Raw genomic sequence first — 379,511 nt, forward strand, 5'->3', positions numbered from 1 at the left:
CGCCGCGGAGCTGCAGTCGCGCCGCGACGCGGCCATCCTCCAGGCGGACCCCATCGCCGGCTACCCCTCGGGCGTCGAGGCCTACTTCGAGCTGCAGGACGCCGTGGGCGTCGCCACCATCTACTCCTCGAAGCACATGGTCGTCATGCGCTCCGCGTCCTTCTACGAGCCCGGCGACCACGCCGACCTCGGCAACGCGGTGCTGGAGACCGTCGGCGGCTGACCCGACCGCCGGCCGGCGGGACGGGCGCGCGTCAGCCCAGGCGGACGGGGGCGGCCACCTCGTCGACCGGCAGCTCGTCGACCGTGGCCATCACCTCCATGCGCGAGATGGTCACGAGGCTGCGCGTGTTGGTGAGGAACGCGGTGTCGGAGGCGTCGCGGCCCGTGGAGATCCGCAGCAGGCTCTCCCGCGGCGCGAGCCCGGTGGCGTCCACGACGTGCCAGGCACCGTCGACCCACGCCTCCGCGACCGCGTGGAAGTCCATGGGGCTGAGCCCCGGCGCGTAGACGGCGGCGAGGCGCGCGGGCACGTCGAGCGCGCGGAGCATCGCGATCACCAGGTGCGCGTAGTCGCGGCAGACGCCGCGGCGGGCGAGCAGCGTGCGGACGGCGCCGTCGGTCGGGAGGCTGGATCCGGGTGCGTACCGCAGCGAGTCCGCCACGAACGCGCGCACGGCGGCGAGGAGCGGCAGCCCGTCGAGGCCGCGGAACTCGCCGCGGGCCGTGGGGAAGAGCGTGTCCGACTCGCAGTAGCGGCTCGGACGGCGGTAGACCCACAGGTCGACCTCGTCGAGGGGCGCGGGGTCCTGGCGGCCGGTGACCGTGGCCGCGTACTCCATCGTGAGGACGCCGGCGCCGGTCGTGAGCACGTGCAGGCGGGTGTCGTGCCGGTCGACCACCTCGGTCGCCTCGACCGGGCGCCCGTCGAGCGCGAACGCGAGGCGCTCCGAGGCGATGTCCGCACCCCGCGCGACGGCGATCGCGAAGGCCATCTCGCTCTCGCCCGAGACCTGCAGCTCGAGCATGGAGGAGACGTCGCGGCGCATGCGTCCATGGTGGCATCGGATCCGGCGCCGTGCCGCGCGGGAGAGCCGACATCAGGTGCGCGGACGCCCCTCCGCGTGCGCGGGGGCCGGATCGCCTCAGGCGGCCGCGGTGCGCACGGCGTCGACGGGCTCGCGCAGCGCGCAGGCCGCGGCGAGCGCGTCGAGCAGGGCGGGGAGCTGGTCGCGCGCGGCGCCCGGGTCCTCCGGGTGCCACTGCACCCCGATGATGGGCGCGGTCTCGTGCTCGACGGCCTCCGGCACGCCGTCGGGAGCGACCGCGACGACGCGCAGCCCCGCGCCCGGACGGTCGACCGCCTGGTGGTGGGCGCTCCGCACGACGACCTCGGTGGATCCGAGGACCCGGGCGAGGCGGCTGCCCGCGCCGACGCGCACGTAGTGGTCGCGCATCACGGCCGTGATCTCCTCGGCGTCGTTGCGGTGCTCGCCCACGCCCTCGATGTGCTGCTGCAGGGTGCCGCCGAGCGCGACGTTCACGATCTGGGCGCCGCGGCAGATGCCGAGCAGCGGCGTGCCCTCCGCGACCGCGCGGCGGACGAGCGCGATCTGCCCGGCGTCGGCGACCTCGCGGTGCGTCGAGCGGCCCTCGTACTCGGCGGGCCCTCCGTAGAAGCGCGGCGCGACGTCCTCGCCGCCCATGATGACGACCGCGTCGGCCTCGCGCGTGCGGGCGAGGAGCGACTCGACGCCCTCGTCCTCCGCGGCGATGTTCTCGACGGCCCAGCCCGCGGCGTCGGCGATCTCGGCGACGCGCGCGTTGAGGCCCTGCACCAGCGCGTTGTAGGCGGCGGCCTCGGGACGGGAGCGGGTCACCTGCACGACGGCGAGGCGGAGGGGGGCGGGCATGGATCCAGTGTGCGGTCTCGCCCGCGGCGCCGCACGCCGCGCGTCATGTTCCGCAACACGGGGCGGGCGCGACGCGGGCGGCCGCCGGGTCAGGGCCAGACGAGCGTGTGCGACCAGGATCCGTCGGGCCCCGACCGGTACATGATCCGCAGCTGCCCGTGGTCCTCGGTCGCCTGCCAGAACTCGACGACCGTGGGCTGCAGCACGTACGCGCGCCACGACTCGGCGACGAGCTCCGGATCGGCGTCCACGGCCTCACGGGCCCGGGCGACGCGGGCGTCCCGCTCGGCGGCGTCGGGCATCGGCTCGCTCTGGTCGCCCGCGATGACCTCGGCCCGCGACGCCGGGTGCCGGGCGAGGAAGTCGCGCTCGCTCACCTCGCGGTCGCCGTGGAAGACGGGTCCGGTCGCGCGGATCTGCCGCCCGCGCTCCCGCCAGTACGCGACGAGCGCGGCGCGCGGGTTGGCCTCGAGGTCGCGGCCCTTGGGGCTGTCGGCGAGGGACGAGAACCAGAGGGCGCCCGGCTCGTCGTCGACCGTCGGCGTGACGTCCTTGAGCAGGAGCGTGCGCGCGCTCGGGCGGCCCTCCGCGTCGGCGGTCGCGAGGACGACGGCGTTCGGCTCGGCCGCGTCGTGGGCGACGGCGTCGCGGATCCAGTCGATGACGAGGTCGATGGGGTCCTCGGGCAGGTGCGCCGGGTCGAGCTCGGGGAAGTCGTGGGGCTTCGGCTTGGCGCCCTTCAGGAGGTCGCGGACCGGGCTGGAGTCGTCGTCGTCTGCCATGAGCCGAGCCTAGGCCGACCCGCCGTCGGCGCCCGGACTAGGGGGGCGCGGTCGCGGCCGAGGTCGGATGATGCCCCATGCGGGGGCGCGTCTTCGCCACGATGCGGGAATCGGATTGGTCCCCGTGCCACTGGACTTTTCCAGTGCCGGGCGACGTGGTCGTCCTCCTCGTCCGCCGCTACGTTCTTCCTCAGGCCCGCTCCCCCAGTTGGGCCCAGCACCACGCGGCGGGAACCCGAGACCCGTCTCGGGCCCCGCCGCGTGTGTTCACCGCGTCCTCCGCACCGCCGATCACGAGCGTGCGTCGAGTCGATGCGATCGCCCGGTGCGCTCGGCGGTGCGGGTGCTCGGCGGTGCGGGCGCTCTGCGACCGCGGCCGGACCCCGGACGCACGAGAGGCCGGCCCCGCGGACGGGACCGGCCTCTCACCGCACCAACACGGGATATGGGAAGGTGTGCCCCCAGGAGGATTCGAACCTCCGCCCCTGCCTCCGGAGGGCAGTGCTCTATCCCCTGAGCTATGGGGGCCAGGGTGCGCGCGAGCGCGGATCCAGGGTAGCACCGGCGACGAGGCCCGCCGTGCCGCCGCCGCGGGCCGCGGCGCGATCCGCATTCCCCCTCCCGAGGAGACTCCCCGCTCCGGCTCAGGCGCGGCACGCCAGGATGGACCCAGGACGACCGCCGCGCCGCCCGGGCACGGCGGCCCACCCGATCCCTCCGAGGAGACCACCCGTGAAGCTGTCCCGCATCGCCGCCGCCGCCACCGGCTTCCTGCGCACGTCCAAGGGCCAGGACGTCGGCCGCACCGCCATCGACCGGGTGTCCGGCATCGCCGACAAGGCCACCGGCAGCAAGCACGCCGACAAGATCCAGAAGGCGCGCGAGGCAGCGGACAAGCAGCTCCGCAACCTCGGCCCCGACGGCGGCCGCGGCGGCCAGGGCCCGACCCCGCCCGCGACGCCGCCCCGCTCCTGAGCGCCGGCAGCCTCGAGCTCACGCTGGACGCGGCCGCCGATGCCGCGGTCCGCGCGTCCTGGCGTGCCCTCGCCGACGCCGGCCTGCCGAGCCTCGCCGACCACGCCGGGGAGACCAACCGCCCGCACGTGACGCTGCTCGCGGCGGACGGGCTCGGCGGATCCGCGGACGCAGCCGTCCGCGCGATCGCCGCCTCCGCTCCCCTGCCGACGCTCCGCCTGGGCGGGCTCGTCGTGTTCGGCGTGCCGCCGCGCGGCCTCGTGCTCGCGCGCCAGGTGGTGGTGGACGAGGCCCTGCTGGCGCTGCACGCGCGGATCCACGCGGCCGTCGACGCGGCACCCGCCGACCCGGACGAGGACGGGCACGGGCGTGCCGTCGAGGTCGTCCCGCACACGCGCCCCGGGTCGTGGACCCCGCACGTCTCGATCGCCCTGCGGCTCACCGCCGAGCAGCTCGGCGCCGCGGTCTCCGCGCTCGGCCGCGTCGACCCGCTCGACGCCCCGACCGCGGGCCTGCGTCGCTGGGATCCCCGCGACCGCACCGTGACGGAGCTGACATGACCGGCACGGGTCGCATCCGCAGGGCCGACGCACGCACCCGCGCCACTAGCCTGGATGGAGCACGCACTTGAGACGACGGAGGAGTCGGATGCCGCGGTCCGCGAGATTGCTGGGGGCCGCGCTCGCGCTCGGCCTGGCCGGGGCCCTGGTCCCCTCCATGGCGCAAGCCACGGAGCCGGTCGACTTCGGCGGGGCGACGATCCTCGACCAGGTCGACGCGGTGACGCCGGCGCAGGAGCAGCAGATCCAGCAGGCGATCGACCAGCTGCGGGCGGACACGGGCATCACCCTGCACGTCGCGTACGTCGACACCTTCACGGGCGAGGCGAGCCAGGCGGCGTGGGGCCAGGCGACGAACGACGCGAACGGCTTCGGCGACGCGGACGCGCTCCTCGCCGTTGCGGTCCAGGGGCGCCAGATCTCGTTCGGCGCTCCCTCGGAGCTGTCCACGTCCGCGCGCGACCAGCTCCTCGAGAACGGCATCACCCCCGAGCTGCAGGACGGGGACTGGGCCGGGGCCGCGGTCACGGCCGCGGAGGGCATCCAGACGCAGGTCCAGAGCGGCACGGGGACCGAGACCGGCACCGGCGTGACCCCGTCGCCCGGGAACGACTCCGGCATCGACTTCGGCCTCGTCCTCCTCTACGTCCTCGGCGCGATCCTCCTGGCCGCCGCCGTCACGACGCTCGTCGGGCGCCGCAGGAAGCAGAAGGCCGTCGCCGCGAAGCGCCAGGCCGTGCTGGAGGAGATGCGCACCGCCGAGCAGCGCGCCGGCAGCATGCTCGTGCAGCTCGACGACGCGCTCGAGACCAGCGAGCAGGAGGTCGGCTTCGCGGAGGCGGAGTTCGGATCCGGCGCGGTCGGGCCGTACCGCGAGGTGCTCGCGTCCGCGGGCGGCAAGGTCCGCGAGGCGTTCGCGCTCAAGCAGAAGCTCGACGACACGATCGAGGACACCGACGAGGAGCGCCGCACCTGGGCCGCCCGCATCGTCGACCTGTGCCAGGAGGCGCGGGCCGAGCTCGACGCCCAGGCCGAGTCGTTCGAGGAGCTGCGCGCCCTCGAGAAGAACGCGCCGCAGACGCTCGCCGCGATCGTCACCGACGCGGAGTCGCTGCAGTCGCGCATCGACCGCACGCAGGAGGCGGTGGACCTCCTCGGCCGCCGCTACGCCGGCCCGTCGATGACCACGGTCACGGGCAACGTCGACCAGGCCCGCTCGCTCCTCTCCTTCGCGACCGACACCGCGCAGGAGGCCGCCGAGGCGATCCGCGCGGGCGGGGCATCCACCGGCGAGATCGCGGTGAAGGTCCGCGCGGCCCAGCAGGCCGTCGGCCAGGCGGGCAAGCTGCTCGACGGCGTCGACCGCGTCTCGTCCGACCTCGAGCACGCGTCCACGCGCGTGCAGGAGGAGATCGCGGACGTCCGCAGCGACATCCAGGACGCCCGCGCCGCCCAGCGCGGCGGGCGCATGCCGGAGCTCACGCGGCTCGTGGAGGCGGCCGAGCAGGCCATCGCCGACGCGAAGCCGCTGCAGGGCCGGCTCGCGGATCCGCTCACCAGCGTCACGCTGCTGCAGGAGGCGGAGGCCCGTCTCGACGAGGCGCTCGCGCCCGTGCGGGAGCAGCAGGAGCAGGTGCGGCGCGCGATCGGCTACCTGCCGCGCGCGCTGTCGACCGCCGAGAGCCAGGTGGCCACGGCGCGCGACTTCATCTCGACCCGTCGCGGCGGGGTCGGCGAGGAGGCGCGCACGCGCCTCGCCCACGCCCAGCGCGCCCTCGACGACGCGCACGAGGCGGCGCCGCGCGATCCCGTGCGCGCGGTGGCGGCATCGCAGGCCGCGACCTCCTACTCCGCCCAGGCCATCGAGGCCGCGCAGCGCGACCTCGAACAGGGCGGCGGATACGGCGGCGGCATGATGGGCGGCCGCGGAGGCGGGGACGCCTTCGGCGGCGCGATCATGGGCGGCATCATCGGCGGCCTGCTGAGCGGCGGCGGCGGAGGCGGCTGGGGCGGCGGAGGCGGTGGCGGCTTCAGCGGAGGCGGCTTCGGCGGGGGCGGCGGCTTCAGCGGCGGCGGCTTCGGCGGGGGCGGCGGCTTCAGCGGCGGCGACTTCTAGCCACCCGACGCATCCCGCGCACGACCAGCACGACGACGAGGACGAGAGCGACCCATGATCAACCCATTCCGACGAAGCACCAGACGAGAAGGAGCAGCACCCATGTCCAAGCAGTCCATCCTCGGCCGCATCGCCCAGCTCGCGAAGGCCAACATCAACAACCTCATCGACCAGGCCGAGGACCCGCAGCTCATGCTGGACCAGATGGTCCGCGACTACACGGAGAGCATCCGCGAGGCCGAGAGCGCCGTCGCCCAGACCATCGGCAACCTGCGCATGATCGAGGACGACCACCGCGAGGACGTCCAGGCCGCGAACGACTGGGGACGCAAGGCCCTCGCCGCGAGCACGAAGGCGGACGAGTACCGGAACGCCGGCAACACCCCCAACGCCGACAAGTTCGACGCGCTCGCCCGCGTCGCGCTCCAGCGCCAGATGCAGTCCGAGAGCGAGGCGAAGGGCGCCGAGCCCACCATCGCGTCGCAGACCGAGGTCGTCGAGAAGCTCAAGCAGGGCCTCGACACGATGCGCGGCAAGCTGCAGCAGCTGTCGTCGAAGCGCGACGAGCTGAACGCCCGCCAGAAGACGGTGCAGGCGCAGTCGCAGGTGCAGGACGCCATGAAGAGCATCGACATCATGGATCCCACCAGCGAGGTCAGCCGCTTCGAGCAGAAGATCCGCCGCGAGGAGGCCCGCGTGCGCGGCGCCGAGGAGCTGCAGGCCTCAAGCCTCGACGCGCAGTTCGAGGAGCTCGAGGACCTCGGCGAGCTGACCGAGGTCGAGGCCCGCCTCGCCGCGCTCAAGTCCGGCGGATCCGCGCCCAAGCAGGTCACGTCCGGCGAGTAGCGCTCGGCGAGGGACCACGGGCGCCGTCCTCCGGGGCGGCGCCCGTCGTCGTCCGCGGCGGTCATCTCGTCGGGGAATTCCGCCCCCGCGGATCCGGTTCCCCTCCGCATGACCAACATCGGAATCATCGGCGCCGGACTCATCGGCAGCCAGCTCGCCCGCCTGTTCACCTCCACCGGCCACGACGTCGTGATCGCGAACTCCCGCGGCCCGGAGACCCTCACCGACCTGATCGACGAGCTGGGCGACCGCGCCCGCGCCGCCACCGTCGAGGAGGTCGCCGAGGCCGGCGAGATCGTCGTCGTGACGATCCCGCTGAAGAACATCGACAGCGTGCCGGTCGCGCCCCTCGCGGGCAAGGTCGTCATCGACACCGACAACTACTACCCGGAGCGCGACGGCCACATCGCCGAGCTCGACGACGAGACCACGACGACGGCGGAGATGCTGCAGCGGCACCTGCCGGAATCGAAGGTCGTCAAGGCGTTCAACCACATCTACGCGGCCGACCTCACGACCGACGGCACCCCCGCGGGCACCCCCGGCCGCCGCGCGCTCGTCATCGCGGGCGACGACGCCGAGGCGAAGGCGACCGTCACCTCGATCCTCGACTCCTTCGGCTACGACACCGTCGACGCCGGACCGCTCGCCGAGGGCTGGCGCATCCAGCGCGACACCCCCGGCTACGGCCCGGCGCTCGACGCCGACGGCCTCCGCCAGGCGCTGTCCGAGGCGAAGCGCTACCGCGACATGTAGTCCTCGTCCTCTCCGGCCGACGCCCGCCCTCCCCGCTCCGGCGGTGACGGCGGGCGTCGCCATGTCCGGCCCCGCGCGCGATACTGAGGTGTGCCCGCCTCCTTCGTCGTCGTCCCCCAATGGCAGGGCTCGGGCTCGTCCCGCGCCATGAGGCTCGCGGAAGGTGCGGAGGCGATACGGGGCGACCTGCCCGCGTCCGCCACGCACGTCGTGGACGTGCCCGTCGAGGCCGGCGAGTCGCTCGGCACGGGCGTGCTCCGCTACGCGTCGCTGCTCGCCGTGCGCACCCGTCAGGAGGCTGCGCTGCGGGCGGCGTCCGGGTCCGGGGCGGCCCCCGTCGTCACGATCGGCGGCGACTGCGGCGTGGAGATCGCGTCCGTCGGGCACGCGGTGCGTGAGCATCCCGGTCTCGCGGTCGTCTGGCTCGACGCGCACGCCGACCTCAACAGCCCCGCCTCGTCACCCACGGGCGCCTTCCACGGGATGGTGCTGCGCGCCGTCGTCGGCGAGGGCGTCGACGGGCTGGAGCTCCCCGCGGGCGCCGTCACCACCGACCGCGTCGTGCTCGCCGGCGTGCGCGCGCTCGACGACGCCGAGTCCGACCTCGTGGAGTCCCGCGGGATCGCGCTCCTCGGCGTCGACGCCATGGGTCCCGAGGCGCTCGTCGCGGCGGTCACGGCGACCGGCGCGACGGACGTGTACGTCCACGTCGACCTCGACGTGCTCGACCCGGGCGGGATGTCCGGCGTCGGCCACCCCGAGCCGTTCGGGCTCGACGTGCAGGTCGTGACCGAGTCGATCAAGGCCCTGCGCCGGTCGTTCGGGCTCGCGGGCGCAGGCATCACCGAGTTCGCGCCGTCCTCCCCCGCGGCCGCGTTGGACGACATGGGCACCATCCTGCGGATCATCGGGGCGCTGACCGGGCCGGTCTGATCCGCCCGGGAGGTCGCGCCGAGCCGCCCGCCCTGCGAGGCTGGGACGGACGATCGAAGGAGACCGCCGTGAGCGACGACGCCCGCACCGCATCCACCGCAGGATCCCCGTCCGACGACGCGCCCCGCGTGCGCGTCGAACGGCGCGGCCACCTGCTGCTCATCGGCCTCGACCGGCCCGCCAAGCGCAACGCCGCCGACATGCGCATGCTCCGCGAGCTCGCGAGCGCCTACGGGCTGCTCGACCGCGATCCCGAGCTCCGGGTCGGCGTCGTGCACGCGATCGGCGACCACTTCACCGGCGGGCTCGACCTCGCCGACGTGGCCCCGCACATCGGCCGCGGGCCCGGCGGCGGCCTCGACACGGTGCCGGAGGACGGCGTCGACCCGTGGCGGATGACGGGCGAGGGCGTCGGCAAGCCCGTCGTGCTCGCGGTGCAGGGCACGTGCCTCACGCTCGGCATCGAGCTGGCCCTCGCGAGCGACGTCGTGGTCGCGGCCGCCGGCACCCGGTTCGGGCAGATCGAGGTCGCCCGCGGGATCCTGCCGTTCGGCGGCGCCACCCTCCGCTTCCCCGCCGTCGCGGGCTGGGGCGACGCGATGCGCTGGATCCTCACGGGCGACCTGTTCGACGCGGAGGAGGCGAGGCGCATGCGCGTCGTGCAGCTCGTGGTGCCCGACGGCGAGCAGCTGGAGGCGGCGATCGGGATCGCCGAGCGCATCGCCGCGCAGGCGCCGCTCGCCGTGCAGGCGACGCTGCGCAGCGCCCGCGCCGCCGTCCGCGACGGGCACGACGCCGCGGCCGCCACGCTCCCGGCCGAGCTCGTGCGGCTCGCCTCGTCCGAGGACGCCGCGCGCGGCATGCGGGCGGCCGCGAGCCGTGTCGACGCGGAGTTCGTCGGCCGCTGATCCGCTGGACGACGCCGCCCGGCGGTCGTGTCGGGAGCCGGGCGTAGGGTCGGGACCATGACCTCCTACGACCTCATCGTCATCGGTGCCGGCCCCGTCGGCGAGAACGTCGCCGACCGCGCGAAGCAGGGCGGGCTCTCCGTGCTCGTCGTCGAGTCCGAGCTCGTGGGAGGCGAGTGCTCCTACTGGGCCTGCATGCCCAGCAAGGCCCTGCTCCGCTCGGGCAGCGCCCTCCGCGCGGCGCGCGCCGTCGCGGGCTCGAAGGAGGCCGTCACGGGCGACCTCGACGTCGCGGCCGTGCTGAAGCGCCGCGACTCCTTCACCAGCTCCTGGGACGACCAGGGCCAGGTGAGCTGGCTCGAGGGCATCGGCATCGACCTCGCGCGCGGACACGGCCGCATCTCCGGGCCGCGCCGCGTCACGGTCACCGCGCCCGACGGATCCACGACCGAGCACGAGGCGACGCACGCCGTCGCCGTGAGCACCGGCACCGCGGCGCTCCTCCCCGACATCCCCGGCCTCGCCGAGGCGCAGCCCTGGACGAGCCGCGAGGCCACGAGCGTGGAGGTCGTGCCGGACTCGGTCGTCATCATCGGGGGCGGCGTCGTCGCGGCCGAGATGGCCACCGCGTACGCGTCGCTCGGCAGCACCGTCACGATCATCGCCCGCAGCGGCCTGCTCACCGGCCAGGAGCCCTTCGCGGGCGAGCTCGTCGCCGACAGCCTGCGCGGCATGGGCGTCGACGTGCGACTCGGCGCCTCGCCCTCGCGCGTGTCCCGCGACGGCGACCTGGTCACGGTCGAGATCGACGGCGGATCGGCGGTGACAGCTTCCGAGGTGATCGTCGCCACGGGCCGCACGCCGCGCACCGACGACCTCGGGCTCGACACCGTGGGCCTCGAGCCCGGTGCCTACCTCGACGTCGACGACACGATGCTCGTCACGGGCGAGGTCAACGCGGAGACGCCGTGGCTGTACGCCGTCGGAGACGTGAACCACCGCGCGCTCCTCACCCACCAGGGCAAGTACCAGGCGCGCGCCGCAGGCGAGGTCATCGCCGCGCGCGCGACCGGCGGCACCGTCGACGACTCCCCCTGGGGCGTCCACGTCGCCACGGCCGACCACCGCGCCGTCCCGCAGGTCACCTTCACCGACCCGGAGGTCGCGAGCGTCGGCCTCACCGCGACGGCGGCGGAGGACGCCGGGATCCGCACGCGCGTCGTCGACTTCGACCTCGGATCCGTCGCGGGCTCGAGCCTGCATGCCGACGGCTACGCCGGCCAGGCGCGCATGGTGGTCGACGAGGACCGCGGCGTCATCGTCGGCGTCACCTTCGTCGGGCAGGACGTCGCCGAGCTCCTGCACTCCGCGACCATCGCGGTCGTCGGCGAGGTGCCGCTCGCGCGCCTCTGGCACGCGGTGCCGTCGTACCCCACCATCAGCGAGGTCTGGCTGCGCCTGCTCGAGACGTACGGCCGGCCGACCGCGTGATCCGCGCGAGCCTCGGGGCCGTGGCGGGAGCCGTCCGCGGCGTCCTGCTCGACTCCCCGGTGTCGCGCGCCGGCAGCGCCGTCGCGACGGGCGTGGCGCTCGCGATCGGACTGCCGCTGAGCACGGGCGAGGTGCGTCGCCACGGCGACCTCATCGTGCTCACGGGGCTGCCGTCGTGGGTCTTCGGGCGCGGCGGCACGTGCGTCGGCCGCGTCTACCTCACCCGGGACAACGCGGGCCCCGCGGTGCTCGAGCACGAGGCCGTCCACGTCGTCCAGTGGAAGCGCTACGGCCTGCTCATGCCGCTGCTCTACTGGTGGGCGGGGCGGGATCCGCTGCAGAACCGGTTCGAGATCGAGGCCGGCCTCGAGAAGGGCGGCTACCGGTGACGGGCCAGCTGGACGGCCGCACCGTCGTGATCACAGGCGCGAGCTCCGGCATCGGCCGCATCGCCGCCCGCGAGCTGCACGACCGCGGCGCCGACGTGGTCGTCGTGGGCCGCGACCCGGAGCGGACCCGCGGCATCGCCGCCGAGCTGGGCGCCCGGCACATCCTCGCCGACATGGACCGGCTGACGGAGGTGCGCGGGCTGGCGGCGACGCTGCTCGAGACGTGCCCGCGGATCCACGTGCTCGCCCTCAACGCCGGGAGCCTCGTCCCGCGCCGCACCATGACGGTCGACGGCCACGAGACCACCTTCCAGCGCAACGTCCTCGCGCCCTTCCTCCTCACGCATCTCCTGCTGCCTCGGCTCGAGGAGACGCAGGGTGCGCTCCGCGCCGGGGAGAGCCCGGTGCGCGTCATCGGCACCGCGAGCCGCGCGAACCTGTGGGGCCGCGTGCGCCTCGACGACCTCGACTGGCGCAAGCGCCCGTGGCTCGGCGGCTGGCAGGCCTACGGCACGTCGAAGGCGATGATGATCCTGATGATGCGCACGCTGGCCGAGCGCGTCGGCCCGCGCGGCATCGAGGCGGTCTCGTTCCACCCGGGGCTCGTGCGCACCTCGTTCGGATCCGACAGCACCGTGATGAAGGCGATGCTCGCCTTGTCGATGGGCGCCTACGGCATCTCCGCGGAGGCGGGTGCGGTGCCGCTCGTGCAGCTCGCGTCGGTGCCCGACATCGCCGCCCCGAACGGCACCTACTTCGACCAGCTCACGCCCGACGGGAGGACCACCGCGCAGGCCGCCGACCGGCAGCTCGGGCGCGACCTGTGGGCGGCGCTGGAGCTCGCGGCCGGCACAGATTCCTCCGCGCGGCGCTGACCGCGGAGCGCCGACGGCTGAGCGCCGCGCGCGCGACGGGCCCGAGCGGGAGCCCGCGTCAGCGCGTCGCGAGCAGGTGCAGCAGGTCGTCGTGGCCGCCGACGTGCCCGCCGAGCAGCACGCTGACCTCGGTGACCGGGTGCTCGTCGGAGATGGGCGCGGAGAAGACCATCATCTCGCTGGCCCACGCGCCGACCGCACGGGCCACGGCGGTCATGGGCGCGGCGGGCTCGCCGTCGATCCCGCGGCCCTCGCGCGCGATGACCGTGACGACCATGCGCGGCGGATGCGCGAGCGCCACCTCGACGGAGGCATCCGGCACCTCGACGAAGACGCTGCCGCGCGTGCACAGCGGCAGCGCGGCGAGCGCCGCCTGCGTCTCGGCGAGGCCGGTCTCGTCGGTGACGAGCAGCACCTGGCGCTTCACGTCCTTCCGGGTGCGCGAGCGGGTCGCTCCGGCCATGGTCAGGATCCCTCGGCCGCGCCCGCGCGCCAGTAGCCCATGAAGGCCACCTGGCGGCGGTCGATGCCGGTGTCGCGCACGAGGAAGCGGCGCATGGCCTTGATGCATCCGGACTCCCCCGCGAGCCACGCGTAGAGCGTGGAGCCCTCGTGGACGACCGGCGCGTCCCAGACGATGGCCTCGGCGTCGTCCTCGGCGAGCGGCTGCGCGTCGTTGGCGAGCGCGACCTCGGGGGTCGGGATGGCGCCGACCTTCACGTGGCAGTCGACCCAGTGGCGCACGGCCTCCTCGAGGCGGGATCCGTTCGGACGGCCGTCGCGCGGCAGCCAGGTGAGGTTCACGCCCTTCGGGACGCGGACGTCGAGGCGGTCGCCCGTGACGGGCACCTCGATGAAGGCGCAGCCGACCGCGTCGTCGGGCAGGGAGGACAGGATGTTGCAGATGGCGGGCGCGGCCGTCTCGTCCCCGGCGAGGAGCAGCGAGCGGGCGGCGCCCGGGTGCCACTCGATGCCGAGGCCGCGCGCGGGGCTCAGGGCGTCGGGGCCGATGAGGACCATGGGGTCGCCGACCTGCGCGGCGCCGGCCCATCGCGACGCGGGGCCCATGTCGCCGTGCAGCGCGAAGTCGACGTCGACCTCGCCGAGCTCGCGGCGGACCGCGCGGGAGGTGTACGTGCGGAGCGGGTTGCGCTCGGCGTCGGGCAGCGCGCGCCACCAGGCGAACCAGTCGTCGCCGCCGACGCCGCTGAGGTCGGGCAGCCCGTGCTCGGGCACCGGCAGCAGCAGCTTGATGCGCTGGTCGAGGCACTCGTCGCCGAAGTCGCGGAGGTCGTCGCTCTGGAACGTGATCCGCAGGAACGTCGGGCTCACGCGCTCGGTGCGGGCCACGCGGGCCTCGAACGGCCGGTAGGCGGGACGCTCCACCGCGGGTTGCTCCTCGACCACGGCCTCGACGGCCGACGTGCTGCTGGCGAGGGTCGCGGTGGAGGTAAGCACAGCCTAAGTATGGCATGCCTTACCTCAGCGGTCGAGGTGCGCGGGCGGATCGGGCGGCGGATCCACGGGAGGATGTCATCATGACCGCCGTCGTCCTCGCCGCCGTGTTCGTGGGGGCGGTGGCGCAGCGGGTGACCGGCCTCGGCTTCGCGCTCGTGGTCTCCCCCGTGCTGGTGATCCTGCTCGGGCCCTTCGACGGCGTGCTCATCGTCAACCTGTGCGGCGCGCTCTCCGCGGCGATCATCCTCGCGGGCGTCCGCCGGGACGTGGAGTGGCGGCGCTACCTGTTCCTCGCGGTGCCCGCGCTCGTCGGGATCGTGCCGGGCGCGCTCCTCGCCTACCTGCTGCCGGAGCAGGCGCTCGAGATCGGCATCGGCCTGCTGCTCGTCGCGGCGCTCACCACCTCCCTCGCGCTCCGCCGGACGACCCGCGTGGTCGACGGCCCGGGCGTCATGGCGGGCTTCGGCTTCGCGTCGGGCGCCATGAACGCGGCGGCCGGGATCGGCGGGCCGAGCCTCAGCGTCTACGCGGTCGTCAGCCGCTGGGAGCAGCGCGCGTTCGCGGCGACCCTGCAGCCGTTCTTCCTCACGATCGGCGCCTCGTCGCTCCTCACGAAGCTCGTCATCGCGCCGGAGCGCTGGCCGGACCTCGGCACGGCCGCGTGGGTCGGGATCGTCGTGACGATGCTCGCGGGGATCGGCGCGGGCACGCTCCTCGGACCGCGCATCCCGACGCGCGGCGCCCGAGCGGCCGTCGTGGTGCTGGCGTTCGCCGGCGCGGTCTCGGCCATCGTCAAGGGCGTCAGCGGGCTGGTCTGACCCGGCGCCTCACCACTGCGGCGGGTGCCGGCGCTGCCAGTGCAGCCGGCGCTCGAGCTGCCGCCCGATCGCGAGGAGCGTCGCCTCCCCGCCCGGCCGCCCGACGAGCTGCACGCCCATGGGCAGGCCGTCGTCGGTGAGGTGCACGGGCAGCGTGATCGCGGGAAGGCCCGTGACGTTCGCGAAGGACGTGTACGGCGTGTACTGCACCTGCTGCGCGAAGTTGCGCTCGCCGTCCTCGGCGTCGTACCAGCCGACAGGCCGCGGCTCCAGTGCGAGCGCGGGCGTCAGCACGGCGTCCACGTGCGCGAACTGGGCGATGACGCTGCGCTCGTAGGCGGCGAGCTGCGCGAGCGCGCGGGCCAGGTCGCGCGCGGTGAGGGCGCGGCCGCGCTCCACGAGCCACCGGGTGAGCGGTTCCAGGAGGTCGAGCTGGGCGCCCTCGGCGGGGATCCCGGCGGCACCCGCCTGCCAGATGGTGCGGAACGCGGGCGCGTAGGTCGGATCCAGGCGGAGCGCGAGGTCCTCGAGGCCGTGGCCCATGGTCGCCAGCTCGCGCACGGCGATGGCGAGCGCGTCGTCGGCGGAGGGGTCGCGGACGATCTCGTAGGCGTCGTCCCACGGCGTGGTGGTCATCACGCCGATCTGGAACCGGCCCTCGCCGCGGACGGCCGCGCCGAGCAGGTCGCCGTCGGGATCCTCGGGCGCGCGGAGCGTGAAGGGGTGCGGGATGCGGCCGTTGACCCGGCCGATCATCGCGTCGAGCAGCATGGCCGCGTCCGCGACGCTGCGGGCGAGCGGGCCGGGCACGACGAGGCCCGCGAGCGACTCCTGGCCGGATCCGGCGGGCACGAGGCCGCGCGACGGCTTGAGGCCGACGAGGCCGGTGGCGGCCGCGGGGATGCGCACCGAGCCGCCGCCGTCGGATCCGGGCGCGAACGGCAGCAGGCCGGCGGACACCGCGACGGCCGCTCCCCCGCTGGATCCGCCGGCGCCGCGCGTCGTGTCCCAGGGCGTGCGCGCGGGCGGCGCGACGAGGCTCTCCGTGTAGGACGGCAGGCCGAACTCGGGCGCGCTGGTCTTGCCGAGGCTGATGCCGCCGGCGTCGTCGAGCGCCTGCGGGATGGCGTCGGTGCGCTCGGAGACGTGGTCGCGGAAGAGGCGGGAGCCGAACGTGGTGCGGACTCCGGCGCGCTCGGACAGGTCCTTGTCGCCGAACGGCAGGCCCCACAGCGGCGCGGTGCGCGGCACCTCGCGCTCGACGAAGCGCGCGCGCTCGAGGGCGCGGTCGGCGGTGACGGTCGTGAAGGCGCCGAGTCCCGGATCCAGCCGCTCGATGCGCTCCAGGTAGTGGGTCACGAGCTCGGTCGGGGTGACCTCGCCGCGCTGGAGCTGGTCCCACTGGTCCTGGGCGCTGAGGTGGTGGAGTTCGAACACCGCTCCAGCGTAGGCCGGGGCAGGGCGGCCCTACCGGGGCCGGATGCGCGGACGGGGCGGGCGCCGGTCGTCCCGGCACCCGCCCCGTCCGTCACGGGCGCGCTCGCGTCAGCGGCGCGCGGCCGACGCCCGGCGGCGGAACGCGACGAGCGCGAGGCCGAGGGCGAGCGCCGCGAGCGAGGTGCCGAGCACGGGGCCGGCCTCGGAACCGGTGGCGGCGAGCGTCGGCTCCGTGCTCGGCGCGGGCACGACGCCCGTGCCGGACGGGACGACGGATCCGGCCTCGGTGTCGAGCGCGTAGAGCACCGAGGCGCCCGTGCTAGGGAGCAGGAACGCGAGCTGGTGGGATCCGGTGGCGAGGTCGGCCGGCACCGTGAACCGGACGCTCGCGCGGCCCTGCTCGTCGGTCGTGTCGACCACGGCGGCGTCGATCGGCGTGCGCGCGACCTCCTCGCCGTCGATGAGGGTCACGACCTCGGTGTCCTGCACGGGCGCGTTCGAGACGAGGAGCGAGGAGAGCTCGTAGGAGCGCTCCTGGCCGGCGCGCGGTGCGGCGCCCGTGGTGTCGACGATGCCGATGGAGCGCGTCGCCGAGTCGGGCTCGACGGGCGAGAACTCGGTGATGTAGTCCACGAACGCCGTGAGGTCGACGCGCCCCGAGTCGCTCTGCTCGGTCGTGTTGCCGAGCTCGGTGAAGTTGTCGCCGCCCTCCGCGAGGAAGCTGTTGGCGACCATCGTGAACACGCGTGCGGGATCCACCGGCTCGCCCTGGAAGAACACGCCCGTGATCCGCTCGCCCTGCGCGGCCGTCGGGTCGTACGTGTAGGTGAGGTCGCGCGAGAGGCCGAGCTTGAGGAACGGCCGCGACGAGCCCTCGGGCTGCCACTGCTGCTCGAGCACGGCCTTCACGCCGGCGCCCGTGATCTTCGCGGTCGTCAGCGTGTTGGCGAACGGCTGCACGATGGCGGCCTCCTTGTAGGTCACCTCGCCCTCGGAGTCGCCCGCGCCGGAGGACGCGACGGTGAGGTCCTGCCGGATGCCGCCCGGGTTCATGAACGCGATCTCGGTGCCGAGGTCGGCCTGCGTGGCCCAGAGCTGCGCGTCGGCGACGAGGTTGCCGATGGTGGACTCGCCGCCGCGGTTCTCCTCGCCGTCGGCCTGGCGGGCGCGCGTGATGTCGTCCGTGATCTCGCCGACCGTGCGGCTGCCGATGATCTCGGCCTCGGCGACCGCGGCGTCCACGATGCGCTGCACCGCGGGATCCGCCGGGAACGCCGGCTCCCCCTCCTCCGTGAGGAGCGGGACGAGCTCCGAGGAGATGGACGTGAGGGCCTTGGTGGCGGGATCGACCGTCATCGACAGGTGCCCGAGGTTCGTGCCGTAGCTGCCGGTCTGCAGCACCGGCAGCGGCAGGTCACGGCCGGCGACGGGAAGCTCGTAGTCGTAGCCGAGGTGGGTGTGGCCGGAGACGATCGCGTCCACGTCGGCCTGGACGCCCGTCACGATGCGGCCGAAGACCGAGTCGTCGGTGAGCGAGGACTCGTCGGACGTGGACGCGCCCTCGTGGACGACGAGCACGACCACGTCGGCCTCGCCGTTCGCGTCGTCGCCGTCGCGGAGCGCGCGGGCCGTCGCGGTGGAGGCGTCGACGACGCTGCCGACGTCGATGGTCGCGAGGCCGGCGGGGCTCACGAGCTCCGGCAGCGACTCGGTGGTGGCGCCGACGAACGCGACGCGCACCCCGCCGATGTCCTGCACGTCGTAGGCCGCGTAGGCGGGCTCGGTCGTGCCCTTCTCGTAGAGGTTCGCCGAGATGTAGGGGAAGTCGGACGCGGGGACGACCCGGTCGTCGAGGTCGGCGCGGCCGAGGTCGAACTCGTGGTTGCCGACGGTGGAGACGGACAGGCCCATCGCGTTGAGCGCGTCGAGCGTCGGCTCGTCCCGCTGCGACAGCGAGGTGAACGTGGACGCCCCGATGTTGTCGCCCGCGCTGATGAGCGTGCTGTTGGGGTTCTCGGCCTTCGCCTGCTGGAACGCGCCGGAGATCACCGCGGCGCCCGCGGTGGACGACGTGGTCTCCAGGCGGCCGTGGAAGTCGTTGATGGAGTAGACGTCGATGGCGACGTCGCCCTCCGCGGCGGACGCGGGCACGGCGCCGAGGCCGAGGACCGCGGTGGCGGAGAGTCCCGCCACGAGGGCGAGGGCGCCGGAGCGCGCGGCCCCGGACGGGCGGGGGGTGGGGGCAGAGCGCATGCGGGGACATCCTCGTTCGGGCGGGCGGCGGTGCTCAATACCTTACGGAGCTGAGGTTTCCGTGGGGTTAACTCCCGGATCCGCTCCGAGCCGTCCCGCGCCCGGCGGCGCCGCGTGTCAGCCGCGCACGAGCCCCGCGAGCTCGGCCCGCGTGGACGCGCCCATCTTCCGCAGCAGGTTCGCGACGTGGAACTTCACCGTGTTCTCGCTGATCCCGAGGGTCGTCGCGATGGCGCGGTTGCGGGATCCGCCGGCGACGAGCGCGAGCACCTCCCGCTCGCGCGCGCTGAGCCCCGCCTCCCCCGCGGCGTCGAGGCCGGCGGCGGGCGCGTCGAGCGGCAGACGGACGGCGATCTCGGATCCCCAGCCGGGCGTCGCGGTCACGTCGAGCGTGCCGTCGAGCGCGGCGACGCGGTCGGTGAGGCGGCGCAGCGCGTCGAGGTCGGCGGTGGTGGCGCCCGCGCCGTCGTCGCGGATCCCGACGAGCAGGTTGCTGCCGTCGCAGTCCCACTGGATGCGCACGCGCGTCACGTCCGGCTCCTCCACGAGCGCGAGCACGGCGCCGCGCACGATGGCGCGGCCGGCGTGCGCGACCTCGCCCGGGAGCGCGCGGCCGTCCACGGGCGGCTCGACGAACTGCACGTCGAGGTCGCGGAACCGCACGAGCGGCCGGAGGTCGTCGCGGAGCCGAGCGAAGGCGCGGGCGACCGGCTCCTCGCCGAGCGAGCGGTCGCGGTCGCTCGCGGCGCGCAGCTCGACCATGGCATTGGTGGCGAGGTCGGCCGCCGTCTGGCGGGCCGCCGCGTCGCCCGTGCGGGAGGAGCGCAGCACCGCGAGGAGCGACTCGAGCGTGGTGGCGTGCGCGTCGCCGAGCTCCGCGACCACGCGGGCGCGCTCCGACGACACCGCGCGCGCCTCCGCGAGGTAGGCCGGCGGCGCCGCGGCGACCTGCAGCCGGATCCCGTGGGCGACGCTCCGCCAGAGGGCGCGCACCAGCTCGCGGGCGGGGGGCACGTCGTCGTGGGCGGCGACCGGATCGACGAGGACGAGGAGCGCGCCCGTGTCGGCCCGCCACGCCGCCACCGTGCGGGGGCGGCCGCCGACGGGGTGCTCGACCGCCCAGGCGGCGTCGGCGTCGTCGGCGTCGGCGTCGGCGTCGTCGTCGACGTCGGCGTCGGCGAGGCTCGCGAGGATCCGGTCGAGCTCGGCGATGGTCACGTTCTCCACGACCTCGGCCTCACCCGCCTTCTTGCGCGGGCGGCCGGTGCAGTCCTCCGTGAAGATCACCAGGGCGCGGTGCGCGACCACGGGCTGCAGCAGCCGGGACAGGGCATCCGCCACCTCCTGCAGCGGCGCGGCGAGCGCGTCGTGGAGCCCGTCCAGGAGCGCGACGGCGTCGACGCCGGCGGCGAGCGCGGTGTCGACGGGACGGGCGGCGGGCGCGAGAGGGTGGGTCCGGGACGGCATCCGCCCACCGTACGCCCACCCGGATCCCGCCCCGGAGCGCGGGCGGCCTGCTCGGACGGGTAGGCGCATCCACCCGTCGGGTGGGCGACGCGTACCGTCCGCGGGGAGCACGATGATCAGGTGACCGACACGACGCCCGACCCCCGCCCGGCCGGCGACGCCTCCGTCGACGTGGCCGCCGCCCTCACGCTCATCGCCGACGAGAACGCCCGCGTCGCGCGCGCCCTCGCGGAGCCTCATCTCGCCGCGCGCCTCGACGAGGCCGCCCGCGTGATCCGCGACGGCCGCCGCGTCTTCGCCCTCGGCGCCGGCCGCTCCGGCCTCGCGCTCCGCATGACCGCCATGCGGTTCATGCACCTGGGGCTCGACGCGCACGTGGTCGGCGAGGCCACCTCGCCCGCCATCGAGGAGGGCGACGTCCTCCTGGTCGCGAGCGGATCCGGCACCACGGCCGGCATCGTCAGCGCCGCGCAGACCGCGCACGACGTGGGAGCGCGCATCGTCGCGCTCACCACGGCCGACGACTCGCCGCTCGCCGACCTCGCCGACGTGACCGTGCTGATCCCCGCGGCCGCCAAGCAGGACCACGGCGGCACGGTCTCCGCGCAGTACGCGGGCGGGCTCTTCGAGCTCAGCGTCGCCCTCGTCGGCGACGCCGTGTTCCACGCGCTGTGGCAGGCGTCCGGCCTCTCGGCCGACGAGCTGTGGCCGCGTCACGCCAACCTCGAGTGACCGACGGTCACCCGATCCCCCACCACCACGACACGCATCACGACAGGAAGAGGAACCACATGAAGCTCCAGGTAGCCATGGACGTGCTCACGACGAAGGACGCGCTCGAGCTGGCCGGCAAGGCCGCGCCGCACGTCGACATCATCGAGCTGGGCACGCCGCTCATCAAGGCCGAGGGCCTCTCCGCGATCACCGCGATCAAGGAGGCGCACCCCGACAAGATCGTCTTCGCCGACCTGAAGACGATGGACGCCGGTGAGCTCGAGGCCGACATCGCGTTCTCCGCGGGCGCCGACCTCGTCACCGTCCTCGGCGTCGCGGGCGACAGCACCATCGCGGGCGCCGTCAAGGCCGCCAAGAAGCACGGCAAGGGCATCGTCGTCGACCTCATCGGCGTCCCCGACAAGGCGAAGCGCGCGAAGGAGGTCACCGAGCTCGGGGCCGAGTTCGTGGAGATGCACGCGGGCCTCGACGAGCAGGCGGAGGACGGCTACACGTTCGGCGACCTGCTGGAGGCCGGCAAGGCGTCGGGCGTCAAGTTCTCCGTCGCGGGCGGCGTGAAGCCCGGCACCATCGGCGACGTGCAGGACGCGGGCGCCGTGGTCGCCGTCGCGGGCGGCGCGATCTACTCGGCCGACGACCCGGCCGCGGCCGCCGCCGAGCTGCGGGCCGCGATCCGCTGATCCACCCGCATCGCCACGAGCGCCGCGCACCTCCGTCTCCGGACGGGTGCGCGGCGCTCGTGCGTGGGGGGGGAGCGGGGTCAGCGCAGGGCCGCGATGGCCGCGAGCTCCTCGTCGCGCGTGAGGCCGGATGCGCGCGGCCGGTCGAGCCCGCGCTCCCGCTCGTCCGCGAGCACGTCGCGCATCGTCTCGGCGAGCGGTCGGCGCGTGGCTCCGAGGGCGCGGATCCCCGCGTCGCTCCTCGCCATGAAGCCGGCCGCCTCGCGCGGCAGCCAGAACGGCAGGGACCTCGGGCCCGCCCAGTGCCGCACGTCCGCGGCGGCCAGCTGCTCGTCCGTCGCCACCACGCGCGCACCCGTGGATCCCGCGGCCTCCGCCGCCAGGTCCAGCACGTCGGCCAGCGGCACGCTCTCGCCCACCGCGTCGACGACGCCGTCGAGCACCCGCAGGCCGACGGCGACGAGCAGCTCGGCGAGGTCGCGCGCGTCGATCGCCTGGGAGCGGCGGCCGGTCGCGTCGGGGACGAGCACGGGCCCGTCGCCCGCGAGCGCGAACCGGGCCGGCCAGTATCCGAAGCGGTCGCTGTCGTCGCCGGGCCCGACGACGAGGCCGGGGCGCACGATCATCCGCCGCCCGGCGAGCGCCGCGGTCACCGCGCGCTCGGCCGCCACCTTCGCCTGGCCGTACTCCTCGAGGTCCACGGGCTCCACGAGCGCCGCGTGCTCGTCGTCGCCGGGATCCGCGACGGACGCGTACACGGACACCGTGCTCACGAGGGTCCAGTGCCGGGCCCGGTCGGCGAGCGCCGCGACCGCGCCGCGCGCGTGCTCCGCGGACGACGTGAGGTCCACGACCTCGTCCCACTCCATGCCCGCCACCTCGTCGTAGGCGTCCGGCCGGTCGCGGTCGGCCGCGACGAAGCGCGTGCCCGCGGGGGCGGATCCGCCGGTGCCGCGCGCGAGGCACGTCACCCGGTCGCCGCGCGCCGCGAGCCGCTCCGCGACGAGCCCGCCGATCCACGCCGTGCCGCCGAGGACGAGCACGTCGCGCGGCCCCGGCGACGCGGTGCCCGGGACTGTGCCCGCACCGCTCACGACTCGCGCGCGGGCGTCGTCTTCCCGGGCCGCACCGAGGCCGTGTCGGCGACGTCGATCCGCGTCACGCCGCCCTCCTGCTCGGTCACGTCGACGCGCTTCGCCGCGTCCGACTCGACCGCCTTGGGCGCCGCCGTCAGCTGCTCGTGCCGCTTCTCGTCGAAGTCGCGGGTCTCGTCGTGCTCCTGGTCCGGGTCCTGCTGCATGGCTGCGCCTCTCGTCCCGTCCACCGTACGCGGCGGGGAGCGCCGGTCCGCCGCCCTCCGCCGCGCGCCCTCCGCCATCGGGTGGATCCCCGCGCGCCCCGCTCCGCGTACCGTGGCGGCATGAGCGCACAGGAGCCGACCGTCCCCGATCCCGCCCCGGCCCCCGGCCCCCCGGTCGCCCCGCCCGTCGTCCCCGGTGCCCCGGCTGCCCCCGCGGCGTCCGCGATGCCCGGCGCCCCGACCCCGTTCCCGCCCGCGCTCCCGCCGCTGCCCGAGCGCCCGCCCGTCCCGTACCACCACGGCCTCCGCGACGCCGGCGGCCCCTGGCGCGGGATCCTCGCGCTCGTCCTCTTCGGCGTCGCGTTCCTCGTCCTCTCGCTCGTCTTCGGCGGCGCCGCGATCCTCATCGAGATCCTCACGGGCCGCATGGACCCCGCCGACGAGGCGTCCCTCACGACCATGACGCCCATCGTGCTGCTCGCCACGAACCTGTCGCTGGCCGCCCTCATCCCCGTCTCGATGCTGCTGCAGCGCTGGCTCTTCGGCGTGCGGATGGGCGCCATGTCCTCCATCGCCGGCCGCTTCCGCTGGCGCTGGTTCGGCCGCGCCGCGCTCGTGATGGTGCCCGTGTTCCTCGTCTACATCGGCGTCACGTTCGCGCTCGACCCGTCGGGCGAGGTCCGGTTCGACGGCGAGGTCGTGCTCTACCTCGCGATCGTGCTCCTCACCACGCCGCTGCAGTCCGCCGGCGAGGAGTACGGCTTCCGGGGCCTCATCCAGCGCTCGGTCGGATCCTGGTTCCGCAACGCCTCCGTCGCCCTCGTCGTCGGCGCGGTCGTCTCCGGCTCGCTGTTCGCGCTCGCCCACTTCGCCGCGGACCCGTGGCTCATCGCCTACTACTTCGTCTTCGGCCTGTCGGCGACCCTGTCCGCGCGGCTCACGGGCGGCCTCGAGGCGCCCGTGCTGATCCACGCGCTCAACAACACGCTGCTGTTCATCCCCACCGTGATCCTCGGCCAGATGTCGCAGAGCTTCGACCGCAGCGCGGGCACCGGCGGCCCGTTCATGCTGCTGCCGATGGCGGTCGTGCTCGGATCCGCGCTCCTCACCGGCTGGTGGGCGCGACGTCGCCGCGTGGAGACGTTGGCGCCCCGCCCGCTCACCGCGAAGGAGGAGCGGCGGGAGCGGGAGCGGGCGTGGTGGGAGCAGGAGCGGCAGCGGCAGGCGTCGCTCGCCGCATGGCCCGCGCCCACAGCCCCGGGGACTCCGTCGGCTTGAGCGTGAGCTGCATGGTGACGGTGCCGAGCCAGCGCCCGAACTTCCAGCCCACGCGCCCCATGCGCCCGCTCTCCGTGAAGCCGAGCGAGGCGTGCAGCCGGATCGAGGCGTCGGCGCCCTGGTCGGCGATGACCGCGATCACCTCGCGGATCCGCGCCTCGCGGCACGCCGCGACGAGCGCCTCCAGCAGGGCGCGCCCGAGGCCCTTGCCCGTCGACGCGGCGCCGAGGTAGATCGAGTCCTCCACCGTGGTCCGCGACGAGCGCCGGTTGCCGACCGGCTCGACGAGCGCGTAGCCGAGCACCTGCCCGGACGGCGAGACGGCGACGAGGAACGGCATGCCCATCCGCTCGAGCTGGCCGAACCGGCCGCGCCACCGGGCGAGCGTCATGCGCGTCTCGTCGAAGGTGACGGTGCTGTTCATGACGTAGTGGTTGTAGATCTCGCGGATGTCCGGGAGGTCGGAGGCCGTCGCGGGCCGGATCTCGTACGAGAACACGGGCACGGGCGGCGCGGGCTTCCGGAGGTGGGCGGGCAGGCGGCGCCTCCGCTGGTATTCCTCCTCGAGCATGCCGCGATCCTACGGGGACGGCCGTGCGCGCGGCCGGATCGGATCGCGCCGCTCAGAGCCGCCAGTCGACGGGATCCGCGCCCTGCTCCACGAGGAGCGCGTCCGCCCGGCTGAACGGCCTCGAGCCGAAGAACCCGCGGGACGCCGACAGCGGGCTCGGGTGCACGGAGGTGATCGACGGCACGGGCGCGAGCAGCGGCGCGAGCGATCCCGCGTCCTTGCCCCAGAGGATCGCGACGAGCGGGCCGCCGCGCGCCGCCAGCCCGCGGATGGCGCACTCGGTCACGGCCTCCCAGCCCTTGCCGCGGTGCGAGGCGGGCGCGCCCGGCCGCACCGTGAGCACGCGGTTGAGGAGCAGCACGCCGCTCCGGGTCCACGCGGTGAGGTCGCCGTGCTCGGGGGTGGGGATCCCGAGGTCGTCCCGCAGCTCGCGGTGGATGTTGACGAGGCTCCGCGGCACGGGCCGCACGTCGGGCTCGACCGAGAAGGACAGGCCGACGGGGTGGCCGGGCGTGGGGTACGGATCCTGCCCGACGATGAGCACGCGCACGTCGGCGAGGGGCTGCTGGAACGCGCGCAGCACGCGATCCCCGGCGGGCAGGTAGGGGCGGCCGGCGGCGACCTCGGCGCGCAGCCACTCCCCCATCCGCGCGATGTCGTCGGCGACCGGCGCGAGCACCTCGGCCCATCCGGCGTCCATGAGGCCGCGCTCGACGAGCTCGGGCAGGGTCAGCGCCACGGGCGGCGGATCAGGACGCGCCGGCGGAGCTGACGGTGACGCCCGTCTCCGAGCCGATGACGGACCAGACGCTGCCGCGCCCCTCGACGACCAGCTGGCCCTCGCCCACGATGAGCACGGTGCCCTCGTCGACGGCGACGCCGCCCTCGACGAGACCGGCCTCGGTCGCGGCGATGAGCCGGGTGAGGGTGCCCCGCTGGGCGGCGTGCACGTCGACCGCGACGTCGATGAGGCCGATGCCCTGTTCGACGGTGACCTCGTCGAGGTCCTCGCTCGCGGACTCCTGCACGACCTCGACGTCGCCGATGCGCCAGCCGCCGACGATGGCGGTCTCGGCGGCGACCGCGGCGCCCGCGGAGAAGCCGAGGTACGGGACCCCGGCGGTGACCTGGCGGCGGATCTCGCCGAAGACGGGCTCGAGCGCCTGGCGGTACGCGGGGGTCAGGCCGCCGCCGACGACGATGCCGTCCACGTCCTGCAGCTGGGCGACCTCGATGGATCCGCCCTCCGGCGCGAGCACCGCGACCGGCTCGCAGGCGCCCGCGGCACGCAGCGCCGCCGCGTACTGGTCGAACCACTCGGCACCCAGGCCGTCGTGGACCAGGACCACGGCGATGCGGGCCGGCTCCAACCGGGCGGCATCGGTCGCCCTCGTCGTCGCCTCGGACAGGAACCGCGCGAGGAGGGGGGTGTCGTCATCCGACAGGCCGCCTCCGACCAGGTGAACACTCACCCCTCGACGGTACAGGGCCGGGCCGTGCGCCCGAGCCCTTCGGAGGCGACGCCGGAGAAGACACGAGCCCGGCACCTCCGTGAGGAGGTGCCGGGCTCATGGTGCACTGCGTCTGTGACCCCAACCGGATTCGAACCGGTGTTACCGCCGTGAGAGGGCGGTGTCCTAGGCCGCTAAACGATGGGGCCGTTTTTGCAACTCGTCGAGTATGCCACAGCGCGCACAGCCCGACCAAATCGAGCCCCGACCGGGCCGGATCCGCCCGCCGCGAGGAGGGATCGCGCGCCGGTTTGCCCCCGCCGCCTCGACGGTGTTGGCTCCTCATCATGCGATTGACGAAGCTCGAGCACGCCGCCCTGGTCCTGGAACTCTCGGGGCGCAAGCTCTTCATCGACCCGGGCTCCTTCACCACGCCCATCACCGAGGCGATGAACGCCGACGCCATCGTCATCACGCACGAGCACCCGGACCACTGGACCCCCGAGCAGCTGAAGCGGATCCTCGACAAGAACGAGGGCGTCCCCATCTACGCACCCGAGGGCGTCGCCGCCGCCGCGGACGGCTTCGACGTCACGGTCGTGCACGCGGGCGACACGATCGAGGTCGGCGGCTTCACGCTGCGCTTCTTCGGCGGCGCGCACGCCGTGATCCACGAGTCGATCCCCGTGGTCGACAACCTGGGCGTGCTGGTGAACGGCACGCTCTACTACGCGGGCGACTCCTTCGTCGTCCCCGAGGGCGTCGAGGTCGACCTGCTCGCCGCTCCCGCGGGCGCGCCGTGGCTGAAGATCAGCGAGTCCATCGACTACGTCCTCGCCGTCGCGCCCCGCCGCGCGTTCCCCACGCACGAGATGGTGCTCTCGGCCGCGGGCAAGACCATGTCGAACGCACGGCTGCAGTGGGCGACGGAGCAGGGCGGCGGCGAGTTCCACGCCCTCGAGCCCGGCGATAGCATCGACCTCTAGGCCCTGTTCGGGCTCTCGACGAGCGGACGCGGGGTCATTCGGATGAACGGTCTCGCCGCGGCGTCGCTCATCGTCGAGTTCCTCACGTGGATCGCCCTCGTCCCCGGCGTGCTGCTGTACGTCGCCGGCCTCTCCGTGCGCCTCCTCGGTCGACGCTGGTCCGCGACCGAGGGGCTCGTCGCGGACGCGCCCGCTGTCGACGGCGCTGCACCCGCCCGCGTCCTCCGCTGGTTCGACGGCGACGGCGACGTGCACGAGGCGCCGGCCGACACCCCGGAGATCCGCGACCTCTCGGCCGGATCCGACGTGCGGGTCTGGTTCTCGCCCCGCTCCCCGTGGCGGGTCCGCACGCACGCGCCCGAGCTCGACGGCCGCGCGCTCCGCGTGACCGGGCTCGTGCTCATCGGCATCGGGGCGCTGGCCGCGGTCGTGGGCATCGCGCTGCTCTTCCTCGAGTAGCCGCGCGAGAGGCGCGCGGGTGCGGCCGGCCCCTGGGGATCCGCCTGCATGGTCCGGAACGCTCCATGCACCCGTATAGACTCGTGTCTCGAAGGGGAGTACTCCCGTCCGGCGGTCGTGTCGTCAATACGGTCGGACCACTCCGACCCGTGCGACCGGTTCCGCGAGCAGCAGCTCGCGGGGTGGAGGAGACCTTCAGTACCCCACCGGACCCGTCGAGGTCCGAGTACTGGAGAACCCTCGAAATGGATGTCCCCTTCTGGCTCTGGGCCGCGACCCTCGCGGCCGTCCTCGGCCTGCTGGTCTTCGACTTCTACGCGCACGTCCGCCACGCGCACGAGCCCACGATCAAGGAGTCGGCCACCTGGTCGGTCGTCTACATCGTCATCGCGCTGATCTTCGGCGTCGGCGTCGGCGTCTTCTCGAACTGGACCTTCGGCGGCGAGTACTTCGCCGGCTACGTGACGGAGAAGGCGCTGAGCGTCGACAACCTCTTCGTCTTCCTCATCATCATGTCGAGCTTCGCCGTGCCGCGGGCCTTCCAGCAGAAGGTGCTGCTCGTCGGCATCGCCATCGCGCTCGTGATGCGCGGCATCTTCATCGCGATGGGCTCCGCGATCATCGACAACTTCTCCTGGGTCTTCTACCTCTTCGGCGCCCTGCTGCTCGTCATGGCCTACAAGCAGATGAAGGAGACGCACGACGAGGACGAGTCCGACTCGAAGCTCATCCGCACGCTCCGCCGCTTCATCCCGACCTCGGACCACTACGACGGCGACAAGCTGACGACCCGCGTCGACGGCAAGCGCCTCTTCACCCCGATGTTCCTGGTGATGCTCGCCATCGGCCTCACCGACGTGCTGTTCGCCCTCGACTCGATCCCCGCGATCTTCGGCCTGACGCAGGAGGCGTACATCGTCTTCACCGCCAACGCCTTCGCGCTGCTCGGCCTCCGCCAGCTGTACTTCCTGATCTCCGGCCTCCTCGAGCGTCTCGTCTACCTCTCGCAGGGCCTCGCGGTCATCCTCGGCTTCATCGCCGTGAAGCTCGTGCTGCACGCCATGCACGTCAACGAGGTGCCCTTCATCAACGGCGGCGAGCCGATGCTGTGGGCCCCCGAGATCCCGATCTGGTTCTCGCTGTCGTTCATCCTCCTCACCATCACGGTGGCGACCGTCGCGAGCCTCGCGAAGACGAAGCGCGACGGCACCGCTGTCGAGGGGACGGACTCCGCCGCCTCCGTCGAGGGCGAGAAGGCGCCGGCCGACGCGGACGACGACGCGGCCCGCGGCTCCGGCCGCAGCGTGGGCGAGACCCGCGACGCGGACGCCCCGCGCCGCTAGCCCTCCCCCGCACCACCACGACGCCCGCTCCCGGATCCGGGGGCGGGCGTCGTCGCGCGCCGCCGTCGCACACTTCCGTGCGGGCCGGCGGAGGTGCCCGGCGTACGGTCGGAGCATGGAATTCAGATACCTCGGCAACTCCGGCTTCAAGATCTCCGAGATCACCTACGGCAACTGGCTCACCCACGGATCGCAGGTCGAGAACGACACCGCGACCGCGTGCGTGAAGGCCGCGCTCGAGGCGGGGATCACCACCTTCGACACCGCGGACGTGTACGCCAACACCAAGGCGGAGACCGTGCTCGGCGAGGCGCTCAAGGACGAGCGACGTGCCTCGATCGAGATCTTCACCAAGGTCTTCGGGCCCACGGGCCCCAAGGGCCACAACGACACCGGCCTGTCGCGCAAGCACATCATGGACTCGGTCGAGGGCTCGCTCCAGCGCCTGCAGACCGACTACATCGACCTCTACCAGGCGCACCGCTTCGACTACGAGACGCCCCTCGAGGAGACGATGCAGGCGTTCGCCGACGTCGTCCGCCAGGGCAAGGCGCTCTACATCGGCGTGAGCGAGTGGACGAGCGAGCAGCTGCGCGCCGGCCACGAGCTGGCCGAGCAGCTGGGCTTCCAGCTGATCTCGAACCAGCCGCAGTACTCGGCCCTCTGGCGCGTCATCGAGGAGGAGGTCGTGCCGACCTCGAAGGAGCTGGGCATCTCGCAGATCGTCTGGTCCCCCATCGCGCAGGGCGTGCTGACGGGCAAGTACAAGCCCGGCCAGGACCTGCCGTCCGGATCCCGTGCGACCGACGACAAGGGCGGCGCGGACATGATCAAGCGCTTCATGAACGACGACACCCTGCAGCGCGTGCAGGACCTCCAGCCCGTCGCCGACGAGCTCGACCTGTCGCTCGCGCAGCTCGCCGTCGCGTGGGTGCTGCAGAACGAGAACGTGGCGTCCGCGATCATCGGCGCCTCGCGTCCCGAGCAGGTGCACGAGAACGTGAAGGCGTCCGGCGTGAAGATCCCGGCCGAGCTCCTCACGCGCATCGACGACGCCCTCGGTGACATCGTCGAGAAGGACCCGCGCAAGACCGAGGACAGCTCGCCGAAGACCCGCGAGGCGTGATCCGCAGGGTCCGCTGACCGCACCCGACGGCCCCGCTCGAGCACCGCTCGGGCGGGGCCGTCCGTGCACCCGCCGTCCTCCTCGTGGACAGCTCGCGTGCCGTCGCCGTCCAGCGCTCGCGGCGTAGGCTCGGAGGATGGAATTCCGCTACCTAGGCAACTCAGGCTTCAAGATCTCCGAGATCACGTACGGCAACTGGCTGACCCACGGGTCGCAGGTCGAGAACGACACCGCCACGCAGTGCGTGCAGGCGGCCCTCGAGGCCGGCATCACCACGTTCGACACCGCGGACGGCTACGCGAACACCGTCGCCGAGAAGGTCCTCGGTGACGCGCTCAAGGGCGAGAACCGCGACGGGCTCGAGATCTTCACGAAGGTCTACTTCCCGACCGGCGCCAAGGGCCACAACGACACCGGCCTCTCGCGCAAGCACATCATGGCGTCGATCGACGGCTCGCTCGAGCGCCTCCAGACCGACCACGTGGATCTGTACCAGGCCCACCGCTACGACTACGAGACCCCGCTCGAGGAGACGATGCAGGCCTTCGCCGACGTCGTCCGCCAGGGCAAGGCGCTCTACATCGGCGTCAGCGAGTGGACCCCGGAGCAGCTCCGCGAGGCGCACGGCCTCTCCCGCGAGCTCGGCTTCCAGCTCATCTCGAACCAGCCGCAGTACTCGGCCCTCTGGCGCGTCATCGAGGAGGAGGTCGTCCCGACGTCCGCCGAGCTCGGCATCTCGCAGATCGTCTGGTCCCCCATCGCGCAGGGCGTCCTCACCGGCAAGTACAAGCCCGGCCAGGACCTGCCGCAGGGCTCGCGCGCCACGGACGACAAGGGCGGCGCCGACATGATCAAGCGCTACATGAACGACGACACGCTGACCCGCGTGCAGGAGCTGCAGCCGGTGGCCGACGAGCTCAACCTGTCGCTGGCCCAGCTCGCCGTCGCCTGGGTGCTCCAGAACGAGAACGTCGCCTCGGCGATCATCGGCGCCTCGCGTCCCGAGCAGGTCCACGAGAACGTCAAGGCGTCCGGCGTGAAGATCCCCGCGGAGCTCCTCACCCGCATCGACGACGCCCTGGGTGACGTCGTGGAGAAGGACCCGTCGAAGACGAGCGACAGCTCGCCGAAGGGGCGCCTCGCCTGATCCGCACCACTGAACACGACGACGGCCCCGCTCGAGCAGATGCCCGGGCGGGGCCGTCGTCGTTCCCAGGAAGGCGCGATTCCTAATTCCGGTTGAGCCCGTGCGGCCGTGTATCGAGCGCAATCTTGAAGTGACTCTCCGCAGCGTCGATCACGGTCGTCGGCGTGGAGGGGTCGAACACGCGCAGGAGCGAGTACCGGAAGCTAGCCGGATCCAGACCGCGCAGCTCAACGTTCCCCCCGTGCCCGTTCACCGCGTACACGTGCCACCGCTGACGGATGTTCTCGGCGCCGTCCGCTTTCCCCACGTACTGGCGACCGTCGCGGGTATCGGTGATGAGGTAGATGCCCACCACGGAGGCGAGCGCTGTCCGCCAGGACGCGTAGCGATGCTCCTGCATGACCGCCTGCAGCTGCGCGTAGTCGACGACGAGTCGATCGAATCCAGGGAATGGCACCGGCTGGGCGTCCTCGATCCCGACGACCGGGTACGTCGCTGCCGTGAGTGCCCGCATCCACCACGAACGAGGAGATCGCCAGCCGATCACGAGCCGCTCGCGGAGGTCCGCCATGTGGTCGGAGACGACGACGTCGAACATCCGGAGGGTGCCGTCATCGGAGATCTCGCCCCGGTTCTCCACGACCGCCCAGAACCGCGCGCGATCGCCGCCCTCGCGGATGAACACGACCCAGAATCGCGGCGGTGTCCGCGGGAAACGTTGCACGTCCGACGACTGCGACCGGGTGTATTCGAGGACCTCGGCGTCCGTCGAGTCGGCGTGTACGCCCTTGAGCCCGCTGTCCTCGTGTTCACGGACGTAGGCGTGTCTGATCACCAGTGCATCCGGGATGTGGATTCCCGCGTCGAGCATGATCGGGCCGAGCGTCAACGCCATGTGAGGTCCTCGAGTCGGGTCGTCCGTCGAGTCCAGGAGGACGACCAGAGGCGCAGGTCATGCGCGCTGGCGGACGGGCGCAGGGGAAAAAGGAAAAGGCCCGGAGAACCGGGCCTGTTATTTCCTGCTGTTTCAGTGCTGGGGTACCTGGACTCGAACCAAGAACAAAAGAATCAGAATCTTCCGTGTTGCCAATTACACCATACCCCAAGGCCCCGATGCGCGATCGGGCCTCGTCGAGTGTAGCCCATCGGCCGGATCCGCGCCAAACCGGCGGGCGCCCGGCGGGCCGCGAGACGCGTCAGATCACGGGCAGCAGGTCGCGGTTGATCGCGCTGGCCGCACGCGCTCCGAAGCCGGCCGCGATGATCAGCTGCTGCGGGCCCGGCTGCGAGCTGTCGCCCGCCGCGTAGACGCCCTGGTGCGACGTGCGGCCCTCGGCGTTGACGGCGATGTGGCCGTCGTCGTCGGTGTCGAGGTCGAGCCCCGAGAGGAAGTCGAGCGCGGTCGAGTAGCGGGGGCGCACGAAGCCGCCCGAGCGCGGGACGACGGAGCCGTCCTGCATCCGGATGCCGGTGACGACCGCACGCTCGCCCTCGATGTCGGCGACGGGCCGGCGGTCGACGCGGATCCCGAGGGACGCGAGCCCGCGCTCCCCCGCCTCGTCGATCTCCGCGACGCCGTTGGTGAACACGATGATGTCGCGCGACCACTGCGAGAGAAGCAGCGCGCGCTCCACGAGGTCGTCGGTCTCGCCGATGAGGAAGAGCGGCTCGTCGCGCTTCTCGTAGCCGTCGCACTCCATGCAGCTGTGCACGGCGGTGCCGTAGTAGGCGCGGATGCTCGGCAGGTCCGGCAGCGTCTCCACGAGGCCCGTGGCGATGAGGATCCGGCGCGCGTGCACCTCGCGGTCGGGCGCGCGACGCACGCCCTTCGCGCGGATCGTGAAGCCGCCCTCGGCGGGCTCCGCGGACTGCACGACGGCGAGCTGGAACTCGCCCTCGTCGTACGCCTCGACCTCGACCTGGCCGAGCTTGCGGAGCTCGAGCGGGGAGATCCCGTCGCGCGTGACGAAGCCGTGCGACATGAGCGTCGCGGCGTTCCGCGGACGGCTGCTGTCGAGCACGAGGGTGCGGCGACGGGCGCGCACGAGGTTCAGCGCGCCGGACAGGCCCGCGGGGCCGGCGCCGATGACGACGACGTCGTAGGAGCCGCCCGTCGCGGTGGATCCCGCGACACCGGCGTCAGGCACCGAGCATCCCCGCGAGGCGGTCGAGGCGCGCGATGGTCTCGTCCTTGCCGAGCAGCACCATCGACTCGAACAGCGGCGGCGAGATCCGGCGCCCGGAGACGGCGACGCGCAGCGGTCCGTAGGCGAGGCGCGGCTTCATCCCCATGCCGGTGATGAGCGTGTTCTGCAGCATCTCCTGCACCAGGTCGACGTCCCACTGCGTGTGCGGGACGCCGTCGAGCGCGCCGCGGCTGGCGGCGAGGACCCCGCCGGCGTCGTCCTTGAGCGCCTGGACGGCCGCGTCGTCGTAGGGCAGCGCGTCGGCCGTCGTGAAGAGGAACGACAGCAGATCCGGCGCCTCGCCCAGGAGCTGCATGCGCTCCTGCACGAGCGGCGCCGCGGCGTCGAGCATGCGCTTCTCGTCGTGCGTGAGCTCGGCGCCGACGACGTCCGCCGCCTGCAGGTACGGGACGAGGCGCTGGGCGAAGTCGTCGAGCGCGAGCAGGCGGATGTGGTCGCCGTTCAGCGACTCCGCCTTCTTGAGGTCGAAGCGCGCCGGCGCGGGCGTGACGTCGGCCACGTCGAACGCGGTGACCATCTCCATCCGCGAGAACACGTCGCGGTCGTGGGTGAGCGACCAGCCGAGGAGCGCCAGGTAGTTGATGAGGCCCTCGGGGATGAAGCCGCGGTCGCGGTGGTGGAACAGGTTCGACTCGGGGTCGCGCTTGGAGAGCTTCTTGTTGCCCTCCCCCATCACGTACGGCAGATGGCCGAAGCGCGGGATGGCGTCCGCCACTCCGATGTCGATGAGGGCGTGGTACAGCGCGATCTGCCGGGGCGTCGACGAGAGGAGGTCCTCGCCGCGGAGCACGTGAGTGATCCCCATGAGCGCGTCGTCCACGGGGTTCACCAGCGTGTAGAGCGGGGCGCCGTTGGGGCGCACGAGCACGAAGTCGGGGAACGACCCGGCGGGGAACGTGACCGTGCCGCGCACGAGGTCGTCGAACGAGAGGTCGGTGTCCGGCACGCGGAGGCGGAGCGCCGGCGAGCGGCCCTCGTCGCGGAACGCCTGGCGCGCCTCCTCGGTGAGGTCGCGCTCGAAGTTGTCGTAGCCCATCTTCGGGTCGCGGCCGGCGGCGCGGTTGCGGGCCTCGATCTCCTCGGCCGTCGCGTAGCTCTCGTAGAGGTGGCCCGACTCGGTGAGCCTGCGGATCACGTCGAGGTAGAGGTCGGTGCGCTGCGACTGGCGGTACGGCGCGTGCGGGCCGCCGACGCCCTCGCCCTCGTCCCAGTCGATCTCCAGCCAGCGCAGCGCCTCGATGAGCTGCCCGTAGCTCTCCTCGCTGTCGCGCGCGGCGTCGGTGTCCTCGACGCGGAACACGAGCTTGCCGCCGGTGTGGCGCGCGTAGGCCCAGTTGAACAGGGCCGTGCGGATGAGCCCCACGTGCGGCGTCCCGGTCGGGGACGGGCAGAACCGGACGCGGACGTCGGTGCCGGAAGCGGTGGTCACGGGGTGCGCGGTTGTCTCAGTCATCCTGGATCCGATTCTAGGGCTCGGGCTGCGGCTCCCCGTCGGCCGCGGGCGCCCCGTCCGCGCAGTACGGCTCGAGCAGGTCCCACCTGTCGTACTGGTCGCCGGGCGGCACCCCGCACTCGAGGAGGACGGCGCCGCCGTACCGCATCGGATCGATCCCGGCGAGGGTGCCGGACGAGCGGAACGCGCCCTCGCAGCCGGTGACCGTGAAGCGCACGGACTGCGTCGCCCCGAGGTAGCCGATGACGTAGCGCGCGGCCCGATCGGCGACCGGGTCGAAGGAGACGAGCTGCAGGGAGCGCCCGAAGCGCGGCGGCACGATGTCCCGGTCCCGCAGGTCGCCGAGGAGGTACGACGCCCACGCCGGATCCGGCGTCAGCGGGTCGACGACCGTCGCGGATCCGTCCTCCGCCTCGTCGACCGCGAGGCCGACGGGCGGCACCAGCTCGGTGTCGGTGCGGGTCACGCTCTGCCGGGTGGAGCCGAGGCCGGGCTGCTCCCCCGGTCCGGGGACCCGCACCTGCATGACGCGGACGGCGAGGAGGTCGTCCGCAGCACCCGCCACGGGCTCCGACCAGTCGACGGCGAGGTCGGACGGCACGCAGCCCGCGGGCAGGTCGAGCGCCGGGGGCTCGTCCACGACCGGGGTCGCCGTCGGGGAGCCGTCGGCGGGATCCGGCGTCTCGAGCCCGTAGTCGGACACGTCGTAGACGCAGCCCGCGAGCAGCGCGACCGCCGCGGCCGCCAGCGCGACGCGCGCCGGACGGCCGAGGCGGGTCACGGGTCAGGCGCGGGCGCGCGCGGGGTTCGAGAGCGTGCCGATCCCCTCGATGGAGACCTCGACGACCTGGCCGTCGGTGAAGGGCCCGACGCCGGCGGGCGTGCCCGTGAGGATCACGTCGCCGGGCAGCAGGGTCCACACGCGCGAGGCGAACGCGATGAGCTCGGGCACGGTGTGCACCATCTCGCTCGTGCGGCCGGACTGGCGGAGCTCCCCGTCGACGCGCGTCTCGATGAGCGCGTCCTCGAACGAGCCCTCGGTCTCGATGACCGGGCCGAGCGGGCAGAAGGTGTCGTACCCCTTCGCGCGCGCCCATTGGCTCTCGGAGTGCTGGATGTCGCGCGCGGTGACGTCGTTGCCGATCGTGTAGCCGAAGATCGAGCGGCACGCGTCCTCCACGGACACGTCGCGCGTGATCCGCCCGATGACGACCGCGAGCTCGCCCTCGTGCTCCACCTGCTGGCTGTCGGCGGGGAGTCGGATGGCGTCGTCGGGTCCGACGACGGAGGTGTTGGGCTTCAGGAAGATGAGCGGCGTGCTCGGCGCCTCGCTGCCGTGCTCCGCCGCGTGGGCGGCGTAGTTGCGGCCGACGGCGACGACCTTCGAGCGCGGGATCACCGGCGCGAGCAGCCGCGCGTCGGCGAGCGGCACGCGCTCCCCCGTCGTCTGGTAGCCGCTGAACATCGGGTCGCCGGTGAGGACGACCAGGTGGCCCTCCTCCTCGTCGAGGATGCCGAAGCGGGGGTCGTCACCGGTGCTGAATCGCGCGATCTTCACGCTGACGACCCTAGCCGTGCGGGCGGCGCCCGGCCGCCCGCACGAGCGGACCCGCTACGCGTCGAGGCGCGTGAGCCAGCCGTGGCGGTCCGGGATGCGGCCGTACTGGATGTCCGTGAGCTCCTGGCGCAGCGACATCGTCAGCTCGCCGGCGGGCGCGTCGATGTCGCCGACGTCGAGGCCCTCGCCGAGCAGCCGTCCGATGGGCGTGATCACCGCAGCGGTGCCGCACGCGAACACCTCGGTGATCTCGCCCGACGCCACACCCTCGACCCACTCGGACAGCTCCACGCGCCGCTTCTCGACCGTGAGGCCGCGGTCGCGCGCGAGCTCGAGGATCGAGTCGCGCGTGATGCCCTCGAGGATGCTCTCCGAGTCGGGCGTGACCAGGCGTCCGTCCCGGTAGACGAGCACGATGTTCATGCCGCCGAGCTCCTCGAGGTAGCGGCCCTCCTCGGAGTCGAGGAAGAGCACCTGCGCGCAGCCGTGCGACGCGGCCTCGGCCTGCGGGAGGAGCGACGCGGCGTAGTTGCCGCCGCACTTGGCGGCGCCCGTGCCGCCCTTGCCCGCGCGGGAGTACTGCGTCGACAGCCAGATGGACACCGGGGCGACGCCGCCCGTGAAGTACGCGCCCGCGGGGCTCGCGATGACGTAGTAGCCCACGCGCTGGGCGGCGCGCACGCCGAGGAAGCTCTCGTTGGCGATCATGAACGGGCGGAGGTACAGGCTCTGCTCCGCGGCCGTCGGCACCCAGCCGAGGTCGGCGCGGACCAGCTGGCGCACCGACTCGACGAAGTCCTCGGTGGGCAGCTCCGGCAGCGCGAGGCGGCGGGCCGAGCGCTGCAGGCGGGCGGCGTTCCGGTCGGGGCGGAAGGTCCAGACGGATCCGTCGGCGTGGCGGTACGCCTTCATGCCCTCGAAGATCTCCTGACCGTAGTGCAGCACGCTCGCGGCGGGATCCAGCTGGAGCGGCCCGTACGGGACGACGCGGGCGTCGTGCCAGCCGGCGTCGAGGGTCCAGTCGACCTGGACCATGTGGTCCGTGAAGTGCTTGCCGAAGCCGGGGTCCGCGAGGATCGCCTCCCGCTCGGCGTCGGCGCGGGCCGTCTCCGAGGGGGTCTGCGCGAAGGACAGGGGGAAGGCGGCGCCGGTGCTGCTGGTGGAGGCCGTGCTGCTGGTGGAGCTCATGGGGTCCTTCAGTGGTTCGTGGAGAGGGCGCGGAGCACGGCGTCGCCGACCTCCGCGGTGGATCGGAGTGCCGCGTCGCCCGCGGCCCGCGCGGCGAGGTCGGACGAGACCGCGGCGGTGACGCGCGCCGCGGCCTCGGGGAGGCCGAGGTGGTCGAGCAGGAGCGCGACCGAGAGGATCGCCGCGGTCGGGTCGGCCTTCTGCTGGCCGGCGATGTCGGGCGCGGATCCGTGCACCGGCTCGAACATGCTCGGGAACGCGCCCGTCGGGTTGACGTTGCCCGACGCGGCGAGGCCGATGCCGCCCGAGACAGCCGCGGCGAGGTCGGTGATGATGTCGCCGAACAGGTTGTCCGAGACGATCACGTCGAAGCGCGACGGGTCGGTGACCAGGAAGATCATCGTGGCGTCGACGTGCAGGTAGTCGACCGCGATGCCGGGGTGCTCGGCGGCGACGCGGTCGACGGTGCGCTGCCACAGGGATCCGGCGAAGGTCAGCACGTTGGTCTTGTGCACGAGGGTGACGCGCTTGCGGTCGCGCTTCTCCGCGAGCTCGAACGCGAACCGCACGGTGCGCTCGACGCCGTGCGCCGTGTTCACGGACACCTCGGTCGCGATCTCGTGCTCGGTGCCGCGCCGCAGCACGCCGCCGTTGCCCGCGTACGGCCCCTCGGTCCCCTCGCGGACGACGACGAAGTCGACGTCGCCGGGCGCGGCGAGCGGCGAGACGACGCCGGGCAGCAGGGTCGTGGGCCGCAGGTTGACGTAGTGGTCGAACGCGAAGCGCAGCTTCAGCAGCAGGCCGCGCTCGATGATGCCGCCGGCGAGGCGCGCGTCGCGGGGGTCGCCCCCGACCGCGCCGAGCAGGATCGCGTCGTGCCGGGCCAGCGCCGCCAGGTCGGAGTCCGTGAGGATCTCGCCGGTCTCGAGGAAGTGCCCGGCGCCGAACGGGTACTGCGTGGTGTCGAGCGACACGTCCGCGGGGACCGCCTCCCGCAGCACGCGCAGGGCCTCGTGGACGACCTCCGGGCCGATGCCGTCCCCGGGGACGACGGCGAGCGAGATGGTGCGGGGCATGGATCCTCCCGGGGCTCGGTGGGTGTCGGGCCAGGTTACCCGTCCGTCGCTGGCGCCCGCGCGCTACGGTGGAGGCACCCGACCGCCCCGACGGGCACGACAGAAGGACACACCCATGAGCATCGGACTCGGCATCTTCCTCGTCGTCGTCGGCGCGATCCTCGCGTTCGCCGTCGACCTCACGGTCCCCGGCGTCGACCTGCAGCTGGTCGGCTACATCCTCATGGGCGGCGGCGTGCTCGTGATCATCATCGGCATCGCGCTCCTCGCCCGCCGCCGCACGGCCGTCAGCGAGACCCGCACGCGCATCGACCCCGCGACGGGCCAGCGCGTCACGCGCAGCGAGCGCTCCGACGACAACGTCGTCTGATCCGCTCCCCTGCACGCATCGGGCCCGTCACCTCTCGAGGTGACGGGCCCGATCCGCGTCCGCGCACCCGCGCGGCGCCCGGGATCAGTCGTGCGAGCTGGCGCGGCGGAGGCTCGTGAGCGAGATGACGATCGCGCCCGCCATCAGCGCGGCGCCGATGATCGAGGTCGTCACCACGCCGCCGTCGAAGGCCGTGTGCGCCGACTCGAGGAGGGCGGCGCCCACGTCCGCCGGCACGCGCTCGGCGACCGACACCGCACCCCCGAGGGTCTCGCGCGCCGCGACCGAGTCGCCGTCGGACAGGCCGGCGGGCAGCACGAGGCCCGTGCGGTAGCTGGCCGTCAGGATGCTGCCGAGCACGGCCGTTCCGAGCACCGCTCCCACCTCGTACGCCGTCTCCGATACCGCCGACGCGGCGCCCGCCTTCGCCGGCGGGACGGCCGCGATGATCAGGTCGTTGGAGATCGTCTGCGAGGCGCCGATGCCCGCACCCAGCAGGCAGAAGGCGAAGACGAGGAGCCCGACCGACGCGCCCCGGCCGGTCACCGCGAGCAGCACGTAGGCGACGGCCGAGAACGCGAGCGCGATGGCGACCACCCGGGACGGGCGGGCGCGCGCCACGATCGGCACGATCACGAGGCCCGACACGATGACCACGACGGATCCCGGGATCAGCGCGAGGCCCGCCGCGAGCGGGTCCAGCCCCGCGACCAGCTGCAGGTGCTGCGTGACGAAGAAGAGGAAGCCGACGAGCGAGACGACGCTCAGCAGGTTGACGAGAACCGCGCCCGTGAACACGGGCTCGCGGAACAGCGCCACGTCGAGCATGGGGTTCCGCGCCCGGGACATGCGGCGGACGAAGAGGATGCCCGCGACGACGCCGACGACCGGCGCCGCGATCGCGAGCGGCGTCACGCCCTCGGTCGCGAACGTCTTGATCGCGTAGACGATGGGCGCGACCGTCGCGAGCGACAGCAGGATCGCGACCACGTCGATGGGGCCGGGCGCCGGGTCCTTCGACTCGGGCACGAGCACGGGCGTGAGGATCAGCAGCGGCAGCAGCACGGGCACCGCGACGAGGAACACGGATCCCCACCAGAAGTGCTCGAGCAGCACGCCGCCGACGAGCGGGCCGAGCGCGGATCCGCCGGAGAAGCCCGACGCCCAGATGGCGATGGCGAGGCGGCGCTGCTTGCGGTCGGTGAAGATCGAGCGCAGGAGCGAGAGCGTGGAGGGCATGAGCATCGCGCCGAAGAAGCCCAGCAGGGCGCGGGCGCCGATGAGCTGCGACGCGTCGGTCGCGAACGCGGCGAGGGCCGAGACGAGGCCGAAGCCGGCGGCGCCGATCATGAGGAGGCGACGGCGGCCGTAGCGGTCGCCCATGTTGCCCATGGCGACGAGGAGGCCCGCGAGCACGAGCGGGTAGGCGTCGATGATCCAGAGCTGGGCCGCGCCCGACGGCTCGAGGTCGCGCGCGATGGACGGCATCGCGAAGCTCAGCACCGTGTTGTCGATGGAGACGAGGAGCACCGGGAGCATGAGCACCACGAGCGCGGCCCACTGCCGGCCGCCCGCGCGGCCGGGGGCGGCGATCTCGGGGACGGATGCGGTGCGGGGGCTGGACATGACGGGGCTTCCTGACGTCGGGAGGAGACGGCGCGGGGCGCGCGGACGGGCCGCGGGAGCGGCCGGGGATCACTGTACCGTCCGGTCGGTACAGCGGGCAACCCGCCGCTACGCTGGATCCATGCCCGCCACACCACCCGACGACGCCGCCCCCGAGCCGGACGCCGCACCCGAGCCCGCCGCCGCACCCGACGCGGCGCCCTCCCCCGGCGGCACCGCACGCGACCGCATCCTCGACGCCTTCGAGGAGCTGCTCGTGCAGCAGGGAGAGCGCGGCACGACCCTCGAGGCCGTCGCCGCCGCGGCCGGCGTCTCCAAGGGCGGGCTGCTCTACCACTTCGGCGGGAAGGAGGCCCTCGTCGAGGGGCTGCTCGCCCGCATGTCCGCGCTGGCGCAGGCGGACGTCGCGCGCCTCCGGGCCGCCGAACGGGGACCGGTCGACCGGTGGATCCGCAGCTCGCTGTCCACGGCCACGCCGTTCGACCGCGCCTACGTCGCGACCTCCCGCCTCGCGCAGGGCAACCACCCGCGCGCCCGCGACACGCTCACGCACCTCCAGGACGAGTGGGCCGCCGTCATCCTGGAGGCCGTGGGCGACCCGGCCGTGGCGCGGGCCGTGCTCCTGATCGGCGACGGCCTGTACTACAACTCGGCGCTGCAGCCCTGGCTCGGTGGATCCGCCCCCGCGGACGACGCGCTCGACGAGCTCATCCGCGTGGTCGACGACCTCGTGCGGATGCGCTCCACCGGCGCCTGACCCGCCCGGACGCACCGCGAGGGCGGCCGCCGCAGCAGCCGCCCTCGCCGGGGTCCGTCCGACCGGGATCAGTCGGCGATGTCGATCTCGCGCAGCGACGTGGCCTGGATGGCCCGGCGCACGTTCTCCAGCACGCCGTCCGGCACGGGCGAGTCGACGCTGAGCACGCTGAGCGCGCGGCCGCCGGCCTCCTGGCGGGCGATCTGCATGCCCGCGATGTTGACCTCGGCGTCGCCGAACTCCTTGCCGTAGACCGCGACGATGCCGGGGCGGTCCTCGTACTTCATGACGATGAGGTGGCGGCTGAAGGGCACCTCGACGTCGTAGCCGTCGATCTCGACGAGCTTCTCGATCTGCTTGGTGCCCGTGAGCGTGCCGGAGACCGACACCTGCGTGCCGTCGGAGAGCGCGCCGCGGATGCTGAGCACGTTGCGGTACTCCTCCGAGACGGCGTCCGTGATCAGGCGCACCTCGAGCCCGCGCTGCTCGGCCAGGAGCGGCGCGTTGACGTAGGAGACGTTCTCGCTCACCACGTTCGTGAACACGCCCTTGAGCGCCGCGAGCTTGAGGACGCTGACGTCGTAGCCGGCGAGCTCGCCGCGGACGACGACGTCGATGCTCGTGAGGGCCTCGTGCGCGAGACCCGAGAACACCTGGCCGAGCTTCTCCATCAGCGGGATGCCGGGGCGCACGTACGGGTCGATGACGCCGCCCGCGACGTTCACGGCGTCCGGCACGAGCTCGCCGCCGAGGGCCAGGCGCACGCTCTTGGCGACCGAGACCCCCGCCTTCTCCTGCGCCTCGTCGGTGGAGGCGCCGAGGTGGGGCGTGACGATGATGTTGTCGAGCTCGAGCAGCGGGGATCCCGTGGGCGGCTCGCTCACGAACACGTCGAGGCCGGCGCCCGCGATGCGCTTCGACTTGAGCGCCGTGTAGAGCGCGTCCTCGTCGATGATGCCGCCGCGGCTGGCATTGACGATGCGCAAGGACGGCTTCGCGAGCGCGAACTGCTCCGTGGAGATGAGCCCGGTGGTGTCGGGCGTCTTGGGGATGTGGATCGTGATGAAGTCCGAGACCCGCATGAGCTCGTCGAGCGGGAGCAGCTGCACGCCGAGCTGCTGCGCGCGGGCCGGCGTGACGTAGGGGTCGTAGGCGACGAGCGTGGCGCCGAAGCCCGCGAGGCGCTGGGCGACGAGCGTGCCGATGCGGCCGAGGCCGACGATGCCGATGGTCTTCTCGTAGAGCTCGACGCCCGTGAACGAGGAGCGCTTCCAGAGGCCCTGCTTGAGCGACGCGCTCGCGTCGGGGATGAAGCGGGCGAGCGAGAGGATGTGGCCGATGGCGAGCTCGGCGGCCGAGATGACGTTCGAGGTCGGCGCGTTCACGACCATGACGCCCGCGGTGGTCGCGGCCTTGATGTCGACGTTGTCGAGGCCGACGCCGGCGCGGGCGACGACCTGGAGGCGCGGGGCGGCGGCGATGGCCTCCGCGTCGATCCTCGTGGCGGACCGGACGAGCACGGCGTCCGCATCCGCGAGGGCCGCGAGCAGAGCCGGGCGGTCGGTGCCGTCGACGGATCGGACGTCGAAGTCGGGCCCCAGGGCGTCGACGGTGGCGGGCGAGAGTTCTTCGGCGATCAACACGACGGGCTTCGTCAAGAGGCGGTCCTTCGGGCGGGGGCGGCTGGGACCCTCACATGCTAGTGGCCCCAGAATGGCCGGATGAGCGATGAGACGTGGGCTGCGATCCAGCTCGCCGTGCGGATCCTGCTGGCCCTCGTCTTCGTCGGGATGGGCGTGAACCACTTCGTCCCGAAGGCCGCCAGGGCCATGGCGGCGATCATCCCGCCCTCGTTCCGGCGGCCCGGCGTGCCCTCTCCCCTGGCGCTCGTGCGCATCACGGGCGTGTGCGAGATCGCGGGCGGCGTCGGCCTCCTCGTGGAGCCGGTGCGCCTCGCGGCGGGCATCGCGCTGGCGGTGTTCCTCGTCGCCGTGTTCCCCGCGAACGCGTTCGCGGCCCGGCACCCCGAGCGCTTCGGGCGCATCGCGATCCCGCTGGTCCCGCGCCTCGTCGCCCAGGCGGTGCTGATCGGGCTGGTGCTGTTCGCGGGCTGGCCGCTCTGACGACGCGTCGCTAGAGCAGCGGCAGGAGGGCGGCGAGGCCGACCGTCAGCGCGCTCGCGGCGGCGAGTCCCGCCAGCATGACCAGGACCCGCGCGGCCACGGGGCGGCCGCGCGTCGCGCGCGCCGCGAGGACGAACGCGACGACGGGCACGAGGATCGCGCCGACGAGCGCGGCGAGGGTGCCCGAGCGGAGCGACCCGCCGAACGCCGTCGCGATGTCGCGGAAGGCCGTGTACTGGTCGACGGCCTGCCAGACGAGGATCCCGTGGGCGAGCGCGCCGAGGATCCCCACGACCCAGCCGGCGCGCCTGGGACGGCGGCGGCGCACCCCTGCGGGCGCGGGGATCCCGGCGTCCGCCGGCTCGGCGCTCATCGGACCACCAGCCAGGGCCACGGGAACAGGACCACGGCGCCCGTCGCGAGCACGAGCATGCGTCCGGCGAGGCGCATCCCGCGTCCGGCGGCGACGACGGCGACCAGCCACAGCACGGGCGCGAGCACCGTGAGCGCCTCCGTCGCCTGCGCGACGCCGACCTGGAACGCGGATCCCGCGTTCGACGGGTTGTCGCGCACCACGAAGAACCAGGCGATGGCCTCGAGGATCGCGACGGCGCCGAAGAAGGCGAGCCCCACGACCTCGGGCGACGCCTCGGGCGCGGCCGGGTCGTCGTCGGCGACCAGGCGGGAACGCGGCCCGTCGGGGGCGGACGCGGCGGCGGAGCCGGTGCCGGATCCGGCGGCGGCCCGGCGCGCGGCGGTAGCGCCGAGGGCGGATGCGCGGCCGGTCCCGGTCGTGGCAGCGGCGTCGGGGCGCCGGCGCGGGACCGCGCGCTGCGGCTCGGGCGAGCGGGCGAGGGTGGGATCCCCCTCCTCGCCTGCCCAGGTCAGGGCGTCGTCGTCGGGGGTGGGCATCCCCCGATGGTACGTGCTCGGATCCGCACGCCCGCCGCGGGCCGCGGGCTCCTGGGCACCCGCGGACGCGCGGACGCCCGGTCGCACGAGGCGACCGGGCGTCCGGTGGAGCGGGGGCGTCGGCTAGCGGGCGACCGAGCCGTCCGTGTAGTCGTCGTCGGCCTTGTTCCACGCGAAGAGCTTGCGCAGCTCGCGGCCGGTGGACTCGATCGGGTGCTCCTCGCCCTTCTTGCGGAGCTCGAGGAACTCGGGCGCGCCGGCGTCCTGGTCCTTGATGAAGCGGTCGGCGAACGCGCCGGACTGGATGTCCGCGAGGACGGCCTTCATGTTCTCCTTGACGTCCGGCGAGATGACGCGCGGGCCGGAGACGTAGTCGCCGTACTCGGCCGTGTCGGAGATGCTCCAGCGCTGCTTCGCGATGCCGCCCTCCCACATGAGGTCGACGATGAGCTTCAGCTCGTGCAGCACCTCGAAGTACGCGATCTGCGGCTGGTAGCCCGCCTCGATCAGCGTCTCGAAGCCGTACTGCACCAGCTGCGAGGTGCCGCCGCAGAGCACGGCCTGCTCGCCGAAGAGGTCGGTCTCGGTCTCCTCGGTGAAGGTGGTGCGGATGCCGCCGGCACGCAGGCCGCCGATGCCCTTGGCGTACGACCACGCGAGGTCCCACGCCTTGCCCGACGCGTCGACCTCGACGGCGACGATGACGGGGACGCCGCGGCCGGCCTCGAACTCGCGGCGCACGGTGTGGCCCGGGCCCTTGGGGGCGACGAGGACGACGTCGACGCCCTCGGGCGCCTCGATGTAGCCGAAGCGGATGTTGAAGCCGTGCGCGAAGACGAGCGTCTTGCCCTCGGTGAGGTTGTCGCGGACGCTGTCGGCGTAGAGGCCGCGCTGGTGCTGGTCGGGCGCGAGGATCACGATGACGTCGGCCCATGCGGACGCCTCGGACGGCGTCTTCACGGTGAAGCCCTGCTCCTCGGCCTTGGCGCGGCTCGTCGAGCCCTCCTTGAGGCCGATGACGACCTCGACGCCCGAGTCGCGGAGGTTGAGCGCGTGCGCGTGGCCCTGCGAGCCGTAGCCGATGACGGCCACCTTGCGACCCTGGATGAGCGAGAGGTCGGCGTCCTTGTCGTAGACGATGTCAGTCACGTGGTGGATCTCCTTGTTCTGTCGTCCCCGCGGGTGGTGCGAGGGGCGGTCGTTCCGGGCTGCCGCGCGTGGGCGCGGGGCGAGCGGTCGTGCCGTGCGCGGGGAGCCTAACGGCTGCCCCGCGCGACGGGTCGTGGTTCGTGCCTAGGCGGTGCGGAAGACGCGGTCGGTGATGGACTTGGATCCGCGGCCCATGGCGAGGAGCCCCGACTGCGCGAGCTCCTTGATGCCGAAGGGCTCGAGCACGCGGAGCAGGGCCTGCACCTTCCCCGAGTCGCCGGTGACCTCGATGATCAGCGCGTCGGTGGCCACGTCGACCACGCGGGCGCGGAACAGGTTGACGGCCTCGAGCACCTGCGAGCGGGTGGTGTTGTCGACGCGCACCTTGACGAGCAGGTGCTCGCGCTCGACGGCCTGGCCCGGATCCAGCTCCACGATCTTGATGACGTTGATCAGCTTGTTGAGCTGCTTCGTCACCTGCTCGAGCGGGAGGGCCTCGACGTCCACGACGACCGTGATGCGCGAGAGGCCCTCGATCTCGCTCGCGCCGACGGCGAGCGACTCGATGTTGAAGCCGCGGCGGGCGAACAGCCCCGCGACGCGGGTGAGGAGACCCGGCTTGTCCTCCACGAGGAGGCTCAGGATGTGGCTCACTTCTCGGTCCTCCCGGTCTCCGCGAGGTCGTCGTCCCAGTCGGGCGCGTGGTCGCGGGCGTACTGCACGGCGCTGTTGCTGAGGCCCTGCGGGACCATCGGCCACACCATCGCGTCGCGGCTGACCACGAAGTCGATGACGACGGGCCGGTCGTTGGTGGCGAGCGCCAGGCGGATCGCGTCGTCCACCTCCTCCGGCTTCGTCACGCGGATCCCGAGGGCGCCGTACGCGTCCGCCATCTTCACGAAGTCGGGCACCATGCGGGTGCCGCCCCCCGTGTTGAGGTCGGTGTTCGAGTAGCGGCCCTCGTAGAAGAGGGTCTGCCACTGGCGCACCATGCCGAGCGACGAGTTGTTGATGATCGCGACCTTGATGGGGATGTCGTTGATCGTGCAGGTGGCGAGCTCCTGGTTGGTCATCTGGAAGCAGCCGTCGCCGTCGATCGCCCACACGTCCCGGTCGGGCTGGGCGACCTTGGCGCCCATCGCCGCGGGCACCGAGTAGCCCATGGTGCCGGCGCCGCCGGAGTTGAGCCACGAGTTGGGGCGCTCGTACTTGATGAACTGCGCGGCCCACATCTGGTGCTGGCCGACGCCGGAGGCGAAGACGCCCTCCGGGCCCGTGATCTCGCCGATGCGCTGGATGACGTACTGCGGCGCGAGCTGGCCGTCCGCGGGCGGCGTGTAGCCGAGCGGGAACTCCTCGCGCAGGCCGTCGAGGTAGGTCCACCAGTCGGTGATGTCCTGGCTCAGCTCGGACGCGGCCTTCGCCTCGCGGAACGCGACCACCAGGTCGGCGATGACGTCCTTCGCGTCGCCCACGATCGGGACGTCGGCGATGCGGATCTTGGAGATCTCGGCCGGGTCCACGTCCACGTGGACGACCTTCGCGTGCGGCGCGAACAGCGACGCCTTGCCGGTGACGCGGTCGTCGAAGCGCGCGCCGAGCGACACGAGCAGGTCGGACTCCTGCAGCGCGAGCACCGCGGGGACCGTGCCGTGCATGCCGGGCATGCCGAGCTGCTGCGGGTGCGAGTCCGGGAACGCGCCGCGCGCCATGAGCGTCGTGACGACGGGGGCGCCGACCGCCTCGGCCAGCGCGAGCAGCTCCTCGTGCGCCTTGGCGCGGATCACGCCGCCGCCCACGTAGAGGACGGGCTTCTTCGCCTCGAGGAGCAGCTGCGCGGCGGCCTGGATCTGCTTGCCGTGCGCCTTGACGACGGGGCGGTAGCCGGGCAGGTCGATCTTGGGCGGCCAGTGGAACGGCGCCTCGAGCTGCTGCGCGTCCTTCGTGATGTCGACGAGGACGGGGCCCGGACGGCCCGTGGAGGCGATGTGGTACGCCGACGCGATGGTGGACGGGATGTCCTCGGGCCGCGTGACCAGGAAGCTGTGCTTCGTGATGGGCATCGTGATGCCCACGATGTCGGCCTCCTGGAAGGCGTCGGTGCCCATGAGGGTGGAGAAGACCTGGCCGGTGATCGCGAGCAGCGGGACCGAGTCCATGTACGCATCCGCGATGGCCGTGACGAGGTTGGTGGCGCCGGGGCCGGAGGTCGCGATGCAGACGCCGGTGCGTCCGCTCGAGGACGCGTAGCCCTCGGCGGCGTGTCCGGCGCCCTGCTCGTGGCGGACGAGGATGTGGCGCAGCTTCGTCGAGTCCATGAGCGGGTCGTAGGTGGGGAGGATGGCGCCGCCGGGGAGGCCGAAGATGTCGTCGACCCCGAGGAGCTCGAGGGTGCGGACGACCGCCTCGGCCCCGGTGAGGATCTCGTCGCCCTGGTGGGCGGTCGGCGCCTGCGGCGTGGGGGGCGGGGTGGGCAGAGCTGGCATGGGTGCGCGATTCCTGGGAGAGGGTGCTGGAGGTGAGGAGGGGGTCATCCCGTGATCGCGCCCTCGGCGGCCGAGTGCACGAGCTTGGCGTACTTGGCGAGGACCCCGCGTGTGTAGCGCGGCGGGAGAGGTGCCCACCCCTCACGGCGGGCGGCGAGCTCGGCCTCGTCGACCAGTAGGTCGAGCGTGCGAGCGGCGATGTCGACGCGGATCCGGTCTCCATCGCGCACGAAGGCGACGGGACCTGCGTCCACCGCTTCGGGAGCCATGTGGCCGATGCACAGTCCGGTTGTGCCGCCTGAGAATCGACCGTCCGTCAAGAGTAGTACATCCTTGCCGAGGCCGGCGCCCTTGATGGCGCCCGTGATGGCGAGCATCTCGCGCATCCCGGGGCCGCCCTTCGGGCCCTCGTACCGGATCACGATGACGTCGCCCTTCGAGATGCGGCCCTCGGTGAGCGCGTCCATGGCGGCGCGCTCGCGCTCGAAGACGCGGGCCGGGCCCTCGAACACGTCGAGGTCGAAGCCGGCGGTCTTCACGACCGCGCCCTCGGGGGCGAGCGAGCCGTGCAGGACGCTGATGCCGCCGGTGGCGTGGATGGGGTCGTCCATCTTGCGGAGGACCGTGCCGTCGAGGTCCGCGAGGTCCATCGACTCGAGGTTCTCCCGCATGGTGCGGCCGGTGACGGTCATCACGTCGCCGTGGAGGAGGCCCGCGTCGAGCAGCGCCTTCATGACGACGGGGACGCCGCCGACGCGGTCGACGTCGTTCATGACGAAGCGGCCGAACGGCTTGAGGTCGCCGAGGTGCGGCACGCGGTCGGCGATGCGGTTGAAGTCGGACAGCTGCAGGTCGACCTCGGCCTCGCGCGCGATGGCGAGGAGGTGGAGGACCGCGTTGGTGGATCCGCCGAACGCCATGACCACGGAGATGGCGTTCTCGAACGCCTCCTTGGTCATGATGTCGCGCGCCGTGATGCCCTTCGCGATGAGGTTGACGACGGCCTCGCCGGAGCGGTGCGCGAAGTAGTCGCGGCGGCGGTCGGCGCTTGGCGGGGCGGCGGATCCGGGGAGGCTCATGCCGAGGGCCTCGGCCACGCTCGCCATGGTGTTCGCGGTGTACATGCCGCCGCAGGCGCCCTCGCCCGGGCAGATGGCCTTCTCGATGCGGGTCAGGTCCTCCTGGCTCATCGTGCCGGCCTTGCACGCGCCGACGGCCTCGAAGGCGTCGATGATGGTGACCTCCTTCTCGGTGCCGTCCGAGAGCTTCACCCAGCCGGGCGCGATGGATCCCGCGTAGAGGAACACCGAGGAGAGGTCGAGGCGGGCCGCGGCCATGAGCATGCCGGGCAGCGACTTGTCGCAGCCCGCCAGGAGCACGGATCCGTCGAGGCGCTCGGCCATCATCACGGTCTCGACGCTGTCGGCGATGACCTCGCGCGAGACGAGCGAGAAGTGCATGCCCTCGTGGCCCATGGCGATGCCGTCGCTGACGGAGATGGTGCCGAACTGGAGCGGGTAGCCGCCGCCCGCGTGGACGCCCTCCTTGGCGCCCTGCGCGAGCCGGTCGAGGCTGAGGTTGCACGGGGTGACCTCGTTCCACGAGCTGGCGACGCCGATCTGGGGCTTCTCCCAGTCCTCGTCGCCCATCCCGACGGCGCGGAGCATGCCCCGCGAGGAGGTGGCCTCGATCCCGTCGGTGACGTCGCGGCTCCGGGGCTTCATGTCGATCTCAGGCATGGCATGAGTTTACGTCCTGGCGTGGAGCAGTCCCGGCGCCTGGGGGCGCCAGCCGGAGGGCCCGGGTCAGCCGATGCCCGGGGGCAGGCGGCCAGCGTCCGCGTCGCCGTCGGGACCCTCGTGGCCCGGGTCGGCGGGCGTGGGAGCCGCCACGGGCGAGACCGCGTCGCGCGGACCGGCACCGCCCGCCACGTGGCCGGCCTCCTCGGCGGCGATGTTCTCGGCGGACCCGACGGGGAGCGTCGACGCGTCCACGTCCTCGGCCGCGCCGAGCTCGTCGTGCGCCCGGTCGATCGCCTCCTCCAGCTCGTCGACGAGGAGGTCCTCGCGGAGGAAGTGACGGAGGCGGTAGCCCGCGCGCCCGACCATGTGCGCCGAGATCGGCGCCGTCAGCATCTGGAAGAGGAGGACGGGCACGAGCATCACCGCCGTGCTGAGGCTCTGCGACTGGAGGGCGAGGGCCAGCAGCACGAGGATCACGCCGAGGATCTGCGGCTTGGTCGCCGCGTGCATGCGGGCGAGCGGATCCGGGAAGCGGAGGAGGCCCACGCCCGCCGCGACGGAGAGCACGCCGCCGAGGACGAGGAGCACGAGGCTCACGACGTCGAGGGCGTCGGCCAGCGGGCCGGACACGAGGATGTCGTTCACGAGGGGTCCTGCTTCGAGACGTAGCGGGCGACGGCGACCGTGGCGAGGAACGCGGTCATGGCGAGCACGAGCATCACGGGCACCGTGCGGGTGTGGCCGTTGTAGATCATCTCGGCGCCGAGCACGCAGATGAGCGTGGTGAGCAGCACGTCGGACGCGATGATCCGGTCGAGGATGCTCGGGCCGCGCACGATGCGCACGAGCGCCATCGCCGCGGTCGAGAAGAAGAGGGCGCCGACGACGACCCAGCCGACCTGCATGACGATGCTCATGCGAGCTCCTCCCCCGTGGTGGTGATGAGGCCCGCCTCGAGGTCGCGGTCGCGCACCAGCTCGTGCGCGCGCTGCTTCCGCGTCTGCAGCAGCGGCTCGCGGCCGGACTCGCGCCGCTCGCGGTTGACGCGCCAGACGTCGTCCGGGGTGCCGAGCGTGTACACGATGCGGCTCTCGACCTGGAGGGTGCGCATACGCACGTGCTCGACGTCCTCGCGGGTCTCGGTGCCGAGCGCGTGCAGGTAGAGGATGGACCGCTCGCGGTCGGCCTCCACGACGATGGATCCCGGCACGAGGGAGACGACCTCGGCCGTCAGCGTCATGACGAAGTCGCTCCGCGTGTGCAGGTGGACGGCGATGACGGAGTTGGTGGGCACGCGGCGCCAGTCGAAGGCGAGCGCGGCCACCTGGAACGACGCGCGGACGAGGTCCGCCGCGAAGTGCCCGAGCAGGATGAACGCCCAGCGGATGTCGAAGCGCCCCGACAGCTCGACGGGCGGCAGGTAGAACACCCGCGTCACCAGGAGCGCGAGCACGACGCCCGAGAGCACCGAGATGACCGTGACGTGCCCCCAGAGCAGCAGCCAGAGGATCACCAGCCAGACGAGCAGGGGCAGCTGGACGAGGAGCGACAGGCGCTCGGCGCGCGCCCGGGCGCGGTGCGGGCTCACTCGATGCCTCCCGGGAAGACGGTGTCGACGTAGCCCTGCTCGCCCGAGCCGACGCCGGAGCCCGGGCCGGTGAGGCTCTCGCCCGCGCGCTCCGCGAGGGCGTAGACGGGACCCGCGAACACCGTGAGCGCGACGCTCACGGCGACCATGCCCATGGTGGCGCCCGTCATGAGGACTGGGGTCTTGCGCACCGTCTGCACGCCCTCGCCGCCCGGGCGCTCGGAGAGCTGGTCGAGCAGCGGCGACTCGTAGTCCTCGACCTCGTCCGCGTCGCGCCAGAACGCCATGTTCCAGACTCGGGCGAGGGCGTAGAGGGTGAGGAGGCTCGTGGCGGCGCCGGCCGCGATGATCACGTAGGTCAGCCAACCGCCGACCTCGGCGCCCGAGTCGAACAGAGCGACCTTGCCGATGAAGCCCGAGAACGGCGGGATGCCGCCGAGGTTGAGCGCGGGGATGAAGAACAGGATCGCCATGAGCGGCGCCGCCTTGAGCAGGCCGCCCAGCCGGTTGATCGACGTGCTGCCGCCCGTGCGCTCGATGAGGCCGGACGCGAGGAACAGGGTGGTCTGCACGACGATGTGGTGGATCACGTAGTAGATGGTCGCGGTCATGCCCGCCACGGTGTTGAGCGCGATGCCGAAGATCATGTAGCCGATGTGGCTGACGAGCGTGAACGACAGCAGCCGCTTGATGTCCGCCTGGGCCACGGCGCCGAGGATCCCGACCACCATGGTCAGCCCCGCGACCACCATGAGCGCGGTGGAGAGCTGGTCGGTCGGGAACATGACCGTCTCGGTGCGGAGGATGGCGTACACGCCGACCTTGGTGAGGAGGCCCGCGAACACCGCGGTCACGGGCGCGGGCGCGGTCGGGTAGGAGTCCGGCAGCCAGAACGACAGCGGGAACACGGCCGCCTTGATGCCGAACGCGACGAGCAGCATGACGTGCAGGATCAGCTGCACGTCCGGGGGTATCTCCGCCAGCCGCACCGAGATCTGCGCGATGTTCACCGTGCCGAGGGCGCCGTAGATCATGGCGATCGAGGCGAGGAACAGCACGGACGAGACGAGGCTGACCACGATGTAGGTGACGCCGGCACGGATCCGGGCCTCCGTGCCGCCCAGCGTGAGCAGCACGTAGCTCGCCACGAGCAGGATCTCGAACCCGACGTAGAGGTTGAAGAGGTCGCCCGCCACGAAGGCGTTGAACACGCCCGCCGCGAGGATCAGGTAGGTCGGGTTGTAGATGGAGACGGGGGTCTCGCCGTCGCCGTCCTCGAGTCCCTGGCCGATCGAGAACATGAGGACCGCGAGCAGCACGATCGACGAGATCACGAGCATCAGCGCCGAGAGCCGGTCGACCACGAGCACGATGCCGAACGGCGCCGCCCACCCGCCGACCTGCACCGACTGGCCGCCCTGCTGGTCCACCAGCACGAGGAGCACGCCGCTGATCACCACGACGACGAGGAGCGCGAGCACCGACACGGCGACCTGCAGGCGGCGCTGACGCGCGGCGACGAGGGCGGCCGCGGCGCCGAGCAGGGGCACGAGCACGACGAGCGGCACGAGGGCCTGGAACACGGTCATCGTCCCTCGCCCCCGTCCTTCTCGGCGCGCTTCGTGCGGAAGTCGCGGTGGTCGTCGTCGTCGGCGGAGTCGTCGATGGCCTCCTCCAGGTCGGATCTGTTGTCGCGGAGCTTCCGGGCGGAGGCGATCGCGGCCTCGGCGTTGGTGCCGAACTCGGTGTCGTCGTCGTCGGGGACCGTGGGCTCCTCGCCCAGGCCCGTGCGCGGGCCGCGCAGCGCGAGATCGTCGGCGTCGTCGGTGACCACGTCGGCGTTGGCGAGCCGCCACGAGCGGTAGATGAGCGCCATGAGGAACGCCGAGACGCCGAAGGTGATCACCACGGCCGTGAGCATGAGCGCCTGCGGCAGCGGGTCGGCGTACTCCGACGGATCCACCGACTCGTCGTAGATGGGGGCGAGGCCCACCCGCCCAGACATGATGAGGATGAGGACGTTGGTCGCGTTGCCCACCAGCAGGAAGCCGAGGAGCACGCGCGTCATGCTGCGCTCGAGCATGAGGTAGATGCCCGTCGCGTACATGGCGGCCATGATCACGATGAGGGTGACGGAGACGCTCACACGCTCACCCCCTGCTCGGTCTCCATGCCGTCCGCTCCCTGCTCGACCGTCCGGTCGCTCTCCTCCTGACGGTCGACCTCCGCGCCGAGGCTGCGGAGGACGTCGAGCGTGAGGCCGACGACCACGAGGTACACGCCCACGTCGAAGAAGGTGCTCGTGACGAACTCGACGTGGCCGAGGAAGGGGACCTCCGTGTCGATCCACGTGGAGGTCAGCGCGTCGGCGCCGAAGAGGAGGGGGACGGCGGCGGTGCCGACCGTGAAGACGAGGCCCGTGCCGAGCACGCGTCCCGCGTCGACCGGCGCCGCGGCGCCCAGCTCGTAGCGACCGCCCGCGAGGTAGCGCGCGACGAGGGCCATACCGGCGAGGAGCCCGCCCGCGAAGCCGCCGCCCGGGAGGTTGTGCCCGGAGAAGAGCAGGTACACGGACACGACGATGAGGCTGTGGAAGAGGAGCCGGACGACGACCTCGAGGAGGATCGACCGGTTCTGCGGCGCGAGCGTGCGCCCGGCGAGGAGCCACGGGCTGCGCTCGGTGCGCCCTGCGTCCTTGACCGCGAGGCGGGCGTCGGACCGCGGGCCCTCGGTGCCGCTCTCCATCTCCAGGTCCTCCCCGAGCCCCGGGTCGCGACGGCCCGACAGGCGCGCGATGAGGCTGCGGCGCGACGGCGCGGTGAGGCGGGGCAGGGAGTCGGTGCGGCGGTTGAGGAAGATGAGGCTCGCCACGCCGGTCGCCGCGACGATCAGGACGGCGATCTCGCCCATGGTGTCCCAGCCGCGGAGGTCGACGAGGGTCACGTTGACGACGTTGCTGCCGTGGCCCTGCTCGTACGCGAGGCGCGGGAACTCGAGGGAGATGGGATCCGCGACCCGGGCCCCGAGCGCCACCACCGCGACCGTGGACATGAGCGCGGCGACGGCGATGCCGATGCCCGCGCGCCAGATCGGGTGCACCGAGCGGTTCCGCTCCCCCAGCCGCACGGGCAGGCGGCGGAGCACGAGGACGAACGCGACCAGCGTGATCGTCTCGATGAGCACCTGCGTGAGCGCGAGGTCGGGGGCGCCGTGCAGGGCGAACAGCGCGGCCATGCCGTAGCCGGTGACGCCGACGAGCACGACGGCCTGGAAGCGCTTGCCGGCGCGGGCCGCGGCGATGGCGGCGACGACCATCACGATGCCGATGACGGGCTGCGCCGGGTGGTCGAAGGGCACGGCCGAGGTCGGCCAGGAGCGGTTGAGCGCGAGCGCGGAGCCCACGGATCCGATGAGCACCAGCAGGATCACGCCGAGGTAGAAGGGCAGCGATCCGCGCTGCGTCGTGGCGGTGGTGCGCGCGGCGACCCGGTCGATGAGGCGCATCGAGGCCCAGTAGATGCGGGCCGCGTCGATCCACGACGGCACGCGCGACTGCAGCGCGAAGACCCCGTCGCGGAGGCGGAACATCGCGAGACCCACGACGAGCGTGCCCGCCGAGATGAACAGCGCCGGCTCCAACCCGTGCCAGAGCGCGAGGTGGTACGTGTGGTCGGGCTCCCCGGAGGCCCCGGAGCTCACGGCCGGGAGCGTGTCCGCGTAGCCGGCGATCCAGCCGTCGACGGACGACGCGAGGAAGCCGAGCACGAGGCCGGTGGCGGCGAGCACGGCGGGCGGCACCAGGAAGTCGAGGTGCTCGTGCACGGGCTGGACCTCGTCCACGCCGCGCTTGCGGGCGAACGCACCCCACATGAAGCGGGCGCTGTAGGCGACCGTGAGGCAGGATCCGACCGAGACGCCGACGAGCGCGACCCAGCCGAGGCCGCCGCCGAGCTCGGCGTCGAGGAGGAGCGCCGAGAGCACGGCCTCCTTCGCCACGAACCCGAGGAAGGGCGGTAGCCCGGCCATGGAGGCGAGGGCGAGCGCGGTGATCACCGCGAGCACCGGCGCCTTGCGGCCGAGACCGCTGATCTTGCGGAGGTCGCGCGTGCCTGCCCGGTGGTCGACGACGCCGACGACCAGGAACAGGGTCGCCTTGAACAGCGCGTGCGCGAGGAGCAGCGCGACGCCCGCCAGCGCGGCGTCGCGCGTGCCGTACCCGACGACCACGGTGAGGAAGCCGAGCTGGCTGACCGTGCCGTAGGCGAGGACGAGCTTCAGGTCCATCTGCTTGAGCGCGCGCCAGCCGCCGACGAGCATCGTCGCCACTCCCAGCGAGACGAGCAGCACGCGCCAGCCGGGCACGTCGGCGTAGCCCGGCGCGAGGCGGGCGATGAGGTAGATGCCCGCCTTCACCATCGCGGCGGCGTGCAGGTAGGCGCTCACCGGCGTCGGCGCGGCCATCGCGGCGGGCAGCCAGAAGTGGAAGGGGACGAGGGCCGACTTCGAGAGCGCGCCCAGGAGGATCAGCACGATCGCGATGGGGATCAGCGAGCCGCCAGGCGGATCCGCCACCAGCGCGGCGAGGCTCGTCGTGCCTCCGGTGACCGAGAGGATCACGAGGCCCACGAGCATCGCGAGCCCGCCCGCCGTGGTGACGAGGAGCGCCTGCAGCGCGGCGCCGCGACTGGCCTTCTTGCCCGTGTAGTGGCCGATGAGGAGGTAGGAGAGGACGCTCGTCGCCTCCCAGAAGGTGAAGAGCACGAACACGTCGTCGGCGAGCACGAGGCCGTACATGACGCCCGCGAACGCGACGAGGAGGCCGGCGAAGCGCCCCAGCCCCTCCTCCGAGCTCCGGAAGTAGCGCGCGCAGTAGAGGAGCACGAGGGCCCCGACGCCCGTGACCACGAGCGCGAGCAGCCAGGACAGCGCGTCCATCCGCATGTCGAGCGTGATGCCGAGCGAGGGGATCCACTCGACGCGCTCGACGACCTCGCCGTCCGGGAGCACCGTCGGGGCCTGCGCGATCGTGTAGGCGAAGGCGGCGGCCGGCACGAGGGCGGCGACGAGGAACGCGCGGACGCCCATCACGCGGGCGAGCAGCGGGATGCCGACGGAGGCCAGCAGGAACACCGAGAGGAGGACGATCACGTGCGGTCTCCTCTCACGAGTCGGCTATCTCCCCAGAGTACCTGAGCCCTGCCTGAGAGACCGGGACGCGCAGGTCAGTCCGGCTGCACGGCGGGTTCGGCGCGGAGGTCCGCGAGCACCTGCAGCACGCGCGCGACGTCGTGCGGGCCGTCGACGCGGAAGTCCGCGGCCGTGGCCCCCGTGCCGCTCTTCAGCCCGAGGTCGCCGGCCTGGAGCGCGGCGAACGCGTCCTCGTCGGTGACGTCGTCGCCCGCGTAGAAGACGGCCGTCGCCTCGGCGTACCGCCTGAGGTGCTCGACGGCCTCGCCCTTGGTGGCGTGCCGGACGCTGAACTCCAGCACGTCCTTGCCGGAGCGCACCTTGAGGCCCTCGACCTCCGCGTGCGCCTCCTGCGTGGCGACGAGGTGGGCGATCCTGCTGTGCTTCTCGGTCGCGAGGCGCGTGTGGAGGGCGAAGCCCGCGGGCTTCTCCTCGATCCACACCTCGTCGAGGGAGTCGGCGACCTGGCCGAGCACGTCGGAGAGCACGCCGCGCTGGGCGAGCTCGCCCTCGTCCAGCGTGAGCTCGATGTCGTCGCTGTCGAGGCGGATCTCCACCCCGTGGGATCCCACGAGCAGCACCTCGTCGGGCAGGTCGGCCACGGCCTCGAGGCTCCGCAGGGCACGGCCCGAGACCAGCGCGACGCGGGTCTCCGGGAGCGCCAGGAGCGCCAGCACCGCGGCGCGCGCCTCGGGGACGGCGCGGGCCTTCTCGGGGTCGTCGACCTCCGGGGCGAGCGTGCCGTCGAAGTCGAGCGCGACCAGGAGGCGGGGCGTCCGCGCGAGCTCCGTGAGGGCCTCGAACAGTCGTCCCGGGAATCCGCGGCCGCCCGTGGCCTGGATGTCGGTGGTGAGCTCGACCACGGTCGCTACCAGCCCTCGTCGAGAGCCGGCTCGACGACCTCTTCGTCGGGGCCCTCGTGGATCGAGGCGGCGTGCGTGCGCCCGAGGTCGGCGAGGAAGGAGCTCGACCACGCCGCGACGTCGTTCTCGAACACGCGCTTGCGGAGCGACCGCATGCGCTTGCGCTGCTCGGCCTTCGGCATCTCGATGGCGCGGAGGATCGCCTCCTTGAGACCCTCGATGTCGTGCGGGTTCACGAGGAGCGCGGCCTTCAGCTCGTCCGCGGCGCCCGCGAACTCGCTCAGCACCAGGACGCCCTCGTTCGAGTGCTTGGTGGCCACGTACTCCTTGGCGACGAGGTTCATCCCGTCGCGGAGGGCGGTGACGAGCATGACGTCCGCCGCGAGGCACAGCGCCACCATCTCCTCCTTCGGGTACCCGTGGTGCAGGTAGCTGATGGCGGTGTGGCTGATGGATCCGTAGTCGCCGTTGATCCGGCCGACCGTGAGCTCGATCTCGTCGCGCAGCTGCCGGTACGTCTCGACGCGCTCGCGGCTGGGGCTCGCGACCTGCACGAGCGTCGCGTCCTCGACCGAGACGCGGCCCTCGGCGAGGAGCTCGCCGAACGCCTTGAGGCGGTGGCCGATGCCCTTCGTGTAGTCGAGCCGGTCGACGCCCAGGAGGATCGTCCTCGGGTCGCCGAGGTCAGCGCGGATCTGGCGGGCGCGCTCCTGGATGGCCGGGTCCTTGGCCATCTCCTCGTAGCTGCGCGCGTCGATGGAGATCGGGTAGTGCTTGGCGACGACCTGGCGGGTTCGCAGCTCCCGCACCGGCTTCGACGGCTTGGTGCCGGGGACGGTGAGCGGGACGCCGCCGCGCACGGGCACGTCCACCGTGGATCCGCGGGTCGTGTACCCGAAGAGCCGCCGGACCGCGCGGGTGAAGTTGCCGGCGTCGGCCACGCGCTGGAAGCCGATCACGTCCGCCCCGAGCAGGCCCTCGATGATCTGCGTGCGCCACGGCAGCTGCGAGTAGATGCCGTAGGGCGGGAACGGGATGTGGTTGAAGAAGCCGATGGTGAGGTCCGGCCGCTGCTCGCGGAGCATCTTCGGCACGAGCTGCAGCTGGTAGTCCTGCACCCAGACGGTGGCGCCGGGAGCCGCGGCCTTCGCGGCCGCGTCGGCGAAGCGCTGGTTGACGGTGACGTAGGTGTCCCACCACTCCCGGTGGTAGCTCGGCTGCGCGATGACGTCGTGGTAGAGCGGCCAGAGGGTGTCGTTGGAGAAGCCCTCGTAGTACTCGGCGAGGTCCTGCTCGGAGAGCGTGACGGGGATGATCGAGATGCCGTCGTCGACGAAGGGCTCGACGTCGTGGTCGGCGATGCCCGGCCAGCCGACCCACGCGCCCTCGTTGGCGCGCATCACCGGCTCGAGCGCCGTGACCAGGCCGCCCGGCGAGTGCCGCCAGGAGGTGGTGCCGTCGGCGGCGACGACGCGGTCGACCGGGAGGCGGTTGGAGACGACGACGAGGTCGTAGGCGCCGGGCTCGACGTGGTCGCCGTCGTGCGCGTCGGCCGTGGTGGGCTCGGTCGCGGAGGGCGTGGATGAGGGTGGCGGAGTCACGGTTCCCGTCTCGGTTGCGCAGAGCTCTGTGGTACCTGCTCGATGGGTCGAGGCTACCAGCCCGACCGCGGCGTGACCGGGGGTCGCGGGTCGATCGGCGTCACATCCGGAGCACCGCGCGGGCCGCGTCGTGCAGCGCGTCGCCGTAGGACGGGCCGTGCGAGGCGGCGTGCACGGCGAGCGGATGGAGCTGGTGCAGGCTCACGCGGGTGCGCCATCCCGCGGCGAGGGATCCGGTGTCGGCGTAGGCGCCGAGCAGGTCGTCGAGGCCGGGGCAGCCGAAGAGCGCGAGCATGGCCAGGTCGGTCTCGCGGTGGCCGCCGTGCGCGGCCGGGTCGATGAGCACCGCGCCGGCGTCCGTCCACTGCACGTTGCCGGACCAGAGGTCGCCGTGGATCCGCGCGGGCGGCGCGCCGTCGTCGAACCGGCCGTCGGCCGCGACGGCGCACGCGCGCTCGACGTCGGCCGCCTGGCCCGCGGTCGCGTTGCCCGCGTCGACCGCCCGGCGGAGGTAGGGCAGGACGCGCTCGCGGGCGTACCAGGCGCCCCAGCCCTCGTCCGCGCCGCCCGATCCCGCTCCCCCCGGGTCACGGACCGACAGCGGCTGGCGCCCGATGAACGCCGGCCCGTCGAGGCCCGCGGGCGGGGATCCGAAGGCGGGAGCGCCGGCGTCGTGGGTGACGGCGAGGGCCGCGCCGAGCGCGCGGGCCGCCTCCCGGGTGGGCCGGGCGGTCGCGAGGCGCTCGAGGTCGATCCGGCCGGGCGCCACGTCGAGCACCCGCACCACGCGCGCTCCCCCGTCGGGCTCCGCCTCCCGGAGCCACGCGAGCCCGGCCGCCTCCGCCTCGAAGAAGCCGGACGGCGCCTCGGGCCGCTCCTTGCGGAAGGCCTCCCCGCCGCCGTGCCCGCCGGATCCCGCAGCCGCCATGTCCGCTCCCTCGCCTCGCGGGCGGCGCGCGGCCGCCCTCCCGTCCGATCCAGCATGCCGCCCGCCGCTGTCCGCGTCGCGCACCCGACACGCGCCGGACGGCCCGCGTACCCCGGGGGCCCAGCGGCGGCGGGTACGCTCGCCGACGTGATCCGAGTAGGCATGAGCACGACCTGCGTGTACCCCCAGCCCGTCGAGAACGCCTTCGTCATGGCGAAGCGCGCCGGCTTCGACGGCGTCGAGATCATGGTGACGAACGACGAGGTCACCCAGGACGCCGCCGCCCTCCGCGCCATGTCGGAGAAGCACGGGCTGCCGATCCTCTCCATCCACGCGCCCGTCCTGCTGCTCACGCACTTCGTGTGGGGCCGCGACCCCAAGGTGAAGCTGGAGCGATCGGCGGAGCTCGCCCGCGCGGTCGGTGCTCCCGCCGTCGTCGTGCACCCGCCGTTCCGCTGGCAGGCCGGCTACGCGGAGTCGTTCCTCGAGATCGTGCGCTCCATCCAGACGGAGACGGGCGTGGAGATCGCGGTCGAGAACATGTTCCCGTGGCAGGTCGCGGGTCGCAGCATGAAGGCGTACGCGCCCGGCTGGGATCCGCGCGACATGGACTGCGACGCCACCACCCTCGACTTCTCCCACGCCTCGCTCTCCGGCCAGGACGCGCTCGAGATGGCCAAGGCCCTCGGCCCGCGCCTGCGCCACGTGCACCTGTGCGACGGATCCGGCTCGCAGGACGACGGCCGCATCCTCGACGAGCACCTGCTGCCCGGTCGCGGCACGCAACCCGTCGCCGAGACGCTCCGCTGGCTCGCCGAGCAGGGCTGGCAGGGCGGCGTGGTCGCCGAGGTGAACACGCGCAAGGCCAAGACCGAGGAGCAGCGCCTCGCGATGCTCATCGAGACCCGCGAGTTCGCGCAGCGCCAGCTCCGGCTGGACACCGCGCCCGAGAGGACGCCCGTGGCGCCGCCCGTGGTGTCCGGGTACCAGCGGCTCCGCACCGCGCTCCGCCGCGACAGGTGATCCGCGGGGCGTCCCCATCGGATGCCCGCGCCGCCGGCCCGGGGCGCGTCCGACACGCCCACCCGAGCTCTTCGGGACTGTCGCGCAGCCGCGCGGGGTTGGATGTGTCAGGGGATCGTCCCCGCACATGATCGACGCCGCGCGTGGCCCCGCCCGCCCGACGTCGGGACCGGAGACACCATGAGCACCACCGTGCACCTCGAGATCCAGGTCGACGAGAGCCGTCTGTCCGACGTCGCCGACGTCCTCGCCGAGACGCTGCAGGCCACCCGCGCCTTCGCGGGCAACGAGGGCCTCGACGTCCTCGTCGACGACGCCGACCCCGCGCGCATGGTCGTCGTGGAGCACTGGGCGTCGACCGCCGACCACGACGCGTACGTCGCCTGGCGCGCCACGCCCGAGGGCGCCGCCCGCCTCGGTGAGGTGCTGGCCGCGCCGCCCGTCACCCGCGTGTTCAGCGGGCGCATCGCGCTCGCGCTGTAGCTGCGCGCACCGCACGACGACGACGGCCGCCCGGCGACCGGGCGGCCGTCGTCGTCTCGCCGGCGGATCCCGGTCAGCGCCCGCTGAGGTCGTAGGGGCGCTGGTGCGGATCCACCGTGGCGAGGTAGCCGCCGTCCGCGAGCGCGGACGGGACGGCGATCGTGCCGCGCACCGTCGCCGTCGTGCCCGCGACGTCGATCTCGAGGACGGATCCCGTGCCCGCCCGGGACAGGAACAGCTCGGATCCGTCGTCGGACGCGGCGAGGAAGCGCGCCGCGGATCCGGCGCCCGGCGACTGCCCGAGCGCCGGCAGCCGCACGGTCGTCACGGCGCCGTCGTACAGGCCCGAGCGCCCGCGGGCGACGAGGGACAGCGTGTCCGTGCCGCCCGCGGTCACGACGGCGGCCGCGTACCCGGGCGTGACGACCGCGCGCGTCGACGCGCCCGATCCGAGCGCCACGCTCGCGACGCCCGCGCCGTGCATCGACGACGACGTGAGCAGCGTGGGCGCGCCCGGCCCCGTGCCGGTCTGCGTCCCCACGGCCGTCTCGCCGTCCGGCGCCAGGCGCGGCCGGTAGCTCTGCACGGCGGGCTCGGGGTAGGGACGCGTGACGGGAGCGCCGAACCCGTCGCGGGTGATCGGCATGGTCTCGATCCCGTCGTGCAGCGTGGAGCCGATCGCGGTGCCGTGCGCGTCCGCCACGGGCCCGTGCGGATACGCGCCCAGCGGGGTCGTCGCGACGGGCGTCGGCGCGGTGTCGCCGCGGAGGATGGCCGCCACGTCGTACGCGTCGAAGCGGCCGCCCGCGCTCACGACGAGCCGGAGCGGCGACCCGACGAGGAACGTCTCCATCTCCTCGGTGCCGCGCTCCCCCGTCGTGGCGAGCGTGACCTCGCTCGTGCGGATCGTCGCGGTGCTCGCCATCCGCCTGCGGGTGTCGACCACCGTGACCTGCTGCGTGGTGGATCCGTCGATGTCCGAGCCGACCGCGACGAACCGGTGCCCGGGGTCGTCCGCGATCCAGCCCGCCCGGGTCCACGCGCCCGCGACGGCCGGGATCGGCGTGGAGGAGGCGATGCGCGGGACGCCGGAGGAGGCGATGTCGACGACGTCTAGGCGCGGTCCGGACTCGTCGACGAAGGCCACGCGGCCGTGGCCCATCTGGATCACGCCCGCATGAGTGCCGAGCACCGCGCCGGGCAGCGCGCCGGTGATGCGCCCGGTGGCCGCGTCCACCACGGAGACGGCGTGCGCGGACGGGTCGGCGACGAGCAGCCAGCGCGCACGCGGTGCCGCGTCGGCCGCGGGGGCGGGGGCCGCGAGGGATCCCGCGACGAGGCCGAGGGACGCGAGGCCGACGGCGAGGAGGGAGGGGATGCGCATGGTGCCCGCTTTCTGAGAATGGTTCTCAGGAGGTTACGGGTGCCGCGCCGGGCCGCGGGCGCGCTGTCCACGGTCCCGCCCCCGCGCCCGGCCGATGGCGACCGCCCCACGGCGACCGCCCGACGCGGGACGGTCGCCGTGGACCGATCCCCGGGGCCCTGTCGCCGCGCGCCGGCGTCGGACCGCGCCGGCGTCAGACCGCGACGGCGACCGAGGACGGGGCCGCGCCGGGCACCAGCCCGAGGCTCCGCGCCCGGCGCGACCGACGCGTCACGAGGTACGACACCGCGAGGCTCAGCAGCAGGAACACGGCGAGCACGCCGGCCGCTCCCCAGGCGAGGTCGGGCGCGCCGCCCGCGATGATCGCCTGCATGCCGGACGCCGCGTAGGTCAGCGGCAGGAAGGGGCTGATGGCCTGGAACGGCGCGGCCACGAGCTGGAGCGGCACCACCCCGCCGAGCGCCGCGGCCTGGACGGCCAGCAGGATCAGCGACACCACGAGCCCGGCGCGGCCGAAGGCCTGGCGGAGCAGGTAGTGGATCGCCGTGAAGGCCGCCGCGGTGACGGCCGCGAACCCGAGGGTCGCGGGCAGCAGCGCGAGGGACAGGCCGAGCGCCGCGTGCACGAGCGCCACGAGCAGCACCACCTGGGCGAGCGCGATCAGGGCGGCGCGGGCGAGCACGCGCCCCATCACGCGGCCGGTCGCCGCCGAGGAGGCGAGCAGCCGGCGGGCGGCGGGACGCAGCACGAGGAAGGTCGCGAACGCGCCGAGCCACAGGCCGACGGGCACGAAGATCGCGGCGATCGCGTCGCCCGGGCTGCCGATCTCGTTCTCGCGCTCCACCGTCAGGCCGACCGGATCCGCGACGACGCCCGATGCGGACGCGGCCTGGTCGGCGTCGAGCGACGGGATCTGCTCCGCGCCCTGGCTGAGCCCGGTGCCGAGCTCGGTCGCGCCGGAGGACAGCGCGTCCGCGCCGGTCGCGAGGTCGCCCGCGCCCGTGGCCGCGGAGGTCGTGCCCGTGCGGAGCTGGCCGAGCCCGTCGCTGAGCTGGCGGGCGCCGGAGACGAGCGCGCCGCCGTTGGCCGCGAGCTGCGACGCGCCGGACGCGCTCTGGCCGATGCCCTGCTGGACGCCCTGGATCCCGGCGGCCGCCTGGGTCGCGAGGGTCCGCCCCTGCGCCGCGTACTGGTCGAGCCCCTGCTCGAGCGGCTGGAGCTGCGCGGCGAGCGGTGCGGTCTGCGGGTCGGCCGACAGCTGCTGCCGGATCCCCTGCACCTGGGCCGCGATCTGCCCCGCCCCGCCCGCGTACTGACCGACCCCGTCGGACACCTGCGAGAGGCCCGCGGCCCCCGCCTGCAGCTGGTCGAGCCCCGAGGAGAGCTGCGAGACCCCGCCCGTGTAGGTGCCGAGGCCGTCGGCGAGCTGCGATGCGCCCTGCTGCGACTGCCCGACCCCGTCGCCGAGCTGCGTGATCCCGTCGCCGAGCGAGGTCGCGCCCTGCGAGAGCTGCGTGGCGCCGTCGGCGAGCTGGTCGGCTCCGTCGCCCGCGTCGGTCAGCGAGCCCTTGAGCCCGTCGAAGGTCGTGTAGATGCCGGAGACGAACTGCGAGGTGATCGCGTTGCCGAACACGCTCGTCATGCCGACGCCCACGGCCTGCGTCGCGGCGCCCGTCAGGTAGCCGTGCGCGTCGTCCGTCTTCACGCTGATCTGCGCGCGCTCGGGGGTCTCGGTCGACAGGGAGACGATGGAGGCGGAGAAGTCCTCCGGCACGGTCAGCACCGCGTAGACCTCGCCGTCGTCGAGCATGCGCTCGGCCTCGTCGGCGTTGGTGATGGTCCAGTCGAAGGCCTGGTTGTCGTCGGAGGTGAGCTGCGTGACGAGCAGGCGGCCGGCGAGCACGGGCGACTCGGTGCCGTCGGGCGCCGTCTGCTGCACGATCTCGTCCTGGTTGACGATCGCGGCGGGCACCCGCTCGACGCCCTCCGTGACGTCCGAGAGCGAGCCGATGAAGAGGCCGGCGACCGCGAGGGGCACGATCGCGACGAGGGCGACGGCGAGCCGTCGGCGTACGGAGCGGGTGGTCATCGGCGGGTCTCCTTGCCGGTCGTGACGGGCTGGTCGATGTCGGTGCGGTCGCCGGCGAGGTCGTCGCCCGCGTCCGGCGCGTCCGGCGCGTCGTCCGCGGCGAGGCGGAGGCGCACGGTCGGGCGGCCGGGGATCCCGTGCTCGTCCGGGAACCACGGCGCGCCCAGGACGACGGTCGTGCTCTCGTGCACGAGCGCGGGCAGGGCGGCGAGGAACGCGCGCTCGGCGGCGGCGTCCGGGAAGGGGTCCACCACGTCGAGCACGAGCACGGGGGCGCGTCCCGAGGCGGCCATCGCGGTGAGGGCGATGGCGCGCTCGAGCGGGAGCAGGGATCCGACGGGGTCGTCGGCGGCGATGCGACCGGATCCCGCGGCGTCGGCCGCCTGGTCGATCCGCGCGAGCCACTCCGCCCGCCGCGCCCGGGCGCCGCGGCGGCGGCCCATCGGCTCGGACAGGTCGATGCGCTCGGCCAGGAGGTCGCCGACGGTGACGCCCGAGTCGACGCGGTCGACGCGGCCGAGGTCGGCCATGGCGACGCTCGTGAGCACGCGGCCGGCCTCGGAGGCGAGCGGGTGGCCGGCGACGTGCGCGCGGCCGGACAGCGGCGCGAGCCGGGCGCCCAGCGTCGCACCGAGGAGGCGGCGGTCGGCGACCTCGCCCTCGACGAGCACGAGGGATCCGGCCGGCGCGCTGAGGTCGACGGGCAGGAGCCGGCGACCCGGCGCGCCCACGACGAGCCGCTCGGCCGCGACGGCGGCGCCGGACGCGTGCGCCCAGTCGACGTCGTCCTGGTGCTCGCGGAGGCCCTCGCCCTCGATGTCCACGTCCGGCAGGATCCGGTCGAGCCAGCGCGGGATCCACCACGCCCGCTTCCCGAGCAGCGCCATGGCGGCGGGCACCAGGGTCATGCGCACGAGGAACGCGTCGAAGAAGATGCCGACCGCGAGGCCGAGCGCGATGGTCTTGATCACGCCCGCGCCCTCGGGCACGAACGCCGCGAAGACGAAGAACATGATGAGCGCGGCCGCCGTCACGACGCGCGCCGCGCCCGAGAAGCCCGTGACGATGGCGCGCCTCGCGTCGCCGTGGTGCACGAAGTCCTCGCGCATCCCGGAGACGAGGAACACCTCGTAGTCCATGGCGAGCCCGAACAGGATCGCCATGAGGAGGATCGGCATGAAGCTGAGGATGGGGCCGGGCGTCACGCCGAGCACGTCGGCGAACAGGCCGTCCTGGAAGATCAGGACCACGGTGCCGAACGAGACGATGACGCTCAGCAGGAAGCCGACCGCGGCCTTGACGGGCACGAAGATCGAGCGGAACACGATCATCAGCAGGATGATCGACAGCCCCACCACGACGATGCCGAACGGCACGAGCGCCTGGTCGAGCCGCTGCGAGATGTCGTTCTGCACGGCCGTGGTGCCCGTGACGGACACGCGCGTGTCGTAGCGGTCCTGCAGCCCGGGCGCGAGGTCGCGGATGGACTGCATGAGCGCCGTCGTCTCCGCCGACTCGGGCGCGCTGTCCGGCACGACCTGGATGATCGCGGTGTCGACCGACGGGTTCGGCGTGCCGGTGCCGACGAAGGCAACGTCGTCGAGGCCGCGGATCTCGTCGCCGATGTCCCCCAGCACCCCGATCGGGTCGGTGGTCTGCGTGATGTCGACCAGCACGACGAGCGCGCCGTTGTAGCCCGGGCCGAACGCGTCCGAGACGGTGTCGTACGCGACGCGGCTGGTGGATCCGGCGGGGTCGGTCGCCCCGCTCGGCAGCCCCAGCTGCAGCTGCGACGCGGGGACGGCGAGGAGGCCGGCGATGCCGACGACGATGACGACGGGGATGATCGGCACCTTCGTGACGATCTTCACCCAGCGCGCGCCGAGCGTGCGCTGGGTGCCCTCGGCCTGCGCCTTCGCGCGGCGCGCGGCCCGCGAGCCCTCCTTCGGCCGGAGCCGCTCGCCCGCGAACCCGAGCATCGCGGGCAGCAGGGTCGTCGCGACGCCCATGGCGAGCAGCACGGCGAACGCCGCGCCGAGGCCCATGACCGTGAGGAACGGGATCTGGACCACGAGCAGCCCGAGCAGCGCGATGATCACGGTCACTCCCGCGAAGATCACGGCGCTGCCCGCGGTCGCCACCGCGGTCGCCGCCGAGCGCTCGACGGGCATGCCGTTGGCGAGCTGCGTGCGGTGCCGCATGAGGATGAAGAGGGCGTAGTCGATGCCGACCGCCAGGCCGATCATCACGGCGAGCAGCGGCGACGCGCTCGACACAGTGACGAACCTCGCGGCGGCGAGCAGCGCGCCCGCGGACGCCGCGACGCCGACCAGCGCGCCGATGAGCGGCAGCCCGGCCGCGAGCATCGACCCGAAGGTGAGCACGAGCACGAGGCCCGCGAACAGCACGCCGAACGCCTCCGTGACCGTGACGCCGTAGTGGATGTCCTGGAAGACCTGCCCCCCGAACGAGACGGTGAGGCCGGCGTCCGTCGCGGCCTGCGCCGACTCCTTCAGCGCGTCGAGCGTGGCGGTCGTCACCTGGTCGCTCTGCCCGGCGAACTGGACGGTCGTGATCGCCACGGTGCCGTCGTCGGACACCGCGTCGGTCGCGTACTCGGAGAAGGGCGAGAGCGCCGTCTCGACGCCGTCGACCTCGCCCGCGGCCGTCGCGGTCGCCTCGATGGCGGCCTTCGGGCCGTCGTCGGTGACCCTCTCGCCGGCCGGCGCCTCGGTCACGATCTGCGCGCTCGCGCCCGCGGCCTGCGGGAACACGGCGGCGAGCCGGTCGATCGCCTCCTGCGACTCGGTGCCCGGGATCGAGAACGACTCCTGGGTCTTCCCGCCGAGCGCGAGGCCGCCGCCCAGCAGGATGCCGAGGACGAGGATCCACGCGGCGACGACGCGCCACGGGTGGAGGAACGAGATCCGGCCGAGCCGGTACAGAAGCGTGGCCATGGGCTTGTGGCTCTCCTTGCGTGGGGGCGTGCTGATGCGGTGCGGGGTCAGGCGGAGCGGGTGCCGAGGGGGGCGAGGAGCTCCCCCACGACCACGACGAGAGCAGCCCTGATCTCGTCGTCGGGCAGCGGTTCGTTGGTGGACCAGTCGTCGCTCGCGGCGAGGATGTACGCCGCGCCGCCGAGGGCGACGCCGAAGCGCAGCTGGTCCAGGGTGCTGTCGAGCGCACCGGCGGTCTCGCCCAGCGTGCGCACGAGGTCGTTCGCCCGCTCGATCACGGCGAGGTGCCCGAGCGAGCGGCCCTGCGTGATGAAGAGGGCCACCTCGTGCCGGTGCAGCAGGAGGAAGTCGATGAAGCGCTCGACGAACCCGCGACGCGCGTCGGCGTCGCCCTGGATGGAGTCGGCCCGGTCGATGATCTCGGCGAGCGCGTCGATCGTCGGCTCGAGCAGGGCGTCGAGCAGCGCCTCCTTGGAGGCGAAGTGGTACAGCACGCTCGACTTGGAGTACCCCGCCTCGTCCGCGATCTGCTGCAGCGACGTCGCCTGGAACCCGTCGCGGGCGAAGCGCGCCGCGGCGATGGGGCGCAGCTCGTCGCTCGCGGATGCGCGGGGGGTCCTGGTCACCCGGCGAGCCTATGCCGACCGATCGGTCAGGTCCTGCACGATCGGTCAGACTGCCAGCCGCCTGACAGGTGGGGACGCCCGGTCAGCGGGTGAGGACGAAGGCCAGCATCGCGAGCCCGACCGTGAGGGGAGCGACCACGAGGCCGAGCAGCACGTACCGCGACCACCGGATGTGCACGCCCATGCTCACGAGCCGCTCGTGCCAGAGCAGCGTGGCGAGCGACGCCCACGGCGTGACGAGCGGACCGGCGTTGACGCCCACGAGGATCGCGACGAGCCGCTCCGGGGATCCCGCGACGGGCTCGAGCGCGAGGTACGCCGGCAGGTTGTCCACCGCGTTGGCGCTCAGCGTCGCGACGCCGGCGAGCCGGAACAGCGCGGCGGCGTCCTGGCCCTGCCCCGAGACCGCGGCCATCACGGCCGTGAGCCCGAGCGACTGCGCCGCCTCCATGACGATGAAGAGACCCGAGGCGAACACCACGAGCTGCCACGGGAGCAGACCCAGTCGAAGCACGCGCGGGCGGCGGACGGCGGTGAGGATCGCGAGCACGACGGCGGCGGCGAGCGCGGGGATCCACACCTCGACGCCGGAGACGAGCGCCGGCACCAGCAGCCCCACCACCACGGCGCTGCCCACGAGCAGGACGCGGTCGGTCGGCGCGGTCGTCGCCCCGACCTCGTAGCGCGTGAAGAGGTCCCTGCGGTGGATCACGAGGATCGCGAGCACGGGCACCGCGATGGCGACGAGCGCGGGTGCGACCGTGAGCGCCGCGAACCCGGCGGGGCCCAGACCGCCGAGCTCGTGCTCGGCGAGCAGGTTGGTGAGGTTGGACACGGGCAGCAGGAGCGACCCCGTGTTGGCGAGCCACACCGTCGTGAGCGCGAACGGCAGCGGCGGCAGCCCGCAGTGCCGCGCGAGCACGACCACCACGGGCGTGAGCAGCACGGCCGTGGTGTCGAGCGACAGGAAGATCGTGCAGAGGCAGGCGAGCACGACGGTCGCGAGCCAGAGCGCCCAGGTGCGTCCGCACCCGAGGCCCGCGGCGCGCTCGGCGATCCAGGTGAACAGGCCCGCCTCGCTCGCGAGCTCGGTGACCACGGTGATCGCGACCACGAAGAGGAGGATCGGCCAGACCCGCTCGGTGAGGACGCCGAGGTCGTCGAGCGGGAGGGCTCCGGTGGCCACGGCGACGGCGCCGACGACGAGGAGCACCACCCCGATGAGGGCTGTGCGCACGGGCGCCTCCTGTCTGATCCGCGATCACTGTACTCATGGCCCGCCGTGCGTCCGCGCGGGCTGCGGAGAGGGGACGCCGCGCGCGACGTGACGCCGCCGGCCGGCCACGCGCCGTCGGACGCGGGGGCCGGATCCCGGTACCGTGGAAGCACACTGGGAGGTGTCATGCGCAAGTACATCCTGAACGGCAGCGTCCTCAGCGCCCTCGTGGGCGGCTGGAGCACCATGCAGACGACCCGTCGGGGTCCGCGCGACTGGAAGCTCGGCCTCATGTGGCTCAGCTGGGCCATCACCGTGGCCATCGCGGTCGGCACCGTCGTCGAGGACTCGCGCGACGGGCAGCTCGGCAACTAGCCGGCCACACCTGCGACGCGCACGCCCTCCGGGGCGTGCGCGTCAGTCGTGCGTGCGCCAGCGGTCGCCGTCGACCTCGAGGTCGATGCGCTCCGCGTCCGGGACGGTCGAGATCGGCCCGGTGAACTGGCTCGCGCGCGAGTCGCCCTGCGCCGTCCCCGAGAACAGGCCGGTCGGCTCGTCCTCGGCCGCGCGCCGTCCCCCGCGGGGACCGTCGGCCCGCTCGCGCGGATCCACCATCTGCACGCGCGTGCGCGGCAGCGACTGCGGGCTCTGCTCGTGCAGGAACGCGACGAGGCGCTCGCGCACGAGGCAGCGCAGGTCGAACAGCGTGGGCGCGTCGACGGCGGAGACCAGCACGCGGATCCGGACGAAGCCGCCCGTCGCGTCCGTCACCTGGAGCACGGAGACGCGGCCGTCCCAGAGGTCGGTCGTGGCGAGCACGCGGTCGAGCTCCTCGCGCATGCTGCCGGGCGTCGCGCGCCAGTCCAGGTCGAGCTCCACCGCCCCCAGCAGCTCCGACTTGGTGCGGGTCCAGTTCTGGAACGGCGTGGTCGTGAAGTAGGTTGACGGCAGCACCATCCGCCGGTCGTCCCAGATGTGGACGACCACGTAGGTCAGCGTGATCTCCTCCACGCGTCCCCACTCGGTCTCGACGATCACGACGTCGTCCACCCGGATCGCGTCGCTGAAGGCGAGCTGCATCCCCGCGAACACGTTGGCGAGCGTCGACTGGGCCGCGAGGCCGGCGACGATCGACACGAGGCCCGCCGAGGCGAGGACGCTCGCGCCCGCCGTGCGGGCGCCCGGGAAGGTGAGGAGGATCGCGCCGATCGCGATGACCACGATCGCCACCACCGTGAGCCGCCGGATGATGAGCACCTGCGTGCGCACCCGGCGCGCGACCCGGTTGTCGGCGACGTCGACGCGGTAGCGGCTGAGCCCGAGGTCCTCGAAGAAGATGGCGAGCGCGCAGACGAACCACGCGGCCGCGACGATCGTGATCACGTGCAGCAGGTGGCCCAGCCCGTCGCGCACCTCGCCCGGCGCCATGGAGGCGCGGAGCGCGATCCAGACGGCGAGCACCACGAGGAGCACGCGGAAGGGGCGGCGGGCGCGGGCGACGAGCTGCGCCGCCCACTCCCGACGGCGGGCGACGACGCGGACGGCGAGGGCGACGACGGCGGTGACGAGCAGCGCGGCGGCCACGGCGGCGAGCAGCGTGACGGTCACGGCCACGGCGGGCACGGCGAGCAGGGCGGGCAGGTCCACGGATCCTCCGGACGGGTCGGGCGGGTCGGGCGGACCGCGCTGTCCGGGACGTCCAGTCTCGCAGGCGCTCCCCGGCCGCGAGCCGGGAGCCGCGCGGGACGCGGGCCGCGGGCCGCGCGGCGGAGCGCGACCAGGGGCGCGTCGCGACGCCCCCGCCCCGGGATCACCGGCGTGTCGCGGGCGAACCCGGGCGTGTCGCGCACGAGGATGATCCTGATCGCGGCGGTGCGATCGGGGAGGCCGTGGATCATGTTCCGGTGGCGCAGAGGCAAGTCCGTCCCGACCGAGGCCGCGCCCGCGGCGTCCGACCCGAGGCCGCTGGGTCGCGGATCCGCCGACGGGCCCTCCACCCCGCCGCCCGTCGTCTCGACCGCCACCGGCGAGCTGGCGGCGATCGCCGCGCGGCTCCACGGCGGCCCCGTGCGGCCTACCCACGTCCCGGCGCACAAGGCCGAGCCCGACGAGCCGACCGCCAGGACGGCAGGCGCCGCCGCGGGCGCAGCCGACGCGAGCGCCGCGCCCTACGCCGTCCCCGAGCCGGACCTCCGCCCGCTGGCCCTCGTCGTGCAGGCCGCGCTCGCGCACCACTTCGGCCCCGACGGCGCGTGGGCGCTCGTCCGCCGCACCCCCGACACGACCGCCGGCTTCTTCGACGAGCTCATGACGGCGCACATCGCCCGCGACGTGGCGCTCGCCCTGGGCGCCTCCCCCGCCACGGCCGGGCTGCCGCTCGAGGACGCCCGGGCGACGGGATCCCCCGAGCGCGGCACGCCCGCGCGCCAGGATGCGGTGGCCCGCGAGCTCGCCGTCTTCGACGCGGACCCGTTCGACGACGTCATGGCCGCGCTGGCCGGCGACCGGCGCCGCGTCCCCGCGACGCTCCGGTCGATGCGCAGGGCCTAGGCGCCCACCGGCCGACGCGGGGGCGTCAGCCCTTCGGCGCGATCTGCGGGCCGTCCCACGGCCCCGCGGATCCCGCCGGGTACTCCTCGAGCGGCACCTCGCCCGCGCGCCATGCGGCGACGACCGGCTCGACGATGCGCCAGCACTCCTCGGCCGTGTCGCCGCGGACCGAGAGCGCCTCGTCCTCCGAGATGATGCCGTCGATGACCTGCCCGTACGGCGGCAGGTCCCCCGGGTCGAACGCGGTGACGAGCTCGGCGCGGTCGATCACGTCGGGGTCGGCCGGGCCGTTGACGTTGAGCTCCAGGTGCAGCTCGTCGGGCGCGAGGAGGATGCGGATCCGGTCGGGCTCGTGCGCGCCCGAGAGCCCGGTGGGCACGTGCGGCGCGGGTTGGAAGGTCACGACGATCTCGCGCCGGTGGTCCTGCAGCGCCTTGCCGGAGCGCAGCCGGAACGGCACGCCCGCCCAGCGCCAGTTCGCGATCTCGACGGTCATCTCGGCGAGCGTCTCCGTGCCGCGGTCGGGATCCACGCCCGCCTCGTCGGCGTACGCCGGCAGCTCGCGCCCCTCCACGGCGCCGGCCGCGTACCGGGCACGACGCGACGACGCCACCGGGTCGCCGCCCCACGGCCGCGTCGCCCGGAGCACGAGCGCCTTCTGGTCGCGCACGTCGCGCGCGGAGGTGGTGGCGGGCGCCTCCATCGCGAAGACGGCCATCACCTGCAGGAGGTGGCTCTGGATCATGTCGGCCAGCGCTCCCGCGCCGTCGTAGTAGCGGGCGCGGCCCTCGAGGGCGAGCTGCTCGTCGTAGACGATCTCGACGCTCGCGATGTGCTGCGCGTTCCACACGGGCTCGAGCAGCCGGTTCGCGAAGCGCAGCCCGAGGAGGTTCCGCACCGTGGACCGGCCGAGGAAGTGGTCCACCCGGTGCGTGCGCTCCTCGGGGACGAGCGTCGCCAGGAGGCGGTTGAGCGCTCGGGCGCTCGCGAGGTCGGTGCCGAAGGGCTTCTCCAGCGACAGCGACGTGCCCTCGGGCAGCGTGATCCGGGTCATGGCCTCGCACGCCTTCTCCGTCACCGCGGGCGGGAGCGCGAAGTAGACCGCGGGCGCGGCCTCGCACGCGGCGAGCAGCCGCTCGAGGTCGGCCTCCGCGGTGACGTCGGCGGCCTGGTACGTGGTGCCCGCGAGCACGCGGTCGACGGCGGGTCCCTCGGCGCCGAGCGACGCGAAGGAGGTGCGGACGACCTCCCGCCACCGCTCGTCGTCCCACTCCTCGGTGCCGGCGCCGACCAGCTGGAGGTCGAGGTCGGGGCGGAGCGCGAGGAGCTCGCCGAGGCCGGGCAGGAGGAGGCGTGCGGAGAGGTCCCCGCTGGCGCCGAGGACGAGGAGCGTGGAGGTCGCGGGCATGCGGCCAGGCTACGCGCGGCGGCAGGGAGCCGTCAGGGCGCCGTGGGACCATGGCGCATGGCCATGCGCATCGAGGACTACGCACTCATCGGGGACTGCCACACGGGAGCGCTGGTCGGCCGCGACGGCTCCATCGACTGGCTGTGCCTCCCGCGGTTCGACTCCGCCTCCATGTTCGGGGCGCTCCTCGGCACGGACGAGCACGGATCATGGCGCCTCGCCCCGGCGCATCCCGACGCCTCGGTGTCGATGCGCACCTACCTCGGCAACACGTTCGTCCTCTGGACCCGGTGGGAGACCCCCGACGGCGCCGTCGAGGTCACCGACTTCATGTCCATGGGCGACCGGCGGGCGGACGTCGTCCGGCGCGTCCGCGGGATCAGCGGCACGGTCCGGATGCAGGGCGACCTCCGCCTGCGCTTCGGCTACGCGACGGCCCTGCCGTGGATCCGCAAGCTCGACGACGGCGACCCGCGCCTCGTCGCCGTGGCCGGCCCCGACGCCGTGGTCGTCCGCGGCCCCGAGCTCACCGCGACGAACCACCACCACGGCGTGGCCTTCGACGTCGCGGCCGGCGAGACCGTCGACCTCACGCTCACCTGGTACCCCTCGCACCGCAGCGAGCCTCCCGCGTTCGACGTGGACGCGGCCCTGGAGCACACGACCGAGTGGTGGGAGAGCTGGGCGAGCTCCATCGAGCACGCCGGCCCGCACCAGGCCGCCGTCCGCCGGTCCCTGCTGGTGCTCCGCGCGCTCACCCACGAGGACACGGGCGGCATCGTCGCCGCCGCGACCACGAGCCTCCCCGAGCAGTTCGGCGGATCCCGCAACTGGGACTACCGCTACGTCTGGCTCCGCGACGCGTCGCTCACCCTCGAGGTGCTGCTCGCGCACGGCTTCGACGACGAGGCCGACGAGTGGCGCACGTGGCTCCTGCGGGCCATCGCGGGGGATCCGGGCGACGTGCAGATCATGTACGGCCTGAGCGGCGAGCGGTACCTCCCCGAGCGCGACCTCGACAGCCTCCCCGGCTACCAGGGGTCGGGTCCGGTGCGCGTGGGCAACGGCGCGTTCGAGCAGTACCAGGCCGACGTGATCGGCGAGGTGATGCTCGCGCTCCAGGCGGCGCGCGACGCCGGCGTCGGCGAGACCGAGTTCTCCTGGCCGCTGCAGCGCGCGCTCATCGGCTTCGTCGAGGAGAACTGGGAGCGGCAGGACAGCGGCATCTGGGAGATCCGCGGCGCCGAGCAGCACTTCACGCACTCGCGGGCGATGATCTGGGCCGCGCTCGACTGCGCGGTGCAGGGCGTCGAGCGGCACGGGCTCGACGGGCCCGTGGAGCAGTGGAAGGACCTGCGCGACCGGGTGCGCGACGAGATCCTCGACAGGGGCGTGGATCCCGCGACCGGCGCCTTCCGCCAGCACTACGGCACGACCGAGGTCGACGCCTCGCTCCTGATCCTCGCCCAGGCCGGCTTCTGCGCCTACGACGACCCGCGCATGCTCGCGACCGTCGAGGTGATGGAGCGGACCCTCATGCACGAGGGCTTCCTGCTGCGCTACGACACGAGCGCGGGCGTCGACGGCCTGCCTGCGGGCGAGTACCCGTTCCTCGCCTGCTCGTTCTGGCTCGTCGAGCAGTACGCCCGGTCCGGCCGCGAGGCCGACGGACGCGAGCTGATGGACCGGCTGGTCGCCCTGTCCAACGACGTCGGCCTGCTCTCCGAGGAGTACGACCCGGTCGGCCGGCGCCAGGCGGGCAACGTGCCGCAGGCGCTGTCGCACCTCGCGCTCGTGCGGGCGGCGGATGCGCTGGAGGCCGCGGCCGCCGCGCACCCCGACGACCTCGACTGCGCGCACCAGGACGGGAGCGCCGCCCTGGCCCACGCCGAGGCGGCGCGCGGCGACTCCGTCCCGGCGGCCTGACCCGGGGCGCTCGGGGCACCCGTCAGAGCGCGTCGAGGAAGCCCGCCACCGCGGGCAGCGCGTCGGGGTGGCGCGGGGTGTCGGCGTGCGTGGCGCCCGCGAGCTCCACGAACGCGGCGTCCGGTCGGAGCGCCTTCACCTGGTGCGCGGCGCGGAGGCGCTCGGGATCGCGCGTGCCCGCCACGAGCAGCAGCGGCACCGCGGATCCCGCGACGACGGCGTCGGGCACGCCGGCGTCCCGCTCCGACTCGCGCATGTACGCGGCGAGCGCCCGGGCGTCGTCCGCGAGGAACGCCCCGCGCGTCGCGGGGTCCACGGGGCGCCCGGCGTGCCGCTCCCACGCGTCGAGGAAGCCGGGCATGCCGCCCGTCTCCAGCGTGGCGATGCAGCCGGGGAAGAACACGCGGTCGAAGACGCCCACGCCGCTGCGCGGGGATCCGCCGAGGCTCGACGCGGACAGCAGCCGGTCGGGGTGGGTCGCGGCCAGCGAGAAGCCGACCCGCGCGCCGAGGCTGTAGCCCACGTGGTGCACGACGTCTACGCCCGCCGCGTCGAGCACGGCCACGACGTCGGCGACCATGAGGTCCATCGCGTAGGCCGCGGGCTCGTGCGGCGTGCCGCTGCGGCCGTGTCCGCGGAGGTCGAGCGTGATCACCCGTCGCGTCGGCGACAGGCCGCGCACCCAGCCGGATCCGCGCCAGACCGCCTGCGAGAGGGCCGTGCCGTGCACGAGCACGACGGGCGCGTGGGCCGGGTCGCGCGGATCCTCGTCGGCCGGCCGGGCGCCGAACGACCGGTAGGCGATGCGCGTGCCGTCGAGGGGGTTGGTCGCGGTGTCCACGGGGATCCAGGGTACCCAGCCGCGATCCCCGCCCTTCCGGGCGGGGATCGCGGGCGGGTGCGCGGCGGGCTAGGCGGACGCGCCGTCCTCGTCCTCGTCCGTGCGGTGCGGGGTGTCCTCCTCGGGCTCGAAGTGGTCGTTCCCGCCGTCGTGGCCGGCCGCGACGCCCGTCGCGCCCGCCGGGATCGTCCCGTCGCCGCCGAGGGCCTCGTCGTCGTGCGCGTCGGAAGTGCCGTCGTGGTGGGTCATGTCCGTGCCTCCTCTGGTCGCGCGGCCCGTGCCCGCGTCGTCGCGGGTGCATCGCGGCCGGCGATGTCCTCCCATCCTGCCCGGCCGGACCGCGCGCGTGCCCCGCCGTGTCCGGCTGCGGCCGCCTCGCAGCATCCCGTCACGCGCGCCCGCTCGTTAGCAGGACTAATGAGCTAGCCTAAGCACATGCCCGACTCCCCCGACCTCAGCCAGAGCCTGCGCGCGGGCGTCATGCGCCTCGCGCGCCGGCTCCGCGCCGAGAAGGCCGACCACGAGCTGAGCGACAGCCAGTTCGTCGTGCTCGCCCTGCTGCTCCGCGACGGACCCACGAGCCCGGGGAGGCTGGCCGAGATCGAGCGCGTCACCGCCCCCAGCATGAACCGCACGGTCAACTGCCTGGTCGAGGCCGGCTACGCCGAGCGCTCCCCCGCGCCGGACGACGGCCGCCGCGTCACGGTGTCCGTCACGGATCCCGGCCGCCGGGTCGTGCAGGAGACCCGACGGCAGCGGAACGCCTGGCTGTCCCTCCGCCTCGCGGAGCTCACCCCCGCCGAGCGCGCCACCCTCGGCGACGCCGCCGCCCTCCTCGGCCGCATGGCCGCATCGTGAGCGCCGTCTTCCGCAGCCTCCGCGCGCCGAACTACCGCATCTGGTTCGCGGGCGCCCTCGTCTCCAACGTCGGCACGTGGATGCAGCGCACCGCCCAGGACTGGATCGTCCTCACCGAGCTCACCCGCTACGACGCGACGGCCGTGGGCATCGTCATGGCCCTGCAGTTCGGCCCCATGCTCCTGCTGTCCCCCTACGCCGGCCTCATCGCCGACCGCTACGACAAGCGGCGCGTGCTGATGATCACGCAGGGCACCATGGCGGTCCTCGGCCTCGGGCTCGGCCTGGTGGTGCTCTCGGGCCGAGCCGAGCTCTGGCACGTCTACCTCTTCGCGCTGCTGCTGGGCGTCGCGTCGGCGCTCGACGCCCCCGCCCGCCAGTCCTTCGTCTCCGAGCTCGTGTCCGACGACGACCTGTCGAACGCCGTCGCCCTCAACTCGGCGTCCTTCAGCGCGGCGCGCATGATCGGGCCGGCCGTCGCGGGCGTGCTCATCGCGGGCGTCGGCACCGGCTGGGTCTTCCTCATCAACGCCGTGAGCTTCGTCGCCGTGCTGATCGCGCTCACGCGGCTGCGCGTCGGCGAGCTCCGCCGTCCCGAGCGCGTCGCCCGGTCCCGCGGCCAGCTGCGCGAGGGCTTCCGCTACATCGGCGGCCGGCCGGACATCATGGTGATCCTGGTGATCGTGTTCCTCGTCGGCGCGTTCGGCTACAACTTCCCGATCTTCACCTCCACGATGGCGAGCGTCGAGTTCGGCAAGGGGGCCACCGAGTTCGGGCTGCTCTCCTCGAGCCTCGCCGTGGGATCCGTCGCCGGCGCGCTGCTGTCGGCCCGGCGCGAGCGGCCGCGGATCCGGCTGGTGTTCGTGGGCGCCGCGCTCTTCGGGCTCGCGACGGCGCTGGCGGCCGTCGCCCCCACCTACCTGCTCTTCGCCGGCGCCCTCGTGATCGTGGGGGTCGTGTCGCAGACGCTCATGACGAGCGCCAACAGCACGGTCCAGCTCACGGTGGAGCCGCGCATGCGGGGCCGCGTGATGGCCGTCTACATGGCGATCTTCGTCGGCGGCACCCCGCTCGGCGCGCCGATCGTGGGCTGGGTCGCGAACACCTGGGGCCCGCGTGCGGCCGTCATGGTGGGAGCGGCCAGCGGCATCATCGCCGCCCTCATCGCCGTCGCCTGGCTCGTCCTGCACCGGCACCTGCGCGTCTCGTACCGGATCCGCCGCACGCCGCACCTGCTCGTCACGCACGACGGCGACGGGCGCGACCGCCGGGAGGACGCGCGCGAGGACATCGAGGCGGACGAGGCGGTCGCCCGCCGCACCTGACTCGCGGCGCGCGCGTCCCGTGTCGTCGACGCGGCCTCAGGGAGCGGGGGCCGGGGTGGCGCTCGGCGGCACGTACCCGACGTCGTCGAGGCAGTAGTCGAGGAACGCGCTCGTCGCGCGCAGGTACTGCCCGGTGTCGAGCGACGCCCCGTCCGTGTCGGCTCCCGAGCGCAGGGCGTCCAGCTCGTCGACGATCGTCGAGAACGACGTGACGAGCGGCTGCATGTTCTCGGGCGCCATGCCGGCGAGCGCCGCGTCGCCCTGCTTCACGCGGTCGAGGAGGGTCGGATCCACCGCCTTCCCGTCGCCGAGCGCCTGCACGAGCTTCGTGGAGTCGGGCAGCACCTGCGCCAGCGTCGAGCACGTGGCGAGCTCGTCCTCCGTCGGCGGGCCGGGGGCGCGCGTCACGCTCGGCTCGGGGCTCGCGCTGCCGCCGGATCCCGCTTCCGCGCCCGCGTCGGCGGGTGCGCTGGCGGCGGGCGGCGTCGTCTCGGGGGCGGGCTGCCCCCCGTCCGTCGTGCACCCCGCGAGCAGGAGCGCCCCCGCCGCCACCGCGACCACCGGCGCCCAGGATCGCGGCGGGCGAGCGGTTCGGTGCGTGCGGGACATGCGGGCCTCCTCGGCGCCTATCACAGGTGGACTGCCCCACGGAAGTCGATGGACGCGGGTGTCAGCGCGGATGTCCCGCGGCACTACCGTATTCGGATGACTCGAAGCGACAGCGACCGCAGCACCGTCACGCCGGATCCGGAGTTCGTGGCGCAGGACTTCAGCCACGAGCAGGAGGGCTACCAGCACGGGTTGAAACCCCGCCAGCTCCAGATGATCGCCATCGGCGGGGCGATCGGCACCGGGCTCTTCCTCGGCGCCGGCGGCCGCCTGGCCTCCGCGGGTCCCGCCCTCGCGATCGTCTTCCTGATCTGCGGCGTCTTCGCCTTCTTCATCCTCCGCGCGCTCGGCGAGCTGGTGCTGCACCGCCCGAGCTCCGGATCCTTCATCTCCTACGCCCGCGAGTTCTTCGGCGAGAAGTTCGCCTACGCCGCGGGCTGGATGTACTTCCTCAACTGGGCGACCACCGCGATCGTCGACGTGACAGCCGTGGCGCTCTACATGCACTACTGGTCGGCGTTCACCGCGGCGCCGCAGTGGCTGCTCGCCCTCATCGCCCTGGCCATCGTGCTCGCTCTGAACCTCGTCGCGGTGAAGGTCTTCGGCGAGATGGAGTTCTGGTTCGCGCTCGTGAAGGTCGCCGCCCTCGTCGTCTTCCTCATCGTGGGCATCGTCTGGCTCGCCTGGAGCTTCCCCGTCACGGTCGGCGGCGCCGAGGTCCAGACCGGCTGGACCGTGCTGCAGCAGAACGGCGGCGTCTTCCCGCAGGGTCTCGTCCCCGTGGTGCTCGTCGTGCAGGGCGTCGTCTTCGCCTACGCCGCGATCGAGCTCGTCGGCACCGCGAGCGGCGAGACGCAGGACGTGGAGAAGGTCATCCCCCGCGCCATCAACTCCGTCGTCTTCCGCATCGCGATCTTCTACGTCGGATCCATCGTGCTGCTCTCGCTCCTGCTCCCCTACACGGCCTACAGCGCCGACCAGAGCCCGTTCGTGACGTTCTTCTCCAGCCTCGGGTCGCCCGAGGTGGGCGCGATCGCCGGATCCGTCATGAACTTCGTCGTGCTGACCGCCGCCATGTCGAGCCTGAACGCGGGCCTCTACAGCACGGGCCGCGTGCTCCACTCCATGGGCATGAACGGCTCCGCGCCGCGGTTCACCACCGTCATGTCGAAGGGCGGCGTGCCCTTCGGCGGGATCCTCCTCACCGGCTCCATCACCCTGCTCGGCGTCGCCCTCAACGCCGTCGTGCCCGACCAGGCGTTCGAGATCGTGCTGAACGTCGCCGCGCTCGGCATCGTGGCGGGCTGGGCCACCATCATCCTGTGCCAGATGCGCCTGCGTGCGTGGGCGAAGCAGGGCAAGGCGAAGGAGCCGACGTTCCGCCTGCCCGGCGCGCCCGTCACCTCGTGGCTCACGCTCGCGTTCCTCGTCAGCGTGCTCGTGCTCATGGCCTTCGACTGGCCGATCGGCACGCTGACCATCGCGTCCCTCGTCGTGATCATCCCGCTGCTCGTCGTGGGCTGGTACCTGCAGCGCGATCGGATCCTCGAGATCGCGCGCGTGCGCGAGGGCGTCACCGGGCCGTTCCCCGTCACCGGGCGGGACGCGGCCGACCAGCGGAAGCGCTGACCCGCCCGTCAGCGCGACCCGACGCCGCCGCCTCCCGCCCCGGGGACGGCGGCGTCGTCCGTCGGGGCGGTGGGTTGCGCCGGATCCGGCCGCAGCCGCCGCCCGAACGCCAGCAGCTCGGCGTCGTTCTGCATCACCCAGGCGACCGCGGCGTTCAGGCTCTCGCGCCGCGCGACCCACACCCGCAGCCCGTCCGATCCGAGGCCGCAGGCGTAGACCTCGTAGGAGAAGGGCGCCGCGAGGTCGTCCCGGTGGCGGAGGACCCAGCCGAGGGCCGGCCCGTCGCCCACGCGCACGAGCCACGCGCCGCGCACGGGATGGGCGTGCGGATGCTCCGGCACCGGGCTGATGGTGCCGGTCGCGTCGCCGCTCTGCTTGCTCCACATGCGGATCTCCTCGGGTCCGTCCGACGCGGACGCCACGCCCGCACCGACGCCCGGCCGCGTCGAGCCGAGCGTACGCGCGCGCACCGACGCCGCGGTCCGTGCGCCTCACGAGCAGGCCCCGAGCACGCGGTCGATCGCGCTCCGGTCCGCGTCGTCGATCGACAGGCCGTACCTGCTCACGACGAAGGCGAACCGGGTCACGTACAGGCACCGGTAGTCCGCGTCGGGCGGGAGCCACGTCCCCGGCCCCTGGTCCGACTTCTCCTGGTTGGCGGGGCCGTCGACCGCCTGCAGCTCGTCGACGTCGGTGGCGAGGCGCTCGCGCCGCTCCTCGGACCACGACCACGCGCCGTGCTGCCACGCCCAGGACAGCGGCACGAAGTGGTCGATCTGCACGGCCGCGCTCGTGCGGGGACCCCGCACGAAGTCGATGCCGCGCCCCGTGTAGACGTCGACGAGGTGCCCCGCGACCACCGTGCAGCCCGGGTCGGACGGGGAGAAGGCGACGCGGGAGAGGTCCCGCACGAGCACGTCGTCGCGCTGGTCGCAGCCGTTCCCGTCCGTGTCCGCCCAGGCCGGGCCGAAGGCGTCGCGGTCGTAGCGCGGGTGGCGCCCGCGCCCGTCGGCGGCGATGGCGTCGGTCATCGCCCGTACCGCCGCCACGTCGATGCGACCGTCCCGCACGAGCCCCGCGCGCCCGAGCGTGCGCACGACCTCCCCGTCGGCGACCTGGGCGGTGAGCCGGCCGCCGCCCGAGTCCGGACCGAGGAGCGCCTCGCGCGCTCCCACGACGACCGCCGAGGCCGCGATGGCCACCGCGAGGACCGCGAGGAGCACGCGGACGACATGCCGTCGCCGGAACGGGAGCCGGAGCTGGAGCGCCGCCAGCGCGTCGCGGACCGTCGTCCTGGCGCCACCTCGCCGCCGCCCGTCCATCTCGCCCCCGCCCCGAGAGGCCCACGGCCCCGTCCCCGCATGCAGGGATACACGAGCGCCGGTAGGCGGCGTCGCCCCGCGGCGTCAGCCGGGGATCACAGGACGAGGCGTGGCTGGGGAGGACGCGACCGGCATCCGGCCGGCCGGCGACGCGTCAGCAGCCGGTCGGTGCCGGGTCAGACGAGGAGACGCAGGGCCTGGGCCATGTCCGCGATCTCGCCCAACGAGGAGGGCCCGGGCGTGTTCTGCCCGGCGGTCGCGAGGCGCATGAGGGCGAAGGCGATCACGGCGATGATCACGACCGCGGCGATCACGTAGATCCAGATCCGCAGGCCGCGTCGCGCCGGCTGGAGCGGGTTCTGCTCGAGGGGGCCGTCGTGGTCGGGTCGTTCGGGGTGATCGCGCATGATCGCACCCTACGCCGGTCGCCGCGTCGGTCGACGGGCCCGGATGCGCCGACGGGCGGTCCCCCGAGGTCGAGGGACCGCCCGTCGGCGGCGATGCGTCCGGGAGGACGCGTCAGGTGGTTCAGGCGGGGGAGGCGGAGATGCTCTGCGCGAGGACGCCGTCGAGGACGACGGACGCCTCCTCGTCGGTGGACTTCTGCGCGAGCGCGAGCTCCGAGACGAGGATCTGACGGGCCTTCGCCAGCATCCGCTTCTCGCCGGCCGAGACGCCCGAGTCCTGGTCGCGGCGCCACAGGTCGCGGACGACCTCGCTGACGCGGCGGACGTCGCCGGAGCCCATCTTCTCGGTGTTGGCCTTGAAGCGGCGCGACCAGTTGCCGGCCTCCTCCTCCACGTCGCCGCGGAGCACGTCGAACACGGCCTCCACGCCGGAGCTGTCGATGACGTCGCGCAGCCCGACGAGCTCGGCGTTGTCGACCGGCACGTCGATCACCAGCTCGCTCTGGTGGATCTGGAGGGTGATGTACTTCTTGTCGACCCCCTTGATGGTGCGGGTCTTGACCGCGGTGATCGTGGCTGCGCCGTGGTGGGGGTACACGACGGTCTCCCCTACTTCGAAAATCATGTAGTGCTGTCCTTCGATCCCTCGAGATGTGTGCCGGAGATGTCGCGCACGCGCATGCACAGCCGCGTGGACGCCGGCGTCCGCGCCGCGACGCACGCCGTGGGCGTGGCCGTGGTGCGTGGCCGGTGCACCGAGATCACCGGCCGCCGCGGCGCTCTGCTAGGGGCGTCCGCGGTGATGGTCCGACCGGTATTCTCTCATGCTTCGCTCGCCCTCATCGACGCGGCGGGCGTCGGGCGGATCGGGATCCCGACGAAATCCTCGGACGAGCCCGCGAATGCGGAGAACAGATGGTGCACCCCCTCGGACTTGAACCGAGAACCCACTGATTAAGAGTCAGTTGCTCTGCCAATTGAGCTAGAGGTGCAGGCGAGGACCCCGTCGAGCGGGGTACCGGACCGAGAGATGACACTAGCACCACGTCCGGGCGGACGCGAATCGGGGTCGTGGAGCGCCCGGCCGAGCCTCGGCCGCGCGGCTCTACCATGGACGTCGACACCCGCGATCGAGAGGCTCCCCCATGACCGAGACCACCCGCCTCGAGAAGGGGCAGCCCGCCCCCGACTTCACCCTCCCCGACCAGGACGGCTCGCCCGTCAGCCTCTCGGACCTCCGCGGCCAGGACGTCATCGTGTACTTCTACCCCGCCGCCGGCACCCCGGGGTGCACCACCCAGGCGTGCGACTTTCGCGACAGCATGGGCTCCCTCCAGGCCGCCGGATACCGCGTGCTCGGCATCTCGAAGGACCCCCAGGAGGACCTCGCCCGGTTCCGCGAGGAGCAGGGCCTGGGCTTCACGCTCCTGTCGGATCCCGACCTCGAGGTCCACCGCGCCTACGCCGCGTACGGGGAGAAGTCGCTCTACGGCAAGAAGGTCACCGGCGTCATCCGCTCCACGGTCGTCGTGGACGGCGAGGGACGCGTCGCCCTGCCGCTCTACAACGTGAAGGCGACGGGGCACGTGGCGTCGCTGCGGAAGAAGCTCGGCATCGACGCCTGACGCCACGCGCGGCCGGGTCAGTCGCGTCGGCTCGTGGCGAGGAGCACGGACCTCGTGAACAGCAGCACCAGCACGACAGCCGACGGCACGATGAGTCCCCAGCCCAGGTCCTGACGGGCATCCGCCCCCTGCAGGCTGCCGACGCCGACGGCGATCTGCAGCACCTGCCAGGTCACGGCCGCGGGCCGGACCCAGCTGCGACCCCGGAGGATCCCCCGCACGACGGCACATAGGAACACGGTGGCGAGCGCGGCCAGGGCGATGAGCGCGACGGCGCTGGCCAGGGACGACGGCGTCGAGGTCAGCAGGTCGACCACGAGCAGGGCCGTGACGCCGGCCATCCCCAGCGCCTCGAGTCCGATGAGGACCGTGAGCAGGATCACGGCGGGAGATCGGCGGGGCCCGTCTCCGGGCGCACGCGGGTCGAGGGCCTCACCGGTTCCGGTCACAGCACGTTCCCATACAAAGCTATTGATTGATCGTTGGCTCTATGCGACGATATTCGAGGTCGAGTTCGTTCACAGGGTGGTGAGCAGATCCGGAACCGAGCTTACAAGGGACGCATTCCCGAAGCTGAGCATCTCACGAGGAGGGGCATCGCGCCCCGTCCCGATGCGGTTCCCGGACGCCTCGCCCCACCCCCATCCCGCGGCAGATCCGCCGTGCAACGAGTACCGACCTGAGGAGCACCCCTATGGACTGGCGTGACAAGGCAGCCTGCCTGACTGTGGACCCCGAGCTGTTCTTCCCCGTGGGGAACACCGGCCCGGCCGTGGACCAGATCGACAAGGCCAAGGCCGTCTGCGGCCGCTGCTCCGTCACCGAGATGTGCCTGCAGTACGCCCTCGAGACCGGCCAGGACTCGGGCGTCTGGGGCGGGCTGAGCGAGGACGAGCGCCGCGCCCTCAAGCGCCGCGCCGCACGCGCCCGCCGCGCCAGCTGACGCGACCGCATCACGCACCACCGACGAGAGCCGGGCAGCCCACGGGCAGCCCGGCTCTCGTCGTCCGTGGACGCGGCGTCCGCTGCGCCGCCGGATCGGCTCAGCTCGCGACGGGCGCCAACCAGCGCAACGGGACCTCGATGGTGACCTCGGTGCCGCTGCCCATGAGCGTGTGCCAGTCGATGGTGCCGCCGAGCTCCCCCTGGATCAGCGTCCGCACGATCTGCGTGCCCAACCCGGTGCCGACCTTGCCCTCGGGCAGGCCCACGCCGTCGTCGCGGACGCTGACGGTGAGCGTCTCCTCGGTGCGCGCGGCCTCGATGGTCACCTCGCCCGACCGCCCTGCGAGCCCGTGCTCGACGGCGTTGGTGACCAGCTCGGTGAGCGCGAGGGCGAGGGGTGTCGCATAGGCGCTGGGCAGCACGCCGAAGCTGCCGAGGATCTTCGGGTGCACGCGCGTGTTGTGCGCGGACGCCACCTCGGCGATGAGGAGCAGGACGCGGTCGAACACCGCGTCGAAGTCGACGTTCTGGTTGAGCCCCTCGCTGAGCGTGTCGTGCACCACGGCGATCGCGCCCACCCTGCGCTGCGCGTGGCCGAGGGCCTCGCGCGCCTCCTCGGTGTGCGAGCGACGGGCCTGGATCCGCAGGAGGCTCGCCACGGTCTGCAGGTTGTTCTTCACCCGGTGGTGGATCTCCCGGATGGTCGCGTCCTTGGTGATCAGCTCGCGCTCCTGGTGGCGCAGCTCCGTCACGTCGCGACAGAGGACGACGGCGCCGACCCGCTCCCCGTGGCTGCGGATCGGGATCGCTCGGAGCGACACGGTGACGCCCCGCGACTCGATGTCCGTGCGCCACGGTGCGCGGCCGGCGACGATGAGCGGCAGCGACTCGTCGACGGTCAGGCGCTTGCCGGTGAGCAGGCTCGACGTGGCGTCGGCGAGGGACTCGCCCTCGAGCTCCTCGGAGAAGCCCATCCTGTTGAACGCGCTCAGGGCGTTGGGGCTGGCGAAGGTCGTGATGCCGTCCACGTCGAGACGCAGCAGGCCGTCGGACGCGCGAGGCGCTCCGCGTCGGGGACCGGTCGGGGAGCCGAGGTCGGGGAAGTCGCCGTCCGCGATCATCGCGAACAGGTCGTTCGCACACTCGTTGAACGTGAGCTCCTGACGGCTGGGCGTCCGCGTCTCGCTGAGGTTCGTGTGCCGCGTGATGACGGCGATCGGGGTGTCGGTGGTCTCGGGGCTGCCCTGGGCCAGGCGACGCAGGACGGGCACCGCCCGCACGCGCGTGGGGGTCTCCTCGTACCAGTCCGGCGCGGACGAGTCGATGATGCGCGCGGTCTCGTGGGCGTCCGTCACCTGCTTCCGCCACTCCGCCTTGATCGGCTGCCCCACGAAGTCGCGGTAGAAGAGCGTGGCCGAGCTCGACGGCCGGGCATGGGCGACCGCGACGAAGCTGCCGCTCACGGTGGGGACCCACAGCACGATGTCCGCGAACGCGAGGTCGGCGAGGAGCTGCCAGTCGCCGACGAGCAGGTGCAGCCATTCGACGTCGGCGTCGGAGGACAGACCCTGGGCATGCACGAGATCGCTGAGCGTGGACACGGCTACAGCCTATGCGGGCCGGGTGGGCTCCTCCCCCGCGCGATCGGCGCCTCGCCGGCGCGTGCCGCCCGTCCGCCGCATCCTCCGCGGTGCATCCTCGGGAAGCAGCAGCGTCGTGCGGGTGAACCGCGACCACTCCACGAGGGCGGGCGACCGCGGGGCGATGTCGCGGAGCGTCGCCCCCGCGAGCACGGCGGCGTCGAGCGCCTCCCGGTCCTCGGGGACGTACGCCGCAGCCTCCACGCTCCCGAAGCGGAAGAGCGTGCGGCGCACCTGGTTCGCGGCGTCCCATCCGCCCGCGCTGGGCCGGACCCGGTTGACGAGCACGGAGACCCGTGACGGGTCGACGATCTCGAGGAGCTGCACGTAAGCGCGGAAGAAGCGCGAGAGGCCGACCGTGTCCGCGGAGACCACGGCGACGACGTGGTCCGCGCCGCGCAGCACCGCGTGCGTGGCCGCGTTGCGACGGGGCGCGAACATGTCGCTCGAGATCTCCTCGTCGTCCTCGAGGTTGAACGAGGCGTCGACCACGGTGTAGTCGCGCCAGTCCCGGCAGGCCCGCAGCACGGCGGAGACCCGGCCCTCCGCGAGCTCCGGCCACCGGTCGGGGCGGGAGATGCCCGTCAGGATCGAGAACCCGGGTGCCCGCGTCGACGGGTGGTGCTGGGCGATCCGCTCCAGCTCCTCGATCGTGAGGCTGTCGGCGGCGGCGAGACGGCATGCCGCCGCGAAGCCCGGCGCCTCGTCCAGCAGGCCGAGGGTGGCGGCCACGGTGCCGCCGTGGACGTCGGCATCCACCAGCACGGCCGATCGACCTGCCGCCGCCACCTCTCCCGCGATCGCCAGGGCCGTGGCGGTCCTCCCGGGAGCACCCTGCGGACCCCATACGGCGATCACCCGACCCGCCGCACCGCGACCGTCGGCGCCAGCCTCGCCCGCATCCTGCTCCCGGATCACGGGAGCCGGCACGCGCGGACGTCGGACGAGCCCGAGGCGCGCGCGCAGCGGTCGAGCACGGCGGTCCGGCAGCCCGTCCCTCCGTGAGCCGGCTGCTGGCCCCGTGCTCCTTCCGTCGCGTGAGGGGCCGTCGGCGCCGTCCCACCCGCCGAGCGCATCGGCACGGCGGTCGGCCGCGCCGGATGACCGTCGGGATCCTGGCCCGGAGAGCCGGAACCGGTCCGGCGGGTCGCCCGGGGTGCCGCGCTCGGGAGGAACGCCCTCCAGGTGCGGCGCGACGGCATCCGCGCGCCGGACGCCGGTCGCCTCGCCTCCGGCAGTGCCCCACGGTCGCACCGTCAGCAGGAGCTCCTCGATCTCGCGCCAGGTGGCGCCCTCGTCCACGACCTCGTGATGCCCGAGCGCCTGCGCGTTCCGCCGGTCGGCCTCGCTCGAGGCGACGGCGACCGCTCGTGCGCCCCGCGCGTCGAGAGCCGCGAGCACGTCGCGGTCGAGGGTCGACGCGGACGCCGCGATGACCAGGTGCAGCGGTTCGGCCGTCGCCGCCCGGACCGCCGCGATCACCTCCGACGCGCCCGTGACCCGCGCGAGGACGGTGTGACCGGCCTCAACCACGTCGCGGAGGAGCGCGTCCTCCACACGCGGCGGGAGGGCGAGGACGAGGGAGGCCACGATCAGGCCCCCGCGTCGCCGACGGGCACGAGCGTGATCTGATCCCGCGCGTCCGTGGACTGGAGCACCGCCGCCACGTCCTCGCGGGGCACGGTCAGCTTCACCTGCGTGTGGTCCTGGTCCGCGACGAAGCCCTCGGGCCGGATGACCTGCGCGACCGTCGCTCCGGAGACGATGACGCGCGGGGCGTCGTACGCGTTCGTGCCCGAGCCCTTGGCCGCGGCAGCCCAGATGTCGACGACCGTGCCGGCCCCGACGAGGTGGTCGGCGCCCGCGGCGGTGGGGATGACGACGGAGGCGGTGGTGCGCGCATCCGCCGACGCGATCGAGGACCGCGGGACCAGCTCGCCCGCGCCGATGAATCGCGTGACGACGAGGCCGTCGACCGAGTCCGGGGAGACGTAGAGGCCGGCCGCGCCGTCGATGCGCACCCGCACCGGCACGAGGTCGTCAGCGTGGATCGTGCTCCCCGCGTCGAGGGCGGACCCCGCCGCCATGACGACGACCGAGGAATCCGCGGAACGCAGGAGGGCCACGACGCCGCCCGTGGACACGAGGACGAGGACGAGCCCGACGACGAAGCGAGGATCCAGCCAGACGGGACGGCGCGCCGGGCGCGCGGGACGAGAGGTGGGACGCATGCCGGTCAATGTCGGGGACGGCGTGCTCGGGCGTCGTGCGTTCTCCACATGCCGCGCGGGACCGTGCCCTCAGACCCGGACCAGGACGATGGCGGCGAGGGGCACGAGCCGGTAGCCGGAGACGGCGGACGCCCGCCGCGGCGTGCCCGTCTCGTGGACCGCGACGTCGACGTGGTCGCGGGCGACGCGGTCCAACGTGCCGCCGACGACGGTGTCGCGGAGCCTCAGCTCGACCCGCGCTCGGCGGCGGCACAGGTCCCGGAGGACGAACGGCAACCCGATGCGGTCGACGATGCCGCGCTCGGGAGGGAGCTCCGAGACCGGAGCCAGGCTCGACAGCACCTGCTCCCGGTCCAGCGCGAGCGCGTGGATCGACGCCAACGGCAGGATGCAGGCCCGCTCCTCCCGCGCCGTCGTCGCCTCCCCCGGGACGACGAGCTCCCCCGACAGCCAGTCGCGTCCGAGCACCTTCGCCCGGAGGTCGATCCACGTGCCGTCCGCCAGCGACACCCGCAGCACCTGGGCCCGGTCGGACGCGGTGAGCGCCCGGAGCCGGTCGCGCATCACGGTGCGCGCGACCCGCACGCGCTCCTCCTCGACGCGCTGATCCCGCTCCTCGGCGAGCCGCGCCGTCTCCCACTGGCCCTCGAGGTCGTCGAAGAGGTTCTCCCACCTCATCGGAGGCCGATCCGGCGGGTCCGGAGCGGGAGGGGCGGCGGCGGGGTCGGCTGGGACATCCACGTCACCCTGGGTCCCTTCCTTGAGATCCGCTCTCAGTTCTCCACATCTTGTGCGCTGGACGTGCGCCGAGCCTCTCGCACTGTCACAGTTGACCAGTCATCGTGGTCCCCCGATCGGGGGGGAGCACCGGGATGGGAGTGACGCATGAGTGAAGCAGTGCCACGGGAGGAACTCCCCGACCGCCGGAGCACCGTCGCCGGGAACCCAGAAGGCTCGTCCGCACGACGGTCCGGCTCCCGGAAGCCGGCCTCCGCGCCCGCTGCAGGGCAGAACGCCGCCGCAGGATCCTCGGCCACGGCGATCCCCTCGGCGACGGCGACCGTGCGGGGCACGGTCCGCAAGCGCTTCGACGTCGACGACTTCTTCGGACGCCAGCCCTGCAGCAGCAGGGACCTCCCCCCGTCCGGTCCGCTGCTCGAGAACCTCACCAGGTGCGTCATCGAGATCCTCGCCGGAGCGCGCGAGCTCGACCAGATCGCGCGATGGGTCAGCGACGACGTGTACCGCCACCTCCTGAAGCGCGTGGTCCTCAGCGCACGTGCCCGTCGCACGAAGGGCCAGTCCGTGACGCGCCCCGTGTTCACCATCGGGACCGTCACGTCGTTCTCGCCGCGCGACGGCGTCATCGAGGCCGTCATCGTGGTCCACGGCCGCGCGCGTGCCCGCGCGGTCGCCATCCGACTCGAGGGGCTGGACCGTCGCTGGCGTGCCACCGCCATCAACGTGCTGTAGCGACCGCTCGCACGACGAAGGGCGCACCTCCCGCGGGAGGTGCGCCCTTCGTCGTGTACGGACCGACGTCGAGTGCCGGCCGGATCCCGCGCGGTCCCGGGCCGACGGGGAACCGTCGACCCGGGAGGAGCTACTTGCGGCGGTCGGCCTTGCGGCGCTCCTCGCGGTTCTGCGGAGCGGACGGAGCGGCACCCGTCGCCTGGCCGAAGGCGCCACGCGCGGGCGGGCCCTGCGTGGTCTCCGGCTCGTCCTCGCCGACCAGGACGGCGTCCTCGGCCTGCTGGTCCTTCTGGGCCTTGGCGGTCGCCGCCTTCTCGATCTGGCCGCGCTGGTTGCGGACCTCGACGCCGCCGTCGTCGGTCGGGGCGGTGTAGCGGAGCTTGTCCGCCGTGGCCTGGTTGGCGGCGAGGCCCTTCGCCTGGATGCGCGGGCCCACGGATTCGGCATCGACCGGGGCCTGCACCTCCACCTCGAGGTTGAAGAGGAAGCCGACCGTCTCCTCGCGGATCGCGCCCATCATCTGCTGGAAGAGCGCGAAGCCCTCGCGCTGGTACTCGACCAGCGGATCGCGCTGGGCCATGGCACGGAGGCCGATGCCGTCCTTCAGGTAGTCCATCTCGTAGAGGTGCTCGCGCCAGCGGCGGTCGATGACCGAGAGCACGACGCGACGCTCGAGCTCGCGCATTGCGGCCTCGCCGAGCTGCTCCTCGCGCTTGGAGTACGCGAGCTTGGCGTCGGAGAGGATCTCCCGGCGCACGAAGTCGCGGTTGACCCGGCCCTTGCTGCCGGCCTCGGTGATGACCTCGTCGATCGTGATGGAGATCGGGTACAGCGTCTTGAGCTCGGTCCAGAGGGCGTCGAAGTCCCAGTCGTCGCCGTTGCCCTCGCCGATGTGCGAGTCGAGCACGTCGTCGATGACGGCCTCCAGGAAGCGCTGCGAGCGCTCCTGCAGGTCGTCGCCCTCGAGGATGTGGCGGCGGTCGCCGTAGATGGCCTCGCGCTGGCGGTTCAGCACGTCGTCGTACTTGAGGACGTTCTTGCGGATCTCGGCGTTGCGCGCCTCGACCTGGCCCTGGGCGCTCCGGATGGCGCGGCTGACGACCTTCGACTCGATGGCCACGTCGTCCGGCACGCTGTCGCGGCCCATGAGGCTGGCGGCGGCGCCGTTGTTGAACAGGCGCATGAGGTCGTCGGTGAGCGACAGGTAGAAGCGGCTCTCGCCGGGATCGCCCTGGCGGCCGGAGCGACCGCGCAGCTGGTTGTCGATGCGGCGCGACTCGTGGCGCTCGGTGCCGAGGACGTAGAGGCCGCCGGCCTCGATGACCTTCGCGGCCTCCTCGTCGACCTCCGACTTGACCGCGGCGAAGACGTCGTCCCACTCGGTCTCGTACTGCTCCGGCGTCTCGACGGGGCTGAGGCCGCGCGCGTTCATGGCGGCGACGGCGAGGAACTCCGCGTTGCCGCCGAGCATGATGTCGGTGCCGCGACCGGCCATGTTGGTGGCGACCGTGACGGATCCGAGACGGCCGGCCTGGGCGACGATGGCGGCCTCGCGCGCGTGGTTCTTCGCGTTGAGGACCTCGTGGCGGACGCCCTTCTTCGCGAGGAGCTTGGAGAGGTACTCGCTCTTCTCGACGCTCGTGGTGCCGACGAGGACCGGCTGGCCGGCGGCATGGCGTTCGGCGATGTCCTCGACGACCTGCTCGAACTTCGCCTTCTCGTTCTTGTAGATGAGGTCGGACTGGTCCTTGCGCTGCATGGGCCGGTTGGTGGGGATCGGGACGACGCCGAGCTTGTAGGTGCTCATGAACTCGGCGGCCTCGGTCTCGGCCGTTCCGGTCATGCCCGAGAGCTTCTTGTAGAGGCGGAAGTAGTTCTGCAGGGTGACGGTGGCGAGGGTCTGGTTCTCGGCCTTGACCGCGACGCCCTCCTTGGCCTCGATCGCCTGGTGGATGCCCTCGTTGTAGCGGCGGCCCATGAGGATGCGGCCGGTGTGCTCGTCGACGATGAGCACCTCGCCGTTCATGACGACGTAGTCCTTGTCCTTCTTGAACAGGGCCTTGGCCTTGATCGAGTTGTTGAGGAAGGAGATGAGCGGGGTGTTCGCGGACTCGTAGAGGTTGTCGATGCCGAGGTGGTCCTCGACCTTCTCGATGCCGGCCTCGAGGACGCCGACCGTGCGCTTCTTCTCGTCGACCTCGTAGTCGACCTCGGGGACCAGGCGCTTGGCCACGTTCGCGAACTCCGTGAACCAGCGGTTGGCATCGCCCGCGGACGGGCCCGAGATGATGAGCGGGGTGCGGGCCTCGTCGATGAGGATCGAGTCGACCTCGTCGACCACGGCGAAGAAGTGCCCGCGCTGCACCATGTCGGACGCCTGCCACGCCATGTTGTCGCGCAGGTAGTCGAAGCCGAACTCGTTGTTGGTGCCGTAGGTGATGTCGGCGGCGTACTGCTCGCGGCGCTGCTGCGGGGTCTGGCCGGCGAGGATCACGCCGGTGGTCATGCCGAGGGCGCGGAAGACGCGGCCCATGAGCTCGCTCTGGTAGCTGGCGAGGTAGTCGTTGACCGTGATGACGTGCACGCCGCGCGAGGCGATGGCGTTGAGGTAGGCGGGCAGCGTGGCGACAAGGGTCTTGCCCTCGCCCGTCTTCATCTCGGCGATGTTGCCGAGGTGGAGGGCGGCGCCGCCCATGATCTGCACGTCGAAGTGGCGGAGGCCGAGGGTGCGGCGGGAGGCCTCGCGGACGGCGGCGAAGGCCTCAGGCAGGAGGTCGTCGAGGGACTCCCCGTTGGCGTGGCGCTCGCGCAGCTCGACGGTCTCGTTCTTCAGCTCCTCGTCGGTGAGGTGCGTGAAGTCCTCCTCGAGCTGGTTGACGGCCTTCGCGTAGTTCTGCAGCTTGCGGAGCGTGCGCCCCTCGCCGACGCGAAGGACCTTCTCGAGTACTGAGGCCATCGGTGTCTCCCTGCGTAGATGGGCGGGCGTCGGATGACGACGACCGCCTGGACGGCGCGCGGATGTCGCCGCCGACGAGCTTCGCCATAGTACCGGCTCGTCCGCCCCGCTTCCCGGGAGCGCCCTGACCCGTGGACCCGGACACGCAGGAGGCCCCGCGCGCCGGGGCGCGCGGGGCCTCCTCAGGAGGGTGCGGATCAGCGGCGCAGCGACCGCGATCCGGCGCCGGCCCCGGCGAGCTCTTGGTCGCCGTCGGCCAGGCCGATGACGCCGTAGTCCCAGCCCTTGCGGCGGTAGACGACGCTCGGGCGGTCGGTCTCCGCGTCGATGAAGAGGAAGAAGTCGTGGCCCACGAGCTCCATGTGCTCGAGCGCCTGGTCGACCGTCATGGACTGCGACGGGAAGACCTTGGTGCGGATGACCACGGGGCAGTAGTCGTCCTCGTCGACGGGCTGGTCGACGGGCGCGACGCTCTTCCCGTTGACGCGCTCGATGAGCTCCGCGTCGGCCGGGTCGAGGTCGATCTGCGCGAAGCCCTCGGTGGCCGCCTCGTGGAGCGAGACGGGACGGTGGTTGCCGCGGTGGATCTTCTTCTTGTCCTTCGCGCGGCGCAGCCGTTCGAGCATGCGGCCCATGGCGAGGTCGAAGGCCGCGAACTTGTCGGCGGCGCTGCTCTCGGCGCGGATGACGGGGCCGGGCCCCACCAGCGTGATCTCCACGCGGTCGTCCCCGGCGGATCCGCCGGACTTCTCGCTGTGCCGCGAGACCTTGATGTCGAGCGAGATGGACTTCTCGGCGAGCTGGACGATCTTGTCGGCCTTCTCGGTGGCGTACACGCGGAATCGGTCGGTGATCTCCGCGTTGCGGCCGGTGATGTTGATGTCCATGACGTACCTCCAGATCATGACGCGCCGCCCGCTGGAAGAGGGCGATCACTTTCACGCCTTTCGGGCGAGCCTAGACCTCGGGCTCCTGCCCGCGCGAGGCATCCGGCGGGTGGACCGCGAGCGCATCGGACATGCACAGGGAGCGACGGCATGTCAGGCCGCGCGCGTCGTGCCGCGGCGGGATCGGTCGGGCACGGCGGTGAGGACGGCGCACGCGACGACCTCGCCGCCCGCGGCGCGCACGGCACGGCAGGTCTCCCGGAGGGTCGCGCCGGTGGTGAGGACGTCGTCGACCACGAGGATCCGGCGACCGGCGAGATCGACGCGCGCGACGAGGCAGCCGTCCACGTTGGCCGCGCGGGCGGCGACGCCGAGGCCGGCCTGGTCGGCAGGCCTCCGGGCGAACCGGAGCGGATGGCGCCCGAGCCCCGGGAGGCCCGGCGCGCGCAGCGGGCGGATGCCGGCGCGCGCGAGCAGGACCTCGACGGGCGCGTAGCCGCGACGGCGGAGGGAGGCGGCGGGCGAGGGCACGGGGATCACGTCGACGGGCGGCGCGCCGACCTCCCCCGCGGCGGCGAGGGCCGCGCGGACGGCACGGCCGAGCGGCGCCGCCATCGCCCGGGCCGCGTCGGTGCGGCCCTCCTCCTTGAGGGCGGACAGGAGCTGCGGCCACGGGGGCGCGTAGGCGCTCCCGCAACCGACCGGCAGCACGCGGGCGGGCTCGCGTCCGCGAGGCGAGGCGACGGCCGGGAGCGCGAGGGCCCGGACATGCGGCCGTCCGTCGAGCGCGGCCCGGCAGGGCGGGCACACGGCGCGGTCCGGGGACCCGCATCCGGCGCACGTCACGGGGGCGACCACCGCGAGGGCGTCGAGCAGGGCGGAGCGCAGGGCGGGCGGGACACGGGAGGGGGCGGGCGGCGACGGCTCGGGGATCACGCGCGGAGGGTCGCACGCCCGCGACCCGGACGGGACGGAGCCGACGGATCCGTGGAGCGCGTCAGCGCTTGGTGGCCACGAAGGAGACGCCGGTCGCCGTCTGCTGCCACGTGCTGCCACGGGGCGTGAGCAGGGCGCCCGCGCTCGTGAGCACGCGGAGCCCGGTCGCGTCGTTGGCGCCCGTGATCGAGACGCCGTCCGCCGCGGATCCCATGTCCTCGGACGGACCGCCCACCTGGTGCAGCTCGACCTTGCGCTCGCCGTCGGGGGCGAGGGTCAGGGTGGCGACGTCGAGCTCGTCGACCCAGGTCGCGTCGAGAGGGGTGCCCGGCGAGGCGAGGAGCTCGAGCGGCGTGGTCGTGAGGGAGATCGGGACGCCGCCGTCGCGCACGATCGAGGCGACGAGCAGCTGCGGCCCGGCGCCCGTCTCCAGCTGGACGAGGACGCGGGCGCCGTCGCGCGCGACCTCGAGCGAGACGACGCGGCCCGTGGCGGTCCAGCTGACGGCCACGGGGTGGCCGACGCCGTCCGGCCCCCAGGCGACGAGCCCGCGGGGATCCGACGCGGGCGTCGACCAGACGTAGCCCTGGGCGTCGAGCGACGGCGCCACGAGGCCCGGGCGCGTGTCGAGGAGGACCGCGTCGCGATCGCCGTCGCCCACCGACCACACGCCCGACCCGTTCCGGACCGCCGCCTGCTGTCCGTCGGCGCTGAGCGTCGCCGCGTCGGCCCCGAGCGCCGTGACGCGGGTGCCCAGCGTCCCGAGCGGGACGACCTCTCCCCCGCCCAGGTACCCGAAGGCGCCCTGGGCGAGGACGAGCGGACGCGACTCCGCCTGGGGGTCCTTGACGGGTCCGCGCCCGCCGAGGTCCGCGACGGTGAGGGGCGTGCCGTCGACGAGCATCTGCACGTCGAGCACGGACGGGATGTTGGACAGGCTCTGCCGCAGCTGCAGCTTCATCCGCTGCTGCGTGACGTCGTCGGCGGCGCGCGCCTCCGTCGAGAGGTCGACCTGCGGGGTGCCGCCCGCGGTCGTGACGGCGGACGACGCCAGCTGCGTGCCCTCCGGGAACGCGGTGACGACCGCGGGCTGGGACAGCCACGGCGACGGGCCCTGCAGGAGGGACTTGACGATGCGCGTGCTGACGCTCTGGGATGCACGCGTGACGAAGAAGCGGAGGTCCGGCACGAGGAACGAGAACGTGGGATCGAAGAAGTACAGGGCGTGCGCGCTGAAGATCTCGCGGAAGTAGGTGGAGCGGAGCGCGATCCCGTCGGGCGCCCTCGCGATCCGCCATTCGCCGCGCTCCTGCACGAGCTGGAAGGACAGGCGCGTCTCCTGGTCGCTGCCGACCTCGCGGTAGTGGCCCTGGCCGTCGACCGTGGCGATCGTCGTGACGGAGTAGCTGTAGCTGCCGTCGACCTCCTCCGAGGTGCTCGCCTGGCCCTCCCAGACGACGACGCTCGCGAACGGGTCCCAGCGCGACGCGAAGTCGGACGAGAGGAACTGGCGGGCGACGCCGTACTGGTCGGCGGAGCTGGTGGCGGCGTCGACGAACCCGGCGATGACGTCGTCCGGGGCGTCGCCGTCCTGCGGCCCGTCCGGCTGGTAGCTGACGCCGGACTCGTCCGTGACGGTGGCGGGGTCGCCCTCGGAGACGGGGCCGCCGGACGGGATGGAGACGCAGCCGGAGAGGAGGACCGCGCAGGCGGCGACCAGCGCGACGGCGGCCGCGCGGGCGGACCGGCGGGGCGCGCGGCGCGGACGGGGGCGGTGCGGATCAGGTGCTGGGGACACGGGCGTCCTCCTCGTCGGCGCGGTCGTCCGCGGGGTCGTCGGGCGGCAGCGCGACGGGCGAGCTGTCGAAGGGGACGTCGGGGCGCCGCGGCAGGGTCAGGCGGAAGCAGGATCCCTCGCCCGGCCGCGACCACAGCTGCAGCCAGCCGTGGTGCAGGTTCGCGTCCTCGAGGGAGATCGCGAGGCCGAGGCCGGTGCCGCCCGTGGTGCGCTGGCGCGACGGATCCGCCCGCCAGAACCGGTCGAACACGTGGCCCATCTCCTCGTGCGTCATGCCGACGCCGTAGTCGCGGACGGCGAGCGCGACGGCGTCCCGGTCGCTGTCGACCGTGATCACGATGGGCCGCCCCTCGCCGTGGTCGACCGCGTTGCCCACGAGGTTCGTGACGATGCGGCGCACCCGGCGGGCGTCCATCTCCGCGTCGAAGTACCCGCCCGGCGCGACCAGCCGGAGCTCCGAGCCCTTCTGCGCGGCGAGCCCCTCGAACTCCTCGATGGAGTCCTCGACGAGCCGGACGAGGTTGGTCGGCTCGGTCACGAGGTCGACGGCGCCCGCGTCGAACCGGCTGATCTCCAGCAGGTCGGCGAGCAGGGTCTCGAACCGCTCCACCTGCGTGTGCAGCAGCTCCGCGCTGCGGGCGGCCGGCGGGCTGAAGTCCTCGCGCAGGTCGTAGAGCACGCCGCCGGCGAGCCGGATGGTGGTGAGCGGCGTGCGGAGCTCGTGCGAGACGTCGGAGACGAAGCGCTGCTGCAGCTGCGAGAGGTCGGCGAGCTGCGTGATCTGCGACTGCAGCGAGTCGGCCATGCCGTTGAAGGAGCGCGCGAGCGTCGCGATCACGTCCTCGCCCTTCACGGGCAGGCGCTCCTCGAGCTGCCCGGCCGCGAGCTTCTGGCTCGTGTCGGCGGCGACGCGGATGGGCGCGACGACGAGCCGCACGACGAGCCACGCGATCGCGCCGATGAGCACGATGAGGAAGAGGAACGCCAGGAGGATCGTGCCGGCGACGAAGTCCAGGGTCTGCTGGATGTCGCCGAGGTCGTAGACGAGGTACAGCTCGTAGCGGCCGGCCGACGGGATGTCGATGCTGGAGCCGACGACGATGCCGGGGCTGGTGGCGCCCTGGTCGCCCACGGGGATCGCGACCGACTGCCACTGCTGAGTGCCCGTGCCCTCGCCGACCGCGCGGCGGAGGTCGGCACTCAGGAGGCTGTCGACGTAGTCGGCGGTGGACGCGTTCTGCAGGATGTTGCGCGCCTCCGTGCCGGGCGTGCGGCGGAAGGCGAAGTCGGAGAGGTTGATGGCGCTGCCGCGGAGCTCGTCGAAGACCTGCGTGCGCAGCTGCTCGAGCTCGGTCTGGTCGGAGGCGTCGGAGGAGGTGAACTGCTCCTGCATCCGGCTCGTGGCGCTGTTCGACTGCTGCAGCACGGTGTCGAGCCGCTGGCGGAAGAGGTCGCTCGAGATGCTCTGCGTCATGAGGATGCCGATGAGCAGCACGGTGACGCCCGAGAGCGCGACCGTGATGAGGACGGTGCGGAACTGGAGGGACACCGCCCAGATCCGGACGAGGCGGCGCGGCCACGACCTCCAGTCGACGAGCCACACGGGCAGGGGGCGCATCGGGCTAGGCCGCGGCCCCCGCGCGGTAGCCGACGCCGCGTACGGTCATGACGATGCGCGGGTTGTCCGGGTCGTCCTCCACCTTCGCGCGCAGGCGCTGCACGTGGACGTTGACGAGACGCGTGTCGGCCTTGTACTGGTAGCCCCAGACCTGCTCGAGGAGCATCTCGCGCGTGAACACCTGCTGCGGCCGGCTGGCCAGCGCGTGCAGGAGGTCGAACTCGAGGGGCGTGAGGTTGATCCGCTCCTCGCCGCGGCGCACCTCGTGGCCCTCGACGTCGACGACGAGGTCGCCGACCTGGAGGAGGCCGGGCGAGGCGGCGGCCGCGGGGCGCAGGCGCGTGCGGATGCGGGCGACGAGCTCCTTGGGGTTGAACGGCTTGACGATGTAGTCGTCCGCGCCGGACTCGAGGCCCTTCACGACGTCCGCCGTGTCGGACTTCGCCGTGAGCATGATGATGGGGACGCCGGACTCGGCGCGGATGAGGTCGCACACCTGGATGCCGTCGAGGCCCGGAAGCATGAGGTCGAGCAGCACCAGGTCGGGCTTGCCCTCGTGGAACGCGGCGAGCGCCTGGCCGCCGTCCGCGCAGAAGGAGGGCTCGAAGCCCTCGGTGCGGAGGACGATGCCGATCATCTCGGCGAGCGCGGTGTCGTCGTCGACCACCAGGATCCGTGCTGTCATGTGATCTGGGTTCCCTGTCCTCGTAGGCCCCCAGGGTAGCCGGTGGATCCGCCGGAACCGCGGGGCGCGCGCGGACCGGGCGCCGCGGTGACTTCGGCGAGAGCCTGTGGGAGGCTGGCGGGCGTGACCGATGACCAGAGCTGGCAGGCCCCGGGCGGCGCACCGTCCGGTCCCGGGGGGTCCCCGGATCCGGATCGCACGGGCGCAGGGGCCCCGACACCGCCGGCTCCCGGGTCGACCGGCGCCCCATCCGCCGGCGCGTACGGCGCCCCGCCCGCGCCCGGCTTCCCGCCGCCTCCCGGCTGGGGCGCCGCGCCCGGCTGGACCCCGCCGCCGAAGCCCGGCCTGCTGCCGCTGCGGCCGCTCAGCCTCGGCGCGATCCTCGCGGGCTCCTTCCAGACGCTGCGCCGGAACCCGGGCGCCACGGTCGGCAGCGCCCTCCTCATCCAGGGCCTCGTCGGCGTCGTGACCCTCGTGATCGTGGGCGGCGTCACCGGCTTCGTGGTCACGCGGATACTCTCCGCACGCGAGGCGGACCAGGGGCCGATCATCGCGGGCGGCGTGGCCGCGGTCGTGGTCGCCGCCCTCGTCACGATCGTGCTGTCGATCGTCGCGTCCGCGTTCCTGCAGGGCGTGGTCGCGAGCGAGGTTGCCCGCGGCACGCTCGGCGAGCGCCTCCGCATGCGGGCGCTGTGGCGCCTCGCCCGACCGCGTCTCGTGCCGCTCGTGCTGTGGAGCCTCTCGCTCACGGCCGCGTGGACGCTCGTCTTCGGCGTGCTCACGGGCATCGTGGTGCTGCTCGTGCTCGCCGGCGGCGCGGGCGTCGCCGCGGGGATCATCGTGGGCGTGCTCGGCGTGCTCGGCCTCGTGGTGCTCGCCGCGTGGGTCTCCACGCGCCTCGCCCTCGTTCCCAGCGCGATCGTGATCGAGCGCCTCCGGCCGCTGGCGGCGGCCCGTCGGTCGTGGGCGCTCACGATCGGCTCGTTCTGGCGCGTGCTCGGGATCCTGCTGCTCACCGCGGTGATCGTGTCCGCGGCCACGAACGTGGTGACGGTGCCGCTGACGCTGCTGACCTCGATCCTGCAGACGGTGCTCTTCCCGAACGGGGAGCTCGACTTCGAGACCTTCGACGCCTCGGTCGTTTTCTACGTCGGCGCGCAGCTCGTGACGCTCGTGGTGAGCGTCGTGGTGGGGAGCATCGGCGCCGTCGTCACGTCGGCGAACGCGGCCATCCTCTACATCGACCTGCGGATGCGGCGCGAGGGGCTCGACCTCGAGCTCGCGCGCTTCGCCGAGGAGCGCGCGGCCGGCGCGGAGTCGGCCGCGGGGCCGGCGGCGCGGGACCCGTACGCGGCGCCCGCCGGCGCGCCCGGCACGACCGCCGGCGGCCCGGGACGCGCGTGACCGCCTCCCCCCTCCTGTCGGCTACCGCGCGCGGGGCCGCGGTCCCGCTGGATCCCGACGCCGACGACGCGCGGCGCCTCCTCCTCGACGAGCTCGCGAAGCCGGAGTACGAGGCCGCCCGGCCGAACGCGCTCGACCTCGCGGCGCAGGCCGTGGGCGACTGGATCGCCGGGCTCCTCGACGGCGCGGGCGGCGGCCTCGCCGACCTCGCGCCCGTGGTGATCGGGGTGCTCGTGCTCGCGGTCGTCGTCGTGGCCTTCCTCGTCTTCGGGGCGCCGCGCCGGGACCGCAGGCGGGCGGCCGCGCGCGGCGACGGGCTCTTCGGATCCGACGACCGGCGCTCCGCCGAGGAGCTGCGCCGGGCGGCCGAGGCGTCCCGCCGGGCGGGCGACCTCGCGGCGGCCGGGTCCGACCTGTTCCGGGCCATCGCGCGCGAGCAGGCCGAGCGCACGATCGTGGCGGTGGATCCCGGCACCACGGCCCGCGGGTTCGCCCGCCGGGCGGGATCCGCGCACCCGGACCACGCCGCGCGCCTCGTCGTCGCGGCCGACGACTTCGACGCCGTCCGCTACCTCGGCCGACCCGGCACCGAGGAGATGCTCGACCGGCTGTCCGCGCTCGACCGCGACCTGCGGACGGCCGTGCCGGTGCTGCAGGAGCCCGTCGGCGCGGGTCCCCGATGAGCGCGCCCGCGCCCGCCCCGGCCGCCCTCGCGACGGCCGAGACCCGGACGCCCCGGCAGGCGCTCCGCCGGGCCGGCACGTGGATCGCCCTGGCCGCCCTCGCCGTCGTGGTCGCCCTGGCCTCGCTCGCGGTGTCGGGCGCCGCCCGGCAGGGCGACGCGCTCGCGCCGGACAACCCGGCACCCGGCGGCACGCAGGCGCTCGCCCGCGTGCTCCAGGCCCAGGGCGTGGAGGTCACGCTCGCGACGACGCTCGCCGAGGCGCGCGCCGCCGTCGGGGACGGGGACGACGCGACGCTCGTGCTCGGCCCCACCTCCGACCGGCTCGACGGCGATCGCCTCGCGGAGGTCGGCCGCCTGTCCACGCGCACGGTGCTCCTGGCCCCCGACTTCCGGACGCTGCAGGCGTTGGCGCCCGACGTCGCGGCGGGCGGCGCGGCCGAGTCCGCCGACCGCGCGCTCGATGCCGCGTGCGCGCTCCCGCCCGCCCGCGCGGCGGGATCCGTGCCCGACGACGCGCCCGTGTTCCGGTACATCGGCGACGACCCCTCCACCGCCGTCACGTGCTTCCCCGACGACACCGGCGCCGCGTACGCCCTCCTCCAGGTGCCCGCTGCCCTCGCACCCGGAGGCACCGTGACCGTGCTCGGCGCGGATCCGGTCCTCACGAACGACCGCATCGCCGAGCAGGGGTCCGCCGCGCTCGCGCTGGGCGTGCTCGGCGAGCGGCCGCGCCTCGTCTGGTACACGCCCTCGCCCGACGACGCCTCCGACGCGCCGCCCACGCTCGGCGAGCTGACGCCCGGGTGGGTCACCCCGGCGATCGTGCTGCTGGGCGCCGCCGCCCTCGCCGCCGCCGTGTGGCGCGGCCGCCGCCTCGGCCCGCTCGTGGTGGAGCGGCTGCCCGTCGTGGTGCGCGCCGACGAGACCGCCGAGGGCCGCGCCCGGCTCTACCAGCGGGCGGACGCGCGCGAGCACGCCCTCGACGCGCTGCGCGTGGGCACGGTCGACCGGATCGCCACGACGCTCGCGCTCGGGCGCCTCGCCTCCGTCGAGGACGTGGTGGCCGCGTCCGCCGCCGCCCTCCGCGAGGACCCCGCGGGGATCCGCGCCCTCGTCCTCGACGACCTCCCCCGCACCGACCGCGACCTGGTCGACCTCGCCGGTCGCCTCGCCGACCTCGAGCGCCGGGTCGCCCGCGCCGCCGACCCCGCCACAGGAGAATGGATCCCATGACCGACGACCTCCGCACCAGCCTGCTCGCCGTCCGGACCGAGGTCGAGAAGGCCGTCGTCGGGCAGGACGGCGCCGTGACGGGCATGATCATCGCCCTCCTCGCGCGCGGCCACGTGCTCCTCGAGGGCGTGCCCGGCGTCGCGAAGACGCTGCTCGTCCGCTCGCTCAGCCACGCCCTCCGCCTCGACACCGCGCGCGTGCAGTTCACGCCCGACCTCATGCCGGGCGACATCACCGGATCCCTCGTCTACGACTCCCGCGAGGGCGCGTTCTCGTTCCGGCGCGGGCCCGTGTTCACGAGCATCCTGCTGGCGGACGAGATCAACCGGACGCCGCCGAAGACCCAGTCGGCGCTGCTCGAGGCGATGGAGGAGCGGCAGGTCACGGTCGACGGCGAGAGCCACGCCCTGCCCGACCCCTTCCTCGTCGCGGCCACGCAGAACCCCGTCGAGTACGAGGGCACCTACACGCTGCCCGAGGCGCAGCTCGACCGCTTCCTGCTGAAGCTCGTGCTCGACCTGCCCGAGCGCGACGCCGAGGTGGAGGTGCTCCGCCGGCACTCGACGGGCTTCGACCCGCGCGACCTCGAGGCGGCGGGCGTCCGACCCGTCCTCGACGCCGACGGGCTCCATCGCGCGCAGGCCGCTGTGCGCGAGGTGCGCGTCGGCGCCGACGTGCTCGCGTACATGGTCGATCTCGCGCGGGCGACCCGCCTGTCGCCGTCGGTGCAGCTCGGGGTGTCGCCCCGCGGATCCACGAGCCTGCTGGCCGCGAGCCGCGCGTGGGCGTGGCTGAGCGGCTTCGACGCCGTGACGCCCGACCACGTGCAGGAGATGGTGCTGCCCGTGCTCCGGCACCGCATCGCGCTCCGGCCCGAGGCCGAGCTCGAGGGCGTCTCCGTGGACGCCGTGCTCCGCGGCGTCATGGCGCAGGTGCAGGTGCCGATCTAGTGGCGCGCCGCTAGATGGCCCTCTCCGGCCGCACCGTCGCGCTCCTCCTCCTCGGGATCGCGCCGCTCGTCGCGCTCGGCGACGGGCCGGACGCGGCCTACGCGCTCCTCGGCGGGTGGATCCTCCTGGTCGCCCTGCTCGTCGCGCTCGACCTGGCCCTCGCCGCGAGCCCGCGCGCCGTGGCGCTCGAGCGCAGCCTGCCCGCCCGGATCCGCCTCGACGAGACGGGCGAGAGCGTTCTGCTCGTGACGAACCGCGGGACCCGCACTCTGCGGGCCCTCGTGCGCGACGCCTGGCAGCCGTCCGCGGGTGCGTCCTCCACGCGCGACCGGGTGCGGATCCCCGCCGGCGAGCGTCGCGCCGTCCGCCTCTCCCTCACCCCCACCCGCCGCGGCGAGCGCCGCACAGAGCGCGTCACGATCCGGTCGGCGGGCCCGCTCGGCCTCGCCGCGCGCCAGGCGACGCTCCTCTCCCCCGGCGCCGTGCGCGTCCTGCCGCCCTTCCGCTCGCGCCGGCACCTGCCCTCCCGCCTCGCCCGCATGCGCGAGCTCGACGGGCGCACCGCGCTCATGGTCCGCGGCCAGGGCACCGAGTTCGACAGCCTGCGCGACTACGTGCGCGGCGACGACGTGCGCTCGATCGACTGGCGCGCGACCGCCCGCCGGCAAGACGTCGTCGTCCGCACCTGGCGACCCGAGCGCGACCGGCGCGTGGTGCTGGTGCTCGACACGGGCCGGACGGCCGCGGGGCGGATCCGCGACGAGACGCGGCTCGACACGGCGTTCGAGGCGTCGCTGCTGCTCGCCGCGCTCGCCACCCGCTCGGGCGACCGGGTGGACCTCGTGGCGCACGACCGCCGCGTCCGCGCGCGCGTGCGGGCGGGATCCGGCGGCGACGTGGTCTCGCGCATGGTCGACGCGCTCGCGCCCGTGGACCCGGAGCTGCTCGAGACCGACTGGTCCGCGGTGCCCGCGCTCGTGCGCCGCATCGTCTCGCAGCGCTCGCTCGTGGTGCTGCTCACCGCCATCGACTCCCCCGGCAGCTCGCGCGCGCTCCTGCAGGTGCTGCCGCAGCTGACGCGCACGCACCACGTGCTGGTGGCCGCGGTCGTGGATCCGGGCCTCGCCGAGCGCGCCGCCGACCGCTCCGGCCGCGCCGCCGTCTACCGCGCGGCCGCCGCCGAGCGCGCCCTGCTCGACGTGGCGCGCGTCGAGGCCGCGGTGCGCCGGCTCGGCGCGGACGTGGTCACGGGCGCGCCGGCCGACCTGCCGCCCGCGCTGGCGGACCGCTACATCCGGCTGAAGGCCACCGGGCGGCTCTGAGGGCGGGCCGGCTCTGAGGGCGGGCCGGCTCTGAGGGCGGGCCGTCAGGCGCGCGCCGCGGCCGGATCCGCCGACGGGAGCGGGAGCGCCCCGCCGCTGAGCGCGCGGATCGCCCGCTCGAGCGCGTCGCGCATGTCGATCTCGGGCCGGTAGCTCCACTGCAGCTGGAGGCCGTCGCTCACCGCGACCGCGATGCGCGCGAACGCGTCGGCGTCGAGCCCCGCGGGCAGCTCCACCCCGAGGGTGCGCACCTGGTCGGCGACGGATCCCACCACGCGGGCGTAGCGGTCCGCGATGTAGGAGTGCGCGGGGTGCTCGGCGCCGGCCGCGTCGACGACGAGCCGCGAGTACAGGGCCACGAGACCGGGCGTCTCGGCGTTGTGCGAGCTCGCGCGGAGGAGCATGCCGACCATGTCGGTGGGATCCCCGTCGGGCAGCGCCTCGCGGTAGTCGGCCGCGGAGTGGGCGTCGCGCTCCTCGAGCACGGCGGCGATGAGCGCCTCGCGCGAGTCGAAGTAGTGCAGGACGCCGGCCTTGCTGATGCCCACGGCGTCGGCGATCTCCTGCAGCGACGAGGCCGAGTAGCCGCGCTCGGCGATGAGGGCGAGCGCCGCCTCGAGGATCTCGCGGCGCCGGGCCGCGCCTTTGGCGTAGCGCCGCGGGACCTCGTCGACTGCCATGGCTCGACCCTAGCGATCCGTGGCCCCCGTCAATACCTACCGCAGGTCGGTTTTGCGTGCTACCGTCGTGCCGATCCGCCGACGAGGGCGGACGGGAACCTGGAGGCACCGTGGCCGACGCAGTCCGAGACCAGCAGACCGAGGGCGCGTCGCGCGTCCGCAGCGGGACCGGGGAGGGCGCCCGTCCACCCGGGTCGCGCCGCGCCGAGATCGGGATGCCCGTCGCGCTCCTCGGGCTCTTCGTGGCCCTGCTGCCGCCCATCATCGTGTCGCTCGCGCTCAAGGTGGCCGAGATCGCGCCGGACGACACCGCCGGCACCCTCAGCCTCGTGCTCGGCCTCGGCGCGCTCGTCGCCCTCGTCGTGAACCCCCTGGCCGGACGCCTCTCCGACCGCACGCCCGGCCGGTTCGGCATGCGGCGCCCGTGGATCATCGGCGGCGTCGTGCTCGGCTACGGCGCGCTGATCCTGCTCACGCAGGCGACCACCGTGCTCGCGCTCGTGGGGGCGTGGATGCTCGTGCAGGGATGCTTCAACGCCGCCATCGCCGCGCTCATCGCCGTCATGGCCGACTCCGCCCGTCCCCGCAACCGCGGCCGGGTCGCCGCCGCCGTCGGCGTCGCGCAGAACGGCTCGCTCGTGGTCGGCACCTTCATCGTGCAGCTGTTCACCACCACGACGCAGCAGGTGCTCGTGCCGGGCGCGATCGGCGTCGCCGTGGTCGTCGTCTTCGCGCTGGTCTTCCGCGACCGGGTGCTCGCCGAGCGGCCGACCGCGCGCCTCGGCGTGAAGGAGGTCCTCGGGTCCTTCGTGTTCGACCCGCGCCGCAACCCCGACTTCGGCTGGGCATGGCTCATGCGCTTCCTCCTCACGGCGAGCGCCGTGACGGCCACGAACTACCTCGCGTTCTACCTCATCGACGACCTCGGGGTCGCGCAGGCCGACGTCGCCAACGCGGTCTTCGTCGCCACCCTCTTCAACGTGATCGGCGTCGTCTCCACCACCTTCGTGGCCGGCTGGCTGAGCGACCGGCTCGGCCGCCGCAAGGTCTTCGTGGCCGCCGCGGCGCTCGTCGCGGTGATCGGCCTCGTGATCCTCGCCCTCGCGCCCAGCCTCGCCGTCGTCTACGTCGCGCAGCTCGTCATCGGCGCGGGCATCGGCTCGTTCTACGCGGTCGACCTCGCGCTCATCACCGACGTGCTGCCGAGCGACTCCGACAACGGCAAGGACCTCGGTGTCGTCAACATCGCGCAGGCGCTGCCGCAGTCGCTCGTGCCGACGGCCGCGAGCGGCGTGGTGGGGATCGCCGGCTACCCCGGCCTCTTCCTCGCCGGCGCCGCGGCCGGCCTCCTCGGCGCGGTGGCCGCCTTCCGCGTGAAGGGCGTCCGATGAGCGCGGCGCCCGACCCCGAGGCCACCCGCCTGACCACCACGACCACCACGACCGGAGGCGAGCAGGATCGATCCGACGCCGACGTCCCCCGAGGAGCACCCATGGACCCGCACGACACCGCCCCGCACGACACCGCCCCGCACGCCCCCACCCCGCTCGACCCCGACACCACCCGCCTCGAGGAGCTCGCCGGGCGGCTCACGCTCGAGCAGAAGGTGCAGCTCGTCACGGGCCGCGACTTCTGGACCACCTGGCCCGTTGAGGGCATCGGCCTCCGCCGCATGCTCGTCTCCGACGGCCCGAGCGGCGTGCGCGGCGAGGTCTGGGACGAGCGCTCCCCGTCGCTCAACCTGCCGTCGGCGTCCGCGCTGTCCTCCAGCTGGGACACCGGGATCGCCGCCCGCTACGGCCGCGCCTCCGCGGTGGAGGCGCGCCGCAAGGGCGTCGACGTCGTGCTCGGCCCGACCATCAACCTGCACCGCTCCCCCTACGGCGGGCGCCACTTCGAGGCCTTCAGCGAGGATCCGCTGCTCACCGCCGACCTCGCCGCCGCCTACGTGCGCGGCGTCCAGGAGAACGGCGTGGGCGCGACCCCCAAGCACTACGTCGCGAACGAGTACGAGACCGACCGCTTCACGGCCGACAGCGTCGTCTCCGAGCGCGCCCTCCGCGAGCTCTACCTCGCGGCGTTCGAGAAGGCCGTCGTCGAGTCGCGCGCGTGGCTCGTGATGAGCTCGTACAACTCGATCAACGGGGTCACCTCCACCGAGAACGACCTGCTCGAGACGCCGCTCAACTCCGAGTGGGGCTTCGACGGCGTGGTCGTCAGCGACTGGACGGGCGTCCGCAGCGTCGACGCCGCGCGCGCGTCGCAGGACCTCGAGATGCCGGGCCCGGTCGGCGCCTGGGGCGACGCGCTCCTCGAGGCCGTCCGCGACGGCCGCGTGCCGGAGGCCGACCTCGACCGCAAGGTGATCCGCCTGCTCCGCCTCGCCGCCCGCGTCGGCGCGCTCGACGGCTTCGACGCCGTCGCGCCCGCGCCCGTCGAGGTCGAGGACGGCGTCGCGTTCGCGCGCACGGCCGCCGCCGCCGGCACCGTCCTGGTGCGCAACGAGGACGCGATCCTGCCGCTCGACGCGTCCGCGCTCCGCTCCGTCGCGGTCATCGGCCACAACGCCGTCGAGGCGCGCACCCAGGGCGGCGGCAGCGCGACCGTCATCCCGGAGCACGTGGTCACGCCGCTCGACGGGATCCGCCAGGCGCTCGGCGACGGCGTGGACGTGCGGTACGCGCGCGGCGCGGTCGTGCAGAAGGGGATCCAGGAGCTGCCGCTCGCCGAGATCCGGAACCCCCGCACGGGCGGGCCCGGCGCCCTCGTGCGCTTCCTCGACGCGGACGGCGCGGAGGTGTTCGCCGAGGACCGCCGCGCGACGACGCTCATGTACTTCGGCGGCGACGCACCCACGGGCACGGCCGCGGTCATCGAGATCACCGCGCGCTGGACCCCGTCCGAGACCGGCGAGGTGCTGTTCGGCTTCAGCGCCGCGGGCCGCGGCCGCGTCCACGCCGACGGCGAGCTCCTCCGCGAGGACGGCGCGGCGCCCGTCGGCATGGACCTCGGCGCGAGCCTCATGTCGCCGCCGTCCATCTCCGCGCCGGTCGCCGCGGTGGCCGGGCAGCCGGTGGACCTCAAGGTCGAGTTCGAGCTGACCAGCATGCCCGGCGGCCTCGCCGGCATCCTCGGGATCACGGTCGGCCTCGAGGCCGACGAGTCGGAGCCCGAGCGCCTCCTGGACGAGGCCGTCGAGGCCGCGGCCGGGGCGGACGTCGCGATCGTCGTCGTCGGCACCAACGCGCAGGTCGAGTCCGAGGGCTTCGACCGCGACTCGCTCGCGCTCCCGGGCCGCCAGGACGAGCTGGTGCGCCGCGTCGCCGCCCGGAACCCGCGCACGATCGTCGTCGTCAACTCGGGATCCCCCGTGCTCCTCCCCTGGCGCGACGACGTGCAGGCGCTGCTCCTCGCCTGGTTCGGCGGCCAGGAGTTCGGCGGCGCCCTCGCCGACGTGCTCTTCGGCGACGTCGAGCCGGGCGGCCGGCTCCCCACCACCTGGCCCGCCGCGGAGGAGGACGTGCCCGTCCGCTCGGTCACGCCGGTCGACGGGAAGGTGGTCTACGACGAGGGGATCCACGTCGGCCACCGCGCCTGGCTCCGCTCGGGCGCGACCCCGGCGTACGAGTTCGGGCACGGCCTCGGCTACACGACGCACGCGCTCGACGACCTGCGCGTGGTCGAGGACGGCCAGGGCGGGATCACCGCGACCGTCGCCGTGACGAACACGGGCGACCGCCAGGGGAAGCAGGTCGTGCAGGCGTACCTGTCGCGCGCGGGATCCGCGGTCGACCGCCCGGTCCGCTGGCTCGCGGGCTTCGCGTCCGTCGAGCTGGAGGCCGGCGCGTCCGCCGACGTGGCCGTCGCGATCGGCGCCCGGGCCTTCGCGCACTGGGACGGCGGCTGGCAGCGCGAGCCCGGCGCGTTCCGGCTGCACGTCGGCACCTCGGTGACGGCGACGCCGCTCGAGGCCGAGGTGGACCCGGCGGCCTGACCCGCGCCGCCGCACGGCCCGCGAGGCGGGCGGCCGGTGGATCCCGAGGGCTCAGCCCGCGACGATCCGCCGGCCGCCCGCCTCGAACTCGTCCAGGTCGCCCGTCGCGCCCCCGCGCACCGCCCGGCCGCCGACGACCACCATGTAGAAGAGGAACGCCCCGAGCGCGACCGCGCCGATCGCGATCTTCAGCGGCACGGGCCACGGCTGCGGCGTCACGAAGCCCTCGAGGATCCCGGAGACCAGCAGCACGAGCACGAGCCCCATGGCCACCGTGATGAGCGCGCGCCCGTCCTCGGCGAGCGCCTGCCCGCGCGTGCGGGCGCCGGGCGCGATCCACGACCACGAGATGCGCAGGCCCGCGGCGGCGGCCACGAAGATCGCCGTCAGCTCCAGCAGGCCGTGCGGGAGGATGTAGGAGAAGAACGTGCCGCCCTCTCCGTAGTGGAACATGACCGCGGTGGTGGTCCCGAGGCCCTGCGCGTTCTGCAGCATCACGAACGGCACCCAGAGCCCCGTGATCCCGAAGGCCACGCACTGCGCGGCTATCCACGCGTTGTTCGTCCAGACCTGCCCCGTGAACGAGGCCGCCGGGTTCTCGCTGTAGTAGTCGATGAAGTCGTCCTCGACGTACCTGCGGAGGTCGGCGTCGCTGCCGAGGCTCGCGATCATCGACGGGTCGCGGAGGATCCACGTGGCGTAGAGCGCGATGACGGCGATCGTGCCGAGTGCCACCGCGAGCGTCAGCCAGCGGATCCGGTACAGGGCCGCCGGCAGGTCGACGGCGAAGAAGGCGGGGATGCGGGACGCGACGTTCGTGCTCTGCCCGGTGAAGCGCATGCGGGCCCGCGACAGCGCCACCGAGAGCCGGTCGCCCTGCGCGGTGGATCCGGCCGCCGCCTGGATCGCCGACAGCTCGGCCGCGCCCGCCTGGTACCGGTCGACGAGCTCGTCGGACTCGGGTCCGCTGAGCCGGCGCCGGCCGGCGAGGCGGGCGAGCCGGTCCCAGTCGTCCCGGTGGGCGGCGGTGTAGGCGTCGAGGTCCATCTGCTTGACTATATGCATGGCGGCAGCCGACGCGCACGACCCGGATCGCTCGGACGGCCCCGACGCGCTCGTGGTCGGCGAGGCCGTCGCCCTCGACGTCCGGCCCGCGGGCTTCGTGCTGCGGGCCGCGGGCGCCGCGATCGACGTGGTCGCCTCGCTGGTCGTGGGCCTCCTGCTCGTGCTCCTCATCGGCCGGCTCGCCGAGGCGGGCCTCCTCGACGACGCCTCGAGCGCCGCCTGCGCCATCGCCGCGGTCGTGCTCGCGATCGTCGTGCTGCCCGTGGTCGTGGAGGTCGCGTCGCGCGGCCGGTCGCTCGGGCGCTGGGCCGTCGGCGCGCGCATCGTGCGGGCGGACGGCGGCGGCATCGGGCTCCGGCACGCGGTGGCCCGGGCGCTGGTGGGGATCCTCGAGATCTACCTCACGCTCGGCGGGCTCGCCGCGCTCGTGGGCCTCCTCAGCCCGGGCGCCCAGCGCCTCGGCGACCTGGTGGCCGGCACCCGCTCGCAGCACGAGCGCGTCCCCGCCTACCCCGCTCCCCTGCCGCCCGTGCCGCCGCACCTCGCGGGCTGGGCGTCCGAGGCCGACGTGGGCCGCCTCCCGGACGCGCTCGGCCGCCGCCTGGCGCGGTTCCTCGCGCAGCGCGAGGCCATGACCCCGGCCTCCCGCGGGCGACTCGCCGCGGAGCTCGCCAACGAGGCCGCGGTGCACGTGTCGCCGCTGCCCGCGACGGATCCCGAGTCCTTCGTCACCGCGGTCGGCGCCGTCCGCCGCGAGCGGGAGCACCGCGCGCTGATGCTGGAGCGCGACCGCATGGAGGCGCTCGAGCCGATCCTCACGGGGCTGCCGCACGGCTTCCCGGCGCGCGGCGGATCCACGCCCTCCTGACCCGCCGGACGCCGCGGCGCCTGCCCCGCCCCGCGGCCGGCCCCGACGACCCCGCACGCGACGACGCCGCCCGCCCCTGCGGAGGGGACGGACGGCGTCGAGCGCATCCCGCGGATCAGTAGCGGTAGTGGTCCACCTTGTAGGGCCCCTCGACGGAGACGCCGATGTAGGCGGCCTGCTCGGGGCGGAGCTCGGTGAGCTCCACGCCCAGCGCGTCGAGGTGCAGGCGCGCGACCTTCTCGTCGAGGTGCTTCGGCAGCACGTACACGCCGATCGGGTACTGCTCGTTGCGCACCCACAGCTCGATCTGCGCGAGCACCTGGTTGGTGAACGAGTTGCTCATCACGAACGACGGGTGCCCGGTGGCGTTGCCGAGGTTCATCAGGCGACCCTCGGAGAGGACGAGCACGGATCGGCCGTTCGGCAGGCGCCACTCGTGCACCTGCGGCTTGATCTCCACCTTCTCCACGCCCGGGAGGCGCTCGAGGCCGGCCATGTCGATCTCGTTGTCGAAGTGGCCGACGTTGGCGATGATCGCCTGGTGCTTCATGCGCTGGATGTCGTCCACGCGCACGACGTCGACGTTGCCCGTGCCGGTGACGAGGATGTCGACCGTCTCGATGACCGAGGACAGCTTCGCGACCTGGTAGCCGTCCATCGCCGCCTGGAGGGCGCAGATGGGGTCGACCTCGGAGACGATGACGCGCGCGCCCTGGCCGCGCAGCGCCTCCGCCGCGCCCTTGCCCACGTCGCCGTAGCCGACGACGAACGCGACCTTGCCGCCGATGAGCGTGTCGGTCGCGCGGTTGAGGCCGTCGGGCAGCGAGTGGCGGATGCCGTACTTGTTGTCGAACTTGCTCTTGGTGACCGAGTCGTTGACGTTGATGGCCGGGAACAGCAGCTCGCCGTCGCGCGCCAGCTCGTACAGGCGGTGGACGCCCGTGGTGGTCTCCTCGGTGACGCCCTGGATGTCGGCGGCGCGGCGGGTCCAGCGGTCGGAGGACGCGGCGACGCTGCGACGGAGGGTGTCGAGGATCACGCGGTACTCGTGGCTGGCGTCCTCCGGCGTCTGGGGCACGACGCCGGCGAGCTCGTACTCGCGGCCCTTGTGCACGAGGAGCGAGGCGTCGCCGCCGTCGTCGAGGATCATGTTCGGGCCCGTCCAGTCGGCGTCCGCGGCCTGCGCCTCGCCCGACCAGTCGAAGATCTGCTCGGTGCACCACCAGTACTCCTCGAGCGTCTCGCCCTTCCAGGCGAAGACGGGGACGCCCGCGGGGGCGTCGGGGGTGCCGGCGCCGACCGCGACGGCGGCCGCGGCCTCGTCCTGCGTGGAGAAGATGTTGCAGCTCGCCCAGCGCACCTGCGCGCCGAGGGCGGTGAGGGTCTCGATGAGCACGGCCGTCTGCACGGTCATGTGGATGGATCCGGCGATGCGCGCGCCCGCGAGCGGCTGCGACGCGCCGAACTCCTCGCGGAGGGCCATGAGGCCCGGCATCTCGTTCTCGGCGAGGCGGATCTGGTGGCGTCCGGACTCCGCGAGGGAGAGGTCGGCGACGCGGAAGGGCAGAGCGGTGGAGGTGGCTTCCGGGAGCAGGGTCATGCGTCCAGTCTCGCACCCGCCGCGTGACGCCCGCCCGTGGATGACGGGCGGGCGCCCGTGGGCTAGCGGAAGCGGCGCAGGCGCAGGCTGTTCGTGACGACGAAGACCGACGACAGCGCCATGGCGAGCCCCGCGACGAGCGGGTTGAGGAGGCCCAGCATGGCCACTGGGATCGCGGCCGCGTTGTAGGCGAAGGCCCAGAACAGGTTGCCGCGGATCGTGCCGAGCGTGCGCCGCGCGAGCCGCACGGCGTCGGCCACCAGCACGAGGTCGCCGCGGACGATCGTGATGTCGCCCGCCTCGATGGCCGCGTCGGTGCCGGTGCCCATCGCGATGCCGAGGTCGGCCTGCGCGAGCGCGGCGGCGTCGTTCACGCCGTCTCCGACCATCGCGACCACGCGGCCCTCGGCCTGCAGGCGGCGGACCTGGTCGAGCTTGCCCTCGGGGAGGACGCCCGCGATGACCTCGTCGATGCCCACCTCCGCGGCGACGCGCTGCGCGGCGCCCGCGGTGTCGCCCGTGAGGAGGACGGGACGGAGCCCGAGCGCGCGGATCCGGCGGACGGCCTCGGCGCTCGTGGGCTTCACGGTGTCGGCGACGGCGAGGATCCCGCGCACGGCGCCGTCCCAGGCGACCGCGACCACGGTGGATCCGTCGGCCTCGGCCGCGCGGAGCGCCTCCGCGAGCGCGGCGTCCGGCTCGGCCGACCACGCCTCGGCGAGCCAGGACGGCCGCCCGACGGCCACCGCGCGGCCGTCGACCACGCCGTGGACGCCGAGGCCCGCGGAGGCGACGAAGCCCTCCACGGACGGGGCGGATCCGGCGCCCGCGGCCTCGACGACGGCCCGCGCCACCGGGTGCTCCGACCGCTGCTCCAGGGCAGCGGCCACGCGCACGAGCTCGTCGGCGTCGACGCCGTCGGCCGGCACGGCGCGCACGAGCGACATGACGCCCGTCGTGACGGTGCCCGTCTTGTCGAGCAGCACGGTGTCGATGCGTCGCGTGGACTCGAGCACCTCGGGGCCGGTGATGAGGATCCCGAGCTGCGCGCCGCGTCCGGTGCCCACGAGGAGCGCCGTCGGGGTCGCGAGCCCGAGGGCGCACGGGCAGGCGATGATGAGCGTCGCCACCGCCGCCGTGAACGCCGCCTCGGGCGGGAAGCCGAGCAGGAGCCAGCCGACGAGCGTGCCGAGGGCGAGCACGAGCACGACGGGCACGAAGACGGCCGAGACGCGGTCGGCGAGGCGCTGGATCCGGGCCTTGCCGGTCTGCGCCTCCTCCACGAGCGCCGCCATGCGCGCCAGGCGCGTCTCCTCCCCCACGCGCGTGGCGCGCACGAGGAGGCGGCCGCCGGCGTTGAGGGTCGCACCCGTGACGTCGTCGCCCGGCGCGACCTCCACCGGGAGGGACTCCCCCGTGAGGAGCGAGCGGTCGACCGCGCCGGACCCGTCCACGACCACGCCGTCGGTCGCGATGCGCTCGCCCGGCCGCACGACGAACTCCTCGCCGACGCGGAGATCCCGGATGGGGATCCGTGCCTCCACGCCGTCGCGCACCACGGACACGTCCTTGGCGGCGAGGTCGAGGAGCGCGGCGAGGGCGGCACCGGACGCGCGGGCGGCCCGAGCCTCCAGGTAGCGGCCGCCGAGGAGGAACACCGTGACGGCCGCGGCCACCTCGAGGTAGACGTCGCCGGATCCGCCGCCGGGCTCCGAGACGAGGCTCATGGTCATGCGCATGCCGGGCCGGCCCGCGTCGCCGAGGAAGAGGGCGTACAGCGACCAGAGGAAGGCGGCCGCGACGCCGATGCTGACGAGCGTGTCCATGCCGACGCCGCCGTGCCGCGCGCTGACGGCGGCGGACCGGTGGAACGGCCACGCGCCCCAGACGGCGACGGGCGCGGCGAGCGCGAGGGAGAGCCACTGCCAGTCCTCGAACTGCAGCGCGGGGATCATCGCCATGAGGAACACGGGGACGGTGAGGGCTGCCGACACGACGAGCCGCTGGCGCAGCGCGAGCTCGTCGGCGTCGGGGCGTCGGGCGGCGACGGCGTCGCGGGCGGCGGGCTCCGCCGAGGCAGGAGCAGGAGCAGGAGCGGGAGCGGACGCGGGATCCGGGGTGCCGGCATCGGGCCCGTCCGCGCCGGGGCGGATGCGCGGCGACTCGACCGCGACGGACGCGCGGCCGGAGGGGTCCACTCTCGCGGGCTCGGCCGCGGCGGGAGCAGGTGCGACGTCCTCGGCCGCTCCGCTCCCCCACCCGGCGCGCTCGGACGCCCGATATCCCGTGCGCTCGATGGTGCGGATCGCGTCCTCGACGCTCGTGCCCGCGGGCAGCTGCACGCGCGCCCGGTGCGTGGCGTAGTTGACGGCGGCCTCGACCCCGGGCATCCGGCCGAGCTTCCGCTCGATGCGCATGGCGCACGACGCGCACGTCATGCCCTGCACGTCGAGGTCGACGCGCGTCAGCACGGCGCCCTCCTCGGCGGAGGGCGCGGCGTCGCCGGTCGCGGGCGTCGCGGATCCGGATGCGGGGTCGGTCATGTCAGAGCCCCGCGACGTACCCGGCCTCGTCGACCGCGGCGCGCACGGCCTCGGGGTCGAGCGGCCGGTCGCTCTCGACGGTGACGGTGGACGCGCCGCCGACGACCAGGTCGACGGCCACGGACGCGACGCCCGGCAGCTCGCCGACCTCCTCGGTGACGCTCGCGACGCAGTGCGCGCAGGTCATGCCGGTGACGGGGAAGGTGGTGGTGGTCATGGGGTCTCCTTCGTGTCGTGCGATGCGGGTGGGATGCGGCGGATCAGGACCGGACGAGCCGCGCGATGGCCGCGGAGGCCTCGCGCACCTTGTCGTCCGCGACCTGGCCGCCCTCACGCGCGGCCTCGGCGAGGCAGTGCGCGAGGTGGTCGTCGAGCAGCTTGAGGGCGACGGTCTCCATGGCGCGCGTGACGGCCGAGACCTGCGTGAGCACGTCGATGCAGTACGTGTCGGACTCGACCATGCGCTCGATGCCGCGCACCTGGCCCTCCGCGCGACGCAGCCGCTTGAGGATGTCGTCCTTGCCCTCGCTGTACCCGACCATGGCGGCCACCTCCCGTTCCCCTCGATGGTACCCCCTAGGGGTATCGAATGGAACCCCCAGGGGGTATGCCCAGGGGCGCATGCCCGGGCGCACGACGACGCCGCGCCCCTCGAGGAGGGACGCGGCGTCGGTGGTCGTGCGGGTCGGGATCAGGCCCCGCGGATGAGACCCAGCAGCTCGTCGCGGAGGGCGGCCATCGTCTCCTCCGTGGACGCCTCGACGTTCAGGCGCAACAGCGGCTCGGTGTTCGACGGGCGGACGCTGAACCACCAGAACGCGCCGTCGTCGCCGACCGGGCCGTCGACCGTGAGGCCGTCGAGCTCGTCGAACTCGCCGCGGCCGCGGAAGGCCTCGACGATGCGCTCGTAGGCTGCGGGCACGTCGTCGACCGTGCTGTTGATCTCGCCCGACAGCGCGTACGGCGTGTAGCGCGCCGAGAGGTCGGACATGAGGCCGTCGGTCTGGCCGAACTCGGCGAGCAGGTGCATCGCGGCGAGCATGCCGTTGTCGGCGCCCCAGAAGTCGCGGAAGTAGTAGTGCGCGGAGTGCTCGCCGCCGAAGACGGCGCCCGTGGCGGCCATCTGGTCCTTGATGAGCGAGTGGCCGACGCGCGTGCGGACGGCCGTGGCCCCCGCCGCCTCGATGGTCTCGGGGACGATGCGCGAGGTGATGAGGTTGTGCAGCACGGTGACGTCGTCGTCCGGCGACTGCGCCTTCACGCGGCTGATCTCGCGGAGCGCGACGATGGCGGCGACGGCGCTGGGCGTGACCGCCTGGCCCTTCTCGTCGACCACGAAGCAGCGGTCCGCGTCGCCGTCGAAGGCGAGGCCGAGGTCGGCGCCGTGCTCGACGACGGCCTTCTGCAGGTCGACGAGGTTGGCGGGCTCGAGCGGGTTCGCCTCGTGGTTCGGGAAGGTGCCGTCGAGCTCGAAGTACAGCGGGATGATCTCGATGGGCAGCTCGGGGAGGCCGGCCGCGGTGCCGAGCACGGCGGGGACGGTCATGCCGCCCATGCCGTTGCCCGCGTCGACGACGACGCGCAGCGGGCGGATGCCGGAGAGGTCGACCAGCTGGCGGAGGTAGCCCGCGTAGTCCGCGAGCACGTCGCGCCCGCGGACCTCGCCGACCTCGTCGACCAGGGATATGCCGTCGGACAGGAAGCCGATGGCGCGGTCGCGGATGGCGGCGAGGCCCGTGTCGAGGCTGATGCCCTGCGCGCCCGCGCGGGAGAACTTGAGGCCGTTGTAGGTGGCCGGGTTGTGGCTCGCGGTGAACATGACCGCGGGGGCGTCGAGGGATCCCGACGCGAAGTAGGTCTCGTCCGTCGAGCACAGGCCGATGAGGAGCACGTCCGCTCCGCGGGCCGTGGCCCCCTGGGCGAAGGCCTCGGCGAAGGACGGCGAGGAGTCGCGCATGTCGTGGCCGACGACGATCTCGCGACCGGCGGCGCCGAGCTCGTCGACGAAGCCCGCGCCGAGCGCCGTGACGAGCTCCTCGGTGAGCTGGCTGCCGACGAGACCTCGCACGTCGTAGGTCTTCACGATGGCGGTCAGGGTCTCGGCGGCAGTCGTCGTCATGCTCAGGAACCTACCTCACCGAGCACGCCGTGCCGGACGATCTGCCAGCCCTGCGGGGCCGAGAGGCGGGCCGCGTGGCGGTCGCAGAGGTCGTAGCTGTGCGGCTCGGAGTCGTGGCTGAGGGGACCGAGGACGGCCATGGAGTCCGCGTAGACGTAGGTGAGGGTGGTCGTGGCGCCGCCGGTGCAGCCGACGCGGGAGCAGGGCCTGTTCGTCATGTCGGGCCCACACTACCGCCGACCCCGTGGCCGTACGATGGGGCCATGCCACGTTCGCGCCGCCGGGGAGGCCACGTCTCCATCCGGGGCTCCTGGCGGGATCGGCACGGCCGCGGCCTCCGCTCCCCCGTCACCGGTCCGGAGCTGCCCGTCCTGCGCACGCGCGCCGACGTCTTCGACCAGACCATCGCGTCCGCCGCCGAGTACCTGCGCGGCCTGTGGCCCGACGAGCTCGACCGCGTCTCGTTCGAGGTCGCCGCGCTGCCCGCCGAGAACAGCGAGCGCGACGGCATCGACCGCTGGAGCGTCCTCGCGGACGAGCGCCGCGTCGTCTTCTACCGGCTCCCCATCGAGCGCCTCGCGCACCTGCACGAGGACGACGACTACCACCAGCGCGCGCTCGTGGAGGGCTGCGTCTACCGCGCGGTCGCCGAGCTGCTCGGGAAGGACCCGTGGGACCTCGCCCCCGACAGGTACGACCCGCACTAGCCGCGGATCCCGAACGGGTGCCGGGGATCCGCGCACCGCCGGTCCGGTCGCCGGGTCGGGGCCGCCCGGCGCGTCACGCCGCTCCGGCGCCCGGCGTCAGGGGTGGACGCGGAGCGGGTCCGCGGCCGGCAGCACCGGCACGACGGGCAGGGCCGCGGATCGCCCGGGCTCGGCGAGCGTCACGGTCGCCGTGAGGCCGGCCGCCCCCTCGAGCAAATAGGTCCGCCCGGCGGCCACGGCGACGGACGCGGCGGATCCCGCGGGCACGTCGAGCGTCACCTGCTCGGATCCATCGGTCGGCCGGGCCGTGACGCTCGCCGCCTCGCCCCCGCCGTTGCGCAGGTGCAGGAGCGGCGCCGGGCCCGCGGGCACCGACACGAGCGCGTCGCGCGTGAGCGCCTCGGCGGACGGCAGCCACGCGAAGTCGGTCGCGCCGCCCTCGGCCGCGCCGGACACGCTGCGCACGGCCCCCGTGACGGGCACCGAGCTCTGCACGGTGACGGAGTAGCGGCCGTCCGGCAGGTCGGAGACGGGGACGTCGGTGGTGCGCCCCGCGTCGACCTGCACCGTGAAGGTCGTGCCCGTGCCGTCGGTGCCGTCCTCGGGGGCGACGCTCACGCTGACGTCGGCGTCCGCCGACCCGGGCACCACGATGCGCACCGCGGTCTCGCGGTCGGGGTCGGTGCCGGGATCGGAGCCGGCTCCCGGCGCGGAGCCGCCCTCCTCGGCGGCGGGCGCCTCCTCGCCCTCGACGGGGGCGACGGGCGCGGCCTGGGAGTCGATGCGGAGGCCGGTCATGGCGAGCGCGGTGGCCGGCGCCGCGGCGGGGCCGATCCAGTCGACGCCGCCCGCGAGGAGGCCGCGGACCGTGCTCTGCTCCATGCGCGCGACGACCTGGCCGCCGCGGCTCTGCACGTGCACGGCCGGGGACGAGAGGTCGGGGGCCAGGCCCGCCAGGCTGAGGACGCGGCGGCTGCCGGCCGGGACGGAGATCCCGCTGGCGCCGGGGGCGCTGACCGCGCCGTCCTCGCCCGTGATGGCCAGGTCGACCGTGGAGGAGACGCCGGACGGGTTGTCGAGCACGACGAACGTGGTGCGGCCGGTCGTGGTCGCGCCGCCCACGAGCCACGCGTCGGCCGTGGCCTCGGAGCAGGGCGCGGCGGCGAGGCCGGCGAGGTCGGGCTCGGTCGCGATCTCGGACGCGGCGCCCGCGAGGTCGGTCGGCGCGCCGTCGACCGTGCCCGCGACGGCGAGGACGGAGGGGGCGCTCGACGCCTGGCCCTGCACCTCGGGGGCCTCGATGCGCGATGTGCGGACGTCGGGGCCGCCGGTGGATCCGGCCGCGGTCCCGGTCGTCGCGGATCCGCTCGTCACCGCGGAGCTGCCCACGGCGACGGCGGTGGTCGTGGCGGCGGCGTCCGCCTCGGGCGGGCGGAGCAGGCCGCCGGGGCAGACGCGCTGCTGGTCGGTCGCGACGGGGGTCACGAGCACGGAGGGCGCGCTCGCGTCGCCGGAGGCGGGCGGGAGCAGCAGCGCCCCGGTGACGACGACGCCGAGCACGGCGACCCCGGCGATCCCGGTGGTCACGCGCGTCGCGATGCGCACGGCGTCACGCCTGGCCATCTGTCCTCCTGCTGTCGTCGTCGGGGCGGTCGGCGCGGTCGTCGTCGCGGTCGGCGGCGGGCGCGGATGCGACGTCGTCGCCCTCCCCGTCGTCGCCGGCGAGGCGCTCCCCCGCCTGCGGGATGTCGCCGAAGGCCGCGGCCTCCACGATCTGGCCCGTGGGCTCGTCGAGGTAGGCCGGCGTGCCGCGGTCGTCGTGCTCGGGCCGCGGCTCGACGGCGTCCGCCGGGCGCGCGTCGGGGGCGACGACCGGCTCCCGGTAGGCGGGCAGCGGGCGGCTGCGCGCCGCGAGGCCGCCGGTGGGGATCGCGAGGAGCAGGGTGAGCGCGAACACGAGCGCCTGCGCCGCGAGCACGCCCGCGCGCCCCGGGTCGTCGAGGTTGCCGGGCCCGGCGACCCGGGCGGCGAGGTCGTCGCTCCCGACGAAGCGCCAGAGGAGCCCCGCCTCGGTCTGCCCGACCGCCGTGAAGACGGGGTCGTCGTCGAGGGCCGCGCGGGCGCGGTCGTGCACGGCGGCCTCCGCGTCGCCCGTGGGCGTCGCGAGCAGCACGTAGCTGACGCCGAGCGCCCGGAGGTCCTCGGTGGCGTCGAGGCCGGACCGTGAGGAGACGTTGCCCGCGAGCTCGGCGACGCGGGTCGCGGTGTCGGACAGCGGCCCGATGGCGGAGTCGACCGTGGACACCTGCTCGAGCGTGCGGCCCGCGCCGCGCTCGACGTCGGCGGACAGGGATCCGTCGTCCCCGGCGCGGAGGACGAGCGTGCCGACGGCGGGATCCGTGGCCGCCTCCGCGACCACGAGGCCGGGCAGCGAGGTGTCCGTGGTGGTGCGCAGCGCGGTGGATCCGGCCACGGAGGCCGAGACGAGCGGGACCACGAGCACGGCGAGGGTCACGGCGGCCACGATCCCCGGCACGACGGAGCGGCGGCCGAGCGTCGCGAACCCGAGCACGAGCGCGCCGGCGAGGCCGAGCCACAGCAGGCTGAGGCCGGATCCGGGCCAGACCGCGACGACGTCGGATCCGGTCGACTGCACCACCGTGCGCACGGCGAGGACCGCGGTCGCGAAGCCGAGCACCGTCACGCCGAGCGCGAGGGCGGCGCGGTGGGACCCGCGGAGGAACAGCGCGGCGACCGCGCCCAGCACGAGGGGCGCGACGAGCACCGCGACCAGGACGAGCGGGACGGCGTCCGGCAGGCCGAGCCCGTCGACGGACGCGGACCAGCCGCCGAGGCCGGCGGTCGGGAACCCGAGCGCGAGGCCCGGCACGTCGGCCGGCGTGAAGCCGGCGGGGACGGCCGGGTCGGCGGCGAGGGCCAGGGGCTGTCCCTGCATCACCCGGTAGACGACGAGGGGCGCCACGAGCGCGAGGAGCGGGACGGGGATCGTCACGAGCCGGCCCGCGCGGCGCCCGGCCCGCACCGTGGCGACGAGCCAGAGCACGAGGACGGCGGGGACGAGCGAGGGGGCGGACGCGCCGACGGCGGCCATCAGGATCCCCGCCACGGCGGACGCGGACCACGAGCGCGGCGCGCGCAGCACCGCGAGCGCGAGCCACGGGAGGAGCAGGTGCGCCAGCACGGCCGGCAGGCGGCCCTCGCCGAGCGCGACGTGCAGGGTGGGCGCGAGGGTCCACACGAGCGCGGCGAGCCCGCGCAGCCAGGCGTTCCGGGTGAGCTGGGCCGCGCACAGCCACGCGGCGAGGGCGGCGAGCGGGAGCGCGGCCACGAACAGCCCGAGCACGGCGAGCGAGGGCTCCCACGCGGTGACGCTGCCGAGGACCGCGAGCACGTAGGCGAAGGGGTCGGAGGGGGCGACCGGCCCGGCGCCGGATCCGCGGACGCCGATGCCGACCTGCGCCCACAGCGCCCCCGCGCTGGGGCCGAGCGGCAGGAGCTGCCCGCCGACCAGGGCGGTGCCGGTCAGCCGCGGCAGCCACATGACGGCCGACAGGAGGAGCGCGACGAGCACGGTCCAGCCGCCGCCCGTCGCGAGGAACTCGACGCCGTCGGAGACGCCCATGTGCTCCACGCGGTACTGCTCGCGGGCCAGCGAGCGGCGTCGACGGCCGACCGCGAGCGGCTGCCGCAGGGACGCGATGCTCGCCCACGGCGCCGTCCGGGTGGCGGCGAGACGACGGCGGCTCGCGCGGATCCGCCCGGGCGCGACGGCCACGCGCACCGCGGCGCCTATCTCGCCGGGAGCGGCGGTCGGCCGCTTCCGGAGCATCTGCAGCAGGGCGCGGAGGATGGCGAGCGGCACGAGCGAGAGCCAGTGGAACGGCACGGCGGCCGGCGGCGCGTAGGCGAGGCGGCGGTGCAGCTCGGCCTGCCGGCGCAGCCGCCGCCGACGGCGACGCGACGTGCGCTTTCCGAGGAAGGCGGTGCCGGGGGCGGCGTCGCCCGCCGAGGCGACCCGTGCCGCGGGGACGACCACGACGCGGTGGCCGGCGAGGCGGGCGCGGACGCAGAGGTCGAGCGCGTCGTCGATGACGGGCAGGGCGTCGTCGAATCCCCCGAGCTCGTCCCACAGGCGGTGGCGCACGAGCATGCCGCCCGCGGCGACGCCGAGGACGTCGCTCATGTCGTCGTGCTGCGCCTGGTCGAGCTCGACGTCGACGACGGGGACCGATGCGCCGAGCGTGGTGAGCGTCGTCCCGAGCTCGTGGATGTAGCCGGGGTGGTCCCACTCCATGAGCTTGGGGCCGGCCACCGCGACGCTGGGCGACGCCTCGATCGCGGCGAGCAGGCGCTCGAGCGCGTCGGGGGCCGGGGCGTTGTCGGCCGACAGCAGCCAGAGCAGCTCGTGGTCGCCCTCGGGCGCGGGGATCACGCGGACGGCCTGGTCGACGGCCTGCCCGAAGGTCATGCGCGCCGGGCCCTGCACCATGCGCGTCGGGTCGGCGGCGGCGAGGAGGGCGGCGGATCCGTCGCGGGAGCCGAGGTCGACCGCGACCACCTGGTCGGGCCGCCGGGTCTGGGCGGCGAGGGCCTGGAGGGTCCGGTCGAGGAACTGCGCGCCCTCGTGGGCGACGAGGATCGCGGTTACTCGTGGCTGCATGACAGGGGAGACCCTACGTGGTGCGTGGTGGGGATCCGCCGCAGCCGGACGGCGCGCCGGGGAGCTGGCGCCGCGACGGCGCGGTCGGCCGGGTCAGACCGCGCGCTTGCGGAGCTTGCGGCGCTCGCGCTCGGAGAGGCCGCCCCAGATGCCGAAGCGCTCGTCGTTCTCCAGCGCGTACTCGAGGCACTCGCTGCGCACCTCGCAGGAGCCGCAGATCTTCTTGGCGTCGCGGGTGGATCCGCCCTTCTCGGGGAAGAACGCCTCGGGGTCGGTCTGCGCGCAGAGCGAGTCGGCCTGCCAGGCCAGCGGATCGCCGTCGTCGACGCCGCGGACGCCCGGGACCCCGAGTCGGACGGGGTCGACGAACCAGTCGTCGGGGACTCCGGCGTGGTACTCAGGTAGTGCCATGTCACGATCTCCCCACGCGGCAAGGGGCACCCGGCCGGCCCCAGCTCATCGTCATAATTACACCGGTGTAACTCGCTCCCGTCAAGCCGCGGAGGGTAAACCCTCAGCCGCCCCTCGAGGGTTGCGACGCGCCGCCGCTCGCTGCCGGCGCTAGGCCGCGGTGCCGGCCTGGCGGGCCCGCCAGGCGCTCGAGACCATGTCGTCCAGCGTGTGGCGCATGGCCCAGTCGATGTCGCGCGCCGCGAGCTCGCCGGAGGCGACGATCCGCGCCGGGTCGCCGGGTCGGCGGTCGTGCAGCTCGGGCTCGAACGCGATGCCGGTGGCGTCCGCGATGGCCGTCATGATCTCGCGGACGCTGACGCCCGCGCCGCTGCCGAGGCAGTAGACCGGCTCGACCGGCTCCCCCGCCTCGAGCCGCCGGGCGGCGGCCACGTGCGACGCCGCGAGGTCGACGACGTGGATGTAGTCCCGGACGCACGTCCCGTCGGGCGTCGGGTAGTCCGTCCCGTAGACGCGCGGGGTCCGCCCGTCGAGCAGCGCGTCGAACACGAGCGGGAAGAGGTTGTGGGGGCTGGTGTCGAAGTAGCCCTCGTCGCCGGATCCGACGACATTGAAGTACCGCAGCGACGCGTGGCGGAGGCCCGCGGCGACGCCCTGGTCCCGGAGCAGCCACTCGCCGATGAGCTTGGACTCGCCGTAGGGCGACTCGGGCGCCTTCGGGGTCCGCTCGTCGACGAGGTCGACGTCGGTCGTGCCGTACACGGCCGCGGAGGAGGAGAACACGATGCTGTCGACGCCCGCGCGCTCCATCTCCTCCAGCAGGACGGCCGTGGCGGTCACGTTCTGCTCGTAGGTGTGCAGCGGGCGCTGCACGGAGACGCCGGCGTACTTGTAGCCCGCGACGTGGACCACGCCCCGGATGTCGCCCGAGCCGAGGATGCTCGCGAGGAGCTCGCGGTCGAGCACGGATCCGCGGTGGAAGGGGACGCCCTCCGGCACGAAGGACGCGTGGCCGCTCGAGAGGTCGTCGAGGACGACCGTGTCGATGCCGGCGCGTGCGAACGCGGAGACGATGTGCGAACCGATGTAGCCGGCGCCGCCGGTGACCAACCATGTCATGCGGCAACCCTATCGACGGCCGGGAGGGGGCCGATCACGCGGCGGCGGCGTCCGGGTCGTCCGCGTCGAGGTCGCCCGGGCCGGGCGCCGGGGTGGTCGCGAGGAACGCCTCGCCCTCCCCCGTGACCACGACCCGGCCCTCGTCGGGCGTGACGAACACGGCGTCGCCGCGGCCGACGACGATCGACGACGCCTCGCCGCGGAGGGCCACCTCGCCGGAGGTGCAGAGCACGATCGCCGGTCCGTCGACGACGACGACGCTCGCCCCCGCGTCGCCGTCGGCCGCGTCGCGCGTGGCGGGGACGATGCGCGCGAGGAGGAAGTCGGGCACGTCCGGCCGGTAGAGCTCGACGCCCGGGGCGGCGTGCTCGGGCGCGAGGTACGGCACGGGCAGCGCCTGGAACTCGAGCACGTCGAGCAGCTCGGGGACGTCCACGTGCTTGGGCGTGAGGCCCCCGCGGAGCACGTTGTCCGAGGCGGCCATCAACTCGATCCCGAGGCCGTGCAGGTACGCGTGGATGTTGCCCGCGGGCAGGTACAGCGCCTCGCCGCGACGGAGGGTCACGCGGTTGAGGAGGAGGGAGGTCACGATGCCGGGGTCGCCCGGGTACGCCTCGGCGAGCTCGCGGACGGTGCGCATCTCGGTCGAGAACTCGCGGCACTGCCGGTCGGAGGCGAGGTTCGCCAGCAGGGTGACGCGGTCGACGAGGCGGCGCACCTCGGATCCGCCGCCCATGAGGAAGGCGAAGACGTCGCGCAGCACGTCCGCCTCGGAGCCGGTGAGGCGCGAGAGCACCGTGCGGATGACGGCCGGGTCGGAGTCGGGCCCGGACGCGTCGAGCGTGAGCAGCAGCGTGAAGACGTCCCGCACCTCGCCGAGCGGCCGGAAGCCGCAGAGCGCGTGGAACTCGTCGCTCAGCGCGTAGACGAGCTCGGGCTTGTGCAGCGGGTCCTTGTAGTTGCGGTGGGGCGCGTCGAGGGGGATCCCGCGCCCCTCCTCCTCGCGGAAGCCGAGGCGCGCGCGGTGCAGGTCCGGGTGCGCCTGCAGCGACAGCGGGCCGCCCGCGGCGAGCACCTTGAGGAGGAACGGGAGGCCGGGACCGTCGCCCGGGCGGAGCCCGGAGGCGAGCGGGCCGAGGGTGGCATCGGGGTCGGCGCGGATCCACTCTGCCAGGGTCGTGGCGCCGCCCGCGGACGCGGGGTCGACCACGCGCGTCGGCGATCCGCCGTGCGCCCCGAGCCACAGCTCCGCCTCCGGGCCGCCGGACGGCTCGCGGCCGAGGAGCTCGGCGATGGCGGTGCGGGACCCCCACGCGTAGTCGCGGGGGGTGTTGGCGAGGGAGGTGAACACTTCGGATCCTGTCGGGCTTGGCGGCTACCTACAACGCCCGAGGGCGCGCGTCCTGTCCGGACGCGACCAAAGTACCAACCGATGACGGCGCGTCGGAGACGCCGACCTAGGCTCGGCCGCAGGCGCCCGTCCCCGAGGGCGCCGACGAAACGCAATGGAGCATCGTGTCCCTCACCCCCCTCATCGGCGACTTCTACGGCTACGAGTCCAGGCTCGGCGACAGGGAGAAGGAGTCCCTCGCCGACCTCCGCGCCTACCTCGAGGCCGAGGTCCGGCCCCACGTCAACGGGCTCTGGGCCCGGGCCGAGTTCCCGCGGCACGTGGTCGCGGGGCTCGCCGAGCGCGGCATCTTCGGCATGCCCTTCCCCGAGACGCGCCCCTTCGAGAACTCGGCCGTCTACCGCGGCTGGGCGGCGCTCGAGCTCGGCCGCGTCGACGCGAGCATCGCGACCCTCGTCGGCATGCAGAGCGGCCTCGTGATGGGCAGCGTCGCCGTCGCCGGATCCCCCGAGCAGCGCGCCGAGTGGCTGCCGCGGTTCGCGTCCGGCGAGATCCTCGGGTCGTTCGGGCTCACCGAGCCGCTGTCCGGATCCGACTCCGCGCGGGGCCTGCGCACCGTGGCCACGCGCCGGGGCGACGAGTGGAGCATCACGGGATCCAAGCGCTGGATCGGCAACGGCACCGTCAGCGACGTCACCGTCATCTGGGCGAAGGACGCCGACGACGGCCAGGTGAAGGGCTTCCTCGTCCCGAACGACTCCCCCGGCTTCCGCGCCACCCGGATCGAGGACAAGCAGGCGCTGCGCATCGTGCAGAACGCGGACATCGAGCTCGACGCCGTGATCGTGCCCGAGCGGAACCGGCTGCAGGAGTCCCGCTCGTTCGCCGACACCGCGAAGGTGCTGCGCCTCACCCGCGCCGAGGTGGCGTGGGCCGCCATCGGGATCTCGATCGGCGCCTACGAGGCCGCCGTCGCGTACACGGGCGAGCGCCAGCAGTTCGGCAAGCCGCTCGGCGCGCACCAGCTGATCCAGGACCTCCTCGTCCGCAGCCTCGGCAACATCACGGCGTCCATCGGGCTGGTGACGCGCGCGTCCGAGATGGTCGACGAGGGCACCCAGTCCGACGAGCACTCCGCGCTCGCCAAGGCCTACGCCACGAGCCGGATGCGCGAGACCGTCGCCTGGTGCCGCGAGGCCTTCGGCGGCAACGGCATCGTGCTCGACTACGACGTGGCCCGCTTCTTCGCCGACGCCGAGGCCATCTACTCCTACGAGGGCACGCGCGAGATGAACACGCTCATCGTCGGCCGCGCCATCACGGGGCACGCGGCGTTCGTCTGATGGACAGCGGGGCGGGCGGCGCGCCGGTGACCGACCGGGCCGCGCCCCCGCTCCCCTCAGGCGGCGGGACGCGGGCCCCGGGCCGGATACCCTGATGGGCATGCCCACCGCCAGCCGCCGAGCCCTCCGGAGCTTCGCGACCTTCGTCCTCGTCACCACGTTCGCCGGTGACATGTGGCGCGACAGCCTCAGCTGGTGGGGATTCGGCGCGATCGCGCTCGCCGTGCTGGTCACCTGCATCACGCTCCTCGTGCGCTCCCGGCCCCTCCCGCGCGTGCGGGTGCTGCCGATCCCGCTCCTCGCGTTCACGGGCATCGCGGTGCTGTCCATCGCGTGGTCCCAGTACCGGCCGGAGTCGGCGCTGGGGGTGCTCATCCAGCTCTCGACCACCATCGCGGCGCTGACGCTCGTCGTGCTGCTGTCGTGGTCGGAGATCGTGCAGGGCCTCGGCCGCGCGTTCCGCATCATCCTCGGGCTCTCGCTCGCCTTCGAGCTGTTCGTCGCGGTCGTCGTGCGCCAGCCGGTCATGCCGTTCTTCACCGACTACGGCCCCGGTGCGCCGGCCGCGTTCGCCTGGACCCGCGGGGAGCTGCTCAGCGGCGGCCGGATCCAGGGCGTCGTCGGCAACGCGAACCTCCTGGCCATGGTCGCGCTGCTCGGCCTCATCGTCTTCTCCCTCCAGTACGCGGCGCGCACCGTCCGCCGCCGCGACGCCGGGCTCTGGATCCTCGTGGCCCTCCTCACGCTGACCCTCACCGGCAGCTCCACGGTCCTGGTCGCGCTCGTCATGACGGGCGTCGTCGCCGCGCTCGCCCTCGTCGCCCGCCGCGTCGGCATCCGCGGGCGCCTCGTGCTGGCGGGAGGCGTCGCCGTGGCCGCCGTGGCCGGGGCCCTGGTCGTGTCGACGCGCACGGCCGACGTCTTCGACCTCCTCGGCCGCTCCCCCGACCTCACCGGTCGGTTCGAGATCTGGGAGTCGGTGCTCGGCCTCGCGCAGCAGCACCCGATCGTCGGCTGGGGCTGGATCGGCTACTGGGCGCCCTGGGTGCACCCGTTCCAGGGCCTCGCCGTGCGCAGCGGCGTCACGTACCTGCAGGCGCACGACGCCTACCTCGACGTCCTGCTGCAGGTGGGGGCGATCGGCCTGCTCGTCTTCGCCTGCTTCGTCGTCACCACGTACGTGCGCTCCTGGTGGGCCGCCATCGACCGCCCGCAGCACCGCCGCGACCGCGTCGAGCCCTACTCGACGCTCGCGCTGGCGCCGCTGCTGCTCATGACCGCCCTGGTCGTCCAGAGCCTCGCCGAGAGCCGGCTCCTGTACGAGGGCAACTGGCTCCTCCTCGTCGTCGTCGCGATCGCCACCAAGTCGGGCATGGTCGCGCGCGAGGACGTGCCGGGCCCCGTCGACTCGCGTCGGGCCGCGGTCCCCGCCGAGCGGGCGTCGGCCGCCGCGCACGCGCCGTCGCCCCTCGCGGGCGCAGCCCCCGCCCCGGCTCCCGCCGCCGCCGACCCCGGCGTCGCCTGATCCGCGCGGCCACCCGGTGCCCCGCCGACCGCACGTGACCGCCCGCGCATGACCCGACCCGCCCGCCTGCCGCTCCCGGAGCGCCTGCCCGACCTCCTCGGGTCGGCGCGCTTCTCGGCCGCGCTCACCCACTGCATCCTCGGCACGGCGATCCTCTCGCACGCCATCAGGTCCACCATGGGCTGGGCCGGGCTCGTCGCGATCGTCACCGCCCTGGTGGCCATGGCCGCGGGATCCCTCGCCGCGAAGCGGGGCGACTGGGAGTGGCGGGGCCTCCTCCCCATCTCCCTGCTGGTCCTCGTGGGCTGGTGCGCGGTGACGCTGCTCTGGACGGCCTACCAGCCGGACGCGGTCGGCGGCGTGCTCTACCTCGCGGCGTCCGCGTTCCTCGCGGTGTACGTGGGCGTCGTCCGCGACCTCATCCAGATCGTGCGCGCGGCCGGGGACGTGCTGCGGCTGGTGCTGGTGTCGTCGCTCGCCCTCGAGGTGCTCGCCGGGCTGCTCATCGACGGCCCCATCCCCTTCCTCGGCATCCGCGGGGCGCTCGAGCGCCTCGGACCGATCCAGGGGCTCCTCGGCGAGCGCAACGCCCTCGGGATCGTGGCGCTCGTCGCCGCGGTGACCTTCGCGGTCGAGCTGATGACCCGGTCCGTCTCGCGCGGGCGCGGCATCGGCTCCCTCGCGGTCGCGCTCCTCGTGGCGTCGCTCACGCGGTCGTCCGTGATCCTCGGCACGTTCCTCGTGCTCGCCGTCGCGGCCCTGGCGATGCTCGCCCTGCGTCACCTGGCGCGGCAGGCGAGGCCGCTGGCGAACAGCGCGGTGCTGGTGCTCGCCGCGATCGTCGCCGTGCTGGTCGTGGCCTTCCGCTCCCCCGTGCTGCAGGTGCTGCAGGCCCGACCCGACTACCTCCAGCGCGTCGCGCTGTGGCGGGAGATGCTCCGCCTCATCGACCTCAACACCATCGAGGGCTGGGGCTTCGTCGGGTTCTGGCGCCGGGACGCGTACCCGTACACGGCCCTCGACCTCGTCAGCCGGGGCGCGCAGGAGACCGGCCGGAACGCCTACCTCGACCTCTACCTGCAGGCCGGGCTCGTCGGCCTCGTGCTGTTCGCCGCGTTCTGCGCGCTCGCGCTCGGGCGCTCCTGGGTGCTCGCGACCAGCAAGCGCGGCGTCGGCTACGTCTGGACGCCGCTCGTGCTCGTGGTCCTCGTGGTCGCGTCCCTCGCCGAGAGCGTCACGCTCGTGGAGTGGGGGTGGGTCCTGCTCGTGATCTGCGCGGTCAAGGCGGCGCAGGGCCGCAGCTGGCGGCACGGTCTCCCGCAGCAGGATCCGACGACGACCTAGGCGGCGCCCGGAGGGCCGGGCCGCCCGGTCAGACCGCGCCGGTGTCCGTGGACGCGGCCAGCAGCCCGGGCGACGGGGCCCAGTAGCCGACCTCGCGGAACCCGTCCGCGGTGGGCTCGAACGAGGTGATGCTCGACAGCGCGCAGCGGCGCTTCCGCGGGTCGTGGAACAGCGGCCTCCCCGTGACGCTGCGGTGCGCCATCCAGATCGGCAGCTGGTGGCCGACGAGGATCGCGTCCGTGCCGTCCGGCGCGTCCGCGGCCGCGGCCGCGAGCTCGGCCCGCATGCGCGCGGCGACCTGCGCGAACGGCTCGCCCCAGCTGGGCCGGAGCGGGTTCACCAGGTACCGCCATGCGGCCGGCTTCGCGAGGATCTTGAGGCTCACGTCGAAGCGGCCGCCCTCGAGGCGGCTGGACGCCTCGACGAGGCCCGGCCGCTGCTCGGGGTCGAGGCCGAGCGCGGCGGCCAGGGGCGCCGTCGACTCGAGCGCGCGCTGCAGCGGCGACGTGCGGAGGAGGCCGACCTCGCGGCCCTCCGCCACGACGTGCTCCGCGGCGGCCTCGGCCATGCGGCGACCGAGCGCCGTGAGGCCGAAGCCGGGGAGGCGGCCGTAGAGGATGCCGTCGGGGTTGTCGACCTCGCCGTGTCGCACGAGGTGGATCCTGGCTGCCGTCACAGGTGGATGTTCCGTCGGATCTGCACCCGACGACCCTATCCGCTCGGCCGGTCGGCGGACCCCCGGCCCGGCGTCGCCGCCGCGGCCCGCCGTTTCGGCACCTGACCCGCCGACCGGCTACGGTGACTCTGATCGCCCGACCAGGAGGACCACCATCAGCGAACCAGACCTCGTCCCCCGCACGCCCGGCGGCAGCAGCACGTCGGTCATCGGCGGAGTCATCCGCACCGCGCGCGTCCGCCAGTGGATGAAGAACGTGCTGGTGTTCGCCGCCCCGGTCGCCGCAGGAGCGCTCTTCGAGCCGTCGCTCGTGGGCGCGGTCCTCGCCTTCGTCGCCTTCTGCCTCGCCGCGTCCGGCATCTACTTCCTGAACGACATCCTCGACGTCGAGGCCGACCGCGCCCACCCGCGGAAGCGCTCGCGGCCCATCGCCGCCGGCGTCGTCCCGGTGCCGGTCGCCGTGGTGGTCGCCGTCGTGCTCCTGGTCGGCGGCCTCGCTGTCGCCTTCGCCGGCGGGCTCGAGCTCGCCGCCGTGGTCCTCTGCTACGAGCTCGTGCAGATCGCGTACTGCATCTGGCTCAAGCACATCACCATCCTCGACATCGCCGTCGTCTCGTCCGGCTTCCTGCTGCGGGCCATCGCCGGCGGCGCGGCCACGGGCGTCGTCCTCAGCCAGTGGTTCCTGCTGGTCGCCGTCTTCGGCTCGCTCCTCATGGTCTCGGGCAAGCGCTACGGCGAGCTCGCGAGCAACCCCGACCTCCAGGGCGACGTGCGCGGATCCCTCAAGGGCTACACGCTCGGGTACCTCGGCTTCATCTGGCACTCGGCCGCGACGATCCTGATCCTCGGCTACAGCCTCTGGGCCTTCGAGCTCTTCACCGACCTGCGGAACCTGTGGCTCTCCGTGTCGGTGGCGCCGTTCGTCCTCGCGGTGCTGCGCTACGGCCAGCACATCGACCGCGGCGACGCGCAGGCGCCCGAGGAGATCGCACTAGGCGACCGCATGCTGCAGGTGCTCGCGGGCGTGTGGCTCGTGATCCTCGTCATCGGCCTCTACGTGCAGCCCGGGGTGCTCTGAGCGCCTGGCGGGTGAGCGCGTGAGCGCGTGAGCGCGTGAGCGCGTGACGCTCTCCCGCCCGGATCCGGGGCGGCGACCGACGCCGGCGCGACCGGTCAGCGCGCGAGCGAGGCGAACAGCTCCTCGTAGGCGCGCGTCGCCGCCTCGACCCCGTACAGCTCCTCCGCCCGCGCGGCCATCGCGGGGACGTCGTCGGTGCGGTCGGCGATGTCCTCGAGCGCGCGGGTGATCGCGGCGGAGTCGCGCGGGGGCACGACCACCCCGAACCCGGTCGTCCGCACGGGCTGGCGGACGCCCGGGAGGTCCGACGCGATGGCGGGGACCCCCGCGATCATGGCCTCGACCTGCACGATGCCGAAGGCCTCGAAGGCGTTGACCGAGGTGAGCGCGAAGGCGTCCACGGAGGCGTACAGGTCGGGGACGTCCTCGTCCGCGACGAAGCCGAGCAGGCGGATCCGGTCGTCGCCCGCGATGCGCTCCTTGACCCGGTCGATGACCGAGCCGCCGGCGACCTTCGAGAAGTCGCCGCCGATGATCAGGCGCGCGTCCGGACGGTCGAGGGCCGAGAATCCCTCGACGAGGTACTCGATGCCCTTCTCCTCCACGATGCGGCCGAGGAAGCCGACGTGCAGGCCGTCGGTCTCCCGGAAGGCCGGCCGCCCGCCGCTGCGGTCGTGGCAGCCGGGCGCGATGACGGCGCGGCCCCGCACGAGGGCGGAGGCGATGCGGGAGTGGTCGGCGTAGTCGTCGCTCGTGACGACCACGCGCGTGGAGCTGCGGGCCGCGAGCACGCTCGAGCGGTCCATGACCGTGCGCTGGACCGCGTTCACCAGCCCGCTCGGCAGGTCGACGTCGCAGTGGTAGGTGGTGACGACCCGCGTGATCCGCGCCGCGCGCCACGCCAGCGGCCCGGCCTCGACCATGGGCGCGTGGATGTTCACGACGTCGGCGTGCCGCGCCTCGCGGAGCACGGTGGGGATGAACGCCGGGCTGATGACGCCCTTGCCGAGCTGGAGCGCCACGGGCGTGCGCACCACGCGGACGCCGGCGATCGTCTCCTCGACGGGGAGGGCGGCGTCGTGCCGCGTGGTGACCACCGTGACGCGGTGGCCGCGCTCGACGAGGCCCTCCGCGACGTCGCGGGCCACGTTGGTGAGCCCGCTGACGTAGGGCGCGTAGTAGGTGAGGGCGATGACGACGTCGGTCATGGGGTCTCCTTGTTCGTGTGCGCCCGCGCGAGGCGGGCCTGCCGGGTCCCCACGGCGCGCAGCCGCAGCAGCGCCGTGATCCAGCCGATGAGCGATCCCGCGCCGAAGCCCGCCGCGATGGCCGTGGCCCAGCCGAGCGGGCCCTGGAGCAGCGCGGTCGCCGCGGCGGCGGCCGCCAGGGCGATGACCCAGGCGAGCGACGAGTCGCGGTGGCGGTCGGTGGCGATGAGGGCCTGCGTCCCGATGACCAGGCCGACGTGGGCGAAGACCCCGAGCACGAGGATCCCCACGTCGAGCGCCGGCAGCGACCGGCCGGTGCCGAACACCAGCGTGATGACCCACGGCCCCGCGAGCGCCGCGACGACGCCCGCGACCACGCCGACGCCGGCGATGGCCGCCGCGAGGAGCGACATCCGGCGGATGAGGGCCGCGGTCTCCCCGCGGCGGACGTAGGCGACGAGCGGCGGGACGATGAGCCCCTGCAGCGGCACGAGCATGAACAGCGGGACGCGGGCGACGCTGAAGGTGGCCTGGAACGCGCCGGCCGTGCCGACCGTGCGGTCGAGCGCCGCGATGACGACGGGACCCGCGTTCAGCAGCAGCTGCGCGCAGATGCCGGCGCCGAGGAGGGCGAGGTACGCCCGGCGGATGCCCGCGCCCGGACCCTCGTCGGCCTCGTCGACGACGGCGCCCTCGACCGCGACGAGGGCGGGATCCACGGCGTCGCCCGGACGCGCGGCGGCGGGGACGGCATCCCCGCCGCGCGAGCGGAGGCGCAGCAGCACCGGCACGTGCGCGAGCCCGATGGCCGCGAGCAGCGCCGCGGCGAACCAGGAGACCGCGTCGGGCAGGTCGGTCAGGGTGAGGAGCAGGAGGACGCCGAGGGCCAGGACGACGCGCAGGCCGGAGTCCGCGAGCAGCACGCGGGAGTAGGCGGGCACGTCGCCGCGCGCCACCATGGCGCCGCGGGCCGTGAACTGCAGCGCGGAGACCGGCGCGACGAGCGCGTACGCGACCACCAGGCCGGGCGGCATCCCCGCGCCGAGCAGGAGGGGCGAGGCAGCCGCGACCGCGACGACGCCGGCGAGCGCGACGACCGAGGAGAGCGCGAGGGCGGACCGCACGGCCGCCCGGACGTCGCGTCCGTGCGCGCCCAGGCGGGCGAGCTCCTGCTCGACCGGCAGGAAGAGGCCGAAGCCGACGACCAGGGCGACGGACCAGAAGACGGAGAACAGGTCGAACGCGGCGTCGCCCGTCGCGGCGTCCGGCGCGAGGGCGGCGACCCCGCGGGAGACGATGCCGAGGAAGACGTAGGTGACGAGGCCGGTGACGACCGTCGCTCCCATGACCAGCAGCGCCCTTCGGGAGGCGCTGGGGAGGGCGGTCATCGCATCAGGCTACCGTCCGGGATCCGGCGCACCCGATCCTGTACCCTCGGGTCACTGTGCCGTCCTCCTCCCCTGCGCCCGCGTCCGACTCCCCCGCGACCCCCCGGAGCGCGACCCGCCGGCCCCGGTCCGCGATGCTGGCCGGCCTGCTCGGTGCGGTGGCCGTCGTCTCCGGCGGCCTCCTCGCGCTGGCCCCCGTCGACACCGCGGACGTCCGCGTCGCGTGGCCCCAGGACGCGTCCGACATCCGCTCCACCTCGCTCCTGCTGACCAACCAGACGCCGCACGCGCTCGACGCCTCCTTCACGTCCCGGGCCGTCGACGCGGCCGCTGCGACGGACGACGGCGTCCTGCTGGCCACCATCGACCCGGCCGAGCCCGAGGCCGCGACCGACGGCCTCGTGCTCACCGCCAGCGGCACGGCGCTCACGCTCCAGGTGGACGGCACGACCGAGCGCCTCCCCGTCTCCCCGGGCGACGACGTCTCCTACTCCCTGCACTCGGACGTCCACGGGCTCACGCTCGACGCCGACGGATCCCGCGTCGTCGACCTGCCCGGCACCCTCCCCCCGCAGATCGACGCGCTCGTCAGCAGCGTGACCTCGGTGGCGGCCCCCTCCGACCTCGCCGTCGGCGTCCACGTGGTCGACGACTTCGACAGCACGCCCAGCGGGATCAAGATCGCCGTCATGGTGCTCATGTGGGTGAGCCTCATCGCCGCCCTCGTGCTCCTCGCCCGCGACGACCGCCGCCGCCGCCGGGACCGCGCGGCCGCCACCGTGGCCGACCCGGACGACACGGCTGCCGCCGCGGGCGCCGCGGCCCCCGTCGACGCCCGCGCCGCCTCCGACGCCGCGACCCCGCGCCGCGGCCGGGCCTCCCGGGTCCTTCGCGCCCTGCGCCCGGTCGACGCGGTGGTGGTCGCGGTGCTCACCCTCTGGATATTCATCGGTCCGATGACCGACGACGACGGCTACTACGCCGCCATGTCGCTCAACGACGGCGTCGCCGGGTTCGTCGGCAACTACTACCAGATGTTCAACCAGTCGTTCACGCCCTTCACCTGGTTCTGGCAGCTGCTCGGCGCCTGGCAGGAGCTCGGCGGGCGCTCGCCCGTGTGGCTGCGCGTGCCCGCGCTCGTCGCGGGCGTGGCCGCCTGGTTCGTCACGCGCCACCTGCTCGAGCGGGCCGCCGTCCGCCTCTCGCGCCGCGCCCGCCTCTGGGCCCGCGGCCTCCTCGCCGCCACGTTCCTCATCTGGTGGCTCTCGTACACGATCGGCAGCCGACCCGAGATCCTGGGATCGCTCGCCGGCGTCGTCGTCGTCGCGCTCGTCCTGCGCTCCCGCGACCGCGGCACGCTGCTTCCCGCCGCCATCGCCGCCCTCGTCGCCGGCCTCGCGTTCGCCGCGCACCCCACGGGCATCGTCGCGTTCGCGCCGCTGCTCCTCGGCATCCCCGGGTTCTGGCGGCTCGCGTACCAGGGCGGCTCCCGCCTGGCCGCCACCGCCCGCACCCTCGCCGTCCTCTCCGTCGGATCCGTGGCCCTGTTCGCCGCCTTCGCCGACGCGACCCTGTCCGACGCGCTCACGGGGCCGAAGCGCTTCGCCGCGGTCGAGACCCCGCTCACCTGGCTCAACGAGTGGTCGCGGTACGCCCTCCTCATGAACGACATCCCGATGGGGTCGTACGCGAAGCGTTCCGTCGTCCTCCTCGCCCTCGTGCTCCTGATCTGGTGGGTCGCCACCTACGCCGCCTCCCGCATGTCGCCGCGCGCGGCCCGGCTCATCCCGGCCCCCCTCGAGCTCGCCGGCTGGGGCCTCGCGCTCTCGTTCGTGCTCCTGTGGATCACCCCGAGCAAGTGGACCCACCACTTCGGCGCCATCTCCTCCGTCGGTCCGCTGTTCGTCACGCTGATCCTCGTCCTCGCCCCCGGGATCGTCGCCGGCCTGCTGCACGGCCGCCGTGCGCCGTGGTGGCTGACGCCGCTCGCGGTGGCGAGCCTCATCCCCGTCATCGTCTTCTCCCTGCACGGGCCAAACGCGTGGGCGTACGCCTGGGGCCAGGGCATGTTCGGCGACGGGCGCGAGCCCGGCTTCGGGCCCATCCACTTCGGCGCGCTGCCCATCTGGGTCCTCCTCGCGTTCGCGGTCGTCGCCGTCGCCGTCGTCGTCCAGCGCCGCGCAGGCCGCACCTGGTCGGAGCCGCGGAGCCTCTGGTCCGTCACGGCGCTCGCGACCGTGTTCGCGCTCGTCACGGGCGGCTACCTCGTGGGCACCTTCTCCCTCGCCGCCGCACGTGGCCTCGACGGCTACTCGGTCGGCGCCGCGAACCTCGAGGATCCGTCCGGGTCGCAGTGCCTCACGGGCGCGGCCATCACCACCTGGGACGCGAGCGCCGGCCGCCCCCTCGCGATCGACGAGGGCACCGAGGCCGACGCCGCCGATCCCGCGTCCTTCGCGCTCGACGGCGGCTGGCCCGAGTCCGACCCGCCGCCCGCCCTGGCCGACGGCATCGCCCTCTGGGGCAGCTACGCCGACGGGGGCGACACGGTGGGCAGCATGACCACGCCGTGGTACCGGGTCCCCGAGACGGACGACCGCCAGCGCATCGCGGTCCTCGTCGGCGGCGAGCTGGCCGCGGGCGACTCCGACCGGCTGCGCCTCCAGATCCGGGACGCCGACGACCGCGTCATCGACCTCGGCGGCGTGCCCGTCGAGGACACGGTCGACCGGCCCGGCTGGCGCACCATCGCGATCGACCCGTCCCGTCTCGCGCCGGGCGACGAGATCCGCCTGCAGGCCGAGGACGGCACCACCGGCGCGGACGGCTGGTTCGGCTTCACCGCGCCCGTGCTCGTCGACCCGGTGTCGTTCAACGACCTCGCCGCGCCCGACGCGCCGACCGCCGTGACGTGGACCTCCTCCTTCTGGTTCCCCTGCCAGCGGCCCGTGTCCATCGCGCACGGCATCATCGAGCGCCCCGTCCTGGCCACGACCTTCGGCGACGGCGGACCGGACAACATCTGGGTGCAGCGACGCGGCGGATCCCTCGCCGGCGTCGAGCGCTCCTCCACCGTGGTCACGCTGGCCTCGGACATGGAGGGCGCCGGCAGCTCGTGGGGCCGCGTGCAGCTGTTCGACTACCCCTATGCGGCGGACGCCTACGACCTCACGGTCGAGCGCGTCTCCACCTGGGGCTGGCGGACGCCGTTCGACCAGGTCTCGCAGATCGTCGAGTACGACCGGGATCCCGGCCAGTCCGAGTGATCGTGGGGCGGCGGCCCGGGCACGGTGCGGCCGATCCGCCCTGAGCGCCTCCCGGCCCGGCTCCACGGCGCGGGTCCCGCGTCGCGGCTTCGTGGGGCGGGTCGGGTCCCGCCTTCCGCCTCCCGCCTCCCGACTCGGCGGTGCCGGTGCGAGCCGGGCCGAGCCGGCGCGAGTCGTTCGAGTCCGCGCGAGACGGGTCGTCTGGGGGTCCGAGCCCCAGGCCCGGGTCCCCCGCCCGCGACGGTGCCCCCGACGACGAGGACCGTGCGCCGATCCGGCGCACGGTCCTCGTCTCGCTGCCGGCTCTAGCCGTACACGACCTGCACGCCCTGGGATCCGACCACGATGCGACCGCCGGTGAACTCCTGCACGACGTCGCCGCCGGAGGCACGCTCCTCGCCGATCGGCAGGCCCAGGCGGCTGGCGGATGCGCCGAGCGCCACGTACCTGTCGCCGATCCAGCCGCGGACCACGAAGGCGCCGCGCGCCGACGAGTAGATGCCGCCGCCCGCGAAGCGCTGCGCCGCGCCGTTCGGCACCGGGGTCTCGATGCCGGTCGGCGATCCGAGCACGCCGGACTGCTCGCCCGCCGCGACGTAGCGGTCGCCGATCCAGCCGCGCACGCCGAACGCGCCGCGCGAGGACGAGTAGAACCGCCCGCCCTGGAACTGCTGCTGCGCTCCCTGCGAGGTGGGCCGCTCATCCGCGGTGGACAGCCCGAACGCGCCGGCGGCGGCGCCGCGTGCGCGGTAGGCGTCGGCGATCCAGCCGCGCACCGTGCTCGTGCCGCTCGAGGTGGCCGACACCAGCCCGCCGGTGAAGTCCTGGTACGCGCCGCCCGCGACCTGCTTCTCGTCCGCCCGGGGGAAGCCGAGGACACCGCCGTCGCGGCCGAGCGCACGGTAGCGGTCGCCGATCCAGCCGCGCACCATGAAGGCGCCGGCCGACGACGACACGACGTCCCCGCCCGCGAAGGACTGACGGGCGCCGCCGCGCACGGCCACCTCGTCCGAGGTCGGGAACCGGAGGGTGCCCCCGGAGCCGCCCGCCGCGGTGAAGCGGTCGCCGATCCACCCGCGCACGCCGTAGGCGCCCGCGGCCGAGGAGTAGACGGATCCTCCGGAGAACCGCTGGACGGCTCCCCCGGAGATGGACTGCTCGTCGGCGAGCGGGGATCCGAGCGGACCGCCCGACGACCCGCCGCGGATCCACGCGTCGCGGATCCAGCCCCGGACGACGAACGCGCCCGCGGACGACGACACGATGCTGCCGTTCCGGAAGTCCTGCGCCGCACCGCCGGGCACGGCCCGCTCCGGACCGGTCGCCGCGCCGAGGATCCCGGACGCGCCGCCGACGGCGCGGTACTTGTCGCCGATCCAGCCGCTCACGTCGAAGGAGCCCGAGCCGAACCAGTCGGAGAAGTACGCGTAGAAGTTGCGGTTGCCGTACGCGGAGCAGCTGCCCCCGGACCCGTAGGAGGTGGCGAGCGCCGCGCGGTCCGGCTGGTACGGCGTGTAGTAGTACAGGCTCGACGTGGCCTGGTTCGAGATGTAGACGGCGCTGCTGCCGCACGCCGCGTTGGGGTGGTACAGCACCTGCACCGTCGTGCCCTTGGCGTAGCGCGTGTAGCGCGTGCCCCACGGCGTCCCGGGACCCGTCCCCGCGGGGTTGGAGTAGCGCTGGAAGGCCCACGCCGCCTTGTAGACCTGGTTGTAGAAGCCGTAGAACTGCTCGTCGCACGCGGCCGTGTCGGGGCAGCCGTAGCCGGTGGCCGAGCGGTAGGCCCGCGCCGACGGCGCGGTCGACAGGACGAGGCCCTGCTCCTTCTGGAGCAGGACGATGAGGACCTGCGGGTTGATGCCGCACGCGCGCCCCACCTTGGCGATGATGTCGGCGGCGCTCTCGTTGCGCGCCCCCTGGTACGGACCGCACATGGGATCCGCGCCGCGGGAGAACGTGTCCTGCCGGTAGTCCTTGAGGCACGTGTAGCCGGAGCGGCACGACGGGTTGCGCTGCGCGAGGAAGGTCTGCACCTGCGGAGCGCTCATCGTGCCCTCGTCGAAGAACACGGCGTCCGAGATGATCGCGCCGGCGCGGAAGCCGGACATGTCGGCCGCCTCGGCCGCGTCCCGCGTGCCCACGGCACCCGCCATCATGATGCCGCACGCTGTCGCGACGGCGGCGATGACCGCCACCACCCGACGCGCGGATCCCCTCATCCGTCGCACTTGACGCCCCCGCTCCCGGAGGCGCTGTCGCGCGCCTCGCTGGGACATGCTAACCGCTGGTCGCGTCGCGGCCCACCGCGGGGATCCGCGGGACGACCGCGGGGATCGCGCCCCGGGGACGCGGCACGGCCCGGCGCCTGGGCGCCGGGCCGTGGTCGGGGATCAGCGTCCGTCGCGCGGCGGCGTCACGCCGAAGCTCTTCGCCCACTCCCGCTCGCTCGTGATGCGCGGCAGCGCGGCCCGGTAGGCGGCGCGCAGCTGCGGCCAGCGCGCGATGATCCTGGCCCGCAGGACGATGCTCGTGACGAGCATCCGGCGGAAGGTCGCCGGGTCCCTCCGGTGCAGCAGCGCCGCCGACCCTTCCGCGTTGGAGACGAGCACGCTGTCGTAGTTCGGCACCACCCACCACCGGGCGTCGGCGAACGCCAGGTGCGCCTCGGGCGCCTCCTGCGCGGTCGGCTTCACGGGCGTGAAGGCGTGGCGGAGGACGACGCGGGCGAGCCAGATCGGCCGGGTCAGGGCGTTCGGCGCACGGTACTGCCGCGGTCGGCGACGCGAGGCGAGCGTGCCCTCGACTGCCGGGAGGTCGTCGCGGTCCTTGATCGCGACGCCGTCGGTGAACCCCTTGGCGAGCTCCCGGGTGCGGGCGAGGCGCGTCACCATGTCCTGGTGCAGGCCGCGCGGGCCCTTGAGGATGTTGCGGTACGCCTCGTGGCGGGCGGCCAGCGCGAAGTACTGCATGGAGATCAGGTGCCGCACGTCGGTGGCGAGGTTGGCGGTCAGCAGGCGGCCGCCCCGCGGGAACGGCGAGTGCAGCAGGGCGACGATGAGCCGGTTGCGGGCGTGGAAGAACGCCTGCCAGTCCTGCGAGTCGTCCTTGTCCACCCAGGAGACGTGCCAGACGGCGGCACCGGGCAGGGTCACCGTCGGGACGCCGTGCTCGCGGGCGCGGAGCGCGTACTCGGCGTCGTCCCACTTGATGAACACGGGCAGCGACAGGCCGATCTCGCGGATCGTCTCGACGGGGATGAGGCACATCCACCAGCCGTTGTACGCGGCGTCGACGCGGCGGTGCATCCACCGGGTCTGGCGCAGGTTCGACGACGGGAAGTCGTGGCGCGTCGGCGTGACCGGGCCCCACATGAAGTTCCACATGTCGAAGCCCTCGGCGTACGCGTGCAGCTTGCCCTTGTCGTACATGTCGAACATGTGGCCGCCCACGATGGTCGGCTTGACCGCGAAGTCGGCGAACTTGAGCGCGCGGCGGATGCTCTCCGGCTCGATCGTGATGTCGTCGTCGAGCACGAGCACGTAGTCGGACTCGCCGGCCTGCAGCGTCTCGTACATGCCGCGCGAGAAGCCGCCGGACCCGCCGAGGTTGGCCTGGTCGATGACGCGCAGGCGGCCGCCGAGGAGCTCCTCGGCGCGTGGGAACTCGGGCTGGTCGACGATCTTCTGCGTGCCCTGGTCGGTCACGAAGACGTTGTCGATGAGCCGCGTGACCTCGGCGTTGGCGCCGATGTCGGTGAGGAGCTTCACGCAGTACTCGGCGCGGTTGAGCGTCGTGACCGCGAGGCTCACGGATCCGGTGGAGCCGGTGCGCGTGCGGGTGCCCTCGGGGGCGAACCACGCCGCCTGCACGAGAGAGAGGTCGGCCTCCTCGCCCACGAGGTCGAACCAGTACCAGCCGCCGTCGGCGAAGTTCGTGAAGGGCAGCTCGAACGTGCTCGTGGTGGCGCCGTCGAGGACGCGGCCCTCGACCTTCTGGATGACGCCGCGCGCGTTGGACCGGTAGACGATGACCTGGCCCTGGCCCTCGGTCATGACCTCGAGGACCACCGCGGCGAGCGAGGTGTTCGCCCGCCAGTAGGCGGCGGGGAACGCGTTGAAGTAGGTGCCGAACGAGACCTTGCGGCGGTGAGGGACCCGGAAGCCGCCGTCGCCCTCCATGGCGCTCAGGATCCCGACGTCGGACAGGCGCACGACGGCGCGGTCGTGGTCGGCGTCGATGACCTGCATGTTCGTGCCGTGCTTGCGACGGTCGACGACGGGGATGCTCGTCCAGTAGTCGGCGTCCACGTAGAGCGGGACGGTGTCCGGGTCGTGGTCCGTGGGGAAGATGACGCGCTGCAGCAGCAGCGCCTCGTCGCGGCCCGTGGCCTCGATGAGCGCGTCGGCCATGATCAGGATCCTTCCGTCGCGGCCGGCGCGAGCACCGGCTTGAGGACGTTCTCGTACATCGTGAGCGCCGACCCGATGGCCATGTGCATGTCGAGGTACTGGTAGGTGCCGAGGCGTCCGCCGAAGAAGACGCCCTGCTCGGCCGCCGCGAGCTCGCGGTAGCGCAGGAGGCCCTGGCGGTCGTCGGGCGTGTTGACGGGGTAGTAGGGCTCGTCCTCGCGCTCGGCGAAGCGCGAGTACTCGCGCATGATCACCGTCTTGTCCTCCGGGTAGTCGCGCTCCGGGTGGAAGTGGCGGAACTCGTGGATGCGCGTGTAGGGCACGTCGGCGTCGGCGTAGTTCATCACCGGGGTGCCCTGGTGGTCCTTCACGGGCAGCACCTCGCGCTCGAAGTCGAGGGTGCGCCACGAGAGGGCGCCCTCGGAGTAGTCGAAGTAGCGGTCGATCGCGCCGGTGTAGACGACGGGGACGCGGCCGACGGTCGACGCCTTCGTGACCTCCTGCGCGTCGTCGAAGAAGTCGGTGCCGAGGCGGACCTCGATGTTCGGGTGGTCGGCCATGCGCTCGATCCACGCGGTGTACCCGCCGACGGGCAGGCCCTCGTACTTGTCGTTGAAGTAGCGGTTGTCGTAGTCGTAGCGGACGGGCAGCCGGGAGATGACCTCGGCGGGGAGCTCCGTGGGATCCGTCTGCCACTGCTTCGCCGTGTAGTCGCGGATGAACGCCTCGTACAGCGGGCGGCCGATGAGGCTGATGCCCTTCTCCTCGAGGTTGCGCGCGTCGCCGGCCTCGAGCTCCGACGCCTGCTCCTGGATGAGGCGCCGCGCGTCCTCGGGCCCGTGCGCCGCGCGGAAGAACTGGTTGATGGTGCCCAGGTTGATGGGCAGCGGGAAGACCTCGCCGCGGTGGTTCGTGTACACCTTGTGCACGTAGGGCGTGAACTCCGTGAAGCGGTTGACGTACTCCCACACGCGCTCGTTGGAGGTGTGGAAGAGGTGCGCTCCGTAGCGGTGGACCTCGATGCCCGTCTCCGGGTCGGCCTCGCTGTAGGCGTTGCCGCCGATGTGGTCGCGGCGGTCGATGACCAGCACCCGGAGGCCGAGCTCCTCCGCCACCCGCTCCGCGATCGTGAGGCCGAAGAATCCGGATCCGACTACTACGAGGTCATGGGCCATGGAGAACGGGTCCTTTTCGTGTCTTGGGGGGTCGTCGCGGCGCGACGGCTCAAGGGTACCCTCCCGGATCAGGGGGTGCTGCGACCCGCGCCGGAGCCCCCGGCGAAGACGCGACCGTACGCCCAGCGGCGCAGGCGCTCGGGCACGAGGCGGTAGCCGCCGCGGATCGCGACGTTGCGGACCGCCTGGTACGGGGTCGTGAAGCGCCGGCGCCGGAACTCGCGCTGCAGCCGGAGCTCCGCCCGCAGCTGGGAGAGGCCGCCGCGTCGCGCGTAGGCGCCGTCGCTCACGCGGTACATCACGAGGGGCTCCGGGATGTTCTCCACGCGCGCGCCGGCCTGCACCATGCGCGCGAAGAGGTAGTAGTCCTCCATCAGGCCGATGTCGATGTAGCCGCCCGCGGCGCGCACGGCGGAGCGGCGGTACACGACCGTCGGGTGGTTGAAGGGGTCGTGGAAGCGGGCGTAGCCGCCGATGCGCGCGGCGCCCGTGGGCGGCGTGCGGGTCCCGACGATGGTGCCGACCTCGTCGGCGAACTCGTACATCCCGGTGCCCACGAGGTCGAGCCCGGTGCCCATCAGCTCGAGCTGGCGCGCGAAGCGCTCGGGGAGGGAGATGTCGTCGGCGTCCATGCGCGCGACCACGTCGTGGTCGCAGGCGTCGAGGCCGCGCTCCAGCGCGTGGGCGAGTCCCACGTTGCGGGCGAGCCGGACGACGGAGGCCTTCACGGGCGACGACGCGACGGCCTCGTCCACGGCGCGGGCGAGCGCCGCGGAGATCGGCCCGTCCTGCACGACGACGACCTGGTCCGGGCGCAGCGTCTGCTGGTCGACGGAGCTGCGGAAGGCGCGCACGAAGTAGTCCGGCTTGTCGCCCGAGTACACGGGGAGGAGCAGGGAGAAGGGCTCCGTCACGCGCGCGCCCCCGTGTCCGCGTCGACGCGCGCCACGTCGTCGCTCGCGGCGCCGAGGCCCGCGAGGACCTCGACGTTCGGCCGCGGCCGCGTGAGGAGCCCGGCGCGCAGGCCGCGGACCAGGCCCGAGGCCAGCAGCTGCCGGTCGCGGGACCGGGCGATCGTGCGGGTCCACGACCGGAGCGCTGCCGCCGTGTAGAGCACGCGCTCGGGGAGCGTGAGCGAGGGCGACAGGCGCATCAGCCACGCCTTGTTGCGCACCTCGTAGAAGAAGCGGGCGCCGGGATCCACGTCCGCCGCTCCGAAGGTGCGCGTGCGGTGCTCGACCGTGCTCGCCGAGGTGACGAAGCCGCGGCCCCGGCGGAGGAGCCGGGTGCTGAACTCGAAGTCGTCGTTCCAGAGGAAGTAGTCGGCCACCGGGAGCCCGTGCCGCCGCACGGCGTCGGCCTCGACGAGGAGCGAGACGAACGAGGCGCTGCGGACCGGGTAGGCGCCGTGCGCGGCGGCGCGGCGGACGGAGGACCGCGACGCGCCCGGCCGGACGCGCGGGGTGTTCATGGGGTGCGGGCGGCCGTCGACCCAGCGGACGGCGGAGGCGAGGACCACGGTGCCGGCCGGCGCCGTGCGGCGGGTCGCGAGGAGGGCGGCGAGGGCGCCGGGATCCGGGACCGTGTCGTCGTCCATGAGCCAGACGGCGTCGGCCTCGTGGACGGCGAGGGCCCGGGCGATGCCGACCGTGAAGCCGCCGGCGCCGCCCGTGTTGCGCGGCAGGACGACGAGGTCCGCCTGCGGGAACCGCTCGCGGATGACGCCGGCCGTGCCGTCGGAGGACGCGTTGTCGACGACCACGACCGCATGCGGCGCGGTGGTCTGCGCGGCGAGCGCGGCCAGGGTCTCCTGCACGAGCTCGCGGCGGTCGAAGGCCACGACCACGGCGACGATGCGGTCGCTGCGGCTCACGTCGGACGGCATCCGGTCTTCCCCTCGATCGTCAGTCCGGGCGCGCATGCGCCGACCGGACCCCGACGCCCGCCGGGCGGCTCGGATCGGCCGGGGCGCGCCGGGCTCCCCCGATGGTAGCGGGGAGCGCCGGGGCGGTCGGTCAGCCCTGCCGGTCGGCCGACGCGGCGAGCTCCGCGAGGTAGCTGCCGTACCCGCTCTTGATCAGAGGAGCCGCGAGCGCGCGCAGGGCGTCGAGGTCGATCCAGCCGGCGCGGTACGCGATCTCCTCGATGCAGCCGATCTTGAAGCCCTGGCGGTCCTCGATGACCTTCACGTACTCGGAGGCCTGCATCATGCTCTCGAACGTGCCGGTGTCGAGCCACGCGGTGCCGCGGTCGAGCACCTGCACGCGGAGGCGGCCGGCCTGGAGGTAGTGGTCGTTGACGGCCGTGATCTCGAGCTCGCCGCGCTCGCTGGGCTCGATGCCCTTGGCGATCTCGACCACGTCGTTGTCGAAGAAGTAGAGGCCGGGCACGGCGTAGGCGCTCTTGGGCCGCGCGGGCTTCTCCTCGATGGAGACGGCGGTGAAGTCGTCGTCGAACTCGACGACGCCGTACGCCGTGGGATCGGCCACGTGGTACGCGAAGATCAGCGCGCCGTCGATCTCGGTGTTCTTCCGCAGGCTCGTGCCGAGGCCGGCGCCGTGGAAGATGTTGTCGCCGAGGACGAGGGCCACCGAGTCGTCGCCGATGAACTCCTCGCCGATCACGAACGCCTGCGCGAGGCCGTCGGGCGAGGGCTGCACCGCGTACTCGATGCGCATGCCGAGGTGCGAGCCGTCGCCGAGCAGGGCCCGGAACTGGTCGTTGTACTCGGGCGTCGTGATGATGAGCACCTCGCGGATGTCCGCCATCATCAGCGTCGACAGGGGGTAGTAGATCATCGGCTTGTCGTAGATCGGCATCAGCTGCTTGCTGATGCCCTTCGTGATCGGCCAGAGCCGCGTGCCGGAACCGCCGGCCAGGATGATGCCCTTCACGGGTCAGCTCACCTTCTGGGAGTCATGGAAGGCGCGCATGTCCGACCAGGTGGGGAGGAGGCCTGCTGCGGCCGCCTCGGCGAGCGTCGGGGCGTCGGTGTCCTTCGGGGAGAGCAGCGGCTCGCCCGCCTCCTCGGGGAAGACGAGGCCGATCTCGGGGTCGAGCGGGTCGATGCCGTGCTCGGCCGAGGGGTTGTACACGTCGCTCACGAGGTAGGTGACGGCCGCGTCGTCGGTCAGCGCGACGAAGCAGTGGCCGAGGCCCTCGGAGATGTAGACGGCCTTGTGCGTCTCGGTGTCGAGGCGCACGCTGTCCCACCGGCCGAAGGTCGGGGAACCGACGCGGATGTCCACGATGAAGTCGAGCACGGCGCCGGAGACGGCCTTCACGTGCTTGGCCTGACCGCGCGGGACGTCGGCGAAGTGGATGCCGCGTACGACACCCCGCTTCGAGACGCTCATGTTCGCCTGGCGGAGGTCGAGCGGGTGGCCAACCGCCTCCTGGATCTCGTCGAACCGGTACCACTCGAGGAACACGCCCCGGTCGTCGGTCCGCTGGACGGGGGTCAGCTCGTAGGCGTCGGGTACGCCGAGCTCTCGGATCTGCACGATCCGTAGCCTAGCGACGGGTCAGCGCCGGGCTCCGGCGCCCGCGTCGACCGGATCACCGTCCGGCTCCCCCTCTCCGGGGGTGGACCTGCGGAACGAGAACCGGCCGTGGCCCACGTAGCTGATGACGGTGATCACCACGACGAGCAGCGCCTGCGCCCCCAGCCGCGGGACGCCGACCGCCACCAGCACCGGGAGGAGGACGGCGTTGAGAGTGATGGAGACGAGGTAGACGGACACGAACCGGCCGAGGTCGCGCAGGACGTGGCCGCGCACGCGGAAGACCAGGCGGCGGTACAGCGCGAAGGCCGCCAGGATCGCGACGGCGTAGCTGCCGAGGAGCGGCACGAGGGATCCGGCGATCGGCTGCCCGGCGTCGTCGAGCGCGCGTCCCGCGGTGGCCTCGAGCGCGGCGAACAGCGCGAAGGCGAACACGGTGTTGAAGCCGCCGACGAGGAGGAACCGCACGCGCCGGTCGCCGAGCAGGCCGCGCAGGCGGACGAGGGGGCGGGGTGCGGGCACGCGCCCATCCTCCCCCGCCGCGCTGCGCGCACCCCTGATGTGGGGTCCGGCGGCCGCCCGTCGACCGGCGCCCGCTCGATAGGATCGAGCGCCGGGCGCCCGAACGCGCCGGCCCCCGACGCCGGCCCACCCCTCCGGCTCCCCCGACGACAGGACGTATCCCCCATGAGGATCCTCGTGACCGGCGGCGCCGGCTTCATCGGCTCCAACTTCGTGCGCCACGCGCTCCAGGACCACTACGCCGGGCTCGAGGGCGCCGACGTCGTCGTGCTCGACGCGCTCACCTACTCGGGCAACCTCGAGAACCTCGCGCCCGTCAGCGACTCCCCGCGGTACACGTTCGTGCACGGCGACATCCGCGACGACGCCGTCCTCGACGAGTGGATCCCCCAGGTCGACGCCGTCGTGCACTTCGCCGCCGAGAGCCACGTCGACCGCTCCGTGCGCGACGCGAGCATCTTCGTCGAGACCAACGTGCTCGGCACGCAGAAGCTCCTCGACGCCGCCCTGCGCCACGACCTGAAGCGCTTCGTGCACGTCTCCACCGACGAGGTCTACGGATCCATCGCGGAAGGGTCGTGGGACGAGGAGCGTCCGCTCGAGCCCAACTCCCCTTACTCCGCGTCGAAGGCCGGCAGCGACCTGCTCGCCCGGTCGTACCACCGCACGCACGGGCTCAACGTGTCCATCACGCGCTGCTCGAACAACTACGGGCCGTACCACTTCCCCGAGAAGGTCATCCCGCTCTTCGTCACCAACCTCATCGACGACGAGCACGTCCCGCTCTACGGCGAGGGCCTCAACATCCGCGACTGGCTGCACGTCGACGACCACTGCCGCGGCATCGCGCTCGTGCTCGTGCAGGGCGCGCCCGGCGAGATCTACAACATCGGCGGCGGCACCGAGCTCACCAACCGCGAGCTCACGCAGCTGCTGCTGGACGCCACCGGCCGCGACTGGTCGTACGTCGACCGCGTCGAGGACCGCAAGGGCCACGACCTCCGCTACTCGGTCGACATCTCCAAGATCCAGCGTGAGCTCGGCTACGCCCCGCAGGTGCCGTTCGAGCAGGGCCTCGCCGACGTCGTCGAGTGGTACCGCGAGAACCGCGCGTGGTGGGAGCCGCTGAAGCAGCGCGCCGAGCTGCCCGCGTGAGCCGGATCCTCGTCACGGGCGCCCGCGGCATGCTCGGCCAGGACCTCCTGCCCGCGCTCGCCGCCCACGACGTGACGGCGCCCGCGCGCGCCGAGCTCGACATCACCGACGAGGCCGCCGTGCGCCGGGCCGTCGCCGGGCACGACGTCGTCGTGAACCTCGCCGCCTACACCGCGGTCGACGCGGCCGAGGAGCACGAGGACGAGGCCCGGGCGATCAACGCGACCGGTGCCGGGATCCTCGCGCGCGCCGCCGGCGAGGCCGGCGCCCGCATCGTGCACGTGTCCACCGACTACGTCTTCGACGGAACCGCCACCTCCCCCTACCCGGAGGACGCGCCCCACGCGCCCGTCTCGGCCTACGGCCGCACCAAGGCCGAGGGCGAGCGGCTCGTGCTCGACGGCCACCCGGCGGGCGCGAGCGTCGTGCGCACCGCGTGGCTGTTCGGCGCCGGCGGCCCGTCCTTCCCGTCCACGATGCTGCGCCTCGCCGCGTCGCACGACACCGTCTCCGTGGTCGACGACCAGCGCGGCCAGCCGACGTGGACGGTCGACCTCGCGGCGCGCATCGTCGAGCTCGTCGACCGGGGCGCGCCCGCGGGCGTGTTCCACGGCACGGCCTCCGGCGAGACGACCTGGTACGACCTCGCCCGGGCCGTCTTCGCCGCGGCGGGACTGGATCCCGAGCGCGTGCGGCCGACCGACAGCGCCTCCTTCGTGCGCCCGGCGCCGCGCCCCGCGTACTCCGTGCTCGGGCACGGGGCCTGGGCCCGCCTGGGCCTCGCGCCGCTCCGCGACTGGCGCGAGGCGCTGTCCGACGCCGCCGGGCACGGCGTCCTCCGGGCACGCTGACGGCTACACTCGTGTCCGGTCCGATCCCGGAGACCCGAGCCGATCCCGCTCCGCGCCCCGCGCGAGCCCCACGCAGTCCGAAGGGCACCACCGACGTGTCGAGCATGACGAGTTCCCAAGCCCGGGAGTTCTCGAGGCCCGGCACGGGCGCGGGGCTCCTGGACGTGTACCGCCGCCGCTACCTCCTCTCCCTCCTCGTCAAGAAGGAGGTGCAGGTCAGGTACCGCGGATCCGTCCTCGGCTGGCTCTGGTCGTACGTGAAGCCCGCGGCCCAGTTCGCGGTCTTCTTCGTGGCGATGGGCGTGTTCCTCCGGCTCAACCAGAACCAGGTCAACTACCCCATCTACCTGTTCTCCGGGATCATCCTCATCAACTTCTACACCGAGGCGTTCTCCAACTCGACGAAGTCGCTCGTGGACAACGGGGCGCTGATCAAGAAGATCTACCTGCCCCGCGAGCTGTTCCCGGTCTCCAGCACGTTCGTGGCGCTGGTGAACTTCCTGCCGCAGCTCGTCATCCTGCTCGTGGTGTGCCTCTTCGTCGGCTGGGCGCCGACGCCCGTGCAGGTGCTCGGGATCCTGCTCGGCGTGGCCATCATCGGCATCCTGGCCATCGGCCTCGGCATGCTGTTCGGGGCCGCCAACGTGTCCTTCCGCGACTCGCAGAACTTCGTCGAGCTGATCGTCATGGTCGTGGTGTGGGCCTCGCCCGTGCTCTACCCGTTCGCGCAGGTGCGCGACGTGCTGCCGGACTGGCTGCTCGTCGTCTACCAGCTGAACCCCGTCACGGCCGCCGTCGAGCTCTTCCACGCCGGCTTCTGGTACCCCACCACGGGCGGCACCGGGGACCTGCCGGAGAACCTCTGGATGTACGGCTTCGTCGCCCTCGGGGTCGCCCTGCTCAGCCTGCTGCTCGGGCAGCTCGTCTTCAAGAAGCTGGAGGGGCGCTTTGCCCAGGACCTCTGAGTCGGACGCGCTCCCGCGCATCATCGTCGAGAACGTGCGGAAGTCGTTCCTCCTCCGCCACACGCACTCCATCAAGGAGACGGTGATCGCCGCCGTCCGCCGGAAGCCCCTCGCCTCCACCTTCGACGCGCTCGAGGACGTGAGCTTCTCCGTGCGGCCGGGCGAGTCCGTGGCGCTGATGGGGTTCAACGGATCCGGCAAGTCCACGCTCCTCAAGCTCATCTCGGGCGTCTACCAGCCCGACAGCGGCGAGGTCCTCGCGCGCGGACGCATCGCCGGCCTCATCGAGGTGGGCGCCGGGTTCCACCCCGACCTCTCCGGCCGGGAGAACATCTACCTCAACGCGGCGATCCTCGGCATGGAGCAGCACGAGATCGACGCGCGCTTCGACCAGATCGTCGAGTTCAGCGAGATCGAGAAGTTCATCGACACCGAGGTCAAGCACTACTCCTCCGGCATGTTCCTCCGGCTGGCGTTCTCGGTCGCGATCCACACCGAGGTCGACATCCTGCTGGTCGACGAGATCCTCTCCGTCGGCGACGAGCCGTTCCAGCGCAAGTGCCTCGCGAAGATCCGCGAGCTGCACGACGCGGGCAAGACGCTCGTGGTCGTGAGCCACGACCTCGACATGGTGTCGGACCTCTGCGAGCGCGGGATCCTCATCCAGTCGGGCAAGGTCGCGTTCGACGGCCCGTCCAAGGACGCCGTCGAGCGGATGCGCCGGAGCTGACCCGCGCGCGCCCCGCGCCGCCTCCCGGGGAGCGCGGGCGCGCGCCGGTACGATGGTCCTCCCGCGGGCCGACCCGACACCCGCGCGATGGAGGACCGTGACCACCACGCTGCGCGTGATCATCGACCAGCTGACCGGGCCCACGCCCGGCGGGATCGGCCGCTACGCCGAGGACCTGACGAGCGCCATCGTCGCCGCGACGCCGAGCGGCTGCGAGGTCGAGGGCGTGGTCTCCGCGGTCACCCCGGAGCAGACCGCCGACCTCGACGAGCGCCTGCCCGGCCTCGCCCGCATCACGCGCGTGCCGCTCCCCCGCCGCGAGCTCTCCCGCGCCTGGCAGCTCGGCCTCCCGACGCCCGGCACCTCCGGCATGGTGCACGCGCCCGGCCTCCTCGCGCCGCTGCGCCGCCACGACCGCGTCAACACGCACGACCAGATCGTCGCCACCATCCACGACGTCAACGCCTGGACCCATCCCGAGAGCATGACGAGCGCCTCCGTCTCCTGGACGAAGGCCATGGCGAAGCGCGCCCGCAAGCACGCCGACGCCGTCGTCGTGCCGTCGCACGCGCTGGCCGAGGAGCTCGCGCGCTACGTCGACCTGGGCGACCGGGTGCGGGTGATCGGCGGGGCCGTCAGCTCGCGCATCGCCCTCCCCGAGGATCCCGCCGCCCGTGCCGCCGAGCTCGACCTGCCGGCGGACTACCTGCTCACGGTCGGGAGCCTCGAGCCGCGCAAGGGCGTCCAGGCGCTCGTGCAGGCGCTCGCGCGGCCCGAGACCGGCGACCTGCCGCTGCTCATCGTCGGGCCGGCGACGTGGGGCGACGTCGAGCTCGCGCAGGTCGCCGACGAGGCGGGCGTCGACGCGTCGCGCGTGCGCAGCCTCGGATCCCTCACGGACGCCGACCTCGCCGTCGCGCTCGACCGCGCCACGGTCTTCGTGCACCCCAGCCTCTCGGAGGGCTTCGGCCTGCCGGTCGTGGAGGCGCTGTCCTTCGGCACGCCCGTCGTGCACTCGGACGCCCCCGCCCTGCTCGAGGTCGCGGCCGACGCGGGCGTCGTGGTGCCCCGCGAGGACGCCGACGGCTACCCGCTGCGCCTCGCCGAGGCCATCGGCGGGCTGCTGTCCGACACGGCCGCGCGCGAGCGCCTCGCCGTCGTCGGCCAGGACCGCGCCCGCGCGTTCAGCTGGCGCGACTCCGCCGAGAAGGTCTGGCAGCTGCACGCCGACCTGTAGGCGCGGCCACCGGGATCAGCCCGCGGAGCCGTTCGCGAACTGGTCCTGGATGGCCTGGCGGATCGCCGGGAAGTCCGGCTTCTGCGAGTCGAAGCGCGGGGGCACGATCTCCAGGTCGTCGATCGGCTGGTCCTTCGTCTTCAGCGCCAGCTGCGTGAAGTAGCCGAGCATGCCGCGCGGGATGTCGGTCTTCACCACCTGCTGGCCGGCCTCGGCGATCGCGTCGAACTTGGTGAGCACGTTGGCCGGGTCGAACTGCTTCAGCACGGCCTGCTGCACCTCGCGCTGGCGCGCCATGCGGTCGTAGTCGGTGGTCTGGTAGCGGGAGCGCGCGTACCAGAGCGCGTGGTAGCCGTCGAGCTTCTGCTGGCCGGGCTCGATCCACTCGGGGATCGGCACCGGCCGGAACTCGTCGTCGTGCCCGGAGCCCATGCCGATGCGGCGCTGCACGTCGATGTCGATCCCGCCGAGCGCGTCGACCACGTCGGAGAAGCCCTGCATGTCGATGAGCGCGTAGTACTGGATCGTCAGCCCCGTGACGCCCTGCACGGCCTCGCGCATCGCCTCGATGCCGGGGAGGCTGCCCTTCTCCTTCGCGTCGGGGTAGAGGTCCTGCTTGTAGACCTCGACCTCCGTGTAGATGGAGTTGAGCATGCAGGCGTCCACGTCGCAGCGCTGGTAGCCGTTCGGGTAGCGCGCCTCGAGCGGCGAGCCGTCGGAGAACGGCACCTTCTCCATGTCGCGCGGGAGGCCGACCATGGTGGCGCGCCCGGTGTCGGCGTCGATGCTCACGACGGTGATGCTGTCGGGGCGGAGGCCGGACCGGTCGCTGCCCGCGTCGCCGCCGAGCAGCATGATGTTGTAGCGGCCGTCGACGGGCGCCTCGGTGGCGTAGTCGCCGAAGATCCCGCCGAGGGCGCCGCGGCCGACGCCCACGACGTAGGCGGCGTAGCCCGCGGATCCGGCCGTGCCGACCATGAGCAGCACCGACAGCGCCGCGATGACCGGGCGGGCGCGCGGCGCCACGCGGATGATGCGGGCGAGCCGGAGCGTGTCGAGCGCGAGCACCACCCAGAGCACGGCGTAGGCCGCGAGCAGCGCCTGCAGCACGACGAGCAGCCACTCCTGGGACACCAGCTGGATGAGCGCGCCGCGCGCGAACAGCGCGAGCCCGCCGCCGACGACGGCCAGCGCCCACACGACGAGCGTGGAGGCGAGCCCGACGCGGCCGAGGCGGCGGCTCCCGGCCAGCACCTGGGCGGATCCGGGGATGAGGACGTTCAGCACCACGAGCCACCAGGCCCGCGTGGTCATGATGCGCGGCGACCGGCTGTCCGGGTGCCGGATGGGCTGGGTCAGGCTCACGTGCGCGACGACGCCTTCTGCTGCAGCGCGGCGTTCTTGCGCTCGACGAGCTCGGCGAGCTCGGTCCGGTGGCGCGCGAGCGCGTCGGCGATGCGCTCGTCGGACGTGGAGAGGATGCGCGCGGCCAGCAGCCCGGCGTTCTCCGCGCCGCCGATGGATACCGTGGCGACGGGCACGCCCGCGGGCATCTGCACGATGGACAGCAGCGAGTCCATGCCGTCGAGGGTCGACAGCGGCACGGGCACGCCGATGACGGGCAGGGTCGTGACCGAGGCGAGCATGCCCGGCAGGTGCGCGGCGCCGCCGGCCCCCGCGACGATGACGCGGATCCCCCGCTCGCGCGCGGTCTGCCCGTAGGCGATCATGCGCTCGGGCGTGCGGTGGGCGGACAGCACCTCGACCTCGTGGGCGATGCCCAGGGCGTCGAGCGCGCGGGACGCCTTCTCCATCACGTTCCAGTCGGAGTCGGAGCCCATGACGAGGCCGACGAGTGCAGGGGTGTCGGGATTCACGGGCTCCATGCTAGGTGCCGGATCCCCGCCGCCCGCCCGCGCCACGCAGCCCGGGCGCGGCCGGACCACGTCGGGCGTCCGCGCCCCCGCGGGATGCGGGCGCGCGCCCCCGTCGGCGGACCCGCGAGATCCGCCCGTCCCGTCCGGTCAGCCCCGGAAGAACGCCGCGGCGGCGCGCGCCCGGTACGCGGTCTCGTCGAGGTCGTCGCCCACCACCGTCACGTGCCCGACCTTGCGGCCGGGGCGCGGGTCCTTGCCGTAGAAGTGGAAGCGCGCCTCCGGCTGGTCGGCGAGCGCCCGCGGGTAGCGGTCGGCGACGGTGCCGGACTCGGGCCCGCCCAGCACGTTGATCATGACCGACCACGGCGCCAGCGGCCGGGTGGATCCGAGGGGCAGGTCGAGCACGGCGCGCAGGTGCTGCTCGAACTGGCCGGTGACCGCGCCGTCCATCGACCAGTGGCCCGTGTTGTGCGGGCGCATCGCCAGCTCGTTCACGAGGAGGCGCCCGTCGACCGTCTCGAACAGCTCGACCGCGAGGACGCCCGTGACGCCGAGCCCCTCCGCGATCCCGCGGGCCATCTCCTCCGCCGCCTCGCGCAGCCGCGGGCTCGCGCCGTGCGCGGGGGCGATGACCTCGGCGCACACGCCGTCGCGCTGGATCGACTCGACGACGGGCCAGGCGGCGATGTCGCCGGACGGCCGGCGGGCGACCGACTGCGCCAGCTCGCGCGCGTAGTCCACGAGCTCCTCGGCCAGCAGCGCGTCGCCCGCGCCGAGCGCGTCGAACCAGTCGCCGGCCTCGTCGGCGGAGCGCACCACCCGCACGCCCTTGCCGTCGTATCCGCCGCGCGGGGTCTTGACGACGCCGACGCCGCCGTTGTCGGCGAGGAACGCGGCGAGCGCCTCCCGGTCGGCGACCCGCGCCCACACGGGCACGGGCACGCCGAGCTGCTCGAGGCGCTCGCGCATGAGCAGCTTGTCCTGGGCGACGAGCAGCGCATCCGGCCCCGGATGCACGGCGACGCCCTCGGCGACGAGCGCGCGGAGGACGTGCTGCGGCACGTGCTCGTGGTCGAAGGTGATCACGTCGACGTCGCGGGCGAACGCGCGCACGACGTCGAGGTCGCGGTAGTCGCCGACGGCGGTCGCGGCGAGGCCGGCGGACATGCCCTCGGCCTCGGCGAGCACGCGGATCCCGATCCCGAGCTCGACGGCGGGGGCGATCATCATCCGGGCGAGCTGGCCGCCTCCGACGACTCCGACGATGGGCGTCATGGTGTCCTCCTCATGGCAGGTGGGTGGGCCCGAGGCCGCCCGCGGGCGGCCTCGGGACGGTCGAGGGGCGGGACCAGCCGGTATCATCGTCCGTCACGCCACCCGCCATCCTCCCCCATCCAGGACGGACCCCGCCCATGTCCCCCCGCCGCTCCCTCGCGTCGCTCGGCGTCCAGATCGCCCAGTTCGGCCTCGTCGGCGGCCTGGGCTTCCTGGTGGACCTCGCGGTCTTCAACCTCCTGCGCGCCACCGTCCTCCACCCCGACTCCGTCGACGCCGGGCCGCTGCTCGCCAAGGTGGCCTCCACCGTCGTGGCCATCGCCGTCAACTGGGTGGGCAACCGCTACTGGACCTTCGGCAAGCAGCGCACCACCCGCCGCGGCCGCGAGGCGCTCGAGTTCCTCGCGGTGAGCCTCGTCGGCATGCTCATCGGGCTCGCGTGCCTCTACGTCTCGCACTACGTGCTCGGCTTCACGTCGCCGCTCGCGGACAACGTCTCGGCGAACGTCATCGGGCTGGGCCTCGGATCCGCGGTGCGCTTCGTCCTCTACCGCCAGTGGGTCTACTCCCCCGCCCGTCGGCACGCGGCGCCGCAGCCCGCCCCGCCGTCGGAGCGCGGACGCACCGAGGACGCCGACCGGGTCGCGGTCTCCTAGCGGCCGACGTCCCTCCCGCCTCGCGGGACCCGTCAGCCGCGCTGCCAGGGCTGCGTGTCGTCCGGCCACACGGAGCGCGCCTCGTCCGGCTGGCGCCAGGCCGCCTCGCCGGGCCGTCCGCGGCGGGACTCCTCCTGGCGGCGGCGCTCGGCGACCATGTTCGCGTTCTCCTCCATGAGGTCCTGCAGCGCCTGCACGACGAGGACCGCCGAGGGCACGTCGCGGAGCACGACGGGCGACTCGAGCCCCGCGTTGATGGTGACGTGGCCGCTGCGGTGCAGGTGCTGCAGGGGGCCGCGACGCAGGGTCACGTCGTAGCCGCGCGAGTGCAGCAGCTCCTGCCGGGTGCGCACGAAGAAGCCGTGCGAGACGATGAGGCGCCGGGTCGTCACCGTGTAGCGCCGGTTCAGCCACACGAGCACGGGCAGCAGCGAGACGAAGACCGCGACGCCCGCGAGCGCGACGAGCAGCAGCATGTTCTCCCACGGCTCCGGGAACCAGGCGCCGAAGTACCCGCCCGTGAGGCAGATCGCGAGGAGGAGCAGCACGGGCAGCGTGAGCGCGCGGCCGTGCGGGCGGAGCCGGACGAGGACGCGCTCCGGGTCGGCGGCCACGACCTGCTGGGTGGGCGCGGCGGGAGGGGCGACGGGGCGGCCGAGGCGCGGATCCACGTCGTGCGACGACGTCGCGCCGCCCGTCTCCTCCTCGGCGACGCGGCGGCGCTCCTCCTTCTCGGCCCTGCGGCGGGCCCGGCGGCCGCCGCGGACGGGGAGCGCCCGCCCGCCCTCTCCGGGTGCGTACCGCTGCGTGTCACCCGTGTGCGCCATGCCTCATTGATACCGCAGATGCGTCACGTCGCCCGCGGCGACAGACGTGACGGCCGGATCCCCGGCGGACTCCACGGTCAGCCGCCCGTCGTCGTCGACCCCGGTGGCGCGCCCGAGGAGCTCGCCGCCGCCCGGCAGCTCGACGCGCACGTCCCGCCCGACGGTGGCGCACGTGCGGGCGAGCTCGTCCACCAGCCCGGCGGCGCGCGCATCCCCGGCGGCGTCGACCCAGGCGCGGTACCGCGCGCGGAACGCCGTGAGGTAGGCGGCGACGATGGCGTCCACGTCCGGATCGGGCACGCCCGCCAGCCGGAGCGACGTGGAGGTCGGCGTGGGCAGCTCCGCCTCCTCGAGCGTGAGGTTCAGGCCCGTCCCCACCAGCATGCGGCCGGGCGCGACGAGCTCGCCGAGGATCCCGGACACCTTCCGCCCGTCCACGTGCACGTCGTTCGGCCACTTGAGCGTCACCTCGGCGGGGGCGGGCACGACGTCCTGCAGGGTCGCGACGAGCGCGAGCCCCGCGACGAGCGGCAGCCAGCCGGGGTCGAGGTCCGTGTGGCCCGGCGCGCAGAGCACGCTCACCGCGAGCGTCCGGCCGGCCGGCGCGACCCACGTGCGCCCGCGGCGCCCGCGCCCCGCCGTCTGGTCGAGGGTGAGGACGACGGATCCGTCCGGCCACCCGGCGGGATCCGCGGACGCCCGGCGCGCCAGCTCGTCGTTGGTCGAGCCGACCGAGTCCGGGGCGAGGAGGCGCGGGGCGGCGAGGCGGCTGAGCGGGAGGTCCATGCCGCCACCGTAGCGACCGGAACAGGAGGACACCGCACCCGGGAGGCGCCGTCTTCTGTGCGTGGTCCACAAGAGCGAGGCATGCGCCCGCCGGTACAGTGAGGCGGGTGACTGCACACGAGCCAGACGAGGACGCCGGCGCCCCGGACATGTACACGACCGCCGGGAAGCTCGCCGATCTGAAGAGGCGCTACCACGAGGCCGTCACCGCGAGCGGCGAGGCCGCCATCGAGAAGCAGCACGCGCGCGGCAAGATGACCGCCCGCGAGCGCATCGACCAGCTGCTCGACCACGGGTCGTTCGTCGAGCTCGACGAGTTCGTCCGCCACCGCACGCACGCCTTCGGCATGGACGCGAAGAGGCCCTACGGCGACTCGGTCGTCACCGGCACGGGCACCATCGACGGCCGGCAGGTCGCCGTCTACTCGCAGGACTTCACGATCTTCGGCGGATCCCTCGGCGAGGTCGCGGGCGAGAAGATCATCAAGGTCATGGAGCTCGCCATCAAGACGGGCGTGCCCATCATCGGCATCCTCGACTCGGGCGGAGCGCGCATCCAGGAGGGCGTGGTCGCGCTCGGCAAGTACGGCGAGATCTTCCGCCTCAACACGCGCGCCTCGGGCGTCATCCCGCAGATCTCGCTCATCATGGGCCCGGCCGCGGGCGGCGCCGTCTACTCCCCCGCCCTCACCGACTTCGTGATCATGGTCGACAAGACCAGCCACATGTTCGTCACCGGCCCGGACGTCATCAAGACCGTCACCGGCGAGGAGGTCGGCTTCGAGGAGCTCGGCGGCGCGCTCACCCACAACAAGGTCTCGGGCGTCGCGCACTACCTCGCGAGCGACGAGGACGACGCGCTCGACTACGCGCGCACGCTCCTCGGCTTCCTGCCGGACAACAACCTGGCCGAGCTGCCGGAGTTCCCCCGCACGGTGGACCTGGAGCTGACGGCGCGGGACCTCGAGCTCGACACGATCATCCCTGACAGCCCGAACCAGCCGTACGACATGAAGACCATCATCGAGCTCATCGTCGACGACGGCGAGTTCCTCGAGACGCAGCCGCTGTTCGCGCCCAACATCATCGTCGGGTTCGCGCGCGTCGAGGGCCGCTCGGTCGGGATCATCGCCAACCAGCCGAACGCGATGGCGGGCACGCTCAACATCGAGGCCGGCGAGAAGGCCAGCCGCTTCGTGCGGTTCTGCGACGCGTTCTCCATCCCGATCCTCACGCTCGTCGACGTGCCCGGGTACCTGCCCGGCACCGAGCAGGAGTGGACGGGCGTCATCCGCCGCGGCGCGAAGCTGCTCTACGCGTACGCGGAGGCGACCGTGCCGCTCGTCACCGTCATCACGCGGAAGGCGTACGGCGGCGCGTACATCGTCATGGGATCCAAGCAGCTGGGCGCCGACATCAACCTCGCGTGGCCGACGGCCGAGATCGCGGTGATGGGCGGCCAGGGCGCCGTCAACATCCTCTACCGGGGCGAGATCAAGGGCGCCGAGCAGGCGGGCGAGGACGTCGCGGCGGTCCGCACCCGGCTCGCGAACGAGTACACGTACAACGTCGCCAGCCCGTTCCTCGCGGCCGAGCGCGGCGAGCTCGACAACGTGATCCAGCCGGCCGCCACGCGCGCGTCGGTGGTCAAGGCCCTGCGTGCGCTGCGCACCAAGCGCGCGAGCCTGCCGCCCAAAAAGCACGGGAACATCCCGCTGTGAGCGACGCGCAGGGATCGTCGGCGTCCTCCATCGGCGGGTTCCGCGTGCTCGGCGGCTCTCCCACCGAGGAGGAGCTCGCCGCGGCCACGGCCGTCATCGCGGCGCTGGCGGCGCAGCCCGCCGCCGAGCAGCCCGTGCGCCGTGCGCCGGACGCCTGGCAGCGATCCCAGCGCGGAGTCCGCGGCATGCTCGTGCCGGGCCCCGGACGCTGGCGCGGCTTCTCCGGCTGACCCGGGCGGCGCCCGCCTCGCGGGCTGCATTCGCCACAGGCTGTGTCCTCCCAAATGACGACTTGGCCAGCCCCTCCCGCTCCGTGAGACTCGTCGTGCTGGGGGACCCGCATCGCGGGTCAATCAACACGGCGTCGTCCAACTGTGGTGAGCAGACGACGCCAGGGGGCGGATCATCTCGATGCTCGGGTCATCGGGATGACCGGAGAGGCGCGGGGGCGGACGGTGCAGGCACCGGCCCCCGCGCCTCTCAGCATCCCGCCCGCGTGGTGCCGCTCAGCGCGGTCTCGGGATCTCCAGCCACAGGTCGACCTCGTCGTCCAGGTCGTCGCTCCCCAGGAGGCTCGCGCTGCCGTCGCCGGCCACGCTGAGGCCGACGACCGTGATGGCCGTGTCGGATCCCTCGGGGACCGTGCGGGCGATGATCTTGTCCGCGCGCGTGTCGCGCACGGCCTCGGCCAGCCGGTCGAGCACGATGTCGCGCGTGGCGTCGTCGAGGTCGTCGATGCCGCCCTCGTCGAGGAGGGTCACGACCGTGCCGCGACGGCGCGCGAGCATGACCTGCTCGCGGACGGCGTCGTTGAGGAGCGTGCGCCCGCGGATCTCGTCGCGGATCGCGCCCTCGAGGTAGAGGCACTCCTGCCGCTCCTCCGGGGAGAGGTCGCCGCCGGTCTCCACGATGCGCCGGAGCATCGGGACCGCCATGCGGCTCGTCTGCCGGAGCCGGAACTGGCGCTCGTACAGGTGCGCCTCCTGCGCGGCCTGCCAGTCGGCCGCCTCGCGCTCGGCGCGGTGGAACTGCCGGGCGTCGCGCGCCGCCTTGGCGAGCGCGTGCGCGAGGACGTGCGAGACCGCGACCCACAGCGCGCTGCCCGTGACGCCGTACTCGACGAGCCCGCCCGGTCCGCCCCACAGCACCGTCTGCACCGCGAGGATGACGATGCCGGCCCACGCGAAGCCCTGCCGGCGGCGGGCGGACGTGATGGTCATCAGGGTCCCCACCGCCGCGATGTGCCACGTCGTGAAGGGCGCGAGGGATCCGGGCGTGAGCTGGCTGCTCACGAGGACGGGCACGACCGTCGCCACGGCGAGGTTGAACGCCGCGAGCCAGACGGGCATGACCGTGGGGCTCGTCGGCCACAGGCTCATCAGCGTGGCCACGAGGTAGAGCGCGATCGCGACCAGCGTGACGGCCGGATCCGCGGGGGCGCCGATCGCCACCAGGGCCAGCACCACGTGGTACGCCGAGAAGAGGGCCGCGAGCCCTAAGACGATGGAGCGCGGGACGACGATCACGGCTCGCCCCTCCCCGGGTCGGGCGTCTCGGCCGCGGGCGCGTCCGCGGGGTGCGGAGCGGCCGCGGTCGGGGCGTCGTCCGCGGGGGCGGGCCAGCGGATCCGCACGGCCGTGCCCTCCCCCGGCGCGGACTCGATCGTGACGAGCCCGCCTGCCTGCGCCACGCGCTCCTTGATGGAGACGCGGAGCCCCAGTCGCTCCGTGGGGATGCGGCGCTGGTCGAAGCCCACGCCGTCGTCGACGACGTCGATCGCGACGCCCTCGTCGCCGTGGCCCGAGATGACGAGCATCCGGGTGATGGCCTCGGCCGAGGTCCCGGCGTGCTGGAGGCTGTTCATCATCGCCTGCACCGCCGCGGAGTAGATGGCCTCCGCGGTGGCCACGGGGACCGCGCGCGTGCCGAGGTCGCGCGTCTCCAGCACGAACGGCGCGGAGAGCGCGGACGCGGCGTCGACGATGCGCTTCGCGACGGCCCGCAGGGGCACCGAGGCGTCGTCGTCCGTGCCCTGCTCCGCCGCGGCCAGGTGGCCCATCGCGTTGGCGGCCATGGTGGCCGCGAGCGCGCGGGCGGCCGGATCCCCGGTGCGGGCCGCCGACAGCAGGGTCGTGAGGACGCTGTCGTGCACGATCGCGTCGACCTGCACCCGCTCCACCTCCGTCGCGTGCTGCCGCACCGCGTGCGAGTAGCGCGTGAGCGCCGTGCCCTGCGCCCAGTCGACGCCGAGGGCGGCCTGGCGGAGCACGGTGACGATCATGAGGACGGAGCCGCCGAGGATGATCGAGTAGAGGACCTGCAGGAACGAGTCGAGAGGCGTGATGACCCCGTGACGCACCACCACCTCGATGACGCCGAGCCCCAGGGGCACCGCGACCGTGTAGATCACCGCGATCCACAGCCGGAACGCCATGGCGGCGCACGTCGTCGCGACCGTGAGCTCCTGGTAGAGGAACGGCTGCGGGACGGTCGCGGGCGGCGCGGGCACGATGGCGAACGGCCACGTGACGAGCGCGATGACGAAGACGACCGCGACGGTGGCGTGCGCGGGCACGACGCCGCGGCGGATCACGCCGGCGACGCAGGTCCAGACGAGGCTGCCGAAGAACACGGTCAGGAAGGCGATGCTCCACGCCGGCCGCATGGCGTCCAGCTGCTCGCTGATGACCTGCAGCGACTGGAGGGCGAAGAGCAGCCCGAACGCGCCGGCGCCGCGACCGAGGATCGTCTCGATGCGGGCGAGGCTGATGGGGTTGTCGGGGGTCCGCGGCGGCGCGCCGGCGAGGGCACGCGTCGCGGGAGCCGCGGAGGGCGGCGCGCTGGCCGATGGCCTAGCGGGCATCGCCGCCGTCCTGGTCCAGTCCCGGGAGGATGCCGTCCTCCACGGCGCGGCGGAGGAGGTCGACCTTGGTGGGCGCCGGGCGGCCGACCTCGACGTACTTCACGCGGATGCGGTCGAGGTACTCGCGCGCCGTGCTGTTCGCGATGCCGAGCTGCTGAGCCACGAGCTTGAGCGGCAGGCCGGACGCGTACAGGTGGAGGACGTCGCGCTCGCGGCGGCCGAGCTGCGCCTTGGCGAAGTCGCGGTCGGCGTCGATCGCGGTGGCCCACTCGAGGTTGTTGAGCACGTCGCCGCGCGCCACCGTGGCGACGGCCGCCATGACCGTCTGCGTGGCGGACGACTTGGGGATCACGCCCGCGGCGCCGGCGGCGAGCGCCTCGCGGACGCTCGCGACGCGGTCGGCGATGCTGTGGACGAGGACCGCGGCGCCCGTGCCCTGCGCGGCCTTCACGTTGTCGGTGACCGAGGATCCGTCGCCGAGCGACAGGTCGAGGACGACCACGTCGCACTCGCGCCCCACCAGGCCGTCGACGAGCTCGCGGGCGTTCGCGGCGGCGAGGATGAAGTCGTACCCCGCGTCGAGGCAGGCGGCCTTGAGGCCGAGGCGCACGGACTCGTGGTCGTCGACCACGGCGACGCGGACGGGCGGGCGGCTCTCGGACGCCGGATCGGATCCCTGCGTGGTCTCGGTCATCCGGCTCCCCCTCGTCGCGTGGCGCCGCCGAGCTCCGACGGGCGCCTCGCCCACTGTATCGCCCGACGGACGGGCTCCCGCGGCCGGGGATCGGCCGGTCAGGAGGCGGCGGGCACCAGCACGGCCACGCTCTCGACGTGGTGCGTGTGCGGGAAGAGGTCGAACGAGCGCACGGAGCGGAGCTCGTAGCCGCGCTCGGCGAAGAGCGCCACGTCGCGGGCGAGCGCCACCGGATCGCACGCGACGTACACGACCTGCGCCGGGCGCAGCTCGGCGAGCGCGTCGACGACGGGCTTCTTCGCGCCCGCGCGCGGCGGGTCGAGCACGACGGTCGCGCCCTGGAGCCGGCGGCGCTCGGCGGGGCTCGCCTCGCGCGCCAGCCTCTGCAGGTAGCGGTCGACGCGCGACGTGAGGGACGCGGCGCCCACCCACTCCGCGAGGTTGTCGCCCGCGAACTCGGTGGCGACCTCGTCGCTCTCGACGCTCGTGATCCGCACGGTGTCGCCGAAGCGGTCGCCCACGGCGGCGGCCAGCAGCCCGACTCCCCCGTACAGGTCGAGGTTCGCGGCGCGCGGGTCGAAGAGGGCCTCGTCGATGGAGGACTGCACGGCGTCGTACAGCGTCTCGGCGGCGCGGCGGTGCACCTGCCAGAAGCCGCCGGCCTCGAGCTTGAACTCGCGGTCGCGGACGCGCTCGGTGATGGTGTCGCGGCGCTGCGGCTTGCCGTCGATGAGCAGCATGCGCACGTGGCCGTCGGCGGGGGCGACGAGGTCGATCCCCTCGACGCCCGGGAAGCGCTGGCCGAACGGCGCGGCGCCGTTGACGCCCGCGGTGGCGAGCGGCAGGGACTCGACGGGGATCACGCGGTGCGAGCGCGACGCGTACGGACCGACCACGCCGTCGTCGCCGACGTGCAGGCTGACGCGCGTGCGCCAGCCGAGGCCGTCGGACTCGTCGTCGCCGGGGAGGGCCTGCACCTGCACGTCGTGGTCGACGCCGGCCATGCGGGAGAGCGAGTCGACGACGACCTGCCGCTTGAGCTCGCGCTGGTGGGCGAGGCGGATGTGGCCGAGCTCGGCGCCGCCGACCCTGTCCTCGGGCGCCCGGTCGACGGAGGCCTCGGCCCAGACGTGCGGCCGGCGGTGCGGCGACGCGTCGAGCACCTCGACCGTGTCGGCGCGCCAGAACGACTTCTTGGAGTCCTCCGTGATGCGCGCGCGCACCCGCTCGCCGGGGATCGCGTCCGAGACGAAGATCACCCGGCCGTCGTGCCTCGCGACGGAGACTCCCCCGTGCGCCATGTTGGTCACGTCCACCTCGACCTCGCGGCCCACCTGCTCACCCATGCGGCAACCCTGACACACGCGGGAGCGGCTCCGGGACGCGCATCCGGCCGGACGGGCGTGCCACCATGTCCGCGTGACCACGCGCCTCCACCTCGCCTCGACGTCCCCCGCCCGCCTCGCCCTGCTGCGCTCCGCCGGCATCGAGCCCGTCGTCCTGCCCTCGGACGTCGACGAGCCCGCCGCGGTCGCCGCCGTAGAGGCGCGGCAGGGGCCGCTCGGACCGGAGGACATGGTGCAGCTGCTGGCGCGCGCCAAGGCAGAGGCGGTCGTGGGCCAGCTCGTCGCCGGCGCGCCGATCACGGGCCTCGTGCTCGGCGGCGACTCGGCCTTCGAGATCGACGGCGTCGTGCACGGCAAGCCGCACACGGTCGAGCGGGCCACGGAGCGCTGGCGGGCGCAGCGCGGGCGGGCGGGCCGGCTGCACTCCGGGCACTGGCTGATCCAGGTGACCGACGGCCGCATCGTGCGCGGAGTCGGCCGCGCGGCCGTCGCCGACGTGCGCTTCCGCGCCGACATCACCGACCGCGAGATCGACGCCTACGTCGCGACGGGCGAGCCGCTGCTCGTCGCCGGGTCGTTCACCATCGACAGCCTGGGCGCGGCCTTCATCGAGCGGATCCAGGGCGACCCGAGCACGGTCGTCGGCCTGTCCCTGCCCACCCTGCGCGGACTCGTCCGCGAGCTCGGCACGGAGTGGACGGACCTCTGGAACCGGCAGGGCGCGGTCGAGGCGCGCCTGGTCTGAGCGCGGAGGCGGGTCGGGCGGGCTGAGGTCAGCCCCGCCCGAGGACCTCGATGCGGTCGGCGAGGTAGGCCGCGAGGGGCCGCGTCTCGTGGGCGTTCGGCCCCCACTGCACGCGGAGCTCCCGGCCGCGCAGGGACAGCGGACCGGATCCCGCGGCCAGGGACGCCGCGTCGAGCGCGATCGGCTCCCAGTCGTAGTCGACCGCGTCGCCCTCCTCGAAGGCGCGGACGGCCTGGCGCCTCGCCTCCTTGCGCGCCTCGACGCCGGAGTCGAGGCCCTGGGATCGCGTGGGCTCCACGGCGCGCGTGATGCTGCCGGTGCGGCGGAGGGATCCGTCCGCGGAGAGCAGCAGGACCCCGAGCCGCCAGGCGCGCCCGACCGGCACCATGGCGGGCTGCCGCTTGATGGGGCCGAACGACCGCTTGGCGCGCACCTCGGCGAGCGCCTCGTCCGGCGCGCTGCGGGACCGCAGCTCGGCGACGGTGGCCCGGAGCAGCTCCGCGAGGTCGGCCGCGGCGGCTCGCGCGTCGTCGTCGACGGTGCCGGATGCGGTCATGCGTCGATCATGCCAGGGACGCGCCGGGACCGGCGGGTTGTGGGCGCGCGTACCCGGTGGGGTCGCATGTTTGTGCGGACCCTCCGAAGCCGGGAGCATCCCAGACCCTAGGCTGGGTTCCCATGACGCGTGTGAACAAGGTCCTCATCGCCAACCGGGGCGAGATCGCCGTCCGCATCATCCGGGCGGCGAGGGATGCGGGGATCGGATCGGTCGCCGTCTACGCCGACCAGGACCGCGACGCCCTGCACGTCACGCTCGCCGACGAGGCCTACGCCCTCGACGGGCAGACGAGCGCCGACACCTACCTCGTCATCGCGAAGCTCCTCTCCATCGCCCGCCGCTCCGGCGCGGACGCGGTGCACCCGGGCTACGGCTTCCTCGCCGAGAACGCCGACTTCGCCCAGCAGGTCATCGACGCGGGGCTCGTCTGGATCGGCCCCTCGCCGAGCGCCATCCAGCAGCTCGGCGACAAGACGACGGCCCGCCACGTGGCCGAGCGCGTGGGCGCGCCGCTCGCCCCCGGCACGCTCAACCCGGTCTCCGGTGCCGACGAGGTGCTCGACTTCGTCGACGTGCACGGCCTCCCGGTCGCCATCAAGGCCGCGTTCGGCGGCGGCGGCCGCGGCCTCAAGGTCGCCCGCACCCGCGAGGAGGTGCCGGAGCTGTTCGAGTCCGCCACCCGCGAGGCCGTCGCGGCGTTCGGCCGCGGCGAGTGCTTCGTCGAGAAGTACCTCGACCGCCCGCGCCACGTCGAGACCCAGTGCCTCGCCGACGGCGCCGGGAACGTCGTCGTGATCTCCACCCGCGACTGCTCGCTCCAGCGCCGCCACCAGAAGCTCGTCGAGGAGGCACCCGCGCCGTTCCTCACCGACGAGCAGAACGCCCAGCTCTACGCCGCGTCGAAGGCGATCCTCCGCGAGGTCGGCTACGTCGGCGCCGGCACGTGCGAGTTCCTCGTCGCGCAGGACGGCACCATCTCCTTCCTCGAGGTCAACACGCGCCTCCAGGTCGAGCACCCGGTCTCCGAGGAGGTCACGGGCATCGACCTGGTGCGCGAGCAGTTCCGCATCGCCGCGGGCGGCCTCATCGACTACGACGACCCGGCGCCGCGCGGCCACTCGTTCGAGTTCCGCGTCAACGGCGAGGACCCGGGCCGCGGCTTCTTCCCCGCACCCGGACCCGTGCACGTCTTCCAGGCGCCCGGCGGCCCCGGCGTCCGCGTCGACTCCGGCGTGCGCGCGGGCGACGTGGTCTCCGGCGCGTTCGACTCGCTGCTCGCGAAGCTCATCGTCACGGGATCCAGCCGCGAGGACGCCCTCGAGCGCTCCCGTCGCGCCCTCGACGAGTTCGAGGTGCAGGGCCTGCCCACCGTGCTCCCCTTCCACCGCGCGATCGTGCGCGACGCCGCCTTCGCCCCGGCGGACGGCGCGCCCTTCTCCGTGTACACGCGCTGGATCGAGACGGAGTTCGACAACACCATCGAGCCGTGGTCCGGCGCCCTCGAGGACGCCGCCGAGGCGCCCGCCCGGCACACGGTCGTGGTCGAGGTCGGCGGCAAGCGCATCGAGGTGAGCCTGCCCGAGGACCTCGCGCCCGCCGCGGGGGCGAGCACGTCCCGTCGCGCGGCGGCGGCCCCCGCCCGCCGGAAGCAGTCCGGCTCCGTGGACACCTCGGACGGCGGATCCGTCACCTCGCCCATGCAGGCCACCGTCGTCAAGCTCGCCGTCGAGGAGGGCCAGCAGGTCGTCAAGGGCGACCTCCTCCTCGTCCTCGAGGCGATGAAGATGGAGCAGCCGCTCACGGCGCACGCCTCGGGCACCGTCTCGGGGATCTCCGCCGTTGTCGGCCAGACCGTCCCGTCCGGGCACCGCCTGCTCGACATCGTCTGACCCGCGCCCCACGCGACGACGGCCGGTCCCCGCAGGGGCCGGCCGTCGTCGCGTGCGGGCCGCGGGCGCGGCCGGCGGCTCAGAGCACGATGTGCATGGCGCGCGCCGCGTCGGAGATGCTCCCCGACAGCGACGGGTACACCGTGAACGCGCGCGCCACGTCGTCCACCGTGAGCCGGTGCTCGACCGCGAGCGCGAGCGGGAAGATGAGCTCGCTCGCCTTGGGCGCGACGATGACGCCGCCGATGACCGTGCCGGAGCCGGTGCGCGCGAACAGCTTCACGAAGCCGTCCTTCACGTTCTGCATCTTCGCGCGCGGGTTGGAGGCGAGCGGCAGCTTGTAGATGTCGCCCTGCGCGAGCCCCTCCTCGATCTGCTTCTGCGACCAGCCGACCGTGGCGATCTCCGGCTGCGTGAAGATGTTCGAGGTCACGTTGCGGAGCTCGGTGGGGCTCACCGCGTCGCCCATCGCGTGGTAGACCGCGGTGCGGCCCTGCATCGACGCGACGGAGGCGAGCGGCAGGAACGTCGTGCAGTCGCCCGCCGCGTACACGCTCGGCACCGAGGTGCGCGCGACGCGGTTCACGCGGATGTGGCCGGACTCGCTCATCTGCACGCCCGCCTCCTCGAGGCCGATCCCGGCGGTGTTGGGCACCGATCCGACCGCCATGAGGCAGTGGCTGCCCTCGACGACGCGGCCGTCGCTGAGCGTCGCGACCACGCCGTCGCCCTGGCGGACGACCGACTCGGCGCGGGACTTCGACAGGACGGTCATGCCGTTGCGCGTGAAGACGTCCTCGATCACGCGGGCGGCGTCGGCGTCCTCGCCGGGCAGCACCTGGTCGCGGGAGGAGATGAGCGTGACCTTCGCGCCGAGCGCCGTGTACGCGGAGGCGAACTCGGCGCCGGTGACGCCGGAGCCGACGACGATGAGGTGCTCGGGCACGCAGTCCATCGTGTAGAGCTGCGTCCAGGTGAGGATCCGCTCGCCGTCGGGCTTCGCGGTCGGGAGGATGCGCGGGCTCGCGCCCGTGGAGATGACCGTGGTGTCCGCGTCGATCTCGTCGAAGTCGGTGCCGCGGCCGCCGCCGCGGCCGGTGGAGACGATGATGCGGTTCGGCCCGTCGAGCCGTCCCTCGCCCTGCACGATGCGGACGCCCGCCCGGATGAGGCTCGACTTCATGTCCTCGGACTGCTGGCGCGCGAGCCGCAGCAGGCGGTCGTTGACGGCCTGGAGGTTGACGGCCACCTCGGGGCGCACGGGCCGGCGGCTCTGCTCGCCGCGGGAGAAGAACTGGACGCCGAGGTCGGCGGCCTCGCCGAGCGCGTTCGTGGCCTCCGCGGTGGCGATGAGGGTCTTCGAGGGCACCACGTCGGTCATCACGGCCGAGCCGCCGACGCCGACCCGCTCCACGAGCGTCACCTCCGCGCCGAGCTGCGCTCCGGCGATGGCCGCCTCGTATCCGCCCGGGCCCCCACCGAGGACGGCGATCCGCTGGTTGGCCTCGAACTCGTATCCCATGCGCACATCATCCCGCAGGCCCCGGCCCCGCGCGAACCGGTCGCCCGGCGCCTCCGCGACGCCGCCGTGGCCGCCCGGGGCGCGGGGTCGCGCGCATTTAGGATCGGGGCATGACCTACAGCAACCCCCTCGAGTCGCCCGACGCGGACCCCCAGGAGATCGCGCGGCAGGCGGCCCGGCAGATCGCCGAGCTCACGGGCGTCGAGCGCCACGACATCGCCCTGACGCTCGGCAGCGGATGGGGGCGCGCGGCGGACCTCATCGGCGAGACCACCGCGACCATCCCGGCCACCGAGGTCGTCGGCTTCTCGAAGCCCGCGCTGGAGGGACACGTCGGCTCGCTCCGCAGCGTGCTGCTGCCGTCCGGCCGCCGCGCCCTCGTCATCGGCGCGCGCACCCACTACTACGAGGGCCACGGCGTCCGCCGGGTCGTGCACAGCGTCCGCACCGCCGCGGCGACCGGCGCGACCACGATGATCCTCACCAACGGCGCGGGGGGCATCAAGGAGCACTGGACGCCGGGCACGCCCGTCCTCATCAGCGACCACATCAACCTCACCGCCGACTCGCCGCTCGAGGGCGCCACGTTCGTCGACCTCACCGACCTCTACTCCGCCAGGCTCCGGGCGATCGCCCACGAGGTCGAGCCCGACCTCGACGAGGGCGTGTACTGCCAGTTCCGCGGCCCGCACTACGAGACGCCCGCCGAGGTGCGGATGGCGAAGGCGATCGGCGGCCACATCGTCGGCATGTCCACCGCGCTCGAGGCCATCGCCGCGCGCGAGGCCGGCATGGAGGTGCTCGGCATGTCGCTCATCACGAACCTCGCCGCCGGGATCCAGGAGACGCCGCTCAGCCACGAGGAGGTCATCGAGGCCGGTCGCGCCGCCGAGGGCCGCATCGGCGGGATGCTCGCCCGCATCGTGGGCGCGCTGTGAGCCGCGAGGAGACCGTCGCCCTCGCCGCCGCCGCGCGCGCCTGGCAGGCCCAGGACCCGGATCCGGTCACGCGCGCGGAGGTGGAGGAGCTGCTCGCGCGCGTCGACGGCGCGCCCGGGATCTCCGCCGCCGACCGCGAGCAGGCGTCCGCCGACCTCCGCGACCGCTTCCAGACGCGCCTCCAGTTCGGCACCGCCGGGCTCCGCGGCGAGCTGGGCGCGGGTCCCAACCGGATGAACCGCGTGCTCGTGTCGCAGGCCGCCGCCGGCTTCGCCGACTACCTGCGCAGCCGCAGCCCCCGCCCGAGCATCGTCATCGGGTACGACGGGCGCCACAACTCCCGGATCTTCGCGGAGGACACCGCGCGCATCATGGCGGGCGCCGGCGTCCGCACGGTGCTCCTCCCCCGGGCGCTGCCCACGCCCGTGCTCGCGTACGCCGTGAAGCACCTCGCGGTGAGCGCCGGCGTCATGGTCACGGCGTCCCACAACCCGGCGCGCGACAACGGCTACAAGGTCTACCTCGGCGACGAGGACCACGGCGCGCAGATCGTCAGCCCGGCCGACCGCGACATCGCGGCCTTCATCCACAAGGCCGCGGGCGAGCGCACCGTGCAGCAGCTGCCGGTGGCGGACGACTACGAGACCGCGCCCGAGTCCCTGATCGACTCCTACGTGCAGGAGACCGCCGGCCTGTTCGCGGCCCCGCTCGCACCGCTCAAGTGGGTCTACACGCCGCTGCACGGCGTCGGGTGGGAGACCGCGGCGCGCGTGTTCGACGCGGTCGGCGTCGACGCGCCCGTGGTGGTCGCCGCGCAGGCGGATCCGGATCCCGACTTCCCGACCGTCGACTTCCCCAACCCCGAGGAGCCGGGCGCGCTCGACCTCGCGTTCGAGGCGGCCGTGCAGTCGGACGCCGAGCTCATCATCGCCAACGACCCCGACGCCGACCGCCTCGCGGTCGCCATCGCGGACGAGCACGGCGCGTGGCGGCGCCTCTCCGGCAACGAGGTCGGCATGCTGCTCGGGCTCGGCATCGCCGAGCGGTACGCGGACGAGGGCAAGACGGGCACGTTCGCCTCGTCCCTCGTCTCGTCCCCCGCGCTCGAGGTCGTCGCCCGGGAGCTGGGCTTCGGCTACCGCGAGACGCTCACGGGCTTCAAGTGGATCTCGCGCGCGCCGGACCTCATCTACGGCTACGAGGAGGCGCTCGGCTACCTGGTCGCGCCGTGGATCACGAGCGACAAGGACGGCATCTCCGCCGCGGTCGCCGTGCTGCACGGGGTGATGCTGCTGAAGTCGCGCGGGCAGACCATCGACGACTACGACCGCGAGTTCGCCGAGCGGTTCGGCTCCTTCGCGAGCGACCAGATCTCGGTGCGCGTCACCGACCTCGCGGTCATCCCGCGGATCATGGCGAAGCTCCGGCAGTCGCCGCCGACCTCGATCGGGTCCCGCCGCGTCGAGCGCATGGACGACCTCGCCGAGGGGACGGTCGACCTGCCGCCGAGCGACGTGCTGCGCTTCCACCTCGGCGACGGCGCGCGCCTCATCGTGCGACCGAGCGGCACGGAGCCGAAGGTCAAGGTCTACCTCGACGCGCAGAGCACCGAGGGCACCGTGGCCGAGCGCAGGGACGCCGCGCGGGCGATCATCGCCGACCTCGCGCAGGCCGTGCCGCAGCTGCTCGAGGTCTAGCCGCCGCGGAGCCGCGGGCCGTCGCCGGTCCGCGGCTCTCTTCCCTCCCCTACTGGTAGTGGCGCTATCAGCGCGTTAGCCTCACCGCATGCGCATCACCGAGCTGGCCGAGGCCACGGGCGTGGCCCCCGCCACCGTCAAGTACTACGTCCGCGAGGGCCTGCTCCCCGCGGGCATCCGCGTGAGCGACAACCGCACGGACTACGACGAGGAGCACGCGCGCCGCGTCCGACTGATCCGCGCCCTCATCGACGTGGGACGGCTGCCCGTCGCGCGCGCACGCGAGGTGCTCGCGACGCTCGACGACGAGGAGCGCCACGTGCAGGACGTCTTCGCCGTCGCGCAGGACGCGCTGACGCCGGGCCCGACGGCCGCGGATCCCCCGCCCGCCGACGCGCTCGCCCGCGTGGACGCCGCCAGCGCGGAGGCCGGCTGGTGCGTCATCGAGGGGCACGCAGGCCGGGCGCAGGCGGCGCGCGCCGTCGACGCGTTCGCGCGCTCGGGCCACCCGATGGAGGACGCCTACCTCGCGCGCTACGCGGAGGCCGCGGCGATCCAGGCCGAGGCCGACCTCGCCGCGGTGCGCGGGCGCCCCGACCGCACGGCCATGGCCGAGCTCATGGTGGTCGGCACCGTGCTGGGCGACCAGCTGGCGGCGGGGCTGCGCCGCATCGCGCAGGCGACCGCGTCCTCGCCCGCGTGGGCGTCGACGGGCGGCGCGTCGTGATCCGGCGCGCGTTCGGCTGGCACCGGCCGCTCATGGCGGTCGCCGCGCTGATGGCCGTCGTCGCCGCGGCGTGCCTCGTGGGCGGTCTGGTCGACGACCGCACCGTGTCCGGCGCGCCGGTCTGGGACAAACCCGCCAAGTTCTCGCTGTCGATCCTCGTCTACGCCGTCTCCTGGGCGTGGCTCATCGCGCGCCTCCCCCGCTACCGGCGGCCGGCGCACATCCTCGGCACGGTGGTCGCGGTCGCGCTCGTCGTGGAGCAGGCGGTCATCGTGGGCGCGGCGGCGGCCGGCACGACGAGCCACTTCAACATCTCCAGCCCGCTCGCGACGACGCTCTGGGCCGTGATGGCCACGTCGATCACCGTGCTCTACCTCTGCACGTTCGCCACGAGCCTCGCGGTGCTGCGCCTCCGGCTCCCCGACCCGGCGCTCACCCTCGGCATCCGCGCGGGAGCCGTGATCGCGCTCGTCGGCATCGGGCTCGCGTACCTCATGACGTCGCCGACCGCGGCCCAGCTGGCCGACTTCCACGGCGTGGCGGGCGCGCACGCGGTGGGCGCGGCCGACGGCGGCCCCGGGATCCCCGTGCTCGGCTGGAGCACGACGGCGGGCGACCTGCGGATCCCGCACTTCGTCGGCATGCACGCGCTGCAGCTGCTGCCGGTCGCCGCCCTGGTCCTCGGCGCGGCCGGGCGCCGGATCCCCGCGCTCGCGCCCGACCGGGTGCGCGTGCGGCTGACGGCGATCGCGGCGATCACGTACCTGGCGGTGATCGCGATCGTGACGGTGCAGGCGCTCCGCGGCGAGCCCGTCACGGCGCCCTCGCCCGCTATCGCGTCGGCGGCCGTCGCGGTGGCCGTCGCGGCCCTCGTCGCGGCCGTCGCGGTGGTGCTCCGCGGCGGCCCGCGCCCGTCGGCCGGCGGAGACGCGGGTCCGGCCGGCGAGGCGCCGACCCGGCGGTCGACCGCGCCGGAGGCTCAGCCCAGCGCGGCGTCGAGCTTCGCCGAGATCTCCTCGAGGTCGAAGTAGTTCTCGATCACCACGACGTCGGCGTACGTGGGCCCGATGCGGTCCACGAGCTCCGGCGACGTGAGGATGACCTGCGCGTCCTCGCCGATGGACGCGACGCTCGCGAGGTCGGCCGCCGTGACGTCCGCCTCGATGCCGAGGCGCGCGAGCGCCCGCTCGGCGTTGACCTTGAGGATGCCGGACGTGCCGATCCCCACGCCGCAGATGGCGACGACCTTCATGCGCTCTCCTCGCCGGCCATGATGCGCCGGACCTCGTCGACGGTGGTGGCGGCGCGCAGCCGCGGGATGGCGGTGGCGTCGTTGAAGATGTTCGCCATGTCGGCGACGGAGGACACGTGCCGGTCGACCGTGGTGACCGCGAGGCCGACGATGACGTCGACGGGGTCGTTGTGCGCGTGCCCGAAGGCCACCGGCTCCGTGAGCGTCACGACCGCGAGGCCGTCCGCGAGCGTGTCGGGCCCGGGCCGCGCGTGCGCGAGCGCGAGCCCCGGGGCGATGACGACGTAGGGTCCGAACTCCTCGACGACCCGGATCATCGCGTCCCCGTAGTCAGCGGTGGCCGCACCCGACCGGACGAGCGCGTCGCCGACGAGGCGCACGGCGGCGCGCCAGTCGCCGGCTTCGGCGCCCAGGGTGACGGCGTCGTCCGGGAGCGGTGGGAGCACGGGGTGCGACCTCTCTGTCGGGGTGGGCGGGCGGACGAGCGGGACGCGGGGCCGGGGCCTTGCGCTACAGGCGGGCGAACCCGTCGGAGATGATGTCGGCGAGCGCCTCGCGCTCCTCCAGCGGCAGGAAGGCCGCGGCCGCCGCGTTGAGCTGGAAGGCCTCGTGGTCGTCCAGGTCGTAGGCGAACGCGTCCGTGAGGAGCGCCAGCTCGCGGCTGATGGTGGTGCCGCTCATCAGGCGGTTGTCGGGGTTCACCGTGACGGCGAATCCGAGCTGGTACAGCAGGTCGAAGGGGTGGTCGGTCATCGCGTCGCCCCAGGCCTCGATGGCGCCGGTCTGCAGGTTCGACGACGGGCTGAGCTCCAGCGGGATGCCGCGGTCCTTGATCCACTGCGCGAGCGCGCCGAGGGTGACGAAGACGTCCTCGCCCTCCTCGCTGTCGATCTCGATGTCCTCGGCGATGCGCACGCCGTGGCCGAGGCGGAGCGCCCGGCCGTCGAGCAGCGCGCCGCGGATGGACTCGAGGCCGTCGGCCTCGCCCGCGTGGATCGTGCGGGGCATCCACTCGCGCGCCAGGAGGTCGAACGCGCCCTGCATGCGGGACGGCGGGAAGCCGGCCTCGGGCCCGGCGATGTCGAAGCCGACGACGCCGCGGTCGCGGTGGCGGATGGCCAGCTCGGCGATCTCGGTGCCGCGGTCGAGGTGGCGCATGGCGCTGACGAGCTGGCCGACGCGGATGGATCCGCCCGCCTCCTCGACGCCGCGCACGGCCTCCTCGATGCCGGACTGCACGGCCTCGACGGCCTGATCGAGCGAGAGGCCCTGCGCGAGGTGCTGCTCGGGCGCCCAGCGGATCTCGCCGTAGACGACGCCGTCGTCCGCGAGGTCCTCGACGAACTCCCGGGCGACGCGCGCCAGGTGCGCCTCGGTCTGCATGACGGCGATGGTGACGTCGAAGGTCTTCAGGTAGTCGACGAGCGATCCCGAGTCGGCGCTGGTGCGGAACCACTCGCCGAGCGCCTCGGCCCCCTGCGCGGGCAGCTCGAGCCCGATCTCGTCGGCGATCTCGACGATGGTCGAGGGGCGGAGGCCGCCGTCGAGGTGGTCGTGGAGGGAGACCTTGGGGAGGTCGCGGTACGACCCTCCGCCGGGCAGCGTGGAGTCCTCGGGAGCGAGTGTCATGGGACGAATCTACTAGCCTCGACGAGGCCCGCGACGAGGTCGTGAGCGCACTCATCATCGGCGGGCGAGGCGTCGCGCCGCCCGAGCCCCCGGAGGACCCACGTGCCCGTCAAGATCCTGATCGACTGCGACCCCGGCCACGACGACGCCCTCGCCCTGATGCTCGCGCACGGCAGCCCCGAGGTGGAGCTCGTCGGGATCACCACGGTGGCGGGCAACCAGACGCTGGAGAAGGTGACGCGGAACGCGCTCGCGGTCGCGACCGTCGCGGGGATCGACGGGGTGCCCGTCGCCGCCGGCTGCGCGCGTCCGCTCGTGCGGCCCGTGATGACGGCGCCCGAGATCCACGGCGAGTCCGGCCTCGACGGGCCGGAGCTGCCGGAGCCCGCCGTGGCGCTCGACCCGCGGCACGCCGTGGACCTCATCATCGAGACCGTGATGGCGCACGCGCCCGGCGAGATCACCCTCGTGCCGCTCGGCGCCCTCACGAACATCGCGCTGGCCGTGCGCCGCGAGCCGCGCATCGTCGAGCGCGTGAGGGAGGTCGTGCTGATGGGCGGCGGATACCACGCGGGCAACCGCACCGCCGTCGCGGAGTTCAACGTCGCGGTCGACCCCGAGGCCGCCCACATCGTGTTCGGCGAGGCGTGGCCCGTGACCATGGTGGGCCTCGACCTCACGTACCAGGCCACCGCGACGCCCGAGGTGCTGGCGCGCATCGCCGCCCTCGGCACGCCCGCCGCGCGGTTCGTCGTCGACTCGATGGAGTCGTACGGCCGCGCGTACCACGACCGGCAGGACTTCCCGAGCCCGCCCGTGCACGACCCGTGCGCGGTCGCGCGCGTGATCGACCCGCGCCTCGTCTCGGTGCGGCGCGCGCCGATCTCCGTGGAGCTGACGGGCACGCACACGACGGGCATGACGGTGGCGGACCTCCGCCGGCCGGCCCCCGCGGACTGCACGACGCAGGTAGCGGTCGACCTCGACCACGCGGGCTTCTGGGACGTGGTGGTCGACGCGCTCGAGCGCATCGGCTGACGGGCGGCCCGGCCCGCGAGCCGCCCGGGGAGCCGCCCGACCGCCGTCCGCGCGGAACGGCGGCCGGCGCGGATCAGCCCTCGGCGGTGATGCGCTCCCGCACGAGCGGGCCGCGTGGCGCGAACTCCTCCGGGTCGCCGACGCGGTACGCGCCCTCGAGCGACTCCAGGGCGCGGGCGAACCGCGCGGGCTCGTCGGCGGAGAGCGTGAACAGCGGGTCGCCGCGGCGGACGCGGTCCCCCGGCTTCGCGTGCAGGTCCACTCCCGCCGCGTGCTGGACGGCGTCGCCCTGGCGCGCGCGTCCGGCGCCGAGGCGCCAGGCGGCGATGCCGAACGGCAGCGCGTCCTGCTGCACGAGCACGCCGTCGCGCTCCGCGGTGACCACTTGCGTCTCGCGGGCGACGGGCATGGCCGCGTCCGGATCCCCGCCCTGCGCGCGCACGGTGGCGCGCCACGAGTCCATGGCGCGGCCGTCGCGGAGGGCGTCCTCGACGTCGGCGTCCGGGATCCCGACCGCCGCGAGCATCTCCCGCGCGAGCGCGAGCGTGAGCTCCACGACGTCGGCCGGACCGCCCCCGGCCAGCACCTCGAGGGACTCGCGCACCTCGTTGGCGTTGCCGATGGCCAGTCCCAGCGGCACGTCCATGTCGGTGAGGAGCGCGGTCGTCGTGACGCCCGCGTCCGTGCCGAGCTCGACCATGGTGCGCGCGAGCTCGCGGGAGCGGTCGATGTCGGTCATGAAGGCGCCGCCGCCGAACTTCACGTCGAGCACGAGCGAGCCCGTGCCCTCCGCGATCTTCTTGCTCATGATGCTGGAGGCGATGAGCGGGATCGCCTCGACCGTGCCCGTGGTGTCGCGCAGCGCGTAGAGGCGCTTGTCCGCGGGGGCGAGCCCGCTGCCGGCGGCGCAGACCACGCCGCCGTGGTCCTTCATCTGCTGGACCATCTCCTCGGTGGAGAGGTCGGCGCGCCAGCCGGGGATCGACTCGAGCTTGTCGAGCGTGCCGCCCGTGTGGCCGAGGCCGCGGCCCGAGAGCTGCGGCACGGCGACGCCGTAGGACGCGACCAGCGGCATGAGCGGGAGGGTGATCTTGTCGCCCACGCCGCCCGTGGAGTGCTTGTCGACCGTGGGCTTGCCGAGTCCGGAGAAGTCGAGCGTCTCGCCGCTCGCGATCATGGCGAGCGTGAGGTCGCGGATCTCGGTGCGGTCCATGCCGCGGAGGAGGATGGCCATCGCGAGCGCGGCCATCTGCTCGTCCGCCACGTAGCGGTCGGTGTACGCCGCGACGAGCCAGTCGATCTCGGGCGTCGAGAGCCGGCCGCCGTCGCGCTTGGTGCGGATCAGGTCGACGACGTCGAACGCGGCGCTCACGAGCGGTCCCCGTAGGCGTTCAGCGTGCTCGGCCCGAAGGCGTCGGGCAGCACCTCGTCGATCGTGCGGATCCCCGACACGGTCTCGAGCAGCATGCCCGGCACCGCGTGCTCGAACAGCAGCTGGCGGCACCGCCCGCACGGCATGAGGATGTTGCCGTCGCCGTCGACGCACGTGAAGGCGACGAGCTGGCCGCCGCCCGTCAGGTGCAGGACGCTGACGAGCGCGCACTCCGCGCACAGCGTCAGCCCGTAGCTCGCGTTCTCGACGTTGCAGCCGGTGATCACGCGGCCGTCGGTCGCGATGGCCGCGACGCCGACCGGGAAGCGGGAGTACGGGACGTAGGCGCGCTCCATGGCGTCGTGCGCCGCCTCGCGCAGCGATCCCCAGTCGATGCCGCCGGACTGGACGGGCTCCACGGCGCTCACGACTTCACGTAGGGCTTGCCGGCCGCGGCCGGGCCGCGCACCTGCCCCACCAGTCCGGCGACCGCGGCGATGGTCACGACGTACGGCAGCATCAGCATGAACTCGCTCGGCACGGGCGACCCGATGACGCCGAGGACGTTCTGCAGGTTGCTCGCGAAGCCGAACAGGAGGGCGGCGAGCGTGGCGCGCAGCGGATCCCACCGGCCGAAGATGACCGCGGCCAGCGCGATGAACCCCGCGCCCGCCGTCATCTCCTTGTTGAACGCGCCGACGGACCCGAGCGTGAAGAACGCGCCGCCGAGCCCGGCGATGGCGCCCGCGAGGGACACGTTCCAGAACCTGGTCGCCGAGACCTTGATGCCCACGGTGTCGGCCGCCTGCGGGTGCTCGCCCACCGCGCGGAGCCGGAGGCCCCAGCGCGTGTGGAACAGGCAGTACCAGACGAGGAAGACGGCCACGTACATGACGTAGACGATGATCGTCTGCCGGAAGAGCACGGGGCCGATGATCGGGATCTGGCCGAGGACCGGGATGTCGATCCGGTCGAAGCGCGGCGGCGAGTTGAGGCGCGCCGCGTCCACGGAGAGGACCTGCGAGAACAGGAAGCTCGTGAGGCCGGTGACGAGGACGTTGAGCACGACGCCGACGATGACCTGGTCGACCAGGTACTTGATCGAGAACGCGGCGAGCACGAACGAGACCATCATGCCCGCGACCATCGCGGACGCGAGGCCGATGAGCGGCTGCCCCGTGATGGAGGCCACCACGGCGGACACGAACGCGCCCGCGAGCAGCTGGCCCTCGATCGCGACGTTGACGACGCCGACGCGCTCCGAGAGGACGCCGCCGAGCGCGCCGAAGATGAGCGGCACCGACAGCGCGACCGTGCCCACGAGGAGGCCGGGCACCGGGATCGTCTGGCCCGCGGACGCCCACGTGAGGAACGCGACGAGGAACAGGATCGCGAACACGGCGGTGAACCACAGGGGCACCTTCGCCGACCGGCGCACCAGCAGGGCGGACACGACCGTCAGCGCGGCGAGCACCACGGTGACGGCGACGCCCGTGGCGGCGGTCGGCAGCACGAGCGGCGCGAGCTGGATGAGGTCCGTGCCCGTGGAGAGGCCGAACGTGCTCGACCCCTCGCGGCCGAGGAGCACGAACAGGACGAGCGAGATCACGGTGAAGATCCCGAAGGCGACGGGAGCCTTCCAGCTCGTCGCGACGGCGCGCTCGAGGGCGACGGCCGCGGGGTCGTGCGGCGCCGGGGAGGGCGCGGCGGTGGGGGTGGTCGCGGTCACGATGCGATCGCCGCCTTCCGGATCCGGGTGGTGCGACGCGCCTGGCCCGGCGCGGGGAGGCGGAAGACCGCCCGCACGAGCGGGGGTGCCGCGATGAACAGGACGATGAGCGACTGGACGACCACGACGATGTCGATGGGCACGCCCTCCGCCGCCTGCATCGAGAACCCACCGGCCTTGAAGGCGCCGAACAGGATCCCCGCGACGAAGACGCCCCACGGCCGGCTGCGGCCGAGCAGCGCCACCGTGATGGCGTCGAAGCCGATGCCCGCGTCGATCCCCGAGCTGAAGCCCGTGGTGACCGTGCCGAGCACCTGGCTCGCCCCCGCGAGGCCCGCGAGGCCGCCGGAGATGAGCATGGCGTAGAGGTAGGAGTTCTTGACGTCGATTCCGGCGACCCGGGCGGCGCTCGGGTTCTCGCCGACCGCGCGGAACCGGAACCCGAGGCCGGAGCGGTTGAGGAGGTACCAGACGACGACCGTCGCGACGACGACCACGAGGAAGCCCGCGTGCAGCGAGTACCCGTCGCCGAGGAGCGCCGGGAAGACCGCGTTCTCGGCCATCGCCGGCGTCTTCGGGTTGTTCGAGCCGGGCGCCTGCAGCAGGCCGGGGGTCCGCAGCAGGTAGGAGATGAGGTAGAAGGCGACGTAGTTGAGCATGATCGTGACGATCACCTCGTGCGCGCCGGTGCGCGCCTTGAGGAGGCCGACGATCCCGCCCCAGAGCGCGCCGCCGACGACGCCGGCGCCGACCGCGAGCACGAGGTGCACGACGGGCGGCATGTCGAAGCTGAAGCCGACCCAGCCGGCGCACGCCGCGGCGATGAGCATCTGGCCGCGCGCGCCGATGTTGAACAGGCCCACGCGGAACGCCAGCGCGACGCCGAGGCCGGCCGCGATCAGCGGGGTCGCGAACGTGAGCGTCTCGGTGAGCGGCTTGATGCCGTTCGCGAAGCCGGGGCGGCGGAAGTTGTAGATCGACCCCTGGAAGAGCGCGGAGTAGGCGCCGGACGCGGCGTCCCACGCGGCGTCCAGCGTGTCGGTGGGGCGCTGGAAGAAGTAGCCCGCGGCCGTCTGCACGCGCTCGTCGGTCACGGCGATGAGCAGCGCCCCCACGATGAGCGACAGCACGACCGCGAGCACGGACAGCAGCGCGCTGCCGCTCGCGATCTCGCGGAGGACCTGGCCGGCGCGCGACCCCTCGGGTCCGTCGCCGGCGCCGGCACCGTCGGCGGTCGCGACCGCGGGCACCCCGGCGGGCGCCTCGGAGCGCGTGGGGTCGCCCACGGACGCGGCCTCGCGACCGGAGGCGGGCAGCTGCCCCGCGGACGGGTCCTCGGGGCCCTGGCCCTCGGGACGAGTGGTGTCGTCGGTCATGCGGTGCGCCCTCCGGCGGTCGTGGGGGTCGGGACGGATGCGGGGACCTCGCCGGCCATCATCAGGCCGAGCACGTCGCGCGGGGTGTCGCCCGGCACGATGCCGACGATGCCGCCGCGGTACATCACGGCGATGCGGTCGGCGAGCGCCGCGACCTCGTCGAGCTCCGTGGAGACGACGATGACGGGGAGGCCCCGGTCGCGCGTCTCGACGACGCGCGTGTGCACGAACTCGATGGATCCGACGTCGAGGCCGCGCGTGGGCTGGGCGGCGACGAAGAGGCGGAGGTCGCGGCTGAGCTCGCGCGCGAGCACGACCTTCTGCGCGTTGCCGCCGGAGAGCCGGCCGACGTGGGTGTCGATGCCCTGCGTGCGGATGTCGAACTCACGCACGCGGTCGCGCGCGAACTCATCGAGGTAGCCGAGCTTCAGCGATCCGGCGACGACGAATGGCGGGCTGTCGGAGCGGTCGAGCATGAGGTTCTCGGCGATGGTGAACTCCGGGACGAGGCCGTCCTCGTTGCGGTCCTCGGGGACGAAGCCCACGCCCGCGTCGAGGACGCGACGGACGGAGCGGCCGGTGAGGCGCGTGCCGTCGAGGTCGATGGTGCCCGTGACGCGGGGCTGGAGGCCGAGGATCGCCTCGGTGAGTTCGGTCTGGCCGTTGCCCTGCACGCCCGCGATGGCGAGGATCTCCCCCGCGCGCACCTCGAAGCTCACGCCGTCGACGACGACCTGGCCTGCGGCGTCGACCACCGTGAGGTCGCGCACGACGAGGGCGGCGGCACCGGGCGTCGCCGGCTCCTTGGCGACCGTGAGCGACACGCTCCGGCCGACCATGAGCGACGCGAGCTCGGCGTTGCTCGCCGTGGGCTCGGCCTCGCCGACCACCTTCCCGAGCCGGATGACGGTGATGCGGTCCGCGACCTCGCGGACCTCGCGGAGCTTGTGGGTGATGAAGACGATGCCCGTGCCGGCGTCCCGGAGCTGCTTCATGATCACCATGAGCTCGTCGGTCTCCTGCGGCGTGAGCACGGCGGTCGGCTCGTCGAACACGAGCACCTCGGCGTCGCGCGACAGGGCCTTGATGATCTCGACGCGCTGCTGCACGCCGACGGGCAGGTCCGCGACGAGCGCGTCGGGATCCACGTCGAAGCCGAAGCGGGCCGAGATCTCGCGCACCTTCGCGCGAGCGCCGGCCAGGTCGAGCCGGCCGCCGAGCTTCGTCTCCTCGTGGCCGAGCATGACGTTCTCCGCGACCGTGAAGACGGGGATGAGCATGAAGTGCTGGTGGACCATGCCGATGCCGGCGGCCATCGCGTCGCCGGGCCCGGCGAACCGCGCCACCCGGTCGTCGAGGAGGATCTCGCCCTCCTCGGCCTGGTACAGGCCGTAGAGCACGTTCATCAGCGTGGACTTGCCTGCGCCGTTCTCGCCGAGGAGGCAGTGGATCTCCCCCGGCTGGACCACGAGGTCGATGTGGTCGTTGGCGACCAGCGCGCCGAAGCGCTTGGTGATGCCCCGCAGTTCGAGCTTCATCGGATCAATCCGTTCGGTGGGTCGGGTGGACACGCGGCGGGGGGACCGGCGCCTGCCGATCCCCCCGCGGTGCGTTCGATGCTACTTCGTCAGCGACGACGGCGACTCGACGGTGATCGAGCCGTCGACGATGCCCGCCTTGATGGCGTCGAGCTCGCCCGACAGGTCGGACGGGACCTCGGACTCGTAGTCGTGGAACGAGGCGATGTCCACGCCGCCGTTCGCGAGGGTGCCCACGTACGGCGTCGCGTCGAACTGGTCGTCGGCGGCCGTCTTCACGACGTCCTCGACGCCCGAGTCGATCCCCTTGAGCACCGAGGTGAGGAAGAGGTCCTTGAGGTCGGGCGCGGTCTCGTACGCGTCGGAGTCGACGCCCACCATGACGACCTGCTTGTCGCTCGAGTCGCGGATCGCCTCGCCGGCGCTGAGGAAGATCGGGCCGCCGACGGGCATGATGACGTCCGCGCCCTGGTCGATGAGCGTCTGCGCGGCGGTCTTCGCCGTCTGGTTGGCGACGAACTCGCCGGTGAACGACCCGCTCTGGCTCGCGACGTCCCAGCCGATGGCCTTGACGTCCTTGCCCTTCTGCTCGTTGTAGTACGCGACGCCGTCGACGAAGCCGTCCATGAAGATCGTGACGGTCGGGATCTGCAGGCCGCCGAAGGTGCCGACCGTGCCGGTCTTCGAGTAGGCCGCCGCCGAGTAGCCCGCGAGGAACGCGGCCTCGCTCGTGTTGAAGGTGATGGGCTTGACGTTCGGGGCGTCGATCGAGGCGTCGTCGATGATCGCGTACTCGATGTCGGGGTTGGCCTCGGCCGCCTCCTTGGTCGCGTCCGCCAGCAGGAAGCCGACGGTGACGATGAGGCCGCAGCCCTGGTCGGCCAGGTTGGTGAGGTTCGGTCCGAAGTCGGTCTCGGCGGCCGACTCAACCGTCGTCGGGGTCTCCAGGCCGAGGTCGGTGGCCGCCTTCGTCAGTCCCTCGAAGCCGAGCTGGTTGAACGACTTGTCGTCGAAGCCGCCCGAGTCGGAGACCATGCAGGAGACGAGGTCGCTCGTCGCCTCACCGCCCGCACCTCCGGTCGTCGTCTCGGGGGCGGCGCCGCAGCCCGCGAGGATCGCGGTGATGCCGACGGCGGCGAGACCGCCCAGGGCGGCCTTTCGGGTGGTGATGGTCACTGTGGCCTCCAGATGCAGCCCGGGTCCGCCGGGCGATGTGCGTTCATGTTACCCATGCGCGGGAATGCCTCCCGTGCCCGGATCGGGCCTCCGCGCGCAAGCGTTACCGATCCGGGACGAGGCCGAAACACCGCGGCAACACGGGCCCTGCTAGGGGGTCGAGACCGACCGCACCTGCACGTCGCCGGAGACGATCCGGGCCTCCAGGGCATCGAGCTCGGACTGCAGCTCGGCCGGCACCGAGGCCGCGAGGTCGTGGTACTCCGCGAGGCCCACGCCGCCGTTCGCGAGCGTGCCGACGTAGGGCTCGGAGGTGAAGGTCCCGTCCTGGTCGTCGGCGACGATGTCGACCACGGCCTGGCCGGTGTCCTTGAGCACGCTCGTGAGCAGGAGCGGGCGGTACTCGGCGGGGAGCGTGTCGTAGCCGTCGTTGTCGACCCAGATCAGCTTGCCGCTGCCGTGGGCGAGGATCGCCGACGCGGCGCCCTCCCCCACCTGGCCGGCGACCGGCATGATGACGTCGGCGCCCTGGTCGAGCAGGTTCTGCGTGGTGGTCTGGCCCTTCGACACGTCCTCGAAGTCGCCCGTGAACGTGCCGTCCTGCGCGGCGGCATCCCACCCGAGCGCCTGGACGCTCGTGCCGTGCGCCTCGTTGTACGCGGCCACGCCGTCGACGAAGCCGTCCATGAAGAGGGTGACGGGCGGCTGGTTGCCGCCGCCGAAGGTCCCGACCTTGCCGGTCTCGCTCACGCCCGCCGCGAGGTAGCCCGCGAGGTAGGAGGCCTGCGCGGTGTCGAAGACGAGCGGCTTGACGTTCGGGGCGTCGACGACCTCGTCGACGATGGAGAAGTGCACGTCGGGATTCGCGGCCGCGGCGGCCGAGGTCGCCTCCGCCAGCTCGTAGCCGACCGTGAGGATGAAGCCGCAGCCCGTGCCGACGGCCTGCTCGACGTTCGGCGCGAGGTCCGTCTCCGACGTCGAGACGAGGACGTCGGCCTGGATCCCCAGCTCCCGCTCCGCGCGCTGGAGCCCCTCCCAGCTCGACTGGTTGAAGGAGCGGTCCTGCAGGCCGCCGGAGTTGGTGACCATGCGGGCGCAGTAGTCGCTCGCGGCAGCCGTGGTGGCGCCGGGCTCGGGGGCCGCGCCGCAGCCGGCGAGGGCTGCGGCGGCGAGGAGGGCGATGGGCAGGGTGGCGGCACGGACGGCGCGGCGGGTGCGGGGCATCCCCGGAATCTAACGGCGGCGGTACCAGCCCCCTCGGGCCGCGGAGAGCGCCCGAGGGGATCGTTGCCCCTTCGTTACAGGACGTCCGTCCCGCCGCTGAGCTTGAGCGCGTCCACCACGCTCTTCACGCGCTGCGCGTTCTCCTTCGTGGTGACCAGCAGGGCGTCCGGGGTGTCGACGACCACGATGTCGCGCACGCCGATGAGGCTGATGACGCGCTTGCTGTTGGCCACCACGATGCCGCTCGACGCGTCGGACAGGACGCGCGCGTCCTCGCCGAGGATCACGAGGTCGGACTTGCGGCCGCTCGAGTGCATCTTGGCCACGGAGGCGAAGTCGCCCACGTCGTCCCAGGTGAAGGTGCCGGGGATCACGGCCAGCGCGCCCCGCGCCGCGGCCGGCTCGGCGACGGCGTAGTCGATCGCGATCTTCTTGAGGTTCGGCCAGACGCGGTCGACGACGACGCCGCGGTCCGCGGTGTCCCACGCCTCGGCGAGCTCGAGCACGCCCTTGAGCAGCTCGGGCTCGGTGCGTCCCAGCTCCTCGAGGAGGCGGTCGGCGCGCGCGATGAACATGCCGGCGTTCCAGAGGTGCGTGCCGCCCTTCACGTAGCCGCGCGCGACGCCGATGCTGGGCTTCTCCACGAACGACGCGACCTCGAGGGCGTGCGGCGCGTCCGGGATGCTGAGGGCCTTGCCGGTGTGGATGTAGCCGAAGCCCGTCGCGGGCTCCGTGGGGGTGATGCCGATGGTCGTGATGTAGCCGGCGTCGGCGGCGATGACGGCCTCGCGCACGGTGTCGCGGAAGCGGTCCGGGTCGGCGATGACGTGGTCGGCGGCGAACGAGCCGATGATGACGCCGGGCTCGCGGCGCTCGAGGATGGCGGCGGCGAGCGCGATGGCGGCGGTGCTGTCCCGCCCCTCGCTCTCGAGGACCACGTTCGGGTCGGCGAGCTCGGGCAGCTGGGCCTCCACGGCGGCGCGGTGCGCGCGTCCGGTGACCACCATGATCCGGTCCTCGCCCGACAGGGGCGCGAGCCGCTCCCACGTGTCGCGGAGCAGCGTGCGGCCGGATCCGGTGAGGTCGTGGAGGAACTTGGGGGCGTCCGCGCGGGACAGCGGCCAGAGCCGGGAGCCCACGCCCCCCGCGGGGATCACGCTGTAGAAACGGGAGATCGCGCTCGTCTGCTCGGTCATGGGCCCACCCTATCGGCCACCTGGGAGGCGCCAGGATGCGGCGAGTTCACGCGGGCGCAACGGGGCGTTCACGGCGGCGCGGCGGCCCCGTCGGCGCGTGTGCATAGCGTCGGGGCATGCGCGTAGCCGTCGTCAGCGAGAGCTTCCTCCCCACCGTCAACGGCGTCACCACGAGCGTCTGCCGGGTGCTCGAGCACCTGCGGGACCGCGGGCACCAGGCCATCGTCATCGCCCCGGACGCCGGAGCCCCGTCCGAGTTCGCGGGCTTCCCCGTCCACGGCGTCCCGGCGTTCGCCTACCGGCAGTTCCCGGTCGGGATCCCCAGCCCGCAGGTGCTGCGCCTCCTCACCGACTTCGCGCCGGACGTGCTGCACGCCGCCTCCCCCCTCTTCCTGGGCGCCCAGGCGATCGCGGCCGCGACGCGCATCGACACCCCCTCCGTCGCCGTGTTCCAGACCGACGTGGCCGGCTACGCGCGCCGCAACCGGCTGGCCGCCACCGCGCCGTACGTGTGGCGGCTCGTGCGCTGGATCCACCAGGGCGCCGACCTGACCCTCGCGCCCTCGAGCGCCGCGGCCGCCGACCTGGCGTCCGCCGGCGTCGAGCGCGTCGCCCGCTGGGGCCGCGGCGTCGACCTCGACCGCTACCACCCCCGCAACCGGACCATGGAGGATGTGGTCGCGCTCCGGAACCGGGTCGCGCCGGACGGCGAGACCATCGTCGGCTACGTGGGCCGCATCGCCCCGGAGAAGCAGCTCGAGCGCCTGGACGCCCTCCGCGGGGTCCGCGGGGTCCGGTTCCTCATCGCGGGCGACGGCCCGAGCCAGGCGTCCGCCCGCCGCGCGCTCGCCGGCATGCCCGTGACCTGGCTCGGCCGCGTCGGCGGGCGCGAGCTCGCCGCCGCGTACGCCGCCATGGACGTGTTCGTGCACACGGGCACCGAGGAGACGTTCGGCCAGACGGTGCAGGAGGCCCACGCCTCCGGCCTCCCCGTAGTCGCGCCGCGCGCCGGCGGCCCGATCGACCTGGTCGCCCATGGCACCGACGGCTTCCTCTTCGACCCCGCCTCCCCGCGCGACGCGCACCTGCGCCGCCTGGTGGACGAGCTCGTGGCGAGCGAGCCGATGCGGCTCCGGATGGGCGAGGCCGGTCGCCGCGCGGTCCTCGGCCGCTCCTGGGCCACCGTCGGCGACGAGCTCATCGGGCACTACGGGCGCGCGGTGTCCGCCCGCCGATCGGCCCTCGCGGCGGCGGATACGGCGGGCGCGGGACCCGTCCCCGTCGGCGCCTGAGCAGCCCTCGCGGCCGCGCCCGACGCTTAGGGTGCCCTAACGGGTGACCGCCCGGACCCGGCCGTAGACTCTCCAGGACGCGCAATGTCGGCGCGAAGGCGCTCCGCCCACGGGGCACCAGCATCAGGGAGGGTCGTTCCGTGTCCATCAAGACGGCAGGAACCCGCGAACCGCACATCTCGCGCGCACCGAAGGTCCCCGCGGGGACGCTCTACCGGGGCCGCGAGGGCATGTGGTCATGGGTGCTGCACCGCATCACCGGCGTGTCCATCTTCTTCTTCCTCCTCGTGCACGTGCTCGACACGAGCCTCATCCGGGTGAGCCCCGAGGCCTACAACGCGGTCATCGGCACCTACAAGAACCCGGTCATGGGCATCGGCGAGGTCGCCCTCGTCGGGGCCATCGGGTTCCACGCGCTCAACGGCCTGCGCATCATCCTCATCGACTTCTGGCGCTTCGGCGCCAAGCACCAGCGCCTCATGTTCTACGTGGTCATCGGCCTCTGGGTCGTGCTCATGGCCGGCTTCGTGCCGCGCCACCTCATCAACGTGTTCAGCGAAGCGGGATGGATCTGATCATGAGCGACATCGCACAGCAGGTGAGCGTCGAGCGTCCCCGCCAGGCCCGTGAGCCGCGCAAGCAGGGCGGCGTGAACTGGGAGAAGTGGGGCTGGATGTACATGCGCGCCTCGGGCGTCGTGCTCGTCGTGCTCATCTTCGGCCACCTCTACGTCAACCTCATCCAGGGCGAGGGCATCAAGGCCATCGACTTCGCCTTCGTCGGCGGCAAGCTCTCCGACCCGTTCTGGAAGGTGTGGGACATCGCGCTGCTCTGGCTCGCGGTCATCCACGGCGCGAACGGCATGCGCACGCTCGTGAACGACTACGCCGCCTCGCCCCGCACCCGGAAGATCCTCAAGGGCGCGCTCGTCGCCTCCACGGTCGTCCTGCTCGTGCTCGGCACGCTCGTGGTCTTCACCTTCGACCCCTGCCCCGCCGGCCAGCCCGCGGACCTGCTGCCCGCCTTCTGCGGCGACCTATAGCCCGCTTCCCCATCCGCCTCGAGAAAGAAGCCCGTGACCACTGACACCGCGACCCCCGGTTCCGAGCCCTCCGCGAGCACCATCGTGGACGGCGTCCACTACCACCAGTTCGACATCGTCATCGTGGGTGCGGGCGGCGCCGGCATGCGCGCGGCGATCGAGGCGGGACCGCAGGCGAACACGGCCGTCATCTCGAAGCTCTACCCGACGCGTTCCCACACGGGCGCGGCGCAGGGCGGCATGGCCGCGGCGCTCGCGAACGTCGAGGAGGACAGCTGGGAGTGGCACACCTTCGACACCGTCAAGGGCGGCGACTACCTCGTCGACCAGGACGCGGCGGAGATCCTCGCGAAGGAGGCCATCGACGCGGTCATCGACCTCGAGAACATGGGCCTGCCCTTCAACCGGACGCCCGACGGCAAGATCGACCAGCGCCGCTTCGGCGGCCACACCGCGGATCACGGCAAGAGCCCCGTCCGCCGATCCTGCTACGCGGCCGACCGCACGGGCCACATGATCCTGCAGACGCTGTACCAGAACTGCGTCAAGTTCGGCATCAACTTCTACAACGAGTTCTACGTGCTCGACCTGGTCATGGCCGAGGTCGACGGGAAGCAGCAGCCCGCGGGCGTCGTCGCCCTCGAGCTCTCCACCGGCGACATCCACGTCTTCCAGGCGAAGGCCGTGATCTTCGCGACGGGCGGCTTCGGCAAGATCTACAAGACGACCTCGAACGCGCACACCCTCACGGGCGACGGCGTCGGCATCATCTGGCGCAAGGGCCTGCCGCTGGAGGACATGGAGTTCTTCCAGTTCCACCCGACCGGCCTCGCCGGCCTCGGCATCCTCCTCTCGGAGGCGGCCCGCGGCGAGGGGGCGATCCTCCGCAACAGCGAGGGCGAGCGCTTCATGGAGCGCTACGCCCCTACCATCAAGGACCTGGCGCCGCGCGACATCGTCGCCCGGTGCATGGCCACCGAGATCCGCGAGGGCCGCGGTGCGGGTCCGAACAAGGACTACGTCTACCTCGACATCACGCACCTGGAGCCCGCCGTCATCGACGCGAAGCTCCCGGACATCACCGAGTTCGCGCGCACCTACCTGGGCGTCGAGCCCTACACCGAGCCCGTTCCCGTGCTGCCGACCGCGCACTACGCGATGGGCGGCATCCCGACGAACGTCAAGGCCGAGGTCCTCTCGGACAACACGACCGTCGTGCCCGGCCTGTACGCGGCCGGCGAGTGCGCGTGCGTCTCGGTGCACGGATCCAACCGCCTCGGCACCAACTCGCTCCTCGACATCAACGTGTTCGGCAAGCGCGCGGGCAACTACGCGGCCGAGTACGTGAAGACGGTCGACTTCACGCCGCTGCCGGACGACGCGGCCGACTTCGTGAAGGGCCTCGTCGAGGGTGCGCGGAACTCCAACGGCACCGAGCGGATCTCGACGCTCCGTCGCGAGCTGCAGGAGTCCATGGACCGCAACGCCCAGGTGTTCCGCACCGAGGACACGCTGATCGAGGTCACCAAGGTGATCGCCGACCTGCGCGAGCGGTACACGAACATCCAGGTGCAGGACAAGGGCCAGCGCTTCAACACGGACCTGCTCGAGGCCATCGAGCTCGGCTTCCTGCTCGACCTCGCGGAGGTCGTCGTGTACTCGGCGATGTACCGCAAGGAGAGCCGCGGAGGCCACTTCCGCGAGGACTTCCCGAAGCGCGACGACGAGAACTACATGGTCCACACCATGGCGTACCTCACCGGCGACGCCCACAGCACGGACGCCGGCGACCACATCAGGCTCAGCACCAAGCCCGTGGTCATCACGAACTACCAGCCGATGGAGCGGAAGTACTGACCCTCAGGGGTCAGCACCGACGCCCGTCACCGCATCACCGATCGGAATAGGACCGCACACGTGAGCACCGCAACCCTGGACGCACCTCCCGCGGGAGAGGCCTCGGCCATCCCCACCTTCACGGTGACCCTCATCATCCGCCGGTACCTGCCCGGCCAGGACGCCGAGCCGAGGTGGGAGGACTTCGACGTCGAGGTCTACCCGACCGACCGGATCCTCGACGCGCTGCACAAGATCAAGTGGGAGCAGGACGGGTCGCTGACCTTCCGCCGCTCCTGCGCGCACGGCGTGTGCGGATCCGACGCGATGCGCATCAACGGCCGCAACCGCCTGGCGTGCAAGACGCTCATCAAGGACCTCGACATCGACCAGCCCATCTACGTGGAGGCCATCAAGGGCCTGCCGCTGGAGAAGGACCTCGTCGTCGACATGGAGCCGTTCTTCGAGTCGTTCCGCGACGTGCAGCCCTTCCTCATCTCGAACACGAAGCCGGAGAAGGGCAAGGAGCGGATCCAGTCCGCCGCCGAGCGCGCCCGCTTCGACGACACCACGAAGTGCATCCTCTGCGCCGCGTGCACGTCGTCGTGCCCCGTCTTCTGGACCGACGGCCAGTACTTCGGCCCCGCCGCCATCGTCAACGCGCACCGCTTCATCTTCGACTCGCGCGACGAGTCGAACGTGCGCCTCGACATCCTCAACGACAAGGAGGGCGTGTGGCGCTGCCGCACGACCTTCAACTGCTCCGAGGCGTGCCCGCGCGGCATCCAGGTGACGCAGGCGATCGCCGAGGTCAAGCAGGCGATCATGCGCGGCAAGGCGTAGCGCCTCTCCTCCCCCGCACGTGCGACGGCCCCGCAGCTCCTCGGAGCGGCGGGGCCGTCGTGCGTGCGGGTGCGTCTAGCCGTCGGTGAGGATCCGCTCGGCGGCGGCGCGCGCCTCGGCCGCGGTGCGCGCGGTCAGGACGGCCTCGGCGGCCGCGCGCGCGTCGTCGAGGGTGCGGCGGCCGAGCTCGAGCCGGACGTCGGCAAGCGCCGCGGGCGTCATCGACAGGCTCGTGGCGCCGAGGCCGACGAGGACCACCGCGAGGAGCGGATCCGCGGCGGCCTCGCCGCAGATGCCGACGGGCGTCCCGGACCCGCGGCCGGCGTCGCCCAGCGTGCGGACGAGGCGGAGGACCGCAGGGTGCCACGGATCCTGGTAGGCCGCGACGGATCCGAGCAGGCGGTCGGCCGCCATCGTGTACTGCGTGAGGTCGTTGGTGCCGATGCTCACGAAGTCGGCGACCTCGACGACCTGGTCGGCCAGCAGCACGAGCGACGGCACCTCGGCCATGACGCCCACCGTGCGGAGGCCGAGCTCGCGGCCGAGCTCGACGAAGTACCGGGTCTCCTCGGCGTCGGCGACCATGGGAGCCATGACCCAGAGGTCGGCGTCCGTGGCCGCGTCGGCCTGGGCGAGGGCGGTGAGCTGGTCGCGGAGGATCTGCTCGTTCGCGCGGAGGGCGCGCAGGCCGCGGAGCCCGAGCGCGGGGTTCTCCTCGGCCGCGTCCGTGAGGAAGGCGAGCGGCTTGTCGGCCCCCGCGTCGAGCGCGCGGACGACGACCTTGCGGCCGGGGAACGCCTCGAGGAGCGCGGTGTACTGCGCGGTCTGGTCGGCGACGGACGGCGCCTCGGCCGCGTCGAGGAACAGGAACTCGGTGCGGAAGAGGCCGACGCCCTCGGCGCCCAGCTCGACGGCGCGGGCGGCCTCCGCGGGTGAACCGAGGTTCGCGAGCAGCGGCACGGGCGTGCCGTCGGCCAGCGCGCCGTCGGTGATCGGGGCGGCCAGCGCCTCCTCGCGCTCGCGGATCCTGCGCAGGGCGTCGGCGCGCTCCGCGGCGGACGGGTCGGCGATGACGAGGCCGGCCGCCGCGTCGACGACGACCTCGGCGCCCTCGCGGAGGTCGGCGGCACCCGTCGCGCCGACGATGGCGGGGATCGAGCGGCTGCGGGCGAGGATCGCGGTGTGGCTGGTGGGGCCGCCGTCGGTGGTGACGAGGGCGAGCACGCGGTCGAGCTCGAGGAGCGCGGTGTCGGCTGGTGCGAGGTCGCGCGCGACGAGGACGAAGGGCGCGTCCGCGGTGGGGATCCCGGGTGCGGGCACGCCGCGGAGCCGGGCGATGACGCGCTGGGCGACGTCCGCGAGGTCCGCCGCGCGCTCGGCCATGTAGCCGCCCATGCCGGTGAGGAGCTCCTGGAAGGTGGCGAACGCCTCGAAGACGGCGCGCTCGCCCGAGCGGCCCTGGCCGACCAGGCGGCCGACCGAGTCGAGGAGGGCGGGATCGCGCGCCATGAGCGACTGCGCGTCGAGCACGTCCTTCGCGTCGCCGCCGGCGCGGACGCCGCGCTCGGCGAGGTCGTCCGCGGTCGCGGCGAGGGCGGCGGAGACGCGCGCGACCTCGGCGTCGGCATCGCCCGTGAACGGCTCCGTGCCCGGCTCGGGCAGCGGGTCGGGCATCCGCATCACGGGGCCCGTGGCCACTCCGTGTCCTACTCCGATGCCGGTGATGCGCACTCTGACTCCCTCGCTCGGGTGCGGGCCGCGCGGACGGACGGCGTCCGCGCGGGTGGCCGTCCGGTCGGGGTGCCGGAACGGCCCGTCCACGCTACCAGGGGCCCGACGGCCCGTATCCTCGGGGGATGACCGCCCCCGACGGCCGCGGACGCCCCGACCGTCCCGCATCCCCCTCCGGCTCCCCCGGCACGACGTCCGAGGAGACGCCCGCGCCCACCGGCATCCCGGCGCTCGTCGCCCGCGTGATGCAGCTGAAGCCCGTGCGCGTGCTCCTCGCCTACGGGGCCGCGGGCGGACCGATCCTCGCGGCCGGCATGTCCTACCAGGCCGTCTTCGCGGTGTTCGCCGCGCTCGCGGTCGGGTTCTCCGTCGCGGGATCGGTGCTCGCGGGGAACCCGGCGCTGCTCGACTCGCTGCTCACGCTGATCCAGGGCGCGGTGCCGGGGCTGTTCGGGGAGGGCGGGGCGATCACGGACCCGCAGGCGCTGCTCGAGTCGGACGCCGTCCGGGCCACCGGGATCATCGGGTCCATCGGCCTGCTGGTGACCGCGCTCGGCTGGCTGGCGTCGACGCGCGACTCGGTGCGCCGCATCTTCGAGCTGCCGCCGCCCACCACGTTCTTCCTACTCCTCAAGGTCAAGGACCTCGGGCTCGCCCTGGTGTTCGCGCTGGCGATGCTGCTCTCGGCCGCGCTCTCCGTCGTGAGCACCGGGCTCCTCGGGTTCGTGTTCGGGCTGATGCAGGTGGGCGAGGACTCGCCGCTCGCGATCGTCGTCGGCCGCACCGTGGGCCTCGCGCTGGTGCTCGCGCTCGACACCGCCGTGCTGGCGGGGGCGTACCGGATCCTCTCGGGCGTGAAGATCCCGTGGCCGCAGCTCCTGCAGGGCGCGCTCCTCGGCGGCGTGGCCATGGGCGTGCTCAAGGTGCTCGGGACGGCGCTGCTCGGCGGCGCCAGCCGGAACCCGCTGCTCGCGTCGTTCGCGGTGATCATCGGGCTCCTGATCTGGTTCAACCTCATCTGCCAGATCATCCTCATCTGCGCGTCGTGGATCGCCGTGGGCATGGCCGACAAAGGCATCGACGCCCGAGACCTCAGCCCCGAGCAGCTCGAGAAGGAGCGCGTCGCGAAGCTCGACGAAGCCCGCCGGATCCTCGAGGAGGAGGAGCGCGCTCGGGAGCGGGAGCGGTACGAGCAGTCCCGCGGCATCACGCGCCTGATGCTCGGGCTGCGGCGGAGACGCCGCCGTTAGGATCGAGACCATGCCCTCGAACCTCCGCGTCGCGTCCATCAACACGAACGGCATCCGGGCCGCGTTCCGCAAGGGCATGGGCGACTGGCTCGCCGCGCGCGACGTCGACATCCTCGCCATCCAGGAGGTCCGCGCCGAGACGAGCGACATCGAGGGCCTCCTCGGCCCCGAGTGGAACGTGCTGCACGACGCCGCGACCGCCAAGGGCCGCGCGGGCGTGGCCATCGCGAGCCGCCGCCGCGCCGAGATCCACCGGGTCGCCATCGGCGAGGAGGACTTCGACAGCGCGGGCCGCTGGCTCGAGGCCGACTACGACGTGGACGGCACGATCGTCACGGTCGTGAGCGCCTACGTTCACTCCGGCGAGGTCGGCACGCCCAAGCAGGACGAGAAGTGGCGCTTCCTCGACGGGATGGAGCGGCGCCTGCCCGAGATCGCGGCGCACTCCGAGCTCGCCGTCGTCGTCGGCGACCTCAACGTCGGCCACCGCGAGCTCGACATCCGCAACTGGAAGGGCAACGTGAAGCGCGCCGGGTTCCTGCCGCGCGAGCGCGGCTACCTCGACCGGATCCTCGGGCCCGCCGGAGAGGAGGTCACGGGCGTCGACGGATCCACCGGGCGCGGCCTCGGCTGGGTCGACGTGGGCCGCCAGCAGGCCGGCGAGGTCGACGGCCCGTACACGTGGTGGAGCTGGCGCGGCAAGGCGTTCGACAACGACACCGGCTGGCGCATCGACTACCAGCTCGCGACCCCGGCCCTCGCCGAGAAGGTCGTGGGCTACGCCGTCGACCGCGCCGACGCGTACGACCAGCGATGGTCGGACCACACGCCCGTGGTCGTCGACTACGCGATCTGACCCGTCGCCCGCTCCCTCCCCTCCCCTCCCGCGCCGCATCCGGCGCCCCGCGAGCGCCCCGCGCTCCCCCTCACGAAGGCATCGCCATGACCGCTCGACCCGTCCTCTTCTCCGGCATGCAGCCGTCCGCCGACTCGCTGCAGATCGGCAACTACATCGGCGCGCTCCTGCAGTGGAAGGAGCTGCAGAGGTCGCACGACGCCGTGTTCTGCGTCGTCGACCTGCACGCCATCACCGTGCCGCAGGAGCCCGCGGCGCTCCGCGACTCGACCCGGCGCACGGCCGCGCAGTACATCGCCGCGGGCATCGACCCGGCCGTCTCGACGCTGTTCGTGCAGTCCCACGTGTCGGCGCACACCGAGCTCGCGTGGATCCTCAACACCCTCACCGGGTTCGGCGAGGCCAGCCGCATGACGCAGTTCAAGGACAAGTCGCAGAAGCAGGGCGCCGACGCCACCACCCTCGGGCTCTTCGCGTACCCGACGCTCATGGCGGCCGACATCCTCCTGTACGGCACCGAGGTCGTGCCCGTGGGCGACGACCAGAAGCAGCACGTGGAGCTCACCCGCGACCTCGCCAAGCGCTTCAACACGCGGTTCGGCGACGTGTTCCGGATCCCGGAGCCCATGATCCAGAAGGACACGGCGCGCATCTACGACCTGCAGGACCCGACGTCGAAGATGAGCAAGTCCGCGGCCAGCGACGCGGGCGTCGTGTGGCTGCTGGACGAGCCCGCGAGGACGGCCAAGAAGATCCGCTCGGCCGTCACCGACACCGGCCGCGAGGTGCGCTTCGACCGCGGCGAGAAGCCCGGCGTCTCGAACCTGCTGACGATCCTCTCGGCCTTCGAGGGCACCGCGGTGCCGGCGCTCGAGGAGCGCTACGCGGGCCGCGGCTACGGCGACCTCAAGAAGGACGTGGCCGAGACCGTGACGGGCGTCTTCGAGCCGATCCGGGCCAGGACGCTCGAGCTGCTCGACGACCCGGCCGAGCTCGACCGCGTGCTCGCCGGCAACGCGGCGCGCGCCGAGGAGCGGGCCGACGCGATGCTCGCCCGGGTCTACGACGCCGTCGGGCTCGTGCGGCGCGCCGGCCGATGACCCTGCGGCTGGTCCTGCTCGACCTCGACGACACGCTGGTGGACCACCGCGGCGCCGTGGCCGACGGGATCACGGCGCACCTCGCCGCGCGGGGGCTCGTCGACGCGTCGGACGCCGCCGAGCGCGACCGGGCCGTCGCGCTGTGGGTCGCGCTCGAGGAGGAGCACTACCACCGGTACCTCGCGGGCGAGCTCGACTACCAGGGGCAGCGGCGGGCGCGGGTGCGGGGGTTCCTTGCCGCGTGGGGATCCGACGACGCGACCGACCTCGCCGTCGCGATCGCGGACGACGACGCCGCGACGGACGCGTGGTTCGGCGGCTACCTCGCCGGGTACGAGGCGTCCTGGCGCACGCTGCCGGGCGCCGTGGCCGCGCTCGACGAGATCGCGCGCCGGCACCCGGGCGTCGAGTTCGGCGTCGTGACCAACGGCGAGCGCAGCCAGCAGGAGCCGAAGATCGCCGCCGCCGGCCTCACCGACCGCCTCTCCCCCGTCGTCTGCTCCGGCGACCTGGACTTCACGAAGCCGGACGCGCGGATCTTCCGTCTGGCGTGCGCGGAGGCGGGCGTGGATCCGTCGGACGCCGTCATGGTGGGCGACCGGCTCCGCACCGACGCGCTCGGCGCGACCGACGCGGGCCTCGCGGGCGGCATCTGGCTCGATCCCGACGCGGGGACGGCGGATCCCGCGCGTGACCCCGCGGGCGACCCCGAGCGCGGCTGGCCCGACGTGCCGCCCGAGGACCGGGAGCGGGCGGAGCGCGCGGGCATCGTGCGCATCACCGCGCTCGGGCAGCTCGCCGACGCCGTGGACGCGCTGACCGGCGCCTGACCACCGCATCGACGTCCGCTCCGCGTAGCCCGGCGTCACGCGACGAGACGCTCCCAGCCGCGTGGGCTAATCTCGGGGTACACGTGCTCCGGGGTCGGTGGAAATCCGAGCCGGCGGTGACAGTCCGCGAACGGACGATGCGCGACCGGGTCCCCGGGAGCCTCGTCCGCCGATCCGGTGGGAATCCGGGACCGACGGTGAGAGTCCGGATGGGAGGCGCACGCGGCGCCAGCGACCCTGCCGGCGTCGAGGTCTCGTCGACCGCGCCCGGAGTCCGTCCACGGACGAGGACACCATGCACGACGACCCGACGGCACCCGAGACGCGCGCGCCGGCTCCCGACGCCCCCGCGCTCGAGCGCGCCATGCGCCGCGGCCTCGAGCTCGCGGCCGAGGGTCCCGCGTGGGGCCCCAACCCGCGCGTCGGCTGCGTGATCCTCGACGCCTCCGGTCGCGTGATCGCCGAGGGCCGCCACCGCGGCGCCGGATCCGCGCACGCCGAGGTCGACGCGATCCGGCAGCTGCCCGCGGGCGCGGCACGCGGATCCACCGCCGTCGTCACGCTCGAGCCCTGCAACCACACGGGACGCACCGGGCCGTGCGCCGCCGCGCTCATCGAGGCCGGCGTCGCGCGCGTCGTCTACGCCGTCGCCGACCCGGGCGCCGAGTCCTCCGGCGGTGCGGCCCGGCTGCGCGCCGCGGGCGTCGAGGTCGTGCCCGGCGTGCTCGCCGAGGAGGCCGCGGCGTTCCTCCGGGTGTGGCTCGGATCCGCGTCGCTCGGCCGCCCGTTCGTCACGGCGAAGTGGGCCTCCAGCCTCGACGGCCGCATCGCCGCCGCAGACGGCACGAGCCGCTGGATCACCGGGCCCGCCGCCCGCCACGACGTGCACCGCCGCCGCGCGGAGGCCGATGCGATCCTGGTGGGCACCGGCACCGTGCTCGCCGACGACCCCGCGCTCACCGCCCGGCGGCCCGACGGGATCCCGTACCCGCACCAGCCCGCGCCCGTCGTGCTCGGCGACCGCGCGATCCCCGACGACGCGGCCCTGCACCGCCACCCGCGCCGCCTGATCCGCATCGCCGGCCATGACCCCGCCGCCGCGCTCGCGGAGCTCGGACGCCGGGGGATCCGGCACGTGTTCGTGGAGGGCGGCCCCACGATCGTCTCCGCGCTCGTCGCCGCCGGGCTCGTCGACGAGGTGGTCGCCTACCTCGCGCCCGTGCTCCTCGGCGGACCCCGCACCGCGACCGGCGACCTCGGCGTGCCGAGCATGCCGGCCGCCCACCGACTCACCCTCATCAGCACGACACGGCTCGGGGACGACCTCCTCGTGACCGCGCGACCCACCACGGAAGGCCAGTGATGTTCACAGGGATCATCGAGGAGCGCGGACGCGTCCTCGCGCTCGACGCCGAGGGCGACTCCGCCCGGATCACGGTGGAGGCGCCGCTCGCGGTGTCCGACGCCCGGCACGGCGACTCCATCAGCGTCGACGGCGTGTGCCTCACGGTCGTCGCGCAGACGCCCGAGGGCTTCACCGCCGACGTCATGCGGCAGACGCTCGTGATGAGCTCGCTCGGACGCCTCGGCGTGGGCTATCGCGTCAACCTGGAGCGCGCCGCGCGCGTGGGCGACCGCCTGGGCGGCCACATCGTGCAGGGCCACGTCGACGGCACCGGGCGCCTCATCGCGACCACGCCGGGCGAGGCGTGGCGGATCCTCCGCTTCTCGCTGCCCGCGGACCTCGCGCCGCTCGTGGTCGACCGCGGATCCATCACGGTGCAGGGCGTGAGCCTCACCGTGAGCGCGGTCAGCCCGACGGACACGCCGGACGCCGACTCGTGGTTCGAGGTGTCGCTCATCCCGGAGACGCTCTCCGCGACGACGCTGGGCGCGCTGGAGATCGGCGACGAGGTGAACCTCGAGACCGACGTGCTCGCGCGGCACGTGCAGCGGATGCTCGCGCTCGACGCGCGCGACCGCGACGCCGCACCGGCCGCCACGACCGAGGGGGACCGCTCATGAGCCTCGCCGACATCCCCGCGGCGCTGCAGGAGCTGCGCGCCGGACGCCCCGTGATCGTCGTCGACGACGAGGGCCGCGAGAACGAGGGCGACGTGCTGCTCGCCGCCGAGTCCGCCTCGCCCGAGTGGGTGGCCTGGCTCGTGAAGCACTCGTCGGGCTTCATCTGCGCGCCCATGACGAACGAGATCGCCGACCGGCTCGAGCTGCCGCTCATGGTGGCCGACAACCGGGATCCGCGCGGCACCGCGTACACGGTGTCCGTCGACGCGGCCGACCGGCTCTCCACCGGCATCAGCGCGTCCGACCGCGCGCACACCCTGCGCGTGCTCGCCGACCTCCGCAGCGTGCCGACGAGCCTGCACCGGCCCGGCCACATCCTGCCGCTGCGCGCGGTGGACGGCGGCGTGCGCGAGCGCGACGGCCACACCGAGGCCGCGGTCGACCTGCTCACGCTCGCGGGGCTCACGCCCGTCGGCGCGATCAGCGAGATCGTGCAGGACGACGGCGAGATGATGCGGCTGCCCGGCCTCCTCGCCCTCGGCGAGCGCGAGGGCGTGCTCGTCGTCACGATCGAGGCGCTCAAGGAGCACCTGGAGGAGTTCCACTGCGACCGTCCGCTCGAGCCCGCGGTCGAGATCCCCGAGGCGTCGCGGGTCATCTTCGAGGTCGAGACCACGGTGCCCACGACGCACGGCACGTTCCGGCTGCGCGCCTACCGCGACCGCACGACGGGCGCCGACCACGTGGCCGTCGTCTCCGGCGAGCCGACCGCGCACGGCACGCTCGTGCGCGTGCACTCGGAGTGCCTGACGGGCGAGGCGCTCGGATCCCTCAAGTGCGAGTGCGGTCCGCAGCTCGACGCGGCGCTCGACGAGATCGCCCGCACGGGCGGCGTGGTCGTCTACCTGCGCGGGCACGAGGGCCGCGGGATCGGCCTCGTCAACAAGCTGCGCGCGTACCGGCTGCAGGAGGACGGCCTCGACACGCTCGACGCCAACGTCGCCCTCGGCCTCCCGGCGGACGCGCGCGACTACGGCGCGGCGTCGGCGATCCTGCAGGACATGGGGATCGAGGACGTGCGCCTGCTCACGAACAACCCCGAGAAGGTGCGGCAGCTCGAGGCGCACGGCGTGGAGGTGACCGAGCGCGTGCCGCTCGTCGTCGGCGTCAACGCGACGAACGCGGACTACCTCGCGACCAAGCGCGACCGCATGGGGCACCGCATGGTGCTCGACACCGACATGCACATCGGATCCGACGCCTACCCGGACGCCGAGGCGCCCGACGGCCTGCGCACCACCACGGCCGGACCGGCCACCATCACCACCACCCCCGAGGAGGAGACCGCATGAGCGGACACGGAGCACCCGACATCGACCCCACCGCGATCGACGGGACGGGCCTCGCGGTCACCGTCGTCGCCGGACGCTGGCACGACGAGATCAGCGCGGGCCTCCTCGCGGGCGCGCAGCGCGTGCTCGACGCGGCCGGCGTCACCACCACCGTGATCCGCGTGCCCGGCAGCTTCGAGCTGCCCGTGGTCGCGCGTGCGGCGCTCGACGCGGGGGCCGACGCGGTCGTCGCGCTCGGCGTGATCATCCGCGGCGGCACGCCGCACTTCGAGTACGTGTCCGACGCGGCGACCTCGGGCCTCACGCAGGCGTCGCTCCTCGCCGGCAAGCCGATCGGCTTCGGGCTGCTCACGCTCGACGACGAGCAGCAGGGCCTCGACCGGGCGGGGCTCCCGGGCTCGAAGGAGGACAAGGGCGCCGAGGCGGCCGAGGCGGCGGTGACGACCGCGCTGCTGCTGAAGGGGATCCGCGGCGCCTGATCCGGGCGCGGGAGGGGCGGTCCCGGGACCGCCCCTCAGCTCGCGCGCCGCTCCTGGATGAGCTCCTTCGTGCGCACCAGGCGCAGCACCGTGACCAGCAGGATCCCGCCGAGCATGTTGAACAGCAGCGTGTAGCCGAACCAGCCGAGCCACTGCCCGTACGTCACGTCCGCCCCCGACTGGATCGCCCCGAAGACGAGGAGCGAGTCGAGGATCGAGTGGAACAGCTGCAGGCCCGCGAGCAGGAAGCCGCCCGCGACCGCGGCGACGATGCGCGCGACGTCCGAGGTCGTGCCCTGCTGCATGCGCGTCATCAGCGTGATGGTGCTGCCGCCGAGCACGGCCAGCATCACGGTCTGCAGCGTGAAGCCGGGATCGACGAAGTGGTGCGCGGACTCCGCGAGGGTGTCGTGCCACTCCGGGAAGGCCTGCACGAGGATCCACATGAAGACCCAGCCGCCCGCGAGGTTGGCGACGAGAGTGCCGCCCCAGAGGCGCATCAGCTGGCCGATGCCCGCCTCCTTCGCCGCCACGGCCGCGATGGGCATGAGGAAGTTCTCGGTGAAGAGCTCGGAGTGCGCGAGCAGCAGGGCGATGAGGCCGATGCTGAACGCGAGGCCCGCGAGCAGGTGGCTGCCCGTCTCGTGCAGGACGGCGACGAGCGCCATCACGCCGAGGCCGACCTCGAGCCCGCCGAAGAAGCCCGTGATCAGGACGACGCGGAACGTGCGGTGCAGCCGCTCGGCGCCCTCCTCGACCGTCGCGTCGAACCCCTCCTGCAGCTCGTCCTCGACGGGGCCGTCGCCCTCGCCGAGCTCGCGGCGCTTGTCCTCGCTCATGCGCCGGGCCGCCCGGTCGTGGGCGCGCGGCGGGCGAGGGACATCTCGATGCAGGTCACGGGACCCTTCCCGGAGCCGATGCCGCGCCGCCGGGGTGGCGGGCGAGGAGACGGCCCCGCTGACCATGCAACTCGGTGCCGGGCCGCGCGACACGATCCCGGCTGGGCCTTGACAGGGCGCACCCGAGCCCACGGCAGCGGGATCGGGCTCGGCCGCCGATCCCGCCCGCGTCCGGCATGGCATCCGCGGCGACAGGACGCGACCTCATGACGCGGCCTCGCATGCGGGACGGCGCATTTGTGGGCGATAAGTCTTCTCAATAGAGTCGGACGAGGCCCGGCCGGATCGTCCGGCTCCGCGCGTGGACGGACAAGGACCCGATGACGCCGATCCTCTCCCTCGAGAGCCTCAGCATCTCCATCGACCGGACGCCGCTCGTGCACGACGTCGACCTCCGCATCGGCGCCGGCGAGCGGGTCGCGCTGGTCGGCGCGTCCGGGTCCGGCAAGTCGCTCACGGCGCAGGCCGTGCTCGGGACGCTGCCGCCCGGATCCCGGGTGCGCGGCGTCGTCGAGCTCGGCGGGCGCGCGGTCGGCCCGGCCGCACCGCGCCAGCGCCTCGGCCGCGTCGCCGCCGTGCAGCAGGACTCGCTCGCCGCGCTGAACCCGCTCGTGACGGTCGGCGCGCAGCTGGTCGCGGCGCTGCGGGCCGGCCGGGCGCGCGGATCCGCCGCGGACGGCGGCCTCCTCACCCGGCGGGACGCACGGCGCGAGGTGCGGGAGCTGCTCGCCGAGGTGGGCATCGAGGATCCCGACGGCGCGCTCCCCGCCTTCGCCGCCGAGCTCTCGGGCGGCCAGCGCCAGCGCGTCTGCCTCGCGCTCGCGCTGCTGTGCCGCGCCGACCTGCTCGTCGCGGACGAGCCGACCACCGCGCTCGACGTCGTGACGCAGGCGCGCGTGGTCGACGTGATCCGCCGCCGCCTCGACGCCACCGGCCAGGCGCTCCTCTTCATCACGCACGACCTCGCGGTGGCCGCCGCGCTCTGCGACCGGGTCGTCGTGCTCGAGGCGGGCCGCGTGGTCGAGGCCGGGACCATGGACGACCTCGTGCGGCGACCGCGGCACGCGTACAGCCGGGCGCTCGTGGCGGCGGCGTCCCGGCGGCTGCCCGGCGGATCCGCGGGTCCCGTGACGGCGTCGGCGTCGGCGGCCTCGGCCCCGCTCGGCGCGGCGGCCGCACGATGAGCGACGTCATCCGGCCCGCGGGCGCCGTCGCGGCCGCCTCCGCCGACGCGCTGACGGCCACCGGGATCACGCACCGCTACCCGCCGCGCCGCGACCCCGCCGCGCGGCGCACGGCCCGCACCGCTCATGCGTCCGGCGCCGCGGGACCCGCGCCCGCGCTCGACGACGTGACGTTCCGCGTCGCGCCCGGCGAGACGGTCGGGATCGTGGGCCGCTCCGGATCCGGCAAGTCGACCCTCCTGCGGGTCCTGCTCGCCCTCGAGGCGCCGACCGCGGGAGCCGTCGCGCTCGGCGACCGGGCCGTCGTGCCCGGCCGCGCGTCCGCCCTGCGCTGGTACCGGCGGCACGTGCAGGCGGTGCCGCAGGATCCGGGCGCGAGCCTCGAGCCGCGCATGACCGTGCGGCAGCTGATCCGCGAACCGCTCCGCCGCCTCGACGTGCCGGGCGACCACGCCGCCATCGTCGCGCGCGCCCTCGACGACGTCGGCCTCGCCGCGTCCCTCGCCGACCGGCGGCCGCGCGAGCTCTCCGGCGGGCAGGCGCAGCGCGTGGCCCTCGCGCGGGCCATCGCGACCTCGCCCGGGATCCTCCTCGCCGACGAGCCCGTCAGCGGGGTGGACCTGCCGCTGCGGGACCGGATCATCGAGCTCCTCGGCTCCCTGGTGCGCGAGCGGGGCCTCGGGCTCGTGCTCGTGTCGCACGACCTCGACGCCGTCGCCCGGCTCTGCGGGCGGAGCGTCGTGCTCGCGGGCGGGCGGATCGCGGAGGAGGGGCCGACGCAGCGCCTGCTCGCCGACCCCGCGCATCCGGCCACGCAAGAGCTCGCCGACGCGGTCCCCCGGCTGCCGGGAGCGCGCACCGCATGACCGCGTCCCACCCGTCCGGCCCCGCGGGCCCGGCCTCCGCCGTGCCCGGACCCGCACCGCGTGCCGCGCGCCGCGGATCCCCGCCCGCCGCCGTGCTGCTCTCCAGCCAGCTCGTCTTCAACCTCGGCTTCTACGCCGTCGTCCCGTTCCTCGCCGTCGTGATGCGCGACGACCTCGGGCTCGGCGCCCTCGCGATCGGCCTCGTGCTCGGCGCGCGCACGTTCAGCCAGCAGGGCCTCTTCCTCCTCGGCGGGATGCTCGCCGACCGCTTCGGCCCGCGCACCCTCATCGCGGCGGGCTGCGCCGTGCGCGTGTCCGGCTACCTGGGGCTCGCCCTGGCCGCGGACCTGCCGGGCTTCCTCCTCGGCGCGGTCCTCACCGGGTTCGGCGGCGCGCTGTTCAGCCCGGCGCTGCAGAGCCTCGTCGCGGCCGCCGACGTGCGGGCGCGCGCCACGCGTCGGCCGGGGCGCCCGTCGCTGTTCGCCGCGCTCGTGCTGGTGGGCGAGATCGGCGCGGCCGTGGGTCCGCTCGCCGGCGCCGCGCTGCTCGGGCTCGGGTTCTCGACGACCGTGCTCGTGGGCGCGGCGCTGTTCGCGGCCGTCGGGGTGGCGCTCTGGTGCGTGATCCCGGCGGACGCGGGGCGTCCCGTCGCGTCGTCGCCCGCGGGATCCGCGCCGGCCGGATCCGCGCCTGAGGGATCCGCGCCCGCCGCACCGCGCCCCGACCGCTGGGCCGCCGTCCGCGACCGCCGCTTCCTCGCCTTCTCCGCCCTGTTCGCGGTCGACCTGGTCGCCTACAACCAGCTCTACCTCGGCCTGCCGCTCGAGCTCGCGCGGGCGGGCGCCGGTACGGCCGCGGTGGGATCCGCGTTCCTCGCCGTCTCGCTCCTCACCATCACGCTGCAGTGGCCCGTCGCCCTCCTCGCGAAGCGGCTCGGTCCCGGCCGCGCGCTCGCCCTCGGCTTCGGCACCACGGCGACGGGCTTCGCGGCGCTCGCGCTCGGATCCGCCGTGCCGCCGCCCGCCGGTGCCGAGCTGGTGCCCGCCGCGGTCCTCGTGGTCTGCCTCACGCTCGGCCACATGACCGCGGGCCCCGTGACCATGGAGCTCGTCCCCCCGTTCGCCGCCGGCCGGCCGACCGCCTCGTTCTACGGGCTGCTCGCGAGCTGCGGCGGGATCTCCGTGCTCGTGGCCGGCGGCGTGGTCGGCTCCCTGCTCGACGCGGCACCCGCCGTCGCCTGGGGGATCCTCGCCGCGCTGCCCGTCGCCGCGGCCGTCGGCCTGCCCCGGCTGCTGCCCGCTCCCTCCCCCGCCTCGCCCGACATCGACGTCCCCGCGCCCGGCGTCGCGGCGCCCCTCCACGACACGACCGCTCCCCCGACCACCACCCCCGATGCCCCGCGCATCGCCGACGATGCCCCGCGCATCCCCGCCGAAGGACCCCATGCCCGCTAGATGCTCCCGCCCCGCCCGCTCCGCCGCCCTCGTCGCCCTCGCCACCGCGTCGGTGCTCGCCCTCAGCGGCTGCTTCGCCGCGAGCCCCGGATCCGCTCCGGACGGCGCGCAGGACGGCGACGGCCGCATCCGCCTCGCCATGCTGCAGCCGCCCCGCTCCGGCCTCACGCCGCTCAGCGACGACGCCTTCAAGCTCTCGCGCTGGAGCACGGCCGAGACGCTCGTGACCCTCGACGACCTCGGCGACGCCCAGCCGCAGCTCGCCACCGGGTGGACCCGCGTCGACGACCTCACCTGGGCCTTCGACATCCGGCCCGACGTGCCCTTCCACGACGGCACGGTCCTCACGGCCGCGCAGGCCGCCGCGTCGCTCACCGCCGCCGCGACCGCGAGCCCGAAGCCGCGGATCCTCGACGGCGTCGACCTCACCGCGACCGCGGACGGCGACCGGCTCGTCGTGCGCACGGCGACGCCGGACCCGCTCGTGCCGCAGCGCCTCTCGAGCCCGCAGCTGGCGATCCTCGCGGCCTCCGCGTACGGCGCCGACGGCACGGTCTCGCCCGTCGGCACCGGCACGGGTCCGTTCCGCCTCACCGCGGTCGACGGCACCTCGTCCGCCACGCTCGACCGGTTCGACGACTACTGGGGCGGCCGGGCCGCGTCCGCGGGCATCGACGTGACCTTCGTCCCCGACGGCACCGCGCGGGCCGCCGCGCTCCGCACCGGGACGGCCGACGTGGTCGAGGCGATCCCCGTGGGCCAGGCCGCGCAGGTGGATCCGCAGCTCCTGCACGAGGTCTCGATGCCGCGCACGAACACGCTGTACCTCAACACGGGGTCGGGGCCGTTCGCGGATCCCGCCGTGCGCGCCGCCGCCCAGGCCGGGGTCGACCGCGCCGAGCTCGTCTCCGGCGTCTACGAGGGCCGGGCCGACGAGGCCGCCGGGCTCCTCGGACCGGCGCTGCCCTGGGCCGCCGACCTCCGCGACGACGCCTCCTACCGCGACGCGCTCGCGGGCCGCGCCGCGCCCGCGCAGGTGGACGGCGTGCCGATCACCCTCGGCACCTTCACCGACCGCGCCGAGCTCCCCGAGGTGGCCGTGCAGCTCGAGCAGCAGCTCGAGGCGGCCGGGTTCCAGGTGACGCAGGACGTGCGCGAGTACCAGTACATCGAGGCCGACGCGGTGGCCGGGAGGTTCGACGCCTTCATCCTGTCCCGCGCGACCGTGCTCGACTCGGGCGACCCCGCCGCCTACCTCTACAGCGACTTCGCGTGCCAGGGCTCGTTCAACATCTCGCAGCTGTGCGACCCGGCCGTCGACCAGGCCCTCACCGAGGCGTCCGCGCTGCCGGCCGGACCCGAACGCCGCGCCGCGATCATGGGGGTCGAGGCGCGCGTGCTCGCCGACGACGCCGCGGTGCCGCTCCTGCACGAGCGCGTGATCCAGGGCGAGGCCACCGGGGTCACGGGCGCCGTGCGGGATCCCCGCGAGCGCGCGCTCATCACCGCCGACACGCGCGTCGAGCGCTGATGGGCCGCGCGCGCGACGGGCTCGTCGTCGGGGCGTCCCGGGTGGTCGCGATCGGCGGCGTCGTCGCGCTCGTCGGCGCGCTGCCCTGGCTCTCCGGCCGGTCGCCCGAGTACACGATCCTGCGCGCGCGCTACTCCGACCTCGAGGCCACCCCGGAGGCGCTCGCGTCCGTCCGCGCGCAGCTCGGCCTCGACCGCGGGCCGCTCGCCGTCTCGCTCGACTGGCTGGCGGGCGTGGTGCGCGGCGACCTCGGCACGTCGTGGATCTCCGGCCGCCCGGTCCTCCCCGGCACGCTCGACGCGCTCGGCGTCTCCCTCACCCTCATGGCCTTCGCGATCGCGGTGGCGCTGGGGATCGCGGCGCTGCTGTGCGTGCCCGCCCTGCGCGACGCGACGCGCGGACGCCGGAGCCGCGGATCCGGGGCCCTGGCCGCCGCCCTCACGGCGCTGCCCGAGTTCCTCCTCGCGACGGCGCTGCTCGTGGTCGTCGCCGTGTGGCTCCGCTGGGCGCCCCCGTCCGGCTGGGACGGGCCCGCGAACGCGGCGCTCCCCGCGCTCGCCCTCGGGATCCCGGGCGGCGGGCTCATCGGCCGCCTCCTCGCCGACGCGATCCAGGCCGCGTCCGCCGAGCGCTGGGTCGCGACCTGGGCGATGGCGGGCGTGCCGCCCGCGCGGACGACGCTCGCGGTGCTGCGCCGCGCGCTCCCGTCGGTGCTCGGGCAGATCGGCCTGGTGCTCGTCGGCCTCACGGGCGGCGCGGTCGCGGTCGAGCAGGTCTTCGCGATCCCCGGCATCGGCCGCGCGACCCTCGGCGCGGCCAGCAGCCAGGACGTGCCGGCGCTCCAGGCGGGCGTGCTCGCGCTCCTCGCGGTCGCCGTCGTCGCGGGCGCGCTGGCGGACCTCGTCCGGCGCGCGCTCCTCGGCCCCGCCCTCCGCCTCGGATCCCTGCCCGTGCCCGACGCGCGCGTCTCCGCCCGCCGCCGCGACGCCGTCGTGCCGGCCGTCTCCGCGGGGCTCCTCGCGCTCATCGTCGTGGCGGGCCTCGCGCGGGATCCCCTCGCCACCACCGCCGGACGCCTCGCGCCGCCCTCGTGGGCGCTCCCCTTCGGCGCCGACGCGAGCGGCCGGGACCTCCTCGGCCGGGTCGGCCACGGCGCCGTGACCACGCTCGGCACCGCGCTCCTCGTGACGCTCGCCTGCTGCGCGATCGGCCTGGTGCTCGGGCTCCTGCCGCGCGCGTCGCTCGGCCCCATCGAGGTCGCCAACGCCGCGCCGCCGATCCTCGCGGGCATCGTGGTGGCGGCGATCCAGGGCCCCTCGACCGCGGGCGCCGCCATCGCCGTGGCCGCCGTCGGCTGGGCGCCGCTCGCCGCGCACGCCGGGGCGCTGATGCAGGAGGCGCGCGCGCAGCCGCACGTGCGGATCCTGCCGGTGCTCGGCGTCGGGCGCGCCCGGATCCTCCTCGGCCACCTCCTGCCCGCGGTCGTCGGCCCGGTGCTGCGGAACGCGATGCTCCGGCTGCCCGGGACCGCGCTGACGCTCGCGGCGCTCGGCTTCCTCGGCCTCGGCAGCCCCCGGCCGACGCCCGAGTGGGGCCTGATCCTCAGCGAGGGCAGCGCCTACGCGGAGCGCGCGCCGTGGGCGGTCGGCGCCCCCGCGCTCGCGCTCGTGCTGGCCGCGGTGCTCGCGGTGTCGCTCTCGGCGCACGACCTGACGGGGCTGCTGCGGCGACGCCGCGGATCCGCCGGCGACGCGAGCGCGGCCGACGGGAGCCCGGCCGACCGGAACCCGGTCGACGCGACCCCGGTCGCGGCTCAGCCAGCCGCCTCCCCCGAGCGCGCGTAGCCGACGCGTCGCCTAGCGCCGCTCGTCCGGTCCCGCGTCGTCCGGTCCCGGCTCCTCGCGGCGCCGGTCCACGGCGACGCCGCCGTCCTCGTCCCACGCGAGGGCGACCGCCTGATCCTCCTCGGTCGGCGACTCCGCGAGCCGCGCGCGCTCCTCGAGCTCCCGATGCGTCCACCGGCGCAGCTGCAGGATGCACAGGACGACGCCCACGACGCAGGGGATCGCCACGTACCAGTAGCCGGTGCCGAAGCAGATGAGCGCGACCGCGCCCAGCGCCTTCGCGACGCCCGGCAGGACAGCGCGTCCGGTCTCGTGCTCCATGGGACTCCTCGTCATCGCGGGCGGCGACGCGCGGATCCGCGGCACGGGTCCGGGGCGACGCCCCGCCCAGCCTACGGACCGCGCACAGCATCTCCCCATGGGCGTAAACTCACCTCGCCATCACGAGTGGCCCCCTCGACTCCGCCGCACCCGGCGCCCGCGCCCGACCGGCGCGCCCGCCTCCTCCGCGCGCCCCTGCCGCTCACGCCGCACCAGCCGAAAGCCGTCTCCCCGCATGTCCAGCACCCGCGCGGCCAGCGCCGCCGCCCCGTCCGCATCCACCGCACCGCCCGCCGGGAACTCCCGCTCGCGCGTCATCATCGCGAGCCTCATCGGCACGTCGATCGAGTTCTACGACTTCTACGTCTACGCGACCGCCGCGGTGCTCGTCTTCCCCGCGCTCTTCTTCGCGAACGACGACCCGACCGTCGCGCAGCTCGCGTCCTTCGCGGTCTTCGGCGTCGCGTTCATCGCGCGGCCCATCGGATCCATCCTCTTCGGGCACTTCGGCGACCGCGTCGGCCGCAAGGGCACGCTCGTCGCGTCGCTGCTCACCATGGGCATCGCGACCGTGCTGATCGGCTGCCTCCCCACCGCGCTCACGCCCGGCTGGGAGGTGGCGGCCCCCGCGCTCCTCGTGATCATGCGCTTCGGCCAGGGCCTCGGCCTCGGCGGCGAGTGGAGCGGCGCCGCGCTGCTGGCCACCGAGAACGCGCCCGCCGGCAAGCGCGCCATCTACGGCACGTTCCCGCAGCTGGGCGCCCCCATCGGCTTCATCGTCGCCAACGGCGTGTTCCTCGCGCTGAGCCTCGGCCTCACCCCCGAGCAGTTCCAGTCGTGGGGCTGGCGCGTCCCGTTCCTCGCGAGCGCCGTGCTCGTGATCGTCGGCCTGTACGTCCGCCTCAAGCTCATCGAGACGCCCGCGTTCCAGAAGGTCGTCGACTCCGGCGAGGTCGCGAAGCTGCCCGTCGCGCGCGTCTTCGTCACGAGCTGGCGCCCGCTGATCCTCGGCACGTTCATCATGCTGGCGACCTACACGCTCTTCTACCTGATGACCACGTTCACGCTCACCTACGGCACCACGGCGCGCGACGCCGCCGCCGCCGAGGCGGCCGCGACCGCAGCGGGCAAGACCTTCAACCCGGACACGTTCGCCGCGGGCCTCGGCTACGCGCGGAACGACTTCCTGCTCATGCTCATCGTCGGCGTCGTGTTCTTCGGGATCTTCACGATGGTCTCGGGGCCGCTCGCGGAGAGGTACGGCCGCCGCAAGATGCTCATCGCGACGACCCTCGGGATCCTCGTCTTCGGCCTGCTCTTCGTGCCCCTGTTCGCGGGCGGCTTCGTGGGCACGATGGTGCTGCTCATCATCGGCTTCACGCTCATGGGCCTCACCTTCGGCCCGATGGGCGCGGTGCTGCCCGAGCTCTTCCCGACGAACGTGCGCTACACGGGATCCGCGATCAGCTACAACGTCGCCAGCATCCTCGGCGCCGCGGTCGCGCCCTTCATCGCGGTGGCGCTCTGGCAGCTGCTCGACGGGAACGTGCTGCTCGTCGGCGTGTACCTCAGCGCGATGGCGGCGATCACGCTCGTCGCGCTCATCATCAGCCGCGAGACGCGCGACGCCGACTACGCGGGGAACGTCAGCTGATCCGCGGCGTGTGAGCCGTTCGCCCGGAGGGGCGGGGAGCGCCGGTACCGTCGGCGCGCCACGAACCGTGGCGTCTCCCCGTCCCCCGAGTCGGAAGCCACCGCCATGACCGCTGCCCCCACCGCCGCACCGCCCGCATCCGCCCCGGCCAACCCGCGCTCGCGCGTGCTGGTCGCGAGCCTCGTCGGGACGTCCATCGAGTTCTTCGACTTCTACGTCTACGCCACCGCGGCCGTGCTGGTGTTCCCGGCCCTCTTCTTCGCGAACGACGACCCCGCGGTCGCGCAGCTCCAGTCGCTGGCCGTGTTCGGCGTGGCGTTCTTCGCCCGGCCCATCGGATCCGTGGTCTTCGGCCACTTCGGCGACCGGTTCGGCCGCACGCGCACGCTCGTCGCGTCGCTGCTCACCATGGGCGTCGCCACCGTGCTCGTCGGCTGCCTGCCGAGCGGGCTCACGCCGGGCTGGGAGGTCGCGGCCCCCGCCGCCCTCGCCGTGCTGCGCTTCGTCCAGGGCCTCGGCCTCGGCGGCGAGTGGGGCGGCGCCGCGCTGCTCGCGACGGAGAACGCGCCCGCGGGCAATCGGGCCGTCTACGGCACCTTCCCCCAGCTCGGTGCGCCCGTGGGCTTCATCCTGGCCAACGGCCTGTTCCTCGTCCTGTCGCTGACGCTCTCCCCCGCCGACCTGCAGGCGTGGGGCTGGCGCGTGCCGTTCCTCGCGAGCGCCGTCCTCGTGCTCGTGGGCCTCTACGTCCGCGTGAAGCTCGTCGAGGCGCCGGAGTTCCAGGCCGTGCTCGACCGCGGCGCGACCTCCCGGCTGCCGCTCGGCCGCACGCTGCGCACGGGCTGGCGCGGGCTGATCCTCGGAGCGCTCGCCCTGCTCGCCACCTTCACGCTCTTCTACCTCATGACCACGTTCGCGGTCACCTACGCCACGTCGCCGCGCATCGCGGAGGCCGCCGAGGCCGCCGCCACGACCGCGGGCAAGCCGTTCGACGCGTCCGCGTTCCACGCCGGCCTCGGCTACGCCCGCACCGACTTCCTGCTCATGCTGCTCGTCGGCGTGGTGTTCTTCGCCGCCGCCATCGTGGTGTCCGGCGCGCTCGCCCAGCGGCGCGGCGCGCGTCCCGTCGTGGTCGCGAGCGCGGTCGGCATGGTCGTCTTCGGCGTGCTCTTCGACCCGCTGCTGGCCGCCGGCCTCCCCGGCACGCTCATGTTCGTCGTGCTCGGCTTCGTGCTCATCGGCCTCGCGTACGGCGCCGTCGGATCCCTGCTGCCGGGCATGTTCGCCGCCGACGTCCGCTACACGGGCGCGTCCCTCGCGTTCAGCCTCGCGGGCATCATCGGCGGGGCGGTCGCGCCGTTCATCGCCACCTGGCTGTGGGACGTGGGCGGCGGCGGCGTGGGCCTCGTCGGGATCTACCTCAGCGTCGCGTCCGCCATCTCGCTCGTGGCGTTCCTCGTGGCCCGCGAGCACGACACGGCCGACGCGACGTCCGCCGGCGCGGTCGACGCGACGCGCTGACCGGCACGGGACGCAGGGCCGGGCCGGCGCATCGGCCCGTCCCTCCGCGCGTGCGCGCGGCACCCGCTCACCAGGCGCGGCGGATGGTCTCCACGCGGGCCCGCATCGCGGCCGACCGCCCGTGCACCAGCAGGCCCACGACGAGGCCGGCGGACGCCACGAGGATCACGGGCGGCAGCGCGAAGAGCAGCGGGATGAGCGGCGACGCCTCCGCCCCCGCGAGGAGCAGGCCGAGGGTCTGGCCGAGGATCCAGGACGCCGCCGTGCCCGTGCCGACCACGAGGAGGCAGAGGCGGGCCAGCGGTTCGAGCAGCCGCCCGCGGACGACGAGGACCCCGAGCACCGCGAGCGCCCCAACGTGCACCGCGTACACGCCCTGCGACAGCACGACGACGACCGGCGGCTCCACCAGCCCCGCCGATCCGGGCGGGTCCCCGAGCATCAGGCCGACGAGGATCCGCGCGAGCGTGAAGGCCACCTGCGCGCCCGCGGCCACCAGCGCCGCGATCCCCGCCGCGCGCGACGCCTGCAGCAGCCCCGGCTCGCCGCGTACGCCCCGCGCGAGGACGACCGCGGCGGCCACCACGAGGACCAGCACCACGACGTCCACCACGGGCCCCTGCAGCACGATCGCGGACGCCATGTCCGGCGTCGGCTGGATCCGGGAGCCGCCGAGCAGACCGGGCTGCAGCAGGAGCGCACCGGCGGACGCGAGCCCCGCCACCAGCGTCGTCCTGCGTGATCCGCTCATGGCCGTCGCGCGCATCGCATCCCCCATCGCCGTCGATGCCCCGAACCTAGCCGGACCACGGCGCGGACGGGACCCCGCGCCCCCGTCCCGTCCGGGGGCTCGCCCGTCGACCGGCGCACCGCTATCGTCGCTGGCATGCAGCCGTCCGCATCGCCCCGGGTCCTCGCGGTCGCGCGCGACGATGCCCATCGCTTCTCCAAGCCCGTCCGCCCGTCCATCACCCTCCTCGCCGGCCTCGGGGTCGAGGGCGACGCGCACCTCGGCACCACCGTGCAGCACCTCTCGCGGAAGCGCCGCGATCCGGATGCGCCGAACCTCCGCCAGGTGCACCTGGTCCACGCCGAGCTGCACGAGGAGCTCGCGGACAAGGGGTACGAGGTGGGGCCGGGCGACCTCGGCGAGAACGTCACGACCGCGGGCGTCCCGCTCCTCGACCTGCCCACGGGCACGCGCCTGCACCTCGGCGACGAGGCCGTGGTGGAGCTGACGGGCCTCCGGAACCCCTGCATCCAGATCGACCGGCTCGGCACGGGCGCCATGAAGGCGGTGCTCGACCGTGACGCCGACGGGAACGTCGTGCGGAAGTCCGGCGTGATGGGCGTCGTGATCACCGGCGGCGAGGTCCGCCCCGACGACGCCGTGCGCGTGGAGCTGCCCGCAGGCGAGCAGCGGGCGCTGCAGCCGGTGTGATCGTCGCCGACATGAGGATCCTCGCGGCAGCCCTGGGCGGCTTCGGCGCGCTCGTCGTCGCGGTCGCGCTCGGCGCCGTGATGGGCGGGATCGCCGGCGAGGAGCCGGGCGGCATCGCGATCGCGTGGTGGTTCGCGGCGGCCGGCGCCGCGATCGCGCTGGTCGGGCTCGGCGTGGAGCTCCTGCGTCGGCGAGGGATGCGCCGCTAGGAGCGGGTCCCGTCGGCGCGGTCGCCGTCCTGCGGCTCGACCGTGCGCGCGTCCACGGTGGCGCGCTCACGGCGCCGGCGGAGCATGCCGCGCACCACGATGGCGAGCACCACGGCCAGCGCTGCGATCGCCCCGACCGTGCACACGACGACCAGCACGCGGTCGCCCTCCGTGCGCACCTCGGTGACGCGCGCCACCTGATACAGCAGGTACGCGACGGTGCCGGCGAACGTCGCCAGCGCCCCCTCCGCCTGCTCGCGGAAGCGCGTGCGGGGATCCGAGGGCATGCGGCCAGCCTGCCATGGGGCCGCGCGCGCAGCATGGCACGGCCTATCGCCCCGCGGTAGGGAGGCCTCCGCGCGCGCCGCCCGCTCGCGATGGTCGACCCCGACCATCACGCTGCTGTCGACGCGGTCGAAGAGCTGGACCTCCACCTCCAGCTCGCCGACGTCCCACGACACCGGGCTCGGCTGGTCGTCGAAGACCGGGCGGGCGGGACCGAGGCCGGCGGTGAGGGCCGCGACGAGCGCATCGTGATCGCACCGGACGAGCGGATCCCGCGGGCCGCCGTGCCGTGCCAGGAAGAAGCCGACGCCCGTGACCTCGCCCGCGTGGGTGCCGTAGGAGAGGTGGTCGACGGCGTCGGGTCCACCGGCCAGCGCGCGGAGCTCGGAGTCCGGGGCGTACGCGTCGACCTCGCCCGTGGGACGCGCGCCGAGGGCGGCGAGCATCCGCTCCGCCTCCGCGACGTCGCGCGGCGACGGCGGCGTCGCGAGCGCGCGGACGAACGCGACGACGGCCGCGGTCGCGTCGTGCGGATCCGGCGACTCGTCGCCCACGCGGATCAGTCGTCCGCGGGCTGCGCGCCCTGCCGCTGGACGACGACGGCCGCGGCGTCGGCGGCGACGACCAGGGCGCCCTCGCGGTCGGCGCCCGCGGCGAGCGCGGAGGCCAGCGCGCCGCAGAACGCGTCGCCCGCGCCCGTCGTGTCGACGACGCGGGTGACCCGCGACGCGGGGACCTCGACGTGGCCCCACATCGCGCCCTCGGCGCCGAGGGTGACGAGCAGCGACGCGGGAGCGGGCGTGCCCGACTCGCGGAGGAGCCCGGCCTCGTGCTCGTTGACGACCACGGGATCCGCGAGCGCGAGCACGTCGGCGGGCAGCGCGGCGAAGGGCGCGAGGTTCAGCACGATGCGGGCCCCGGCGGCATGCGCCCGGCGGACGCCCTCCGCGACGGTGTCGAGGGGCAGCTCGAGGGAGGCGAGCAGGACGTCGCCCGCCGCGAGCGCGTCGAGCGGATCCAGGTGCGCCGACGCCACGCGGCCGTTGGCGCCGGGCGCGACGATGATCGTGTTCTCGCCGTCGTCGTCGACCGCGATGATCGCGAGGCCCGTGGTCGCGTCCGCCACGGTGGCGAGGCCCGACACGTCGACGCCGCGGTCCGCCAGGCGCGCGCGGTACGCGGATCCGTCGGCGTCGTCGCCCACGGCCCCCACCATCGCGACCTCGCCGCCGGCGTCGGCCGCCGCGACCGCCTGGTTCGCGCCCTTGCCGCCCCAGAGCCGCTCGGGGTCGGATCCGATGAGCGTCTCCCCCGGCTGCGGATGCCGCGGCACGCGCACCACCTGGTCGACGTTGAGCGATCCGAGCACCACGACGCGGCCCATGGGCACCTGCCTCCCCCGGCTCGCAGCCGGCCGCGCCCGGGTGGCGCTCCCCGCCAGGGTACCGAGCGGATCCGGCGCCGGGCACCGCGGCCCGTCGCCGTCAGTCGAGGAACAGGACCCGCAGCCGCCGCGTCGTGAAGACGAGGCCGACGGCCGTCATCACCGCGAAGTAGAGCACGTGGCCGACGACCGCGAACGAGAGCGCGCCCGTCGTGAAGCCGCGCACGAGCTCGACCGCGTGCCAGAGCGGGAGCGCCTGGATCACCGTCTGGACCCACGCCGGGTACACCGACAGCGGGTAGAAGGTCGCGGAGAACAGGAACATCGGCAGCAGGATGAAGGCGATCCAGTCCATCTGCTGGAACGTCCTCATGTAGCTCGTCACCGCCATGCCGAAGCTCGCGAACGCGAGCGCGATGAGCACGACGGACGGCAGCGCGAGGATCGCCCACCACGACAGGTTGAGGCCGAGCACCTGCATCACGACGAGGAAGCCGGACGAGTAGACGACGCCGCGCAGCAGCGCCAGCGAGATCTCGCCGAAGGCCACGTCGAGCGGGCCGAGCGAGGTCGCGAGCATGCCCTGGTACAGCTTCGAGTGGTTCATCTTGAAGAAGACGTTCCAGGTGGAGTCGTAGACGGCGCCGTTCATCGCCGAGACGGCGAGGAGCGCCGGCGCGATGTAGGCGGCGTACGGCACGGGCTGGCCGGTGCTCGTGGTGACGTCGCCGACTAGCGAGCCGAGGCCGATCCCCATCGCAAGCAGGTAGAAGACGGGCTCGAAGAAGCCGGAGAGGACGACGGTCCAGTTGGTGCTGCGGGTTGCGAGCAGGCCGCGGGAGAGCACCGAGCGGGCGTTGCCGGCGTAGAGGGAGCGCGGGCCGCCGCGGCTCCGGCGGGCGGCGGGCGCCGGGGCGACGGGCATCGTGGATCCGGTCATGCGCGCAGCCTCCTCGTGGCGACGCGGCGCGCGAGGGTCCAGCCGACCGCGAGCCAGAGCAGCAGGTACGCCACGTGCGCGATCGTGAGCCAGATCGGCTCCTCCATGCCGTAGGTGGCGACGCGTCCGAGCTCGGTGCCGTGCCAGAGCGGGGAGATCCAGCCGATCCACTGCAGCCAGACGGGGAGCTGGGTGAGCGGGAAGAACGTGCCCGAGAACAGCGAGAGCGGCGTGATGACGAAGCGCATCACCATCGCGATCTGGCCGGTGTCCTGCGTGAGGGTGGCGACGTAGGCCATGAGCATCACGCCGATCGCCATGCCGGTGAGCACCGCGGCGCCGACCGCGAGGAAGCCCGTGCCGAGCGGCACGGCGCCGAACAGGAGCATGAACGCGAAGTAGGCGATGCAGGTGGGCGCCATGCGGATCGCGACGCCGATGACCTGCCCGTCGATGATCTGCGCGGGGGTGAGCGGTGACGCGTTCATCGCCTGGAACACCGGGTTCCACTTGAAGCCGCCGAAGATCGGGTAGCTGAACTCCTCGCTCGCGACCGTCATGGCGCTCGTCGCGAGGAGCGCGGGCGCGACGAACACGAGGAAGCTGACACCCAGGGCCTGGTTCGCGCCCGTCCCCTGGTCGACGACCGTGGCGAGGCCGACGCCGAGCGCGTAGAGGTAGACGTACGGGCTCGCGATGCCGGTCGCGAGCGCGGTGCCGAGGTAGGCGCGGATCCCGAGCAGCCGATGCTCGGCCGCGTACCACGCGCCGGCGCGGCGGGGGCGGACGCCACCCGCGACGGCGCGGGCGCGGTCGTCGGCGCCGTCGCGCGGCCCCTCGGCCGCGGATCCCCCGGCGGCGGTGCGGTCGACGACGCTCACTCGACCAGGCTCCGTCCCGTGAGGCGGAGGAAGACGTCCTCGAGGCTCGACCGGCGCACGAGCGTCGTGATGGGCTTGAGGCCCTGCTCGAGGATCCGGCTGAGCACCGCCTCCCCGTCGGACGCGTACACGAGCACGCGGTCGGGCAGCACCTCGACGCGGTCGCCGTACCCGGCGATCTCGCGCGACGCGGACTCGTTGCGGTCGGACCCGAAGCGCACCTCGAGCACCTCGCGGCTGGAGTGGTCGCGGATGAGGGACGCGGGCGAGCCCTCCGCCATGATCCGCCCCTCGTCGACCACGACGATCCGGTCGCACAGCTGCTCGGCCTCGTCCATGTAGTGCGTGGTGAGCACGAGCGTCGTGCCCTGCTCCTTGAGGCGGAACAGGCGGTCCCAGAGGATGTGGCGCGCCTGCGGGTCGAGGCCCGTCGTCGGCTCGTCGAGCAGCAGGATCCGCGGGTCGCTGATGAGGGCCCGCGCGATGGTGAGGCGCCGCTTCATGCCGCCGGAGAGGTCGTCGACCTTCGCGCCCGCGCGGTCGCTGAGCTGCGCGAACTCGAGCAGCTCGTCGGCGCGGGCCGCGACCTGCTTGCGCGGCAGGCCGAAGTAGCGGCCGTAGACGATGAGGTTGTCGCGCGCCTTGAGCTCCAGGTCGAGGTTGTCGGCCTGCGGCACGACGCCCAGCTGCGAGCGGATCTCCGGCCCGTGCGTGTCGGGGTCGAGCCCGAGGATGTCGAGGGTGCCGCCCGTGCGCGAGGAGACCGCGCCGATCATGCGCATGGTCGTGGACTTGCCGGCGCCGTTCGGCCCGAGCAGCCCGAAGGACTCGCCGGGCGCGACCTCGAAGGACAGGCCGTCGACGGCGACGTGGTCGCCGTACTTCTTCACGAGTCGGTCGGCGGTGATGACGGGGGTGGGCACGAGTCCACAGCCTAGGGTCGGCCTCGGCTTTTTTCTCCACGGGCGGAATCGCTCCCGGCGGTTGCGCGGCGGTCGACGCGTAGAGTCGCCACGGCGATGCGACACGCGCGATGCTCCGCTCGCCGGCCGCCCGGCATCCCGACCGCCTCCGGTCGACCACCGGCTGCCCGCGCGCCGCATCACGATCGCACCCCACGACCCGGGAGACCACGCATGAGCACCGCCCGCCCCGAGACCGCCGCCGCGCCGCGCGCCCGCTCCCGCAACCCGTTCGCGCGCCGCGACTCCGCGGACGACGGCCCCCGCGCCCGCTTCTCCGAGCTGCTGCCGTACATCCTCGAGCAGCGCGGGCTCATGGTCTTCGTGGTCGTGCTGAGCGTGCTCGGCGCCGCCGCGAGCCTCGGCCAGCCGCTCCTCGTGCAGCGCGTCGTCGGCGTCGTGCAGGAGGGCGGCCAGCTCGGCGTCCTCGTCTGGGCGCTCGTCGGCCTCGTCGTCGTGTCCGGCGTGCTCTCGGGCTACCAGCACTACCTGCTGCAGCGCATGGGCGAGGGCATCGTCCTGTCGTCGCGCCGCACGCTCGTGCGCCGGATCCTCCGCCTCCCCATCTCGGAGTTCGACACGCGCCGCACCGGCGACCTCGTCTCGCGCGTGGGATCCGACACCACGCTCCTCCGCGCCGTCCTCACCCAGGGCCTCGTCGAGGCGATCGGCGGCGCGGTCACGTTCCTCGGCGCCATCATCGCGATGCTCATCATCGACCCCGTGCTCCTCAGCCTCACCGTGCTGGTCGTCGCGGTCTCCGTCGTCGCCGTCGTGGGGCTCTCCGGCCGGATCCGCGTGGCCAGCCAGCGCGCGCAGCGCAAGGTCGGCGACCTGGCGGCGAGCGTCGAGCGGGCCATCGGCGCGATCCGCACCGTCCGCGCCAGCAACGCCACCGACCGCGAGATCCGCACCATCGAGACCGACGCCGAGGGCGCGTGGGAGATGGGGATCAAGGTCGCGAAGGCCTCCGCGGTCGTCGTGCCCATCGCCGGCATCGCGCTGCAGGCGTCGTTCCTCGTCGTGGTCGGCGTCGGCGGCTACCGCGTGGCGGCCGGGGCGATCACGGTCGGCGACCTCGTGGCCTTCATCCTGTTCCTCTTCCTCATGATCATGCCGCTCGGCCAGGCGTTCGGCGCCGTGACCGCGGTGAACCAGGCGCTCGGCGCGCTCGGCCGGATCCAGGAGATCGTGAAGCTCCCGGTCGAGACCGACGGGGACGCCGAGCTCGCCGGCCGCCTCCGCGACGACGCGCCCGCGGCGGAGGACCGCACCGACGCGCCCGCCGTGGAGCTCGTGGACGTGCGGTTCGCGTACCCGGTGGCAGCGGACGCGGATGCGGATGCGGATCCCGACGCGGATGCCGGTTCAGCCGGTGCCGAGACGCCCGAGGGGCACGCGCCCGCCGCCTCGGACGATGCCGCCGACGCCGCCGCCGGCGCCGACCGCACGGGCGGCGGCGTCCTCCAGGGCGTCAGCTTCCGCGCCGAGCGGGGGACCCGGATCGCGCTCGTCGGCCCGTCCGGCGCCGGCAAGAGCACGATCCTCGCCCTCATCGAGCGCTTCTACGATCCGACCTCGGGCGTCGTCCGCGTGGGCGGGCGGGACATCCGCACGCTCGACCGCGAGGACCTCCGCCGTCAGATCGGCTACGTCGAGCAGGACGCGCCCGTGCTCGCGGGCACGCTCCGCGAGAACCTCACGCTCACGGCGTTCGACGCGACGGACGAGGACTGCATCCAGGTGCTGCACGCCGTGAACCTCACCGAGGTGCTCGCCCGCAACGAGCTCGGCCTCGACGCGCCCGTCGGCGAGGACGGCATCATGCTCTCCGGCGGCGAGCGTCAGCGCCTCGCGATCGCGCGCACGCTGCTCTCCGCGCCGCCGATCCTCCTGCTCGACGAGTCGACCTCCAGCCTCGACGGCCTCAACGAGCAGCTGCTCCGCAAGGCCATCGACGCGGTCGCCGAGCACCGCACGCTCATCGTGATCGCGCACCGGCTCTCGACCGTCGTCGACAGCGACCTCATCGTCGTCGTCGAGAAGGGCCGCGTCGTCGGCACGGGCACGCACGCGGAGCTCGTCGTCTCGACGCCGCTCTACCGCGACCTCGCGAAGCACCAGCTGCTGGTGTAGCGGCACCCCGCACCGTCAGGCGCGTGGCGTCGGGTCCGTCCGCTCGGGCGCGGTCAGGTGCATCTCCCGCGCCGCGAGGAACACCGGCAGCGCGACGGCGAACGCCACGAGCGGGGCGAGCAGCACGTAGATCCACACGCGCCGCATCCGCAGCCGCCGCCCCTCGACGATGATGAAGGTGACGCTCGCGACCGCGGCGATCAGCAGGTCCCACGACAGCGACGAGACCGCGGGGCCGCCCGCGCCGAGGTCGGCGAGGAAGTCGCGGCCCTCCGTCATGACGCGGATGTTCGCGGTCCACGTGAGAACGAGCCCGGCCGCGGCGAGCACCAGGTAGACGACGGCGAGGCGCGTGGGGCGCCGGCGTGCGGGACGCGTGCTCATGGGGACCCCTCTTCTTCGGTGACGCCAGGCTAGGCGCTCGCCCGCCGAGCTGCCCGGCCCGCCCGGGATCGGTCACGGAACGGCCCGCCACCCGCCGGGGAGGGAGCGGCCCGCGGGATCAGCCGGCCGGCGCGGTGAGCGCGTACAGCGCGACGGCGCTGGCGGCCGCCACGTTGAGCGAGTCGATGCCGTGCGCCATCGGGATCCGCACCACCGTGTCCGCCGACCCGATCGCCTCCGCGGACAGCCCCGGACCCTCCGACCCGAGCACGATGGCGAGCCGCTCGTGCTCCTCTGCCGGGAAGTCGCGGATCGACACGGCGTCGGGCGTCAGCGCGAGCGCAGCGACGTGGAAGCCGGCGTCGGCGAGCGCCGTCCGGGTCTCCGGCCACTCCCCCGTGCGCGTCCACGGCACCTGCAGCACCGTGCCCATGCTGACGCGGATGGCGCGGCGGTAGAACGGATCCGTGCAGCGCGGCGTCACGAGCACGGCGTCCGCGCCGATCGCCCCGACGGAGCGGAAGATCGCGCCGACGTTGGTGGGATCCACGACGTCCTCGAGCACCACCACCCGCCGGGCGTCCGCCAGCAGCGACGCGACCGAGGGCAGCGCCGGCCGGTCGAGCGAGGCGACGACGCCGCGGTGCAGCACGTACCCGGTGAGCTCGGCGAGCAGCTCGCCGGGCCCCGTGAACACGGGCACGTCGCGGTCGCCCACGAGCGCGAGCGCCTCGTCCACCGTGCCGCCGAGCGCGAGCACCGACCGCGGCGCGTGCCCGGCCCGGAGCGCGCGCTCGAGCACGAGCGCCGACTCCGCGAGGTAGATCCCGTGCCCCGCGCCCTCGGCCTTGCGGAGCGCGACGTCGGTGCGGTGGCTGTAGTCGGCGAGCCGCGGATCCGCCAGGTCGTCGACCGGGACGACGTGCGCCACTAGGCGCCGAACGGGTCGGGCGTGAGCGTGTACTTCGTGTTCAGGTACTCGTGGATCCCCTCGAGCCCGCCCTCGCGCCCGAGGCCCGACTGCTTGACGCCGCCGAACGGCGCCGCCGCGTTGGAGATGACGCCCATGTTGAGACCGGTCATGCCCGTCTCGAGGCGCTCGATCATGCGCTGGCCGCGCGCGAGGTCGCGCGTGAAGACGTAGGAGACGAGGCCGAACTCGGTGTCGTTGGCGAGGCGCACGGCGTCGTCCTCGTCGTCGAACGGCACGATCGCGACGACCGGTCCGAAGATCTCCTCGCGCAGGATGTCGCTGCCCTCGGCGACGTCCGTGACGAGCGTCGGCGGGTAGAAGTGGCCGGCGCCCTCCCGAGGCTCGCCGCCCGCGCGCACGGTCGCGCCGCGCTCGACGGCGTCGCGCACCAGCCGGTCGGCCTTGTCGACCGCGCGCCCGTCGATGAGCGGCCCGACCGTGACGCCCTCCTCGGTGCCGCGCCCGATGCGCATCGCGTCGATGCGCTCCTGCAGCCGGTCGGCGAACGCGTCCGCGATCGACGCCTCCACGATGAAGCGGTTCGCGGCCGTGCACGCCTGGCCGACGTTGCGGAACTTCGCCGCCATCGCGCCCTCCACCGCCTTGTCGATGTCGGCGTCCGCGAAGACCACGAACGGCGCGTTGCCGCCCAGCTCGAGCGAGACGCGCAGCACGTTCTGCGCCGCCTGCGCGCCGAGCTGGCGGCCGACGGGCGTGGATCCGGTGAAGCTCAGCTTGCGCAGCCGCGGGTCGGCGATGAGCGGACCGGTGACGTCGGCGGCCTGCGTGGTGGGGATCACGTTGAGGACGCCCGCGGGCAGCCCCGCCTCCGCCAGCAGCTCGGCGAAGCGGAGCGTGGTGAGCGGCGTGAGGTCGGCGGGCTTGATGACCACGGTGCAGCCCGCGGCGAGCGCCGGCGCGATCTTTCGGGTCGCCATCGCCAGCGGGAAGTTCCACGGCGTGATGAGGAGCACCGGGCCGACCGGATGCTGCGACACGATCATCCGACCGGTGCCCTCGGGGTTCACGCCGTAGCGGCCGGTGATGCGCACGGCCTCCTCGGAGAACCAGCGGAGGAACTCGCCGCCGTAGGTCACCTCGCCGAGCGACTCGGCCAGCGGCTTGCCCATCTCGAGCGTCATGAGGAGCGCGAACTCGTCCTTCCGCTCCTGGAGCAGGTCAAACGCGCGGCGGAGGATCTCCCCCCGGGCACGCGGCGCGGTCGCCGCCCACGCCGCCTGCGCCGCGACCGCGGCGTCCAGGGCGCGCGCCCCGTCCGCGGGGCTGGCGTCGGCCACGTGCGCGATGACGTCGTCGGTGGCCGGATCCCGGACCTCGAACGTCGTCCCGCCCTCGGCGTCGACCCGCTCCCCGCCGATGAGCAGGGTGGTGGGCGTGCCCGACAGGAGGTCGGTCTCGGTGGATGCGCTCATGCTGTCCTCGCTTCTTCCGTGCTGCGTCGTGCTGGTGCTCGTGCTGGTGCTCGTGTGCGTGCGGCCGTCAGTCCGCCGGGCCCTCGACAATCTCCGCCCCGGCGTCGCGCAGGCGGTCGAGGGCGGCGGCGCTGGTGGCCGGCGCCACTCCCGCGACCAGGTCGGCGAGGATCCGCACGCGCCTGCCCTGGTGCACCGCGTCGAGGGCCGACGCGAGCACGCAGTAGTCCGTCGCGAGGCCCACCACGTCGATGTCGGTGATGTCGTGCAGCACCAGCAGGTCCGCCAGCGGCACCCCGTCCTCCGTCGTGCCCTCGAAGATCGAGTACGCGGGCGCGCCCTGCCCCTTGCGGACGTGGAAGTCGACGGCCGTGACGTCGAGGTCCGGGTGGTACTCGGCGCCCGTGGTGCCCTGCACGCAGTGCGCGGGCCAGGTGGTCGAGAAGTCGGGGACGGCGCCGGTCGCGGCGAAGTGGCCGCCGTTGTCGCCGGTCGCCTCGTGCCAGTCGCGGGAGGCGATGACGTGGTCGTACCGGTACGGCTCCGCGGCGAGGAGCCGGGTGATCCCCCGCGCGACGTCGCCGCCGCCGTCGACGCCGAGCGCGCCGCCCTCGGTGAAGTCGTTCTGCACGTCGATGATGAACAAGGCCCTGCTCATGCGCCGCTCCTTCCCCGGGCCGGGCCCGGTGTCGTGGATCCGCTGCCCGGTCCCGGACCGCGCGTCACTCGTTCCCCAGGTCCGCCCCGCAGCGGTACGTGCCCGCGGCGAGGGCGTCGAGGGCGACCTTCGCGTCGCCCGTCACGTTCCCGATGGCGTAGAACGCGAAGGTCAGCTTCGTGCCGTCAGCCGCGTCGACGATGCCCGCGAGCGTGTAGCCGGTGTCGATCCAGCCGGTCTTGGCCACGACGTGTCCGCGGGCGACCGCGCTGTCGCCGGTGAAGCGGCTCGCGAGGGTCCCGGTGCGACCCGCGACGGGGAGGCCGTCGCGCAGGTAGCCGAGCGCCTGCTGGCGCTGGTCGACCTGGATCATCAGCTGCGCGAGCAGCGACGGCGGCACGCGGTTGTCGGGACTGAGGCCCTGCCCGTCGACGATGGTGAGCGCCGAGGTGTCGAGGCCGTACGCCTGGAGCGCCTTGGGGATCCCCGCGGCCAGCGACTGCTGCGTGTTGCCCGCGCCGACCTGGATGCTCACCAGCCGCGCGAGCGACTCGGCGAGCACGTTGTCGGAGTTGATGAGCGCCGTCTGGATGAGCGAGGAGACCGGCTGCGACTCGACCTTCCCCAGCACCGCGGCGCCGGCGGGCGCCGTGCCCTGCGTGACCTCGGCCGACCCGCCCAGCATGGACCGGAAGGTGCTGCCGACGCGCGCCAGCGGATCCTCGCTGCGCGCGGAGACGACGGCCGCGGGATCCGCCCGGTCGGCGTCCAGCTGCAGCGGCGTCATGAAGCTCGAGTAGCCCGCCCTGCGCTCGGTCGCGGCCCACGAGGGGATCCACGTGTCGCCCGAGAAGAGGGACGTGTCGAGCACGATGCGGTTGATGGGCGTGCCTGCGGTGGCGGGATCCGCGGCCCAGGCCGTGCGCACCTGCTGCGCGAGGTCGCTGAGGCGCGGGGCACCCGGGTAGACGGAGCTGCCGGTGGTGAGGCGCGAGAGGGTCGGGTCCCCTCCCCCGACGAGCACGACGGTGCCCGGCTCGGAGCCGCGGACCACCGTGGTGGCGATGCGCCGGTCGGGGCCGAGCGCCGCGAGGGCGGCGGCCGACGTGACGACCTTCATGACGCTCGCCGTGCGCTCGGGAGTGTCGCCGTCGCGGTCGAACACGACGCGACCGGTCGCGGCATCGCGCACCTGGCCCTCGAAGGCGGCGAGGCGCGGGTCCTGCGCCAGGGACGAGATGGAGCACATGCGCAGGTCGTTCGCGGCGGCGCGGTCGGCGGGCGCAGGACGCGGCGGCTCCGCGGTGGGCGTCGGGCTGGGGGTGGGGGTCGGGTCCGCGGTGGCGGCGACGCTCGCGGAGGCGCTGCCGGCGCGTCCCGTGAGCGCGCCGGCGCCGACGGCCCCCGCGGCGAGCAGGGCGACGACGGCCACGGCGGCCGTCAGGGAGCGGGTGCGGCGGCGATCGCGGGAGCGCCTCCGGAAGCGGACCACCGGGTCGGACGGGTCGGTGCGGTCGGCGCGCGCACGGTCGGGGCCGTCGGCTGGGGATCGCATGCGGCCATGTTAGACGCCGCACCCGAGGGCCGGCCCGGCCGCCGTGAGCTCGGGCACGCACGCGACGGGCGGGACCGGAGGAGGAGGCGAGATGCCGCTCCCCGTCTCTCTCGGGGAGAGCGCGACGGGGAGGGGATGGTGGAGCCGCCTGTCAGAATCGAACTGACGACCTTCTCATTACGAGTGAGATGCTCTACCGACTGAGCTAAGGCGGCCCGGCCCGGACTCAGCGAGTACCAGGCACGAGTAGAGAGCATACCGGATCCCGGAGGCTGCTCCCGCACACGGGCCGTCGGGGTCCGCGAGGCCCGCGGTCGACGCCGGCCGCGCACCCCGCCGTGCTCCCGCCGCGCTCAGCCGCAGGTCGTGCCGGCCGCAGGCGGATCCCCGCCGAGCAGGTAGCCGTCGACCGCCGCCACGATGCAGGGATCCCGCTCGTCGTAGGCGATGTGCCCCTCGCCCTCGTAGGTGAGCAGGACGCCGGAGGAGAGCTGCCCGGCGAGCGCCTGGGCCCAGGAGTACGGTGTGGCGGGATCGCCCGTGGTGCCGACGACGACGATGGGCGCCGCGCCCTCCGCCGACACGGGCGCCGGGGCCTGCCGCGCCGGATACGGCCAGTTGCCGCACAGCGGATCGGGCTCGCCGTCGCGGGACGTGTCGTCGTCCGCCAGCTCGCCACCGGCGGCGCGGAGCTCGGCCGCCTCCGTCACGAGCACCGCGGGATCCCGCTCGACGGGGTAGTCGATGCACTGGATGGCGAGGAAGGCCTCGTAGAAGTTGCTCGCGTAGGTGCCGTCGGGGCTGCGGCCGAAGTAGGAGTCGGCGAGCGCGAACGCGGTCGCGGACTCGCCGCGGAGCGCCTCGGCGAACGCGGTCGTGAGCGCGGGCCACTGCTGCTCGCTGTAGAGGGCGGCGTCGATGGCGCTGCGCATGACCTGGCCGTCGAGCTCCCGCCCGTCGCGGGCGCGCAGCGGGCTCTGGTCGAGGCGGTCGAGGAGGCTGGCCACGGTCTGCACGCCCTCGTCGACGGATCCGCGGAACGGGCACCCCTGCCCCGCCAGGCAGGCCGTCATGTACGACTCGAACGAGGTGCGGAAGCCCGCGGTCTGCGCGAGCACGACGTCGAAGGAGCTGGCGGAGGGATCCGTCGCGCCGTCGAGCACCATGCGGCCGACGTGCGCCGGGAAGTCCTGGGCGTACTGCGCGCCGATGCTGGTGCCGTACGAGTAGCCGAGGTAGTCGAGCTTCTCGTCCCCCACCAGGGCCCGGAGCATGTCCAGGTCGTGGACCGTGCTCCGGGTGTCGATGAACTCGAGCAGCGGACCGGATCGGGCGGCGCACGACTCCGCGAACGACTTCGACGCCTGCACCAGCTCCTCGTCGTGCGCGGGGGTGCCGGGAGGGGCCTCGGTCTCGCCGTAGAGGAAGGAGTCGAGCTGGGAGTCGTCGACGCAGTCGACGGCGGTCGAGCGGCCGACGCCGCGGGGATCCCAGCCGACGACGTCGTACGCGTCCTGCAGGTCGCGCGAGACGGCGTAGTCGACGCTGGCCTTCACGAAGTCGACGCCGGACGCCCCGGGGCCTCCGGGGTTGACGAAGAGCGAGCCGCGCGGGCCGTCGGCGCCGCGGGCCGTGTGCCGCACCAGGGCGAGCTGGATGTCGGTGGCCGGATCCGGGGCCGACCAGTCGAGCGGCGCCGTCGCGGTGGCGCACTGGGCGCCGTCCTCGCACGGGGACCACGCGAGGGCCTGCTCGTAGTACCGCGCGAGGTCGGGCGCGACGTCCTCCGTCGTGGGGCTCGAGGTGGAGCTCCGCGGCTCCGGGACGGGGATGAGGCCGCAGCCGCTCAGCGCGACGGCCGCGGCGAGGAGCACCGCACCGAGCGCTCCGGCGCGGCGGAGGCGGCGCGGGCGCGGCGGCTGGCCGATCACGCGCGACCCGCCGAGCGCGTGCGGGTGATGGAGACGAGCATCGCCTCGAGGGCGAGCGCCGGCGACACGTTGCCGTCGATCCGGCGACGGGCCACGCCGACCGCGTCGAGGACGGCCAGGGACGCCGCCGCGGAGCCGGCCTCCGCGGCCTCGGCGATCCGCGGGGCGATGGCCTCGTTCACCTGGGGCAGGTCGGCCCCGAGCTGGTGCAGGAGCACGTCGCGGTGCAGGGACATGAGGTCGACGAGGATCCGGTCGATGCCGTCGCGGAGGCTCCGCGTGGCCCGCCGCTTCTGGTCCTCCTCGAGCTGACGGATCTGCGAGCGCAGCTGCGGCGGGATGGACCCGCCCTCCTGCACGCCGAGCGACCGGAGCGCGCGCTCGCGCTCGTCGGCGTCGCGCTGCACCGTGAAGGCCTTGGCGTCCTGGCCCGCGAGCTCGAGCATCGCGGCGGCGGCGCGCACGGCGTCTCCGACCGTGCGGATCCCGAGCGCGAGCTCCAGGGTGCGGCTCCGGCGCTCGCGCGCCTCGGCGTCGGTCGCGAGACGGTGCGCCATGCCGATGTGGCTCTGCGCCTCGCGGGCGGCGCGCGTCGCCGTCGCCGCGTCGACGCCGTCACGGCGCTGGATGAGCGCCGCCACGTCCTCGACCGATGGGATGCGCAGGCGCACGCTGCGCACGCGCGAGCGGATGGTGGGGATGAGGTCGGCCTCGCTGGGCGCGCACAGGATCCAGATGGTGCGCTCCGGCGGCTCCTCGAGCGCCTTCAGCAGCAGGTTCGACGTGCGCTCGGTCATCCGATCGGCGTCCTCGACGACCATGACGCGGTACCGGCCGACCGAGGGCGAGTACTGCGACGACGAGACGAGGGCGCGCACCTCGTCGATGGCGATGATGACGCGCTCGGTCGCCAGCACGCCGAGGTCGGGGTGGCTGCGGGCGGCGACCTGCCGCGAGGTCGCGGCGTCCCCCTCCGGCGTGCCGTCGCTGAGCAGGGCCGTGGCGAAGGCGTAGGCGAGGTTCGAGCGGCCGGATCCGGGCGGTCCGGTGATGAGCCACGAGTGCGCGAGCGCCGTGCCGCTGGCGTCGCGCGCGGTGGCCCGCGGGCTGCTGGCGGCGGCGAGCAGGGCGACCGCCTCCGACTGCCCGGTGAGCTCGTCCCAGATGGCGCGGCCGTCGGGGCTCGCGGACGCGGCGGACGCGGCGTCGGTCGCCACGTCGCTCACGCGGGCGCTCCCTCGGCGATCAGCGTGCGGGCCCGGCTCCGGATCTCCACCGCGATCTCCGCGCGCGGGCGCCCGGCGTCGACGACCAGGAAGCGCCCCGGTTCGGCGGCGGCGAGCCCGAGGAACGCCTGGCGCACGCGCTCGTGGAAGTCGGCGCGCTCGGCCTCGAGACGGTCGAAGCGGGTCCGCGCGGCGTCGAGTCGGATCCGCGCCGCAGCCTGGTCGAGGTCGAGCAGCACGGTCAGGTCGGGCAGGAGTCCCTGGGCGGCCCAGAGGGAGAGGTCGCGGATCTCGTCGGCGTCGAGCACCCGCCCCGCTCCCTGGTAGGCGACGGACGAGTCGAGGTAGCGGTCCTGCAGGACGACGGCGCCTCGCTCGAGGGCCGGCCGGACGACCGTCTCGACGTGGTGCGCACGGTCGGCCGCGTAGAGCAGCGCCTCAGCTCGCGGCGCGATGTGCCCCCGACGGTGCAGCACGATCTCCCGGATCTCCACCCCGAGGTCGCTGCCGCCCGGCTCGCGCGTGACGACGACCTCATGGCCCTGCTCCTCCAGCCACTCCCGGAGGAGCGCCGACTGCGTGGACTTCCCCACGCCGTCGCCGCCCTCCAGCGTGATGAAGACGCCGGTCACGTCGCGTCGGATGCCGCGGCAGCAGCCGCCTTGTTGGCGGCCCGCGTCGCGGCCGCCTTCGTGGCGGCGGCCGACCTCGCGGCGGTCGTCTTCGCCGTGGCCGCCTTCGCGGTGCCCGTCTTGGCGGTGGTCGTCTTCGTCCCGGTCGCCTTCGCCGCGGTCGTCGTGCCCTTCGCCTTCGCGGGCGCCTTGGCCTTCGCCTTGGCCGGCGCCTTGGCCTTGGCCTTCGGCTTCGCCGGGCCCTTGGCGCGCTTGTCGGCGAGCAGCTCGACCGCGCGGTCGAAGTCGACGTCCTCGACGGACTCGCTCTTCGGGATGGTGGCGTTGGTCTCGCCGTCGGTGACGTACGGGCCGAACCGGCCGTCCTTCACCTTGATGCCCTTGCCGCTCACGGGATCCGCGTCGAACTCCTTCAGCGCGCTGGAGGGACGTCGGGCGCCGTACTTGGGCTGGGCGAACACCTCGAGGGCGCCCGGCAGGTCGATCTCGAAGATCTGCTCCTCGCTCGTGAGCGAGCGGGAGTCCGTCCCCTTCTTCAGGTACGGGCCGTACTTGCCGTTCTGCGCCGTGATGGGCGTGGCCGTCTCCGGGTCCTCGCCCACGACGCGCGGGAGGTCGAGGAGCCGCAGGGCCGTCTCGAGGTCGACCGTCGCGAGGTCCATCGACTTGAAGATCGAGGCCGTGCGCGGCTTGACCGCGGCCGCCTTCTTCGCGGCGGGCTTCTTGGCGGGAGCCTTCTTCGCGGGCGCGCTCGTCGCGGGCACCGTGGCCGCGGCGGCGGACGCGCTGTCGAGCACCTCGCCCGTGGCCGGGTCGACCCCGTCCGCGGGAGCGACCGGCGCCTCCTCGGGCTCCGGGTCGAGCTCGGTGACGTAGGGGCCGTAGCGGCCGTCCTTCGCCACGATCTGCTTGCCGTTCTCCGGGTTGATGCCGATGACCCGGTCGGTGACGACGGGCGCGTCGATGAGCTCGCGGGCCTTGGCCGACGTCAGCTCGTCGGGCGCGAGGTCCTCCGGCAGGTTGACGCGGCGGGGCGTCGCGTCCACGGCGGCCCCCTCCTCGTGGACTTCGAGGTAGGGCCCGTACTTGCCGATCCGCAGCGTGATGTCGTCCGCGATGCGCAGGGAGTTGATCTCCTTGGCGTCGATCTCGCCGAGGTTGTCGATGGTGGGACGCAGGCCCTTGTGGGCGTCGTTCCCGTAGTAGAAGCCCTTCAGCCAGTCGACGCGTTCCGCCGAGCCGTCCGCTATCCGGTCGAGGTCGTTCTCCATGCCCGCGGTGAAGTCGTACTGCACCAGCTCGGTGAAGAACTCCTCCAGCAGCCGGACCACCGAGAAGGCGATCCAGTTGGGCACGAGCGCCGTGCCGCGCGGGGTCACGTAGCCGCGGTCGACGATCGTCGAGATGATGGCGGCGTAGGTGGACGGACGGCCGATGCCCAGCTCCTCGAGCGTCTTCACGAGGCTCGCCTCCGTGTAGCGCGGCGGCGGGCTGGTCTCGTGGCCCTTGGCGTCCACGTCGACGAGGCGCAGGTCCTGGCCCTTCTTGAGGTCGGGCAGCTTCGCCTCACGCGGCTCCGCGGCGCCGTGGCGCTCCTCGTCGCGGCTCTCCTCGTACGCGGCCAGGAATCCGCGGAAGGTGATGACCGTGCCGGAGGCGGCGAACTCGGCCACCTCGCCGGCGGACGTGGGCCCCGCGGCGATCACGACGGACGCGGTGGATCCCTTCGCATCGGCCATCTGCGAGGCGATGGTGCGCTTCCAGATGAGGTCGTAGAGCTTGTGGTCGTTGCCGCGCAGGGTGGACGCGAGCTGCTGCGGCGTGCGGAAGGTCTCGCCGGCGGGGCGCACGGCCTCGTGGGCCTCCTGCGCGTTCTTGCTCTTGCCCGCGTAGAGGCGCGGCTTGTCGGGCACGGTCTCCCGCCCGTAGAGCTCCGCCGCCTGCTTGCGCGCCGCGTTGATCGCCTGCTGCGAGAGCGAGGGCGAGTCGGTGCGCATGTAGGTGATGTAGCCGTTCTCGTACAGCGACTGGGCGACGCTCATGGTCTGGCGTGCGGAGAAGCGCAGCTTGCGCGCGGCCTCCTGCTGGAGCGTGGACGTCGTGAACGGGGCGGCGGGTCGACGCGTGTACGGCTTCGCCTCGACGCTCTGCACCTTCAGCGGCACGGACGGGTCGCGCAGGGCCTCGGCGAGCGCCTCGGCGCTCTCCGCGTCGAGCGGACGCGAGTCGTTCTTGAGCGAGCCCTTGTCGTCGAAGTCGCGGCCGGTGGCGATGCGCGCGCCGTCGATGCGCACGAGGCGCGCGTCGAACGGCAGCTCCTGCTCGAGGGGCGAGAGCGACGCGGTCAGGTCCCAGTAGGAGGCGGTGACGAAGGCCAGCCGCTCGCGCTCGCGGTCGACGACCAGCCGGGTGGCGGCGGACTGCACGCGACCCGCGGACAGCCCGGGGCCGACCTTGCGCCAGAGGACGGGCGACACCTCGTAGCCGTAGAGGCGGTCGAGGATGCGCCGCGTCTCCTGCGCGTCGACGAGGGCCGTGTCGATGTCGCGCGTGCTGTCGCGGGCGCGCTCGATGGCCTCCTTGGTGATCTCGTGGAACACCATCCGCTTGACCGGCACCTTGGGCTTCAGCACCTGGAGGAGGTGCCACGCGATGGCCTCGCCCTCGCGGTCCTCATCCGTCGCGAGGAAGAGCTCGTCGGCGTCCTTGAGCGCCCGCTTGAGGTCGGCGACCGTCTTCTTCTTCTGGTCGCTGACGACGTAGTACGGCTCGAAGCCGTTCTCCACGTCCACGGAGAACTTGCCGAGCGTGCCCTTCTTCAGCTCGGGCGGCAGGTTCTTGGGCTCGATGAGGTCGCGGATGTGCCCGACGGAGGCCTGCACCTCGTAGCCGCTGCCCAGGTACTGGGCGATCGTCTTGGCCTTGGCCGGCGACTCGACGATGACCAACTTCTTCGTGCCGGGCACGTGACTCCTTATATATGCGTTCATGGGGGCCGGTGGCCGACCCGGTGTCCGGGATGCGTGCCCGCTCGGATGCGATCCGGGGCGACGTGCGGCGGGGTCCCCGACAAGGCACACCATACACACGCGCACCGACCGGCCACCTAATCGCGGAGCCGCCCCGACGCGCCGCGTCCCGGCTGTCCGTCGACCCGGCCGGAGCGCACGGCCCGGCCGCAGCCCGGCCGGCGCGGTGGACGCCCATGCGCTCTCCGTCGCCGGGCGCGAACCGCCGCGGGACGGCGCGCCGCGATCCCCGTCCATGGGTGAGATGGGGCAGCGCCGGCGCCGGACGCCGGTCACCCGGACGCCCGATCGGGCGGTTGACCGGCACGGGCCCTCGCCGTCACGGGCAGGCCGATCGGGCCGCCGCGTCGCTCCGCCTCCACGACGGCCGTCGTGCCCGTGACGTCGCAGCGCGTGAGCAGCGCGCCGGCGGCGACCACGACCTCCTCGGCCGCCGAGCACGGGGAGCCGGCCGCGAACCCCGCGGCGACGTCCGCGGCGGCGAGCGCTCCGGAGTCCGCGGCTCCCGCTGCGGCCGCCCTCTCCACGAGCACCGAGGAGACGGCGACCGTGGCGATCGCGAGGGCCGTGACGGCGCCGAGCACGCCGACCGCGACCACGGTGCCCGAGCCGCTGTCGCGGCCGTGGTCACGGGGCATCCGGATCCTCCTGCCATGCGCAGCCGCGCGCCGAGACGCGGAGGCCCGCCGTCCCCGCGGGTCCGAAGCGACTGGGTGCCGTGAGGCGGACGCAGACGACGTGACCCGACCGATCCACCGCCATGGCCGCTCCCGGAGCCGCACCGTCGATGCGCGCCGCCGCGGTTCCCGCGTCCTCCCCACGTCCGATGCTCCGTGCCGCCTCCTCCGCCGCCGACGTCAGCACGACCTGCTGGCCGACCGTCTGCACGGCTCCCAGGCACAGCCCGAGCACCAGCACGACGCCGGGCAGCACGACCGCCAGCTCCGCCGCCGCCGCTCCCCCATCCGCGACCGGGCACGTTCGCGGGCCGCCGGGCGGACGCCGTCGTGCAGGCATGACCCGGATCACCGGTCGTAGGTCAAGGCTCGCCGCACGAGGTCGAGGAGCATGCCGCGGACCTCGTCGCTCTGGAGGATGACCACGAGCAGGCCCGCGAAGGCCACCGCCGCCATGGTCGCGATGGCGTACTCCGCCGTGGCCGCACCCCTGTCGCCCGCCATGCGGCGACGCAAGGCCCGGCGCGCCGCACGCACCGTGTGCGCGGAACGCGAGGCCAGACCCCGCGGATGCACCTCCATGGCGCCTCCACCGCAGGCCCCGGCACAGCTCCCGGGCCGGCCCGATGCGCTCGTCGACGCCGCGGCCAGCGGCCACACGGCCCGCCCCTCCGGTCCCACGACGGATCCCGTCCCGCCGCATGCGGAACCCGCAGCCGCCACCTCCGTGCCCCGCCCCTCCATCACGAGCGCCCGCTCCTCGACTCGTCCCATGTCCTCGTCCTCTCCCTCTGGCGGGCGGTGCCCGCCGTCCTGTCCCTGCCGATCGTCGGCCGGGTCGTCACCATGCCCGGTCGACCGTCCGCGGCCCCGGGCGGGATGCGACACGGTGGATCCCCTCATCCGCGGCCGAGTGTTGAGGACACGACGGCCAGCAGCATCGGCACGACGCCCACGGCCAGGAACGCCGGCAGGATGCACACGCCGAGCGGCAGCATCAGCCGTGCGGCGAGGCGCGCCGCAGCCCGTTCCGCCCACGTGGCGGCGTCGCGGCGGCTCCGTTCCGCCTCGCTGCGCAGGAGCACGGCGACGGGTGCGCCGGTGCGGGACGCCGCCTCGACGACGGATCCGACGGCGTCGAGATCGCCGCCCGGGTCGAGCCCGGCGCGCTCGCACGCGCGGCGGACGACGGCGACGGCGCGCGGCACGGACGCCCCGCCCGACATGGCCGTCGCGACGAGGTCGAGGACGAGCCCCGGCGCCGGCTCGTGCGGCGTGGCCTGGCGCACCAGGACGCGGTTCCATCTCCCGCCGACCGCCACGAGCGAGCAGCCCGCGACGAGGCACGCCAGCCCGGGCACGGTGGTGACGAGGACGCGCAGCGGATCGAACCCGAGCCCCGCCGCGAGGAGGATCCCCGCCCCGGGCATGAGCAGCACGGTGCGGCTCGTCGCGACGGGCCCGGCGAGCGCCGTCCCCGCGTCGCGACGCACCCGGGCGACGTCGACGAGGGAGTCGGCGAGCCGCTCCAGGGAACGGGCGAGCGGAGCTCCCGTGCGATCCGCGACCTCGAGCCCGGCGGCGAGCGCGCTCCACGACCGCGCCGCCGCTCCGCCTCCCGTGCCCGCGGCGGCGGCGGCGGCCGAGACGCGCGTGGCGAGGGGGGCGGATCCGGCGCCCGCGGCGACGCTGCGGACCAGGGCGGGCACCGCGCGCTCACCGCGCCGCGGCCGGTCGCCTCCGGGCGCCAGCTGCGACCACGCGCGCTCGAGGTGCAGGCCCGCGCCGAGCAGCACCGCGAGGCGCCGGACGAACGCGGCGATCTCCTCGGCCTCCTCGACGGCCTCCGCGTCGCCTCCGCCCCGGCGACGCAGCCGCACGATGAGGGCGCGCCCGATCACCGGCGGCTCCCGCGGGCATCGTCCGCCGACGCCGGCGCCGACGCCGCCACGGCGGCCTGAGGCGCGGGACCCGCATCGACGCCCCAGCGCACGGGCACGACCCGGAGGCGCCCGTCGTCTCCCGTCACGAGGCGTCCCGCGGCGACCACCCGTCGTCCCCGTGGCGTCCGCCCGAGGTGGATCACGAGGCCGATCGCGCTCACCGCCTGGCGCGCCGTCGTGACGGCGTCCATCCCGGCGAGCGCGCCGAGCGCCTCGAGCCGGGCGGGCACGTCCGCGACGCCGTTGGCGTGCAGGGTCCCCGCGCCCCCGTCGTGCCCGGTGTTGAGCGCTCCGAGCAGCTCCCGGATCTCGCTGCCCCGGCACTCCCCCACGACCAGCCGGTCGGGACGCATCCGGAGCGCCTCGCGCACCAGGCGCGGCAGCGACAGCTCCCCCGCCCCCTCGATGTTCGCCTGCCTGGCCTCGAGCGACACGACGTGCGCATGCCGCACCCGCAGCTCGGCGACGTCCTCGACGAGCACGATGCGCTCCCGCGGATCCGCGTGCGCCAGCAGCGCGCCGAGCAGCGTCGTCTTGCCGCTCCCGCCCGCCCCCGTGATCAGCAGGTTGGTGCGCCGGCGCACGGCCTCCTCGAGCAGCGCCCGGCAGCCGGGCGGGAACGCACCCGCCGCGTCGAGCGCGTCGAGCGTCGGTCTCGCCCGGGACGGCAACCGGATGGAGAGCAGCGTCCCGCGCGTCGACACGGGAGGCAGGACGGCGTGGATGCGCATCCCGTCGCCCAGGCGGACGTCGACGCACGGCGCCGCCTCGTCGAGGTGGCGCCCGCCCTCCGCGGCCAGCCGCACGGCGAGCGCCCGCACGGCGGGCTCGCCGCCGAGGTCGACGTCGGGTCGGCGCTCGGGGCCGGATCCGCGGTCGACCCAGACCTCGCCGTCGCCGTTGACGAAGACGTCCGTCGCCCGGGGATCCCGCGCCAGGTGCGCCAGGGGACCGAGCGCCGACGGCACACGGCGCGTCGGCGGCGCGGCCGCTGCGGCGCGGACGCCGCCGGGTGCCGGTGAGGCCACGACCCCACCCGATGCGACGCCGACCGCGGGGGATGCGAGCGGACCGGGAGCGCCGGGCGTCCGCGCCCGCGGGACGAAGGCCGCGGGGGCGGCGAGGAGAGGACGCGCGGCGGCCCCGGGCGGTCCCGCGCCTGCCGCGGACTCGCGCCGGGACGCCCCCTCGGGGAGCACCGCCCGACGGACGACGGATGCCTGCCACTCGAACATGCGCGGAGGCTAAGCCGAGGAGCAGGCAGGAGGACCCAGGCCGACCGACCGCGGGGAGGGGCTCCCGACGCGACCGGCTGGGGAGGAGAGGGGCGGCGCCCATCGGGGGAACGGGCGCCGCCACGTGACGACGGATCGGGGGAATCCTGGACTCGCCACACGTCGGGCTTGGCCCGACGGGACGAGCATACGCCGCGCGTCTCCCGCGACGGGAGGGTTGTGCGTGTTCTGGCCGTTCCCCCATCGGACTCCCGGGCAGCGGGGTCGCCCGCCCCACCCCGTCGCCCCTGGCGCCCGGCCGCCCACCCGCTAACGTGGGTCGCGGAGAGGATGACGATGACGATGTCCACGAACCCCGGATCGACCCAGCCCGGAGCCGCGAGGCCCGCCGCGCACGACCAGGACGAGGAGGGGGCGACCACCCCCTCGCATCCGGCCGCGGCGCCCGAGCCGGTCCCCGTCCACCCGCCGTCGGACGCGTTCCGCGCGACCCGCGTCGCCGACGAGTCGCTGGCCGCCGCGGCCGCCGCCGACCGCCTCGGCTTCTGGGCCGATCGGGCTCGCGAGCTCGTCACCTGGGAGACCCCGTTCCAGACGGTCCTCGACTGGTCGGACGCCCCCGTAGCGCGCTGGTTCCCCGATGGCCGGCTCAACGTGGCGTACAACTGCCTCGACCGGCACGTGCTCGCCGGCCACGGCGACCGCATGGCGCTGCACTGGGAGGGCGAGCCGGGCGACACCCGCGACCTCACCTACGCCGAGCTCACCGCCGAGGTGAAGCGCGCCGCGAACGCGCTGCGCGACCTGGGCGTCGTCGCGGGCGACCGCGTGGCGATCTACCTCCCGATGATCCCGGAGGCCGTGATCGCGATGCTCGCCGTGGCTCGCATCGGCGCCGTCCACTCGGTCGTCTTCGGCGGCTTCAGCGCCGAGAGCCTCCGAGCCCGCATCGACGACGCGGCTGCGCGCGTGGTCATCACCGCGGACGGCGGCTGGCGCAAGGGGAAGGTCTTCCCCCTGAAGCCCGCCGTGGACGCGGCGCTCGTCGGATCGGCCGGATCCGTCGAGCACGTGCTCGTCGTCAAGCGCGGCGAGAACGAGGTGGACTGGGACGACGCCCGCGACCTCTGGTGGCACGAGCGCGTCGCCGCCGCGGATGCGGAGCACGAGGCGGAGGCGTTCGAGGCCGAGCACCCCCTCTTCATCCTCTACACGAGCGGCACCACCGGGAAGCCGAAGGGCATCCTGCACACCTCGGGCGGCTACCTCACGCAGGCCGCCTACACGCACCGCAACGTGTTCGACCTGCACCCCGAGACCGACGTCTACTGGTGCACCGCGGACGTCGGCTGGATCACCGGCCACAGCTACGTCGTCTACGGCCCGCTGGCGAACGGCGCCACGCAGGTCGTCTACGAGGGCACGCCCGACACCCCCGCGCCCGGCCGCTGGTGGGACATCGTGGAGAAGCACGGCGTGACGATCCTGTACGCCGCCCCCACGGCGATCCGCTCCTTCATGAAGACCGGGCGGGAGATCCCGGACACGCGCGACCTCTCCTCCATCCGGCTGCTCGGCTCGGTCGGCGAGCCCATCAACCCGGAGGCGTGGCGCTGGTACCGCGACGTCATCGGCGGCGGCGACGTGCCGGTGGTCGACACGTGGTGGCAGACCGAGACCGGCGGCATCATGATCTCCGCGCTCCCCGGCGTCACCGCCACGAAGCCCGGATCCGCGCAGTCCCCCATCCCCGGCATCTCCGTCGCCGTGGTCGACGACCAGGGCGAGCCGGTGGCGCGCGGCGAGAGCGGCCTCCTGGTCGTCACGGAACCCTGGCCCGGCATGCTGCGCGGCATCTGGGGCGACCCGGAGCGCTACCGCGAGACCTACTGGGACCGCTTCGGCGACCGCTACTTCGCGGGAGACGGCGCCCGGCTCGACGAGGACGGCGACATCTGGCTCCTCGGCCGGGTGGACGACGTGATGAACGTCTCCGGCCACCGCCTCTCGACCGCGGAGATCGAGTCCTCGCTGGTCGCGCACCCGTACGTGGCGGAGGCCGCCGTGGTCGGCGCGTCCGACGAGGCGACGGGCCAGGCCGTCGTGGCCTTCGTGATCCTGCGGTCGGCCGAGGCGAGCGCGCTCGGCGACGTGGACCCGAACGAGGTCCTGCGGAAGCACGTGTCCGACCAGATCGGCGCCATCGCGAAGCCCCGGCGCGTGTTCGTGGTGCAGGAGCTGCCGAAGACGCGGTCGGGGAAGATCATGCGCCGCCTGCTGCGCGACGTGGCCGAAGGGCGGGCCATCGGCGACACGACCACGCTGGCCGACACGCAGGTGATGCAGGTCATCAGCGACCGGATGATCGCGGGCTGACGCGGGGATCGACCGAGGACGGCAGGAGGGCCGGGTGCGATGCGCACCCGGCCCTCCTCTCGTCCGCCGCAGCCGGCGGGGGCTACTCGACGAGCGCCACCACGAGCTCGACCTCGACGGGCGCGCCCAGCGGCAGCTCCGCGACGCCCACGGCGGATCGCGCGTGGATGCCCGCGTCGCCGAGGATCTCCCCCAGCACCTCGCTCGCGCCGTTGATGACGCCCGGCTGCCCCGTGAAGCCCTCGGCCGAGGCGACGAAGCCGGTGACCTTGACGATGCGCGCGATGCGGTCGACGCCGCCGGCCGCGTCCGCCGCCGCCGCGAGGCCGTTCAGCGCGCAGGTGCGCGCGTGCGCCTTGGCGTCCTCGGCCGACACCTCGGCGCCGACCTTGCCGGTCGCGGCGAGCGCGCCGTCGACGAAGGGCAGCTGGCCGCTCGTGTAGACGAGGCCGCCGTGCACGACGGCGGGGACGTAGGCGGCGACGGGCGCCGCGACCGCGGGCAGCTCGATGCCGAGCTCGGCCAGTCGCGCGGAGATCGCGCCCATCAGGCGCCGTGCTCCGCACCGGCGAGCGGGCGCTTCATGTACGCGACGAGCCCGCCCTCGGGGCCGGTGACGACCTGCACGAGCTCCCAGCCCTGTGAGCCCCACGTGTTGAGGATGGCGGCGGTGTTGTGGATCATCAGCGGCGTGGTGAGGTACTCCCACTGCGCGGGCGTTGCGGTCATCTCGGCTCCTTGCCGGTCGGGTCGGGTGCGTGACGGGACGGGCGCGGGCGGCCGGCGCACAGGTCTCACGGGTTCCCATACACCCTTCCCGTACTCTGGAGTCTATGTCTGCTTCCAAGAACACGCCCGGCCGCGTCGCCGCCGCGCTCACGGGCGTCCTCGGCATGAGCGCCGTGGCCGGCGTGCTGGTCGCGGCGATGGTCACCCCGGCCATCGCCGTCACGAGCCTCGCGGCCAACAACACGATCGGGCTCTTCGAGGACCTGCCGGACTACCTGCAGATCGACAACCTCGCCCAGAAGACCGAGCTGTACGCCACGCAGGGCGGCCAGCCGGTCAAGTTCGCCGAGTTCTACGCGCAGAACCGCGAGGAGGTCGGGTGGGACGAGGTCTCCGACAACGCGAAGGCCGCGGCCGTCGACACGGAGGACCCCCGCTTCTACGAGCACGGCGGCGTCGACGTGCAGTCCACGTTCCGCGCGCTGGCCCAGAACGTCATCGGCGGCGGCGTCGAGTCGGGTGCGAGCACCATCACGATGCAGTACGTGAAGAACGTGCTCGTGCAGAAGGCCGAGACGCTGGCGGCGACGGATCCGGACGCGGGCAAGAAGGCCTACGCGGAGGCGACGCAGGAGTCGACCGCCCGCAAGCTCAAGGAGATGCGCCTGGCGATCGGGCTGGAGAAGAAGTTCGCCAAGAACGACATCCTGCTCGGCTACCTCAACATCGCGAACTACGGCGGCAGCGTCTACGGCATCCAGTCGGCCGCCAAGTACTACTACGGCGTGGACGCGAAGGACCTCAGCATCGCGCAGGCCGCGAGCCTCGTCGCGACGGTCAACTACCCCACCGCCCTCCGCATCGACGAGCCGGGGAACATCCCGGCGAACCAGCAGCGGCGCGACATCCTCATCGACAACATGCTCAAGCACCACAGCATCACGCAGGAGCAGCGCGACGAGGCCATCGCCACCCCGGTCACCCCGGCGATCACCCCGTCGGTCAGCGGATGCAACGCGGCGCAGCCCGCGAGCGCCGCCTACTTCTGCGACGCGGTCAAGTACACGGTCGAGAACTCGGACGCCTTCGGCAAGGACTCCACCGAGCGCACCAACAACCTCAACCGCAACGGCTACAAGATCTACACGACGCTCAACCTCGACCTGCAGGCCAAGGCCACGGACGACCTGCGCAAGCAGATCCCCACCACGATGAACAGCATCAACGTGGGATCCGCGATGACGAGCGTGGAGGCCAAGACCGGCCGTGTCATCGCCATGGTGCAGAACACCGACTACGGCAACGGCGACCAGCGCGGGGTCACCAGCGTCAACTACAACACCGACCAGGACTACGGCGGATCCGGCGGCTTCCAGGTGGGATCGACGTACAAGCTCGTGACGCTCCTCGAGTGGCTGAAGGAGGGGCACTCGGTCAACGAGGTCGTGCGCTCCTCCAACGGCACGTGGAGCGGCCGCGACTTCCAGGACAGCTGCACGGGCGGCAACCTCGGCTCCGACGTCCTCAAGGTCACCAACGACGGCGCGGCTCCCGGCCCGAACCGCACCGTGATGTCGGGGACGGCCAACTCCACCAACACCGCGTTCATGGCCATGGCCAGCGAGCTCGACATGTGCGGCATCGGCCAGACCGCGAAGGACATCGGCATCCACCAGGCCGAGCGCGACAAGCCGCTGTCCAACTACGTGTCCGACATCATCGGCTCGGGCGGCAACAACATCGCCCCCCTCACGATGGCCCAGGCGTACGCGACCGTGGCCAACAACGGCACCACGTGCGACTCGATCATGATCGACAAGGTGGTCTTGCCGGACGACACCGAGATCACGCCGCCGTCCGCGAACTGCCGCGAGGCCGTGAGCCCCGACGTCGCGCACACGGCCGCGTACGCCCTCGCGGGCGTCATGGGCGCCACCGGCGCCCCCGCGAACACGAACGACGGCACGCCGCTCATCGGCAAGACGGGCACCACGGACAGGGCGAAGGACACCTGGTTCGTCGGATCCAGCACCGAGGTCACCACCGCCATCTGGGTCGGCAGCTCCTCGGGCCAACAGATCCAGCAGCGCACCACCAGGCTCCCCAACGGACAGCTCATGTCCACCGCGCGCTTCGCCGTCTGGAAGCCGTTCATGCAGGCCGTGAACGCGGTCTACAAGGGATCGGCGTTCCCCGGCCCGGCAGCCGACCTCACCCGCACGCCGACGGTCCAGGTGCCGGACGTCTCGGGGATGTCGCCCGCCGACGCCCAGTCGGCCATCGAGGGTGCGGGCCTGTCCTTCGCCCAGGGCGGCGCACGCCCGTCCTCGAGCGTGCCCGCCGGGCAGGTCAGCGGGTCCGATCCGGGCGCCGGCGCCAACGCCGCCCGCGGTTCCACCGTGACGGTCTTCACCAGCAGCGGCCCCGACCAGAGCCAGCAGCAGGGCACGCCGGGCACCGTCCCGGACGTGCGCGGGCAGGACATGACGAGCGCCCGCCAGGCGCTGCGCGCGGCCGGCTTCGACGTGACCATGGCGCAGGAGCAGGTGCAGGACAACTCGCAGATCGGCAGGGCGACCCGCACGGATCCCGCGGCCGGCCAGCAGAGCGGCGGTCCCGTCACGCTCTACATCGGGCGCAGCTGATGAGCGTCATCGGCACGATCGCGCGCACCGCCGGCGGAGTCGTCGCGGCGGGCGCCGCGGTCTTCGCGTACGCGTCCTTCTACGAGCGGCGCCGCTTCACCCTCCGCGAGGTGACGGTGCCGGTGCTCCCCGTGGGCGCCGACCCCATCCGCGTGCTCCACCTCTCGGACATGCACATGGCCCCGTGGCAGCACAAGAAGCAGCGCTGGGTGCGCGAGCTCGCGGACCTGAAGCCCGACCTCGTCGTCGACACCGGCGACAACACGGGCCACGAGCAGGGCATCGTCGCCGTCGAGGAGACGCTCGAGGCCTTCCGCGGGGTCCCCGGCGTCTTCGTGCACGGCTCCAACGACTACTACGGGCCGATGATGAAGAACCCGTTCAAGTACTTCACCGCGAACACGCACGCCACGCAGCGCCCGGCGGACCTCGACCTCCCGCGGCTCGAGCGGCTCTACGCGTCCCTCGGCTGGGTCGACCTCAACAACGCCGCGGGCGCGATCGAGGTCAACGGCACGCTGCTGGAGTTCTTCGGCGTGGACGACCCGCACCGCGACTTCGACCGCCTCGAGGAGCTCCCGGGCGCGCTCGACGCGCTGCGGGAGGACGGGGACGCCTACCAGGGCGCCTCGGACGCGCCGGTCGTGTCGATCGGCGTCGCGCATGCGCCCTACCGCCGGGTGCTCGACTCCTTCGTCACCAACGGCGCCCGCATGGTCTTCGCGGGGCACACCCACGGCGGCCAGGTCTGCGTGCCCGGCTACGGCGCGCTCGTGACCAACTGCGACATCCCGCGGCGCCAGGTCAAGGGCCTCAGCGTGTGGCCCCACGCCGACCGGGCCGCGTACCTGCACGTGAGCGCCGGCCTCGGCACGTCCATCTACGCGCCGGTGCGCTTCGCCTGCTACCCCGAGGCGACGCTGCTCACGCTCACGGCGGTCTAGCCGCCCGGCGCGTACTCGGGAGCCCGGAACATCGGGTATCGTATAACCCGGCCCTCGGGCCATCGGGGTGTGGCGCAGTTTGGTAGCGCGCTTCGTTCGGGACGAAGAGGTCGCAGGTTCAAATCCTGTTACCCCGACACATCGCCTCCTCGGGGAGGTCGCCTCCTCCGGGAGGCAGAGCACGACCGGCATCACCACGAAGGGCCGCTCCTCCGGGAGCGGCCCTTCGTCGTCCCCTCCACTCGAGGCCGGACTCAGGGGGAGGCCGACTCAGCGGGAGGCCGACTCAGCGGGAGGCGGGCTTGAGCCGGAGCGCCGGACGCTCGATCGCGTAGTAGGTCGCCGCCGAGAGCACGAGGGTCACCGCGCCCACGATGAGGGTGTTGAGGGCGAAGCCCGCGAGCGTGTCCGGCAGGACGAGGCCCGCGCGGCGGAGGAAGCGGATCACCGGCAGGTGCCAGAGGTAGACGCTGAACGAGATCGTGCCGAGCCAGGCGATCCAGCGCAGCTCGAGGAACCGCGTGACGGGACCGAGCGATCCCCCGCGACGCGGCAGGGCCACCAGGAGCAGCAGCGTCGCGCACGACGCGGCGACGACGCTCTCCTCGAAGGCACCCACGGGGGCCTCGGAGGCGACGACGACGAGCGCGGCGGCCACGATCCCGGCCGGCACGCGCCAAGTCGCGACGCGGTCGCGCAGGCCCTCGTCAGCGGACACCGTGAGCAGGACCACGGCCGCCGCCATGCCGTAGGCGAACAGGTCCGCGTGCACGAGGATGCTGCGGTTCACGACCGCCTCCCACGTGGCGCCCCAGTCGCTCGCGAGACGGCCGCCGTGCCCGAGGGGCGCCTGCGCGATCATGGACCACACTTTGCCCGCCACGCCGATCACGAGGAGCGCCGCCGCGGGGGCGAGGGCGCGGATCCACGTCGCCCTCCCCCGGAGCAGCCGTGCCGCGAGGAGCGCCACGGCGGGCAGCAGCACGTAGAAGGAGACCTCGACGGCGAGGGTCCAGGCGACCTCGATGCCGCTGCGCAGCGTGCGCGGCGCGTAGCCCTGCAGCAGCAGGGCGTTGACCACCGTGTCGACGGGACCGAGCGTCCCCACCGCGAGACCCGCGTCGCGGGACTCCCGCGGCAGGATCGCCACCCGCAGCACGAGGCTCACGAGCAGCAGCACCACGATGTAGCCGGGGAAGACGCGGAGCGCCCGGTTGGCGGCGTATCGCGAGAGGCGCGGCATCGCGCCGCCGTCGACGAGGCTCCGCGCGAACGGCAGGAACAGCAGGAAGCCGCTCAGCACGAAGAAGAGCGTGACGCCGTGGCTGAAGAACGCGACCTCCCCCACCAGCGGGACGTCGGTCGTCGGCCGCGCGAGCTGCCGCTGCACGTGGTACAGCAGCACGGCCACGGCGGCGACGCCGCGGAGGCCCTCGATGCCGGGCAGGAGCGTGCGCACGCGCGCGGGTGCGGACGTCGGGGTCCCGGTCATGATGGCCTTCGCGGGTCGGTGGGGTGGCGGTCGTCCAGTCTACGAGGCGCTCGGTCCGAGGGATCCGAGGCCGGGCGGCGCACAGCACGACGGCCGCCGCCCGGAGGCGACGGCCGTCGGCGCGCGCTCCCCATCGAGCGCGGGCTCAGTCCTCCGTGTCGTCGGCGGGAGGAGCCGGCGGTGCCGGCTGCGCGGGGGCAGCAGGAGCCTGGGGGGCGCTCGGCGCCGTCGGCGCGGCCGACTGCGTGGGCCGCGGTGCCGGCGGGACGTAGGGCCGCTTCGTCAGCGTGCTGCTCGGCGCGGGGAAGTCCGCCGCCGGGTACCGGTCGTCGATGAACGTCTGCAGCGGCTTGAAGATCCGGTGGCGGGCGCTGTCCGCGGCCGCGCCGTTGAGGACGTTGCGGCGCATGGACACGAAGCCCTCGACGTTGCCCACCCACACGGCCGTGGTGACCTCGCTGGAGGACCCCACGAACCAGGTGTCCTTCGATCGGTCCGTCGTGCCCGTCTTGCCCAGGATGTCGGTGCCGTCGCGCGGGTTCGACGCGGCGCCCGTCCCGCCCATGACCGCCTTGAGCGCGAAGGCCGCGGTGTTCGCGACCTCCGGGGTCATGGCCTGGGCGCACTCGCTCTTCGGGGTCACGAGCTCGGACTCGTCCGGGAGGACGACCTTGTCGATCGCGATGGGCGGGCACATGGTGCCCTGGTTCGCGACGGAGGCGAAGGAGGTGGCCATCTGGAGCGGGGCGACGGTGTTGCCGCCCGAGCCGACCACGTCGGACGGGAAGCTGGAGAGCTCCCGCTTGTCCGCGTTGTACGCGCCCATCTCGGTCGCCGTCTTGCTGATGTCGCACAGGTCGAGCTGGCTCGCCATGGCCACGAAGGCCGAGTTCACGGAGGCGACCGTCGCGGCGAGCACGTTCTGGTTCGACGTGGCGCCCGTGTTGGTGTCGTTCGTCACCTTGTAGTCCGGGGATCCGGCGAGGTTGTCGCCGCACCGGGTGAACTCGCTGGCCGACCAGGTGGTCTTCGACGCGTTGACCGTCTGGTAGACCGACTTCCCGCTCTTCAGCCAGTCCACGAGCGTGAAGATCTTGTACGTCGATCCGACCTGGAAGCCGGCGGAGCCGCCGTGCGCCTTGTCGGCCGAGTAGTTGATCTCGGTGACGCCGGGCTGGTCCTGCGCGACCCCGTAGTCGGTGTTCTGCGCCATCGCGATGATGCGGCCGGTCTTCACCTCGCGGGAGACCACAGATCCGCCGATCTTCGTGAACCGCGCCGTGGTGGGCACCTGCTTGCGCATCTGCTCCGCCGCGTTGCCCTGGATGTCGAGGTCGAGCGTCGTGTAGACCTGCAGGCCGCCGCGCTTGAGCAGCGCGTCGCGGTCGGCGGCGGTCTCGCCGAACTCGTCGTTCGTGAGGATCTCGTTCTTCACGTAGTCGCAGAAGTACGCGGCCGATATCGGGTTCGCCTGGATGCAGCCGCTCGTGGAGGGCGTGATCGTCGGGGTGACCTCCGCCGCCGAGGCCGCGTCGAACTGCTCCTGCGTGATCTTCTGCTCCTTGAGCATGTTCCGCAGCAGGAGGTCGCGGCGCTCCTTGTTGCGCTCGAGGTTGTCCGGGTTGTCGATCTTGAAGACCTCCGGCGCGTTGACCGTGGCGATGAGGCTCGCGGCCTGCTCCAGGTTGAGGTCGGCCGCCGAGACGTTGAAGTAGTAGCGCGCCGCGGACTCGATGCCGTAGACCCGGCTGCCGAAGTTCGCGATGTTGAGGTACGCGAGGAGGATCTCGTTCTTGGAGTACTTCTTCTCCACCCCGATCGCCATCCGCATCTCCTTGAGCTTGCGGGGCATGTCGGGCTGGGTGGCCTCCTGGAAGGCCGTGCGGCCCTCGGCCTGCGTGGCCTCGTCGGAGGAGTCGACCATGTTCTGGGCCTTCTGGACCAGGACGTTGCGGACGTACTGCATCGTGATGGTGGAGGCGCCGGACTGGACCTCCTTGTTCAGCACGTTCTGCGCCAGGGCGCGGGCGGCCGACAGCACGTCGACGCCGCCGTGCTCGTAGTAGCGGGGATCCTCGGTCGCGATGGCGGCGTCCTTCGCGTACTGCGAGACGGCGTCCCACGGGACCTCCTCGCGGTCCTGCGAGAAGAACTCGGCGAAGGGGACCTGGCTGTCGCCCTGCTTGGCGAAGAGGACCGTCTTCTGCGCGAGGTTGTCGATCTGCAGGTTGTCCGGGATGTCCTCGAACACGCCGATGGTGCTGTTGGCCGCGATGCCCGAGACGGCGATGGCAGGGGTCACCATGGCGGCGACGAGCACGCCGGCGATCGTGCTCATGCCGACGAGTCCGAGGAACGCGCCCAACCGGGTCGAGATGGTCAGGTCAGTTTTCCTCATGGTACGAATCTAACCCGCGCTCCGAGGCGCCACATCCGCCTCAGGGAGGGTCTCAGCTCCCCGTGGCCGAAATGTGATGAGTGCACTCGCGATCAGCCCGCGCGAGCCTCCCCGATGTCCAGATCGCGCACCGTGCGGAGGGTGGCGATGCGGTGCTCGAGCGTCGTGGACGACGGCGCGACGATGAGCTCGTCGGCCCCGGTGCTCGTGAGCAGGCGCGCGAGGCCGGTGCGGACGGCGTCGGGCGAGCCGATGGCCTGGCGCCGGTCGCGCGCCCCGATGATCTCGCGCTCGAGGTCGCTGAACCCGTACGCGGCGGCCTCGGCGGGATCCACGGGCTGGGGCTTCCCGCCCTGGCGCATGCGGAGCCACGTGATCCGGCCGGCGCGCGCCTCGCGCTCGACGACGTCCGGGTCCTCGTCGGCGATGACGCTCACCGCGATGGCGCTGTGCGGCGCGGCGAGGTCGTCGCTCGGCTGGAAGCGCTCGCGATACAGCTGGAGCGCCTGCTCGGTGCGGTCGCCGGCGAAGTGGTGCGCGAAGGCGAAGCGGATCCCGAGGGCGGCCGCGACCTGCGCGGAGTAGCCGCTGGATCCGAGCAGCCACATCTGCGGCCGGTCCCCCAGCCCCGGCACGGCCGTGATGCCGCGGAGCGGGTTGTCGTCCGCCATGCCGCCCGTGAAGAAGCCGACCAGGTCGACGAGCTGCTGCGGGAAGTCGTCGACGCCGAGGCCCGCCTCGCTGCGTCGGAGCGCCATCGCGGTGGCCCCGTCGGTGCCCGGCGCGCGGCCGATGCCGAGGTCGATCCGGTCGCCGTAGAGGGCGCGGAGGGTGCCGAACTGCTCGGCGACGACGAGCGGCGTGTGGTTCGGCAGCATCACGCCGCCGCTGCCGACGCGGATGGTGGAGGTGCGCGCCGCGATGCCCGCGAGGAGGACCGCGGGGGCGGAGCTGGCGATCCCCGGCATGCCGTGGTGCTCCGCGACCCAGAACCGGGAGTACCCGGCCTCCTCCGCGGCCTGCGCGAGGCGGATGCTGCCCGCGACGGCGTCGGCGTTCGTGCCGCCGAAGGGACGGGGTGCGAGGTCGAGCACGTTCAGCGGGATGCGTTCGAGGTGGGTCACGCCGGGTGAACGGGCGGGATCCGCGGGGCATTCCTCGTCCGGTGCGCGTTGCTAGGCTGCGGCCCTCATGGATCCCGCCGCCCCCGCACCCCGACCGGGCGCGACGTCCGGGTCCCGGGAATCCGCCGCGGCCGCGGACGGCTCGACCGGTCGTTCGACCTGGCGCGCGCGGCGGGACCGCGACCGCCGACGCTCCCGTCGGCGTCAGGCCGCCGCGCTCCTCCTGGCGTACGTGGCCCTGATCGGGCTGGTGACGCTCACGCCCGACAGCGTCGACCGCGGCGTGTACCCGTACCTGATGCGCGGCGTGCTGCTCCTGCAGGACCACGGGGCGCCCTGGTTCCGCTACTCGATGATCGAGGAGGTCGCCAACGTCGCCCTGTTCGTGCCGCTCGGCATGCTCGGCGTCCTCGCCTTCGGGAGCCGACGCTGGTGGGTGGTCGCCTTCGCGGGCACGGCCATGTCCGCGTCGGTCGAGCTCGCGCAGGGCGCGTTCCTCCCGGCGCGCGTGGCGTCGGTCACCGACGTGCTGGCGAACGGCGCGGGAGCTGTCCTGGGGGCGGCGGCAGCGGCGATCATCGCGGCCCGGGCGCGACGACGCGGGCGGATCCGGTCGTGATCGGATCCGCCCGCGCCGCCGTCGGAGCGGCGTCGCGCGTCAGGAGGCGCGGCGACGGCGGACCGTCGCGAGGCCCGCTGCCGCGGCGCCGGCGAGGAGCAGCCCGCCGCCGGTGATCGCGAGCCCGGTGGGCAGCGTCCCGCCGGTGATGGGGAGCGAGCCGCCCTCCGCCGCCGGGCGGGCGCTGGCCGGGACCACGGACACGATGCCGCACCAGTGGTCGCCGGACGCGGCGTTCTGGTTCGCGCGCAGGGTGCCGGTCGCCGTCGTCGGCACGGCGAGCGTGCCGGAGACGGAGCCGTCGGACGCCGCCGTGACGGACGCGGCGGGGTCGCCCGCGGCGGCGGGTGCCCCGGCCGTGGCGGAGAGGCGGACGGCGACGGTCTCGCCCGGCGTGAAGGATCCGGCGACGCCGGCGATCCGGACCGACTCGCCGGGTGCGACGGCGGCGGGGGTCACCGACATGCCGCTGCAGGCGATGGCGGAGTCCTTGGGGACGTAGTTCTCGGCCTGGGCGGCGAGGGGGAGGGAAACGGTGATGGCGAGCGCGACGAACGCGCCCGCCAGGGTCTTGGCGAGCATCTCGGGTGTGCCTTCTCTGATTCGCCCGGGACGGACGTGCCATGGCACGACGGGTATCGCCTCGGAGCGGTGGTGTCCGCGACGCGCGATTTCGGGTCGACGCCTTCAGGCAGACAGCGGGTCGGGTAAACCCACGATCGAGATGCTATCCGCGTCGGCGCTCCGCGAGGAGGCGCACGGGCGCGATCGGCCCCGGACTGGGGGCATCCGGCGCCCGGAGACGGCGGAAGGCCCCGAGGCGAGAGCCTCGGGGCCTTCCGTCACCATGCTCCAGGAGGGAGCCAGGCGACGCGGGTCGTGATGCGGATCAGACCGTGGTGCGCTGGCGACGGACCGTCGCGAGCACCGCGACGAGCGCGGCACCGAGCAGCAGCAGGCCGCCGCCGGTCCAGATGAGGACGACGGGCAGCTGGCCACCCGTGACGGGGAGGCCGGCCGAGCCGTCGGCGGCGGTGCCGCCGGCGGCGCCACCCGTGGCGGTGCCGTTGCCGGCGGCCGCGACGACGGAGATCGAGGTCGAGACCGTGTTGCCCTCGGTGTCGGTGCCGGTGAGGGCGTAGGTGCCCGAGGCGGAGCCGGCGGGCAGCGTGACGGTGACGCGGAGGCCGCCGGCGCTGGTCGAGTTCTTGGTGATGGAGTTGCTCGTCACGGCCATGGGGGCCGTGCGGAAGGAGGCCAGCGTGGCGTTGGCCGCGTCCTCACCGGTGATGGTGATGGTGACGGGGACGCTCGGCGCGAACGAGCCGTCCGCGAAGGACAGGACGGTGCTCTGGCCGGGCGCGACGGTCGGGTCGCTGACGGTGACGCCGCCCTCGGGCGTGTACGGGGCCGCGGTGACGGCGGTCGAGACGGTGAACGTCGCGGCGAGGGCGATGGCCGCCCCGGCGAGGATCTTCTTGAACATGTGGTTCCCCCTGTGTGAGTCAATCGTGGTGCTCAGGGGCCACAAGCGGACTCGGGTCCGCCGTCGATCATTCCCCCGCTTAGGAGACTACTGGGCCGGGTCGCAGGAGAGCGAGCGGAACTGTGTTGCGATCGTGTTAATCACCGGGGTCGTGACGATGGACAGGGGCGTGTCGGTCTTTTTGTCCCCCAGCGTGTCCACCGAGATGCGGACCTCCTGTCCGGGCGAGAGCGTCACCTCGACCTGGGCCACGGCCCGGCCGCCCACCACCTCGGGCTGGAACGGCGTGTCCTGGCCGTCGATCTCGACCCGCAGCGGCACCGTGCCGGGCGGCCCGTAGACGGCCACGCGCGTCTTGACGTCGCCCGGGGCGACCCCGTAGACGCCGCCGCCCGTGATCACGAAGGGGAGGGAGGCCGCGTCGGCCGGGGCCGTGGATCCGAGGAGCACCTCGGTGCGGTAGTTCGGGCGCCCGTCGTCGCGGCACATGGCCATCCCCAGCGTGGTCTGCAGCGAGAGGAAGTAGTCCATCTTCGCGCCCGTCGAGTCGTTGAGGAAGACGCCGAAGACCGTGGACTCGTCGTTGTCCTCCGGCAGCGATCCGTGGAACGTCGTGCCCTCGAGGGTCGCCTGCTCGTCGGCGCGCGAGTTCCAGATGAGGATCCGCCGCTCCTCGGCCGCCTTCCCGAGCGCGGCGACGAGCGCACCCGGGTCCACGTCGCCCGAGGCGACCTTGGCGAAGACCGAGTCGGCGACGCTCGCGAAGACGGCGTCCTGGACGTCGGGGTCCGGGTAGCGGAGGTACACGTCGTGGAGGAGCAGGTCGACGGCGTCGTCGGAGCGGAGCACGTCCCCCGTCGCGAGCGTGATGGGACCCGTGGCCTCGAGGAGGTACGAGAGCGCGACCGGGTCGATGCTGATCACGCCGTCGACGGCGTCGCCGTGCTTGAGCCGCCACATCTCGGCGGCGAGCGGCGCGGCCTGCGGGAACTCGGGGGTCAGGGTCACGTCCTGCATGTAGCGGCCGGTGATGGTGCCGTAGAGGCCGGCGGTCTGCGGATCCAGCGGCAGCGCCGGCTCCGCGAGCCGCGGGAACGCCCGGGCCGAGTCCTGCCCGGCGAGCGAGAACGCCCCGCCGCCCGTGCGGACGAGCGCGAGGGCGCCGGGGATGCCGCCCGTGGAGCGCACCTCGGCGTTGTTCTGGAACATGAGCAGGTACTCGCGGTCGCCGTCGGCGCCGAGCATGGCGGGGGCGAGGTCGGTGACGTGGCGGACGATCGCCAGGGTCTCCGCCGCCTTGCCGACCGTCTCCCTGAGCCGCGCCACCGCGTCGGCGACCGGTCGGACGGTGCTGCCGGTGTCGATGGCCGTCACGTCGTCGAGCGCCGTGTCGAGCGCGTCGTCGGCCTGGCGGACGGGCTCCTGCGCGGCGACGATCGGGTCGAGGTCGAGCCGCCCGTCGCGGGGCGTGAGGCTCGAGACGTCGAGGCTCCCGGCGATGCCGACCACGGGCTGGAGGGCGTCGCCGCCGATCCGGTCGACGATCCCGGAGATCTCGCGGAAGGCACGGAGGTTCGGGCCCAGGAAGGGCACGTGCTCGGTGACGGCCCAGACCGGATCCCCCGTCAGGGACACCGCGCGGGCGGAGTGCTCGCGCAGGGCGGCCACGTTCGCGGAGGCACCGGCGGGGTCGCCGGCGATGAGGTCGCGCTGCACGGACGACGCGAGCGGCACCGCCTGCTCGAGCTCGCCGCGGGCGAGGAGGGCGCGGGCGGCGACCCACACGATCCAGAGGACGAGGATGGCTGCGACCACGGCGCCCGCGACCCGGAGGACGCGGCGACGCGTCCAGGGGCGTCGCGCCCGACGGCGCCGCTGGGGCCGGGCGGCCCCGGTCGCGGAGGTCACCAGGTGGCCCCGCCGTCGGTGGAGATGCTGACGGCGTCGCCGGTGAGAAGCCAGACGTCCGCACCCGCGGCGGAGAGGGCGACGGATCCGCTGGTGGGCACGGCGTCCGCGCAGCCGAGCACGCTCACGTCGCCCGAGGCGGGGACGATGCGGCCGATGCTCGTGCCCGCGCAGGAACCGGCCGTGCCGGCCGTGAGGATGCCGTCCGGTCCGAGCGCGAGCGCGAGCGCGCCCGGCGCGTCGATGCGGCGGAAGTCGCCGCTGCCCGACCGCACGTGCAGGTCGCCGGATCCGCAGAGCACCGCGGCCGCCTGGCCGCTGTCGACGACCTGGACGGCGTCGTCGCACGGCGCGTCCCTGGAGCCCTGGACGAGCTGGACCGTGCCGGGCGTCGCCGGGTCGACGTACGCCGTCGTCGCGGTGCGCGCGGGCGCGTCACGCCAGAACTCGCCGCCCGTGAAGCTCTGCAGCGTGGTGCGGGAGCACGCCGCGGTGACGTCGGCGACGACGCTGCCGACGTCGGGGCTCTCCACCTGCAGCGCGAGGATCCGGCGCGCGTCGAACGAGCCCGTCGACCGGGTGTCCCAGGTGCGGCCCGCGTCGATGGTCGTCTGGATGCGGGCGGGCTCGCCGGTGCAGGAGCCGGCCGTGGTGCGCCAGGCGACCTCGGCGTTCCCCGCGGCGAGGAAGACGGTGGGCGCGGCGACCGTGGTGCTCGGGGTCGCGCTCGGCGCCGGCGTGGGCGTCGGTGCCGCGGCCGCGTCGGTGCTGGAGGGGGACGGGGCGGATGTGGCGGCTCCCTCATCCCCCGATCCCCCGCCGGTGCGGGTCACCGCGGCCGAGACGAGGATCAGGTCGATGACGAGGAAGGCGACCACCGCGGTCACGCCGACGCCGGGGATGATGCGTCCGAGGGAGGGACGCCGTCGCGGGGCGCGTCCCGTGACGGCCATCGGCTTGCGGCCGTCCGGCGCCGACCTAGCCACGCGCGGCTCCCGCGGTGCGTGCGGCGCGGCGGACTGAGGTGCGTCCTGGCAGGCGGCGCGGTCGCGCCTCGGCGTGAGCCGACATGGTGTCTCCCGGTGTGGCGGGCATCGTGCGGCGCGCGGGCGGCGCACCCTCGCGGGCGACCGGATCCGGTCCGCGCCCCGACGACGATCCGGGACCCGCTCCTCCTGTGGAGCACGGGCCGCCGGTCCGCGCAGCGGGAGATGCGGGGTCGAGCGGTGGTGTCACCCGGATCGTACAGGCCCCCGCGGGACCCGCAGGGACGACACGGATGGGCGGCGGGTCAGGACGCGGCGGGGCTGGTGCTGTCCGAGCTCTCCGGTCGCACGTACGAGTAGCCGTACTGGCCGTAGCCGTACGCGTCGGGGCCCTTGGTCGGGAGCATGGTGAGCACCACGCCCAGGACCTCCGCGCCGACGCTGTTCAGCGACTCGATGGCCGCATGGACCTGGCCGCGGTGCGCGCGCCCGGACGAGACCACGAGGATCGCCCCGCCCGCGCTCTTCGACAGCACGGCGCTGTCGGTGACGGGGAGCAGCGGCGGCGCGTCGATGAGCACGGTGTCGAACTGGGCCTCGAGCTCCTTGAGGAGGGTGACCATGGTGCGCGATCCGAGCAGCTCGCTCGGGTTCGGCGGGATCTGGCCCGCCGGCAGGACGAACATGTTCCTGTTGCCCCACGGCTGCAGCACGTCCTTGAGCTCCGCGCGGCCGATGAGCACGTCGGTGAGCCCGACGGCGCCCTCGAGCCCGAGGTAGGACGCGAGCTTGGGCCGACGCAGGTCGGCGTCGATGACCGCGACCCTGGCGCCCGCGTCGCTCAGGGCGATGGCGAGGTTGGCGCTGGTGGTGGACTTGCCCTCCGACTCGATCGCGCTCGTGATGACGAAGCTGCGCGCGCGGCCCCCGAAGTCGAGGAACTGCAGGTTCGTGCGCAGGCTGCGGAAGGACTCGGCGCGCGGGCTGCGCGGATCCGACTGCACGATGAGCGGGCGCTCCTTGGCCTTCGGGTCGTACGCGATGCCGCCGAGGATGGGCGCGTGCGTGACGAGGCGCAGGTCGTGCTCGCCGCGGATCCGCGTGTCGAGCGTGGCGCGCAGCACGGCGACGGCCACGCCGAGCGCGAGCCCGACCAGCCCGCCCAGCGCGAGGTTCAGCGGGACCTGCGGGGACACGGGCGATGCCGGGATCCGCGCCTCCTGCAGGGTCGTGATCTTCACCTGGGGCTGGCCGTTGACGTCGAGCGGCGTGAGCTCGGCGACGAAGTCGGTGAAGCTCCGGGCCACCGCGTTCGCGATGGTGGCGGCGGACTCGGCCTCCTCGTCCTCGACGGAGATCTGGATGATGACGGTGTCGGCCGCCGCGGTCGCGGTGACCTTCGGGGCCAGCGAGTCCGCGGTCGCGTCGAGGCCCAGCTGGGCGATGACCGGCTCGAGCACCGCGGGCGTCGCCACCACGTCGGCGTAGCTCTTGACCGCCTGCTGCGTGAACGTGCTGCCCTGGCTCAGGTCCTGCACGGTGCCGGCCGACTGCGTCGACACGAACACCTTCGACGACGCCCGGTACTCCGGCGTCTGCACGAGCGAGTAGCCGGCGGCGGCACCCACCCCGAGCAGCAGGACCAGCAGGATGAGGATCCACGATCGTCGCAGGATCCGGATGTATTCACGCAGTTCCACAGGCGATCCCCCTCGTCGATGGAGCGCCCCCCGGCGACGCCCTCGCCCATGCTCCCACAGCCGCGGCACCGCTCCTGTTCCCCGGACCGTGGAATGGCGCTCCGCGGATGACGCCCCAGCATCTGGGGCGGGGGTCCGGTCGGACCCACGGGCTAGCGTGGACGCGGGATCAGGCCACCCACCTCCCCGAGAACGCACCGCCCGCCGCTCACCCGAAGAGAAGGCCACGACCCCATGCCCGACGTCTGCGTCGCCGTCATCCCGCTCGCCACCCTGCTGATCATCGGCGCGCTCACCGCCTACGGGCTCCGCTACCTGCGCGACTGACCCGCCGCGAGCCCCCGCCGCCCGGCCGGGTCAGGCGAAGTCGGCGTCCGGACCCGCGGGGTAGCCGAACGCCGACGCGCTCGCCTCGACGGGCCGCCCGCTCGTGAGCACTCCCCCGCTCTCGGCGAGGTAGCAGGCGCCGCAGAGCGACATGTACGTGACGTCCTCGCCGTCGATGGCCACCTGGTCGCCCGCGAAGATGAACCGCTCGCCGACCTGGCGCGCGTTGAAAACGGCCTTGCGTCCGCAGCGGCAGATGGTCTTCATCTCCTCCAGGCTGTGCGCGATCTCCAGCAGCCGCCGGCTCCCGGGGAACGCCACGGTCTGGAAGTCGGTGCGGATCCCGTAGGCGATGACGGGCACGTCCTGCAGGATCGCGATGCGCAGCAGGTCGTCGACTTGGGACTCGCGGAGGAACTGCGCCTCGTCGACGAGGAGGCACGCCGTGGGCCCGCCCTTCTCCTGCAGCACGCGCTCGCGGTGGATCCCGAACTCCTGCCAGACGTCGGCGTCGGGCTCGAGCAGGAAGTCCACCGGGCGACGGACGCCGAGGCGGGAGACGATGTCGCGGTCGCCCTTGGTGTCGATCACGGGCTTGGTGAGCAGCACGTGCTGCCCGCGCTCCTCGTAGTTGTAGGCGGCCTGGAGCATCGAGGTGCTCTTGCCGCTGTTCATCGCACCGAAACGGAAGTAGAGCTTGGCCATCTACCGAAGGTAGCCGTCCTCGGTGGCCCGATCGATCAGGTCGGACCGCCGGCCTGCGGTCCTCCCGACCAGGCGGTACTTCGCGCGCACGCGCCGGAGGTAGGTCTTCGCGGTCTCGTACTGCACGTTCATCGCCGTGGCGACGGCCTGGGTCGACCGGCCGGTCACGTAGAGGCGGAGGGCCTGCTCCTCCCCCTGGCTGAGGCGGGGGCTCGCGAAGGCGCCGGCCACCTCCTCGCCCGTCGGAGCGCCGTCGCCGCGGTGGCCGGATCGGGCACCCGCGGCGACCGCCCGGACCGCGGCCACGATGTCGGCCGCGGGCACGGGTCCGGTCAGCAGGGCGGCGGCCCCCGCGGCGACGACGCGGCGTCGGACCTCCTCCGTGCCCGCCCGCGACAGGACGACGACGGCCGCACCGGCCGCGCGGCAGGAGCGGATCCGCCCCTCGAGGCTGACGGCCTGGGGCAGGTCGTAGTCGACGACCACGACGTCCGTCGGGAATCGCGGCGACCGCACCAGCTGGAGCCAGCCGGTCGTGCTGACCACGACGTCGATCTCGGGAGCCCGGCGGCGGAGGATCGCGCAGACCTCGTCCAGCGCGGACTCGTTGCCCATGAGCACGCCGACGCGAGCGGGCTGCGGCGTCGACGGCGGGGAGGCGTCGCGCGGGCCCGCCCCGGGGTCCCGCAGGGAGGTCATGTCAGAACTGTAGCCAGGGCGCGTGCCGCGGGGGCGCCGGCGGGTGTGGACGGACACCCGCCGGCGCCTCAGAACAGCGTGGCCTGCGTCGCGGCGGCTGCCGGCAGCGCCGCGGCGACGAGCGGACCGGGCGCGGGGGCCCGGGTCCAGCTGGCGCGACCGCGCGCGGTGGTGGCGCGGCTGTCCGCCCCCTCCTGGCTCCAGCCGGGATGCGGGCGGCCGCCAGCCGGGGCGCGAGCGGCCTCGACGCCGGGCAGGTCGGCGCGGGACAGGACGCCGCCGGTGCGGGGATCCACCCTCCCGCCGCCGAGGCCGTGCCGCCTGACCAGCGGGTCCATGCGCGCCTTCAGCCAGGTCCGGTACGCCTGCGGCGCGTAGGCGCCGCGCGCGTAGAGGTCGAGGTAGCGGCCCACGAGGTCCGGGCGCTCGCGCTCGAGCCACTGGAGGTACCACTCCTTCACGCCCGGCTTGAGGTACAGCGCGGAGTAGAGGACGCGCGTGCCGCCGGCCTCGCGGATGCGGGTGAGCGCGTGGTCGAGGTGCTCCTCGGAGTCCGTGAGCATGGGGAGGATCGGCATCATGAACACGGTGCAGTCGAGGCCCGCCTCGCGGACGGCGGTGACGGTCGCGAGGCGCGCCGCGGTCGTGGGCGTGCCGGGCTCCACCGACTGCTGCAGGTCGTCGTCGAGCACGGCGATGCTCATCGCCAGATCCACGGGGACGCTCGCCGACGCCTCGCGGAGCAGCGGGAGGTCGCGGCGGAGCAGCGTGCCCTTGGTGAGGATGGACAGCGGGGTGCCGGACGACGCGAGCGCCGCGATGATCCCGGGCATGAGGGCGTAGCGGCCCTCGGCGCGCTGGTACGGATCCGTGTTGGTGCCGAGCGCGACGGCGTCGTGCGTCCACGTGGGCTTCGCGAGCTCGCGCGCCAGCACCTCCGCGACGTTGACCTTCACGACGATCTGGTCGTCGAAGTCACGGCCGCCGTCGAGGTCCAGGTACTCGTGCGTCGGGCGCGCGAAGCAGTACACGCACGCGTGCGTGCAGCCGCGGTAGGGGTTGATCTTCCAGCCGTACGGCATGACCTTCGACTCGCCCGGCACCCGGTTGAGCGCCGACTTGGCGAGCACCTCATGGAACGTCACCCCCTGGAACTCCGGGGTGCGGACGCTCTGCACGAGGTTGCTCAGGCGGGCGAGCCCGGGCAGCGCGTCGGCGCTCGCGTCGGACAGCCTCTGCGCGCTCCATCTCATGCGCCCATTCGAACACACATTCGAACGCGACGCGAGCGGGCGGGCGGCGACGGTGCCGTCGCCGCCCGCGCCGTCAGTGCTGCAGCTCGAGGACCTCGGCGGTCTCCTGGATGATCTTCGGCGTCTTCTTCGGGTCGGACGCGACGAGCGTGCCGTAGTTCGGGATCATGCGCGTGAGCGGCTTCTTCCAGCCGGCGATACGGTCGGGGAAGCAGCGCCCCAGCACGTCGAGCATGATCGGGACGGCCGTGGACGCGCCGGGCGATGCGCCGAGGAGGCCCGCGATGCTGCCGTCGGCCGCCGCGACCACCTCGGTGCCGAATTGCAGCACTCCGCCCTTCTCCGCGTCCTTCTTCATGACCTGGACGCGCTGGCCCGCCGTGACCTGGTACCAGTCCTTCGGGTCGGCCGTGGGCATGAACTCGCGGAGCGCGTCGAACTTCGTCTCCTTCGAGGCGATGAGCTGGCTGACGAGGTACTTGATGAGGCTCAGGTTGTCCTTGGCGACGGCGAGCATCGGGACGATGTTGTGCGGGCGGATCGACGTGAACAGGTCGAGCAGCGAGCCCTTCTTGAGGAAGCGCGGGCTGAAGCCGGCGTAGGGCCCGAAGAGGAGGGAGGTCTCGCCGCCCACCACGCGCGTGTCGAGGTGCGGCACCGACATGGGCGGGGATCCGATGGCGGCCTTGCCGTAGACCTTGGCCCGGTGCTTCGCGACGATCTCGGGGTCGTCCGTGCGGAACCACTCGCCGCTGATGGGGAAGCCGCCGAAGCCCTTGATCTCGGGGATGCCCGACTTCTGCAGGAGGTGCAGCGCGCCGCCGCCCGCACCGATGAAGACGAACCTCGCATCCACCTCCACGGTGGAGCGGCCGACGTCGTTGCGGATGCGGAGGTGCCAGCTGCCGTCGGGGTTCTTCGACAGGCCGCGGACCTCGTGGTTGAGGTGGAGGGACGCGCCGTGCTCGGTGAGGTAGTCGATGAGCTTGTTGGTGAGGGCGCCGAAGTCGACGTCGGTGCCGCCCTCGAAGCGCGTCGCGGCGATGACCTCGTCCTTCTCGCGCTGGAGCACGAGGAGCGGAGCCCACGAGTGGATGACCGCGGGGTCCTCCGAGTACTCCATGGCCTCGAAGAGCGGGTGGACGCGCATGGCGTCGAAGCGGCGACGGAGGTACTCGACGTTCTCCTGGCCGCGCACGAAGGTCATGTGCGGGGTGGGGTTGATGAACTCCTTGGGCTCCGGCACGGCGCCCGCGGTGACGAGGTGCGCCCAGAACTGGCGCGAGAGCTGGAACTGCTCGTTGATGCGGGTCGCGGACCCGATCTCGATCTTCCCGTCCTTCTCCGGCGTGTAGTTCAGCTCGCAGAGGGCGGCGTGGCCCGTGCCCGCGTTGTTCCACGGGTTGCTCGACTCCATGGCGACCTCGCCGAGGCGCTCGAAGATCTGGATGGTCCAGTCCGGTTCGAGCTGCTTGATGAGGGTGCCGAGCGTCGCGCTCATGATGCCCCCGCCGACGAGGACGACGTCTACCGGTTCCGCTGTATCGCTCACCGGATCAGTGTACGCCCGCTCCTCGGAGCCCCTCCGGAGCCGCGAGGGGTGGTACGGACACCCTCACGCGCGGCACGCGGGGAGGGATCAGCGGCGGGTCGCGACGACCTCGGCGATCTGCACCGCGTTGAGCGCGGCGCCCTTGCGGAGGTTGTCGTTGCTGATGAACAGGGCGAGGCCGCGGCCCTCCGGCGCGCCCTCGTCGGCGCGGATCCGGCCCACGTAGCTGGGGTCCGTGCCGGCCGCCTGGAGCGGGGTGGGGATGTCCGACAGCTCGACGCCCGGTGCCGTGGCGAGGAGCTCGACGGCGCGCGCGACGCTCAGCGGCGAGGAGAACTCGGCGTTGACCGAGAGCGAGTGGCCGGTGAAGACGGGGACGCGGACGCACGTGCCGCTGACGAGCAGGTCGGGCAGCCCGAGGATCTTGCGGCTCTCGTTGCGGAGCTTCTTCTCCTCGTCGGTCTCGAAGAGGCCGTCGTCGACGATGCTGCCGGCGAGCGGGATCACGTCGAACGCGATGGGCCGCTGGTACACGGCGGGCTCGGGCAGCTCGACGGCGCGGCCGTCGTGGACGAGGCGGCGGAGCGCGTCGGGACCCGCGGCGACGGCGGCCTCCGCCTGGCCCGCGAGCTCCTCCGCGCCGACGAGGCCGGATCCCGAGACCGCCTGGTACGTGCTGACGACGAGGCGGGTGAGCCCGGCCTCCTCGTGCAGCACCTTGAGCACGGGCATCGCGGCCATGGTGGTGCAGTTCGGGTTCGCGATGATGCCGCGGCGGGCGTCGGCGATGGCCTCGGGGTTGACCTCGGAGACGACGAGCGGCACCTCGGGATCCATGCGCCAGGCGCTGGAGTTGTCGATGACGAGCACGCCCGCCTCGGCGAAGCGCGGCGCCTGCGCGCGCGACGTGGTGGCGCCGGCGGAGAAGAGCGCGATGTCGAGTCCCGTGGGATCGGCGGTCGCCGCGTCCTCCACGACGACGTCGCGGCCGGCGAACGGCAGCGTCGTGCCGGCCGAGCGCGCCGACGCGAAGAAGCGGATCTCGGCGACGGGGAACGCGCGCTCCTCGAGCAGACGGCGCATGACGGCGCCGACCTGGCCGGTGGCGCCGACGACGCCGACGCGGAGGCCGGTCGTGGGGGCGGCGGGCTCGGCGGATCCGGCGGGTGCGGTGTCGGTCACGGGTGTCTCCTCCTGCGGTGCGCGGGCGTGCGTCGTGCTGGGTGCGTCGTGCGGTGCGGCGTGCGTCGTGCGTCGTGCGGGGCGGCGTGCGGGTCAGCGGCCGGTGCCGGCGTGGACGACGGCGACGTCGTCCGCGTCGAGCCCGAAGGCGTGGTGGACGACGCGGACGGCCTCGTCGATGGTGTCGGCACGGGTGACGACCGAGATGCGGATCTCGCTGGTGGAGATCATCTCGATGTTGATGCCGGCGTCGGACAGCGCCGTGAACAGCTGCGCGGAGACGCCCGCGTTGGTCCGCATTCCGGCGCCGACGAGCGCGAGCTTGCCGATCTGGTCGTCGTGCTGGAGGCCCGTGAAGCCCACCGCCGCCTGCTCGGCCGCGAGCACGGTGAGCACGCGCTGCGCGTCGGACTTCGGGAGCGTGAAGGAGATGTCGGTGAGGCTCGTGGCGGCGGCCGACACGTTCTGCACGATCATGTCGATGTTCGCGCCGGTCTTGGCGACGATGGTGAAGATCTGCGCGGCCTTGCCCGGCACGTCGGGGACGCCGACCACCGTGACCTTGGCCTCGCTGAGGTCGGCGGCGACGCCGACGATGACGGGCTCTTCCACATTCTCTCCATCCGTGGGGTTGTAGACGATGGTGCCCTCGTTGTGCGTGAACGAGGAGCGGACGTGCAGCAGGACGCCGTGCCGCCGGGCGTACTCGACGGCGCGGATGTAGAGGACCTTCGCGCCGGACGCGGCGAGCTCGAGCATCTCCTCGCTCGTGATCCGGTCGATCTTGCGGGCCAGCGGGACGACGCGCGGGTCGGCCGTGAAGATGCCGTCGACGTCGGTGTAGATCTCGCAGACGTCGGCGCCGAGGGCCGCCGCGAGCGCGACCGCCGTGGTGTCGGATCCGCCCCGGCCGAGCGTGGTGATGTCGCCCGTGCCGCGGTTGAAGCCCTGGAAGCCGGCGACGATGGCGATGGCGCCCTCGCCGAGCGCGTCGCGGACGCGGCCGGGGGTGACGTCGACGATGCGCGCGGCGCCGTGCTGCGCGTCCGTGATCATGCCGGCCTGGCTGCCGGTGAAGGAGCGCGCGTCGTAGCCCATGCTCTTGATGGCCATCGCGAGCAGCGCCATGGAGATGCGCTCCCCCGCGGTGAGGAGCATGTCGAGCTCGCGCGGCGCGGGGATGGGGGTGACCTCGTGGGCCAGGTCGAGCAGCTCGTCCGTCGAGTCGCCCATCGCGGAGACGGCGACGACCACGTCGTTGCCGGCCTTCCGCGTGGCGACGATGCGCTTCGCGACGCGCTTGATGCTCTCGGCATCGGCCACCGACGATCCGCCGAACTTCTGCACGATGAGGCTCACGGGCGACTCCTGGGGTTCGGGTGGGCGCGGGCGGCCCGGTTCACGATCATATGGGGGCGGCCTCCGCGGATCCGCCGCGTGACGCGGTGCGCGCGGGTCACTCCCCCACGAGGCGCCGGCCCTCGAAGGCGCGGCCGAGCGTGACCTCGTCGGCGTACTCGAGGTCGCCGCCGACGGGGAGGCCGGAGGCGAGGCGCGTGACGCGGATGTCGAAGGTGGAGAGCAGCCGCGAGAGGTAGGTGGCGGTCGCCTCGCCCTCCAGGTTCGGGTCCGTGGCGATGATGACCTCGGTGACCGTGGCGTCGGCGAGTCGCTGCATGAGCTGGCGGATGCGGAGGTCGTCCGGTCCGATGCCGTCGATGGGGCTGATGGCCCCGCCGAGGACATGGTAGAGCCCGCGGAACTCGCGCGTGCGCTCGATGGCGACGACGTCCTTCGCCTCCTCGACCACGCAGATGGTGGCGGGGCTGCGGCGGGGGTCGCGGCAGATGCCGCAGGTCTCCTCCTCGCTCACGTTGCCGCAGATGGCGCAGAAGCGCACCTTGTCGCGGACGACGGTGAGCACCTCGGCCAGGCGGGAGACGTCGAACGTCTCCGTCTGGAGGATGTGGAACGCGATGCGCTGGGCGGACTTCGGGCCGATGCCCGGCAGGCGGCCGAGCTCGTCGATCAGCTCCTGGACGATTCCCTCGTACATGCGGCGCTAGTCCTGACCTGTGGGGCGGATGGTGGGGCGGGCCTTGCGCTCGACGGGCTTCTCCTCGATGAAGCTCGCCTGCAGGATCTCGCGGACGACGGACTCGCCGTAGCGCTGGGGCGCGGCGGCGGCGGACGGCGCCGCCTTGGCGGATGGCGCGGCCCTCGCGGCGGGGGCGTCGCCGGCCGTCGCCGCGGATCCGGCTGCCGGGGTCCGCTGCGCGGGGACGGAGCGGGCGACGGGCGGGGCCGAGTCGGGCGACGCGCCTCCCGTGGCCCAGCCGGGCTCGGCGGGGCCGAACTCGTCGGGGTCGGGCTCCTCGAAGTCGGGGACGTGCGCGTCCGGGACGACGGCCGATCCGCGGGCGGGCGCGCTCGGGGCGCTCGGCGCCGCCGGTGCAGCGGCTGCCGGCGCGGCCGGCGGCGCGGCGCGCTCGGGGCGGGAGGCCGGCGCGCGGACCGCCGGGGCCTCGGAGGCCCCGGGATCGGACGTGGGGATGGCCACCGTGGCCCACCCTCCGCCGGCCGGGGTCGTCTTCGCGGGGACGGCCTTCGCGGGAGGAGCGGACGCCGCGGCGGGGGCCGCCGGCTGCGCGGGCGGCGTCGCCGACGCGGATGCGGGCGGAACAGCACCGGCGCCGGCGCCGGATCCGCTCGGCGCCGTGTCGGGCGCGGACGGACGGGCCGCGCCGGCAGGCGGGGTGGCGGACGTGCTCGGCGCGGGCGCCGGGGATCCGGATCCGCCGCTGCTCGGGGCAGCGCCGCCCGAGGGAGCCGCGCTGCCCCCGTGCGGCTCGACGCGCGCGATGAACTTCACGCGGATGCCGAGGACGTCGAGGATCGCGGTGCGGAGGATGTCGCTGACGCCCTGCCCGGGAGCGCCGCGCTCCTTGAACCTCTCGGCGTCGTTCGCGCTGACGAAGGCGAGCGTGAGCACGTCGTCGGCGAGGGCGCGGGGCGTGGCGGTGACCGCGACGAGCCACGCGCTGCGCTTGGCCTTCTCGACGGCCTCCACGACCGACGGCCAGGAGTCCCGCAGCTGCTCGAAGGTGACGGGGCCGACGGGAGCGGCCGCCGCCGCCGCGGGGGCGGGGGCGGGCGCCGCGCTCTGCGCCGCGGAGGACCCGGCGGCAGCGGGCGCCGCTGACTCCGTGGGTGGGGTCGAGGTCGAGGCGGCGGGCTCGGCGGCGGGCTCGGCCGCCGGCGCGGGCTCCGCCGCGGGCGTCGGGGCGGAAGCGGGGACCCGCTTCGGGGCGGCAGGAGCCGGTGCAGCGACGGCGGGAGCAGCGGGAGCAGCGGCGGGTGCAGGATCCGCTCCCCCGTCGGCGACGCCGACGCGCCGCTCGAGACGCTCGACCCGGGCGAGGGCGCCGCGGTGCGTGTCGTCGCTGGCGGGCACGAGCACGCGCGCCACGAGCAGCTCGAGGTGGAGGCGCGGGGACGTGGCGCCCGTCATCTCTGTGAGGGCGGCGTTGACGACGTCGGCCGCGCGCGACAGCTCGACGGCGCCGAAGGCGACGGCCTGGGCGCGCATGCGCTCGAGCTCGTCCTCCGGGGTGCCGCGCAGCACGGCGGCCGCGCCCTCCACGGACGTGGCGCCGACGATGATGAGGTCGCGCAGGCGCTCGAGCAGGTCCTCCACGAAGCGGCGCGGATCCTGGCCGGTCTGGATGACACGGTCGACGCCCGCGAACGCACCTGCCGCGTCGTGCCGGGCGACCGCGTCGATGACCTCGTCGAGCAGGGCCGCGTGCGTGTAGCCCAGGAGGGCGACGGCGCGCTCGTACTCGACGCTCTCGTCCTCCGAGCCCGCGATGAGCTGGTCGAGCAGGGACAGCGTGTCGCGCACGGATCCCCCGCCGGCGCGCACGACGAGCGGCAGGACGCCGGGCGCCACCTGCACGCTCTCCTCGCGGGACAGGTGCTCCACGTAGTCGAGCATCTGGGCGGGCGGCACGAGACGGAAGGGGTAGTGGTGCGTGCGGGAGCGGATGGTGCCGATGACCTTGTCGGGCTCGGTGGTGGCGAAGATGAACTTCACGTGCTCGGGCGGCTCCTCCACGATCTTCAGCAGCGCGTTGAAGCCCTGCGGCGTGACCATGTGCGCCTCGTCGAGGATGAAGATCTTGTAGCGGTCGCGCGCGGGGGCGAAGACCGCCCGCTCGCGGATGTCGCGCGCGTCGTCGACGCCGTTGTGGCTCGCGGCGTCGATCTCGACCACGTCGAGCGACCCGCTGCCCTCGCGGCTGAGCTCGACGCAGCTGGGGCAGACGCCGCACGGGGTGTCCGTGGGGCCCTCGGCGCAGTTGAGGCAGCGCGCGAGGATGCGGGCCGACGTGGTCTTGCCGCAGCCGCGCGGACCGCTGAAGAGGTACGCGTGGTTGACGCGGTTGGTGCGCAGGGCCGTGCGCAACGGATCCGTCACCTGCGTCTGGCCGATGAGCTCGGCGAAGTTCTCTGGCCGATAACGGCGATACAGGGCGGTGACCACGATCCTGAGGATACCGGGCACCCCCGACCGTCCGGCCGCCGCGCGCGTCAGCGCTCGGCGGCCGCCTCGACGGCGGGGGCTGGGGAGGAGGAGCGGCCGGCCCGCGCGTCGCGGAGCCCGCGCATCCGCCCGGGCGCCTCCGTCCGCCACCGGCCGAGGAGCGCGAGCCCCTCCCGCCAGGTCGCGTCGCGCACGAACAGGAAGTCGAGCGCGATCATCGCGAGCGAGAACGGCCAGAGCCCGAGCAGCACGCCGATCATGACGTGCATGCCCGTGATCACGACGAGCGCGACGACACGGGTGGGCCGCCAGAGGATCAGCAGCGGGAACAGGCCCTGGAACGCGACCGCGGCGAAGCTGGCCAGCGCGATGCCGATGCTCGACTGCACGAGGAGGTCGTTCATCCACGGCCAGGGGCGGTACCCGTCGATGACGAGCGAGTAGTAGGTGGCTGTGCCGTTCCGCCACTCCTCCCCCTGCAGCTTGAGGATCGCGGAGTTCACGTAGATGAGCATGATCTGGTACGCGCAGAGCACCAGCGCCGTGTTGTGCAGGAGCACCGGGACGAGGCGCGGGATCCGCGCGGCGGCGCGCCGGGCCGCGAGCACCGGGGAGGACGCGGGTCGCGCACCCGGTCCGGCCTGGCGTCGGCGACGGACGGCATCGAGCGAGAAGTGCCGGGACAGGTCCGCGAAGAGCGCGAAGAACAGCGTCAGGCGCATGACCGTGTCGCCGCCGTTGGTGAGCAGCGTGCTGTTCGTGGAGAGGCTGATCCAGAGGAGAAGGAGGAACGGCGTCACGATGCGCGAGCGCCAGCCGAGGGTGAAGAGGACGGCGAGGACGGTCAGCGCCAGGTACGCCAGGTCGAAGAGCGTCGCATCCGTCTTCGAGAACAGGCCCGTGAAGAACGCCGGCCAGGCCCGGCGGGTGGCCTCGGGGTCGATGAAGCGGGATCCGACGCCCCAGAGGTAGTGGCGGTCGGCGAAGCACGTGACGAGCACGAGGAGGATCACGGCGCCGAGCGTGATGCGCAGCGCGGCGAAGCTGTAGGTGGCGTGCTCGCGCTCGGTCATCCAGGTGGCGATGCCGCGCGGCCAGCCTCCCGGGTGCCGGAGCGCCGCCAGCAGCTCGCGGTCCTGCATCGCCTGCCGGACCCGAGAGGCAGCGGCGGCGCGCGGACCGGGGCGCTCGGCGACGGAGGCAGGGCGGTCGGTACGTCGGATGTCGTGCGTTCCGGTGCTCATCGTGCGTACCTCTCCACCACTCCCTGATAGGCGCTGAGCGCCTGCGGATCGATGACGTCGTCCGCCTGGCGCCATCCGTAGGTCCGTGCCGTGGGCTCGAACTGCCTCTGCTCATCGAGACGGTTCTCGTAGTCGTTGGGACGGGTGGTCACGACGCGCCAGCGGACGCGCTCGATCTCACGACCGAAGTACGCGGTGCCCCAGTAGGTCGTGAACTCCTTCATGACGTAGTCGTAGCGGAGGAACGAGATGACGCGGCCCCTCGTGCCGTCCTCGAGGCCGGAGAGCTGCTCGACGAGCGAGGCGGGGGTCTTGGCGGCGAAGCCGGTGTCGGTGCGGCGGATGAACGTGTCGATCACGACGCGACGCTGCTCCGGGGTGAGCGCCTGGTAGCGGGTGCTGTACGCCTTCAGCAGGTTCGCGCTCTGCTTGTTGGTGCGGGACGCCTGGATGTCGCCGGCACCGGACTCGTACTCGGCCTCGGTGATGTCGACCCAGTCGCTCTTCACGAGGGCTCCGGAGTCGTCCCGCCACTGCGCCTGCATCTCGAGGTACCGGTTCGTCTTCTGGATGGCGGGGGCGAAGACGTTCCACTGCTGCCCGAAGTAGGGGCGGGCGGGGGCGGTGAGGGCGCGCGTCGTCGCGTTCTGCGGCACCGCCATGAGGATGGTCGTCGCCACGTAGACGGCGACGACCAGGAGAGCCACGGCCGCGCCGATGCGCGCACCACGGGTGAGCGGCGGGGCGGAGGCATCGCCTCGCAACCCGGAGCGGCGACGGGCGCTCTCCTCGCCACCGCTCCGAGGGGTCGTGACCTCCTCGGCGGTGGCGGCGTGGGCCCCGCGGGGCCGTCCCTGCGTCGTGTCGGTCATGGTGCGCCGTCCCCCTGGTGCGTCGGGTGCTCGGTGAGCTGGTGATGCTGCCGTGCCGGTCTCGTGGAGCGGTTCAGGGCGGGCAGCCCACGGCGTTCATGCCGTGGGCTGCCCGCCCGTCATCGCTGTCGTGCCTCCGGGATCACGCCCGGCGGCTGCGTCCCTGGTGGAGGGCGCCCGCGCCGGCGAGCATCATCAGGAGCGCGATGCCGCCCAGCAGGAACAGCCCGTCGGACTCGCCACCGGTCACCGGGAGGATGCCGCCGCCGTAGCCGCCGCCCCCTCCTCGGATCGGGGTGCCGGGCTGGCCGGCGGGCACCGTCTTCGCGACCACCGTGAAGTCGGTGTCCTCGAAGTCGGCCGGTCCGGACTCGCTGCCCGTCACCGTGACCGAGTGCGCGCCCAGCTCGAAGTCGGCGCCGACCGGGAAGGTGAAGAGCACCCGCCCGTCCGCGCCGGCCTTCTGCGAGGCCAGCGGCATCGGCGTCGAGTTCACCGTGGCGGAGACGGTCTCACCGGGGGTGAACCCGGTGCCCGTGACCTGCTGGATCACGCCGGTGCCGCGGACGACGGTCGGGAAGGCGACCGTCGCGCGGGTGACCTGGTCGGATCCGTCGGTGCCGTCGGTCGCGTCGGCGGCGTCCGTCGCGTCGGCGGCGTCGGTCGCGTCGGCGGCGTCCGTCGCGTCGGCGGCGTCGGTCGCGTCGGTCGCGTCGGCAGCGTCGGTCGCGTCGGTCGCGTCGGCAGCGTCGGTCGCGTCAACAGCGTCGGCCGCGTCCACGTCAGCGGCATCCACGTCAGCAGCGTCGGCCGCGTCCATGTCAGCGGCATCCACGTCAGCAGCGTCGACCGCGTCCACATCAGCCGCGTCCACGTCAGCAGCGTCAGCGGCATCCACGTCAGCAGCGTCAACCGCATCCACATCAGCAGCGTCGACCGCGTCTGCGTCGGCCGCGTCCACATCAGCAGCGTCGGCCGCGTCCACATCAGCAGCGTCGGCCGCGTCCACGTCAGCAGCGTCAGCGGCATCCACGTCAACCGCGTCTACGTCGGCAGCGTCGGCGTCAGCAGCGTCCACGTCGGCGGCATCCACGGCGTCTGCGGCATCCGCATCCACGTCAGCCGCGTCGACTGTGTCGGTGTCGACACCGTCGAGGTCCGTCGCGTCCACATCGAGAGCGTCCACGGCGTCGACCACGTCGACGTCGAGGGCATCGAGGTCAGCAGCATCGACATCCAAGACGTCCAGACCACCATCGAGGTCCAGCACATCCGACGCATCCACGACATCGACCGTGTCGGTGTCGACACCGTCGAGATCCGTCGCGTCCACATCGAGAGCGTCCACGGCGTCGACCACGTCGACGTCGAGGGCATCGAGGTCAGCAGCATCGACATCCAAGACGTCCAGACCACCATCGAGGTCCAGCACATCCGACGCATCCACGACATCGACCGTGTCGGTGTCGACACCGTCGAGATCCGTCGCGTCCACATCCAGCGCGTCCACGGCGTCGACCACATCGACATCCAGGGCGTCCAGGTCAGCGGCGTCGACGTCCAGCACGTCGAGCGTGCCGTCGAGGTCCAGGACGTCGGCGTCCACGTCCGTCAGGTCCGCGTCCGTGCCGTCGAGGTCCGTCGTGTCGACGTCGAGGCCGTCCACCACGTCGACCACGTCGACGTCGAGGGCATCGAGGTCAGCGGCATCGACGTCGAGGACGTCCAGGCCGCCGTCGAGGTCGAGCACGTCGACATCAGCACCGTCGGCGTCGGCCGCGGGCTGCGCGACCGTGAAGTCGACGGAGTCGGGCACGCCCGTGGGCACGCCGTCGACGCTCTGCTCGGCGGTCGCGGTGTACTCACCGGAGGGGAGCTGCTCGAACACCGCGGAGAAGGAACCGGTGACCGCGTCGGCCGGCACGGTCTGCGCGGGACGACCGGGGATCGTGACCGTGACGACGGCGCCGGGCTCGGCCGTGCCGCTCACGGTGACGTCCTGCGGGCCGACCGGGAAGGCCTGGCCGTCGGTCGGAGCCGTGATCACCACGGGCGCGACGGGTGCGACGACCGCGGCCTCCGCACGGACCGTGGAGGTGGCGAGGCCGATGACGGGTCCGTCGGCGGCGGGCAGCAGCTGGATCTCGAGGGCCGTCACGCTGAACGATCCGGGCTCGAAGCCCCTCTCGTCCGCGAAGTCGCCCGGAGTGTCCTGCGCGTTGACCGTCAGCCGCACGAGCGAGTCGAGGGCCGCGATGACGGGCGCGATGTCCGCGAGGACGGCACCGGTCACGGCCGTGAGCGCGTCGACGACGTCGGCCAGGTCGAGCAGGTCGGCGTTGTCACCGGCGAGGGCCGGGATGAGGCCGTCCGTGATGGCGGCCAGCAGGGGCTCCGTGATCGTGTCGAGGGGCAGCCCGACGAGGTTCGTCCCCGCGAGGCTGATGTCCGGGGCGGTGTTGCCGGGACCGGTGGGGTTCAGCAGCGACGACAGGGTCGTGTCGATGCCGATGACCACGTCGCCCAGGGGGACGTCGGGCAGACCCAGCGCGCCGGGCACGGTGACGGCGGCGGCGATGTCCGCCGACACGGCCGTCGCGTCGAGCACGGCCTCCAGCAGGCGCGCGGGGAGCTGCTCCGTGAGGATCGCGCGGAGCGCCGTCTCGACGGCCTGGTTCAGGAGCTCGGGGGTGAGGACGCGGGTGTTCGCGGCCTGTCCGTTGAGGTCCTGGATCTCGTCGAGGTCGAGCACGATCGTGCCCGCCTCGATGTCGATGGTGACCGGGCCGCTCGTGAGCGGCTCGGAGATGGCCGCCGCGACGGCCGCCTGTGTGTCCACGGCCGCCGTGATGTCGCTGGTGACGTCGGCGACGCCCAGCAGCGGCAGGTTCAGCGCGTCGCCGAGGAGTCCCCCGAGCAGCGCCTCCGTGTCGGCGTCGATCGCGACGCCGGTCTGGATCTGCGGGGCCAGGCCGTCGACGACGCCGGTGAGCGCGTCGGCGAGGCCGACGACGACGGGGCTCGTGAGCGTCGACTCGGCCGACGCGATCCGGTAGTCCGAGGTGGGGGTGCCGGCGCCCGTGTCCGTGGCGGTCGACGACACCGCGCCGAGGCGCAGCTCGGCGTCGGACAGCACGCCGGCGACGCCGGCGTCCGTGAGCGTGGGGGCGAGGTCGAGGACGATCTCCTGGCCCGAGCCCGGGTTGACCCCGATCGCGCCGCTGCCGGAGACGGCGCCCGCGGCGGCAGTGGCTCCCGCGGATCCGCTCGACGAGAACTGCTGGGCGACGCCGGCTTGCACGGCCTGATCCAGGCTCAGCACGTCGCCCGTCTGCACGCCCAGGGCGAGCTCGGCGGCGAGGAGGTCAGCGAGCACCGACGCGGCGATCGGCCCGTTCAGGGTCTCGGGATCGGGCGTCTCGCCGGGCGCGTACGCCGTGTAGGCACCCTCCAGCTCGACGATCGATCCCAGGTTGGAGAGCGTGAGGAGGCGTGCCTCCGCCTCCGCTCGATCCGTCTCGGCGGCGTTCGCGGGCAGGGTGCCCCCGAACGCGACGAGAGCCGCGGTCAACCCGAAGGCCGTCGCGGTGGCCAGGCTGCTTCTGCGCCTGGGCATGTGGATTGCCATGTGTGATCCCCTCGATTGCATGACAGGCCGCCGTCGCCGGAATTGGCCGCGGCCGTGCGTCGATGCCGAGAGGTGCCCCCAGCTGCCCCCGGCCCTCCGAGGCTCGCAGCCGACTCAGGACCCGACAACACTGGGCACCACCGGTCTGCTCCCGGCGGCGATCCCAGTGGTCATCCCAGCGGGACTACCGGGTCGGGCGCGGGCGGGACGACGAGAGGCCCGCTATCCGGTCGGATCGCGGGCCTCTCGGGCGGATGCGTCGGGTCAGCTCCCGGTGGCCGCCAACGACTGGCGGGCGATCTCGAGTTCCTCGTCGGTGGGGATCACGAGCACCGCGACGGGCGACCCCTCGGGGCTCACGAAGCGCGGCTCGGAGCTGATGAGCTCGTTGCGGTCGTCGTCGATGCCGATGCCCATGAACTCGAGCCCCGCGAGGGAGCGGCGGCGCACGAGCGGGTTGTTCTCGCCGACGCCCGCGGTGAACACCACCGCGTCGACGCCGCCGAGCTGCGCCGCGTACGCGCCGACGTAGTGGCGGATCCGGTGCCGGTAGACCCCGAGCGCGGTCTGCGCGGCCTCGTCGCCGTCGGCCGCGGCGCGCTGCACGTCGCGCATGTCACCGAGCCCGGTCAGGCCGAGCAGCCCGCTCCTCCGGTTGAGCAGGGTCTCGAGCTCGTCGAGCCCGAGGTCGGTGTGGCGGGCGAGGTGGAACAGGATCGCGGGGTCGATGTCGCCGGAGCGCGTCCCCATCACGAGGCCCTCGAGCGGCGTGAGGCCCATCGACGTGTCGATGGAGCGGCCGCCCTGCACCGCGGCCGCCGAGGCGCCGTTGCCGAGGTGCAGCACGATGATCCGCGTCTCCTCCAGCGGCTTCCCGAGCAGCTCCGCGGCGGCCTCCGAGACGAACTTGTGGCTCGTGCCGTGGAACCCGTAGCGGCGGATGCGGTGCGCGGCCGCGAGCTCCCGGTCGATCGCGTACGTGTACGCCTCGGCCGGGAGCGTCTGGTGGAACGCGGTGTCGAAGACGGCGACGTGCGGCACGTCGGGGAACGCGGTCTGAGCCGCCTCGATCCCCTGCAGCGCGCCCGGGTTGTGCAGCGGCGCGAGGGCCGAGAGGTCGTCGATGTCGGCCTTCACCCGGTCGGTGACCACGGTGGGCTCGACGAACACGTCCCCGCCGTGGACGACGCGGTGGCCGACGGCGACGGGCGGGTTCTCGTCCAGCGAGGGGCCGTGCTCGGCGAAGGCGTCGAGCATGGCCTGGAACCCGGCGGTGTGGTCGGCGATGGGCAGCTCGCGCTCCGAGGAGTCCCCGCCCGCCCTGTGCCGGGTGGATCCGGTGGGCTCGCCGATGCGCTCGACGAGCCCGGACGCGAGCACGGACTCCGTGTCCATCTCGATGAGCTGGTACTTGAACGACGACGATCCGGAGTTGACGACGAGGACGACGGGCACGGGCGGGCTCCTGACGGGTGCGGCGGACGGGGACGAGCGGGACGGACGGGGACGAGCGGAACGGGCGGGGACGAGCGGGACGGGCGAGCGGACGGACGGACCTCAGCCCGCCTCGATCCCCTCGGCCTGGATGGCGGTGATGGCGACGGTGTTGACGATGTCCTGCACGAGCGCGCCGCGCGAGAGGTCGTTGATGGGCTTGCGGAGGCCCTGCAGCACGGGCCCGATGGCGACCGCGCCGGCCGAGCGCTGCACGGCCTTGTAGGTGTTGTTGCCCGTGTTGAGGTCCGGGAAGATGAACACCGTCGCGCGGCCGGCGACCTGCGAGTCGGGCATCTTGGTGGCCGCGACCGCCGCGTCCGCCGCCGCGTCGTACTGGATGGGGCCCTCGACCGCGAGGTCCGGCCGCAGCTCCCGCACGCGCGCCGTGGCCTGGCGCACCTTCTCCACGTCGGCGCCCGCTCCCGACTCCCCCGTCGAGTACGACAGCATCGCGATGCGCGGCTCGATGCCGAACTGCGCCGCGGTCTCCGCCGAGGAGATGGCGATGTCGGCGAGCTGGTCGGCCGTGGGATCCGGGTTCACGGCGCAGTCGCCGTAGACGAGCACGCGGTCGGCGAGCGCCATGAGGAACACGGACGAGACGACGGAGACGCCTGCGGTGGTCTTGATGATCTCGAACCCCGGCCGGATGGTGTGCGCCGTGGTGTGCGCAGCGCCGGAGACCATGCCGTCGGCCAGGCCGAGCTGCACCATCATCGTGCCGAAGTAGGACACGTCGGTGACGGTCTCGCGCGCGATGTCCAGCACCATGCCCTTGTGCGCACGCAGCTTGACGTACTCCTCGGCGAAGCGCTCGCGGAGCACGGCGTCGAACGGGCTGAGCACGGTCGCGCGGCCGATGTCGATGCCGAGGCCGATGGCGCGCGAGCGCACCTCGATCTCCTCGCCGAGGATCGTGACGTCGGCGATGCCGCGGCTGAGGATCGTGCCCGCGGCGCGCAGCACGCGGTCGTCCGTGCCCTCGGGCAGCACGATCCGCTTGCCGGCCTTCCGGGCCCGTTCGATGAGGCCGTACTCGAACATGAGCGGCGTGACGACGTCGGAGCGGCTGACGTCGAGGAGCTCGAGCAGCCGCGAGGTGTCGACGTGCTGCTCGAAGGCGGCGAGCGCCGTGTCCATCTTGCGGGCCGACTCGGGCGACAGCCGGCCGCGGGTCTGCGTGATGCGCTTCGCCGTCTCGTAGGTGCCGAGCTCGGTGGAGATGATCGGGAGGGTCTGGTCGAGCCCGGCGATGAGCGTCTCGATCGTGGGCGACAGCGCGAAGCCGCCGTTCAGCACGATGCCCGCGACGGTCGGGAAGGTCTCGGAGGCGTGGGCCGTGAGCACGCCGAGGAGGACCTCGCTGCGGTCGCCGGGGATCACGACGATGGCGCCCTCGGTGAGCCGCGCCAGCACGTTCTCCATCGACATGGCGGAGACCACCACGCCGAGCGCCTCGCGACTGAGGAGCGCGGGGTCGCCCTTGACGAGCTCGCCGTCGACGGCCGTCAGCAGCTCGGCGACGGTCGGCGCGACGAGGAACGCGTCCTCCGGGATCGCCCAGACGGGCACGTGCGGCGCCCGCGCCTGGAGCGACGCGGGCACGGCCGCGGGGATCGCGGCCGTGATGGCGTCGAGCTGCTCGGGGTCGGCGCGGTTCACGACGACGCCGAGGAGGCCCGCGTGCGCGGTGACCAGCTCCGGGATGGCGAGGTCGGCGATCTGGCGCATCTCGTCGGGGCTGCGGCCGCCGGTCTCGTCGGCGCGGCGGCCCGTGAGCACGAGCAGCACGGGGGCGCCGAGGTTCGCCGCGATGCGCGCGTTGAAGGACAGCTCGGTGGGGCTGCCGACGTCGGTGTAGTCGCTGCCGACGATGACGACGGCGTCGCACTTCGCCTCCACGGCCTTGTAGCGCTCGACGATGCGGGAGAGCGCGGCCTCGGGATCCGCGTGCACGTCGTCGTAGGTGACGCCCACGCACTCGTCGTAGTCGAGGTCCACGCCGTCGTGCGAGAGCAGCGCCTCGAGCACGTAGTCGCGCTCCACGATGGAGCGGGCGATGGGCCGGAACACGCCCACGCGCTGGATCTGGTGGGTGAGGGTGTCGAGCACGCCCAGCGCGACCGTCGACTTTCCCGAGTGCCCTTCGGCGGACGTGATGTAGATGCTCCGAGCCATGCGGCAAGCCTATGGGCGTCGCCTGCACGGCAGCCTGCCCGCGTTAAAAGGAGAAGACCCCTCGCGCACCTGCCAGAGCCCGGCTGCCCTTGCTGCGTCTCCGCCCTGGGGGAGTTCACCTGGATGGCACCACGCGAGGAGCCGACACCGAGTGTACCGGACGCCGGGCGGGATCCGGGCTCCCGGCGGCGATCAGGAGCCGGTCACCGCGCCGGGCGTACCGTGGGTGGCATGCGCATCATCATCGCCGGAGGACACGGCCAGATCGCCCGACTGCTCGAACGACGCCTCGCCGACCAGGGCCACCAGCCCGTCGGCATCGTCCGCAACCCGGACCACGCGTCCGACCTCGCCGAGGCCGGGGCGGAGGCGCTCGTGCTCGACCTGGAGAAGAGCGACGTCTCCCAGGTCGCCGAGGCGCTCCAGGGAGCCGACGCCGTGGTCTTCGCGGCGGGCGGCGGTCCCGACTCGGGACCCGAGCGCAAGCTCACCATCGACCGCGACGGCGCCATCCTGCTCGCCGACGCCGCCCAGCAGGCGGGCATCACCCGCTACGTCATGATCTCCGCCATGGCCGTCGACGGCTTCGACCCCGACAGCGACGACACCTACGAGATCTACCAGCGCGCGAAGTCCGAGGCGGACGCCGACCTGCGTGCCCGCGACATCGACTGGACCATCGTGCGTCCCGGCGGCCTCACCGACGACCCCGGCACCGGCCGGATCCAGGTCGGCAGCTCCACCGGCCGCGGCACCATCCCCCGCGCGGACGTCGCCGAGATCGTCGCGACCGCGCTCATCGACGGCACGGGCGTCCGCGTCCAGTTCGAGGCGATCTCGGGCGAGGAGCCCGTCGCCGAGGCCATCGCGGGCCTCCGCTACTAGCGGCACCCGCTCGCCGCGCGCGTCGCGCGCGTCGGAGATGACGGCCCCCTCCTCCCCGGAGGGGGCCGTCATCCGCTTCCGGGCCTGCTGAGGCACCCGGGTCGTGCCGCGGGCGACGCGTCGGGGCGACGGCACCCGAAGCCGTCGTCCTCCCGTGCATCGCACGCATCGTGCGCCGGAGCGCACCGTCCGGAGCATCCCCATGCCCGGACATGGACAACACGCTAGGAGCCCCGGGCCGTGTCCCCCACAGTGCGGACTACTTATTTCCGCGGTGCATCCGATCAGTAAACGTCGGTCGACCTGGTCGGGACCCCGCATTCCGCGCAAGATGGATGCACAGGGATCGCGCGGCCTCGGGGGATGCGGTGCGAACCACCGCTTTCCGCGACGGGGGTCACATGAAGCAGATGACGCGCACCTACCTGAGGTCGACGAACGTCGAGGGTCCGGCTCCGGGCCGCGCCGGCCGGGCACGCGACCTCGAGACGCTCGAGCGCTGGCTCGCCGCGGGCACGAGCGCCGTGGTCACCGGCAGCGTCGGATCCGGTCGCAGCCACGTCGCGGGACGCGTCGCGGACGCCCTGACCCGCAGCGGCCTCACGGTGATCCGCGCCCACGCCTCCACGCCCGACCTCGCGGACGTCCTCCGCCGGGTCATCGACCCGGCCCCCGGGCTCCGCTCCGCCCGGCCGGTCCCGACCGCGCGCCCCGTGGTCGTCGTCGACGACGCCCACCTCATGACTCCCGAGCTGCGCACGGCGCTCGCCGACGCCCGGGCGGGCGAGCGCTGCACGCTGCTCGTGACCGTCGACGACACCGGCGGCGACGCCCGACAGCTCCTCGCCCGGGATCCCGGACCCGGCGGCGACCCGGCCGCGCGCACGGCGCAGGCCGCGCACGAGATCCTCGGCCTCTGGCGGAACGGCTACGCGGAGCGGCTCGACCTCTCCCCGCTCGACCCGGCCGAGGTCGACGCGATGATCGACTCCATCGCCGGCCAGGTGGCGCTCGACCAGGCGACGCGGGTGCAGATCCAGCGCCGCAGCGCCGGCCGCCCCTTCCTCGTCCGCGAGCTGACCTTCGAGGCGCTCGAGTCCGACGGCACGGAGCGGAGCGTCACCGGCTACGCCTTCCCGAGCCCGCACGCACCGCGCGCCCGCATCCTCGAGCTCGTCTCCTCCCGCGTCTCGAAGCTCGGCGACGACGAGCGCAGCACCCTCGTGCTCCTGGCGCGCCTCGACGGCGTGCCGTACCAGCGCGCCGCCCGCCTGTTCGGCGAGACGATCCTGCGGGTGCTCGGCGCGCGCGGACTGGCGCGCGTGCAGGGACAGGGGGACCGGATCCTCCGCGCCGACCTGCTGGAGGCCGAGGCCGCCCTCGCCCGCACCGACCCGGACGCGGTCGAGGCCCTCACCTGCCGGGTGGTGCGCTCGCTCCTCCAGGAGGCCGCGCACGGCGTGCCGCTCAGCCCCAAGGAGAGCCTGCTGATCGCGCGGACGCTCACCGACGACCGCCGGCGCGAGGCCCTCGAGCGCTTCGGTCCGGGCACCCTCGCGTCCGTGCACCTGGTCGCCGCGCGCCTGGCCAACGACGTCGGCATGACCCATGACGCGCTCGCCTTCGCGGGCGTCGCCTCGCAGTGCGGATCGGAGGCGTACGCGGCCTGCGAGACCGCGCGTGCGCTGACCGTCCTCGGCAACCCCGCCCGCGCGATGGAGGTCCTCGATTCGCTGGACGACGCGGGGCTCACGCCCGCCGAGCGGGTCGAGGCGCTGCACTGGCGCGTCCTGTCGACGCTCGCCGCGATGCCGGGGACCGACCGCGTCCGCGGGCTGCTCGAGGGCGTCGCGCGGGACGCGGACGCGGATCCCGACGAGCGCGCGCAGGCCGCCGTGATCGACTCCGCCATGTCGCTCGGGCTGATGGAGTGGGAGGCGGCGCTCGCCGCGGCCCGCGACGCGGCCTCCCTCACGTCGAGCCCGCTCGTGCTCCTCCGGGCGCAGCGCACGGTCGTCCTCGCGCTCGGCCACCTCGGTCGGGGCGCGGAGCTCGGCGACGCGATCGACCACGGGCTGGGGCTCGTCGCCGGCCGCGCCGACCGCCTCGGGACCTACGACGACATCCTCCTCGAGGAGGCGCGCCTCGAGCTGCTCTCCGCGAGCGCGTTCAGCCGACGCCTGTGCCGCCTCGACCTCCCCGACCTCGAGCGCGAGCTCGACGCGTGGGTCGAGTCCGCGATCGCGCAGGACGCGCAGTGGTTCATCCCCGTCCTCGGCGCGATCATGGGCGGCGTGGCCCTCGACCTCGGGCGGCTCGACCGCGCGGAGGCAGAGCTCACCCTCGCGGACGACCGCCTCATCGGCCCGGACATCGGCACCTGGCGGCTCTGGATCGGGATGCAGCGCGCCCGCGTGCTCGCGCTCCGAGGCCGCCCCGACGAGGCCGAGCGCATCGCGACGGGGATAGCGCACCGCGCCGACCCGCGCTACCCGTACCAGCGCATGCTCGCCGAGGGCGTGCACGTGGAGATCCTCGCGTCCCGAGGCCGGCCGGAGGAGGCGGCGACGCTGCTCCTCGACGTGGGCGACCTCAGCGGGGATGCGCACGCGCTCCGGGCGGGCATGCTGTTCCGCGCCTGGACGCTCGGATCCACCGACCCCCGCCTCGTCGCGGGCGCCCGGCTGGTGCGCGACCGCACCGACGTCCCGGCCCTGCACGGCATGGCCGAGGTGGTCGAGGGGTCCCGCACCGGCGACGCCGCGCTCGTCGCGCAGGGCGTGCGGACGCTGGAGGCGGCTGGCCTGCAGCCGGAGGCGCGCGTCGCCTGCGAGGACCTCCTCCGGATGCTCGGGGGCGACGCGTCCTACCCCGCGCTCGCCGACGCGCGTGCGGCGCTCGCGCGGATCCAGGCACGCATCGACCGCGGTGCACCCGCGGCCGCCACGACCCCCGTCGCGCCGGCCCTCGACGTGAGCATGCTGACCCGGCGGGAGCTCGAGATCGGCGTGCTGGCGGCGCAGGGGCTGAGCAACCGGGAGATCGCCGGCCGCCTGTTCCTGTCCGTCCGCACGGTCGAGTCGCACCTCTACCAGGCGCGCGCGAAGCTCGGCGCGCCGTCGCGGCGGGCCCTCGCGGGACTGCTGGACACCCCGGGTGCATCGAGCCTGGTCGCGGGCAGGTAGTATCGACGGGTGCCGCCGCGTTCCTGACGCCAGCGGCACGCGTCATGGAGGATTCGCCTAGTGGCCTATGGCGCACGCTTGGAAAGCGTGTTGGGTGAAAGCCCTCAGGGGTTCGAATCCCCTATCCTCCGCCAGTCGCACGAGAGCCCCGACGGACCCCGGTCCGGCGGGGCTCTCGCCGTCCCGGGCGACGCGCCGCTGTACCCCTGCCGGTTCCCCGTGTCCCCCATAGCGCCCCTGCCCGCCCGCCGCGCACCCGCCTAGGCTGGACCGGTCGTCCCGCCCGCACCCGCGGGCGCAGCCCGTCCCGAGACGCGGGCCGCGCACCGGACGACGGCGGACGCGGCGACGGCGTCGGCATCCGACGACCGGAGGCGACGTGCAGCACGACGGCGACGCGCTCCGCGACGGCCCGAGCGCGCTGATGCGCCCGCGCACGGCGCTCCTGCGGCAGCTCGCCCTCGCGACGCTCGCGCTCGTCGTCCCGCTGGGGGCGGCGCTCCTGGTGCTCGCCGTCCCCACGGGGAACGCGGCCGCCGTGATCCTCGGCGTCGTCGTGGTCGCGCTCCTCGGCGCCCTCCTCGCCGCGCTGTACCTCACCTCGTACGTGCGCATCTCCTACGCGACGGGCGACGTCGAGTCCCGCTTCCTGGGGAGGCGCACGCGCATCCGCCGCGGCGCCGTGCGCCAGCTCCTGGTGGTGCACGTCTACCAGGGGCTCACGCTCGACACGCAGCCGCGCCTGTTCGTGCTGGACGTCGACGGCCGGCTCCTCCTCCGCCTCAGCGGGCACGTGTACGACCTGTGGACCATGCGCTCGCTGGCCGCCGACCTCGACCTCCCGCTCACGGAGCAGGCGAAGGTGCTGACGATGGCGGAGCTGCGCGGGTCCCGCCGCGGGATCCTGCCCTGGTACGAGCGGTCGCGGATCGCGCTGGCCGGGGCCCTCGTCCTCCTGGGCGTCGGCGCGATCGGCGCCGTGGTCGGGATCATGGCGCTCACGGGCGTCCCCGTGTCGATCCGGCTCTGATGGACGCGATCCCCGCGGGGCTCCGGCCCCTCCTCGAGCGCTGGCGGCTGGATCCGGACGGCCCGGCCGTCCGCACCGCCAGCAGCGTCCTCGCCCCCGTCCGCCGCGACGGCGCGCGCCTGATGCTCAAGGTGCCGCTCGTGGAGGAGGAGCGGCGCGGCGGCCGGCTGATGGCCGCGTGGGACGGCCGCGGCGCCGCTCCCGTGCTCGCCTCCGACGCCGACGGCGCCCTGCTCATGGCGCGCGCGGACGACCCGGGGATCCTCGTGCGGGAGGCGTCCGCGGACGGACCGGACGCGGACGCGCGCGACGACCGGGCCACGCGGATCCTCGCCCGCGCCGCCCGGCGGCTGCACCGCGTGCCGCTCGACGCGCGGGTCGTCGGCGAGGCGGTCCCGCTCGCCGTCTGGTTCCGCGAGCTGGTCGAGCCCGTCCGCCCGCTCCCCCGCGGCCTCGCCCGCGGCCAGGCGGTCGCCCGGGAGCTGCTCGCCGGATCCGGGCAGACCGCGGTGCTGCACGGGGACGTCCACCACGGCAACGTCCTGCGCTTCGGCGGCGGATCCCGCGACGCCGACGACGGCGACGACTGGCGCGCCATCGACCCCAAGGCCCTCGTGGGCGACCCCGGCTTCGACGCGGCGAACGTCCTCGCGAACCCGACCCCCGCGATCGCGCTGCGCCCCGGACGCCTGGCGCGGCGGGCCCGCGTGGTCGCCGAGGAGACGGGCGCGGACCTCGACGCCGTGCTCGCGTGGACGGAGGCGTGGTGCGCGCTGTCCGCGGCGTGGGCCGTCGACGACGCCGCGCGCCGCCCGCGGGTGGAGGCGCTGCTCCGGCTCGGGGCGTCGGCACGCGACGCTCGCCCGGGCCCGGGCCCCGGCCGCACGCTCTAGCGGACGCCCTCCGGCGCGCGCTCCCGGGAGCCGCGCGGCGCCAGGTCCGACGCGCGCCCCGCCACGGCGCCGAGCGCGCGCTCGAGCGGACCGCGCCCGAGGATCCGCGTCCAGAGCAGGCAGAGCACCACCGTCACGACGACGAACGCCAGGTACGCGCCGTCGTCCGCGATGAGGTCGCCCTCGGGCGCGACGAGGTCGATGACCACGATGTGCACCGCGTACACGGTGAGCGCGAGCTGCCCGACGGCCTCCAGCGGCACGAGGACGGCGGGCAGGAGGGCGGCGATCCGCAGGCACAGCCCGATGACCGCGATGGCGAAGCCGCCGGACCCCACCACCTCGAACGGCGACCCCTCGTGCGGCGTCGTCGAGAGGATGAACTCCCACCCGGGCCGCGGGGCGGGCAGCGCCGCCTCGAGGAGCGCCGAGCCGCCGTAGGCGAGGACGGCGAGGCCGGTGCCCACCGTCACGAGCAGCAGCTGGACGCGCGCGGAGCGGAGCGCGAGCCGGCCGATCCCGAGGCCCGCGATCGCGAACGCGACCCAGGTGAGCGCCGGGTAGTGGCCGGTGACCACGAGGAGCACGAACGGGTCGGGCCGCATGACGACGCCGTCGAAGTGGATCACGAGGGCCGTCGTCGCGACCGGCAGCGCGACGGCGGCCACCGCGGCGAGCGCCAGCAGCCGGGACGCGCGCCAGCGCAGCAGCGGCAGCACGGCGACGAACAGCACGGCGTAGACCTCGAGGATCACCGCGACGTAGGTCTGCAGCGACGCCAGCAGCCCGCCGAGGAGGAACAGGCACGCGGCGCGCACGAGGATCCTCAGCCGCACGCGCGCGAGGTCGCTCCCGTCCGCCGGCCGCTCGCGTCCCGACATGAGCGCGATGGACACGCCCGCCAGCGTCGCGAACAGGATGGACGACCGCCCGTCGGTGACGGCGAGCCAGGACGCCGGGTCGTCGAGCACGAGGGTGCGCGGCACGGCGACGTGCGCGGCCATCATCCCGAGGACCGCGAGCCCGCGCGCGGCGTCGATCCCCCGGAGGCGGGCCGGGTCGCGGGCGGGGCTCATGGCCTCACCCTACCCAGCGTCCCCGCGCGGGCGACGGCCGTCAGTTCGTGAGGGCCGGCACCGTCCGCGGCTGCACGATGAGCCACATGGAGAGGATCGACACGACCGCGCACGCGCCCATGACGGACGCCATCGGCACGCCCGACGTGATGCCGAGCACGCCGACGATGGGCGAGATCGCGCCCGCGAGCCCGAAGTTCACGGCACCGAGCAGCGACGCCGCGGTGCCCGCCTCGTGCCCGTGGTTGACGAGGCCCAGCACCTGCACGCAGGGGAAGCCGAAGCCGCAGGCGAGGATGAAGAAGAACAGCGGGATCAGGGTGCCGAGGAGCCCCGCGTCGGTGAAGGTGCCGAGCAGCACGATGAGGGCGCTCGAGACGAACTGCACCACGACGACGCCCGCGAGGATCCACTGCGGCCCGACGTGCTTGGTGAGGCGCGCGGCCACCTGGTTGCCGATCACGATGCCGAGCGAGTTGACGCCGAACAGGATCCCGAACTGCTGCGCGTCGAAGCCGTACACGTCCTGGAACAGGAAGGAGGAGCTGGAGAGGTAGGAGAAGAGCCCGGCGAACTGCATGCCGCCGATGATCGCGACGCCGACGAACACGCGGTCCCGGAGCACGTTGCGGTAGCGGCGCAGCAGCGCCCCCTTCTCCTCGACGACGACCTCCTCGCGGGGCAGGGTCTCGACGATGAGGAACACCACGGCGATGACGACGGCGATGCCGTACGCGGCGAGCGCGTAGAAGACGCCGCGCCAGTCGACGATGCGGAGCAGCTGCGAGCCGATGACGGGCGCGAGGATCGGCGCGAGGCCGGTCACGAGGGCGAGACGCGACAGCATCCGCACGAGCGGACGGCCGCCGAAGAGGTCGCGGACCATGGCCATCGCGACGACGGCGCCGGCCGCGGCGCCCGCGCCCTGGAGCACGCGGAAGACGAGCAGCATCGTGACGTCGGTCGAGAGCGCGGCGCCCAGCGACGCGAGGATGTGGCCGATGGAGGCGACGATCAGCGGCAGGCGGCGACCCACCCGGTCGCTCCACGGGCCGACGACGAGCTGGCCGAGCGCGAACCCGATGGTCGTGCCGGTGAGGGTGAGCTGGATCGCCGCGTCCGAGACGCCGAACTCGTCCTTGAGCACCGGGAAGGCCGGCAGGTAGAGGTCGATCGTGAAGGGGCCGAGGCCGACGAGGGCGCCCAGCACGATGATGTAGACGATGCGCTCCCGGCGGGAGAGCGCGTCGCCGGGGTGGAGGACGGCAGACGACACGGAGCGTTCCTTCGGGATTCGCGGGGGGCGCGGGGCGCCGCGGACGGGGGCGGCCGGCGTGGACCGACTCGATGTCCAACTGGCGCACGCCCGGCTTATTCCCAGCTCGAAGAATCGCGTCGCGGCGGACCCGTCAGCTGCGCAGCGCCGCCACCACGCGCTCGACGTCGTCCTCGTCGTTCCAGAGGTGGAACGCGATGCGCGCCCGGCCCGCGCGGCCCGATGCGACGATGCCCGCGGCCCCGAGCCGGGCGAGGTCGGTCCCGTCCGCGTCCGGCCAGGTCACGATCGCCTGCCCGCGCGGCTCGATGCCGAGGCCCGCGCTCACGAGGTCGCCGAGCCCGACGTTCCTGCGGTGCACCGCGTCGAGGTCGAGCCGCGCGAAGAGCGCGATCGCGGGGGCCGCGCCCACCCACGCGCCGAAGGCGGGCGACACGTCGAAGGCGCGCGCGTCCTCGGCGAGCGCCATCGCGGGCCCGTAGCAGGACGCCCACACGTCGGCGCCCGCGTACCAGTTGGCCTGCACCGGGACGAGCGTCCGGCGGTACCGGTCCGACAGCGTGAGGAACGCCGCGCCGCGCGGGGCGCAGAGCCACTTGTACGCATGGCAGGCGGTGGCGTCGAACTGGCTCGCGTCGATCGGCATCGCGCCCGCGGCCTGCGTGGTGTCGCAGAGGGTGAAGGCGTCGTGGATCCGCGCGGCCTCCCGGATCGCGGCGACGTCGGCGACCCGGCCGTCGGCGGACTGCACGAGGGAGAACGCGACGAGGTGCGTGCGCGGGCCGATCTCGGCCGCGAGCTCCTCGAGCGGCACGTGCCGCACGACCACGCCGCGCGCCTCCGCGACGACGAAGGGGTAGGTGAGCGAGCTGAAGTCGCCCGCGACGCACAGCACCTCGGCGCCCGCGGGCACGGCGGCGGCCAGCACGCTGACGAAGGACGCGGTCTGCGAGCCGACGGCCACGGATCCGACGGGGACGCCGACGAGCTGTGCGTACGACGAGCGCACGCCCTCGACGACGCCGCCGTAGCCGTGCGCGGTGGATCCGCCGGCCGACCACGTCGTGAGGTCCGCCCGCAGGCGCTCGACGGTCTCGCGCGTGGGGAGGCCCATGGTGCACGCGGAGAGGTAGCCCGGCCCGGCCTCGAACAGGTCGCGGAGGTCGGCGGGCAGCGGCGCGGACGCGGCGTCCGCGGGGACGGGGGTCGGGATCCGGGTGGCCATGCGTCCAGCGTGGCGAGCGACGATCCATCGAGCAAGCCCCCGCCCGGCATGCGTCCCATAAGCGCGCGTTATGCTCCGCGCATGACGGATGCACCGGCGACCGCTCGCGACCTCGACTCGGCCTCCCTCGCCGCGGTGCACGCCCTCGCGGTGCGCGGCTCGATCACCGCCGCCGCGGCCGCCCTCGGCGTCAGCCAGCCCGCGCTGTCGCAGACGCTCCGCCGCCTGGAGGCGCGCATCGGCGTGCCCGTCACGGCGCGTGCGGGCCGCGGGGTCGTCCTCACGGAGGCCGGCTGCGTGCTCGCCCGGCACGCCGAGACCGTGGTGCACGCCATCGACGCGGCCGCGGAGGAGCTCGACGACCTGCGGGGCCTCCGCGCCGGCACCGTGCGCGTCGCGGCGTTCCCGTCCGCGTCGTCGACCGTCGTGCCGCGGCTCCTCGGCGGTCTGGCGCAGGCGCATCCGGGCCTCGGCTTCGGCTACCTGGAGGCCGAGCCGCCCGAGGCCGTCGCGGCGGTGCGCGCCCGCGAGGCCGACGTCGCCGTGACCTTCGCCTACCCGGACGACCCCGAGGATCCCGCCGCCGGATCCCTCGACGGCCTCGAGACCCGGCCGCTCTGGCGGGAGACGCTCTGGGCCGTGCTGCCGGAGGCGCGTGCGCTCCGGCACCGTGGGCCGCTCGCGCTCCGCGACCTCGCGGACGACCGGTGGATCGCCGGCTGCGTGCGCTGCCGCCGCCACCTGGTGAGCGCGTGCGCCCGCAGCGGCTTCGCGCCGGCGACGTCGTTCGAGACGGACAACGCGGCGGCGGCCGTGGGCATGGTCCACGCGGGTCTCGGGGTCGCGCTGCTGCCGTCGCTGGCCCTGGCGACCGCGCCCCTCCCCCGCGGCGTCGTCCGGCGGCGGATCTCGGGCGTCGGCGAGCGCGTGGTCCACGTGGTGACAGCGCCGGCGGGATCCGGCTCCACCGCCGTGCAGGCCGTCGTCGCGGCGCTCCTCCGGCTGCGCGTGGGCGACTGGGAGCTCCGTCGCGCGTGATCCGGGTGGGCACCGGCGTCCGGTTCCTGGCGGATTGTCGGCGGTGCTCCGTATCGTTGGACGGGTCTGCCTCCGGTGTCCACCGGGGGCACCCTGGCGCGGAGGAACGGTGAGGCATGTCGGACGAGCACGGCGAGGAGCTCCAGGACGAGGTCCAGGCATCGGGCGGATCCACCGAGCGGCTCAACCGCCGCCTCCAGCGCAGCCACTCCGAGCAGGCGAGGTACCTGTCGGCGTACTTCGGCTGGAGCCTGCACGGCGACCTCATCCGGTCGCACGGCTCCACGGTGTCCATGTTCGTGGAGGACCTGGCCGACACCATGCTCGCGCTGGGCTGGCTGGACGACTCCGGCATCATCTGGGACGCCGTGCCGGTCGACGCGGAGCGTGCGGTGGCGCAGGTGCGCCGCCACCAGATGGAGCAGGGATGGATGCCGCCCGGCACCGAGTGATGACGCGCGCCTCCGCGCGGGCTGTGCGTGCGCGAAGCGGCCGCACCGCTGCTCGATCCCGGGAGTAGCGTCCGAAGGGATCAGGCCGTCGGGGGACGTGTCCCGCAGACGGCCAGGAGGACACATGACGGACCACGCCGGAGCGCTGCTCGACCGCGACATGGGACTGCTGCTCGCCGCCGCGTCCCGAGCGGTGATCTCGCTCTACCGGCCGCTGCTGAAGCCCTACCACCTCACGCACCCGCAGTACCTCGTCATGCTGGCCCTGCACGAGGAGGACCCCCGCCGGGCGGGCGACCTGAGCGACGCGGTGCAGCTGACCCCGGGCACGCTGTCCCCGCTGTTCAAGCGGCTCGAGCTCCTCGGCTACATCACCCGCCAGCGCGACCAGGCCGACGAGCGCCGCCTCCTCATCGCCCTCACGGAGCGCGGACGCGGGATCCTGCCCGACCTCCTCCGGGTCGCCGCGCAGGTGCACGACGACGTCGTCCACCGCAGCGGAGCGGACTCTGCCGCGCAGGCGCGCCTTCGCAGCATGACGGAGCTGCTCCTCGACGCCTGAGCGCATGCCGGCGGCGCGCCGCAGCGCCCCTCAGCGCGCGCCGTCGACCACGCGCTGCCAGAGCGTGTGGTCGCTCCACTCGCCGTCGATGCGGAGGTACGCGGTCGCGACGCCTATCGCGACGAAGCCGGCGCGCCGGAGCACCTCCTCGGATCCGCCGTTGCCCACGAGCGTCGACGCCTCCAGCCGGTGCAGCCCCGCGGCGCGGGCGATGCGGACCGCCTCGCGCGCCGCCGCCGTCGCGAGCCCCGCGCCCTGCCGCTCCCGGTCGATCCAGTAGCCGAGGCTCGCGCTCTGCGCCGCCCCGCGCTTGACCGCGAACAGGTCGCAGCGTCCGATGATCCGGTCGCCGTCCACGATGAGGTACGGCAGGCCGGCTCCCGCCGCCCGCTCCGCGACGCGCCCCGCGAGCTGCGTCCGCTGCCCCGCCGACGTGAAGAAGGCGTCCGTGCGCGCCGGCTCGAACGGGCGGAGGTGCTCCCGGTTCGCGCGGTACGCCGCGGCGAGCGCGGCCGCGTCGGTGATCCGCGCGGGCCGCATCAGGACGCCGTCGGCGAGCGCCGCCCGCTCGTCCGTGCCGGGCGGGGGTCCGCTCACGCCCCGGGGCGCACGTGGCGCTCGGGTCGCGCGTCGATCGCGGGGATGGCGCGGTCGGCGATGAGCCGCGCGTACCAGAGCGCGCTGTCCTTCGGGGTGCGCTCCTGGGTGTCGTAGTCGACGTGCACGATGCCGAACCGCTTCGAGTACCCGAAGGCCCACTCGAAGTTGTCCATCAGCGACCACACCTGGTAGCCGCGGAGGTCGACGCCGCGGGCCATCGCGCGGTGGGCGGCGGCGAAGTGGCGGGAGAGGTAGTCGATGCGGTCCGCGTCGTGCACGGCGCGCGTGCCGTCGTCCCCCACCGTCAGCTCGTCGTCGAACGCGGCGCCGTTCTCCGTCACCATGAGCGGCAGCCCGGGGAACTCCTCGTGCAGCGCCACGAGCAGGTCCTCGAGGCCCTGCGGCTCGATGTTCCAGCCCATCGCCGTGTACGGGCCCGGCTGCTCGAGGAACTCGACGTCGTCGGTGCCGGGGAACGGCGTCGCGGCCACGTCGCCGTGGATGGAGGTGCCGCCGCCCGCGGTCGCGCCGTCCTGCATCCGCACGCGGCTGGTGTTGTAGTAGTTGACGCCCAGGAGGTGCAGCGGCTGGCGGATGAGCTCCGTGTCGCCGGGCAGCACGAACGACCAGTCCGTGATCCCGGCGGTGTCCTCGAGCACGTCGGCCGGGTAGGTGCCGGTCAGCAGCGGGTCGAGGAAGACGCGGTTGCCGACCCCGTCGACGCGCCGGACGGCCTCGGGGCCGGTCTCGCCCTCGCCGCGGATCACGTGCAGGTTGAGCGTGATGGAGAACCGCGCGTCCGCCGGCACGACCTCGGTGAGCGCGGCGACCGCGAGGCCGTGCGCGAGGTTCAGGTGGTGCACCGCCCGGAACGAGTCCTCCGCGTCGGTCCGGCCCGGCGCGTGGACGCCCGCCGCGTAGCCGAGGTAGGCCGAGCACCACGGCTCGTTGAGCGTGGTCCAGGTGCCGATGCGGTCGCCGAGCGCCTCGCCCATGATGCGGGCGTAGTCGGCGAACGCGTACGCGGTGTCGCGGTTCGCCCAGCCGCCCTCGTCCTCGAGCGCCTGCGGCAGGTCCCAGTGGTAGAGGGTCGCGATGGGCGTGATCCCCCGCGCGACGAGCCCGTCGACGAGCCGCCCGTAGAACGCGAGGCCCTCCGGGTTCGCGGGCCCGCGCCCGGTCGGCTGGATGCGCGGCCACGCGATCGAGAACCGGTACGCCTCGAGGCCGAGCGCCTGCATCATGTCGAGGTCGGACTCGAGCCGGTGGTAGTGGTCGTCGGCGACGTCGCCCGTGTCTCCGCCGAGCACCTTGCCGGGCGTGCGGCTGAAGGCGTCCCAGATGGACTCCCCGCGGCCGCCCTCCTCCACCGCGCCCTCGATCTGGTACGAGGCCGTGGCGGATCCGAAGAGGAAGCCGGGCGGGAACTCGAGGCCCTCCCCGCGGTCGTCGGCGCGGGATCCGCGTGCGGTGCGTGCGTCAGTCATGGCTGAGGGTGGCCCTTCCGTCGGTGAGGCTGATGAGGGGCCCGCCGTGGAGGCGGACGCGCAGCGGCACGTCCGGATCGGCCGTGACCTCGACGCCATCCTGGCCGTGCTCGACGCGGACGTCCACCGCGCGGCCCGTCGTGGGGCTCGTCACGCGCGCCGTGCGCGTGCCCGTGCCTCCGGGATGGATCGTCACGATCAGGCCGTCGAGGTGGTCGTGGTCGGGCCGGTCGACGCGCTCGGTCGTCGCGAGCACGGCGCCCGCGCGCACCCAGATCGGCATGCTCATGACGTCGTGCACCTCGCGGTGCCAACCGCCGCCGGCGCGCACCTCGCCGGTGAGCAGGTTCGTCCACGTGCCCGCGGGCAGGAGGTACTCGACCCGCCCGTCGGCGCTGAGCACCGGCGCCACCAGGATGTCGGATCCCAGCATGTACTGCCGGTCGAGGTGGTGGACGGCCGGGTCGTCCGGGAACTCCAGCTGCATCGGCCGCATGAACGGGATGCCCGTCTCGTGCGCCTCGATGCCCACCTGGTGGAGGTACGGCATGAGGCCGAGCTTCAGGCGCGAGAAGCGGCGCGTCACGTCGACGGCCTCCTCGTCGAACGCCCACGGCACCCGGTAGCTGGTGGAACCGTGCAGGCGCGAGTGGCTGCTCATCATGCCGAACGCGACCCAGCGCTTGAACACCTCCGGGTCGGGTGTGCCCTCGAAGCCGCCGATGTCGTGGCTCCAGAAGCCGAACCCGCTGAACGCGAGGGACAGGCCGCCGCGCAGGGTCTCCGCCATCGACTCGAAGGAGGACGAGTTGTCCCCGCCCCAGTGCACGGGCATCCGCTGCCCGCCCGTCGTGGCGCTCCGCGCGAAGAGCACGGCGTCGCCCACGCCGCGGTGCTCCTCCAGCACCTCGAACACAGCCTGGTTGTAGAGCTGCGCGTACCAGTTGTGCATGGCCTCGGGCGCGGTGGCGTCCGCCCAGACGACGTCGAGCGGGATCCGCTCGCCGAAGTCGGCCTTGAGCGCGTCGACGCCCTGGTCGAGGAGGCCCCGCAGCTTGTCCTGGAACCATCGGGTGGCGGCCGGGCTCGTGAAGTCGACGAGGGCCATGCCCGCCTGCCAGAGGTCCCACTGCCACACGCGGCCGTCGGGCCGGCGAACGAGGTGGCCGAGCTGGCGGGCCTCCTCGAAGAGCACCGAGCGCTGGGCGATGTAGGGGTTGATCCACGCGCTGACCTTGAGGCCGCGGTCGTGGAGGCGCTGCAGCATGCCCACCGGGTCGGGGAAGACGCGGGCGTCCCAGACGAGGTCGGTCCACGTGAACTCGCGCATCCAGAAGCAGTCGAAGTGGAACACCGACATGGGGAGGTCGCGCTCGCGCATCCCCTCGATGAAGCGCGTGACGGTCTCCTCGTCGTACTGCGTGGTGAACGAGGTGGAGAGCCACAGGCCGTACGACCAGGCGGGGATCCGGGCCGGCCGGCCGGTGAGCTCCGTGTACCGGGCGAGCACCTCCTTCGGGGTCGGGCCGTCGAACACGAGGTACTCGATCGCCTCCCCCGCGGTGGAGAACTGCACGCGCTCCACCGTCTCGCTGCCGACCTCGAACGACACGTGCTCGGGCTGGTTGACGAGCACGCCGTAGCCGCGGTTGGTCAGGTAGAAGGGGATGCTCTTGTACGACTGCTCGCTCGAGGTCCCGCCGTCGGCGTTCCAGACGTCGACCGTCTGCCCGTTCTTGACGAGCGGGCCGAACCGCTCGCCGAGTCCGTATACGAGCTCGCCGACGCCGAGGCTGAGCTGCTCGTGGACGTAGGTGCGGGACGGCGCGAGCCCCGTCGTGGTGACGCCGGCGGTGCCCGTGGGCTCGGCCGGCACGGGGGCGCCGTCCGCGAGGGTGACGTAGCCGACGGACTTGTGGCCGCTCGAGGTGAGGACGCGGCCACCCGACTCGAACGTGAGGGACCAGGGCGCGCCCTTGCGGATGCGTGCGGTCAGGCCGCCGGTCGTGAGCGTGCCGCCCGCCTCGTCCGCGTGCGCGACGCCCTGGCCCTCCACGGCGCCGACCAGGTCGAAGCCCGGGGACGGCGTGCCGCCGCGGTGGTGCTCGATCCGCACCCGCACCACGCCCTCGAGCGGGGACGACAGCGCCACCGACAGCATCGGGCGGTTCAGGGTGTCACCCCGGCGCTCGATGCGCTTGGTCGGCGCGTACGCGCGCAGGGTGCCGCCGTCGGCCTCGACGTCGTAGGCTTCCTGGGCGTACTGCGCGTCGACGCCGGGGCGGACCTGCCAGAACCCGTCGGTGAACCTCATCGCGCGTCCTCCCGGATGACGGCGACGGACCCTGCCGCGACGGGGGCACCCGCGGCGTGCCGCTCGCCCGTGACGAGGTCGAGCCCGTCGACGTCGAGCCGCAGGTCGCGGTCGGTGTGGTTGATGGCGAAGAGCCACGACGCGTCGTCGCCCACGCGGCGCACCCGCTCCAGGCCGGGCTCGCCTGCGGCGACCGGCGCGACGCCGGCGCGGCCGACGAGGTCGTCCACGAGCCGTCCTGCGCGCTCCCGGTCGAGGTGCGTGGAGACGTACGTCGCGGTGCCGGCACCGCGGTGGGCGCGCGTCTCGGCGGGCAGGCCCGCGAGGTCGCCCGAGGCGTAGGTCGCGACGACCTCCGCGTCGTCGGCCCGCAGGCGCTCCGTCCAGGTGCGGACGCGGCCGGGCGGATCGAGCAGCACCTCCTCGTCCGCCGACAGGGGCGCGAGCTCCTCCACGCGCACGCCGAGCAGGTCGCGGAGGAGCGCCGGGTAGCCGCCCGCGACGACGCGGTTGTGCAGGTCGACCATCCCGGAGAGGTACGTGACGGCGAGGTGCCCGCCGCCCTCCACGAACCGCGTGAGCGAGGCCGCCGCCTCGGGCGCGAGCGCGAAGAGCGTCGGCGCGAGCACGACCGCGTACCCGTCGAGGTCGTCATCGGGATGGAGCACGTCCACGGCGATCCCGCGGGCCGTGAGCTCGCGATGCAGCGTCAGCGGCGCGTCGAGCGCGGTGACGTCGACGCTCGGCTTCGGGCCGCAGCGGAGCGCCGTCCACGCGACGTGGTCCATGAGGATCGCGACCCGGGCGCGCTCGACGCGGCTGCCGGCCGCCTCGCGGATCCGGCGGAGCAGCGCCCCGAGCTCCGCGACCTCGCGGTACACCCGGGTGTCGGATCCCGCGTGCGGCACGACGGCGGAGTGGAACTGCTCGCTGCCGCCCGTCGACTGCCGCCATTGGAAGAAGAGCGCGCCCTCGGCCCCGCGGGCGATGTGCGCGAGGCTGTTCCGCGCGAGCTCGCCCGGCGACTTCGCGCGGTTGCGCGGCTGCCAGTTGACGGCCGACGTGCTGTGCTCGATGAGCAGCCACGGGTCGCCGTGCGCCATGCCGCGCACGCGGTCGGCGCTGAAGGACAGCTCGCCGTGCCGCTCCGGGTCGGCGGCGATCGTGTAGTGGTCGTTCGTGACGAGGTCGACCTCCTCAGCCCAGCGCCGGTAGTCGGCGACGCCCGGGTGGTTCTGCACCATGAAGTTCGTGGTGACGGGGATCCCCGGTGTGATGCGCCGGAGCACCTCCCGCTCGGCGAGGTGGTGGCCGAGGAGCGCGTCCGAGGTGTACCGCTCGAACGCGAGCTGCAGGCCCGGGTTGTGGCTCGTGCCGGAGAAGCGAGGCGGCAGCACCTGGTCGAACGACGTGTAGCGGTGGCCCCAGAAGGCCGTGCCCCACGCCTCGACGAGGTCCTCGATGGTGGCGAAGCGGGCGCGCAGCCAGTCCTGGAAGGCGGCGGCTGTCTCGTCGCCGTAGTCGTGCGCGTTCTCGTTGCCGAGCTCGTTGCTGACGTGCCACATCCTGAGCGCGGGGTGCTCGCCATAGCGCCTGGCCATCCGCTCGACGATGCGCAGCGCGTAGCGGCGGAACGTCGCCGAGGCGGGAGACCAGGCCAGGCGGCCGCCCTGCGCGAGCCGGACGCCCCGGTCGGTGACGCACGCGATCTCCGGATGCGCCCGCATCAGCCAGATGGGCGGTGCGGCCGTGGGGGTGGCGAGGTTCACGCCGATGCCGCCCTCGTGCAGCAGGTCCATGATCCGGTCGAGCCAGCCGAAGTCGTACTCGCCGTCGGCGACCTCGATGAGGCCCCACGAGAAGACGCCGAGGTTCACGGAGTTGACGCCCGCCCGCCGCATGAGCTCGACGTCCTCGACCCACACCTCCTCGGGCCACTGCTCGGGGCTGTAGTCCCCGCCGAGGGCGAAGCCATCGGCGAGCGGCGGGAAGGTGGTGCCGGCCGGGAGGTCGGAGGATCGGGAGCGGATGCGCGTCATGTGGTCGCCTTCGAGGGAGCGTGGGGAGCGGGAGCCGCTCCGGGTGGAGGGGCGGCGGACGTGTGTCCGCCGCCCCGGGGTGGTCGTCCGCGTCAGCCCTTGAGGCCGCCGGACAGGAGGTCGAGCCGCCAGAAGCGCTGCAGGAACAGCATCAGCAGCACGAGCGGGATGATCGACACCGCCGCGCCGGCGATGGCCAGCGAGTACAGCGCGGGCGTCCCCGACCCCTTGGACAGCAGCGTGTAGAGCCCGACGGTCAGCGGGTAGCTGTCCTGGTCGCTGAGCATCACGAAGGGCAGCAGGAAGTTGTTCCAGATGCCCACGAACTGCAGCATGAAGACGGTGACCATCCCGGGCAGCATCATCGGCGTCGCGATGAGCCGGAAGATCCGCCACTCCCCCGCGCCGTCCAGCCGCGCCGCCTCGAGCGTGTCCTGCGGCACCGCGGATGCCGCGTAGACGCGCGACAGGTAGATGCCGAACGGACTGATGATGAGCGGCAGCAGCACCGACAGGTACCCGCCCGCGAGCCCCAGCTGCGACAGCAGGAGGTACTGCGGGATCGCCAGGGTGATGCCCGGGATGAGCACGCCGCCGAGGATCGAGTAGAAGATCAGGCTGCGCCCGCGGAACTCGTACTTCGCGAGCGCGTACCCGCACATCGCGGACACGACGGTGGACAGCACGCTGCCCAGCCCCGCGTACAGCAGCGAGTTCAACGACCAGAGGCCGTACTGGCCGCCGCCGTAGGAGAACAGGTCGGTGAGGTTCTGCACGAGCCCGGTGCCCGGGGCGAACGAGAAGGTGGTGAAGAGCTCGCTCCGCCCCTTCGTGGTCGCCATGAACACCCACGCGACGGGGATGAGGCAGTACAGCGCGCCGATGAGGAGCACCGCGGTGGGGATCACGCGCTCGGCGAGCGAGCCCGGCCGCTTCCGCCTGCGGGGAGCGGACGAGCCGCCCCGCGCGGGTCGTCGGCGCGCGGCCTCCCGCTCGGCCTCCCGCTCGGCGCGGCGCTCGGCCGTCACGGCGCTCACGAGACGGACCCCGCGGTGCGGCGGTTGGTGATCCACAGCACGAGGGCGGACACGAGGACCGTCCCGAGCGCGAGCACCACCGAGAGCGCGGCGGCCCCCGGCAGGTCGTCGGTGAGGAAGGCGTTGCGGTAGATCGTCATGAGGGGCACCCAGGTCTGGCTGATGACGGAGGTCAACGGCTTGAGCGTGGTCGGCTCGCCGTAGAGCTGCAGCGCGCCGATGAGGGAGAAGATGCCGGTGAGCACCAGAGCGGGCACCACCAGCGGGATCTTGATGCGGAGCGCGATCTGCAGCTCCCCGGCGCCGTCGATGCGCGCGGCCTCGTAGATCTCCGCCGGCACGCCACGCAGGGACGTGTAGATGATGATCATGTTGAAGCCCACGCCGCCCCACACCGAGATGTTCGCGACGGAGGCGTAGATCGCCGGATCGCCGAGGAACGGGATCACGCCGCCGCCGAGCGCCTCGGACACGGCCGAGAACGGGCTCGTGCCGGGCAGGTACATGAAGCCCCAGAGGAGCGCCGCGACCACGCCGGGTACGGCGTACGGGATGAAGATCGCCGTGCGCGCGAACCGGGTCGCGCGGGCGGCCGGCACGTCGAGCATGAGCGCGAACAGCAGCGCGAGCCCCAGCGTGAACGGAACCGCGAGGATCCCGTAGAGCGCGAGCCGCCCGAAGCCGGCCCCGAGCTCGGGGTCGGTGAGGACGGCCGCGTAGTTGTCGAGGCCGGCGAACACCTGCACGCGCGTGCCGAGGATCCCGCCGCCCTCGAGGCGGTAGGTCTGCAGGCTCAGCCAGGCCGCGTACACGATCGGCACGAGCATGAAGACGACGAAGAGGATCACGGCGGGCGCGGCGAAGAGGTACGGCGCCCACCGCACGGGGCGGCGGCGGACGCCGACCCGTGCGATCGGTGGGGACCCGGGCTGGACCGCCTGCGCGGCGGCGACGGGCGTGATGGTCACGAGCGCCTCCGTCAGTCGGCCACGGTGAAGCCGGACTTGGTCATGTCCGCCTCCACGACGTCCTGCACCGCGCTGAACGCGTCGCGCCACGGGGTGCCGTCGGTGATCGCCTTGTTGAGCGCGTCGGTCATGGCCGTCTCGGCGACGTTGACGTTCGGGCCCCAGGTGACGGGGATGGTGTCGGCGGAGATGTCCGCGGCGATGCGGTAGTAGTCCGTCTGCTGCGGCATGAGGGCGGGCGGGGCGCTCTCGGCGGCGAGCTCCTGACCGCTGGTCGCGGCCGGGTAGCCGTTCTGCACGTTGAGCACGAGGCCCGCGCCCTCGTCGCTGGCGTTCAGCCACTTGGCGAACTCCGCGGCCTCCTCGGGGTGGTCGGAGCCCTTGGTGACGATGACGCCGGAACCGCCCTGGTACGCGACGGCCGCCTCACCGGGGGTCCACTGCGGCAGCGGGCTCATCGACCACTTGCCGATGGTGTCGGGCGCGACGCCCTCGATCACGCCGGGCGCCCAGAGCGCGGACGGCCAGGAGAGGAACTTGCCGGCGTTGGCCTTGGCGTTCCACTCGGGGGTGAGGATCGGGTCGGTGCTGATGAGGTCGCGGTCGGCGAGGTCCTGGAAGTAGTCCGCGACCTCGAGCGAGGCGTCGTCGCCGATGCCGACGGACCAGGTGCTGCCGGAGACGTCCCACCACGATGCGCCGGCCTGCGTGGCGACGCCCGCGAAGAAGCCGAACTGGTCGGCGGGGATGCTCGCGATGTACGCCTCGGGGTCGGCGTCCCGCACCTTCTGCGCGGCGTCGGCGAACTCGGCCCAGGTGGTCGGGACGGGGATGCCCCACTGCTCGAGCAGATCGCTGCGGTAGACGAGCGCCATCGGGCCGACGTCCTGCGGGAGGGCGAAGACGTGGTCGTCGAAGGTGACCTGGTCCCAGGTGCCCTGCGTGTAGGCGTCCTCGACGTCGGCGACCTGCTCGGTGATGTCGAGCGGCACGTCGGCGACGATCAGCGACGGGAGGGTCGTGTACTCGACGGCCGAGAGGTCGGGCGCGTTGCCGGCCCGGCTCGCGGTGAGCAGCTTGGCGGAGGAGTCGCGTCCGCCGCCCGCGTCCGTGTACTTGACCTGGATGTCGGGGTTCTGCTCGTTCCAGGTGTCGACCAGCTCCTGGGTGTTGGGGGCCCACGACCAGAAGTCGAGGGTGACCTTCCCGCCCGAGGCGGAGTCGTCGCCGGAGGCGGAGCAGCCGCCGAGGAGGAGGGCGCCGACGCCGACGGCGGCGAGCGAGGTGAGGATCCTGCGTGAGTTCATTGCTTCTTCCTTGAGGCGATGCGTCGAAGCGTTTCGACGATGGGCGGTGTGGTGGAGGGACGTGCGGTGCGAGGGGCGGGGCTAGGCCGCGATGGGCTCGGGGGCGGGCGCGTCGCGGGCCGGGGGCGCCGCGACGGATCCGCGGGACAGGTACTGCGGCGGGATCAGCTCGACGTGCGGCTCGCGCCGCCCGTCCAGCTGCTGCATGAGGAGCTCGACGGCACGACGCCCCTGCTCCTCGGCGGGCAGCGGGATGACGTCGAGCGCGGGCACGAGGTGGTCGGTGCTGAAGCTCGAGCAGGCAGACACGATCGACAGATCCTCGGGCACGCGCATGCCGCGCTCGCGGAGCAGCTCCAGCAGGATCGCATGCACGTTCTCGTTGCAGTTGAGCACGAGGGCGGTGAGGTCCGGGAGCTGGCACCGCACGTCGTCGAAGGCCTCGGCGACGGCCTCGCGGGTCGCCTCGGTCGTGTGGAAGGCCGTCGTCACGCTCCGGGTCGCGCCCGCGGCGAGGAACCCGTCGCGGAAGCGGGGCGCGAAGTTGGAGCCGCGGTCGTAGAGGTGCTGGGAGTGCCCGAGCAGGCCGATCGACGCGTGCCCGAGGTCGGCGAGCCGTTGCACGGCGAGATCGGCCGCGGACTCGAAGTCGAGGTCGACGCACGTGAGACCGGCGATGTCGTGAGGGATGCCGATGAGGGCGGTCGGCAGGTCGAGGGCGCGGATCACGGGGAGGCGCTCATCATCGACCGCGACGTCCATCATCACGACGCCGTCGACGAGAGAGCTCGAGGAGACGCGGCCGAGGCCGGAGAGACTGTCGCCCTGGGTGAGGAGCAGCACGTCGTAGTCGTAGGACCGGGCCGCCGTGACGACCGCGAGCACGAACGACATGAGCGCCGGCGGGTGAGTGTGGCCGTGCATCGGCGCTGTGAGCGCGATGATGCTCGTGCGCGAGCCGGCCAGCATCCGCGCACCGGCGTTCGGCCGGTAGCCGAGCTCCTGCACGGCGCGGTCGACGCGGGCGCGCGTCGCGGCGGTGATGGTCCTCTTGCCGGAGAGCGCATACGACACGGTGCTGATGGACACCCCGGCGACCCGCGCGACGTCGTGGATGGTGGCCATGCTGTGACTCCGTCGTCTAAGCGCTTCGATGATCCGAACAGGACCCACGGTAGGTCATCGAAGCGCTTCGCACAAGATTCGATCGCACGCATGCGATAGGTCGGAACGACCGACGGGGACGGGATCCCGTCAGCGCGCATCTACCCACTCCCCCGCGCCGGCCACGGCTCAGCCGGCTCAGCTAGCTCAGCCCATCGCTCGTCGGGCGCCTTTCCAGCGGCGAGCTCCGGCATCGCGGTGAGCCGGCCGCCGACGACATGCCGACCACCGCCGGATCCACGGGGGCGTCGCGGCGAGCCCCCATCCGGACATCCCGATGCGGACCGCCGGCACCTCGATCCCGCTGCGCCTGCGCCGCGTGATCGCGACTGCCGGATGGGTGGTCTCGTCGTCGAGGCACATCCGCTCCCGTCCGAGCCTCGGCGCATTGTGCGCTGGCACGCCAGCGCTATAGGTTGTACGTAGCAACAAATCACCGACGACGCTGACAGGAGACACCATGGCGCTCACGCCCACCCGCGAGGACAAGTTCTCGTTCGGACTCTGGACCATCGGATACACGGGGGCCGACCCGTTCGGCGGCCCGACCCGCTCCGACCTCGACGTGGTCGAGGGCGTGGAGCGCATCTCGGAGCTGGGCGCCTACGGCCTCACGTTCCACGACGACGACCTCTTCGCCTTCGGGTCCACCGACGCCGAGCGCCAGACGCAGATCGACCGCCTCAAGGGCGCGCTCAGCGACACCGGCATCGTCGTCCCGATGGTCACCACCAACCTCTTCTCCGCGCCCGTCTTCAAGGACGGCGGCTTCACCTCCAACGACCGCGCCGTCCGCCGGTTCGCCATCCGCAAGGTGCTGCGCAACATCGACCTGGCCGCCGAGCTCGGTGCGCAGACGTTCGTGATGTGGGGCGGCCGCGAGGGCGCCGAGTACGACTCCGCCAAGGACGTCCGCGGCGCGCTCGAGCGCTACCGCGAGGCCGTCAACCTGCTCGGCGACTACGTCACCGACAAGGGCTACGACATCCGCTTCGCCATCGAGCCGAAGCCCAACGAGCCCCGCGGCGACATCCTGCTGCCGACCCTCGGCCACGCGCTCGCCTTCATCGAGACCCTCGAGCGCCCCGAGCTCGTCGGCGTGAACCCCGAGGTCGGCCACGAGCAGATGGCGGGCCTCAACTTCACCGCCGGCATCATGCAGGCGCTGTACCAGGGCAAGCTCTTCCACATCGACCTCAACGGCCAGCGCGGCATCAAGTACGACCAGGACCTCGTCTTCGGCCACGGTGACCTGCAGAACGCGTTCTCGCTCGTCGACCTGCTGGAGAACGGCGGCGTGGGCGGTGGCCGCTCGTACGACGGCCCCCGTCACTTTGACTACAAGCCCAGCCGCACCGAGGACATCACGGGCGTGTGGGACTCCGCGGCCGCGAACATGCGCATGTACCTGCTCCTCAAGGAGCGCGCGCAGGCGTTCCGCGCCGACCCCGAGGTCCAGGAGGCGCTCGCCGCCGCCAAGGTCCAGGAGATCGACACCCCGACGCTGAACGAGGGCGAGTCCTACGACGACATCCTCGCCGACCGCTCCTCCTACGAGGACTTCGACTCGGGCAGGTACTTCGACGGCGAGGGCTTCGGCTTCGTCCGCCTCAACCAGCTCGCGTTGGAGCACCTGATGGGCGCGCGCTCCTAGCCCGCACCCGCACCGCACGAGAGCCGCCCCCGGATCACGGGGGCGGCTCTCGTCGTCTGCGCCTCGCCACGCTCACGCCGAGACCGGTGGTGACGACGATCGGCGGTCCGGACAGGGTGGCGACGAGATACCGATGCGCGCCCGATGCCGACGCCACGGAGAAGGCGGTGACCACCGCGTAGGCCAGGACCCACATGGCCGCGAATCGCGTCGACGACATGGGCGGACCCTAGGAGGCACGGACGATCGTGTGCCAGGACTCCCGGCGGCGATGCGACGACGCCGGCGTCGCGAGGGAGCAGGCCGCTCCGGGCAGACCCGAAGGGCCCGGCATCCGTGGGGATGCCGGGCCCTTCGTCTGCGCGTCAGCGCGGGGGGATCAGGTCGCGGACTTTGATCCGCGGCTCTTGTTGAACACGTCGAACGCGACGGCCAGCAGGAGCACGAGGCCCTTGATGAGCTGCTGGTACTCCGTGCCGAGGCCGAGCAGCGACATGCCGTTGTTCAGCACGCCCATGATCAGACCACCGATCATGGCGCCGATCACGGTGCCGATGCCGCCCGTGACCGCCGCGCCGCCGATGAACACCGCGGCGATGGCGTCGAGCTCGAAGCCGTTGCCGGCGCCGGGCAGCGCCGAGTTGCTGCGGGCGGTGAAGGCGATGCCCGCGAGTGCGGCGAGGACGCCCATGTTCACGAAGAGCAGGAAGTCCACGCGCTTCGTGTTGATGCCGGACAGCTGCGCCGCGTTGAGGTTGCCGCCTCGGGCGTAGATGTGACGCCCGAAGATGCTGCGGTTCATCACCGCCGTGTACACGAGCACCAGCACGGCGAGGATGACGAGCACGATCGGGGTGCCCTGGTAGCTGGCGAGCAGGTAGGTGATGCCGAGCACGAGGATCGCGATGGTGGCGAGCTTCGTCACGAACCAGGCGAACGGCTCGTCCTCGAGGTTGAGCTTCACGCGGGCACGGCGCTCGCGCACCTGCTGGGCCACGAGGAACAGCGCCGCGAGGACACCGAGCGTGACGGTGACCCACTCGAGGTAGGACGTGCCCCCGGAGGGGTCGGGCAGGAAGCCGGCGCCGACCGCGACGTAGCCGTCGGGGAACGGGGTGATGGGGCGGTTGTCGAGCACGATCTGGGCGAGGCCGCGGAACGTCAGCATGCCCGCGAGGGTCACGATGAACGCGGGGATCCCGACGTACGCCACCCAGAAGCCCTGCCAGGCGCCGATGAGGCCGCCGACCACGAGGCTCGCGATGATGGACGCCCACCAGGGCCAGCCCCAGTTCACGGCGAACACGCCGGACACAGCGCCGATGAGGGCGACCACGGATCCGACCGACAGGTCGATGTGGCCGGCGATGATGATCATCACCATGCCGATCGCGAGGATCAGGATGTAGGCGTTCTGGACGACGATGCTCGTGACGTTGCGGGGCTCGAGGAGCGTCCCGTCGGTGAGGATCTGGAACAGCACCACGATCGCGATCAGCGCGATGAAGATGCCGATCTGCCTGAGGCGACTGACGAGGAAACCCGCCACACTGCTGAGACTGGACATGGTGACTATTCCTTTTCCTTGGTCATGTAGGTCATGAGGGTCTCGGGGGTCGCCTCGGAGATCGGCAGCTGGCCCGTGATGCGCCCGGCCGAGAGGGCGTAGATCCGGTCGCAGATGCCGAGCAGCTCGGGCAGCTCGCTGGAGATGACGATGACGGCCTTCCCCTGCGCGGCGAGCGCGTTGATGATCGTGTAGATCTCGTACTTGGCGCCGACGTCGATGCCGCGGGTGGGCTCGTCGAGGATGAGCACGTCCGGGTCGGAGAACATCCACTTCGAGAGGACGACCTTCTGCTGGTTGCCGCCGGAGAGCTTCCCGGTGATGGCGCCCACGCTCGGGGCCTTGATGTTCATCGACTTCCGGTAGCCGTCGGCCACCACGTACTCCTGGTTCGCGTCGACCCAGCCGGCCTTGGCCAGCTTGTCGAGCGCGGCGCCGGAGACGTTGCGCTTGATGTCGTCGATGAGGTTGAGGCCGTAGTGCTTGCGGTCCTCGGTGGCGTACGCGAGGCCGTGCTTGATGGCGTCGCCGACCGTCTTGGCCTGGATCTCCTTGCCGCGCAGGTAGAGCTTGCCGGAGATGTTCGCGCCGTAGGAGCGGCCGAAGACGCTCATCGCGAGCTCGGTCCGGCCCGCGCCCATGAGGCCGGCGATGCCGACGACCTCGCCCGCGCGCACGTTGAGGTTGGCGTGGTCGACGATGACGCGGGAGTGCTCCTGCGGGTGGTGGACCGTCCAGTCCTCGATGCGGAGCACCTCCTCGCCGATGTCCGGCGTGCGGTCGGGGTAGCGGCTCTGCAGGTCGCGGCCGACCATGCCCTTGATGATCCGCTCCTCGCTGATGGCGTCGCGCGCGAGGTCGAGGGTCTCGATGGTCTTGCCGTCGCGGATGATCGTCACGGCGTCGGCGATCGTCTTGATCTCGTTCAGCTTGTGGCTGATGATGATGCTCGTGATGCCCTGGCCCTTGAGGTGCTTGATCAGGTCGAGCAGGTGGGCGGAGTCCTCGTCGTTGAGCGCGGCGGTGGGCTCGTCGAGGATGAGGAGCTTCACCTCCTTGGACAGCGCCTTCGCGATCTCCACGAGCTGCTGCTTGCCCACGCCGATGTCGGCGATCTTGGTGGCCGGGTTGTCGCTCAGCCCGACCCGGGCGAGTAGCTTCGCGGCCTCCACGTTGGTGGCGTTCCAGTCGATGAAGCCGCCCTTGGAGATCTCGTTGCCGAGGAAGATGTTCTCCGCGATGGAGAGGAAGGGGCTCAGCGCGAGCTCCTGGTGGATGATCACCACGCCCGACTTCTCGCTGTCGCGGATGCTGGAGAACCTCACGACCTCGTCCTCGAGGACGATGTCGCCGTCGTAGGAGCCGGCCGGGTAGACGCCGGACAGGACCTTCATCAGGGTCGACTTTCCCGCGCCGTTCTCGCCGCAGATCGCGTGGCACGTGCCGCGCGTGACCTCGAGGTTGACGTCCTGCAGCGCCTTGACGCCGGGGAACGTCTTGGTGATGCCGCGCATCTCGAGAATGTGGTTGGCCATGGCCTGCCTCACTTCATGGGTGTGTGATGCCGGGGTGCCGGCGGTGGTGCTGTGGACGCCGCGCGAGCGCCGTCCGGGATCGGGCCGGCCGTTGTGCACGGCCGGCCCGATCCGGTGGATGGCCGGTCGGCGACGAGCGCCGACCGGCCGGATGCACCGCAGGAGCGGTGCGGGTGAGGACTACTCGCCCTTGTCGATCTCGTCCTGCGTGTAGTAGCCGCTGTCCACGATGACCTCGACGAGGTTGTCCTTCGTCACGGTGACCGGGGGGAACTGCTTGGTCGGGACGTCCTTGACCTTGTTGTTGTAGGTGTCGGGCGCATCGGGGGTGTCGCCCTTGAGCAGGGTGTCGACCATCGTGACGGCCTCCTTGCCGAGCAGGCGCGTGTCCTTGAAGATCGTCGAGTACTGGACGCCGTCGAGGATGAGCTTGTCGGACGCCTTCTCGCCGTCCTGGCCGGTGATGATCGGCATGGCGTCGCTGGCGACGCCCGCCGAGGTCAGGGCCTGGATGATGCCGCGCGACAGGCCGTCGTACGGCGAGAGGACGCCGTCCGGCTTGGCGCCGCCGGGGTACGAGCCCGAGAGCAGGTTCTCCATGCGGGCCTGAGCGCCCTCCTGCTTCCACTGCTGGATCGCGACCTGGCTGAAGTCCGACTGGCCGGAGCCGATCGTGATCTGGCCGGAGTCGAGGAAGGGCTTGAGGACGCTCATCGCGCCGTCGTAGAAGAACTGCGCGTTGTTGTCGTCCGGGCTGCCCGCGAAGATCTCGATGGTCTTCTTCTCGGTGCTGCCGGTGGGGTTGCCGTCGGCGTCGACGAGGCCGAGGCCCTGCAGGAGCGAGTTGCCCTGGAGCACGCCGACCTGCTGGTTGTCGAACGTCGTGTAGTAGTCCACGTTCTCGGTGCCGTTGATCAGGCGGTCGTAGGCGATGACCTTGACGCCGTCGTCGGCCGCGGTCTGGAGGACCTGGGTCAGCGCGGTGCCGTCGATCGAGGCGACGATGAGGGCCTTGGCGCCCTTGTTCAGCATCGTCTCGATCTGCGAGATCTGGTCCTGGACCTTGTCGTTCGCGTACTGCAGGTCGACCTGGTAGCCCAGGTCGGTGAGCTGCTTCTCGACGTTGTTGCCGTCGTCGACCCAGCGCTCGCTGGTCTTGGTGGGCATCGCGACGCCCACGAGGGTGTCGGCGGGGTTGACCTCGCCCTCGGCGCCTGCGCCGCCGCGGCCTCCGCCGCCGCCGGAGCATGCTGCGAGGGAGAGGGCGATGCTCGTGGCGGCGATGCCGACGAGGACCTTCTTCATCTTCACGGTCGTGTCCTTTCGTACTGCTGCTGCGAGGCGCGGGTCCGGCATCTGCGCCGGCTCCGCACCCCTGGTGTGGGTGTTACAGGCCCTGGGCCAGGCGGTGGTAGGCCTGGTTCCAGCGGACTTCCTTGGTGAACCCCTTGAGGGTCGTGTCCTCGTCGATGACGAGGAGCTCGGTGCGCGCGATCTCGGCGAAGTCCTCGAAGACCTCGACGCCGACCTGCGTGCTCATGACCGTGTGGTGGGCGGCCCCGGCGGTGAGCCAGGCCGCGGCGCTCGTCGCGAGGTCCGGTGCGGGCTTCCACACGGCGCGGGCGACGGGCAGGTTCGGGAGCGGCTCGTCCAGCGGCACGACCTCGACGACGTTCGCGACGATGCGGAAGCGGTCGCGCATGTCCGACATGGCGACGACGACGGCGGGGCCGGGATCGGTGTCGAAGACGAGGCGCACGGGGTCCTCGCGGCCCCCGATGCCGAGCGGGTGGATCTCGAGGCTCGGCCGGCCGGTCGTCAGCGTGGGGCAGATCTCGAGCATGTGCGCGCCCAGGATCTTCTCCTCGCCGGGGACGAGGTGGTACGTGTAGTCCTCCATGAGGCTCGCGCCCCCGGGGAGGCCCGCGCCCATGACCTTCGCCGCGCGGATGAGGACGGCCGTCTTCCAGTCGCCCTCGGCGCCGAAGCCGTAGCCCTCGGCCATGAGCCGCTGGACGGCGAGGCCGGGGAGCTGGCGGAGGCCGCCGAGGTCCTCGAAGCTCGTGGTGAAGGCGCCGAAGCCGCCCTCCTCGAGGAAGGACCGCAGCCCGACCTCGATGGCCGCGCCGTAGCGGAGCGACTCGTGGCGCTCCCCGCCGCGCTGCAGCTCGGGCTGGATGTCGTAGAGGCGCTCGTACTCGTCGACCAGCGCGTCGATCTCCGCGTCGGTGGCCGCGTCCACGCGCTCGACGAGGTCGTTGACGCCCCAGGTGTTGACGCTGACGCCGAAGCGCAGCTCGGCCTCGGTCTTGTCGCCCTCGGTGACGGCGACGTTGCGCATGTTGTCGCCGAAGCGGGCGACCTTGAGCTCGTGCGTGGCGGCCCAGCCGGCGGCGGCGCGCATCCACGTGCCGATGCTCTGGCGCACCGACTCGGTGCTGACGTGCCCGACGACCGTCTTGCGGACGACGCCGAGGCGCGACTGGATGTAGCCGAACTCCCGGTCGCCGTGCGCGGCCTGGTTGAGGTTCATGAAGTCCATGTCGATGCTGCTCCACGGCAGCGCGACGTTGGCCTGCGTGTGCAGGTGGAGGAAGGGCTTCTGCAGGGCGTCGAGGCCCTGGATCCACATCTTCGCGGGGCTGAACGTGTGCATCCACGCGATGAGGCCGATGGTCCGGTCGCTCGCGTTGGCCTCGAGGGCCATGCGGCGGATGCTGTCGGAGTCCTTGAGGACGGGCTTCCAGACGACGCGGACGGGGATGTCCGACGCCTCCTCGAGCTGCCGGGCGATCTCCTGCGACTGCTCGGCGACCTGCTGGAGCGTCTCCTCGCCGTAGAGGTTCTGGCTGCCGGTGAGGAACCAGACCTCGTAGTGGTCGAGGGACGTGGTGATGCGGCTCACTTCAGGGCTCCTTGGGGTGCTTGTCCGTAGACGTTCTGGTAGCGGTCGAACAGGGAGTCGACGGCCTCGACGGGCAGGGGGGCGGGCTCGCCGAGCTGGCGGGAGATGTGCACGGTGCGCGCCACGTCCTCGACCATGACGGCCGCCTTCACGGCGTCCTTCGCGTCCTTGCCGATGGTGAAGGGGCCGTGGCCCGCCATCAGCACGGCGCGCGAGCGGTGCCCGGTGAGCGTCTCGACGATGCCGCGGCCGATCGAGTCGTCGCCGATGATGGCGAACGGGCCGACGGGGATCTCCCCGCCGAACTCGTCGGCCATCGCGGTGATGACGCACGGGATGGGCTCGCGCCGGGCCGCCCACGCCACCGCGTAGGTGGAGTGCGTGTGGACCACGCCGCCCACCTCGGGCATGTTGCGGTAGACGTACGCGTGCGCCGCCGTGTCGCTCGAGGGCGCGTTGCGGGAGCCGGGGGTGTCCGGGATCACGTTGCCGTCGAGGTCGCAGAGGATCATGTTCTCGGGGCTCAGGTCGTCGTAGCTCACGCCGGACGGCTTGATCACGAAGAGGTCGGCGCCGGGGACGCGGCCGGAGACGTTGCCGCCGGTCCAGACCACGAGCCCGTAGCGCACGAGCTCGCCGTGCAGGCGGGAGACCTCGGAGCGGACGCGGGCGACCGCGACCTCGATCTCGGGGGCGAAGTTGCTCACGCGCGGGCCTCCCTCTTCAGCGACTTGAGCCGCTTCATGACGTCGTTCGCGCCGCGGCCGAAGTGGTCGTGCAGCGTCGAGTACTCCTCGTAGAGACGGTCGTAGGCGAGCGAGCGCTCCTCGTCCGGCTGGTACCTGCCGCGCTCGACCTTGCCCATGGCGTCGCCCGCGACGCGCACGTCGGGGTAGGCGCCGGCGGCGACGGCGGCGTGGATCGCGGATCCGAGGGCCGGGCCCTGCTCGCTCGTGATGACCGAGATGGGCAGGCGCAGGATGTCGCTGTACGCCTGCATGAGGAACGCGTTCTTCAGCAGGCCGCCCGCGACGATGAACTCGGTGACGGGGACGCCCGACGCGCCGAACGTCTCGACGATCTTCCGGGTGCCGAACGCGGTGGCCTCGAGCAGCGCCCGGTAGACCTCCTCGGTGCGCGTGGTGAGCGTGGTGCCGATGACGAGGCCGGAGAGCTCGTGGTCGACGAGCACCGAGCGGTTGCCGGAGTGCCAGTCGAGCGCGACGAGGCCGTGGCCGCCGACGGGCTGGTCGGCCGCGAGGTCGGTGAGGTGCTGGTGGACGCTCTTGCCTGCGGCCGCCGCCTCCTCGGCGTAGCGCGCGGGGACCTGGTTCTTGACGTACCAGGCGAAGATGTCGCCGACGCCGGACTGGCCGGCCTCGTAGCCGTAGAGCCCCGAGACGATGCCGCCGTCGACGACGCCGCACATGCCGGGGACCTCGGTGAGGACGTCGCTGTTCATCACGTGGCAGGTGCTCGTGCCCATGATCGCGACCATCTGGCCGGGCTCGACCGCGCGGGCGACCGGGGCCGTGACGTGCGCGTCGACGTTGCCGACCGCGACGGCGATGCCCTCGGGCAGGCCCGTCCATGCGGCGGCCTCGGCGGAGAGCGTGCCGGCGGCGGATCCGAGCTGGCCGATCTCGTGGGCGACCTTGTCCTCGGCGAACGCGGCGAAGTCGGGGTTCAGAGCGCCGAGGAAGTCGCGGGTCGGGTACTCGCCGTCCTGGAGGATGCCCTTGTAGCCGGCGGTGCAGGCGTTGCGGACGTAGCTGCCGGTGAGCTGCCAGACGATCCAGTCGGCCGCCTCGACCCAGTGGTCCATGAGCGCGTAGAGCTCCGGGTCCTCCTCGAGGAGCTGGAGGCCCTTGGCGAACTCCCACTCGCTGGAGATGAGGCCGCCGTAGCGCGCCAGCCACTTCTCGCCGCGCTCCTCGGCGAGGGCGTTGATGCGGTCGGCGTGCGACTGCGCCGCGTGGTGCTTCCACAGCTTGACGTAGGCGTGGGGGCGGTCGGCGAGGCCCTCGACCTCGTTGAGCGGGGTGCCGTCGGCGAGCGTCGGGACCATCGTGCATGCGGTGAAGTCGGTGCCGATGCCGATGACGCGGGCGGGGTCGATGCCGGCCTCGCGGATGGCGGCGGGCACGGCCTGCTTGAGCACGTCGACGTAGTCGCTCGGGACCTGGAGGGCCCACTCGGGCGGGAGCTGCGCGCCGGTCGCGGCGAGCGTGTCGTCCATGACCGCGTGCGGGTAGTCGAGGACGCCGGAGCCGAGCTCGACGCCGTCCGACACGCGCACCACGACCGCGCGGCCGGAGAGGGTGCCGTAGTCGACCCCGATGACGTAGCTCTCGGCGTCCGTGCCGGGCTGGGCCTCGGCTGCGGTGCTCACGGGGGCGCTGGGCACGGGATCGACTCCTTCGTCTGATGCTTCGCGATCCGGGAAGATCGCGCGCCATGTGAACGGTCACATCGGCGGATGTCACTCTACACACGCCCGGGATCGACCTGTCAACCGGAGAGGGCCCACCCCCTCGAAGTGGGGTGCCTGCGGCTGGGGAGGACGCGCGGCGCGGCCTCCCGAGGTCAGGAGGAGGGCGGCCCGGTGGAGGCGCGGACGACCAGCTCCGGCGTGATGGTGCCCCGGTACGTGTCCCCGGTCCCGCCCATGCCGTCGAGCAGGAGCGCGACGCAGCGGCGGCCGACCTCGGCGAAGTCCTGCCGGACGGTCGTGAGCGGAGGCCAGAAGTGCGCGGCCTCCGGGATGTCGTCGAAGCCGACGATGCTGACGTCGCGCGGCACCTCGAGACCCGCGTCGCGCACGGCGTGGATGAGGCCGAGGGCCATCTGGTCGTTGCTGGAGAAGATCGCGGTGAAGTCGCGGAGGCGGAGCATCTCGCGGCCCGCGTAGAAGCCGAACTCGGCCGTCCAGTCGCCGAGGATGGGCGCGGTCGTGGGCACGTCGGCGGCCGACATGGCGTCGAGGAAGCCGCGCATCCGCGCCTCCGCCTCGATCCAGTCCTGCGGGCCGGCGAGGTGGTAGATGTCGCGGTGGCCGAGGTCGAGCAGGTGCCGCGTGGCGAGGCGCGCGCCCGCGATCTGGTCCACGGAGAGGGCGTGCGCGTCACCGCGCCCGTCGCTCTGCATGGTCACGTAGGGGACGTCGAGCGACATGCTCGCGATCACCTCGCGCACCCGCACCTGCGGCGCGACCACCACGAGCCCCTCGACGGCCTGGTCGACCAGGTGCCCGAGCGCGACCTGGATCGCCGCCTCGTCGGACGAGGGCAGGTTCGTGGTGGTGACCAGGTACCCGGCCTCGCGGGCGGCCGCCTCGATCGCCGCGATGGACGACGCCGGTCCGTACTGGGAGCTCTGCGCGGTGAGCACGCCGATGGTGCGCGAGCGGCTGGTGACGAGGGCGCGGGCCGCGCGGTTCGGGCGGTACTGCACCTGCTCCATGACGTCGAGCACGCGCTGGCGGGTCTCCGCGCGGAGCGACGGCGAGTCGTTGAGCACGCGCGAGACGGTCTGGTGCGAGACCCCGGCGAGGCGCGCGACGTCGCGGATGCTGGGCGCCCGGCCGCGTGGCGTCTCCGTCGTCATCACCGACCCCGTCTCCGTCCGGGCCTCGACCCGGCTGCGCCTCCTGGCGCAGGTGTCACATTGTCACATGTGACTGTCACACGCCGCATGGGAAAGGGATCCACGCGCCCGGGACGGCGGGCGCCGGGGGCGGGACGGCTGCGGCAGACTGGTCGTCCACCCGACGAGAGGCACCACCTGTGACGATCACCGCCGCGGCAGACGGATCCGCGCTCGGCAACCCCGGACCCGCCGGCTGGGCCTGGTACGTCGACGACGAGCACTGGGCCGCGGGCGGATGGGCGCACGCGACCAACAACCAGGGCGAGCTGAAGGCCGTGCTCGAGCTGTTCCGCGCCACCGCGCACCTCGACGACGACCTGCTCGTCCTCTGCGACAGCCAGTACGTCATCAACTCGGTGACCAAGTGGATGCCCGGATGGAAGCGCAAGGGCTGGCGGAAGGGCGACGGCAAGCCGGTGCTCAACGTCGAGCTGCTGAAGGAGATCGACGCGGAGATCCAGGGACGGCGCTACCGGTTCGAGTGGGTCAAGGGCCACGCGAACCACCCGCTCAACGAGGCCGCGGACGTGCGGGCGCGCGCGGTGGCCACGGCGTTCCAGGGGCGCAGCGCGATCCCCGAGGGGCCGGGCTGGGCGGGCCGCGGCCCCGACGCCGCGGACGACAGGACGGAGACGGCCGCCGTCGAGGCCGACGCCGAGCTGGCGGCCGATCCCGTGATCGCGGCCGCGGAGGAGATGGAGGCCGAGGCCCCGGCGCAGCCGGGCCTGTTCGACTTCGACGCGTTCGACGAGGAGATCGCCCCCGAGCCCGGGGACACGACCCTCACCATCGCGCTCGACCGCGACGCGATGACGCGCCTCGCCGCCCACGCGCGCGAGCGCGGCGTGAGCGTCGACGAGGCCGTGCGCGAGCTGCTGCCCTGAGGCCCGCTCGGCCCCGCCGGGGAGGCGGGGCCGTCCGCGCCTAGTGCTTGCCCTGCTTGAGGGCCTTGCCGAGCGCGCGCTCGAGGTCGACCACGAGGTCCTCGACGGACTCGATGCCCACCGACAGGCGCACCAGGTCGTCCGGCACCTCGAGCGGCGTGCCCTTGACGGACGCGTGGGTCATCTCGGACGGGTAGCTGATGAGCGACTCGACGCCGCCGAGCGACTCCGCGAGCTGGAACACGCGGGTGCCCTCGACCACGCGGCGCGCGGCCTTCGCTCCCCCGCGCACCTGGAACGAGATCATGCCGCCGAAGCCCGTCATCTGGGCCTTGGCGATGTCGTGACCCGGGTGCTCCGGCAGGCCCGGGTAGTGCACGGCCGTGACGTCGGGGTGCTGCTGGAGGAACGACGCGATCTCCTCCGCGTTGGCGGAGTGGCGCTCGACGCGGACGGCGAGCGTCTTGATCCCGCGGGTGGTGAGCCAGGCGTCCATCGGGCCGGAGACGGCGCCGACGGCGAACTGCAGGAAGCCGACCTTCTCGGCGAGCGCGTCGTCGTCGAGGATCACGGCGCCGCCGAGCACGTCGGAGTGGCCGCCGAGGTACTTGGTGGTCGAGTGCACGACGACGTCCGCGCCGAGCGTGAGCGGCTGCTGGAGGTACGGCGACGCGAACGTGTTGTCGACGACGACCGTGGCCCCGGCCGCGTGGCCGAGGTCGGCGAGCGCGCGGATGTCGCTGATCTTCATCAGCGGGTTGCTGGGCGTCTCGACCCAGAGGACCTTCGCGGGGCCGGATCCGAGCACGCGCTCGACCGCGGCGAGGTCGCTCATGTCGACGGTCTCGACGACGATCCCCCAGTCGCCGAGCACGCGCGTGAGGAGGCGGTAGGTGCCGCCGTACACGTCGTCGCTCAGGACGATGCGGTCTCCGGGGCGCGTGATGGCGCGGAGGAGCGTGTCCTCGGCCGCGAGTCCCGACGCGAACGAGAAGGCGTGCTTCCCCCGCTCGAGCGAGGCGAGCAGCTCCTGCAGGCCGGTCCGGGTCGGGTTCGCGCTCCGCGCGTACTCGTAGCCGCCGCGGAGCCCGCCGATGCCGTCCTGCACGAAGGTGCTCGTGAGGTACAGCGGCGGGATGACGGCGCCCGTGGTGGGATCCGGGTCCTGGCCGGCGTGGATCGCGCGGGTGTCGAAGTCGTGCTTGTCGCTCACGGTGCTCGTCTCTGTGGTCGGGGGATGCGCGGGTCGGGGAGCCGGCCGGCGATCAGTCGGTGAGGTAGGTGAGGAGGTCGTGCCGCGTCAGCACGCCCACGGGCTTGCCGCCGTCGCTCACCATCAGGGCGTCGGCGGATCCGAGCGCGGTCCACGCGTCCGGCACGGTCTCGTTCACGCCGATGAGCCCGAACGCCGCTCCCGTGAACGGGCCGACCCGGTCGGTCAGCTGCGCGCGGCCGCTGAAGACGAGCTCCAGGAGGCTGCGCTCGTCGACCGCGCCGGCGACCTCGCCCATGACGACGGGCGGCTCGGCCGAGAGGACGGGGAGCTGCGACACGTCGTACTCGGTCATGATGCGGATCGCGTCGCGGATGGTGTCGCTCGGGTGCGCGTGCACGAGGTCGGGGAGGCTGCCGGTCTTCGCGCTCATCACGTCGGCGACCGTGCGCTGGCCGTTGACGCGGGCGAAGCCGTAGGACTGCATCCACTTCTCGTTGAAGATCTTGCCGAGGTAGCCGCGGCCGCCGTCGGGCAGGAGGATCACCATCACGTCGTCCGGGCCCAGGTGCTTCGCCGCCTTGAGCGCGGAGACCACGGCCATGCCGCTGGATCCGCCGACGAGCAGGCCCTCCTCGCGGGCGAGCCGCAGGGTCATGTCGAAGGACTCCTGGTCGCTCGAGGCGATGACCTCGTCGACCACGTCGGGGTCGTACGCCGCCGGCCAGAAGTCCTCGCCCACGCCCTCGACGAGGTAGGGGCGACCGGTGCCGCCGGAGTAGACGGATCCCTCGGGATCGGCGCCGATGATGCGGACGCGCCCCTCGGAGACCTCCTTGAGGTACCGCCCGACGCCGCTGATGGTGCCGCCGGTGCCGACGCCCGCGACGAAGTGCGTGATCTCCCCCTCCGTGTCGCGCCAGATCTCGGGACCCGTGGTCTCGTAGTGGCTGAGCGGCCCGTTGGGGTTGGAGTACTGGTCGGGCTTGAAGGCGCCGGGGATCTCGCGGGCGAGCCGGTCGCTCACCGAGTAGTAGGAGTCGGGGTGGTCGGGCGCGACCGAGGTCGGCGTCACCACGATCTCCGCGCCGTACGCCGTGAGCACGTTCCGCTTGTCCTCGCCGACCTTGTCCGGCAGCACGAACACGCAGCGGTAGCCGCGCTGCTGCGCCACGAGCGCGAGCCCGACGCCCGTGTTGCCCGAGGTCGGCTCGACGATGGTGCCGCCGGGCTGCAGCTTCCCGTCGCGCTCGGCCGCGTCGATGATGCGCGTGGCGATGCGGTCCTTGGCGCTGCCGCCGGGGTTCAGGTACTCGACCTTCACCAGCACGGTCGCCGAGATGCCCTCGACCACCCGGTTCAGCTTGACGAGCGGGGTGTTCCCGATGAGGTCGAGGATCGTGTCGGCGTACTTCACGTGTGGTGGTGCTCCCGGGTATGAGGTGTGCGGTCCGGAGGGCCCCGCCCATCCAGCATAGGCGCGGCCGTCCAGCGTGTTACGGGACCTCGGCGGCTCGCGCGGGCAGGGTGCGCCCAGGCCGGGCCGATACCCTAATGGCACATTCCCCCAGCAGAGAAGGACCCTCCGTGGCGCGACGCGACGACACCACGCCCTCCGGCGACCAGAGCGGACGGCCCGTCCCGCCGACCGCCAAGCAGGCCCAGAAGGACCTCACGGTCAAGCAGCAGCGCGAGGCCCGCCGCGCCGAGAAGGTGGCGGCCCTCAAGAAGCAGCAGGACCGCGCGCGCCGCAACCGGCTCATCGGCATCATCACGGCGTCCGTGGCCGCCGTCGCGGTCGTCGCCATCGTGATCAGCGTGGTGGTCTCCAGCGGCACCCCGAAGCAGGACCCGGACGACATCTCCATCCAGGGCCTGCAGACGTGGGACTCGCTCCCCAGCACGCACGTGCAGGGCACGGTCGACTACGCCGCCAAGTACGACGGCATGAGCCCGCCCGCCGGCGGCGAGCACAACGCCATGTGGCTCAACTGCGGCGTCTACGACCAGCCGCAACCCAACGAGAACGCGGTCCACGACCTCGAGCACGGCGCCGTGTGGATCACCTACGACGCCGCGCAGGTCACGGGCGACGACCTGTCGAACCTGCAGAAGTACGCGGAGTCGTTCGGCGGCTACGTCACCATGTCGCCGTACGAGGGCCTCGACGCCCCCATCGCGCTGTCCGCGTGGGGCGCGCAGGTCAAGGTCGACTCCGTGGACGACCAGCGCATCAAGGACTTCATGGCGAAGTACTGGAAGAGCCCGAACGCCCCCGAGGCCGGCGCCGCGTGCACCGGCGCCCTCGAGGGCGAGGGACGGGTCGGCTGACCGTGACCGACCGCGGCACCGACGCGTCCGACCGCTCCGACCGGGCGGAGGGCGACGTCGTCGTCGACCACGTCCCGGACGACGACATCCGCGAGGAGGAGCTCGAGGGCCTCGTCGCGCACGGCGAGGAGAGGCGCGCCCGGGGACGGCGGATCCGCATCGGCATCGCCGCCGGCATCGTGGCGGTCGCGCTCGTGGTCGCCGGGCTGCTCGTCGGCCGCGTCACCGCGCCCGTGTCGGCGCTGACGCCCAGCACGAACAGCGCGGAGGCGGGGTTCTCGCGCGACATGCAGGTGCACCACGAGCAGGCCGTGCAGATGTCGCTCATGATCATCGACCGCACGGACGACCCCGAGGTCAAGCTCATCGCGCAGGACATCGCCCAGGCGCAGGCCCAGCAGGCCGGCCAGATGTACGCGTTCCTCACCTCGTGGGGCCTCGACCAGGCGCCGTCGCAGCCGCGCATGACGTGGATGACGCTGCCCACGCTCGACGGCGGCACCGACCACTCGTCCATGGACATGACGCCGGGCGCCACCATGCCGGGCCTCGCGTCGCAGGCCGACCTCGAGGAGCTGCAGGGCCTCACGGGCGTCGAGGCCGAGAGGAAGTACCTCACGCTGATGATCGCCCACCACCGCGGCGGCGTCGAGATGGCCCAGGCCCTCCTCGACCGCTCGCGGAACCCCCTGGTCACGAACCTCGCCAGCGGCATGGTGATGATCCAGGACAAGGAGATCCTCTACATGCAGCAGCTGCTGGACGCCCGGTCCTGAGCCGCTCCCCCCGCACCGCCCGTCCGCCTCGCGGGCGGGCGGTGCGTCGTCGGGAGGGCCGGTCGCCCGCCCTCGGGTCAGGCGGCCGCGGTGCGCTGGTCGCTGTAGAGCCGCGCGTACTCGCCCCGACGGGCCAGCAGCTCCGCGTGCGTGCCCTGCTCGACGATGCGGCCGGCGACGACCACGAAGATCACGTCGGCGTCCACCACGGTCGACAGCCGGTGCGCGATGGCGATCGTGGTCCGGCCGCGCGACGCGGTGTCGAGGGCCTGCTGCACGACGCGCTCCGAGATGGCGTCGAGCGCGCTGGTGGCCTCATCGAGGATCAGCACGGCCGGGTCCTTGAGCAGCACGCGCGCGATGGCGATGCGCTGCTTCTCGCCGCCGGACAGCCGGTAGCCGCGCTCCCCCACGAGCGTGTCGTACCCGTCGGGGAACGACTCGATCGTCTGGTGGATGTTGGCCGCCCGCGCCGCCTGCTCGATCTGCTCCTGCGTCGCGCCGGGTCGGGCGTACCGCAGGTTCTCGCCGATGGTCGCGTGGAAGAGGTACGTCTCCTGGCTCACGATGCCGATGTTCTCCAGCAGCGACTCCTGCTGCAGGTCGCGCACGTCCTCGCCCGCGAACACCACGCGCCCGCCGGTCACGTCGTGGAAGCGCGGGATGAGGTACGACACCGTGGTCTTGCCCGCGCCGGACGGCCCCACGAAGGCGGCGAACTGGCCGGGCTCGATCGCGAACGACATGCCGTCGAGGGTCGGCCGCTCGCCGGGCCGGGTGTCGGGGTAGGAGAAGCGCACGTCGTCGAACGCCACGCGCCCGAGCGCGGGGCCGGCCGCCACGGGACGGGCGTCGTGCCGGTCGCGGATGGCGGGCTCGAGGTCGAGGTACTCGAAGATGCGGGCGAACAGCGCGCCCGAGGTCTGCAGGTCGAGCGCCACGCGCATCAGGCCGATGAGCGGCCACATGAGCCGCGCCTGCACGGTGGTGAACGCGACGATGGTGCCCGCCGTGACGCTGACGCCGCCCGTGATGAGGAAGCCCGCGACCACGTAGACGATCGCCGGGATGATCGAGAGGAAGATCTGCACGAGCGCGAAGAACCACTGCCCGCTCATCTGCTGGCTGACCTGCAGCCGGATCTGCGTGCGGTTCTCGGCCTCGTAGCGCTCGGTCTCCGCGGCCTGCCGGTTGAAGCTCTTCGAGAGCAGGATGCCGGACACCGAGAGGGTCTCCTGCGTGATGGCCGTCATGTCCGACAGCGACTCCTGCGTCTTCGACGCGATCCGCGCCCGCACCTGGCCCACGCGGCGCTGCGCGACCACGAGCACCGGCATCAGGACGACGGCCACGAGGGTGAGCTGCCAGTTGAGCACGAGCATCGCGACGAGGGCCGCGATCACGGTCACGGTGTTGCCGAGAACGCTCGAGACGGTGTTGGTGAGGACGGCCGCGACGCCGCCGACGTCGTTCTGGAGACGCGACTGGATCACGCCCGTCTTCGTGCGCGTGAAGAAGCCGAGCTCCATGCTCTGCAGGTGGCGGAACAGGTCGACGCGCATGGACCCCATGACCCGGTTGCCGACCGTCGCCGTGAGGTAGGTCTGCCAGACGCCGAGGCCCGCGCCCGCGATCCAGATCGCGATCATGATCGCGACGAGCTCGACCAGCACCGGGATGTCGGGGCCGCCGGTCGCCGGGAACAGCCCGCGGTCGAAGGCCTGCTGCGTGAGGAGCGGCGGCACGACCGTGAGGGCGGCGCCGACCAGCACGAGCGCGATCGTGAGGACGAGCGCCCGGCGGTGCGGGCGGAACAGCTCCGCGATCCGGCCGAGCAGGTTCTCGACGCGCGGCGCCTCCGCGTTGGCCTTCCGCTGGGCCTCGGCGTCGGCCGCGCTCACCCGCCCGCGGCGTCCGCCGCCTCCGCGCATCCCGCCACCCGCGGCGATGTCGCCCATCCTCGTCATTCCGGCAATTTTACGCCCGTGGGGGATCGCTCCCGACCACGCTCGCCCCCGCACGACGACGGCCCGGTCGCCCGCGCGAGCGGACGGCCGGGCCGGGTGGGACGGGCGCGGATCAGCCCTTCGTGGATCCCGCGAGGAGGCCCCGCACGAAGTACCGCTGCAGGCTGAAGAACACGATCAGCGGCACGATCAGCGAGACGAACGCGGCCGCCGTGAGCCGCTGCCAGTCCTGCCCGCGCGTCCCGGTGAGCTCCGCGAGCCGCTGCGTGAGCGGCGCGACGTCGGCCGTGCCGCCGGAGAAGATCAGCGCCACCAGGAGGTCGTTCCACACCCAGAGGAACTGGAAGATCGCGAACGACGCGATGGCCGGGAGCGCGAGCGGCAGCACGATGCGGAAGAACACCTGGCCGTGGCTCGCGCCGTCGACCCGGGCCGCCTCGATGACCTCGCCCGGGATCTCCGAGATGAAGTTGTGCAGCAGGAAGATCGCGAGCGGCAGCGCGAAGATCGTGTGCGCCACCCACACCGGCAGGTAGCCCTGCTCGGGGATGAGCGGGATCACACCGTGCACGGCCTCCTGCAGCGGGCGGAGCGTGCGCGTGAACATCTGCAGCAGCGGGATGAGCGCCATCTGTAGCGGCACGATCTGCAGCGCGAAGATCACGACGAAGAGCACGTTGGAGCCCTTGAACTTGATCCACGCGAAGGCGTACGCGGCCATCGAGGCGATGACGAGCGGGAACAGCGTCGCGGGGATCGCGATGGCGAGCGAGTTGACGAAGTACGAGCCCAGCTGCGGCGACGACTGCGAGGTGGAGAGCAGGACGTCCTGGTAGTTGTCGAGCGTGAAGCCGGGGTTCTGGAAGATGGTCCACCAGCCGGTGGTCTGGATGAGGCCCGCCGGCCGGAACGACGACACGAACAGGCCGAAGGTCGGCAGCGTCCAGAGCACCGCGATGATGAGCGCCGCCACCGTGGCCCGGCGCGAGGTGAGCCGGTTCTTGACGCGGCGGCTCTTCGCGCCGACCGTGGCGGCCTGCTCGATCGTGCCGCGGCGGGCCCCGTCCGCGACGGGCAGGTCGGCGGGTGCGACGCTCATCGGATCTCCCTCTGCTTGCTCATGACGCGGACGTTGTAGATGACGATCGGCAGCACCATGAGGAACAGCACGATCGCGAGCGCGGATCCCCGCCCCTGCTCGCCGGCGCGGAACGCCTGCGTGTACATCTCGTTGGCGATGACGCTCGTGTCGAAGTTGCCGGCGGTCATGGTGCGGACGATGTCGAACACCTTGAGCGTGGCGATGGAGATGGTGGTGACCACCACGACGAGCGAGCCGCGGATCCCGGGGAGCGTCACGTTGGTGAAGCGCTGCCAGGCGTTGGTGCCGTCGAGCTGCGCCGCCTCCAGCTGCTCGGCGGGCACGCCCTTGATGCTCGCGGAGAGCACCACCATGGCGAAGCCGGTCTGGATCCAGATCATCACGATGATGAGCAGCGCCGTGTTGATGGGCGAGGTCTGCAGCCACTGCACGGGCTGCTGGCCCATCCAGACGAGGATCTGGTTGAGCAGGCCGATCTGCGCGTTGTCGCCCGACTTGTAGTCGTAGACGAAGCGCCAGATGATGCCGGCGCCGACGAACGAGATGGCCATGGGCATGAAGACGAGGGCCTTGAAGTACTTCTCGCCGCGGGACTTGTCGATGAAGACCGCGTAGGCGAGGCCGATGGCCGTCGACAGCAGCGGCACGAAGATCACCCAGATGACCGTGTTGAGCAGCGTGCGGAGCGCGGCCGGCTGGGTGAACATCCAGACGAAGTTGTCGAACCCGGCCCACTCGCCCGTGTTGTCGCGGAACGCGAGGAGGGTCGTGCGGAACGCGGGGTAGATGAGGCCGACGGCGAGCAGGATCAGCGCGGGGAGCACGAAGGCGCCGAGCTGCACCCAGTCCTTGCCGCGCTTCGGCGCCTTGTCGATGAGGAACAGGATCAGCCCGATCACCACGGCGAAGACGGCCAGCGCGGCCACCACCTGGAGGATCTTGCCGATCAGATCAGCGGTCGTCATGGACGTCTCGCCCTTCGGGTCGGGGTGGGTGAGGGAGCGGGGCCGCCGCGCGCACGCGGCGGCCCCGCAGGGGGCCGGCAGTCCTGCCGGCCCCGGTGCCGACCCGGTCAGGGCCGGCGGTGGATCAGGACGCGGGCCAGCTCGACTCGATGGCGTCGACCGTCTTCTGGGTCGAGTCGCCGCTCAGCCAGCCGACGATCCCCTTCCAGAAGGAGTCGGTGCCGACCGCGCCGGGCATGAGGTCCGAGCCGTCGAAGCGGAACGTGGCGTCCGGGTCCTGCAGGATCTCGATGCTCTGCTTCAGGATGTCGCTCGACGCGTTCGCGGGGTCGAGCCCCGTGTTCGCGCTGATGACGCCGCCGAGGCTCACGCGCTCGTTGGCCCAGGTGTCGCTCGAGAGGTAGGAGAGCACCGCGGTGATCTCGTCGCTCGTCGCGAAGGCGCCGACCAGCTCGCCGCCGCCGGTGACGGCCGTGGCGTCGCCCTCGTTCGCGGGCGGCAGCAGGAACGCGTAGACGTCGCCGTCGGGCGAGACCTTCGCGTCGGTGCCGTCGGCCTTCTTCCAGAAGCCCTCGTAGAACGAGGCCTGGTGGTGCAGCGAGCACTCGCCGTCGAGGATCGGGAGGCCGGCGTCGCCGAACTCCGTGGAGATGATCGACGAGACGTCGCCCAGGCCGCCGTTGACGTAGTCGGGGTTCTTGATGATCTCGCCGACGCTGTCGAAGGCCGCCGCGATGGCGGGGTCGTTGAAGGGGATCTCGTGCGACACCCACTTGTCGTAGGTCTCCGGGCCGGCCTCGCGGAGGACGTAGTCCTCGATCCAGTCGGTGCCCGGCCAGCCGGTGGCGTCGCCGGAGCCGATGCCGACGCACCAGGGCTTGTGGTCGCCCTCGGCCGCGATCTTCTCGGTGAGGTCCATGAGCTCGGCGGTGGTCTTCGGGGCCTCGTAGCCCTTCTCCGCGAACTCGCTCGGCGAGTACCAGACGTAGCCCTTGACGCTCGCCATGAGCGGCGCGCCGTAGAAGGTGCCGTCGACGGTGCCGTAGCCCTTCCAGTCGCTGGACCAGTTCGCGTCCACGTTCTCCTCGACCGCGGCAGGGGCGGGCTGGAGGAAGCCCCGGCTCGCGAGCACGTTGAAGAGCCCGGGCTGCGGGATGATGCCGATGTCCGGCGCCGAGTCGCCCTCCGCGAGGACCGCGATCTGCGCCTCGAACTCCTTGGTGCCCTGGTAGTTCACGGTGATGCCCGTGCAGGTCTCGAAGTCCTTCCAGGACTCGACGAGGCGGTCGGCCTCGTCGTCCTGGATCGTGCCGCCGATGCTGACCTCGGCGCCGTCGAACGTGCCGTACGACGAGTACGGCGAGCAGTCGGTGTCCGCGGCGTCCTCGGCCGCGATGTCGCCCGTGCAACCCGTGAGCGCGAGGCCGGCGATGCCGACCGCTGCGAGGGGTGCCGCGAAGCGACGTCGGAATAGGGCGTGGCCCATGTGCGTCTCCTCTTCATCGAGTGGATGCGGGTCCGCCCCGCCGTCCTGTGCTGTGCGCGACGGCGGGTGAGGCGCCGTCGCCTGGAAACCGTTCCTCCGCATGGGGAACCGGTTCCACAGGTCAACGTAGGGCAGCTCGCAGGTCACAGCAAGGTGGATCACGTAACGAAACGGTCTACATCGCGGCGGCGGCGTGTGCGCACCCGCCGGGGATGGTCCATCATCGGACTCGGCCCCCGCGCATCCTGGAACCGCTTCCAGTGCGCGCGTCCGGCGCGACGGGGCGCCGCGGGTCCCGATGGAGGGAGCGCGATGAGCGCCATCGCCGACGTCGCCCGGCTCGCGGGGGTCTCGAAGGCCACCGCGTCGCGCGCGCTCAGCGGCCGGGGCTACGTCTCCCCCGCCACCCGCGACCGCGTCTCCGCCGCGGCCGCCGAGATCGGGTACGTCGTGTCGTCGAACGCGTCGAGCCTCGTCACCGGCCAGTCGAAGAACGTCGGCGTCGTCCTGCCCTTCATCAACCGCTGGTTCTTCGCGGAGCTGCTCGAGGGGATCGAGGAGGCGCTCATCGAGGCCGACTACGACCTCACGCTGTACCGCCTGACCGCGGATCCCGAGCAGCGCCGGAAGGTCTTCGAGTACTTCCTGGTGCGCAAGCGCGTGGACGCGGTCATCGCGGTCAGCGTCGCGCTCACCCCCGCGGAGGTCGTGCGGCTGCGTGCCCTCGACAAGCCGCTCGTGGGGATCGGCGGCCCCGTCGAGGGCATGAGCACGCTGAGCATCGACGACGAGGCGGCCGCGCGCCTGGCCACCGAGCACCTCCTGAGCCTCGGGCACGCACGGGTCGTGCACCTCGGCGGGGACCTGCACGCGCAGATGGCCTTCTTCGTGCACGAGAAGCGGCTCGCGGGCTACCGGGCGGCGATCGCCGCGGACCCGCGCGGCCTCGAGGCCCGGTTCGCGACGGCCGCCTTCACGATCGAGGGCGGGTTCCACGCGGCCATGGCCCTGCTCGCGGACCCCCGGACGCGGCCGACGGCGATCTTCGCGGCCTCCGACGAGATCGCCATCGGCGCCGTCCTCGCGGCGCGCCAGCTGGGGATCGCCGTGCCCGCCGAGCTGTCGGTGGCCGGGATCGACGGGCACGCGCTCGCGCCGCTGTTCGGGCTGACGACTGTCGAGCAGCACCCGCGCGCGCAGGGCCGGGCGGCCGTGGGCATGGTGATGGAGGGGCTCGCCCCGGGCGGCGCGGCGGAGCGCACCGTGATCATGCCCGTCGACTTCGCGGCGCGCGCCAGCACGACGGCGCCCCCGGCCCCGCCGGCGCCGTGAGGGCGGGCGGGATCGGGGGCGCGAGCGGGAGCCGCGGTCAGGCGTCGCCGGCGGTGACCGCCTGCGCCTCCTCGAGGGCGTCGACCGGCCCGGCGTCGACGCGGCGCAGCCAGCGGTGTCCTGCCACCACGATCAGGAGGGCGACGAGCACGGATCCGGCCGCGGCGTAGTACGGCGTCGCGTCCGTGAAGAGCTGCGCGAGCTCGGTCGCGGCGGGCGGCGCGATGGCGCCGCCGAGGAACCGCACGGACGAGTACGCGGAGGAGGCGACGCTCCGCGGGTGGTCCGTCGCCTCCATGACGCACTCGGTGAGCACGGTGTTGAGGACGCCGAGGAGGAGCCCGCCGACGACCACGCAGACCACGAGGCCCGTCGAGGAGCGGACCACGAGACCGGCCGCGGCCAGGTCGGCGGCGAGGAGCGGGAGCACGAGCCGGAGGACCGAGGTGCGCGCCATGCGCCGGGTGAGCAGCGGCGCCACGAGCACCGAGGTGATCGCGAGGCCGACTCCCCAGCCGAAGAACGTGAGGCCCAGGCCGATGGCGTCGAAGCCCAGCGGGAACGGCGTGTAGGCGAGCAGCACGAAGAAGCCGATGTTGTAGAACAGCGCGGCAGCGGCGAGCACGGCGAGGGCGGGGGTGCCGAGCGCCCGGAGCGGGGCGGAGAGGCGCATGGGCGAGCGGGGCGCGTCGTCCTTCCCGAGCAGGGCGAGGATCGCCACGAAGCCGACCGCCATGAGCGTCGCGGTGCCGAAGAACGGGCCACGCCAGCTCCAGCTGCCGAGCAGGCCGCCGAGGAGCGGGCCGATGGCGATGCCGAGGCCGAGCGCCGCCTCGTAGAGCATGATCGCGGACGCCGTGCCGCCGGACGCGGATCCGACGATGGTCGCAAGGGCGGTCGAGATGAAGAGCGCGTTGCCGAGGCCCCAGCCGGCGCGGAAGCCGATGACCTGCTCCACGTCCTGGGAGAGGCCGGCCGCGGCCGCGAAGACCACGATGATCGCGAGGCCGATGAGGAGCGTGCGCTTGGCGCCGATGCGGCTGGAGATCCAGCTCGTGACGAGCATGGCGAGGCCGGTGACGAGCAGGTAGCTCGTGAAGAGCAGCTCGGCCTCGGTCGCGGTGGCGTCGAGGCTGTCCGCGATGGCGGGGAGGATCGGGTCGACGAGCCCGATGCCCATGAACGCGATGACGCAGGCGAAGGCGACGGCGAAGACGGAGCGGGGCTGGCGGAAGATGTCGCGGAACGACGCGTGCGGCTGGGTGGACACGGGTGCGGTGTCGCCTCCTGGGATCGGTGCGGGTGGGATGGTGCGGGACGGGCGCGCCGGCGGTCAGTCGCCCGCGGAGGCGGGCTCGCCGTCGATGCGCGACATGACGACCTCGACGGCCCGCGCGAGCACGGCCACGTCGTCGGCCGGGAGGTCGGCGAAGCGCGGCACGAGCGCCGTCGCCAGGCGGTCGCGCCAGTCGTCGAGCGCGGCGCGGCCGGCCGGCGTGATCTCGAGCAGGGTCGCGCGCGCGTCGGACGGGTCCGTCACCTGCGCGATCCAGCCCTGGCCGACGAGCGAGCGCACGATCTTCGTGGTCGTGGGCTGCGCGACGCGGCTGCGATCGGCGAGGGCGCCGAGGCGCATGCCACCCGGCCAGGTCACCAGCACGGACAGCGTCCGCCAGATGGCGGGCGAGCTCGTGCCGCCGACCTCGTGCGCGGCGAGGCGCGTGAGCCGGTGCCCGGCGGTGACGAGGTCGCCGAGGACGGCGCGCAGGTCGTGGTCGGTCATGCGTCAATCGTATAGCTCGGCTATGCATAAGTCATCCCCCGGGCCGGATGTCCGAGAACGGACCGTCGCCGACGCCGCCTCGACTCGGACGGCCGCCGGGACGTAGCGTGGAGGCACGCCGGCCGCCCGCCCCGGGCCCGCGCCCCGAAGGACCCCATGAGCGACACGCCGACCATCGACGGGCTCGAGCACGCGATCGGCGAGGCCCTGGACGGCGGCGCCGAGGCGCAGGCGGCGTCGCTCCTCGCCGCCGGATGGCCTCTCCACGTCGACCTCCACTCCGACCGCGTCCGCGCCCTCTACGACCGGCTGGATCCCGCCCTGTGGGAGGACGACGTCTGGCTCGTCACCGGCATGGCCGCCACCTACCGCGGCGCCGTCGCCTCCGACCGCCGGGCATCGATCGCCTACCGGTCCGCGCTCGACCTCCTCCTCACCGCGGATCCCGCGCCGACCGCCCCGACGCGCGCCGCGGTCCTGGTGCACCGCGCGGCGGGCGACCGCCGGGTGGGCCGGCTGGCCGAGGCGCGCGACAGCCTCGACGAGGCCCGATCGATCCTCGACACCGAGCGCGGCATCCCGCTGCAGGAGCGCATCACCCTCCAGGCGCGCGTGGCGCTCCAGCACGGGCTCGTGCTCACGCACCTCGGCGACTTCACCGGCGCGCGCGACGAGCTCCGCATCGCGGAGGGCCTGGGAGAGCGCCACCTCGTGCTGCCCGACCGCCTGGAGTGCCGCGGTGCGCTCGCGTACCTCGCCTACTGCCTCGGCGAGATCGAGGAGGCGCGCGACCTCGTCGTGCGCGCCCGCGGGCTCCTCGCGTCCCCGGGGGCCGATCCGGCGCTCGCCCGCAGCGGCTTCCTCGCGCCGGCGGAGATCGCCGCCACGATGATCGCGGTCGACGAGACGCGGCAGGACGACGCCATGCTCATCGTCGACGGCCTCCGCCCCGCCAGCGACGGCACCGACTGGGAGCTGCTCGCCCGCTACGCGGAGGCGACGGTGGCGGCCATCCGCGGCCTCCGCCTCGATGCGCTCGAGCACCTGCGCCGGCTGCACAACCTCGGCGTGGGCTGGGCGGAGCACGGCCCCGTCCCGACGATGCGCGACACGCTGCGGGCGTCCCTCCTCGTGCACCTGGAGCAGCCGGCCGCGGCCTGGGACCTGCTCCGCACGCTGGAGCCGACGGCGCAGCACTCGACGTGCCCGGCCATGATCGCCGGACGGCTGCGGGTCCAGGCCGACGACCACGCCGGCGCCCTCGCCCAGATGGCGGACTGCCTCGCGCTCGGCGACGCGCACTCGGGACGAACCCTCGACGACGTGCTGCTCGTGGTCGCGGCCGCGTACCACGGCCTCGGCGACCACGCGCGGAGCGACCACGCCTTCGACCGCGCGGCGCTGCACGCCGTGTCGACCGGCGTCCTCCGGCCCTTCGCGGTGTTCCCCGCCGCGGCGTCGCACGCGCTGCTCGATCGCGCCCTGGAGCGGGATCAGCTGCCCGACGTGCGGGCCGCGCTCGAGGGCGTCCGCGCGGGACACGTGCGCGTGGACGCGGCGCCGGTGGATCCCCTCACCGACCGCGAGCGCCTCGTCGTCGCGTGCCTGGCGGACGGCCTGGCGGTGACGCAGATCGCCGGTCGGCTCTTCATCTCGCCCAACACGGTGAAGTCGCACATGCGGAGCGCCTACCGGAAGCTCGACGCGACGTCGCGCGCCGAGGCCGTGGATCGCGCCCGCGCGCTCGGGCACGATCTGCGCCCCGGCTCCGCCTGGCCCGACCGGCCCGGGGACGACGCAGGGCGCCGACCCCCGAGGGGATCGGCGCCCTGAGCGCTGTGCGGTGGTACGAGCTACTTGACGGTGACCGTCGCGCCCGCGGCCTCGAGCTGCGCCTTGGCCTTGTCGGCGGCCTCCTTGTTGGCGCCCTCCAGGACGGCCTTGGGGGCTCCGTCGACGAGCGCCTTCGCCTCGCCGAGACCGAGGCTCGTGAGGGCGCGCACCTCCTTGATGACCTGGATCTTCTTGTCGCCAGCGGCCTCGAGGACGACGTCGAAGGACGTCTTCTCCTCGACCTCCTCCGCGGGGGCAGCGGCGCCGGGGGCGGCGGCAGCGGCGACGGGCGCCGCGGCGGTGACCTCGAAGACCTCCTCGAACTTCTTGACGAAGTCGCTGAGCTCGATGAGCGTGAGCTCCTTGAAGGCCTCGATGAGCTCGTCGTTAGAGAGCTTTGCCATGGTGTATCTCCTTGGGTTGGTGTGGTGTCTCTTGGGATCAGTGCATCGCGCCCCGGGGATGGGACCCGAGGGGTGCTACTGAGCCGTTTCCTGCTTCTCGCGCAGCGCCTCGACGGTGCGTACGGCCTGCGAGAGCGGTGCGTTGAACAGGTACGCCGCGCCGAAGAGCGAGGCCTTGAAGGCGCCGGCCAGCTTGCCGAGCAGCACCTCCCGCGACTCGAGGTCGGCGAGCTTGTTCACCTCGTCCGCCGTCAGGGGGTTGCCGTCGAAGTAACCGCCCTTCACGACGAGAAGAGGGTTGGCCTTGGTGAAGGCACGCAGGGCCTTCGCGACGGCGACGGTGTCGCCGTGCACGAATGCGATCGCGGACGGGCCGACGAGCTCGTCGTCGAACGACGAGATCCCCGCCTGGTTCGCCGCGATCTTGGTCAGCGTGTTCTTCACCACGGCGTAGGTCGCGTCTGCACTGATGCTCTTCCGCAGCTGCTTGAGCTGGGCAACGGTGAGACCGCGGTACTCGGTGAGCAGTACGGCGTTCGAGCTGCGGAACTTCTCCGCGAGCTCGGCGACCGAGGCTTCCTTGTTCGCCATGGCACTCCTTATCACGTGGTTCCCCGACACCGCGGAAGCGGTGCGAGGTGCTGGCAGCCCCCGGCTGCGCACATGAGAAACGCTCCGGCGCAGGAGGCCGGAGCGGGAGTGACGCGCGGGCCCTCGGGGCATGCGCGGTACGTGCTTCGATCACCTGCGCGGGCCTTCACATGAGTGAACCTTCGTCCGGCGCATCCCCTCTCGGGAGCACGCCGACGACCAGCGGTCTGTGGCTCCGTTCAGAGTAGGGGTCGGGGACCGCCCGCGCAAGTCGGGCGGCGCGGGCGATCCCCCGTGCGGCTAGTAGCCGACGACCGCGTGCGGCACGTAGTGCTCCTCGAGCCGCGACACCTCGTCGTCCGTGAGCGCGAGGTCGAGCGACGCCACGGCGTCCTCGATGTGCGCGGTCCTCGTGCCGCCGACGATGGGCGCCGTCACGACGGGGTTCCGCGACACCCAGGCCAGCGCGACCTGCGCCCTCGGCACGCCGCGCGCCTCGGCCACCTCGGCGACGGCCCGGGCGACGCGGCGGTCCGAGTCCTCCTGGGCCGCGTAGAGCGTCTTGCCGAACTCGTCCGTCTCGCTGCGCGCCGTGGTCGCGTCCCAGTCGCGCGTGAGGCGGCCTCGGGCGAGCGGGCTCCACGGCAGGGATCCGATGCCCCCGTCGGCGCAGAGGGGCAGCATCTCGCGCTCCTCCTCGCGGTTGACGAGGTTGTAGTGGTCCTGCATCGTGACGAACCGTGCCCAGCCGTTCGCCCGCTGGAGGTGCAGGGCCTTCGAGAACCGCCACGCGTCCATCGACGAGGCGCCGAGGTAGCGCACCTTGCCGGCCCGCACGAGGTCGTCGAGCGCCTCGAGCGTCTCCTCGAGCGGCGTCGCCGGGTCGAAGCGGTGGATCTGGTACAGGTCCACGTAGTCGGTGCCGAGGCGGCGGAGGCTCTCGTCGATCTGCCACATGATGTGCTTCCGCGACAGCCCGCGCGAGTTCGGCCCCTCCCCCATGGCGCCGTGCACCTTGGTCGCGATGACCACCTCCTCGCGCCTCGTCATCGCCTTCAGCGCGCGCCCGGTGATCTCCTCGCTCGAGCCGTCGGAGTACACGTTCGCCGTGTCGAAGAACGTGATCCCGAGCTCGACCGCGCGGCGGATGAGCGGCGTCGAGTCCTCCTCGGGGAGCGTCCACGCGTGGTTCCCGCGGGTCGGCTCGCCGTAGCTCATGCAGCCGAGCGCGATGGCCGAGACCTCGGTGCCGGTGCTGCCGAGGCGGACGTACCTCACGACGGGTGTCCCGCGACCGGGTCGTCGCCCGTGGTGGCCGGGGCGTGGTCGCGCCAGGTGTGCTCGGGCTCGTAGCCGAGGATCCGGCGCGCCTTGTCGATGGACAGCAGCGTCTCGTGCTCGCCCAGCTCCTTCGTGACCTCGACGCCGGGGAACACCTCGGCGGCGAGCTCGGCGGACGTCCGGGTCATCACGGTGTCGGCGTTCGCGACGATGAAGCGGTCGAAGCCCGGGGCGTCGTGCTCGAGCGCCTTGCGGACGGCCTGCGCACCGTCACGGCCGTCGATGTAGCCCCAGAGGTTCCACTTGCGCGCGAGCGCGTCGTCGTCGTACCCGGGGAACGCGTCGTAGTCGTCCACGTCCATGACGTTCGAGAAGCGGAGCGCGGTGACCTGCAGCTCGGGATCCCAGCGGCACAGTTCGATCGCCATCTGCTCCTCGAGGTGCTTCACGAGCGAGTACGTGCTGTTCGGCTGGGCGGGGTACTCCTCGTCGACCGGGATGTAGGGCGGCGGCACGTCGAACGGCAGGCCGAGCACGGTCTCGCTCGACGCGTACACGATCTTCGTGATCCCCGCCCGGCGCGCGGCCTGGAAGACGTTGAAGCTCGTGAGCATGTTGTTGTGGAACGTGGCCACGTCGCTCTGGATCGCGGGGGCCGGGATCGCGGCGAGGTGGACGACGGCGTCGAACCCGTCGTGCAGGTCCTGGACGCCGAACAGGGCGTCGACCACCTGCCCGTAGTCGGTGGTGTCGACGCGGACGTAGCCGGATCCGCGCTCCCCCACCTGGTCGATGTTGGTGACCTCGTGTCCGTGGGCGCGCAGGTCGGCCACGACGTGGCGGCCGAGCTTCCCCGAGCCTCCGGTGACGGCGATTCTCATCAGCTGGCATCTCCTTCGTGGGGCGGTTCCGCCCCTCGTCCATCCTGGCCCGCCGCCCGACGAGGCGACAGGGGATGCACGGCGACCGGGGCCCGGACACGGCGACGGCCCGCCGTCCCCTCTCGGGGACGACGGGCCGTCGGGTGTCGCGCTGCGGCTACTCGCTGGTGATGGCGAGGTCCGGGGTGCCGTTCCCCGTGCCGATGCCGGCCGCGACCGAGATGCCCTCGCGCTGCGTGGTGACGAACGTGAACTGCCCGTCCACGTAGTCGACGTGCACGTGGTCGCCCGCGTTGAGGTCGCCCTGGAGGATGCGCTCCGACAGGCGGTCCTCGATCTCGTGCTGCACCGCGCGGCGGAGGGGCCGGGCGCCGAGCGACGGGTCGAAGCCGACCTCGATGAGGCGCTCCTTCGCGGCGGTCTCGAGCGTGATCGTGAGGTCGCGGTCCATCATGCGGTCCGACAGGCGCTTCACGAACAGGTCGACGATCTGGAGCAGCTCGGGCTTCGACAGCTGCGGGAACACGATGGTGTCGTCCACGCGGTTGAGGAACTCGGGCTTGAAGTTCTTCTTCAGCTCCTCGCTGACCTTGCCCTTCATGCGCTCGTAGGAGTTCGCGGCGTTGTTCTCGACCTGGAACCCGACCGGGGCACCCGTGATGTCCTTGGTGCCGAGGTTGGTGGTCATGATGATGACCGTGTTCTTGAAGTCGACCACGCGGCCCTGGCCATCCGTCAGGCGTCCCTCCTCCAGGATCTGGAGGAGTGAGTTGAAGATGTCCGGGTGGGCCTTCTCGATCTCGTCGAAGAGCACCACGGAGAACGGCTTGCGGCGCACCTTCTCGGTGAGCTGGCCGCCCTCCTCGAACCCGACGAACCCGGGAGGGGCGCCGAAGAGGCGGCTCACGGTGTGCTTCTCGCCGTACTCGCTCATGTCGAGCGAGATGAGGGCGTCCTCGTCGTCGAACAGGAACTCCGCCAGGGCCTTCGCGAGCTCCGTCTTGCCGACGCCCGTGGGGCCGGCGAAGATGAACGATCCCGACGGACGACGGGGGTCCTTGAGTCCGGCGCGCGTGCGGCGGATGGTCTTGGACAGGGCCGAGATGGCCTCCTCCTGGCCGATGACCCGCTGGTGCAGGGCCTTCTCCATGAAGACGAGACGCGAGGACTCCTCCTCGGTGAGCTTGAAGACCGGGATGCCCGTGGCCTGGGCCAGGACCTCGGCGATCAGGCCCTCGTCGACCTCGGCGGTGGTGCGGACGTCGCCCGAGCGCCACTGCTTCTCGAGGCGGAGGCGCTCGCCGAGGAGGTTCTTCTCCTCGTCGCGCAGGCTCGCGGCCTTCTCGAAGTCCTGGTCCTCGATGGCGGTCTCCTTGGCCACGCGGACCGTGGAGATGCGCTCGTCGAACTCGCGCAGCTCCGGCGGGGCCGACAGGATCGAGAGGCGCAGGCGCGCGCCGGCCTCGTCGATCAGGTCGATGGCCTTGTCCGGGAGGAAGCGGTCCGCGATGTAGCGGTCCGCGAGGTTCGCCGCCGAGACGATGGCGCCGTCGGTGATGGACACCTTGTGGAACGCCTCGTACCGGTCGCGCAGCCCCTTGAGGATGTTGATCGTGTGCGGCAGCGAGGGCTCCTGCACCTGGATCGGCTGGAACCGGCGCTCGAGGGCCGCGTCCTTCTCGAAGTGCTTGCGGTACTCGTCGAGCGTGGTGGCGCCGATGGTCTGCAGCTCGCCGCGCGCGAGGAGCGGCTTGAGGATGCTGGCCGCGTCGATCGCGCCCTCGGCGGCACCCGCGCCGACGAGGGTGTGGATCTCGTCGATGAAGGTGATGATGTCGCCGCGCGTGCGGATCTCCTTGGTGACCTTCTTGAGTCGCTCCTCGAAGTCGCCGCGGTAGCGGGACCCGGCGATGAGCGAGCCGAGGTCGAGCGTGTAGAGCTGCTTGTCCTTCAGCGTCTCCGGGACGTCGCCCTTGACGATGGCCTGCGCCAGGCCCTCGACGACGGCGGTCTTGCCGACGCCGGGCTCGCCGATGAGGACGGGGTTGTTCTTGGAGCGGCGCGACAGGATCTGCATCACGCGCTCGATCTCCTTCTCGCGCCCGATGACGGGGTCGAGCTTGCCGTCGCGCGCGGCCTGCGTGAGGTTGCGCCCGAACTGGTCGAGGACCGTGGAGCCCGCCTGCTGGCTCTGCTGCGCCTCGCCGCCGACGGCGACCGCCTCCTTGCCCTGGTATCCGGACAGGAGCTGGATGACCTGCTGGCGCACGCGGTTGAGGTCGGCGCCGAGCTTGACGAGCACCTGCGCGGCGACTCCCTCGCCCTCGCGGATCAGGCCGAGGAGGATGTGCTCGGTGCCGATGTAGTTGTGGCCGAGCTGGAGGGCCTCGCGGAGCGACAGCTCCAGGACCTTCTTCGCGCGCGGCGTGAACGGGATGTGACCCGTGGGCTGCTGCTGGCCCTGGCCGATGATGTCCTGGACCTGTTCGCGGACGGCATCGAGGGAGATGCCGAGCGACTCCAGGGCCTTGGCGGCCACGCCTTCGCCCTCGTGGATGAGGCCGAGCAGGATGTGCTCGGTCCCGATGTAGTTGTGGTTGAGCATCTTGGCCTCTTCTTGGGCCAGGACGACGACGCGTCGAGCGCGGTCGGTGAATCTCTCGAACATCTGTATCTCCCTGGGCACCGGGGCAGGGGGCCGGCGCCGATATGTAGAGAGTAACGACGGGTTCGAGGAGTGCATGCCCCTGTTCGCCGTGGGCGTGACGCGATGCGCGGGGCGGCGGATCGGGCTCCGCGGCGGCGGCGGTCGCTAGCGGTCGGCGTCGGGCGCGGGGACGCCCATGCGGGCGCGCTCCTTCGCCTCGATGGCGGCGTAGGCCTTGCGCTCCTGCTTGTCCGCCTGGATGACGGCGCGCATGATGAACCAGAAGATCAGACCCACGCCGAGGGTGGGGAGGATCGACCAGATCGCGCTCGCCCAGAAAGCATCCATGCGAGAAGGATACGCCGCGGTCTAGGTGAGGATGCCGTAGACGCCCTGGCCGATCATGACGACGGCGATGCCGCCCACGATGATCCAGAGGGCGTAGCGCGCGGTGGTGGGCTTCTTCGGGTTCGAGCCGTCGGGGCCTAATGGCATGGTCGCCTACTTCACTAGGGGGAACAGGATGGTCTCGCGGATGCCGAGACCGGTGATGGCCATGAGGAGCCGGTCGACCCCCATGCCCATGCCGCCGGACGGCGGCATGCCGTGCTCGAGGGCGCGGAGGAACTCCTCGTCGAGCGGCATGGCCTCGTCGTCGCCGCGCGCGGACTGGCGCGCCTGGTCGACGAAGCGCTCGCGCTGGACGACGGGATCCACGAGCTCGGAGTAGCCCGTGGCCAGCTCGAAGCCGCGGATGTAGAGGTCCCACTTCTCGACGACGCCCTCGATGGAGCGGTGCGCGCGCGTGAGCGGGGAGGTCTCCACGGGGAAGTCGAGCACGAAGGTGGGGCGCTCCAGCGAGCCCTTCACGAAGTGCTCCCAGAGCTCCTCGACGAGCTTGCCGTGCGTGCTGAGGTGCACGACGACGCCCTCGCGGTCGGCGATGGCCTGGAGCTCGTCGACGCTCGTGCCGGGCGTGATCTCGACGCCCGCGGCCGCGCTCAGCGAGCCGTACATGGAGATCCGGTCCCACTCGCCGCCGAGGTCGTACTCCGTGCCGTCGGCCCACGTGACCACGTGGCTGCCGGCGACCGCCATCGCCGCGTCCTGGACGAGGGTCTGGGTGAGCTCGGCGATGGAGGTGTAGTCGCCGTACGCCTCGTAGGCCTCGAGCATGGCGAACTCGGGGCTGTGCGTCGAGTCGGCGCCCTCGTTGCGGAAGTTGCGGTTGATCTCGAAGACGCGGTCGATGCCGCCGACCACCGCGCGCTTGAGGTACAGCTCGGGCGCGATGCGGAGGTACATCTCCGTGTCGAAGGCGTTGGAGTGCGTGACGAACGGGCGGGCGGACGCGCCGCCGTGCATCACCTGCAGCATGGGCGTCTCGACCTCGACGTAGCCGCGCTGCCGGAACGTCTCGCGCATGGAGGCGTTGACCTTGGCGCGGTCGAGCACGTTCTTCCGCGCCTGGTCGCGCACGATGAGGTCGAGGTAGCGGCTGCGGACCCGGGTCTCGTCGGAGAGCTCCGAGTGCAGGTTCGGCAGGGGCAGCAGGGCCTTCGAGGCGATGCGCCACTCCGTGGCCATGATGGACAGCTCGCCCTTGCGGCTCGCGATGACGCGGCCCGCGACGAAGACGTGGTCGCCGAGGTCGACGAGCTCCTTCCACGCGGCGAGCGCGTCCTCGCCGACCTCGGCCAGCGAGATCATGGCCTGGATGCGCGTGCCGTCGCCGGCCTGGAGCGTGGCGAAGCAGAGCTTGCCGGTGTTGCGGAAGTGGACGACGCGGCCGGCGATGCCGACCACGTGGTCGGTCTCCTCGCCGGGCTGGAGGTGGCCGAACTCCGCGCGGACCGCGGGGATCGTGGTGGTGACCGGGACCTGGACGGGGTAGGCGCCCTCGCCGGGCCCGCCCTCGGCGTTGAGGCGGGCGCGCTTGGCGAGGCGCACGGCCTTCTGCTCGGCGACGTCCTCGGCGGATCCCTCCGCCGCGGCGGGCGTCGTGGGGGTCTCGGGCGTCGCGGGCGTTCCGGGGCTGTCGGTCATGTGCGGGCGGATCCTCGCGGGTCGTGGGTTCGTGGGGCGGCCGAGCGGCCTCCCGTCGATTCTCGCAGGTGCGGGAGTCGCCGGAGCACGACGGGGCCGGGCGCGTGGGCGCCCGGCCATCCGGCCGGGTCAGGCGATGACGACCGTCTCGTTGTCGATGAGGCGCGTGCTGCCCACGCGAGCCGCGATGACGGCGAGCGCGACGCCCGTGAAGCCGTCGTCCACGGACTCGAAGGTGGTCGGATCCACGACCTGGAAGTAGTCGAGGGCGACCGCGGGCTCCCCCATCACCACGGACTGGGCGGCGGCGATGACGGCGTCGATGCCGCGGGACCCCGCGCTCTGGGCGGCCTCGAGCGCGGCCGGGATGACGCGGGCCGCGCGGCGCTCGCGGTCGTCGAGGTAGCGGTTGCGGCTGGAGAGGGCCAGGCCGTCGGGCTCGCGCACCGTCTCCAGGTCCTCGATGCGCACCGGCAGGTCGAGGTCGCGCACCATCCTGCGGACGAGGTGCAGCTGCTGGGCGTCCTTCCGGCCGAAGGTGGCGACGTCGGGCGCGCAGATGTGGAGGAGCTTCGCCACGACCGTGAGCATGCCGTCGAAGTGGCCGGGGCGGGAGCGGCCCTCGAGCGAGAGGGCGACGGATCCGCCCGTGACGCGGATGCGGGCGGGGCCGTCCGGGTACATCTCCGCCGCGGACGGCGCGAAGACGAGGTCGACGCCGGTCGCCGCGAGCGCCTCGACGTCGGCGTCGAGCGTGCGCGGGTACGCGTCGAGGTCCTCGCCCGCGCCGAACTGCAGCGGGTTCACGAAGATCGAGACGACCACCAGCGATCCGAGCTCGCGGGCCCTGCGGGCGTGCGCCAGGTGGCCCTCGTGCAGCGCGCCCATGGTCGGGACGAGGACCACGACGGGCGCCTCCCCCGCCGCGGTGCGCGCGGCCCGGTGGTCGCGGACGCGGGCGCGCAGCTCGGCGATGCCGGTGACGACGGTGGGCGCGGGGATCGTCATGCCTGAGGGCTCCTCGGGTGCTTCGGGACGCGGACGCACCAGGTTAGTGCGGCTCGGGACCCTCGTCCGTCGGCAGCGGCACGTCGCCGGAGGTGAGGCGCGCGCCGCCCGCCGGGGAGGAGCGGCGGAGCGCGTCGTCGACGGCCGAGCGGATGAGCGGGCCGAGCACGCGGCCGGGCTCCTCCACGCCGATGCCCGCGAGGAGGCCGGCGGCCTGGTCGACGATGGCGGTCGAGAACGTGGTGGCGGTGGCGATGGCCTCCGCGTACGCCGTGCGGTCGCGCTCCTCCACCACGACGGGCTCGCCGCCCATCTCGACGACGAGCACCTGCGCGATGGGCAGCACGGGCGCGGGCGCGGTGACGGCGAACCAGCTGTCCGTCATGCGGCTGAGGTCCATGCTCGTGCCGGTGAACGACATCGCCGGGTGGATGGCGAGCGGGATGATGCCGGCCGCGAAGGCGGGCGCGAGCACCTGGATCCCGTGCGCGGCGGAGGTGTGCACGACGAGCTGGCCCGCCTGCCACGCGCCGGTGGCGGCGAGGCCGGCGACCAGGCCGGGGAGCTCGGCGTCGGGGACGGCGAGGATCACGAGCTCGCTGCGCTCGACGAGGTCGGGGATCTCGAGGACGGGGACGCCCGGCAGCATCGCCTCCGCGCGCTCGCGACTGGCCGCGGACACCGCCGAGATCCCGGTGATGGCGTGGCCGGCGCCCGCGAGCGCCGCGCCGAGGACGGGACCGACGCGACCCGCGCCGACGATGCCGACGCCGAGGCGGCCGGAACGCTGGGACGGGGCGGTCACGCGGGGTCCTCGGGGGCGCGGTGGCGCGGGGCGTCGGGAGCGGGTGGCGCGTCGGGAGCGGGTGGCGCGTCGGGAGCTGGCGCTGCATCGGGCACGGGCGTCGCGTCGGGAGCGGAGGCGGCCGGTGACGGCTCGTCCGGCGTCGGCGCGGCTCCCGGGGCCGGCCAGCTCGTGGCCTCGGCGCCCCAGCGCGCGGACGTGTCGGACCGGGCGGACGCCACGGCCGCCGCGACCAGGCGCGTCGACAGCTCCATGCCCGTGGCGCGGTCGATGGCGCCGAGCCTCGTGTCCACCGGGCCGGCGACCGTGGCCGCGCGCACGGAGACGAGGTCGAGGCGCCGGTCGATCGGGCCCTGGGTGAGGTCGACGCCCTGCGTGCGGGCGTGCGGCACGATGACGAGGCGGCGCCAGATCATGCCGCGGCGGACGAGGAACGCGGACGCGTCGACCGCGAAGCCGGTGCGGCGCCAGGAGAAGGGCTTGAGGATCCTCGCCCGGCGCGGCGACGTCGTGAAGCCGTCGTCGACGCCGCCGCGGCCGGTCATGCCCACGGCCACGAGCGCCAGCGCCTCGTCGCCCACGAGGTCGGGCAGGACGAGGCCGAGCACCCGGTCGACGTCCCCGCGGTCGCCCACCGGGAGGATCGACGTGTTCTGCTGCCCGGCGGCGCCCGGCGACGAGGAGTGCGAGGCGCGCGTGATGCGGATCTCCCACCAGCCGGACGCGCGCCAGAGCAGCGGCTGCACGACCTCGACCGCGTGGATCCGGCCGGGAGGGATGGTGTCGTTGCTCGTGGACAGCAGGCCGAACCCGACGCGGACGCCGTCGGGGGTGCCGGCGACGCTGTAGCGGAGCGAGCGCGTGATGCGGCGTACGAAGAACCCGGCGGACCCGAGCAGCGTCGGGAGGAGCGGCACCAGCAGGTACCAGGCCTCGAAGCGCACGATGAGCGGGATCCCCACCGCCACGAAGAGCACGAGCACGACCGTGGGCGCCGAGAGCAGCACGGCCCCGATGAGGCGCGGGACGGGGATGCGCACGACGGACTGCGGCGGCGCGGCGTCCGGGTCGAGCTCCGGCGCGAGGAAGTCGTCGACCCGGGAGCCGACGAAGCCGCGCGCGGCGCCGGGGGCGGGGGCGGCCGCGGGACTGGATCCCGACGCCTCGGCACGCGCGCCCGACGCCAGCCGCAGCACGCGGAGGCGGAACGCGTCGGCGTCGCGCGAGCGGAGGTACTGCAGGGGCAGGTTGGCGTCGTTGCCCGCGACCTGGATCTCGAGCTTGGCCGCGCCGATGAGCCGCGCGATGAGCGGGCGCACGATGTTGACGCCCTGGATCCGGTCGAGCCGGGCCCGCCGGTTGGTGCGGGAGAGGATGCCGCTGCGCACCTCGACGGTCTCGTCCGTGACGCGGAACGTGTGCATCCGCCACGAGAGGTAGGAGACGCCGACCGCGAGCAGCGTGAACGCGAGGAGGCCGAGGATCACCCAGATGAGGCTGCCGGTCTCCACCAGCATCGGGATGAGGTCCTGCTCGCCGTCCTGCCGCTGGCCGGGCACGAACCGCTCCACGAGCTGCTCGCGCAGGGACGAGACGAGGAAGCCGATGGCCACGATGAAGACGATCCCGCCGCGGAGCACGGGCGTCGCGGGGTGGAGGCGGTGCCAGTCGCCGTCGGTGAGCTCCTCGGCGATGCGGGCCTCGGCGGCGGGGACGGCGGGCGGAGCCGCCGGGTCCGCGGAAGTGGGATCCTCGGGCGTGGAGTCCTCGGGCGTGCGCGCCTCGGGGGCGGGGTCCGCGGGCGTGGGGTCCTCGGGGACGGACCCGCTCACAGCCCGGCCCGGCGCGTCTCGGCGAGGGCCACGAGGTGGTCGCGGAGCTCCTCGGCGTCGGCGTTCGTGAGCCCCGGGATCTGGATGGCCGCCGCGGCCGCCGCGGTCACGAGCTTGAGGTCGGCGAGGCCGAGCATGCGGCCGACGGGGCCGCGCGTGATGTCGACGAGCTGCATCCGGCCGTAGGGCACGGCGACGACGCGCGTCCACATGATGCCGCGGCGGAAGACGAGGTCGTCCTCGCGGAGCTGGTACCCCATGGCGCGCACCCGGCGCGGGACGACCACGAGCGTCACGACCAGCTCGACGAGCGCTGCCGCGCCCAGGACGATCGGCAGCCAGCGCGGCGCGTCGATCGAGAAGAGGAACGCGGCGACGCCGCCGAGGACGAGGGCGGTGATCACGCCGCCCACCAGCTCGACGCCGACGAGGCGCGGGGAGACGCGGCGCCACGAGACGCCGTGCGGGTCGACGTTCGCGGTCACGGTGCTCCTCCGATGGTGCTGCGGATCGTGCGGATGCGGGGCGTGCGGCTGCGGTGCCGCGGTGCTACGAGAGCTCGCGCGCCGGATCCCCGGGGCGCGAGTCGTCCCGGTCGTCGGGCGGGACCGTGCACCAGTGCTCGGCGACCAGCCCGGCGACGAGGAGGACGACGGCTCCCACCGTACCGGCCACCGCGAGCCCGACGGAGGACGCGCCGGGCAGCACGGGCCGGGCCAGCACGAAGGCCAGCACTCCCCCGGTGACCCCGGTGAGCAGCGCGCCCGCGAGCGCCGACGCCTTGGCGAGCAGCACGACGCGGGTGGCGCGGAACGGATCCACGCGCCCGGGCGTCCGCCCGAGGGTCGAGCGGCGGATGGGCCGGGCGAGGGCGAGCAGCACGATCCCGACGATGAGGAGGGTCGCGCCGAGCGTGAGCGGCGGGATGAGGAGCGCGCGCCCGCTCATGAGGAGCGCGTTCTCGACGAACCAGCCGACGGCCGCGCCCGCGATGAGGAGGGCGATGAGCGTGGTGGAGCGCGTGCGGGTCATGCGCGGGCCTCCGCGGCGGCGGGCTCGGCGGCCTCGGCTCGCTCGAGCGAGGCGAGCAGCGCGTCGACGCGGCCACGTCCGGGCAGCTCCGCGTCGGGGTCGACCTGCAGCCAGGGGCCGAGCACGAAGGCGCGCTCGGCGGCGCGCGGGTGGGGCAGGGTGAGGCGGTCGTCGTGGATCCGCGCGTCGCCGTGCGCCACGACGTCGAGGTCGATCGTGCGGTCGCCCCAGCGCTCGGCGCGCACGCGGCCGAGGTCGCGCTCGATACCTGCCAGCGCCTCCAGCAGGGCGTGCGGGCCGATCGCCGCGTCCACCAGCACGACGCCGTTGAGGTAGCCGGGCTTCGTCGGGTCCTCCCCCTCGGGCGTCACGGCGACGGACTCCACGAGCTCGGAGGAGCGCACGACACGGAGGCCGGGCTCCCGGTCGATGCGGGCGACGGCCTGCTCGATCGTGCCGCGCCGGTCGCCGAGGTTGGAGCCGACCGCCACGACCGCGCGCACGACCGAGCCGGGCGCGGGCAGCGTGGACGCGCGCTCGATGACGACCGCGACGTCGTCGAACGGCACGGCGATGGGCGCGTCCGGCTTGTGCACCGTGACGCGCACGGAACGGGCGACCGGATGCGCGAGCACGACGCCCGCGACGCGCTCGGCGACCGTCTCGATGAGGTCGACGGGATCGCGCCCCACCGCGGCGGCGACCTCCTCGGCCAGCTCGCCGTAGTGCAGCGTGCGGCCCAGCTCGTCGCTGCCGCCCGCCGGCGCGAGGTCGAGCGCCACCTCGAGGTCGACCACGAACGGCTGCCCGTCCCGGCGCTCGGACGCGAACACGCCGTGGTGGGCGTGCACGCGGAGCCCGGTGAGGAGGATCCGGTCGGCGGGGAGGCCCGTCACCACGAGCGGCCCACGACGATGGAGGGGAGGTCGCCCGGGTCGGCGGGGTCGTACCAGAGGGGCAGCTTGCCGCCGACGGCCGGGAGCCGGCGGTCGGCCGTGGTGACGGTGCGCGTGACGTGGTGGTCGCGCCCGTCGCCGTCGGTGAAGGCGACCGTGAGGCGTGCGCGGACGGCGTCGCCGGACCCGTCGAGGCGCTGCACCGCGGTGACGATCGCGGACGTGCGGCGGCCGGTCTCGGTGACGCGGCGCGCGGTGGCGGCGAGGCGCGCGACCCGACGCTGGACCACGGCCCACGCGACGGCGGCGGCGATCCCGAGCACGGCGAGCACCGCGGCGACGAGGCCGAGGACCCCGTGCGACGCGTCGCCCTCGACCGCGGCGGAGGAGAAGGGCAGCGCCCCGACGATCCCGAGCGCGGTGCCGAGGAGCACGACGGCGGCCGGCCAGAGCGCGGCGCCGACGGTGGTGAGGACGGGCGACAGCAGCACGACGGACGCGTAGGCGCTGCCGAGGGATCCGAGGAGCCCGAGCACGACGGCGACGACCTTCACGACGACGACGCCCGCGCCCGCACCGGCGGCCAGGTCGGCCGGGAAGGTGAGGCCGACGCCCAGGATCACGGAGGCGATGAGCGCGGCGACGGCGATGCGCACGAGCACCGCCCGCGGGGAGACGACGACTCGGTCCTGGCTCACGGCGCTCATGCTCCTACTCTGACAGACCGGCGGCGGCGGACGGCCCGGCGGACGCGCGCCCGCGCGACCACGCCTCCTCGACCGCGAGCGCGGCCCGGGTGGACGCGACGTCGTGCACGCGCACGGCCCACGCCCCCGCCCGCGCGGACAGCGCGCTGACGACCGCCGTGGGCACGTCGCGGTCCTCGACGGCGGCGCCCTCCGGCAGCAGCCGTCCGAGGAAGCGCTTGCGGGAGGCGCCCACGAGCACGCGGTGGCCGAGGCCCGTGAACGCGTCGAGGGATCCGAGGAGCTGCCAGTCGTGGTCGGCGTCCTTCGCGAAGCCGAGGCCGGGGTCGAGCACGATGCGGGCGGGATGCACCCCCGCGGCCACGAGCGCCTGGACGCGGGCGCCGAGCTCGGCGCGCACCTCGCCCACGGTGTCGCCGTACGTCGCGCGCGCGGCCATCGTGTCGCTGTGGCCGCGCCAGTGCATCGCCACGAAGTCGACGTCGGCGCCCGCGACGACCGCGGCCATCCGCGGATCCGCGAGACCTCCGGACACGTCGTTGACGACGCGCGCGCCTGCGGCGACGCAGGCCTCCGCGGTCGCGGCGCGCATGGTGTCGACGCTCACGGCGATCCCCTCGGCGGCCAGCTCGCGGACGACCGGCAGCACGCGGGCGAGCTCCTCGGCGGCGTCGACGCGCTGCGCGCCCGGCCGGGTGGACTCGCCGCCCACGTCGACGAGGTCGGCGCCCGCGGCCACCATCCGCCGGGCGTGCGCGAGCGCGTCGTCGAGGGCGAGGTGGCGGCCGCCGTCGCTGAAGGAGTCGGGGGTCGCGTTGAGGATCCCCATCACGAGCGTGCGGACGGGGGACACCGCCGGCGACGTAGTCACGGCCGGTCCCTGCCGCCGGCGGCGGGCAGCAGCGCGAGCACCTCGGCGCGCGCCGCGGGCTCCGCGAGCGAGCCGCGCGCCGCGATGGTGATGGTCGTGCTGCCGGCCTGGCGGGTGCCGCGCGCGGTGACGCAGCCGTGCGTGGCGTCGAGGATCACCGCGACGCCGCGCGCGCCGAGGCCCCGCTCGAGCGCCTCGGCGATCTGCTCGCCCAGCCGCTCCTGCATCTGCGGCCGCGAGGCGAGGTCGTCGACCACGCGCGGCAGGCGGCCGAGGCCGACGATGCGCTCCCCCGGCACGTAGGCCAGGTGCGCGACGCCCGTGAACGGCAGCAGGTGGTGCTCGCAGATGGAGCGGAACGCGAGCCCCGTGACGATGACGGGCTGCGGCGCCGCGTCCGTCGCCGGAAGCGGGAACGTCTCGCGCAGGTGCCGGAGCGGATCCGTGCCCACGCCCGCGAAGAACTCGCCGTACGCCTCCGCGACCCGCGCCGGGGTCGTCGCGAGGCCCTCCCGACCCGGGTCCTCGCCGATGGCCAGGATCAGCTCGGCGACGGCCGCCTCGATGCGCGCCCTGTCGACGCCCACCGGATCAGGCCGTCGCGGGACGCGGGAAGGGCGAGCGCTTCGGCTTGCCGGCCGGCGGCTCCGAGTCCACGGCGCCGTCGACGACGCCCTGGTCGATGGGCGCCTTCTGCGGCATGGCCACGGGAGGCAGGTCGGACAGCGGGCGCTTGTCGCTCGAGAGCCATTGCGGGCGCGGCGGGAGCTTCTTCACGTCCGCGAAGATCGCCGCGAGCTGGTCGTGGTCGAGCGTCTCCTTCTCGAGGAGCTCGGTCGCGAGGCGGTCGAGCACGTCGCGGTTGTCGTTGATGACCTGCCACGCCTCGTCGTGCGCGCCGTCGAGGAGCACGCGCACCTCGGCGTCGACCGTCAGGGCCATGTCCTCCGAGTAGTCGCGGCTCCCGCCGAGGTCGCGTCCGAGGAAGGGCTCGCCGGAGCTGGAGCCGAGCTTCACGGATCCGACCTTGGCGCTCATGCCGTACTCGGTGACCATGCGACGCGCCGTCGACGTGGCCTTCTCGATGTCGTTGGAGGCGCCCGTGGTGGGGTCGTGGAACACGATCTCCTCCGCGACGCGGCCGCCCATGGCGTACGTGAGCTGGTCGAGGAGCTCGTTGCGGGTGACGGAGTACTTGTCCTCCAGCGGCAGCACCATCGTGTACCCGAGGGCGCGGCCGCGGGGCAGGATCGTGACCTTGGTGACGGGATCCGTGTTGTTCATCGCCGCCGCCGCGAGCGCGTGGCCGCCCTCGTGGTACGCGGTGATGAGCTTCTCGTGGTCGCGCATGATGCGGCTGCGGCGCTGGGGCCCGGCCATCACGCGGTCGACGGCCTCGTCGAGCGCGCGGTCGTCGATGAGCTGCGCGTCCGAGCGCGCCGTGAGGAGCGCGGCCTCGTTGAGGACGTTGGCGAGGTCGGCGCCCGTGAACCCGGGGGTCTTCCGCGCGAGCACCTCGAGGTTCACGCCCGCGGCGAGCGGCTTGCCGCGCCCGTGCACCTCGAGGATCTGCCTGCGGCCCTGGAGGTCCGGCGCGTCGACGCCGATCTGGCGGTCGAAGCGGCCGGGGCGCAGGAGCGCGGGGTCGAGGACGTCGGGCCGGTTGGTGGCCGCGATGAGGATGACGTTGGTCTTCACGTCGAAGCCGTCCATCTCCACCAGGAGCTGGTTGAGGGTCTGCTCGCGCTCGTCGTTGCCGCCGCCCACGCCGGCTCCGCGGTGGCGGCCGACGGCGTCGATCTCGTCGACGAAGATGATGGCCGGCGCGTTCTGCTTGGCCTGCTCGAAGAGGTCGCGCACGCGGCTGGCGCCGACGCCCACGAACATCTCGACGAAGTCGGATCCCGAGATCGAGTAGAAGGGCACGCCCGCCTCGCCCGCGACGGCGCGCGCGAGCAGGGTCTTGCCGGTGCCGGGAGGGCCGTACAGCAGCACGCCCTTGGGGATGCGGGCGCCGACGGCCTGGAACTTCGCGGGCTCCTTGAGGAAGTCCTTGATCTCCTCGAGCTCCTCGATGGCCTCGTCCGACCCGGCGACGTCCGCGAAGGTCACCTTCGGGGAGTCCTTGGAGGCGAGCTTCGCCTTCGACTTGCCGAACTGCATGACGCGGTTCCCGCCGCCCTGCATGCCGGAGAACATGATCCAGATGAAGAAGCCGATGAGCAGGAGCGGCAGCAGGATGCTGAAGGCCGACAGGAGCCAGCTCGGCTGCGGCACCTGGTCGTCGAAGCCCTCGGCGGGGTTCGCCTCGGTGATGGCGGAGACGATCTCGCCGCCGCGCTGCGCCACGTAGTTGAACTGCACCATGGTGCCGTTGTCGCCGTCGGCGCTCGCGAGCGTGAGGTCCACGCGCTGCTCGCCGTCGATGATCTTGGCGGAGGCGACCTTGCCGTCCTGGATCAGCTCGAGGCCGTGCTGCGTGGTGATGGTCTTGTAGCCGGATCCGGTGATGAGGCTGAAGCCCACCGACACCACGACGATGGCGAGGACGACGATGAGGATCGGGCTGCGGAGGAGTTTCTTGAAGTTCATGAGCGTAGGGGCGCGGGCCCGACACCTTTCTGCCCGTGCCGCGCCGTACGGCGACGAGATGTCTCGAGGATACAAGCGGCCGTCTGAGCGTGGCCGCGGTGTTCGCCGCCAGCCGAACGTGCGCCGGCATGGAGGCGGATAGGAGGAGCGGGGCGCCTCAGCTGTAGACGTGCGGCGCGAGGACCGCCACGTCGCGGAGGTTGCGGTACCGCTCCGCGTAGTCGAGGCCGTAGCCGACGACGAAGTCGTTCGGGATCTCGAAGCCCACGTACCGCACGTCGACCGCGATCTTCGCCGCCTCGGGCTTGCGCAGCAGGGCGCACACCTCGACGCTCGCGGCCCCGCGCGAGCGCAGGTTCGCGAGCAGCCACGAGAGGGTGAGGCCGGAGTCGATGATGTCCTCGACGATGAGCACGTGGCGGCCCGTGAGGTCGGCGTCCAGGTCCTTGAGGATGCGGACCACGCCGCTCGACTTGGTGCCGGAGCCGTAGGAGCTGACCGCCATCCAGTCCATGTGGATCGGCAGCGCGAGCTCGCGCGCGAGGTCGGCCATGACCATGACGGCGCCCTTGAGCACGCCGACGAGGAGCAGCTCCTCCCCCGGGTGGTCGCGCTCGATCTCGCGGCACATCTCGGCGATGCGGCCGTGGATCTCCTCCTCGGTGTGGAGGACCTCGGTCAGGTCGTCGGCGATGTCGGTGGATCTCATGTCACTCTTCCGTCGTCCTGGCGCTGAGGACGATGAGCCCGTCCTTGCGTACGACCCTAACGCCCGGCAGGTCGACCGCCCCCTGCCCGTGCCAGTCGGTGACGAGCCGCGCGACCTCCAGGACGTGCGTCCGGGAGAGGTGCGCCGCGAACTCCTCGCGCGCGGCGAGGCGGATCAGCCGGTGCCGGAGCGCGGGCGGCGCGGCGAGGAGCGAGGCCGCCTCGAGCGAGATGCCGGCCTCGGCGTGGTCGGCGATCTCCTCGATCATCTCGGCCGCGAAGTGCTCGAGCGCGTCGTCGTCCTCGCGCAGCTGGTCGGCCGTGCGGGCGAGGGCCTCGGCGATCCCGGGGCCGAGCTCGCGCTCGAGCACGGGCAGCACGTCGTGGCGGACGCGCACCCGGGCGTAGGCGGGGTCGGCGTTGTGCGGGTCCTGCCAGGGGTCGAGCCCCTGGTCGGCGCAGGCGGCGCGGGTGACGGCCGCGCGGATCCCCAGCAGCGGCCGCAGGTAGACGGCGTCGGCCGCGCGCGCGGGCGTCGACGTCGCCATGCCGTGCAGGCTCGCGGCGCCGGACCCCCGGGCGAGCCCCAGCAGCACGGTCTCCGCCTGGTCGTCGAGGGTGTGCGCGAGCAGCAGCGCGCGGGATCCGGTCTCGCGGAGCGCGTCGTCGAACGCGGCGTAGCGGGCGGCGCGGGCGGCGGCCTCGGGGCCGGCGGTGCCCGGATCCACGCGCACTCGCATCACGACGACCGGCGCGAGGCCGAGGGCGCGCGCGGCGTCGGCGGCGCGGGCGGCGACCGCGGCGGACCCGTCCTGCAGGCCGTGGTCGACGACGACGGCGCCGACGGCGACGCCCGCGCGGGGCCCCTCGAAGGCGGCGGCCGCGGCGAGGGCGAGCGAGTCGGCGCCGCCCGAGAGGGCCACGAGGACGGGCCCGGCCGGGCTCGCGGGGAGGGCGGCGAGGGCCTGGCGGACCGCCCGCCTGAGGTCCGCGACGGCGGGGGTCAGACGGGGGCGCTCGGGGGGCATCCACTAACGTTATGGCAGCATCCCGCCCACGTCAGAACCACGAGGAGCACGCGCATGGCCAGCTACGACGTCGTCGTCGAAATCCCCAAGGGGTCCCGCAACAAGTACGAGGTCGACCACGAGACGGGCCGCGTGTACCTCGACCGCGTGCTCTTCACGTCGTTCGTGTACCCCACCGACTACGGCTACTTCGAGAACACGCTCGGCCTCGACGGCGACCCCGTCGACGTGCTCGTGCTCCTCGAGTACCCGGTCTTCCCGGGCGTCGGCGTCTCCATCCGTCCCGTGGGCGTCTTCAACATGAGCGACGAGGCGGGCATCGACTCCAAGGTCATCGGCGTCCCCGCGAAGGACCCGCGCTGGGCGCACATCCAGGACATCGACGACGTGCCGCAGCAGACCCGCAACGAGATCGAGCACTTCTTCGAGCACTACAAGGACCTCGAGCCCGGCAAGTGGGTCAAGACGGAGGGCTGGGGCGGCGCGGCCGAGGCCGAGCGCATCGTGCAGGCCGGCTTCGAGAAGCTGCAGGCCGAGGGCGGCCACGACGGCCACGCCGGCGAGCCGGACGAGGACGCCTGATCCGCGTCACCCCCTGGGTCCGCGCACCGGACACGACGACGCCCGCCCCCGCAGCAGATGCGGTGAGGCGGGCGTCGTCGCGTCCGGACCGGGTCGGCCGGCCGCGGGATCAGCCGGGGCGGCCGACGTAGGGCATGAGGTCGCTGCCGCCCCAGAGGCCCTGGATCTTCACCACGTCGCCGGGCTTGGGCGCCGCGATGATGGTGTCCCCGCCGAGCGAGATGGCGTTGTGGTAGAAGCCGCTGCCGTTCTTCCAGAACACGATGTCGCCCGCCTGGCGCTGCGAGAACGGCACGAGCCGGCCCTGCGACTGCATCTGGTTGTACTGCGAGCTCACCGAGTGGCCGCCGACGTTGATGCCCGCGGCGCGGTAGGACATCATCACGAGGCCCGAGCAGTCCCAGCCGTTGCCCTCGCCGCCGAAGACGTACGGCTCGCCGAGCTGCGCCTTGGCGAACCCGATGGCGACCTGCGCGGCGTTGCCGGACGGGGCCGGAGCCGGGGCCGGGGCGGGCGCGGGGGCCGGACGCGAGGGCTGCTGCGGCGCCGGGGCGGGCGCGGGCCGCGCGGGAGCGGGCGCAGGAGCCGGTGCGCTGGAGGATCCGCCGCCGGAGGAGGAGCCGCCGCCGCCGCCGCCGGACGAGGATCCACCGCCGCCGGAGGATCCGCCACCCGATGCGCCGCCGGACGAGGAGCCCCCGCCCGATGCCGAGCCGCCGGACGGCGCCGCCGCCGCGGGGATCGGCGGCTGCGTGATGCTCTGGATGTACTGGGCCTCGATCTCCGAGGTGGAGTCCTTCAGGAGCGCGAGCTGCGCGATGAGCTGGTCGCTGTTGCGCGTCTGCTCGGCGACCGCCGACTGCGCCGTCGCGGCGGCGGCGTCCGCCTCGTCGAGCGACGCCTGCGCCTCGTCCGCGAGACGCGCGAGCTCGTCCTTGGCGACCTGCGCCTGGTCGCTCAGCGACGCGGCGCTGTTGCGGTCGGAGAGGGCCTGCTGGTACACGGTCTGCGTGCTCTCCGAGAGCTTCGACATGGTGCCGAGGGATCGCAGCAGCTCCTCGGCGTCGTCGCCGTCCGAGGCGAACAGGCTCGCGGTGATGTCCTGACCGCCGGCCCGCGCGAGGTGGCTCGCGAGGAGGCCGGCCCGCATCCGGCTGGTGAGCGCGGCGGCCTGCGCCTCGTCGGCCTTCTTCTCCAGGCGGGCGAGCTTGTCGGCCTGCGCGTCGCGCGCGGCCTGGGCCTCGGCGTACTTCTCGCCGGCGACCATCGCGGCCGTGTTGGCCTGGTCCGCGGACTCCTGCAGTCCCGTCACGAGCTCCGTCACGCGGTCGATGGCGGCCTGCGTGTCGGCCTGGTTCGCCTTCGCCGCCTGCACGTCGGCCCACGAGGGGTAGTCGGTGGCGGCGAACGCGGTCTGGGCGGCGACGCCGCTGGAGACCGCGATCACCCCCACGGCCAGCGTGGAGATGACGACCGTGGTCGGGCGGAGGTGGCTCATGTCGTTCCTCATGTCAATGCGTGCTGGTGATGGAGACGCCCTGGCCGTGCATGAACGCCACCGGGTCGGTGGGGTTCCCGTTCAGGCGGATCTCGAAGTGGGAGTGGCAGCCGGTCGAGCCGCCGGTGGTGCCGGTGATCGCGATGGGCTGTCCCGCGACGACCTGCTGCCCGTTGCGCACCAGGGTCCCGCCGTTGGCGATGTGCCCGTAGGCGGAGGAGACGCCGCCGCCGTGGTCGATGCGGATGTAGTTGCCGTAGCCGCCGTTCCAGCCCGCGAACACGACGGTGCCGGAGTGCACCGCGTACTGCGTCTCGCCGCAGCTGTAGCCGCGCACGAGGTCCTCCCCCGCGTGGAAGATCATGCGGTGCTGGATGGGGTGGAAGCGGGGGCCGTAGTAGCCGCTCGTGTTCGCGCCCGGGAGGGGGGCGGTCCAGCCGGACGCGCTGATGGCGCCGGGCGAGACGTCGCCGCCCGCGCGGCCCTGGCTGGCGGCGAGCGCGTCCGCGTCCGCCTGGCGCTTGCGGACGCCGGCCTGGTAGTCGTCCTCGGTGGCCTCGCGGTCCTCCGCCATGACCGCGAGCTTCGCGTCGGCGTCGGCCTTCTGGGCGTTCTGGTCCTCGAGCGCCTGCTCGAGGTCGGCCTGCGCCTGCGCCGCGTCGGCGAGCAGCTGCTCGGCCTTCGCCTTCAGCGCGTCGAGCTCGGCGAGGGCGACCTGGGCCTGGTCGCTGAGGGACTTGGCCGCGTTGCGGTCCTGCAGGGCGATCGCGTAGATCTGGTCGGACTTCTCCGCGACCTTGCTCATGGTGCCGAGCTTGTCGAGGAGGTCGTCCGTGCCGTCGCCCTCGCTGAGGAGGAGCGTGCCGGAGAGGTTCTGTCCGCCGGAGCGCATCAGCTGCTTGGCGAGGCCGGCGGCCTGCTCCTGCGACTTCGTGGCCTTGGCGTCGGCCGCGTCGACCTTCTGCTGCAGCTGGACGGTGTCCTCGTACTTGTCGTCGGCCGCCTGCTGCGCCGCGTCGTGCTCCTCGCCGCGCTTCGTCACGAGGTCCTGCGCGTCGGTGACCTTCTGCTGGAGGGACGCGATCTCGTCGTCGATCCGCTGCACCAGCGCCTGCTGCGCCTGCTCGTCGCCGCGGGCCTTCTGCACGTCGTCCCACGAGGCGAAGGTCTCGGCGTGGGCCGGGGCGGCGATCGACCCGGTGAGGAGGACGGCGGCGATCGCGACGATCGCCTGGAGGGTGCGGCGGCCGCGCGGGCGCGTCCGCGTCGCGCCCGAGGTGCGCGGGCTGCGGAGGAGGTCGTGATGCATGCTGGTCCCGATCATCGTGTCGCCCGGCTGGCCGGCTGTGCCTCCCCGCGGGACCGGCGGGGAGCGGCGGATCTCATCCGTCACGCCTTCACCGGCTCTCACAGTAGCAACGGGGATCCGCGGCGCACAGCACGCGGATGCGGGGATCCACGCTGGGGATCCCCTCCCGGGAGGGTCGAGCGAAGGCTAACCCCGCGGAAGGGGGACAGCGGAGCAGCGCGCCTGCCGTGTCGCGAACCTGGCAGGAGGTCGGGACGGGACGCGGGCGACCGCTCCGGGACGCATCGCGCGAGGAGGCGACACGCCGCCCGATCCGCATGGAGACGCGGTGCGGGGCCGCGCTCCGGGCGCCGATTTGAGTCCTCGCCCGGAGTGCGGTTATGCTGACGTGTCGGTTGCTGCGAGGCCTGGGAGACCAGGGCGAGCGGCCCCATCGTTTAGTGGCCTAGGACGGCGCCCTTTCACGGCGTTAACACGGGTTCGAATCCCGTTGGGGTCACCGAGCAATGACCGACACGCAAGGCCCTGTAGCGCAGCTGGTTAGCGTGCCGCCCTGTCACGGCGGAGGTCGCGGGTTCAAGTCCCGTCAGGGTCGCCACGGATGGCAAGCCCTCTCATACGAGAGGGCTTCTGTCCGATGTGGGCGTCTTCCTCGAAGCCGCCCGCTCGCCTGGGTAGCTCAGTTGGTAGAGCGTTCGACTGAAAATCGAAAGGTCCGCGGATCGACGCCGCGTCCAGGCACACATCGCCGGTCCCCGTCCTCGACGGCAGGGCCGGCGTCCTGCTTCCCGGGCCGCATCCGGCCCACGAGACGGTCAGGCCTCCGACGCGAGCGCCGCCTCGAACGCCGTGAGCACGTCGTCCGAGAAGAGCACGAACCGCACCAGCTCGATCCCGTCGCCCGCGCCGTCGGCGAGCGCCTCGCGCACGGCGGCGACCGCCACGCGCGCCGCGTCGTCGACCGGCCACCCGTAGACGCCGGCGGAGACCGCGGGGAAGGCGACGCCGCGGATCCCGAGGTCCGCCGCCACCTCGATCGAGCGGCGGTACGCGCTCGCGAGCACCGCGGTGCGGTCGTGCGAGGCCGACCACACGGGGCCGACCGTGTGGATCACGTGGCGCGCGGGCAGGCGGAAGCCGGGCGTCGCGATCGCGTCGCCGGCGGGCAGCCCGTCCGGGAGCTCCTCGGCGCGGATGCGGCGACACGCCGCGAGGAGCTCCGGACCTGCCGCGCGGTGGATCGCGCCGTCCACTCCCCCGCCGCCCAGCAGCGACGAGTTCGCCGCGTCCACGATCGCGTCGACGTCCTGCCGGGTGATGTCGCCGCGCACGGCCTCGATGACGGTCATGGATCCAGCCTGGCCCGGCGGAGACCCGGCGTGCTGTCGACGCGCGTCAGCTCCGCGGGGCGTCCGCGGGGGTGCGGTCCGCCGTCAGCCAGCGCGGCCCCTCCAGCGTCCAGCGGAGCGGGGAGCCGAGGACCGCGGCGCCGATGATGCGGCTCGCGACCACGACGGGCACCAGGAGCGCGATCGGGAGGATCGCGCCCCACACCTGCGTGTGCTGCTGCAGGACGGGCACGAGGCCCGTCAGCTTCAGAGCGGCGCTCAGGGCCGAGACCAGGAAGATGTGGAAGACGTACACGGGCAGCGTCTGACGTCCGACCCAGCGCAGCGCCCGGGACAGCGGGTTCGCCATGCCGGCGACCGCGAGGACCTGGTTGCTGGCGACCAGCGCGACCGCGGCGATCGCGAAGGTCAGGATGAGGCCGTTCCCCGTGGCGCGCAGCGCGGCGAGGACGCCGACGTACGCGGCGACCGCGAGGACCGCCGTGAGCGGCGTCGCGCGGCGCATGAGCGACAGCCACGCATCGCGTCCGACGACGCCCGCGTAGAACCACACGAGGTTGGCCGCGATCGAGCCGAGCTTGACCGCGTCCATCGGCTCGGTGAGGAGGCCAGCCGTGAGCGGCTTGAGGAGCGGCGCGGCGACCGCCAGCGCGGCGAACGGGATCAGCGCCCACGCGCGGTGACCGCCGAGGAGGCGGGTGCACGCCCAGGCCACGACGAAGAAGACGGGCAGCGCCCAGAGGTACCAGTACGACGTGGGCAGGACGACGCTGAGCGCCAGCTCCCCCGGCGTCGGGGCGGCGCCGCCGCCGCGGGCCTGCGGGACGAAGAGGCGCGCGAGGAAGAGCAGTGTCCAGAGCGCGTAGACGGAGTAGATGCCGAGGGTGCGTCCCCGGGTCCGACCGAGCGGGCGCTCCACGGCGCGCGTCGCGAGGAAGCCCGAGATGAAGAAGAACAGGGGCATGCGCAGGGGCGCGAACGCCGAGCTGACGTCCCACCACAGCGCGGGGGTTCCGTCGTTGACCTCGTTCTCGTACATGAGGGAGAGGTGCAGGAGGACGACGAGGACCATGCAGGCGCCCTTGCCGGCGTCGATCCACTCGAAGCGGGGGCGGACGGCGGCCGGATCCCGGGCGGGGCGGACGGCGGCGTTCTCGCGCGCGCGGGCACGCGGCCGCATGGAGGGGAGGGCCATGGCTCTTCTCTGATGCGCCGGCGAGGGGTCGGGTAGCCCCTGCGAGCGGCGCGGTGTTCGGGTCCCCCGATCGTACCGCCGAGCCCGGCCGACGCGCGTCCCCCCGAGGTGGGCACGGCGCGGCACCCGCGCGGACGGCGCTGTCCGACGGGCGGCGACCGGAACCGTTCGGGTGGGCTCCGGGCACATCAGCGCTATTCGGAACCTGGGGAAGAACGGATTGGCGGAGGCGACGCGGGGATACTGGAGGGGTCGGTGCCCTCCTGCCGGCGTCGACAGGAGTCCCATGGAAACGCCCGCATCCCGCCCCGCACCCGAGCGCATCGACGGATACACCGCGCTGCGCAGCTACGCCGCCATCGGGGACGGGCGCACCGTCGCGCTCATCGCGGAGGACGGCGACATCGACTGGCTGCCGCTGCCGAACCTGCACACGCCGCCGGCGTTCGCGGCGCTCCTCGACGCCCCGCACGGCGGACGGATCACGCTGCGGCCCGACGAGGAGTTCGAGGTGACGCGCGCCTACGTGCCCGGCACCAACGTGCTCACCACCACCTTCACCACGGAGTCCGGCAGCGTGCGCGTGACCGACGCGCTCGTCACGGGTGTCGCGGGACGGCTGCCGTGGTGCGAGCTGGGGCGCCGGATCGAGGGGCTCACGGGCGAGGTCGCGATGAGCTGGCTCGTCGCGCCCGGCACCGCGCTCGGCACGTCGTCGCCGTGGGTGCAGTCGACGCACAACGGACCGGTCATCCGCGTGGACGGCGTGACGCTCGCGGTCGTGGGCCTGGAGCACGGACCCGCGGAGCCCGGCACGCAGTCGGTGTCCGGCGCGTTCACCACGGCGAAGGGGTCGCGCCACGTCATCACGATGGTGGGGACCGAGCGGGAGCCCGTGCGGATCCCCAACCCGGAGATCGTGGACGAGGGCATCGACCGCACCATCCGCAACTGGGAGGGGTGGAGCGCCGAGTTCCGGTACGAGGGCGAGTGGGCCGAGGCCGTGCAGCGCAGCGCCCTCGCGCTCAAGCTGCTCGTGCACGCGCCGACCGGATCCATCGCCGCGGCCGCCACGACCTCGCTGCCCGAGCGCATGGGCGGCGGCAAGAACTGGGACTACCGCTTCGCCTGGGTGCGCGACCTCGCCTACACGGTGAACGCGCTCGTGAAGTTCGGCCTGCGGGAGGAGACGCACGCGGCGGTGTCGTGGATGCTCCGCACGATCCGCGACAACGGCCCCGAGCTCCACGTCTTCTACTCGCTCGAGGGCGGCGTGCCCGAGGGCAGCTCGAACCCGGAGGTGCCGGGCTGGCGCGGCGTCGGCCCCGTGGTCGACGGGAACGACGCGCAGGCCCAGCTGCAGCTCGGGGTGTTCGGCGACCTCTTCGACGTGGTGCGCACGTACGTCCGCGACGGCAACGTGCTCGACGCCGACACCGGCCGCCTCCTCGCGACCTTCGCCGACCGCGCGTGCGACATGTGGCAGAAGCGCGACGCCGGGATGTGGGAGCTCGAGGACGAGCAGCACTACACGACGTCGAAGCTCGGCTGCTGGCAGGCGCTCGACTGCGCGGTCGAGCTCGCCGAGGTGGGGCAGATCCCCGGCGTGCCGGACCGCTGGCGGGCCGAGCGCGACCGGATCCGCACCTGGGTCGAGGAGGAGTGCTGGGACGAGGGGCGCGGCGCCTACGTGATGCACCCGGGCAGCCAGCGGCTCGACGCGAGCATCCTGCTGCACGCCGTCTCCGGCTTCGACCGCGGCGAGCGCATGTCCCGCACCCTCGACGCGCTGCGCTCGGAGCTCGGCCGCGGGCCGCTGCTGTACCGCTACACCGGCATGGCGGAGGAGGAGGGCACGTTCACGGCGTGCGCCTTCTGGCTCGCGGGCGCCTACGCGTGCGTCGGGCGGATGGACGAGGCGCACGAGCTGATGGACCAGCTGGTCGACCTCGGCAACGACGTGGGCCTGTACTCGGAGATGATCGACGCCGACGACCACGCGTTCCTCGGCAACCTGCCGCAGGGGCTCAGCCACCTCGCGCTGGTGAGCGCGGCGCTGACGATCGACGAGCTGTCGCACGGGCGGAAGCGCTCGACCCGGACGCCGCGCGCGAAGCGCTAGGCGCCGGCGGTCCCGCTCCGGCCCGCGACGACCGGAGCGCTAGGCGCGCGGGCGGAGCGGGCCGGCGAACTCCGTGCGGACGCCGCGGGAGAAGAGCACCGAGTCGGGCGCGCGGTCGACGATCCCCGGGAGACCGGCGGCGGCGACCAGCTCGTCGTCGAGGTCCACGAGCTCGGCGCGCTCGAGGGTCCACGCGTCGTGCGTGTTCGGCCAGTAGCGCGTGACGCCGCCGCGGGCCACGTGCATGCCCCAGCGCGCGGTGAGGAAGTCGGCGAGCGGATCCCCCGCCACCTCCTCGCCGAGCGGACGCACGGAGAGGCGCGACGACGGACGGGCGCCGGTGTGCCGGCGGGACGTGTAGGTGACGACGCCGTCGCGCTCCTCGTGCGTCATCGACGCCCACATGTACGGCAGGCCGAGGCCCACGCGCGCGCCGATCACGGGCAGGAGCTTCGCGGCCTCCAGCGAGCGGAAGACCACGCCGCGGCGGCCGTCGTCGCCGACGCTGTAGAGGCGCACGTTGAGCTCGGCGAAGGTGCCGGCCCACGGCACGGCGGGCAGCGGCGGGAAGGCGCTGCGCGACAGGACGAACGGGATGAGGCCGACCCAGCTGGATCCGTCGTGCACGTCGGGGCGCGTGCCCGGCGGGAGGAGCGGGGCGACGAGGGCGGGATCCACGCGCCAGTGCACGAAGGCGAGGTCGCTCCAGAGCTGGCGGATGACCGCGCGGCCGGGGAGGTCGGGGGCGGCGGCGGAGATCGGATCGGGATCGGCGGGGCGGGTCATCGGGCGCGCGTCCGAGGGGCGGGAGCGGCGTCGTCGTCGGGGGCGCCGGGCGCCGGGCGGCCGGCCGCGCGGATCACGTCGATGAGGCCGCGCCGCATCTCCTCGGAGCGGGCGAGCTCGGGGACGACGTCCTGCTCGAGCTCCTGCGCGCGCGCCCACGCCTCGGCGCCGGCCTCGGTGCGCGCGACGACGTGGCGGCGGCGGTCGGCGGGATCCGGGGCGCGCGACACGAGCCCCTCCCGCTCCAGCCGCTCGAGCGTGCGCGACATGGTCTGCGTCTCGACGTGCGCGGAGCGGGCGAGCTGGATCTGGCTGAGCGGCCCGTCGCGCAGCAGGTGCAGCGCGATGAGGCCCGCGTGCGTGACCCCGAGGGTCGCGAGCGCCTCCGCCCACGCGTGCTCGACCGCGCGCGCGGCCGTCGAGAGCAGCCGCCCCGTGGGCCAGCTGGCGAGCTCGTCCTGCATGGCCTCTCCGGCCATGGGCACCTCCTGCTACAGTGATCGTCAGCAGGCTTACTATCCGCCTGCTGACATTCCATCGTAGAGGAGCAGGCCGCATGGGCAACGCGCGGGACATCGTCCGTCAGATCGTCGTCATCTCGAGCATGGTGTTCGCGATCGTCGGCTCCGCGTTCGGCTCCGGCGCGTTCAGCGACGAGAGCATCCAGAACGCGTCGAGCGGCGCCCTCAGCGCGAGCTACACGCCCGTCGCGCCCGCCGGACCGGCCTTCTCGATCTGGAGCGTGATCTACCTCGGCCTCGTCGCGTACACGATCTGGCAGGCGCTCCCCGCCCAGCGCGCCGACGAGCGCCAGCGTCGGGTCGGCTACCCCGTCGCCGTGACCCTCGTGCTCAACGCCGCGTGGATCCTCTCCGCGCAGGCCGGGCTCCTCGTGCTCTCGGGCGTCGTCATCGTCGCCCTGCTCGCGACGCTGATGTGGACCTTCCGCGCACTCCTGGCGTCGCGGCCGCGCACCGCGGTCGAGGGCGTCGTGCTCGACGGCACGATGGGGCTCTACCTCGGCTGGGTGAGCGTCGCGACCATCGCGAACATCGCGTCGATCCTCACGGCGTCGGGCTTCCAGCCGGGCACGACGGGGCGCGACGCCTGGGCGGTCGCGCTGCTCGCGGTCGCCGGGGTCATCGGCGTGCTGCTCGCGCTCCGCGACGGCGGACGCCTCGCGCCCTCCGCGGCGATCGCGTGGGGCCTCGCCTGGGTCGCCGTCGGCCGGCTCACGGGCGAGCTGCTGTCGACGCCGGCCGCCGTGGCCGCGCTCGTGGCAGCCGCCGCGGTCGTCGTCGTGACGCTCGTCGCGCGCGCCCGCGCCGGGTGGACCGGGCGGGTCGAGCCGCGCCGGCCGGTCGCCGGCCGCTGAGGGCCGGCTCCCGGAGGCTCCCGGATCAGCCCGCGGCCGCGGCCCGGTAGGCGGCGTCGGCGGCGTGCTTCGCGTCGACGAGGCGCTGGATCCGGCGATCGGTGTCCGGATCCGGGAGCGTGAGCTCGGGGTGCGCGGCCCGCCACGCGACGATGCCGCGCACGGCGAGGTGGAACGGGATCCGCGGCTGGAACGCGGGCACGAGCCGCCGGATGCGGGTCGTGTCGAAGAGGGCGCTGTGCGAGAGGTCGCCGACGACGAGCTCCGACCAGCCCCAGTCGGGCTCCACGACCGGGAACTGCTCGGCGGGCACGTGCACCAGCCGCGCCTCGACGCCGAGCGCGTCCGCGACGAGGTGGTGGATCCGGTCCCACGTCATCACGTCGTCGCTCGTGATGTGCAGCGCCTCCCCCGTCGCGCGCTCGTCGCCGAGGATCCCGACGAGGCCCACCGCGAAGTCGTCCGCGTGCGTGAGCGTCCAGAGCGAGGTGCCGTCGCCCGGGACGACGACCTCCTCGCCGCGCGCGATGCGGTCGACGACCGTCCAGTCGCCCGCGAGGGGCGGGCTGGCCTCGTCGTAGGTGTGCGACGGGCGGACGATCACGACCGGGAAGCCGCTCGCGGCGTGGTGGCGGAGGAACGCGTCCTCCATCGCGATCTTGTCGCGCGCGTAGGCGAGGAACGGGTTCGCGCGGAGGGTCGACTCGGTGATCGGGGTCTGCAGCGCGGGCTTGCGGTAGATCGACGCGGAGCTGATGGCCACGAACTGGCGGGTGCGGCCGGCGAAGAGCTCCACGCGGCGGTCGGCCCCCGCGGCGTCGAAGGAGAGGAAGTCGACGACGGCGTCGAAGGCGCGGTCGCCGATCGCGGCCAGGAGGGAGTCGGGATCCGCGACGTCGGCGACGAGCGGCGTGACGCCGTCGGGGAGGCCGCGGCCCTTGGAGTCGGCGCCGCGGGTGACGACCGTGACGTCCATCCCGGCGGCGACGGAGGCCCGGACGCACGCGGCGCTGATGGTGCCCGTCCCGCCGAGGTAGAGCACGGACAGGGTGGCGGCGCCTGGGGTCATCGGGGTCCTCGTCATCGAAGCGGGGGCGCCGGTCGGATCCGCGCCCTGCGTGCACGCTACGCCCGCGGCCGCCCCTCCCCACCCGTGTCGGACGGGGAAAGGTTGCGGACATCCGGCACGCGGTGGACGCCCCTCGCGCGGGCCGCGTAGGTTCCGCGATGACCGCACCGACGCGCCCGTCCGTCGTCCGCGTCGTCCGCCCGGCGCCCGCCGGGCAGGCGGCGGACCGCGCGGCGCCGACTCCTCGAGAGGGATCCATGCCCGCCACCCCGTCCGACCCGACGCCCGCCGCCTCCCCCGTCGGGCGCCGCCCCGCCGCCATCCCCGAGGCCCGCCGCGCAGAGGCCGTGATCACGGTCCGCGGCGCGGACGGGCAGCCGCTCGCGCACGCCGACGTGCGGGTGGAGCAGGCGACGCAGGACTTCGCGTTCGGCAACATCGGCTTCGACCTCATCCCGCTCGCGAACGGCGAGACGGATGCGGCGGAGGCGGGCGTCGCGGCCGTCGGCGGCGCGCGCCTCGAGGGCCTGGAGCGGCTCGCGGAGCAGTGGCTCGACGTGTTCGACACGGCCACGCTCCCCTTCTACTGGGGCCGGTTCGAGCCCGTGCGCGGGAGGCCCGACACCGAGCGGCTGCTCACGACGGCGCGCTGGCTGCGCGAGCGCGGCGTGGACGTGAAGGGGCATCCGCTCGTCTGGCACACGGTCACGGCGCCGTGGCTGCTCGACCTGCCGCTCGAGGAGGTGGAGCGCGTGCAGCGGGAGCGGATCCGGCGCGACGTCGGCGGCTTCTCGGGGCTCATCGACACCTGGGACGCCATCAACGAGGCCGTGATCATGCCGGTGTTCGACCGCGAGGACAACGGGATCACCCGTCTGGCGGCGGCGCGCGGCCGGCTCGCCATGGTGCGCCTCGCCTTCGAGGAGGCGCGGGCCGCGAACCCGGCCGCCACGCTCGTCCTCAACGACTTCGACCTGTCGCCCGCCTACGAGGAGCTCATCGAGGAGGTGCTCGGCGCGGGCATCGAGGTGGACGCGATCGGGCTGCAGACCCACATGCACCAGGGGTACCGCGGCGAGGAGGAGGTTCTCGCCATCGTCGACCGGTTCGCTCGGTTCGGGCTGCCGATCCAGATGACGGAGACGACGCTGCTCTCGGGCGACCTCATGCCGCCGGAGATCACCGACCTCAACGACTTCCAGGTGTCGAGCTGGCCGTCCACGCGCGCGGGCGAGGAGCGGCAGGCGGACGAGATCGAGCGGCACTACCGCTCGCTCGTCGGGCACCCGGCGGTGCAGGCCATCACCTACTGGGGCCTCACCGACGACGGGATGTGGCTCGGCGCGCCCGGCGGGCTCGTGCGCGCGGACGGCACGCCGAAGCCGTCGTACGACGCGCTCCGCCGGCTCATCCGCGAGGAGTGGCGGCTCGCGCCGGCGACCGTGCGGACGGACGCGGAGGGGCGCGTGCGGGTCACCGCGTTCGCGGGAGGGGTGCGGGTGGCGCACGCGGGGCGTGAGGCCGTGGTCGCGGTGGCGGCGGGCGCGTCGGAGGTCGAGGCGGCGCCGGCGTAGGAGGAGCGCGGCCGACTGCGGGTCGCACGGCGCACGCGGTCGCTGTCCGCGCATGCCCCGCCCGCGGTCGCCGGCCGCCGTTCCTCCTAGGATGTGGCGGACGCGTGGCGCAGGACGCGAGGGCGAGGCCGTCCGCGTCGAGCACGGGGGAGATCATGGAGCGTGCCACGGCGTCGACCGCCACGCCCCCGGGTACGGGGACTGGGACCGAGCACGTCCGACCCCGCCTCCGCCGCGCGATCCGCGCCCTCCTCCTGCTCGTGGTGCTCGCGAACGTCCTCTACCTCGTGGCGCTCCTCCTGCCGGGCGATCCCGCCAGCGCGCTCGTCGACGTCGGGCTGTCGCTCACCGCGCAGTGGCTCCCGGTCGTCCTCTTCTGGCTCGTCGCCGCGCGCACCGGGATCGCGCGCACGGAGGTCGTCCTGGCGGCGGCCGCCGTCACCGCGAACGCCGCGGGCGACACGCTCTACTCGATCGGCATGGACGCCTCGGGCGTGCTGGCGTCCCCGTCCCCCGCCGACGTCGCGTACCTCCTCTTCTACCCGCTGATGCTCGCGTCGCTGCTCGCGCTCGTCCGGCGCTCCTCGCGCCGGATGACGAAGGCGGTCTGCGTCGACGCCGGGCTCGCGGTCCTCGGCTCCGCGGCCGTGCTCGCGGTGGTCCTCGGCCCGGTGCTCTCGGACGCGACCAGCGAGGGGACCGTGCTGGGCGGCATCATCGCCGCCCTGTACCCCGTGTTCGACCTCGTCCTCGTGGCCGTGGTCGTGGGCATCGCCGCATCGCCCGTCCTGAGGATGGGGCGCCGCTGGCAGTGCCTCGTGCTCGGGCTCCTCTCCATCACCGGGGCGGACATCGCGTACGCCCTGCTCGAGCACGAGGGCGCGTACGTCGCCGGCACGCCGCTCGACGTCGTCTGGACCGTCGGCATCGCCGGCCTCGCCCTGTGGGTGGAGGGCGTCGACCCCTCTCCCGAGGACGCCGCCCGGGCCGAGAACGGCGTCGGCCCGAGCGCCCGGCTGCTGCCGGTCCCCGCCGTCGCGGTGCTCGCCGGGGTGGGCGTCCTCCTCGTCGCGACGCGGATCCCCGTGCCCACGCTCGCGCTGGTGCTCGCCGGCAGCACGGTCGCCCTCGCCGCGCTGCCCGTCATGTTCCGTCAGGCGATCCTCGCGCGGATGCTGGACGGGCAGGAGCAGGTCGTGCGGCGCCTGGAGGCGCTCGACCGGTCGAAGAGCGACATCATCGCCATCGTGAGCCACGAGATGCGCACGCCGCTCACCTCCATCTCCGGCTACGTGGAGCTGGTCCTCGACGACGCGGGCGGCGAGGTTCCCGAGGACGCTAAGGACATGCTGCGCGTGGTCGACCGCAACGCCCAGCGGCTCCAGTCCCTCGTCGCCGACATGCTCGTGGTGACCCGCCTCGACTCCGGCGAGGCGCCCGCCATGGCGCCGCTCGACATCGCGTCGCTGGTCGCCGAGGCGGCGGAGTCGCTCCGGCCGTCCGCCGACGCGCGCCACGTGGACCTGGCGGTGCGCGACGCCGGCCCGGTGACCGTCGACGGCGACGCGGGCCAGCTGGAGCGGGTCATGACGAACGTGATCGAGAACGCCGTGAAGTTCACGCCGGCGGGTGGCACCGTCTCCGTCGAGGTGCATCCGGCCACCGGACCCGCGGGGCGCCCCGCGGTCATGGTCGTCGTGGCCGACACCGGCATGGGGATCCCGGCCGACGAGCTCCCCCAGGTGTTCGACCGGTTCTTCCGCGCCGCCAACGCGCAGAGCGAGGTGGTGCCCGGCACGGGCCTCGGCCTCGCGATCGTGCAGGAGATCGTGCAGGCGCACGGCGGGGAGGTCACCGTCTCCTCCGTCCTCGGCGAGGGGACGACGTTCCGGATCGCGCTCCCGGCGCAGCGGGGCGCGGGCCCGCGGGGATGACGGGTCAGGAGCGGGCGCGCAGGCCGTCGGCCTGCGCGTCGGCTGACACGGGCTCGTCCGCGGTCGCGTCATCCGCAGCCGAGGCCGCAGCGGAGGCGGCCGCCGGGGCCGCCGGGGCGCTCCCCCGCCGCGCCCGCGGCAGGACGCGCGCGAGGTCGAGCACCCCGCGCACGTCGCGGCGCACGGCCGGGACGAGCGCGACAGCGAGCGCGTAGAGCACCGCGGTCGTGCCGACGCCCGCGAGGAGCTGCAGCACGTCGGATCCGGTGTCGACCATCGCGAGGAGCGCGCCCGTCGCGACGCTCACCGATCCCACGACGCCGATGATCCGCAGGGCGCCCATGTAGAGCCGGCGCGTCGGGATCGGGGCCTTCCGCGACAGCCACCACAGCGAGATCGGCCAGCAGAGGGCGGGCGCGGCGGCGTACCCGGCGGCGATGCCGACGATGCCGAAGGAGGACCCCACGAGGATGCAGCTGACCTTGATCACGGCGCTCAGCAGCGAGAAGCGGAAGAGGTCGCCGGTGAGGCCACGCGAGACGTAGACCCAGTAGCCGACGAAGGCGAGGGTGTCGAAGATCCCGGCGATGGCGAGGAGGCGGAGGATCGGCGCGACGCTGTCCCACTGCGGGCCGAGGAACACCGCGGTGATCGGCACGGCCGAGGCCGCGACGAGGCCGAGGCCCGCGCCGAGCGTGTAGCCGAGGGCGAGCTGGCCGCGCGCCACGTAGTCGGCGAAGCGGCGCTGCTCGTCGGCGAGGCGCGAGAGCACGGGGATCGCGACCGTGGTGAGGGGGCTGCGGATCTGCGCGAGCGGCGTCATCAGCAGCTGGAACGCCCGGTTGTAGATGCCGAGCGATCCGGCACCGAAGCGGAGGCCCACGAGGAACGTGTCGATGTTGTTGCTGACGTAGCCGACCATCTGGCTGGACACCATGTTCCAGCCGAAACGCAGCAGCGGGCCCATGGGCTCGCCGCGGCGCGGGAGGCGCGGGATCCACCGGGCGAAGCCGACCGCGAGCGCCAGCAGCACGAGCGTCTGCGTGAGCTGCTGCGCGACGAGCGCCCAGTAGCCCCAGCCGAGGAGCGCGCCGCCGATGGCGACGAGGAGCGCGACCGCGGGCGCCGTGACGTCGGCCGTCGCGAGCGCGCGGAAGCGGAGGCTGCGCGTGAGGCTCGCGCGGTACTGGGTCGCGAGGCCGTTGAAGACGAAGGTGAGGCTGAGGGCGTGCGCGATGGGGATCAGCTCGTCGTGGCCGAAGACGGCCGCGAGCGGCCAGGCCGCGCAGAAGACGAGGGCGGCGAGGACGAGGCCAATGCCGGCGTTGATCCACCACAGGTTGTCGCGCTGGGTGCGGCTGAGGTCGCGCGCCTGGATGGCCGCGTTGGAGAGGCCGAAGTCGCGGAAGATCTCGCCGACGCCGATGATCGCGAGCACCATCGCGAGCAGGCCGTAGTCGGTGGGCGTGAGGAGCCGCGCGAGGACGACGACGGACGCGACCTGGATGAGGATGCGGATCAGCTGCGCGCCGATGGTGACGATCGCGCCGCGGGCCGCGCGCGCGCCGAGTCCCTGCGTGGCGACGGGCAGGGTCTCGGGGGCGGGAGCGGGCGCGGCCGCGGCCGCGGAGGAGGGGTCGCCGGGCAGGGCGGGGGGCATGGGGCTCCGTCGTCGGGTCGAGGAGGGGGTGGCGATCGTCTCGGCCGCGGATGACGGCCGGATCACCGCGGGCTCGGGTGTCGGTGGGCTGCACGGGTATGCGGGCCCTGACCGATGCTATCCGTGCGCATGCGGGGATCCAGCCCCAGAACGGGTGGCGCGGCTCAGCCCCGCTCGACCCCGCGACGGATCCGGAGCGCGCGCCGGTACGCCGACGCGTGCGCGGCGCCGGCCCGGACCCACTCGCGCGCGGCGAGGTCGGGCGACGCCGCGCGCGCGCCCGTGCGCACGGCCTCGGTCGCGCGGAGCAGCTCCTCGGGCGTCAGGTCGCCGTCGAACCGGTGGATCCAGCCCGGGCCGACCTCCGCCTCGAGCGCGCGGTTGACGGCGTTGTCGGGCACGAGCACCGGCCGGTCGAGCGAGAGGGCCGCGAGCGCGCCGCCGGAGTTGTGCATGAAGCGGTACGGCAGCACGACGAGCTCCGAGGAGGTGACGATGTCGACGAGCTCGGCGTCGGACTGGAAGCGCAGGTCGAGGCGGATCCGGTCGTCGCCCGCGGCGAGCGCGCGGATCGTGCCGGCGAGCTCCTCGGAGGACGGGTTGCCCCCGATGCGCAGCGACAGGTCGGCGCCCGCCTCCCCCGCACCGCGGAACGCCGCGACGAGCTGCTCGACGCCCTTGTACCGGCGGACGAGGCCGACGTAGCCGAGGCGGCCGGGCACGGCGTCCGCCCGCGGCTCGTCGCGGAACCAGTCACGGTAGTGGCCGTGCAGGATCGTGGCGCTCGGCTGGTCGGCGGGGATCTCCGTGATCGGGTTCACGCGCACCCGGAGCGTCGTCATCCGCTCCATCAGCGCGAGGAGCAGCGACTCGCGGCGGCTGATGCCCTGTGGCCGCTCGAGGTTGTGCACGGTGCGGACGATGGGGATCCGCCGCAGGGTCAGCTTCGCCAGGAGCGCGACCGTGAGCGCCTGTCGGACGGCCTTCTTCAAGGGGCTGTGCCCGTCGACGAGGATCTCGGGCCAGTGCACGTGGAAGACGTCGTACCGGCCGAGGAGCGCGGTGCGCCAGCTGAAGTGCAGGGGCCGGACGCCGGGCGTGGCGGCGAGCGCGCGGCCGAGCATCACGATGTACGGGTTCGTCGTGGGGCGCGGCGCCTGCGACGACTGGAGGACGACGAGGTCGCGGCCGGGCGGACGGGAGGGGACGGTCATGGCGCTCCTGGGCGGGATGACCGGCGTCGGGTCGTCGGGCACGACCACGGGGTCATCGGTCGAGGAAATAGACTATGCCACCACCCGCCCGCACCCGAGGGCGGAGCCCGCCGGCGATGCCCCGCCGCGCGCCCGATCGATGGGACCCGCATGCCCCGCCCCGCCCTCCTCGCCGTCGTGGTCGTCAACTACGGATCCGCCGACCTCGTGCGCGAGAACGTGCTGCCGCTCATCGAGCGCCAGGGCGACGCGCTGCTCGTCGTCGTCGACAACCGCACGACCGACGCGGAGCGGGAGCGCGTGCGGGAGCTCGCGGCGCATCCGTCGACGCGCGTGCACGGCGTGTACCCGGACGGCAACACGGGCTTCGGCACCGGCATGAACATCGGCGTCCAGGCGGCCCGCGACCTCGGCGCGCGCGAGTTCCTGCTGCTCAACCCGGACGCGACGATCGAGCCCGACCAGCTGGCCGTGCTGAGGGGCGTCGTGGCGGCGGATCCGCTCACGCTCGCGGCCCCGCTCATCCTCCGGCCGGACGGCAGCACGTGGTTCCGCGGATCCGACCTCTACCTCGCCGACGGCCGGATCCGCGGCGTCGCCCGCCGCGCGCAGCACCCCGGCCAGGCGGTCGAGCCGTGGCTCACGGGCGCGTGCCTCCTCGTGACCGACGAGCTGTGGACCCGGGTCGGCGGCTTCTCGGACGACTACTTCCTGTACTGGGAGGACGTGGACCTCAGTCGCAAGGTCGTGGAGGCGGGCGGATCCCTGGCGGTCGTGGAGGACGCCGTCGCCGTGCACGCGGAGGGCGGCACGCAGAGCGCCGGCCACGCGAGCGCGGGCCAGGCCAAGTCGGGCACGTACTACTACCACAACATCCGGAACCGGCTCCTCTACGGGGCCCGGCACCTCGACGCGGCGAGCCTCCGCCGCTGGCGGCTGCTGACTCCCGTGATCGCGTACGAGGTGCTGCTGCAGGGCGGACGGCGGCAGTTCGCGCACCCGGTGGCGCCGGTGACGGCGGCGGTGCGCGGGATCCGGGACGGCTACCGGCTCTCCGGCGGCCGGCGCGCGGTGCCCGCCCCGGCGCCGACGGCCGCGGCGCGCGCCGGCGCGCCCGGTCCGGCCGCCGCACCCGTGTCCTCGCTCGTCGTCGCGATCCTCACCTACCGCCGGCCCGACGACATCCGCGCCGTGCTCCCGCTCGTCGCCGCGCAGGCCGCCGGGTTGCGCGAGGCCGCCGAGTCCGATCCCGCGCTCCCCCGCTCCGTGCGGATCGTCGTGGTCGACAACGACCCGGCGGGCGGCGCGGGCGCGGCCGTGGAGGACGCCGCCGCCTACTCTCCCGTGCCGATCGCCTACGTGCACGAGCCGACGCCCGGGATCTCCGCCGCCCGCAACTGCGCCCTCGACGCCGCGGACGGCGACGACGTGCTGGTGTTCCTCGACGACGACGAGCGACCGGATCCGGGCTGGCTCACCGCCCTGGTCCGCGCCCGCGAGGCCACGGGCAGCGCGGGCGTCGCCGGTCCCGTGCGCAGCGAGTACGAGGTCGAGCCGGACTCCTGGGTGCGCGCCGGCGGCTTCTTCACGCGCCGCCGCCCCGCGACCGGCACGCGGCTCGAGGTCGCCGCGACCAACAACCTGCTGCTCGACCTCCGCGCCGTGCGCGCGGCCGGCCTCCGCTTCGACGTCGACCTCGGCACGCAGGGCGGCGAGGACACGCTCTTCACACGCCAGCTGGTGGCGTCCGGCGGGCTGCTCACCTGGTGCGCCGAGGCGGGCGTCGTCGACGTCGTCCCGCGCGCCCGCACCACGCGCCGCTGGGTCGTGCTCCGCGCGTTCAGCAGCGGGAACTCGTGGAGCCTCACCTCCGTCGCGCTCGCACCGGCCTCGCCCGCCGCGCGCACGCGGATCCGCGCCGAGGCCACCGCGCGCGGGCTCGTGCGCGCGCTCGGCGGCACCGGGCGGATCGCGGTGGGCGCGGTCACGGGCAGCGTCGCGCACCGCGCGAAGGGCACCCGCACGCTCGCGCGCGGCGCGGGCATGGTCGCGGGTGCGTTCGGGTGGTCGTACCAGGAGTACGCGCGGCGCGACTGAGCGGATCCACCCCGCCCCTCCCCTGGACGGGGGGCTCGTCGTCGCGCGCCGCCGGACGTACGATGCGAGGGCAGAAGACCCGGAATCCTGCGCCTGGCGACCACCCATCGCCCGCCCGCACCGCGCCGCCGACCCGCCCTGGTCGTCGGGCTTCGTCTTCGCCGTACCCGAAGAGCGAAGAAGGCCATGCCCGCACCCGAGAGCACCCCGTCCGACCTGCGTCCCCGTCGCGAGCGCCGCCGCCGCAGCCGTCGCACCACCGTCGCCGTGATCGGCGCCGCGTCCGTCCTCACCGTCGCCGCCGTCGTCGGCACGGTCGTCGTGAACGGATCCGGATCCGACTCCCCCGCGTCCGCCGCCGACACGAAGGACTGGTCCGACGTCGCCCCCACCGCGGGCGCCACCGAGGCCCCCGCCCCGCTCCCCGAGGGCGACACCGCCGCGCTCGGCCAGGAGGTGGCGACCACCGTCGGCCTCGATGAGACCGCGACCTTCCCGGGCTCGATCCAGGCGCGCATCGTCTCCGTCACGCCGACCAGCACCGACGGCGGACGCGTGGGCGAGCTGAGCGGCGACGCGGTCGACGTGCGGCTCGAGCTCGTGAACGTCACGGGCGAGCCCGTCGCGGTCGACGCCGTGACCGTCAACGTCTTCTACGGCGCCGACCGCACGCCCGCGACCCCCGCCGACTCCGACAGCGTGATCCGCGGCTCGCTCGAGCCCGGCGCGTCCGCGACCGGCGACTACGCGTTCAGCGTCCCGGCGGCGTCCGCCGACGCGATCAGCGTGGTCGTGGCACGCGATGCCGGCTCGCCGGTGGTCGTGTTCCAGTAGGCCGCACGACCCACGACGACACGAGGGGCGCGACCGGATGATCCGGCCGCGCCCCTCGTCATTCCTCCCGCGGGTCAGCCCGCGGCGTGCGCCTTCCCCGCCGCGCGCCCCGCGCGGCCCGCGCGCCCCGTCTGCTCCGTCTCCGCGCGGTAGTACGCGCGCTTGTCCTTCGTGGGGCGCACCTTGTTGAGCACGACGCCCAGCACGGATCCGCCCGACTTCTCGACCGCGTCGAGGGCCTCGGACAGCTGGGCGCGGTGAACGCGCGTCTGGTCGGCGACCACGATCGCGCCGTCCGTCATGCGCGCCACGAACGCGGCGTCGGCGACGGCGATGAGCGGCGCGGTGTCGAACACGACCACGTCGTAGGCGGCCCGCGCCTGCGCCACCAGCTCCTCCATGCGGTTCGAGGCGAGCAGCTCGCTGGGGTTCGGCGGGATCTCGCCGCTGGTCAGCACGTGGAGCGTGCCGTCGCCCCAGGGCTGCACGACCTCCTCGAGCAGCGCCTGGCCGACGAGCACCGTCGTGAGGCCCGCGTCGCCCTCGAGACCGAGGTACTGCGCGACGACGGGACGGCGGAGGTCGGCGTCGACGAGGAGCACGCGGCGCCCGCCCTCGCTGAGCGACAGCGCGAGGTTCGCGGCGACCGTGGACTTGCCCTCGCCGGGGATCGACGACGTGACGACGATGCTCGACGACCGGTCGCCGAGGAGCACGAAGCGCAGGTTCGCCTTCAGCTGGCGGAAGCCCTCGGCCGCGGTCGACAGCGGCCGGACCGCCATCGCGAGACCCGTGACGCCGCGCTCGCGCTCGAGCGAGCCGAGCAGCGGCGCCTGCGTGAGGTGCGCCACGGTCTCGGCGGAGCGCACGCGCGTGTCGAGCAGGCGCACGAGCACGAGCCCGACGAGGCCCGCGAGGAGGCCGAGGAGGAGGCCGGCGAGCGTGTTGGTGCGGCCGTTCGGCGCCGACTGGAACTCGGGCTCGGGGGCCTCCTGGATCACGCGCACGGACACGGTCGGCGACCCCTCGGCCCCGGTCGGGGCGTAGGCCTCCGCGGTGTCGCGGAGGCTCGTGGCGACGGCGTTGGCGATGTCCGCGGCCTGGGACGGCGACGGCTCGGTGACGCTGATCTCCATGATCACGGTGTTCTGCGGCGTCGTCACGGTGACGGCCCGGGCGAGCTGCTGCGGCGTGGTGTCGAGGCCGAGGCGCGCGATCACGGGCTCCAGCACCGCGGGCGACTCCGCCAGCTCGCCGAACGAGAGCATCTGGCTCTGCGTGTACGTGGCGCCCTGGTTGAGGTCGCTCGCGCTGGATCCGCTGCTCAGCGAGAAGTACAGACGGGACTGCGCGGTGTACACGGGTGTCGCGAGCTGGGACAGGCCGAACGCGGCCGCGCCGCCCGCCAGGGTCGCGGCGACCACGACGTACCAGAGCCGGCGGAGCAGGGCGGTGAACTCGTGGAGCGTCATCGTGAGGGGGTTCTTCCCGGTAGGAGCGGCAGGGCAGGGGTGCGGGCGGGTTCGGAGGCGGCCTCGACGCCGGTGGGATCGGGTGGCGGCTCAGGCAGGGGCACGGCGTCGCGGCGGAGGATCTGGCTGGTCGCCGCGACCCCGGCGAGGAACCACACGAGCGTCGCGTACTGCGTGATGAGCGCGACCGACGCGAGCGCGGGGATCTGCGCGACGAGCGCGATGGTCGCGGCGGTCGCGCGGCCTCGCAGCACGAGCCAGATGCCGACGGCGAGGGCCACGAGCACGGCCGCGGCGACCAGGAAGCCCGAGGTGAGGCCCGTGAGGATCAGCTGGCTGTCAATCGAGCGGAAGTCGCCGTAGAAGACGCGCCCGTCGGTGAGGCGCTGCGCGCTGCTCGCGGGCCCGATGATCCGCATGCCCGGGATGAGCGTGTAGAGGTCGCCGCGGTAGTCGGAGCTGTTCGTGGCCTCCGTGCCGGCGTCCTCGAAGACGGTCTGCACGGACGGCGCGACGGCCGCGACCACGGCGACGACCCCGAGGGAGACGGCGACTCGCACGCGCAGCGGGATCGCGTCGCGGAGGAAGACGATCGACAGCACGAGGCCGAGGAGCGCGGTGAGCATGCCGACGCGGCTGAACGTGACCACCGTTCCGAGGAGGAGCACCGTGGTCATCGCGAGCCGCACCGGGAGGGGGAAGCGCGCGGCGAGGGTCAGCGGGATCGCGACGGCGAGGCTGCAGCCGAGCGCGATGGAGTGGCCGAACGCCCCCTCGGCCCGGACGACGCCGCCGCGGATCTGCAGGGTCGCCCACGTCTCCCGCAGGCTGCCGCTGCCCGGGATCAGCACGAAGGGGTTCCAGGTGAGCGCGAACTCCACGATGGCGAGCGCCGCGACGACCGTGAACGCGACCGCGGCGGCCGCGTGGAGGTGCGCCGTGCGGACCCGGTGGACGACGAGCCGGCCGAGGAGGTACCCGCCGAGGCCGTAGGTGAGGAACGTGACGAGGGCCGGTACGGCAACGCCCGCGCCCCCGCCCACGAGCACCCCGGCGACCCCGGCGACCCCCGTGAGGACGACGACGAGGTCGAGGGGCGAGACGCGGAAGCCGGGCACGGGCAGGGCGGCGACGATCACCACGAGCGCCATCAGCGTCGCGGGCGGCAGGTAGTAGCCGGCCACGGAGACCCCGGCCCAGATGGGCGCGAGGCAGAGGGCGGCGAGCCAGAGGGCCACGGCGAGCCGCGGCGCCCGGCGCAGGACGAGCAGCAGGAGGACCCCGGCGAGGAGTGCGACGCCGGCGAGGAGCAGCCGCTCGACGCCGTCGCCCGCTAGGAGCGCGCTCATGCCCGGCACCGGAGGCGGGGGCGAGCGGGGCGGACGTGCGTGTGCGCGTGTGTCATCCCGTGCCCCCCTCGTGTGCGTCGCGGGCGCGTCGCCCTCATCGATCATCCCCGGCGCGTGCCGCCGAGGGCCTTGCATCCGGGGCCCCCGTCCGGGTCACGCTCTGGTGCCGATCATCCTGCGCGCCCGTGCGGGCGGGCCCTCTCGAGGAGGACCCGCCCGCAGCGAGCGACCGGAGGACCGGCTCGGGTCAGCGGACCGTGGCGTCCGTGACCAGCAGGTCGTCGAGCCGGAACGCGACCGGACCGGCCGCCGAGCTCGACAGGTAGGTCTGGATCCCGAACGTCCCCGCGGTCTGCAGGGCGGCCAGGGTCCCGGTCGTCGTCGACTGCCACGCGGTCGGCTCGGCCTGGCCGACGGGCCAGACCTTCGCGTTCATCGTGGTGGGCGACGTGCCCGTGACCTGCACGCGGACCCGCAGCTGCTGCCCGGCCGTGTACATGAGGTTCGGCACGACCACCGCCTTCAGGTTGGTCCCGTTCTCCGACTGCACGATCATGACCTGGCCGGTCGACCGCACCCAGACCTGCGTCTGGTACGTGGCCGTGCCGACCTGGCGCGAGTTGATCCGCACGTAAGCGCCGCCGCCCGTGGGCACCTTGTCCAGCGAGAAGCTGACCTGGGCGTCCGAGGCGGTGGTGCGGACGACGTCGAGGCTCGCGGTGCGGGTCTCGCCGGCGGGGCTGGTGACCTGCGCCTGTCCGTCCTGCACCTTCAGGATCGACGCGTTGCCGGTGACGCGCCAGGCGCCGCCGGTCTCCGCCGTGCCCCAGCCGTTCGCCGTGGTGCGGTCGAAGGCGTCCTGCGCGAGGATCCCCGCGGCGGGCGGCGTGACGACCGGCGCGGTCACCGTGACCGTGCCGTCCTTCTTCGCCGAGACCAGCCCCTTGTCGTCCGTCACCGTGAGCGACACCGCGTACGTGCCGGCGGCAGCGTAGGCGTGGTCGACCGTCGTGCCGGTGCCGGTCGTGCCGTCGCCGAACGTCCAGGCGTACGAGGCGACCGTGCCGTCCGCATCCGCCGAGGTGGATCCGTCGAACGAGGCCGTCAGGTCCTTCGCCGTCGACGTGAACGCGGCGGTCGGGGCCTGGTTGGCCGGCGTGACGACCGGCGCGGTCACCGTGACCGTGCCGTCCTTCTTCGCCGAGACCAGCCCCTTGTCGTCCGTCACCGTGAGCGACACCGCGTACGTGCCGGCGGCAGCGTAGGCGTGGTCGACCGTGCGGCCCGTGCCCGTCGTCCCGTCCCCGAAGGTCCAGGCGTACGACACGACCGTGCCGTCCGCATCCGCCGAGGTGGATCCGTCGAACGAGGCCGTCAGGTCCTTCGCCGTCGACGTGAACGCCGCCGTCGGGGCCTGGTTCGCCGGCACCGGCACCGGCGCGGGGGCCTGGCCGTCGCGGGCGACGACCACGTCGTCGATCCGCGTGGTGACGGGAGCCGTCGCCGACCCCGAGAGGTAGGTCTGGATCCCGACGGAGCCGGCGGCCTGCAGCGCGGCGGTCGAGCTGCTGATGCTCGTCTGCCACGCGGCGGGCTCGGCCTGTCCGGCGACCCAGACCTTCGCCTTGACGGTGGTCGGCGAGGTGCCGGTCGTCAGGACGCGGACGCGGAGCTGCTGGCCGGCCTTGTAGGTCGTGCCGGGGAGCACGTAGGACGCCGGGTTCGACGAGCCCTCCGACTGCACCAGCTGGATCTGCCCGGTCGCCTTGACCCAGACCTGCGTCTGGTAGAAGGCCGAGCCGACCTGGCGCGAGACGACGCGGGTGTAGGAGCCGCCGCCCGTGGGGACGGAGTCGAGCGAGAAGGTCGCGGTGATGTCGGACGACGTGGTGGACACCGCGTCGAGGCTCATCGTGCGAGTCTCGCCCTTCGGCGAGACGACCTGGCCCGTGCCGTCCTGCACCTTGACGATGCTCGTGCCGCCGGTGACGCGCCAGGCGCCGCCGACCTCGGACGTGCCCCAGCCCTGCGCGACCGTGCGGCCGAACGAGTCCTGCGCGAGCACGGTCGACGCGGGTGCCTGGACGGTCACCTGCGAGGTGGTCGTCGTGGCGAGGCCCTTGTCGTCCGTGACCGTGAGCGCCACCGTGAAGCTGCCGCCCGCGGCGTAGGCGTGGGTCGTGGTGCGGCCCGCGCCGGTGGTCCCGTCGCCGAAGGCCCAGGCGTAGGACGCCACGGTGCCGTCGGGGTCGCTCGACGTGGAGGCGTCGAGCGAGGCGACGAGTCCCGCCACGCTGCTCGTGAACGCGGCGACGGGCGCCTGGTTCACGGGCGGGGCGGTGACCGTGACGCTCGCGGTCGTGCGACCGGTGGCGCCCTTGTCGTCCGTCACCGTCAGCGCGACCGTGTAGGTGCCGGCCTTCGCGTACGGGTGGGCGATGGAGGCCCCGGTGCCCGTCGTGCCGTCGCCGAACTCCCACGCCCAGGACGCGATGGTGCCGTCCGGGTCGCTGGATCCGCGGCCGTCGAGGTTCGCGACGAGGTCGGTCGTGGTCGACGCGATGACCGCGGTGGGCTCCCGGTTGACCGGGGGCGCCGTGACCTGGACCTGCGTGGACGCGGTGCCCGTGAGGCCCTTGTCGTCCGTGACCGTCAGCGTCACCGTGTAGGTGCCGCCCGCGGCGTAGGCGTGCGTCGGCGTCGGGCCGGTGCCCGTGCCGCCGTCCCCGAAGTCCCACGCGTAGGAGGCGACGGTGCCGTCGGCGTCCGTGGAGGCGGATCCGTCGAGCTCGGCGGTGAGGTCCGTCGCGGTGGCCGTCACGACTGCGGTCGGCGCGATGTTCGCGGGGGCCGTCTTCACCGTGAGCTCCTGCTGCGTGCGGTCCGTCGTGCCGCGGTCGTCCGTCACCGTGAGCGTCACCGTGTAGGTGCCGGCCGCGGCGTACGTGTGCGACTGCTGCGCGCCGGACGCCTGGACGCCGTCGCCGAAGTCCCAGGCGTAGCCCGTGACCGTGCCGTCGGGGTCGGTGGATCCGGTCGCGTCGAACGCGGCCTCGAGGAACGCGGCCTGCTGCGTGAACGCGGCCTTCGGGGCCTGGTTCGGCACGCGGCCGGTCGTCCCGAGCGCGAAGTGCGTCGCCACCGTGCTCGGGGTGAGCACGGTCGGGTACACCGCGACCTCGTCCATCCGGCCCTGGAAGGTGCCGCTGGAGGAGCCCCAGGTGTTGTCGCCGCCGATGCGCCAGTAGCCGTCGTAGGCCTGCGCCTGCGTCTGGCCGTTCTGGCCGACGAGGTCGCCGTCCACGTAGAGCTTCAGGCCGTCGGATCCCTGCGACGCGACCACGTGGTGCCACTGGCCGTCGTTGTAGGCGCGGGGCGAGGTCGCGAGGTTGGTCTGGCCCGTCCACGTGCCGAACTGCAGGCGTCCGTCGTCCTGCATGTAGACGTGGCGGTCGTAGCTGCCGGAGAAGTTGAACGGATCCGCGTTGTCGCCGAAGCCGATCAGCTTGCCGCCGCGCGTGGTCGTCGTCTGGAACCACATCTCGAGCGAGTAGGCGGTCGGGTTCGCGACCCGCTGCTGGCTCACCGCGATGCTGTCGGAGAACGCCGCCGCCTGGCCGACGGAGCCCGAGAGGGCGCCCGCCTGGCCGAAGCGCACGTTGCGGCCGACGTTCGCGCCGACGTCGTTCTGGCCCGCGTCCTTCAGGGTCGAGGACCCGTCGGCGTCGTCGAGGCGCCAGTAGGACGACGGGTCGGCCGCGTACACGGCCTTGCCGTAGGCGTCCGAGGGCGCCGGCGGGATGGGCGAGGTGCGGCCGGACGCGACCAGGTGGTCGACGACGTCGGCGCGCGTGAGGGCGGTCGGGTAGATCGAGACCTGCGCGATGTCGCCGGCGAGGTAGTAGCTCCGGGGCTGGTTGGGCCAGCCGCCGAGGTTGTCGCCGCCGACGCGCCAGTAGCCCTTGTAGTCCTGGCCGCGCGTGGTGTCCGCGCGCTGGCCGGCGAGCTTGCCGTCGACGAACAGCTTCATGCCCTCCGCGCCCATGGTGGCGACGATCTGGTGCCACTTGCCGTCGTTGAAGCCGGGGGCCGAGTTGAGCGTCTGGGTCGCGCCCGTGTAGACGCCGAAGAAGACGCGGCCGTCGTTGTCGAGGTAGACCATGCGGTCGTAGTTGCCCGACGTGCCCGTGCTGCTGCCGCCGAAGCCGACGACCTTGCCGCCGTTCGTCGAGGTCGTCTTGACCCACGACTCGACGCTGAACGTGTCCGGTGCCTGCACGGCCTGCGGCGTGACCGCGAAGGAGCCGTCCTGGCCGGAGAAGGTGGTGGCGGTGGAACCGTCGATCGGACCCACGGCGCCGCGCGTGGCGTTGTCGACGCGGAGGTCCTCGAACGCGACGTGGTCGAGGCCGGCGGTGCCCGCCTTCTCGTCGAGCGGGTAGTACGCGGTCGCGCCGTCGTCCTTCACGCTCGTGGCGTACGCGTCGCTGCCCGACTGGTCGGTGATGGTGACGGTGTCGCTGACGCGGTTCACGCTGTTGCCCGCCGCGTCCGTCACGTACACGCGGTACGTGTGCGTGCTGCCGGGTACGAGCCCCTTGTCGATGAAGCCCATGGACGGCCGCTGCCAGAAGGTGGAGTCCTGGGTGACCTGGTAGACCGGCGTCGCCGTCTTGCCGTCGCGCACGATCTTGTAGGTGAGACGCGTGTTGTCGCGGTCGAAGGTGGCCTGCCAGGAGATGCGGGCCTCGCCCTTCGTGTAGGAGATCGCCTTCGGTACCAGCTGGTCGTTGGAGTTGGGGCCGACCTTGTTCGGGGCGTCCTTCGCCATCGCGTAGCGCACGAGGCCCTGCTGGGCCGTCGTGTTCACGTAGGGGAACTCGCCGCCGACGACGATGTAGTCGTCGTTGCCGTTGACGCTCCAGGCCGCCTGGCCCTGGCCCGTGAAGGAGCCCGTGACGTACTTCGGGAACCAGTTGAGCAGCGTCGGGGACGGCGTGCCGGCCCAGTTGTGGTAGCCGTACGGGTCGGCCGTGGCCGTGCCCGTCGCCTGCTTGCTGAAGGCGATGCTGTGCTGGAAGGTCCACGGCTCGGTCTGCGGGAAGCCGCCGATGTTGCCGCAGTAGTGCGGGTGGCCGGCCACGTACGCGACGGTGTCGGTCGCGAAGACCGAGTAGCTGTCGCCGTGGCAGTCCTCGACCCAGTTCACGACGCCCGTGTTCGGGTCGGCCGAGAAGGCGCCCTCGAGGTTGCCGCCGTCGCCGAACGTGTAGCCGGATCCGTAGACCCGGTCGCCCGTGGCGTAGAGGCTCGTGATGGAGGACTCCACGCCGGCGTTGCGCACCTGCTGGTTCGCGGCCCACGGGAGGGACGCGCCCGAGGACGGGTCCACCGCGCCGAGGCCGTAGGTGGGGACGCCGCTCAGCTGCGTGAAGCGGCCGCCGACGACGAGCTTGGACGCGTCCTTCGTGAGCGTGAGCGCGTCCACGACGGTGTCCGCGTCCGCGACGAACGGCAGCGTGCTGCCGTTCGTCGCGGACACCGCGGCGAGGTAGTTCCGAGCGGCGCCGTTGACGCTGCGGAACGTCCCGCCGAGGTACACGGTGTCGTCCGTGGCGCTCACCGTGCGGGTCTGGCTCCCCATGATGGGGCGGAAGGTCGGGATGATCTTGCCCGTCGCGGTGCTGAACGCCGCGGCGCGGTAGAAGCCCTGGCCGTCGATGTCGGTGAAGTCGCCGACCACGTAGATCCGGGATCCGTCGGGCGACGCGGTGACCGACAGCGCCTGCGCGTTGAGCTTCGGCGCGAACGACGTGATGAGCGCGCCCGTGCGGATGTCGTACGCGAGGAGGTTGCTGCGGGGCGTGAGGTTCGTGCCGGGCGCGGCGCCCGCGGGGCGCGCGTTCTGGAACTTGCCGGCCACGTAGACCGTGTTGCCGACGACGACCTGCGACCAGGCGACGCCGTCGATCTGGGTCGTGGGCAGCGGGTCGGCGGTGACCGTGGCGGGCGACTTCGGGTCGGTCGGGTCGACCGGCGCGGAGTCCGCCATCGCGGGCTGCGCGATCACGACCGCGGACAGGATGACCGCGGCGGCCGCGGTCATCGCGGCCAGGCGACGTCCCGCGGAGGAGAGGATGCTCATTTCGTCCTTGCTTCGGGTGGGTGGGGCGGGTGAGGGAGGGTGCCGGTGGTCAGCGGTCGCTGGCCGGTCGGGGGCTGCCGACGCGCTTCGTGAGCGTGAGCATCGTGCCCACCGACCGCGCGATGCGCTGCCGGTAGAGCCCGGGTCCGTGCCGGTGCTCGGCGCGGAAGCGGTCGCGGGCGGCCCGGGCGCGGGAGGCGTCCCAGTCCGTCGCGATGTCCTGGAGGGCGTCCGCGAGGGCGGCCGGATCCGAGGGCGGCACCATCACCGCGGACTCGTACCCGCCCGCGGCCTCGCGGAGGCCGGAGGTGTCGCTGACCACCACGGGCCGCGCGGCCAGCAGCGCCTCGACGGCGGTGTTGCCGAACGGCTCGTCCACCCGGGAGGGCACGACGCACGCGTCGGCGGCGGCCACGAAGGGGGCGACGTCGGCGTGGAAGCCGTGCAGAGTGATCCGGTCCTCGAGGTCGAGCACGCGGATCGTCGTGCGCAGCTGCTCCTCGTACGCCTCGTAGCCGGGGAACACGGCGCCCACGATGTCGAGGGTCGCCCGGGCGCCCCGGTCGCGGAGCTCGACGATCGCCTCGACGGCGACGTCCACGCCCTTGCGGTCGGAGAGCCGGCCGACGTAGAGGACCCGGAGGCCCCCGTCGAGCGCCTCGCGCGCCGGCACGACCTCGGCGGGGCCGGGCACGCCGTTGTAGACGACCTCGGCGCGGCGCGCGACCCGCGGGAGGGCGCGGCCGAGCACGTCGACGCTGTAGCGGCTGTTCGCGACGACGCTCGTGGCGAGCGCGAGCGGCAGGGCGAGCGCGGTGCCGATGGCGCGCGACGCGGACCCCTCCGCCTCGTGCACGTGGGCGAGGACCGGGCGGCCGGTGAGGCGGCCGACGAGGATCCACAGCGGGATCGTGACGGTGTTGACGTACACGGCGTCGGGGCGCGTGCGGCGCACGAGGCCGAGTCCGGCGTGGAGTCCGCGGACGGACTGGCCGACGAGGGCCGCGAAGCCGCGCGGGCGCAGCATCGACTTCCGGAGAACCGGCGTGGGCGCATGGTGCACGGTCGCGCCGACGCCCGTCAGCGCCGCGACGAGCGGGCCGTGGGAGGGCAGGGTCACGATCGTGCGGGCGCCGGCGGCCACGAGGCCGGCGACGCTCTCCAGGAGCACGCGGTCGGATCCGTAGAGCTCGGCGCTCGGGTGCGCGACGAGGACCGTGCGCCCGCGGAGGTCGGCACCCTCCTCGTCGGCCTGCGCGAGGGCCTGCTCCACGCCGGCGAACGCGGTCACGCGGGGACCCGCGCGGATCCGGCGGACGACACGGCGGTCGCCTCCGCACGGCGCGCGTCGAGCGCGCCCATGTCGCGGAACCACTTCACCGACGCGAGGGCGAGGTGCCCGGCGTTGGCGAGCATCATCAGCGCGTAGACCGCGAGGAAGACGACGGGGGCGCCGAGCAGCGCGAACACGATGCAGAGGAAGCCGTAGTCGGTGGGGATCACGAGGAGCGAGCGCAGGAGCGTCGACCGGCCGGCCTCGGGGGCGGTGGCGCCGGTGACGGCGTGCACGCGCTTGAGCTGGTCGTTGAGGATCATCGCGAAGAAGCTGGCGGCCGCGACGATCGCGTAGACGACGGGCACGAGCAGCCACGCGTCGGAGTCCGTGGCGGGCCAGCGGAACATCGACACGAGCACCGCGAGGTGCAGCGACGAGATCTTGACGCAGTCGACGACGTGGTCGAGCCACTCGCCCGAGAGCGAGCCGCCGCCGCGGAGGCGCGCGACCTGGCCGTCGGCCGAGTCGAACGCGTAGCCCACCGCGAGCAGCAGCCACACGGCGATGCCGAGCCAGGCGGTCGGCTGCACGAGCGCGATCAGGGCGATCCCGGTGAACGTGAAGGCGGCGCTGATCGCGGTCACCTGGTTCGGGGTCAGCCCCTGGCGGTAGGCCCACGCGGCGAGCAGCCGGCCGGCCGGGCGGTTGACGCGGATCGAGTACGCGGGCGCGCCGCGGGCGGCCTTCTTCTGCGCGGAGGCGAGCCGGCGGACGACGTCGGCGTACGACTCGGCGCGCGGGTCGGTCGCGGTCGCGGCCGGGGCGCTCATCGGCTCTCCTCGAGGAGGAAGGAGGTGCGGCTCGCGTCGGCGGCGCGGAGCTCCGGCTCCCAGCGGGTGGCGGAGCGGACGCCGCGGCTCATGCCGTGCGTCGAGTAGCCGCGCGTCATGCGGGCCGCGAGCTCCTCGTAGCCGTCGGCGATCGCGTCCCAGTCGTAGGTCTCCTCGGCGCGCTCCTGCAGGCGGCGGCCGATCGCGACGGCCTCCTCGGCGGCCGCCTCGGCGCCCTCGACGAGCCGGGCGACCCCGGCGGCGTCCGCCCAGAAGCGGCCGTCCTCGCCGAGCACGTCGCGGTTGAACACGTTGTCGTTCGCGAGCGTCGCGGTCGCCGCGCCCATGGCGCGCAGCAGCGACGGGTTCGTCCCGCCGACCGAGTGGCCGTGGATGTAGGTGAGCGCGTGGGCGTAGAGCTGGTCGAGCTGCTCCTGGTCCCAGACCCCGCCGAGGCGCTGGATGCGCGGGTCGGCGGTGGCGACCTGCTCGATGCGGTCGGTGTAGGCGGCGGAGTACGGCGCGGATCCGACGACGACGAGCGGCAGCGTCGCGTTCGACGCCGTGTACCCGTCGACGATGACGTCGACGTGGTTCTCCGGCTCGAAGCGCGCGACGACGAGGTGGTACTGGCCGGGCTCGAGGCCGAGCTCGGCGAGGCGGTCCGACGCGGGGTCGCGCAGGATGTTGGCGCCGTAGGTGAGCAGCTCCGTGGGGATCCCGAACTCGTGGTCGTAGTAGTCGGCGATGCCCTGCGCGTCGGAGATGAGCGCGTCCGCGTTCTTCACGGCCATCTGCTCGGCGACGCGGTAGTACTTCTTGCCCATGCGGCCCCACTTGCCGCGCTTCCACTCGAGACCGTCCACGTGCACGGCCGTGGCCACGCCGCGCGAGCGGATGAGGGGCACGAACGGCGCGTTGGCGGCGTTGAACACGAAGGCCGCGTCCTGGCGCTTCCCGAAGGCCAGGTGGATCGCGGACAGCGCGGTGTGGCTGAGCGTCTCGATCGACTTGGTCTTGAGCGCCGGCAGGTGCACGAGAGCCATGCCGAGGTGGGTGCGGGGGCGCGCGCGGTTCGCGGAGCGGCAGTAGACGGTGACGTCGTGGCCGCGGGCGGCGAGGCGCTGCCCGATCTCCTCGATGGCGGTCTCGAATCCGCCGTACGCGGCGGGGACCCCGCGGGTCCCGACCATGGCGATGCGGAGTCGACGCGGTTCGATTGCAGACATCAGTAAGCCCCTACGGGTCGGGTGAGCACACGGAAGGTGCGCCACATGATCATCACGTCGCCGGTCAGGGACCAGTTCTCGACGTAGTACAGGTCGAGCCGGACGCTCTCGTCCCAGCTCAGGTCGCTCCGGCCGTTCACCTGCCACATGCCGGTGAGGCCCGGCTTGATGAACAGGCGGCGGTGCACGTGGCTCTCGTAGCCCTGCACCTCGGTCCGCAGCGGCGGGCGGGGCCCGACGAGGCTCATGTCGCCGACGAGGATGTTCCACAGCTGCGGGAGCTCGTCGAGCGAGTAGCGGCGGAGCACGGCTCCGACGCGGGTGACGCGCGGGTCGGCGCGCATCTTGAACAGCGGGCCGGATCCCTCGTTCGCCGCCGCCAGCGCCGCGAGCTCCGCCTCCGCGGTGACCCGCATCGAGCGGAACTTCAGCATGCGGAACTCCTGGCCGCTCTTGCCGACGCGCTCCTGGCGGAAGATGGCGCCGCCCGGGCTGTCGGCGCGGACGACGGCGGCGATCACGAGCATCACCGGCGCGAGGACCAGGAGCGCGAGGCCGGCCACCGCGATGTCGAGGGCCCGCTTCATCACGTGCTTCCCGCCCTCGAACTGCGGGATCTCCACGTGGATGAGCGGGAGGCCCTCGACCGGGCGGAAGTGGATCCGGGGGCCGGCGACGTCGGTGAGGCGCGACGCGAGCACCAGCTCGATCGACGAGCCCTCGAGCTCCCAGCCGAGCGTGCGGACGGCGTTGCTGCCGGCGCGCGGCTGGCTGGCGACGATGACGGCGTCGGCGGCGGTGCGGGCGGCGGCCGCGGCGACGGATCCGAGGTCGGAGACGACGGGGATCGTGCGCCCGGCGACCTCGAGGCCGTCGAGGTGGTCGTCGATGGCGACGCCCACCACCGCGTAGCCGGAGGCGGGACGCAGCAGGATCTGCGCGGCCACGTCCTCGACGTCGGCCCGGGATCCCACGACCACGACCCGCGACAGGTGCGCGCCCTGGAGGCGGCGGCGGATCAGCCACTGCCGCCAGGTCCACCGGCTCACGAGCAGCGCGACGACGCCGAGCGGGAACGCCAGCACGACGTACCCGCGGGCGATGTCGACCTTGAGGAGCAGGAAGCCGACCGCCAGCGCGCCGAACGTGATGGCGGACGCGTTGACGACCCGCTTGTACTCGGAGACGCCGACGCCGACGATGCGGGCGTCGCGGGTGCGGAACGCGCCCAGCACGGCGATCCACGCGGCCACGACGACGACGGAGACGATGCCGTAGTCGAGCTGCACGGATCCGGCGTCGACCGCCGCGTCCCCCGTGCCGAAGCGGGTGAGCTGGGCGACGAGGACGGTGGCGACGATGATCGCCCAGTCGCTCGCGATGAGGCGGGTGCGGTAGTCACGGGCCCAGCGGCGACCCGAAGGGACGGCGGGCGCGGCGGGGGCGACGCCGGATCCGATGATCGGGCGGTGCGCGGAGCGGCGCTCGGCGCGCAGGCGGGTGCGGCCGCCCCGGGTCGCGGGGCGGTTCCTCGTGGTGCTCATCGCGTGCCGGGCAGCGCGTCGAGCGGTCGGAGGGTCTCGTGGGGTCGGGTGGATGCGGGGAGGCGCGGCCGACGGGCTCGGTCCAGCGCCGATGACGGGTTCATCGGGTGAGTTCCTGCGTTTCGGGTTACAGGTGGGTGGTGCGGGGTGCGACGCGGTCCGGGAAGACCTCGTCCGGTTCACGGCTCGGGGACGGACGGGCTGGGTGGGCCTCGTCCGAGAGCATCCATCGCGGGTACGACGGGTGAACACCGGGTGGTGACGGTGGCAATGCTAGAGGCTGCCCGCGTCTCCCGGCCCCTCCCCCTTCGGGGGACGCATGCGCCCCGACGCGCAGGCGGGCCCACGCGCAGGCGGGCCGCCGCGCAGGCGGGCCGATCCCCGGTGGGGATCGGCCCGTCGTCGGCGTGTGCGCGGGATCAGCCGGCGGTCGCCCCGACGGTCCGGGCTCCCGTGACCACGCCCGTGAGCGAGGCGACGAGCGCGGGGACGCCCACGGCGATGCCCGACTGCAGGGAGGCGATCTCGCTCGTGATCCGCAGGTCGGATCCGAGGACCCTGCGGCCGATCACCTCGAGGCCCGTCCGGTCGTTACCCGTCGCGTCGCGGAACGCGGCCAGGGTGCCGTACACGGCCGGGTTGCCGGGGCCGCGCGTCCAGACGACGGCCCAGCCGGGGATGCTCGCCTGGTCGCGCTGGTAGACGTTGCCCGACGTGCGGATGCCCATCTGCGCCGCGGACCGCTTGTGCGTGTGGTCCTCGACGGCGAGCAGCGCGTTGCCCGTGCTGCCCTGGAGCACGTTGTTCGAGATCGTGATGTCGGTCACGACCCAGGTCACCGTGGGGTCCGGCAGCTTCTGGCGCGGGTCGTGGCCGGCGGTGGACAGGTTCGTCGCGATCCGGTCGCCCTGCGAGATGTCGATGTCCCGGTCGTTGGCGGAGAACGTGTTGTTCCAGACGCCGATGTGGCCGGAGTTCTCGATCCAGAGCCCCTCCTCGCCGCTGCGGGCGATGACGTTGTCCGCCACCGTCGCGGTCGCGGAGAGCTCGAGCACGATGCCGGCGCCGGTGTTGTCGAGGACGTCGTTGCCCGTCAGCGTGATGTCGTAGACGGACTCGTCGAACCACAGGCCGTTGCCGGCGTTGCGCTGGAAGTCGCTGTCGAGCACCTGGATGTCCCGCGACCGGCCGATCTTGAAGCCGCCCGACACGGGAGCCCGGTTGAAGCGCTCCAGGTTGTTGTCGGCGACGAGCAGGCGGGTCGCGACGAGGCGGTCGGCGTAGACGGCGCGCATCCCGAGCATGCCGTTGCGGGCCGAGGTGACCGCGGTGAGCTTGGCGTCGGTCGCCATGACCGACAGTCCGATGGTCGCGATGTCGGTGATGACGACGTTCTCGAACGCGACGCGCGTGCCGTGGATCTGCACTGCGCCCTGGTCCGGTACGGACGGGGCGTAGCGGCGGATGCCGATGCCCCGCACGGTGCTGCCGTCGCCGCGAACCTGGAGCGCGCTGACGAGGTCGCTCGACCGGACGCTGGACGAGCGCGGGTCGGATCCGACGTGCAGGCGGTCGGCCGCGCGGTCGACGAAGAACGTGCCCGGGACCACCTGCGCCCGGCTCGCGACCTGCTTCTGGGCGGTGGCCCCGAACCAGACCTGGTCGGGGTGGGCCGCGAGCGGGAAGGCCGGGTTGACGAACGACCAGCTGGCCGCCGTGCCGTCCGGTGCGCCGCGCGTGTAGGTGGGGCTGGTGTCGAAGGACAGGTCCCACCCCGGCGCGTACCAGCCGGATCCGGATGCCACCCACTGCGTGAGCGTCCGGCTGCCGTCGAGCCAGACCTTCTCGCCGGGGTACGACTGCAACGTGAGCGCCTTGCCCTTGGGCATGACGACGGACTCGTGGTACGTGCCGCCGCGGACGACGATGGTGCGCCCGGAGGCGGCCACGTCGACGGCCCGCTGGATGGAGCGGAAGGGCGCGGACGCCGATCCGGACGCGCGGTCGGAGCCGGTGGTGGCGACGAACAGCGCGTTCGACGGCACGGGGTAGCGCGTCGAGCCGACGGGCGCCGACCCGGATCCTGGACGGGCGTCGGCCAGCGGGATCGCCTGCTCGGCGTCGCCGGTGCCCGTCGCCGGGGCGGGGACGGGCGCGGGAGCCGGCGCCGGCGCGGGCGCGGGCGCGGGCGCGGGCGCGGGCGCGGGCGTCGTCGGCGCCGGCGTCGATATTC

General features: G+C 73.5%; 328 protein-coding genes, 10 tRNA genes, 1 other RNA gene and 1 riboswitch (1 of these 340 only partly in view). Of the genes, 115 read left to right on the plus strand and 224 right to left on the minus strand.

What is annotated here, in order from left to right; all coding sequences use genetic code 11:
* Nucleotides 1-223 carry the 3' portion of a hypothetical protein gene (locus BFL37_RS03110; RefSeq protein WP_086513704.1) on the plus strand. It extends 425 nt beyond the left edge of the window, so only the last 223 of its 648 coding nucleotides appear in the window; the start codon falls outside the window, past its left edge; its stop codon occupies nucleotides 221-223.
* 31 nt (nucleotides 224-254) lie between these two features.
* Here BFL37_RS03110 and BFL37_RS03115 read toward each other — a convergent pair whose 3' ends face one another.
* The 4 genes from BFL37_RS03115 to BFL37_RS03130 all read right to left on the minus strand — a co-directional run bounded on the left by BFL37_RS03115 (nucleotide 255) and on the right by BFL37_RS03130 (nucleotide 3,223).
* A complete protein-coding gene (locus tag BFL37_RS03115; RefSeq protein WP_086513705.1) occupies nucleotides 255-1,049 on the minus strand; it encodes a transglutaminase-like domain-containing protein in 795 nt (264 codons plus the stop codon).
* Nucleotides 1,050-1,145: 96 nt separating this feature from the next.
* Nucleotides 1,146-1,913, minus strand: a complete 768-nt coding sequence (locus tag BFL37_RS03120; protein ID WP_086513706.1) for a gamma-glutamyl-gamma-aminobutyrate hydrolase family protein — start codon at nucleotides 1,911-1,913, stop codon at nucleotides 1,146-1,148.
* Nucleotides 1,914-2,002: 89 nt separating this feature from the next.
* Nucleotides 2,003-2,695 carry a pyridoxine/pyridoxamine 5'-phosphate oxidase gene (locus BFL37_RS03125; RefSeq protein ID WP_086513707.1) on the minus strand — a complete coding sequence of 231 codons (693 nt, stop codon included), beginning with the start codon at nucleotides 2,693-2,695 and terminating at the stop codon, nucleotides 2,003-2,005.
* A gap of 456 nt (nucleotides 2,696-3,151) precedes the next feature.
* Nucleotides 3,152-3,223: transfer RNA gene (locus BFL37_RS03130), tRNA-Arg, on the minus strand.
* A gap of 204 nt (nucleotides 3,224-3,427) precedes the next feature.
* On the opposite strand from BFL37_RS03130, the gene BFL37_RS03135 reads away from it, so the two are divergent.
* From BFL37_RS03135 to BFL37_RS03180, 10 genes are all read left to right on the plus strand, one after another.
* Nucleotides 3,428-3,670, plus strand: a complete 243-nt coding sequence (locus tag BFL37_RS03135; RefSeq protein WP_086513708.1) for an antitoxin — start codon at nucleotides 3,428-3,430, stop codon at nucleotides 3,668-3,670.
* Nucleotides 3,671-3,693: 23 nt separating this feature from the next.
* Entirely contained in the window at nucleotides 3,694-4,230 is a 537-nt protein-coding gene (locus tag BFL37_RS03140) for a 2'-5' RNA ligase family protein (protein WP_086513709.1), read from the plus strand.
* 157 nt (nucleotides 4,231-4,387) lie between these two features.
* Complete coding sequence (locus BFL37_RS03145) at nucleotides 4,388-6,346, plus strand: TPM domain-containing protein (protein ID WP_241533821.1); 1,959 nt, start codon at nucleotides 4,388-4,390, stop codon at nucleotides 6,344-6,346.
* Nucleotides 6,347-6,448: 102 nt separating this feature from the next.
* The gene (locus tag BFL37_RS03150) at nucleotides 6,449-7,192 is read left to right on the plus strand and encodes a PspA/IM30 family protein (protein WP_086513711.1); all 744 of its coding nucleotides are present in this window, start codon (nucleotides 6,449-6,451) and stop codon (nucleotides 7,190-7,192) included.
* 108 nt (nucleotides 7,193-7,300) lie between these two features.
* Complete coding sequence (locus tag BFL37_RS03155) at nucleotides 7,301-7,948, plus strand: NADPH-dependent F420 reductase (RefSeq protein ID WP_086513712.1); 648 nt, start codon at nucleotides 7,301-7,303, stop codon at nucleotides 7,946-7,948.
* Between the two features lie 90 nt (nucleotides 7,949-8,038).
* Nucleotides 8,039-8,881: an arginase family protein gene (locus BFL37_RS03160; protein ID WP_086513713.1), complete on the plus strand. Its 843-nt coding sequence runs from the start codon at nucleotides 8,039-8,041 to the stop codon at nucleotides 8,879-8,881.
* Between the two features lie 68 nt (nucleotides 8,882-8,949).
* Entirely contained in the window at nucleotides 8,950-9,789 is an 840-nt protein-coding gene (locus tag BFL37_RS03165; protein WP_086513714.1) for a crotonase/enoyl-CoA hydratase family protein, read from the plus strand.
* Nucleotides 9,790-9,846: 57 nt separating this feature from the next.
* Complete coding sequence (locus BFL37_RS03170; protein WP_086513715.1) at nucleotides 9,847-11,280, plus strand: dihydrolipoyl dehydrogenase family protein; 1,434 nt, start codon at nucleotides 9,847-9,849, stop codon at nucleotides 11,278-11,280.
* A complete protein-coding gene (locus BFL37_RS03175) occupies nucleotides 11,277-11,669 on the plus strand; it encodes a Fe-S oxidoreductase (protein WP_086513716.1) in 393 nt (130 codons plus the stop codon). Before BFL37_RS03170 ends, BFL37_RS03175 begins: the two co-directional genes overlap by 4 nt.
* On the plus strand, nucleotides 11,666-12,544 hold the full coding sequence (locus tag BFL37_RS03180) for an SDR family NAD(P)-dependent oxidoreductase (protein WP_086513717.1): 879 nt from the start codon (nucleotides 11,666-11,668) through the stop codon (nucleotides 12,542-12,544). Before BFL37_RS03175 ends, BFL37_RS03180 begins: the two co-directional genes overlap by 4 nt.
* A gap of 58 nt (nucleotides 12,545-12,602) precedes the next feature.
* Here the strand turns inward: BFL37_RS03180 and BFL37_RS03185 are convergent, their stop codons facing one another.
* Nucleotides 12,603-13,007 (minus strand): SIP domain-containing protein, encoded by a 405-nt coding sequence (locus BFL37_RS03185; RefSeq protein WP_086513718.1) that lies wholly within the window; start codon nucleotides 13,005-13,007, stop codon nucleotides 12,603-12,605.
* 2 nt (nucleotides 13,008-13,009) lie between these two features.
* Nucleotides 13,010-13,951, minus strand: coding sequence for a siderophore-interacting protein (locus tag BFL37_RS03190; protein ID WP_086514000.1), 942 nt, complete (start codon nucleotides 13,949-13,951; stop codon nucleotides 13,010-13,012).
* Nucleotides 13,952-14,082: 131 nt separating this feature from the next.
* Here BFL37_RS03190 and BFL37_RS03195 point away from each other — a divergent pair, with 131 nt between their 5' ends.
* Entirely contained in the window at nucleotides 14,083-14,820 is a 738-nt protein-coding gene (locus BFL37_RS03195) for a sulfite exporter TauE/SafE family protein (protein WP_086513719.1), read from the plus strand.
* A gap of 9 nt (nucleotides 14,821-14,829) precedes the next feature.
* Here BFL37_RS03195 and BFL37_RS03200 read toward each other — a convergent pair whose 3' ends face one another.
* From BFL37_RS03200 to BFL37_RS14675, 3 genes are all read right to left on the minus strand, one after another.
* Nucleotides 14,830-16,257 (minus strand): amidase, encoded by a 1,428-nt coding sequence (locus BFL37_RS03200; RefSeq protein WP_086513720.1) that lies wholly within the window; start codon nucleotides 16,255-16,257, stop codon nucleotides 14,830-14,832.
* 108 nt (nucleotides 16,258-16,365) lie between these two features.
* Complete coding sequence (locus BFL37_RS03205; RefSeq protein WP_086513721.1) at nucleotides 16,366-18,510, minus strand: bifunctional metallophosphatase/5'-nucleotidase; 2,145 nt, start codon at nucleotides 18,508-18,510, stop codon at nucleotides 16,366-16,368.
* 117 nt (nucleotides 18,511-18,627) lie between these two features.
* Nucleotides 18,628-19,977 (minus strand): LuxR C-terminal-related transcriptional regulator, encoded by a 1,350-nt coding sequence (locus BFL37_RS14675; RefSeq protein WP_143331578.1) that lies wholly within the window; start codon nucleotides 19,975-19,977, stop codon nucleotides 18,628-18,630.
* A 120-nt stretch (nucleotides 19,978-20,097) separates the two neighbouring features.
* Between BFL37_RS14675 and hxlB the strand changes: the two genes are divergently transcribed.
* The gene (gene hxlB / locus BFL37_RS03215; protein ID WP_086513722.1) at nucleotides 20,098-20,709 is read left to right on the plus strand and encodes a 6-phospho-3-hexuloisomerase; all 612 of its coding nucleotides are present in this window, start codon (nucleotides 20,098-20,100) and stop codon (nucleotides 20,707-20,709) included.
* Nucleotides 20,710-20,768: 59 nt separating this feature from the next.
* Nucleotides 20,769-21,392, plus strand: coding sequence for a 3-hexulose-6-phosphate synthase (hxlA, locus tag BFL37_RS03220; protein WP_086513723.1), 624 nt, complete (start codon nucleotides 20,769-20,771; stop codon nucleotides 21,390-21,392).
* A gap of 80 nt (nucleotides 21,393-21,472) precedes the next feature.
* Here hxlA and BFL37_RS03225 read toward each other — a convergent pair whose 3' ends face one another.
* Nucleotides 21,473-22,435 (minus strand): NAD-dependent epimerase/dehydratase family protein, encoded by a 963-nt coding sequence (locus BFL37_RS03225; protein WP_241533823.1) that lies wholly within the window; start codon nucleotides 22,433-22,435, stop codon nucleotides 21,473-21,475.
* A 47-nt stretch (nucleotides 22,436-22,482) separates the two neighbouring features.
* A complete protein-coding gene (locus BFL37_RS03230) occupies nucleotides 22,483-22,692 on the minus strand; it encodes a hypothetical protein (RefSeq protein ID WP_086513725.1) in 210 nt (69 codons plus the stop codon).
* Between the two features lie 120 nt (nucleotides 22,693-22,812).
* Between BFL37_RS03230 and BFL37_RS03235 the strand changes: the two genes are divergently transcribed.
* Entirely contained in the window at nucleotides 22,813-23,970 is a 1,158-nt protein-coding gene (locus BFL37_RS03235) for a CPBP family intramembrane glutamic endopeptidase (protein ID WP_086513726.1), read from the plus strand.
* On the opposite strand, the gene BFL37_RS03240 is transcribed toward BFL37_RS03235, so the two are convergent.
* The 4 genes from BFL37_RS03240 to BFL37_RS03255 form a co-directional block, all read right to left on the minus strand.
* Nucleotides 23,852-24,541 carry a GNAT family N-acetyltransferase gene (locus tag BFL37_RS03240; protein WP_086513727.1) on the minus strand — a complete coding sequence of 230 codons (690 nt, stop codon included), beginning with the start codon at nucleotides 24,539-24,541 and terminating at the stop codon, nucleotides 23,852-23,854. The genes BFL37_RS03235 and BFL37_RS03240 overlap by 119 nt on opposite strands.
* A 52-nt stretch (nucleotides 24,542-24,593) precedes the next feature.
* Nucleotides 24,594-25,280 (minus strand): uracil-DNA glycosylase, encoded by a 687-nt coding sequence (locus tag BFL37_RS03245; protein WP_086513728.1) that lies wholly within the window; start codon nucleotides 25,278-25,280, stop codon nucleotides 24,594-24,596.
* Between the two features lie 10 nt (nucleotides 25,281-25,290).
* Nucleotides 25,291-26,013 (minus strand): Type 1 glutamine amidotransferase-like domain-containing protein, encoded by a 723-nt coding sequence (locus tag BFL37_RS03250; RefSeq protein WP_086513729.1) that lies wholly within the window; start codon nucleotides 26,011-26,013, stop codon nucleotides 25,291-25,293.
* Between the two features lie 115 nt (nucleotides 26,014-26,128).
* Nucleotides 26,129-26,201, minus strand: a tRNA-Glu gene (locus BFL37_RS03255).
* 138 nt (nucleotides 26,202-26,339) lie between these two features.
* On the opposite strand from BFL37_RS03255, the gene BFL37_RS03260 reads away from it, so the two are divergent.
* From BFL37_RS03260 to BFL37_RS03280, 5 genes are all read left to right on the plus strand, one after another.
* Nucleotides 26,340-26,978, plus strand: a complete 639-nt coding sequence (locus tag BFL37_RS03260) for an MBL fold metallo-hydrolase (RefSeq protein WP_086513730.1) — start codon at nucleotides 26,340-26,342, stop codon at nucleotides 26,976-26,978.
* A gap of 42 nt (nucleotides 26,979-27,020) precedes the next feature.
* Nucleotides 27,021-27,437 carry a DUF3592 domain-containing protein gene (locus BFL37_RS03265; protein WP_086513731.1) on the plus strand — a complete coding sequence of 139 codons (417 nt, stop codon included), beginning with the start codon at nucleotides 27,021-27,023 and terminating at the stop codon, nucleotides 27,435-27,437.
* A 245-nt stretch (nucleotides 27,438-27,682) separates the two neighbouring features.
* Complete coding sequence (locus BFL37_RS03270; protein ID WP_086513732.1) at nucleotides 27,683-28,780, plus strand: TerC family protein; 1,098 nt, start codon at nucleotides 27,683-27,685, stop codon at nucleotides 28,778-28,780.
* Between the two features lie 115 nt (nucleotides 28,781-28,895).
* On the plus strand, nucleotides 28,896-29,906 hold the full coding sequence (locus tag BFL37_RS03275) for an aldo/keto reductase family protein (protein ID WP_086513733.1): 1,011 nt from the start codon (nucleotides 28,896-28,898) through the stop codon (nucleotides 29,904-29,906).
* Nucleotides 29,907-30,042: 136 nt separating this feature from the next.
* On the plus strand, nucleotides 30,043-31,053 hold the full coding sequence (locus tag BFL37_RS03280) for an aldo/keto reductase family protein (RefSeq protein WP_086513734.1): 1,011 nt from the start codon (nucleotides 30,043-30,045) through the stop codon (nucleotides 31,051-31,053).
* Nucleotides 31,054-31,135: 82 nt separating this feature from the next.
* Here the strand turns inward: BFL37_RS03280 and BFL37_RS03285 are convergent, their stop codons facing one another.
* The 8 genes from BFL37_RS03285 to BFL37_RS03320 form a co-directional block, all read right to left on the minus strand.
* A complete protein-coding gene (locus tag BFL37_RS03285) occupies nucleotides 31,136-31,948 on the minus strand; it encodes a GIY-YIG nuclease family protein (RefSeq protein ID WP_086513735.1) in 813 nt (270 codons plus the stop codon).
* A gap of 138 nt (nucleotides 31,949-32,086) precedes the next feature.
* A tRNA-Gln gene (locus BFL37_RS03290) sits at nucleotides 32,087-32,158 on the minus strand.
* 91 nt (nucleotides 32,159-32,249) lie between these two features.
* Nucleotides 32,250-33,200 (minus strand): NAD(P)/FAD-dependent oxidoreductase, encoded by a 951-nt coding sequence (locus tag BFL37_RS03295; RefSeq protein WP_086513736.1) that lies wholly within the window; start codon nucleotides 33,198-33,200, stop codon nucleotides 32,250-32,252.
* The gene (gene gltX, locus BFL37_RS03300; RefSeq protein WP_086513737.1) at nucleotides 33,193-34,713 is read right to left on the minus strand and encodes a glutamate--tRNA ligase; all 1,521 of its coding nucleotides are present in this window, start codon (nucleotides 34,711-34,713) and stop codon (nucleotides 33,193-33,195) included. The genes BFL37_RS03295 and gltX overlap by 8 nt, the downstream gene beginning before the upstream one ends.
* Nucleotides 34,714-34,726: 13 nt before the next feature.
* Nucleotides 34,727-35,494: a hypothetical protein gene (locus BFL37_RS03305; RefSeq protein ID WP_086513738.1), complete on the minus strand. Its 768-nt coding sequence runs from the start codon at nucleotides 35,492-35,494 to the stop codon at nucleotides 34,727-34,729.
* Between the two features lie 3 nt (nucleotides 35,495-35,497).
* A complete protein-coding gene (locus BFL37_RS03310) occupies nucleotides 35,498-36,271 on the minus strand; it encodes a fumarylacetoacetate hydrolase family protein (protein WP_086513739.1) in 774 nt (257 codons plus the stop codon).
* A gap of 54 nt (nucleotides 36,272-36,325) precedes the next feature.
* Nucleotides 36,326-37,459 carry a branched-chain amino acid aminotransferase gene (locus tag BFL37_RS03315; RefSeq protein ID WP_172403728.1) on the minus strand — a complete coding sequence of 378 codons (1,134 nt, stop codon included), beginning with the start codon at nucleotides 37,457-37,459 and terminating at the stop codon, nucleotides 36,326-36,328.
* 8 nt (nucleotides 37,460-37,467) lie between these two features.
* Nucleotides 37,468-38,535 (minus strand): 3-isopropylmalate dehydrogenase, encoded by a 1,068-nt coding sequence (locus BFL37_RS03320; protein WP_086513740.1) that lies wholly within the window; start codon nucleotides 38,533-38,535, stop codon nucleotides 37,468-37,470.
* A gap of 115 nt (nucleotides 38,536-38,650) precedes the next feature.
* Here BFL37_RS03320 and BFL37_RS03325 point away from each other — a divergent pair, with 115 nt between their 5' ends.
* Nucleotides 38,651-38,905, plus strand: a complete 255-nt coding sequence (locus BFL37_RS03325) for a DUF6458 family protein (RefSeq protein WP_086513741.1) — start codon at nucleotides 38,651-38,653, stop codon at nucleotides 38,903-38,905.
* A gap of 84 nt (nucleotides 38,906-38,989) precedes the next feature.
* On the opposite strand, the gene BFL37_RS03330 is transcribed toward BFL37_RS03325, so the two are convergent.
* A complete protein-coding gene (locus BFL37_RS03330) occupies nucleotides 38,990-40,531 on the minus strand; it encodes an MFS transporter (RefSeq protein ID WP_086513742.1) in 1,542 nt (513 codons plus the stop codon).
* 121 nt (nucleotides 40,532-40,652) lie between these two features.
* Between BFL37_RS03330 and BFL37_RS03335 the strand changes: the two genes are divergently transcribed.
* The gene (locus BFL37_RS03335; protein ID WP_086513743.1) at nucleotides 40,653-41,288 is read left to right on the plus strand and encodes a TetR/AcrR family transcriptional regulator; all 636 of its coding nucleotides are present in this window, start codon (nucleotides 40,653-40,655) and stop codon (nucleotides 41,286-41,288) included.
* A 68-nt stretch (nucleotides 41,289-41,356) separates the two neighbouring features.
* Here BFL37_RS03335 and serA read toward each other — a convergent pair whose 3' ends face one another.
* A complete protein-coding gene (gene serA / locus BFL37_RS03340) occupies nucleotides 41,357-42,946 on the minus strand; it encodes a phosphoglycerate dehydrogenase (RefSeq protein WP_086513744.1) in 1,590 nt (529 codons plus the stop codon).
* A gap of 63 nt (nucleotides 42,947-43,009) precedes the next feature.
* On the opposite strand from serA, the gene BFL37_RS03345 reads away from it, so the two are divergent.
* On the plus strand, nucleotides 43,010-43,411 hold the full coding sequence (locus tag BFL37_RS03345; RefSeq protein ID WP_086513745.1) for a DoxX family protein: 402 nt from the start codon (nucleotides 43,010-43,012) through the stop codon (nucleotides 43,409-43,411).
* A gap of 10 nt (nucleotides 43,412-43,421) precedes the next feature.
* Here the strand turns inward: BFL37_RS03345 and BFL37_RS03350 are convergent, their stop codons facing one another.
* From BFL37_RS03350 to BFL37_RS03420, 15 genes are all read right to left on the minus strand, one after another.
* Nucleotides 43,422-43,784, minus strand: coding sequence for a hypothetical protein (locus tag BFL37_RS03350; protein WP_086513746.1), 363 nt, complete (start codon nucleotides 43,782-43,784; stop codon nucleotides 43,422-43,424).
* Complete coding sequence (locus tag BFL37_RS03355) at nucleotides 43,781-44,323, minus strand: hypothetical protein (RefSeq protein WP_086513747.1); 543 nt, start codon at nucleotides 44,321-44,323, stop codon at nucleotides 43,781-43,783. Before BFL37_RS03355 ends, BFL37_RS03350 begins: the two co-directional genes overlap by 4 nt.
* Nucleotides 44,324-44,446: 123 nt before the next feature.
* Entirely contained in the window at nucleotides 44,447-45,472 is a 1,026-nt protein-coding gene (gene ilvC / locus BFL37_RS03360) for a ketol-acid reductoisomerase (RefSeq protein ID WP_086513748.1), read from the minus strand.
* Between the two features lie 144 nt (nucleotides 45,473-45,616).
* Nucleotides 45,617-46,126, minus strand: a complete 510-nt coding sequence (gene ilvN / locus BFL37_RS03365; RefSeq protein WP_012037781.1) for an acetolactate synthase small subunit — start codon at nucleotides 46,124-46,126, stop codon at nucleotides 45,617-45,619.
* Nucleotides 46,123-47,958 (minus strand): acetolactate synthase large subunit, encoded by a 1,836-nt coding sequence (locus BFL37_RS03370; protein WP_241533830.1) that lies wholly within the window; start codon nucleotides 47,956-47,958, stop codon nucleotides 46,123-46,125. The genes ilvN and BFL37_RS03370 overlap by 4 nt, the downstream gene beginning before the upstream one ends.
* A gap of 44 nt (nucleotides 47,959-48,002) precedes the next feature.
* The gene (gene ilvD / locus BFL37_RS03375; protein ID WP_086513749.1) at nucleotides 48,003-49,697 is read right to left on the minus strand and encodes a dihydroxy-acid dehydratase; all 1,695 of its coding nucleotides are present in this window, start codon (nucleotides 49,695-49,697) and stop codon (nucleotides 48,003-48,005) included.
* A 66-nt stretch (nucleotides 49,698-49,763) separates the two neighbouring features.
* Nucleotides 49,764-50,345 (minus strand): monovalent cation/H(+) antiporter subunit G, encoded by a 582-nt coding sequence (gene mnhG / locus BFL37_RS03380; protein ID WP_086513750.1) that lies wholly within the window; start codon nucleotides 50,343-50,345, stop codon nucleotides 49,764-49,766.
* Entirely contained in the window at nucleotides 50,342-50,617 is a 276-nt protein-coding gene (locus BFL37_RS03385) for a monovalent cation/H+ antiporter complex subunit F (RefSeq protein ID WP_086513751.1), read from the minus strand. The genes mnhG and BFL37_RS03385 overlap by 4 nt, the downstream gene beginning before the upstream one ends.
* The gene (locus BFL37_RS03390; protein WP_086513752.1) at nucleotides 50,614-51,288 is read right to left on the minus strand and encodes a Na+/H+ antiporter subunit E; all 675 of its coding nucleotides are present in this window, start codon (nucleotides 51,286-51,288) and stop codon (nucleotides 50,614-50,616) included. Before BFL37_RS03390 ends, BFL37_RS03385 begins: the two co-directional genes overlap by 4 nt.
* Entirely contained in the window at nucleotides 51,285-52,877 is a 1,593-nt protein-coding gene (locus BFL37_RS03395; RefSeq protein WP_086513753.1) for a Na+/H+ antiporter subunit D, read from the minus strand. The genes BFL37_RS03390 and BFL37_RS03395 overlap by 4 nt, the downstream gene beginning before the upstream one ends.
* Entirely contained in the window at nucleotides 52,874-53,434 is a 561-nt protein-coding gene (locus BFL37_RS03400; protein WP_086513754.1) for a Na(+)/H(+) antiporter subunit C, read from the minus strand. Before BFL37_RS03400 ends, BFL37_RS03395 begins: the two co-directional genes overlap by 4 nt.
* Nucleotides 53,431-56,436: a Na+/H+ antiporter subunit A gene (locus tag BFL37_RS03405; RefSeq protein WP_086513755.1), complete on the minus strand. Its 3,006-nt coding sequence runs from the start codon at nucleotides 56,434-56,436 to the stop codon at nucleotides 53,431-53,433. The genes BFL37_RS03400 and BFL37_RS03405 overlap by 4 nt, the downstream gene beginning before the upstream one ends.
* 74 nt (nucleotides 56,437-56,510) lie before the next feature.
* Nucleotides 56,511-57,338 (minus strand): trehalose-phosphatase, encoded by an 828-nt coding sequence (gene otsB / locus BFL37_RS03410; protein ID WP_086513756.1) that lies wholly within the window; start codon nucleotides 57,336-57,338, stop codon nucleotides 56,511-56,513.
* Between the two features lie 5 nt (nucleotides 57,339-57,343).
* Nucleotides 57,344-58,939, minus strand: a complete 1,596-nt coding sequence (locus BFL37_RS03415) for an alpha,alpha-trehalose-phosphate synthase (UDP-forming) (RefSeq protein WP_086513757.1) — start codon at nucleotides 58,937-58,939, stop codon at nucleotides 57,344-57,346.
* A gap of 100 nt (nucleotides 58,940-59,039) precedes the next feature.
* Nucleotides 59,040-59,867, minus strand: a complete 828-nt coding sequence (locus tag BFL37_RS03420) for a fructosamine kinase family protein (RefSeq protein ID WP_086513758.1) — start codon at nucleotides 59,865-59,867, stop codon at nucleotides 59,040-59,042.
* 147 nt (nucleotides 59,868-60,014) lie between these two features.
* Here BFL37_RS03420 and BFL37_RS03425 point away from each other — a divergent pair, with 147 nt between their 5' ends.
* Together BFL37_RS03425 and BFL37_RS03430 are read left to right on the plus strand one after the other, a co-directional pair.
* A complete protein-coding gene (locus BFL37_RS03425) occupies nucleotides 60,015-60,890 on the plus strand; it encodes a sugar phosphate isomerase/epimerase family protein (protein WP_086513759.1) in 876 nt (291 codons plus the stop codon).
* Between the two features lie 180 nt (nucleotides 60,891-61,070).
* Nucleotides 61,071-61,373 carry a putative quinol monooxygenase gene (locus tag BFL37_RS03430; RefSeq protein ID WP_086513760.1) on the plus strand — a complete coding sequence of 101 codons (303 nt, stop codon included), beginning with the start codon at nucleotides 61,071-61,073 and terminating at the stop codon, nucleotides 61,371-61,373.
* 73 nt (nucleotides 61,374-61,446) lie between these two features.
* Here BFL37_RS03430 and BFL37_RS03435 read toward each other — a convergent pair whose 3' ends face one another.
* The 5 genes from BFL37_RS03435 to BFL37_RS03455 form a co-directional block, all read right to left on the minus strand.
* Complete coding sequence (locus tag BFL37_RS03435; protein WP_086513761.1) at nucleotides 61,447-62,757, minus strand: hypothetical protein; 1,311 nt, start codon at nucleotides 62,755-62,757, stop codon at nucleotides 61,447-61,449.
* Nucleotides 62,758-62,950: 193 nt separating this feature from the next.
* On the minus strand, nucleotides 62,951-64,846 hold the full coding sequence (locus BFL37_RS03440) for a YhgE/Pip domain-containing protein (protein ID WP_086513762.1): 1,896 nt from the start codon (nucleotides 64,844-64,846) through the stop codon (nucleotides 62,951-62,953).
* Entirely contained in the window at nucleotides 64,843-67,803 is a 2,961-nt protein-coding gene (locus BFL37_RS03445; RefSeq protein ID WP_086513763.1) for an MMPL family transporter, read from the minus strand. Before BFL37_RS03445 ends, BFL37_RS03440 begins: the two co-directional genes overlap by 4 nt.
* 47 nt (nucleotides 67,804-67,850) lie before the next feature.
* Nucleotides 67,851-68,429 carry a TetR/AcrR family transcriptional regulator gene (locus tag BFL37_RS03450; protein ID WP_086513764.1) on the minus strand — a complete coding sequence of 193 codons (579 nt, stop codon included), beginning with the start codon at nucleotides 68,427-68,429 and terminating at the stop codon, nucleotides 67,851-67,853.
* Nucleotides 68,430-68,511: 82 nt separating this feature from the next.
* Nucleotides 68,512-69,666: an SLC13 family permease gene (locus tag BFL37_RS03455; protein WP_086513765.1), complete on the minus strand. Its 1,155-nt coding sequence runs from the start codon at nucleotides 69,664-69,666 to the stop codon at nucleotides 68,512-68,514.
* Between the two features lie 165 nt (nucleotides 69,667-69,831).
* On the opposite strand from BFL37_RS03455, the gene BFL37_RS03460 reads away from it, so the two are divergent.
* The gene (locus tag BFL37_RS03460; RefSeq protein WP_086513766.1) at nucleotides 69,832-70,020 is read left to right on the plus strand and encodes a hypothetical protein; all 189 of its coding nucleotides are present in this window, start codon (nucleotides 69,832-69,834) and stop codon (nucleotides 70,018-70,020) included.
* A gap of 42 nt (nucleotides 70,021-70,062) precedes the next feature.
* On the opposite strand, the gene BFL37_RS03465 is transcribed toward BFL37_RS03460, so the two are convergent.
* Nucleotides 70,063-71,292, minus strand: coding sequence for a mechanosensitive ion channel family protein (locus BFL37_RS03465; RefSeq protein WP_172403729.1), 1,230 nt, complete (start codon nucleotides 71,290-71,292; stop codon nucleotides 70,063-70,065).
* Nucleotides 71,293-71,541: 249 nt separating this feature from the next.
* Between BFL37_RS03465 and BFL37_RS03470 the strand changes: the two genes are divergently transcribed.
* Nucleotides 71,542-72,195 (plus strand): hypothetical protein, encoded by a 654-nt coding sequence (locus BFL37_RS03470; protein ID WP_241533831.1) that lies wholly within the window; start codon nucleotides 71,542-71,544, stop codon nucleotides 72,193-72,195.
* Nucleotides 72,196-72,220: 25 nt separating this feature from the next.
* Here BFL37_RS03470 and BFL37_RS03475 read toward each other — a convergent pair whose 3' ends face one another.
* Nucleotides 72,221-73,603 (minus strand): glucose-6-phosphate dehydrogenase, encoded by a 1,383-nt coding sequence (locus BFL37_RS03475; protein WP_086513768.1) that lies wholly within the window; start codon nucleotides 73,601-73,603, stop codon nucleotides 72,221-72,223.
* Between the two features lie 57 nt (nucleotides 73,604-73,660).
* Here BFL37_RS03475 and BFL37_RS03480 point away from each other — a divergent pair, with 57 nt between their 5' ends.
* The gene (locus BFL37_RS03480; RefSeq protein WP_086513769.1) at nucleotides 73,661-75,529 is read left to right on the plus strand and encodes a glycoside hydrolase family 15 protein; all 1,869 of its coding nucleotides are present in this window, start codon (nucleotides 73,661-73,663) and stop codon (nucleotides 75,527-75,529) included.
* 22 nt (nucleotides 75,530-75,551) lie between these two features.
* Here BFL37_RS03480 and BFL37_RS03485 read toward each other — a convergent pair whose 3' ends face one another.
* Both BFL37_RS03485 and BFL37_RS03490 read right to left on the minus strand, forming a co-directional pair.
* On the minus strand, nucleotides 75,552-76,370 hold the full coding sequence (locus BFL37_RS03485) for an alpha/beta fold hydrolase (protein ID WP_086513770.1): 819 nt from the start codon (nucleotides 76,368-76,370) through the stop codon (nucleotides 75,552-75,554).
* A gap of 69 nt (nucleotides 76,371-76,439) precedes the next feature.
* Complete coding sequence (locus tag BFL37_RS03490) at nucleotides 76,440-76,619, minus strand: hypothetical protein (protein WP_086513771.1); 180 nt, start codon at nucleotides 76,617-76,619, stop codon at nucleotides 76,440-76,442.
* 186 nt (nucleotides 76,620-76,805) lie between these two features.
* Here BFL37_RS03490 and BFL37_RS03495 point away from each other — a divergent pair, with 186 nt between their 5' ends.
* Nucleotides 76,806-77,228, plus strand: coding sequence for a MarR family winged helix-turn-helix transcriptional regulator (locus BFL37_RS03495; protein ID WP_086513772.1), 423 nt, complete (start codon nucleotides 76,806-76,808; stop codon nucleotides 77,226-77,228).
* The gene (locus BFL37_RS03500; protein ID WP_172403730.1) at nucleotides 77,225-78,553 is read left to right on the plus strand and encodes an MFS transporter; all 1,329 of its coding nucleotides are present in this window, start codon (nucleotides 77,225-77,227) and stop codon (nucleotides 78,551-78,553) included. Before BFL37_RS03495 ends, BFL37_RS03500 begins: the two co-directional genes overlap by 4 nt.
* A gap of 36 nt (nucleotides 78,554-78,589) precedes the next feature.
* Here BFL37_RS03500 and BFL37_RS03505 read toward each other — a convergent pair whose 3' ends face one another.
* Nucleotides 78,590-79,162, minus strand: a complete 573-nt coding sequence (locus BFL37_RS03505) for a hypothetical protein (protein ID WP_086513774.1) — start codon at nucleotides 79,160-79,162, stop codon at nucleotides 78,590-78,592.
* Between the two features lie 96 nt (nucleotides 79,163-79,258).
* On the opposite strand from BFL37_RS03505, the gene BFL37_RS03510 reads away from it, so the two are divergent.
* On the plus strand, nucleotides 79,259-80,791 hold the full coding sequence (locus tag BFL37_RS03510; protein WP_086513775.1) for an amino acid permease: 1,533 nt from the start codon (nucleotides 79,259-79,261) through the stop codon (nucleotides 80,789-80,791).
* An 8-nt stretch (nucleotides 80,792-80,799) separates the two neighbouring features.
* Here the strand turns inward: BFL37_RS03510 and BFL37_RS03515 are convergent, their stop codons facing one another.
* The 5 genes from BFL37_RS03515 to BFL37_RS03535 all read right to left on the minus strand — a co-directional run bounded on the left by BFL37_RS03515 (nucleotide 80,800) and on the right by BFL37_RS03535 (nucleotide 83,512).
* Nucleotides 80,800-81,177: a hypothetical protein gene (locus tag BFL37_RS03515; RefSeq protein ID WP_086514005.1), complete on the minus strand. Its 378-nt coding sequence runs from the start codon at nucleotides 81,175-81,177 to the stop codon at nucleotides 80,800-80,802.
* Nucleotides 81,178-81,282: 105 nt separating this feature from the next.
* Entirely contained in the window at nucleotides 81,283-82,014 is a 732-nt protein-coding gene (locus BFL37_RS03520; RefSeq protein WP_241533832.1) for an HNH endonuclease family protein, read from the minus strand.
* 275 nt (nucleotides 82,015-82,289) lie between these two features.
* Nucleotides 82,290-82,520, minus strand: a complete 231-nt coding sequence (locus BFL37_RS03525; protein WP_086513777.1) for a hypothetical protein — start codon at nucleotides 82,518-82,520, stop codon at nucleotides 82,290-82,292.
* Nucleotides 82,521-82,641: 121 nt separating this feature from the next.
* The gene (locus tag BFL37_RS03530) at nucleotides 82,642-83,145 is read right to left on the minus strand and encodes a CarD family transcriptional regulator (RefSeq protein WP_086513778.1); all 504 of its coding nucleotides are present in this window, start codon (nucleotides 83,143-83,145) and stop codon (nucleotides 82,642-82,644) included.
* A 291-nt stretch (nucleotides 83,146-83,436) separates the two neighbouring features.
* Nucleotides 83,437-83,512, minus strand: a tRNA-Lys gene (locus BFL37_RS03535).
* A 153-nt stretch (nucleotides 83,513-83,665) separates the two neighbouring features.
* On the opposite strand from BFL37_RS03535, the gene bcp reads away from it, so the two are divergent.
* The gene (bcp, locus tag BFL37_RS03540; protein ID WP_086513779.1) at nucleotides 83,666-84,145 is read left to right on the plus strand and encodes a thioredoxin-dependent thiol peroxidase; all 480 of its coding nucleotides are present in this window, start codon (nucleotides 83,666-83,668) and stop codon (nucleotides 84,143-84,145) included.
* Nucleotides 84,146-84,162: 17 nt separating this feature from the next.
* Here bcp and BFL37_RS03545 read toward each other — a convergent pair whose 3' ends face one another.
* Nucleotides 84,163-84,528 carry a hypothetical protein gene (locus BFL37_RS03545; RefSeq protein WP_241533833.1) on the minus strand — a complete coding sequence of 122 codons (366 nt, stop codon included), beginning with the start codon at nucleotides 84,526-84,528 and terminating at the stop codon, nucleotides 84,163-84,165.
* Nucleotides 84,529-84,839: 311 nt separating this feature from the next.
* Here BFL37_RS03545 and BFL37_RS03550 point away from each other — a divergent pair, with 311 nt between their 5' ends.
* The gene (locus tag BFL37_RS03550; protein ID WP_012037746.1) at nucleotides 84,840-85,088 is read left to right on the plus strand and encodes a WhiB family transcriptional regulator; all 249 of its coding nucleotides are present in this window, start codon (nucleotides 84,840-84,842) and stop codon (nucleotides 85,086-85,088) included.
* Between the two features lie 100 nt (nucleotides 85,089-85,188).
* Here BFL37_RS03550 and BFL37_RS03555 read toward each other — a convergent pair whose 3' ends face one another.
* From BFL37_RS03555 to BFL37_RS03570, 4 genes are all read right to left on the minus strand, one after another.
* Nucleotides 85,189-86,691, minus strand: a complete 1,503-nt coding sequence (locus BFL37_RS03555; protein WP_086513781.1) for a sensor histidine kinase — start codon at nucleotides 86,689-86,691, stop codon at nucleotides 85,189-85,191.
* Nucleotides 86,692-86,700: 9 nt separating this feature from the next.
* On the minus strand, nucleotides 86,701-88,320 hold the full coding sequence (locus tag BFL37_RS03560) for an AAA family ATPase (protein WP_086513782.1): 1,620 nt from the start codon (nucleotides 88,318-88,320) through the stop codon (nucleotides 86,701-86,703).
* 2 nt (nucleotides 88,321-88,322) lie between these two features.
* On the minus strand, nucleotides 88,323-88,961 hold the full coding sequence (locus BFL37_RS03565; RefSeq protein ID WP_086513783.1) for an SAF domain-containing protein: 639 nt from the start codon (nucleotides 88,959-88,961) through the stop codon (nucleotides 88,323-88,325).
* A gap of 69 nt (nucleotides 88,962-89,030) precedes the next feature.
* Nucleotides 89,031-89,639 carry a hypothetical protein gene (locus BFL37_RS03570; RefSeq protein WP_086513784.1) on the minus strand — a complete coding sequence of 203 codons (609 nt, stop codon included), beginning with the start codon at nucleotides 89,637-89,639 and terminating at the stop codon, nucleotides 89,031-89,033.
* Between the two features lie 384 nt (nucleotides 89,640-90,023).
* Between BFL37_RS03570 and BFL37_RS03575 the strand changes: the two genes are divergently transcribed.
* Nucleotides 90,024-90,434, plus strand: coding sequence for an Rv3235 family protein (locus tag BFL37_RS03575; RefSeq protein WP_241533834.1), 411 nt, complete (start codon nucleotides 90,024-90,026; stop codon nucleotides 90,432-90,434).
* 130 nt (nucleotides 90,435-90,564) lie between these two features.
* Here BFL37_RS03575 and secA read toward each other — a convergent pair whose 3' ends face one another.
* From secA to mtrA, 6 genes are all read right to left on the minus strand, one after another.
* A complete protein-coding gene (secA, locus tag BFL37_RS03580) occupies nucleotides 90,565-93,390 on the minus strand; it encodes a preprotein translocase subunit SecA (RefSeq protein WP_086513786.1) in 2,826 nt (941 codons plus the stop codon).
* A 197-nt stretch (nucleotides 93,391-93,587) separates the two neighbouring features.
* A complete protein-coding gene (gene hpf / locus BFL37_RS03585) occupies nucleotides 93,588-94,277 on the minus strand; it encodes a ribosome hibernation-promoting factor, HPF/YfiA family (protein ID WP_086513787.1) in 690 nt (229 codons plus the stop codon).
* A 153-nt stretch (nucleotides 94,278-94,430) separates the two neighbouring features.
* A complete protein-coding gene (locus tag BFL37_RS03590) occupies nucleotides 94,431-95,213 on the minus strand; it encodes a ComF family protein (RefSeq protein WP_086513788.1) in 783 nt (260 codons plus the stop codon).
* A gap of 61 nt (nucleotides 95,214-95,274) precedes the next feature.
* Nucleotides 95,275-97,011 carry a lipoprotein LpqB gene (lpqB, locus tag BFL37_RS03595; RefSeq protein WP_086513789.1) on the minus strand — a complete coding sequence of 579 codons (1,737 nt, stop codon included), beginning with the start codon at nucleotides 97,009-97,011 and terminating at the stop codon, nucleotides 95,275-95,277.
* Nucleotides 96,995-98,629, minus strand: coding sequence for an MtrAB system histidine kinase MtrB (gene mtrB, locus BFL37_RS03600; RefSeq protein WP_086513790.1), 1,635 nt, complete (start codon nucleotides 98,627-98,629; stop codon nucleotides 96,995-96,997). The genes lpqB and mtrB overlap by 17 nt, the downstream gene beginning before the upstream one ends.
* A 4-nt stretch (nucleotides 98,630-98,633) precedes the next feature.
* Complete coding sequence (gene mtrA, locus BFL37_RS03605; RefSeq protein ID WP_086513791.1) at nucleotides 98,634-99,314, minus strand: MtrAB system response regulator MtrA; 681 nt, start codon at nucleotides 99,312-99,314, stop codon at nucleotides 98,634-98,636.
* Nucleotides 99,315-99,437: 123 nt separating this feature from the next.
* On the opposite strand from mtrA, the gene BFL37_RS03610 reads away from it, so the two are divergent.
* The 5 genes from BFL37_RS03610 to BFL37_RS03630 are packed head-to-tail and all read left to right on the plus strand — an operon-like array spanning nucleotide 99,438 to nucleotide 104,908.
* Nucleotides 99,438-100,718: a hypothetical protein gene (locus tag BFL37_RS03610; RefSeq protein WP_086513792.1), complete on the plus strand. Its 1,281-nt coding sequence runs from the start codon at nucleotides 99,438-99,440 to the stop codon at nucleotides 100,716-100,718.
* Nucleotides 100,715-101,401, plus strand: a complete 687-nt coding sequence (locus tag BFL37_RS03615; RefSeq protein ID WP_086513793.1) for a DUF4129 domain-containing protein — start codon at nucleotides 100,715-100,717, stop codon at nucleotides 101,399-101,401. The genes BFL37_RS03610 and BFL37_RS03615 overlap by 4 nt, the downstream gene beginning before the upstream one ends.
* A complete protein-coding gene (locus BFL37_RS03620; protein ID WP_086513794.1) occupies nucleotides 101,398-102,636 on the plus strand; it encodes a DUF4350 domain-containing protein in 1,239 nt (412 codons plus the stop codon). The genes BFL37_RS03615 and BFL37_RS03620 overlap by 4 nt, the downstream gene beginning before the upstream one ends.
* Nucleotides 102,633-103,586, plus strand: coding sequence for an AAA family ATPase (locus BFL37_RS03625; RefSeq protein WP_086513795.1), 954 nt, complete (start codon nucleotides 102,633-102,635; stop codon nucleotides 103,584-103,586). Before BFL37_RS03620 ends, BFL37_RS03625 begins: the two co-directional genes overlap by 4 nt.
* Nucleotides 103,587-103,600: 14 nt before the next feature.
* Nucleotides 103,601-104,908: a DUF58 domain-containing protein gene (locus tag BFL37_RS03630; protein WP_086513796.1), complete on the plus strand. Its 1,308-nt coding sequence runs from the start codon at nucleotides 103,601-103,603 to the stop codon at nucleotides 104,906-104,908.
* Nucleotides 104,909-104,952: 44 nt separating this feature from the next.
* Here BFL37_RS03630 and BFL37_RS03635 read toward each other — a convergent pair whose 3' ends face one another.
* Nucleotides 104,953-105,588, minus strand: a complete 636-nt coding sequence (locus tag BFL37_RS03635; RefSeq protein WP_086513797.1) for a TetR/AcrR family transcriptional regulator — start codon at nucleotides 105,586-105,588, stop codon at nucleotides 104,953-104,955.
* 215 nt (nucleotides 105,589-105,803) lie between these two features.
* Between BFL37_RS03635 and BFL37_RS03640 the strand changes: the two genes are divergently transcribed.
* Nucleotides 105,804-106,979 carry an MFS transporter gene (locus BFL37_RS03640; protein ID WP_241533835.1) on the plus strand — a complete coding sequence of 392 codons (1,176 nt, stop codon included), beginning with the start codon at nucleotides 105,804-105,806 and terminating at the stop codon, nucleotides 106,977-106,979.
* 101 nt (nucleotides 106,980-107,080) lie between these two features.
* Entirely contained in the window at nucleotides 107,081-109,582 is a 2,502-nt protein-coding gene (locus BFL37_RS03645) for a beta-glucosidase H (RefSeq protein WP_086513799.1), read from the plus strand.
* A gap of 51 nt (nucleotides 109,583-109,633) precedes the next feature.
* Here the strand turns inward: BFL37_RS03645 and BFL37_RS03650 are convergent, their stop codons facing one another.
* Nucleotides 109,634-110,629 carry a stage II sporulation protein M gene (locus BFL37_RS03650; protein ID WP_086513800.1) on the minus strand — a complete coding sequence of 332 codons (996 nt, stop codon included), beginning with the start codon at nucleotides 110,627-110,629 and terminating at the stop codon, nucleotides 109,634-109,636.
* Nucleotides 110,630-110,645: 16 nt separating this feature from the next.
* Between BFL37_RS03650 and BFL37_RS03655 the strand changes: the two genes are divergently transcribed.
* Nucleotides 110,646-111,515 (plus strand): RDD family protein, encoded by an 870-nt coding sequence (locus BFL37_RS03655; RefSeq protein WP_086513801.1) that lies wholly within the window; start codon nucleotides 110,646-110,648, stop codon nucleotides 111,513-111,515.
* Between the two features lie 115 nt (nucleotides 111,516-111,630).
* On the opposite strand, the gene ahcY is transcribed toward BFL37_RS03655, so the two are convergent.
* From ahcY to BFL37_RS03685, 6 genes are all read right to left on the minus strand, one after another.
* Entirely contained in the window at nucleotides 111,631-113,115 is a 1,485-nt protein-coding gene (ahcY, locus tag BFL37_RS03660; protein WP_086513802.1) for an adenosylhomocysteinase, read from the minus strand.
* Between the two features lie 62 nt (nucleotides 113,116-113,177).
* Complete coding sequence (locus BFL37_RS03665; protein ID WP_086513803.1) at nucleotides 113,178-115,658, minus strand: heavy metal translocating P-type ATPase; 2,481 nt, start codon at nucleotides 115,656-115,658, stop codon at nucleotides 113,178-113,180.
* 1 nt (nucleotide 115,659) lies between these two features.
* Entirely contained in the window at nucleotides 115,660-115,875 is a 216-nt protein-coding gene (locus BFL37_RS03670; RefSeq protein WP_086513804.1) for a heavy-metal-associated domain-containing protein, read from the minus strand.
* Between the two features lie 43 nt (nucleotides 115,876-115,918).
* On the minus strand, nucleotides 115,919-116,200 hold the full coding sequence (locus tag BFL37_RS03675; protein WP_015489737.1) for a metal-sensitive transcriptional regulator: 282 nt from the start codon (nucleotides 116,198-116,200) through the stop codon (nucleotides 115,919-115,921).
* Nucleotides 116,201-116,349: 149 nt separating this feature from the next.
* Nucleotides 116,350-117,777, minus strand: coding sequence for a phosphomannomutase/phosphoglucomutase (locus tag BFL37_RS03680; RefSeq protein ID WP_086513805.1), 1,428 nt, complete (start codon nucleotides 117,775-117,777; stop codon nucleotides 116,350-116,352).
* Between the two features lie 2 nt (nucleotides 117,778-117,779).
* A complete protein-coding gene (locus BFL37_RS03685; RefSeq protein WP_012037719.1) occupies nucleotides 117,780-117,995 on the minus strand; it encodes a DUF3499 family protein in 216 nt (71 codons plus the stop codon).
* A gap of 45 nt (nucleotides 117,996-118,040) precedes the next feature.
* Here BFL37_RS03685 and BFL37_RS03690 point away from each other — a divergent pair, with 45 nt between their 5' ends.
* Nucleotides 118,041-118,484 (plus strand): metallopeptidase family protein, encoded by a 444-nt coding sequence (locus BFL37_RS03690; RefSeq protein WP_086513806.1) that lies wholly within the window; start codon nucleotides 118,041-118,043, stop codon nucleotides 118,482-118,484.
* Nucleotides 118,485-118,580: 96 nt separating this feature from the next.
* Here the strand turns inward: BFL37_RS03690 and BFL37_RS03695 are convergent, their stop codons facing one another.
* From BFL37_RS03695 to manA, 5 genes are all read right to left on the minus strand, one after another.
* Nucleotides 118,581-120,107, minus strand: a complete 1,527-nt coding sequence (locus tag BFL37_RS03695) for a DUF5719 family protein (protein ID WP_086513807.1) — start codon at nucleotides 120,105-120,107, stop codon at nucleotides 118,581-118,583.
* The gene (locus BFL37_RS03700) at nucleotides 120,094-123,165 is read right to left on the minus strand and encodes a glycosyltransferase family 2 protein (RefSeq protein WP_086513808.1); all 3,072 of its coding nucleotides are present in this window, start codon (nucleotides 123,163-123,165) and stop codon (nucleotides 120,094-120,096) included. Before BFL37_RS03700 ends, BFL37_RS03695 begins: the two co-directional genes overlap by 14 nt.
* A 93-nt stretch (nucleotides 123,166-123,258) precedes the next feature.
* A complete protein-coding gene (locus tag BFL37_RS03705; protein WP_086513809.1) occupies nucleotides 123,259-123,576 on the minus strand; it encodes a WhiB family transcriptional regulator in 318 nt (105 codons plus the stop codon).
* Between the two features lie 150 nt (nucleotides 123,577-123,726).
* Nucleotides 123,727-124,695, minus strand: coding sequence for a UDP-glucose 4-epimerase GalE (gene galE, locus BFL37_RS03710; protein WP_086513810.1), 969 nt, complete (start codon nucleotides 124,693-124,695; stop codon nucleotides 123,727-123,729).
* Between the two features lie 34 nt (nucleotides 124,696-124,729).
* Entirely contained in the window at nucleotides 124,730-126,046 is a 1,317-nt protein-coding gene (gene manA / locus BFL37_RS03715; protein ID WP_086513811.1) for a mannose-6-phosphate isomerase, class I, read from the minus strand.
* A gap of 164 nt (nucleotides 126,047-126,210) precedes the next feature.
* Between manA and BFL37_RS03720 the strand changes: the two genes are divergently transcribed.
* The 3 genes from BFL37_RS03720 to BFL37_RS03730 all read left to right on the plus strand — a co-directional run bounded on the left by BFL37_RS03720 (nucleotide 126,211) and on the right by BFL37_RS03730 (nucleotide 130,258).
* Complete coding sequence (locus tag BFL37_RS03720) at nucleotides 126,211-127,389, plus strand: acyl-CoA dehydrogenase family protein (RefSeq protein WP_086513812.1); 1,179 nt, start codon at nucleotides 126,211-126,213, stop codon at nucleotides 127,387-127,389.
* A gap of 100 nt (nucleotides 127,390-127,489) precedes the next feature.
* Nucleotides 127,490-128,914: an O-antigen ligase family protein gene (locus BFL37_RS03725; protein WP_241533836.1), complete on the plus strand. Its 1,425-nt coding sequence runs from the start codon at nucleotides 127,490-127,492 to the stop codon at nucleotides 128,912-128,914.
* Nucleotides 128,915-128,962: 48 nt separating this feature from the next.
* Entirely contained in the window at nucleotides 128,963-130,258 is a 1,296-nt protein-coding gene (locus BFL37_RS03730; protein WP_086513814.1) for an O-antigen ligase family protein, read from the plus strand.
* A 28-nt stretch (nucleotides 130,259-130,286) separates the two neighbouring features.
* Here BFL37_RS03730 and BFL37_RS03735 read toward each other — a convergent pair whose 3' ends face one another.
* The gene (locus BFL37_RS03735; RefSeq protein WP_086513815.1) at nucleotides 130,287-130,934 is read right to left on the minus strand and encodes a histidine phosphatase family protein; all 648 of its coding nucleotides are present in this window, start codon (nucleotides 130,932-130,934) and stop codon (nucleotides 130,287-130,289) included.
* 208 nt (nucleotides 130,935-131,142) lie between these two features.
* On the opposite strand from BFL37_RS03735, the gene BFL37_RS03740 reads away from it, so the two are divergent.
* Nucleotides 131,143-132,012, plus strand: coding sequence for a decaprenyl-phosphate phosphoribosyltransferase (locus BFL37_RS03740; RefSeq protein ID WP_346962703.1), 870 nt, complete (start codon nucleotides 131,143-131,145; stop codon nucleotides 132,010-132,012).
* A gap of 95 nt (nucleotides 132,013-132,107) precedes the next feature.
* Here the strand turns inward: BFL37_RS03740 and BFL37_RS03745 are convergent, their stop codons facing one another.
* Both BFL37_RS03745 and BFL37_RS03750 read right to left on the minus strand, forming a co-directional pair.
* Nucleotides 132,108-133,220, minus strand: a complete 1,113-nt coding sequence (locus BFL37_RS03745; protein WP_086513817.1) for a glycosyltransferase family 4 protein — start codon at nucleotides 133,218-133,220, stop codon at nucleotides 132,108-132,110.
* A complete protein-coding gene (locus tag BFL37_RS03750) occupies nucleotides 133,217-134,608 on the minus strand; it encodes a hypothetical protein (RefSeq protein WP_086513818.1) in 1,392 nt (463 codons plus the stop codon). The genes BFL37_RS03745 and BFL37_RS03750 overlap by 4 nt, the downstream gene beginning before the upstream one ends.
* 158 nt (nucleotides 134,609-134,766) lie before the next feature.
* On the opposite strand from BFL37_RS03750, the gene BFL37_RS03755 reads away from it, so the two are divergent.
* On the plus strand, nucleotides 134,767-137,874 hold the full coding sequence (locus BFL37_RS03755) for an arabinosyltransferase domain-containing protein (RefSeq protein WP_172403731.1): 3,108 nt from the start codon (nucleotides 134,767-134,769) through the stop codon (nucleotides 137,872-137,874).
* Between the two features lie 305 nt (nucleotides 137,875-138,179).
* On the opposite strand, the gene BFL37_RS03760 is transcribed toward BFL37_RS03755, so the two are convergent.
* The 8 genes from BFL37_RS03760 to BFL37_RS03795 all read right to left on the minus strand — a co-directional run bounded on the left by BFL37_RS03760 (nucleotide 138,180) and on the right by BFL37_RS03795 (nucleotide 147,483).
* Nucleotides 138,180-140,093 (minus strand): LGFP repeat-containing protein, encoded by a 1,914-nt coding sequence (locus BFL37_RS03760; protein WP_172403732.1) that lies wholly within the window; start codon nucleotides 140,091-140,093, stop codon nucleotides 138,180-138,182.
* A gap of 171 nt (nucleotides 140,094-140,264) precedes the next feature.
* Nucleotides 140,265-142,283: a glycosyltransferase gene (locus BFL37_RS03765; RefSeq protein WP_086513821.1), complete on the minus strand. Its 2,019-nt coding sequence runs from the start codon at nucleotides 142,281-142,283 to the stop codon at nucleotides 140,265-140,267.
* 2 nt (nucleotides 142,284-142,285) lie between these two features.
* Nucleotides 142,286-143,458, minus strand: coding sequence for a UDP-galactopyranose mutase (gene glf / locus BFL37_RS03770; RefSeq protein WP_086513822.1), 1,173 nt, complete (start codon nucleotides 143,456-143,458; stop codon nucleotides 142,286-142,288).
* A 68-nt stretch (nucleotides 143,459-143,526) separates the two neighbouring features.
* On the minus strand, nucleotides 143,527-144,372 hold the full coding sequence (locus BFL37_RS03775; protein ID WP_086513823.1) for a glycosyltransferase: 846 nt from the start codon (nucleotides 144,370-144,372) through the stop codon (nucleotides 143,527-143,529).
* Nucleotides 144,369-145,343, minus strand: a complete 975-nt coding sequence (locus BFL37_RS03780; protein WP_086513824.1) for a glycosyltransferase — start codon at nucleotides 145,341-145,343, stop codon at nucleotides 144,369-144,371. Before BFL37_RS03780 ends, BFL37_RS03775 begins: the two co-directional genes overlap by 4 nt.
* Before the next feature lie 130 nt (nucleotides 145,344-145,473).
* The gene (gene rfbA, locus BFL37_RS03785) at nucleotides 145,474-146,352 is read right to left on the minus strand and encodes a glucose-1-phosphate thymidylyltransferase RfbA (protein WP_086513825.1); all 879 of its coding nucleotides are present in this window, start codon (nucleotides 146,350-146,352) and stop codon (nucleotides 145,474-145,476) included.
* Nucleotides 146,353-146,355: 3 nt separating this feature from the next.
* Nucleotides 146,356-146,961 (minus strand): dTDP-4-dehydrorhamnose 3,5-epimerase family protein, encoded by a 606-nt coding sequence (locus BFL37_RS03790; RefSeq protein ID WP_086513826.1) that lies wholly within the window; start codon nucleotides 146,959-146,961, stop codon nucleotides 146,356-146,358.
* A 21-nt stretch (nucleotides 146,962-146,982) separates the two neighbouring features.
* A complete protein-coding gene (locus BFL37_RS03795; RefSeq protein ID WP_086513827.1) occupies nucleotides 146,983-147,483 on the minus strand; it encodes a GtrA family protein in 501 nt (166 codons plus the stop codon).
* A gap of 165 nt (nucleotides 147,484-147,648) precedes the next feature.
* Here BFL37_RS03795 and rfbB point away from each other — a divergent pair, with 165 nt between their 5' ends.
* The 5 genes from rfbB (at nucleotide 147,649) to BFL37_RS03820 (ending at nucleotide 152,421) form a co-directional block, all read left to right on the plus strand.
* On the plus strand, nucleotides 147,649-148,638 hold the full coding sequence (gene rfbB / locus BFL37_RS03800) for a dTDP-glucose 4,6-dehydratase (protein WP_086513828.1): 990 nt from the start codon (nucleotides 147,649-147,651) through the stop codon (nucleotides 148,636-148,638).
* On the plus strand, nucleotides 148,635-149,489 hold the full coding sequence (gene rfbD / locus BFL37_RS03805; RefSeq protein ID WP_086513829.1) for a dTDP-4-dehydrorhamnose reductase: 855 nt from the start codon (nucleotides 148,635-148,637) through the stop codon (nucleotides 149,487-149,489). Before rfbB ends, rfbD begins: the two co-directional genes overlap by 4 nt.
* Before the next feature lie 95 nt (nucleotides 149,490-149,584).
* Entirely contained in the window at nucleotides 149,585-150,454 is an 870-nt protein-coding gene (locus BFL37_RS03810) for an ABC transporter permease (RefSeq protein WP_086513830.1), read from the plus strand.
* Nucleotides 150,438-151,184: an ABC transporter ATP-binding protein gene (locus BFL37_RS03815; protein ID WP_086513831.1), complete on the plus strand. Its 747-nt coding sequence runs from the start codon at nucleotides 150,438-150,440 to the stop codon at nucleotides 151,182-151,184. Before BFL37_RS03810 ends, BFL37_RS03815 begins: the two co-directional genes overlap by 17 nt.
* Before the next feature lie 97 nt (nucleotides 151,185-151,281).
* Nucleotides 151,282-152,421 carry a glycosyltransferase family 4 protein gene (locus BFL37_RS03820; RefSeq protein WP_086513832.1) on the plus strand — a complete coding sequence of 380 codons (1,140 nt, stop codon included), beginning with the start codon at nucleotides 151,282-151,284 and terminating at the stop codon, nucleotides 152,419-152,421.
* A 15-nt stretch (nucleotides 152,422-152,436) separates the two neighbouring features.
* Here the strand turns inward: BFL37_RS03820 and BFL37_RS03825 are convergent, their stop codons facing one another.
* The 3 genes from BFL37_RS03825 to BFL37_RS03835 all read right to left on the minus strand — a co-directional run bounded on the left by BFL37_RS03825 (nucleotide 152,437) and on the right by BFL37_RS03835 (nucleotide 155,573).
* Nucleotides 152,437-153,786: an LCP family protein gene (locus BFL37_RS03825; protein WP_086513833.1), complete on the minus strand. Its 1,350-nt coding sequence runs from the start codon at nucleotides 153,784-153,786 to the stop codon at nucleotides 152,437-152,439.
* Nucleotides 153,783-154,307 carry a 5-(carboxyamino)imidazole ribonucleotide mutase gene (gene purE, locus BFL37_RS03830; protein WP_086513834.1) on the minus strand — a complete coding sequence of 175 codons (525 nt, stop codon included), beginning with the start codon at nucleotides 154,305-154,307 and terminating at the stop codon, nucleotides 153,783-153,785. Before purE ends, BFL37_RS03825 begins: the two co-directional genes overlap by 4 nt.
* Nucleotides 154,308-154,445: 138 nt before the next feature.
* A complete protein-coding gene (locus BFL37_RS03835) occupies nucleotides 154,446-155,573 on the minus strand; it encodes a 5-(carboxyamino)imidazole ribonucleotide synthase (protein WP_086513835.1) in 1,128 nt (375 codons plus the stop codon).
* Nucleotides 155,574-155,710: 137 nt separating this feature from the next.
* Here BFL37_RS03835 and BFL37_RS03840 point away from each other — a divergent pair, with 137 nt between their 5' ends.
* The gene (locus BFL37_RS03840; protein ID WP_086513836.1) at nucleotides 155,711-156,229 is read left to right on the plus strand and encodes a GtrA family protein; all 519 of its coding nucleotides are present in this window, start codon (nucleotides 155,711-155,713) and stop codon (nucleotides 156,227-156,229) included.
* A gap of 32 nt (nucleotides 156,230-156,261) precedes the next feature.
* Here the strand turns inward: BFL37_RS03840 and BFL37_RS03845 are convergent, their stop codons facing one another.
* Together BFL37_RS03845 and BFL37_RS03850 are read right to left on the minus strand one after the other, a co-directional pair.
* Complete coding sequence (locus tag BFL37_RS03845) at nucleotides 156,262-157,056, minus strand: PH domain-containing protein (RefSeq protein ID WP_086513837.1); 795 nt, start codon at nucleotides 157,054-157,056, stop codon at nucleotides 156,262-156,264.
* Nucleotides 157,057-157,059: 3 nt separating this feature from the next.
* Nucleotides 157,060-157,842: a biotin--[acetyl-CoA-carboxylase] ligase gene (locus BFL37_RS03850; protein WP_086513838.1), complete on the minus strand. Its 783-nt coding sequence runs from the start codon at nucleotides 157,840-157,842 to the stop codon at nucleotides 157,060-157,062.
* A 149-nt stretch (nucleotides 157,843-157,991) separates the two neighbouring features.
* Here BFL37_RS03850 and BFL37_RS03855 point away from each other — a divergent pair, with 149 nt between their 5' ends.
* Together BFL37_RS03855 and BFL37_RS03860 are read left to right on the plus strand one after the other, a co-directional pair.
* A complete protein-coding gene (locus BFL37_RS03855) occupies nucleotides 157,992-159,563 on the plus strand; it encodes an acyl-CoA carboxylase subunit beta (RefSeq protein WP_086513839.1) in 1,572 nt (523 codons plus the stop codon).
* Entirely contained in the window at nucleotides 159,560-159,793 is a 234-nt protein-coding gene (locus tag BFL37_RS03860) for an acyl-CoA carboxylase subunit epsilon (protein ID WP_086513840.1), read from the plus strand. The genes BFL37_RS03855 and BFL37_RS03860 overlap by 4 nt, the downstream gene beginning before the upstream one ends.
* A 276-nt stretch (nucleotides 159,794-160,069) precedes the next feature.
* Here the strand turns inward: BFL37_RS03860 and BFL37_RS03865 are convergent, their stop codons facing one another.
* The 4 genes from BFL37_RS03865 to BFL37_RS03880 form a co-directional block, all read right to left on the minus strand.
* The gene (locus tag BFL37_RS03865; protein WP_086513841.1) at nucleotides 160,070-161,089 is read right to left on the minus strand and encodes a hypothetical protein; all 1,020 of its coding nucleotides are present in this window, start codon (nucleotides 161,087-161,089) and stop codon (nucleotides 160,070-160,072) included.
* The gene (locus tag BFL37_RS03870) at nucleotides 161,086-162,426 is read right to left on the minus strand and encodes a sensor histidine kinase (RefSeq protein ID WP_241533838.1); all 1,341 of its coding nucleotides are present in this window, start codon (nucleotides 162,424-162,426) and stop codon (nucleotides 161,086-161,088) included. The genes BFL37_RS03865 and BFL37_RS03870 overlap by 4 nt, the downstream gene beginning before the upstream one ends.
* Complete coding sequence (locus BFL37_RS03875) at nucleotides 162,416-163,120, minus strand: response regulator transcription factor (RefSeq protein ID WP_086513842.1); 705 nt, start codon at nucleotides 163,118-163,120, stop codon at nucleotides 162,416-162,418. The genes BFL37_RS03870 and BFL37_RS03875 overlap by 11 nt, the downstream gene beginning before the upstream one ends.
* Nucleotides 163,121-163,218: 98 nt before the next feature.
* Nucleotides 163,219-164,466: a class I SAM-dependent RNA methyltransferase gene (locus BFL37_RS03880; protein ID WP_086513843.1), complete on the minus strand. Its 1,248-nt coding sequence runs from the start codon at nucleotides 164,464-164,466 to the stop codon at nucleotides 163,219-163,221.
* A 73-nt stretch (nucleotides 164,467-164,539) separates the two neighbouring features.
* Between BFL37_RS03880 and BFL37_RS03885 the strand changes: the two genes are divergently transcribed.
* Nucleotides 164,540-165,211, plus strand: a complete 672-nt coding sequence (locus tag BFL37_RS03885; protein ID WP_086513844.1) for a Maf family protein — start codon at nucleotides 164,540-164,542, stop codon at nucleotides 165,209-165,211.
* A gap of 28 nt (nucleotides 165,212-165,239) precedes the next feature.
* Here BFL37_RS03885 and BFL37_RS03890 read toward each other — a convergent pair whose 3' ends face one another.
* Nucleotides 165,240-165,767, minus strand: coding sequence for a hypothetical protein (locus BFL37_RS03890; RefSeq protein WP_086513845.1), 528 nt, complete (start codon nucleotides 165,765-165,767; stop codon nucleotides 165,240-165,242).
* Nucleotides 165,768-165,889: 122 nt separating this feature from the next.
* On the opposite strand from BFL37_RS03890, the gene BFL37_RS03895 reads away from it, so the two are divergent.
* A complete protein-coding gene (locus tag BFL37_RS03895) occupies nucleotides 165,890-167,659 on the plus strand; it encodes an acetyl/propionyl/methylcrotonyl-CoA carboxylase subunit alpha (protein WP_086513846.1) in 1,770 nt (589 codons plus the stop codon).
* A gap of 79 nt (nucleotides 167,660-167,738) precedes the next feature.
* Here the strand turns inward: BFL37_RS03895 and BFL37_RS03900 are convergent, their stop codons facing one another.
* A complete protein-coding gene (locus BFL37_RS03900) occupies nucleotides 167,739-169,181 on the minus strand; it encodes an NAD(P)H-quinone dehydrogenase (protein ID WP_086513847.1) in 1,443 nt (480 codons plus the stop codon).
* A 110-nt stretch (nucleotides 169,182-169,291) separates the two neighbouring features.
* Between BFL37_RS03900 and BFL37_RS03905 the strand changes: the two genes are divergently transcribed.
* The 4 genes from BFL37_RS03905 to BFL37_RS03920 all read left to right on the plus strand — a co-directional run bounded on the left by BFL37_RS03905 (nucleotide 169,292) and on the right by BFL37_RS03920 (nucleotide 173,574).
* Nucleotides 169,292-170,119, plus strand: a complete 828-nt coding sequence (locus tag BFL37_RS03905; RefSeq protein WP_086513848.1) for a purine-nucleoside phosphorylase — start codon at nucleotides 169,292-169,294, stop codon at nucleotides 170,117-170,119.
* Nucleotides 170,116-171,816, plus strand: coding sequence for a phospho-sugar mutase (locus tag BFL37_RS03910; RefSeq protein WP_086513849.1), 1,701 nt, complete (start codon nucleotides 170,116-170,118; stop codon nucleotides 171,814-171,816). The genes BFL37_RS03905 and BFL37_RS03910 overlap by 4 nt, the downstream gene beginning before the upstream one ends.
* Nucleotides 171,817-171,904: 88 nt before the next feature.
* Nucleotides 171,905-172,543 (plus strand): MerR family transcriptional regulator, encoded by a 639-nt coding sequence (locus tag BFL37_RS03915; protein WP_086513850.1) that lies wholly within the window; start codon nucleotides 171,905-171,907, stop codon nucleotides 172,541-172,543.
* Nucleotides 172,540-173,574, plus strand: coding sequence for a hypothetical protein (locus tag BFL37_RS03920; RefSeq protein WP_086514006.1), 1,035 nt, complete (start codon nucleotides 172,540-172,542; stop codon nucleotides 173,572-173,574). The genes BFL37_RS03915 and BFL37_RS03920 overlap by 4 nt, the downstream gene beginning before the upstream one ends.
* Here the strand turns inward: BFL37_RS03920 and BFL37_RS03925 are convergent.
* From BFL37_RS03925 to BFL37_RS03935, 3 genes are all read right to left on the minus strand, one after another.
* Complete coding sequence (locus BFL37_RS03925; protein ID WP_086513851.1) at nucleotides 173,523-173,795, minus strand: PTS sugar transporter subunit IIB; 273 nt, start codon at nucleotides 173,793-173,795, stop codon at nucleotides 173,523-173,525. The genes BFL37_RS03920 and BFL37_RS03925 overlap by 52 nt on opposite strands.
* Nucleotides 173,792-174,241 carry a PTS sugar transporter subunit IIA gene (locus BFL37_RS03930; protein WP_086513852.1) on the minus strand — a complete coding sequence of 150 codons (450 nt, stop codon included), beginning with the start codon at nucleotides 174,239-174,241 and terminating at the stop codon, nucleotides 173,792-173,794. Before BFL37_RS03930 ends, BFL37_RS03925 begins: the two co-directional genes overlap by 4 nt.
* Before the next feature lie 64 nt (nucleotides 174,242-174,305).
* The gene (locus BFL37_RS03935) at nucleotides 174,306-175,424 is read right to left on the minus strand and encodes an adenosine deaminase (RefSeq protein WP_086513853.1); all 1,119 of its coding nucleotides are present in this window, start codon (nucleotides 175,422-175,424) and stop codon (nucleotides 174,306-174,308) included.
* 102 nt (nucleotides 175,425-175,526) lie between these two features.
* Here BFL37_RS03935 and BFL37_RS03940 point away from each other — a divergent pair, with 102 nt between their 5' ends.
* A complete protein-coding gene (locus BFL37_RS03940) occupies nucleotides 175,527-176,462 on the plus strand; it encodes a nucleoside hydrolase (RefSeq protein ID WP_086513854.1) in 936 nt (311 codons plus the stop codon).
* Between the two features lie 73 nt (nucleotides 176,463-176,535).
* Here the strand turns inward: BFL37_RS03940 and BFL37_RS03945 are convergent, their stop codons facing one another.
* The 8 genes from BFL37_RS03945 to BFL37_RS03980 form a co-directional block, all read right to left on the minus strand.
* Complete coding sequence (locus BFL37_RS03945) at nucleotides 176,536-177,834, minus strand: thymidine phosphorylase (protein WP_086513855.1); 1,299 nt, start codon at nucleotides 177,832-177,834, stop codon at nucleotides 176,536-176,538.
* Nucleotides 177,831-178,262 (minus strand): cytidine deaminase, encoded by a 432-nt coding sequence (locus BFL37_RS03950; RefSeq protein WP_086513856.1) that lies wholly within the window; start codon nucleotides 178,260-178,262, stop codon nucleotides 177,831-177,833. Before BFL37_RS03950 ends, BFL37_RS03945 begins: the two co-directional genes overlap by 4 nt.
* Nucleotides 178,259-179,563 (minus strand): ABC transporter permease, encoded by a 1,305-nt coding sequence (locus BFL37_RS03955; RefSeq protein ID WP_086513857.1) that lies wholly within the window; start codon nucleotides 179,561-179,563, stop codon nucleotides 178,259-178,261. Before BFL37_RS03955 ends, BFL37_RS03950 begins: the two co-directional genes overlap by 4 nt.
* The gene (locus tag BFL37_RS03960) at nucleotides 179,560-180,939 is read right to left on the minus strand and encodes an ABC transporter permease (protein WP_172403733.1); all 1,380 of its coding nucleotides are present in this window, start codon (nucleotides 180,937-180,939) and stop codon (nucleotides 179,560-179,562) included. Before BFL37_RS03960 ends, BFL37_RS03955 begins: the two co-directional genes overlap by 4 nt.
* Nucleotides 180,936-182,477: an ABC transporter ATP-binding protein gene (locus BFL37_RS03965; RefSeq protein WP_086513858.1), complete on the minus strand. Its 1,542-nt coding sequence runs from the start codon at nucleotides 182,475-182,477 to the stop codon at nucleotides 180,936-180,938. Before BFL37_RS03965 ends, BFL37_RS03960 begins: the two co-directional genes overlap by 4 nt.
* 81 nt (nucleotides 182,478-182,558) lie before the next feature.
* Nucleotides 182,559-183,653 carry a BMP family lipoprotein gene (locus BFL37_RS03970; protein WP_086513859.1) on the minus strand — a complete coding sequence of 365 codons (1,095 nt, stop codon included), beginning with the start codon at nucleotides 183,651-183,653 and terminating at the stop codon, nucleotides 182,559-182,561.
* 150 nt (nucleotides 183,654-183,803) lie between these two features.
* Complete coding sequence (locus BFL37_RS03975) at nucleotides 183,804-184,877, minus strand: BMP family lipoprotein (RefSeq protein WP_086513860.1); 1,074 nt, start codon at nucleotides 184,875-184,877, stop codon at nucleotides 183,804-183,806.
* A gap of 74 nt (nucleotides 184,878-184,951) precedes the next feature.
* Nucleotides 184,952-186,073: a mannose-1-phosphate guanylyltransferase gene (locus BFL37_RS03980; RefSeq protein ID WP_086513861.1), complete on the minus strand. Its 1,122-nt coding sequence runs from the start codon at nucleotides 186,071-186,073 to the stop codon at nucleotides 184,952-184,954.
* 116 nt (nucleotides 186,074-186,189) lie between these two features.
* Between BFL37_RS03980 and BFL37_RS03985 the strand changes: the two genes are divergently transcribed.
* The 5 genes from BFL37_RS03985 (at nucleotide 186,190) to BFL37_RS04005 (ending at nucleotide 191,086) form a co-directional block, all read left to right on the plus strand.
* On the plus strand, nucleotides 186,190-187,365 hold the full coding sequence (locus BFL37_RS03985) for a glycosyltransferase family 4 protein (protein WP_086513862.1): 1,176 nt from the start codon (nucleotides 186,190-186,192) through the stop codon (nucleotides 187,363-187,365).
* Between the two features lie 140 nt (nucleotides 187,366-187,505).
* Nucleotides 187,506-187,940, plus strand: a complete 435-nt coding sequence (gene sdhC / locus BFL37_RS03990) for a succinate dehydrogenase, cytochrome b556 subunit (RefSeq protein WP_172403734.1) — start codon at nucleotides 187,506-187,508, stop codon at nucleotides 187,938-187,940.
* A 2-nt stretch (nucleotides 187,941-187,942) separates the two neighbouring features.
* The gene (locus BFL37_RS03995; RefSeq protein WP_086513863.1) at nucleotides 187,943-188,407 is read left to right on the plus strand and encodes a succinate dehydrogenase hydrophobic membrane anchor subunit; all 465 of its coding nucleotides are present in this window, start codon (nucleotides 187,943-187,945) and stop codon (nucleotides 188,405-188,407) included.
* Between the two features lie 33 nt (nucleotides 188,408-188,440).
* Nucleotides 188,441-190,264, plus strand: a complete 1,824-nt coding sequence (gene sdhA / locus BFL37_RS04000; RefSeq protein ID WP_086513864.1) for a succinate dehydrogenase flavoprotein subunit — start codon at nucleotides 188,441-188,443, stop codon at nucleotides 190,262-190,264.
* A 60-nt stretch (nucleotides 190,265-190,324) separates the two neighbouring features.
* A complete protein-coding gene (locus tag BFL37_RS04005; protein WP_086513865.1) occupies nucleotides 190,325-191,086 on the plus strand; it encodes a succinate dehydrogenase iron-sulfur subunit in 762 nt (253 codons plus the stop codon).
* A gap of 75 nt (nucleotides 191,087-191,161) precedes the next feature.
* Here BFL37_RS04005 and ptsP read toward each other — a convergent pair whose 3' ends face one another.
* Entirely contained in the window at nucleotides 191,162-192,817 is a 1,656-nt protein-coding gene (gene ptsP, locus BFL37_RS04010; protein WP_086514009.1) for a phosphoenolpyruvate--protein phosphotransferase, read from the minus strand.
* A 125-nt stretch (nucleotides 192,818-192,942) separates the two neighbouring features.
* Between ptsP and BFL37_RS04015 the strand changes: the two genes are divergently transcribed.
* The 8 genes from BFL37_RS04015 (at nucleotide 192,943) to ribH (ending at nucleotide 200,709) form a co-directional block, all read left to right on the plus strand.
* The gene (locus BFL37_RS04015; RefSeq protein WP_086513866.1) at nucleotides 192,943-194,067 is read left to right on the plus strand and encodes a YihY/virulence factor BrkB family protein; all 1,125 of its coding nucleotides are present in this window, start codon (nucleotides 192,943-192,945) and stop codon (nucleotides 194,065-194,067) included.
* Between the two features lie 10 nt (nucleotides 194,068-194,077).
* Nucleotides 194,078-194,923, plus strand: a complete 846-nt coding sequence (locus tag BFL37_RS04020) for an exodeoxyribonuclease III (protein ID WP_086513867.1) — start codon at nucleotides 194,078-194,080, stop codon at nucleotides 194,921-194,923.
* Between the two features lie 86 nt (nucleotides 194,924-195,009).
* Entirely contained in the window at nucleotides 195,010-196,023 is a 1,014-nt protein-coding gene (gene trpS / locus BFL37_RS04025) for a tryptophan--tRNA ligase (RefSeq protein ID WP_086513868.1), read from the plus strand.
* Nucleotides 196,020-196,853 (plus strand): HAD family hydrolase, encoded by an 834-nt coding sequence (locus BFL37_RS04030; protein WP_086513869.1) that lies wholly within the window; start codon nucleotides 196,020-196,022, stop codon nucleotides 196,851-196,853. Before trpS ends, BFL37_RS04030 begins: the two co-directional genes overlap by 4 nt.
* Nucleotides 196,854-196,933: 80 nt before the next feature.
* Nucleotides 196,934-197,078, plus strand: a riboswitch (FMN riboswitch).
* 70 nt (nucleotides 197,079-197,148) lie between these two features.
* On the plus strand, nucleotides 197,149-198,216 hold the full coding sequence (gene ribD, locus BFL37_RS04035; RefSeq protein WP_086513870.1) for a bifunctional diaminohydroxyphosphoribosylaminopyrimidine deaminase/5-amino-6-(5-phosphoribosylamino)uracil reductase RibD: 1,068 nt from the start codon (nucleotides 197,149-197,151) through the stop codon (nucleotides 198,214-198,216).
* Entirely contained in the window at nucleotides 198,216-198,878 is a 663-nt protein-coding gene (locus tag BFL37_RS04040) for a riboflavin synthase (protein WP_086513871.1), read from the plus strand. The genes ribD and BFL37_RS04040 overlap by 1 nt, the downstream gene beginning before the upstream one ends.
* The gene (gene ribA / locus BFL37_RS04045; protein WP_086513872.1) at nucleotides 198,875-200,230 is read left to right on the plus strand and encodes a GTP cyclohydrolase II; all 1,356 of its coding nucleotides are present in this window, start codon (nucleotides 198,875-198,877) and stop codon (nucleotides 200,228-200,230) included. Before BFL37_RS04040 ends, ribA begins: the two co-directional genes overlap by 4 nt.
* A complete protein-coding gene (ribH, locus tag BFL37_RS04050; RefSeq protein WP_086513873.1) occupies nucleotides 200,227-200,709 on the plus strand; it encodes a 6,7-dimethyl-8-ribityllumazine synthase in 483 nt (160 codons plus the stop codon). The genes ribA and ribH overlap by 4 nt, the downstream gene beginning before the upstream one ends.
* A 35-nt stretch (nucleotides 200,710-200,744) precedes the next feature.
* Here the strand turns inward: ribH and BFL37_RS04055 are convergent, their stop codons facing one another.
* Complete coding sequence (locus tag BFL37_RS04055) at nucleotides 200,745-201,548, minus strand: formate/nitrite transporter family protein (protein WP_086513874.1); 804 nt, start codon at nucleotides 201,546-201,548, stop codon at nucleotides 200,745-200,747.
* Between the two features lie 380 nt (nucleotides 201,549-201,928).
* Here BFL37_RS04055 and BFL37_RS04060 point away from each other — a divergent pair, with 380 nt between their 5' ends.
* From BFL37_RS04060 to BFL37_RS04080, 5 genes are read left to right on the plus strand one after another with little or no spacing between them, the layout of a single operon-like run.
* Complete coding sequence (locus BFL37_RS04060) at nucleotides 201,929-202,792, plus strand: ATP-binding cassette domain-containing protein (protein WP_086513875.1); 864 nt, start codon at nucleotides 201,929-201,931, stop codon at nucleotides 202,790-202,792.
* Entirely contained in the window at nucleotides 202,789-203,658 is an 870-nt protein-coding gene (locus BFL37_RS04065) for an ABC transporter ATP-binding protein (RefSeq protein WP_086513876.1), read from the plus strand. Before BFL37_RS04060 ends, BFL37_RS04065 begins: the two co-directional genes overlap by 4 nt.
* On the plus strand, nucleotides 203,655-205,112 hold the full coding sequence (locus tag BFL37_RS04070; RefSeq protein ID WP_086513877.1) for an MFS transporter: 1,458 nt from the start codon (nucleotides 203,655-203,657) through the stop codon (nucleotides 205,110-205,112). The genes BFL37_RS04065 and BFL37_RS04070 overlap by 4 nt, the downstream gene beginning before the upstream one ends.
* Nucleotides 205,102-206,643, plus strand: coding sequence for an ABC transporter substrate-binding protein (locus BFL37_RS04075; RefSeq protein WP_086514010.1), 1,542 nt, complete (start codon nucleotides 205,102-205,104; stop codon nucleotides 206,641-206,643). Before BFL37_RS04070 ends, BFL37_RS04075 begins: the two co-directional genes overlap by 11 nt.
* A complete protein-coding gene (locus BFL37_RS04080) occupies nucleotides 206,643-208,487 on the plus strand; it encodes an ABC transporter permease subunit (protein WP_086513878.1) in 1,845 nt (614 codons plus the stop codon). The genes BFL37_RS04075 and BFL37_RS04080 overlap by 1 nt, the downstream gene beginning before the upstream one ends.
* Before the next feature lie 12 nt (nucleotides 208,488-208,499).
* Here BFL37_RS04080 and BFL37_RS04085 read toward each other — a convergent pair whose 3' ends face one another.
* Nucleotides 208,500-208,808: a hypothetical protein gene (locus tag BFL37_RS04085; RefSeq protein ID WP_086513879.1), complete on the minus strand. Its 309-nt coding sequence runs from the start codon at nucleotides 208,806-208,808 to the stop codon at nucleotides 208,500-208,502.
* A gap of 235 nt (nucleotides 208,809-209,043) precedes the next feature.
* On the opposite strand from BFL37_RS04085, the gene BFL37_RS04090 reads away from it, so the two are divergent.
* On the plus strand, nucleotides 209,044-210,462 hold the full coding sequence (locus BFL37_RS04090; RefSeq protein ID WP_086513880.1) for an MFS transporter: 1,419 nt from the start codon (nucleotides 209,044-209,046) through the stop codon (nucleotides 210,460-210,462).
* 105 nt (nucleotides 210,463-210,567) lie between these two features.
* Entirely contained in the window at nucleotides 210,568-211,983 is a 1,416-nt protein-coding gene (locus BFL37_RS04095; RefSeq protein WP_086513881.1) for an MFS transporter, read from the plus strand.
* 67 nt (nucleotides 211,984-212,050) lie between these two features.
* Here BFL37_RS04095 and BFL37_RS04100 read toward each other — a convergent pair whose 3' ends face one another.
* Nucleotides 212,051-212,734: a hypothetical protein gene (locus BFL37_RS04100; RefSeq protein WP_241533839.1), complete on the minus strand. Its 684-nt coding sequence runs from the start codon at nucleotides 212,732-212,734 to the stop codon at nucleotides 212,051-212,053.
* Nucleotides 212,735-212,869: 135 nt separating this feature from the next.
* Between BFL37_RS04100 and BFL37_RS04105 the strand changes: the two genes are divergently transcribed.
* Together BFL37_RS04105 and BFL37_RS04110 are read left to right on the plus strand one after the other, a co-directional pair.
* Nucleotides 212,870-213,424 (plus strand): MOSC domain-containing protein, encoded by a 555-nt coding sequence (locus BFL37_RS04105; protein WP_086513883.1) that lies wholly within the window; start codon nucleotides 212,870-212,872, stop codon nucleotides 213,422-213,424.
* Nucleotides 213,425-213,435: 11 nt separating this feature from the next.
* On the plus strand, nucleotides 213,436-213,633 hold the full coding sequence (locus tag BFL37_RS04110; RefSeq protein ID WP_241533840.1) for a hypothetical protein: 198 nt from the start codon (nucleotides 213,436-213,438) through the stop codon (nucleotides 213,631-213,633).
* Here the strand turns inward: BFL37_RS04110 and BFL37_RS14680 are convergent.
* The 5 genes from BFL37_RS14680 to BFL37_RS04135 form a co-directional block, all read right to left on the minus strand.
* On the minus strand, nucleotides 213,630-214,472 hold the full coding sequence (locus BFL37_RS14680) for a hypothetical protein (RefSeq protein WP_241533841.1): 843 nt from the start codon (nucleotides 214,470-214,472) through the stop codon (nucleotides 213,630-213,632). The two genes, BFL37_RS04110 and BFL37_RS14680, sit on opposite strands and share 4 nt — an antisense overlap.
* Before the next feature lie 5 nt (nucleotides 214,473-214,477).
* Entirely contained in the window at nucleotides 214,478-215,302 is an 825-nt protein-coding gene (locus BFL37_RS04120) for a ribokinase (RefSeq protein ID WP_172403735.1), read from the minus strand.
* Nucleotides 215,303-215,402: 100 nt separating this feature from the next.
* Nucleotides 215,403-216,242: an ABC transporter permease gene (locus BFL37_RS04125; protein ID WP_086513885.1), complete on the minus strand. Its 840-nt coding sequence runs from the start codon at nucleotides 216,240-216,242 to the stop codon at nucleotides 215,403-215,405.
* Complete coding sequence (locus BFL37_RS04130) at nucleotides 216,239-217,123, minus strand: ABC transporter permease (protein ID WP_241533842.1); 885 nt, start codon at nucleotides 217,121-217,123, stop codon at nucleotides 216,239-216,241. The genes BFL37_RS04125 and BFL37_RS04130 overlap by 4 nt, the downstream gene beginning before the upstream one ends.
* On the minus strand, nucleotides 217,120-218,046 hold the full coding sequence (locus BFL37_RS04135) for an ABC transporter ATP-binding protein (protein ID WP_063072062.1): 927 nt from the start codon (nucleotides 218,044-218,046) through the stop codon (nucleotides 217,120-217,122). Before BFL37_RS04135 ends, BFL37_RS04130 begins: the two co-directional genes overlap by 4 nt.
* 213 nt (nucleotides 218,047-218,259) lie before the next feature.
* Here BFL37_RS04135 and BFL37_RS04140 point away from each other — a divergent pair, with 213 nt between their 5' ends.
* Nucleotides 218,260-220,221: an ABC transporter ATP-binding protein gene (locus BFL37_RS04140; protein WP_086513886.1), complete on the plus strand. Its 1,962-nt coding sequence runs from the start codon at nucleotides 218,260-218,262 to the stop codon at nucleotides 220,219-220,221.
* Nucleotides 220,222-220,236: 15 nt separating this feature from the next.
* Here the strand turns inward: BFL37_RS04140 and BFL37_RS04145 are convergent, their stop codons facing one another.
* The 15 genes from BFL37_RS04145 to BFL37_RS04215 all read right to left on the minus strand — a co-directional run bounded on the left by BFL37_RS04145 (nucleotide 220,237) and on the right by BFL37_RS04215 (nucleotide 235,897).
* Complete coding sequence (locus BFL37_RS04145) at nucleotides 220,237-220,605, minus strand: DUF2834 domain-containing protein (protein WP_086513887.1); 369 nt, start codon at nucleotides 220,603-220,605, stop codon at nucleotides 220,237-220,239.
* A 118-nt stretch (nucleotides 220,606-220,723) separates the two neighbouring features.
* Nucleotides 220,724-221,536 carry a TrmH family RNA methyltransferase gene (locus BFL37_RS04150; RefSeq protein ID WP_086513888.1) on the minus strand — a complete coding sequence of 271 codons (813 nt, stop codon included), beginning with the start codon at nucleotides 221,534-221,536 and terminating at the stop codon, nucleotides 220,724-220,726.
* Nucleotides 221,536-223,011, minus strand: coding sequence for an NAD-dependent succinate-semialdehyde dehydrogenase (locus tag BFL37_RS04155; RefSeq protein ID WP_086513889.1), 1,476 nt, complete (start codon nucleotides 223,009-223,011; stop codon nucleotides 221,536-221,538). The genes BFL37_RS04150 and BFL37_RS04155 overlap by 1 nt, the downstream gene beginning before the upstream one ends.
* A gap of 67 nt (nucleotides 223,012-223,078) precedes the next feature.
* Nucleotides 223,079-223,669 carry an isochorismatase family protein gene (locus BFL37_RS04160; protein WP_086513890.1) on the minus strand — a complete coding sequence of 197 codons (591 nt, stop codon included), beginning with the start codon at nucleotides 223,667-223,669 and terminating at the stop codon, nucleotides 223,079-223,081.
* Nucleotides 223,670-223,733: 64 nt separating this feature from the next.
* Nucleotides 223,734-225,224 carry a D-alanyl-D-alanine carboxypeptidase/D-alanyl-D-alanine endopeptidase gene (gene dacB, locus BFL37_RS04165; protein ID WP_172403736.1) on the minus strand — a complete coding sequence of 497 codons (1,491 nt, stop codon included), beginning with the start codon at nucleotides 225,222-225,224 and terminating at the stop codon, nucleotides 223,734-223,736.
* Nucleotides 225,225-225,363: 139 nt separating this feature from the next.
* Nucleotides 225,364-225,439: transfer RNA gene (locus tag BFL37_RS04170), tRNA-Thr, on the minus strand.
* 138 nt (nucleotides 225,440-225,577) lie between these two features.
* On the minus strand, nucleotides 225,578-227,155 hold the full coding sequence (locus BFL37_RS04175) for an alpha/beta hydrolase (RefSeq protein WP_086513891.1): 1,578 nt from the start codon (nucleotides 227,153-227,155) through the stop codon (nucleotides 225,578-225,580).
* Nucleotides 227,152-228,381 (minus strand): DNA polymerase III subunit delta', encoded by a 1,230-nt coding sequence (locus tag BFL37_RS04180; protein WP_172403737.1) that lies wholly within the window; start codon nucleotides 228,379-228,381, stop codon nucleotides 227,152-227,154. Before BFL37_RS04180 ends, BFL37_RS04175 begins: the two co-directional genes overlap by 4 nt.
* Nucleotides 228,378-229,013 (minus strand): dTMP kinase, encoded by a 636-nt coding sequence (tmk, locus tag BFL37_RS04185; RefSeq protein ID WP_086513892.1) that lies wholly within the window; start codon nucleotides 229,011-229,013, stop codon nucleotides 228,378-228,380. Before tmk ends, BFL37_RS04180 begins: the two co-directional genes overlap by 4 nt.
* Nucleotides 229,010-231,979: a type I DNA topoisomerase gene (gene topA / locus BFL37_RS04190; RefSeq protein WP_086513893.1), complete on the minus strand. Its 2,970-nt coding sequence runs from the start codon at nucleotides 231,977-231,979 to the stop codon at nucleotides 229,010-229,012. Before topA ends, tmk begins: the two co-directional genes overlap by 4 nt.
* A gap of 335 nt (nucleotides 231,980-232,314) precedes the next feature.
* Nucleotides 232,315-232,680: an Rv3654c family TadE-like protein gene (locus BFL37_RS04195; RefSeq protein ID WP_086513894.1), complete on the minus strand. Its 366-nt coding sequence runs from the start codon at nucleotides 232,678-232,680 to the stop codon at nucleotides 232,315-232,317.
* Complete coding sequence (locus BFL37_RS04200; protein WP_086514014.1) at nucleotides 232,670-233,059, minus strand: TadE family type IV pilus minor pilin; 390 nt, start codon at nucleotides 233,057-233,059, stop codon at nucleotides 232,670-232,672. The genes BFL37_RS04195 and BFL37_RS04200 overlap by 11 nt, the downstream gene beginning before the upstream one ends.
* Nucleotides 233,060-233,067: 8 nt before the next feature.
* Nucleotides 233,068-233,301, minus strand: a complete 234-nt coding sequence (locus tag BFL37_RS04205) for a DUF4244 domain-containing protein (RefSeq protein WP_086513895.1) — start codon at nucleotides 233,299-233,301, stop codon at nucleotides 233,068-233,070.
* A 317-nt stretch (nucleotides 233,302-233,618) separates the two neighbouring features.
* Entirely contained in the window at nucleotides 233,619-234,620 is a 1,002-nt protein-coding gene (locus BFL37_RS04210; RefSeq protein WP_086513896.1) for a type II secretion system F family protein, read from the minus strand.
* Nucleotides 234,617-235,897: a TadA family conjugal transfer-associated ATPase gene (locus BFL37_RS04215; protein WP_086513897.1), complete on the minus strand. Its 1,281-nt coding sequence runs from the start codon at nucleotides 235,895-235,897 to the stop codon at nucleotides 234,617-234,619. Before BFL37_RS04215 ends, BFL37_RS04210 begins: the two co-directional genes overlap by 4 nt.
* 336 nt (nucleotides 235,898-236,233) lie before the next feature.
* Here BFL37_RS04215 and acs point away from each other — a divergent pair, with 336 nt between their 5' ends.
* Nucleotides 236,234-238,273, plus strand: a complete 2,040-nt coding sequence (gene acs, locus BFL37_RS04220) for an acetate--CoA ligase (RefSeq protein WP_086513898.1) — start codon at nucleotides 236,234-236,236, stop codon at nucleotides 238,271-238,273.
* Between the two features lie 82 nt (nucleotides 238,274-238,355).
* On the opposite strand, the gene BFL37_RS04225 is transcribed toward acs, so the two are convergent.
* Complete coding sequence (locus BFL37_RS04225; RefSeq protein ID WP_086513899.1) at nucleotides 238,356-238,820, minus strand: RidA family protein; 465 nt, start codon at nucleotides 238,818-238,820, stop codon at nucleotides 238,356-238,358.
* Nucleotides 238,820-239,002 (minus strand): hypothetical protein, encoded by a 183-nt coding sequence (locus BFL37_RS04230; RefSeq protein WP_086513900.1) that lies wholly within the window; start codon nucleotides 239,000-239,002, stop codon nucleotides 238,820-238,822. The genes BFL37_RS04225 and BFL37_RS04230 overlap by 1 nt, the downstream gene beginning before the upstream one ends.
* A 104-nt stretch (nucleotides 239,003-239,106) precedes the next feature.
* Between BFL37_RS04230 and BFL37_RS04235 the strand changes: the two genes are divergently transcribed.
* The 3 genes from BFL37_RS04235 to BFL37_RS04245 all read left to right on the plus strand — a co-directional run bounded on the left by BFL37_RS04235 (nucleotide 239,107) and on the right by BFL37_RS04245 (nucleotide 242,728).
* Nucleotides 239,107-241,647 (plus strand): transglycosylase domain-containing protein, encoded by a 2,541-nt coding sequence (locus BFL37_RS04235; RefSeq protein ID WP_086513901.1) that lies wholly within the window; start codon nucleotides 239,107-239,109, stop codon nucleotides 241,645-241,647.
* Nucleotides 241,647-242,591 carry a metallophosphoesterase gene (locus BFL37_RS04240; RefSeq protein WP_086513902.1) on the plus strand — a complete coding sequence of 315 codons (945 nt, stop codon included), beginning with the start codon at nucleotides 241,647-241,649 and terminating at the stop codon, nucleotides 242,589-242,591. The genes BFL37_RS04235 and BFL37_RS04240 overlap by 1 nt, the downstream gene beginning before the upstream one ends.
* 63 nt (nucleotides 242,592-242,654) lie before the next feature.
* Nucleotides 242,655-242,728 (plus strand) — tRNA-Pro (locus BFL37_RS04245).
* 149 nt (nucleotides 242,729-242,877) lie between these two features.
* Here BFL37_RS04245 and BFL37_RS04250 read toward each other — a convergent pair.
* From BFL37_RS04250 to BFL37_RS04260, 3 genes are all read right to left on the minus strand, one after another.
* Complete coding sequence (locus BFL37_RS04250; RefSeq protein ID WP_086513903.1) at nucleotides 242,878-244,083, minus strand: acyltransferase family protein; 1,206 nt, start codon at nucleotides 244,081-244,083, stop codon at nucleotides 242,878-242,880.
* Between the two features lie 145 nt (nucleotides 244,084-244,228).
* The gene (locus BFL37_RS04255; RefSeq protein ID WP_086513904.1) at nucleotides 244,229-246,481 is read right to left on the minus strand and encodes a transglycosylase domain-containing protein; all 2,253 of its coding nucleotides are present in this window, start codon (nucleotides 246,479-246,481) and stop codon (nucleotides 244,229-244,231) included.
* A 92-nt stretch (nucleotides 246,482-246,573) separates the two neighbouring features.
* A complete protein-coding gene (locus BFL37_RS04260) occupies nucleotides 246,574-247,605 on the minus strand; it encodes an LLM class flavin-dependent oxidoreductase (protein WP_086513905.1) in 1,032 nt (343 codons plus the stop codon).
* Between the two features lie 232 nt (nucleotides 247,606-247,837).
* On the opposite strand from BFL37_RS04260, the gene BFL37_RS04265 reads away from it, so the two are divergent.
* Nucleotides 247,838-248,224: a VanZ family protein gene (locus tag BFL37_RS04265; protein WP_241533845.1), complete on the plus strand. Its 387-nt coding sequence runs from the start codon at nucleotides 247,838-247,840 to the stop codon at nucleotides 248,222-248,224.
* A 39-nt stretch (nucleotides 248,225-248,263) separates the two neighbouring features.
* Here BFL37_RS04265 and BFL37_RS04270 read toward each other — a convergent pair whose 3' ends face one another.
* The 19 genes from BFL37_RS04270 to ffs form a co-directional block, all read right to left on the minus strand.
* Nucleotides 248,264-248,806: a sortase gene (locus BFL37_RS04270; RefSeq protein WP_241533846.1), complete on the minus strand. Its 543-nt coding sequence runs from the start codon at nucleotides 248,804-248,806 to the stop codon at nucleotides 248,264-248,266.
* Between the two features lie 307 nt (nucleotides 248,807-249,113).
* Complete coding sequence (locus BFL37_RS04275; RefSeq protein WP_086513908.1) at nucleotides 249,114-249,710, minus strand: sortase; 597 nt, start codon at nucleotides 249,708-249,710, stop codon at nucleotides 249,114-249,116.
* 87 nt (nucleotides 249,711-249,797) lie between these two features.
* Entirely contained in the window at nucleotides 249,798-251,525 is a 1,728-nt protein-coding gene (locus BFL37_RS04280) for a DUF4012 domain-containing protein (RefSeq protein WP_241533847.1), read from the minus strand.
* 89 nt (nucleotides 251,526-251,614) lie between these two features.
* Nucleotides 251,615-252,604, minus strand: coding sequence for a hypothetical protein (locus tag BFL37_RS04285; protein ID WP_241533848.1), 990 nt, complete (start codon nucleotides 252,602-252,604; stop codon nucleotides 251,615-251,617).
* A 305-nt stretch (nucleotides 252,605-252,909) separates the two neighbouring features.
* A complete protein-coding gene (locus tag BFL37_RS04290) occupies nucleotides 252,910-254,304 on the minus strand; it encodes a polysaccharide biosynthesis tyrosine autokinase (RefSeq protein ID WP_086513911.1) in 1,395 nt (464 codons plus the stop codon).
* Between the two features lie 357 nt (nucleotides 254,305-254,661).
* A complete protein-coding gene (locus BFL37_RS04295; RefSeq protein ID WP_043584435.1) occupies nucleotides 254,662-255,336 on the minus strand; it encodes a thymidine kinase in 675 nt (224 codons plus the stop codon).
* Nucleotides 255,337-256,035, minus strand: coding sequence for a DNA-binding response regulator (locus BFL37_RS04300; RefSeq protein WP_086513912.1), 699 nt, complete (start codon nucleotides 256,033-256,035; stop codon nucleotides 255,337-255,339).
* Between the two features lie 68 nt (nucleotides 256,036-256,103).
* A complete protein-coding gene (locus BFL37_RS04305; protein WP_086513913.1) occupies nucleotides 256,104-257,288 on the minus strand; it encodes an Rv2578c family radical SAM protein in 1,185 nt (394 codons plus the stop codon).
* A gap of 73 nt (nucleotides 257,289-257,361) precedes the next feature.
* Entirely contained in the window at nucleotides 257,362-258,840 is a 1,479-nt protein-coding gene (locus BFL37_RS04310; RefSeq protein WP_086513914.1) for a malate:quinone oxidoreductase, read from the minus strand.
* 87 nt (nucleotides 258,841-258,927) lie between these two features.
* Nucleotides 258,928-260,022 (minus strand): aspartate-semialdehyde dehydrogenase, encoded by a 1,095-nt coding sequence (locus tag BFL37_RS04315; protein WP_086513915.1) that lies wholly within the window; start codon nucleotides 260,020-260,022, stop codon nucleotides 258,928-258,930.
* A gap of 93 nt (nucleotides 260,023-260,115) precedes the next feature.
* On the minus strand, nucleotides 260,116-261,381 hold the full coding sequence (locus tag BFL37_RS04320) for an aspartate kinase (RefSeq protein ID WP_086513916.1): 1,266 nt from the start codon (nucleotides 261,379-261,381) through the stop codon (nucleotides 260,116-260,118).
* Nucleotides 261,382-261,478: 97 nt separating this feature from the next.
* Nucleotides 261,479-262,078 carry a recombination mediator RecR gene (recR, locus tag BFL37_RS04325; protein ID WP_012297640.1) on the minus strand — a complete coding sequence of 200 codons (600 nt, stop codon included), beginning with the start codon at nucleotides 262,076-262,078 and terminating at the stop codon, nucleotides 261,479-261,481.
* 6 nt (nucleotides 262,079-262,084) lie between these two features.
* Entirely contained in the window at nucleotides 262,085-264,568 is a 2,484-nt protein-coding gene (locus BFL37_RS04330; RefSeq protein ID WP_086513917.1) for a DNA polymerase III subunit gamma and tau, read from the minus strand.
* A gap of 47 nt (nucleotides 264,569-264,615) precedes the next feature.
* On the minus strand, nucleotides 264,616-265,710 hold the full coding sequence (locus tag BFL37_RS04335; protein ID WP_241533849.1) for an HTTM domain-containing protein: 1,095 nt from the start codon (nucleotides 265,708-265,710) through the stop codon (nucleotides 264,616-264,618).
* A 98-nt stretch (nucleotides 265,711-265,808) separates the two neighbouring features.
* On the minus strand, nucleotides 265,809-266,519 hold the full coding sequence (locus tag BFL37_RS04340; RefSeq protein WP_241533850.1) for a DUF5819 family protein: 711 nt from the start codon (nucleotides 266,517-266,519) through the stop codon (nucleotides 265,809-265,811).
* A 307-nt stretch (nucleotides 266,520-266,826) separates the two neighbouring features.
* Nucleotides 266,827-270,312 carry a choice-of-anchor G family protein gene (locus BFL37_RS04345; protein WP_143331580.1) on the minus strand — a complete coding sequence of 1,162 codons (3,486 nt, stop codon included), beginning with the start codon at nucleotides 270,310-270,312 and terminating at the stop codon, nucleotides 266,827-266,829.
* Nucleotides 270,313-270,576: 264 nt separating this feature from the next.
* Complete coding sequence (locus BFL37_RS04350) at nucleotides 270,577-271,767, minus strand: acetate/propionate family kinase (protein WP_086513920.1); 1,191 nt, start codon at nucleotides 271,765-271,767, stop codon at nucleotides 270,577-270,579.
* Nucleotides 271,768-271,869: 102 nt separating this feature from the next.
* The gene (gene pta, locus BFL37_RS04355; RefSeq protein WP_086513921.1) at nucleotides 271,870-273,987 is read right to left on the minus strand and encodes a phosphate acetyltransferase; all 2,118 of its coding nucleotides are present in this window, start codon (nucleotides 273,985-273,987) and stop codon (nucleotides 271,870-271,872) included.
* 49 nt (nucleotides 273,988-274,036) lie between these two features.
* An RNA gene (gene ffs, locus BFL37_RS04360) (signal recognition particle sRNA small type) lies at nucleotides 274,037-274,133 on the minus strand.
* Between the two features lie 85 nt (nucleotides 274,134-274,218).
* On the opposite strand from ffs, the gene BFL37_RS04365 reads away from it, so the two are divergent.
* The 5 genes from BFL37_RS04365 to BFL37_RS04385 all read left to right on the plus strand — a co-directional run bounded on the left by BFL37_RS04365 (nucleotide 274,219) and on the right by BFL37_RS04385 (nucleotide 279,980).
* Entirely contained in the window at nucleotides 274,219-274,872 is a 654-nt protein-coding gene (locus tag BFL37_RS04365) for an SDR family oxidoreductase (protein ID WP_086513922.1), read from the plus strand.
* A 401-nt stretch (nucleotides 274,873-275,273) separates the two neighbouring features.
* Nucleotides 275,274-278,057: a LuxR C-terminal-related transcriptional regulator gene (locus BFL37_RS04370; RefSeq protein ID WP_241533851.1), complete on the plus strand. Its 2,784-nt coding sequence runs from the start codon at nucleotides 275,274-275,276 to the stop codon at nucleotides 278,055-278,057.
* Nucleotides 278,058-278,103: 46 nt separating this feature from the next.
* Nucleotides 278,104-278,191: transfer RNA gene (locus BFL37_RS04375), tRNA-Ser, on the plus strand.
* 245 nt (nucleotides 278,192-278,436) lie between these two features.
* Nucleotides 278,437-279,087: a hypothetical protein gene (locus tag BFL37_RS04380; RefSeq protein WP_086513924.1), complete on the plus strand. Its 651-nt coding sequence runs from the start codon at nucleotides 278,437-278,439 to the stop codon at nucleotides 279,085-279,087.
* Nucleotides 279,087-279,980, plus strand: coding sequence for an aminoglycoside phosphotransferase family protein (locus BFL37_RS04385; protein WP_086513925.1), 894 nt, complete (start codon nucleotides 279,087-279,089; stop codon nucleotides 279,978-279,980). Before BFL37_RS04380 ends, BFL37_RS04385 begins: the two co-directional genes overlap by 1 nt.
* Here the strand turns inward: BFL37_RS04385 and BFL37_RS04390 are convergent.
* The 3 genes from BFL37_RS04390 to BFL37_RS04400 all read right to left on the minus strand — a co-directional run bounded on the left by BFL37_RS04390 (nucleotide 279,977) and on the right by BFL37_RS04400 (nucleotide 283,557).
* Nucleotides 279,977-281,056, minus strand: a complete 1,080-nt coding sequence (locus BFL37_RS04390) for a heparan-alpha-glucosaminide N-acetyltransferase domain-containing protein (RefSeq protein WP_086513926.1) — start codon at nucleotides 281,054-281,056, stop codon at nucleotides 279,977-279,979. The genes BFL37_RS04385 and BFL37_RS04390 overlap by 4 nt on opposite strands.
* A 40-nt stretch (nucleotides 281,057-281,096) precedes the next feature.
* A complete protein-coding gene (locus BFL37_RS04395) occupies nucleotides 281,097-282,332 on the minus strand; it encodes a multidrug effflux MFS transporter (protein WP_086513927.1) in 1,236 nt (411 codons plus the stop codon).
* 133 nt (nucleotides 282,333-282,465) lie between these two features.
* On the minus strand, nucleotides 282,466-283,557 hold the full coding sequence (locus BFL37_RS04400) for an aminotransferase class V-fold PLP-dependent enzyme (RefSeq protein WP_086513928.1): 1,092 nt from the start codon (nucleotides 283,555-283,557) through the stop codon (nucleotides 282,466-282,468).
* Between the two features lie 81 nt (nucleotides 283,558-283,638).
* Here BFL37_RS04400 and BFL37_RS04405 point away from each other — a divergent pair, with 81 nt between their 5' ends.
* The 3 genes from BFL37_RS04405 (at nucleotide 283,639) to BFL37_RS04415 (ending at nucleotide 285,609) form a co-directional block, all read left to right on the plus strand.
* Nucleotides 283,639-284,595: a LysR substrate-binding domain-containing protein gene (locus tag BFL37_RS04405; protein WP_086513929.1), complete on the plus strand. Its 957-nt coding sequence runs from the start codon at nucleotides 283,639-283,641 to the stop codon at nucleotides 284,593-284,595.
* Nucleotides 284,596-284,711: 116 nt separating this feature from the next.
* Nucleotides 284,712-285,047: a hypothetical protein gene (locus BFL37_RS04410; RefSeq protein WP_086513930.1), complete on the plus strand. Its 336-nt coding sequence runs from the start codon at nucleotides 284,712-284,714 to the stop codon at nucleotides 285,045-285,047.
* A gap of 124 nt (nucleotides 285,048-285,171) precedes the next feature.
* Entirely contained in the window at nucleotides 285,172-285,609 is a 438-nt protein-coding gene (locus BFL37_RS04415; protein WP_086513931.1) for a MarR family winged helix-turn-helix transcriptional regulator, read from the plus strand.
* 30 nt (nucleotides 285,610-285,639) lie between these two features.
* On the opposite strand, the gene BFL37_RS04420 is transcribed toward BFL37_RS04415, so the two are convergent.
* The 8 genes from BFL37_RS04420 to BFL37_RS04455 form a co-directional block, all read right to left on the minus strand.
* A complete protein-coding gene (locus tag BFL37_RS04420; protein ID WP_086513932.1) occupies nucleotides 285,640-286,206 on the minus strand; it encodes a GNAT family N-acetyltransferase in 567 nt (188 codons plus the stop codon).
* The gene (locus BFL37_RS04425) at nucleotides 286,203-287,696 is read right to left on the minus strand and encodes a GH1 family beta-glucosidase (protein ID WP_086513933.1); all 1,494 of its coding nucleotides are present in this window, start codon (nucleotides 287,694-287,696) and stop codon (nucleotides 286,203-286,205) included. Before BFL37_RS04425 ends, BFL37_RS04420 begins: the two co-directional genes overlap by 4 nt.
* Nucleotides 287,689-290,010 (minus strand): alpha-xylosidase, encoded by a 2,322-nt coding sequence (gene yicI / locus BFL37_RS04430; RefSeq protein WP_086513934.1) that lies wholly within the window; start codon nucleotides 290,008-290,010, stop codon nucleotides 287,689-287,691. Before yicI ends, BFL37_RS04425 begins: the two co-directional genes overlap by 8 nt.
* Entirely contained in the window at nucleotides 290,007-292,049 is a 2,043-nt protein-coding gene (locus BFL37_RS04435; protein ID WP_086513935.1) for a beta-galactosidase, read from the minus strand. The genes yicI and BFL37_RS04435 overlap by 4 nt, the downstream gene beginning before the upstream one ends.
* Before the next feature lie 92 nt (nucleotides 292,050-292,141).
* Nucleotides 292,142-293,086 carry a carbohydrate ABC transporter permease gene (locus BFL37_RS04440; protein ID WP_241533852.1) on the minus strand — a complete coding sequence of 315 codons (945 nt, stop codon included), beginning with the start codon at nucleotides 293,084-293,086 and terminating at the stop codon, nucleotides 292,142-292,144.
* Nucleotides 293,083-294,054 (minus strand): carbohydrate ABC transporter permease, encoded by a 972-nt coding sequence (locus BFL37_RS04445; protein WP_241533853.1) that lies wholly within the window; start codon nucleotides 294,052-294,054, stop codon nucleotides 293,083-293,085. Before BFL37_RS04445 ends, BFL37_RS04440 begins: the two co-directional genes overlap by 4 nt.
* A gap of 11 nt (nucleotides 294,055-294,065) precedes the next feature.
* Nucleotides 294,066-295,361, minus strand: coding sequence for an ABC transporter substrate-binding protein (locus BFL37_RS04450; RefSeq protein ID WP_086513936.1), 1,296 nt, complete (start codon nucleotides 295,359-295,361; stop codon nucleotides 294,066-294,068).
* A gap of 81 nt (nucleotides 295,362-295,442) precedes the next feature.
* Nucleotides 295,443-296,486, minus strand: a complete 1,044-nt coding sequence (locus tag BFL37_RS04455; RefSeq protein WP_086513937.1) for a LacI family DNA-binding transcriptional regulator — start codon at nucleotides 296,484-296,486, stop codon at nucleotides 295,443-295,445.
* A 499-nt stretch (nucleotides 296,487-296,985) separates the two neighbouring features.
* On the opposite strand from BFL37_RS04455, the gene xylA reads away from it, so the two are divergent.
* Nucleotides 296,986-298,179, plus strand: coding sequence for a xylose isomerase (xylA, locus tag BFL37_RS04460; protein WP_086513938.1), 1,194 nt, complete (start codon nucleotides 296,986-296,988; stop codon nucleotides 298,177-298,179).
* Between the two features lie 34 nt (nucleotides 298,180-298,213).
* On the opposite strand, the gene BFL37_RS04465 is transcribed toward xylA, so the two are convergent.
* The 8 genes from BFL37_RS04465 to BFL37_RS04500 form a co-directional block, all read right to left on the minus strand.
* Entirely contained in the window at nucleotides 298,214-298,399 is a 186-nt protein-coding gene (locus BFL37_RS04465) for a hypothetical protein (RefSeq protein ID WP_086513939.1), read from the minus strand.
* 159 nt (nucleotides 298,400-298,558) lie between these two features.
* The gene (mmsB, locus tag BFL37_RS04470; RefSeq protein ID WP_086513940.1) at nucleotides 298,559-299,746 is read right to left on the minus strand and encodes a multiple monosaccharide ABC transporter permease; all 1,188 of its coding nucleotides are present in this window, start codon (nucleotides 299,744-299,746) and stop codon (nucleotides 298,559-298,561) included.
* 5 nt (nucleotides 299,747-299,751) lie between these two features.
* A complete protein-coding gene (mmsA, locus tag BFL37_RS04475; RefSeq protein WP_086513941.1) occupies nucleotides 299,752-301,281 on the minus strand; it encodes a multiple monosaccharide ABC transporter ATP-binding protein in 1,530 nt (509 codons plus the stop codon).
* A 180-nt stretch (nucleotides 301,282-301,461) separates the two neighbouring features.
* A complete protein-coding gene (gene chvE, locus BFL37_RS04480; RefSeq protein WP_086513942.1) occupies nucleotides 301,462-302,592 on the minus strand; it encodes a multiple monosaccharide ABC transporter substrate-binding protein in 1,131 nt (376 codons plus the stop codon).
* Nucleotides 302,593-302,668: 76 nt separating this feature from the next.
* The gene (araA, locus tag BFL37_RS04485; protein WP_086513943.1) at nucleotides 302,669-304,186 is read right to left on the minus strand and encodes an L-arabinose isomerase; all 1,518 of its coding nucleotides are present in this window, start codon (nucleotides 304,184-304,186) and stop codon (nucleotides 302,669-302,671) included.
* Nucleotides 304,183-304,893, minus strand: a complete 711-nt coding sequence (locus BFL37_RS04490; protein ID WP_086513944.1) for an L-ribulose-5-phosphate 4-epimerase — start codon at nucleotides 304,891-304,893, stop codon at nucleotides 304,183-304,185. The genes araA and BFL37_RS04490 overlap by 4 nt, the downstream gene beginning before the upstream one ends.
* On the minus strand, nucleotides 304,890-306,593 hold the full coding sequence (gene araB / locus BFL37_RS04495) for a ribulokinase (protein WP_086513945.1): 1,704 nt from the start codon (nucleotides 306,591-306,593) through the stop codon (nucleotides 304,890-304,892). The genes BFL37_RS04490 and araB overlap by 4 nt, the downstream gene beginning before the upstream one ends.
* Nucleotides 306,594-306,772: 179 nt before the next feature.
* On the minus strand, nucleotides 306,773-307,792 hold the full coding sequence (locus BFL37_RS04500; RefSeq protein ID WP_172403738.1) for a LacI family DNA-binding transcriptional regulator: 1,020 nt from the start codon (nucleotides 307,790-307,792) through the stop codon (nucleotides 306,773-306,775).
* A gap of 179 nt (nucleotides 307,793-307,971) precedes the next feature.
* On the opposite strand from BFL37_RS04500, the gene BFL37_RS04505 reads away from it, so the two are divergent.
* On the plus strand, nucleotides 307,972-308,718 hold the full coding sequence (locus BFL37_RS04505) for an RNase H family protein (RefSeq protein WP_086513947.1): 747 nt from the start codon (nucleotides 307,972-307,974) through the stop codon (nucleotides 308,716-308,718).
* Between the two features lie 40 nt (nucleotides 308,719-308,758).
* On the opposite strand, the gene BFL37_RS04510 is transcribed toward BFL37_RS04505, so the two are convergent.
* Both BFL37_RS04510 and BFL37_RS04515 read right to left on the minus strand, forming a co-directional pair.
* Entirely contained in the window at nucleotides 308,759-309,931 is a 1,173-nt protein-coding gene (locus BFL37_RS04510; RefSeq protein ID WP_086513948.1) for a cystathionine gamma-synthase, read from the minus strand.
* Between the two features lie 52 nt (nucleotides 309,932-309,983).
* Nucleotides 309,984-311,348 carry a cystathionine beta-synthase gene (locus tag BFL37_RS04515; RefSeq protein ID WP_086513949.1) on the minus strand — a complete coding sequence of 455 codons (1,365 nt, stop codon included), beginning with the start codon at nucleotides 311,346-311,348 and terminating at the stop codon, nucleotides 309,984-309,986.
* A 170-nt stretch (nucleotides 311,349-311,518) separates the two neighbouring features.
* Here BFL37_RS04515 and BFL37_RS04520 point away from each other — a divergent pair, with 170 nt between their 5' ends.
* Both BFL37_RS04520 and BFL37_RS04525 read left to right on the plus strand, forming a co-directional pair.
* Entirely contained in the window at nucleotides 311,519-312,262 is a 744-nt protein-coding gene (locus BFL37_RS04520) for a DUF3105 domain-containing protein (RefSeq protein ID WP_086513950.1), read from the plus strand.
* 2 nt (nucleotides 312,263-312,264) lie between these two features.
* Nucleotides 312,265-313,038 carry a DUF305 domain-containing protein gene (locus BFL37_RS04525; protein ID WP_086513951.1) on the plus strand — a complete coding sequence of 258 codons (774 nt, stop codon included), beginning with the start codon at nucleotides 312,265-312,267 and terminating at the stop codon, nucleotides 313,036-313,038.
* Nucleotides 313,039-313,115: 77 nt separating this feature from the next.
* Here the strand turns inward: BFL37_RS04525 and BFL37_RS04530 are convergent, their stop codons facing one another.
* The 4 genes from BFL37_RS04530 to BFL37_RS04545 all read right to left on the minus strand — a co-directional run bounded on the left by BFL37_RS04530 (nucleotide 313,116) and on the right by BFL37_RS04545 (nucleotide 318,558).
* Nucleotides 313,116-314,996, minus strand: coding sequence for an ABC transporter ATP-binding protein (locus tag BFL37_RS04530; RefSeq protein WP_086513952.1), 1,881 nt, complete (start codon nucleotides 314,994-314,996; stop codon nucleotides 313,116-313,118).
* Between the two features lie 121 nt (nucleotides 314,997-315,117).
* Entirely contained in the window at nucleotides 315,118-316,104 is a 987-nt protein-coding gene (locus tag BFL37_RS04535) for a carbohydrate ABC transporter permease (protein WP_086513953.1), read from the minus strand.
* Entirely contained in the window at nucleotides 316,101-317,072 is a 972-nt protein-coding gene (locus BFL37_RS04540; RefSeq protein WP_086513954.1) for a carbohydrate ABC transporter permease, read from the minus strand. The genes BFL37_RS04535 and BFL37_RS04540 overlap by 4 nt, the downstream gene beginning before the upstream one ends.
* A 124-nt stretch (nucleotides 317,073-317,196) precedes the next feature.
* The gene (locus BFL37_RS04545) at nucleotides 317,197-318,558 is read right to left on the minus strand and encodes an ABC transporter substrate-binding protein (RefSeq protein ID WP_086513955.1); all 1,362 of its coding nucleotides are present in this window, start codon (nucleotides 318,556-318,558) and stop codon (nucleotides 317,197-317,199) included.
* Nucleotides 318,559-318,870: 312 nt separating this feature from the next.
* Between BFL37_RS04545 and BFL37_RS04550 the strand changes: the two genes are divergently transcribed.
* Nucleotides 318,871-319,890, plus strand: coding sequence for a LacI family DNA-binding transcriptional regulator (locus BFL37_RS04550; RefSeq protein ID WP_086513956.1), 1,020 nt, complete (start codon nucleotides 318,871-318,873; stop codon nucleotides 319,888-319,890).
* 37 nt (nucleotides 319,891-319,927) lie between these two features.
* Here the strand turns inward: BFL37_RS04550 and BFL37_RS04555 are convergent, their stop codons facing one another.
* Both BFL37_RS04555 and BFL37_RS04560 read right to left on the minus strand, forming a co-directional pair.
* Nucleotides 319,928-321,160 (minus strand): MFS transporter, encoded by a 1,233-nt coding sequence (locus BFL37_RS04555; protein WP_086513957.1) that lies wholly within the window; start codon nucleotides 321,158-321,160, stop codon nucleotides 319,928-319,930.
* A gap of 63 nt (nucleotides 321,161-321,223) precedes the next feature.
* Entirely contained in the window at nucleotides 321,224-321,673 is a 450-nt protein-coding gene (locus tag BFL37_RS04560) for a MarR family winged helix-turn-helix transcriptional regulator (RefSeq protein WP_086513958.1), read from the minus strand.
* 156 nt (nucleotides 321,674-321,829) lie between these two features.
* Here BFL37_RS04560 and BFL37_RS04565 point away from each other — a divergent pair, with 156 nt between their 5' ends.
* On the plus strand, nucleotides 321,830-323,506 hold the full coding sequence (locus BFL37_RS04565) for a LuxR family transcriptional regulator (protein WP_086513959.1): 1,677 nt from the start codon (nucleotides 321,830-321,832) through the stop codon (nucleotides 323,504-323,506).
* Between the two features lie 20 nt (nucleotides 323,507-323,526).
* Here BFL37_RS04565 and rplL read toward each other — a convergent pair whose 3' ends face one another.
* From rplL to tilS, 20 genes are all read right to left on the minus strand, one after another.
* Nucleotides 323,527-323,910, minus strand: coding sequence for a 50S ribosomal protein L7/L12 (gene rplL / locus BFL37_RS04570; protein WP_086513960.1), 384 nt, complete (start codon nucleotides 323,908-323,910; stop codon nucleotides 323,527-323,529).
* 75 nt (nucleotides 323,911-323,985) lie between these two features.
* A complete protein-coding gene (rplJ, locus tag BFL37_RS04575) occupies nucleotides 323,986-324,501 on the minus strand; it encodes a 50S ribosomal protein L10 (RefSeq protein ID WP_086513961.1) in 516 nt (171 codons plus the stop codon).
* Between the two features lie 300 nt (nucleotides 324,502-324,801).
* Complete coding sequence (locus BFL37_RS04580; RefSeq protein ID WP_086513962.1) at nucleotides 324,802-325,779, minus strand: aldo/keto reductase; 978 nt, start codon at nucleotides 325,777-325,779, stop codon at nucleotides 324,802-324,804.
* Nucleotides 325,776-326,663 (minus strand): NAD-dependent epimerase/dehydratase family protein, encoded by an 888-nt coding sequence (locus tag BFL37_RS04585; protein WP_086513963.1) that lies wholly within the window; start codon nucleotides 326,661-326,663, stop codon nucleotides 325,776-325,778. Before BFL37_RS04585 ends, BFL37_RS04580 begins: the two co-directional genes overlap by 4 nt.
* A 157-nt stretch (nucleotides 326,664-326,820) precedes the next feature.
* Nucleotides 326,821-329,331, minus strand: a complete 2,511-nt coding sequence (locus BFL37_RS04590) for an ATP-dependent Clp protease ATP-binding subunit (RefSeq protein WP_086513964.1) — start codon at nucleotides 329,329-329,331, stop codon at nucleotides 326,821-326,823.
* 144 nt (nucleotides 329,332-329,475) lie between these two features.
* On the minus strand, nucleotides 329,476-329,658 hold the full coding sequence (locus BFL37_RS04595) for a hypothetical protein (protein ID WP_043675762.1): 183 nt from the start codon (nucleotides 329,656-329,658) through the stop codon (nucleotides 329,476-329,478).
* A gap of 21 nt (nucleotides 329,659-329,679) precedes the next feature.
* Nucleotides 329,680-329,805: a hypothetical protein gene (locus tag BFL37_RS14805; RefSeq protein WP_012037540.1), complete on the minus strand. Its 126-nt coding sequence runs from the start codon at nucleotides 329,803-329,805 to the stop codon at nucleotides 329,680-329,682.
* Between the two features lie 6 nt (nucleotides 329,806-329,811).
* Nucleotides 329,812-331,356 carry a lysine--tRNA ligase gene (gene lysS / locus BFL37_RS04600; RefSeq protein WP_086513965.1) on the minus strand — a complete coding sequence of 515 codons (1,545 nt, stop codon included), beginning with the start codon at nucleotides 331,354-331,356 and terminating at the stop codon, nucleotides 329,812-329,814.
* 129 nt (nucleotides 331,357-331,485) lie between these two features.
* Entirely contained in the window at nucleotides 331,486-332,364 is an 879-nt protein-coding gene (gene panC, locus BFL37_RS04605; protein ID WP_086513966.1) for a pantoate--beta-alanine ligase, read from the minus strand.
* A gap of 43 nt (nucleotides 332,365-332,407) precedes the next feature.
* Nucleotides 332,408-333,169 carry a Rossmann-like and DUF2520 domain-containing protein gene (locus BFL37_RS04610; RefSeq protein ID WP_086513967.1) on the minus strand — a complete coding sequence of 254 codons (762 nt, stop codon included), beginning with the start codon at nucleotides 333,167-333,169 and terminating at the stop codon, nucleotides 332,408-332,410.
* Nucleotides 333,166-335,001 carry a PH domain-containing protein gene (locus tag BFL37_RS04615; RefSeq protein ID WP_241533854.1) on the minus strand — a complete coding sequence of 612 codons (1,836 nt, stop codon included), beginning with the start codon at nucleotides 334,999-335,001 and terminating at the stop codon, nucleotides 333,166-333,168. The genes BFL37_RS04610 and BFL37_RS04615 overlap by 4 nt, the downstream gene beginning before the upstream one ends.
* Entirely contained in the window at nucleotides 334,998-335,486 is a 489-nt protein-coding gene (locus tag BFL37_RS04620) for a PH domain-containing protein (protein ID WP_086513968.1), read from the minus strand. Before BFL37_RS04620 ends, BFL37_RS04615 begins: the two co-directional genes overlap by 4 nt.
* A gap of 64 nt (nucleotides 335,487-335,550) precedes the next feature.
* On the minus strand, nucleotides 335,551-336,033 hold the full coding sequence (locus BFL37_RS04625) for a DUF3180 domain-containing protein (protein WP_086513969.1): 483 nt from the start codon (nucleotides 336,031-336,033) through the stop codon (nucleotides 335,551-335,553).
* Complete coding sequence (gene folB, locus BFL37_RS04630; RefSeq protein ID WP_241533855.1) at nucleotides 336,030-336,929, minus strand: dihydroneopterin aldolase; 900 nt, start codon at nucleotides 336,927-336,929, stop codon at nucleotides 336,030-336,032. Before folB ends, BFL37_RS04625 begins: the two co-directional genes overlap by 4 nt.
* Nucleotides 336,926-337,636 (minus strand): DUF3592 domain-containing protein, encoded by a 711-nt coding sequence (locus BFL37_RS04635; protein ID WP_086513971.1) that lies wholly within the window; start codon nucleotides 337,634-337,636, stop codon nucleotides 336,926-336,928. Before BFL37_RS04635 ends, folB begins: the two co-directional genes overlap by 4 nt.
* A 4-nt stretch (nucleotides 337,637-337,640) precedes the next feature.
* Nucleotides 337,641-338,465: a dihydropteroate synthase gene (gene folP / locus BFL37_RS04640; protein ID WP_086514017.1), complete on the minus strand. Its 825-nt coding sequence runs from the start codon at nucleotides 338,463-338,465 to the stop codon at nucleotides 337,641-337,643.
* A 38-nt stretch (nucleotides 338,466-338,503) separates the two neighbouring features.
* Nucleotides 338,504-339,094: a GTP cyclohydrolase I gene (gene folE, locus BFL37_RS04645; RefSeq protein WP_086513972.1), complete on the minus strand. Its 591-nt coding sequence runs from the start codon at nucleotides 339,092-339,094 to the stop codon at nucleotides 338,504-338,506.
* A gap of 4 nt (nucleotides 339,095-339,098) precedes the next feature.
* Nucleotides 339,099-341,099 (minus strand): ATP-dependent zinc metalloprotease FtsH, encoded by a 2,001-nt coding sequence (gene ftsH, locus BFL37_RS04650; protein WP_086513973.1) that lies wholly within the window; start codon nucleotides 341,097-341,099, stop codon nucleotides 339,099-339,101.
* 157 nt (nucleotides 341,100-341,256) lie between these two features.
* On the minus strand, nucleotides 341,257-341,808 hold the full coding sequence (gene hpt / locus BFL37_RS04655; RefSeq protein WP_086513974.1) for a hypoxanthine phosphoribosyltransferase: 552 nt from the start codon (nucleotides 341,806-341,808) through the stop codon (nucleotides 341,257-341,259).
* Nucleotide 341,809: 1 nt separating this feature from the next.
* Entirely contained in the window at nucleotides 341,810-342,835 is a 1,026-nt protein-coding gene (gene tilS / locus BFL37_RS04660; RefSeq protein ID WP_086513975.1) for a tRNA lysidine(34) synthetase TilS, read from the minus strand.
* Between the two features lie 54 nt (nucleotides 342,836-342,889).
* Between tilS and BFL37_RS04665 the strand changes: the two genes are divergently transcribed.
* Nucleotides 342,890-343,417 (plus strand): inorganic diphosphatase, encoded by a 528-nt coding sequence (locus BFL37_RS04665; RefSeq protein ID WP_086513976.1) that lies wholly within the window; start codon nucleotides 342,890-342,892, stop codon nucleotides 343,415-343,417.
* 109 nt (nucleotides 343,418-343,526) lie between these two features.
* Here BFL37_RS04665 and BFL37_RS04670 read toward each other — a convergent pair whose 3' ends face one another.
* Entirely contained in the window at nucleotides 343,527-344,915 is a 1,389-nt protein-coding gene (locus BFL37_RS04670; protein WP_086513977.1) for a C40 family peptidase, read from the minus strand.
* Nucleotides 344,916-344,928: 13 nt separating this feature from the next.
* On the minus strand, nucleotides 344,929-346,224 hold the full coding sequence (locus tag BFL37_RS04675) for a M23 family metallopeptidase (protein ID WP_086513978.1): 1,296 nt from the start codon (nucleotides 346,222-346,224) through the stop codon (nucleotides 344,929-344,931).
* Nucleotides 346,225-346,650: 426 nt separating this feature from the next.
* Here BFL37_RS04675 and BFL37_RS04680 point away from each other — a divergent pair.
* The 3 genes from BFL37_RS04680 (at nucleotide 346,651) to BFL37_RS04690 (ending at nucleotide 346,965) form a co-directional block, all read left to right on the plus strand.
* Nucleotides 346,651-346,723: transfer RNA gene (locus tag BFL37_RS04680), tRNA-Glu, on the plus strand.
* 22 nt (nucleotides 346,724-346,745) lie between these two features.
* Nucleotides 346,746-346,822 (plus strand) — tRNA-Asp (locus BFL37_RS04685).
* A gap of 70 nt (nucleotides 346,823-346,892) precedes the next feature.
* Nucleotides 346,893-346,965 (plus strand) — tRNA-Phe (locus tag BFL37_RS04690).
* A 74-nt stretch (nucleotides 346,966-347,039) separates the two neighbouring features.
* Here the strand turns inward: BFL37_RS04690 and BFL37_RS04695 are convergent.
* Nucleotides 347,040-347,573 carry an O-acetyl-ADP-ribose deacetylase gene (locus BFL37_RS04695; RefSeq protein ID WP_086513979.1) on the minus strand — a complete coding sequence of 178 codons (534 nt, stop codon included), beginning with the start codon at nucleotides 347,571-347,573 and terminating at the stop codon, nucleotides 347,040-347,042.
* A gap of 46 nt (nucleotides 347,574-347,619) precedes the next feature.
* Nucleotides 347,620-348,768 carry an acyltransferase family protein gene (locus BFL37_RS04700; RefSeq protein WP_172403739.1) on the minus strand — a complete coding sequence of 383 codons (1,149 nt, stop codon included), beginning with the start codon at nucleotides 348,766-348,768 and terminating at the stop codon, nucleotides 347,620-347,622.
* Nucleotides 348,769-349,054: 286 nt separating this feature from the next.
* Between BFL37_RS04700 and BFL37_RS04705 the strand changes: the two genes are divergently transcribed.
* Nucleotides 349,055-350,890 carry a glycoside hydrolase family 15 protein gene (locus tag BFL37_RS04705; protein ID WP_086513980.1) on the plus strand — a complete coding sequence of 612 codons (1,836 nt, stop codon included), beginning with the start codon at nucleotides 349,055-349,057 and terminating at the stop codon, nucleotides 350,888-350,890.
* A gap of 39 nt (nucleotides 350,891-350,929) precedes the next feature.
* On the opposite strand, the gene BFL37_RS04710 is transcribed toward BFL37_RS04705, so the two are convergent.
* Together BFL37_RS04710 and BFL37_RS04715 are read right to left on the minus strand one after the other, a co-directional pair.
* Entirely contained in the window at nucleotides 350,930-351,676 is a 747-nt protein-coding gene (locus tag BFL37_RS04710; RefSeq protein WP_086513981.1) for a YqjF family protein, read from the minus strand.
* Entirely contained in the window at nucleotides 351,673-352,155 is a 483-nt protein-coding gene (locus BFL37_RS04715) for a MarR family winged helix-turn-helix transcriptional regulator (RefSeq protein WP_206601264.1), read from the minus strand. The genes BFL37_RS04710 and BFL37_RS04715 overlap by 4 nt, the downstream gene beginning before the upstream one ends.
* A 77-nt stretch (nucleotides 352,156-352,232) precedes the next feature.
* Between BFL37_RS04715 and BFL37_RS04720 the strand changes: the two genes are divergently transcribed.
* The gene (locus tag BFL37_RS04720) at nucleotides 352,233-353,051 is read left to right on the plus strand and encodes a TspO/MBR family protein (protein ID WP_086513982.1); all 819 of its coding nucleotides are present in this window, start codon (nucleotides 352,233-352,235) and stop codon (nucleotides 353,049-353,051) included.
* A 25-nt stretch (nucleotides 353,052-353,076) separates the two neighbouring features.
* Here BFL37_RS04720 and BFL37_RS04725 read toward each other — a convergent pair whose 3' ends face one another.
* Nucleotides 353,077-354,120, minus strand: a complete 1,044-nt coding sequence (locus BFL37_RS04725) for an NAD-dependent epimerase/dehydratase family protein (RefSeq protein ID WP_086513983.1) — start codon at nucleotides 354,118-354,120, stop codon at nucleotides 353,077-353,079.
* 257 nt (nucleotides 354,121-354,377) lie between these two features.
* On the opposite strand from BFL37_RS04725, the gene BFL37_RS04730 reads away from it, so the two are divergent.
* The gene (locus BFL37_RS04730) at nucleotides 354,378-355,694 is read left to right on the plus strand and encodes an endo-1,4-beta-xylanase (protein ID WP_086514020.1); all 1,317 of its coding nucleotides are present in this window, start codon (nucleotides 354,378-354,380) and stop codon (nucleotides 355,692-355,694) included.
* A 104-nt stretch (nucleotides 355,695-355,798) separates the two neighbouring features.
* A complete protein-coding gene (locus BFL37_RS04735; RefSeq protein WP_086513984.1) occupies nucleotides 355,799-357,628 on the plus strand; it encodes a sensor histidine kinase in 1,830 nt (609 codons plus the stop codon).
* 4 nt (nucleotides 357,629-357,632) lie between these two features.
* On the opposite strand, the gene BFL37_RS04740 is transcribed toward BFL37_RS04735, so the two are convergent.
* Both BFL37_RS04740 and BFL37_RS04745 read right to left on the minus strand, forming a co-directional pair.
* Nucleotides 357,633-359,288, minus strand: coding sequence for a lipopolysaccharide biosynthesis protein (locus BFL37_RS04740; RefSeq protein WP_241533856.1), 1,656 nt, complete (start codon nucleotides 359,286-359,288; stop codon nucleotides 357,633-357,635).
* 164 nt (nucleotides 359,289-359,452) lie between these two features.
* Nucleotides 359,453-360,502, minus strand: coding sequence for a glycosyl transferase (locus BFL37_RS04745; protein WP_086514021.1), 1,050 nt, complete (start codon nucleotides 360,500-360,502; stop codon nucleotides 359,453-359,455).
* Nucleotides 360,503-360,652: 150 nt separating this feature from the next.
* On the opposite strand from BFL37_RS04745, the gene BFL37_RS04750 reads away from it, so the two are divergent.
* Both BFL37_RS04750 and BFL37_RS04755 read left to right on the plus strand, forming a co-directional pair.
* The gene (locus BFL37_RS04750; protein WP_086513985.1) at nucleotides 360,653-362,599 is read left to right on the plus strand and encodes a glycosyltransferase family 2 protein; all 1,947 of its coding nucleotides are present in this window, start codon (nucleotides 360,653-360,655) and stop codon (nucleotides 362,597-362,599) included.
* Nucleotides 362,600-362,785: 186 nt separating this feature from the next.
* Nucleotides 362,786-363,433: a hypothetical protein gene (locus tag BFL37_RS04755; RefSeq protein ID WP_086513986.1), complete on the plus strand. Its 648-nt coding sequence runs from the start codon at nucleotides 362,786-362,788 to the stop codon at nucleotides 363,431-363,433.
* A gap of 74 nt (nucleotides 363,434-363,507) precedes the next feature.
* Here the strand turns inward: BFL37_RS04755 and BFL37_RS04760 are convergent, their stop codons facing one another.
* From BFL37_RS04760 to BFL37_RS04795, 8 genes are all read right to left on the minus strand, one after another.
* The gene (locus BFL37_RS04760; RefSeq protein WP_086513987.1) at nucleotides 363,508-364,905 is read right to left on the minus strand and encodes a polysaccharide biosynthesis tyrosine autokinase; all 1,398 of its coding nucleotides are present in this window, start codon (nucleotides 364,903-364,905) and stop codon (nucleotides 363,508-363,510) included.
* A complete protein-coding gene (locus BFL37_RS04765) occupies nucleotides 364,902-366,254 on the minus strand; it encodes a hypothetical protein (protein ID WP_086513988.1) in 1,353 nt (450 codons plus the stop codon). The genes BFL37_RS04760 and BFL37_RS04765 overlap by 4 nt, the downstream gene beginning before the upstream one ends.
* 247 nt (nucleotides 366,255-366,501) lie before the next feature.
* Nucleotides 366,502-372,399 carry a PKD domain-containing protein gene (locus tag BFL37_RS04770; protein WP_086513989.1) on the minus strand — a complete coding sequence of 1,966 codons (5,898 nt, stop codon included), beginning with the start codon at nucleotides 372,397-372,399 and terminating at the stop codon, nucleotides 366,502-366,504.
* A gap of 49 nt (nucleotides 372,400-372,448) precedes the next feature.
* Nucleotides 372,449-373,690, minus strand: coding sequence for a glycosyltransferase (locus BFL37_RS04775; RefSeq protein ID WP_086513990.1), 1,242 nt, complete (start codon nucleotides 373,688-373,690; stop codon nucleotides 372,449-372,451).
* Nucleotides 373,687-374,505 carry a CDP-alcohol phosphatidyltransferase family protein gene (locus tag BFL37_RS04780; RefSeq protein WP_086513991.1) on the minus strand — a complete coding sequence of 273 codons (819 nt, stop codon included), beginning with the start codon at nucleotides 374,503-374,505 and terminating at the stop codon, nucleotides 373,687-373,689. The genes BFL37_RS04775 and BFL37_RS04780 overlap by 4 nt, the downstream gene beginning before the upstream one ends.
* Nucleotides 374,502-375,734 carry a DUF1972 domain-containing protein gene (locus BFL37_RS04785; protein WP_086513992.1) on the minus strand — a complete coding sequence of 411 codons (1,233 nt, stop codon included), beginning with the start codon at nucleotides 375,732-375,734 and terminating at the stop codon, nucleotides 374,502-374,504. Before BFL37_RS04785 ends, BFL37_RS04780 begins: the two co-directional genes overlap by 4 nt.
* The gene (locus BFL37_RS04790; protein ID WP_086513993.1) at nucleotides 375,734-377,278 is read right to left on the minus strand and encodes a sugar transferase; all 1,545 of its coding nucleotides are present in this window, start codon (nucleotides 377,276-377,278) and stop codon (nucleotides 375,734-375,736) included. The genes BFL37_RS04785 and BFL37_RS04790 overlap by 1 nt, the downstream gene beginning before the upstream one ends.
* A gap of 419 nt (nucleotides 377,279-377,697) precedes the next feature.
* A partial coding sequence (locus BFL37_RS04795; RefSeq protein ID WP_143331581.1) for a right-handed parallel beta-helix repeat-containing protein occupies nucleotides 377,698-379,511 on the minus strand: 1,814 nt, incomplete at its 5' end.

The organism is Clavibacter michiganensis, assembly GCF_002151125.1.
In the GTDB taxonomy this organism is placed as follows: Bacteria; Actinomycetota; Actinomycetes; order Actinomycetales; family Microbacteriaceae; genus Clavibacter; species Clavibacter michiganensis_C.

What these genes read in the sequence shown, in the direction of transcription:
- BFL37_RS03115 (WP_086513705.1), bottom strand. Translation starts at nt 1,049, where the DNA reads ATGCGCCGCGACGTCTCCTCCATGCTCGAGCTGCAGGTCTCGGGCGAG.
- BFL37_RS03120 (WP_086513706.1), bottom strand. Translation starts at nt 1,913, where the DNA reads ATGCCCGCCCCCCTCCGCCTCGCCGTCGTGCAGGTGACCCGCTCCCGT.
- BFL37_RS03125 (WP_086513707.1), bottom strand. Translation starts at nt 2,695, where the DNA reads ATGGCAGACGACGACGACTCCAGCCCGGTCCGCGACCTCCTGAAGGGC.
- BFL37_RS03145 (WP_241533821.1), top strand. Translation starts at nt 4,388, where the DNA reads ATGGCGCAAGCCACGGAGCCGGTCGACTTCGGCGGGGCGACGATCCTC.
- BFL37_RS03150 (WP_086513711.1), top strand. Translation starts at nt 6,449, where the DNA reads ATGTCCAAGCAGTCCATCCTCGGCCGCATCGCCCAGCTCGCGAAGGCC.
- BFL37_RS03155 (WP_086513712.1), top strand. Translation starts at nt 7,301, where the DNA reads ATGACCAACATCGGAATCATCGGCGCCGGACTCATCGGCAGCCAGCTC.
- BFL37_RS03170 (WP_086513715.1), top strand. Translation starts at nt 9,847, where the DNA reads ATGACCTCCTACGACCTCATCGTCATCGGTGCCGGCCCCGTCGGCGAG.
- BFL37_RS03185 (WP_086513718.1), bottom strand. Translation starts at nt 13,007, where the DNA reads ATGGCCGGAGCGACCCGCTCGCGCACCCGGAAGGACGTGAAGCGCCAG.
- BFL37_RS03195 (WP_086513719.1), top strand. Translation starts at nt 14,083, where the DNA reads ATGACCGCCGTCGTCCTCGCCGCCGTGTTCGTGGGGGCGGTGGCGCAG.
- BFL37_RS03205 (WP_086513721.1), bottom strand. Translation starts at nt 18,510, where the DNA reads ATGCGCTCTGCCCCCACCCCCCGCCCGTCCGGGGCCGCGCGCTCCGGC.
- BFL37_RS14675 (WP_143331578.1), bottom strand. Translation starts at nt 19,977, where the DNA reads ATGCCGTCCCGGACCCACCCTCTCGCGCCCGCCGCCCGTCCCGTCGAC.
- hxlA (WP_086513723.1), top strand. Translation starts at nt 20,769, where the DNA reads ATGAAGCTCCAGGTAGCCATGGACGTGCTCACGACGAAGGACGCGCTC.
- BFL37_RS03230 (WP_086513725.1), bottom strand. Translation starts at nt 22,692, where the DNA reads ATGCAGCAGGACCCGGACCAGGAGCACGACGAGACCCGCGACTTCGAC.
- BFL37_RS03235 (WP_086513726.1), top strand. Translation starts at nt 22,813, where the DNA reads ATGAGCGCACAGGAGCCGACCGTCCCCGATCCCGCCCCGGCCCCCGGC.
- BFL37_RS03240 (WP_086513727.1), bottom strand. Translation starts at nt 24,541, where the DNA reads ATGCTCGAGGAGGAATACCAGCGGAGGCGCCGCCTGCCCGCCCACCTC.
- BFL37_RS03260 (WP_086513730.1), top strand. Translation starts at nt 26,340, where the DNA reads ATGCGATTGACGAAGCTCGAGCACGCCGCCCTGGTCCTGGAACTCTCG.
- BFL37_RS03265 (WP_086513731.1), top strand. Translation starts at nt 27,021, where the DNA reads ATGAACGGTCTCGCCGCGGCGTCGCTCATCGTCGAGTTCCTCACGTGG.
- BFL37_RS03270 (WP_086513732.1), top strand. Translation starts at nt 27,683, where the DNA reads ATGGATGTCCCCTTCTGGCTCTGGGCCGCGACCCTCGCGGCCGTCCTC.
- BFL37_RS03275 (WP_086513733.1), top strand. Translation starts at nt 28,896, where the DNA reads ATGGAATTCAGATACCTCGGCAACTCCGGCTTCAAGATCTCCGAGATC.
- BFL37_RS03280 (WP_086513734.1), top strand. Translation starts at nt 30,043, where the DNA reads ATGGAATTCCGCTACCTAGGCAACTCAGGCTTCAAGATCTCCGAGATC.
- BFL37_RS03285 (WP_086513735.1), bottom strand. Translation starts at nt 31,948, where the DNA reads ATGGCGTTGACGCTCGGCCCGATCATGCTCGACGCGGGAATCCACATC.
- gltX (WP_086513737.1), bottom strand. Translation starts at nt 34,713, where the DNA reads ATGACTGAGACAACCGCGCACCCCGTGACCACCGCTTCCGGCACCGAC.
- BFL37_RS03315 (WP_172403728.1), bottom strand. Translation starts at nt 37,459, where the DNA reads ATGAGCTCCACCAGCAGCACGGCCTCCACCAGCAGCACCGGCGCCGCC.
- BFL37_RS03320 (WP_086513740.1), bottom strand. Translation starts at nt 38,535, where the DNA reads ATGCCCCGCACCATCTCGCTCGCCGTCGTCCCCGGGGACGGCATCGGC.
- BFL37_RS03325 (WP_086513741.1), top strand. Translation starts at nt 38,651, where the DNA reads ATGAGCATCGGACTCGGCATCTTCCTCGTCGTCGTCGGCGCGATCCTC.
- BFL37_RS03330 (WP_086513742.1), bottom strand. Translation starts at nt 40,531, where the DNA reads ATGTCCAGCCCCCGCACCGCATCCGTCCCCGAGATCGCCGCCCCCGGC.
- BFL37_RS03335 (WP_086513743.1), top strand. Translation starts at nt 40,653, where the DNA reads ATGCCCGCCACACCACCCGACGACGCCGCCCCCGAGCCGGACGCCGCA.
- BFL37_RS03345 (WP_086513745.1), top strand. Translation starts at nt 43,010, where the DNA reads ATGAGCGATGAGACGTGGGCTGCGATCCAGCTCGCCGTGCGGATCCTG.
- BFL37_RS03350 (WP_086513746.1), bottom strand. Translation starts at nt 43,784, where the DNA reads ATGAGCGCCGAGCCGGCGGACGCCGGGATCCCCGCGCCCGCAGGGGTG.
- BFL37_RS03355 (WP_086513747.1), bottom strand. Translation starts at nt 44,323, where the DNA reads ATGCCCACCCCCGACGACGACGCCCTGACCTGGGCAGGCGAGGAGGGG.
- BFL37_RS03370 (WP_241533830.1), bottom strand. Translation starts at nt 47,958, where the DNA reads ATGCCAGCTCTGCCCACCCCGCCCCCCACGCCGCAGGCGCCGACCGCC.
- ilvD (WP_086513749.1), bottom strand. Translation starts at nt 49,697, where the DNA reads ATGCCTGAGATCGACATGAAGCCCCGGAGCCGCGACGTCACCGACGGG.
- BFL37_RS03385 (WP_086513751.1), bottom strand. Translation starts at nt 50,617, where the DNA reads ATGAGCATCGTCATGCAGGTCGGCTGGGTCGTCGTCGGCGCCCTCTTC.
- BFL37_RS03395 (WP_086513753.1), bottom strand. Translation starts at nt 52,877, where the DNA reads ATGACCGTGTTCCAGGCCCTCGTGCCGCTCGTCGTGCTCGTGCCCCTG.
- BFL37_RS03420 (WP_086513758.1), bottom strand. Translation starts at nt 59,867, where the DNA reads ATGGCGGCTGCGGGATCCGGCGGGCACGGCGGCGGGGAGGCCTTCCGC.
- BFL37_RS03430 (WP_086513760.1), top strand. Translation starts at nt 61,071, where the DNA reads ATGAGCACCACCGTGCACCTCGAGATCCAGGTCGACGAGAGCCGTCTG.
- BFL37_RS03435 (WP_086513761.1), bottom strand. Translation starts at nt 62,757, where the DNA reads ATGCGCATCCCCTCCCTCCTCGCCGTCGGCCTCGCGTCCCTCGGCCTC.
- BFL37_RS03440 (WP_086513762.1), bottom strand. Translation starts at nt 64,846, where the DNA reads ATGACCACCCGCTCCGTACGCCGACGGCTCGCCGTCGCCCTCGTCGCG.
- BFL37_RS03445 (WP_086513763.1), bottom strand. Translation starts at nt 67,803, where the DNA reads ATGGCCACGCTTCTGTACCGGCTCGGCCGGATCTCGTTCCTCCACCCG.
- BFL37_RS03460 (WP_086513766.1), top strand. Translation starts at nt 69,832, where the DNA reads ATGCGCAAGTACATCCTGAACGGCAGCGTCCTCAGCGCCCTCGTGGGC.
- BFL37_RS03470 (WP_241533831.1), top strand. Translation starts at nt 71,542, where the DNA reads ATGTTCCGGTGGCGCAGAGGCAAGTCCGTCCCGACCGAGGCCGCGCCC.
- BFL37_RS03475 (WP_086513768.1), bottom strand. Translation starts at nt 73,603, where the DNA reads ATGCCCGCGACCTCCACGCTCCTCGTCCTCGGCGCCAGCGGGGACCTC.
- BFL37_RS03480 (WP_086513769.1), top strand. Translation starts at nt 73,661, where the DNA reads ATGGCCATGCGCATCGAGGACTACGCACTCATCGGGGACTGCCACACG.
- BFL37_RS03490 (WP_086513771.1), bottom strand. Translation starts at nt 76,619, where the DNA reads ATGACCCACCACGACGGCACTTCCGACGCGCACGACGACGAGGCCCTC.
- BFL37_RS03495 (WP_086513772.1), top strand. Translation starts at nt 76,806, where the DNA reads ATGCCCGACTCCCCCGACCTCAGCCAGAGCCTGCGCGCGGGCGTCATG.
- BFL37_RS03505 (WP_086513774.1), bottom strand. Translation starts at nt 79,162, where the DNA reads ATGTCCCGCACGCACCGAACCGCTCGCCCGCCGCGATCCTGGGCGCCG.
- BFL37_RS03510 (WP_086513775.1), top strand. Translation starts at nt 79,259, where the DNA reads ATGACTCGAAGCGACAGCGACCGCAGCACCGTCACGCCGGATCCGGAG.
- BFL37_RS03515 (WP_086514005.1), bottom strand. Translation starts at nt 81,177, where the DNA reads ATGTGGAGCAAGCAGAGCGGCGACGCGACCGGCACCATCAGCCCGGTG.
- BFL37_RS03525 (WP_086513777.1), bottom strand. Translation starts at nt 82,520, where the DNA reads ATGCGCGATCACCCCGAACGACCCGACCACGACGGCCCCCTCGAGCAG.
- BFL37_RS03530 (WP_086513778.1), bottom strand. Translation starts at nt 83,145, where the DNA reads ATGATTTTCGAAGTAGGGGAGACCGTCGTGTACCCCCACCACGGCGCA.
- bcp (WP_086513779.1), top strand. Translation starts at nt 83,666, where the DNA reads ATGACCGAGACCACCCGCCTCGAGAAGGGGCAGCCCGCCCCCGACTTC.
- BFL37_RS03550 (WP_012037746.1), top strand. Translation starts at nt 84,840, where the DNA reads ATGGACTGGCGTGACAAGGCAGCCTGCCTGACTGTGGACCCCGAGCTG.
- BFL37_RS03565 (WP_086513783.1), bottom strand. Translation starts at nt 88,961, where the DNA reads ATGCGTCCCACCTCTCGTCCCGCGCGCCCGGCGCGCCGTCCCGTCTGG.
- BFL37_RS03570 (WP_086513784.1), bottom strand. Translation starts at nt 89,639, where the DNA reads ATGAGGTGGGAGAACCTCTTCGACGACCTCGAGGGCCAGTGGGAGACG.
- secA (WP_086513786.1), bottom strand. Translation starts at nt 93,390, where the DNA reads ATGGCCTCAGTACTCGAGAAGGTCCTTCGCGTCGGCGAGGGGCGCACG.
- hpf (WP_086513787.1), bottom strand. Translation starts at nt 94,277, where the DNA reads ATGGACATCAACATCACCGGCCGCAACGCGGAGATCACCGACCGATTC.
- mtrB (WP_086513790.1), bottom strand. Translation starts at nt 98,629, where the DNA reads ATGCGCCCCCTGCCCGTGTGGCTCGTCGACTGGAGGTCGTGGCCGCGC.
- mtrA (WP_086513791.1), bottom strand. Translation starts at nt 99,314, where the DNA reads ATGACAGCACGGATCCTGGTGGTCGACGACGACACCGCGCTCGCCGAG.
- BFL37_RS03620 (WP_086513794.1), top strand. Translation starts at nt 101,398, where the DNA reads ATGAGCGCGCCCGCGCCCGCCCCGGCCGCCCTCGCGACGGCCGAGACC.
- BFL37_RS03625 (WP_086513795.1), top strand. Translation starts at nt 102,633, where the DNA reads ATGACCGACGACCTCCGCACCAGCCTGCTCGCCGTCCGGACCGAGGTC.
- BFL37_RS03630 (WP_086513796.1), top strand. Translation starts at nt 103,601, where the DNA reads ATGGCCCTCTCCGGCCGCACCGTCGCGCTCCTCCTCCTCGGGATCGCG.
- BFL37_RS03635 (WP_086513797.1), bottom strand. Translation starts at nt 105,588, where the DNA reads ATGGCAGTCGACGAGGTCCCGCGGCGCTACGCCAAAGGCGCGGCCCGG.
- BFL37_RS03640 (WP_241533835.1), top strand. Translation starts at nt 105,804, where the DNA reads ATGCCCGTCGCGCTCCTCGGGCTCTTCGTGGCCCTGCTGCCGCCCATC.
- BFL37_RS03645 (WP_086513799.1), top strand. Translation starts at nt 107,081, where the DNA reads ATGGACCCGCACGACACCGCCCCGCACGACACCGCCCCGCACGCCCCC.
- BFL37_RS03650 (WP_086513800.1), bottom strand. Translation starts at nt 110,629, where the DNA reads ATGGACCTCGACGCCTACACCGCCGCCCACCGGGACGACTGGGACCGG.
- BFL37_RS03655 (WP_086513801.1), top strand. Translation starts at nt 110,646, where the DNA reads ATGGCGGCAGCCGACGCGCACGACCCGGATCGCTCGGACGGCCCCGAC.
- ahcY (WP_086513802.1), bottom strand. Translation starts at nt 113,115, where the DNA reads ATGACCCTGCTCCCGGAAGCCACCTCCACCGCTCTGCCCTTCCGCGTC.
- BFL37_RS03665 (WP_086513803.1), bottom strand. Translation starts at nt 115,658, where the DNA reads ATGACCGACCCCGCATCCGGATCCGCGACGCCCGCGACCGGCGACGCC.
- BFL37_RS03670 (WP_086513804.1), bottom strand. Translation starts at nt 115,875, where the DNA reads ATGACCACCACCACCTTCCCCGTCACCGGCATGACCTGCGCGCACTGC.
- BFL37_RS03675 (WP_015489737.1), bottom strand. Translation starts at nt 116,200, where the DNA reads ATGGTCGGGTACAGCGAGGGCAAGGACGACATCCTCAAGCGGCTGCGT.
- BFL37_RS03680 (WP_086513805.1), bottom strand. Translation starts at nt 117,777, where the DNA reads ATGACGACGACTGCCGCCGAGACCCTGACCGCCATCGTGAAGACCTAC.
- BFL37_RS03685 (WP_012037719.1), bottom strand. Translation starts at nt 117,995, where the DNA reads ATGACGAACAGGCCCTGCTCCCGCGTCGGCTGCACCGGCGGCGCCACG.
- BFL37_RS03690 (WP_086513806.1), top strand. Translation starts at nt 118,041, where the DNA reads ATGCCACGTTCGCGCCGCCGGGGAGGCCACGTCTCCATCCGGGGCTCC.
- BFL37_RS03695 (WP_086513807.1), bottom strand. Translation starts at nt 120,107, where the DNA reads ATGGCCAGGCGTGACGCCGTGCGCATCGCGACGCGCGTGACCACCGGG.
- BFL37_RS03700 (WP_086513808.1), bottom strand. Translation starts at nt 123,165, where the DNA reads ATGCAGCCACGAGTAACCGCGATCCTCGTCGCCCACGAGGGCGCGCAG.
- BFL37_RS03705 (WP_086513809.1), bottom strand. Translation starts at nt 123,576, where the DNA reads ATGGCACTACCTGAGTACCACGCCGGAGTCCCCGACGACTGGTTCGTC.
- galE (WP_086513810.1), bottom strand. Translation starts at nt 124,695, where the DNA reads ATGACATGGTTGGTCACCGGCGGCGCCGGCTACATCGGTTCGCACATC.
- BFL37_RS03725 (WP_241533836.1), top strand. Translation starts at nt 127,490, where the DNA reads ATGCCCACCGCCAGCCGCCGAGCCCTCCGGAGCTTCGCGACCTTCGTC.
- BFL37_RS03730 (WP_086513814.1), top strand. Translation starts at nt 128,963, where the DNA reads ATGACCCGACCCGCCCGCCTGCCGCTCCCGGAGCGCCTGCCCGACCTC.
- BFL37_RS03745 (WP_086513817.1), bottom strand. Translation starts at nt 133,220, where the DNA reads ATGACCGACGTCGTCATCGCCCTCACCTACTACGCGCCCTACGTCAGC.
- BFL37_RS03750 (WP_086513818.1), bottom strand. Translation starts at nt 134,608, where the DNA reads ATGACCGCCCTCCCCAGCGCCTCCCGAAGGGCGCTGCTGGTCATGGGA.
- BFL37_RS03760 (WP_172403732.1), bottom strand. Translation starts at nt 140,093, where the DNA reads ATGAGGGGATCCGCGCGTCGGGTGGTGGCGGTCATCGCCGCCGTCGCG.
- BFL37_RS03765 (WP_086513821.1), bottom strand. Translation starts at nt 142,283, where the DNA reads ATGGCCGACGCGCTCATCGAGGCCACGGGCCGCGACGAGGCGCTGCTG.
- glf (WP_086513822.1), bottom strand. Translation starts at nt 143,458, where the DNA reads ATGGCCCATGACCTCGTAGTAGTCGGATCCGGATTCTTCGGCCTCACG.
- BFL37_RS03780 (WP_086513824.1), bottom strand. Translation starts at nt 145,343, where the DNA reads ATGCCGTCCGACGTGAGCCGCAGCGACCGCATCGTCGCCGTGGTCGTG.
- rfbB (WP_086513828.1), top strand. Translation starts at nt 147,649, where the DNA reads ATGAGGATCCTCGTGACCGGCGGCGCCGGCTTCATCGGCTCCAACTTC.
- purE (WP_086513834.1), bottom strand. Translation starts at nt 154,307, where the DNA reads ATGGAGCCCGTGAATCCCGACACCCCTGCACTCGTCGGCCTCGTCATG.
- BFL37_RS03835 (WP_086513835.1), bottom strand. Translation starts at nt 155,573, where the DNA reads ATGACGCCCATCGTCGGAGTCGTCGGAGGCGGCCAGCTCGCCCGGATG.
- BFL37_RS03840 (WP_086513836.1), top strand. Translation starts at nt 155,711, where the DNA reads ATGTCCCCCCGCCGCTCCCTCGCGTCGCTCGGCGTCCAGATCGCCCAG.
- BFL37_RS03845 (WP_086513837.1), bottom strand. Translation starts at nt 157,056, where the DNA reads ATGGCGCACACGGGTGACACGCAGCGGTACGCACCCGGAGAGGGCGGG.
- BFL37_RS03850 (WP_086513838.1), bottom strand. Translation starts at nt 157,842, where the DNA reads ATGGACCTCCCGCTCAGCCGCCTCGCCGCCCCGCGCCTCCTCGCCCCG.
- BFL37_RS03855 (WP_086513839.1), top strand. Translation starts at nt 157,992, where the DNA reads ATGTACACGACCGCCGGGAAGCTCGCCGATCTGAAGAGGCGCTACCAC.
- BFL37_RS03870 (WP_241533838.1), bottom strand. Translation starts at nt 162,426, where the DNA reads ATGCCCGCTAGGCCATCGGCCAGCGCGCCGCCCTCCGCGGCTCCCGCG.
- BFL37_RS03875 (WP_086513842.1), bottom strand. Translation starts at nt 163,120, where the DNA reads ATGACCGAGACCACGCAGGGATCCGATCCGGCGTCCGAGAGCCGCCCG.
- BFL37_RS03880 (WP_086513843.1), bottom strand. Translation starts at nt 164,466, where the DNA reads ATGGGTGAGCAGGTGGGCCGCGAGGTCGAGGTGGACGTGACCAACATG.
- BFL37_RS03890 (WP_086513845.1), bottom strand. Translation starts at nt 165,767, where the DNA reads ATGACCGCATCCGGCACCGTCGACGACGACGCGCGAGCCGCCGCGGCC.
- BFL37_RS03895 (WP_086513846.1), top strand. Translation starts at nt 165,890, where the DNA reads ATGACGCGTGTGAACAAGGTCCTCATCGCCAACCGGGGCGAGATCGCC.
- BFL37_RS03900 (WP_086513847.1), bottom strand. Translation starts at nt 169,181, where the DNA reads ATGGGATACGAGTTCGAGGCCAACCAGCGGATCGCCGTCCTCGGTGGG.
- BFL37_RS03905 (WP_086513848.1), top strand. Translation starts at nt 169,292, where the DNA reads ATGACCTACAGCAACCCCCTCGAGTCGCCCGACGCGGACCCCCAGGAG.
- BFL37_RS03915 (WP_086513850.1), top strand. Translation starts at nt 171,905, where the DNA reads ATGCGCATCACCGAGCTGGCCGAGGCCACGGGCGTGGCCCCCGCCACC.
- BFL37_RS03925 (WP_086513851.1), bottom strand. Translation starts at nt 173,795, where the DNA reads ATGAAGGTCGTCGCCATCTGCGGCGTGGGGATCGGCACGTCCGGCATC.
- BFL37_RS03935 (WP_086513853.1), bottom strand. Translation starts at nt 175,424, where the DNA reads ATGACACTCGCTCCCGAGGACTCCACGCTGCCCGGCGGAGGGTCGTAC.
- BFL37_RS03960 (WP_172403733.1), bottom strand. Translation starts at nt 180,939, where the DNA reads ATGACCGACGACACCACTCGTCCCGAGGGCCAGGGCCCCGAGGACCCG.
- BFL37_RS03965 (WP_086513858.1), bottom strand. Translation starts at nt 182,477, where the DNA reads ATGAAGCTCGAACTGCGGGGCATCACCAAGCGCTTCGGCGCGCTGGTC.
- BFL37_RS03975 (WP_086513860.1), bottom strand. Translation starts at nt 184,877, where the DNA reads ATGCCCCGCACCCGCCGCGCCGTCCGTGCCGCCACCCTGCCCATCGCC.
- BFL37_RS03980 (WP_086513861.1), bottom strand. Translation starts at nt 186,073, where the DNA reads ATGACCGAGCAGACGAGCGCGATCTCCCGTTTCTACAGCGTGATCCCC.
- BFL37_RS03985 (WP_086513862.1), top strand. Translation starts at nt 186,190, where the DNA reads ATGCGCGTAGCCGTCGTCAGCGAGAGCTTCCTCCCCACCGTCAACGGC.
- BFL37_RS03995 (WP_086513863.1), top strand. Translation starts at nt 187,943, where the DNA reads ATGAGCGACATCGCACAGCAGGTGAGCGTCGAGCGTCCCCGCCAGGCC.
- BFL37_RS04015 (WP_086513866.1), top strand. Translation starts at nt 192,943, where the DNA reads ATGACCGCCCCCGACGGCCGCGGACGCCCCGACCGTCCCGCATCCCCC.
- BFL37_RS04020 (WP_086513867.1), top strand. Translation starts at nt 194,078, where the DNA reads ATGCCCTCGAACCTCCGCGTCGCGTCCATCAACACGAACGGCATCCGG.
- trpS (WP_086513868.1), top strand. Translation starts at nt 195,010, where the DNA reads ATGACCGCTCGACCCGTCCTCTTCTCCGGCATGCAGCCGTCCGCCGAC.
- BFL37_RS04030 (WP_086513869.1), top strand. Translation starts at nt 196,020, where the DNA reads ATGACCCTGCGGCTGGTCCTGCTCGACCTCGACGACACGCTGGTGGAC.
- ribD (WP_086513870.1), top strand. Translation starts at nt 197,149, where the DNA reads ATGCACGACGACCCGACGGCACCCGAGACGCGCGCGCCGGCTCCCGAC.
- BFL37_RS04040 (WP_086513871.1), top strand. Translation starts at nt 198,216, where the DNA reads ATGTTCACAGGGATCATCGAGGAGCGCGGACGCGTCCTCGCGCTCGAC.
- ribA (WP_086513872.1), top strand. Translation starts at nt 198,875, where the DNA reads ATGAGCCTCGCCGACATCCCCGCGGCGCTGCAGGAGCTGCGCGCCGGA.
- ribH (WP_086513873.1), top strand. Translation starts at nt 200,227, where the DNA reads ATGAGCGGACACGGAGCACCCGACATCGACCCCACCGCGATCGACGGG.
- BFL37_RS04055 (WP_086513874.1), bottom strand. Translation starts at nt 201,548, where the DNA reads ATGAGCGAGGACAAGCGCCGCGAGCTCGGCGAGGGCGACGGCCCCGTC.
- BFL37_RS04060 (WP_086513875.1), top strand. Translation starts at nt 201,929, where the DNA reads ATGACGCCGATCCTCTCCCTCGAGAGCCTCAGCATCTCCATCGACCGG.
- BFL37_RS04065 (WP_086513876.1), top strand. Translation starts at nt 202,789, where the DNA reads ATGAGCGACGTCATCCGGCCCGCGGGCGCCGTCGCGGCCGCCTCCGCC.
- BFL37_RS04070 (WP_086513877.1), top strand. Translation starts at nt 203,655, where the DNA reads ATGACCGCGTCCCACCCGTCCGGCCCCGCGGGCCCGGCCTCCGCCGTG.
- BFL37_RS04075 (WP_086514010.1), top strand. Translation starts at nt 205,102, where the DNA reads ATGCCCGCTAGATGCTCCCGCCCCGCCCGCTCCGCCGCCCTCGTCGCC.
- BFL37_RS04080 (WP_086513878.1), top strand. Translation starts at nt 206,643, where the DNA reads ATGGGCCGCGCGCGCGACGGGCTCGTCGTCGGGGCGTCCCGGGTGGTC.
- BFL37_RS04085 (WP_086513879.1), bottom strand. Translation starts at nt 208,808, where the DNA reads ATGGAGCACGAGACCGGACGCGCTGTCCTGCCGGGCGTCGCGAAGGCG.
- BFL37_RS04090 (WP_086513880.1), top strand. Translation starts at nt 209,044, where the DNA reads ATGTCCAGCACCCGCGCGGCCAGCGCCGCCGCCCCGTCCGCATCCACC.
- BFL37_RS04095 (WP_086513881.1), top strand. Translation starts at nt 210,568, where the DNA reads ATGACCGCTGCCCCCACCGCCGCACCGCCCGCATCCGCCCCGGCCAAC.
- BFL37_RS04100 (WP_241533839.1), bottom strand. Translation starts at nt 212,734, where the DNA reads ATGAGCGGATCACGCAGGACGACGCTGGTGGCGGGGCTCGCGTCCGCC.
- BFL37_RS04105 (WP_086513883.1), top strand. Translation starts at nt 212,870, where the DNA reads ATGCAGCCGTCCGCATCGCCCCGGGTCCTCGCGGTCGCGCGCGACGAT.
- BFL37_RS04110 (WP_241533840.1), top strand. Translation starts at nt 213,436, where the DNA reads ATGAGGATCCTCGCGGCAGCCCTGGGCGGCTTCGGCGCGCTCGTCGTC.
- BFL37_RS04120 (WP_172403735.1), bottom strand. Translation starts at nt 215,302, where the DNA reads ATGGGCCGCGTCGTGGTGCTCGGATCGCTCAACGTCGACCAGGTGGTG.
- BFL37_RS04125 (WP_086513885.1), bottom strand. Translation starts at nt 216,242, where the DNA reads ATGACCGGATCCACGATGCCCGTCGCCCCGGCGCCCGCCGCCCGCCGG.
- BFL37_RS04140 (WP_086513886.1), top strand. Translation starts at nt 218,260, where the DNA reads ATGAGCACCGCCCGCCCCGAGACCGCCGCCGCGCCGCGCGCCCGCTCC.
- BFL37_RS04145 (WP_086513887.1), bottom strand. Translation starts at nt 220,605, where the DNA reads ATGAGCACGCGTCCCGCACGCCGGCGCCCCACGCGCCTCGCCGTCGTC.
- BFL37_RS04155 (WP_086513889.1), bottom strand. Translation starts at nt 223,011, where the DNA reads ATGAGCGCATCCACCGAGACCGACCTCCTGTCGGGCACGCCCACCACC.
- BFL37_RS04160 (WP_086513890.1), bottom strand. Translation starts at nt 223,669, where the DNA reads ATGAGCAGGGCCTTGTTCATCATCGACGTGCAGAACGACTTCACCGAG.
- dacB (WP_172403736.1), bottom strand. Translation starts at nt 225,224, where the DNA reads ATGCGATCCCCAGCCGACGGCCCCGACCGTGCGCGCGCCGACCGCACC.
- BFL37_RS04195 (WP_086513894.1), bottom strand. Translation starts at nt 232,680, where the DNA reads ATGCCCCGTGACCACGGCCGCGACAGCGGCTCGGGCACCGTGGTCGCG.
- BFL37_RS04200 (WP_086514014.1), bottom strand. Translation starts at nt 233,059, where the DNA reads ATGCCTGCACGACGGCGTCCGCCCGGCGGCCCGCGAACGTGCCCGGTC.
- BFL37_RS04205 (WP_086513895.1), bottom strand. Translation starts at nt 233,301, where the DNA reads ATGGAGGTGCATCCGCGGGGTCTGGCCTCGCGTTCCGCGCACACGGTG.
- BFL37_RS04215 (WP_086513897.1), bottom strand. Translation starts at nt 235,897, where the DNA reads ATGTTCGAGTGGCAGGCATCCGTCGTCCGTCGGGCGGTGCTCCCCGAG.
- acs (WP_086513898.1), top strand. Translation starts at nt 236,234, where the DNA reads ATGACGATGTCCACGAACCCCGGATCGACCCAGCCCGGAGCCGCGAGG.
- BFL37_RS04225 (WP_086513899.1), bottom strand. Translation starts at nt 238,820, where the DNA reads ATGGGCGCGATCTCCGCGCGACTGGCCGAGCTCGGCATCGAGCTGCCC.
- BFL37_RS04230 (WP_086513900.1), bottom strand. Translation starts at nt 239,002, where the DNA reads ATGACCGCAACGCCCGCGCAGTGGGAGTACCTCACCACGCCGCTGATG.
- BFL37_RS04235 (WP_086513901.1), top strand. Translation starts at nt 239,107, where the DNA reads ATGTCTGCTTCCAAGAACACGCCCGGCCGCGTCGCCGCCGCGCTCACG.
- BFL37_RS04240 (WP_086513902.1), top strand. Translation starts at nt 241,647, where the DNA reads ATGAGCGTCATCGGCACGATCGCGCGCACCGCCGGCGGAGTCGTCGCG.
- BFL37_RS04250 (WP_086513903.1), bottom strand. Translation starts at nt 244,083, where the DNA reads ATGACCGGGACCCCGACGTCCGCACCCGCGCGCGTGCGCACGCTCCTG.
- BFL37_RS04255 (WP_086513904.1), bottom strand. Translation starts at nt 246,481, where the DNA reads ATGAGGAAAACTGACCTGACCATCTCGACCCGGTTGGGCGCGTTCCTC.
- BFL37_RS04270 (WP_241533846.1), bottom strand. Translation starts at nt 248,806, where the DNA reads ATGCTCGCCAAGACCCTGGCGGGCGCGTTCGTCGCGCTCGCCATCACC.
- BFL37_RS04275 (WP_086513908.1), bottom strand. Translation starts at nt 249,710, where the DNA reads ATGTTCAAGAAGATCCTCGCCGGGGCGGCCATCGCCCTCGCCGCGACG.
- BFL37_RS04295 (WP_043584435.1), bottom strand. Translation starts at nt 255,336, where the DNA reads ATGGCCAAGCTCTACTTCCGTTTCGGTGCGATGAACAGCGGCAAGAGC.
- BFL37_RS04300 (WP_086513912.1), bottom strand. Translation starts at nt 256,035, where the DNA reads ATGACCTCCCTGCGGGACCCCGGGGCGGGCCCGCGCGACGCCTCCCCG.
- BFL37_RS04305 (WP_086513913.1), bottom strand. Translation starts at nt 257,288, where the DNA reads ATGAGATGGAGCGCGCAGAGGCTGTCCGACGCGAGCGCCGACGCGCTG.
- recR (WP_012297640.1), bottom strand. Translation starts at nt 262,078, where the DNA reads ATGTACGAGGGAATCGTCCAGGAGCTGATCGACGAGCTCGGCCGCCTG.
- BFL37_RS04335 (WP_241533849.1), bottom strand. Translation starts at nt 265,710, where the DNA reads ATGCAGGACCGCGAGCTGCTGGCGGCGCTCCGGCACCCGGGAGGCTGG.
- BFL37_RS04345 (WP_143331580.1), bottom strand. Translation starts at nt 270,312, where the DNA reads ATGGCAATCCACATGCCCAGGCGCAGAAGCAGCCTGGCCACCGCGACG.
- pta (WP_086513921.1), bottom strand. Translation starts at nt 273,987, where the DNA reads ATGGCTCGGAGCATCTACATCACGTCCGCCGAAGGGCACTCGGGAAAG.
- BFL37_RS04365 (WP_086513922.1), top strand. Translation starts at nt 274,219, where the DNA reads ATGCGCATCATCATCGCCGGAGGACACGGCCAGATCGCCCGACTGCTC.
- BFL37_RS04370 (WP_241533851.1), top strand. Translation starts at nt 275,274, where the DNA reads ATGAAGCAGATGACGCGCACCTACCTGAGGTCGACGAACGTCGAGGGT.
- BFL37_RS04385 (WP_086513925.1), top strand. Translation starts at nt 279,087, where the DNA reads ATGGACGCGATCCCCGCGGGGCTCCGGCCCCTCCTCGAGCGCTGGCGG.
- BFL37_RS04390 (WP_086513926.1), bottom strand. Translation starts at nt 281,056, where the DNA reads ATGAGCCCCGCCCGCGACCCGGCCCGCCTCCGGGGGATCGACGCCGCG.
- BFL37_RS04400 (WP_086513928.1), bottom strand. Translation starts at nt 283,557, where the DNA reads ATGGCCACCCGGATCCCGACCCCCGTCCCCGCGGACGCCGCGTCCGCG.
- BFL37_RS04405 (WP_086513929.1), top strand. Translation starts at nt 283,639, where the DNA reads ATGACGGATGCACCGGCGACCGCTCGCGACCTCGACTCGGCCTCCCTC.
- BFL37_RS04410 (WP_086513930.1), top strand. Translation starts at nt 284,712, where the DNA reads ATGTCGGACGAGCACGGCGAGGAGCTCCAGGACGAGGTCCAGGCATCG.
- BFL37_RS04415 (WP_086513931.1), top strand. Translation starts at nt 285,172, where the DNA reads ATGACGGACCACGCCGGAGCGCTGCTCGACCGCGACATGGGACTGCTG.
- BFL37_RS04425 (WP_086513933.1), bottom strand. Translation starts at nt 287,696, where the DNA reads ATGACTGACGCACGCACCGCACGCGGATCCCGCGCCGACGACCGCGGG.
- yicI (WP_086513934.1), bottom strand. Translation starts at nt 290,010, where the DNA reads ATGAGGTTCACCGACGGGTTCTGGCAGGTCCGCCCCGGCGTCGACGCG.
- BFL37_RS04435 (WP_086513935.1), bottom strand. Translation starts at nt 292,049, where the DNA reads ATGACGCGCATCCGCTCCCGATCCTCCGACCTCCCGGCCGGCACCACC.
- BFL37_RS04450 (WP_086513936.1), bottom strand. Translation starts at nt 295,361, where the DNA reads ATGAACTCACGCAGGATCCTCACCTCGCTCGCCGCCGTCGGCGTCGGC.
- BFL37_RS04455 (WP_086513937.1), bottom strand. Translation starts at nt 296,486, where the DNA reads ATGGCCACCATCCACGACGTCGCGCGGGTCGCCGGGGTGTCCATCAGC.
- xylA (WP_086513938.1), top strand. Translation starts at nt 296,986, where the DNA reads ATGGCGCTCACGCCCACCCGCGAGGACAAGTTCTCGTTCGGACTCTGG.
- BFL37_RS04465 (WP_086513939.1), bottom strand. Translation starts at nt 298,399, where the DNA reads ATGTCGTCGACGCGATTCGCGGCCATGTGGGTCCTGGCCTACGCGGTG.
- mmsB (WP_086513940.1), bottom strand. Translation starts at nt 299,746, where the DNA reads ATGTCCAGTCTCAGCAGTGTGGCGGGTTTCCTCGTCAGTCGCCTCAGG.
- mmsA (WP_086513941.1), bottom strand. Translation starts at nt 301,281, where the DNA reads ATGGCCAACCACATTCTCGAGATGCGCGGCATCACCAAGACGTTCCCC.
- BFL37_RS04500 (WP_172403738.1), bottom strand. Translation starts at nt 307,792, where the DNA reads ATGACGACGGAGACGCCACGCGGCCGGGCGCCCAGCATCCGCGACGTC.
- BFL37_RS04530 (WP_086513952.1), bottom strand. Translation starts at nt 314,996, where the DNA reads ATGGGCGACATCGCCGCGGGTGGCGGGATGCGCGGAGGCGGCGGACGC.
- BFL37_RS04535 (WP_086513953.1), bottom strand. Translation starts at nt 316,104, where the DNA reads ATGAGCGTCGCACCCGCCGACCTGCCCGTCGCGGACGGGGCCCGCCGC.
- BFL37_RS04540 (WP_086513954.1), bottom strand. Translation starts at nt 317,072, where the DNA reads ATGACGACCGCTGATCTGATCGGCAAGATCCTCCAGGTGGTGGCCGCG.
- BFL37_RS04545 (WP_086513955.1), bottom strand. Translation starts at nt 318,558, where the DNA reads ATGGGCCACGCCCTATTCCGACGTCGCTTCGCGGCACCCCTCGCAGCG.
- BFL37_RS04550 (WP_086513956.1), top strand. Translation starts at nt 318,871, where the DNA reads ATGAGCGCCATCGCCGACGTCGCCCGGCTCGCGGGGGTCTCGAAGGCC.
- BFL37_RS04560 (WP_086513958.1), bottom strand. Translation starts at nt 321,673, where the DNA reads ATGACCGACCACGACCTGCGCGCCGTCCTCGGCGACCTCGTCACCGCC.
- BFL37_RS04565 (WP_086513959.1), top strand. Translation starts at nt 321,830, where the DNA reads ATGAGCGACACGCCGACCATCGACGGGCTCGAGCACGCGATCGGCGAG.
- rplL (WP_086513960.1), bottom strand. Translation starts at nt 323,910, where the DNA reads ATGGCAAAGCTCTCTAACGACGAGCTCATCGAGGCCTTCAAGGAGCTC.
- rplJ (WP_086513961.1), bottom strand. Translation starts at nt 324,501, where the DNA reads ATGGCGAACAAGGAAGCCTCGGTCGCCGAGCTCGCGGAGAAGTTCCGC.
- BFL37_RS04585 (WP_086513963.1), bottom strand. Translation starts at nt 326,663, where the DNA reads ATGAGAATCGCCGTCACCGGAGGCTCGGGGAAGCTCGGCCGCCACGTC.
- BFL37_RS04590 (WP_086513964.1), bottom strand. Translation starts at nt 329,331, where the DNA reads ATGTTCGAGAGATTCACCGACCGCGCTCGACGCGTCGTCGTCCTGGCC.
- BFL37_RS04595 (WP_043675762.1), bottom strand. Translation starts at nt 329,658, where the DNA reads ATGGATGCTTTCTGGGCGAGCGCGATCTGGTCGATCCTCCCCACCCTC.
- BFL37_RS14805 (WP_012037540.1), bottom strand. Translation starts at nt 329,805, where the DNA reads ATGCCATTAGGCCCCGACGGCTCGAACCCGAAGAAGCCCACCACCGCG.
- lysS (WP_086513965.1), bottom strand. Translation starts at nt 331,356, where the DNA reads ATGACCGACAGCCCCGGAACGCCCGCGACGCCCGAGACCCCCACGACG.
- panC (WP_086513966.1), bottom strand. Translation starts at nt 332,364, where the DNA reads ATGACGATCCCCGCGCCCACCGTCGTCACCGGCATCGCCGAGCTGCGC.
- BFL37_RS04625 (WP_086513969.1), bottom strand. Translation starts at nt 336,033, where the DNA reads ATGACCCGCACGCGCTCCACCACGCTCATCGCCCTCCTCATCGCGGGC.
- BFL37_RS04635 (WP_086513971.1), bottom strand. Translation starts at nt 337,636, where the DNA reads ATGAGCGCCGTGAGCCAGGACCGAGTCGTCGTCTCCCCGCGGGCGGTG.
- folP (WP_086514017.1), bottom strand. Translation starts at nt 338,465, where the DNA reads ATGGGGATCCTCAACGCGACCCCCGACTCCTTCAGCGACGGCGGCCGC.
- ftsH (WP_086513973.1), bottom strand. Translation starts at nt 341,099, where the DNA reads ATGAACTTCAAGAAACTCCTCCGCAGCCCGATCCTCATCGTCGTCCTC.
- hpt (WP_086513974.1), bottom strand. Translation starts at nt 341,808, where the DNA reads ATGAGATCCACCGACATCGCCGACGACCTGACCGAGGTCCTCCACACC.
- tilS (WP_086513975.1), bottom strand. Translation starts at nt 342,835, where the DNA reads ATGCCCCCCGAGCGCCCCCGTCTGACCCCCGCCGTCGCGGACCTCAGG.
- BFL37_RS04665 (WP_086513976.1), top strand. Translation starts at nt 342,890, where the DNA reads ATGGCCAGCTACGACGTCGTCGTCGAAATCCCCAAGGGGTCCCGCAAC.
- BFL37_RS04670 (WP_086513977.1), bottom strand. Translation starts at nt 344,915, where the DNA reads ATGAGCCACCTCCGCCCGACCACGGTCGTCATCTCCACGCTGGCCGTG.
- BFL37_RS04675 (WP_086513978.1), bottom strand. Translation starts at nt 346,224, where the DNA reads ATGCATCACGACCTCCTCCGCAGCCCGCGCACCTCGGGCGCGACGCGG.
- BFL37_RS04695 (WP_086513979.1), bottom strand. Translation starts at nt 347,573, where the DNA reads ATGACCGTCATCGAGGCCGTGCGCGGCGACATCACCCGGCAGGACGTC.
- BFL37_RS04700 (WP_172403739.1), bottom strand. Translation starts at nt 348,768, where the DNA reads ATGGCCCTCCCCTCCATGCGGCCGCGTGCCCGCGCGCGCGAGAACGCC.
- BFL37_RS04705 (WP_086513980.1), top strand. Translation starts at nt 349,055, where the DNA reads ATGGAAACGCCCGCATCCCGCCCCGCACCCGAGCGCATCGACGGATAC.
- BFL37_RS04710 (WP_086513981.1), bottom strand. Translation starts at nt 351,676, where the DNA reads ATGACCCGCCCCGCCGATCCCGATCCGATCTCCGCCGCCGCCCCCGAC.
- BFL37_RS04715 (WP_206601264.1), bottom strand. Translation starts at nt 352,155, where the DNA reads ATGGCCGGAGAGGCCATGCAGGACGAGCTCGCCAGCTGGCCCACGGGG.
- BFL37_RS04720 (WP_086513982.1), top strand. Translation starts at nt 352,233, where the DNA reads ATGGGCAACGCGCGGGACATCGTCCGTCAGATCGTCGTCATCTCGAGC.
- BFL37_RS04725 (WP_086513983.1), bottom strand. Translation starts at nt 354,120, where the DNA reads ATGACCCCAGGCGCCGCCACCCTGTCCGTGCTCTACCTCGGCGGGACG.
- BFL37_RS04730 (WP_086514020.1), top strand. Translation starts at nt 354,378, where the DNA reads ATGCCCGCCACCCCGTCCGACCCGACGCCCGCCGCCTCCCCCGTCGGG.
- BFL37_RS04740 (WP_241533856.1), bottom strand. Translation starts at nt 359,288, where the DNA reads ATGCCCCCCGCCCTGCCCGGCGACCCCTCCTCCGCGGCCGCGGCCGCG.
- BFL37_RS04745 (WP_086514021.1), bottom strand. Translation starts at nt 360,502, where the DNA reads ATGACCGTCCCCTCCCGTCCGCCCGGCCGCGACCTCGTCGTCCTCCAG.
- BFL37_RS04750 (WP_086513985.1), top strand. Translation starts at nt 360,653, where the DNA reads ATGCCCCGCCCCGCCCTCCTCGCCGTCGTGGTCGTCAACTACGGATCC.
- BFL37_RS04755 (WP_086513986.1), top strand. Translation starts at nt 362,786, where the DNA reads ATGCCCGCACCCGAGAGCACCCCGTCCGACCTGCGTCCCCGTCGCGAG.
- BFL37_RS04760 (WP_086513987.1), bottom strand. Translation starts at nt 364,905, where the DNA reads ATGACGCTCCACGAGTTCACCGCCCTGCTCCGCCGGCTCTGGTACGTC.
- BFL37_RS04765 (WP_086513988.1), bottom strand. Translation starts at nt 366,254, where the DNA reads ATGAGCGCGCTCCTAGCGGGCGACGGCGTCGAGCGGCTGCTCCTCGCC.
- BFL37_RS04770 (WP_086513989.1), bottom strand. Translation starts at nt 372,399, where the DNA reads ATGAGCATCCTCTCCTCCGCGGGACGTCGCCTGGCCGCGATGACCGCG.
- BFL37_RS04780 (WP_086513991.1), bottom strand. Translation starts at nt 374,505, where the DNA reads ATGAGCGCCCCGGCCGCGACCGCGACCGACCCGCGCGCCGAGTCGTAC.
- BFL37_RS04785 (WP_086513992.1), bottom strand. Translation starts at nt 375,734, where the DNA reads ATGTCTGCAATCGAACCGCGTCGACTCCGCATCGCCATGGTCGGGACC.
- BFL37_RS04790 (WP_086513993.1), bottom strand. Translation starts at nt 377,278, where the DNA reads ATGAGCACCACGAGGAACCGCCCCGCGACCCGGGGCGGCCGCACCCGC.